The organism is Paenibacillus xylanexedens, from assembly GCF_001908275.1.
Lineage (GTDB): Bacteria > Bacillota > Bacilli > Paenibacillales > Paenibacillaceae > Paenibacillus > Paenibacillus xylanexedens_A.
Genome location: NZ_CP018620.1, coordinates 4,383,034 through 4,844,406, shown reverse-complemented (window position 1 = coordinate 4,844,406; position 461,373 = coordinate 4,383,034). Strand labels below are relative to the sequence as shown.

335 protein-coding genes, 9 pseudogenes and 3 riboswitches (2 of these 347 cut by a window edge) are annotated in these 461,373 nt (G+C 45.6%); of the genes and pseudogenes, 168 read left to right on the top strand and 176 right to left on the bottom strand.

All coding sequences use genetic code 11. The annotated features are described in order from the left end of the window. The 4 genes in view from BS614_RS21130 to BS614_RS21115 are tightly spaced (at most 22 nt apart) and all read left to right on the top strand, a layout consistent with a single transcriptional unit that may run on beyond the window. On the top strand, positions 1 to 600 hold the 3' portion of the coding sequence (locus BS614_RS21130) for a phosphonate ABC transporter ATP-binding protein (protein ID WP_036613671.1). It extends 126 nt beyond the left edge of the window; only the last 600 of its 726 coding nucleotides appear in the window; its start codon lies off the left edge, out of view; the stop codon is at positions 598 to 600. A 22-nt stretch (positions 601 to 622) separates the two neighbouring features. Further along, positions 623 to 1,942 carry a hypothetical protein gene (locus BS614_RS21125; protein ID WP_143781232.1) on the top strand — a complete coding sequence of 440 codons (1,320 nt, stop codon included), beginning with the start codon at positions 623 to 625 and terminating at the stop codon, positions 1,940 to 1,942. Then, a complete protein-coding gene (locus BS614_RS21120) occupies positions 1,935 to 2,633 on the top strand; it encodes a response regulator transcription factor (protein ID WP_017688086.1) in 699 nt (232 codons plus the stop codon). The genes BS614_RS21125 and BS614_RS21120 overlap by 8 nt, the downstream gene beginning before the upstream one ends. Beyond that, positions 2,630 to 4,129 (top strand): sensor histidine kinase, encoded by a 1,500-nt coding sequence (locus tag BS614_RS21115; RefSeq protein ID WP_074095459.1) that lies wholly within the window; start codon positions 2,630 to 2,632, stop codon positions 4,127 to 4,129. The genes BS614_RS21120 and BS614_RS21115 overlap by 4 nt, the downstream gene beginning before the upstream one ends. 123 nt (positions 4,130 to 4,252) lie before the next feature. Here BS614_RS21115 and BS614_RS21110 read toward each other — a convergent pair whose 3' ends face one another. Next, positions 4,253 to 5,479, bottom strand: a complete 1,227-nt coding sequence (locus BS614_RS21110) for a glucose-1-phosphate adenylyltransferase (RefSeq protein ID WP_074095458.1) — start codon at positions 5,477 to 5,479, stop codon at positions 4,253 to 4,255. A 280-nt stretch (positions 5,480 to 5,759) separates the two neighbouring features. Here BS614_RS21110 and glgB point away from each other — a divergent pair, with 280 nt between their 5' ends. Both glgB and glgA read left to right on the top strand, forming a co-directional pair. After that, positions 5,760 to 7,679, top strand: a complete 1,920-nt coding sequence (gene glgB, locus BS614_RS21105; protein WP_244898350.1) for a 1,4-alpha-glucan branching protein GlgB — start codon at positions 5,760 to 5,762, stop codon at positions 7,677 to 7,679. Then, positions 7,676 to 9,118 (top strand): glycogen synthase GlgA, encoded by a 1,443-nt coding sequence (glgA, locus tag BS614_RS21100; RefSeq protein WP_074095456.1) that lies wholly within the window; start codon positions 7,676 to 7,678, stop codon positions 9,116 to 9,118. Before glgB ends, glgA begins: the two co-directional genes overlap by 4 nt. A 142-nt stretch (positions 9,119 to 9,260) precedes the next feature. On the opposite strand, the gene BS614_RS21095 is transcribed toward glgA, so the two are convergent. Both BS614_RS21095 and BS614_RS21090 read right to left on the bottom strand, forming a co-directional pair. Further along, on the bottom strand, positions 9,261 to 11,027 hold the full coding sequence (locus tag BS614_RS21095; RefSeq protein WP_074095455.1) for an alpha-glycosidase: 1,767 nt from the start codon (positions 11,025 to 11,027) through the stop codon (positions 9,261 to 9,263). A gap of 267 nt (positions 11,028 to 11,294) precedes the next feature. After that, entirely contained in the window at positions 11,295 to 12,470 is a 1,176-nt protein-coding gene (locus BS614_RS21090) for a M20 family metallopeptidase (RefSeq protein ID WP_074095454.1), read from the bottom strand. 183 nt (positions 12,471 to 12,653) lie between these two features. Between BS614_RS21090 and BS614_RS21085 the strand changes: the two genes are divergently transcribed. From BS614_RS21085 to BS614_RS21075, 3 genes are all read left to right on the top strand, one after another. Then, positions 12,654 to 14,117 carry an ABC transporter substrate-binding protein/permease gene (locus BS614_RS21085; protein ID WP_074095453.1) on the top strand — a complete coding sequence of 488 codons (1,464 nt, stop codon included), beginning with the start codon at positions 12,654 to 12,656 and terminating at the stop codon, positions 14,115 to 14,117. After that, entirely contained in the window at positions 14,104 to 14,826 is a 723-nt protein-coding gene (locus BS614_RS21080) for an amino acid ABC transporter ATP-binding protein (RefSeq protein WP_210436945.1), read from the top strand. Before BS614_RS21085 ends, BS614_RS21080 begins: the two co-directional genes overlap by 14 nt. A gap of 218 nt (positions 14,827 to 15,044) precedes the next feature. Continuing rightward, positions 15,045 to 15,241, top strand: a riboswitch (cyclic di-AMP (ydaO/yuaA leader). 2 nt (positions 15,242 to 15,243) lie between these two features. Further along, on the top strand, positions 15,244 to 15,918 hold the full coding sequence (locus tag BS614_RS21075; RefSeq protein WP_074095451.1) for a 3D domain-containing protein: 675 nt from the start codon (positions 15,244 to 15,246) through the stop codon (positions 15,916 to 15,918). A gap of 107 nt (positions 15,919 to 16,025) precedes the next feature. On the opposite strand, the gene BS614_RS21070 is transcribed toward BS614_RS21075, so the two are convergent. Continuing rightward, positions 16,026 to 16,817, bottom strand: coding sequence for a polysaccharide deacetylase family protein (locus BS614_RS21070; RefSeq protein WP_074095450.1), 792 nt, complete (start codon positions 16,815 to 16,817; stop codon positions 16,026 to 16,028). Positions 16,818 to 16,971: 154 nt separating this feature from the next. Between BS614_RS21070 and lpdD the strand changes: the two genes are divergently transcribed. The 5 genes from lpdD to BS614_RS21045 all read left to right on the top strand — a co-directional run bounded on the left by lpdD (position 16,972) and on the right by BS614_RS21045 (position 19,876). Next, positions 16,972 to 17,313 (top strand): prenylated flavin chaperone LpdD, encoded by a 342-nt coding sequence (lpdD, locus tag BS614_RS21065; RefSeq protein ID WP_074095449.1) that lies wholly within the window; start codon positions 16,972 to 16,974, stop codon positions 17,311 to 17,313. 112 nt (positions 17,314 to 17,425) lie between these two features. Further along, entirely contained in the window at positions 17,426 to 18,097 is a 672-nt protein-coding gene (locus BS614_RS21060; RefSeq protein ID WP_074095448.1) for a PspA/IM30 family protein, read from the top strand. A 95-nt stretch (positions 18,098 to 18,192) separates the two neighbouring features. Then, positions 18,193 to 18,594 (top strand): DUF350 domain-containing protein, encoded by a 402-nt coding sequence (locus BS614_RS21055; protein ID WP_036613690.1) that lies wholly within the window; start codon positions 18,193 to 18,195, stop codon positions 18,592 to 18,594. A 23-nt stretch (positions 18,595 to 18,617) separates the two neighbouring features. Beyond that, positions 18,618 to 19,124 (top strand): DUF4178 domain-containing protein, encoded by a 507-nt coding sequence (locus tag BS614_RS21050; protein ID WP_074095447.1) that lies wholly within the window; start codon positions 18,618 to 18,620, stop codon positions 19,122 to 19,124. 11 nt (positions 19,125 to 19,135) lie between these two features. Then, positions 19,136 to 19,876, top strand: coding sequence for a DUF4247 domain-containing protein (locus tag BS614_RS21045; protein ID WP_017688102.1), 741 nt, complete (start codon positions 19,136 to 19,138; stop codon positions 19,874 to 19,876). Positions 19,877 to 19,990: 114 nt separating this feature from the next. Here the strand turns inward: BS614_RS21045 and BS614_RS21040 are convergent, their stop codons facing one another. Beyond that, positions 19,991 to 20,287 (bottom strand): HNH endonuclease, encoded by a 297-nt coding sequence (locus BS614_RS21040; RefSeq protein ID WP_074095446.1) that lies wholly within the window; start codon positions 20,285 to 20,287, stop codon positions 19,991 to 19,993. A gap of 194 nt (positions 20,288 to 20,481) precedes the next feature. On the opposite strand from BS614_RS21040, the gene BS614_RS21035 reads away from it, so the two are divergent. Together BS614_RS21035 and mobB are read left to right on the top strand one after the other, a co-directional pair. Then, positions 20,482 to 21,771, top strand: coding sequence for a molybdopterin molybdotransferase MoeA (locus BS614_RS21035; RefSeq protein ID WP_074096942.1), 1,290 nt, complete (start codon positions 20,482 to 20,484; stop codon positions 21,769 to 21,771). Between the two features lie 6 nt (positions 21,772 to 21,777). Further along, positions 21,778 to 22,311: a molybdopterin-guanine dinucleotide biosynthesis protein B gene (gene mobB, locus BS614_RS21030; protein ID WP_084174663.1), complete on the top strand. Its 534-nt coding sequence runs from the start codon at positions 21,778 to 21,780 to the stop codon at positions 22,309 to 22,311. A gap of 243 nt (positions 22,312 to 22,554) precedes the next feature. Here the strand turns inward: mobB and xerS are convergent, their stop codons facing one another. Next, a complete protein-coding gene (xerS, locus tag BS614_RS21025) occupies positions 22,555 to 23,661 on the bottom strand; it encodes a tyrosine recombinase XerS (RefSeq protein ID WP_074095445.1) in 1,107 nt (368 codons plus the stop codon). 178 nt (positions 23,662 to 23,839) lie between these two features. On the opposite strand from xerS, the gene BS614_RS21020 reads away from it, so the two are divergent. The 4 genes from BS614_RS21020 (at position 23,840) to BS614_RS21005 (ending at position 28,182) form a co-directional block, all read left to right on the top strand. Continuing rightward, positions 23,840 to 24,328 (top strand): GNAT family N-acetyltransferase, encoded by a 489-nt coding sequence (locus BS614_RS21020; RefSeq protein ID WP_074095444.1) that lies wholly within the window; start codon positions 23,840 to 23,842, stop codon positions 24,326 to 24,328. A gap of 78 nt (positions 24,329 to 24,406) precedes the next feature. Then, positions 24,407 to 25,180, top strand: coding sequence for an SDR family NAD(P)-dependent oxidoreductase (locus BS614_RS21015; protein WP_074095443.1), 774 nt, complete (start codon positions 24,407 to 24,409; stop codon positions 25,178 to 25,180). 134 nt (positions 25,181 to 25,314) lie between these two features. Then, positions 25,315 to 26,208 (top strand): aldo/keto reductase, encoded by an 894-nt coding sequence (locus BS614_RS21010; protein WP_074095442.1) that lies wholly within the window; start codon positions 25,315 to 25,317, stop codon positions 26,206 to 26,208. Positions 26,209 to 26,835: 627 nt separating this feature from the next. Further along, positions 26,836 to 28,182 (top strand): amino acid permease, encoded by a 1,347-nt coding sequence (locus BS614_RS21005; RefSeq protein WP_074095441.1) that lies wholly within the window; start codon positions 26,836 to 26,838, stop codon positions 28,180 to 28,182. Between the two features lie 56 nt (positions 28,183 to 28,238). On the opposite strand, the gene BS614_RS21000 is transcribed toward BS614_RS21005, so the two are convergent. The 6 genes from BS614_RS21000 to BS614_RS20975 form a co-directional block, all read right to left on the bottom strand. Beyond that, positions 28,239 to 29,000: a YqcI/YcgG family protein gene (locus BS614_RS21000; RefSeq protein ID WP_036613709.1), complete on the bottom strand. Its 762-nt coding sequence runs from the start codon at positions 28,998 to 29,000 to the stop codon at positions 28,239 to 28,241. A gap of 82 nt (positions 29,001 to 29,082) precedes the next feature. Continuing rightward, positions 29,083 to 29,709, bottom strand: a complete 627-nt coding sequence (locus BS614_RS20995; RefSeq protein ID WP_017688112.1) for a LysE family translocator — start codon at positions 29,707 to 29,709, stop codon at positions 29,083 to 29,085. 139 nt (positions 29,710 to 29,848) lie between these two features. Further along, the gene (locus tag BS614_RS20990; protein WP_074095440.1) at positions 29,849 to 30,457 is read right to left on the bottom strand and encodes a DUF1989 domain-containing protein; all 609 of its coding nucleotides are present in this window, start codon (positions 30,455 to 30,457) and stop codon (positions 29,849 to 29,851) included. Positions 30,458 to 30,591: 134 nt separating this feature from the next. Then, on the bottom strand, positions 30,592 to 32,088 hold the full coding sequence (locus BS614_RS20985) for an amidase (protein ID WP_074096940.1): 1,497 nt from the start codon (positions 32,086 to 32,088) through the stop codon (positions 30,592 to 30,594). 321 nt (positions 32,089 to 32,409) lie between these two features. Next, complete coding sequence (locus BS614_RS20980) at positions 32,410 to 33,390, bottom strand: DMT family transporter (RefSeq protein ID WP_074095439.1); 981 nt, start codon at positions 33,388 to 33,390, stop codon at positions 32,410 to 32,412. A 144-nt stretch (positions 33,391 to 33,534) separates the two neighbouring features. Then, a riboswitch (FMN riboswitch) is annotated at positions 33,535 to 33,688 on the bottom strand. Positions 33,689 to 33,772: 84 nt separating this feature from the next. Then, the gene (locus BS614_RS20975; protein WP_074095438.1) at positions 33,773 to 34,273 is read right to left on the bottom strand and encodes a DinB family protein; all 501 of its coding nucleotides are present in this window, start codon (positions 34,271 to 34,273) and stop codon (positions 33,773 to 33,775) included. A 144-nt stretch (positions 34,274 to 34,417) separates the two neighbouring features. Here BS614_RS20975 and BS614_RS20970 point away from each other — a divergent pair, with 144 nt between their 5' ends. From BS614_RS20970 to BS614_RS20950, 5 genes are all read left to right on the top strand, one after another. After that, positions 34,418 to 34,969 (top strand): CGNR zinc finger domain-containing protein, encoded by a 552-nt coding sequence (locus tag BS614_RS20970; protein ID WP_074095437.1) that lies wholly within the window; start codon positions 34,418 to 34,420, stop codon positions 34,967 to 34,969. A gap of 120 nt (positions 34,970 to 35,089) precedes the next feature. Further along, entirely contained in the window at positions 35,090 to 36,460 is a 1,371-nt protein-coding gene (locus BS614_RS20965) for an amidohydrolase family protein (protein ID WP_425320259.1), read from the top strand. 521 nt (positions 36,461 to 36,981) lie between these two features. After that, positions 36,982 to 38,418, top strand: a complete 1,437-nt coding sequence (gene bcaP, locus BS614_RS20960; RefSeq protein WP_074095435.1) for a branched-chain amino acid transporter BcaP — start codon at positions 36,982 to 36,984, stop codon at positions 38,416 to 38,418. Between the two features lie 260 nt (positions 38,419 to 38,678). Further along, entirely contained in the window at positions 38,679 to 39,758 is a 1,080-nt protein-coding gene (locus BS614_RS20955) for a hypothetical protein (RefSeq protein ID WP_074095434.1), read from the top strand. A gap of 94 nt (positions 39,759 to 39,852) precedes the next feature. Continuing rightward, a complete protein-coding gene (locus tag BS614_RS20950; protein WP_074095433.1) occupies positions 39,853 to 40,773 on the top strand; it encodes a tyrosine-type recombinase/integrase in 921 nt (306 codons plus the stop codon). A gap of 273 nt (positions 40,774 to 41,046) precedes the next feature. On the opposite strand, the gene BS614_RS20945 is transcribed toward BS614_RS20950, so the two are convergent. Continuing rightward, positions 41,047 to 41,976 carry an L-lactate dehydrogenase gene (locus BS614_RS20945; RefSeq protein ID WP_036613729.1) on the bottom strand — a complete coding sequence of 310 codons (930 nt, stop codon included), beginning with the start codon at positions 41,974 to 41,976 and terminating at the stop codon, positions 41,047 to 41,049. 337 nt (positions 41,977 to 42,313) lie between these two features. Between BS614_RS20945 and BS614_RS20940 the strand changes: the two genes are divergently transcribed. The 17 genes from BS614_RS20940 (at position 42,314) to BS614_RS20860 (ending at position 58,265) form a co-directional block, all read left to right on the top strand. Then, on the top strand, positions 42,314 to 43,591 hold the full coding sequence (locus BS614_RS20940) for a WD40/YVTN/BNR-like repeat-containing protein (RefSeq protein ID WP_084174661.1): 1,278 nt from the start codon (positions 42,314 to 42,316) through the stop codon (positions 43,589 to 43,591). A 148-nt stretch (positions 43,592 to 43,739) separates the two neighbouring features. Further along, positions 43,740 to 43,949, top strand: coding sequence for a hypothetical protein (locus BS614_RS20935; RefSeq protein WP_074095432.1), 210 nt, complete (start codon positions 43,740 to 43,742; stop codon positions 43,947 to 43,949). Positions 43,950 to 44,150: 201 nt separating this feature from the next. Continuing rightward, positions 44,151 to 44,930, top strand: a complete 780-nt coding sequence (locus BS614_RS20930) for a phosphotransferase family protein (RefSeq protein ID WP_074095431.1) — start codon at positions 44,151 to 44,153, stop codon at positions 44,928 to 44,930. Positions 44,931 to 44,987: 57 nt separating this feature from the next. Next, positions 44,988 to 45,413 carry an NUDIX hydrolase gene (locus tag BS614_RS20925; protein ID WP_074095430.1) on the top strand — a complete coding sequence of 142 codons (426 nt, stop codon included), beginning with the start codon at positions 44,988 to 44,990 and terminating at the stop codon, positions 45,411 to 45,413. A 108-nt stretch (positions 45,414 to 45,521) separates the two neighbouring features. Beyond that, positions 45,522 to 46,268, top strand: coding sequence for a class I SAM-dependent methyltransferase (locus BS614_RS20920; RefSeq protein WP_157116152.1), 747 nt, complete (start codon positions 45,522 to 45,524; stop codon positions 46,266 to 46,268). Between the two features lie 28 nt (positions 46,269 to 46,296). After that, positions 46,297 to 46,839, top strand: coding sequence for a GNAT family N-acetyltransferase (locus BS614_RS20915; protein WP_074095428.1), 543 nt, complete (start codon positions 46,297 to 46,299; stop codon positions 46,837 to 46,839). Positions 46,840 to 46,874: 35 nt separating this feature from the next. Next, entirely contained in the window at positions 46,875 to 47,369 is a 495-nt protein-coding gene (locus BS614_RS20910; protein ID WP_074095427.1) for an AAA family ATPase, read from the top strand. A 41-nt stretch (positions 47,370 to 47,410) separates the two neighbouring features. Further along, complete coding sequence (locus tag BS614_RS20905; protein WP_074095426.1) at positions 47,411 to 48,004, top strand: C39 family peptidase; 594 nt, start codon at positions 47,411 to 47,413, stop codon at positions 48,002 to 48,004. Positions 48,005 to 48,320: 316 nt separating this feature from the next. After that, positions 48,321 to 49,433, top strand: a complete 1,113-nt coding sequence (locus BS614_RS20900) for a collagen-like protein (RefSeq protein WP_074095425.1) — start codon at positions 48,321 to 48,323, stop codon at positions 49,431 to 49,433. Between the two features lie 254 nt (positions 49,434 to 49,687). Further along, positions 49,688 to 50,257: a hypothetical protein gene (locus BS614_RS20895; RefSeq protein WP_074095424.1), complete on the top strand. Its 570-nt coding sequence runs from the start codon at positions 49,688 to 49,690 to the stop codon at positions 50,255 to 50,257. 208 nt (positions 50,258 to 50,465) lie between these two features. Further along, a complete protein-coding gene (locus tag BS614_RS20890; RefSeq protein ID WP_074095423.1) occupies positions 50,466 to 50,858 on the top strand; it encodes a DUF2500 domain-containing protein in 393 nt (130 codons plus the stop codon). A 147-nt stretch (positions 50,859 to 51,005) separates the two neighbouring features. Continuing rightward, positions 51,006 to 51,755 (top strand): glucose 1-dehydrogenase, encoded by a 750-nt coding sequence (locus BS614_RS20885; protein WP_017688133.1) that lies wholly within the window; start codon positions 51,006 to 51,008, stop codon positions 51,753 to 51,755. A gap of 204 nt (positions 51,756 to 51,959) precedes the next feature. Continuing rightward, positions 51,960 to 53,645, top strand: coding sequence for a hypothetical protein (locus tag BS614_RS20880; protein ID WP_157116150.1), 1,686 nt, complete (start codon positions 51,960 to 51,962; stop codon positions 53,643 to 53,645). Between the two features lie 160 nt (positions 53,646 to 53,805). Further along, positions 53,806 to 54,228 carry a cell wall hydrolase gene (locus BS614_RS20875; RefSeq protein ID WP_074095421.1) on the top strand — a complete coding sequence of 141 codons (423 nt, stop codon included), beginning with the start codon at positions 53,806 to 53,808 and terminating at the stop codon, positions 54,226 to 54,228. Between the two features lie 75 nt (positions 54,229 to 54,303). Continuing rightward, on the top strand, positions 54,304 to 54,762 hold the full coding sequence (gerQ, locus tag BS614_RS20870; protein ID WP_036673979.1) for a spore coat protein GerQ: 459 nt from the start codon (positions 54,304 to 54,306) through the stop codon (positions 54,760 to 54,762). A gap of 226 nt (positions 54,763 to 54,988) precedes the next feature. Next, positions 54,989 to 56,572, top strand: coding sequence for a sigma-70 family RNA polymerase sigma factor (locus BS614_RS20865; RefSeq protein ID WP_084174659.1), 1,584 nt, complete (start codon positions 54,989 to 54,991; stop codon positions 56,570 to 56,572). A 433-nt stretch (positions 56,573 to 57,005) separates the two neighbouring features. After that, the gene (locus BS614_RS20860) at positions 57,006 to 58,265 is read left to right on the top strand and encodes a hemolysin family protein (RefSeq protein WP_244898349.1); all 1,260 of its coding nucleotides are present in this window, start codon (positions 57,006 to 57,008) and stop codon (positions 58,263 to 58,265) included. Positions 58,266 to 58,335: 70 nt separating this feature from the next. On the opposite strand, the gene BS614_RS20855 is transcribed toward BS614_RS20860, so the two are convergent. Then, complete coding sequence (locus tag BS614_RS20855) at positions 58,336 to 58,986, bottom strand: hypothetical protein (RefSeq protein ID WP_074095419.1); 651 nt, start codon at positions 58,984 to 58,986, stop codon at positions 58,336 to 58,338. Between the two features lie 232 nt (positions 58,987 to 59,218). Here BS614_RS20855 and BS614_RS20850 point away from each other — a divergent pair, with 232 nt between their 5' ends. Continuing rightward, positions 59,219 to 59,731, top strand: a complete 513-nt coding sequence (locus BS614_RS20850) for a hypothetical protein (RefSeq protein ID WP_074095418.1) — start codon at positions 59,219 to 59,221, stop codon at positions 59,729 to 59,731. Positions 59,732 to 59,733: 2 nt separating this feature from the next. On the opposite strand, the gene BS614_RS20845 is transcribed toward BS614_RS20850, so the two are convergent. The 4 genes from BS614_RS20845 to BS614_RS20830 all read right to left on the bottom strand — a co-directional run bounded on the left by BS614_RS20845 (position 59,734) and on the right by BS614_RS20830 (position 64,057). Then, entirely contained in the window at positions 59,734 to 60,687 is a 954-nt protein-coding gene (locus tag BS614_RS20845; RefSeq protein ID WP_074095417.1) for a hypothetical protein, read from the bottom strand. After that, entirely contained in the window at positions 60,665 to 61,255 is a 591-nt protein-coding gene (locus tag BS614_RS20840; RefSeq protein WP_074095416.1) for an RNA polymerase sigma factor, read from the bottom strand. The genes BS614_RS20845 and BS614_RS20840 overlap by 23 nt, the downstream gene beginning before the upstream one ends. Before the next feature lie 246 nt (positions 61,256 to 61,501). Beyond that, on the bottom strand, positions 61,502 to 62,734 hold the full coding sequence (locus BS614_RS20835) for an aminopeptidase (RefSeq protein WP_074095415.1): 1,233 nt from the start codon (positions 62,732 to 62,734) through the stop codon (positions 61,502 to 61,504). Positions 62,735 to 62,824: 90 nt separating this feature from the next. Beyond that, complete coding sequence (locus tag BS614_RS20830) at positions 62,825 to 64,057, bottom strand: aminopeptidase (protein ID WP_074095414.1); 1,233 nt, start codon at positions 64,055 to 64,057, stop codon at positions 62,825 to 62,827. Between the two features lie 216 nt (positions 64,058 to 64,273). On the opposite strand from BS614_RS20830, the gene BS614_RS20825 reads away from it, so the two are divergent. The 19 genes from BS614_RS20825 to BS614_RS20735 all read left to right on the top strand — a co-directional run bounded on the left by BS614_RS20825 (position 64,274) and on the right by BS614_RS20735 (position 91,347). Beyond that, the gene (locus BS614_RS20825; RefSeq protein WP_074095413.1) at positions 64,274 to 64,540 is read left to right on the top strand and encodes a hypothetical protein; all 267 of its coding nucleotides are present in this window, start codon (positions 64,274 to 64,276) and stop codon (positions 64,538 to 64,540) included. Between the two features lie 180 nt (positions 64,541 to 64,720). Next, the gene (locus BS614_RS20820; RefSeq protein WP_036673769.1) at positions 64,721 to 65,530 is read left to right on the top strand and encodes an MBL fold metallo-hydrolase; all 810 of its coding nucleotides are present in this window, start codon (positions 64,721 to 64,723) and stop codon (positions 65,528 to 65,530) included. 179 nt (positions 65,531 to 65,709) lie between these two features. Continuing rightward, positions 65,710 to 66,720 carry an aldose 1-epimerase gene (locus tag BS614_RS20815; protein ID WP_074095412.1) on the top strand — a complete coding sequence of 337 codons (1,011 nt, stop codon included), beginning with the start codon at positions 65,710 to 65,712 and terminating at the stop codon, positions 66,718 to 66,720. 132 nt (positions 66,721 to 66,852) lie between these two features. Further along, positions 66,853 to 68,241, top strand: a complete 1,389-nt coding sequence (gene fumC, locus BS614_RS20810) for a class II fumarate hydratase (RefSeq protein ID WP_074095411.1) — start codon at positions 66,853 to 66,855, stop codon at positions 68,239 to 68,241. Positions 68,242 to 68,418: 177 nt separating this feature from the next. Then, the gene (locus BS614_RS20805) at positions 68,419 to 71,163 is read left to right on the top strand and encodes a CHASE3 domain-containing protein (protein WP_074095410.1); all 2,745 of its coding nucleotides are present in this window, start codon (positions 68,419 to 68,421) and stop codon (positions 71,161 to 71,163) included. A gap of 426 nt (positions 71,164 to 71,589) precedes the next feature. Next, a complete protein-coding gene (locus BS614_RS20800; protein WP_036613758.1) occupies positions 71,590 to 73,212 on the top strand; it encodes a PucR family transcriptional regulator in 1,623 nt (540 codons plus the stop codon). A gap of 239 nt (positions 73,213 to 73,451) precedes the next feature. Next, the gene (pucL, locus tag BS614_RS20795) at positions 73,452 to 74,957 is read left to right on the top strand and encodes a factor-independent urate hydroxylase (RefSeq protein WP_074095409.1); all 1,506 of its coding nucleotides are present in this window, start codon (positions 73,452 to 73,454) and stop codon (positions 74,955 to 74,957) included. Then, a complete protein-coding gene (gene uraH / locus BS614_RS20790) occupies positions 74,957 to 75,334 on the top strand; it encodes a hydroxyisourate hydrolase (protein ID WP_084174657.1) in 378 nt (125 codons plus the stop codon). The genes pucL and uraH overlap by 1 nt, the downstream gene beginning before the upstream one ends. Before the next feature lie 44 nt (positions 75,335 to 75,378). Beyond that, positions 75,379 to 76,782, top strand: a complete 1,404-nt coding sequence (gene allB / locus BS614_RS20785) for an allantoinase AllB (protein ID WP_074095408.1) — start codon at positions 75,379 to 75,381, stop codon at positions 76,780 to 76,782. After that, positions 76,779 to 78,086 (top strand): Zn-dependent hydrolase, encoded by a 1,308-nt coding sequence (locus tag BS614_RS20780; protein WP_074095407.1) that lies wholly within the window; start codon positions 76,779 to 76,781, stop codon positions 78,084 to 78,086. The genes allB and BS614_RS20780 overlap by 4 nt, the downstream gene beginning before the upstream one ends. 6 nt (positions 78,087 to 78,092) lie before the next feature. After that, the gene (locus BS614_RS20775; RefSeq protein ID WP_074095406.1) at positions 78,093 to 79,334 is read left to right on the top strand and encodes a pyridoxal-phosphate-dependent aminotransferase family protein; all 1,242 of its coding nucleotides are present in this window, start codon (positions 78,093 to 78,095) and stop codon (positions 79,332 to 79,334) included. Next, the gene (gene ggt, locus BS614_RS20770) at positions 79,328 to 80,923 is read left to right on the top strand and encodes a gamma-glutamyltransferase (RefSeq protein ID WP_074095405.1); all 1,596 of its coding nucleotides are present in this window, start codon (positions 79,328 to 79,330) and stop codon (positions 80,921 to 80,923) included. The genes BS614_RS20775 and ggt overlap by 7 nt, the downstream gene beginning before the upstream one ends. 138 nt (positions 80,924 to 81,061) lie before the next feature. After that, the gene (locus BS614_RS20765; RefSeq protein ID WP_047843321.1) at positions 81,062 to 82,384 is read left to right on the top strand and encodes a 5'-deoxyadenosine deaminase; all 1,323 of its coding nucleotides are present in this window, start codon (positions 81,062 to 81,064) and stop codon (positions 82,382 to 82,384) included. 42 nt (positions 82,385 to 82,426) lie between these two features. Continuing rightward, entirely contained in the window at positions 82,427 to 83,710 is a 1,284-nt protein-coding gene (locus BS614_RS20760; RefSeq protein ID WP_074095404.1) for an XdhC family protein, read from the top strand. Beyond that, positions 83,676 to 84,323, top strand: coding sequence for a nucleotidyltransferase family protein (locus BS614_RS20755; protein WP_074095403.1), 648 nt, complete (start codon positions 83,676 to 83,678; stop codon positions 84,321 to 84,323). The genes BS614_RS20760 and BS614_RS20755 overlap by 35 nt, the downstream gene beginning before the upstream one ends. A 290-nt stretch (positions 84,324 to 84,613) precedes the next feature. After that, positions 84,614 to 85,528, top strand: coding sequence for an FAD binding domain-containing protein (locus BS614_RS20750; RefSeq protein ID WP_074095402.1), 915 nt, complete (start codon positions 84,614 to 84,616; stop codon positions 85,526 to 85,528). A 33-nt stretch (positions 85,529 to 85,561) separates the two neighbouring features. Continuing rightward, the gene (gene pucD, locus BS614_RS20745) at positions 85,562 to 87,889 is read left to right on the top strand and encodes a xanthine dehydrogenase subunit D (protein WP_074095401.1); all 2,328 of its coding nucleotides are present in this window, start codon (positions 85,562 to 85,564) and stop codon (positions 87,887 to 87,889) included. Further along, positions 87,886 to 88,404, top strand: coding sequence for a (2Fe-2S)-binding protein (locus tag BS614_RS20740; RefSeq protein ID WP_074095400.1), 519 nt, complete (start codon positions 87,886 to 87,888; stop codon positions 88,402 to 88,404). Before pucD ends, BS614_RS20740 begins: the two co-directional genes overlap by 4 nt. A gap of 363 nt (positions 88,405 to 88,767) precedes the next feature. Then, the gene (locus BS614_RS20735; RefSeq protein ID WP_074095399.1) at positions 88,768 to 91,347 is read left to right on the top strand and encodes a X2-like carbohydrate binding domain-containing protein; all 2,580 of its coding nucleotides are present in this window, start codon (positions 88,768 to 88,770) and stop codon (positions 91,345 to 91,347) included. Between the two features lie 125 nt (positions 91,348 to 91,472). Here the strand turns inward: BS614_RS20735 and BS614_RS31285 are convergent. Then, positions 91,473 to 91,746 (bottom strand): annotated as a pseudogene (locus tag BS614_RS31285) (DUF6198 family protein); the annotation flags it as partial. A gap of 123 nt (positions 91,747 to 91,869) precedes the next feature. On the opposite strand from BS614_RS31285, the gene paiA reads away from it, so the two are divergent. The 14 genes from paiA (at position 91,870) to BS614_RS20665 (ending at position 119,523) form a co-directional block, all read left to right on the top strand. Further along, positions 91,870 to 92,397, top strand: coding sequence for a spermidine/spermine N(1)-acetyltransferase (gene paiA, locus BS614_RS20730; RefSeq protein WP_074095398.1), 528 nt, complete (start codon positions 91,870 to 91,872; stop codon positions 92,395 to 92,397). 1,245 nt (positions 92,398 to 93,642) lie between these two features. After that, positions 93,643 to 94,641, top strand: coding sequence for a cysteine peptidase family C39 domain-containing protein (locus BS614_RS20725; protein WP_074095397.1), 999 nt, complete (start codon positions 93,643 to 93,645; stop codon positions 94,639 to 94,641). A 36-nt stretch (positions 94,642 to 94,677) separates the two neighbouring features. Beyond that, complete coding sequence (locus BS614_RS20720) at positions 94,678 to 94,866, top strand: hypothetical protein (RefSeq protein WP_074095396.1); 189 nt, start codon at positions 94,678 to 94,680, stop codon at positions 94,864 to 94,866. 25 nt (positions 94,867 to 94,891) lie between these two features. After that, positions 94,892 to 96,922, top strand: a complete 2,031-nt coding sequence (locus BS614_RS20715; protein WP_074095395.1) for a carbamoyltransferase N-terminal domain-containing protein — start codon at positions 94,892 to 94,894, stop codon at positions 96,920 to 96,922. 9 nt (positions 96,923 to 96,931) lie between these two features. Beyond that, entirely contained in the window at positions 96,932 to 98,944 is a 2,013-nt protein-coding gene (locus BS614_RS20710; RefSeq protein WP_074095394.1) for a carbamoyltransferase family protein, read from the top strand. After that, a complete protein-coding gene (locus BS614_RS20705; RefSeq protein WP_074095393.1) occupies positions 98,941 to 99,927 on the top strand; it encodes a TauD/TfdA family dioxygenase in 987 nt (328 codons plus the stop codon). Before BS614_RS20710 ends, BS614_RS20705 begins: the two co-directional genes overlap by 4 nt. Positions 99,928 to 99,948: 21 nt before the next feature. Then, positions 99,949 to 108,942, top strand: coding sequence for a non-ribosomal peptide synthetase (locus BS614_RS20700; RefSeq protein WP_074095392.1), 8,994 nt, complete (start codon positions 99,949 to 99,951; stop codon positions 108,940 to 108,942). A 70-nt stretch (positions 108,943 to 109,012) separates the two neighbouring features. Then, a complete protein-coding gene (locus BS614_RS20695) occupies positions 109,013 to 110,782 on the top strand; it encodes an ABC transporter ATP-binding protein (protein ID WP_074095391.1) in 1,770 nt (589 codons plus the stop codon). Then, positions 110,779 to 112,632, top strand: coding sequence for an ABC transporter ATP-binding protein (locus BS614_RS20690; RefSeq protein WP_074095390.1), 1,854 nt, complete (start codon positions 110,779 to 110,781; stop codon positions 112,630 to 112,632). The genes BS614_RS20695 and BS614_RS20690 overlap by 4 nt, the downstream gene beginning before the upstream one ends. 1,252 nt (positions 112,633 to 113,884) lie before the next feature. Beyond that, positions 113,885 to 114,967: a class II fructose-bisphosphatase gene (glpX, locus tag BS614_RS20685; protein ID WP_074095389.1), complete on the top strand. Its 1,083-nt coding sequence runs from the start codon at positions 113,885 to 113,887 to the stop codon at positions 114,965 to 114,967. 279 nt (positions 114,968 to 115,246) lie between these two features. Continuing rightward, positions 115,247 to 116,296 (top strand): LacI family DNA-binding transcriptional regulator, encoded by a 1,050-nt coding sequence (locus BS614_RS20680; RefSeq protein ID WP_074095388.1) that lies wholly within the window; start codon positions 115,247 to 115,249, stop codon positions 116,294 to 116,296. Between the two features lie 55 nt (positions 116,297 to 116,351). Then, the gene (locus tag BS614_RS20675; protein ID WP_074095387.1) at positions 116,352 to 117,524 is read left to right on the top strand and encodes a Gfo/Idh/MocA family protein; all 1,173 of its coding nucleotides are present in this window, start codon (positions 116,352 to 116,354) and stop codon (positions 117,522 to 117,524) included. Between the two features lie 70 nt (positions 117,525 to 117,594). After that, a complete protein-coding gene (locus BS614_RS20670) occupies positions 117,595 to 118,320 on the top strand; it encodes a ThuA domain-containing protein (protein WP_074095386.1) in 726 nt (241 codons plus the stop codon). A gap of 96 nt (positions 118,321 to 118,416) precedes the next feature. Then, on the top strand, positions 118,417 to 119,523 hold the full coding sequence (locus BS614_RS20665; protein WP_074095385.1) for a Gfo/Idh/MocA family protein: 1,107 nt from the start codon (positions 118,417 to 118,419) through the stop codon (positions 119,521 to 119,523). Between the two features lie 168 nt (positions 119,524 to 119,691). On the opposite strand, the gene BS614_RS20660 is transcribed toward BS614_RS20665, so the two are convergent. Together BS614_RS20660 and BS614_RS20655 are read right to left on the bottom strand one after the other, a co-directional pair. Then, positions 119,692 to 120,510 (bottom strand): SPL family radical SAM protein, encoded by an 819-nt coding sequence (locus tag BS614_RS20660; RefSeq protein ID WP_074095384.1) that lies wholly within the window; start codon positions 120,508 to 120,510, stop codon positions 119,692 to 119,694. Then, complete coding sequence (locus BS614_RS20655; RefSeq protein ID WP_244898174.1) at positions 120,507 to 121,091, bottom strand: bifunctional transcriptional activator/DNA repair enzyme AdaA; 585 nt, start codon at positions 121,089 to 121,091, stop codon at positions 120,507 to 120,509. Before BS614_RS20655 ends, BS614_RS20660 begins: the two co-directional genes overlap by 4 nt. Before the next feature lie 190 nt (positions 121,092 to 121,281). On the opposite strand from BS614_RS20655, the gene BS614_RS20650 reads away from it, so the two are divergent. From BS614_RS20650 to BS614_RS20640, 3 genes are read left to right on the top strand one after another with little or no spacing between them, the layout of a single operon-like run. Further along, positions 121,282 to 122,262, top strand: a complete 981-nt coding sequence (locus BS614_RS20650; RefSeq protein WP_074095383.1) for a Gfo/Idh/MocA family protein — start codon at positions 121,282 to 121,284, stop codon at positions 122,260 to 122,262. Positions 122,263 to 122,292: 30 nt separating this feature from the next. Then, a complete protein-coding gene (locus BS614_RS20645; protein ID WP_084174651.1) occupies positions 122,293 to 123,063 on the top strand; it encodes an SAM-dependent methyltransferase in 771 nt (256 codons plus the stop codon). Between the two features lie 12 nt (positions 123,064 to 123,075). Beyond that, positions 123,076 to 123,969 (top strand): NAD-dependent epimerase/dehydratase family protein, encoded by an 894-nt coding sequence (locus BS614_RS20640; RefSeq protein ID WP_074095382.1) that lies wholly within the window; start codon positions 123,076 to 123,078, stop codon positions 123,967 to 123,969. Positions 123,970 to 124,393: 424 nt separating this feature from the next. On the opposite strand, the gene BS614_RS20635 is transcribed toward BS614_RS20640, so the two are convergent. Beyond that, positions 124,394 to 125,410 carry a LacI family DNA-binding transcriptional regulator gene (locus BS614_RS20635; RefSeq protein ID WP_074095381.1) on the bottom strand — a complete coding sequence of 339 codons (1,017 nt, stop codon included), beginning with the start codon at positions 125,408 to 125,410 and terminating at the stop codon, positions 124,394 to 124,396. Positions 125,411 to 125,822: 412 nt separating this feature from the next. Between BS614_RS20635 and BS614_RS20630 the strand changes: the two genes are divergently transcribed. The 13 genes from BS614_RS20630 to BS614_RS20570 all read left to right on the top strand — a co-directional run bounded on the left by BS614_RS20630 (position 125,823) and on the right by BS614_RS20570 (position 142,067). Next, positions 125,823 to 127,613 (top strand): L-fucose isomerase, encoded by a 1,791-nt coding sequence (locus tag BS614_RS20630; RefSeq protein WP_074095380.1) that lies wholly within the window; start codon positions 125,823 to 125,825, stop codon positions 127,611 to 127,613. 124 nt (positions 127,614 to 127,737) lie between these two features. Beyond that, positions 127,738 to 129,228, top strand: a complete 1,491-nt coding sequence (locus BS614_RS20625; RefSeq protein ID WP_074095379.1) for a rhamnulokinase — start codon at positions 127,738 to 127,740, stop codon at positions 129,226 to 129,228. A 69-nt stretch (positions 129,229 to 129,297) separates the two neighbouring features. Then, positions 129,298 to 129,960, top strand: coding sequence for a class II aldolase/adducin family protein (locus tag BS614_RS20620; protein WP_074095378.1), 663 nt, complete (start codon positions 129,298 to 129,300; stop codon positions 129,958 to 129,960). 243 nt (positions 129,961 to 130,203) lie between these two features. Then, the gene (locus BS614_RS20615) at positions 130,204 to 130,932 is read left to right on the top strand and encodes an FCD domain-containing protein (RefSeq protein ID WP_235193939.1); all 729 of its coding nucleotides are present in this window, start codon (positions 130,204 to 130,206) and stop codon (positions 130,930 to 130,932) included. 40 nt (positions 130,933 to 130,972) lie between these two features. Continuing rightward, on the top strand, positions 130,973 to 133,021 hold the full coding sequence (locus BS614_RS20610) for a hydantoinase/oxoprolinase family protein (RefSeq protein WP_084174649.1): 2,049 nt from the start codon (positions 130,973 to 130,975) through the stop codon (positions 133,019 to 133,021). Continuing rightward, positions 133,018 to 134,991 carry a hydantoinase B/oxoprolinase family protein gene (locus BS614_RS20605; protein ID WP_074095377.1) on the top strand — a complete coding sequence of 658 codons (1,974 nt, stop codon included), beginning with the start codon at positions 133,018 to 133,020 and terminating at the stop codon, positions 134,989 to 134,991. Before BS614_RS20610 ends, BS614_RS20605 begins: the two co-directional genes overlap by 4 nt. Positions 134,992 to 135,059: 68 nt before the next feature. Then, on the top strand, positions 135,060 to 136,196 hold the full coding sequence (locus BS614_RS20600; RefSeq protein ID WP_074095376.1) for an ABC transporter substrate-binding protein: 1,137 nt from the start codon (positions 135,060 to 135,062) through the stop codon (positions 136,194 to 136,196). Positions 136,197 to 136,268: 72 nt separating this feature from the next. Beyond that, positions 136,269 to 137,399, top strand: a complete 1,131-nt coding sequence (locus tag BS614_RS20595) for an ABC transporter ATP-binding protein (protein WP_074095375.1) — start codon at positions 136,269 to 136,271, stop codon at positions 137,397 to 137,399. Continuing rightward, positions 137,396 to 138,313, top strand: a complete 918-nt coding sequence (locus BS614_RS20590; protein ID WP_074095374.1) for an ABC transporter permease — start codon at positions 137,396 to 137,398, stop codon at positions 138,311 to 138,313. The genes BS614_RS20595 and BS614_RS20590 overlap by 4 nt, the downstream gene beginning before the upstream one ends. Continuing rightward, a complete protein-coding gene (locus BS614_RS20585; RefSeq protein WP_074095373.1) occupies positions 138,306 to 139,151 on the top strand; it encodes an ABC transporter permease in 846 nt (281 codons plus the stop codon). Before BS614_RS20590 ends, BS614_RS20585 begins: the two co-directional genes overlap by 8 nt. Next, complete coding sequence (locus BS614_RS20580) at positions 139,144 to 140,361, top strand: M24 family metallopeptidase (protein ID WP_074095372.1); 1,218 nt, start codon at positions 139,144 to 139,146, stop codon at positions 140,359 to 140,361. The genes BS614_RS20585 and BS614_RS20580 overlap by 8 nt, the downstream gene beginning before the upstream one ends. Positions 140,362 to 140,443: 82 nt before the next feature. Beyond that, positions 140,444 to 141,631 (top strand): MFS transporter, encoded by a 1,188-nt coding sequence (locus BS614_RS20575; protein WP_074095371.1) that lies wholly within the window; start codon positions 140,444 to 140,446, stop codon positions 141,629 to 141,631. Positions 141,632 to 141,716: 85 nt separating this feature from the next. After that, positions 141,717 to 142,067 carry a hypothetical protein gene (locus tag BS614_RS20570; protein WP_036613800.1) on the top strand — a complete coding sequence of 117 codons (351 nt, stop codon included), beginning with the start codon at positions 141,717 to 141,719 and terminating at the stop codon, positions 142,065 to 142,067. Positions 142,068 to 142,387: 320 nt separating this feature from the next. Here BS614_RS20570 and BS614_RS20565 read toward each other — a convergent pair whose 3' ends face one another. Next, positions 142,388 to 143,014, bottom strand: a complete 627-nt coding sequence (locus tag BS614_RS20565) for an FMN-dependent NADH-azoreductase (protein ID WP_074095370.1) — start codon at positions 143,012 to 143,014, stop codon at positions 142,388 to 142,390. A gap of 236 nt (positions 143,015 to 143,250) precedes the next feature. Between BS614_RS20565 and BS614_RS20560 the strand changes: the two genes are divergently transcribed. The 6 genes from BS614_RS20560 to BS614_RS20535 all read left to right on the top strand — a co-directional run bounded on the left by BS614_RS20560 (position 143,251) and on the right by BS614_RS20535 (position 150,255). After that, entirely contained in the window at positions 143,251 to 144,189 is a 939-nt protein-coding gene (locus BS614_RS20560) for a DNA-binding transcriptional repressor DeoR (RefSeq protein WP_036613997.1), read from the top strand. Positions 144,190 to 144,402: 213 nt separating this feature from the next. Then, positions 144,403 to 145,053, top strand: a complete 651-nt coding sequence (gene deoC / locus BS614_RS20555) for a deoxyribose-phosphate aldolase (protein ID WP_036613998.1) — start codon at positions 144,403 to 144,405, stop codon at positions 145,051 to 145,053. A 239-nt stretch (positions 145,054 to 145,292) separates the two neighbouring features. Beyond that, positions 145,293 to 146,480: a NupC/NupG family nucleoside CNT transporter gene (locus BS614_RS20550; protein WP_074095369.1), complete on the top strand. Its 1,188-nt coding sequence runs from the start codon at positions 145,293 to 145,295 to the stop codon at positions 146,478 to 146,480. Between the two features lie 29 nt (positions 146,481 to 146,509). Further along, on the top strand, positions 146,510 to 147,688 hold the full coding sequence (gene deoB / locus BS614_RS20545; protein ID WP_017688192.1) for a phosphopentomutase: 1,179 nt from the start codon (positions 146,510 to 146,512) through the stop codon (positions 147,686 to 147,688). A 97-nt stretch (positions 147,689 to 147,785) separates the two neighbouring features. After that, complete coding sequence (deoD, locus tag BS614_RS20540; protein ID WP_017688193.1) at positions 147,786 to 148,493, top strand: purine-nucleoside phosphorylase; 708 nt, start codon at positions 147,786 to 147,788, stop codon at positions 148,491 to 148,493. Between the two features lie 460 nt (positions 148,494 to 148,953). Continuing rightward, positions 148,954 to 150,255, top strand: a complete 1,302-nt coding sequence (locus BS614_RS20535; RefSeq protein WP_036613808.1) for a pyrimidine-nucleoside phosphorylase — start codon at positions 148,954 to 148,956, stop codon at positions 150,253 to 150,255. A gap of 119 nt (positions 150,256 to 150,374) precedes the next feature. Here the strand turns inward: BS614_RS20535 and BS614_RS20530 are convergent, their stop codons facing one another. Beyond that, the gene (locus tag BS614_RS20530) at positions 150,375 to 151,358 is read right to left on the bottom strand and encodes a TIGR03943 family putative permease subunit (protein ID WP_084174647.1); all 984 of its coding nucleotides are present in this window, start codon (positions 151,356 to 151,358) and stop codon (positions 150,375 to 150,377) included. An 82-nt stretch (positions 151,359 to 151,440) separates the two neighbouring features. Further along, on the bottom strand, positions 151,441 to 152,475 hold the full coding sequence (locus BS614_RS20525; protein ID WP_074095368.1) for a permease: 1,035 nt from the start codon (positions 152,473 to 152,475) through the stop codon (positions 151,441 to 151,443). A gap of 129 nt (positions 152,476 to 152,604) precedes the next feature. Here BS614_RS20525 and BS614_RS20520 point away from each other — a divergent pair. Beyond that, positions 152,605 to 153,156 (top strand): annotated as a pseudogene (locus BS614_RS20520) (CobW family GTP-binding protein); the annotation flags it as partial. 69 nt (positions 153,157 to 153,225) lie between these two features. Here the strand turns inward: BS614_RS20520 and BS614_RS20515 are convergent. Continuing rightward, positions 153,226 to 154,083: a stalk domain-containing protein gene (locus BS614_RS20515; RefSeq protein ID WP_074095366.1), complete on the bottom strand. Its 858-nt coding sequence runs from the start codon at positions 154,081 to 154,083 to the stop codon at positions 153,226 to 153,228. Positions 154,084 to 154,252: 169 nt separating this feature from the next. On the opposite strand from BS614_RS20515, the gene rpmG reads away from it, so the two are divergent. The 7 genes and pseudogenes from rpmG to BS614_RS20485 all read left to right on the top strand — a co-directional run bounded on the left by rpmG (position 154,253) and on the right by BS614_RS20485 (position 158,505). Next, positions 154,253 to 154,402 carry a 50S ribosomal protein L33 gene (rpmG, locus tag BS614_RS20510; RefSeq protein ID WP_036613813.1) on the top strand — a complete coding sequence of 50 codons (150 nt, stop codon included), beginning with the start codon at positions 154,253 to 154,255 and terminating at the stop codon, positions 154,400 to 154,402. A gap of 49 nt (positions 154,403 to 154,451) precedes the next feature. Next, positions 154,452 to 155,159: a metal ABC transporter ATP-binding protein gene (locus tag BS614_RS20505; protein ID WP_074095365.1), complete on the top strand. Its 708-nt coding sequence runs from the start codon at positions 154,452 to 154,454 to the stop codon at positions 155,157 to 155,159. Then, positions 155,105 to 155,998, top strand: a complete 894-nt coding sequence (locus BS614_RS20500) for a metal ABC transporter permease (RefSeq protein ID WP_074095364.1) — start codon at positions 155,105 to 155,107, stop codon at positions 155,996 to 155,998. Before BS614_RS20505 ends, BS614_RS20500 begins: the two co-directional genes overlap by 55 nt. Next, positions 155,985 to 156,119, top strand: a complete 135-nt coding sequence (locus BS614_RS32475; protein WP_342351873.1) for a hypothetical protein — start codon at positions 155,985 to 155,987, stop codon at positions 156,117 to 156,119. The genes BS614_RS20500 and BS614_RS32475 overlap by 14 nt, the downstream gene beginning before the upstream one ends. Before the next feature lie 37 nt (positions 156,120 to 156,156). Then, a pseudogene (locus BS614_RS20495) lies at positions 156,157 to 157,101 on the top strand (metal ABC transporter substrate-binding protein). A 165-nt stretch (positions 157,102 to 157,266) separates the two neighbouring features. Further along, positions 157,267 to 157,749, top strand: a complete 483-nt coding sequence (locus BS614_RS20490; protein WP_036673725.1) for a hypothetical protein — start codon at positions 157,267 to 157,269, stop codon at positions 157,747 to 157,749. Between the two features lie 54 nt (positions 157,750 to 157,803). Continuing rightward, positions 157,804 to 158,505: a M50 family metallopeptidase gene (locus tag BS614_RS20485; RefSeq protein ID WP_074095363.1), complete on the top strand. Its 702-nt coding sequence runs from the start codon at positions 157,804 to 157,806 to the stop codon at positions 158,503 to 158,505. A gap of 115 nt (positions 158,506 to 158,620) precedes the next feature. Here BS614_RS20485 and BS614_RS20480 read toward each other — a convergent pair whose 3' ends face one another. The 5 genes from BS614_RS20480 to BS614_RS20460 form a co-directional block, all read right to left on the bottom strand. After that, the gene (locus tag BS614_RS20480; protein ID WP_074095362.1) at positions 158,621 to 158,992 is read right to left on the bottom strand and encodes a DUF4363 family protein; all 372 of its coding nucleotides are present in this window, start codon (positions 158,990 to 158,992) and stop codon (positions 158,621 to 158,623) included. A gap of 26 nt (positions 158,993 to 159,018) precedes the next feature. Beyond that, a complete protein-coding gene (locus tag BS614_RS20475; RefSeq protein ID WP_051153893.1) occupies positions 159,019 to 159,747 on the bottom strand; it encodes a DUF421 domain-containing protein in 729 nt (242 codons plus the stop codon). 171 nt (positions 159,748 to 159,918) lie between these two features. Continuing rightward, complete coding sequence (locus BS614_RS20470) at positions 159,919 to 160,782, bottom strand: SDR family oxidoreductase (RefSeq protein ID WP_074095361.1); 864 nt, start codon at positions 160,780 to 160,782, stop codon at positions 159,919 to 159,921. After that, positions 160,779 to 161,846, bottom strand: coding sequence for a mannonate dehydratase (gene uxuA / locus BS614_RS20465; protein ID WP_074095360.1), 1,068 nt, complete (start codon positions 161,844 to 161,846; stop codon positions 160,779 to 160,781). The genes BS614_RS20470 and uxuA overlap by 4 nt, the downstream gene beginning before the upstream one ends. A gap of 40 nt (positions 161,847 to 161,886) precedes the next feature. Next, positions 161,887 to 162,564, bottom strand: coding sequence for a GntR family transcriptional regulator (locus BS614_RS20460; protein WP_074096932.1), 678 nt, complete (start codon positions 162,562 to 162,564; stop codon positions 161,887 to 161,889). Between the two features lie 271 nt (positions 162,565 to 162,835). Here BS614_RS20460 and BS614_RS20455 point away from each other — a divergent pair, with 271 nt between their 5' ends. Then, complete coding sequence (locus tag BS614_RS20455; protein WP_017688208.1) at positions 162,836 to 163,138, top strand: ArsR/SmtB family transcription factor; 303 nt, start codon at positions 162,836 to 162,838, stop codon at positions 163,136 to 163,138. A gap of 90 nt (positions 163,139 to 163,228) precedes the next feature. Beyond that, positions 163,229 to 164,632, top strand: a complete 1,404-nt coding sequence (locus BS614_RS20450) for an aldehyde dehydrogenase (RefSeq protein ID WP_074095359.1) — start codon at positions 163,229 to 163,231, stop codon at positions 164,630 to 164,632. 30 nt (positions 164,633 to 164,662) lie between these two features. Here BS614_RS20450 and BS614_RS20445 read toward each other — a convergent pair whose 3' ends face one another. Continuing rightward, on the bottom strand, positions 164,663 to 165,574 hold the full coding sequence (locus BS614_RS20445; RefSeq protein WP_074095358.1) for an AraC family transcriptional regulator: 912 nt from the start codon (positions 165,572 to 165,574) through the stop codon (positions 164,663 to 164,665). Positions 165,575 to 165,793: 219 nt separating this feature from the next. Here BS614_RS20445 and BS614_RS20440 point away from each other — a divergent pair, with 219 nt between their 5' ends. From BS614_RS20440 to BS614_RS20400, 9 genes are all read left to right on the top strand, one after another. Continuing rightward, entirely contained in the window at positions 165,794 to 167,983 is a 2,190-nt protein-coding gene (locus BS614_RS20440) for a glycoside hydrolase family 52 protein (protein ID WP_074095357.1), read from the top strand. Then, positions 167,980 to 170,127, top strand: a complete 2,148-nt coding sequence (locus BS614_RS20435) for an alpha-glucuronidase family glycosyl hydrolase (protein ID WP_074095356.1) — start codon at positions 167,980 to 167,982, stop codon at positions 170,125 to 170,127. The genes BS614_RS20440 and BS614_RS20435 overlap by 4 nt, the downstream gene beginning before the upstream one ends. Positions 170,128 to 170,233: 106 nt before the next feature. After that, positions 170,234 to 171,301, top strand: coding sequence for an NAD(P)-dependent alcohol dehydrogenase (locus BS614_RS20430; RefSeq protein ID WP_074095355.1), 1,068 nt, complete (start codon positions 170,234 to 170,236; stop codon positions 171,299 to 171,301). Positions 171,302 to 171,467: 166 nt separating this feature from the next. Then, a complete protein-coding gene (locus tag BS614_RS20425; protein WP_074095354.1) occupies positions 171,468 to 171,734 on the top strand; it encodes an HPr family phosphocarrier protein in 267 nt (88 codons plus the stop codon). 144 nt (positions 171,735 to 171,878) lie between these two features. Beyond that, a complete protein-coding gene (locus tag BS614_RS20420) occupies positions 171,879 to 172,130 on the top strand; it encodes a type B 50S ribosomal protein L31 (protein WP_036613829.1) in 252 nt (83 codons plus the stop codon). 407 nt (positions 172,131 to 172,537) lie between these two features. Next, a complete protein-coding gene (locus BS614_RS20415) occupies positions 172,538 to 172,843 on the top strand; it encodes a Dabb family protein (RefSeq protein ID WP_036673713.1) in 306 nt (101 codons plus the stop codon). Positions 172,844 to 172,993: 150 nt separating this feature from the next. After that, a complete protein-coding gene (locus BS614_RS20410) occupies positions 172,994 to 173,755 on the top strand; it encodes an SDR family NAD(P)-dependent oxidoreductase (protein ID WP_074095353.1) in 762 nt (253 codons plus the stop codon). A gap of 257 nt (positions 173,756 to 174,012) precedes the next feature. Beyond that, on the top strand, positions 174,013 to 175,740 hold the full coding sequence (gene poxB, locus BS614_RS20405; protein WP_074095352.1) for a ubiquinone-dependent pyruvate dehydrogenase: 1,728 nt from the start codon (positions 174,013 to 174,015) through the stop codon (positions 175,738 to 175,740). A gap of 323 nt (positions 175,741 to 176,063) precedes the next feature. Then, positions 176,064 to 176,819 (top strand): SDR family NAD(P)-dependent oxidoreductase, encoded by a 756-nt coding sequence (locus BS614_RS20400; protein ID WP_036673709.1) that lies wholly within the window; start codon positions 176,064 to 176,066, stop codon positions 176,817 to 176,819. 95 nt (positions 176,820 to 176,914) lie between these two features. Here the strand turns inward: BS614_RS20400 and BS614_RS20395 are convergent, their stop codons facing one another. Together BS614_RS20395 and BS614_RS20390 are read right to left on the bottom strand one after the other, a co-directional pair. Further along, the gene (locus BS614_RS20395; RefSeq protein ID WP_074095351.1) at positions 176,915 to 177,259 is read right to left on the bottom strand and encodes a ribosomal protein L7/L12; all 345 of its coding nucleotides are present in this window, start codon (positions 177,257 to 177,259) and stop codon (positions 176,915 to 176,917) included. 40 nt (positions 177,260 to 177,299) lie between these two features. Further along, positions 177,300 to 178,499, bottom strand: a complete 1,200-nt coding sequence (locus tag BS614_RS20390) for a cytochrome P450 family protein (RefSeq protein ID WP_074095350.1) — start codon at positions 178,497 to 178,499, stop codon at positions 177,300 to 177,302. A 189-nt stretch (positions 178,500 to 178,688) separates the two neighbouring features. Here BS614_RS20390 and BS614_RS20385 point away from each other — a divergent pair, with 189 nt between their 5' ends. The 15 genes from BS614_RS20385 (at position 178,689) to BS614_RS20315 (ending at position 201,737) form a co-directional block, all read left to right on the top strand. After that, on the top strand, positions 178,689 to 179,666 hold the full coding sequence (locus BS614_RS20385; RefSeq protein WP_074096931.1) for an aldo/keto reductase: 978 nt from the start codon (positions 178,689 to 178,691) through the stop codon (positions 179,664 to 179,666). A gap of 420 nt (positions 179,667 to 180,086) precedes the next feature. Then, positions 180,087 to 181,187, top strand: a complete 1,101-nt coding sequence (locus BS614_RS20380) for an ATP-binding protein (protein ID WP_074095349.1) — start codon at positions 180,087 to 180,089, stop codon at positions 181,185 to 181,187. After that, on the top strand, positions 181,175 to 183,643 hold the full coding sequence (locus BS614_RS20375) for a DUF5682 family protein (RefSeq protein ID WP_074095348.1): 2,469 nt from the start codon (positions 181,175 to 181,177) through the stop codon (positions 183,641 to 183,643). The genes BS614_RS20380 and BS614_RS20375 overlap by 13 nt, the downstream gene beginning before the upstream one ends. Next, positions 183,628 to 184,851: a VWA domain-containing protein gene (locus BS614_RS20370; protein ID WP_244898173.1), complete on the top strand. Its 1,224-nt coding sequence runs from the start codon at positions 183,628 to 183,630 to the stop codon at positions 184,849 to 184,851. The genes BS614_RS20375 and BS614_RS20370 overlap by 16 nt, the downstream gene beginning before the upstream one ends. A gap of 19 nt (positions 184,852 to 184,870) precedes the next feature. Beyond that, entirely contained in the window at positions 184,871 to 188,428 is a 3,558-nt protein-coding gene (locus BS614_RS20365) for a DUF4132 domain-containing protein (protein ID WP_074095347.1), read from the top strand. Between the two features lie 4 nt (positions 188,429 to 188,432). Next, on the top strand, positions 188,433 to 190,265 hold the full coding sequence (locus BS614_RS20360; protein WP_074095346.1) for a hypothetical protein: 1,833 nt from the start codon (positions 188,433 to 188,435) through the stop codon (positions 190,263 to 190,265). Then, positions 190,252 to 190,530: a hypothetical protein gene (locus BS614_RS20355; protein WP_074095345.1), complete on the top strand. Its 279-nt coding sequence runs from the start codon at positions 190,252 to 190,254 to the stop codon at positions 190,528 to 190,530. The genes BS614_RS20360 and BS614_RS20355 overlap by 14 nt, the downstream gene beginning before the upstream one ends. A 222-nt stretch (positions 190,531 to 190,752) precedes the next feature. Beyond that, the gene (locus BS614_RS20350) at positions 190,753 to 191,295 is read left to right on the top strand and encodes a sigma-70 family RNA polymerase sigma factor (protein ID WP_074095344.1); all 543 of its coding nucleotides are present in this window, start codon (positions 190,753 to 190,755) and stop codon (positions 191,293 to 191,295) included. Between the two features lie 13 nt (positions 191,296 to 191,308). After that, on the top strand, positions 191,309 to 192,724 hold the full coding sequence (locus tag BS614_RS31855; protein ID WP_074095343.1) for a DUF4179 domain-containing protein: 1,416 nt from the start codon (positions 191,309 to 191,311) through the stop codon (positions 192,722 to 192,724). A gap of 175 nt (positions 192,725 to 192,899) precedes the next feature. Beyond that, positions 192,900 to 195,407 carry a WG repeat-containing protein gene (locus tag BS614_RS20340; protein ID WP_074095342.1) on the top strand — a complete coding sequence of 836 codons (2,508 nt, stop codon included), beginning with the start codon at positions 192,900 to 192,902 and terminating at the stop codon, positions 195,405 to 195,407. Between the two features lie 425 nt (positions 195,408 to 195,832). Then, positions 195,833 to 197,632, top strand: coding sequence for an ABC transporter ATP-binding protein (locus BS614_RS20335; protein ID WP_074095341.1), 1,800 nt, complete (start codon positions 195,833 to 195,835; stop codon positions 197,630 to 197,632). Then, positions 197,629 to 199,380, top strand: a complete 1,752-nt coding sequence (locus BS614_RS20330; RefSeq protein ID WP_074095340.1) for an ABC transporter ATP-binding protein — start codon at positions 197,629 to 197,631, stop codon at positions 199,378 to 199,380. The genes BS614_RS20335 and BS614_RS20330 overlap by 4 nt, the downstream gene beginning before the upstream one ends. A gap of 82 nt (positions 199,381 to 199,462) precedes the next feature. After that, the gene (locus BS614_RS20325) at positions 199,463 to 200,425 is read left to right on the top strand and encodes an ABC transporter substrate-binding protein (protein ID WP_244898172.1); all 963 of its coding nucleotides are present in this window, start codon (positions 199,463 to 199,465) and stop codon (positions 200,423 to 200,425) included. A gap of 148 nt (positions 200,426 to 200,573) precedes the next feature. Beyond that, positions 200,574 to 201,038, top strand: a complete 465-nt coding sequence (locus BS614_RS20320; protein ID WP_074095339.1) for a hypothetical protein — start codon at positions 200,574 to 200,576, stop codon at positions 201,036 to 201,038. A gap of 300 nt (positions 201,039 to 201,338) precedes the next feature. Next, positions 201,339 to 201,737 (top strand): RDD family protein, encoded by a 399-nt coding sequence (locus BS614_RS20315; RefSeq protein ID WP_081746009.1) that lies wholly within the window; start codon positions 201,339 to 201,341, stop codon positions 201,735 to 201,737. A 278-nt stretch (positions 201,738 to 202,015) separates the two neighbouring features. On the opposite strand, the gene BS614_RS31985 is transcribed toward BS614_RS20315, so the two are convergent. The 5 genes from BS614_RS31985 to BS614_RS20285 form a co-directional block, all read right to left on the bottom strand. Further along, complete coding sequence (locus BS614_RS31985; RefSeq protein WP_210436944.1) at positions 202,016 to 202,720, bottom strand: hypothetical protein; 705 nt, start codon at positions 202,718 to 202,720, stop codon at positions 202,016 to 202,018. 911 nt (positions 202,721 to 203,631) lie between these two features. Then, a complete protein-coding gene (locus BS614_RS20300; RefSeq protein ID WP_157116143.1) occupies positions 203,632 to 204,615 on the bottom strand; it encodes a glycoside hydrolase family 43 protein in 984 nt (327 codons plus the stop codon). Between the two features lie 28 nt (positions 204,616 to 204,643). Further along, positions 204,644 to 205,462 carry a carbohydrate ABC transporter permease gene (locus tag BS614_RS20295; protein WP_370739079.1) on the bottom strand — a complete coding sequence of 273 codons (819 nt, stop codon included), beginning with the start codon at positions 205,460 to 205,462 and terminating at the stop codon, positions 204,644 to 204,646. Between the two features lie 31 nt (positions 205,463 to 205,493). Beyond that, complete coding sequence (locus tag BS614_RS20290) at positions 205,494 to 206,390, bottom strand: carbohydrate ABC transporter permease (RefSeq protein ID WP_074095337.1); 897 nt, start codon at positions 206,388 to 206,390, stop codon at positions 205,494 to 205,496. Between the two features lie 84 nt (positions 206,391 to 206,474). Beyond that, positions 206,475 to 207,812, bottom strand: coding sequence for an ABC transporter substrate-binding protein (locus BS614_RS20285; protein WP_074095336.1), 1,338 nt, complete (start codon positions 207,810 to 207,812; stop codon positions 206,475 to 206,477). A 261-nt stretch (positions 207,813 to 208,073) separates the two neighbouring features. Here BS614_RS20285 and BS614_RS20280 point away from each other — a divergent pair, with 261 nt between their 5' ends. Then, positions 208,074 to 209,138 (top strand): GntR family transcriptional regulator, encoded by a 1,065-nt coding sequence (locus BS614_RS20280; protein WP_047843252.1) that lies wholly within the window; start codon positions 208,074 to 208,076, stop codon positions 209,136 to 209,138. A 188-nt stretch (positions 209,139 to 209,326) separates the two neighbouring features. On the opposite strand, the gene BS614_RS20275 is transcribed toward BS614_RS20280, so the two are convergent. From BS614_RS20275 to BS614_RS20205, 16 genes are all read right to left on the bottom strand, one after another. Continuing rightward, positions 209,327 to 210,163: a class I SAM-dependent methyltransferase gene (locus BS614_RS20275; RefSeq protein ID WP_074095335.1), complete on the bottom strand. Its 837-nt coding sequence runs from the start codon at positions 210,161 to 210,163 to the stop codon at positions 209,327 to 209,329. 573 nt (positions 210,164 to 210,736) lie between these two features. Continuing rightward, entirely contained in the window at positions 210,737 to 210,823 is an 87-nt protein-coding gene (locus tag BS614_RS32470; protein ID WP_342351897.1) for a hypothetical protein, read from the bottom strand. A gap of 649 nt (positions 210,824 to 211,472) precedes the next feature. Beyond that, positions 211,473 to 212,465, bottom strand: a complete 993-nt coding sequence (locus tag BS614_RS20270; RefSeq protein ID WP_074095334.1) for a glycoside hydrolase family 43 protein — start codon at positions 212,463 to 212,465, stop codon at positions 211,473 to 211,475. A 363-nt stretch (positions 212,466 to 212,828) separates the two neighbouring features. Beyond that, a complete protein-coding gene (locus BS614_RS20265) occupies positions 212,829 to 213,182 on the bottom strand; it encodes a hypothetical protein (protein ID WP_074095333.1) in 354 nt (117 codons plus the stop codon). Positions 213,183 to 213,689: 507 nt separating this feature from the next. After that, positions 213,690 to 214,394 carry an SDR family NAD(P)-dependent oxidoreductase gene (locus tag BS614_RS20260; protein WP_244898171.1) on the bottom strand — a complete coding sequence of 235 codons (705 nt, stop codon included), beginning with the start codon at positions 214,392 to 214,394 and terminating at the stop codon, positions 213,690 to 213,692. A gap of 397 nt (positions 214,395 to 214,791) precedes the next feature. Further along, entirely contained in the window at positions 214,792 to 215,751 is a 960-nt protein-coding gene (locus BS614_RS20255) for an NAD-dependent epimerase/dehydratase family protein (RefSeq protein WP_017688252.1), read from the bottom strand. 37 nt (positions 215,752 to 215,788) lie between these two features. Continuing rightward, a complete protein-coding gene (locus BS614_RS20250; RefSeq protein WP_074095332.1) occupies positions 215,789 to 216,979 on the bottom strand; it encodes a glycine C-acetyltransferase in 1,191 nt (396 codons plus the stop codon). A 66-nt stretch (positions 216,980 to 217,045) separates the two neighbouring features. Continuing rightward, a complete protein-coding gene (locus tag BS614_RS20245) occupies positions 217,046 to 217,657 on the bottom strand; it encodes a hypothetical protein (RefSeq protein ID WP_074095331.1) in 612 nt (203 codons plus the stop codon). 594 nt (positions 217,658 to 218,251) lie between these two features. Continuing rightward, positions 218,252 to 218,470, bottom strand: coding sequence for a formylglycine-generating enzyme family protein (locus BS614_RS32620; RefSeq protein ID WP_074095330.1), 219 nt, complete (start codon positions 218,468 to 218,470; stop codon positions 218,252 to 218,254). Between the two features lie 5 nt (positions 218,471 to 218,475). Further along, on the bottom strand, positions 218,476 to 218,688 hold the full coding sequence (locus BS614_RS32615) for a hypothetical protein (protein ID WP_074095329.1): 213 nt from the start codon (positions 218,686 to 218,688) through the stop codon (positions 218,476 to 218,478). 329 nt (positions 218,689 to 219,017) lie between these two features. Then, positions 219,018 to 219,770, bottom strand: a complete 753-nt coding sequence (locus tag BS614_RS20230) for an SDR family NAD(P)-dependent oxidoreductase (RefSeq protein WP_074096925.1) — start codon at positions 219,768 to 219,770, stop codon at positions 219,018 to 219,020. A gap of 446 nt (positions 219,771 to 220,216) precedes the next feature. Continuing rightward, positions 220,217 to 221,632, bottom strand: a complete 1,416-nt coding sequence (locus BS614_RS20225) for an MFS transporter (RefSeq protein WP_074095328.1) — start codon at positions 221,630 to 221,632, stop codon at positions 220,217 to 220,219. 222 nt (positions 221,633 to 221,854) lie between these two features. After that, positions 221,855 to 223,081, bottom strand: coding sequence for a cytochrome P450 family protein (locus tag BS614_RS20220; protein ID WP_074095327.1), 1,227 nt, complete (start codon positions 223,079 to 223,081; stop codon positions 221,855 to 221,857). Positions 223,082 to 223,187: 106 nt separating this feature from the next. Beyond that, entirely contained in the window at positions 223,188 to 226,031 is a 2,844-nt protein-coding gene (locus BS614_RS20215) for an alpha-L-rhamnosidase (protein ID WP_074095326.1), read from the bottom strand. Between the two features lie 50 nt (positions 226,032 to 226,081). Further along, positions 226,082 to 226,480, bottom strand: a complete 399-nt coding sequence (locus tag BS614_RS20210) for a type 2 periplasmic-binding domain-containing protein (RefSeq protein WP_074095325.1) — start codon at positions 226,478 to 226,480, stop codon at positions 226,082 to 226,084. Positions 226,481 to 226,551: 71 nt separating this feature from the next. Beyond that, positions 226,552 to 227,724, bottom strand: a complete 1,173-nt coding sequence (locus BS614_RS20205) for a type 2 periplasmic-binding domain-containing protein (protein WP_074095324.1) — start codon at positions 227,722 to 227,724, stop codon at positions 226,552 to 226,554. A gap of 190 nt (positions 227,725 to 227,914) precedes the next feature. Between BS614_RS20205 and BS614_RS20200 the strand changes: the two genes are divergently transcribed. Both BS614_RS20200 and BS614_RS20195 read left to right on the top strand, forming a co-directional pair. Further along, positions 227,915 to 229,594: a sensor histidine kinase gene (locus BS614_RS20200; RefSeq protein ID WP_074095323.1), complete on the top strand. Its 1,680-nt coding sequence runs from the start codon at positions 227,915 to 227,917 to the stop codon at positions 229,592 to 229,594. 176 nt (positions 229,595 to 229,770) lie between these two features. Continuing rightward, a complete protein-coding gene (locus BS614_RS20195; protein ID WP_074095322.1) occupies positions 229,771 to 230,376 on the top strand; it encodes a TetR/AcrR family transcriptional regulator in 606 nt (201 codons plus the stop codon). On the opposite strand, the gene BS614_RS20190 is transcribed toward BS614_RS20195, so the two are convergent. The 5 genes from BS614_RS20190 to BS614_RS20170 form a co-directional block, all read right to left on the bottom strand. Further along, the gene (locus BS614_RS20190) at positions 230,361 to 231,236 is read right to left on the bottom strand and encodes a DegV family protein (RefSeq protein ID WP_074095321.1); all 876 of its coding nucleotides are present in this window, start codon (positions 231,234 to 231,236) and stop codon (positions 230,361 to 230,363) included. The two genes, BS614_RS20195 and BS614_RS20190, sit on opposite strands and share 16 nt — an antisense overlap. Before the next feature lie 12 nt (positions 231,237 to 231,248). Further along, positions 231,249 to 233,489, bottom strand: a complete 2,241-nt coding sequence (locus BS614_RS20185; RefSeq protein WP_074095320.1) for an MMPL family transporter — start codon at positions 233,487 to 233,489, stop codon at positions 231,249 to 231,251. A gap of 202 nt (positions 233,490 to 233,691) precedes the next feature. Beyond that, entirely contained in the window at positions 233,692 to 234,342 is a 651-nt protein-coding gene (locus tag BS614_RS20180) for a response regulator (protein ID WP_074095319.1), read from the bottom strand. Between the two features lie 16 nt (positions 234,343 to 234,358). Beyond that, complete coding sequence (locus BS614_RS20175) at positions 234,359 to 235,561, bottom strand: sensor histidine kinase (RefSeq protein WP_074095318.1); 1,203 nt, start codon at positions 235,559 to 235,561, stop codon at positions 234,359 to 234,361. A 176-nt stretch (positions 235,562 to 235,737) separates the two neighbouring features. Next, on the bottom strand, positions 235,738 to 238,020 hold the full coding sequence (locus tag BS614_RS20170) for a beta-glucosidase family protein (protein WP_074095317.1): 2,283 nt from the start codon (positions 238,018 to 238,020) through the stop codon (positions 235,738 to 235,740). A gap of 287 nt (positions 238,021 to 238,307) precedes the next feature. On the opposite strand from BS614_RS20170, the gene BS614_RS20165 reads away from it, so the two are divergent. Further along, positions 238,308 to 239,909 carry a response regulator transcription factor gene (locus tag BS614_RS20165; protein WP_074095316.1) on the top strand — a complete coding sequence of 534 codons (1,602 nt, stop codon included), beginning with the start codon at positions 238,308 to 238,310 and terminating at the stop codon, positions 239,907 to 239,909. A 91-nt stretch (positions 239,910 to 240,000) separates the two neighbouring features. On the opposite strand, the gene BS614_RS20160 is transcribed toward BS614_RS20165, so the two are convergent. The 3 genes from BS614_RS20160 to BS614_RS32195 form a co-directional block, all read right to left on the bottom strand. Next, positions 240,001 to 241,509, bottom strand: a complete 1,509-nt coding sequence (locus BS614_RS20160) for a family 43 glycosylhydrolase (RefSeq protein ID WP_074095315.1) — start codon at positions 241,507 to 241,509, stop codon at positions 240,001 to 240,003. Positions 241,510 to 241,869: 360 nt separating this feature from the next. After that, positions 241,870 to 242,202, bottom strand: coding sequence for a chaperone CsaA (csaA, locus tag BS614_RS20155; RefSeq protein WP_074095314.1), 333 nt, complete (start codon positions 242,200 to 242,202; stop codon positions 241,870 to 241,872). Then, positions 242,189 to 242,563 (bottom strand): DMT family transporter, encoded by a 375-nt coding sequence (locus BS614_RS32195; RefSeq protein WP_074095313.1) that lies wholly within the window; start codon positions 242,561 to 242,563, stop codon positions 242,189 to 242,191. Before BS614_RS32195 ends, csaA begins: the two co-directional genes overlap by 14 nt. Before the next feature lie 361 nt (positions 242,564 to 242,924). On the opposite strand from BS614_RS32195, the pseudogene BS614_RS20140 reads away from it, so the two are divergent. Then, positions 242,925 to 243,158: pseudogene (locus tag BS614_RS20140) on the top strand (AraC family ligand binding domain-containing protein); the annotation flags it as partial. 461 nt (positions 243,159 to 243,619) lie between these two features. On the opposite strand, the gene BS614_RS31850 reads toward BS614_RS20140, so the two are convergent. The 7 genes and pseudogenes from BS614_RS31850 to BS614_RS20100 form a co-directional block, all read right to left on the bottom strand. Further along, positions 243,620 to 244,267 carry a hypothetical protein gene (locus tag BS614_RS31850; protein ID WP_074095310.1) on the bottom strand — a complete coding sequence of 216 codons (648 nt, stop codon included), beginning with the start codon at positions 244,265 to 244,267 and terminating at the stop codon, positions 243,620 to 243,622. 713 nt (positions 244,268 to 244,980) lie between these two features. Then, positions 244,981 to 245,168 (bottom strand): annotated as a pseudogene (locus tag BS614_RS20130) (TetR/AcrR family transcriptional regulator); the annotation flags it as partial. Positions 245,169 to 245,396: 228 nt separating this feature from the next. After that, positions 245,397 to 245,933 (bottom strand): GNAT family N-acetyltransferase, encoded by a 537-nt coding sequence (locus BS614_RS20125; protein ID WP_074095309.1) that lies wholly within the window; start codon positions 245,931 to 245,933, stop codon positions 245,397 to 245,399. 1,081 nt (positions 245,934 to 247,014) lie between these two features. After that, a complete protein-coding gene (locus BS614_RS20115; protein WP_244898170.1) occupies positions 247,015 to 249,063 on the bottom strand; it encodes a glycoside hydrolase family 16 protein in 2,049 nt (682 codons plus the stop codon). A gap of 158 nt (positions 249,064 to 249,221) precedes the next feature. After that, entirely contained in the window at positions 249,222 to 250,793 is a 1,572-nt protein-coding gene (locus tag BS614_RS20110; protein ID WP_074095308.1) for a response regulator, read from the bottom strand. Positions 250,794 to 250,796: 3 nt separating this feature from the next. Further along, the gene (locus BS614_RS20105) at positions 250,797 to 252,635 is read right to left on the bottom strand and encodes a sensor histidine kinase (RefSeq protein WP_074095307.1); all 1,839 of its coding nucleotides are present in this window, start codon (positions 252,633 to 252,635) and stop codon (positions 250,797 to 250,799) included. Positions 252,636 to 252,709: 74 nt separating this feature from the next. After that, positions 252,710 to 254,362 (bottom strand): extracellular solute-binding protein, encoded by a 1,653-nt coding sequence (locus tag BS614_RS20100; RefSeq protein WP_074096924.1) that lies wholly within the window; start codon positions 254,360 to 254,362, stop codon positions 252,710 to 252,712. A gap of 212 nt (positions 254,363 to 254,574) precedes the next feature. On the opposite strand from BS614_RS20100, the gene BS614_RS20095 reads away from it, so the two are divergent. Continuing rightward, positions 254,575 to 254,832 (top strand): GlsB/YeaQ/YmgE family stress response membrane protein, encoded by a 258-nt coding sequence (locus BS614_RS20095; RefSeq protein ID WP_074095306.1) that lies wholly within the window; start codon positions 254,575 to 254,577, stop codon positions 254,830 to 254,832. Between the two features lie 155 nt (positions 254,833 to 254,987). Here BS614_RS20095 and BS614_RS20090 read toward each other — a convergent pair whose 3' ends face one another. The 3 genes from BS614_RS20090 to BS614_RS20080 all read right to left on the bottom strand — a co-directional run bounded on the left by BS614_RS20090 (position 254,988) and on the right by BS614_RS20080 (position 257,526). Continuing rightward, positions 254,988 to 255,779: an SDR family oxidoreductase gene (locus BS614_RS20090; protein ID WP_074095305.1), complete on the bottom strand. Its 792-nt coding sequence runs from the start codon at positions 255,777 to 255,779 to the stop codon at positions 254,988 to 254,990. Positions 255,780 to 256,187: 408 nt separating this feature from the next. Beyond that, positions 256,188 to 256,634, bottom strand: coding sequence for a GNAT family N-acetyltransferase (locus BS614_RS20085; protein ID WP_074095304.1), 447 nt, complete (start codon positions 256,632 to 256,634; stop codon positions 256,188 to 256,190). A 472-nt stretch (positions 256,635 to 257,106) separates the two neighbouring features. Next, on the bottom strand, positions 257,107 to 257,526 hold the full coding sequence (locus BS614_RS20080; RefSeq protein ID WP_074095303.1) for an ester cyclase: 420 nt from the start codon (positions 257,524 to 257,526) through the stop codon (positions 257,107 to 257,109). 304 nt (positions 257,527 to 257,830) lie between these two features. Here BS614_RS20080 and BS614_RS31980 point away from each other — a divergent pair, with 304 nt between their 5' ends. Further along, positions 257,831 to 257,941 carry a winged helix-turn-helix transcriptional regulator gene (locus tag BS614_RS31980; protein WP_244898169.1) on the top strand — a complete coding sequence of 37 codons (111 nt, stop codon included), beginning with the start codon at positions 257,831 to 257,833 and terminating at the stop codon, positions 257,939 to 257,941. A gap of 131 nt (positions 257,942 to 258,072) precedes the next feature. Here BS614_RS31980 and BS614_RS20070 read toward each other — a convergent pair whose 3' ends face one another. The 27 genes and pseudogenes from BS614_RS20070 to BS614_RS19950 all read right to left on the bottom strand — a co-directional run bounded on the left by BS614_RS20070 (position 258,073) and on the right by BS614_RS19950 (position 327,348). Continuing rightward, a complete protein-coding gene (locus BS614_RS20070) occupies positions 258,073 to 258,906 on the bottom strand; it encodes an SPL family radical SAM protein (protein WP_074095302.1) in 834 nt (277 codons plus the stop codon). Between the two features lie 143 nt (positions 258,907 to 259,049). Next, positions 259,050 to 259,388 carry a YhjD family protein gene (locus tag BS614_RS20065; RefSeq protein WP_157116139.1) on the bottom strand — a complete coding sequence of 113 codons (339 nt, stop codon included), beginning with the start codon at positions 259,386 to 259,388 and terminating at the stop codon, positions 259,050 to 259,052. A gap of 31 nt (positions 259,389 to 259,419) precedes the next feature. Continuing rightward, positions 259,420 to 259,767 carry a YolD-like family protein gene (locus tag BS614_RS20060; protein WP_074095300.1) on the bottom strand — a complete coding sequence of 116 codons (348 nt, stop codon included), beginning with the start codon at positions 259,765 to 259,767 and terminating at the stop codon, positions 259,420 to 259,422. Beyond that, on the bottom strand, positions 259,764 to 260,981 hold the full coding sequence (locus BS614_RS20055) for a DNA polymerase IV (RefSeq protein ID WP_074096923.1): 1,218 nt from the start codon (positions 260,979 to 260,981) through the stop codon (positions 259,764 to 259,766). The genes BS614_RS20060 and BS614_RS20055 overlap by 4 nt, the downstream gene beginning before the upstream one ends. Before the next feature lie 382 nt (positions 260,982 to 261,363). Continuing rightward, positions 261,364 to 261,891: an antiterminator LoaP gene (gene loaP, locus BS614_RS20050; protein ID WP_074095299.1), complete on the bottom strand. Its 528-nt coding sequence runs from the start codon at positions 261,889 to 261,891 to the stop codon at positions 261,364 to 261,366. Between the two features lie 145 nt (positions 261,892 to 262,036). Next, positions 262,037 to 263,236 (bottom strand): cytochrome P450, encoded by a 1,200-nt coding sequence (locus BS614_RS20045; RefSeq protein WP_074095298.1) that lies wholly within the window; start codon positions 263,234 to 263,236, stop codon positions 262,037 to 262,039. A 53-nt stretch (positions 263,237 to 263,289) separates the two neighbouring features. Further along, positions 263,290 to 263,805 (bottom strand): isoprenylcysteine carboxylmethyltransferase family protein, encoded by a 516-nt coding sequence (locus BS614_RS20040; RefSeq protein ID WP_084174635.1) that lies wholly within the window; start codon positions 263,803 to 263,805, stop codon positions 263,290 to 263,292. Positions 263,806 to 263,908: 103 nt separating this feature from the next. Beyond that, a pseudogene (locus BS614_RS32610) lies at positions 263,909 to 264,100 on the bottom strand (phosphopantetheine-binding protein); the annotation flags it as partial. 486 nt (positions 264,101 to 264,586) lie between these two features. Continuing rightward, a pseudogene (locus tag BS614_RS32605) lies at positions 264,587 to 266,200 on the bottom strand (type I polyketide synthase); the annotation flags it as partial. Positions 266,201 to 266,482: 282 nt separating this feature from the next. Then, positions 266,483 to 271,360: pseudogene (locus BS614_RS31560) on the bottom strand (SDR family NAD(P)-dependent oxidoreductase); the annotation flags it as partial. A gap of 19 nt (positions 271,361 to 271,379) precedes the next feature. Beyond that, positions 271,380 to 282,431 (bottom strand): SDR family NAD(P)-dependent oxidoreductase, encoded by an 11,052-nt coding sequence (locus tag BS614_RS20030; RefSeq protein WP_074095295.1) that lies wholly within the window; start codon positions 282,429 to 282,431, stop codon positions 271,380 to 271,382. 111 nt (positions 282,432 to 282,542) lie between these two features. Next, complete coding sequence (locus BS614_RS32190) at positions 282,543 to 300,221, bottom strand: SDR family NAD(P)-dependent oxidoreductase (protein WP_074095294.1); 17,679 nt, start codon at positions 300,219 to 300,221, stop codon at positions 282,543 to 282,545. 41 nt (positions 300,222 to 300,262) lie between these two features. Next, entirely contained in the window at positions 300,263 to 306,157 is a 5,895-nt protein-coding gene (locus tag BS614_RS20020; protein WP_074095293.1) for a type I polyketide synthase, read from the bottom strand. Positions 306,158 to 306,192: 35 nt separating this feature from the next. Further along, positions 306,193 to 311,460 carry an SDR family NAD(P)-dependent oxidoreductase gene (locus BS614_RS20015; RefSeq protein ID WP_074095292.1) on the bottom strand — a complete coding sequence of 1,756 codons (5,268 nt, stop codon included), beginning with the start codon at positions 311,458 to 311,460 and terminating at the stop codon, positions 306,193 to 306,195. A 48-nt stretch (positions 311,461 to 311,508) separates the two neighbouring features. Beyond that, on the bottom strand, positions 311,509 to 312,750 hold the full coding sequence (locus BS614_RS20010) for an FAD-dependent oxidoreductase (protein ID WP_074095291.1): 1,242 nt from the start codon (positions 312,748 to 312,750) through the stop codon (positions 311,509 to 311,511). A gap of 54 nt (positions 312,751 to 312,804) precedes the next feature. Continuing rightward, positions 312,805 to 316,053, bottom strand: coding sequence for an ACP S-malonyltransferase (fabD, locus tag BS614_RS20005; RefSeq protein ID WP_244898168.1), 3,249 nt, complete (start codon positions 316,051 to 316,053; stop codon positions 312,805 to 312,807). 717 nt (positions 316,054 to 316,770) lie between these two features. Further along, complete coding sequence (locus BS614_RS20000; RefSeq protein WP_047843212.1) at positions 316,771 to 317,100, bottom strand: metal-sensitive transcriptional regulator; 330 nt, start codon at positions 317,098 to 317,100, stop codon at positions 316,771 to 316,773. A 255-nt stretch (positions 317,101 to 317,355) separates the two neighbouring features. Continuing rightward, entirely contained in the window at positions 317,356 to 317,595 is a 240-nt protein-coding gene (locus BS614_RS19995; protein WP_074095290.1) for a glutaredoxin family protein, read from the bottom strand. Between the two features lie 33 nt (positions 317,596 to 317,628). Then, positions 317,629 to 317,832 carry a heavy-metal-associated domain-containing protein gene (locus BS614_RS19990; protein WP_074095289.1) on the bottom strand — a complete coding sequence of 68 codons (204 nt, stop codon included), beginning with the start codon at positions 317,830 to 317,832 and terminating at the stop codon, positions 317,629 to 317,631. 5 nt (positions 317,833 to 317,837) lie between these two features. Then, entirely contained in the window at positions 317,838 to 318,467 is a 630-nt protein-coding gene (locus BS614_RS19985; RefSeq protein WP_210436943.1) for an NAD(P)/FAD-dependent oxidoreductase, read from the bottom strand. 16 nt (positions 318,468 to 318,483) lie between these two features. Further along, positions 318,484 to 319,362, bottom strand: coding sequence for a hypothetical protein (locus BS614_RS19980; protein ID WP_342351872.1), 879 nt, complete (start codon positions 319,360 to 319,362; stop codon positions 318,484 to 318,486). Between the two features lie 28 nt (positions 319,363 to 319,390). Continuing rightward, positions 319,391 to 321,778: a heavy metal translocating P-type ATPase gene (locus BS614_RS19975; RefSeq protein WP_244898347.1), complete on the bottom strand. Its 2,388-nt coding sequence runs from the start codon at positions 321,776 to 321,778 to the stop codon at positions 319,391 to 319,393. 80 nt (positions 321,779 to 321,858) lie between these two features. Further along, a complete protein-coding gene (locus tag BS614_RS19970; RefSeq protein ID WP_074095286.1) occupies positions 321,859 to 322,059 on the bottom strand; it encodes a cation transporter in 201 nt (66 codons plus the stop codon). 318 nt (positions 322,060 to 322,377) lie between these two features. Then, a complete protein-coding gene (locus tag BS614_RS19965; protein ID WP_074095285.1) occupies positions 322,378 to 323,265 on the bottom strand; it encodes an RCC1 domain-containing protein in 888 nt (295 codons plus the stop codon). A gap of 192 nt (positions 323,266 to 323,457) precedes the next feature. Further along, the gene (locus BS614_RS19960) at positions 323,458 to 325,389 is read right to left on the bottom strand and encodes a fructose-1,6-bisphosphatase (RefSeq protein ID WP_074095284.1); all 1,932 of its coding nucleotides are present in this window, start codon (positions 325,387 to 325,389) and stop codon (positions 323,458 to 323,460) included. Between the two features lie 268 nt (positions 325,390 to 325,657). Next, positions 325,658 to 326,374: a class I SAM-dependent methyltransferase gene (locus BS614_RS19955; RefSeq protein ID WP_074095283.1), complete on the bottom strand. Its 717-nt coding sequence runs from the start codon at positions 326,372 to 326,374 to the stop codon at positions 325,658 to 325,660. A gap of 65 nt (positions 326,375 to 326,439) precedes the next feature. Continuing rightward, complete coding sequence (locus BS614_RS19950) at positions 326,440 to 327,348, bottom strand: LysR family transcriptional regulator (protein ID WP_074095282.1); 909 nt, start codon at positions 327,346 to 327,348, stop codon at positions 326,440 to 326,442. A 145-nt stretch (positions 327,349 to 327,493) separates the two neighbouring features. Here BS614_RS19950 and BS614_RS19945 point away from each other — a divergent pair, with 145 nt between their 5' ends. Further along, positions 327,494 to 328,513, top strand: a complete 1,020-nt coding sequence (locus BS614_RS19945) for an alpha/beta fold hydrolase (protein WP_074095281.1) — start codon at positions 327,494 to 327,496, stop codon at positions 328,511 to 328,513. A 321-nt stretch (positions 328,514 to 328,834) separates the two neighbouring features. Here the strand turns inward: BS614_RS19945 and BS614_RS19940 are convergent, their stop codons facing one another. The 5 genes from BS614_RS19940 to BS614_RS19920 all read right to left on the bottom strand — a co-directional run bounded on the left by BS614_RS19940 (position 328,835) and on the right by BS614_RS19920 (position 332,930). Further along, positions 328,835 to 329,875, bottom strand: coding sequence for an NADH:flavin oxidoreductase (locus BS614_RS19940; protein ID WP_210436942.1), 1,041 nt, complete (start codon positions 329,873 to 329,875; stop codon positions 328,835 to 328,837). 205 nt (positions 329,876 to 330,080) lie between these two features. After that, complete coding sequence (locus tag BS614_RS19935) at positions 330,081 to 330,656, bottom strand: TetR/AcrR family transcriptional regulator (RefSeq protein ID WP_074095280.1); 576 nt, start codon at positions 330,654 to 330,656, stop codon at positions 330,081 to 330,083. 182 nt (positions 330,657 to 330,838) lie between these two features. After that, positions 330,839 to 331,402, bottom strand: a complete 564-nt coding sequence (locus tag BS614_RS19930) for a GNAT family N-acetyltransferase (protein ID WP_074095279.1) — start codon at positions 331,400 to 331,402, stop codon at positions 330,839 to 330,841. Between the two features lie 220 nt (positions 331,403 to 331,622). Next, positions 331,623 to 331,868, bottom strand: coding sequence for a hypothetical protein (locus tag BS614_RS19925; protein WP_074095278.1), 246 nt, complete (start codon positions 331,866 to 331,868; stop codon positions 331,623 to 331,625). Positions 331,869 to 331,955: 87 nt separating this feature from the next. Continuing rightward, positions 331,956 to 332,930, bottom strand: coding sequence for a phosphotransferase enzyme family protein (locus BS614_RS19920; protein WP_074095277.1), 975 nt, complete (start codon positions 332,928 to 332,930; stop codon positions 331,956 to 331,958). 317 nt (positions 332,931 to 333,247) lie between these two features. Between BS614_RS19920 and BS614_RS19915 the strand changes: the two genes are divergently transcribed. Then, positions 333,248 to 334,060, top strand: coding sequence for a DUF1648 domain-containing protein (locus BS614_RS19915; protein WP_074095276.1), 813 nt, complete (start codon positions 333,248 to 333,250; stop codon positions 334,058 to 334,060). After that, a complete protein-coding gene (locus BS614_RS32600; protein ID WP_415841540.1) occupies positions 334,041 to 334,154 on the top strand; it encodes a DUF5808 domain-containing protein in 114 nt (37 codons plus the stop codon). Before BS614_RS19915 ends, BS614_RS32600 begins: the two co-directional genes overlap by 20 nt. A 265-nt stretch (positions 334,155 to 334,419) precedes the next feature. On the opposite strand, the gene BS614_RS19910 is transcribed toward BS614_RS32600, so the two are convergent. The 3 genes from BS614_RS19910 to BS614_RS19900 form a co-directional block, all read right to left on the bottom strand. Continuing rightward, complete coding sequence (locus tag BS614_RS19910; protein WP_244898167.1) at positions 334,420 to 335,124, bottom strand: hypothetical protein; 705 nt, start codon at positions 335,122 to 335,124, stop codon at positions 334,420 to 334,422. Between the two features lie 125 nt (positions 335,125 to 335,249). Continuing rightward, entirely contained in the window at positions 335,250 to 336,602 is a 1,353-nt protein-coding gene (locus tag BS614_RS19905; RefSeq protein WP_244898166.1) for a sensor histidine kinase, read from the bottom strand. A gap of 71 nt (positions 336,603 to 336,673) precedes the next feature. After that, on the bottom strand, positions 336,674 to 337,381 hold the full coding sequence (locus BS614_RS19900; RefSeq protein ID WP_074095273.1) for a response regulator transcription factor: 708 nt from the start codon (positions 337,379 to 337,381) through the stop codon (positions 336,674 to 336,676). A 154-nt stretch (positions 337,382 to 337,535) separates the two neighbouring features. On the opposite strand from BS614_RS19900, the gene BS614_RS19895 reads away from it, so the two are divergent. Continuing rightward, positions 337,536 to 337,793, top strand: coding sequence for a GlsB/YeaQ/YmgE family stress response membrane protein (locus tag BS614_RS19895; RefSeq protein WP_024630063.1), 258 nt, complete (start codon positions 337,536 to 337,538; stop codon positions 337,791 to 337,793). 269 nt (positions 337,794 to 338,062) lie between these two features. Here BS614_RS19895 and BS614_RS19890 read toward each other — a convergent pair whose 3' ends face one another. From BS614_RS19890 to BS614_RS19865, 5 genes are all read right to left on the bottom strand, one after another. Then, the gene (locus BS614_RS19890; protein ID WP_074095272.1) at positions 338,063 to 338,416 is read right to left on the bottom strand and encodes a hypothetical protein; all 354 of its coding nucleotides are present in this window, start codon (positions 338,414 to 338,416) and stop codon (positions 338,063 to 338,065) included. 51 nt (positions 338,417 to 338,467) lie between these two features. Further along, complete coding sequence (locus tag BS614_RS19885; RefSeq protein WP_074095271.1) at positions 338,468 to 339,676, bottom strand: hypothetical protein; 1,209 nt, start codon at positions 339,674 to 339,676, stop codon at positions 338,468 to 338,470. Positions 339,677 to 339,731: 55 nt separating this feature from the next. Then, positions 339,732 to 341,441, bottom strand: coding sequence for a hypothetical protein (locus BS614_RS32410; protein ID WP_084174627.1), 1,710 nt, complete (start codon positions 341,439 to 341,441; stop codon positions 339,732 to 339,734). Positions 341,442 to 341,548: 107 nt separating this feature from the next. After that, the gene (locus tag BS614_RS19870; protein ID WP_210436941.1) at positions 341,549 to 344,041 is read right to left on the bottom strand and encodes a beta strand repeat-containing protein; all 2,493 of its coding nucleotides are present in this window, start codon (positions 344,039 to 344,041) and stop codon (positions 341,549 to 341,551) included. Between the two features lie 314 nt (positions 344,042 to 344,355). Next, positions 344,356 to 345,291, bottom strand: a complete 936-nt coding sequence (locus tag BS614_RS19865; RefSeq protein WP_074095270.1) for an NADP-dependent oxidoreductase — start codon at positions 345,289 to 345,291, stop codon at positions 344,356 to 344,358. 287 nt (positions 345,292 to 345,578) lie between these two features. Here BS614_RS19865 and BS614_RS19860 point away from each other — a divergent pair, with 287 nt between their 5' ends. The 3 genes from BS614_RS19860 (at position 345,579) to BS614_RS19850 (ending at position 348,594) form a co-directional block, all read left to right on the top strand. Further along, a complete protein-coding gene (locus tag BS614_RS19860; RefSeq protein ID WP_074095269.1) occupies positions 345,579 to 346,217 on the top strand; it encodes a nitroreductase family protein in 639 nt (212 codons plus the stop codon). 132 nt (positions 346,218 to 346,349) lie between these two features. Next, positions 346,350 to 346,775, top strand: coding sequence for a MarR family winged helix-turn-helix transcriptional regulator (locus BS614_RS19855; protein WP_036671493.1), 426 nt, complete (start codon positions 346,350 to 346,352; stop codon positions 346,773 to 346,775). Between the two features lie 262 nt (positions 346,776 to 347,037). Further along, positions 347,038 to 348,594, top strand: a complete 1,557-nt coding sequence (locus BS614_RS19850; protein WP_074095268.1) for a glycine betaine uptake BCCT transporter — start codon at positions 347,038 to 347,040, stop codon at positions 348,592 to 348,594. Between the two features lie 629 nt (positions 348,595 to 349,223). Here BS614_RS19850 and BS614_RS32725 read toward each other — a convergent pair. Next, positions 349,224 to 349,853: a sugar O-acetyltransferase gene (locus BS614_RS32725; protein ID WP_074095267.1), complete on the bottom strand. Its 630-nt coding sequence runs from the start codon at positions 349,851 to 349,853 to the stop codon at positions 349,224 to 349,226. Between the two features lie 70 nt (positions 349,854 to 349,923). Further along, a complete protein-coding gene (locus BS614_RS19840; RefSeq protein WP_244898165.1) occupies positions 349,924 to 351,300 on the bottom strand; it encodes an MATE family efflux transporter in 1,377 nt (458 codons plus the stop codon). Between the two features lie 123 nt (positions 351,301 to 351,423). Between BS614_RS19840 and BS614_RS19835 the strand changes: the two genes are divergently transcribed. Further along, positions 351,424 to 352,320, top strand: coding sequence for a helix-turn-helix transcriptional regulator (locus BS614_RS19835; RefSeq protein WP_074095265.1), 897 nt, complete (start codon positions 351,424 to 351,426; stop codon positions 352,318 to 352,320). Between the two features lie 179 nt (positions 352,321 to 352,499). Here BS614_RS19835 and BS614_RS19830 read toward each other — a convergent pair whose 3' ends face one another. Genes BS614_RS19830 through BS614_RS19820 form a run of 3 tightly spaced genes read right to left on the bottom strand, consistent with a single transcriptional unit; the run spans position 352,500 to position 354,081 of the window. Then, entirely contained in the window at positions 352,500 to 352,985 is a 486-nt protein-coding gene (locus BS614_RS19830) for a nitroreductase family protein (protein WP_074095264.1), read from the bottom strand. 17 nt (positions 352,986 to 353,002) lie between these two features. Then, positions 353,003 to 353,578, bottom strand: a complete 576-nt coding sequence (locus tag BS614_RS19825; protein WP_074095263.1) for a nitroreductase family protein — start codon at positions 353,576 to 353,578, stop codon at positions 353,003 to 353,005. Between the two features lie 20 nt (positions 353,579 to 353,598). Beyond that, entirely contained in the window at positions 353,599 to 354,081 is a 483-nt protein-coding gene (locus BS614_RS19820) for a MarR family transcriptional regulator (protein ID WP_074095262.1), read from the bottom strand. A 385-nt stretch (positions 354,082 to 354,466) separates the two neighbouring features. On the opposite strand from BS614_RS19820, the gene arr reads away from it, so the two are divergent. Next, a complete protein-coding gene (gene arr / locus BS614_RS19815) occupies positions 354,467 to 354,883 on the top strand; it encodes an NAD(+)--rifampin ADP-ribosyltransferase (protein WP_074095261.1) in 417 nt (138 codons plus the stop codon). A gap of 84 nt (positions 354,884 to 354,967) precedes the next feature. Here the strand turns inward: arr and BS614_RS19810 are convergent, their stop codons facing one another. The 6 genes from BS614_RS19810 to BS614_RS19785 all read right to left on the bottom strand — a co-directional run bounded on the left by BS614_RS19810 (position 354,968) and on the right by BS614_RS19785 (position 362,164). Continuing rightward, positions 354,968 to 355,930 (bottom strand): amidohydrolase family protein, encoded by a 963-nt coding sequence (locus tag BS614_RS19810; RefSeq protein WP_036615371.1) that lies wholly within the window; start codon positions 355,928 to 355,930, stop codon positions 354,968 to 354,970. 16 nt (positions 355,931 to 355,946) lie between these two features. Further along, entirely contained in the window at positions 355,947 to 357,440 is a 1,494-nt protein-coding gene (locus BS614_RS19805; RefSeq protein WP_074095260.1) for an ABC transporter substrate-binding protein, read from the bottom strand. A 56-nt stretch (positions 357,441 to 357,496) separates the two neighbouring features. Continuing rightward, positions 357,497 to 358,378, bottom strand: coding sequence for a carbohydrate ABC transporter permease (locus BS614_RS19800; protein ID WP_074095259.1), 882 nt, complete (start codon positions 358,376 to 358,378; stop codon positions 357,497 to 357,499). A 17-nt stretch (positions 358,379 to 358,395) separates the two neighbouring features. Continuing rightward, positions 358,396 to 359,328: an ABC transporter permease gene (locus tag BS614_RS19795; RefSeq protein WP_074095258.1), complete on the bottom strand. Its 933-nt coding sequence runs from the start codon at positions 359,326 to 359,328 to the stop codon at positions 358,396 to 358,398. A gap of 332 nt (positions 359,329 to 359,660) precedes the next feature. Continuing rightward, a complete protein-coding gene (locus tag BS614_RS19790; RefSeq protein WP_074095257.1) occupies positions 359,661 to 360,881 on the bottom strand; it encodes an amidohydrolase family protein in 1,221 nt (406 codons plus the stop codon). Between the two features lie 23 nt (positions 360,882 to 360,904). Then, positions 360,905 to 362,164, bottom strand: coding sequence for an amidohydrolase family protein (locus tag BS614_RS19785; RefSeq protein ID WP_084174625.1), 1,260 nt, complete (start codon positions 362,162 to 362,164; stop codon positions 360,905 to 360,907). A gap of 202 nt (positions 362,165 to 362,366) precedes the next feature. Between BS614_RS19785 and BS614_RS19780 the strand changes: the two genes are divergently transcribed. Then, positions 362,367 to 364,022 carry a PucR family transcriptional regulator gene (locus BS614_RS19780; protein WP_074095256.1) on the top strand — a complete coding sequence of 552 codons (1,656 nt, stop codon included), beginning with the start codon at positions 362,367 to 362,369 and terminating at the stop codon, positions 364,020 to 364,022. 139 nt (positions 364,023 to 364,161) lie between these two features. Here the strand turns inward: BS614_RS19780 and BS614_RS19775 are convergent, their stop codons facing one another. The 3 genes from BS614_RS19775 to BS614_RS19765 all read right to left on the bottom strand — a co-directional run bounded on the left by BS614_RS19775 (position 364,162) and on the right by BS614_RS19765 (position 370,276). Further along, on the bottom strand, positions 364,162 to 367,965 hold the full coding sequence (locus BS614_RS19775; RefSeq protein ID WP_074095255.1) for a GH32 C-terminal domain-containing protein: 3,804 nt from the start codon (positions 367,963 to 367,965) through the stop codon (positions 364,162 to 364,164). 663 nt (positions 367,966 to 368,628) lie between these two features. Next, the gene (locus tag BS614_RS19770) at positions 368,629 to 369,522 is read right to left on the bottom strand and encodes an alpha/beta fold hydrolase (protein ID WP_074095254.1); all 894 of its coding nucleotides are present in this window, start codon (positions 369,520 to 369,522) and stop codon (positions 368,629 to 368,631) included. A gap of 142 nt (positions 369,523 to 369,664) precedes the next feature. Then, the gene (locus tag BS614_RS19765; protein WP_074095253.1) at positions 369,665 to 370,276 is read right to left on the bottom strand and encodes a DUF2239 family protein; all 612 of its coding nucleotides are present in this window, start codon (positions 370,274 to 370,276) and stop codon (positions 369,665 to 369,667) included. Positions 370,277 to 370,440: 164 nt separating this feature from the next. Between BS614_RS19765 and BS614_RS19760 the strand changes: the two genes are divergently transcribed. After that, positions 370,441 to 370,647: an IS3 family transposase gene (locus BS614_RS19760; RefSeq protein WP_074095252.1), complete on the top strand. Its 207-nt coding sequence runs from the start codon at positions 370,441 to 370,443 to the stop codon at positions 370,645 to 370,647. 238 nt (positions 370,648 to 370,885) lie between these two features. Here BS614_RS19760 and BS614_RS19755 read toward each other — a convergent pair whose 3' ends face one another. The 5 genes from BS614_RS19755 to BS614_RS19740 form a co-directional block, all read right to left on the bottom strand. Next, positions 370,886 to 371,737 (bottom strand): type II CAAX endopeptidase family protein, encoded by an 852-nt coding sequence (locus tag BS614_RS19755; RefSeq protein WP_084174623.1) that lies wholly within the window; start codon positions 371,735 to 371,737, stop codon positions 370,886 to 370,888. Between the two features lie 476 nt (positions 371,738 to 372,213). After that, entirely contained in the window at positions 372,214 to 372,360 is a 147-nt protein-coding gene (locus tag BS614_RS31835) for a hypothetical protein (RefSeq protein WP_165789879.1), read from the bottom strand. 288 nt (positions 372,361 to 372,648) lie between these two features. Then, on the bottom strand, positions 372,649 to 373,218 hold the full coding sequence (locus tag BS614_RS19750) for a dihydrofolate reductase family protein (RefSeq protein ID WP_074095251.1): 570 nt from the start codon (positions 373,216 to 373,218) through the stop codon (positions 372,649 to 372,651). Positions 373,219 to 373,427: 209 nt separating this feature from the next. Then, entirely contained in the window at positions 373,428 to 374,510 is a 1,083-nt protein-coding gene (locus BS614_RS19745; protein WP_074095250.1) for a nucleotidyltransferase domain-containing protein, read from the bottom strand. A 156-nt stretch (positions 374,511 to 374,666) separates the two neighbouring features. Beyond that, positions 374,667 to 374,933: a CD3324 family protein gene (locus BS614_RS19740; protein ID WP_074095249.1), complete on the bottom strand. Its 267-nt coding sequence runs from the start codon at positions 374,931 to 374,933 to the stop codon at positions 374,667 to 374,669. 528 nt (positions 374,934 to 375,461) lie between these two features. Between BS614_RS19740 and BS614_RS31170 the strand changes: the two genes are divergently transcribed. After that, a complete protein-coding gene (locus tag BS614_RS31170) occupies positions 375,462 to 376,316 on the top strand; it encodes a cupredoxin domain-containing protein (RefSeq protein ID WP_167544410.1) in 855 nt (284 codons plus the stop codon). A gap of 240 nt (positions 376,317 to 376,556) precedes the next feature. Here the strand turns inward: BS614_RS31170 and BS614_RS19730 are convergent, their stop codons facing one another. From BS614_RS19730 to BS614_RS19700, 7 genes and pseudogenes are all read right to left on the bottom strand, one after another. Next, entirely contained in the window at positions 376,557 to 377,651 is a 1,095-nt protein-coding gene (locus BS614_RS19730; protein ID WP_074095248.1) for an L-dopachrome tautomerase-related protein, read from the bottom strand. 251 nt (positions 377,652 to 377,902) lie between these two features. Beyond that, positions 377,903 to 379,603: a CotH kinase family protein gene (locus BS614_RS19725; protein ID WP_074095247.1), complete on the bottom strand. Its 1,701-nt coding sequence runs from the start codon at positions 379,601 to 379,603 to the stop codon at positions 377,903 to 377,905. A 267-nt stretch (positions 379,604 to 379,870) separates the two neighbouring features. Continuing rightward, positions 379,871 to 380,533: pseudogene (gene tenA, locus BS614_RS19720) on the bottom strand (thiaminase II). Positions 380,534 to 380,647: 114 nt separating this feature from the next. Beyond that, positions 380,648 to 380,745, bottom strand: a riboswitch (TPP riboswitch). 205 nt (positions 380,746 to 380,950) lie between these two features. Continuing rightward, entirely contained in the window at positions 380,951 to 383,623 is a 2,673-nt protein-coding gene (locus BS614_RS19715) for an endo-1,4-beta-xylanase (protein WP_074095246.1), read from the bottom strand. Between the two features lie 296 nt (positions 383,624 to 383,919). Next, positions 383,920 to 384,771, bottom strand: a complete 852-nt coding sequence (locus tag BS614_RS19710; RefSeq protein WP_074096915.1) for a PRD domain-containing protein — start codon at positions 384,769 to 384,771, stop codon at positions 383,920 to 383,922. A 17-nt stretch (positions 384,772 to 384,788) separates the two neighbouring features. Beyond that, positions 384,789 to 386,231, bottom strand: a complete 1,443-nt coding sequence (locus BS614_RS19705) for a glycoside hydrolase family 1 protein (protein ID WP_074095245.1) — start codon at positions 386,229 to 386,231, stop codon at positions 384,789 to 384,791. A gap of 60 nt (positions 386,232 to 386,291) precedes the next feature. Continuing rightward, on the bottom strand, positions 386,292 to 388,250 hold the full coding sequence (locus tag BS614_RS19700; protein ID WP_074095244.1) for a beta-glucoside-specific PTS transporter subunit IIABC: 1,959 nt from the start codon (positions 388,248 to 388,250) through the stop codon (positions 386,292 to 386,294). 335 nt (positions 388,251 to 388,585) lie between these two features. Here BS614_RS19700 and BS614_RS31950 point away from each other — a divergent pair, with 335 nt between their 5' ends. After that, positions 388,586 to 388,969, top strand: a complete 384-nt coding sequence (locus BS614_RS31950) for a hypothetical protein (RefSeq protein ID WP_047843165.1) — start codon at positions 388,586 to 388,588, stop codon at positions 388,967 to 388,969. Between the two features lie 70 nt (positions 388,970 to 389,039). Here the strand turns inward: BS614_RS31950 and BS614_RS19690 are convergent, their stop codons facing one another. Further along, positions 389,040 to 390,779, bottom strand: a complete 1,740-nt coding sequence (locus BS614_RS19690) for an ABC-F family ATP-binding cassette domain-containing protein (RefSeq protein ID WP_074095243.1) — start codon at positions 390,777 to 390,779, stop codon at positions 389,040 to 389,042. Positions 390,780 to 391,086: 307 nt separating this feature from the next. On the opposite strand from BS614_RS19690, the gene BS614_RS19685 reads away from it, so the two are divergent. Then, positions 391,087 to 391,491, top strand: coding sequence for a VOC family protein (locus BS614_RS19685; protein WP_074095242.1), 405 nt, complete (start codon positions 391,087 to 391,089; stop codon positions 391,489 to 391,491). Between the two features lie 17 nt (positions 391,492 to 391,508). On the opposite strand, the gene BS614_RS19680 is transcribed toward BS614_RS19685, so the two are convergent. Next, entirely contained in the window at positions 391,509 to 392,372 is an 864-nt protein-coding gene (locus tag BS614_RS19680; protein WP_084174620.1) for a LysR family transcriptional regulator, read from the bottom strand. 151 nt (positions 392,373 to 392,523) lie between these two features. Here BS614_RS19680 and BS614_RS19675 point away from each other — a divergent pair, with 151 nt between their 5' ends. The 4 genes from BS614_RS19675 (at position 392,524) to BS614_RS19660 (ending at position 396,196) form a co-directional block, all read left to right on the top strand. After that, complete coding sequence (locus BS614_RS19675; RefSeq protein WP_074095240.1) at positions 392,524 to 393,363, top strand: alpha/beta fold hydrolase; 840 nt, start codon at positions 392,524 to 392,526, stop codon at positions 393,361 to 393,363. A 286-nt stretch (positions 393,364 to 393,649) separates the two neighbouring features. Continuing rightward, the gene (locus BS614_RS19670) at positions 393,650 to 395,404 is read left to right on the top strand and encodes a methyl-accepting chemotaxis protein (protein ID WP_074095239.1); all 1,755 of its coding nucleotides are present in this window, start codon (positions 393,650 to 393,652) and stop codon (positions 395,402 to 395,404) included. 266 nt (positions 395,405 to 395,670) lie between these two features. Continuing rightward, positions 395,671 to 395,922, top strand: a complete 252-nt coding sequence (locus BS614_RS19665) for a (4Fe-4S)-binding protein (protein WP_074095238.1) — start codon at positions 395,671 to 395,673, stop codon at positions 395,920 to 395,922. Next, positions 395,915 to 396,196, top strand: a complete 282-nt coding sequence (locus BS614_RS19660; protein ID WP_074095237.1) for a GNAT family N-acetyltransferase — start codon at positions 395,915 to 395,917, stop codon at positions 396,194 to 396,196. The genes BS614_RS19665 and BS614_RS19660 overlap by 8 nt, the downstream gene beginning before the upstream one ends. Positions 396,197 to 396,292: 96 nt before the next feature. Here BS614_RS19660 and BS614_RS19655 read toward each other — a convergent pair whose 3' ends face one another. The 8 genes from BS614_RS19655 to BS614_RS19620 all read right to left on the bottom strand — a co-directional run bounded on the left by BS614_RS19655 (position 396,293) and on the right by BS614_RS19620 (position 413,313). Beyond that, on the bottom strand, positions 396,293 to 397,960 hold the full coding sequence (locus BS614_RS19655) for a glycoside hydrolase family 13 protein (protein ID WP_074095236.1): 1,668 nt from the start codon (positions 397,958 to 397,960) through the stop codon (positions 396,293 to 396,295). 52 nt (positions 397,961 to 398,012) lie between these two features. Continuing rightward, a complete protein-coding gene (locus BS614_RS19650; RefSeq protein ID WP_074095235.1) occupies positions 398,013 to 399,641 on the bottom strand; it encodes a glycoside hydrolase family 13 protein in 1,629 nt (542 codons plus the stop codon). A gap of 22 nt (positions 399,642 to 399,663) precedes the next feature. Further along, positions 399,664 to 400,557 carry a carbohydrate ABC transporter permease gene (locus BS614_RS19645; RefSeq protein WP_074095234.1) on the bottom strand — a complete coding sequence of 298 codons (894 nt, stop codon included), beginning with the start codon at positions 400,555 to 400,557 and terminating at the stop codon, positions 399,664 to 399,666. Between the two features lie 13 nt (positions 400,558 to 400,570). Beyond that, positions 400,571 to 401,485, bottom strand: coding sequence for an ABC transporter permease (locus BS614_RS19640; RefSeq protein ID WP_074095233.1), 915 nt, complete (start codon positions 401,483 to 401,485; stop codon positions 400,571 to 400,573). 51 nt (positions 401,486 to 401,536) lie between these two features. Then, positions 401,537 to 403,282 carry a type 2 periplasmic-binding domain-containing protein gene (locus tag BS614_RS19635; protein WP_074095232.1) on the bottom strand — a complete coding sequence of 582 codons (1,746 nt, stop codon included), beginning with the start codon at positions 403,280 to 403,282 and terminating at the stop codon, positions 401,537 to 401,539. 253 nt (positions 403,283 to 403,535) lie between these two features. Further along, positions 403,536 to 404,942: a response regulator transcription factor gene (locus BS614_RS19630; RefSeq protein ID WP_074095231.1), complete on the bottom strand. Its 1,407-nt coding sequence runs from the start codon at positions 404,940 to 404,942 to the stop codon at positions 403,536 to 403,538. Further along, positions 404,939 to 406,651: a sensor histidine kinase gene (locus BS614_RS19625; RefSeq protein WP_074095230.1), complete on the bottom strand. Its 1,713-nt coding sequence runs from the start codon at positions 406,649 to 406,651 to the stop codon at positions 404,939 to 404,941. Before BS614_RS19625 ends, BS614_RS19630 begins: the two co-directional genes overlap by 4 nt. A gap of 275 nt (positions 406,652 to 406,926) precedes the next feature. Next, a complete protein-coding gene (locus BS614_RS19620) occupies positions 406,927 to 413,313 on the bottom strand; it encodes a rhamnogalacturonan lyase family protein (protein WP_074095229.1) in 6,387 nt (2,128 codons plus the stop codon). Between the two features lie 208 nt (positions 413,314 to 413,521). Between BS614_RS19620 and BS614_RS19615 the strand changes: the two genes are divergently transcribed. Then, positions 413,522 to 414,394: a helix-turn-helix transcriptional regulator gene (locus BS614_RS19615; protein WP_074095228.1), complete on the top strand. Its 873-nt coding sequence runs from the start codon at positions 413,522 to 413,524 to the stop codon at positions 414,392 to 414,394. A 131-nt stretch (positions 414,395 to 414,525) separates the two neighbouring features. Here BS614_RS19615 and BS614_RS19610 read toward each other — a convergent pair whose 3' ends face one another. Continuing rightward, positions 414,526 to 415,263 (bottom strand): SDR family NAD(P)-dependent oxidoreductase, encoded by a 738-nt coding sequence (locus tag BS614_RS19610; RefSeq protein ID WP_074095227.1) that lies wholly within the window; start codon positions 415,261 to 415,263, stop codon positions 414,526 to 414,528. 176 nt (positions 415,264 to 415,439) lie between these two features. On the opposite strand from BS614_RS19610, the gene BS614_RS19605 reads away from it, so the two are divergent. Then, positions 415,440 to 416,054 carry a TetR/AcrR family transcriptional regulator gene (locus BS614_RS19605; RefSeq protein ID WP_074095226.1) on the top strand — a complete coding sequence of 205 codons (615 nt, stop codon included), beginning with the start codon at positions 415,440 to 415,442 and terminating at the stop codon, positions 416,052 to 416,054. A 186-nt stretch (positions 416,055 to 416,240) separates the two neighbouring features. On the opposite strand, the gene BS614_RS19600 is transcribed toward BS614_RS19605, so the two are convergent. The 3 genes from BS614_RS19600 to BS614_RS19590 all read right to left on the bottom strand — a co-directional run bounded on the left by BS614_RS19600 (position 416,241) and on the right by BS614_RS19590 (position 418,069). Then, positions 416,241 to 416,615, bottom strand: a complete 375-nt coding sequence (locus BS614_RS19600) for a DUF2750 domain-containing protein (RefSeq protein WP_074095225.1) — start codon at positions 416,613 to 416,615, stop codon at positions 416,241 to 416,243. A gap of 378 nt (positions 416,616 to 416,993) precedes the next feature. Continuing rightward, positions 416,994 to 417,725, bottom strand: coding sequence for a hypothetical protein (locus tag BS614_RS19595; protein ID WP_074095224.1), 732 nt, complete (start codon positions 417,723 to 417,725; stop codon positions 416,994 to 416,996). A gap of 41 nt (positions 417,726 to 417,766) precedes the next feature. After that, positions 417,767 to 418,069 carry an immunity 53 family protein gene (locus BS614_RS19590; RefSeq protein ID WP_235431574.1) on the bottom strand — a complete coding sequence of 101 codons (303 nt, stop codon included), beginning with the start codon at positions 418,067 to 418,069 and terminating at the stop codon, positions 417,767 to 417,769. 237 nt (positions 418,070 to 418,306) lie between these two features. Here BS614_RS19590 and BS614_RS19585 point away from each other — a divergent pair, with 237 nt between their 5' ends. Next, positions 418,307 to 418,585: a DUF3221 domain-containing protein gene (locus tag BS614_RS19585; RefSeq protein ID WP_244898164.1), complete on the top strand. Its 279-nt coding sequence runs from the start codon at positions 418,307 to 418,309 to the stop codon at positions 418,583 to 418,585. A 275-nt stretch (positions 418,586 to 418,860) separates the two neighbouring features. Here BS614_RS19585 and BS614_RS19580 read toward each other — a convergent pair whose 3' ends face one another. The 4 genes from BS614_RS19580 to BS614_RS19565 form a co-directional block, all read right to left on the bottom strand. Then, complete coding sequence (locus BS614_RS19580; protein WP_084174619.1) at positions 418,861 to 420,477, bottom strand: glycoside hydrolase family 43 protein; 1,617 nt, start codon at positions 420,475 to 420,477, stop codon at positions 418,861 to 418,863. Positions 420,478 to 420,540: 63 nt separating this feature from the next. Next, the gene (locus BS614_RS19575; RefSeq protein WP_074095223.1) at positions 420,541 to 422,517 is read right to left on the bottom strand and encodes a YjhG/YagF family D-xylonate dehydratase; all 1,977 of its coding nucleotides are present in this window, start codon (positions 422,515 to 422,517) and stop codon (positions 420,541 to 420,543) included. Positions 422,518 to 422,533: 16 nt separating this feature from the next. After that, the gene (gene gucD / locus BS614_RS19570) at positions 422,534 to 424,000 is read right to left on the bottom strand and encodes an alpha-ketoglutaric semialdehyde dehydrogenase GucD (protein WP_074095222.1); all 1,467 of its coding nucleotides are present in this window, start codon (positions 423,998 to 424,000) and stop codon (positions 422,534 to 422,536) included. 21 nt (positions 424,001 to 424,021) lie between these two features. Next, a complete protein-coding gene (locus BS614_RS19565; RefSeq protein ID WP_074095221.1) occupies positions 424,022 to 424,897 on the bottom strand; it encodes a fumarylacetoacetate hydrolase family protein in 876 nt (291 codons plus the stop codon). Between the two features lie 216 nt (positions 424,898 to 425,113). Here BS614_RS19565 and BS614_RS19560 point away from each other — a divergent pair, with 216 nt between their 5' ends. Continuing rightward, the gene (locus BS614_RS19560) at positions 425,114 to 426,025 is read left to right on the top strand and encodes an AraC family transcriptional regulator (RefSeq protein WP_074095220.1); all 912 of its coding nucleotides are present in this window, start codon (positions 425,114 to 425,116) and stop codon (positions 426,023 to 426,025) included. A 335-nt stretch (positions 426,026 to 426,360) separates the two neighbouring features. Here BS614_RS19560 and BS614_RS19555 read toward each other — a convergent pair whose 3' ends face one another. The 4 genes from BS614_RS19555 to BS614_RS19540 all read right to left on the bottom strand — a co-directional run bounded on the left by BS614_RS19555 (position 426,361) and on the right by BS614_RS19540 (position 430,064). Continuing rightward, complete coding sequence (locus BS614_RS19555) at positions 426,361 to 427,314, bottom strand: alpha/beta hydrolase (protein ID WP_074095219.1); 954 nt, start codon at positions 427,312 to 427,314, stop codon at positions 426,361 to 426,363. A gap of 56 nt (positions 427,315 to 427,370) precedes the next feature. Further along, positions 427,371 to 428,423, bottom strand: coding sequence for an LLM class flavin-dependent oxidoreductase (locus BS614_RS19550; RefSeq protein ID WP_074095218.1), 1,053 nt, complete (start codon positions 428,421 to 428,423; stop codon positions 427,371 to 427,373). Positions 428,424 to 428,452: 29 nt separating this feature from the next. Next, on the bottom strand, positions 428,453 to 429,322 hold the full coding sequence (locus tag BS614_RS19545; RefSeq protein WP_074095217.1) for an NAD(P)-dependent oxidoreductase: 870 nt from the start codon (positions 429,320 to 429,322) through the stop codon (positions 428,453 to 428,455). A gap of 157 nt (positions 429,323 to 429,479) precedes the next feature. Further along, positions 429,480 to 430,064 (bottom strand): TetR/AcrR family transcriptional regulator, encoded by a 585-nt coding sequence (locus BS614_RS19540; protein WP_244898163.1) that lies wholly within the window; start codon positions 430,062 to 430,064, stop codon positions 429,480 to 429,482. Positions 430,065 to 430,218: 154 nt separating this feature from the next. Between BS614_RS19540 and BS614_RS19535 the strand changes: the two genes are divergently transcribed. Beyond that, a complete protein-coding gene (locus tag BS614_RS19535; protein ID WP_074095216.1) occupies positions 430,219 to 430,704 on the top strand; it encodes a hypothetical protein in 486 nt (161 codons plus the stop codon). A gap of 204 nt (positions 430,705 to 430,908) precedes the next feature. On the opposite strand, the gene BS614_RS19530 is transcribed toward BS614_RS19535, so the two are convergent. From BS614_RS19530 to BS614_RS19495, 8 genes are all read right to left on the bottom strand, one after another. After that, the gene (locus BS614_RS19530) at positions 430,909 to 432,081 is read right to left on the bottom strand and encodes an MFS transporter (RefSeq protein ID WP_074095215.1); all 1,173 of its coding nucleotides are present in this window, start codon (positions 432,079 to 432,081) and stop codon (positions 430,909 to 430,911) included. Positions 432,082 to 432,105: 24 nt separating this feature from the next. Beyond that, entirely contained in the window at positions 432,106 to 432,924 is an 819-nt protein-coding gene (locus BS614_RS19525) for a MerR family transcriptional regulator (protein WP_074095214.1), read from the bottom strand. A 252-nt stretch (positions 432,925 to 433,176) separates the two neighbouring features. Next, entirely contained in the window at positions 433,177 to 433,596 is a 420-nt protein-coding gene (gene arsC / locus BS614_RS19520; protein ID WP_074095213.1) for an arsenate reductase (thioredoxin), read from the bottom strand. 38 nt (positions 433,597 to 433,634) lie between these two features. Next, positions 433,635 to 434,936 carry an arsenic transporter gene (locus BS614_RS19515; protein WP_167544409.1) on the bottom strand — a complete coding sequence of 434 codons (1,302 nt, stop codon included), beginning with the start codon at positions 434,934 to 434,936 and terminating at the stop codon, positions 433,635 to 433,637. Positions 434,937 to 435,003: 67 nt separating this feature from the next. Then, positions 435,004 to 435,330: an ArsR/SmtB family transcription factor gene (locus BS614_RS19510; protein ID WP_074095212.1), complete on the bottom strand. Its 327-nt coding sequence runs from the start codon at positions 435,328 to 435,330 to the stop codon at positions 435,004 to 435,006. Positions 435,331 to 435,473: 143 nt separating this feature from the next. After that, positions 435,474 to 437,942, bottom strand: a complete 2,469-nt coding sequence (locus BS614_RS19505) for an FAD-dependent oxidoreductase (RefSeq protein WP_074095211.1) — start codon at positions 437,940 to 437,942, stop codon at positions 435,474 to 435,476. Beyond that, entirely contained in the window at positions 437,939 to 438,253 is a 315-nt protein-coding gene (locus BS614_RS19500; protein WP_036615511.1) for an ArsR/SmtB family transcription factor, read from the bottom strand. The genes BS614_RS19505 and BS614_RS19500 overlap by 4 nt, the downstream gene beginning before the upstream one ends. Before the next feature lie 231 nt (positions 438,254 to 438,484). Then, positions 438,485 to 440,299, bottom strand: a complete 1,815-nt coding sequence (locus BS614_RS19495) for a glycoside hydrolase family 43 protein (protein ID WP_074095210.1) — start codon at positions 440,297 to 440,299, stop codon at positions 438,485 to 438,487. 356 nt (positions 440,300 to 440,655) lie between these two features. Here BS614_RS19495 and BS614_RS19490 point away from each other — a divergent pair, with 356 nt between their 5' ends. From BS614_RS19490 to BS614_RS19460, 6 genes are all read left to right on the top strand, one after another. Then, positions 440,656 to 442,014 (top strand): alkaline phosphatase, encoded by a 1,359-nt coding sequence (locus tag BS614_RS19490; protein WP_074095209.1) that lies wholly within the window; start codon positions 440,656 to 440,658, stop codon positions 442,012 to 442,014. Positions 442,015 to 442,176: 162 nt separating this feature from the next. After that, positions 442,177 to 443,004, top strand: a complete 828-nt coding sequence (locus BS614_RS19485) for an AraC family transcriptional regulator (protein WP_074095208.1) — start codon at positions 442,177 to 442,179, stop codon at positions 443,002 to 443,004. Positions 443,005 to 443,112: 108 nt separating this feature from the next. Continuing rightward, the gene (locus BS614_RS19480) at positions 443,113 to 445,137 is read left to right on the top strand and encodes a beta-galactosidase (RefSeq protein ID WP_074095207.1); all 2,025 of its coding nucleotides are present in this window, start codon (positions 443,113 to 443,115) and stop codon (positions 445,135 to 445,137) included. 14 nt (positions 445,138 to 445,151) lie between these two features. Next, on the top strand, positions 445,152 to 446,585 hold the full coding sequence (locus BS614_RS19475; RefSeq protein WP_074095206.1) for an alpha-L-fucosidase: 1,434 nt from the start codon (positions 445,152 to 445,154) through the stop codon (positions 446,583 to 446,585). 379 nt (positions 446,586 to 446,964) lie between these two features. Further along, positions 446,965 to 447,405, top strand: coding sequence for a hypothetical protein (locus BS614_RS19465; protein ID WP_074095204.1), 441 nt, complete (start codon positions 446,965 to 446,967; stop codon positions 447,403 to 447,405). A 105-nt stretch (positions 447,406 to 447,510) separates the two neighbouring features. Further along, positions 447,511 to 447,981: a ferritin family protein gene (locus BS614_RS19460; RefSeq protein WP_074095203.1), complete on the top strand. Its 471-nt coding sequence runs from the start codon at positions 447,511 to 447,513 to the stop codon at positions 447,979 to 447,981. A 125-nt stretch (positions 447,982 to 448,106) separates the two neighbouring features. Here the strand turns inward: BS614_RS19460 and BS614_RS19455 are convergent, their stop codons facing one another. The 7 genes from BS614_RS19455 to BS614_RS19425 form a co-directional block, all read right to left on the bottom strand. Beyond that, complete coding sequence (locus BS614_RS19455) at positions 448,107 to 448,994, bottom strand: cation diffusion facilitator family transporter (RefSeq protein WP_074095202.1); 888 nt, start codon at positions 448,992 to 448,994, stop codon at positions 448,107 to 448,109. 339 nt (positions 448,995 to 449,333) lie between these two features. Continuing rightward, positions 449,334 to 450,521, bottom strand: a complete 1,188-nt coding sequence (locus BS614_RS19450) for a golvesin C-terminal-like domain-containing protein (RefSeq protein WP_074095201.1) — start codon at positions 450,519 to 450,521, stop codon at positions 449,334 to 449,336. An 18-nt stretch (positions 450,522 to 450,539) separates the two neighbouring features. After that, the gene (locus BS614_RS19445; RefSeq protein WP_074095200.1) at positions 450,540 to 454,394 is read right to left on the bottom strand and encodes a golvesin C-terminal-like domain-containing protein; all 3,855 of its coding nucleotides are present in this window, start codon (positions 454,392 to 454,394) and stop codon (positions 450,540 to 450,542) included. Positions 454,395 to 454,621: 227 nt separating this feature from the next. Then, on the bottom strand, positions 454,622 to 455,830 hold the full coding sequence (locus tag BS614_RS19440) for an SGNH/GDSL hydrolase family protein (protein WP_074095199.1): 1,209 nt from the start codon (positions 455,828 to 455,830) through the stop codon (positions 454,622 to 454,624). 17 nt (positions 455,831 to 455,847) lie between these two features. Next, entirely contained in the window at positions 455,848 to 458,079 is a 2,232-nt protein-coding gene (locus BS614_RS19435) for an FAD-dependent oxidoreductase (protein ID WP_074095198.1), read from the bottom strand. Positions 458,080 to 458,175: 96 nt separating this feature from the next. Beyond that, positions 458,176 to 459,786, bottom strand: coding sequence for a response regulator transcription factor (locus tag BS614_RS19430; protein WP_074095197.1), 1,611 nt, complete (start codon positions 459,784 to 459,786; stop codon positions 458,176 to 458,178). After that, a protein-coding gene (locus BS614_RS19425) for a sensor histidine kinase (protein ID WP_074095196.1) crosses the window boundary here: on the bottom strand, positions 459,786 to 461,373 show its 3' portion. It continues 152 nt past the right edge of the window; only the last 1,588 of its 1,740 coding nucleotides appear in the window; its start codon lies off the right edge, out of view; its stop codon occupies positions 459,786 to 459,788. Before BS614_RS19425 ends, BS614_RS19430 begins: the two co-directional genes overlap by 1 nt.

Below are 461,373 nucleotides of genomic sequence, written 5' to 3'. Positions count from 1 at the left end.
AGCATGTTGCTTAAATGTTTGGCCATGATGGAAAAATGGGATTCCGGCCGGTTTACGGTGGATGGCGCCGAGATTTTGAAAGAAGGTTGGTCCGGAAAACGGAAAATCAAACGGGAATGGGCATACTTGGAACAAAATCCAGAATTATTTCCTAGACGTACGGCTCTTAAAAATGTATTAATCGGACGATCGGGTCAGACTCCCGTATGGAGAATGGTAACCGGTATGGTACGTTCCGATGATTATATGGGTGCTATGGATTATCTCGAAGGATTGGGATTACTTGATAAAGCACATCAAATAGCAGAGAAGCTCAGTGGTGGCGAGAAGCAGCGTGTTGCTATTGCAAGAGCACTTGCTCATGGTGCCAAAGTCGTTTTGGCTGATGAACCAGTGATTGGTCTTGACCCTCACACAGCAGATTCGGTGCTGGAAACGCTGCGCAAATTATGTGAAGAAGAACGTGCAACAGTCATTGCAGTACTGCCTATTGAACTTGCTGAGAAACATGCCACACGGATCTGGGGATTGGCAGAAGGCAAGATTGCTTTTGATATTCGTGGTCGAAGACTGACACAGCAAGAAAAAAACCAGATTTAAACTATTGAAAAGAGTGATGAGATTGTTTAATTCACGGTGGGGACGCTTTGTAGCAGCAGGAACTATGGCGATTATGCTTGGTTCTGTTCTAAGCGGATGCACAGTCATAAGTGACCCCAAGGGTTTGATGAGAAAACCAATGATGTCCACCGATAAGGAGAAACTGTACAACGTGGTTCAGGTTAAACTGCCGCCAGAGAGTACATTGATTCGTCCCAAGGATATGAATAATACCAGCATGATTCGGGTGGAAGACCTGAACGGGGATGGAACTCGGGAAGCGATTGTTTTTTATGAGACACCAAATGAGAATGTGCGAATCCATGGCATGATTTTGGAAGAGCAGGGAGGCACATGGGTTAAAAAACTTACATTTGATGTGCCGGGAAATGAGCTGCAATCCTTTAAAGTATTGGATATTACGAATGACGGAAATCCCGATATTATTCTTGGTGTGAGTCTGCAGGAGCAGAAGGCCCTGACTGCATATTCCTACAAGGGCGGGGCACTGGAGCAGGTCTTGGGTGGTGTTCCGTATAATCAATATATCATTGATGATGCGCAGGGGAACACGCTGGATTTGAGCGGAGATGGTAAAAGTGATTTTGTTATCATTTCGCTGAACAACAGCGGTTTTGCAACGATTGCGTTATACCAGTACGAAGATGGCAGCTTCAAGGAAGTTGATCGGGTGCAGACCGATTATACCGTTAAAGAAGTTTATAATGCTCTGGGCGGAGAGATCGCCAAAGGACAGATGGGCATTGTACTGGATGCCGAGCTGGATGATCGGAGTTCCTTCTCGCAAATTATGTATGTTAAAGATAACAAGTTAGTCAATGCTTTCAAATCACCGGATCAAACGTATAGAGATGACAAAATTTTAAGCGGTGATGTTGATAATGATGGTATTATTGAGTTTGGACTTAAAGAGACTCCAAAAGGTTGGGAGCATTACGTATTTGACTCTCGGTTGTGGTTTTACACCTATTATCAGTGGGATGGCAAAGACAGCAAGAAATTTGTCTCGTTCCAATTCCGGGATGATGCTGATTTATTTCATCTAAATCTCAAACCAGAGTGGTACGGTAAGATCACTATTGATACCAAATCGGAAAAGGAAAAATATATTCGATTTAAAATGATTGATACGGACGAAACCGTGGCAGAGATCAAATATTTCACCCTTTCCAAGTGGGAACAGGAGAAGGGTAAAAGCTGGAAGGAAATTACGCGTACCAAAGATCGGGTTATTGCTTCACGAGTAGCACAATCAGAGGCGGGTAAAGATGCACTGAGCAATACTTCTCAGCTGAATAGAAAGGGAGAACTTAATGAGTAAAGTACTTATTCTTGAGGATGAAGAATCCATCCGCAGTTTTATAGTGATTAATTTAAAGAGAAACGGGTTCGAAGTGCTTGAAGCGGGTGACGGTCATGAAGCGCTTCGCATACTGCAGACAGTACCGGATATTGATCTGGCTCTGCTGGATGTCATGGTACCAGGTATTGATGGATTCGAGGTGTGTCGACGGATCCGTGAAACCAATGAACGTCTGGGCATTATCTTTTTGACCGCGAAAGTTCAGGAACAGGATAAAGTGTACGCACTCTCCGTTGGTGCAGATGATCACGTCAGCAAGCCTTTCAGCCCTACCGAGTTGATTGCGCGTATTCAGTCTTTATTACGTCGAGTGAACGTGCATCGGGAAACCGCGGCAAAGGTTACGTTCCAGTCCGGGCCATTTTCACTGGACCTGATCTCGAAGCAATTCAAAAAACAGAATGAAGCGATTGAATTAACTCCAACGGAATTTTCCCTGATTCAGTTTTTCCTGGAAAAAGAAAATACACCGCTCAGTCGCGATGTGTTGTTAGATCACGTATGGGGAAAAGAGTACATGGGTGATCCAAAAATTGTGGATGTAAACATTCGTCGTCTGCGTCAAAAAATTGAGAACAATCCTTCCGAGCCCGAATACCTGCAGACAGTATGGGGTCACGGGTACAAATGGAAGGGCCGGGAACAATGATTAAAAAAGGCATTACACGGCAGATCGTACTACATTATTTCTTTGTAGTTTTTCTCGCTCTGCTGTTGGTCGAATTCGTATTTATGTTGGCAGTACAAAGGTATTATTATGAAAGTATCTACAATACGATTAGTACCCACATTTCTAATTCAAAGGATTTTTTCGAGCCGATTGCCCGTGAAAATACTACAGAGGATGGCAATAATCTATCCAGACTCCTTGTGAACTTGGCATTGTCCAATACTGAATTGGAAATTTTGGATCTGAACGGGCGCGTATTGGCGAGTTCAACTGCTTTCGAATCTGACCGTGCTGTGCTGCAAACCAGTGATATTATGCAGGCTCTGAATGGGGATATGGGACGCTGGATTGGAAGACAACCAGGTACTGGAGAATCCGTCATGGCCGTTTCACACAAGTTTGATCTGGGCGGCGAAAATACTTATGTTATTCGATATCTGACATCACTTGAAGATGTGAATTCAAAGCTGTTGAATATGGGACTACTCGCCGCTGCCGTCGGTGTTGGAGTGCTTGCTATAGTGTTGATCATCAGTATTGGTATGGCGAATTCCATTGTACGTCCAATTAACAACATCACCGCAGTATCTGCCCAAATGGCCAGAGGGCGGCTGGATGTCAGGGTTAAGGGGAATTATAAGCACGAACTGGGCGAATTGGCATCAACACTTAACTTCATGGCACATGAGATTGTGCGGAGTAATCAGATCAAGGATGATTTTATCTCTTCGATCTCACATGAATTAAGAACACCTCTGACCAGTATCAAAGGCTGGAGCGAGACACTGGATTCAGGCGGTTATGATCCGGAAGAAACCCGTATCGGTATGGGTATTATCTCCAAGGAAACCGAACGACTGATTGGACTTGTTGAAGAGATGCTGGATTTCTCCAAATTGCAGCAGAATCAGATGAAGCTGGTCAAAGGAACGGTCAACATTCGTGAAATTGTACAGGAAACGATGTTGAATGTCTGGGCCAAAGCGGAACAAAAACAGGTCCATCTCAAGTTGGAAACGGACGAGACTCGTGCTTATAATGTCCATGGAGACGGTAACAGACTGAAACAAGTCTTCCTGAATGTTGTGGATAATGCGATCAAATTTTCACATGAGAATTCCTGGATCTTCTTGTCCGTCAAAGAGGAGAATGGTCAGATTATTGCAGCTGTTCAGGACACCGGTATCGGAATTAGTGAAGAACACCTAATCAAAGTACGGGACCGCTTCTTCCAGGTAAATCATCAAAATGGAGGAACGGGACTGGGACTTGCGATTACGCAAGAACTGGTAGAACTACATGAGGGAACCATCACAATGCAGAGTGAACTTGGTTCGGGTACATTGGTTACGGTCACGTTACCGGCTGTGGCTGAGGAGATGGGGACAGAGGAGTCTGTCACCCAGTCTGGTGATGCTGAAGTCACAGAAGAGCGAACAGCAAGCGATGCTAAATCGGATCTAGAAAAGTCTTAAGGTTTTAAAAGATAAGAGATTTTTCTACCTGATGATCGAGCATGTACGCTTTATAACATCCATATCAACACAAAAAAAGGCGAGCCATCTGAGGCTCGCCTTTTACATATTATGTTTACTTCATTATGAAGAAAGTTCACCAGCGCGCAGGCGCCCACTTTTCTCATATACTTCTTTCAACATACGAACAGGTTGCGTACGGACTGCCGGTTTGGCAGATACGATCTCGTTAGGTCCAACGACCACAATTTCATCCGCCGTACCTTTAACGATTGCACCATCCTTAATTATTGCACCTTCACCGATGATGGCGCGTTCGATGTGAACCCCACGGCCTATGCGTGCGTTAGGCATAACGACACTGTCTTTAACCTCAGAGCCTTTACCCACTTCAGCACCGCAGAAGATAACGGAACGTTCTGAACGACCTTCAATTGCACAAGAGTCGTGAATCATGGAAGTAACATGTTCGATCTTTGTATGTCTTGCTTTGTAAGCACTTGGTTTGGAGCGCCAGTCGCGAGTAAACATCGGCCAGTTTTCTTTTTGCAGACTCCAGTCTTCCTCGTTGTGTAACAGATCCATATGTGCATCCCATAGGCTCTTAACCGTACCTACGTCTTTCCAATAACCATTAAAGTTATAGACAAAGAGGGGATTATTTTCGTTCAACATTTGAGGAATAACATCTTTACCGAAGTCATGGCTGGATTCAGGGTTAGCGGCATCTTGCAAGAGATGGCGTTTCAGATAATCCCATTTGAACATGTAAATGCCCATTGAAGCCAGATTACTTTTTGGCTCAGCCGGTTTCTCGGCAAACTCGGTTACACGCAAATCAGCATCGGCAGCCATGATCCCAAAGCGATGTGCTTCATCCCAAGGGACTTCCATAACTGAAATCGTTGCTGCGGCATTATTGGCTTGATGAGCCTCCAACATATCACGATAGTTCATATGATAAATATGGTCACCCGACAAAATTAGAACATTTTCGGGGTTTTGTTGATCAATATAGTCAATATTTTTATAAATAGCATCCGCCGTTCCCAAGTATTCGTCATTTCCTGTATGATAAGATGGAAGCAAGGAGATTCCTGCCTCACTTGAGTTGCCATGTCCCCATGGTTCTCCTCCACCGATGTGATCGTGTAAAGATTCCGCTTGGTACTGCGTCAATACTCCTACAGTATCGATCCCTGAGTTTACGCAGTTACTGAGAGGAAAATCGATGATCCGGTAGTGCCCGCCAAACGGTACAGCGGGTTTTGCGATACTCGAGGTTAAAGGGGCTAATCGCTTCCCTTCTCCTCCCGCCAACAGCATAGCGATGCAATCTTTATTAAACATAATCGTTTCCCTCCCAAAATATTGTGCATTGTAGTACATCATTAACGCAAAGTAGAGCAAATGAAACGATTGTTACTGTAAAAATTCTGAAAATGTACAACATTTTCTAATTCACCGCATTTTTCTTTTCAACTTGGCTAGAATGGGGTAATGGTTACTGTTATATCTATTTTCTTGAGAAGAAGGTGATCTCTTGGCCATTCAACCGTTAGCACACCCGGACATATTGCCGGAGCATATTTATTTATTTCATGAAGGTAATCTTCATCACAGTTATCGAATGTTGGGCGCGCAGCCTGAGACTTGCGATGGCCTTCAGGGGTATCGCTTTACCGTGTGGGCACCAAATGCCGTAGAAGTAGGACTGGCTCTGGACCGCAATGAATGGAAAGGCGAAAAGGAACCTTTATATAAGATACCCGAATCAGGATTTTGGAGTCGTTTTTTTCCGGAAATTAGCGAAGGAACTTTATACAAGTTCCGTATATTAACGGAAGATGGAACAGAATTGCTCAAAGCGGACCCATATGCGTTTCAAGCAGAGGTTCGACCTCAGACAGCCTCTGTCACCAGTTCAATCGAAGGGTACAAATGGAATGATGGAGCCTGGAGACGCAAACAACGTGCCATGTATAACAAACCTCTACATATTTACGAAATGCACATGGGAACCTGGAAGCGCAAAGAAGACGGAAGCCTCTATAGTTATCGCGAGATGGCTGATTTGCTTGTTCCTTACTTATTAGAAATGAAATATACACATGTTGAAATGATGCCCCTCAGTGAGCATCCATATGACCTTTCGTGGGGCTATCAAAACACAGGGTTTTATGCGCCAACCAGTCGTTATGGGCATCCAAAAGATCTGATGTATCTAGTGGATACACTACATCAGGCTGGGATTGGCGTATTGCTGGATTGGGTACCTGCACATTTTGCCAAAGACGCTCATGGGTTGCGTATGTTTGATGGTACGCCTTTGTATGAGTATGCAGATCCGATGTTAGCAGAGAAGCCAGGCTGGGGTACACTTAGCTTTGACTACTCGAAACCTGAGATTCGTTCATTTCTGATCTCCAATGCATTATATTGGATGGAGATGTATCATTTTGACGGACTCCGTGTTGATGCGGTTACGAGTATGCTTCGGCTTGATTTTGAGAAGCAGCCAGGACAATATCGTACCAATGATGAAGGTGGTCTTGAGAACAAGGAAGCTGTAGCCTTTTTGCAGCAGCTGAATGAGACAGTATTCAAGTATTTCCCTTATGCATTGATGATGGCTGAAGAATCCAGTGCATGGCCAATGGTGACTTTACCTGTAGATGAAGGGGGTCTGGGTTTCAACTACAAATGGAACATGGGCTGGATGAACGATACGCTTGATTACATGGAATCTGATTTTCATGAGCGTCCTTCCAAACATCATTTGCTGACTTTCCCGGTCGTATACTCCTTTGCTGAAAATTATGTGCTACCTCTGTCACATGACGAGGTTGTTCATGGCAAAAAGTCGCTCCTCGACAAGATGCCAGGAACCTATGAGCAGAAATTTGCCGGCATGCGTGCTTTTCTGGGCTATTTTATGACTTTCCCAGGGAAAAAGCTGTTGTTTATGGGTGGAGACTTTGGCCAGTTCATTGAATGGAAAGATGAGGATCAACTGGATTGGTTCTTGCTGGATTATGACAGTCACCGCAATTTGCATAAGTTTGAGCGCGAGCTGTCTAACCTGTACTTGAGTGAAAAAGCTTTGTGGGAGCTTGATCATTCCCTAGACGGTTATGAATGGATCACTCCGGATGATCAGGACCAGAGTGTCATTTCATACGTACGCAAAGGAAAAAAACCTGCGGATACACTCCTTGTGCTCATTAACTTTCAGCCGGTCAAGCGGGAGCGTTACCGGATTGGTGTCATGCGTCCCGGTATGTATACCGAAGTACTGAACAGTGACCATTCCGTTTACGGCGGTTCAGGCATTACTAATGATATGCAACTGCCTACCGAAAAGATTCCTTTTCATGGGCATCCGCATAGTCTCGAATTGGTATTGCCTCCGCTTAGCATCGTGATTCTAAAAAAGAACACACGTCGGAAAACGGATGAATCACCTGCGAGTATAACTTCCGTCAGTTCAAAAACGAAGAATAACAATGAAAGCAACACGCTCAAACCGAAGAGGAGGACAAAGGCATGAATATTCTATTTGCTGCTGCTGAAGTACATCCATTTATCAAAACAGGAGGCCTTGCTGACGTAATCGGTGCTCTCCCGTTTGCTTTGAAGAAGAGCGGGGCAGATGTGCGGGTGATTATGCCTAAGTACAAGGGGATTCCCGATGAGTATAAAGACGCGTTACAGCCCGTAATTACAACGGATGTGCCTCTTGGCTGGCGCAGACCCTATTGTGGAATAGAAATGCTGGTTCATGATGGGATTCCAGTCTATTTTGTGGATAATGAGTATTATTTTGGGCGTGATGGAGTGTACGGTTATATGGATGATGGCGAGCGTTTCGCCTTCTTCAACCGTGCAGTGCTCGAAGTATTGCCACAGATTGAGTTCAAGCCTGACGTGTTGCACAGTCATGACTGGCATGCAGGAATGATTCCTTTGGTGCTTGAAGCCCATTACAGACATGATTCATTCTACAGTGATATTCGTACGGTATTCACCATACATAACTTGTTGTACCAAGGGGTATTCCCGCATGAGTTATTCAGTGATATCCTTGAGCTGGACGATCGATATTTCACCGTGGATGGAGCCGAATATTACGGTAACGTCAATTTCTTGAAGGCTGGAATTGTCTACGCTGACCATGTAACAACCGTTAGTCCAACTTACGCACAGGAAGTGAAAACATCTTATTACGGATACGGTCTGGACGGACTGCTTAGTTCACTTGGAGATCGATTCAGCGGGATTGTAAATGGCATTGATACCAAGAGCTACAACCCGGCTACAGACACCAAGATCCCGGTGAAATACAGAACAAGTCTGTCCAAGAAAACGGAAAACAAAATTGAGCTGCAAAAGGAACTTGGACTTCCTGTTCGTCCTGATGTACCTCTTATGGTCATGGTCACAAGGCTTGTGGATTCCAAAGGACTTGACTTGGTCTGCCGTATCCTGGATGAATTGTTGTATTATGATGACATTCAATTCGCTGTACTTGGAACAGGGGAGCAGTCCTATGAACATTGGTTCCGTGAAGCCGCGAATCGTTATCCACTTAAAATGTCTGCACAGATCAAGTTCAACGACGGATTATCCCGTCGGTTTTATGCAGGCAGTGATATCTTCCTGATGCCGTCCAGATTCGAACCGTGTGGTATTAGTCAGCTACTGGCTCTGCGGTACGGTAGTGTGCCTCTCGTAAGGGAAACAGGCGGTCTGAACGACACTGTGCAGGCATACAATGAGTTTACTGGAGAAGGGAATGGTTTCTCATTCACAAGCTTTAACGCACATGACATGATGAGTACCATTCGGCGTGCTGAGGAGATCTACAAACAGCCAGAACACTGGAAGAAAATTGTGAAAAATGCAATGGGCGGAGAATACAGCTGGAATGTCTCAGCTGAAGAATATATGGATATTTATCGTCGGATCACACTTGACCCTGTAAATTGATGTAGTCTTGAATGAGTCACAGCATATGATGCTGTGGCTTTTTCTCATCCAAAAAAACACTTCCAAAGTTCAGAATGAAGTATCATCTGAGACGGTGGAAGTGTTTTTCTTTTCTTTTATATGACTGTTTAGAATTTAAACCTCAGTTGTGTTGGATAGTTGCCGGATCAAGCTGTCTGTACAAAATGCGATACCCATAGGGGTCAAGCTTAATGTTCATCATTCCATCGGCTGGAAACACAGGCTCTTCAGTTAATGCATCTTTCCAGTCTTTTGTTTCCATGGGATGAGAAAGTGTTCGATCTTGAGGTGTATTGTTCATCCATACGGTAAAGTGAAGGTTGTCATCCACACGCTCGTACACGATACAGGGATCATTGTGATCCGCCTTGAGGAATCGGAAGCGTCCTTTGCGCAGGGCTTCATTGCTTTTGCGTAAATCAATCATCAGACGATAGAAATCATACAATTCTCTGTCTTGCTTGTCCGGGTCCCATTCCATACATTTTCGACAATCCGGGTCAGCATCACCACTAATCCCAACTTCGTCGCCGTAGAAGATACAAGGTGTACCGATATAGGTGAAAAGAAATACAACCGACAATTTTAAACGGCGTTTGTCTTCTCCTAACCGGGTGAGCAGTCGTGGGGTATCGTGGCTGCACAGCATATTAAAGATCACTTCGTTGGTTTGTTGCGGATAGCGCATAATCAGTGAACCCATCTCGTTGGCAAAGTTATAACCATCCATTGATCCACAGAAGAACTGAAGCACTTTGTCGGCAAAAGGATAATTCATGACGGAATCAAATTGATCCCCCATGAGCCAGGTCAAGGAGTCGCTCCATACTTCACCAACAATATAGGCTTCAGGATTCGCTGCCTTCACAACCTTGCGAAAATCACGCCAGAAATGGTTGTCCACCTCATTTGCTACATCCAGACGCCACCCATCCAGCTTAATTTCCTTAATCCAGTACTCTGCTACATCAAGTAGATATGCCTTAACCTCAGGGTTGGCTGTATTGAACTTGGGCATGTTGCCGTAGAACCCAAATGTATCGTAGGTTGGTATACCATCCTTGATCTGAACCGGATATTCATTGATGTGGAACCAATCGGCATACTTAGAGTTTTTTCCATTCTGGAGAACGTCTTGAAAAGGAGGGAAGTCTTCGCTGCAATGGTTAAACACCGCGTCAAGCATGACACTTATACCCAGGCGATGACATTCTTCTGTCAATTGTTTAAGCAGGGCATTATCACCGAAATGGGGGTCGACTTTTTTATAATCAATCGTGTCGTATTTGTGGTAGGAATTGGCCTGGAATAACGGGGTAAAGTAAATGGCGTTCACGCCAAGTTCAGTTAGGTCATACAGATGATCCAGCACACCTTGCAGATCTCCACCAAAATAATTGTCCAACTCAGGTTTGCCACCCCAGTCATGCGTTTCTTTTGGATTCAGCTTGGGATCTCCATTAGCAAACCGTTCCGTCATGATCTGATAAAAGACGGCTTCTTTGGCCCACTCGGGCACTTTAAACACATCAATTTCATGTATATACGAGAACTCATAATATCCTCCAGTTGGATAGGGGGTCTCATAATGAATTCCATTATCCGCTAGAAACACATCTTCTGAACCAGCAGTTATCCGAAATATATAGGTGAGACGTTTGAACTGTGGCTTGACGGCAGCTTCCCAATAATCAAACATGTTATCCGAAGCAGCCTTCTCCAATTGAATTTCCTTGTATGTTCCATTCCAATCGTACTTATCTCCGGTCAGTGCAGTCACGTATTGCACATCATTACGTTTGGTTCGTACGCGCAGATGTATGGTAGACGAATTATAAGCATAAGCCCATTTGTCACGAGGAACATGATACATGGCTTCAAGCAGCATGACAGCACCTCCTGAATCTAGGATAAGTTATGAAAACCAGTCTTTTTGAACACGCACTTATAGTTATAATTAACCAAGTTAGCCAGCAAACGAATCACATTTACTGTAATAAAATGTATTATTTTCATTGTTTTCAAAGGTTTCTTTCACAGCATTTCCAGCTTTGTGCTGATTATACTTACTGCTAATTTAGAAAAAGGGTGCCCTGAACAGCTTGGAATTCAAGATTGTTCAGGGCACCCCTATATAACATGTTGAAAGTGAATTTTAGCGAATAGCTTGCTCGAACTCCGTGCGGATGGTTTGAAGCAGCTCTGGCTGGCTCAGTACGTCATAGGCTGTTGTAGCAAGTGCCTTTGCTCCCAGAATCATGCCATCCAGCGCGCGCTCCTGTAATGCAAGGTCACGGAAGGCTATGGAGTGCAGGGTATGCACCTCGTCTACAACACGAATGTAGGGATGGATTGCAGGGCATTTCAGGGAAACATTACCGATGTCCATGGAGCCATGATCATTACCACTTACAATCTCTTCTTGCGGGATGCCGAGTTCCATCAGATTCTGACTAAACGCAGCTGAGAATGCTTCATTGGTAACCATCTCATCATAGGACGTTTCATAGTTGGATGTCACGAGCTTGCAACCTGTCTGCAAAGCAGAGCCTTCAGCGATCTGAATCACACGTTCTGTGAGGATATTCAATTCTTTGCGAGTTGCTGCACGTACATAAAATTGCGCAGAAGCATAGTCAGGAATGATATTTGCTGCCTGACCTCCGTTGTTGATCACACCATGAATCCGAACGGTGCTTTTCACTTGTTGCCGGAATGCGTTGATTCCGTTAAACGTTTGAATGACGGCATCAAGAGCATTAATACCTTCGTGCGGACTTGCAGCAGCATGTGAAGATCGGCCATGGAATTCAAATTGCACAGCATCAATAGCCAGTGAGCTGCCGGACTTTTCGTAGGCATAATACGGATGCGCCATGAGAGCGACATCACAGTCATCGAACAAACCTGCTTCCGCCATCGGTACTTTGGCACCACGTGTCTCTTCAGCAGGGGTACCAAACACTTTAATGGTTCCACCTACTTCATCCAGAATGGATTTCAGCCCAACAGCAGCTCCAAGACTCATCATACAGATCAGATGGTGACCACAAGCGTGACCGATCTCCGGCAAGGCGTCATATTCACACAATAAAGCAATGGTAGGGCCGGGTTTGGCGGCTGAATAGGTTCCGATAAAGGCTGTCTCCAGTCCAAGGATTGGAGCCTCTACAGTGAAACCGTGGTAGACCAGTTCTTCTTTTAGACGAGCAGAAGCAAGGAACTCTTCATTTCCCAGTTCGGGATTGGCACCGATATATGATGAAATGGCTTTAAAACGGGAAGCATATTGATCAATAACCGTCAGTATCTGTGATTTGTTAAATGTCATTAGTAAACTCCTTATGCAAAAATGAAAATAATTCATTGATTATATCATGTTTGCTTCAATTTTTCAGAAACAAGTCAAGATTTGTAATGTCAAAATGCATTGCATAATCATGCATTGTACTTTATAATGACTCAGTCATCAACATGAGAAGCATACAAAGTATTGTAAGGGGAGAGAACAAGGTTGAAATTAATAACTCGTTACACCATGATGCTGTTGACCTTTGTTATTCTGCTGACGACTGCCGTTCCTGTGGCATTTGCAAGTGGAACTACAGATAATTCAAGCAGTAAAAAGCTGGTGCTCGGTACAAGTGCCGATTTTGCACCATATGAATTCCATAAAGTGATTAATGGCAAAGATGAAATCGTCGGCTTCGATATTGAGATCGCCAAAGAGATTGCCAAAGATCTTGGCGCTGAGCTTGTGATTGAGGATATGGGCTTCGACGGTCTTCTGCCTTCATTGCAGAGCGGGCGAGTTGATCTGGTGATTTCTGGTATGACGCCGACGGATGAGCGGAAGAAAAGTATCGATTTTTCCGACACCTATTATAAATCAAAACAAGTGATTATGGTTCGCAATGTGGATAAAGACAAATATCCAACCATGGCAGAACTTGAAAATGCGAAGATTGGCGTTCAGAAAGGCTCCATTCAGGAAACGATCGGACAGAGTATTCCAGGAGCGAAGCTTACTGCGCTGGATAAAATCTCGGATATCGTGCTTCAACTGCAAACAAAACGCATTGACGCGGCAATCGTTGAAGATACCGTTGCTGCAGGTTATCTGGACGATATCATTGGGCTTGCTGCTGCTGTTCCGGACGAAGAGCAAGCAGAAGCGGCAATCGGGATTCGTAAAGGTAATACCGAACTACTAGCTGCAGTAAATGGAACACTGGAGCGGCTGAAAAGTGAAGATAAAATCAATCAGATGGTGACGGACGCCAGCCTTTTGATGGCGGATAAAGCGAACAAATCACAAAATATTTTCCAAGTATTCTGGGAGTACAAAAGTTTCTATGCTACAGGTGTAGGATACACACTTCTGTTGTCTGCACTTGGGGTTATCTTCGGGGTAATTATTGGATTGATCATCTGTTTGTTCCGTTTGCATGACGCTGCAATCTTGCGCTGGATCGGTACTGCTTACGTTGAAGTGATCCGTGGCACACCGATGCTGGTACAATTGATGATTATTTACTATGGTTTTTCCCTGAGCTTTGGCATTAACTTCACTGCACTTCAGGCAGGTATCATTACACTTTCAATCAATAGTGGTGCGTATCTGGCGGAGATTTTCCGTGCAGGTATCCAAGGTGTGGATCGTGGTCAGTTGGAGGCAGCGCGTTCCCTCGGAATGGGAAGAGGTGCAGCAATGCGTTACATTATATTGCCACAAGCCTTCAAAGCTGTATTACCAGCGATCGGTAATGAATTCATAACTATCATCAAAGAATCCTCCATTATTTCCGTTATCGGTATGGTGGATATTATGTATCAGGCAAGTGTAGTCAAAAACATTACGTACCAAGGCTTGAGTCCATTTTTGATTGCAGCAGCCATCTACTTTGTAATGACGTTCATTTTGTCCAAGCTGCTGGGACGACTGGAAAGGAAGTTGAGTGCAAGTGATAGACGTTAGACAATTACACAAATCTTATGGAAATAACGATGTGCTTAAGGGCATTAACGTGACGATTGGCAAAGGTGAGGTTGTCGTGGTCATCGGTCCTTCCGGTTCAGGTAAAAGTACTTTCTTGCGTTGTCTGAATCTGCTGGAACAGCCTACCTCAGGAGAGATTGATTTTGAAGGCGTGTCAATCACGGACCCCAAGCATAACATTAACGCAACTCGTGAGAAAATGGGCATGGTGTTCCAGCACTTCAACCTGTTCCCACACAAAACTGTAGAGCAAAACATTACGATTGCTCCGATTAAAGTAAAGAAACTATCCACTCAGGAAGCGGAGAAAATTGCCGCTGATCTGCTTAACACCGTAGGCTTGTACGATAAAAAAGATACATTCCCGAATCAGCTGTCCGGTGGACAGAAGCAGCGGATCGCCATTGCTAGAGCATTGGCCATGCAGCCGCATGTGATGCTGTTTGACGAGCCTACTTCGGCACTGGACCCCGAGATGGTTGGCGAAGTGCTGGATGTCATGAAACGTCTTGCAGAAGGCGGGATGACGATGGTCATCGTAACACATGAGATGGGTTTTGCACGTGAAGTGGGAGACCGGATCCTGTTCATGGATGGCGGGGTTATTGTGGAAGAGGGAACACCTGATGAGGTGTTTGGAGCTCCAAAAAATTCACGTACACGTGATTTTCTTGCGAAAGTACTCTAAACGAAGTGATCAAATAGCGTTACTGACTTCGAGTCGGTAACGCTATTTTTTTGCACGCATTAATCACTTATAGATTTGAAAAGTAACTATTCTGTTACCAGATGTAAAGGAATCGGGTCGTCCAACAATTCTAAAGTATGCAGTATTCTTACATATAATGACACGTTGAAAACCATTTGGTAAGAATTACTACAAGTTCAGGTTACAATATTGTGATATATTGAACTCTGCCGAAACTTCCGGACAGGGAGTGCGGGGGATGTAACGATGCAGATTGTGCAGGGGGAAGATCTACAGCACACTGCTTGGGGTGAATTAGGGGTACATAACGTTTTAAATGTAATGAAGAACCTATAGGGTGGGCTCCTCATCCGAATCCGACAACTAACTTCGCAGGCACAATGAGGGAGGAAGACCATGATTAACAAGAAACGTATAGCCAAAACAGCAGTAGCATTATTGACAACAGCAATGCTCATTCAAGCCGTTCCGGCTCACGCCGATTCAGTTCATGTGGCCAAAGAAGGGGATACCTTCTACACCTTATCAAAACATTATGGAGTAGCACTCAACACGTTGGTTAAAGCAAACAACGACATTTCGGCTTACAACATTTATGGTGGTTTGAAAATTACGATTCCCGGTAAGGCAAACAATGTAGCAGCCGCTGCGGCAACGGAGAGCAAGACCCAAGCGAAGACTGTTACTACAGCGAGCTTGGACGTTAACGCAGATAACAAAGTGGTTCAAGCCTGGGGTAAGACATTCGATTACAGCAAAGCTGTGAACGTAAAAGCAACGGCATACTCTGCAGATCCGTCTGAAAATGGAGGATGGGGTGCAGTCGATTATTTCGGAAATGACCTTGAACTGGGCACAATTGCAGTTGATCCAAGTGTAATTCCACTTGGAACCAAAGTACTGGTAACTGGTCATAGCCATCCAGGATTGCCAAAACAAGCTTTTGTAGCCACAGCACGTGATGTGGGCGGTGCAATCAAAGGTCACCGGATTGATATCTTTATCCCGGGTAGCAAACAGTCCGTAAGCTCATTTGGATTTCAGGATATCGAACTGTATATTCTGAAGTAGAGAGAAAATAACATTTAAAATGAATTCAAACAGGGTGTCTGCCAGTCGCTAATTCGCGATTGAACAGCACCCTTTTAATATTCTCATTATTTGTTATCACGGTCATCCTAATCTTTGGCCTTTGGCAATCCCAGCATTTCGTCCAAGGTGACCAGTTCATATCCCCGATTACGTAGTTCCTCAATGACTTCAGGCAAAGCCTCAATCGTACCGTTCAGATTTGATCCTACACCGCCTCCAGCATGTTGCAGAACGATGGAGCCAGGTTTCACGGCAGACAGGATGTTATCTTTCACCTGTTCCTTTGAAAGGCCTTTCCAGTCCAGGGAGTCTACGTTCCAGTTCACAATGCTATAGTGTTGTCTGGCAGCCCATCGCAGCTGTTCTTCATTAATGTCTCCATAAGGCGGCCGAATCATCTTGGGCGTATATCCCGCCAAACGTCGAATAATATCCCCGGTATGTAAAATTTGTTTGCGAAAGGCATTCATCGACAGCTTACTGAATTCAGGATGATTGTAGCTGTGATTACCAACCATATGCCCTTCCTTAACGATGCGTTTCACCAGATCCGGATGTTTCTCAGCACGACTACCCACGATGAAGAATGTAGCTCTGACATTGTATTTCTTCAATACATCCAGCACTTGTGGAGTAAACCGTGGATCAGGTACATCATCAAAAGTCAGTGCAACCTTCTTTGTTGAAGGACCATTGGTTTTGAACGTATCGGCATATTTTTGACGTAACTGTCCCAATGTCAGTTGTTCTTCTTCAGCAGAATCCGAACCTGATACTGATTCAATTGACGGGTTTGAAACATCCCGCGATGAAACTGGAGCATGATATCCCCCGAGAAAAATAACGATAACCATCAGCATAATGAGGCGTACGCGCATAATAACGGCCTCCTTTTCCAAAATGACGTTCTCCTTGGTATGCCCGGGGGTTCCATAAAATATGCGTAGTGTGAGAAGTTTCATTGCGGATTTAGCTTATGACAGCCATAATTCCTCCATATATAACATATAGAAAAGGATAGGTGGATAGGATATGAGTACATATGATTTGAAATCCATACGTTTACAGGTGATTGAAGCAGGAGAGGATAAGGTTTTTCTCGTTACCGGAGGAAAGGCGCATACTGGCGCCGTAGCCACGTTCTACGTGGATCATGAGCGCGTAAGCGGGACGACGGTACATATTCCTGGGCATAAGGAACAAGAGCTGTGTGAGCGACTTGCCCGAAAGGCTGCCCTGCAGCTGAAAGTAACCGTTACGGTGATCATGGGTATCCATTTTGATTCCATCACGCGGATGCAGATCGACGAAATCGTGCAGACTGCAGAGAGGCTGATGGAGGATCATCTGAACAACGATAAACGATCTTCCTAACATAAAGAGCAATCGCTTGTTTTGATTTTATTTGCTAAAATTGAAACGAGTTGTAGATTGTTACGTATGTATGTTTATATACGATGTAATATCGACTAGGAGGAATAACATAATGTCCATTTTCAAACGATTGCGTGATTTAACAATGTCTAACGTTAACGCCATTATTGACAAGGCGGAAGATCCAATCAAGATGACGGACCAATATATCCGTGACATGCAAGAGGATCTGGAAGATGCGGAGAAAGCAGTAGCTCAACAGATCGCCATTGAGAAGAAGTTCAAGCAGTTATTCGAAGAGCAGGAAGCACTTGTAAAGAAACGTGAAGAGCAGGCGCATACGGCGGCACGTGCTCAGAATCTGGATTTGGCTCGACGTGCTCTGGAAGAGAAAAAGGCTGCTGAAGAGAAGATGGCTGAGTACAAAACCAGCTATGACCAAAACAAGGCTTCTGCAGATAACCTGCGTGGCAAGCTCGACGAGATGCGTAAGCAACTGACTCAAATGAAGAACAAACGCGAAACACTGGTAGCCCGCTACAATGCAGCAAAAGCCCAAACGGAAATCAACAAAGCGTTGAATGGGTTTGGCTCTGATACTGCAAGTGCTGGTATGAAGCGTATGGAAGAGAAAATGATGCAGATGGAAGCACAGGCAGAAGCAAGCAACGAAATGTCTTCCAAAGGCAAGTCTTTGGATGAAGAGTTCGAGAAGTTGGGTAAAGATCAGGCTGTTGAAGACGAACTCGCAGCATTGATGAAACAGTACGATAATAAGAACTAATACCTTGGTTGTCAGCAGGGTTAACCAGCGGAGGAGAAGAGTATTTCTCCTTCGCTTTTAAATGCGGTTCATGTTGATATGTGGGGGCTGTGTAAATGGATTTGAATATTTTAGCGATGCTGGTCTGGACCGGTTCTGGTTCGGTTTTGCTGTTTGTCTTGATGTATGTAGATTCACTGTTCACGAAATATAAGGATTTTGCTGAAGTTAAGGCTGGCAATATGGCAGTAACCACACGTATGGTGATGAAATTATTTGCACAAGGGTATGTACTCGCTACGTCCATTTCTACGGCTGGTCATCTTGGAGAAGCATTGTTGGTCTCCGTTGTATCCTTTATCATTTTGTTGATTCTGGAGAGTGTTGTACACTTTATGATTCGCAAATGGGCCAATCTGGATCTGGATACGGGAATTCAGCAAGGGAAGACAGGATACGGGTTGTTCTCTGGCGCTTTACATATCGTGGGCGCACTGATTATTGCAGCTTGTTTATAAGATAAGGAACAGGAGTAATTCTCATGAGTGTATGGAAACGAATTAAAGGAATACTAACGAAAGCTGAACCACCGCAGGCAGAGAAAACGATGCTTCAGCTTTCACCTGGTGATATCTGTGAGGTTTCTCTGGTCACTTATGAAGTTGTTGGTCGGGTACAAAATCGTGCTCGAAATGCAGTTGTACTCACGCTGCAGGATGGTACCGCATTTCGATATTTGCATATCGAAGAACGCGAACTCACACGTTACGCCCTATACACACCAATTGATGGCAGGCTTGATGCACCTGATGAGGTGCCTACATTGCTGGACCTGGATGGTCGCGCATATCATCTGGAGGAAGAGTATGGAGGCATGGTATCAACGGCAGGTAGAACTCCATATGGTCAGGCTGGAGAACAATTGGTATGGCAGTATCAGTCGGATGATAATATGCTTCTTCGCGTGGAGTGGCAAGACAGAAGATTTACACTGTATGAGGGTGAGTCCATTCTTCCTGCGGATATCAAAGTGATTCGTTCGAGCTAGGAGAGGTTCCAATGAAAAAACGCTTGGCACATGGATTAAAATTAATGCTGGTCCTCAGCCTTGTGATGTCTCTGTTGTCCGCGTGCGGAGCAGCACCTTCTGTTCAGGACACATATCCGCTTGAATCGGTTAACGGCAGTGGTAACTCAACGTCCTATGTGTACCGGGCTTCGGACCGTACCGTGCCGGAAGTGGCTCAGGAATTGTCTGACCAGCGGCAACCGGATCAGATATCGGCAGAGAACACTGAGCGTATGTTCCTCGTGTATCAGGACGAGTATTATCACCTGCAACAAGACCCGAACAAGCCGGAGGATACCTTGGTTGAGGTGGACTCCAAGGAATATGTTCGGCAGAACTACGATTCATCTTTTTTACAAGGTTATCTCACCGCTACATTAATTGGTAATCTGTTCGATTCTTTTGGCGGGCGAGGTTATGGCAACTATCGAGGATATACCAATAAAGATACGTATAAACCGAGTGCAGGATCTTATCGTGCACCAACAAGTAATGACAAGAAGCTTGCTCCACCTATTACTGTTGATCGGAAAGGTACGATTACAAGGCGCGGAAGCGATAAAGATTCAAGCGTGGGATCTGGCGGAGGATTATTCAACCGCAACAAGGATCAGAGCAAGGGAACCATTGATCGCAACAAGAGCAGTGGTGGGTTGTTTGATTCACCTAAGAAATCCTATAAAAAACCAAAAACCAGAGTGGGCGGCGGACGAATTAAGAGGCGAAGATAATGATTTAATTATAAGCTTGGCTGCCCAACATATAGTTCAATCCAAAAAGAACAGGAAAAGGTATGACGGATTTATCTCTATCCGCGCATTTACCTTGGAGCTGTTCTTTTTTCTTTACGACTTGCGAACATGATTGGACTTGCGTACGCGGGGAATCGTTGTAGCAGGTTGTTTGCGAATCCAGCGGATAAATGGAATCATTCGTTCATCCTGTCTCAAGGATTGCAGATCCGTGAGACCAAGGGTTACAATGTCGCGATTGGTGTATAGCGAATGAATCTGTTTGTGACAGGGGATGCACAGGTTGGCCGTTGGTAGAAATGTTCCGCCCATTTCTTTGGGTGTCAGATGATGAACGGTCGTGTTTACAGGTTCTCTTCCGCATAATTCACATCGATTACTTATGATCATCGCCTCCCTTTGTCACTTATATTATGGGCAGACAAGATGCCTTTCATGTTGAACATAGGTCAAGGAATGTTACACCTGTAAGAAATAAGATTTTGTCACAGGATTCAATAAGTGATGTACTTGTTATCTTACAGTATTCGGGCTACACTTTCTTAAAGGATGATAGTCTTTAGGAGGTAAGAATACTTTTGAAAATGAACTCACATTCACATGATATGACAACTGCCAAATTCAATCGAACAGCTGTACAGGTACCGGATGCCCAAGCCAAAATAGCTGCAAGAGTTACTGTAGGCTCCATAGAGAAAGTTCATCTTGAATCTGCTCATGGCCGCACACTTGCAGAGACGATTCAGGCACCCCATCCGTATCCATTCTTCCGGAGATCGGGTATGGATGGATTCGCTATTCTAAGTACAGATACCATAGATGCATCCAGTGATCGTCAAGTTTGGTTTAGAGTAATTGACGAAATTCCATGCGGCTACACCTCGGACCACACCATTGTTTCAGGTACAACGGCTCGCATCATGACCGGTGCACAGGTTCCGGAAGGTGCGGATGCGGTAGTCATGATGGAGATGACCGAGAGCAAGGTAGAGGACGGAGAACAATGGATTGCATTGAAACGGCACATATTATCGGGTGCTAACATCACCCCGATCGGACTGGAAGTCCAAGAAGGACAGCAACTGCTCGAAGCAGGAGCGATCATCAGGGCAGGAGAGCAGTCCGTGTTAGCTACTTTTGGCATAGCAGAAGTCCCCGTTTTTCAACGTCCAAAGGTGGCGATATTCGCAACCGGCACGGAATTGCTTGATGTAGATGAGCCATTACAACCAGGTCGGATTCGGAACAGCAACAGTTACATGCTGCGCTCTCTGGTTGTTGAAGCAGGTGGAGAGCCTGTGATGTACGGTTCTATTGCAGACGATGTGAATACGGCAAGGGCCAAACTGGAAGAAGCCATTCAAGATAATGATATCGTGGTGACCACAGGCGGTGTATCCGTCGGGGATTATGATATTATGGGTGAACTTGTGCTGGAAGAACATGTGGAGATGTTGTTTAACAAAGTGACGATGCGACCAGGCAGTGTGACCACAGCAGCTGTATATAAAGAAAAATTGCTGTTTGCACTTTCGGGTAACCCGGGGGCTTGTTTTGTAGGTTTTGGTCTGTTTGTTCGTCCAACTATTCGTTCCATGCAGGCGGATGCTCATCCTTATATGGAAGAATGGACTGCGATCTTGGAAGAAGAATACACCAAAGTGAACAATTTTACACGATTCGTTCGTGGACGCACAGAGATCCGCAACGGAATGGTGTACGCGATACCGGCTGCCGCCCGTGTAGATGAATCCAGCGTGATGATCACCATTAAGGACAGTGATTGTCTGATTGTTGTTCCTCCTGAGAAAAAAGGCATTCCTGCGGGTGAGCAGGTACGAATTCTCAAACTGCCCTCAGGTCATGTGAGGTAGTGGTAGATGACTACAATGAGTGATACAAAGCCACATATCATACAGATTGTTGGATACAAAAACACGGGCAAGACAACCCTGACAGCCGCGCTGATCGGGTACTTTTCTTCTATGGGACTTAAAGTAGCAGCAATTAAGCATGATGGACATGACCATTTTGAGATGGATCAAGAAGGAACGGATTCGTATCGATTTGGAGAGGCTGGGGCCTCGGCGGTGGTTGTTATGTCGGAGAAACGTACTGCGATTATGGAGCGACAGGCAACCAAGCTGGAGGATATGCTGAGCTATCTGTCGGGTTATGATTGGATTGTTGTTGAAGGATTCAAGGATGCTTCTTATCCCAAATTCGTGATGGTTCGAGAAGAGAAAGATCTGAACTTGGTTGATCAGCTTAAAGGGGTAGTGGGTATGATCTCATGGTTACCTTCAGAGCAGTTTATAGAGCAGAGCACCGTAAGCAGAGATATAACATGGTACTCGGTTCATGAAACTGAGGATATAGCCAAAGCGTTGTTAGCGATGGTTGAGAGCGAGTGAAGGCAGAATCGTGAATTCGAATCGTAGAAACGTCAAGAAGTGGGATATTATGGTCGCTGGATATGATTGAATGTACAGAGAGTAAGATTGATCCCTTTGAAATAACGTAATTATTATTATGTAAACTGAATTATTTCTTGCTTGCGCTCTTCTCCTTGAATGAGGCAAAAAAACAAAAAGCAGCAGACCTTTCTCGGATCGAAATCCTTGATGCGGTTTGCTGCTTTTATTATGTTTGGGATGTTACATCCCGTCATCAGTACGACGTTCGATGGCTTCGGACATCGTTTTGTCGGTAAGGTGAGCATAGATCTCGGTTGTTTCCGTAGAAGCGTGTCCAAGCTGCTCCTTCGTTTTGTAAATATCATTTTGCAAATAATAGTCGGTTGCGAATGAGTGGCGTAATTTGTGCACGGTCAAGTAGGGTTTGCCAAAGCGCTTGGCGTATTTCATGATCATGGCCTGAATCGCTCTTTTGGTCATTCGACTGCCTTCTGAATCTCCGTTACGCAAAGCAATGAACAGACCTTTCTCCCGCTTGGGCGTACGGTAACGTGATTGCCGCAGGTTCATATAAGTTGCGAGTTCGTCCTTGGCTTGCTCCCTGAAATAAACGGGTGTTTTGTACGTCTCATCATTGTTACCTTTGCGATAAACATACAGGAGTTTGTTGTTCAGATCGAGATCATCGACGTTCAGGTTCACAACTTCCGACACCCGTAAGCCGGAATTCAGAATCAGGCTGGCAATACAGGCGTCCCGTTCTTTGTTGATTTCATGGGAGTACAGTGCCTGTTTGTTCTTCTCCATATCAACAGCGTAACCTTCAAGGATATAGCCGATAAATTCCAGCAGTTCCTCTTCCTCCAGAATTTTACCTTTGAGTTTGGCAGCGGTGTCCTTGGGTTTATGGGTACGCTTGATCTCGATTTTGGCCATAATGTTCCGCTTCAGCAAAGGATAAAAGTCTTCATCTTCCGCAATCTGGCTCAGGTAATGGAAAAGGGAGCGAAGGGAAGAGAGTTTGCGAGAGACGGTAATTCTGGAGTTTGTTCCTTCCCGTTTGGTTGTGAGAAATAACCGATAGGCGGTAACTGAATCCATGCGTAGGACTTCCAGTTCATTCAAAGTTACTTCTTTATTAGAACTTGCCTCGGACAGCCCTTCTGCTCGCAACCATCCAAAGAAAGCTTCGTAATCTCTCAGATATTCGAGCAGGGTAGAGGGGGACAGGTCAGGCAGCTTGTAGTCCATGAATTGCTGAACGAACCAAGGCATGGAAGGTAGTTTGTCATCCAGCTTGCGTCGATCAATCTCTTTTTGCACGTTGGTCAAGTTCGACACCTCCATGTGAAAAACATATAAAATGAATATTCAATTTAATAGTATTCTATGCTCTAGTGTACCATAATTTACATGCTCACAGCTTGTTCACCAAAGCAGGCAGTAAGTAGAGTATGCTTCCTTGCCCTTCGGCGCGTAAACCTTTAAAGTAATTAGTATACGTAGAGCAGAGGAGGTGAACCGGATGAATATGAAAATAGAACTGGTTCCCCGGGAACGAAGTCAGGTGATTCGTCATTTAATGCAATTTTATCTATATGATTTTACTAAATATCTGAATATTGACGTGGACAGTAACGGCATTTTTCCGGAATATCCCGGTCTGGAGGCATTCTGGGCAGAAGAGGACAGCAAGTTTCCTTTTTTGATTACAAGTGATGGGGCACCTGCAGGGTTTGCTCTGGTGGAAAAATTGGAGCCTGGAAGTAAGGATAACGACTACTATTTGACTGAGTTTTTTGTGATGCAAAAATATCGGCGCAGTGGGGTGGGCACTCGGGCAGCCTATGAGCTGTTTAAACGTTTTCCAGGAAGATGGAAAGTGACTCAGGTTCGTAACAATGTCATTGCGCAGGCGTTCTGGCGAAAAATTATAGGGGATTATACCGGAGGCCGTTTTCGAGAAAAGTTCCATCCGGAGCTAGGCAATCCAAGCCAGTATTTTGTAACCTGATTCCTATCGGGGTTTACCTACATATAAAGCATTCTGCTTGAATGCTGAAATAAAGAATCTGATGAAGGAGTGAGTGGCATGAACGTACCCACATTCCATCTTGATGGACAGACAGCACTGGTGACAGGTGCGGGGAGAGGAATCGGAAAAGCAATTGCGATTGGACTTGCCCAGTCAGGCTGTGACGTTGTACTTGTATCTCGTACAATGAAAGAAATTGAGGAGACAGCCGCCTATATCTATGAACAGACAGGGCGTAAAGCGCTAGCTCTGACGGCGGATGTGACATCAAAAGAACAAATGGAAGAGACGTTTCAAGAGGCGATCTCGGAGATGGGTAGTCTGGACATTCTGGTGAATAACGCAGGTATGAACATACGGACTCCAGCACTTGAAGTGACGGACGAGCAGTGGGAGACCATCATGCAGACAAACTTAAAATCGGCTTTCTTCGCTTCGCAATTGGCGGGTCAGCATATGAAAGAACGTGGGACTGGGAAGATCATTAACATCTCTTCGGTAGGCGGTCACACGGCTTTGCGGACAGGGGTTGTATATGGCGCGACCAAAGCTGCGTTAATTCATATGACCAAAGTGCTCGCACTGGAATGGGGCAAGTATGGAATCCGTGTCAATTCAGTAGGACCATGGTATTTCCGAACACCTCTGACTGAAAAACTGCTGGATGATCCCCAGTATTTGCAGGAAATTGTAAGCCGTACACCGCTACAGCGAGTGGGAGAACTCGAAGAAGTGGTAGGGCCGGTTGTATTCCTGGCATCAGATGCAGCGGGATACATAACGGGTCAGACGTTATTGGTTGACGGTGGAATGTCCATTTATGGCTTCTAAGTAAATGAAGTTGGTTGTAGTTTAGAAAAGTGGGTGGCATAACCAACTCATGGGTAATAACATAAGGGAAGTTGAAGTTAATCTGTATTTCTATTTATCTGTACCCAATTCACTGAACTTGGAGGAAGATAACCATGGAAACGCGCAAGTACGGTAATACTGGCATGAACGTAAGTACACTTGGATTTGGCGGAGCGGAAATAGGCAAAAATGTATCCAAAACGGATGTAGCAACATTGCTGAATAGTGCCCTGGATGCTGGATTAAACGTGATAGACACGGCTGAATGTTACGGTGACAGCGAGGAATTAATCGGCGAGGTGTTGTCACGTCGGCGTGATGACTACTATTTATTCACCAAATGTGGACATGCTGCCGGGATCGAAGGTCCGGATTGGGATGCCAAAGTACTGGAGCAAACGATTGACCGTAGTCTGAAACGGCTGAAAACCGACTATGTGGATGTTATCCATTTGCATAGCTGCTCCGAAGAAGTACTCCGACAAGGAGCAGTGATCGAAGTGCTACAGCGTGCCAAGGAATCAGGTAAGACCAGGTTTATCGGATACAGTGGGGATACAACAGATGCGCTATATGCGATTCAGACCGGAGTATTTGACAGTCTGGAGACTTCATTAAATATCGCAGATCAGGAAGCAATTGATCTTACGTTGCCTGAGGCAAGAAAAAGAAACATGGGTGTAATCGCGAAAAGACCAATTGCCAATGCGGCCTGGACGTATGAAACACTTTCGGAAGAGGCTTATCCATTTATATACTGGAAGCGCTTAAGCGAACTTAACTATGGTTTTCTGGGTGAAGATGCCCAGGCAGCGGTGGAGACAGCACTGCGTTTTACGCTAAGTACTGAAGGTGTAGACACAGCTATTGTAGGAACAGCCAAGCCCAATCGCTGGCAGCAAAATGCTGATCTTGTGGCTAAGGGGCCACTCCTGCAGGAACTGTATGATGATATTAGAGCACGATGGAAAGAAATCGCCGGAGCAGATTGGACTGGCCGGACTTAATTTGGAAATATTCGCGAAGCCGCCATTATGGCGGCTTTTTTTATGAAAAAAATATAAAATATTTTCAACATATGAAAAATTCACAACAATTATTGGAAAAGAGGCTGTGAAAAATAATAGAGAACAATACCTATACGTCAGCTTAGTCCGAAACGGGTGAAAAAGGATGAAAGAGGAAAATCCCAGGAAGTAGCCCTTCTTTAAAACAACTAAATCTATAAAAAACGATAAAGCTATTGAGATAATACAAAAAATAGGCAGTCTGCGTTCAATTTAAAAGAAATAACGACTTAATTTATAAAATTTCAACATATGAAAAATTCACAATAGAAAAATCAGTTTCTCACCTTAGTTACCATCGCTCATACAGCCACATTGACACACCACCAAGTTTAAAATGGAAACCATTCTAAGCGATTGAAGTCAACCACTTTTTTTGTAGATTTAAATCAAATTGAAAATATAACTTTATGAATAATGCCTAAAAGCATACAGCTTAAATTCATTATCAGAATGATTATAACATATTTATTATTATGTAAACTAACAATAATTCTTTTGGCAATACAGACATAAAACCTCCATGACCTGTAAATCGTAAGGGGATAAGGCAGAAGGAGGAGCTTCATGAAAAGTCAGCAACACCGTAAAAACGACGACGAAAAACTAAGTTGGTTCAGCCTATCCTTGTTTGGCGCGGGTTGCACACTGGGAACGGGATTTTTTCTTGGAACCAGTCTCGCGATTCATTGGGCCGGCATATCCGTACTTATATTGTTGGTGCTGGCGGCGGCAGGTACTTACTTTGTATTTGGTGCGCTGGCACAGATGACTGCAGATGATCCAAAGGAAGGCGCTTTTCGAACGTATGCGGGCGAAGCATTCGGACCTTGGGCTGGTTTTGGTAGTGGATGGATGTACTGGTTCTCTGAAATGCTCATCATGGGCAGCTCATTAACGGCACTTGGGCTGTTCTCTCAATTCTGGTTTCCCAAGTTTCCGCTATGGGCATTTGTTGCGATCTATGCCGCTATAGGTCTGTTCATTGCTGCACTGGGAGCGAAGGGATTAACCAAAACGGAGAATATTCTTGCTGTAATCAAACTTGCTGCAACGGTTGCATTTATAGCTATAGCAGGAGCGGCTTGTCTGGGTTGGTTACCTGTAAAAGTCACACCCGAGCAATTGAAGAATGAATGGTTCCCGCATGGGGGGAAAGGCGTATGGACCGGTTTTATCTATGCATTCTTTGCTTTTGCCGGAATCGAGGTTATGGGCTTGATGGCAGCTAACCTGAAAGAACCAAAAGATGCAGTGAAATCAGGTCGAGTAATGTTATTATCGGTCAGTACACTCTATGTGATTTCAATTGCGTTGATCCTGTTGCTTGTACCTTCAGCTCAGTTAACTCCAGATGAAAGTCCGCTTGTCAAAGCCATGTCAACCATTGGATTCACTGTTGTGGTCCACATTCTCAACGGAATTCTGATTATAGCCGGATTCTCGACGATGGTGGCTTCGTTATATGCCATTACGTCCATGTTGGTGAAACTCGCGGAAGATGGAGATGCACCAAAGCTGTTCACGAAGACCTGGGGAAAAAAGGACATGCCACTTCAAGCATTGTGTTGCACAGCGGCTGGATTAGTCCTATCTACGTTGATGGCATTATGGATGCCCAAGAGTTTGTTTGAATATGTGACGACAGCAGGTAGTCTGGTATTAATGTATACATGGCTACTCATCTGCATCACGTACATTAAAAAAATGAAGCCCGTGAAGTGGAATCGCATCAAAGTGTGGATTGCCATAGTGTTAATTGTGGCTGCTGTGGCTGGGACAGCGATGGAAAAAGCCAGCAGAACGGGTCTGCTGGCAAGTGTGGGACTTTTGGTGTTCCTTGGGATCATCACGTATGTTGTTTATAAGGTACGTGGCTCGAAACCACCACAGTCAGCTCCATCCAAACCATAAGCAACTCTCAGCAACTCTTGTGGAGGTCGTATAACGGATTAATGAGTGTTTTAAGGTTATTTCGTCAACTTGCCTAAGGCTTGCTTCATCCGCATGAATGGACATTTGGAAGGTGTCTGCTCATCATCAGGCAGGAAATACTGTTTCCATTCCAGATTATCCTGCTGACCATACCACATCAGCGAAGGGTGAGCAGGTACAGCATCATACGCAGCGAGACGTTTGCGAATCAAGGTTTTCATTTTACGACCAAGAGGGGTGTTGTCATTAATGGATTCGAATACCCACCGCGGTTGAAAAGCAAACATGAGATAAGGAAAATGACGGCTGGCTCGGAGTTCATGTGCAGGAGTTGCACAGAAACAAAAGTAAGGCTCTCCGCCAAAGCAAAACTCCCATGATGAATCATGAGGATCGGTTGAAATATGTTCCGGCCACGGCTCGGTATCGTGTGAACTTACCCGATTAAGCATTTGCCAGAATAACGTCTGATATTGCTCTACGGTTGTATGATCTTTCAGATCACTTGGCGTCTCACAGATCACGACCATGGAAGCATAATGACCGGTGTCTCTGGAGACAGGACCATATTGTCTAAGCAGATCTGCCATATCTTCGGCAGCATGTTCAGATCGGGGGTCACACGTAAATCCGTACCTCAAATGTCCTGACAGAAACCCCATTCGTCCAGGTACACATGGATACGTATTATCTTCGTCGGCGATCATTTTACCAAATTGCGAATAAGCGTCCTGCTGCCAAGATGGAAGACGCTCAAACAAGGTGTTTATTTCGTCGGCACTATACAGCTCCGCCATTGATTCCCAACTCCATTCCACATGATACCGTTACAGTATTAATGTGGGGGAAGTTGGGTGACTGTCCAGCCTGATTTTGTTGTCAGAAAAAAATGGAACGTACAGCTTCGTACCCAAAATACAAACCAAATCCGATCAGGCAGATTCCCGAAATGATAGAGATCCAGCGCAATACATTCTCACTGCTATGTTTGTGGAATCGACTGGCCATGCCAGCCATAATGACATCCCACACCAGAATACCAATGAATATGCCTGAACTGTAGAGCAGCAAATGAGCCGTGTCCGTATGCTTCACAGTTGTCGCGAGAATAGAGCCGTAGATCCCAAGCCAAAATAAAATATTCAGTGGATTGGACAGGGCCATCAAAAATCCGGATATAAACGATTTCCGAACAGTCGCTTCCGCAGTAGATGTACCTTGAATGCCTTGCTTCAGCTTCGAGAGCGTTTCCACTCCCGTGTAAATCAGAATAAAACTGCCAAATGACCAGAGAAAAGAGCGCATGAACGGCGTGTCCAGAAAATGGGCAACTCCAAAATAAATCAGCAGCATATACACCAAGTCTGCAAACATAGCGCCGAGTCCTAGAATCCAGGCATGCATGAATCCGTGGCGGGCTCCACGGTCGAGTTGGGCGGCGTTAATCGGACCAATTGGAGCGGACAATGATATTCCCAGAATGATATAACTGAACAGTACAGACATAAACACGTTCACTCCTTAACGGGTTCGATGAATTGTACCAGTTGTCACAGAAAATGGGTACAAGTCATCGTATTCCCGCAAGGAGTGAATTAGAACAAACTACTTTTATCTCATACTGCGTCAAGGCCTTGTTATTCTGTTAAAGTTCCACATCCAATTGAATTGGGGTGCAGTTGTATCCGTTACATGAGCTTTCTTCACAAGGACAAGCAGAGAGCCCAATTGTGAGATCCATTAGTGCCTCCATCTCGATATAATCACCTGCACGAGAGTCGGGAGCTACAACATCAATTTTGCCTTCACTGTCTACAACGGACTTCATAAACAGGTTAAATGGATAGTGTTGATCTGGTGGTAGAATCCCGAAGGGTTCCAGTGCCGTGTTCAGGTTGTGATAACAACTCGCGTGATCCTTTTTGTCGTATAACACCTCATACATCTCGGGACGACAAGCGGAGTTAAAGAAATCATGTACCCCAACGGTGTCACGGACAATCTTGAGTAAAGGTTGGTATTGATTGGAATACACAAACTGTCCCGGTTTAATGCGGTAAGTACGCAATACGTCCATTGTCACGCCGGGGTCCAAGCGATGGTTAGCATCCGTAGCATCGTATGCCACAAAATCAATGACTTGTTGTCCCTCCAGATCCGTTATGCGTAGTAAAGAACCCTTGTTTACTTTCAGGGCATATCCCGTTTTGGCTGGGATACGATAAGACTGTTTATGGCGCTGATTCGTATTCATCTGTTACATTCCTCCGCTACTGTTTGCTTTCAGTATGCGGAGCAGATGATGCTTTCATGCACTTTTATGACGATGCACTCTGTACTCAGGCAGGAACATCCAATGGTAAATTTAACACACCACATAATACGTCTTTATGCTGGAAATAGTGGATTACCTCTCATCCCGATCCAGAGGTCTGATTGTTCAAGCTGTCCAGCCAGATGTAATAACCAATCTTCGCGTCCTTTGGTTGCCATCACTTGAACGCCCATTGGCAAACCTTCAGGTGTCATATGCAGAGGTACACTTATCGCAGGCTGGCCTGTCAGATTAGCAAGCTGGGTGAACGGTGTATACGTAAGACTTGGCTCAAACATTTCATAGATGAGTTGCTGCTGCTGGGTCTTGTCCAATTCACTAATTCGCATCAGATTACGGATCTGTTCGTCATGAGGCGTTAATTCACCAATCTTAGGCGCAGGAAAAGCATTAACGGGTGTGACGTAGAAGTCATAACGCTCAAATAAGGTGGACATCTGAGCTGCAGCTACATCCCATTCAGCTAAGCTATGTACAAATTCCGCAGCGGACACCTTTTTGCCTGCTTCAGCCAGAACCCAAGATTCAATCTCCATATCATCGGAGGTCAGAGCCCGGCCCATGGATCGTTCCATGGAAGAGATCATTGCAGCCATCTCACCGCTGTTCATCATGTAATAATTCTCCATCAACCGAACTCCGTTGACGGGACTCAGCTTTTCTTCAACATGATGACCTTGATCTTCCAACCAGCGAACGAGTTTGTATACAGACTCTTTGGCTTCTGCGCTGACAGGTGTTCCCACGGGCGAATCCGTTGTGTATGCAATTTTCAGTTTGCGTTGATGTGGATAGCTCATATCAGCCAAGTAACTGCCTGGAAAGAGTGGAGCATGGAACGCAGCTTCGGGCTGAATGACTTGTAACGTATCAAGCAATGCAGCACTGTCCCGAACCGAGCGAGAGAGGGCAAAATCAATCGATGCGCCTTGCCATTGACGACCAACTCCCGGTCCTACAGGTGTGCGCCCGCGGGTTGGCTTCAATCCAAACAATCCGCTAAAGGAAGCCGGGATACGAATCGAACCTCCTCCGTCACCGGCTCCGGCAAGAGGAACAATACCCGAAGCTACAGCGGCAGCTGCACCCCCACTTGAACCACCTGGGGAGTGATTGATATTCCATGGATTGCGAGTTGGACCATGAAGACGGGGCTCGGTAATATTTTTCAAACCAAATTCAGGCGTATTGGTATGTCCTATGAAGATAAAGCCTGCATCACGGAGTCGAGTGACAAAATTGGAATTGCGTAATGCACGATGCTCGCTGAACAAACGGGAGCCTGAAGTCAGAAATTCACCTTCCAAGGATTGCGAAATATCTTTCAAGAGCAGGGGAACCCCGGCAAAAGGTTGTTCTCCAGGGCGAACCAAACCGGCTTCCTCACGTGCGTGAGATTCATATGTACGAATAACCGCATTAAGTTGCGGATTCACTTCTTCAAGGCGTGCAAACGCCGCTTCCAGCATTTCAACCGGGGATACTTCCCGGGATCGGATCAGTTCAGCCAAACCTACGGCGTCGAAGGAGGTATATGAGAATGAAGACATCATGATCGTTCCTCTCTGAATATAATTCATCTGTTTATTCCATATGTCATCGTACCACCGGATTAGACAAAAGACAAAACATAGAAGAGACGTAGTGTGATGATATGCATATTCGTTATGAGGTTGGAGGGAAAAGAGGGGGATTTGCGTTTGCGAAATAGAGATAAAGCAAAGGGTTAATAGCTCATATTGCTAATTGAGAAAATGAACGAGTAATATCGAGTCATGGAAATAAAAAACCACTGCTCATCTAATTTGATGTGCAATGGTTTTATTTTATATTTGACTATTTGTTTATATGTGAACCTCAGATATATCCACTTACTCTGTACGCAGCTTCGGTGCAGCATCGGCCGCAGTTGATGATCTTTCCTGCTGTCTGGAAATGGCGAAGAGGGCCACCCAGATCAGGATAAAACCAAGCAGCTGCTCCCATGTAATCAGTGTACGGAAAGCAATCCAGTTCACCAACACACCCGCCATCGGGAAGCTAAGTTCTGCGAGAGTTGCAACAGATGCTTTGGTTGACGACAGACCTTTGTAATACAACAGAAGACTGAGCAGACCTGGTAACAATGCCTGACCGAGAATGTTGAGGATGACAGCAGTCTGTTCACCCGTTCCGGACGGAAACGTCCATGCGGCACCTTCGTTCCACGTCATAAAGATCAGGAGCGGGAGAGCAACGACAAAGCGAAGGGAGGTGACCGTTTCATAACGCGCCTGCCCCAGCATCAATCGTCCCATAACAGTTGAACCTCCCCATAAGGCAGCAGCCCCAAGGGACAACAAGCTTCCAGCATGAATCCAGTTGTCCCAGTTACCTAATGGCAATGTAAAGCCAAATGTAAGCAGGTACGTTCCTGCTAATGCTATGAAGAACAATCCACCGAAGCGACGTGGCAACGTTTCTTTTAATAAAAGTTTAGCCAGCACGATAGCGAAGAGTGGTTGCATTTTTTGCAATAAAAGCACCGTATTCGGATCGTTATGTGTAAGCGCCATGGTGAACAATACCGTTGCGAGTGCTGATCCTCCCCATGAGATAAAAATCACGGCAATCCAGTGGCGAGCACGCAGGTTTTTCAGGTCAGACCGGAATTTCCACAGTACGGGAATGGCAATAAGACTGACGATGATGTGTTCCACCAGTACAATCTGCGTTGATGTCATCGTATTTAGCAAAATAATGCGGAAGAGTGGGTCTACACCCCATAAGGCGGCGCCGAGAACTACAAGCCAGAATCCGGTATTACTTCGTTCCTTGCGGTAAACAGGTGATGCTGCTGATGTCTTTTCCATATTCAGGACTCCTTCGTCAGAACACGGAATCTTCAGTTGGCAAAATCGACAAAAGCCCCCGTTTTGGCATATACCAAATAAACGGGGGCTCATCCAAGGACATGCGTCAGGAAAGAGGCCTTCCCGTGAACGGCATGTCATTGTGTTGATCTTCTCTCATCCGGACTGTACCGTCGGCCTTGGATTCACACCAAGTCAGTCGCTAGATGTCCTTCGTTAAGAACAAATAGCGAGTCGCGGGCTGGTTCCGAAGAACATCACCGCCGGTTGGGAATTGCACCCTACCCCGAAGATCCTATTCAATTATATAGTGTGTTGAACAAGCTGTAACATTAATAAGTTCATCTTATTCCTGTAAGCGCTAGCAGTTCAAGCATTTTTTTTAGAAAACGATTTTCCAGCTTCCTTGCTGTCTGCGGAGGAGCACGATCTGACCTGCGTGATACGCATCATGGAGTACCCAGCGAGATAGTTCGTGTGCCCATTTCTCTTCGGAGTCCATATATGCCGCTTCAAGATCTGGTTCTTGTAGTGCAGCTAATTGATCTCGCAACTGCTGGGCTAATCGAGTTGTACCCTGTAGCAGTGTATTCCATCCAACTGCGTCCGTTGGATCTCCGGAATTCCCAAATGTGTATTCATTGGAGTCTACAGAAGGAAGGGTAGGCTCCTTACCTTGCATGCGACACAATAAGCGATGGTTGTAATAATACATATGGTTAACCAACTGCCAGATGCTCAATCCCCCTGCGGGTGGAATCCAGGCTGCTTGTTCTGCTGTAAGACCCTCCAAGGATTTCGACAAAGGTACAATCCAATTACATTGATCCCAGGTATCATCCTTTTGAATAAGTAACACATCTAGTGCTGTTGTTTTTGTCATTGCTTATTCCTCCTTGCGAATTATTGTGATTTGTGATGTAACTAGCTAAAACTGAATAATAAGGTTACACTTAATATAACACATCAAAGACGAGTTGTAACCTTCTTTATTTAATTAGATAGTTACATAAACGGAGGTATATATATGGACCGATTATGGACCGATTTTGTAAACAGCGATTATCACGACTGGCGTGGGGGAGATCGATCGGAGGACAGACTGGGGAAGGCTAGCTGGCAGCAAGACTTTCTGGAACGATGGCAACTTAACGCTTCTGTTCCTGCATCTCCAGAAGATGAGTTGTCGATGAGAAATTTCAGGAATGAATTGATAGCTCTTGGAGCCCGCTTGTCTTCTGGAGCATCATTAACGGATATAGAAAAACAATGGTTGAATGGCGTTATGGAAGCAGGGCATGTGAGAAGGACATTGACTACAATTGATGAGGAACTGAAACTCCAACTGGTAGCTGTAGAAGCACATTGGCATCAGGTTATGGCTGAGGTAGCTGCTGACTTTGCTTTGACTTTGGTGGAGGGAGAAGGCGGCAGGATTCGGATCTGTGATAATTCGGATTGTCGCTGGATGTTCTATGATGATACCCGAAGCAGAACACAGAAGTACTGTGATGATAAGATGTGTGGCAATCTGATGAAGGTTAGAAGATTTCGGGCAAAACGCAAATTCCAAAATTGATAAATACTAACAATAACTATATAATATATATATACTAGCGAAAAAACAGTCAGAAGCAGTACAGATTCGTAAGCAGGATGTGATCGTCTTTCAAACCAAAATAGATGGGAGATGTTTCTTGTGCGGACAAGTTATCTGTTGAAAAATGGCTGTGTGTTGTCCATGGATGCTAAAATTGGACAGTATAAGAGGGCGGACGTTCTGATTCAGGATTCACTGATTATGGCGATCCAGCCCGACCTGGATATACCGGATGCGGAGGTCATTGATGCTTCATCGATGATTATTATGCCTGGGCTGGTGGACACACATCGGCATATGTGGGAATCACTTGTCAAAACAGCGGGAACCAACTGGTCGTTACCAGTTTATTTGCAAAATCTCTATTATGGTGCGATGGGAAGCAAGCTCCGCCCACAAGATAGTTATATTGCCAACCTGCTCGGTTCCTTGGAAGCGCTTAATGCAGGAGTGACGACAGTAATGGATTGGAGCATGCCGTATTCTCCTGACCATACGGATGAACTGATTCGTGGACTTCAGGATGCTGGCATTCGGGCGGTATTTGCTCACGGAGTACCTGGTGAGACGGACTACTGGAATCGGGATAGTCAAATCACGTATTCGAATAATGATGTGAGAAGAGTCAACGAACGTTATTTTTCATCACAGGATCAATTACTTACTTATGGGCTTGCCATTCGTGGTCCGGAGTTCAGTCATTGGGATACAACCGTGAAAGAGATCGAGCTAGCAAAAGAACTGGATGCGATCTGTTCCATGCATGCCGGATTTGGCAGTTGGGGATCTGTGGATCGCTCGATTAGTCAATTGTACGAAGCGGGACTGTTAAGTCCACGGGTGAATATCGTTCATGGTAACACCATGGGCATGGATGAATACAAAATGCTGGCAGATAGCGGTGCTTCCTTGTCGGTCACACCTGAGGTTGAAATGATGATGGGTCATGGATATCCGGCCACCGGCTATTTTCTTGAACACGGGGGAACCCCTACACTTGGTGTAGATGTAGTGACGTCCACAGGCGGAGATATGTTCTCGCAGATGAAGTTTGCACTTCAGGCTGAACGATCCAGAGCTAATGAACAACTTCTGCAGCAGGGTGAGATGCCCGGTGAGTTGAACTTGCAGTCCAGCCAAGTGCTGAGATTTGCAACTTCAGCTGGTGCCCAAGCATTGGGATTGGAGCAGAAGGTGGGTACGTTGACCCCAGGGAAGGAAGCGGATCTGATCATGATTCGTACCACCGATCTGAATATGTTCCCCGTTCATGATCCAATCGGCGCTGTTGTGCAATTTGCCAATCCATCCAACGTGGATACGGTCTTTGTGGCAGGTAGACTCGTGAAACGAGAGGGTAAGCTGTTGAATGTTGATCTGGATGCGATTCGTCATGCGGCGATGCAAAGCAAAGATTATTTGTTATCCCAATACCGGATGTCAGATGCAGAGAGAATTGCTTTCTCATAATTTACTTTTTCATAAAAGCCTGAAATGAAGTCAGTTCGTATTTTTATATACACCTCTACCTATAGTAAGAAATAAAGGGCCGCATAACGCTATGTGGCTCTTTTACATGCCTTCATATCGTGGAATTAGACAGGATAAGGGAGGAAGATACAGCAGAAAAAGACGAAAAGAGCTCTCTTTTTCTAAACTTCAGATAACAAGGGATATAAGATGTTTTTTTGCGGAAAAATAGGCTCATAAAAACTGCGCATAATATAAATTATACGCAGTTTTGTTTTAAATCCATTTTCATATTCAACCACGTGCAACAGATCATGATAAATTCCGCGGAAAAAGAACAAAATAAGTGATCTACAAAAATAAATTTAACCAAGCAACGCGATAACGTGTAGAATTCGATAGGTTTTTATAGGTGATCGATAAGATAGAACAAACGACTTTTTCATAGAACAGATGGGAAGCCATCCAATCGCTACTACATCCATAGCACAATCAAGATTCATGACGAGAGGAACATGACTATGCGTGAGAACAAACAACGATCTTCATTATTTCGTAAAAAATCAATTGCCTCAGCGGGCGATAACAGCAGTGCATTGAATCGGGCGCTCGGTCCGTTGGACTTAACCACACTTGGCGTAGGAGCTATTATTGGTACCGGGATTTTTGTGCTGACTGGTGTAGCTGCCGCAACGTATGCTGGCCCTGGCCTTGTACTGTCATTTTTGCTGGCAGGTATCATATGTGCATTCGCGGCATTATGTTACTCGGAATTTGCCTCAAGCATACCGGCCTCGGGCAGTGCGTACACGTATAGCTATACGGCTTTTGGTGAAGTGATTGCCTGGGTTCTGGGATGGGATCTGATATTGGAATATGGATTCGCGAGTGCGGCGGTAGCTAGCGGATGGTCTGGATACTTTCAAACGTTATTGTCCGGATTCGGACTGGAGTTACCCCATGCGCTTACGAGTGCGTTCAGCCCGGAAAAGGGAACCTATTTTGATATCACGGCTGCGGTCATTACGTTAATTATCACTTTCCTGCTTACCCGAGGGGTGAAGGAAGCTGCTCGTGCGAACGGCATCATGGTAGCGATTAAAATTATCGTGGTGCTGATCTTCATTGGTGTAGGTGTTTTCTATGTAGAGCCAACCAACTGGCAGCCATTTTTGCCTTTTGGTATCTCGGGTGTAACAGCTGGAGCAGCTACGGTATTTTTTGCTTACATCGGATTTGATGCGGTCTCCACAGCGGCAGAAGAAGTTAAGCAGCCACAACGGGATTTGCCGATTGGAATTATTGCGTCACTGGCAATCTGTACCGTTCTCTACATCGTTGTATCGTTGATCCTCACAGGGATTGTGCCTTATAACATGTTGAATGTAAGTGATCCGGTTGCGTTTGCATTTGAATTTGTTCAATTGAAGGGATTATCCTGGATTGTATCTCTTGGAGCGATTGCCGGCATTACGACCGTATTGCTGGTCATGATGTATGGTCAGACACGTTTGCTCTATTCCATGTCTCGTGACGGACTGCTGTCACCTGTCTTCTCCAAAGTTAGTGGCAAGAGTCAGACACCAGCGGTAGGGACATGGGTTGCGGGCATTATCGTGGCTTTGTTCTCCGGGTTCATCTCGTTGGGACATCTGGCGGAGCTAACGAACATCGGAACGTTGTTTGCTTTTGCAGTTGTAAATCTGGGCATTATTGTGTTGCGTAAAAATAACCCTGATCTCAAACGCGGATTCCGCGTTCCACTTGTGCCACTGATTCCGATTCTGAGTGCATTGGGTTGTGTATACTTGATGACACGCCTTGCGGCTCTGACATGGATTACGTTTTTTGCTTGGTTGATCATTGGATTAATTATCTACTTTGCGTATGGACGTCATTACAGTCATCTGAATCCGGCACGCCGGATCTCGAGTGCTTTCAGAGCGAAGGATAAATAGATTAGTTGAGAACATCTTTAACCGAGAATATCTTCATTTTTCCTCATTTCGTATCGCTTAGGCGAAGCGGGAAGGGGATTTTTTTTATATAGAAAGATAAAGGATGATAACAGCAGGGGAAGGTTGGAATTTTCTTCATATATGGGTAAGTAATAAGGGGCGTGACGAACTTAATCAAGGAGTCGGGGTTGCGGCTAAGACAAATATGAAATATATTTGGGGATGTGACATGCCATCAGACATAAGAGAGGGGATGTATCATGAACACACCATTACATACGAATTCAGATCATCAAAATGCAACTTTTGGATTTGCATTAGCTGACTCATCCGTACTTGCAGAGGCACAATTAGTTGTTTCACAATCAGGAGGTGCAGGTGACCTACAGTTAGATATTGATCCGCAGCGCCTTCTGAAGGATGGACGTAAAGTATCTGTCATTGCACAACAGTTGGACTCACCGGTCAATCGTCAGGATGCCAATATCATCTATGGTCAGGAGCTGGCATACGTGCAGTATGCTGTTAACCTGAAACCGGATAGCTCAATCTCCATTGCATCTATTGAAGGCGTTGAACAGTCTGTTAATCTTGGTTGGTCAGTATTTACAGAGGGGGAATACGAACTTCGAATCTCCCTGCATATGAAAACACCTCGTATTGCTGAAGGTACACTCGAACCTGAACAGCTTGCAATGGTTAAGTACGCGCAGGTTATCACCGTATATATATCGCTTTTCCCGGCAGAAGCTGCGTTGTTGAGTTCACCATCTCAAGCTGTGTGGAGCAGAAACCATCATGTATTTGACTCCTACGGCAGAGGAGGATTCATTCTCGCTGACCTGCCTCGACTCGCTGAACGTGTAGAGGAACTGATGGGACCGGGTAACCATAATCTGATCGAACAATTTGCGGAAGGGGAACTGTCGGATACGTTGCTGGAAGAGGGGCTGATGGCGATCGCCTGGGGTGTTACTCCGTGGTGTTATTCACTCTATTCTGCACCAGATGAGCAGTCGGCTGGAATACTTGCCGTGGACAAGCTGGGTGATGAACCTGAACGGCAAGGGATCTACCATATTGATCCGTCCATTCAGCAATTAAGTATCGTACCTGCGAATGAGCTGGCTTACTGGCCTGCCTGCGTTCAGAACGATTGGCCTGTTATTGATGTGGCTGGTGAAGGTGAGACGTTGCACATGGATTTATATACTCAGATCTGTGAATCCGTGAATGGTCTGCACGAGAATCCATTGCCATCGTTTGTACTTACTCGTAGTCAAGGCAAACCCGAAGTGATCATTCCGCTGATTGACGTTGTCATTGTGGATGAAGCCTAGGGGCTCTGTTCAGCTTAAGAAGGTTGTTCTGTCATCGCAGTGCCCGTGTAAATAATCTTAGTCAATTTTAACCGAATTGAGGTGACGTAGACAGATGATGACCGAGGAGATTCAGGAGCAATATGCGGACGAGCTTGAAGCTTTTCACATATGGATGAAGGACGCCGGATATACAGGCCATACGGTAAAATCATACACGGGTGACGTGGTGGAATTCCTGATCTCCATTCAAGGAAAGTCACTGGAGCAGGTCAAAAAGCTGCATGTGTTGTCTTTTCTGTCCCGCGCGCGAGAGCGTGGGGTTAGTGATGCCACAAGAAATCGCAAACATGCGGCGGTGAACTGTTTTTACAAGTCCCTCATTGAACTCGAATTGTTAACGAATAATCCGGCGTTTGGGATCAAGAAATCCAAAACCGAAAAAAACCGTGCGCCCGTTTTCCTTGATGAAAGTGGGCTGACACGTTTTTTGGAGTCGGTAGAAGGCAAGTATCGTACACGTAATCTGGCTGTTTTTCTATTGATGGGATATATGGGATTACGGGTTGGAGAAGTGCATGCGTTGGATTGCAAAGACTATAATGCGGAGCGGCGTACATTGGATGTATTTGGTAAAGGTCGTAAATGGCGCTCGCTCCCTGTACCGGAGACTGTGGCAAAAGTATTATCTCAAGCGATGGCTGAGCGTCTCGATCCTTGGCGGCCAAAAGAGGAAGCGTTATTTGTCTCGCAGAAAGGGAAGAGACTGTCGATTCGCAGCATCCAGCTCATATCCACCGAAACCTTTGAACGCTTCCAGCAGGAATCACCAGCCAATCAACGTCAAAACTACTCCAGTCATAAGCTGCGTCACTCTTTCGCGACCATGATGTTACGGCGTGGTGCCGACTTGCGTACGGTACAGGAACTGCTTGGTCATGCATCGATTCAAACGACAACCGTGTACACACACGTAACCAGTAGGGAGAAAGAAGAGGCTATGGCTCTGCTGGACGTTAAACTTCCGACATATTAGAAGAAAAAAGCCAATATTTGATCCAAAAAGGAGTCTGTCCAAGTGACAGGCTTTTTTTGTTATTGATTGGGATGCAGGAAATTTAAACATAATTAATATTATGTAAACTAATATCTGATATTTAAATAGTTATATAAATAGAAGTCAAACCAAAGAACCATTCGCTTCTTCTCTCTGGAAGAAACAAATGGTCCTTTTGGCTAGCACGGATATCTTAATTCACACCGTTTAACATGCTAAATCGTTCACGATATGAATGATTGCGTGGCTGGATTATTCCAATCCAGCGATCTGTTCTTTTAATTTGTTAGCAGAAGCCTGGAAAGCCACTTTTTCGGTTTCATTCAGCGGAAGAGGCAGAATTTCGCGCACACCGTTGCGATCGACAACACATGGAACACCCAGATAAACATCCGATACACCATTGTAGTCTTCAAGGTACGTGGATACGTTCAGAACGGAGCCTTCGTTGCCGAGAATTGCAGCTACAATGCGGTCCAGAGCAAGGGCGATTGCATAGGAAGTCGCGCCTTTGGCATTAATAATCTCATACGCTGCATTTTTGGTGCGGTCGAAGATATCCTGTTGTGTTTCTTCATCCAATTCCAGATCTGTTCCTGCAACGTTAGCCAGGCTCCATACCGGTACTTCGGAATCTCCATGCTCACCAATAATGTGTGCGTGAATACTACGCGGGTCGATCCCTTTATTCTTACCAATCAGGTAACGGAAACGTGCGCTATCGAGCAATGTACCTGAACCGATGACACGGGAAGCAGGCCATCCGCTTTGTTTCCATGAAGTATAGGACAAAATATCTACAGGATTGGTTGCAATCAGTAAAATACCATGAGAATTCACTTCAGTAATGCGCTCAATAATATCTTTGAAAATGCTTGCATTTTTCTTCAGCAGATCAATCCGAGTTTCGCCCGGCTTCTGGGAAGCACCCGCTGTAATAATAATGATATCTGCATCTTTGCAGTCGGAATAATCGCCAGCCCATACTTTCACGCCTCCCGTAAATGGAAGACCGTGGTTCATATCCAGCATTTCGCCGGTTGCTTTATCATGATTCACATCCACAAATACCAACTCGGACGAACGCTGTCTCAACATTAGCGTGTATCCCGTTGTTGTTCCCACCGCACCCATGCCTACAATCACGACACGACTTGGTTTCAGAGCTGCACTATTTGTCATGTTCAATATCCTCTCCTTTTTGGGTTATACTCCCATCCATATTAAGGGATTAGAGAATATAAAGCGAGTGTTGTCTATAAAATAGTTCACATTTCATGTCTTTTTACCAATTATTCCGTCGAAAAACAGTTTAGGATGAAATTAATGGTAATAAATGTGCGACCTATAGCCCAGAGTATGAACTGGAAAAAGGGAGCGGGCCAACCATGAGTGGGCAATGAGCCTTTTACATAAGGTTTGTGGTAGAATAGGAGCAGTGGATTCTGATGAATCGTAAATAAAACGCCATAGGACAGGCATGCGCGCCTGTATATTGGATGAGAGAGGTGGAACCCACTTGCGTTCGCAATGGATTAAAATCACGCAGACAGCATTGCTGTCTATAGGTATAGCAGCTGTATTGGCTGCATGCACCGACTCAGATCAACCTCCGGTAGCAGAACCTCCGCAGCAGCAGGAGGACGCCGGGAATACAGGGCAGACATTAACTGTCGTTCCCCCTGTGAACAGTACAGAATCTGCAGATATGGCCAAGTACCAAATACAGACCCGTTTGACCGATTTTCAGTTGCTCAATGACAACGGAGGATTGGCGTGGGGTGTGACGCGGAATGCGCTGCGCCTGTACTACACTCAGGATCAGGGAAAGACCTGGACCAATATTTCACCTTCGGAAAATGTACAGTTTCCGGCTAACCCTAAATATGGACAAAGCATTTATTTTGTAGATCGTGCACATGGTTGGATTGTTCGTGAAGGCATGGGTGGAACAGATACCATGGTGCTTCGCACCAACAACGGGGGCGTAACTTGGAGCCTGTCTTCTCTGTCTAAGACGGATAAAGTGACTGCGATCTCATTTGTATCTCCTGAGAAAGGCTGGATTCTCACCACGGTCGATACCGCTATTGGTAAACAGGACAAGAAACTTTACTTTACCGAGGACGGTGGAATTACCTGGAATCGGATGTCATCCAGTGATGAAGATGGCAAACAGGAAGCAGAAGAGATTTCCAAACGTGGATACACCACGGGGATGACTTTCTCGGATCCAAAGCATGGTTTCTTAACAGCGCTTGAGTTCGGTACACCGAAGTTGTATGTAACATCAGACGGCGGAGAGAACTGGGATACTGGGCCATCCTTTTTTGATCGAAACAAATTCAACGGGTGTGGTAATTTCAGTGTTAGTTCACCACAATTTTTTGGACGTGAAGCACAGTCAGCCTGGATGTCAATGTCCTGTTCTAAAGGCGAGAGCACGACATTCAATGGATTCTTCACAACAGATGGCGGAAAGAGCTGGAAGCTGTCCAATTTCACTTTATACAAACAAACGGGTCCGAATCGTAACCTTTCACCGGTATTTCTGAACGCATTGGAAGGTTGGGCGATGCAAAAGGGCATAACCTACCACACTAAGGATGCGGGCAAAACATGGAGCGCTCTTCCTGCAAGCAGTGTACTGGAGAAAATTTTGGAAGACTATCCGGAGATTGTGAAGATGCAGATGGTTACCTCCAAGCTTGGCTGGATACTGGTTGAAAACACAGATGCCAAAAGATCGTTGTTATTGCAAACGGTGGACGGCGGTGTACATTGGAAAGTACTATAAACGTAGAGTGTTATCGATGTGAATAGATAGGAGAAAGGAGAGGAGCCTAAGGGTTCCTTTCTTTTTTTTGCTTAGTTTGTGAAATAAATCACAAATAAATCCACTAGAAGGTGATATATTTAACTCAACAAGAGAAGGAGTGATGAAGATGAGAACCAACGGTCAAACTCAATTCACGCAGGCGGATGAATTAACCAGATATATGCTTCAATTATGCTACACATGTGACGATGCGAATCGTTGTACAACAGAGGAAGCGGTGAAGGCTTGCATGGCAGAACACGCACAGGCAGACCAACCCGAACCAGCTGAAGGTGGAGATGTAACTCGCGGGTTTATGGACTTGATGTACGCTTAGGCTAATCATTCACGGAGAACGCTCCTGCGGGAGGGTTCTTTTTGATTTGAAGTGAATTGTATACGCTTTTAAATTCACTTCGCAAATATTGCAGCATGGGTTATTATAGAAATAATTAAGGTAAATTAATCAAAATGTGGAATTGTTTTATTGACTTTATCTGAAAGAGAAAGGGCATGTAATTGTAGAAAGGATAAAACTATGAATATTCAAGATCTCCCAATTGAAATAAAAGAACATATAGGGGAAGTTCAGAAAATCACTTTTCCTAAGCAAGGTCATACTTCTACTGTGGCTATACTGGATACGTTTGATCAAAAGTACATCATCAAGAAGACAGAAAACGATCTTTATAATGAATGGTTATCCGATGAATATAAGGTGCTCCAATACCTTTACCATACGGGACTCCCTGTTCCAAAGGCATATTCATTTCATATTGAGGACACATCGAGATGGCTTCTGATGGATTATATTGATGGAATAAGTTTAAGAGAATTTCTCTCTAAAATGCCTGACCTCCAATGTAAAGAAAAAGCGATTTTTAACTTTGGGCTTTGTTTAAAGAAAATACATGAATGCTCTTGTCCTGTTGAATTATTGAACAACAACAGTCCTTGGTTAGATACAATGCTTAATAAAGCAGAATATAATCTAACTCACTTTGCTGTAGACGGCTCAGCAGAACTACTTCAACAGTTGAAAGAAGGAAGACCAAAACCAATAGAGAACACTTTCATTCATGGAGATTTTACTATAGATAATGTGCTAGTTAATGATTGCAATATTGTTGGAGTTATTGACTGGGCAGGAGCAGCTTATGGCGATCCAAGATATGATGTAGCGTTAGCCATTAGACCGAAGCATAATGCTTTTGATAATGAAAGAGATAGAGAAATCTTTTATAACGGGTATGGAAAGTTAAGAATAACGGATGAAGAATATAATTATTTTGAAGACGGGATATATAACTTCTTTTAGTGTGCCAATAAATTGTTCTTCAAACGTATATTAATCTCTCTAGAAGGAGTCGAATAAATGAGCCCTCCAAAACATATCTTATCTGCCGCTGCAATCGTGATAAACGACAAAAATGAATTATTGCTTATTAGAGGACCACGAAGAGGATGGGAAATGCCAGGTGGTCAAGTAGAAGAAGGAGAATCCCTAAGTCAAGCTGCGATCAGAGAAACGAAAGAGGAGTCCGGAATCGACATTGAAATCATCAAATTCTGTGGAATATTTCAGAATATCGAAAATTCAATATGTAACACATTATTTCTAGCCAAACCAATAGGAGGAGAATTAACGACAACATCGGAGAGCTTAGAGTCTGGTTTCTTTCCAATCGAAGAAGCCATTTTAAAAGTCGAATGGAAAAACTTCAGAGAAAGAATAGAGTATTGCTTAAAACCTGAGATGCAACCTTTTTGCATTGAATTCAGTGATAAGAATAATATTTAATGTTTCCGGAAAGGAAGTTCAATCAATGAAACGAGTCGATGTAGTTTACATATTTCAACGAAGGTAACAAGTAATGTTCTGAATGTAGTGTATAAAGGAGGCTATCAGATGAATAAGTACAGTGTTTATGAAACAAACAGCTTTTATTGGGATACAAAAGGGAATGACTTTTTGAGTGCAATCGTGCTTCCACATTATGGAGCATTTATCTCAGAAGAAAAACACCAACTTTTTGGTGATGTCTCAGGATTAAAGATGTTAGAGGTGGGCTGTGGAAATGGTCAATCCTTGCAGTATCATGGGGATCGCAAAGCAGGTGAGCTATGGGGTATGGATATATCCCAGAAACAGATAGAAAAGACACAACAACACTTGAGAACATACGGAATTCCTGCAACATTGATATGTTCACCCATGGAAGAGGAATGTGGGATTCCTACTAATTATTTTGACGCTGTGTATTCGATTTATGCCATAGGTTGGACAACCGATCTTGAAGGTACTTTCAGCCGAATCGCTTCTTATTTAAAGAAAGATGGTATTTTTATTTTCAGTTGGTCTCATCCAATTCATAGATGTGTCGTTGAAGAAAATGATAGATTTGTCTTCAATAAGCCATATTCTGATGAATCGTGGTATGCGGTATCTCCTGACTTTTGTCAGGGTCAATTAACCTTGGCTGATCGTCAACTGTCAACCTATGTCAATGCGTTAGCGAAAGCAGGATTTGTCATTGAACAAATGATAGAAGAATCCGATGAGGATATCATGCAATTACATAATAATAGCGATAGTCTCCTTAAAAGAGCGAAGATGGTACCTGTATCCTTTGTGATTAAAGCGAGAAAACGGTGAATAAATGAAATGAATCGGAGAGTGGGCTATGTTTAAATATCAAATGGATACTGCTACCTATATATCACTATTGGCAATGAAAGATGCACCCCAATTATATAATCTGATCGATCGAAACAGGGATCATATAGGAGCGTGGTTGAAGTTCCCCAGTATGACATTAACAGAAGAGGATTCAAGAAATTTCATCAAGGGAACACGTATACGCTATGCTCAAGATGATGGTTATTGGTTAGGAATCTGGTGTGGAGACGAGCTTGCTGGTTCTATTGGATACTTGTACATTGATCAAGAAAACAAGAAGACTGAAATAGGATATTGGCTTGGTCAGGAATATGAGGGTAGGGGACTTATTACAAAATCGATTAAAAATTTAATTGATTACGCATTTGATGAACTTGAATTAAATAAAGTTGAAATTGGCGTAGCAACAGACAATCTCAAAAGCCGCGCAATTCCTGAAAAATTAGGCTTTCAACGTGAAGGTGAATTAAGAGATTACGAATATATTAACGGTACATATTTAAACAGGATTATTTATGGGTTGAAAGCAGATCAATGGAGAACGTAATAGATCAAATTTTATTTTAACTAAAGGAGCTAGTTATGAGAAGATTACCGCTTTTTATAGTGACAGGCGCAAGTGGAACAGGAAAAACAACGATCTCTTCGCTTGTTCGCAAGCAACTTCCCGAATTTGACGTCTTTGATATGGATATCATCGATAACGTGGATTGGCAGGTTGCCAAAGAGAATTGGTTGAGGATTGCGTATAACATATCGCTAAGTGGACGAGGGACTGTTTTATGCGGAACGATGGTTCCGGAAAACATTGCATCGTCGGATTACATAGATCGATTTGATCGGATTCTATATATGAATTTGCATTGTGACGATGTTACTCGCGAGACACGTTTAAGAGCCCGTGGGTGGGACGAGAACCTAGTTGAAGATCACAAAAGTTTTGCCAACTGGTTACTCCAGAATTCGGAAACTGCGTTTGACCCGCCAATGCAAACAATTGATACGACAGAACTTACAGCAGTGGAAGTAGCTGAACAAGTTAAAGAATGGGTTTTAAAGAACTGGTGTGTTGAATGAACATCTAAAAGACATCTTGATGAGACGAAGGAGGTCACGAATTGTTTCTCAATGTATTAACTTGGTTGATTATTCTCTGGGTGATCTCCCTGTATTTCAGTTTTCCTAAGAAAGATCGCATGTACACAGTCAATGTGCCAAGCACATATTACATTCAATCTTCAAATCGTTTGGATACTCAGAAAAACTACGAATGCGCTGCATTTTCCAGTGCGTTTGTCTTGAGACATTTCGGTTTGGAGTCCAACGGAACAAAGCTTTATGAAACCTATCCTCGCAAATTACTGGATGGGACGGTATATCCCAAAGCGGTCGTTGTTTTTTTCAAGAAGCTAGGCTATCAGGCAATGTACTTACGTGGAAATGTGAACACGTTGAAGAAACAGATCAGCCAGGGTGTGCCTGTTATTTTATTTATTAGAGTACATCCCAAACAACGTTATTTGCATTTTGTTCCCGTCGTTGGTTATGATGAAACGCATTTTTACTTGGCTGAATCTTTAGATCACAAGATTAATTGTGATGAAGAATATTACAATCGAAAAATCAGCATAAGTGAACTCAACGTGTTATGGAGGTCGTGGTTACCTTTTTCTCAAAACTCCTATATCGTGGTAAACCCGGTGCAGATTTAAGACGGCTCTCTTTCAAAGGGCATGATATATTAGCTTTAAACGAACTAATCGACATTATTCGGAACGTCTGTGTGGTTAAATCATGAAACTCATGCCCAAATGGCATGAGTTTTTTTGAACAAATATCGCTACGTAAACCAGCTCGCCTCAATTAATGGTTATGAACAATTTAGATCAACCGTATGGGTGGTGTGATATCCATTTTATTGTTTTTTCTGGGAATTAGCGGAGTTTTTAGTTAAAATGGTTGTTCGTCCACGCATCTATTCATCTACATACGTACGTTAAACTATGTCTATAGGGAGGTGTCCACACTGTGAGTCATTCAGAAGTGAAGAAACGTATGAAGAGAAAAAAGGCAACAGTATGTCCATGTAAAGTTAAAAGAAAAGACCGCCGATTGAAAGTGGTTAAAAAGTTCGTTCAAGTAAAATGTCCGCCTCCAGAAGTAAATATATCTACCCCTACTGTTGTTGGTCCAACAGGACCACAAGGTACACAAGGCGTACAGGGTATCCAAGGTAAACAAGGGGTTGAAGGACCACCAGGAGCTCAAGGACCAGCGGGTGGGCCACCTGGACCACAAGGGCCTCAGGGACAGCCTGGTCCTGCTGGAGCGGTAGGTTCTCAAGGTCCGGTAGGACCTGCTGGACCTATGGGAGCGCAGGGGATTCCGGGAGAAGCAGGGGCTGTAGGGCCACAAGGTCCGCAAGGTAATCCCGGACCTGCCGGAGCAATTGGACCTCAAGGTTTTCCAGGAGCTGTTGGGCCGACGGGTGCGACAGGAGCAGCAGGCCCAGCCGGTGCAGCAGGAGCAGTAGGCCCGGCAGGACCAGCCGGTGCAACAGGAGCGGTAGGCGCTGCTGGAGCAGTAGGCCCGGCAGGCCCAGCTGGTGCAACAGGAGCGGTAGGTACTGCTGGAGCAGTAGGCCCGACTGGTGCGACAGGAGTAGCAGGTCCCGCTGGAGCAACGGGAGCTACAGGTGTAACAGGGGCAGCCGGAAGCGTACTTGGTTTCGCTGACTTTTTCGCACTGATGCCACCTGATAATGCTGCAACGGTTGCTCCCGGTACAGATGTAAGCTTTCCTCAGGATGGGCCGACAAGTGGAACAACTATCGCACGCACGGGGCCTAGCTCCTTCAATCTGGCAGCCATTGGTACGTATCAGATTTTGTTCCAGGTGAGCATCAATGAAGCGGGTCAATTAATCTTAACCCTCAATGGGGCAGATTTGGCTCCTACTGTAGTTGGGCGAGCAACGGGAACGTCTCAGATTGTTGGTATGGCTTTGGTGCAGACAACCGTGATTAATTCTATTCTGACCGTGCGGAACCCGGCTGGTAATGCTACAGCATTAACAATCACGCCACTTGCGGGCGGAACAAGACCTGTATCGGCACATCTTGTGATTACACAATTAGCATGAGTCCGTTAACAGCCTAAGTTAATTATCCTTTACTTTATTAAATATGCATCCACAATGGTAACATGGATTTGCTTGAACTGAGATAACAGTGCTTTACCTAAGGCTGTTATCTCAGTTGGAGCGGATAATGGTACAGGAGTAACTACATATCGGATACCCTTTTTGTTTTGTGAGGAATGGTGAAAACGTCACTACTAATTATTTTTTCAGTTGTTAATATGATAAAATATTGGAAAAACCTCAGAGGTGAGTACATGAAGAATGGACACTGGAGAAAAATAACATGGGTTGTTGCGGCATTATTATTAATCATGATCACGGCTTGCAGCAATAGCAAATTCAATCCAAACGAATTTTCAGAACAGGATCTGGCTGTGACAAAGACCGACAGTGAGGATAAGATTATGTATGGAATGAGTCAGGAAGAGGCGGAGAAAATCCTCGGTGAGGGAACATCAACGGGTTTGGGTCAATCCTATCAATACAATAACGGGATCACGATTGGCTATAGGGATGCCAAAGTCGTTAGTATCATCTTGAATAAGGACTCGAAAGGGTACTTTAAGACGGCTCGCGGGGCAGAGGCGGGGATGACACATCAAGAGATTCTCGATCTGTATGGCAAGGAACATGTTTTAGTCGAGTCTGAACGTAATATCGATTATGCCTATCATATTCAGAAGGAAACATTCCTGGATGAGAAGTCGCTGCAAGCGGAAAAAGATGATCTGGCTATCTATCGTGCATCGTTTATGCTGACAAAAGAGGGACAGGTTAATCAGGTTATATTGTCGGATCAACGATTTGCAACAACCTTTAAGTAAAACATAGCTTCCAGGCAGCAGGGTATTAGATAATGAAATAGTACTTATTTTCGTATGAAGCAACCCTTCGGTATTCTGCCGGAGGGTTTTTCCCTTCACATCGTTGGATTTCAATCCGGATAACAAGTTCCTTGTTTACGTGCATATACATTACTGGAGACGGGTCAAGACTCCGGCTGTCCTAAGTTGTATGAACGGAGGGAGAGACATGGGCATTGAATCATCCTGGATGTTTGATTTGTTTGGAACCGTCTTTCCGGTTGTATTTGTTCTGATTATAGGTATAGTCCTTCTGTCGATGGGAAAGGAGGTATGGAGGTGGGGACGCAACAACTCGGAGCCGCTATTGACCGTGCCTTCACGAATCACCAGCAGACGGATGAAGATGAGTCAGTCGCCATCTGAACCGGGTAGTACAGCACGAACGTTATACTACGTCACCTTTGAAGTAGAAAGTGGAGATCGGCTCGAATTCAAAGTCAATGGCGAAGAGTATGGTTTGTGTGCTGAGGGGGATGAAGGACGGCTCTCGTTCAAAGGAACGCGTTATGTAGGCTTCGAGCGATATAATCGCGTATATTCTGAACGCCTACGGGGTTAAACTGAGCAGCTTGCGCCAGAATGGCGTGAGCTTTTTTTGATTATTTGCTGGACAAGCGTTTCTTAATGGGCCTAACGTGTTTTTATATAAGAAGAGGCTTAATGAGATTATGATCAAAGGATCATTACCATAGAGGAGGCAATCAATATGTCATTTACAGATCAGGTCGTTGTTGTAACCGGGGCCGCTCAGGGAATAGGACGAAGTGTGGCCGAGGCTTATGCAGTCGCTGGAGCCAAAGTTGTACTTGCCGACTACAAGGAAGCAGAAGGGGCGGCAGCTGCAGCTTCCATTCGTAATGAAGGCGGAGAAGCCATTTTTGTTCAATGTGATGTTCGGAGCGAGCAGGATATTACAAATCTTTTTCGCACAACCGTGGAAGAATTCAAGCAAATCGATGTTCTGGTGAATAACGCAGGGCTTGCAAAATGGAAGTCCCCCTATGAATTAACGCTGGAAGAATGGGACGATGTGCTCAATACCAATGTGAGAAGTTGCTTTTTGGCGAGTCGGGAAGCAGCCAAACATATGAAAAGCAATGAACATGGAGGTGCCATTATCAACATGGCTTCTACTCGTGCGCTGATGTCTGAGCCGGATACCGAAGCCTATGCTGCCTCCAAAGGGGCAATTGTGGCTCTGACCCATGCGCTGGCGGTCTCACTGGGCAAGGACCAAATTCGGGTCAATTGTATCAGTCCGGGATGGATTGAGACAGGTGACGTGGAGAAACTGAAAAAGGAGGATCATGAACAGCATCCCTCCGGTCGTGTGGGTGTTCCTTCGGATATCTCCCGTGCTTGTTTATATTTGTCTGATCCAAGCAATACCTTTGTCACAGGGACCAACCTCGTTATTGATGGAGGCATGACCCGAAAAATGATATATGAGGACTAGAACCGGGATTAAACCGGGCGAGCCCTAAGCTGTCCCAAATTAAGAGTAATAAGCCCAAGTTAAGCACTTGGGCTTATTTGTTTTTAATAACTCGGTTGCTATAATAAATGTGATTTTACAACAGTAGAGGAATGGAGGGAGTATATGTTCGGGAAACAATCCCGGAAGGTATTTTGGCTGTTACTGCTGATCGGAGGGATGATAATGATAGGGAATGAGTCACCTGCTGAAGCTGACGGCGCAGATATACGGGCGGCCTGGGTATGGCAGGCACAGTCTGTTAGCAACGGAGATGAGCTGTTGGCCAATGCAGCTAAACATAAGATAAACAGGCTGTACGTGAATGTAGACATGACGCTGTCCAAGGAGGTATACCAGACGTTTATAGCCAAAGCAAGCCGTGCGGGTATTGCGGTTGAAGCGCTGGGAGGCGATCCATCCTGGGCACTCAGTGGTCGTGAAGGCCCCATGCTCAGATTAGCGTCGTGGGTAAGTGATTACAATCAAGCTGCGGAGACCAACGAGCAATTTGATGCCATACATCTGGATATCAAGCCCTATGTGTTACCAGCCTGGAAAGAAGATGCCAAGCCACTGGTACAATCCTGGGTAGCCAATATGAATCTGTTATTTGAGCAAGTGAGACAGGATGGCGCAGTTGCAGTGAATATTGATTTGCCATTCTGGCTGGATTCGTACACCGTCACAGGAAATAGAGTTTCTGAAGATGCAGATAACGAACCATTGTCACGTTGGTTCATTGAACGAGTGGAGCATGTCACTTTACTCGCTTACCGTGATAATGCGCAAGGGAACAATGGTATTATACGTTTAATTGAACAGGAAATGAACTGGGCCGATACTAGCAATGTGAGCGTCACAGTTGGGTTGAACACCAAGCCAATGCCTGGCGAGGAGTTCACGACATTTGCGGGTAAAGGTGCAGCACAACTGGAAAGTGTTATTGAAGAAGTTGCCTCCGCATTCAGCGGACATACTTCTTACGCCGGTTCTGCTGTACATGACATCGTATACTGGGGACAACTGGAGCCGTCAGAACTGCCATCACCGGAGATTCCATCTAATCAGCCAGAGATTCGGGGAACATATATCTGGGAGGCCTCTCAGGTGACGAATGACGGGGGAGAGCACATACTAGCGTTTGCTAGAGAGCAGAATATTAACTGGTTGTATGTTCGATTAGATCTGGATCAACCCTATTCCAGTTACCGCAGTTTTGTGAAACGGGCAAAAGCGCAGGGCATTGAGATCCATGCGATGGGTGGACATCCGATCTGGGGCAAAAAGGAGAATCGTCCACGCATTAAGCGCTTGATTGATTATGTAAAAAACTATAATGCTGAATCCGAGCCGGATGAACAATTTGAAGGCATCCATCTGGATATTGAGCCGTACACTTTGCCAGAGTGGGAAAATAGTCGGGACACCCTGTTGACCGAATGGGCTGCCAACATTACATTTTTCCAGGAAGAAACGAAGAAGGACAGTGATCTTGAAACAAGCGCAGACCTTGCTGTATGGCTGGATAGCTTCGCGTTGCCAGGAAAGGATACATCTGTGGCTGAATTTATGATCCGTACACTCGATCATGTGTCGCTGATGGCTTTCCGTAACAATGCCGAAGGCTCCAATGGCATTGCTGCAGTTGTGAGTCAGGAGATGGAGATTGCAGATCGTCTGGGAAAAAGGTTAATGATTTCGGTCGAAATGAAGCAGAACCATGAAGGTCCTCATATTTCTTTTTATGAAAAAGGGGTAGCGGAGATGGAACTTCAGCTTGCCAAGCTTCCGGATCTGCTGGCCGAACATCAGGCTTACCAAGGCAACATTGTTCATGCCTATGATTATTGGATTGAAGCCAAGCCTTAAACAGGCGAGTATTATAAGAAACGAGTTGCTTCGGGACTTCACCTTGGGTGAGGTTCCGGGCTTTTTTTTATGGAAAAAAGATGGAATCGTGTCACCGAATGGGCTCCTGCACAATACGATGTACGGAGATGAACAGCTGAAACAAGGGAGGAAACAGACTATGGCTGTTATTAAAGCCAACTCAGAGGACGTCAAGCTGCTGGCTAGGCTCATGAGGGCAGAGGCTGAAGGTGACGGCGAACAGGGCATGTTGCTTGTGGGCAATGTAGGTGTGAACCGGGTGCTAGTGGATTGTCTGGACTTTAAGGATATTCGCGATATCAATCGTATGGTATTCCAGAATCCAGGAGGCTACGAGTCAACACAGAAGGGGTACTTTTACCAACGGGCAAGACAGTCCGAGATTCGTCTCGCACAACGGGTGATCAATGGAGAGCGCATCTGGCCAGCGAGCAATTCATTGTGGTTTTTCCGACCTGTGGGCGACTGCCCACCAACGTGGTATGACCAGCAAAATACAGGACGTTTCAAAGCGCATTGTTTCTTCAGTCCGACAGGCGATGACTGTCCGGAAGTATATTAAATTTTGGGAGGAATCACCATGATTAATCAGCCTTATCAACCAACAACTCAAACACTCGGTCAGCAAGCAAATTCTGTGATGGGTCAACAAGCCAATTCTCAGGTTCAAGGTACGTCTTACAAAATCGGTAACGGAATGCCTGCCATGTCACCAACGCCAGGGATGGTATCACCAAGCTCCACAAGTGTACCGCCACTCGTATCCAGTGGTAGCCCAATGACACCAACGGGTGCAGTGATTACAACAACAGCTCCACAGTTTGAGCAGTCATACATTGAGAATATTTTACGTTTGAATCTCGGGAAATTCGGTACATTCTACATGACATATGAAGGCAACAAAGAATGGAACGCTCGCATATTCCAAGGTATCATTGAAGCAGCGGGCCGTGACCATATTATCATCAGTGACCCGAAGACAGGAAGACGGATTATGCTGTTGATGGTCAACTTCGACTATGCTACATTTGATGAGCCGTTGTTGTATCAATATCCGGGCGTGGTAGGCAATTACCCGCAAGCTCCAAGCAGATAATCATTTTCACCTCATCATTTTGATTGATAACTGACATGTCCAACACATAATGATTTACTTCGCTGTCCTGAATGTGGAGGTAATCCGCAGACAGGACAGCTTTTTACATAAACATATATACGAAGGTTACTATAGGTTTAGAGTTATACGTAACCTTTTGGCGATAACATGGCACTTATACATGAATAGAACAAGCAGCATGCTTATATGAAGGGAGTCCATAGCATTGAATTCATGGATTGAAGGAGCGATGAAGGGCGAACCTGAAGCTTACGCACAACTGATGTCTCAATATCGCGGGATGGCTCTTGCTGTTGCCTATCACCGACTGGGGGATACATTCTGGGCTGAAGATGTCGTACAGGAGGCGTTTACTGAAGCCTTTGGCAATCTGTCCAAGTTGGAGGACTCGGAGGCTTTTCCCGGGTGGTTCAAGGTGATCGTGGAGAGGCAGTGTTATCGCTGGCTAAGACGCAAGCAACATACCATGATTCCAGTTCAGGAGCTGGAGCATGTATTCCATGAAGAGGATCAGGAGCATAATCCGGAAAAACAAGCGGTGCAAAATGAAATGCATCGTACGCTGCGTGATTCCATTGCAATACTGCCATCATCGATGCGGATTGCTGTTGAACTGTTTTATTTGGAAGGATACTCGCTCAAGGAAATATCGGATTTCCTCGGGGTGAAGGTACCTGCATTAAAGAAAAGACTGTTCGATGCCCGATCCAAACTCAAGCGCTCTATGCCAGTAAGGGATTTGGTCTCTGTATTCAGTGACTTGTATGAAGGGGGAAAAGGATTGTTACACATTATGAATGGGGATCACGCTGCCAATCGTTTAAGAGAAAGTGGAATTCAGGGAGACATCCTGGTATGGAGAGAGTTGTACACGTTCGGCCCGGTAGCCAAAGAGATGGGAGATACGAAGGAGCGGCAGAATCGGGCATCCGTGTTAGAGCAGCAGTTGGGCATTCCACAGGCGGAATACTTGAAGATTGAGGAACTGGAACGCAAGTTGAATTCGTTTCAACAATACAAGGAAATTGTTTTATGGTTCGAATACGATCTCTATGATCAGACGATGTTATCTTATCTATTGCATTATTTCAGAGGACAAGCACTCCAGAATACGAAACTGAATCTGCTCTGTATTGACTCGTATCCAGAGATCGAGCATTTTAGAGGACTGGGACAGCTTACCTCCACACAGATTGAACGTCTGTCCGGCAGTTGGCATGTGATTGAGAAAAACGAGTTACAAGCCGGTGCACAGTTCTGGCAAGCCTATACGTCGACTGATTTCCGGCATCATCTGGATTACTTACAGGCAGATACTTCTGCTCTACCCTTTGCGAAAGCTACCTTTAAGGCACATTTGTCCCGTCTGCCATCTGTATCCAACGGTCTGGGACTCATTGAGCAGACAACACTGGAGACTATTAGAGCAGGTGTGGAACATCCGTATCCATTATTTCGCGAGGTAGGAGACAAGCTGCATATTCTCGGGATGGGTGATCTTGAATACTGGGCACATCTGAAGCGGATGACAGAAGGACCTCATGCCCTTCTTCAGATGAGCGGTGCAACCACTTTCCCTAAATTCATGCAGCATGATGAAAAATTCCGTGACGGAGTACTGTCGCTAACGGAACTCGGAATTCAGGTGTTGAATGGAGAAGTCGATTGGGCACTGCTGAAGCAGGATGAATTCTGGATCGGTGGGCTGCATAACGAAAGCGGGGAACGAGCGAAGTGGCGCTGGAATCCCGCTTCGAAAACCGTAGTGGAGATTGAGTCGACATCGTAATTAACGGATAGAATCTGAGAAAATAACAGTATTGCAAAAAGAGAGTATCCAGTCATGCGGAAGCATGAGCGAGGATGCTCTCTTTGGTTTGGTTCTGGTAGATCATTGTTTGTGAAATGTTAAAAAACAGCGTAATCGAGACTTTTGTTAAAGAAAAAAGGCGTTTGTGCCATTTCGTTGTCATAGGACACGGATTGACTGTGTAGTTTAGAATTATATAATAAAAGAAGCATATCTTTTTTATTCGACATAACAAGGTGGAGGTGGAAGCATTGGGAAGTTGAAATTGCATATGAGCGGCAGAATGGCAAATATCCTACATTTTCGAAGGAGGTGGACCTATTTGCCGAAGAATGACGGCGAATAGGATGAAAATTTGAGTGACCCCTTACCGAGTATTTTAAATTTAGTAATCATTGGTTTACTTGTATTAATGAATGGTTTCTTTGTGTCGGCGGAATTTGCGATGGTGAAAGTTCGTGGAAGCCGGATTGAGGCTTTGGTGGAAACAGGCAACAAAAATGCCATCTATGCTTCCAATATCGTACGTAATCTGGATGCATATCTATCAGCTTGCCAACTAGGTATAACTTTGGCTTCACTGGGACTCGGGTGGCTGGGAGAACCGGCAATTGCACATCTGTTAGAGCCCATGTTTACCGCATTTGGACTGGGACCAGTCTACGTTCATGGAATCTCTATTGCCATTGCATTTGTGATTATTACGATCTTGCACATTGTACTGGGAGAACTTGCTCCCAAAACGATGGCGATTCGAAAGTCTGAGACGATCACGTTGTGGTCTGCGGCTTTGCTAACGTTCTTCTACAAGTTAATGTATCCATTCATATGGGCACTGAACGGTATGGCTAACGGCTTGTTGAGACTGTTCCGAATAGCACCAGCTTCGGAGATTGACTCGGCACATAGCGAAGATGAAATACGTATTCTGATGAAAGAAAGCAATAAGAGCGGTTTAATTGACAACACTGAATTAGCACTTGTTGATAATATATTTGATTTTACGGATACAACCGCCCGTGAAATTATGATTCCGCGGACGGAAATGATCTGTCTGAATGCCAATGAGTCCATGCTGGAGAATCTGGAGATTGCCAGTGAGAGTATGCGAACAAGGTATCCGGTATATAACGGAGACAAGGATCATATTATCGGCTTTATTCACATTAAGGATCTGATGCGATCCCAACTTACGGATACCATCTCCGTAATCCGGCCCATCCTGGCTGTGCCAGATACCACGCTAATCAGTGATCTGCTCAAACGTATGCAGCGTAGCAAGACACAGATTGCGATTCTGATTGATGAATACGGGGGAACCTCCGGGCTTGTCACACTTGAAGATATCATGGAAGAGATCGTAGGCGAGATTCAGGATGAATTCGACCATGAACGTCCTGTCATTGAAAAAGTGGATGAGATGGAATACTCTATTGATGGATTGATGCTGATTGAAGAAGTCAGCGAACGATTCGGACTGGAGATGGATCGTGCCGATTACGATACCATCGGGGGCTGGCTGTACTCCAGAGTAGATGCCATTCCACCTGAGGTTGGTCAATCGGTTGAGTATGGGGGTTATGTATTTGTCATTCAAGAGACAGAGCATAAGCGGATTTCCCGAGTAAATGTGATTAAGCTGGAACTATTGGTTGAAGAAGAAGGCGCGTAGCCGGATCAAAATTGTAACAGATGAAGCTGTATGGTGACGTAATGGTCATCGTACAGCTTTTTTTGCATGCTCATGATTCTTTGGGTGCATGAATGACAATATCGGCGTAACGATTCTCCGTGACCAAGCTATTCTCGATAGAAATTCGCTTATAAGTGACGTAAACATTCTCTCCAGGAGCCAGATCATGCTGGATATTCAGCTTTTTTCGAGTGGATTGGGTTGTTGTCGGTGTCTTAATGGTGATGATGGCGTACATGGGCGTATCGACAAAAGTAACCTCGTGAGAATTGTAGTCCCCCACCTTAGTGGTGGATAACACGGGATTTTGCTTATACTGGGTCAGGTGATCATTCACCATGCCAAGTGTTACGGGTAACACATAAAACAGAAGTACCAGAGGCAGAAGGCAGAAAGCAATCCCGAAAACACGTAAAAATTTGACATGGGAAAGGGTTCGTCCGCTCTGCTTGAGGAAAAGAAAAGCAAGGACGGGGGCCAGTACAAGTCCCCAGATCATAAAGGGCAATACATAGCGTTCAATCCCCATGCTTATCCAGCTTTCCCGAGCTGTAGCCAAGAAATATATTAAGGTCCCTGCGGTAAGCGAGCTCACCAAGATAACAAGCCAACGTTTGAACGAGCCGGAAACTTCGATATGTAGTTCATTCGGATTGGAGCTGTGACGATGCCTTCTGGATTTGGATTGAAATTTACTCAAGTTCTACACCTCATTCGCAAATCTGGTTGGTTAATATGGTTTCGTGTATCCATTACCCAATACATACGGGCTGGAATAATTTAGGTTTCAGCCATGCTGGAGATGCATGCAAAGACAAAAGACGCTGCCGACAGAAACATCGGAGCGTCTAATTTTTTTTGAAACCTGTCACCCGATCCGTCCGTTTATACCCTTACACAAAATCAAATATGAAACCGGAGGATGGATCAATATGCGGAAAATGAAAACGAAGAGTGCGGCATCTATGCTAAAAATAACCCTTGTTGCCTTGTTAATGGTGCCAACAATCCTGGCTATACCTACGTCCGAACCAGCCGTTGCAAGCCCGATGATCAAGATGTCCTCTGGTGCCCTTACAGCTCCGCCACCGCCGGAACCATCCATCCATTCGCTTGCTACCAATTCCGAACGCGGACATATCTATCAAGCGGTCGGTGCAGTCATTCCTGGGGGTGGACTATCGGCTATCGTCAATACCAAGACCATGACATATACAGCAATGAAGACACTTTCCGTAGATTATCGACTTGAGCGCTGGACAGGAACAGCATGGGTAACTTTTAAAACGAGTTCCAACAATGCCACGAATACAAACCTACTGAATGCCGCATCGGATTGGACCGTTATGCCAGGATATTATTATCGCGTTACCAGTATTCATACAGCGTATGATGGAAGTACGACGGAAACAAGCAAACATGTCTCTGGCACCGTGTTATTCTGATCTTATCGACGGGTGCTGCCGGGAAACTTCTGCTCTTGAAAATCGTTGGCAATAGCAGTCATTTCTTCTTCCGAGAGGGTGCCAAACAGACTCATATTGTTGGAACCCATCATCCACTGAAAGGAGTTATAGGGTGGGCCGATATACATCAGTGCTTCCGAGCCATCCGCCAGCTTTACGGTGCTCATATCACGAAGCATGGCCCCTTCAATTTTCTCCCCAGGCATGACATGGACGTAATCAAACTGGATAATCTCATCCTCTATGCTCTTGCCTTCACTCGTATATTGAACTCTCATTTGTGTGGACTCATAATAATCGTCTGGATTCACAGGGTTTTCAGTATCAAGCACGAGTTCGAATTTGACCTTGTTGAATCTCTCGGGAATGGCATTGGATAACAGAAAGTCACCCATGAACCCTTCGCGTGCGATCTCTTCCGTAACAAGTACTGGACGAAACAGATGGCTCGATAACTCATACGAAGGTGTATTAAGAGCCTCTTCTTCTTGTACTTTAAGAATGTCGTCTAAGCTGGTTTCCGGTGGTGGAGGCGTTTTGGCTGTTGACGGATCAGCCCCCAGATGGGTCGTGCGATCCTCGATGATAATGGACTTCATACCATTACCCCAATCTTTGATAGATTGCACAAAAGGGGACACCGCTTGCGTACCGGACGGCAGGCTGAAAATAACGGCTCCGATGGTCACGGACGCAGCTACGACGACTGAAAGTCGCAAGGTACGTATTCTTTTTTTACGTAAACCGATTCTGTTAATTTCCCTGTGTACCTTCTGCCAGGATTGCTGCATGGCTTTGGTATGGGAGGCGGAAGGGGCAGAGACGGCCTGATGGAAAGCTTCATCAAAAGCCAGGTCAAACGCAGCGTCGAAATATTCGTCTTCCAGCTCTGAATCGAATCGCTCCACGTTTTTATCGGACTTGCCTTTGCTCAATGCTTCCACCCCATTCCTTATGTAATTTCTTCTTGATACTGCCACGGGCTCTGAACAAGCGTTGCTTCACAATGTCTTCGGAGGTATCCAGCAGTTCGGCCATCTCTCGGTAAGAGAGACCTTTTTTCCACCGTAACTCCACCAGTACACGATATTCCGGTTTGAGCTGTCCGAGATAATATTCAATAGACTCTTCCATCATCTGCGTTTCTACCATGCTTTCCACGGAAGCTGCGGTCTGATTCATCGTCTCCATATCTATAAAAACACTATCCGTATCCAATTGGTTACGGTTATTTTTATTTTTTCTCAGATAATTAATAGCTGTGTTCCGTGTGACGACCTTGAGCCAGGCTTTCAGTTTGACCTCGTCTTCAAAGATGGGTTTGTTTTTAATGATTTTGATAAAAGCTTCCTGAATAATATCTTCTGCTGCAGCACGCTCCTTGATGATATAAACGATAAGACCATGTACCATATTATAATATTCATAATACACTTCTTCTTGAAGTGCAGAGCCTAAATTATGGAAATCTGAGGCTAGTAATAACTGGAGCCGATTGGCCATGATGTTCTCCTTTCTGGTGAACAGTCCACAAACATTGGTATCATTACATTTTACAACATAATATGGAAACGGTACAATGGGAGGTTGGTCCGGGAAAAACCAGATGAGAGAAGTGTGTATAACATGCGGGAAAGTTGGCTGAAAATTAATAAAAGGCCGTCTCGCCAACCATGAATACATGGTTGCAAGACAGCCTTTCGACTATTCAGAGAACATACATTACGGGAGATAACTCTCCGTGATCATTTAGAACGCCCAGTCTCCCTTAAGGAAGATGGCTTCACGTTCGCCGTTTGCCGTGATACCGTAGATGTCCGTCTCGGGAGAGCCCATCATGAAGTCCACATGGGTGATGCTGGTGTTCATGCCACGAGCTGCAAGCTCTTCAGGAGACATCGTTTTGCCACCTTCGATATTGAATGCATAGGAACTGCCAATCGCAAGATGGCAAGACGCATTCTCATCATACAATGTAGTGTAATACAGGATGCCACTCTCAGAGATCGGTGAATGGAAGGGAACCAAAGCGACTTCGCCGAGGTAATGAGATCCTTCATCCATGGAAATGAGTCTTTCCAGCGTATCCTGACCTTCTTCAGCATGAAAATCAATGATACGTCCGTTCTCAAATGTGAGTGAAAAACGATCAATAATACTGCCGCCATAGCTGAGTGGTTTGGTGCTGGACACTTTGCCATTAACGCCATGTTTGGCTGGAGCGGTGAATACTTCCTCTGTCGGGATATTCGCGACAAAAGGGGTGCCTTGCTCATTCACGCTACCTGCCTGCGCCCAGATATGACCTTCTGGAAGCTCGACAGTAAGATCCGTCCCCGGGGAGAGGAAATGTAATGCTTGATACTTCTTGTTGTTCAGGGCAACGGCTTTGGTCTCCAGTCGTTCAATATGCTGTTCCCAAGCCGCTACAGGGTCCTCCAGATCGGCTCTCACTGCAGCAAAAATGGCTTCCCACAGCTGGCTAACCTGCTCGGCTGCCGGGAGATCCGGGAATACTTTGGCTGCCCAATCGGAGGAAGGACAAGCCACACCCGTCCAGCTCATTTTATCCGCCTGTTGATACTGACGGTACTTGGCCATCGCCTGACCATATGTACGCTGCTGGGTGGAAATCCGCTCCGGGTCAATACCTTTCATCAGGTCTGGGCTGGATGACAATACGGTCAGAAAGGCTGCATTATTGGCTGCCAGTTCTTCAAGCTCCGCTGCATGCCATTTCGGCGGCTCTTGGAAGGATTCCTCAGGGGCCATCTCAAACCGCAATCGATTGACGGTTTCATCTCCGTATTTTACAATCACCTGCTTGGCTCCAGCTTCATATCCCTTACGTACCAGCAAACGTACAAATTCAGCGGTATCAATCATCGCAGAGATGACAAATACTTGTCCTGGTTGCACGTTAGCACCTACTCTTACAGCAAGTTCAGCGTAACGATCCAGTTTTTGTTCAAAACTTAACATATGAGTTCCCTCCATTTGTTGAATTTTTGACCTGTTGACGCAGGAAAAGAGAGGAGTAATCTCCTCTCTCCTAAATCACATCAAACGGGATTAAAATGCCCAGTTTCCTTGCAGGAAGATCGGCTCTTCCGTACCTTCGGAGGTCACGCCGTGAATGTTCATTTCTCCGGATCCAATCATGAAGTCTACATGAGTGAGACTGGAGTTCATGCCACGTTCAATCAGTTCCTCTTTGGACATCGTTTTACCACCTTCCAGACAGAAGGCATAGGCATTACCAATCGCCAAATGGTTGGAGGCATTTTCATCAAACAAAGTATTGTAGAACAAAATATTGGTATCGGAAATTGGGGACTGATGTGGAACGAGGGCTACTTCACCCAGATAGTGTGCGCCATCATCTATCTCAATCAGGTTTTTGAGTGCATCGAGACCTTGATCGGCGGTATAGTCAACAATTCGGCCGTTCTCGAATGTTAGTGAGAATCCGTCAATCAGGTTGCCGCCGTAGCTCAGTGGTTTCGTGCTGCGCACTGTACCGTTAACACCCGTTTTCAGCGGAGCCGTGAATACTTCTTCCGTAGGCATATTGGCAATAAAGACATGTCCTTGCTCATTCACACTTCCACCGGATACCCAGATATGGCCTTCTGGAAGTTCAATGGTCAAGTCTGTGCCTGGAGCTGTATAGTGTAGCTTTTTGTATTTTTTGTTGTTCAGCAGATCAGCGCGGGAATCCAGGTTTTGCAAATGGGTTTTCCATTCGGCAACAGCATCCTGCTCACCGATCCGTACCGTTTTGAAAATGACATCCCACAGGCGGTCCACTTGTTGCGCTTCCGGCAGATCCGGGAACACTTTAGCTGCCCATTCCGGAGAAGGAACGGCCACGATAGACCAGCTGAATTTGTCAGCCATCTGATAAGAACGATATTTTTCGAGCGCTTTGCCGCGCACTTTTTGGCTAGTAATAATGCGTTCCTGAGCTACACCGTTCAGCAGATCCGGATTTTCAGCGATGACGTGCAGAATAGCGGCACCTTCTTCAACGAGTTCAGTCATTTCAGCTGCAAACCATTTTGGTTCAATGGAGAAGGCTTCATCAGGTGCAAGATCGTAATGAAGACGTGTAACGGTTTCATCACTCCAGTTTACTTTGACCAATTTCGCACCTTTACCGTAAGCTGCTTTGACAATCAGTCGTACAAAATGTGCTGCCGAGATTGGAGCGTTAACCACGAGTGTTTGCCCAGGATGGACATTGACACCGACTTGTACAGCCAGTTCAGCATATTGCTGCAGATTCGTTTCAAAAGTATTCATGCTATTTTTTCCTCCAATGTGATAATAATATCGTAGCTTGTTGGCTATTATAGTCCTCATTACAACTATGTAAGGACTCAGAATGGTTCCTTCATTGAATAAGGTATACGTTGCTACGTTATATATTGTACAATTAACCAATAATAATTACCAAACTAGGTTTACCAGAAATGTTGGAGACCGACTGTAGATGAAAGATTAAAGGAGAGAATGATTATGAATATTGAAATTATAAGTGCTGAAATGCGCCGTGAAGGTGAAAAAGGATACGTGGGGAATACCGTTTACCGCACAGAAGGCGAAAAGTCAGTATATGAGATTACCTTCATGAGCAAGAACGGAAAAGATTGGGACTATAGCTTACATTTCACGGAGCAATCCGGTGATGAAGAAGAGTTACTGCGTATGGACGAGCTGCTTGAGAATGATGACGATCTGTACAATCAATTGCTCGATGCTGCTCTGGAGGCATTTCCGGCTTAACTGGCCGAGATGTTCTTGTTCTATTGTGTAGTGTCGATGACTATACTAGACGGTGTATGCCCGAAACAGGGTGTATACCGTCTATTTTATTGGAAATGTTGAATAGATGATCCAGAAAAGGGAAGTCTACGAGATGAATGGAACCAGAGAGACAATCCGCCTAATGGGAGGTAACCGTGAATGGCATCTGACAATCTGATTACAGAAGGGTTGACGGGACTTGAAGAAGTCGCGCCCGATATTCTCAGTCTACGTACACTATTCGTTAATGTCGTGTTCATCGGAGAGCCAGGAAGCAGGAACTGGGTCCTCGTGGACACCGGAATGGCGAGGTTCACAGATCATATTGTTCAGGTTGCAACAGAACGATTTCAAGGTCCGCCGTCTGCGATCATTTTGACACACGGTCACTTCGACCATGTAGGAACGGTTATTGAGCTGGAACAATTCTGGGGTGTGCCAGTGTATGCCCATCCGCTTGAAATTCCGTATTTAACGGGATTAAAAGATTACCCGCCAGCGGACCCTTCTGTAGGTGGAGGTCTAATGTCCAGGTTGTCATTCGCTTATCCTAATGAGGCAATCAATCTGGATGATCGGATATTCAGTTTACCCAAAGATCATTCTGTTCCAGGTCTATCAGGATGGGAGTGGGTGCACACGCCAGGTCATACGCCTGGACATGTGTCGCTGTTTCGAGAAGCAGACCGTTTGTTAATTGCGGGAGACGCAATCATCACAGTGAAGCAGGAGTCGCTGTGGAGTGTGTTGCTTCAGGACAAACAGTTGCATGGCCCACCTTCCTATTTTACAACCGATTGGCAGGCTGCTCATCAATCTGTCCAGCATATAAGGCATCTGGAGCCGAAACTTGCGATTACCGGGCATGGGCATGCCTTGAGCGGAGATATGCTGAGTGAATCCTTGAAGCGGCTTGATCTGGACTTTGAAGAGAGCACTGTGCCGGATCACGGCAAATATGTGGATTAATTGAACCATCATATGAAAGACAGCAGAGACAGCCGTAACGTATTGCAGCTGTCTTTTTCCTGTCTTTTTTGTCTTTCTATCATGAATTTGTTCTCTATCATAGATTGGTATTTTGCGCTCGGGCATGATATAGTCGAGCCGTATAATATAACCTTAGTATGCAGGAGGTACATATAACGATGACACAGCAAAATGCAGCATTTGAAGAACAATTTGGAGGGATACCAGCCATTTGGCTTCGTTTTAATCAGTTTGAAGCGGCAGTTATTCCAAGCGTGGGTGCCAACCTCGTTGCTTTCCGTGATACAGAAAAGGGTTTCCGTTATTTGAGAGAGCCGAATCAGGATCAGATGGATGAGTTTATGGCTGCACCTGCGGTCTATGGAATTCCGATTCTTTCTCCACCGAACCGTTATGAGGATGGACGCTTCCCCTGGAATGGTAAAGTCTATCAGTTGCCTGTGAACGAACCGGCTACAGGTAACCATTTGCATGGATTTTTGCATGATGCCGAGTGGAAGGTTGAGGGATACGGTTCGGATCAGCTGGAGAGTTATGTGTTGCTTAGCCAGGACGTGAAAGAAGGGCATACATTCCATCAGTACCTGCCGTTTACGTTCACAGTGACACTCCGTTATTCTTTGAGTAGCCAAGGACTTCAGCAACAATTGATCGTCCGCAACAACGGGACTGAATATATGCCGAATTTGTTTGCATTCCACACGGCGATTGCTGTACCTTTTGCACCGGACAGTCAAGCCTCGGATTACACGGCCAAAGTTACGATTGGACAACGTCGTGAATTGAATGAGCGTTCCCTGCCAACAGGACAATTTCAACCGCTTACACCTGAGGAAGAACAATTGAAGAAAGACGGGGTTAGTCCGTTCTTTGCTGCCATGGATAATCATTACACGGCGGAACCGCAGAATGGACGTAACTATATGGAACTTACGGATCACCGTACTGGAGACAAACTGGTATACGATGTGGGTACCTCCTACAAGCACTGGATGATCTGGAACAATAACATGGGTGGCGAATTCTTCTGTCCTGAACCACAGATGAACCTGGTTAACGCTCCTAATGTTGAAGGCATTCCAGCGGAAGAAATCGGATTGATCGGTCTGGAACCAGGTGAACTATTCGAACAGAGTAGCCGATTGTATCCAATTGCGTCACAAAAATAATTCACGCTCATTTTGCACTACGCTTACAATTTTGTCGAAAAGGTGAAAACCTGCTCGCAATTCATGTATAATATGACGAGATACACAAGCTTTGTAGAGACCCAAACCATCTTTTTGGAGGAGGACAAGCAAGTGGAATACCGCATTGAGAGAGATACGTTAGGCGAAATGAAAGTACCAGCCGACAGGCTGTGGGGAGCTCAGACGCAGCGCAGCAAGGAGAACTTCCCGATTGGCAGTGAACATATGCCGATGGAAGTTATCCGCGCTCTTGCCATTTTGAAAAAAAGTGCTGCGGCCAGTAACCATAAATTAGGTAAATTATCTGCGGCTAAGTCCGATGCTATTGCTTATGCAGCAGACGAGATTATTGCCGGCCGAATTGATGACCATTTCCCATTGGTAGTATGGCAGACTGGTAGCGGAACACAATCCAATATGAACGTGAACGAAGTGATTGCCAATCTGGGGAACCAACTGCTGGAGCAAAAGGGCAAGGAAGAGCGTCTGCATCCAAATGATGACGTGAATATGTCCCAGAGCTCCAACGATACATTCCCAACGGCTCTGCATGTCGCAGGTGTTCTGGCTGTTGAGGATCAACTCTTGCCGGCCATTGCGGTATTAAAAGCCACTTTTGCAGACAAGTCGGAGGCATTCAAGGATATTATCAAGATTGGACGTACCCACCTCCAGGATGCAACACCAATTACGCTTGGCCAGGAGATCAGTGGTTGGGAAGCCATGCTGGGCAAGAGTGAGCGTATGATCCGTGAAAGTGTACAGTACCTGAAGGAGCTTGCAATCGGCGGTACAGCTGTCGGAACGGGCATTAATGCGCATCCGGACTTTGGGGACTTCACTGCCAAGGAGATTGGCAAACATACGGGGAAAGATTTTGTATCTGCACCTAACAAATTCCACGCACTTACAAGTCATGATGAAGTTGTGTATGCGCACGGTGCGGTTAAAGCGCTCGCAGCTGATTTGATGAAAATTGCCAATGATGTCCGCTGGTTGGCCAGTGGCCCTCGTAGTGGATTGGGCGAGATCCGTATTCCTGAGAATGAGCCAGGCAGCTCCATTATGCCGGGGAAAGTCAACCCAACTCAGAGCGAGGCCATTACTATGGTGGTTACGCAGGTCATGGGTAATGATGCAGCGATTGGTTTCGCGGCAAGTCAGGGTAATTTTGAACTGAATGTATTCAAACCGGTTATCATCTATAACTTCCTGCAATCCGTGCAACTCCTGGCGGACTCCATTATTGCGTTTAATGACAAGTGTGCCGTAGGCATCGAGCCTAACCTGGATCAGATTGAACATAATCTGAACAACTCGCTTATGCTGGTTACAGCGCTCAACCCGCATATTGGTTATGAGAATGCAGCCAAAATCGCGAAGCTTGCACATAAAGAAGGCTTGTCTTTGAAACAGGCGACGTTACAAACGGGCCTGCTTACCGAAGAGCAATTTGATCAATATGTCGATCCAGCCAAAATGATCGCTCCAAAGGCCTAAAATCAGCCAAAATGAGCAATATAGATCAATGAAGAGGACGACCTGCACAAGCAGGTCGTTTTTCTCATGCTTACGGATGAACTTAAAGCTTGTCAGACTATACGTATACATATAAACTACATATGCACCGTTTTAATTTAATTGAATGGGATACGTATATATTTGGAGGTTTCCGCGTTGTCAAAAACGAGAAGATTTACGATACGCTCCAAAATTTTATTGGGCTATCTTGTGGTTGTGCTTTTGTTTGGTGCTGTTCTGCTAGTGCTTACGGCCCAAATTAATGTGTTACAGAAGGAAAATGATTTTATCTCCCATCATGATCTGGAAGTACATAATCTGACCAACGCGATTGAAAAAAATGTCTTGAACATGGAGACAGGACAGCGTGGATTCATGATTACAGGCAATGAAAGTTACTTGGAGCCTTACTCCCAAGGCCTATCCCAGTGGAGTTCCAACTATAATCAGTTGAATGCTCTCATTAGCGATAATCCTTCACAGCAGCAGAGTCTGCAAAGCATCAAAGCTCATATTACACGCTGGATTGAGATCGCTGGGGAGCCGTCGGTGGACTTGAAAAAGCAAGGGGATCAAGCGAAAGTTGTTGCATTCTTTCAATCTGATCCGGGTAAAACTGAAATTGATCTACTGCGCTCTCAACTTACAACCTTCCGTAACACAGAGATCGCTCTGACCGAGGCGAGGGTTACTGAACTTGCCAGACGCAGTTCCACACTACTGACGATTATGTACACGCTGTGGGGTATTATTGCAGCATTATCCATTGCCGCTGCGATTGTGATATCAGGAAATATCGTCAAAACGTTGCGAGATGTTATGCAAACCATCAGTGATATCTCCAAAGGTGGAAACCTGAAGCAGCGGATTCAGGTTCGGACACATGATGAAGTGGGAGACCTGGGCCACGAAACCAACAAATTACTGGATGAAGTACAGGAACAGAATCGGGTCAAGGACCAGATCACAGGCATTGCCACACTCTTACAGAACCCGACCAATCTGGAGGGATTGTCCCGCTTGTTCCTGAACGAGCTTGCCAAGTTGTTTGAAGTTCCCTATAGCGTTTTATATTACTGGAAAGACAATCGACTGCTGCGCGTGGCTGCATATGCTGGGGATGGAGAGAAAGAACGTTCGCTCGGTAAAGTGTCGCTTGCCCCGGGTGAGGGGCTTGTAGGTCAAAGTGCTGTTGAGAAGCGAGTTCTACGCATGAATGATCTGCCCCAGAACTATATCCGAATCTCTTCGGGGCTCGGGTATACATCTGCCACATCACTTACTGTAGTACCGGTCCTCTTCGAAGGCAGAACGATTGCGGTAATCGAGCTTGCTTCAATGAAGCCGTTGCAAGAGAATGATATGAAGCTGATGCAAGAACTGACGGACATTTTTGGTGTTTCACTACACTCGACCGTCACTCGCATGGAATTACAGCAATTATATGATGAGTCACAAGTTCTGAATGAAGAATTACAGGCACAATCGGAGAAACTTCAGGCTCAGACCGAAGAGATGTTGTCTCAGACGGAGGAACTGCAGATGCAGACCGAAGAGCTTCATATGCTGAACGATCGTCTGGAAGTACAGAAGAGTGCTGCAGAGACATCAGCCAATGAACTTTCGGTTGTGGCAGATCAGTTACGAACGAGCTCGGGGTACAAATCCGAATTCTTGGCGAACATGTCCCATGAACTGCGGACACCGCTCAACAGCATGTTGATTTTATCTGAGATATTGGCTGAAAATAAAAATCAACACTTGAATAGTGAAGAGCAGAACTATGCTTCAGTCATTCACAAATCAGGAAAAGACCTGCTGAATCTGATCAATGATATTCTGGATCTATCCAAGGTGGAAGCCGGACAGATGGAAGTGGATTTCGATGATGTCTATCTGGGCAGTGTTCCTGAAGTTATGAACCAGTATTTCCTGAAAACAGCGGAACAGAAAAAAATAGATTTTCGGATTCAGCTCCAAAGTCCTTTACCGGAAACGATCGTGACGGATGAGATGAGATTGCATCAGATTCTCCGAAACCTGCTCTCGAACGCATTCAAGTTCACCAGTGAGGGTGAAGTTGCCTTAACCATCTCCAAAATGAGTCTGGCTCATCCTGAATTGAAAGACCAAGAGACCGACGTGATTGCTTTCTCCGTCAGTGATACAGGGATCGGAATTGCGGATAACAAACTCGTGCAGATCTTCGATGCTTTCAAACAGGCGGATGGAGCTACAGCACGTAAATACGGGGGGACCGGACTTGGCCTGTCTATCTCTCAATCGCTTGCGAATTTGCTGGGGGGTTCAATCTCGGCTACAAGTCGTGAAGGACATGGCAGTGTGTTCACGCTGTTCCTGCCACTGCGAAGAGATGAACCTGAGACTATGAATGCATCGCGGTTGTTCCTGAATGAGGTGGCTACCACTACACCTGAGGTCAATAAGCTTCCTTCAATCACTTCCGGACAATCGGATGTTTTATTGACACCTCTGGAAGAATCTTTGCTCAGTGGTCGTCAAGTGCTTGTTGTTGATGATGATATTCGAAATGTATATGCGCTGGCTAACGCTCTCGAACAATACGGCATGAATGTCATATCAGCCCAGAATGGGTACGAATGTCTGGAATTGCTGGAGCGTGGAGGAGTCAAGCCTGATATCATCATGATGGATATTATGATGCCGGAACTGGATGGTTATGAGACGACTCGCCAGATCCGTGAACGACTTGGCATGACCCAGCTTCCGATTATTGCGCTGACAGCCAAAGCCATGAAAGAGGATCGGGAGAAATGTATTGCAGCAGGAGCTTCGGACTATCTCAGCAAACCGCTGAATATCAAAGATGTATTATCCCGTATGAAATTATGGATGAATCACGAAACCATGGAAATCTGATTGTAGTTGAACTAAAGATTATTTACACGGACACTACGATGACAGAACAACCCTCCAATCGCTGTTATCCCCAGATTTTTTCGATTCCCTTTTTCAAAGGGGAAAATCCGGGGATAAAGGCGAACGCTTCGCTTTTTCAGGTTTTTTCTGCCCTCTCCGTTATCGTGTAAATGGATTACTTCCACATTATGTGGATCATAGTAACTTATAAAACTTATGCCAATTACAGGGAAGTGCGCTGTAATTAGGTCATAGGTTTTATTTTTTTGTCGTGTAAGCTTTATTTAGAAAAATGATGTTATAATACTTAACAAGAAATAAAAGTTGAAAGCATGAATATGGATTTAATTAGAAAAATAATGCGAAATTCAGTTTCATTAACCAGAATGACATAATATTGTGTTATATATATGGGAGGTAGTGTCCATGCAACTTACGGTTAAAGAGGCTTTACAGGTATACCCGTTGTCAGAGGCCAAACTGGTTGCGGGTGGAGAAGGGACTTCACGGATGATGAAATCCGTTAATGTCATGGACGCTCCTGATATCGCGGATTGGATCAAATCCGGAGAAATGTTGTTCACCACCGCTTTTATTATGAAAGACAGTGAGACGGATGCACTGCGTTTGATGCGACGTTTGAATGAACGCGGCTGTGCAGGACTCGGCATCAAACTTGGACGTTTCTGGCAGTCAATTCCCCAAGGTATTGTCGAGGAAGCTGATCGGCTTCGTTTGCCGCTGCTTGAGCTCCCTTTCCAATTCACCTTCTCCGACCAGATGAATGCCTTGTTCAAGGCTGAACATGAACGTAGCAACCGATTGCTGCATGAGGTCGTGCAAAAGCAGAAAAAATTAATGCAGTTTGCACTGCAACAGCAGCCACATCGGAATGTGTTTGCCGAATTAGCCACAGTGTTGAACTATCCGCTTGCAGTCATTGGTTCTCGTGGGCATGTACTGTATGGTAGTGAAGGCATTGCAGGAGATGCGGTAACCCAAGGCTGGCCTTGGAAATCCGTCATGCACCGAGTGAAATGGAATCAGGGAAGTTGTCATCGCGTACCCATCAAGCAAAATGATGAAGAATACGGATCGTTGCTTGTGTTTACGGATTCCGCTTTGTCGCTTCGGGCAGAGGAAGAGTTGTTCCAACAGGCTGCCGATGTACTGGCATTCTATATGGATATGACCTATCGTGAGCATATTAATCCGACCGTACAAGACGAAATGCGTACATTGCTTTCACAGTATCTGGATAACAAAATGACTGTTCAGGAATTGACCACTTTGAGTGAAAACAAAGGTGTACATCTGTTCCAGGGAACCTATCAGTGCGTATTGATTACACTTGAGCCGACTCTGTTTGCCGAGGGAAAGTTGCTTAAACAGATTCATCGTGAGTTGCAATACAATCCGCTGATGCAATTCACGGCCTCACAGCATTTTCAGATTGAAGATGGCATTCTGTCCATCTACACCTGTCCAACAGGGCGAGATTATGGAGAGGAGCTGTCGAGTTTTCTGTTGAGCCGTTTCGGTGATGTTCTGGCAGCCCAAGAAGCGAAAGGGGCACCGGCTCCACGCTTCTGGATCAGCAAAATGAAACATGAACCCAAATCGCTCCGTGAAGCATACCAGGAGTGTCTGGATACACGACAACTGGCTCGTCGATTTGGTATGAAAGACCGTGCGTTGCAATTTGAAATGCTTGAATTTGCCTATGTGTTTCAACACGTACCGGATAACATCATGGAGAACTACTGCAACAAAGTACTTGAACCGTTACTTGCCAGGGACGGTGACCCCAATCAGGTATTGATGAATACATTGGAGTCCTTTATCGAAAATGATGGACTGATCAATGAAGCTGCCAAACAACTGTTTGTGCATCGCAACACGGTCACTTATCGGATGGAGAAAGTCGGCAGCTTGCTGCAAATGGACTTTAAGAAAACGAATGATCTGCTTAAGTTAAAGCTGGTATTCACCTTCCGCAAGTTCGTGCGGGACAAAGCAGCTGCAAGACCGCACAATGTCCAACTCTAGACCGCAAATTGTGCAACATGACAATGCTAGCGGGTTAGACCCCCAAAAACCGCATTCCGTTGATGGAGTGCGGTTTTTTCATGTTTGAGGACAACAAAAGCTGATCTTCCCGTGCACAGCAAACAAATCACAACTCTGATGTTATGTTATATTACAAAATTGCGTAAATATTGTTGTCGCGACATTGAACGGCACTTAGAATGAAGAACAATAATCCATAACAGACCGGAGGTTCTAACATGCGCGACTTAATTAAACTTGTTAACAACTGGTCTATCACACAGTTTGTGCATGCGTTTGGCGGCTTATTTGAGGAATCACCATGGGTGGCTGAGCGTGCCGGGCTTTCACGACCTTTTGATTCATTTGAACAGATGATGAAAGTGATGAAAAACGTGGTTCAGGCATCGGATGAACAGGTGAAGTTGCAGTTGCTTCGAAATCACCCGGATCTTGGAGCACGAATCAGCATGAGCAGCAACTCCGTTCAGGAGCAGGCTGGTGCAGGGCTGGATTCACTTTCACAAGAACAATTCAACGAAATTCAACAATTAAACAAAGTATATACAAGCCAATTTGGCTTTCCATTCATATTGGCTGTTAAAGGCCATACCGCAAGTTCCATCCTCGAATCCATGAGGCAACGTCATCGCCGAGGCAGGGAAGAAGAATTCGAGACTGCATTAAAGGAAGTATTCAAGATAGCGGGCATTCGTTTGGAGCAGTGGCTTGCACAGATCGGTCATGAACATGAGTTCGTGAGCAAGCCAGCCGCAGTGCAGCAGCGGACCATGTATTACGGCAAAGGGGATGTCTGGATGTACCGTTCCTACGCCAAACCTTTGACGGGTATACAGTCCATTCCGGAATCTCCTTTTATGGGACGCAGCAATATTCTGTTTGGATTGAACATCAAGGTGGCTGTGCAGGGGGATGAATTCTTGCCTTCTTTTGCAGAAGGGGATAATTCGCTGGTGGTCGCAACCGATTCGATGAAAAATTTCATTCTCAAACATGCAGCGGATTACACAGGGGCGACGGTGGAAGGATTTCTTGCGCTGGTAAGTCGGCGTTTCCTGGAGACGTATCCGCAGATGAGCAAGGTTCAGATGACAGCGGACCAGATTCCGTTTGAAGATATACCCATTGGATTAGAAGGAAGTTATCGACCGAGTGCGCTCGTATTTCGTTATTCGCAGAATGATCGTGCGACAGCTGCTGTGGAAGCAGAACGAACAGGAGACTCGATTGAACTAAGCAACCATTTCAGTGGTGTAGCCGATCTGAGACTGATCAAGGTCAAAGGCAGTGAATTTGCCGGATTTATGCAGGATGAATATACCACTCTTCCAGAGACATGGGATCGACCGTTATTTATTTTCCTGAACATCAATTGGCGTTATGAAGATCCGAGAGATGGTATAGATGATCAGCGTGGACGGTATGTAGCGGCGGAACAGGTCAGAGATTTGGCTGCTGCGGTATTTCATGAGTGTCGATCCGCTTCCATTCAACATCTGATCTACCAGATTGGACGAAGGTTGTTAAGCCGATTTGAGCAACTGAGTGAGGTTTCATTTGAATCCAACAATCGGACGTGGGAGACAGTGCTGGAGGAAGTGCAAGAGGGAGAAGGCAAAGTATTTACCGAGCCGAGGCCACCATACGGATTCCAGGGTTTCTCGATGACAAGGGATGATCTGGGAACAGACGGCCGTGACTCTGGGAAAGCAGGTGACGTCTAATGTCGATGTCTGAAGGACGAATTACAACACATGTGCTGGATACATCCAAAGGCGTGCCTGCTGCGGGTGTTCGGATCGAACTGTACACCTTGAAGAGGGATGGAGAACAGGAAAGCAAGACAAAAGTGGCTGAATCGGTGACCAATGCGGATGGGCGTTTGGATGCACCGTTGCTGGATGGAGGCAAGTTGGAGCCAGCGATATATGAACTTCAATTCCATGTCGAGAGTTATTACGCACAGCGTTCGTTGGAGGAGCTGGGGCAGGCATTATGGACGATTGTTCCGATTCGTTTTGCCGTATCTGATGCCTCAAGCCATTACCATATTCCATTATTGATTGCTCCAGGAGGTTACAGTACATACCGGGGAAGCTGAATATGCACACATCCGGTTCTGATTCAGGGGGGAGGGTCATCCACATGACAACATTTGATACCATCATCCGGGGGGCCCGGGTGGTGCTGAGAGATCGGGTAGAACAACTGGATATTGGCATTACTGGTGAAAAAATAACAGACATATCCACACGGCTGGCCGCTGGCGAAGCGACTAGAATTATAGAAGCTGAAGGCCTTACAGTGATGCCGGGAGTGGTGGACATTCATGTACACTTCAATGAACCCGGACTCGCCAGTTGGGAGGGGTTCAGGTCTGGATCGGCAGCCCTTGCCGCAGGTGGAATCACGACCTATGTCGATATGCCGCTTAACGGTGTACCACCAACCACAAGGCCGGAAGCATGGGAAATGAAAATGAAAGCAGCAACAGACCAATCGTATGTTGATTATGCCTTCTGGGGGGGCTTGGTTCCCGGCAATCGTGAGGAACTTGCACCACTGTCACAGCTGGGTGCTGCCGGATTCAAGGCATTTATGTCCGAGCCGGGAGGCGAAGGGGAAGATATCTTTGCCAGAGCCGATGATCATACGCTATTGGACGGAATGCATGAACTTGCAACATTAAAACGTGTGCTGGCACTTCATGCAGAGGACGAAGGCATCGTTGCCGAACTCGGCGCGAAAAGCATTGCTGAGGGAAAGACGGAACCGATGGATTATGTCCAGTCCCGTCCTGTGGAAGCCGAAGTCGTCGCGGTTGCGCGAGCGTTGAAATACGGTGAACAGACCGGGTGTGCGCTGCATTTTGTGCATATTAGCACCCGGGAAGCCCTGGATCTAATTGCAGAGGCTAAACGGCGTGGGCAAGACGTCACTTCGGAGACATGCCCTCATTATCTGACGCTGGTCGATCAGGATGTGGTCCGTTTGGGTGCTGTAGCGAAATGTGCTCCACCACTTCGTAGCTCTTCCGAGCAGGAGCAGTTATGGGATGCACTGACTTCGGGATTGATTGATGTTATTGCCTCAGACCATTCGCCATGTCCGCCATCCATGAAAAAATCCGATAATTTCTTCGAAATCTGGGGCGGTATATCCGGAGCGCAAAGCACACTGCTGATCATGCTGGAGGACGGACATCTTCAGCGTAATATAAACCTCCCGTTGCTCGGAAGAGTACTCTCCCTTCAGCCTGCCAGAAGGCTTGGTCTGGAGAGTAAAGGGGAGATTGCAATTGGCAAGGATGCAGATCTGGTCCTGATTGACTGGGAGAGAAGCACGACCCTGAACACGGAGGATCTGCTCTATACGCATAAACAGAGCCCTTATGTGGGACGTACATTTAACTGTCAGATTGCAGACGTATTTTGCCGTGGTCAGCGCGTTTACAACTCGGAATCCGGGTTATCTCACGTGCCTATCGGGCAACACATTGCGGCTTACTCTGCTAGTCCCATCGAAGCGGGAACGGAGGAGACGTCATGAATGAGTCTGGAGTATATCGTTCATCCGGTACAAATAATGCACCTCTTCCTTTGCCGGATGTGGAACAGGTGGAGCTGCAAGCCATGCTTGACTGGCTGTCGACATATGGCGCGGATGCACAGGGTGGCGTCACACGACTGTTGTATGACTCGGCTTGGTGTGAAGCACAAGGTGCCCTTGCAGCCAAAATGCAAGAGAAAGGGCTGTCTCCCGAATTTGACCAGTCCGGTAATCTGTATGGCACACTCAAGAGTGAGGGTAAGGAATCGGCGACGGGTGCTGAAGAATTACCGATTGTGACCGGATCACATATTGATACGGTGGTGTATGGCGGCAAATATGATGGTGCTTACGGTGTGGTGGCGGGAGTCCTGGCATTGGAGTATTTGCAGAAGCATTTCGGAGCACCGAAGCGCACACTTAAAGTGGTATCGTTATGCGAAGAAGAGGGAAGTCGATTCCCTTTTGCGTATTGGGGTTCACGCAGTATAACAGGAATAACGTCTCTGGAAGATGTAGAGCATTTGAAGGATCAAGACGGCGTTACCTTTGCACAAGCGATCCGGGATGCAGGCTTTGGACCCGATAGTGCATATAGACCCGCCGCGAAAAATTACGGTGCCTTTATTGAGCTTCACATTGAGCAAGGTCAGGTTCTGGAACGTCTTGGACATTCGATTGGAGTTGTATCCGACATTGTAGGTCAGAAGCGGTTCAGTATCACGGTGAGCGGGGAAGCAAATCACGCGGGGACGACGCCAATGTCCTGGCGCAAGGACGCACTTGCCGGAGCAGCCGAGATGATTGCTGCGGTAAGGAATATCGCATTGGAAGTAGGAGAACCGCTCGTAGCCACGGTTGGGCGAATCACAGCTGATCCGGGGGTTGGGAATGTGGTTGCAGCACGGGCGGTGTTTTCACTGGATATCCGCCATATCCGGCAGGAGAGTATTGATCGCTGCTGGCAGGATATACTCCAGGCATTTAGTCGTATTGCAGCCGAGCAGCAGCTCGGACTGGACTGGGAAGAACATCTGTCGGTGACGCCCATTCCTATGAATGCAGAGATGATCTCAAACATTCAAGATACCTGTGAGCAGGAGCAGTTGTCCTACTGGTTAATGCCAAGCGGCGCTGGACATGATTCGCAGATTTTTCAGCCGGCTTGTCCGACGGCCATGATCTTTGTGCCGAGCCAGGACGGTATTAGTCATAATCCACTTGAATATACAGCTGAGGCAGACCTGATGCACGGTTTTCGAGTTCTGGTCCGGCTACTCTATAAATACGGTTACGGGAGTTGAATGAAGATGTCCACCTATAAAGAGTTATCTCCGTCCTTGCGGACCATTATGACCCCGGGGCCGGTTGAAGTTGATCCACGTGTTCTCAGAGCATTATCCTTTCCGATCCTGGGTCAGTTTGACCCGGAGTTCACATCCTTAATGAACGAGACGATGGCAATGCTGCGTGAGTTATATATGACAGATAACGAGTGGTGTTATCCAGTCGATGGTACTTCCCGTTCAGGCATTGAAGCTGTGTTGGTCAGTCTGATCCAGCCCGGTGATAAAGTTCTCGTCCCGATCTACGGACGATTCGGACATCTGCTGGTTGAAATCTCGGAACGCTGTGGCGCAGAGGTTGTTTTTTTTGAAACGGAATGGGGAACGGTATTTGATCCGGAAGAAGTGATCAAGGCGATTCATACCCATAAACCAAGTCTGGTTGCGATGGTTCACGGTGAGACTTCGACCGGACAGATGCAGCCCCTTGCCGAGATTGGCAAAGCCTGTCGCGACCTTGATATTTTACTCGTTGTGGATGCTGTGGCTACCATTGGTGGGACTCCGGTAGAGACGGATGCTTGGCATCTGGATGCGGTAATGGGTGGTACGCAGAAATGCCTGTCTGTTCCTTCAGGGATGGCACCTCTCACATACAACAGTCGAGTGGAGCAGAAACTGATGAGCCGCAAAACAGTTGAACGCGGACTGCGAGATGCAACCAGTGCGAGGGCAGAAGGCCGCACGATTGCCAGCAATTATTTTGACCTAAGCCAATTGCAGGATTACTGGAGTTCAGCACGGTTGAACCACCATACGGAGGCCACCTCCATGCTCTACGGTCTTCACGAAGGATTACGCATTCTGCTGCAAGAAGGATTGGAGGCCAGGTTCCAAAGACATCTGGTAAATGAACGTGCGTTGGTCGCTGGAATTCAGGGAATGGGACTACAGTTGTATGGGGATATGTCCAGTAAACTTCCTGTGGTCACCTGTATCACCATTCCGGAGGGGATTGATGGTGAGTCGGTGCGCAGCATGTTGCTGAACGATTTCAGCATTGAGATTGCCAGTTCATTCGGACCGTTGAAAGGACAAATCTGGCGGATCGGTACAATGGGATTCAGCTGCCAACGCAAAAACGTACTTCATGTGCTGGGAGCGCTGGAAGCTGTTCTTCTCCGTCATCGTCACGTGTTACCAGCCGGTGAAGCGGTGCAGGCCGCATTGGATGTGTATGCAGGGAAGGAGGGTGCCTTATGTTAAACCAGATGCCAATCTCCAGAGAGGTTATGGTCACCTCTCCTCATTATCTAGCGAGTGCAGTTGGAAGTTCTATCCTCCAGCAGGGCGGTAATGCTTATGATGCTGCTGTTGCGGTCAGTGCAGCTCTGGGTGTGGTATATCCGCATATGACCGGACTTGGAGGGGACGCCTTCTTCCTGGTTCATGATGGAACGAGCGGTGAGATTACCGCTTATAACGGAAGTGGCCGCTCAGCCGCAGGCATTCATGCCGATACGTTCAAAGCGATGGGCATGAATGCCATCCCTCAACGCGGTGTGCTTAGTGCCATCACGGTTCCGGGAATGGTGGATGCCTGGTGGGAAGTCTGGTCTCGGTACGGTAAGTTACCGTGGGAGCAGTTGCTTGAACCTGCCGCGCAGTATGCGGAAAAAGGATGCCCTGTATCCCGAAATCTCCGCCTGTGGATGGAAAGGGATGAAGATTTCATTATGGGGCATACACCGCTGCGAGCGGTATTTGCGCCTTTGGGTACACTTTTGCAGGAAGGTGAGCTACTGATCCAGCCTGATCTTGCTGCCTCCATTCGTCTGATTCAGACGGAAGGGCGAGATACTTTTTATACAGGAGAACTCGCGGATCGTCTGACTTCAGCTATTCGTGAGGATGGGGGCATGCTTGCCCCAGCAGACTTTGCGGGTCATCGGGGCGAGTGGGTGAAACCGGTCAGTACGGAGTATCGTGGCTATGAAGTTCATCAGATGCCGCCCAACTCGCAGGGATTCTCGATGCTGATGATGTTAAATATGCTGGAGCATACGGATCTGTCCTCTGTAGCACGTACCTCACCGGAATTCTATCATCTGATGGCGGAAGTGGTGAAAAAGGCGTTTCGGGATCGTGACCGTTATCTGACGGACCCGGATTTCAGGGACATTCCGCTGGATCACTTGTTATCCAAGGGTTATGGAGACCAACTGTGGAACGAGATTCAGTCTGCTCCACCTGTCGCACAGCCGTTTTTGTCTAAAACAATAGGTCAGGACACGGCGTATGCAGCCGTTGTTGATAGCGAAGGCAATGCCGTTTCATTCATTCAAAGCCTGTATTTTGACTTCGGTGCAGCCTATGTTCCAGGGGATACGGGGGTTATCATGCAGAACCGGGGGTCGTTTTTCTCCTTAGATCCGAGGGATGCCAACGTTTTGGAACCGAACAAACGCTCATTCCATACCCTCATGCCGGGCCTCGTTACACGAGATGGCAAACCTTATATGCTCGTGGGTACACAGGGGGGAGAAGGGCAGCCGCAGACACAATTATCTGTGCTTACCGGAGTGCTTGATTACGGGCTGAACATTCAGGAAGCAATCAGCCTGCCGCGTTGGGTGTATGGACGTACCTGGGGCGAAGAAGGCGATACGATGCGTGTGGAGAACCGATATCACGATGACGTATGTGCAACCCTTGCCCAATGGGGACATAACGTTGAAGCGAGAGCGCCGTGGGACGGCATTATGGGACAGTCGCAAGGCATTGTCATTCGTGAGGACGGTATGATTAGTGGCGCAGCAGACCCTAGAGGTGATGGTATGGCTATTGGGTGGTAACAGCTACATTGGACATTTATAAGTTCAACTAGATATTTACACGATAACAGCGATCGGAAGATTGGTCTGTCATCGGAGTGCAAGTGTAAATATGTATGAGTTGTAATATATAGACAGACACAGATAGGGGAGATTGGCATGGGAACGATCCTGCTGAAAGGTGCACAGCTTGTGACGATGAATGCAGAAGAGGAAGTGTTCATCGGAGATCTGTTGATCGAGGATAACAAAATCAAGGAGATTGCAGCGCACATCGACATGCAAGCTGACCAAGTCATTGATGCTCGCGGTAAAGTGCTGTTGCCTGGTTTCATTCAGACGCATATTCATCTGTGTCAGACCTTGTTCCGTGGACGTGCGGACGATCTGGAACTGATGGATTGGCTCCGTCAACGAATCTGGCCGCTGGAAGCAGCACATGATGAGGAGTCCGTGTATTACTCTGCGATGCTTGGACTTGGCGAATTGATCTCCAGCGGAACCACAACCATTCTGGATATGGAGACGGTACATCACACGGACTCGGCGTTTCAGGCGATGGCACAGAGTGGCATCCGGGTCATCTCCGGCAAGGTAATGATGGATCATGGAGACGAGGTTCCGGAACCCCTGCGTGAGGATACAGCAACTTCGCTGCAACAGAGTGTGGATCTGCTGGAGAAATGGAACGGGTTTGGCGGAGGTCGCATTCAATATGCTTTCTGTCCACGCTTCGTTGTATCGTGTACCGAAGAATTGCTGGTAGAGGTACGTGATCTGTCGAATAAATATCATGTCAAAGTCCACACCCATGCCTCCGAGAATCGCGGAGAGATCGAATTGGTAGAACACGAACGCGGGATGCGTAACATCGTATACCTTGATCATATCGGTCTGGCTACCCCAAGATTGGTGCTGGCTCACTGTGTATGGCTGAGTGAGGAAGAGAAGGAGATCATCCGCAAGCGCGGTGTCAAAGTCACTCACTGTCCTGGATCAAATATGAAACTTTCCTCCGGGGTAGCGGATATTCCAGATCTGCTGAATCGACAAATTGCTGTTGGGATCGGGGCAGATGGCGCCGCGTGCAACAACAATCTGGATATGTTTCAGGAGATGCGCCTCACAGCGCTGATGCAGAAGATTCCTCATGGCCCAACGGTGATGGATGCCCGGACCGTATTACGCATGGCTACCATGGGCGGTGCAGAGGTGCTGGGCTTGTCGAAGGAAATTGGCAGCCTCGAAGTGGGAAAAAAGGCAGATATGCTACTGCTGGATCTGGATGATTTCCACACGTACCCTTCCTATGAGACAGATGTCTATTCTCGCGTGGTCTATTCGGCAACACGTAGCTGTGTGGACACCGTTATTATCGATGGCAGCATTGTACTCAAAAATCGCAAGATTCAGACGATTGATCGTGGCATTGTGCTGCGTGAGTCGGATAAAAGCATTGCGAGATTGATGAAGCGCATCTGATCGAAGGAAGCTTATGCGATTCCAGAAAGGATGGGGACCGATATGGAAATGCATGATCTGTGTGCAATCGCAGCCCGTGAAACGCGCTGCGTGCTCGCAACAGCGATTAAGGTAGAGGGTCATGCTTACCGTAAGCAGGGAGTCTCTATGCTGTTGACCGAGGATGGCAAAATGGTTGGTAGTATCAGTCCGGGATGTATGGAGAGTGATCTTCAGGCCCGGGTGAGCCATGTACTGGATACGAAGCAGATGGAATTCGCGGAATACGACATGCGTCCCGAGGATGATCTGTCCTGGGGTGAGACTATTGGCTGCGGCGGACTCGTTGTTGTGTTGCTTGAACCTGTGTGTGGTGAACTCCGATATACGTTGCATAAGATGTACGAGTGTTTTCAATCCGGCAGTGCAACAGCGTTAACCCGAACGTTCCAAGATGATTACACGAAGGTTCAATATGGCTGGAAACGGATTGAACCAACGGGTACTCGGCGCCAGCCAATCTTGCGTCCTTCGCTCGTCCCTCCTCATGATCGCGTGGCGAATTATAATCAAGCTTCATTGCAGGTTGATGTACAGCACAGCAGTGGAAATACCAAGCATGAACATACGGCATCAACACAACATTCTCCCGACATACCTCGCCTTACGCTTGTGCCTGAAATGGTAACTGCTACGTCAAACGGATCTCACTCATCCCATCTATCCGGTGATTCACAACATATCTCTGAGTCTGATGCTGAAATACCCACAAACGACGGGATTTCAACGAATCCCTGGGAGCTTCCGCAGCAACTTACTTCGCTGTACACGCCTAAACCTCGCCTGATTATCATCGGAGCCGGGAATGATGTTATTCCTGTTGCCAGACTCGCCGGGTCTGCAGGATTCCGAGTAGTTGTAGCCGATTGGCGAGAGTCCTTATGCACCTCGGAACGATTCCCTGAAGCTGAACTTGTACTTGGTTTCCCACGTGAGATTATGCCTTTGTTAAACGTGCACAACGGAGATTATTTGATTTTAATGAGTCACAATTTCCCCCGCGAACGTGAACTGCTGGAGATGTTAGTGGACTGTGAGTACGCGTATCTTGGCATCATGGGTTCCAAAACACGAACAGCCCGTCTGCTGGATGGCTTACCACCGTTGAAATATGTGCATTCTCCCGTTGGTTTGAGCATCGGAGCGGATGGTCCTGAACAGATCGCCATCAGCATTGCAGCTGAATTGATCGCATGTAAACATAAGGTTTCTTCCTTGAGTTCCGAGCTGGGGCAGAAGGGAAGCGTTGCACATGCGAATGACGGGCATAGTACTGGCAGCAGGTAAGAGTTGTCGCCTTGGTCGGGATAAACTCTCGGTTGTCATGCCAGACGGGAGGTCACTGGCTGCATGGTCACTGGAAGCTGCGCTGAATTCGGATCTGGATCAAGTGGTCTGTGTAGTCAAACCGGAAGATTCATTGGCGTGGCTGCCTGTAAAATGGGTTGATTCAGCCGCATATGCTTATCATGCCACAGCACGACTTCGAATTGTGGCCTGTGCAGACTATGCTTGCGGCATGGCCAGTTCTCTTCATTCTGGCGTATTGTCGGCCATGGAGTACAAACCGGAGGGCATTCTCATGCTTCTGGGGGATCAGCCTTTATTACAAGCACAGGATATCAATCTAGTGACCACAGCACTGGCTACCCACAAGCTGAGTGACTATGTCGCAGCTACCGACGGTGAGGGAGGCAAGCCGCCCGTTGCTTTTCGCTCCCATATGTTCGGACCTCTGTTGTCCTTGCATGGAGATGAGGGGGCACGCAAGATTATGCGCAGCGCTAACTATTCAGGTGTACATGTACCACTGTCTGAGACTAGTTTCTGGGATGCGGATACAGAACCGGAATTGGAACGTATTCTGAATCATGTATACGAGTCGGATCAAACAGACTAAATAACAGGAGAAGATTATTAACTATGTATAATTTAATTACATGATCAGGTCAGCCAGGCAGTCTGGTTGGCCTGTTTGTCTTCTTTTATCATGTGATGAAAGAGAGCCTATGTTAGCTTTCGATAGATCATAATGCATCAAGCACAAATAAAACGCGGGTTTTATACATTTATCCAAAACGATGTAAAGGTAATTGACGTTGCTGCTGAACTCTCATATGATTTGAAGAATTATTTGGATTAGACGGTTGAATTTCCTGCCCATGGAAGAGAGAGAAAGGGGATGCAGCGATGGTAACACCGGCATACGGTTCTGGAGCCATGCCATCGGTATGGCAACCTGAGAATCTGCAAGAACTGCAAGCGTTGAGAAGTAGACTCAAGGGAATATGTTGTTTCACGGCAGGTGGAACATTGCTACGAACCCAGTGGGAGGGCGGCTTGGTTCCAGCGCCTGAACACTTGATTAGCCTGGGTCGTATTCCTGAAATGAACGGTGTATCTATTCGTGGAGATGAGCTGGTCATTGGCGCAATGACCCGATTAAAGGAATGTGCTGCACAAGCGTTGCTGTATCAACTGCCGATCCTGCAAGAAGCGGTGAACGCAATTGCTGCTCCTTCCATTCGAAATGTGGCAACCATTGGCGGGAACATTGTGTCCGGAGTAGGGGATACACTGACTGCTTTGCTTGTATATGATGCGGAGCTGCACTGGTTGACGGACAGCGGCATCGAGATCCGCAGTGTGACTTCCTGGCTTCAGGGTGGACGGGATGGCAGCCGTAATCCAGGGGATGTATTAATCTCGATTCATATCCCGATGAGATCGTCCTCTCTGTTTGATGTGGACAGTGGGCACAAGCCTGCTGCACGAGAAGTTTCCTTTTACCGCAAGTTGGGTCGACGGGAGACGTTCAGTGCATCGCTGGTGACGGTTGCGTTGTATGGAGAGATTAATTCGGATAAATGCTGGACCAAGATTGCGATTGCGGCTGGTGGAGGCTCAGGCATGGCGATGCGACTTCTGGAGTCGGAACAACGGCTTCTTGGTAGCGAAGCTTCTGTCATGCAAGCGGCAACTCTTGCAGCTGCTGTGGCTGAAGAGTTTACGACGTACGGTGATGTATTTGCAACGGAACATTATCGCAAGCAGACCGCAGCCAACATGCTTGGCGCCGGGCTATGGGAGGCACTTCACGAATAGACGAATGGGATCAAGCAAAGGGGGAGAGGGATCATGCTGCTGAATCGGAAACAGAGCGGGAAACGCTGGCACCTGCGGCCAGATGGGGCACCCAAAGTAACAGGCCAGCTTCAATATCTGACGGATATGACGCTACCTGACATGATTCATGGCAGAGTATTGCGAAGCGAATATCCTTATGCTCGCATTCTGTCTATAGATACTTCAGAAGCTGAGGCGTTGGAAGGTGTCTATGCGGTTCTGACCTCCAAAGATGTGCTTGGTCTGAATCGTTTTGGTATTGCGACCCCGGATCAGCCTGTGTTCTGCGAGGATATTGTACGTTATGTTGGGGATGCCATTGCAGCGGTAGCTGCGGATTCCCCGGAACGTGCGGCGCTTGCACTGGATGCGATCCGTGTAGTGTATGAGGAACTCACACCTCTGAATAGTACAGACGCTGCCTTGGCTCCAGATGCACCAGAGCTGCATAAACATGGACCAGGTAATGTGCTGCATAGGACGGAGATCAAACGTGGAGACGCCGAGCAAGCTTTTGCCACTTGTGATCATATCGTGACAGAGACGTATTTTACGCCTCGCCAGATGCATGCGTATATGGAGACAGAAGGTGGCCTGTTTGTCCCGGATGAAGAGGGAAGGCTGAATGTATACGCGGCAACGCAACATGGCTATAAAGACCGGATGCAGCTTGCACGCATTATTGGCTGTCCTGAAGAAGATATCCGGGTGGTATCTTCACCGATTGGTGGTTCGTTTGGCGGAAAAGATGAACTAAACGTACAGCCCTATGGTGCACTACTGGCCTTGAGATGCGGACGTCCTGTGAAAATGCATAATTCTCGTAAAGAATCCGTACGTGCAGGGCTGAAACGGCACCCAATGAAGATTGAAATGCAGACTGGCATGAGTCGAGAAGGCATCATCCAAGCGCATCGTGTCCGTATAACAGCAGATACCGGAGCGTACGCGACACTTGGCGCACCCGTGCTGAACTTCTGTACCGAGCATTGCCTTGGACCCTACGCCATTCCAAATGTGGATGTGGAAGGTGTATCTGTATATACGAATAACGGGCTGTCAGGTGAGTTTCGCGGATTTGGCGGGAATCAGGCGATTTTTGCCATGGAAGGCCAGATGGATCGGCTTGCAGAAATCATGAACATGGACCCTTGGGAGTTCCGCAGACGTAATATGCGTGAAAAGAATGATCCTGGACCACTGAATCAACGCATTCTGGTTACGGATGGACTGTCCCAAGTGTGGGAGGCATTGGATCGCTCCGAACTGTGGCAAAAACATCAGAGTCCCCCGGCAGATCCTGCTCTGCCGCCGTGGATCAAACGCGGAGTCGGAGCAGCCATCGCCATGCATGGTGCAGGGCTGGGTTATGGCATTCCAGATCCTGCGGGAGGCCGCCTGTCCCTGAACAACGAAGGCAAGATTGAGGTGGCGTTCAGCTACGAGGAATTTGGTCAGGGGCTCATTGCAACGCTGGAAATTATGTTATGTGATCTGTTCCAATGCAGTACATCGGATCTCAGTATTATCATCGGCGATACGGATCGTGTGCCCCACAGCGGATCAAGTACAGCTTCACGTTCAACAACGATGGCATGGATGGCTCTTCAACGCTTACAGACTCCATTTCGTTCCCATGTTCTCACTGTTGCCTCTGCCTTGTCAGGCGTTCCGGCAGATGAACTGGTAACAGGACCTGGTGGTGTATGGCGCAAAGGCCAGCTTCCTGCCGAAACTTCAGAAGTAGAATCAGAATCAGGCTTTGTGGTTTCGTATGCCGAACTCGCAACGCAGGGCGAAGCCGATGAATGGATTTTCGATACAAAGTTCGATTATCCAACTACGCCAGACAACGTAGTAGGCGGGCATTATTTGTATACGTATGCGGCGGTTGCAGCAGAGGTGGAAGTAAATACTTTGACCGGAGAAACCAAGCTTCTTGATACGCGCCATGTTGTTGCGGCAGGTCCAGTTATCAACCCGATGGGCTATATTGGACAGATTGAAGGCGGGAGTGTCATGGCGCTTGGATTCACGTTAACGGAGGATGCGGTCATGCAGGACAGCCGTTATGTAACCACGAACCTCGACACGTATCTGATCCCAACCATTCAGGATATTCATACCAATCTGGAGGTTGAGGCTATTGAAGACTTACCCGAAGGTGATGCTTTTGGTCCTAGGGGGATCGGTGAGATAGGCTCCGTTGCGCTTGCGCCGGCCATAACAGCTGCAATTCATCAGGCGACAGGCATATGGGTTAACCGTCTTCCTGTACCGAGGGAACAACTGGTCAGACCTTTAAATGTACCTTTGCAGGAAGGAGTGAGTCCATCATGAGTAAGCCACTTGAGAATCACTGGACAGCCGTTGTGAATGGTGAAGAGAAACATCTGGAGATCGCGCAAACGACCCGACTTGTCGATGTGCTTCGGACTCATTTGCAACTAACGGGTACCAAAGTATCCTGCGAAGTCGGTCGCTGCGGCGCATGTATGGTTCTGATGGATGGAGAGCCCGTGAATTCCTGTCTTGTCATGGCTTATCAATGTGCAGGCAGTGACATTATGACGATTGAAGGTCTGCACGGGGACGAGAAAGGCACTCTGCATCCGATTCAACAGGCTTTTGTGGAGGAAGGTGGCTTTCAGTGCGGCTACTGTACTCCAGGCATGGTGATCTCAACCAAGGCATTACTGGATGCACATCCTGAGCCTTCTCAAGAACAGATTGAAACGGGATTATGCGGAAATCTGTGTCGTTGTACCGGCTACGGTGGCATCATTCGGGCGGTACGCAAGGCAGGGGAACGCTGTGTGGTGAAAGAAACGTCTGCCGAGGAAACCGTAAGTTGAGCCGGGACCTAGGCCGAAGACATAAGCAAGGGCAATTGAAGAAATATACGTGAAAAAGCATCCAAATAGGAATGCTTTTTTTTGTTGTTTATCAGTTTTTCTTTCAAGTACACATCTAATGTGAGATGAAGTTTCATACGCTAAATTGATTAGATTATGAACCGTTTTCGTCAATTATCAAGTCGGATGAGAGAAAGGAAATATAATGTTCAAAGTACTGGTACAAAAGAATTTCAAACATTCTCATTCACCATATATTTACAAATATTGGTATGCATGCTATGTTTAAAATGAAAGCGCCATCATGAATGGGTTCATTGACATTTCATTATCATATTTCACTTGGGAAGGAAGATGGAATTGATGAAAAATTTGCTCAAAAAGGCAACCGCAATGATGCTGGCATTGGTCCTACTGCTTGGATTAATGACAGCGCCCGTTCATGCAGACACACCGTTGTTCACCATCGAAAGCGAAGATGCGCAGCTCACCCCGGATCTTCAAGTGGTTACTTCAATCTATGGGCAGCCCAAGCCCGGATTCTCAGGTGCCGGATTTGTCTGGATGCAGAACTCTGGCACACTAACCTTCACAGTTACTGTCCCGGAAACCGGCATGTACGCAATCTCCACACGATATATGCAGGAGCTTAGTGCAGATGGCAGGTCACAAAATTTAATCGTAAATGGTGTTACGAAAGGGGCGTATATGCTGCCTTACACGACAACATGGTCAGACTTCGATTTTGGCTTTCACAAGTTGAATCAGGGTGCCAACACGATTGAGCTGAAGGCTGGCTGGGGCTTCGCGTATTTTGATACTTTTACAGTGGATCATGCGGATCTGGATCCCCTGAATGTACAACCAGTTCTCACTGATCCTGAAGCTACACCGGAAACTCAAATTTTGATGAATTATTTAACGGAGGTATACGGAAACAACATTATTTCTGGTCAGCAAGAGATCTACGGAGGAGGGAATGACGGAGATACAGAGCTTGAATTCGAATGGATTCATGATCTGACCGGAAAGTATCCGGCAATCCGTGGTTTTGATCTGATGAATTATAATCCGTTGTATGGTTGGGAGGACGGTACAACCGATCGCATGATTGATTGGGTGAATAACCGTGAAGGTATTGCAACAGCTTCCTGGCATATCAATGTACCTCGTAATTTCAATACGTATGAGCTTGGGGACTTTGTGGATTGGAAAGAGGCTACCTACAAGCCAACAGAAACGAATTTTAATACAGCAAATGCGGTAATTCCCGGTACGAAAGAGTATCAATACGTGATGATGACCATCGAGGATCTGGCAGAACAATTATTGATTTTGCAAGACAACAACGTGCCGGTTCTGTTCCGTCCGTATCATGAAGCAGAAGGCAACGGCGGGCTGAACGGGGAAGGTGCATGGTTCTGGTGGGCTTCGGCAGGCGCAGAAGTGTACAAAGAGCTATGGGATCTGCTTTATACCGAACTGACTGAGACGTATGGCTTGCACAATCTGATCTGGACCTACAACAGCTACGTATACAGTACTTCTCCTGCCTGGTATCCGGGCGATGATCAGGTAGATCTCGTCGGATATGATAAATACAATACGATCTACAACCGTTATGACGGCTTGTCCGGCGTACCGAATGAGGATGCAATTACCTCGATTTTCTATAAGCTTGTTGAGTTGACGAACGGTACGAAAATGGTAGCCATGACGGAGAACGACACGATTCCAAGCGTGAAAAATCTGACAGAGGAGAAATCAGGATGGTTGTACTTCTGTCCTTGGTATGGCGAGCATCTGATGAGTTCTGCTTTTAATTACCCGGCAACATTGAAAACGCTTTATCAAAGTGATTATGTCATTACGCTGGATGAGCTGCCAAATCTAAAGGTTAACAATCCCAATCCCAGTGCATCCATCACACCTGGAAACGTTGAATTTGACAAATACACACCCAATCAAAGTGACAAAACCGTAACTGTGAATGCAAACGGCAATACGCTAACTGCTCTCCGGGCAGGCAACAATGCGTTGACCGCAATAACAGACTATACCTTGAACGGAAGCACATTGCTGCTGAAAAAAGCTTATCTGGCAACCCTGCCAGTTGGCGAGCATTCGATTGTTCTGGATTTTAATCAAGGTCAGGACCCTGTGTTAAAAGTCAAAATTGTGGAATCAACACCGAGTACAAATGCTGTGATTTCTCCTGTGAATGCAACATTTGATAAAGCGACGAATCCCGCACAGGATATTTCCGTATCTATCACCTTAAATGGCCGTCAGCTTACAAGCATCACAAAGGGGGATGTTACACTTGTAGCGGGTCAGAATTATACAGCATCCAGCTCTGCTGTTGTTCTGAACAAATCCTATCTCGCAACGCTTCCGCTGGGCCAGAACGTATTGACCTTTCACTTCAATGGAGGAAATGACGCTGTGTTAACGGTGAACGTCATAGATAGCACGGTTACTGTGCCAGCAGGGGATTTGACGATTCAAGCTTTTAACGGCAATACAAGTGCATCCACCAACGGCGTCTCACCCAAGTTCAAATTGGTCAACTCAGGCAATTCGGCTATTCCGTTAAGTGATGTAAAACTCCGGTATTACTATACGATCGACGGGGAGGAAGCTCAGAGTTTCTGGTCCGACTGGGCCAGTATGGGCAGTGCGAATGTAACGAGCCAATTCGTTAAACTGGCGACTCCAGTTGCCGGAGCGGATCACTATCTTGAAGTGGGCTTTACAAGTGCAGCGGGATCACTGAATGCGGGCCAGAGCGCAGAGATTCAAACACGCTTTTCCAAAAACAATTGGACGAATTACACACAGACTAATGATTACTCGTTCAAGGCATCCGGTAGTCAGTTCGCAAACCATGATAAGGTTACCGGGTATGTGAACGGTCAGCTGGTATGGGGAATTGAGCCGTAAAGGTAGATAGCACGTTTAATGGGCTGGATCAGGGATTGAACCTCTGATCCAGCCTTTTTATGGTGTAGAAGGTGTACACCGATTAGACCGAATGTTCTTTTTCACTTTTAGTATGTGACAATGTATCCATTTGGCCCACTGAGCAGAAACGCCAGAATTAAAAATATAAGGTAAATGAATGTTCTCGTTACAAATAAGGGAGTTTGAGTGATTTCATGCAAGATTAATGTTAAGCGGTCAATCGGAATGGGTGCAAAATTGGTCTGTAAAAGCCCTACATGATGTGACAGCCCTACCAGAAGTGCATCAAACGGTGAGGTGCCCAGTTCAGATTGGATGGTAAGGGAAATGCCAAGTGTTAACGATTAGAATACCTGCGACAAAAAGTACATATTTCAAATGCATCCAACCTCTTCTTTAATATTATGTTGCAAATACAACAAAATTGAGCTAAATTCAATGTAACCCTTTTTTAGTGCATTTGCAACAAACGATTAACTTGTTAAAGGAACGTGAATATAGATGACGATTCGTATAGAGATATGTACCATTGAACATGTATGTGAACTACAGGAGATTAGTTATGAGATGTTTAATGAAACGTTTAAAGCGCAAAATTCACCCGAAAATATGAAAGCTTATCTGGAAAAGGCGTTTAATCGGGAGCAATTAGAAACTGAACTGTCCCTTGCGGATTCACAATTTCTTTTTATCTATGTCAACCACAAAGTGGCAGGGTACATGAAGGTAAATATCAATGATGCTCAGTCTGAGAAGATGAGCGTGGAATCCCTTGAGATCGAGCGAGTGTACATCAAAAAAGAGTTCCAAAAACATGGCTTGGGTAAGGTACTGCTTAATAAAGCCATAGAGATGGCAACAGAATATCACAAAACGAATATTTGGTTAGGCGTGTGGGAGAAAAATGAAAATGCCATCGCATTTTATGAAAAGATGGGGTTTGTACAGACAGGAGCTCATGCTTTTTACATGGGAGATGAGAAACTGTCGAGAGACAAGAACATGGTCCCATTGAAGTCGCTATTTTAGCGGCTTTTTTATTTTATCGGTACAAGTTCTTGTCCCAAGCTAAGGACAAGAACATAGTCCGATTGCCGATTAGATACATATCTAAACAATGCACGAATGGACTTAAAACCTTTTTTATCACCATAATACATGAAAATGTTCACATTGTTATGGACAACTGACAAATTTAGAGGGGAGAAATACGCTTGGCTAAGTATTAAAATCGGACTGAAACTAGCTACTGAGAACAAGAACTTGTACCGATTACCGAAATGGACAAGAACATAGTCCGATTGTCGATTAGGTGAGCATCAAAAAAAACGATGTGATTTAAGACTCAACAGGCAACATATTGTAGCACAGTTATCAATTTTTTTTATAAAAAAAACAGCTCGATAGAAATAAAAATGGGCGGGTACGTATTAAAAAAGCGAAATATTGGCACTAGAACTAGCCGCTGTGGACAAGAACTTGTAACGATTACCCGAATTAGACAAGAACATGTTCTCATTGCCGATTAGGCGTTTATCTAATCGTTATTTTGCCTGTTTAGGGAGAGAGTTTGGTCCCTTTACTTTATTAAACTGTCGATTATTCATAATGGCCTGATGTATGTCGATCCAGACGGCAGACATACTATTGTTTACTTCATAATCTTCAAGCTAGGCTTCTCTATGCTGTTCATGAATGTTACAAACATAGTAATACGATAACATATGAATCAGATCATATTCAGGTTTGTAATGAGGCGATACTCTTCAATTTAACCAAACTCCCGTGTAACTTGTAGGAAAGAAAGCCTGCTTGGCACCAACAATCCCCTTCGCCAAAAATATAATTATTTGGCCCACTTCAGGCACCCTTGTCGCTTCACATATTACTTCTGCTGGTAATCACTTACTCTGTCTTTAACCGGCTAATCTCTTGGGGGTGGAAGTCCATGGAACTGGTGCAAGTTAGAACCTTTGCCATGTAGAAACTCCGTTCTCTTCTTAATCTTCTTTCATCACCAGTTTTACCACAAAATCTAAGGAAAGCTGTTCTCAACCCGATCTTATCGCTAAGTCGTAGTTCCTGTTGACTAGTTGGCCGTCTAAATTGCTCAGGAAACTTTATTTTTTCTTAGCGACTCCTCCTTTCAGCCCCATTCAATTCTCTTTGATCATTGGATCAACCTCTAAAGAGATATAATCTATCAGGTTAACGTTATTGGGAAAGTATGCTAGCCTTAACTGAAAATAAAAGATATAGAAAGGAGTTGAATGCATGGAGAAATGTTCGCTTCCTTTAGCGAATTCCCCAATTAAGTATTTACAGCTTCATGCCTATAGGCTCTCTATTATTCTTCATCATGAGGAAAGCTGGCCGTGGTTCTATTCTAACTTTATTCAACTGGTAGGGAGACAAGAGGGGGATTCGGATGCATACCGTATAGACTTTCTTACTCCATCGGAGGATTTCCATACTGCGTTTCCATGGCTAGACTTCTGTCCCTTGATCAAGGATGTGTTCCTCGGGAAATTAGGATGCGATGTCCATGAGTTATTACAAGCCTCTCTGCAGCAAGAGTTTTATATTTACACCTTGATAGATGAGTACTACATTCCCCATCGGCGTTCATACCAGCAACAGCATTTCCATCATGATGTCCTAATCAAGGGCTATGACCTCACAGATAGAACCTATACAATTGTTGGCTATGACGAACATATGATATACCGGGAGACCAAAGTAAGATTTGAGCAGATGGCGCAGGCGATGATGAGCGTAAATGCACCAATAACCCAAATCTATAAAAAGGGTATTCACTATGAACTGGACATGGAAGCGATTCAGAACGCTTTAACTGATTATCTTGACTCCTATAATTCTACTAAACGATTACGTTCCTTTGTTAATCCATTGTCTGATCAGTATGATTTCGGCATTGAAGTTTATCATGGGTTTCTGGATCATTTGGATAGGGTCAGAGAGGACAAGCTCTACTATGACATTCGGTTGACTCACCTGCTAATGGAGCATAAGCAGTGCATGTCAATGCGGTTGGAATACTTGAATGGGCAACATCGGCTGAACCATGCCGATGAACTGCTGAACAAGTCCCGTGAGATGGTTGATCTCGCAATGCGTCTACGCCATGCGTATCTCAAAATCTCGCTTGGTACAAACAAAGAGGCTATCGAGAAAGTTCGCTTGCTCGCCGTCAATCTACAGGAAGTCGATAAAGTTTTAACCGAAAACATACTTAAAAATCTAGTTATATAAAGGCTATTGTAAATTTTGTGAAGGGGGTGAGCACTGGTGATCCGACTTGAAATTTATACACAAGACTACAAGAAAGTTACAACGACTGTTGAGCATTACAATGCAGAAGAAATCAATAGCAAAATCAATGAGCGTCGGACTCAGACGATTGTAATTGGCGACGTCATTATCGATCCACGTAATATTTTAAAGGTTGTGCCTGTCCGTTCGGAAGAAAACGGGTGAAAACGATAAGGAAAGGGACTAAAGCATGCGAATACTTGGGTTAAGCGGTGGATTGGATAAGATCTGGGACGATGAGCCTAGCAATTTTAATTGGAGCAAGGTTCGTGAGAATGCTGCTGCTGTGCTAGTTGAGGATGGCAGGGTGCGCTTTGCTATCGAGGAAGAGCGACTCAACCGCATCCCTGGCACGAATAAGAGGCCTGTGCTTGCGATTCAGAAATGTTTGAACGAAGCCAGCTTGACGCTGGCTGACATCGATGGAGTTGCAGTCTACGGCGAAGAGAAGTTTTATAATCATTTGATTCAGAAAAGTTATCTGCATGATCCTAATCACTATCCCCTTTATGGAACCATGCGACAGCTGATTCAGCAGTATCTTAAGGAGGAATGTGGCTACGAAATACATGAAAGCGCAATCTTCTTCGTAAAACATCAGTATTCACATGCGATGAGCGCTTGGGCCTGTTCCGGTTATAAACGAGCACTTGTGTTGTCGCTTGACAAAGCAGAAGATGGTTTTTCTGGACTTGTAGCCAAGGGGAGCGAGGGAAAGCTTGAACGGCTTCATACTTTTCATGATGTTGATTCAATGGTTGGTCTCTGTCATCAGGTTGGCGAAATCATGAGCCCTCCAATTGGAAGTCTGACGGAGCTTTCGCACATCGCGATGAAGGGACGTGCAGCCCCTTATCGCGCCTTCTTTCAGGCCTGTTATGAGTTGTTGCCTAATGGCACCTACAAATTGCGGTTTGACCCCAATGGACTAATAGAAGGTCTGCGATTAGAGGGTCATTCAGGAGCGATCGAACAACGATGTAATCTGGCTGCTGCACTACAGGAAGTCTTAGAGGCGATCGTGTTTCATATCGTCCGGCATTTCCAAGAAGAGACCGGAATGGATACATTGTGTGTGGGAGGAGAGCTTGCTGGCAATGTATCTCTCAACTCGAAGCTACTGGATTCGGGCCTGTTCACCGCTGTTTTTGTTCAACCAATCAAACATGATGCAGGCGCAGCACTGGGCGCTGCTCTGGCACAGTTTTCCATGGAAAATAGCGAGGAAAAGGCAAGGTCCGAAATGGAGCATGTGTATTGGGGAACTGCAATAGAGACGCAAGACCAGATTAAGGAGCAGGCTGCGCATTGGAGTGAATGGACGGCGGTCAAACAAGAGTTAGGAATGAGCATTGTGGAGCAGGTAGCAGACTTGCTGTCGCAGCGTCATTCGGTTGGATGGATGCAGGAGAGATCTGAATTCGGCACATGTTCTCTTGGCAACCGCAGTATTTTACTGCATCCCTATGAGGCATTCAACACTAGCAATGAGTTGTACAAGAATTGGACTAAGGCAGGCAACACGTACTCCTTGATCGTATCTATTAAGGAGAGTCGGTTAAAAGATTATTTTGATGTTCCCGCTACGGCTACGGCTTCACAATACAGATTTGGCAACTACTTGTTGAAGTGGAAGTCCGGCAATGACTATATGGATACGGCTACCTATGCGCAAGTGCACACCGTATCCGAGAATGGCAACTCACGCTTCTATCAATTGCTGGACTGCTTTGAGTGCAAGAGCGGAATTCCGTTCCTGATACACACCTCCTTGCGCAACCCGGTAGAGCCGATCGTGGAGACACTATCCGAAGGGATAGCAGCATTCCTGTCCTGCAAGCTCGAATATCTGGCAGTTGGAGATACGTTATTAAGCAGATGCGAAGCGAAGCAGCAAGACCAGAGTCTGCTGTCACTGCGCCTTTCGGTTCCATATAATGTGAACATTGTTGAGCAGATCAGCTATCAATCTACTCATCGGATGGAGCACAGCAAGGAATTGATTTGTGCCCACATGGCCGAAAGGAAGGTTGGGCTGTCGACCTCATTACACGCCCTGTTGATGCTTGCAGATGGTCGCCGTTCACTTGGAGAGCTGATGGAAGAGATTAGGATGGCAGACCATGAACACTTACAAATCATCCAATCTGTAAAAGAGTTGTGGGAGAAACGGTTGGTTATATTGGAGCCGTTGCATTCCGTAGGACAAATACAATCATAGGGGGTACCAATGTACATATTAGGTTTGAATGCGGGGCCTGATCTGGTCTATGAGGAGACCTCAGACTCGGGGCTAGCCTATTCACATGATTCAGCCGCTGTGCTACTTCGTGACGGTAAGGTGGTCGCTGGGATCGAAGAGGAACGGTTAAATCGAATGAAGCACTCGTCTAAAGCGCCCGTTCAGGCGATCCGCTACTGTCTGGAGCAAGGAGGCATCGGCATCGAGGAGATCGATTATATTGCCTTTTATCTGTCCTTTGAACGGGCAAGATCCGAACTAAATGAGACGCGTCAGGGTATCCTGCGATATATCCTCATCGCCTTCGGTTATGAATTTCCCAGTGAGCGCATCCTGTTCATTAACCATCAGCTGGCACATGCCATGAGCACCTATGCCATGTCAGGCTTTGAGCAAGCGCTGGTCTTTTCCGTAGATGGAAGCGGAGACGGGATATCCGGCATGATTCTGTCAGCTGAAAACAAACAAATGAAAACGCTCTACGAACTGCCGCGAGCTCATTCTTTAGGTGATTTCTATGAAAGAATCATTCAGTTTCTTGGCTATAAGCGGTTCGATGAGTACAAGGTTATGGGCTTGGCTCCTTACGGTGATCCTTCGGTATACCGCACGTTCTTCAAAAAGTTCTATAGCCTTCTTCCTGGCGGCGATTACCGGATTCATGTCCATCTTCCGCTACTGTTCGATCTGGTTCCTCCGCGCAAGAAGTCGGAGCCATTCAACCAGCAACATAAAGACATTGCGGCGGCACTGCAAGAGTCACTAGAGGAAATCGTCACACATATTGTCACTCATTATCAAAAAGTGACGGGACACAAGCAGCTGTGTCTCGCAGGGGGAGTGGCACATAATTGTACGATGAACGGAAAGCTACTCTATTCGGGATTGTTCAAGAACATCTTCGTCCAACCTGCTGCACATGATGCTGGTGCTGCGCTGGGGGCTGCCCTGTGTGTACACTATAAGCAGCGGCCACAGGACCCCTTTTATCCATTGGAGCATCTGTATTGGGGCCCACACATTGGGAATGACGCTGAAATACTAGAGACACTGAGTCCATGGGAATCGTGGCTAGAATGGGAGTATGTAGGCGATGAACTGATTGAGCGGACTGCTGAACTGCTGGCAGACGGTTCGGTTATTGGATGGGTACAGGGCCGTTCGGAATTCGGTCCACGTGCGCTTGGCAACCGGAGCATCATTGCGGATCCGCGACCGGCGGAAAACAAGGAAATTATTAATGCGATGGTCAAAATGCGCGAAGGCTACAGGCCATTTGCTCCATCAGTATTAGAGGAGAAAGCGGCAGACTATTTTGAGGTCCCCGGGGGGATGGAAAAATCACCCTATATGATCTTTGTGCTCAATGTGAAGGAGGACAAGCGCAAGCTACTTGGCGCAATCACTCATGTGGATGGTACCGCTCGCATCCAGACGGTCTCCAGTCAGACAAATCCGAGATACTGGTCACTTATTCGAGCCTTTGAAGCATTGACTGGCATACCGATCATACTCAATACATCCTTTAACAATAATGTTGAACCAATCGTCGATTCGGCAACAGATGCCATTGTTAGTTATTTGACCACAAAGTTGAATTATTTGGTCATTGGCAATTATTTAATACGGAAAAAAGCAGTCAGTGATGAGGCTATCTTGCACTTATATCCCAAACTACCTTGCTATGCTGTACTTTATAAAAAACGGGGCCGTGGAGGGGAAGGACAGCTAGAAACCAAGGCTCAGGTCTGTAGAAATGATTCTGAGAGTTCAAATATGCCGATCTCTGTGGAACTATTTGAGCTACTGGCGCAAGCGAATGGCAAACGGACGTTCCAAAATATAATCGTAGCTGTTCATGGGCAGGACGAATTACTTTGCCGCTCGTTGGCAGCGGAGATGCATAAACTGTGGTCACATAGATTAGTAGAGCTGTCCCCTGCTGTACATGAAGATATTTTAGGGATTAAAGCCAATGAAAAGGAGCGTATCGTATTATGAGCGAATTGCAATCCATCTACAATGTTGAAGTCAACCGTATTCATCAGGCGCACCGTCAGTTAGTGGTTCAGCCTGCGCTAGTAGGAATGGATTTATCCAATTGGATAGTGGAGCATCGTGAGTGGGTACTTAAAGAACTGCAGCAAGTGGGAGGAATCCTGTTTCGCGGCTTTAATGTGCCGTCAATTAATTATTTTGAGGAAGTGTCCCAGGCGCTAACACCGATGCTGGAGGAGTACAAGGAGCGTTCAACGCCGCGTAGCGAAGTACAGGGGAAAATTTATACCTCTACCGAGTATCCGGCAGAGGAGTTCATCCCTCTTCACAATGAAAATTCTTACACGCAAACTTGGCCGCTTAAAATTTGGTTCCATTGTGCCATTCAGTCTCGTAGCGGTGGAGAGACTCCGATTGCGGACAGCAGAGAAATCTATGCGAGAATCAGTCCGCGTATTCGCGAGCAGTTTGCGGAGAAAAAGCTTATGTATGTCCGCAATGTAGGAGGCGGAGTTGATCTTCCATGGCAGACGGTCTTCCAGACGGATAGCCGTGAGTATGTCAACGCCTATTGCCAGAAAGCTGGTATTGATGTCGAATGGCTGGGCGAAGACCGGTTAAGAACCCGATCCGTCCGCAGTGCAGTTGCCATGCATCCGCTAACACAGGAGATGCTATGGTTTAATCAGGCGCATCTGTTCCATGTTACCAGCTTGCCGGTGGAGATAAGGGAATATATGGTTTCGGCACTGGGAGAAGACAACCTCCCTCGCAATGTCTACTACGGAGATGGCTCCCCTATAGAAGAGTCCATTCTCGATGAGATTCGTGGCGTATACGAGGAGACGATGCTCGTTTTCCCGTGGCAACAGGGGGATATTTTATTGCTGGACAATATGTTGAATGCCCATGGACGTCAGCCATTTGTTGGAGAACGTAAGGTGGTTGTGGCTATGGCAGAGCCTTGGAATCAATACGGCCTATAAAAATCAGGAGGAATAGTAGGTATGGTGAATCGACCAAGCAGTGCAGAAGTTGCAACATATATAGGCGGCCAGTCCGCCGAATCGTCAATTGTCGCAGGCTGGCCAGCAGATTACATGGCCCGAGGCGAATACAGCATGGAACGAATTGTCCGCGTCATTCCACAGTCATTGATGATGGAATTGCAACGCAGGGTGCATTTTTCGGAAAATGAAGTATTTTACTACCTGTTCAGCACCGTGCAAGCACTGTTTGCGCGCGTATTCGACGGAAAGATTTTCAATGCAGGTACTCCGCGCTTCAGGTCGGAGCAAGAGCATACTAAATCGACGGAATGGCTTGAAGTGCGTAGCGCCATCAGTCGTTCCGATTCATTTCTGGAAGTGATGACGGGGGTGAAACAGCAGCTCCTCGAACAGAACAGCACGGATGCGGAAAGTTCACCGTTTATCTCCAAGAAGTCGAGCGTTCCATTGCTGATTGCTATGAATAACGTGCTTAGTTCAGAGCAGATTCAGCCAGAGCTGGGTTGGTTGTTTGTAACAAAGCAGTCAAATGAAGTGGAGCTTCGACTGGAATTCAATCAACGGACGTATGCCAAGGAGACCGCAGAGTATCTCGCTTCGCTCTATCTTCGTGTGCTGGAGCAATCCATCATCAATCCTTATATTGAGATTGGCGACATTAGCCTGCTGACGGAGCAGGAGAAGCAAGGGACAGCGGAGTCCTGGCATGGAAAGGCAGCGGAATATCCGCGGGAGCGAGCGATGCACGAGCTGTTCGAGCAACAGGTGAGGCGGACCCCACAACGAATCGCAATTCGCGCAAGGGAGCGTAGCTGGAGCTATGCTGAGCTGAATGAACGGGCGAACAGCATAGCGGAAAAGCTACTGTCATATGGCGTAGCTGCGGAGGAACGGATCGGGCTACTGGCGGAACATTCGCCGGAGCTGGTGGCAGCAATCTGGGGCGTACTCAAGGCGGGTGCGGCCTATGTACCGATTGATCCGTCGTATCCCCAGGAGCGCATTCGATACATTGTAGAAGATAGTAAAATGGCGTTGTTACTGACGGAGGCACGGCTGGAAGCGCAGGTTCCTGCAGGCGTGGTCTGGCTGGACATCGGCGAAGGAGCGGAAGTTCATCTCGTTAAGGAATCCAAAGCTGGTGCAGCAGTCGTCACTGGAAGCAGAGAAATGAACGAGACGGACGGGCATCAAGCACCTGTGAATGTGGGCATTGATGTACAATCGTCGCAACTCATGTATATGATCTATACCTCCGGATCGACAGGAAGACCGAAGGGGGTCATGGTTGCGCATCAGAGCGCAGTGAACTATGTATGGTGGGCGTGTAAGGTATACGCCGGTGGAGAGCCGATAGACGTGGCATTGTATTCATCGATTGCCTTCGATCTGACGGTGACGTCGCTGTATGTGCCGTTGCTGACCGGGGGTAGCATCGTCATCCATGCAAACGCAGATAGAACGGCGGCTATCGCCGAGATTGCCGCAGCGGACGAGGTGGAACTACTGAAGTTGACGCCAACGCATCTACGTCTGTTGCTACTCAGCGGTCATCGTCCGAAGCGGTTACGGAGCTTAATTGTAGGCGGCGAGGCGCTGGAGACGGAGCTAGCGCGGAGGATTCACGAGCAGTTCGAGGGAAGAGTCACCATCTACAACGAGTACGGGCCGACAGAGACGGTGGTGGGTTGTATGTTACATGCCTATGACCCCTCACGCGACTTGAACGCAACGGTGCCGATCGGCTTTCCGGGAGACAATGTGAGCCTATACGTACTGGATCGCTGGCTACAACCGGTACCCGATGGAGCAGTCGGGGAACTCTATATCGCTGGTGACGGCGTGTCGCGCGGCTACTGGAATCGGGAGGAGCTGACAGCGGAGCGATTCGTAGTCGACCCATTCATAACAGGGCGGCGGATGTACCGAACTGGCGACCTTGCGCGTAGGTTGGTGGACGGGACGCTACTGTACCTGGGCCGGGAAGACGAGCAGGTTAAGGTACGGGGGTACCGGATTGAGACGGGCGAGATCGAAGCGCAGTTACTGGAACAGGGAAGTGTGCGTGAAGTAGCCGTCGTTGCCCGGCAAGACGGCGAAGCGGGCTTGAGCCTGTGGGCGTATGTAACCGCAGACCAACCCGTGGAGACAAGTGAATTATCCCGTTATCTGAAGGAACGGTTGCCAGAATATATGGTGCCGACGGGCATAGTGCAACTGGAGCAGCTACCGCTGACACCGAACGGCAAGACCGACCGGAGGAAGCTGATGGATGCTCCGCTGCGACCGGAGCAGGCAGTTGTCCATGCTAAGCCGCAGGGAGAGACGGAGAAGCGACTGGCATTATTATGGGAGCAAGTACTAGGAGTGGACCAGATCGGACGGACGGATCACTTCTTCGAACATGGTGGTCATTCATTGAAGGCGATCCTGATGCTGTCGAAGGTGCAGAAAGAGTTCGGCGTTACCGTACCGTTGCAGGCTCTGTTTGATATGCCGACGATTGCTGGACTAGCGACATATCTTGATCCGAATCGAACAGATGAGGCCGGAAAGCAGGGAGCGCTCGCAGTCGAGCGGGTTTTTTACAAGTTGTTTACTCCGATTGAGCCAAGTGCTCCGCGTCCGTCCTATCCAGCATCCTTTGTACAAAAAAGAATGTATGCGCTGAGCAGTCTCAAGGGAGCCGAATTAGCATATAACGTACCGTATGCCTATATTATCGATGGACCACTGGATGTTGCGAGGTTACGAGAGGCGGTGCGGACGCTAGCGGGTAGGCATGAGACGTTGCGCACTTCGTTTAGTTGGGTAGATGGCGAGCTAATGCAAAAGGTCCATCAGGAAGCTACACTGGAGCTGTTTTTCTCTGAGACAGCAGAGAAAGAGGTGGAGCGCTACCTGGCTTCCTTTGTGCGCCCGTTTGATCTGTCGATCGCGCCGCTAGTACGCTTGGAGCTACTACGATTTGACGCCGAACTACATATACTATTGTTTGACATGCATCACATTGTGACTGATGGCATATCAGTCAGTATCCTGTTCCGTGATTTGGCAGCTATCTATAATGGCGAGCAGTTACCTCCGCTGAGAATTCAGTACAAGGATGTAGCAATCTGGCAACGAGAGCAGCAGTTGGCGACGCGGGAGCATGAGGCATACTGGATGGATATATACAGCACTCCGATTCCACAGTTGGACTTCCCGGTTGACTATCCTCGTCCGGCTCAGCAGAGCTTTGCCGGGAAGCGTGTAGACTTCGACGTACCGGCTCATGTCGTGCAAATACTGCACAAGCTATGCGCCGATACGGGCGCAACGTTATATATGGTGTTGCTGGCTGCGTATAATGTGCTACTGGCGAAGTATTCTGGACAGGAGGATTTTGTTGTCGGCACGACGAGCGCCGGGCGTAATCATGCGGATACCGAGGAATTAATTGGCGTCTTCATTAATACGCTGGCTCTGCGAAATCAGCCACATCGAGAACTATCGTTTTCGGCTTTTGTCCACGAAGTGAAACGTCATGCGCTGGAGGCGTTCCAGCATCAGGATTTTGCCTTTGACGAGCTTATTGACCGTCTAAACCTCCGCCGAGATATTAGTCGCAACCCACTGTTTGATGTAATGTTTGTACTGCATAACCATGACGGTAACGTCTCGGAGCTACGCCTTGACAAACGGACAGTGATGCGCCAATACAACGACTTGAAGCATGAGCCGGCCAAGGTTGATTTGACGCTGGTCGTGACAACTGGAGGGGACAATAGTCTGCAATGGTCGTTCGAGTATAGCGTTGATTTGTTTCGCCAGGAGACCATAGAGCGACTGTCGGCGAATTTTGCACAGTTGTTAAAAATAGTCGCAACTGAGCCTGATATGTTGATTGGCGACATTAGCCTGCTGACGGAGCAGGAAAAGCAAGGGACAGTGGAGGCCTGGCATGGAAAGCCAGCGGAATATCCGCGGGAGCGAGCGATGCACGAGCTGTTCGAGCAACAGGTGAGGCGGACCCCACAACGAATCGCAATTCGCGCAAGGGAGCGTAGCTGGAGCTATGCTGAGCTGAATGAACGGGCGAACAGCATAGCGGAAAAGCTACTGTCATATGGCGTAGCTGCGGAGGATCGGATCGGGCTACTGGCGGAACATTCGCCGGAGCTGGTGGCGGCAATCTGGGGCGTACTCAAGGCGGGTGCGGCCTATGTACCGATTGATCCGTCGTATCCCCAGGAGCGCATTCGATACATTGTAGAAGATAGTAAAATGGCGTTGTTACTGACGGAGGCACGGCTGGAAGCGCAGGTTCCTGCAGGCGTGGTCTGGCTGGACATCGGCGAAGGAGCGGAAGTTCATCTCGTTAAGGAATCCAAAGCTGGTGCAGCAGTCGTCACTGGAAGCAGAGAAATGAACGAGACGGACGGGCATCAAGCACCTGTGAATGTGGGCATCGATGTACAATCGTCGCAACTCATGTATATGATCTATACCTCCGGATCGACAGGAAGACCGAAGGGGGTCATGGTTGCGCATCAGAGCGCAGTGAACTATGTATGGTGGGCGTGTAAGGTATACGCCGGTGGAGAGCCGATAGACGTGGCATTGTATTCATCGATTGCCTTCGATCTGACGGTGACGTCGCTGTATGTGCCGTTGCTGACCGGGGGTAGCATCGTCATCCATGCAAACGCAGATAGAACGGCGGCTATCGCCGAGATTGCCGCAGCGGACGAGGTGGAACTACTGAAGCTGACGCCAACGCATCTACGTCTGTTGCTACTCAGCGGTCATCGTCCGAAGCGGTTACGGAGCTTAATTGTAGGCGGCGAGGCGCTGGAGACGGAGCTAGCGCGGAGGATTCACGAGCAGTTCGAGGGAAGAGTCGCCATCTACAACGAGTACGGGCCGACAGAGACGGTGGTGGGTTGTATGTTACATGCCTATGACCCCTCACGCGACTTGAACGCAACGGTGCCGATCGGCTTTCCGGGAGACAATGTGAGCCTATACGTACTGGATCGCTGGCTACAACCGGTACCCGATGGAGCAGTCGGGGAACTCTATATCGCTGGTGACGGCGTGTCGCGCGGCTACTGGAATCGGGAGGAGCTGACAGCGGAGCGATTCGTAGTCGACCCATTCATAACAGGGCGGCGGATGTACCGAACTGGCGACCTTGCGCGTAGGTTGGTGGACGGGACGCTACTGTACCTGGGCCGGGAAGACGAGCAGGTTAAGGTACGGGGGTACCGGATTGAGACGGGCGAGATCGAAGCGCAGTTACTGGAACAGGGAAGTGTGCGTGAAGTAGCCGTCGTTGCCCGGCAAGACGGCGAAGCGGGCTTGAGCCTGTGGGCGTATGTAACCGCAGACCAACCCGTGGAGACAAGTGAATTATCCCGTTATCTGAAGGAACGGTTGCCAGAATATATGGTGCCGACGGGCATAGTGCAACTGGAGCAGCTACCGCTGACACCGAACGGCAAGACCGACCGGAGGAAGCTGATGGATGCTCCGCTGCGACCGGAGCAGGCAGTTGTCCATGCTAAGCCGCAGGGAGAGACGGAGAAGCGACTGGCATTATTATGGGAGCAAGTACTAGGAGTGGACCAGATCGGACGGACGGATCACTTCTTCGAACATGGTGGTCATTCATTGAAGGCGATCCTGATGCTGTCGAAGGTGCAGAAGGAGTTCGGCGTTACCGTACCGTTGCAGGCTCTGTTTGATATGCCGACGATTGCCGGACTGGCAGCATATCTGATCGAACACGGAACGACGGAGGTGCTGCAATCCTCCGAGGAGAAACAGAGTGGACTGGACGGCAAATCATTAGTGCCAACCTTTGAACGAATTCAAGTTACCGCAGCTAGGACGTACTATCCAGCCTCAACTGCACAGAAGCGTCTTTACGTTCTCAATCATTTGGCTGACATCACTTATAATGTACCGGATATTACGCTTGTTCGCGGCCCGCTGGATTTAGCCAGACTGCAGGGCGCGGTACAAGCGCTGGTTGACAGGCATGAGACGTTGCGCACCTCGTTTAGCTGGGTGGATGGTGAACTTGTTCAACGGGTACATGAGGGTACTACGATCACAATCCCATACTCCGAGGCTGAGGAGGAGGAGATTGAGGAGCGTATTGAAGCGTTTGTAAGACCTTTCGATCTCAAGACTGCTCCGCTACTACGTATGGAAATCATCAAGCTGGGCGAGGACAGGCATCTCATGCTCACTGATATGCACCATATCATTACAGATGGTGTCTCGATGGAGATTTTCGGTGATGAGCTTGCGGCTCTCTACTCGAGTAAGACACTGCCTCCGATAAGCATTCAATACAAAGATTATGCGCTCTGGCAACTTTCCGCTCAGGGTGAGCAGCGCAAGAAGGCGGCAGAGGCCTATTGGCTCAGCGTATTCGCTGATACGGGTCCACTTGTTGAGTTACCGATTGATTATCCCCGTCCGTCGATTCAGAGTTTCAGGGGCGGTAGGGTCGATTTCAAAGTACCCGAACACATCGCAGAGGCTCTATTTCAGCTTGCTCAGGAGACAGGAACCACGCTCTACATGATCTTGCTGGCTACCTATAATGTGTTGCTCTCCAGGTACAGCGGACAAGAGGATATTGTGGTTGGTACAACGATTGCAGGTCGCAACCATGCAGATACAGCCCATATGATCGGAGCGTTCATTAATACGTTGGCTCTGCGTAATACGCCGCGGGGCGAAAACTCCTTTACGGAGCTGTTGGAGCAAGTAAAACGCAATACACTGGCAGCCTACGAGTATCAGGATTACGCGTTTGAAGAATTGGTTGACCGATTAAATACACGGCGTGATGTCAGCCGCAATCCCCTCTTTGATACGATGTTTGTGCTCCACAATCATGGCAAAGGGGAGCTAGTGAAAAATCTGGGGCATGGCGTAAAGCTCTTTCCTTACGGAGGTTTCCAGCATCGTGTTGCTAAGTTCGACCTGACGCTGGTCGTTACCTTAACTGAGGATCAGCAGCTCTTCTGGAGCCTAGAATACTGCGCCGATTTGTTCCGACATGAGACGATCCAACGCATGGCGAAGCATTTCATGCAGCTACTACGAAGTGCTACTGAGAATCCGGGGCAAAATCTTCAGAGTATGGAGATGCTATCGGAGGCGGAGAGATATGAAATAATACAAGAGTTTAATGCAACTAAACAGCCGCTGCATGAGCGTGATACGGTAGTGAGTCGCTTCGAAGATCAGGCCTGGATGTCTGGGGAACAGGTTGCAGTGCTTGCTTCAAATGAGGAACCTAATACGGGGCAGCTGACTTATGCGGAGCTACTTGCACGGGCTGATAATATGTCCCGCTGGCTACGCGCAAATGGCATTCGTAAAGGTGATATTGTCGGACTGATGGTCGAGCGTTCGACGGATATGCTGGTGGGGTTACTGGGTATATTGAAGTCCGGTGCCGTCTATCTGCCAATTGATCCAACATACCCTAAAAAACGAATCGAGTACATGCTACTCGATAGTGGTTGCAGCTACGTTGTCACGAAGGATAGCTTCAGCATGAGTATTGATCATGCTGCGAACATCCTGCTTCTAGAGCAGTTAGAGAGTTTTACGCCACATGTGGGCGAGTACGATGAACAGGTGTCACTTGGGCCGGATGATGCCTGCTATCTGCTGTACACTTCGGGAACAAGCGGTAAGCCGAAGGGAGTACAGATCGGACACGGCTCACTACTCAATAGGCTGCAATGGATGCAACGGGCGTATTCGATTGGCCTGGGTGATGTGTTGCTGCAGAAGACACCGTTTACCTTCGACGTCTCGCTCTGGGAACTACTGTGGGGCATAATGTATGGCGCACGTGTGATCATGCTGGAGCCTGGACGTGAACGGGAGCCAAAGGCAATCATTGAGGCAGTTGAGCGTCATGAGGTAACGGTTGTTCATTATGTGCCGTCAATGTTAGGAGCTTTTCTAAGCTATGTTGATGTCCACAATGCTGCGACTCGCCTGCGCTCACTTCGATACGTGTTTGCTAGCGGGGAGCCGCTAAAGCCGAGTCATGTTGAAAGCTTCTATTCTCTGCTGAATATTCAAGCGACAAAACTAATCAATTTGTACGGCCCGACCGAGGCCACAATTGATGTAACAGCATATGAATGTCCCGAGCATATAACTTCTGTGTCAGTGCCAATTGGTAAACCGATTGATAACACTACCCTATGGGTGTTGAGTGATGGCAAGCTCCAACCTATTGGCGTGAAGGGAGAACTGTATATTGGGGGAGTAGCCTTGGCGAAGGGCTATGTTGGAAGCAAGGAACTGACGGAAGAGAGGTTCATCCCCCATCCTTACAACCCGCAAGAACGGTTATACCGTACAGGAGATTTGGGACGCTGGCTACCTAATGGGGATATAGAGTATCTGGGACGGATCGATGAACAAGTGAAAGTTCGAGGGTATCGGATTGAGCCCGCCGAGATAGAGACGTGCTTGTGCGAGATTGAATTTGTAAGAGAAGCCGTCGTGCTGGCGAAGGAGGAGCGGCTAATCGGCTTTATCGTAGCTGATATCGAGCCAGATGTAATGATGGTGAGAATGTTGCTCTCCTTCTCGTTGCCCGATTACATGATACCGGATCAGATCCTATTCATCGAGTCGATCCCACTGAACGCTAACGGGAAGACAGATAAAAGCAAGCTCATTCAGCTTAGCCTACCGGTAGAAGACAGAGCGAGCTATGTGGCACCTGAGAGCGAGCTGGAGAAAACGCTCGTCCTCATCTGGCAACAGGTTCTTGGTGTATCACCGATTGGAGTCACAGACAACTTTTTCGATTTAGGTGGAACTTCCATTCAGGCTGTCCTCTTGGAGGTTGAGATGGAGCAACATGACCTAGAGCCAGAGGATTTGATCGTATTTCGCTTTCATTCTATTCGTGAGATGGCACATTATTTGAGCCACAGAGAAATCGCTCACGGATAAACACATGGTGGAGGGCGGCCATGAGTGCCGTCTTCTGCCTTTATCTTGCATTGTAGGGGGGCAAAGTCGCTTGAAAAAAAGTCACAAACCGGGAGTGTCAGCTACACTAACCAGATTACTACGCTCATCTAGATCCTACTGGCCTTGGTATCTGGGTATCGTACTACTGTCTGTTGTCTTATCACTAATGACGCCTGCCTATGCTGAGTTGATGCGGCGGATTGTGAATACGATTATTGATCAGCAGTTGTCCGCGATGACCGTAGCCTGCTTGTTATTGGGTGTGCTGGCGCTGGCGGAAGCTGGAGGCAACTTTTTAAACGGATATGTTAATACCAAACTTCAAAATCGCTCTACCTTGCATTATCAGGCGAGGCTACTGAAAAAGACAATGAAGATCCGCCAGAAGGAGCTTAACAACTATCATAGTGGCGACCTACTCTCCCGCATCCATGATGCTGCGCCGGAGGCACAGGCGGCTATCAATAACAAGACGATGGACCTGTTTCGCAACTGTATGCAGCTTGTCTTTTTGCTGGCTTATCTATCTATCGTTCATGTCGGCTTAGCGATGGGTAGTCTGATCATCACCCTCGTTATTCCACTGTTCGCCAATCCGCTGGCCCGAAAAATGCGCGACACATATACGAAGCGGCAGGAAGCGAGGGCACAGCAGGACACCTTTCTAATGGACAGTATACAAGGAATTGAAGTGATCAAGAGCTTCTCGGTGCAGGACAAAATGACGGCACTACTACGAAAAAAGTGGGACCACTACCTTATTTATCATTTAAAGGCACTGGCACTGGAAGCTGTATTTTACCGGGTGAATATATTTGTATATATACTCGGTTTGATGTACATTCTCGGATACGGTGGCTACTTGATTGTGCAAGGTAGGCTGGATGTTGGAGCACTTGCGGCGTTTCTGGTAGTGTTCGAACGCCTGTCCGGCCCGATCTCCAATCTCTCCTCACTCTGGCCTCAACTACAGGTAGCAATTTCCAGCGCGGCGAGAACCTTTGAAGTGATGGATCTGCCGAGCGAAAAGGAGGCGGAGGCTGAAGGAATGAATCCGAGATCAGACCTGGAGAGTGATATCCGGTTCGACAACGTTTCGTTCCGTTATGCAGAAGGAGCCGAGGCTGCACTAAATGACGCCAGTTTCACGATTGCTCGGGGCCAGGTAACCGCGATTGTTGGGGAGAGCGGATCAGGCAAATCAACACTCACCAGTCTTTTACTGGGTGTACATCTGCCCGATAAAGGACAAATATGGGTAGGTGATCACAATCTAGCTGAGATAGACTTGAGATACTGGCGTGAATCACTTTCCTACGTCTCCCAAGAACCATATCTTTTCACAGGAACGATTGGGGAGAATATCCGGTTGGGTATGCCTGATGCGAGCTATGAGGGAGTCAAGCAAGCGGCAAAGGCGGTCAACCTTCATGATTGGATAAGCAGATTGTCCGGTGGCTACGATACAGTTATTGGCGAGCGTGGAGCCACCTTGTCTGGAGGTGAGCGGCAGCGCATCTCCATCGCACGTGCGCTCATCAAAGATCCCTCGCTTTTAATACTGGATGAGCCGACCTCTGCTCTTGACAGTGAAAATGAACGCATGATTCAGGAATCAATCCAGCAAGCTGCCAAAGGGAAGACGGTAGTTATTGTTGCCCACCGCTTGTCTACAATTAAGGGGGCGGATCGTATTCTCTGCATGCATCAAGGTCAAGTCGTAAGTGAAGGGACTCATGAGGAACTGTTGGAGAGCAGCAACTATTATCGCGAGCTCTACGAGAGAGGCAACCTTGAGCGGAAGGGGAGAGCAGTTTGAGTACAGATAGGCAAACGGAGCCAAAGGCAATCTCGTCATTTTTTGCAATTATGAAATATGCCAAGCCGTATAAAATCGCTTTTATCTTTTCCGTGTTGTTGCTCTCGGCAGATATTGTTTACGATGTAGGCTATGCGTGGGTTCAACAACTGTTCATTGATGCAGCTGGGCGACGAGATCTGGATACGTTGTTGTTTCTGACGGGAGCAAGTTTGGCTGCGGGCATTGGGATTATCTTGTTCTTCATGCTTCAATTTTACCTGCGTAACTCAGTTCAATCGTGGATGCAACGGGATTTCTCGACGGATGTATTCCGGCAGATCGCCTCGCTTCCGTATTCATCCTTAATCCGGTTTCATTCGGGCGATCTGGTCTCCCGCACGACCCGAGATGTCCAGCAGTCCAATGGGATGGTCGCTAACATTGTGTACGAGCTTACTTACAATGTCGCGCTGTTTGCGGTTGCCTTTGCTTATCTAGCTACGATGAACTGGAAGTTGGCGCTATTAGTTGTTTTATCCGCCCCAATAGTCTTTGCGGTTGGTAGATGGTTTGATCGTAAGCTACGGACATATGGGAACCGACTTCAGCAAAAGGACGCCGAGATTCGGGGGTTTCTTCAAGAAATGTTGCAAGGGCTTCATATTGTGCGTATTTTCCAGATGGAGTCGTCCTTGCTGGCCAAGTATGAAGAGAAGCGGCAAGAACAGAATCGTCTGCATGTTTCAAATATGTTACAGCGAACCTCGATGAACCAAACCGTATACCTTACCAACCAACTTGTGATGATCTTATGTGTTTATTTCACAGCCTATACAGCGATTCAGGGAGCGCTGACAGCCGGTCAGGTACTAGCATTTCTCGTACTAATCAGCCGTGTACAAAACCCGTTGCTTAGCGTCATTAACACTTGGGGAAACCTGCAACAGGGACTAGGCGCTGCGGAACGTATTTTTTCTCTGTTCAAACCTTCGGAAGAACGTAAGCAACCTGAGCAGAAGGACAGCCAAGAGACAGGGGAATCGATCAACATACTGCAGCAGGAAACAGTTAGGGCAGTTGAAGTGGAGAAGCAAAGCGGGAAGCCTCTCGTTGTATTGAAGGAAGCCACAGTATCGTTAGAACTAAATGAGGAGGAGAAAAACGTTCTGCTCGACGGAGTGAATCTGACAGTGAATAGAGGAGAGTTCATTGCCATTGTAGGTCCGAGCGGAGCCGGTAAGTCAACACTGCTTAGGTTATGTAGCGGCTTGATTTCTCCTACGACTGGTGGGGCGATGATACTTGATACCCAATTGAATGCTCATCCAGATGTAACCGAGAAGCTTCGAAAGCTGAGTTATGTTCCGCAGACGCCCTATCTTTTTACCGGGACATTGAAAGAAAATATTCAGCTGGGACTGGAAGAGGCGAGTGATGATGATATCATCTGGGCGGCCAAAGCTGCGGGTGCTCATTCCTTTATCAAGAAACTGGATGGAGGTTATGACGCACTGGTAGGGGAGCGGGGAGAAACGCTATCCGGCGGGCAACGACAACGGATTACACTAGCACGTGCACTAATCAGACGTCCAAAGTTACTACTATTAGACGAGGCAACTTCTGCACTCGATACACTCACAGAGGCACAAGTATTGAAATCTATTCTGCAGGCTATGCCTGACATTACGGTGATCGCGGTCACGCATAGAGCATCCGCAGTCCAGTACGCGAGCAGAGTCATCGCTATGAAGCAGGGGCAAATTGTAGAAGACGGCACACATGCGGAGCTACTGCAACTTGACGGAGTCTATAACGCCTTATTTGCCCATACTGAGGAGGAATACACTGGCAAGCAACTTGTAAGATAACAGTATTGATAAAGATCTCGGATCATTCCGAGACAGCCTAACTTAACAAAATGAACCAACAGGAGAGAGGCATAGCAAGCCGATCCTAAATTACAGGAAATTCAGCTAATGGAGCATTGACCTTATTCAATTCTTTCGACAATGAAGTTATGCGTGGATTATCACAGCAATTAAAAAAGTTGATATTTGGGTATGATCCCCTTTTAGTAGACAAGAGAAAAAAGACGTCTGTAAGATGGACTTAATCTTGCCTACTGGAGGGGATTTTCTTATGGCTAATAGGACAGGACAAATAGAGACTGTTATAAAATCAAATTTTTGAATCCGTTTTTGTCGGAGGACAAGAATATTGTTGAATGACATAAAGTTACCAACCAAGTTTATCGAACAAATGGCTTTAAGTAATGATGTTGATGTTCGAAATGTTGTAAGTGTATCAGTTATGGCTCGGTTAGGATACAACAGTTCTGACTAACGACTTGAAATAAAGAAATTGAGGCGAGTTATGAACTTGTGGAGATGAAACAGATTGATTTTATAATGACCAAAACGATACTGTAACGGGATCATCGAGGGAAAAGCTTGGGAGAAAAATGCTATTGAGCAGAATTCTTTCGGGCTTTTTTATGTTTTGCCAGAACCGTTGAATAATAAAATGAAGAAATTGATGAAATTTAATACATAATAAATATTATGTAAACTTATTATTTTCGATGACCTTCATAAGCTGCATCTATGGCTTTAGCAAAAGTTAAAGGCCTGATTAATACATAATTAGCAGTAATATTTTGCTCAATAATCTTGAATGGAATAGGCTGATCTCAAGGATCATTATTACAATTTATTAGTTTATTTCTACGTTTGGACAGTCAGCCGAAAATCGTTTTCGTTCGTATTTTGTTAGATAGCGTTACGTTCTTAATAATCAGTAAATAAGTTGTATATACCTCATGTTAAAAGAACTTTTTGCGAATGAAGCGGATGTGTTAATCCACCATGTTGAATTATTTAGTTTTAGAGCGGAAAATGGAAATTAAAATTAATATTTCAGGTGAGAAATCAGGAGGATTGGACTCTTAAAACCAGCCGAAAAAAGGAGCGAAATCGATCAATATATTAATTGGATAAATAAGGTATATATCGTTAAAAAGGCGCTACTACGCCGATTATAGATCAATTTCATATGGATTTGCGATGGATTTAGTACCGCTTTCACGTTATGCTTTTGGAAATTGGAAAGGAAGTGGGAAAAATGGAACGCGAACTGGCGTTGGAAATTGTCAGAGTAACAGAATTGGCTGCGTTAGCTTCAGCACCCTGGATGGGACGAGGCGACAAGAACAGTGCAGATGAAGCGGCTACTTTGGCCATGCGCGCCATGTTCGATTCCGTGTCTATTCGCGGCACGGTGGTAATCGGTGAAGGAGAAATGGATGAAGCACCCATGTTGTACATCGGCGAGGAAGTGGGCAACGCTGAGGGGCCTGAGGTTGACGTGGCTGTAGACCCGCTCGAAGGTACAGAAATCGTGGCCAAAGGACTAAACAACGCTCTATCGGTTATTGCAGTGGCGGGAAAAGGTAACCTGCTCCACGCACCGGACATGTATATGGAGAAACTGGCGGTAGGGCCTGCGCTTGTAGGCAAGGTCAGCATTGAAGACCCGGTTGAAGTCACACTGGAGAAAGCCGCTGCCACATTGAACAAAAACATCTCAGACCTTACTGTGATGATTCTGGATCGTGTGCGACATGAGAGCACAATTAAGACGCTACGCAAGGTCGGAGTGCGGATCAAGTTCCTCAGTGACGGTGATGTTGCTGGGGCGATGGCACCGGCCTTCCCGGAGGCGGGTATCGATCTCTACGTCGGATCTGGAGGAGCGCCAGAAGGTGTGCTGGCTGCCGCAGCGCTATCTTGCCTTGGGGGTGAGATTCAAGGTCGTCTGATGCCTGCCAACGCAGACGAATTCCAGCGCTGCTTGCAGATGGGAATTGATAATCCTTACAAAGTTTTAACGATGCAGGATATGATCGGCACGGAGGACGTCATTTTTGCAGCAACAGGTGTGACGCCAGGTGAGATCTTGGGAGGGGTACGGTATCTTGCGGATGATCGCGCCGAGACGGATTCGATTGTTATGCGTGCCAAAACCAAAACAATTCGATTCATTCGTTCCCAACACTTCCTGCCTAACAAAGAAGTGCTGCACAAAGTAAGACAGCTCCAATCCACGCCAGAACCCTCGGATCGCATTCCGAGTCATGCGAAAACGATGGAGCAGGCTGAGTTTAGTCAATCCTCCGTTGATCTTGGCGTTACAACGACGTTGTGAGCTGCACTCCCCATAATTGAACAAACAGGATCAACTGAAATCGTTGTATTTAAGTTTGATAAGTAACTTGAACCCCTAAGATTACAGAGCATGAAGTTAATGAAAGTACCATCTCTGGCAAGATAATAATGAGGGCTTGGATTAACCCAAACCCTCATTATTTTTTATGTTAAAAGCATTGACAACGGTTACATGGCATGAGAAAATGTACGCGCGTACATAAATATCGATTTTTAATTACTAAATCATTAATAGGTGAGCTAGAAGGGGGTGAAATTCATGGCATCTCGTAAAGAAGTGGCTGATCTTGCGGGTGTTTCCGAGGCGACGGTCTCCCGGGTGCTTAATGGGGTAGGTCCTATTAAAGAAGAGACACGCCGCAAGGTTCTTGAAGCTTCCGAACAGTTAGGCTATGTGCCCAGCGCTCTTGCTCGCAGTTTTGCCAGAAGTAAAAGCGGGAACCTTGGCGTGGTATTACCTTATGTTCCGAAGGCGCATCTGTTCTCGGCGTATTTTTTCTCGGAAATGCTGAGTGGGATTGGAAGCAAAGCCAGAGACAATAGCATGGACCTGTTGGTTATGTTTCGAACACCCGGTGAAGTGATGAATTATACGGATCTGTTCCGGCGTCAGAAAGTGGACGCCTGCATTATCCTTGGTGCCAGAGATGATCATGAAGAACTGGCGGCCATGCAGCAACTTCATCAGGAAGGACACCCATTCTGTGTCATGAATCAGCATTTTGAGGGCCAATCGTTCACGGAAGTGGATGCGGATCATGTGGAAGGAAGCAGACTTGCCATACGTCATCTTACGGATCAGGGGTATCGCAAAATCGCTTTTCTCAATGGTCCAGACAGCTATTCCAACAGCCAGGAGCGAATGGAAGGCGTTCGTCTTGGCCTGCAAGAAGCAGGTATGGAGCTGGACCCGAGTCTATTGCTTAAAGGGAATTATAGTAGAAGAAGTGGCATTGAGGCGGCAGCGATTGTAGCAGATCGCCTACATGAGATTGATGCTGTATTTGCGGCCAATGACCGGATGGCCATTGGTGTCATGCATGGTTTGCGTGAGCGGGGAATAGGGCCTGCGGATTTTCCGGCATTTGTGGGTTATGACGACTCCGATGCCGCCGAGATGGCTGTTCCGCCGCTGAGCAGCGTCAGGGTTCCATTTTTCGAGATGGGTGAACTTGCAGTATCAAAGCTTATGCATGGGTCTGTGGGTGATACACATAAAGCGAATAACTCTGTTGTAGCGGTAACCGAATCAGCGAGAGCATTGTTGCCTACCGAACTGATCGTCCGTGCTTCTTCTATCCGTCAATAGTTTATTGGTACACATATTGAGAGAATTTTTTATTATTCCAAAGGAGGAAATGACCATGTCAAATCGTCTTCGTGTCGGAATGGTTGGATACAAGTTTATGGGGAAGGCCCACAGTAATGCCTATCGCAGTCTGCCGATGTTTTTCCCGTCTGCTCCGTTGCAGCCTGAGATGTCTGTGATCTGTGGACGTAACGAGCAGGGAGTGCAGGAGGCAGCGAATCAGTTCGGTTGGTCCGAAAGTGTAACGGATTGGCGCGAACTGGTGAAGCGGGATGATATCGATCTGATTGATATTAACGCGCCAAGTGATGCCCATAAGGAAATTGCGTTGGAAGCAGCTCGCCAAGGCAAACATCTGTTTTGTGAGAAACCACTGGCCCTGTCGCTTGCGGATTCGCGTGAGATGCTTCAGGCAGCAGAGGATGCTGGAGTCGCACATATGGTCGGGTTCAACTACCGCTTCTCACCAGCGGTGCAATTAGCGAAGGATCTGGTGGAGAGCGGACGACTGGGTAAAATCTATCATTTCCGTGCATTTTTCCTTCAGGACTGGATTATGGACCCTTCGTTCCCGCTCGTATGGCGTTTGCAAAAAGAAGTGGCTGGCTCCGGTTCCCATGGGGATCTGGGTGCGCATTTAATCGATCTGGCTCGCTTCCTCGTTGGTGAATTCCAGGAAGTCATCGGTATGAGCGAAACCTTCATCAAAGAGCGTCCGCTTGCAGCCGAGATGACCGGTCTGAGTGCAAAGGGCAGTTCGAATGCGGATGCACCGAAAGGAGAAGTGACCGTCGACGACGCTACGTTGTTCCTAGCACGATTCGCAGGAGGGGCGCTGGGCAGCTTCGAGGCTACTCGCTTTGCAGCGGGGCATCGGAGTACGAACTCGTTTGAGATTAACGGCAGTCTCGGCAGTGTACGATTTGATTTTGAACGGATGAATGAACTGGAAGTGTATTTTACAAAGGATGAAGAGGACGTACAGGGATTCCGCCGTGTACTGGCAACCGATCCTGCTCACAAATATTCCGAAGCCTGGTGGCCTGCCGGACATACGATTGGATTCGAGCACACGTTCACCCATGAAATGCTGGAGCTGGTGACAGCGATCTCTGAAGGACGCCAACCATCACCGAGTTTCCACGATGGGGTCGCTTGTCAGGCTGTACTGGAAGCGGTAGAACGTTCGGTAACAGATCGGCGCTGGGTGACGCTTGAAGAGATGTGAGCAAGCAAGACAGTGACATCAGAAATAGGGTTGAACACAACAAAACTAGGCGAAAGCGAGTGAATAAACGATGAGTAAAGCACTGATTGTATGGGGCGGCTGGGATGGACATGAACCGGAGCAGGTAGCAGCGATTTTTGAGCGTATTTTGAAGGAAGAGCAGTTTGAGGTTGAAGTCTCAAATACGTTGGAGTCTTATGCGGATGCCGAGAAGCTACTAGGTCTGGATCTGATCGTACCATTGTGGACAATGGGACAGATTGAGCAAGAACTGGTCAATAACGTATCAGCGGCTGTCCAGAGCGGTGTTGGCTTGGCTGGTCTTCATGGCGGGATGTGTGATGCCTTCCGAAATAACGTGGACTGGCAGTTTATGACGGGTGGACAATGGGTTGCTCATCCAGGTAACGATGGTGTGGAGTATATGGTGAACATGAAGCGTGGCTCTAGCCCGTTATTGGATCATATTGAAGATTTTCAGGTGAAAAGTGAACAGTACTACCTGCACGTAGACCCGGCAGTGGAAGTGCTGGCAACAACTCGTTTCCCAGTGGTAACTGGTCCGCATGCAGCGAATGGGCCTGTAGATATGCCTGTTGTCTGGACGAAACGCTGGGGCGCAGGACGGGTATTCTACAACTCACTGGGACACCATGCAGACATTGTAGACATGAAACCCGTGACTGAAATGATGCGCAGTGGATTCAAATGGACAGCAGCAGGCAAAGAGCTTGCCAAGAGTCGAGTAAGTGCAGCAACCGAAGTGTACACAGGTATGGCGGATAACCAGAACTAATGAGATTGTAGTTTGATTGCAAACGTAACTTCAGTGTTAACCATTCATCCTCAATGGATAAACCATTTCTGATCCACGGCGAAGGGAGCCCCAGGCATGAAAACAATGAAAGTAGGCATTATTGGCTGCGGTAAAATCAGCGGTATTTATATGGAAAACTGTCACCGGTTCGAGGTGCTGGAACTTGTTGCTGTTGCGGATCTTGATCGAAAACGTGCCGAAGAGCAGGCTGCTGCTTATAACGTGCCTAACGTATACAGCGTCGACGAACTCTTGGCTGATCGCGAGATTGAGCTGATCATCAACTTGACCATTCCTTCCGTTCATGCGGATGTATGCTTGCGGGCACTTGAATCTGGCAAACATGTTTATGTAGAAAAACCACTCGCTGTTACCCGTGAAGAAGGGCAGGCCGTACTCGAAACAGCCAAGCGTAAAGGATTACTCGTGGGCTGTGCACCAGAAACGTTCTTCGGTTCAGGCATCCAGACTTCACTTCAATTGGTGGAGGAAGGGGTCATCGGCAAACCGGTGGCGGCGACCGCATTTATGATGAGCCGTGGTCATGAACACTGGCATCCTGATCCGGAGTTTTATTACGCCTCTGGCGGTGGGCCAATGTTTGACATGGGTCCGTACTATCTCACCGCATTGGTTCAACTAATGGGACCGATCAAGTCAATTGCAGGCATGACGGGTAAAGCCATGGAAGAGCGGACGATTACGAGTGAGAAAAAGAGGGGCCAGACGGTTCCCGTCGAAATTCCAACTCACGTTACCGGTCTGTTACAGTTTGAACAGGGAGCCATTGGCACACTGATTACAAGTTTTGACGTATTTGGCGGAAGTGCATTGCCACCGATTGAGATATATGGCACGCACGGTACATTGCAGGTACCTGACCCTAACACCTTTGGTGGTCCGGTTCGTTATCGCTTGCTGGGTGAACATGAATGGACGGAAGTTCCGCTTCTCCCAGGATATCAGGAAAATACACGCGGCATCGGTGTGGCAGATATGGCCTATGCAGCACATAGTGGACGTGCACACCGTGCGAGTGGGGAGCTGGCATACCACGTACTTGAGGCCATGTGGGCATTCCACGATTCATCGGATGAACAGACGTTCTACCAGATGAAAAGTTCATGTCAGCGCCCGGCTGCGTTGCCGGTGGAACTGCCATTGTATACATTGGATAAATAAGATAGCCATTATGACTTATATCATGATAAACAGCCCCTTTTCCTTCGAACAAGGAAAGGGGCTGTTTTTTATTAAATCAAAAAAATCTGGGAATAACAGCGATCGGAAGGTTGTTCTGTCATTGGAGTGTCCAGTGTAAATAATCTTTAGTCCAACTTATATATCCATTTAGGGCTCAAATCCCGCCTGACTGATCCAGATCTCATCCTCGGCAAAATAGTCTTTCATCCGCTGAACTACAGTCTGATACGCATCTGGATGATACCAATGCTCCATCCCCACTTGCTGATAGAGCGACTCCATACCGAGTCGGCGGGTGCGCTTGCCTTCGCTACCATCACCCATGAAATAATCGTCAATGCATACACGCTGAACCAGAGGTCTCAAGATGGCTACAAACTGTTCACTGCTGGGTAATACGGGAGCAATCGCAACCTGCGTGGGTATTCCGGCATCCCGCAACTGTTCCAGTGCACGTAATCGGCCTGCAATTGGGGGAGCGGAAGGACTGAAATGCTTCCGCATATCGTCCAGATCTGTCTCCACCGTCATGCTGACCCGAACCCGGTCACCTAACTGCTGTAACAGATCTATATCCCGGGTAACGAGTGGACTGCGGGTCTGGACTAATACGAAATCTGGAGGATGCTGTACCATCGTTTCAAGTAATGAACGCGTGATACACTCCTTGTATTCGGCGGGTTGATACGGGTCGGTACTGGATGACATGAACAGAGTAACTTTCCCTTTGGTCAGGGCACGCTGCAACTCTTTGGCGAACACCCGGGAGGCCTCTTGTTTTACATCCACCCAGCCCCCCCAATCCTCTTTACGAAATAGGGAGACAGGCATCTGTCTGACATAACAATAAGAACAACCGAAGGCGCAGCCTGTGTAAGGATTCAGTGTATGTGTATATCCATTAAGGAACCCTGTCCCCTTGTTGAGTAACGTTTTGGGTACTTTGTAAGTAAGATTTGTCTTCATAAGTTCTCATGCCTTTCGCGGTAGTGTGCAGGTGTGAGACCTGTGTGTTTGCGAAATACAGTAATGAAATAAGCTGAGTTAGGTATACCGACATGGCGGCCAATATCGGTGACGGTAAGTCCGGTATGTTCAAGCAACTTCCGAGCTTCGGTAATTCGTTTATCCTGAATATATTGAACCGGTGTGCGGCCTGTAATCCGCTTGAACACACGATGCAGATGATATGGACTGCCATGACTTACAGTGGCAAGGACATCCAAGGTTAGAGGTTCGGCGTAATGATGTTCGATGTAATCCGTGATCCCGTATATCCACTCCTGATCAGGAACCCGCTCGCCTGTTGGTTTGCAACGTTTGCAGGGTCTGAACTTTAATGCTAACGCTTCTTCAACATGTTGAAATATCAGCACATTTTCAGCTTTGGGTGCTCTGGACTTACAGGAAGGTCGGCAAAAGATACCCGTTGTTTGCACACCGTAAAAGAACGTTCCATCATAAGAATTATCGTTGTGGATGATGGCGTGCCAGTATTTTTCATCTATAGATTCGGGCAGTATGCGATCTTGATCTCGACTTTCCACGATGATCACCTCATCTCTAATTATACCCATGATTCGAAGGGATTGACGAAGTTCTAACTTAAAAAGCAAGATATCAATATTTGGGGATATGGCCCCTTCCTTCAATCTGAACGAAATATGAGCTACAATATACAGGATGGAAGTGGTTTATATCTCAAATGAAATTTATAGATGAAAGAGGTAGGTAAGCATGGTTCGTTTTGGAGTAGTGGGTACCAACTGGATTACAGAAAGGCTTCTTGAAGCCGCAGCACAGGTTGAAGGATTCAAATTAACCGCCGTGTATTCAAGAACTGAAGATAAGGCTAATGCATTCGCAGATAAATATGATGTTGAACACCGCTTCACCGATCTGGAAGAGTTGGCAGCAAGTGATGTGATTGATGCAGTCTACATCGCAACACCAAATACGGTTCATGCGGAGCAGGCTGAGCTTTTTCTGAGAAACGGTAAACATGTATTGTGCGAGAAACCTCTGGCTGCAAATAGCGCCGAAGTTCGGAGTATGATCGATACAGCACGAGAACACGAGGTTCTGCTCATGGAAGCGATGAAATCTACCCTTGTTCCCCAGTTCAAAATGGTGCAGAAGAGCCTGCATAAAATCGGTCCTGTCCGCAAATACGTAGCAGGATACTCTCAGTATTCTTCGCGTTACGACAAGTACAAAGAGGGGATTGTCCTGAACGCGTTCAAGCCTGAACTCGCTAATGGGGCGTTAATGGATCTCGGTGTGTATTGTCTCTATCCATTGATTACATTGTTCGGTGCACCTAACCGGGTTCAATCCCAAGCGATGATGCTGGAATCTGGTGTGGATGGACAAGGTAGCGTGCTGCTGGACTATGATGGAATGGATGCGGTCGTTACATACTCCAAAATCTCCAACTCTCATCTACCAAGCGAAATCATGGGTGAGCTGGGCAGCATCATCATTGACAAGATTGGTTCACCGGAACATGCAGAGATACGATACAATGACGGTACGGTGGAGAAGCTCACAGTCGAACAAAACCATCCGGCGATGTATTATGAAGTGGAGGAGTTCGTGAATCTGGTTCAGCAAGGCCGTAAGGAATCTGACATGAACACGTATGAACGCTCCTATGTTACGATGCAGGTCATGGATCAGATTCGGAAGCAGATTGGGCTTGTGTTCCCTAACGATTGATTCAAGCGCAGGAAAGGAAGCTGAGACGAGATGAGCAGAGATGAGCTGAGCAACAATGGAGAGCATCAGAAGAACAGCGGAGAAGATCAGGAGTCCAATGATTCTGGCGGTTTGGAACTGAAACAGATTGTTTTCATAGGAAGAACCTTCGAGGAATATATGAAGATGTTCAACTTAACGGTGGACGAGATTAATGGCAAGTCTATTCTGGATTGTCCAGGTGGAGCGTGTTCATTCAGTAGCCAGGCGCGCAAATTGGGTGCCAACCCCATGGCCGTGGATATGGCCTACGAATATGAGATCGACGAGCTTGAAGTAAAGGGATTTCAGGACATTGAGCATACGATGAAACAGATGGAATCGGTGCAAAGCATATATGTGTGGGATCAATTTGGATCAATCCAGGGGTTAAAGGAAGAGCGAACTCGTGCCATCACAGATTGCATCGCAGATATGAGAAAGTTTCCTGACCGTTATGTGGCGTCTGTGCTCCCGGATCTACCCTTTGCCGATAAACAGTTCGATCTGACGTTATCCGCCCATTTCCTGTTTACGTATGCGGATCGATTGGATGTTGATTTTCATGTTGCAACCGTGATGGAACTGCTGCGTGTGACCAAACAAGAGGTTCGCATTTTTCCAACAGTGGATCTGTCTGGCGAACGTTACAAACACATGGATGAGTTGAAATTAATACTCGAAGAGCGTGGGTGCACGGTATCCGAAGAACCAACTTCATATGAGTTTCAACGGAATGCTCACACCATGCTTCAAATTGTTAAACATAATCGAACAAGATAGGAGGTTTTTTGGATGAATAAAGTTCTTATACTTGGGGGTACACGTTTTTTCGGTAAACGTCTGGTGGATCACTTGCTGTGGGAAGGGAAGTCTCAGATCACAGTCGCAACTCGTGGTAAAACGGATGTTGACTTCGGACCCGAAGTAAACCGAATCAAGATGGATCGTGAAGACCCGGAATCTCTGGCAGAGGTTGCACAGACAGACATGTGGGATGTTGTGTACGATAATATCTGTTATTCCCCAGATGCGGCGAAAGCGGCATGTGAAGCTTTTGCAGGACGCACCAAAAGATACGTTCTGACATCCACACTCTCGGTGTACGGTGATCCCAGACCTGGATTTAAGGAAACGGATTTTGACCCGTATACATATCCATTACAGTATGGGAGTGCAGAGGATTTTTCGTATGGAGAAGGCAAACGGCTTGCGGAGGCTGTATTTTTCCAGGAAGCAGATTTCCCGGTTGTGGCGATGCGCATTCCCATTGTACTCGGGATCGATGATTATACGAGAAGACTTCATTTTCATATTGAACATGTGCAAAAAGGAAAACCGATCGGCATGCCAAATCCGGATGCAGAGATTGGATTCATTAATTCCACTGAAGCGGCAAGATTTCTCGCTTGGCTTGGGCATTCGTCCATTACTGGTCCGGTGAATGCAGCTTCCAAGGGCGCGATTACGCTGTCAGCCATGATACATCTGATCGAGACGGTCACGGGCATGCAGTCCCAGATCCTCACGGAAACGGTGAAAGAGGACATGTCACCCTTCGGAATTGAGCAATCATGGACGATGGAGACGACCAAAGCTGAACAAGCGGGATATACGTTTGAACCTCTAATGGAATGGTTCCCGGGACTCGTTCGTGAGGTTGCTTTAGCATTACAGTCTGAGCGGTAGAAATATCGGCTCGGATGGAACTGAATGAAACGACGAGCCTGAATGAAACAGACTAACCACACGGCTCGAACGACGGATTATTTCAGCGAATGAACTTCAAACAGGGTGCAACCAGAGTGTAATCTCCGGTGCACCCTGTTTATGTTGTACATTTTTCGAATTTGAGCGGGATCTAATCCAGATAAGTGGGACTAATCATTTACACGATAACGGAGAGGACAGAAAAAACTTGAAAAAGCGAAGCGTTCGCCTACAAGCTTTCTGCAAGAAAGCTACATCGGAAGCATACGCTATCTCCGGATTTCCTCTTTAAAAGGGAATGAAAAAATCTGGAGATAACAGCGATTGGAAGGTTGTTCTGTTATCGTAGTGTCAGTGTAAATAATTTTTGGTCCACTTATTTAGTCAACTCACGTGCTTAAGTCTATTCTTGCTCACGTGGAGCAGTAGCTGAAGCCCGTATGCGCAGTTCTGACGGTAGAATGACGGTTTGGGCTTCGGAAGGGGCCTTGCCCTCAATTCGGTCAATCAGCATCTGTACGCCCTGAAACCCAAAGTCATATGCTGGCTGTGCAGCTACAGTTAGGAAAGGATCAAAAGCAGAAGCCAGATCCAGATCGTCGAAACACACAACAGAGATGTCTTCTGGTACACGCAGTCCTCGTTTGCGCAAAAGCCGAATGACCCCAATCGCCAGCATGTTGTTGGCGGCAAAAATGGCTGTTGGTTGATCCGGTTGAGAGAGTAGTCGATCCAGTCCCTCTTCATCGCTGAAATCCCGGTACCCGGTTCGAAGCACAAGCTCGGGATCAATATCAGCTCCGGCCTCACGTAAACCCGCTATATAACCTTCCTCCCGCAGTCTGGCGGTAGAAACCTCCGAAGAACCATTGACCAGTGCAATGCGCCGGTGACCCAATTGCACCAGATATCGGATCAGCTCAATCGCGCCTTCCCGGCTATCTCCGGCAATAATATCTGAGGTAATACCAGGTACGGTGCGGTCCAGAAAGACAAACGGAATGTGACGTTCCTGCAGCTGTTTCAGATGAGGCAGAGAACGATCCCCCGCAGGGGCATAGAGTACACCATCCACACGAGTAGACAGAATTGCATCCACGTAATCCTTTTCCTTATTGTAATCCTCGTCACTATTGCCGAATAAAAGACGGTACCCACGAAGATGGGCTGCATCTTCAGCACCACGCGCCAGTGTTGTATAAAAAGGGTTGGTAATATCCGTAATAAGCAGGGAGAGCATCTGGGTTCGTTGAAGCACAAGGCTGCGTGCATTGGAGTTCGGGATGTAACCCAGTTCGTCGATCACCTGTTGCACACGTTCACGTGTCGCGGAACTTATACGGCCTGTATGATTAATGACCTTGGAGACCGTCATGGCGGAGACGTTGGCTTTTTTGGCAATATCGTAAATGGTAATCATTAGAATCTAACCTTTCCGCAACATAGTCTTACCATTCTATAGGATAATGCCAATTGACAGCAAGATAGGCTCATGCTATGTTAGGGTTACCGATAACCCTAAAGGGTTCTGAACGTCTTTACTACATAAACCATTTCGTTGAATTCGCTCATGCACGTTCCATTTTCTTGAATAGAGGAACTACATACATAGCTAATTAATGAAATGGTTTATTGTTATTTTTTTAAATATGTAAACGTATTCAAACTAAAATAAGGCTCTTGGCAATCTGTGTATGCAGCTCTTGTATACCATTCGGGTATCGGTTGTATTTCCGTCATTATTTCATTCCAATCAATGCATATGAATCAGACAGAAGGTTTCTCAATTCAACCCAAATCCTATGAAACGATTTGAAGGAGGACATTCCAGTATGACACACCAGGATTATCGTTATAAACAGGCTTTCCCCAAGATTGGTATTCGTCCCACGATTGATGGAAGACGCAAGGGTGTTCGGGAGTCACTGGAAGAGCAAACGATGCGGATGGCGACATCTGTTGCGGAACTGCTTGCAGCCGAACTGCGTTATCCTGACGGGTCCGCGGTGGAATGTGTTGTGGCCGAGACCTGTATTGGCGGAGTGGCCGAAGCGGCCGCAGCATCAGAACTATTCAGTCGTTCCAACGTTGGCGTAACGATCACCGTGACACCGTGCTGGTGTTATGGTACGGAAACGATGGATATGTCACCATCCATTCCTACTGCTATCTGGGGGTTTAACGGGACTGAACGTCCGGGTGCAGTCTATCTGGCAGCGGTACTTTCTGCTCATGCACAGAAGGGGATTCCTGCCTTTGGAATCTATGGAGAGGATGTTCAGGACGGCGGGGATACAACGATTCCCGATGACGTGCGTGAGAAATTGCTCCGGTTCAGCCGTGCGGGACTTGCAGCCGCGACCTTGAAAGGGCAAGCCTATCTGTCTATTGGATCAGTATCCATGGGGATTGCAGGCTCAATTGTGAACGATTCATTTTTCCAGGAGTATCTGGGCATGCGTAATGAATACGTGGATATGAGTGAACTCACTCGTCGTATCGAAGAAGAAATCTACGACCCCGAGGAGTATAAGCTCGCACTGGCCTGGGTGAAGGAGAATTGTAGCGAAGGTGCGGACAACAACGCTGCCCATCTGCAAACGGATCGCAAACGCAAAGAGTACGAATGGGAAACAGTCGTGAAAATGACCCAAATCGTGCGTGACTTGATGGCTGGCAATCCAAGATTGGCAGAGCTTGGTTTTACAGAGGAATCGATGGGTCATCACGCGATTGTATCCGGCTTCCAGGGACAACGGCAGTGGACGGATCATTCTCCGAACGGAGATTTTCTCGAGTCGATATTGAATTCTTCCTTTGACTGGAATGGCAAACGTGCGCCTTATCTGGTTGCAACGGAAAATGACAGCCTGAACGGTGTATCGATGTTATTCGGTTCGTTGCTCACACATACGGCTCAGATCTTCGCTGATGTGCGTACGTATTGGAGTCCGGATTCGGTACAGCGTGTGACGGGACATCAGTTGGAAGGAAATGCGAAGGACGGCATTCTGCATCTGATCAACTCTGGTTCGGCAGCCTTGGATGGCACTGGACAACAGTCCAGAGATGGTAAGCCTGTACTCAAGCCTTTCTGGGAAATTACAGATGAGGAAGTTCAGGACTGCCTAAAAGCAACATCATGGAGACCGGCATCCGTAGAGTATTTCCGCGGGGGCGGCTATTCAGCGGATTTCCTGACCAAAGGCGGCATGCCTGTAACGATGACACGTCTGAATCTGGTCAAAGGACTGGGTCCAGTGTTGCAAATCGCTCAGGGTTACACGGTTGATCTGCCTGAAGATGTGCATGATACGCTGGATCAGCGGACAGATCCAACCTGGCCATCCACCTGGTTTGCACCTGTTCTAACCGGATCAGGAGCGTTTACTTCCGTATACGAAGTCATGAATCAATGGGGCGCCAACCATGGCTCCATCTCGTATGGACACATCGGTGCTGATCTGATTACGCTCGCTTCCATGCTTCGCATTCCGGTAAACATGCACAATGTCCCAGAATCGGAGATTTTCCGTCCGCGTGCATGGGGATTATTCGGCACAAGTGAGCCGGAGAGCGCAGACTACCGTGCTTGCAGTGTGTTTGGCCCGTTGTATCGTTAAAATAAAGATTCATTCCTGTCAAACGCCATGTTCCTTGTGAAATGAGGTAACATGGCGTTCTCTTGAAAGCTGTGTTCAGAACTCGAATACGGCTTATCGCGTAGAGTTAAGGAGGCTTGAAAGAATGGGCGATCAAGCAACACATGTGCTTACTGCCGATTACGGCGCTGGGAGTGGACGCGTAGTCCAGGGTTCTTTTGATGGAAACAGACTCTTGTTACAAGAAGTGCATCGATTCAACAACGAACCCGTGCAGCTGGGGGACGGATTGTATTGGGATTTCTTGCGACTTTTTCATGAATTAAAGCAAGGCATTGTGAAAGGGACGCAAGGCATCTCTCCATCGGTCCGTTCTATAGCAGTGGATACGTGGGGAGTGGACTATGGACTGGTGGATGGTGCAGGAAGGTTGTGCTCGAACCCACGTCACTACCGGGAAGCGCGTAATGCACAGTGGATGGAAGAAGTTCTGCACCTTGTGAAAGAAGAAGAACTGTATGCCATGTCCGGCGTTCTGCCGCAGCAGATCAATACCGTATTTCAACTGTTAGGCAGTGTACGAGAGCAGGCCGAAGATTTGCGTCTGGATGTGCGCATGTTATTTATGCCGGATTTATTTCACTATTATCTATCCGGTCAGCAGGCTTGTGAGTATACGATTGCGAGTACCAGCGGGCTGTTGCATGCAGGCGAGGCACGTTGGAATGAAAATCTGATCGGGCGTCTCGGTATACCGGAAACATTATTTCCAAAACTCGTTCAACCGGGTACCGTGCTGGGCGATTTAACAAATGAGTTGTGCGCCGAGTTACGGACTGGACCGATGCAGGTAGTCTCTGTGGGCTCACATGATACGGCATCTGCCTTGGCAGCGATTCCTGCGATGGATTCGGATTTTGCTTTTATCAGCTGTGGAACTTGGTCTCTTATGGGTGTGGAGCGTGATACACCTGTATTGGATGACCGAAGTCGTGCATTAGGATTCACCAATGAAGGGACGGTAAGTGGAAAAGTACGCACCCTGAAAAATCATTCAGGCTTGTGGCTGCTACAGGAATGCAAACGGCAATGGGAGCGGGAGAATCAACTTTTTACACATGAAGAACTGATTCAATTGGCTACCTTGGCAACGCCGCATCAAAGTTATGTATCGCCGGGAGATGACGTGTATTTGGCGCCAGGGAATATGGCTGAACGAATACGGCAACAATGCAATCTCACCGGACAGACTGTGCCTGAAACGACTGGAGCGATCGTACGCTGCATTCTGGAAAGTCTTGCACTGGAATTCAGACAGACGCTGGATGAATTGCAGTTGATTACAGGTACAAGACCTCGTGTCATTCATATGGTCGGTGGCGGTGTGCACAATCGACTACTATGCCAGTTTACAGCCAATGCAGCCGGTGTCCCGGTGGTGGCAGGCCCGGCAGAGGCGACTTCAGCCGGGAATTGCATGCTGCAATTCCTTGCGCATGGAGAAGTGAGTAGCTTGGCCGAGGTACGGGAGGTCATGGCTGCTTCCTTTTCCCCCGAGACCTATGAGCCTGAGGATACAGAGCTGTGGCAGGAAGCTTATGAAAGCTACCAAAGTCTGAATCAAATCAAAAGGTAATGAACAGATTCAATGCAATGAGCATTGACGAAAATGCTACAAAGAAAAGTATGAGGAGTGGAGAGCAACATGTCTGAAGAGCAAGTAAGGGAAGAGTTGACGAAGTATGCACGTAGAGCAGTTGCCCAAGGGTTGGTTGTAGGACCCGGTGGGAATTTGAGCGCTCGCTCTGGGGGAACGATGTTGTTGTCTCCGAGCGGTTATGCACTTGAAGATCTGGAGCCTGACGAATGGATCGCCATTGATATCGAGACAGGAGAGACTCGTGCGGGAACAACACGTCCTTCTTCCGAAGTATTGATGCATCTGTACAGTTATCGTGTGAACCCTGATATCCAAGCCATTGTGCATACGCATCCGGCATATACGATCGCACTTAGTCTCGTTTTCGATGAATTGCCACACTTGTTCCCTGATCAGTCCGCTTTGGTGGGCGATATCGGATTTGTTCCATACGTTCTGCCAACGACGAAACAACTTGCCGATGCAGTCTCAGCAAAGGTAGCAGAACATACGGCACTCATTCTCGTCAATCACGGATTGGTCACAACGGGTAAAAACCTCCGCGAAGCCTATTACCGCACCCAAGTGGTGGAAGAAAGCGCGAAGGTATATATGATCGCCAAGGCAGCGGGGGAACCCAAAGTGTTAACTGCTGAAGAATATAAGGAAATTCAATCCCTTGAAAGTGAAGCCTACCGTGTGCAGTTGCTGCAACAACTCAAGTCCTGATACCTTAAGGGCAGATTGCATCCTCCAGATAAACGCTGGAATAAAGGATGTGAAATGCTCTTTTTTAATTTGAATTTTGAAATAGAAAGGCGCAGATTATAGCTGAAGAAATAATTCGCACTATTTTGATGAGAATTGTTGAAATTGTGATGTCTGCAAGGTATACTAACGTTAATCATCAGTGAGTAACAACAATAAGATAGAAGATTAAAAACAATTAAGTATCTAAGAGGGGTGAAATCAGTGGGTCCTGAGCTAAACGAAATGGAGTTGGAATACGAACTGCTGAAGCAGCTTCGAGACGCTAACGCTCCCATCGGGGCCAGTACGTTGGTTCATACTTTGGGCAAAACGTATGGTCTGAGTCAGGCAACCATCGGAAGAAGACTTATGGAGATGGATGTTGAAGGTTTTACAGTTCTGGAAGGTCGCAAGGGAAGAACTTTGACCGAACAGGGTCTGGATCGAATGAAGACGTTGGAAAAAGATTTGCAGCAACAAAGCGTGAACTCACAGTTAATTCAGATGCTGAACCATTCCGGGGAAAAGGCTCTGCTAGATGTTCTCGTTGCCAGAAGGGCACTTGAGCGAGAAATCGCTTCCCTGGCAGCACAGCGTGCCTCGAAAGAATACATAGTACTGTTGCAAGCCTCGATTAACAACCAGCATGAATTGCTTTCCAAGAATATTATACCATACGAGGAGGACCGGGAGTTTCACAGATTGCTGGCTTATGCTGCGCAAAACCAAATTCTTCTGCATGCGGTTGAACTGGTATGGGAGACAAGCCGCGATTTTCTGGAAACAGCGTATATTCGCCGGAGAGTAGGAAGTGAATTAGTTGTGGATCATCAGCAGATTCTGGATGCTATTGTAGCGGGCTCTCCGGAGCAGGCTGAAGCGGCAATGGTGAATCATATTAACCAAATGATCGATGATGTCAAACGTTATTTCGCCATGCAAAACCAATAACATTCCCAGAATGAGACCCGGTGATAAAGGAGTTGAGCTTGTGGACACAATCTACCGTCTAGGCATAGATATCGGAGGTACTTTCACGGATGCGCTGGTGATGGACCATCAGGGCAGGGTGATTGCGGCGCTGAAGACGCCATCGATTGCAGTAGCTCCGGAACAGGCGATTTTTAACGCACTTGATCAGTTGAAGGCGAGTGGCGTGAATATTCATGAGATTGATCTGTTTGTGCATGGAACAACGCTTGGCGTCAACACGTTGATTGAGCGAAATGGCGCAGTTACAGGTCTGCTGGTCACTAAAGGATTCCGTGACATTCTTGAAATCCGACGGTTGCGACTTGAGGATACAACCAATCTGTATGGTGACAAGACCGATGCGCTGGTACCGAGACATCGCGTTAAGGAAGTCGATGAACGGGTCATTGCGAGTGGAGGCATTCTCCAGTCACTGAATGAGGAACAACTGTTGCAAGCGGTGGATGAGCTGGTGGAGGATGGCGTTACCGCTTTGGCGATTAGCTTTTTACATGCTTATGTGAATCCCGCTCATGAGCAGCTTGCGGAAGATCTGATCAGGGAACGTTATCCGCAACTGTTCATCTGCCGAAGCAGCGCCATCTGGCCACAACAGCGTGAGTTCGAACGAACACTCGCAACGGCCATGAACGCTTATGTAGGTGAACGGATGGGGTCTTACTTCCTGCGTCTGCAAGAAGGGATTCAGGCATACGGCCTCAAAGCCAACTTGCTGTCGACCATGTCCAACGGTGGAATTATGACGGCTGCCAGAGCGGCTAATGAGCCGGTACGTACACTTCTGTCCGGGCCTGCTTCCGGTGTAATCGCCGCGACCCATATTGCTGAACGAGCGGGCATTCATCAGGTCATCACATTTGACATGGGTGGGACAAGTGTTGACGTTGCCCTCATTGACAAAGAACCGAGTTATTCTTCTGAGAACAAGGTTGGAGATTTTCCTGTCATCATTCCCGCTGTTGATGTAACGGCTATAGGAGCTGGTGGTGGTTCAATTGCCTGGCTTGATTCCGTAGGCGTACTCAAGGTGGGGCCACGGAGCGCGGGAGCCAACCCCGGTCCGGCATGTTATCAGCGCGGGGGAGAAGATCCGACAACCACAGATGCCTATCTACAGCTCGGTATCCTGCATGCTGACCGTTTCCTTGGCGGACAAATGCGTCTGTATCCCGAACTTGCAGAGCGTACTCTGGGCAATCTGGGAGAAAAGCTTGGACTGAATGCCGAACAGACTGCACAAGCCATTCTTGATGTGGCAACCGCCAATATGTACGCCCAGTTTTCTCCCCTCATGGCTCGCAAGGGTGTTGATCCCCGCGATTTTACATTGCTCGCATATGGTGGAGCCGGCCCGATGCATGCTTTTCTGATGGCACGTGAGGTAGGTATCGGCAGAGTGCTGATCCCGCCATCTCCGGGAACATTGTGTGCCATGGGCTGCACGGTTGCCAATCTTCGCAATGATTTCGTTCATACGTTACACAAAAGTACCCAGACTCTGGAGTCTGGTGAATTAAGCTCTCTTTTTGCTGAATTGGAAAACCAGGGACGTAGCTGGGTCGATGAGGAAGCCCGTGGTGGTGTCAAGCTGGACAATATTTATTGCCTATACAGTGCGGATATGCGATATGAGGGACAGGCCTTTGATCTTGAGGTCACGCTGACATTGGAAGAAATTGAAGATCCCAAGAAGGCAGGGATTAAATTCCATACATCTTACCAAAACGTGTTTGGCATTAGTCAGCCAGAGGCAGAGGTTATGTTTGTAAGTCTCAGAGCGACCATTGTTGGTGTTTTGCCTACCCATAACAAGGTAGATTCGGCAAATTTGCCATTTGATGAGAGTGCAGCGGAAGAAAGGCTCATCACCTTTGACCATGTACAGCAGACAGCCAAGGTACTGAAAAGGGGACAGATTCCATCTGTGGATGCTCCCATCCCCGGGCCCATTATTGTGGAGGAATATGATACAACGATCTTTATCCCACCTGGATATAAGGTACACCGGGATGGCCACGGGAACGTGATTGGGGAGGTGGAAGCATGATCGGCGACAAGGTCTTTCTTGAGATTTTCAACAACCGGATTCAAGCTGCCGTGGAAGAAATGGCAAATGTCGTTCTGCGCACAGGATTCACCGCTTTTGTCAAAGAAACGGGCGATTTTGGAACCTACCTCTTATCTCCATCCGGGGAAACGTTCGGGTCACCGCTGGAGACGGGTTACAATCTGTCTCTGGGCATCCCTGCTGCTGCGACCATTAACAGCATTGAAGACTGGAAAGAAGGGGATCTCGTCATATGTAATGATCCTTATTCCACTAAAGGCATGGTCACACACCTTCCAGACATTCATCTCATCAAGCCTTATTTTCACGAAGGGCGAATCATCGCTTACGGCATGTGCTTTGTTCATTCATCCGATGTGGGCGGCAAGGTACCCGGGAGCGTATCTCCCAGCGCCTACGATATTCATATGGAAGGCATTCGAATCGCACCAGTCAAGCTGTATGAAGCTGGTGTTCTGAACGAGCAGATCCTGCGCATGTTTCTGGACAACAGCCGAATTCCGGAGCAAAATCTCGGTGATCTCAAAGCGCTTATGGCTGCATTGAATCGGGGAGAGCAGCGGCTTGAGGAACTCATTGCACGTTATGGCGTGGAAAAAATTCAGCAGGGCATCGAACAATTGCTGGAATACGCCGAGTTGAAGGCACGTGTTATCGTGCAGGATATCCCGGACGGTTCCTATGACTTCTGGGACTACCTGGAGAAAGGACCAGGGGGATATCCTATCCGGTTACGCTGCAAGATGACGATTGTAGGCAGTGACATTCATCTGGACTTTAGCGGCACCGATCCTCAGGTCAGGGCTTCATTCAACATTCCTACCCACAACCAACAGGGCCATTACATGCTGGTGCCCGCACTCATTCGTTATTTCCGTACGCTTGATCCGACCATTCCTTGGAATTCGGGCATGATTCGTATGGTGCGAAATTACGCGCCGCCTGCTTCCGTACTTAACCCAGAGCCGATGGCAGCAGTTGGGGCACGTGCTGCGACCTTTATCCGGCTGATGGACGTTATCACGGGAGCACTAGGGAAAGCTCAGGGCAGTATGGTTCCCGCGGCAGGAGCTGGACAAGCCTGCATCGTCATGATGGCGATGACAGATGCATCCGATGGCAAGAAAAAGGTGGGCGTAATTCAGCCGATCTGCGGAGGTTCGGGAGCTAGGCCGATGAAAGACGGGATTGACGGGATGGATTTTGCGGTCGGTCATCTTCGGAATATTCCTGCGGAAACGGTGGAATCCGAGATGCCTGTGTTGATTGAACATTATGGTCTTCGTGCTGACTCGGCAGGTGCAGGTACCTTCCGCGGTGGAAGCGGGATTGACCTGTGCGTCAGAATTCTAACACCGGATACCGTGATGACGGCCAGAAATATGGAGCGTATGGAGTTCCAGCCTTGGGGCAGACTCGGTGGCGGCGTAGGTTCACATGGAGAAGCGATTCTTAATGCTGGACGTGCAAGTGAGGATCATCTGGGAAGAATTGATGAGTTGCTGCTTCAACCTGGAGAAACAGTTACGTTTCTTTCACAAGGCGGAGGCGGATATGGAGATCCATATGAGCGTGATTCTCGTCTGGTTCTGGAAGATGTAAGAAGTGGGCTGGTATCCCCGGAGAAAGCCCTTGAGTTATACGGTGTTGTGATTGACGACCTGGAGCTGAACGAGAGCGATACGGAACAAATGCGAGCCAAGCGACCGCGGCAGCAGGAGGAATTCGCCTATGGCAAGGCGCGGGAGCAATTTGAAGACATATGGAGCGATGAGATGCAGGTAACGCTGAATCAGGCCTTGCTGAATGCTCCGCTTGCACTAAGAGACTACCTGAAGCGTCAGACCATGGGCGTTGTAGAGGAGAGGTATAAGGATTCCCTATCTGTAGATCCACGGGAGATATCCGACATTATGGAAGGTTTACGCCAGCAAATAGGGTTGCATTGATCAAGTATATGGAAACTATCTAGTTCTGTTTTATCGGTAAAACCAACTACATGGATGGGGGAATTTGCATGTTCAAATCCAATAAAAAACGCTTTCTTAGCCTCGCCTCTCTAACATTGGCCGGTACATTGGTGCTTTCCGCCTGCGGTGGGGCAGGCAGCTCAAGTAATACTGCCGGAGAGAGCGACTCTTCAGGAGCAAGCGGAGACAAAGTTAAGCTGACGATGTTTATCTGGGCTGGCTCCAATCAGGATGTCGTTCCCAAAGAAGTAGTTGCCGAGTATGTGAAAGAGCATCCCAACGTTGAAGTCACCTTTGAGGAATCCTCCAATTCGGTAATGTACCCCAAGATGGTCGCAGGCAAGCAGGCTGATGCCAACAATCCGGTGGTTAACTTCGGTTACTTCAATGCAGATGCGACGGCAAAAGGATTGAATGATGACATGTGGGAACCACTGGATACCAGTATCGTTACTAATATCAAGGATATTCCGGAGTCCTTCCACAAGCCAGACAATAAAGGTGTGGTCTGGGGCGTTTCAAGCTTCGCCCTGGTGTATAACAAAGACCTGGTGAAAACGCCACCTACCAGCTGGAACGATCTATGGGATAACGAGGAGTTCAAAGGAAAAACTGCGCTCTGGGATTACATGTTCTATTCCTATATCTCCCCACTTATTGCTGCCAAAGGTCAAGAGATTGGCGCATCCTATGAAAATCCCGAGCAAGCCTTCCAGTTCTGGGCAGATCGGAGTGACCAGATTGGCACATTGGTTTCATCCAATGATCAGCTGAAGGCACTTCTGGAGTCAGGTGATGCTCTCATTGCCCCATTCAGTGCACAGGTTGCACAGACATGGATTGATGGCGGTTCTCCACTGGCCGTAGCATATCCGAGCGAAGGGGCCATCTCCTTCCCGTACACACTTCAGGTCGTGAAGGGCTCGACACCTGAGCAGGCACGTGTTGCAAACGAAATTATTAACGAATTGCTGAGCGCAGAGGCGCTGTCACAATATGCAGAAGCAACGGGTACGCCGGTAACCAGTACGACAGCTGCAGTTCCGGACAAGTACAAGGATGATCCTTCCTTCTCCGTCGAAACGCAAAGTAACGGCATTAATCCAGACTGGGATGTGCTTGCACAGAACAGTTCTTCCTGGAAAGAACTATGGGACCGACTCGTGAAAACAAAGCTTCAATAAAACGATTGTTGTCAGGCATACAACGATTCCGGGTTCTGTTCTGAATCCGGAATGGATGGGAGGGAATCAGAGATGAGCAGCGGACAAGAGACCATATCCATTGAAACAAGGCAAGTCACGAAGACCTATGGTGAACGAGCGGCCGTTGATCAAGTAACATTCAAAGTGAAAAAGGGAGAATTCGTTTCCTTGCTTGGTCCGAGTGGCTGTGGCAAAACAACACTGCTGCGCATGCTTGGCGGACTTGAGCAACCGGATCAGGGCACCATTATGCTGGGAGGTCGGGATGTTACTGGCATCCCGGCTTACGGACGCAATAGCAATATGATTTTTCAGCAGCTTGCGCTGTTCCCTCATATGGATGTATTCAACAACATTGCCTACGGGCTAAAGGTGAAGAAGTTACCAAAAGCCGATATCCAACGGCAGGTAGGTGAAATGCTTGAGCTGGTCCAGCTCGGAGACTATGGCAGGCGTGCTGTATCCGAGCTGTCCGGGGGGCAGGCCCAACGCGTCGCCATTGCTCGCGCACTGATTAACAGACCTGAAGTGCTGCTGCTTGACGAACCTCTCTCTGCATTGGATATGCAGCTGCGTCTCGATATGCAGCGTGAACTGAAACGCATCCAGCGTGAATTCGGCGGAACATTTATCTTTGTAACGCATGATCAGAGCGAAGCCATGAATATGTCTGACCGAATTGGCGTCATGCGCGCCGGAAAACTGTTGCAATACGCAACCCCTGATGAAATCTATGAAAGACCGGCCGATAGCTTCGTGGCCAAGTTTATTGGAGATACCAATCTCTTTGAGACGGAAGTGTTAGGACATGAGGTGAATGGAATTCGGGTAGAATGCTTCGGCAAGCCATTGCTGGTGAAAGTCGGTGATGGCAATGCTGTACCGAAAGCGGGAGCACGACATTCCTTATCGATCCGAAATGAGTATATTCGACTTGGAGAAGATGCAATTCATTGCCTGAACAAGCTGGATGGACAGGTGATTGAAGCGGTGTATGGCGGAGCAAATATTCGATACAGTGTGCAGATTGCTGAAGGTTTTCTGGTTCAGGCCAGTGTGCTGCATCAGCGAGGCGCGTCACGTTATAGTCCAGGTGAGCCAATACAAATTGGCTTTGACCCGGAGGATGCACTCCTGTTATCCGAACCCATTGATGACCGTGTACAGGGAGCAAGAATATGAACCGGATCGCGGAACGGATCGTGAATCTGTATTCCTTTGGAAACCGCACATGGGTAACCCGGTTGCTGCTTCTGTTGCCTGCGCTTGCTCTGATGGGCATCGTGTATCTGGGCGGGTTGCTGATCTTTGGCAGATATAGCTTTGATATGTATGAGAATGGAAAGCTTATTCGGGGCTGGGATTTAGGAGCTTATCGTGCGTTTCTGTCCGACCCTTATTATTGGAAGCTGATTGGCACAACGTTTCGCATTGCCTTCAAGGTTACGCTGTGGAGCCTTCTGCTTGCCTATCCACTGGCGTATTGCATAGCGAGTCTAAAGAAACCTGGCATGAAGCAGATGTTGTTGCTGCTCACGTTTCTCCCGCTACTGGTCAGTGCGGTTGTGCGTTCTTACGGATGGCAGCTGTTGCTGTCCAAACAGGGTTTCATGAACTGGCTGTTCATTCGGCTGGGGCTTACCGAGGAAGGATTCAGCATGATATACAACGAGACAGGTGTTGTCGTGGCCCTTGTCCATATTTTTCTGCCATTTATGGTCTTCCCGATCCTGAATGTGTTGTCCCAAAGTGACGCTTCCTTAAAGGCAGCTGCTCAGGATCTGGGGGCGGGCAGCTGGAGAACATTCCTGACCATTACCCTGCCTTTATCGGCAAGAGGTATTGCAAGCGGGGTACAGATTGTGTTCACGCTATGCCTCACCGCGTTCACCACACCTCAACTGATCGGCGGGGGAAGAGTCATGACACTTCCGGTATTTATATACCAGCGAACCTTGGACACCAACTGGCCGATGGCTGCGGTTGCCAGCCTGTTTTTACTTGTGTCTTCCATTGTTGTTTCGTTGCTTGTGAATAAAGGAGCAGAAACGTTGATGTTCCGTCGTTCCCGTAAGGGAGGTCAGGCGTATGGTTAAGTCGAACAGGGGCACCAAGCTGTTACTCTACATCTTTGTGGGTGCCGTAGCGATTTATTTGCTGCTGCCACTGCTGATGATTATGTTGACATCTGTAGGCTCAGGTTCAGCCAGCAAATTTCCCCCGGAAGGTCTCACCTTGAAGTGGTATGCCAATCTGAGTGAGCAGACCCAGTTTCTCGATGCATTCAAGAACAGCCTTATTGCTTCTACAGGGGCGGTTCTGCTGGCTTTGATTACAGGTACGCTTGCTGCGCTAGCAATCGTGCAATACCCTTTCCCGGGCTCGAGTATCTTAAGGGCATTTTTTGTGTCTCCGATGGTTATGCCAAAAATTACGCTGGGTATTGCATACCTGATTTTATTCTCAAAAATGCATATTGCAGGCGGACTGTTTGCACTTATTTTGGGTGAAGCGGTCATTGTACTTCCATTTGTGCTCACTATTGTGGGCAGTGCGTTAGCCAATCTGCACCCGGCTCATCGGGAAGCTGCCGCGGACCTTGGCGCAGGGCCGATGCGCATTTTTTTCACAATTACGTTGCCACAGCTCCGACTATCCCTGCTTCTGTCAGGGTCAATCGCTTTTGTCTTCACTTTCGATCAGGTCGAGGCTGCACTGCTGTTGCTCCGTCAGGACAGCTACACGTTGCCAATACAACTATTCCTGTATATGGAGAAATGGCAGGACCCAACGATAGCCGTGGTGTCTGTTGTATTGATCGCGTTTGCGCTGGCTCTGTTTATGACGATTAAACTAGTACTGCGCTCTGTACCAGGACTTGAAAGTTTGTTTGGTCGCAGGAAAACAAAAGGAGGTCTGGATCAAAATGAATAATTCACTGCATCTATCCCATAGCTCAGGTCTGAACCGGGACCGGGCGGAAGAAGTGATGAAAACTCAAGGGCTAAGCGCCCTGATCGCAACAACTCCGGAGAATATTCACTATGTCATCGGGTCCCAGCTACGCGCAAGCAACTGGACCATGCAGATTTATGCTGTTTTACCTGCCGACAGATCTGCAAAGCCTTGTATCGTCATTCCAACGAATCGGTTAGGCGTTGTAGCTCAGTTCGGTATTACGGGGGTAGATATATTTGCTTACAGTGATTTCTTCGTGGAAGGTTCAATTGAAGGCAAACCCTCCACTGACGACATTGATCTCTTTTATTCTCTCCTGCAAACGACGGTTATTCATCCAGGTCCTGTTGAAGCACTCAAGGCTGCATTAAAACAGCTTGAGATCGAAGATCAGCCGATTGGCATCGATGAGATGCGGATCGCTCCCGATATTCTGGCTAGAATCAAGGAGGAGGTTCCTGACAGACCGGTAATTCCCGCATATAAGTTGTTCCGAGAAATCCGTCTGGTCAAGACACCTTTCGAAATCGAGCAACTTCGTCAGGCTGCCCAATTAAATGAACGGATTGAGCAGGAACTAATTGACCTGATTGCAGCAGGTGTTCATGAGAAGCAACTTGCCGATCATTATCGTCTGGCTGTGATGAGAGCGGGTGGAACTCCGGCAATGACAGCGGTAGGGGCAGGGCCACGTAGTGCGCTACCACTCATCGAAAATTATTTTCATATGATTGAGGTTGGAGATCAGGTCCGTTTCGATCTTTGCCTGCAACTGGAAGGATACTGGGGAGATACGGGCCGTACGGTTGTTGCAGGGGAGCCTACCGCTTGGATGAAAAAACATTTTGCTGCGGTCAAAAGTGGATGGGAGACGGCACTTGAAACGGTGCGCCCTGGCGTCAAGGCGTCGGAAGTATTCCATGCGGCAGTATCTCGCGTACAGCGTGAAGGGATTCCACATTACCGACGTCAGCATGTCGGACATGCCATCGGGTTGGAACTGTACGACGATATAACCCTCTCCCCTGGGGACCAGCGGATACTGGAGCCCGGTATGGTGTTATGTGTTGAGGTACCATATTACGAGCTAGGTGCTGGTGGATTCCAAATCGAAGATACAATTGTTGTAACGCCAGATGGTTATGAGTTTTTAACCCATATGGAGCGGAAATTGTTCACTAAATAACGATAGATGGAAGGCTTCGCTGACCGGCGATCAGACCACAGTCGATCCAAGAAGCTTTCTTACTGGGAAAGTTGGAACATCCATGATTCAGCAGGGAACTAAGACGTTTCGTAACATTAGCCTTGCACTGTTCGCCGGAGGTTTTGTCACTTTTGCTTTGCTCTACAGCCTCCAGCCCCTGATGCCTGAGATTAGCAACGCATTCTCCATTACGCCGGCACACGCCAGTCTTACGTTATCCGTTACAACGATCGCCATGGCACTGACGATGCTGTTCATCGGGTCCTTGTCTGATTCTGTGGGCCGACGCTTTATAATGACAGCTGCACTGGTGATATCTTCTGTTATTGCTTTGCTCAGCGCATTCAGCCCGGGATATACGGAGCTTCTTCTGCTTCGTATTCTCCAGGGTGTGGCACTCGCGGGGTTGCCAGCGATAGCCATGACATATCTGTCAGAAGAAATTGAACCTAGAAGTCTTGGTTATGCTATGGGCCTATATATCAGCGGCAATTCGATAGGAGGTATGGTCGGCCGTTTTATCAGCGGTGTGGTGACAGATTGGTTCAGTTGGCGCGCTGCTGTGGGTTTCATTGGTATTCTTGGACTGAGTGCAGCCGTTATTTTTTGGCTTGTCATCCCGCCATCCCGTCATTTTGTCAAAGCTGCCCCTGGATTCAAAAATCCAATACCTCTTTTGTGGTCACAATGTCGCAATCCAAGGCTGTTATGCCTGTATGGACTCGGTTTTCTCCTGATGGGGGGATTCGTGACCCTTTTCAACTATATCGGTTTTGAATTAACGGGTGAACCTTATCATCTGAGTCAGTCTATCGTTGGAAGTCTTTTTGTGGTATATCTGATGGGCACGGTTAGCAGCACCTGGATGGGCAGGCTGGCAGATCGGTACGGCAGGTCACATGTGCTTGGAATCGCGCTGGGAATTATTCTGGCTGGTGCATTCTGTACCGTTCATCCAGCGCTTTGGGTCAAAATTATCGGACTCGCCCTGTTTGCCTTTGGTTTCTTTGGCGGTCATTCCATCGCAAGCAGCTGGGTTGGACTCGTGGCTAATCAGCACAAATCCCAGGCCAATGCGTTGTATTTATTTTTCTACTATCTTGGTTCAAGCGTAAGTGGAACAGGAGGTGGACTGCTTTACAGTCATCTTGGATGGACAGGCATTGTGGGGATGATCGGTGTGTATGTTTTGATCGGTTTTGTCTTATGTAATTTGCTTGTTCACAGGTTGAAGGGACAGGCTACATAAATCAACTTTTTCCGACAGCTATTGCATATCCTGAAATACCGAGTATAATACTTGGTAAATAGACGAAAAGGGGATGCAATAAACGATGAAAACACATGCTGAATTGAACTCACTTCTTGTTGACGATTATCTGGATCTCCTGAACATTGCGAAACAGCTAGGTGATGACGAATGGAAAGATGCTATTCTGCAAGCATTGAAGGAAGAAGTCGATGCGAATCATCATCTGGATTCCAAAGAGGTAAGACAGGATTTATGGATTCAATTTGAAGGCATTAATGAACAAATGCATGATCTGTTAATGCAATTGAAGCATGCCGACAGTCCTGAGGAGAAAGAGCAGATTATTGAAATGATCTGGGGATTGAAAGTAGACCGTCATGCGATCACACGTAAACTTGAAACCATGAGCCGTGCCAGTGCTGGACATCAATAAGCTCTAGGTTAATTATACATTGAAAACCCGCGTGTTTCCTGGGATTATCCCCTAGGTCGCACGCGGGTTTTATTTTTGCTTTAATTGTTTACTACACTTTAAGTGAGTGTTCAAAAAGGTCGGTTTTCAGTACCGAGAAGATGGGATGAAGCTAGAAATGGAGTAGCGAAGCGTAGGGAAACTACGTGAGCAACTACAATGTTTCCAAAGGAAACATACTTCGTAAGCCTCCCGCTTATTTCGGGTGAATTCCATATTCGATGCTGATGATGCCACTAGGCATAATTCGTAATCAAAAGCGGACTTTTTGAACTACCTTTCTAAAACTGTTTTGCGAAAGTGCGTGCTTGCTCTATAGCTTGTTGCTTAATCTCATCCGCACGATCTTTATATTGATTGTGCCCCTCAACAAAAATGCCATCAAGCTTCGGCACACCGAGGAATGACATGATAATGCTTAAGTAACGATGACCGGATTCCATTTGAGCCGCTGGGCCTTCGGAATAAATGCCACCGCGAGCCTGAATATGCAACGCTTTTTTGTCAGACAACAGTCCAACAGGACCTTGTTCGGTATAACGAAATGTTTTGCCAGCTACGCAGATCGAGTCCACATAAGCCTTCAGAATAGGAGGGAACGAGAAGTTCCACATCGGGGTTACAAAAACATATTTATCTGCTGCGGCAAATTGATCCGACAGTTCATTCAAACGGCTTACTTTGGTCTGCTCTTCGGCAGTCAGATCACTACCCGATTGCAGTTTGCCCCAACCACTGAAGACATCCGCATCGATATGCGGAATATCCGAACGATATAGATCGAGGTGAACGACCTCATCAGAAGGGTGACTTTCACGATACGCATCAATAAACGCTTTGCCTGTAGCCATGCTGAAGGAGGTTTCATGATCATGAGGATGGGCAGTAATATACAATAAGGTAGACATGTAGTTCTTCCTCTCTGTGCGATTAATGGGGTGAAGCGATCTTGGCAATGATGAAGCGACCGCAGTAGTATGCATCGTTTCCCCAGTTTTATACGTCAGAAAGGGATATGAATGGATCGATCATGATACTGAATTGGATGCTATATGGTGACCGGATACTCAATCCATGTATAATATACAGGACGAGCATTTATTTTCCAAAGACAATAGGATGAGTGAGATGAGCGCACATGGGAATGGACCTGGAGAAGCAACGATTAAGCATTGAAGCAGCGAAATTGTATTATCAGTCCGATTATAGCCAGCAGGATATTGCCGCAAGGTTGGGCGTGTCGCGTCCAACCGTATCAAGGTTACTTCAGTACGCCAAAGATCGTGGATATGTCCGGATTGAAATTATGGACCCGCTGGAGGATATCGACATCATTGCCGGAGAACTTAAGTCAAAATATGATCTGGATACGGCACTTGTGTGTTTTACCCCGTTGAAGAGTGATGAGGAAATACAGAAGCATATCAGCAAAAGAGCAGCAGACTACCTTCAAGAGACGGTTCAGGATGCAGATATTATCGGGGTGACTTGGGGAACAACCATGCATGCTGTAGCACGCCAGCTTCGTCCTAAGCAGGTTAAAGGTGTCGAAGTCGTGCAATTGAAAGGGGGCGTAAGCCACTCCCATGTCAATACGTATGCCGCTGAGATTGTTCATTTGTTCGCTGAGGCATTCCATACGGTACCAAGGTATCTGCCGCTGCCTGTTATTTTCGACAACATTGAAGTAAAAAACATGGTTGAAGCGGATCGACATATCGGCAGAATCGTGGAACTTGGCAGACAGGCCAACATTGCTTTGTTTACCGTGGGTACTGTGAAGGAAGATGCATTATTGTTCAGGCTCGGTTACTTCAATGAAGAAGAGCAACAATTGCTGATGAACTCCGGTGCAGGTGACATTTGTTCACGCTTTTTCGACGCGGAAGGTCAGTTGATCAGTGAAGAGATTAACAGCAGAACCGTTGGAATTGATCTAGCCGAGTTGAGAAATAAGGAAAAATCAATCCTTGTCGCCGGAGGACAACGCAAAATTGAAGCCATTCACGCCGCCCTCAAAGGTCATTACGCAAATATTCTGGTCACGGATCAGTATACAGCGCAGGCATTACTTCGATTTTAATTTCAAATGGATATGGATGACAACATCTGCCACGCAAAAAGGGCGGATGTTTTGCTTTTTTAGGAAGAAAATATAACGAAGAAGAAATGTAAGTGTAACTGTGAACAAAAGTTCAAGTTGATTTTTACATATGTTCATGTTAGTGTAAGGGTATAGAAATTAACTAGTTCAGATAAGGGAGAGATTCAATTGACTACACCACAATTAGCGAAAATGATCGACCATACGTTGCTTCGTGCGGACGCAACGCAAAGTGAAATGGCCAAGTTAACCGAAGAAGCGAAGCAATACCAGTTTGCTTCCGTATGTGTTAATCCAGGCTGGGTTGCTTATGCTGCTGAGCAGTTGCAGGGTACTGGCGTAGATATCTGCACCGTTATTGGTTTCCCTCTGGGAGCATCTACATCGGAGACAAAAGCTTTCGAAACGAAAGATGCGATTGCTAAAGGTGCAACTGAAGTCGATACGGTCATCAACATCAGTGCTTTGAAAGATGGCAAAGATGATTACGTTGAACAAGATATTCGTGTTGTCGTTGAAGCGGCTGCGGGTAAAGCTTTGGTGAAAGTTATTATTGAAGCTTGTCTGTTGACGGATGAAGAGAAAGTACGTGCTTGTCAGGCAGCTGTGCGAGCTGGAGCTGATTTTGTAAAAACTTCTACAGGTTTCTCCACAGGTGGAGCAACGCCAGAAGATATCGCTTTGATGCGTCGTACTGTAGGTCCTGATGTTGGCGTTAAAGCTTCCGGTGGCGTACGTAGCCTGGAAGATATGCAAAAAATGATCGAAGCGGGTGCAACTCGTATCGGTGCAAGTTCTGGCGTGAAGATCATGCAGGGTGGTCAGTCTACATCTTCATATTAATTCGTTGGAATCTGACTCGTTAGATAACATCTAGGCTTTGCCTCACGGGATTGAACTTGTTCTTCATGTTAATTATTAATATGGAGAACAAGATTTATTTTTTCAGCCTGAAAATTGATATAAAACGAATTTGTTGTAAGCGCTTTACTCGTTTTCTGAAAGGTTTATTTCATTACACGCATGAAAAACCTTTGAGCTGATTTCACATCCGGCTTAACTACCTTCAAAGGAGAGATCAAATGAAATTTCTAATTGCCATTATCGGCTTACTCGTTGTTTTTGGACTGGCTTATCTCGCAAGCAACGGCAAAAAGCAGATTCGTTACCGGCCGCTGGCTATCATGATTGTTTTGCAAGTTATACTAGCTTATGCTCTGTTGAATACAGGAGTGGGTACTTTTTTAATTGGCGGTTTCGCGACCGTATTTAAAAGTTTACTCGACTATGCGAATGAAGGTATCGCATTTGTATTTGGGGGTTTAACTACCGTAGGTGCAGAGAGCGGGGGGGCGCCGTTCTTCCTCAGCGTATTGATGCCGATTGTTGTCATCTCGGCACTCATTGGGATATTGCAGTATATCCGAATCTTGCCTTTTGTTATAAAATATATTGGTCTGGTATTAAGCAAAATCAACGGAATGGGCAGACTGGAATCATATAACGCGGTTGCTTCGGCTGTATTGGGGCAATCTGAAGTGTTCATTTCTGTGAAAAAACAAATTGGGTTGTTGCCAAAACATCGGCTGTACACCTTGTGTGCTTCGGCGATGTCCACGGTATCGATGTCGATTGTTGGTGCTTATATGACCATGATCGAGCCGAAATATGTGGTTACAGCTCTTGTACTGAACCTGTTTGGCGGTTTTATCATTGCTTCTATTGTGAATCCTTATGAGGTTACAGAGGAAGAAGATATATTGGAAGTACAGGAAGAGGAGAAACAGTCCTTCTTCGAAATGCTCGGCGAATACATCCTGGATGGATTCAAAGTTGCTATCATCGTAGCTGCGATGTTAATCGGTTTTGTTGCCTTGATCGCACTTGTTAACGGAATTTTCAGCGCGGTGCTTGGCATTTCGTTCCAGGAGCTACTTGGTTATGTGTTTGCACCATTTGCCTTCATCATGGGTGTTCCATGGAAAGAAGCGATTCAGGCAGGAAGTATTATGGCAACCAAAATGGTATCCAACGAATTCGTAGCTATGCTTAATTTGAAGGAGACAGCAATGTCTGCCAGAACAACGGGTATCGTATCTGTCTTCCTCGTGTCGTTCGCCAACTTCTCCTCCATCGGTATCATTGCTGGTGCGGTGAAGGGACTCCATGAGAAGCAAGGTAATGTGGTCGCCCGCTTCGGTCTGAAACTGCTTTACGGTGCTTCGCTTGTCAGCGTGCTGTCAGCGATCATTACTGGACTGTTCTTGTAAACCGGATTATTGGAAGGAGTGCTTAGGTTATGTCAACATTCAAAAGAGTACATCTGATCGTTATGGATTCTGTAGGGATCGGCGAAGCGCCGGATGCAGCAGAATTTGATGATTTTGATGTAGATACCTTTGGTCACATTGCACGTGAACGCGGAGGTCTGAAAATGCCTCACATGGCCAGTCTCGGACTGTCCAACATCAAAGAAATTGAGGGTGTCCCTGTAGCGGATGCACCTAAAGCGTATTACACCAAGATGCAGGAAGCATCCAGAGGCAAAGACACAATGACAGGTCACTGGGAGCTGATGGGTCTTTACATTGATACACCTTTCCGTGTGTTCGAGAATGGTTTTCCCGATGAGTTGATTCAGCGCATTGAAGAGAAAACGGGCCGCAAAGTAATTGGTAACAAACCGGCCAGCGGCACGGAAATTCTGGATGAGCTGGGTGCAGAGCATGTTGAAACTGGCGCGCTCATCGTTTATACATCCGCCGATTCGGTTCTGCAAATTGCAGCACATGAGGACGTTGTTCCACTGAAAGAACTGTATGAGATCTGTGAGTTCTGTCGTGAAATTACACTTGAAGATCCATATATGCTCGGCCGCATTATTGCACGTCCATTTGTAGGTGAAGCGGGTAACTGGAAACGTACTGCGAATCGTCATGACTATGCGCTCAAACCTTTTGGTCGTACTGTTATGAATGAACTGCAAGATGGCGGATTTGATGTGATTGCTTTGGGTAAAATCGCAGATATCTATGATGGCGAAGGTGTAACAAAGGCTGTTCGTACCGTCTCTAACATGGATGGCATGGACAAGTTGTCTGAAACAATGGATGAAGAGTTCACTGGACTCAGCTTCCTGAACCTGGTTGATTTTGATGCCCTGTACGGTCACCGTCGTGATCCGCAAGGTTATGCTCAGGCGCTTGAGGACTATGATGCACGGCTGCCAGAGATTTTTGCCAAAATGACCAATGATGATCTGCTGCTGATCACAGCTGACCATGGTAACGATCCAACATACCGCGGTACAGACCATACACGTGAATATGTACCACTGCTTGCCTATTCTCCGCGCTTCAGCGAGGGCAAAAAGCTTGATCTGCGCAGCACATTTGCTGACCTTGGCGCAACCGTAGCAGAGAACTTTGGAGTGAAAATGCCGGAATACGGCACCAGCTTCCTGAAGGATTTGAAATAAGTTTTTCAAAAACTGGATAGGGGAGGTCGGAGTAGCTTAAGCTGCTCCGGTCCTGCCATCATAATAGACTAATTGTATAACTGGAGGAGATTCATTCATGAGTACACATATTGGAGCAAAACCCGGAGATATCGCAGAAACGATCCTTTTGCCAGGTGACCCTTTGCGCGCGAAATATATCGCAGATACGTACCTTGAAGATGTTGTATGTTACAACGAAGTTCGTGGAATGCTCGGTTACACAGGTACATATCAAGGACACCGGATTTCGGTGCAAGGTTCAGGGATGGGTATACCGTCCTTTGCAATCTATGCTAACGAATTGATCAGCGAATATGGCGTGAAAAACCTGATTCGTGTGGGTACTTGTGGCGGTATGCAGGAGCATGTACGTGTACGTGACGTCATTCTTGCACAAGCAGCATGTACAGATTCCAGCATGAACAAACACGTATTTGGTGGATATGACTTCTCACCAATCGCTACGTTCTCCCTGCTGAAAGAAGCATATGACCGTGCAACAGCTAAAGGTATGAAAATTCACGTAGGTAACGTATTCAGCTCCGATTCTTTCTACCGTGATGACCGTTCCGTAACCGAGAAGTTGATGAAACACGGCGTACTCGGCGTAGAGATGGAAACAACAGCATTGTACACTATTGCTGCCAAGTTTGGTGTTAACGCACTGACCATCCTGACGGTAAGTGACCACTTGCTGACAGGCGAAGAAACATCTGCCGAAGAACGTCAAAAAACGTTCAACGACATGATGGTAGTTGCCCTGGACACAGCAATCACACTGTAATTGTTGCATTTTATATTCATAATCATTTGATTTTAATTGAAACTTTTGTTTTAAGCACAGAGTGAAGGACCCGGAATCGATTCTGAAGAAGCGTTAGCGTTCGCCTTTGTCTCCGAGTTTTCCCATTGCAAAATGGATCAAAAAAAACTTGGAGACAACAGCGATCAAAAGAACGATCCGGGGCCGAAACGGTTGCTGCACAAAGTGTTTTGTAGGATGACAACAAGATTATATTCATAATCAATTGATGTGGATCGAAACTTTTGTTTTAAGCACGGAGTGAAGGACCCGGAATCGATTCTGAAGAAGCGTTAGCGTTCGCCTTTGTCTCCGAGTTTTCCCCATTGCAAAATGGATCAAAAAAACTTGGAGACAACAGCGATCGGAGGAACGATCCGGAGCCGGAACGGTCCCAGTACAAAGTGTTCTATACAAATCATTTACCCGAGGAGAGATCATCATGAGAATGGTAGACATTATTGCTAAGAAACGCGACGGAAAAGAACTAACAACAGCTGAGATTGATTTTGTTGTTCAAGGATACACACAAGGAGAAATCCCTGACTATCAAGTCAGCGCATGGGCGATGGCGGTATTCTTCAAAGATATGACAGACAAGGAACGTGCCGATCTGACGATGTCGATGGTAAATTCCGGTGAAACGATTGACCTGTCCGCTATCGAAGGCATCAAAGTAGACAAGCACTCCACGGGAGGAGTGGGCGATACAACAACACTGGTACTGGCTCCGCTTGTTGCTGCGCTGGATGTACCTGTTGCCAAAATGTCCGGACGTGGACTTGGTCACACGGGTGGTACAACAGACAAGCTGGAATCCGTTGCTGGTTTCCACGTAGAGCTTGAAAAAGAAGAATTCATTCGTCTCGTAAACGAACATAAGGTTGCAGTAATTGGACAAAGTGGTAACCTTACGCCTGCAGACAAAAAGCTCTATGCACTGCGTGACGTAACAGCTACCGTTAACTCCATTCCACTGATCGCCAGCTCCATCATGAGCAAGAAAATTGCAGCAGGTGCAGATGCAATCGTGTTGGATGTTAAAACGGGTGCTGGTGCATTCATGAAAACAACGGAAGATGCTAAAGAATTGGCACATGCCATGGTAAGCATCGGTAACAATGTTGGACGTAAAACGATGGCTGTTATCTCCGATATGTCCCAACCACTGGGTCTGGCGATTGGTAACGCACTTGAAGTGAAAGAAGCCATCCTCACCCTGCAAGGTAAAGGTCCAAAAGATCTGGAAGAACTGTGTCTGGCACTTGGACGTCAGATGGTATTCCTTGCTGGCAAGGCAGATTCCTTGGAGCACGCTGAGGAGAAATTGAAAGAAGTGATCCAGAACGGTAAAGCACTGGAGAAATTCAAAGATTTCTTGGCAAACCAAGGCGGAGACGCTTCGGTTGTGGATCATCCAGATCGTTTGCCACAAGCACAATATCTGGTTGAAGTCCCAGCAGACAAAGACGGCTATGTTGCCGGAATCGTCGCTGACGAAATCGGAACTGCAGCAATGCTGCTCGGCGCAGGACGTGCAACAAAAGAGTCCGAGATCGATCTCGCTGTTGGTCTGATGCTGAACAAAAAAGTGGGTGACCCAGTCAAAGCTGGTGAGTCCCTAGTAACGATCCATGCCAATCGTGAAGACGTAGCAGACGTTATCGCGAAGATCAAAGAAAACATTACAATTGCGGATCATGCCGATGCTCCTGTATTGGTTCATGATATCGTAACGGAATAATACAATCAGAGAAGACGAGATGTAATCTCATGTCTGACTGAACATGAAAGCCCCGAAGCGATGTAATCCACCGCTTTGGGGCTTTTGGTCGTTGAGGTGCAAGTTGTTACTGCGAGCAACTACGGGCTCTTTATTTTCTCATACGCCATCACCGAGTCCGCATTGGTATAAATATAAGGCGTGGATGGCTCAGCCACAGGTGTCACCTTTGTTGCCCGAATTTCAATCATATCCTTACCATTCACCTGTGCTGAGCCGATGCTGCCATCAATTTGCACCCAGCTGTCTGTAGGGAAGCTATCCGCTTCGTGGATGTGAATCATCACGCCAAAGGGAGCCGCATCCGCGGGGCAACACATGACGAGAAATCGTCCCAGTGCAAAATGTGATTCATGATCCATGCTTTTGTCCCGATAAACGAACCCGGTTAAGGAGATATCTTTGCCTGCAAATTGTCGCTGGAACATATCAATCGTGCCGAGGGTTTCAGAGAAAATTTCAGGATAGACTCGAATGACCTGTTCTGCATACAACTTCTCCGCCAGTTCAGCGAATTCGCGGCTATACTCGTCTGGGGGAATGAATTGTACTTTGGTATCCGCAGCAGCCTGAACAGCTGTTGGTTGTTGTGTGAAATCTTGTACTTTCAATTGCGTTGCTGGATCAGGTAAAGGCTCTTTTCGACGAATCTCGGGAGGGGCATAGGTGAGAGACATGCCTTTCTGACTGGCCATGGAGCTACCGAGAGCCCGATCAGGTAACAGAAATCCCAGCAACAAGGGTATGGCAATCAGACCATATACCAACGAGCTGCGTAGGAACCCGGAAGGTGGTGGATGCTCACAGTCGCAATGAACCTCGTTTCTACCGAACAGTCCATGCCAAGCCATGATAACGGCAATAAACAATAAGGGAACAGGACAGCATAATAGCAGTTTTTGCATGGTAGGAGCCAAATAATAATGAAGCGAGTCACTTGAATTCAAGTGAATAATGTATACCGCAAGGCCTCCTATCCAGACCGCACGAATCAAGTTATGCCATTGGATGACGTGTGACCTTGGAACAGGAGGTTTGTTCATTGTATAGATAGCGTGGTTCATAACATCACCTCATTTCTATTCATCGTCAGGATGAAAGTTCATGGGATTAACCATTCAGGCCATGAAGTATGTTGCTCAACCTTTATACCAGTAGATTAATCAACCACGAGCCGGCAAAAACGAGCGTAATAATCGCTAGACTTAGACCAATAACAAATCGGGTACGGAAGGTGGAGAGCAGCATCAGGGTGCTTTTGAAATCCAGCATTGGACCAAGCACAAGGAAGGATACCAGCGGCCCCAGTGCAAACGTATGTGAGAACGCAGAAGCCACAAAAGCATCAGAAGTGGAGCAGAGAGACAATACATAAGCAAATCCCATCATGAACACATAGGAGGCAACAGGACCATTACCAAGAGAGATCAGATCGCTGCGGCTAATGAATGTTTGGATGCAGGCTGTAATCAAGGCACCGATCACCAAATATTTGCTCATATCGACAAATTCGTCTCCGGCATGAATGAAGAAGCTGCGCCAGTTTTTTACATGGTTATGATCATGTGCATTTGCGTGTGCGTGAGGTTGCGCCATTTTAAACCCGGGATGTGTTTTGACCTCTGTCACTGCGACTTTTGGCATCCGAAGAGGATTTCGACGAACAAACACATACACAAGCATGCCTATGGAAGCCGCTACAGCAAAGGCCAGTCCCATGCGGGCAATGGTAATCTCAGGATGGGAGGGAAAGGCGAGCAAAGTTGCGGTAAATACGATGGGATTGACTACGGGACCACTCAGGATGAACGTCACAGCGATATAGGCTGGCATGCCTTTGTGCATCAACCTTCTCACTACGGGGATCATGCCACATTCACAAATGGGAAAAATAATACCGAGCAGTCCTGCGACCAGCACACCACCGATCGGATTTTTGGGCGTGAGTTTGCGGACCATTTCTTCGGATACGAACCACTGCATGAGCGAAGATAATAGTACACCCATGAGCAGAAAAGGTGCGGCTTCAAGGAAAATACCTATGAATACGGTTTTCATATTTTGCAAAGCTTCACTGTTCCATGCTTCTTTCAGGTCTGGAGCCATTGTGATCAACACGGGAACAAGAAATGCACAAGGGACCAGGAAGGACAGGAGCTTCAGATTGGCTGCCATTTTCATGAAACAGACCTCCACAACTAGGACTTTGCTAAAATATATGCTTGTACGTGAGGCAACATACATCATTCCTATGTTCTAATCAACATTTTTACGATTAATCAAGATTCTTCATCATATTAGAGTTGACATCGCACGACACATGGGCAGATTGATCCGAGAGAGATATTGAATACGGGACGTTTTGATTTTGAAAAAGCAAGCCAGTCCGCGGGTTGGATCCGCGAATTAATGAAAGAGGAACATACTCCGGAGACTGAAGAATATGGAATTCATTCATTTGTCTATCATCGTAAACGTCCATTCCACCCGGAACGGTTGCTGCGTTGGATTGCGAATTGGCCAGATAACATCGTGCGATCCAAAGGCCTGATGTGGCTGGCGACAAGAAACCATATGGCAATCTCTTTCAGTCATGCAGGTACTTCGAAGCAGCTTGCGCCAGCAGGAATATGGGTAGGTGCGATGAGTGAGGAGGAAAGGCAACTTCATTTTGGCGACAAGCTGCCAAGCATACCGGACTGGGATGATGAGTGGGATGACTGGGTAACCAAATTAGTATTCATCGGCATTGACATGGACCGGGCGGAGATTGAACGTACACTGGATGAGACCCTTCTTACGGAGGAGGAGATGTTGATGAACTGGCGTGAACTGAAAGATCCTTTTCCAGCGTGGAGTTGAAGTGAAAAGAAAAGATCTTCAAGTGCAATAGTGCCCCTGAAGATCAATGATTATATTGCATTAAGGACTTTAGCTAAAGTACAAATCGCCAAGATAAAAATCACCGTTGCCACTTTTTTGCGGACTAAACACAAAGGTAAGGTACACTCCATAGGAACCCGTCCATCCTTGTGGATAATAAATGGCTTTGTAACTGTGTCTTGTTTTGGTTTTATCATTCATTGCAATCACTTTAACATCAGCTGATTTCACATTAATCAACTGATCTGCATATTTAGTCAGCGTTTTTTTATCATTTGCTGCAATGATACCTTTGACTGTAGTCTTAAATTTATCTTTCTGGGATTGCTTACCCAGATCAAAAATGTCGATCTCGGGATTTTCAATAACTTTAGCATCTATGTATTTATCAAATTCACTAGTGCTACCTGTTTTAAGTGCTTTACCATACATTTTGATCAATGTTAAAGATTCTTTCTGCAATTTGACTATCATCTGAGCGTCAGTTCCAGTCATCTTGATTGAGCCAGAAGTGCTTGAGTTACTTGAACTACTTGGTTTACTTGAATCTTCAGAACCTTTGGTACCTGTACTGCTGTTATTACTACTCGAACTGCTTGACTTACCGCTACCTGAATTAGTGATACTTACAACTTTGTTGCTAACATTCAGAGATACGTTGGCTCCGAGTGCTTCTGCTGTGGTACTTACAGGCAAGTATACATCACCGTCATATACCAGTGCATTCAGTTTGTCTCCAGCTTCATTCTTGGGTGTCCAAGACAAACCGTTTACTTTAAAGCTAATGTTGCTGTCGAGTGCTGCTTCAATATCTTGAATTCCGTTTGAAGCTGCTACACCCAGGGCACCGAAAGCCAAACTGCATGCTACCAATGACCCAATAAAAGTTGATTTTTTGATCTTCATCTAGTTCCTCCGTAGGTAAAGTATAATGATACCAAAGAAGTATATCATATGAAATTATATTGTGCATACAAAATTTTACTGTAACAGATATGGAGTTGACAAAAGAAAAGCTATAAACTAATATCATTAAATAGTAATAATTACGATTAAATAAGAGGAGGCAACCACCATGAGAGTCATTGTAACTTTAGCCTGCACCGAGTGCGGGGACCGCAACTATACAACAACCAAGAACAAACGTAACCATCCAGAGAGACTTGAGATGAAGAAGTACTCCCCACGTTTGAAGAAAATGACGATCCATCGAGAAACCAGATAAAATTTTTTGTTGTTTTTAAATCGTAATATTTACGAAAAGAGGGGAAGGCATGATACTATCCTCCATGCGTGATGTTGTATTTGGATATGGCAAAGAGCCGGTCATTGATCAACTGTCGCTGGATATCCATGTGGGAGAGTTCATAGGCATCACAGGTCCCAATGGTTCTGCCAAAACGACCCTGTTAAAGCTGCTGCTAGGGCTATTGAAGCCCTGGAGCGGCACGATACATATGAATCCGCAGTTAAAACGTGGGAACAAGTCCAATATCGGTTATGTGCCCCAGCAGGTGGCATCGTTCAATAGTGGATTTCCCAGTACGGTGAATGAACTGGTCCGGTCCGGATGTTACACCAGGCTGGGATTATTCCGCAGCTTCACAGCAGAGCAGGATGCCATCGCTGAACGCAGTTTGCGGGAAGTTGGTATGTGGGATTATCGGAATACACGCGTCGGTGAGCTGTCTGGCGGACAGAAGCAGCGGATCTGTATTGCCAGAGCTATGGCTGGGCAACCGCAGGTTCTGGTACTGGATGAGCCAACAACTGGAATGGACCGCCACAGCCGTGAAGGATTTTACAATCTGATGCACCACTATGTTGATGCTCATGGGATAACGATTATTATGGTTACTCATGGACTGGAAGAGATGGGAGATCGATTGGACCGAACGATTACTCTGGAGCGGCAAGAAAGTGAGGAATGGCAGTGTTTGAGTACGAATTCATGCAACGTGCCTTCTGGGCAGGTGGACTGATTGGAGTCATTGCTCCAATTCTCGGTGTCTATCTGATGCTCAGGCGGCAGGTCCTAATGGCAGACACGTTATCCCATGTCTCACTCGCAGGGGTGGCGCTCGGTTCGGTCATGAATCTTAACCCGGTGATCTGCGGATTCGCCGTTGCAATTATCGGTACATTACTGGTTGAACAACTACGGCGAAGTTACCGAACCTACAGCGAGGTACCTGTAGCGATCATCATGACTTCGGGGTTGGCCCTTGCTGTGGTATTGATGAGTCTCAAAACTAATCTGTCCAAGACCTTCAGCTCATACTTATTCGGATCTATTGTTGCGGTTAGCGATATGCAGTTGTGGATGATGGCAGGAGTATGTGTCATAGGTTTACTTTTTTTCATCTTACTCCGAAGACCGTTATATAGCCTTACCTTTGATGAAGAGACAGCTTCCATTGGAGGCGTTCAGGTGAGAGGTTTATCGTTTGCATTTGCCATTCTGACAGGAATGACTGTAGCTTCAGCCATGCCGATCGTCGGTGTGTTGCTGGTGTCTGCTCTCATTGTGTTGCCTGCTGCCTTGGCACTAAGAGTGTCTCGCAGTTTTACAGCAGCGATTATTGTCGCGGTAATCACGGGGTTAATCGGTATTTTTAGCGGGCTCACAACATCTTACCATCTAGATACACCACCGGGAGGAACAATTGCACTCATCCTGTTGGTCATCCTATTGACTGGAATATCAGCGCAAAAGCTGATTGCACGATATAACCGCAAGCGTCATCGCAAAGAAACGAAATCACAGCACGTCATTCTGGTCAACCATTCTAGGAGGAATACATCACATGAAATTCAGTAAAAAAGCTACGCTCGGATTGTTGTTTAGTCTTACACTTATCGTCGCAGGCTGCGGACAAAAATCCGCTTCTGATGCAAATACAAGTTCTACGGGTGCTGGTAATACGGTACCCGTAGACTGAAGCAGCAAAATTAAACGTGCAGGTCAGCTTCTACCCGATGTACGAGTTCACCAAAAATGTGGCAGGTGATCTGGCCGATGTGCATACACTCGTTCCAGCAGGAATGGAGCCTCATGATTGGGAGCCCACACCACAAGATATTGCCAGCATTGAAAAAGCGGATGTGCTTGTATACAATGGTGCGGGCATGGAATCATGGATTGATCAGGTTACCGGAAGTCTGAGCAATGCTTCACTCATTCAGGTGGAAGCAAGCAAGGGCATCAACCTGCTTGAAGGTGGAGAGCATGATCACCATCATGAAGATTCAGAGGCAACAGAACATGACCACGATCATGAGCATACGAATGAAGCGACTACAGAAGCACATAATCACGATCATGCGGATGAAGCGACTGCTGAAGAACAACACGATCATGACGCAGAGGCAGAAGCAGAAGCAGGACATGATCACGGTGGACTCGACCCCCACGTATGGCTGTCACCTGCATTGGCTGTAAAGGAAGTGCGCAATATTGAAGCAGGTTTGGCGCAGGCTGCCCCGGAACATGCTGAACAGTTCAAGTAGAATGCAGATGCTTACATTGCTCAACTGGAGTCACTGGATCAGGACTTCAAAGCGGCTGTGACGGATAGCAAACGCAAGGATTTCATCACACAACACGCTGCATTTGGCTACCTTGCCAAGGAATATGGATTACAACAGGTGCCCATCGCAGGATTGTCTCCTGAGCAAGAACCTTCGGCAGCACAGATGGCATCTGTCATTGATTTTGCAAAAGAGCATCAGGTGAAAACGATTTTCTTCGAAACACTGGTTTCATCCAAAGTGTCTGAGACGATCGCAAGTGAAGTGGGGGCCAAGACCGCTGTATTGAATCCGATTGAGGGACTCACCGAGGAAGAAATTGCGGCGGGAATGGACTACATTAGCGTGATGAGAAAGAATCTGGAGGCTCTGAAACTGGCACTAAACGAATAATTGAAAATCAGTTTGATGCCTGTCACCGAAAAAGGTACAATAATACAACATGCTGAGGAATGGATCGCCATTCCTTTGCCTTTTTGCAAAGCAGAGAGCACAGTGATGTGCTCTCTCTTTGTTTAATAAGGTGACCGGATCAAGGAGAACAGGAGGACGCATTGCATGAATTTAAATGAGGAACATGAAGTGCTGTTAAGTGAACAGCCTGCCCATCTGTGGAGACGGCGTAAGCTGGAGCTGATGCACTGGACGGAACGTGATAAACATACAGTATCCGCGAAGAAAACAGAGATTTGGAACGGTGTTGAAGTTGATGCCGAACTCGTGAAGGCATTGTCCATACTTCAGAGTGCGGGCGTGAGGACGGAATTTTCATGTGCAGGGGTGAGTCCGCTTGATGAACCTGTCGATCATTCCCTTTATGCTTATGTTACCCTGATACAAAGTGAGGTAGCAGATCAATTCGTGCACTATGCCCTCCGTCGGATGCGGAATCGACTGCTCGTTACGCTAGAGGCCGAAAAGGGCCGCTATGATCTATCTTCTTTTTTCATTGGACACAATCGGAGCTTCTGCTGGTGGATGGAGCACTGTGCCTTACAGTTCGGAAGCCGAAACGAATCGAGTGAAAAAAGCGTAGTATAAAGGATAGGCTTGTTTACTTGATTGTTTACTTGAAGGTAAAGGAGGTATACACGATTGAATAAGTGGGTCAAAACGATACTGTTCCTGCTAGGCTCCGTCTTTCTTACACGATTCATCCCATTTTCGTCCTTGTTCCGTAACCTGGATACGATGATTCACGAATTCGGTCATGCACTAATGACACTTGTATTGTCCGGTAAAGTGTTACGCATTGAATTGTACGCTGATCATAGTGGTGTAACTTACTCTTCCATGCTGACGCCAGGCAGATCGATCCTGGTTTCTCTGGCGGGATATATCAGTGCATCACTGTTCGCCTGGCTGTTGTTTTACTTATACCGCAAAGGCTTGCATATGTGGGGACTTGGTATTATGACGGCTGTCGCTCTGGTGTCGCTCCTGTTATATGTAAGAGGGGAGTTCGGCATGTTATGGCTTACCGGGTTCATCGTTCTGAATGTGGTCATTATGATTTTTGGCGCCAAGATCGTGAAGTTCTATTATCTGTTACTGGCGTTTCTTACGCTTGAAGAGTCGGTTGTTAGTGCGGTATACGTTGGACTTATGTCCTGGACTCAACCTTCACGGGCAGGGGATGCAGCGAACCTGGCTCAGCAGACATTCCTTCCGGCGCTGTTCTGGGGCACGTTGTTTGCTTTATTTGCACTCTGGTGTGCCAAGGGAGCACTCGGTCTCTTTTTCCGCAAAGAAGGCACTTCGCGATCGTCACGTTCTCGGGGATTACGAAGAGCGTAACGGATATAAAGTTATATTAAAGCAAAGAAGGCACTTCCTTTCTTCATAAAAGGATAGTGCCTTTTGTTTATGGACGTACATCTGATATTAAAGTCTAATATTAAAGATATTGAACCTAATCTCCAAGATTATCCCATAACACATAAAAGTAATAAATCTCTTCCATAATCGCCTTATCATCCTCTGCCGTAACGCCGCCCTTGATCCGAGCAAGGGTGCCCAGAATATCATATATCGTTTCACGCTCCACACTGAACTGAATGCGGTTGACGATTTTATCCCAGGCCTTCATTGCGTAATTAACTTGAGACTTGGCTTCAGTCCATTTTTTACCCTCAACCTGCTTCTCTAACGTTTGTATAGATTCAAGCAAGCGATCATCGGTGCCAAAGGGCTTTTTGAGAAAGGCTCCGCTAGCCATAATTGCAACGAACACAAGAATGAGGAAGATCGGAAGCACATATAGCAACCAGAAACGCGTTTTCATTCAACCGCCTCCTTGATGTAAAGAGTTTAGAAAGGTCCCTCATAATCGCCCATATCGATTTTTTCGGTGATTTTATCTTCGAATAGATCAACATACAATTTGTCATTGGGCAATATGGCGGCAAAAGCAATATCCTGTATCGTGATCTTTTGTTTCTTAAGCTGTTCACTGAGCCATTTGATATCTTTATTTCTTTCCTCCAGATTTTGCTTAATCAGCAGGCCATCAATGATAATCTCGGTCATCAGCTTGCTCTTGGGCGGGTGCATATGCATGTCTTTGGCGGTTACCGGTTGATTCTCAGGTTTCAAAACAACCGAGAGGCTGCCATCCGGTTCCAGAATCGCATAATCCAAAGTCGTAATATCAAATACATCCTTTTGCCGCAGCATCATGGTCAATTCGTCAAATTTGACTCGCATTTTACTCAGGTTCTGTTCGAGAATTTTACCGTTCTGGATGATCAATGTAGGATCAGAGTCCATTAGTTTGGAAATGGTGCGATTCTTCAGCGTAATATACTGAAAGATGATCGTAATGATTGTGAAAATGGTCAATGCCACAAAATGAATCCACGCCTTGGACGAGAGATCGGTTGCAAACGTACCCGCAATGGAACCAATTGTAATGCCGTTAATGTAATCAAAATACGTCAAGTTACCCATCTGCTGCTTACCTAGCACCCTTGTATAGATGATCAGGGTCAGGAAGGCAATAATAGACCTTACTGCAACAACCCATGTTTCTTCCATCATATATGTATCACCATCCTTTACTTCACTTCTCAAATTCTCTATAACAAGCTTTTCCTACGCCGGATGATCTTATGCTTGAACGCAAAAAAACCGAAACCTGGGTATGTATCCCAAGCTTCGGTTTCATTAAATACCTATATTAGTTGAACTGATTCATTTGCACGTTAATCGTTAAACACCAGAATAGGCCATAAATCCGCCATCTACCGGAATGACTGTGCCAGTGACAAAGCCGGATTGTCTTTCATCAGCAAGCCACATCAATGTGCCAAGCAGGTCTTCCGGTTTGCCAAAGCGGCGCATGGGTGTATGAGCAATAATTTTACTGGAACGTTCCGTTGGTGACCCGTCTGGTTGCAGTAATAGATTACGGTTTTGCTCGGTCAGGAAGAACCCGGGTGCAATAGCATTGACACGAATACCGGATTCGGCCAGATGAACGGCGAGCCACTGCGTGAAGTTGTTAATGGCTGCCTTCGCAGCGCTGTACGCTGGAACTTTCGTCATGGGCGACGGGGCGCTCATGGAAGAAATGTTTATGACAGTGGCGGGAATATCACGCTCTATCATATGTTTTGCAAAGATCTGAGTGGGGATGAGGGAACCGACAAAATTCAGATCCATGACCTGACGAAATCCCTCTACACTCACATCGAAAAACGTAGTGACGTTCTGCTGTTCCAGATCTTCCAATCTGAAAATTTCATTTGTGGTGTTGGCACTGGCGTTATTGCCACCGGCGCCATTGATCAGAATATCACATGGTCCGAGCTGTTCCAGCACCGCATCTGCCGCTGCTTGCACACTATCGGCCTGGGTTACGTCACAGGCAATAGCAATCGCTCTGCCACCTGCAGCTTCAATCGCAGCTACAACTTCCTGCCCCTTGGACACAGTACGGTTCAGGATGGCTACACTTGCACCGTGCCGAGCGAGTTCTTCCGCCATGGAGCGACATAGTACTCCGGCACCTCCGGTGATTACAGCCGTTCTGCCTTTGAGACGAGATGAGCGTTCATATTGTTGTTCACTCATGCTTTTGTCCTCCTTTGCAGGGAATCCCAGACGCCCCAGAGATACATTATCCCCAAAGCCCGGTCATAGAGTCCATAGCCAGGTCGGCACTGTTCGCCCCAGAGGTGACGACCATGGTCGGGTCTTGCATAACCTTCATAACCGATATCGTGATAAGCCTCAACAACCCCCGCAATATCGACGCTTCCATCTTGACTGCGATGTGACGTTTCAATAAAGTCGCCGTTTTCGTAGATTTTGACATTACGAATGTGGGCAAATGGAATCCGATCCTTAAACTCGTGTATCATCCCGATAATGTCATTATCAGCATTCGCTCCCAAAGAGCCACTGCATAACGTCACGCTATTGTAAGGGCTATCATAAAGATTCAAATATTTCCGAACATTCTCCTGACTCGTTATAATCTTCGGTAATCCAAAGATTGGCCAAGGCGGATCATCCGGATGGATGGCCATTCGAATCCCCAGCCGTTCGGCTGTAGGAATAATTCCTTGCAGGAAATAACGTGCGTGCTCCCACATATGATCCTCGGTTACATCCTTGTAGGCTTCGAACAGACCAGTCAAATACTGCAATCGTTCCGGCTCCCAACCTGGCATGGTGAGTGCGGAGTTTTCGGTAATGCGTCGAACCAGTTCCAGGGGTTCTATATCCGCGAGTTTACTGTGCTCATAGAAGAGGGCAGTTGAGCCATCTTCCATTTCCTTGTGCATATCCGTGCGAAGCCAGTCGAAGATCGGCATGAAGTTATAACAGATGACCTTCACACCTACCTGAGCCAGTTTCTCCATCGTTTTAATGTAGTTCGCAATGTATTTATCTCTTGATGGCAGACCCAACTTGATATCCTCATGGATGTTCACACTCTCAACGACATCCAGATGTAACCCGGCCTTGTCAGCTGCTGCTTTGACAGCGAGTATCTTGTCCATCGGCCATTCCTCGCCAGCAGGAACATCATGCAGTGCCCACACAATACCTTCAACACCCGGAATCTGCCGGATATGATCCAGCGTTACCGTATCATTGCCTTCGCCGAACCAGCGAAAAACCATTCTCATCACGTTCACCTCATCATGAATAGTAGGAAGAAAAATTCACTCATTGAAAATAGGAAGGATATGTATCCTGCAGGACAGCCAAATCGGTGACAGTTAAATGCAAATGTTCCTGCATCAGTCGCTCTGCTGTGTCGGCATCATGCTGCTGAATGGCCTTGACCATGGATCTGTGCTGTTCTATCAGGTGATCCCACTGATGATCCGAGGACAGGCGTAACATGCGACTTCGATTCAAATGTACATTCATCTGCTGGATAACAGTCCAGGTGTTGCTTTTGTTGCAGCCTGCAAAAAGAGTGCTATGGAATTCCTCATCCAATTGGAACATTCGTTCATCATCCGGTTTGACCCTGCATTCCTGTTGCCGCGCAAGGTTCTGTTCAAGAGCGACCATCTGTTCGTTCGGAAAGTTCTCGCAGGCGAGCCTGATTACGGCTCGTTCGAGCTGTTCACGCATGAACCGTGCTTCCTCAACGAGATCGACCTGAATCAGAGAGACGTATGTGCCACGCTGTGGATACACTTCCAGCAGACCTTCCTGTGCAAGCCTTACAAAACTTTCTCGAACAGGTGTCCGGCTTACCTGGAACTCCAGCGAAATTTCCTTCTCTGAAATAGCTGTTCCCGGAGGCATTTTCAAACTCAAAATGAGTTGTTTCAGCGTGAAGTAAACGACATCTCGCGTTGAGTAAGATTGCTTATTATTCATGGAAGACATATTGCTCGCAACAGGCAACAAACCGGCTCTGGATGATAACTTTGGGGTATATTCCACAACTTCAACTCCTTCAATGACATACTACCATACTTGTATGGTAGTATGGAAGCGCTTTATAAGATTATATTAAATTTAGTTGATGGTTCACTTGCAGTTCAAGTGATTAAAGAGTACAATTCAATCATTAGGTTCGAATGTTTAAACGAACAGACATTGAACAGAGAAAATATACGTAGAAATAATGAAGAAGAAATAATATAGAGGTGAAACCATGGGACAAAAAGCAATTAGCGTTTTTCAAACCTGTATTCCGTTATTTCAGGTGTTAAGTGACAACCATCGTCAATCCATTTTGCTGACACTTACCGAGAAGGGCAGAATGACGGTGAATGAAATTACCGAACAATCCAGCCTATCCCGGCCAGCCATATCTCATCATCTCAAGCTGTTGTTAGAGAAGGGGCTTATATCTGTGGAACAGAAGGGCACACAGCGCTATTATTCGGCTTCATTGAATGCATCGGTGGAACTGCTGAAGGAATTGGTAGCTGCTTTGGAAGAAGAGTGTCTGTAGATTAAGAGTGACAAAACATGCTTTTGCATGTGCCTTATAGGTTCGTAAGTTTAAACGCTTGATCAATAATAAGTAGAGGAGTATGTATATATGACAACGACTATACAGGAAGTAACCAGTCAGGAAGTTGAACAGATTCTGGAGCAGCAACGACAGTTCTTTCGTTCCGGGGCCACAAGATCGGCAGAAGCTCGAATTGCCCGTCTGACCCAACTGAAGCAGGCCATTCAAAAGTACGAATCCAGACTGACAGAAGCTCTCTATCAGGATTTGGGCAAAAGTGAGTTCGAATCCTACACAACCGAGATCGGATTTATGATGGACAGCATCACACACACCATTCGTAAAGTGAATAAATGGGTGAAACCCGTTAAAGTGAAAACGCAAATGGCACTCCTTGGTTCGAAAAGTTATATTATACCCGAACCCTATGGGGCGGTTCTGATTATCGGACCGTTTAATTATCCTTTTCAACTCTTAATCGAACCATTGGTAGGTGCTATTGCAGCAGGTAACACAGCCGTGCTCAAAGCGTCAGAGAATACACCTGCGGTGTCCGCTGTTGTACGTGAGATGATTGCGAGCGTATTTGAACCGGCATACGTACAGGTACTTGACGGTGCTAAAGACACAACAACAGCGCTGATTAACGCGCCATTCGACTATATCTTTTTTACAGGCAGTGTACCGGTTGGCAAGATTGTGATGGAGGCAGCTGCCAAAAATCTCGTTCCCGTTACGTTAGAACTGGGAGGCAAAAGTCCGGTCATCGTTGATGAACAGGCGGATATCAAAGTAGCAGCTGAGCGCATTATATGGGGCAAACTGCTCAATACAGGACAGACCTGTATCGCACCCGATTATTTACTTGTGCATGAGCGCGTGAAGGAACCGTTAATTACAGAGATGAAAGCAGCGATTGTGTCCTTCTTTGGTTCGGATATCCAGCACAACAAGGACTATGGGCGAATCGTGAACAAGGGACATTTTAAACGTCTGACGACTTTGATTGAACGGGATCAGGCCAAAGTAATATATGGGGGAGCTTCGGATGAGGAAGATCGCTTCATTGAACCTACTTTAATTGATGCGGAGTCCTGGGATGCAGCGACGATGGAAGATGAGATTTTTGGACCGATTTTGCCAATCATTAGCTATCGTAACCTGGATGAAGCCATTGTAGAAATCGTAAAGCGGCCGAAACCACTCGCCTTGTATCTGTTTACTTCCGACACCCGGGTTCAGGACAAAGTGCTGCGCGAAGTTTCTTTTGGAGGCGGCTGCATTAACGATACCATCACGCATGTAGCGAATCCACGTCTGCCGTTTGGCGGTGTTGGTCATTCCGGTGTTGGCTCGTATCATGGGCAGTACAGCTTCGAAACCTTCTCTCATCTCAAAAGTGTACTGAAAAAAAGCACCAAGTTGAATCTGCCGATTCTGTATCCACCGTATGATAACAAGCTGAAGCTGATTAAGCGTTTGTTGAAATAAATCAGAAAGACAAACAGCCTGCTACTAGACCTATTCCAGAGCAGGCTGTTCCTGTCGGTAACGGGAGGGTGACATGCCGGACCAGCGCTTGAATTGACGACTGAAATGGGCAATATCCTTATAACCAAGCATGACGGCAATATTTTGAACGGACAGCTTCGGATTGCTCAGAAGAAGCTTCGCTTCATGCAAAACCAACTGGGATAATACAGCACGTGGAGACTGACCAAACACCTGCTTGAACACGCGATTACAGTGAGAAGAACTGATGCCCAGCTCTGCTGCAATATCATCAATGCCATAGTGACCGTTGGACTCGTGTCCCTGTTTGAATTGCTGACTCATCAGGCCTTGCAACCGATTACGAATCTGGTGGGCGAGTTCTATCTTCTCGTGTCCGTCGGTAAACCAGTGAGCTGCCTCTTTCGAGACCGCCTCCCACAGATGGCCAAATAGTTCAAATACCGCAGATTGAAGCTGCATACGCTGTACTATCGTATTTGCTGTTTCATCATCCGCAGATGACATCAATTTGCGCAGAACCGGCTCAATCTGCTGTGTAACCGGACTATCCGCACTGAATCGCACTTGTTTGATGCGCGCCAGCAACGATAAGAACAACTGATCATCAATGTCAAAATGCATGCAAAAATACGTGAATCCCTTGCCGTTATGGCTCTGGCTGGAATGAATGCTTCCCGGAGGAATCAGGAGCAGTTCGCCAGCCTTTTGAATGTATAGGGTACCATTCACCATCATGCGTTGCTCGCCTTCCGTGACATAATTCAATTCATATTGAGGGTGCTCATGTGCCGGATAATCCCAGTCCATACCCACACTTCGTAAATGAATGGCAAACAGATTGACCGTTGTTTGTACATCTGGATAAAAAACTTCATGGACACTTTCTCCCAAAGTAGGAGGCAAATACGTTGAAGACATGGAAGATCCCCCTTCATATGAGGTTGTTCAAAAAATGTGATTTTGATTACGCACGTATATCTAATGGAATGTTTTTGTGTAACCGCTTTAATCTATTATAGTCTATCAGCTTGATTTGGGTAAATATCCGATTGATTTGATCATGGTCGGAGGTGGAACCACGTGTTAGGATGGGGCTAATGAAAACGTATGCAACCATTCTGAGAGGGGTTATGATTCATGAATACGTCCAAATCCATCTTTTATAATGCACATCACGCACCGATTGGTGCTTTTGCGAGTTTTACACTGGGTTACAAAGGAGCCAAAGGCGGGCTGGGTCTTGAACTCGGCAAGCCGGCTGACCAGAATGTATATATTGGATTACAATCTCGCGATGGCGACAATTATCAGGCGCTTCCTTTTTATGAAGCTTCCGAGGATGAGAGCAGCCGCTATGATGTAGAGAAGTTGGAGAATGGGGACACTGCGTCGACAACAGCGACCAAAGTTCCACAACCTCTTATTACGGCTTTTCGCGATGAAGATATTACCCGTGAATTTACCTCAGGTACGGATACGTGGACTGCTGGAGATCTGACGTTCCGTATCTACTCGCCTGTACGTCCAGTACCTGATCCAACGAATGGGGATCGTGAAGAATTAATGGATGCACTCGTACCTGCCGTATTGGTTGAGATGACGATTGACAATACGGAAGGTCAACAATTCCGCAAAGCCTACTTTGGCTATCAGGGCAATGATCCGTACTCTGCGATGCGTCTGATTGGAGGACCGGAAGGTGGCTCCATCACAGGTGTGGGACAAGGTCGACTTACAGCGATTATGTCAGCAGATGATGGACTGTGGCCCGCACGCGGATTTACGCTGGAGAAACTCTTGCAAGAGAAACATCGGGAGAATCTGGCATTTGGACTTGGCTCAACCGCTGCACTACTGATGGAGGTGCCGGCTGGAGAGAAACGTACGTATCAATTCGCAGTATGTTTCTATCGCGGGGGCATTGTGACGACCGGCATGGACACAACGTATTGGTATACGCGCTATTTCTCCGATATTCAGGCAGCAGGAGAGTATGCACTACAACGCTTTAGTGAGTTGACTGCATCCTGTGGAGAGGTTGAACAGCGCCTTGGATCGGCTGCTTTGACCGAAGATCAATCATTCATGCTTGCTCATTCCATTCACAGCTATTATGCGAGTACTCAACTGCTGGATGCCGATGGTGAGCCACTCTGGGTGGTGAACGAAGGGGAGTATCGGATGATGAACACACTTGATCTGACGGCTGATCAGTTGTACTTCGAGCTTGCCTTGAATCCATGGACGGTGCGTAATGAGCTGGAGTGGTTTGTGAAACGATACAGTTATACGGATCAGGTTCGTTTCCCGGGGGAAGAGAAGTTATATCCGGGCGGAATTACCTTTACCCATGATATTGGTGTTGCCAATGTGTTCTCACGCCCTGGACACTCGGCATATGAGCTGGTTGGCATTGAAGACTGTTTCTCACAGATGAGCCACGAGGAGCTGGTGAACTGGCTCTGCTGCGCGACAGTATACATTGAACAGACACAGGATCAAGCTTTTGTGAAAAACATGTTGCCTGTTATCGAGGATTGCTTCGAAAGCATGCTTAATCGTGACCATCCCGACGCAGAGCAGCGTAACGGTCTGATGGGTCTGGATAGCAGTCGTACCCAAGGTGGAGCGGAGATTACAACTTACGACAGCCTGGATGTGTCACTTGGTCAGTCTCGCAATAATATCTATCTGGCGGGTAAATGTTGGGCGGTCTATGTTGCATTGGAGAAGCTGTTCGCAACTGAGAAGTTGGCAGATCTGTCCCATCAAGCAGGGCTTCAAGCAGATCGCTGCGCTGCCAGTATTGCTGCACAATTGACTGATGGCGGCTACATTCCAGCTGTTATTGCAGAAAATAATGATTCTCGAATCATTCCGGCGATTGAAGGTTTGGTGTTCCCGTACTTTACAGGCTGTGAAGCAGCACTGGAAGTCAATGGTCGTTTTGGACCTTATCTGAAAGCACTCCAAACTCATCTGAAGACGGTTCTTGTACCGGGAACATGTCTGTTCGAAGATGGAGGCTGGAAACTGTCCTCAACAAGCAATAACTCGTGGCTGAGCAAAATCTATTTGTCCCAGTTTATCGCTAGAGAGCTGCTGGGTGTGGAATGGAATGAGACAGGCAAGGCAGCAGACGCGGCTCATGTCAACTGGTTGCTGCATCCGGAGGAATCCTACTGGTGCTGGAGTGACCAGATCCTGTCTGGTGTAGCGGTTGGCAGCAAGTACTACCCGCGTGGTGTAACGTCGATCCTATGGCTACTCGAAGGAAAAGGGAATCACCTTGTGCAGATCTATGCCAGCAAGGAGGCGGTACAATGAGCCAATCCGTCGTTCAAACTGCCTTGTCAGGTCCACAGTATGATGCGTGGCTGGGGTATCACTATGAATTGCCAAGAGCGAATGAGTTTAACCAAAAGACGGCTCCTGCGTGGAGCAAGCTGATATTGGTGGAAGAGAACCATGGAGTAATTACAACAGCTCTGACCGAACTTTCACGGGGACTGGAGAGGTTATATGGCGTGAAACCGTCGGTCAGTCATCTGTCTGATGGTCAGGAAAGTGAACGGGACAATCACGCTTCCGCTCCCGCAATACGAATCGGCACTTGGACAGGTAGCGATTCAGTGGCTGGGTCGTTCAGCGAGACAGAGCGTTCAACTGTTCAAGGGGAAGGGTACATCATTCGTGAGAACGAGACCGAAGGTGTACTGGTCATTGGATCAGAGACCCCGCAAGGTGTGCTGTATGGTGCATTCCATCTGCTTCGAGAGCTGACAATGGATCAAGGAAGTGCACATGAAGCGGATGGCGCTGTGAATAAGTGGAGCTTCATTACAGAGCAGCCAACCAATGCGCTACGGATGATTAATCAGTGGGATAACGTGGACGGTAGCATTGAGCGTGGTTACGCAGGAGAATCCATTTTCTATGATAACGGGGAATTCACGCTGGACTTGGGACGCATCCGGGATTACGCACGTTTGCTCGCTTCCACGGGAATCAATGCCATATCGATCAATAACGTTAATGTACACCGCCGTGAGAGTCTGTTTCTGACGGAACGTTATCTTAGTGATGTGGCGAAGGTTGCCGCTGAATTCAGAGCGTATGGCATTCGATTGTTCCTGAGCGCCAACTATGCGAGTCCAATTGAGATTGGTGGATTGCGTACGGCTGATCCGCTGGATGCGCAGGTACGGGAATGGTGGAACATTCAAACGGCCAAGGTGTACGCAGCGATTCCGGATTTTGGCGGTTACCTGATCAAGGCAGACTCCGAGAATCGTCCGGGACCGTTCACGTATAACCGTGATCATGCCGATGGTGCGAACATGCTGGCTGAAGCCCTTCGGCCATTCGGTGGATTGGTCATCTGGCGTTGCTTTGTCTATAACTGCAAGCAGGACTGGCGGGATCGTTCCACTGACCGTGCACGTGCAGCCTATGACCACTTTACGCCGCTGGACGGGCGTTTTGCCGAAAATGTTATTTTGCAGATCAAAAACGGGCCGATGGACTTTCAGGTAAGAGAGGCGGTATCCCCGCTGTTCGGCGCCATGGAAGATACAAATCAGGTGATTGAATTTCAGATTACACAGGAGTATACCGGGCAACAACGTCATCTCTGTTATCTGGTTCCCCAGTGGAAAGAAGTTTTGGACTTTGACACATATGCTAAAGGCGAAGGTTCAGAGATCAAGCGAATCGCGGACGGTTCTCTGTATAAACGACCATACAGTGGCTTCGCCGCAGTATCCAATATTGGTGCAGATGCCTGTTGGACAGGACATCCACTCGCGCAGGCGAATCTATATGGATATGGAAGACTTGCGTGGAATCCAGAGCTTACCGCGGAAGAGATTGCCGATGAGTGGGTGAGACTCACATTTGGACATGAAGACGAAGTTGTGCGGCAAGTTACGGGCATGCTTTTGACTTCACTAGATATCTATGAGAATTATACTGCGCCTCTCGGTGTGGGGTGGATGGTTAATCCTGAACATCATTACGGGCCGAATGTAGATGGATACGAGTATTCCAAATGGGGAACGTATCACTTTGCCGATTGTCATGGCATTGGTGTAGATCGAACCGTGAACAGCGGTACAGGATACACCTCACAGTATCACCCTGAGAATGCTGATCGTTATGAGTCCGTAGACACCTGTCCGGATGAGCTGATCTTATTTTTCCATCACGTGCCGTACACCCATGTTCTGCATTCGGGTAAAACGGTCATTCAGCATATTTATGATACACACTTTGAAGGTGTTGTGCAGGCAGAGGCGTTAGCCGAGACATGGAGAGGGCTGGAGGGCAAAATCGACCCGGTCATTTTCAGCAAAGTTGCTTCATTACAGGACAACCAGGCCGAACATGCCAAGGAATGGCGGGACATGATCAATACGTACTTCTATCGCAAAAGCGGCATTGCGGATGAACAAGGTCGAACAATCTATTGAGTGGAATTGCTGATGCAGATGAACTTGGTAATTAGGAAGAAAGAAGATACCTTGTTTTCTTTGATGTACAATAGACAGCATGGACATACATGAGGAGGAGAACCGTATGGGACAACATCAACTGCCCGAGACCATGAAAGCTGCTATCATGACAGAGCCAGGACACATTATTATTGAGGAACAACCCGTCCCGCAACCGGCAGCGGATGAGGTGTTAATCCAAGTGATGGCAGTCGGGGTGTGTGGCTCGGATGTGCATTATTTTGAACATGGACGCATTGGCAGATTTGTGGTGGAGAAACCGATCATTCTGGGTCATGAGTGTGCGGGGATCATTGCTGCTGTTGGCTCGAACGTATCACGTCTGAAAACAGGGGATCGGGTTGCTATTGAGCCTGGGGTGACTTGTGGACGCTGCACGGCATGCAAGGAAGGTCGCTATAACCTGTGTCCGGATGTACAATTTCTAGCGACCCCTCCGGTGGATGGAGCATTTGTACAATACATGGTGATACGTGAAGATATGGTATTCCCGATCCCGGATCATCTGTCTTACGAGGAAGCAGCTATGAATGAGCCATTCTCTGTGGGTATTCATGCTGCACGCCGTAGCAAGTTGGCTCCGGGTACAACTCTGGCGATCATGGGTATGGGTCCCGTTGGACTCATGGCTGTGGCTGCTGCCAAATCTTTCGGTGTAGAGAAGATCATTGTAACGGATCTGGAGGAAGTTAGGCTGGAAGCAGCTCGCCGCATGGGTGCCACTCATACCATTAATGTGCGGAATGAAGATGCGCTGGCTGTGATTCGCGAGTTAACAAATGGTGTTGGTGTGGATACAGCATGGGAAACAGCGGGGAATCCAAAGGCGCTACAATCTGCTCTGTATTCACTTCGACGTGGAGGCAAACTTGCGATTGTGGGCCTGCCTGCACAGGACGAGATCGCACTCAATGTTCCCTTTATCGCAGACAATGAAGTTGATATCTATGGCATATTCCGTTATGCCAATACGTATCCGGCAGGAATTGAGTTCCTGAGCTCCGGCCAGCATGACGTGATGCCCCTGATTACAGATCGTTATTCACTCGAAGAGACACAGCAAGCGATGGAGCGCGCATTACACAATAAAAGCGGCAGTCTGAAGGTCATGGTATATCCGAATGGTATGTAAGAACAACCTGGAAGAGTCCTGCGGTATAGGACTCTTTTTTTGTTTTTTTTGCAAAAAAAGTATGGGTCAAGCTCCCATAACATGGTATAATTCATGAAGATTTTAATATATAAATGGATACACACCATATTGGTGAATAAGTACTTAGCGAAAGGAACTGAAGGTTGTGAGAGTACATGAATTTATGATACACGCTGATTTTCATCGGGATGATCTGATGTCGGTATCTTCTCAAGCGTCGCGTTTTTCCTCGGATATTATTTTGTCGTATATGGAGTTTGAGCATGAGCATCGTGTAGATGTCAAAAGCCTGCTTGGAATGGCGTTACTACCCATTCGATATGGTAGTGTTGTCAAATTACAGACAAGAGGCAGGGATGAACTGGAGGCTTTGGAGTACATGTTGAATGTACTGGAGAAAGGGACGGCGTGACACCTGATTAGGTGCAAAATCACAGATATCATATTTTTTTTAGCTATTCCTCAAAACCTGCTGGTACTTTGTCCAAAAAAAGAGTATAATAAAATGTAGTTTGATTCTAAAGAAGTACCCATATTAAAGGAGTGTAAATAGATTATGCCAAAAGTTGACATCCATCCAAAGACACAACTCGTAATTTTTTACGATGCAAGTGCTGATTTCAAATTCCTGAGTTCTTCCACGAAGTTCTCTAACGAAACTATGGAATGGGAAGACGGTAACTCTTACCCAGTAATCCGTGTGGACACTAGTTCCGCATCCCACCCGTTCTTCACTGGTAAACAAAGAAACGTGGATATCGGTGGCCGTGTTGATAAATTTAACCGTAAATACAACATCACCAAATAAGTTTGTCCATACATTACAAAAAAACCTCGGGATTTGTCCTGAGGTTTTTTTTGTGTACATATTCAGGGTAAAGGCTAGTGAATTTTACTTGAAATTAATATTTGTAACTATATAAATTGAGATAAACATTTACACAAAACGGAGAGGACAGAAAGAACCTGAAGAAGCGGAGCGTTCGCCTTTATCCCCGGATTTAACCTTTATAGAAAGAATCAAAAACAAAAATCTGGGGGTAACAGCGATCGGAAGGTTGTTCTGTCATCGAAGTGACCAGTGTAAATATTCCTTAGTTCAATTTATATAGAAATATCAATTCATAAAAATTAATTCAACCAATTATTGCGCTTACAACACATTCGGATGTACACTAGGAAACGAGTACGAACATATTGGAGGAGGAAATAGAGATGAGCAGCATCACACATATGGTAACGTTTACACTTTACGCGGGTAAAGATACACCGGAGGCCGAAGCCTTTTTGAAGGAAAGTTCAGATGCACTGGCTGTCATTCCTGGCGTAGAGCAATTTCAGGTTCTGAAACAGGTAAGTGAGAAGAATGAGTTTGACTACAGTTTCTCGATGGTCTTTGCGGATCAGGTTGCGTATGATGCATACAACAATCACCCGGTTCACCGTCAATATGTAGAAGAGCGTTGGGAAAAGGAAGTCAGTCGCTTCCAGGAAATTGATCTTATTCAACATCATAATTAATAGTCTCCACATATAGGAAAAAAGTTGAACTACCATATACAGCATTGAACAATGCTGTATATCTCTCTGATAACGCGTAATTAATGAACAAAAGTAACATATTTCCGAAATCGTTTTCGAACAAATGAATTCAAGGAGGTTTTCGCTGTTATGCAATTGGATCTCTCAGGAAAAACGGCTCTTGTTACAGGTGCAACCGGACAACTGGGGAGAGTCATCGCCCGTACGTTGGCAGCCTGTGGCGCCAATCTGGCTCTACATTACATAAATAATGATACCAAGGCTCGGGAGCTTCAGGGTGAGATTGAAGCACTCGGTCGTCAGGCTGTTATTGTACAGGGGGATATTACAAAGCAGGATACAGCATTTCGGATGCGTGATGAGATTCAGTCTGTCCTCGGCGGAGTGGATATCGTTGTTGCCAATGCGGTCATTCAATATGAATGGACAACGGTATTGGAACAGTCTCCTGAAGATTACTTGAGCCAGTTTGAATCCTGTGTCATGCAGAGTGTGTATCTTGCCAAAGCTTTCATACCGCATATGCAAAACGTCAGAGCCGGTCGCTTCATTGGTATCAATACAGAATGTGCGATGCAAAATTTCACTCATCAATCAGCCTACACCGCTGGTAAGCGTGGAATGGATGGTGTATATCGCGTGCTTGCCAAGGAGGTTGGTGAGTATCAGATTACCGTAAACCAGGTTGCACCTGGATGGACAATTAGCGAACGTGATCGGTCCAGTGAGCCTGGACATGATGAGGCATATACACGTACTGTGCCGCTGAAGCGCAGGGGTGAAGATCAGGAAATCGCCAATGCGGTAGCTTTTCTCGCTTCGGACCTGTCCTCATTTATCACAGGTGCCTATATCCCGGTAAGTGGTGGCAATGTGATGCCTGCTATCTAATGTCTGATTTGGATTAGGGAATTCACATGAAATAACAATAAACCTAGTTTAACCGTAATCCGTTTGTCATTCGACAAGCGGATTTTTTGGCATTTTGCTAACAATGAAATAACGGTTCAAGGGGTAGTTTTTTGTTTCATATATCCAGACATACATATTGAGTTGGTTCGGGTTTCAGAAGATTGGGGTATAAGAATAGGTATATTAACCGAGTGGAAACATAATCAAAATGAGCAATTAAAGGAGACTCACCTATTATGAAAAAAACAGTAGCGGACGTTCTGGTTGAATCCTTATTGAACGCTGGCATCAAACGTATATATGGCATTGTTGGAGACTCCTTGAATGCGGTACTCGACTCCATTCGTCGTTCTGGGAAGATTGAATGGATTCATGTACGTCATGAAGAAGTAGCTGCATTTGCTGCTGGGGCGGACGCTCAGGTCAGTGGAAGTATCGCTGTCTGCGCAGGTAGTAGTGGTCCTGGTAATATGCATCTGATCAATGGTCTGTACGATTGTCACCGCAATCGTGTTCCTGTACTCGCCATCGCTGCACATATCCCAAGTGACGAGATTGGCAGTGAATATTTTCAGGCGACCCATCCGGAGTATCTGTTCCAGGAATGTAGCGATTATTGTGAAGTCATTACAACAGCCAAACAGATGCCGCGTTCTCTGACGATGGCCATTCAGACAGCGGTCGCACGGTCAGGTGTGTCCGTCGTTGTATTGCCGGGGGATGTAGCAGGACTTGAAGCAGCGGATCTGCCTGTGCCTGAGCATGTGTATCACGCAACCAACCCCGTGGTACATCCTTCTGAGCCAGAACTCGTGAAACTGGCGGAATATCTGAATGAAGGCAAAAAAATCACGTTGTTGTGCGGTGCAGGCTGCGCGGGCGCTCGGGAACCCCTCATGCAGCTCTGTGATCGTTTGAAATCCCCGATGGTTATTGCGCTAAGAGGCAAGGAATATTTGGAGTATGACAACCCCTATTCCGTGGGTCTTACGGGTCTAATTGGGTATTCATCCGGTTATCATGCCATGATGGACTGTGATGTATTATTAATGCTCGGAACGGATTTCCCATATCGTCAATTCTATCCCGAAGATGCCAAAGTCCTTCAGGTCGACATTCAATCTTCCCATCTGGGTCGGCGCACGAAGCTGGATTACGGCGTATGTGGGGATGTAAAAGCGACCATTGAAACTTTGCTTCCTTATCTGACAGAGGAACACAGTGACAAACATCTGCGTAAAAGTGTGGATCGTTATGTGAAAGTACGCAAAGATCTGGACGATCTGGCCGTTGGAAAACCGGGTAAAAAGCCCATTCATCCGCAGTACCTGACCAAGGTCATTAGTGATGCCGCAGCTGAAAATGCCATCTTCACGTGTGATGTCGGAACTCCGACAGTATGGGCGGCCCGTTATATCGAGATGTCTCGTAATCGCAGGCTGCTCGGTTCATTCAGTCATGGTACGATGGCAAACGCTTTGCCACAGGCCATTGGCGCTCAGGTCGCTGATCCGGGCAGACAAGTCATCTCGTTGTCGGGTGATGGCGGTATTACGATGCTGATGGGTGATCTGTTGACATTGAAACAGCATAATCTGCCGATCAAAGTTGTGGTGTTTAATAATGGAGCACTCGGTTTTGTTGAGTTGGAGATGAAAGCTGCCGGATTCCTGGAATCGGGAACAGAGCTTGTCAATCCCAACTTTGCGATGGTTGCTCAAGCCATGGGCATGGAAGGTATTCGGGTTGAGGATCCGGATGAACTCGAAGGAGCTGTGCAGCGTGCCCTTCAGCATGATGGTCCTGTGCTGATTGACGTGGTGGTGAATCGTCAGGAATTGTCCTTACCTCCGAAGATTGATATCAAACAGGCGGAAGGATTTACCCTGTGGATGATGAAAGCCGTGCTCAACGGACGCGGGGACGAAATAATTGAATTGGCAAAAACAAATTTGCTGCGTTAAAGTGTTTTGATAAGCGGATATGCACCGTTTGAAGTTGTAGAGATACTGACTTAAAAAGTATTGTATATGTAATAGAGGAGCATGCAACAAGACGTAATAGTTGTGTGCTCCTTCAATTAAAATGCTGAAAATGTGACAGGTGATATAGTATGAATACATATTATATGATTTGTTTTTATGTCGAAAGTCTATTAGAATAGGTAAAGTCAGGAAGGTTTTATGCCATTTTTGACCTACATATTGCATCATCGCATGTAAGTACGTTTCATATCGTATTCATCGATCCAATCACAAGATGACACACACACATGGAGGAGATCAACATGAGTCACGCAGGAAAAGTAGCCATCATTACTGGAGCAGGAAGTGGATTGGGCCAAGCAGCAGCATTGAAGCTGGCTGAGAAGGGTGCATCCATTGTCGTTGTGGATCTTGTCGAAGAGACAGGTCTTGAGACGGTTAAGCAGATTGAGAAGCTGGGAAGTAAAGCTATTTTTGTACAAGCAGATGTAAGTAAAGCACCTGAAGTTGAGAATTATGTGAAAAAAACAGTCGAAGAGTTCGGACGAATCGACATGTTCTTTAATAATGCAGGTATTGCAGGTCCTGGTATTAAGCTGATTGAACATACGATTGAACAGTTTGACCAGATTATTGATATTAACTTGAGAAGTGTATTCTACGGGTTGAAGTATGTGATTACAGAAATGCTCAAAACAGGTGGGGGTTCCATTCTGAACACGGCCTCCACAGCCGGTATTGTTGGTGTACCTGCAGTTGCACCATACGCAGCAACCAAACATGGCGTGGTGGGCTTGACGCGTACAGCTGCAATTGAATATGGCAAGGACAACATTCGTGTAAATGCGATTGCCCCAGGTACAATTGAGACACCTATGGTTGTTCAGTTCGGTAAAGACAACCCTGAAGTGTTCAAAGCAACCGTTGATAGCATTCCGTCCGGACGTCTGGGCAGACCGGAAGAGATCGCAAACCTCGTTTCCTTCCTGCTTGGAGATGAAGCGCCGTATATTAATGGTGCAGTATATCCGATCGATGGTGCAGTTACAGCCCAATAATAGTTCAGTTTATCGGTAATAGAATAACCGTTAAAATGTTTGAAGAGAGGCCACTGTATGCATACAGTGCCTCTCTTTTTGGTTTGTTTTAAACTTCACGAATCCAGAGAATCAACATAGTCTTTGGCTTCCTTCAACGAAAGACCTCGGGCTTCACGCAGTCGTTTGATCGCCATAATTTTTTTCCCTTGTTGTATAAGTGTAAGCAGTTCCTGATCCAGATCCGTTTGGGCTGGTTGGCTTGTATGCGAAGGGGATGCTGCTTCCTTAGGCGACAAGGTGTAATTGAAGTCGGAGCGTGTGCCTGAGATTGAACCGTTCTCCAGACGCTCCACATCTCTTTTCAATTCATTCAATTGGCGTTGCAGGCTGGTGACTCTGACCAGTAACACAAAGATCAGAAGCAGCAAAACGATCCATACCAAGGTGTTCATTTCCATGATGTCATGTGCCTCACTTTCATTTATTCATATTTAGCCATTATTTTAGTTGAACCGGGATTTCCTTGACACCACGAATATTCATACCAGGTCTCCATTCCAGTTCATTCACATCTGCCTGAAGCTGTATATTAGGAAAACGATTCAGAAGTGTACTGATTGCAATCTCACCTTCCAGACGAGCAAGCGGTGCTCCCAAGCAGAGATGAATGCCTTTGCCAAAAGCCAGATGCGAACTCTTCTCGCGTGTGATATCGAAAATATCAGCATCCTTAAACTGCTGTTCGTCCCGGTTGGCGGAATCAAGCGCAACAATGACAAGATCACCTTGAGCGATACGTTCTCCACGGAATTCAATATCTTCCAGAGCCCAGCGGGATGTGCTGAACTCCACCGGTCCGTTATAGCGAAGCATCTCTTCAATGGCATTGTGAATAAGCTCGGGCTGGTTGATGAGCAGTTCGCGTTGCTCCGGATGCTCCAGCAGGGCGAGAATCCCATTTCCAATCAGATTCACGGTTGTTTCATGACCGGCAATAATTAATAAGGAGACAACGCCAAGCAGTTCTCGTTCAGTTAACTGCTGCCCGGATTCTTCCGCAATGACGAGCTGGCTGATCAGATCAGTGCCGGGATCTTGGCGGACTTTCGCAAACCAGGCCGTCAGGTAATCCGTAAACTCCCTGGCATGCTGCTCAAACAGCTCGGCGCTCTTGGCTATGGAAGCATCAATTATCGTATTGGACCAGATGCGGAATTTGTCACGATCCTCAAGAGGGACTCCCAGAATTTCACTAATGACAATGATGGGCAGTGGGAAGGCAAAGTCATCGATCAGATTCATTTTTTCCTGTGACGGGAGGTTGTCCAGCAGTTCATCAGCAATGTCCTGAATATGGCTCCGCATGTCTGCGACCAGTTTGGGTGTGAATGCTTTCTGTACAAGTCCCCGAAGACGTTTATGATCCGGCGGATCGGAGAACAACATATTATTGGAGAAGATGCTTTGATTATCAGCGCCGTAACGTCGGACCATATCTTTGCTGAAGCGAGGATCTTTCAGGATCTGGACTGCATCCTCGTATCGCGTAATAATCCAGCCGAATTCCCCGTGAGGAAACATGAGTCTGAAAACAGGCTCCTCTTTTCTTAACATTTCATATACCGGGTAAGGGTTATGCGTGAATTCTTTCGTGAAAAACGCTGGCTTTGAGGACTCGTTGGATTCATTCGGATTCAAATGCAAAATCTCCTCTCATATTCCTGCATAATACCTGCACCCTCTATATATTCAATACACAAGCTTTTGAAACCTTGTTTTTTCTTCATATGGATGATAGAGCAGGAAAATAGAGGAAGATGGAAGAAGACATGGTAGAGAGAATCGGTTATTATGCTTGGTAAAAATGAAAATGAGGTGAACGCTGACATGTCTTACGCACAACTTCCTTTGCATCATCACCAGATTCCGGCAAGTCGAATGGTTCTTGGCTGTATGCGGTTTGGGGGTGAATGGGATGGGTTCCCCATTACTTCAGATCTTGTCGTAGAAGGTCATCGAGCGGTAGAAGCAGCTATTGAAATCGGCATTAATCACTTTGACCTGGCGGATATTTACACACGTGGTAAGGCAGAGCATGTCTTGGGACGAGTTTTATCCGAAACTCCCGGTTTGCGTGAACAGATCATTATACAGTCGAAGTGTGGTATACGTCTTGTGGGTGATGATGAAGGGCCACAGCGTTATGACACCTCAGGTGCACATATCCTGGCGAGTGTGGACGGTATCCTGGAACGGCTCGGAATCGGATATCTGGATATTTTGCTGTTACATCGTCCTGACCCACTTGCCCATCCGCAAGAGATTGGAGAAGCACTGGCTGAGCTGCATCATTCCGGTAAAGTGCGCCATTTTGGTGTGTCCAACATGGGTTCTGAACAGATTCGTCTTCTTCAGCTTCATAGTAAAGTACCTCTGATTGTGAACCAGCTGGAGATGAGTCTGGACAAAATCGGATTCGTAGAGGCTGGTGTGACGGTAAATCGTCCTCAAGCCAGAGACAACGTGTTTCCCTATGGCACGATGGAATATTGTCAGGCAGAGCATATTCAACTGCAAGCTTGGGGTCCCCTTGCTCAGGGGCGATTTACTGGCAGGGTAGTTGAGGGACAACGTCCTGAAATTGAGCATACGGCTCAATTAGTTGATCGAATGGCTAAGGAGCGTGGAGTTACACCGGAATCCATTGTATTGGCTTGGTTAATGAAGCATCCAGCAGGGATACAACCTGTCATTGGTTCAATTCGACCAGAGCGGATTCTGGCCTGCCGTGATGCAACGAATATTGTGCTAACCCGATATGATTGGTACGAGCTGTATTCGGCTTCGTGTGGGCGTAGAATGTAAGTAGGAACTTATGAGAGATTGGTTGTTTCGATCAAAATTCATAGATATTGGGTGAAATTTGAACATATAAGAAGACACAGGCTGCTGATGGCCTGTGTCTTCTTTGTAATAATCGGCATCATTTGGTTGAAAGACATGATCGAAAGTGTAATGATTCCTAAGGTCATATGGCCTACAATGCTTTTAAATGGGTAATAAGCATGCTGATTCTGATCCGAAACCAGTGTGTTGGCACGGCTGTAAGGATATTTCACCTTCATATTTGCGCTAGAGGCTATGTCCATGGACTTAGAAGAAGTGCTGATAAGAAGGACGTTTCAACCATTTTTATCGTTTTACCGGGTAGTTGCTGGAGTGCTGTGATAAAATGATAGGAATAAGAACATACGATCTGTTTACGTGAGAGGAGACACCTTGACGATGGAGATGCTTAAACCACCCGCCGAGACATTATACGAGGTTGAATTACGTGCGCTGCGAGAGGAAGATCAGGGGAAACGTCCCCCGAACTGGCTGTTATCTCCCGCCTATGTGCGAGATTTTATTATTGGCAGGGATAAGCCTGCGCTTTTAAATGGAGAAGAGATCACGATTACCCGCAAATTCTATGGCAATGACGTGTTAATTGAACGTGCAGTGGTTACTCTGGCAGGCAATCGAGGATTAATGCTCGTGGGAGAACCCGGGACAGCCAAGACCATGCTTAGCGAACTGCTGACCGCAGCGATCTCCGGTACCAGTCTAAACACGATTCAAGGTACAGCAGGCACAACAGAGGATATGATCAAGTATTCCTGGAATTACGCCATGCTGCTTGATAAAGGCCCTTCGGAAGCGGCACTTGTGCCATCACCGTTATATAACGGCATGAAGAAAGGTATTCTTACCCGTTTTGAAGAGATTACACGTTGTCCGGCTGAAGCGCAGGATAGTCTGATCAGTATTCTCAGTGACAAGGTTATGAGCATTCCTGAACTGGACGGTGGTGTACTGTTTGCCCAACCAGGATTTAACGTCATTGCTACAGCCAATATTCGGGATAAAGGTGTTAACGAAATGAGTGGTGCATTGAAACGTCGCTTCAATTTTGAAACAATCAAGCCCATTCATAACGTGAAGATGGAAGCCAAAATTATTGAATCCCAGGCACGAAGCCTGTTATTACATAGTGGAATTGATATTGACATTAACCCTGATGTGGTTGAATTGCTGGCTACAACATTTATGGAACTGCGCACCGGCATGACACGGGAAGGATACAAGCTCGATACCCCTCAAGCATCCATGAGTACGGCGGAAGCAGTGTCTGTCTATGTCCAGAGTGCGATGACTTCCTATTATTACGAAGATAAAGCTATTGCACTGGATCGGTTGGTGCAGAACATGCTGGGCACCATTGCGAAGGAAAACGACAAGGATCTATCCATTCTCAAAACCTACTTCTCCAAGGTCGTAAAAGAGCGTTCCAGAGAAGAGGGAATGTGGAAGGACTATTATGAGGAGAGAAAATGGATCGGTTAACAGCAGTTCTGGACCCTGATGTTGAGCAGTTACAATCCTTGTTCGAGTCCCAGGTATATAACCTGAGTAATCATACGGTTTATTATCCAATACGACACCATAGCCCTGCATGTTCATATCACTTGTTACGATTAATCGGGGACTACAAACCGGATATTATTCTGATCGAAGGACCGGAGAGCGGTAATCCATTAATTTCGGTGCTGAGTGATGAGGCAACGATACCTCCTGTCAGTCTGTACTATACCTATGAGAGTGAATTGGAGAGAGAAGCTTGCTATTATCCGATGCTTCGTTATTCGCCTGAATATGTAGCTTTGAAAGAAGCAAAACGGCTGGATATTCCGGCGAAGTTTATTGACCTGGACTATCAACACTTCTCCACTCGTGCATCCAAATCCGGCCAGACAGAACAAAAGGAAATCTCCATTCAGGACGAAACCTTGCTTGCGGGGTCTGATTTCATTAACCGATTATGCCAAAAAACAAACTGCCGCAGTTTTGATGAATTGTGGGAAAAGGTGTTTGAGATTGGCGGACTGGAAAAATCCACTCAGGCATTCGTGCAGGATGTATTCACGTATTGTACCTTATCCCGAATGTGTTATTCCACGGAACGATTACAGTCTTCAGGTGATCTGGCAAGAGAAGCACATATGAGACAATGTATTCAACAAGCGGTGCAGGAGCATGACCGTGTGCTTGTCATTACAGGTGGATTTCATACGTATGGACTGTTGATGTCAGAGAAACATGAATCCAAATTGGAACAGCCAGAAATGGATAAACGGCATACAGACCAACGTTTGGATGGACAAGGTAAAACAGGAATGTCTCAGCAAAGTGCGGTTAATCCAGATACGGTTCACCAACAAATGTACCCGATGGTCTATACCTTTGCTGAAGCGGATCGGCTCAATGGATATGCGAGCGGCATGCCTTATGTAAATTATTACGATCAGATCTGGAACCAGCTGCTTCGCAAAAAGAGTACACCGTATAATCTAACGGCTCTGGACTTGTTATCTCGGCTGATGCGCCAATTAAGGGATGGACACGAGCATGTATCAACGAGTGATGCGATTGAGGCGTACAGCATGATTCAAGGTCTTGCCGGGCTTCGTGGTAAAAGGGAAGGCGGCGTCTATGAGTTAATGGATGCAGCACTCTCTTCCTTTGTGAAAGGGGAGCTTACCTTGGCGACCGATAAACCTCTGCAAGAGCTGCAGCAGTTATTGACAGGAGACGTCATTGGAAGCGTGGCTCCCAATTCATTCAGTATTCCCATCGTGGAAGACTTCAAGGCGCGTTGTACAGAGTACAAACTGCAGATTCGCACAACAGGTCAACACAAAAAAGTGCTGGATCTGTATGCGAAACCGGAGCATCGTCAGATAAGCCAATTGATTCAATGCATCACCTATCTGGTTCCGGAATTTGCGAAACGGCAATCGGGGCCGGACTGGATCGCAGAGCGTGATATGAATCTTGTTCGCGAAACCTGGGTTTATATGTACTCATCCCGCATTGAAGCCAGATTGATAGAGAACTCTCTCTATGGTGGAACACTTGCCGGGGCGGCTACACGCAAAATGGAAGAACAGATGCAAGAAATACCGGATCATCATAGCGGTGAACTTGCCCGACTCATGCTTCAAGCGTTACTCATGGGGCTTCAGGACACAGCGATGAAACTCTATGAACAGGTCCGCTCGGCGCTGAGAACCGACGGGAATTTCCTATCCTTATGTAACAGCCTGCATGTCTTGAACCGAATTCATCAACACCGCAGGTTGCTGGGACTATCTGACGAGCAACAACTCCCTGAGCTGGTATCCGAGGCTTACAGGAATGCCGTAGACAAGTTGTTACAGCTCTCCAGAGCTAATCCGGATGAACATGAAGCCATTATTCAGGGATTGAAGCTGCTAGCTATGCTCGCGGAGTCATCAGAGGGGTATTTTCAGGATGAGACATTCCGAATTCACCTGAATGAGCTTCTGTCTGATCACCAGCTTCCGGCTCAGCTGGAGGGTGTGTGTGTGGCTATTTCCTCAGGGCTCGGTGACAGGCCTAGGGATGAGATTGTTGATCGTGCTCGCGGGTATATCCATGGTACACCGGATCAGACCCGTCAAACGGCACTTTTTTTACAGGGAGTATTCACTGTAGCACGTGACGCTTTTTTATATGAAGATCAGCTCTTGTCTGAGTTGAATTATCTGATTGAACAGCTGTCATACGACGACTTCATCAGTATGGTACCGGAATTGCGGTTGGCATTCACCTACTTTACACCAATGGAAACGGGCTTGATTGCGGAGCGGGTGGCGAGTCTGCATCAGGTTGAGCCAGAGGAGATGTTGAGGCCTGCGGTTGATGAGCAGATGCTGATTCAGTCCAAGACGTGGGATGAAGCGCTTCGAAAGGAGTTTGCCGCATGGAAGCTAATATGAATGAAGCGAATCGGACAACGGAAGGAACCGGAGAAATCAATGAAAGTTCCAATCCGGATGGAAGCAACCGAGGGGATCAACATTCTGCTGAAGCCTTAAATCGATGGCGTCTGATTCTCGGTGAATCGGCGGAAGAAGGGTTGTGTAATACAGACCAATACACTTCGGCTGAATTTCAATATACGGAAATCGATGAGATTCTGGGTTATCTGTATAACCGTGAATACGGTGAAGAACAAGGTTACCGAAAAGAGGGAGGACGCGGTGCGTCTAATCTGACTGTACCAAAATGGCTGCACAAAGTAAGGGATCTATTCCCCAAACCAACGGTAGAAATATTGGAAAAACAGGCGCTTGATCGTTATGGGCTGACAGAATTGTTAACGGACAAAAAGCTGCTTGAATCCCTTGAACCCAACATGAATCTGCTCAAGAACATTATGCAGTTCAAAGGACGGATGAAAGGTGAGGTGTTAAAGAGCGCCAAGGATATCGTGCGAACCGTGGTTGAAGAGCTACGCAGCAAGCTGGAATCTCAGACTCGAGCGAGTATCATGGGCAAGCGCAGTCGCTATACCTCGAGTTCAGTTCGATCCTTGCGCAATCTGAATTTCAAGCGAACCATCACCAAGAATTTGAAGAATTACGATAAAAACAAGCGCAGGTTTGTGATTGATCGTCTGTATTTCGACGGGAATATACAGCCCCATAACAAGTGGAACATCATCATTGGTGTGGACGAGAGTGGCAGTATGCTGGATTCAGTCATCTACAGTTCGGTGATGGCCAGCATCTTCTATCGCTTGAATGCGTTGCGCACGAAATTATTCATATTTGATACGCAGGTTGTTGATCTGAGCGACAGACTGGAAGACCCCGTAGACGTGCTCATGAATGTACAGCTCGGTGGGGGGACACATATTACCAAAGCGTTGCGATATGGCGAGACGTTAATCGATAATCCAGGCAAAACCATCTTTATTCTGGTCAGTGATCTGGAGGAAGGGTACCCGATCGCGCAAATGTACAAAGCCTGTAAAGATATCATCGATGCAGGATGCAAATTACTGATTCTCACCGCGCTCGATTTTAACGGGGATTCAGTCTATAACAAACATGCAGCACAGACATTAACCAATATGGGGGCACATGTAGCAGCAATTACGCCTAACGAACTCGCGGATTGGATTGGCGAGATCATCACTTAAATTCAAGGAGGAATGTGTAATGCTTACCGCAGACCGCGCAGTTGAAACTTTGGTGGAGAAATTCGCAGTAACCTGTTCAAACGAGTACTCATTAAAAACAGATCGAAGCTCCGAAATTATTGATTATGTCTTGGGAACGACAGACAAGTTCCCGGATATGATGGGAAATTCGAGTCATTATGTGTATCAAACGATTGATCTGCTCATGAAGCTTGCTAAAAAAGACGATGGAGATATCTTTTACCGGGCCGGGGCTATTGTGATATATCTGGAATCCAATTATTCCAAAAGAAGTTCATGGAGAACGGATGCTTTTACTGTCTGTATGGGAAATGATTCAGAAGCCTACGGATTGAGCGGGAAGAGCAAAAGCGCTGATCGCATGGGTGGGTTGTTGGCCCGGTTGGAGAAGATCAAACAGTTTGCGGGCGAGAACGAAATTTCGGCTGAATTAAAGAGCAAATTAAAGCGTGCCCAGTGGCTTTTTGATTCCAAAAAGGCTGACACCCAGGGGGATTATCGAGATGTAATCAATGCGTTAATGCTGCTACAACTATATTCAAGACTCAGTGACACGGCTTCTCATCTTGCAGAGGTTCAATCTTCTGCTCAATCGTTACCCGTGTTGTTTCAACATGTGATGGCTAATGATCCAGATAAGTTGCGGGACGAGCTACATACGTTGATTGAACCTGTAGTGGTAAGTAATATTCAAGGAAAACATAACGGATCATCCCAAGAATTGAAGGATGAATTCCTCAAAGAAAAGCGCAGTCGGCTCATAGCTGAGCTGTATCCCAATACGTCTTTCTCTTCAAAAGAGCAATGTTCAAACACCGTATTCCATCAAACTATGGTACTTGTGAGTGGTGCCTTGTTGTTCCTGATTAACATTAGTGGAGGTAAACAACGGTTCCTTGATACAAATAGTGAGATTGGGCATGTTTTGCTTCACTCAATACATCAATTACATGAGATTTATCCACTTGAAGTTCGCCGTTACTTGCTGAGTATGGACCCTAGGGCAAAGAGTCCAAATGATCTGCTTGCCGGACTTGTGTCTCTGGATGAGCCTTATCAGTTGGTTGAAATGTTGCGGGACGAGCTTAGTTCGTACACGGTATCCTGGAACATGTTACAATCCGCGATCGCGAATCGTCCTGAACAAGCGATTCGAGCATACGAGATTATGAAACCGCCATTCCTCAAACTCTGCATTCAGAAATTCATGGAGGATCAAGGATTGACATTGCCTAATGCGGAGGGGTCACTGGAGCAAGCGGTATTTAACGCTCTTCGGCATCCTTTGGACGGGGGACGTCAAGGACTTGCGATTGCAAGATACTTAAGTGGGGAAAACACCCTGGAGGAATATTGGGAGGACCCGAATAGTCGCGGGTTGTTTAATCAACTGAATCGGGATAAGAAGCGTGTTCACAACCTCATTAGTATTAGTTTTTTGCCCTTGGATTCGGAGGCGATGCGCAGGTTCGCAATCCTGACCACTCATCCCGATTGGACACTGGATATTATCTCGGACATGTACAATTCATACGCGTTTAGTGGAGAGCAGCTGCTTCAACGTTATGGGCAAGATCCTGAGGTGCAACGTGAGAAATTGCTAACCAGCCTGATCTCACTTAATGGCATGACCGACTACAGATACAAATCCATGCCGCATGACGAATACCGCCGAATCATTCAGCAGAATCTGGACTATGCACTGACACAGTACAAGCAACTGCCAACAGATACGCGCATTTTAATTCTGGAGATTACCTTTGAACAGCGTGATGAGTTATCGAAGAAAATATTGGCCGAAGCGATTCGTGCCGGATTGCAGGATTCTTCCAAAAAGGCCAATGGCGTAGCGTTAGCGGAATTCAACCGAATTCCTGATCAGGACTTGTATACGCTCGTATACCTCTCGGAGAAAAAAGTGGCGATCAAAGAGATGGCTCTGACCGCAATCCGCAGTCTGGAAAACAGCAAGGAACTGTACGGTGAGCTTTTGAAGAAAGAGAAGTCCGACGATTGGAAGAGCTTGATCCAAATTCTGCTGGATACCGCAGATCTAAGTCCAGAGTATGCCCATGCTGCACTCGCTGATCAGGCGGATGCCAAAAAGTTGTCGAGACTGAGCTGGTTGTCCTTGAAAGATCTCCCTTCACTGATACGTATTGAAGACAATCAGCCTTTAGATGACCGGATTAAACAGTATGCTTTGGTCCAATCATTGGATCATACATCCGGTCCTAATGAACGGTTGAATGAATTACGGGATTACGTAAGTGAGGCATCGCTCGCTCGTTTTGCAAGTGAACTGCTTCAGGTCTGGATTCAGGAAGGTGCTCCTGCAAAAGAGAAATGGGTGATGTATATATCAGCACTCTTTGGCGATATTCAGATTGTAAATATTTTAGCTCCGCAAATTAAGGAATGGACAGAAAACAGCCGCGGCGCGATTGCAGCAGATGCTGTGAAAGTGCTCGCTTATCTGAAAGATCCATCTGCTCTTATGGCGATTGACAAGATCAAACGTGGCGTGAAGAACCGTCAGGTGAAAGGTGCAGCAGAAGAAGCGTTGCAACTTGCAGCCGATAATTTGGGACTTACCTCGGAACAACTCGAAGATCGGCTGGTCACCACACTTGGTTTTGATGAAAAAGGAACTATGCAGCTGAGTTACGGAGAGCGTTCCTTCCTGGTTAAGGTCAATGGAGACTTACAAGTCGTTGTCTTAAATGAAGAAACGGGCAAATCCGTGAAGAGTCTGCCTGCTCCTGCACAGAAAGATGATCCTGAATTGGCAGCGCAGTCCAAGTCACGTTTCACACAGCTGAAAAAAGATCTCAAATCCATGGTTAACATTCAGGCGCAGCGTCTGGAAGAGTCATTGTCCAAGCAACGTCTGTGGTCTGCCGATGAGTGGAAAGCATTGTTTGTACAAAATGTAATCATGCAGAAATTTGCTGTTGGTCTGATCTGGGGAACGTATGAGGATGGCGCTCTGATTAGCACCTTCCGTTATATGGAGGACGGCACCTTCAATTCTGTGGATGAAGATGAGGTCGATCTGCCTTCGGATGCGCAAGTGGGACTTATACACCCGTTGGAACTGGATCAGGCAACGCTTGAAGGTTGGACAACGCAGTTGGAGGATTACGAGATCAAGCAGCCATTCGAGCAATTGAATCGTGAGATTCACCAGCCAGAAGATGAGGATAAAACGAAGAATGAATACGATCATCTGCCCGAGTCTGATTTTTCACCAACGGCTTTCCCCAAAGCACTGGAGAAATACGGTTGGATCAAAGGACCGGCACAGGACGGCGGCTGGTATCATGAATTTTATAAAGAGTACGGAGATCTTGTTGCAGAATTGCAATTCAGCGGTACGAGCATCACGTATTACGAGGGATTGGATGACATTACCCTGGAATCCCTTCATTTCTTCAAACCGAATAACAAGCAATATTATTATTATGGTGACAACAAACCCATTGCTCTAGGCAACGTTCCAGGTCGCGTGTTCAGTGAAACGATCTACGACATTCTGAGAGCAACGGGGCGTTGATGACGTGAATGGATTCAAGGAAAAATTCCGGATTTTTTCGAAGCTGTGTACGGAGGATTATTTGATTCGGTATGCCAACAAGGGGTTGTACAAAAGGTCTTTGAAAGAGTTGGACAATGGTGTAAGTGTAACGTACACATGGAATGCATCATCTGTGAGTTGTCAGCTCAGTGACGGGACACAATGTACGCTTGAAAATACGCTGGATCATTGGGAATGCTCATGCCCGGCCGATCATATCTGCAAACATGTGCTGATTGCAATTCTGTATGATCAACGGGAATATACGGCAGAGGATTCAATGAATGCAGATGAGAAGCATGCGCTGGATAAGTACTCAGGGATATCGGATAATGATCCGTTGGACGTATCTAAAGACGTATCAGTGAAAGAATCAGTATCAAACTTAGTATCAAATGTGGACGATCTAAGCGAAATTCCGCATATGGTATCACGTGAGATCGAGTCTCGCTTCCGCTGGATGACGGAGTCTGACCTTACCGTGTTAATTAAATCGTATAGTTCTTCCATGATTGAGGAAGTTGTTTTCCGACTGAGATACCCAGAGGAAATTAAGATCATTGAAGACTCACTTCTTACGGTTCATCTGACCACCCAGAATATCGAGGTGTCTTTTACCGAGGAAGCGAGCCTTGCAAAAGCACTATGTAAGGTACCGCAGACAGCTGGGAAAATGGCCAAGCTTGAAGCTTTGCTACGATATCGGGTACTAAGAGGCCTGCATGACACGGATGAATTAAGTGGGCGGGTGTACGAAGCCAAGTTCTCTCTTCAGACAGTACAGGAATGTCGGGTTATGCTGGCAGGATTGTTGAAGACGGGACTGGCCCGCCTTCCTCAGTCCTATATGGCACAACTGGAGACTTTGGCAATCGCTGCTCATAGTGGCAACCTGCCTGACATAGAACGCAGTTTGCGAGGGATTCAAGGAGAACTACAGTTGTTTTTCAACAGACATATACGTTTTTCCATGCAATCCATGTTGGATCGGGTGAGCAAGCTATATCTTGCACTCCAGGTTCTTGAAGAAGAAAAGGTGTCTGTCATTCAGCAGAGTCAGCTCATTGGCAGTTTTCGAAGTAAATACTTTACGGTTCCTTCACTTCACCTGTATGGACTGGGAGCTGATGCGTGGGAGACACGATCCGGTTTCCGTGGAATCACCTATTATTTCTATTGTTTCGATGATGAGGAAATTTACACCTATAGCGATGTACGTGCTGTATATTATGATGATCAGCAGTTCTCATATACAGAGCATTATGGTGCATTCACACCATGGCTGCCTAATCTGACCTTTCGCCAGTTCGTCGGTGAAGAAGTTCAATTCCATTCCGTTAAAGTGAATGAAGAACGCCGGATATCCTCCGGCGAAGGTGCTAAGCTTGCGATTTTGCCACGAACGGGTGTGGAAATTTTGAATCTGGGCAAAACCATGCAAGACGTAACGTCTGTACTTCAAGAGGAATCGCGAACATTCGACTTGTTTGCTGCTCCCAAAGAACGATTGGCTGTGATCAAAGTTGCTCGAATTGTGGACCATAACTTTGTCAAACAAACGCAGGATCTTGTCCTGACGGTTGAGAGTGCCGAAGGAGAACGTTTGGCACTTACTCTCCCGTATTCAACTGATTGGCAAACGATGATCCAAAGACTGGAGTCAGGATATGGTGCTCAATCACTTGAACACTTCTATGCCTTTGTGCGTGTGGAACCAAAACGGATTAGCCCAATCAGCTTCCTGAAGGGTCAAACGGTGCTCAGTCTGAAACTGGATATCGGTAATGGGAGGATGGGCAGACTTGGAAGAATATAATCAGTTTATGCAGAGAATTAACGGCTGGTCGGAAGAGTTGCTCCTACGTGGGTTATCTCAGTTTACGATTCGGGATATTGAGGTACTTGAGCAGCTCGCAGCGGAATCCTCGCGGTTGCAGATGACTTTCTTGCATGAGTTGTTGAATCAACTCATCAAGGAAGGGCGTAGCGTGGCTCTTGGACAAGGTAATGAAGAGTTGCTGTTATTTCAGTATTGTCGTCTCACCCAATATGTGCAATTGAGTGTGCAAGAAGAGGCGTAATATTGGTTAGTATTCCAAGCGAAGGCACATGAAGCGATATGATGTAATAAATAAGATGTATTATAGAATATAAGAAGATTTGCAGAAGGCTACAAGGCCACTGCAAATCTTTTTTTATCGTGAAGTAAGTAAAAGTCATCTGCCAAACGAATATAGGTGGAAAGCACGGATTAACACGAGCACTCGTGATCATATGAGCATGGAAGGGAGGGATATATAATCGTGGAAGAAGAACAAATACGGAAGGCAGTAGCGAATCGTGATCCTGAGGCCATGGAATGGGTGATGAACCACTACGCAGGTTTGTTATGGAAGATTGCTCATTCCATCCTACATCATGCATCGACAGAAGAGATTGAAGAATGCGTAGCAGATACATTTTTTGCTTTTTGGCAGAATCCGGATGCATTCCAATCTGGGCGAAGTAGCCTGAAAAATTACCTTGCAACAATCACAAAACATAAAGCGATTGATCGCTACCGGAAACTCAATCGAAGAACTGAGCTTACATATGAAGAGGAGATTCATTCGGTGCAAACGGATGATTTGTTGGTTCAGATGGTCAGTAAAGAGACATATACGGAACTTAATCAAATGATTGAATCTTTTCCAGAACCGGAACGGGAGATTATGAAACGTCGGTTTTACGAAGGACAGAGACCCCATGAGATATCGGAAGCATTGTCCCTACACGTTAGGCAAGTCCATAACAAGCTTTATCGCTCCAGGCAACGATTGAGGACATGGTGGATGAACAGGAAATAAAGGAGGCGATCCAATGCGAAAATCCGAAAAAGAATTCACTGAGCAGAAACTCTTTAATATTAAAAAGTTGTTCTATGATAAATTGGCGATGAATGAACCACCAACCGTTACGAGATCAGATACATCATTTTATCCACCTGTATTATATCCATCCGATCCATCCGCACAGACAAAGAAGTCCATGAATAAAAGAAAAAAGTATCGCAAAGCCATCTATATTCCTGTAACCGCTGCGTTATCGTTATGTCTTGTTACAGGTGCAGCTGCATCGGTGGGCATCATTGACCTGCCTTCTATTCTTCATTTTCTAGGTGCAGATCGGATTGGCATTCTTCAGCCTGTTCACCAGGTGAGTGAAGATCAAGGTATTCGCATGGAGGTTATAGGTGCTGTCAGGGACGGAGATACAACGGAAATCTATGTTTCATTATCGGATCTGACTGGGCATCGCATTGACGATACATTGGATGTATATGATTACAGGGTAACCGGAGGTAATGCAAACAACGCTCAGATTATTCATTATGATGATGCGAATCAAACGGCTATTGTCCGATTCCTCATTCAAGGAAAAGTCAGCAAAAATCGGATTACCGTTCAGATCAATACGCTGATGTCGGGTGCATCTCGACAAGATGGTTACAACGTACAAGTGGACTGGGAGCAGTTGTTACAAGAAAAGCAAAACAATAACTATGATATCGTGGATCAAGATCGTATAAGTGGCTTGGGAGGTAAAACCGATTTTCAATTGGAAAATGATCCAATTCCGGTACTGCATCAAGATGTAACGAATATCCCTGTTGAGGGTATTGATTGGGTGCATATTTCCAATATAGGTTTTGTGGAGGGAAAGTTACACATTCAGATCAATCCAGATAATGAGATAGGCGAGTATAATCATGGATATTTCTACTTCACGGATGAGCAAGGTCAAAAGCTCGATATACCTGAATATTCCGTTAGCTATGGACACTATATGAAAGGTCAGGTTAGGTTTGGTGGGGACTACATTGAGTATGTGTATGATCTGTCTGCTGTTGACGAATTAGATAAGCTGAGACTTCAAGGCAGCTTTACGAGCATAAGTGAAGTTGTGCAGGGAAATTGGAAAACGACCTTTAACTTGAGTCAAAATGGTTTGAGTAAAACAGGCAACGTTCAGCTTGATGCAAATGGAGCCTCACAGGCAAATGTAACCCTTTCCGTAGTTGGCGTAACACTTACAGGGGAGGCACTGAGCAAGATTCGGATGGAGGACTTGAGTATTGAAGTACACCTGAAGGATGGTACAAAGTTGTCTGGCGCATCCGCTTTCCTCCAGCTGGATCAGGATCTCATTAAGTGGATATCCCCTAAGACCATTCCGGTGAATGATGTGAGCTACCTGCTAATCAATGGAGAGAAAGTAACTTTGCAAGATAGATAAATATAAAAAGTGAATCAAAGAATCGGGGGATAAGTGCAATCAGAAGGTTGTTCTGTCATCGGAGTGGTAAGTGTGAATATTCTACAGTTCAACTTATATAAAATGAATTACATGTCATATCCCGATTTATGACGCATACCATTAGGCGAATGCGGTCATAAGGGAGGAAACTGAGATGTCCATGAGCGAACCGCTGTTAACGCAAATTGTGAATCAACATATTCCGGCTGGCGCAACGGTCGTCACTATTGATAAACCTGTTCAACATCCAGCGATCTATGCGGCCGATCTTACCGGTGACGGTATGCCGGAGATTGCTGCAGTCTATCAGTTGAATGGTGAGCTGTATTTGCTCATTCTGAAATTTGTTCAAGGACATTGGATCAAGATGGCACTAATCAAGGGATTGGGGTATGGGGTGACTTTAATGACTGCAGCCCCTGTAACTTCAACGGCAAGGAACAATCTCATTATTGGTTGGAGGATTGGTTCTATTTGGTCTAAGCTTGCCGTATATGAGTGGACGGAATCAGGGCTAAAAGATCTGGCGCCTGACGATCTATACTATAGCTATGCAGAGATTATAGATATGCCTGGTCAGCATGGCCGAGATGGGAAAGTGGAGATTGCACTCTGGATCCATGACACAGGGGAAGCCTACCGGGTGGAGATTATCCGATGGCAGAATGGGAAATGGGTTCCTGCACCGGACGTATATGCAACCTACTATCCCAAAGTGGTGCAATATTACGAGCAATTAACTCAGCAATATCCCGATTATATCTTTTACTGGTATTACCTTGCGGATGCTCAGTACCATGCAGGCCAGTATCCGGCAGCACTCGCTTCCGTTCAGAAGGCACTCAGTTTCCCGGAAGCGTATCCTTCCAGAGAAGTACTACAAGAGCTGGAAAAGAAAATAAAGCAGGCGATGGCCCCTATAAGTCATACCCGGGTAACGACATGGTTATATCCAATCTCCGTTCGAACCACGAGTGGGACGCGTTGGGGGTATATGGATGCACAAGGCCACATTCGGCTTGAGCCGGTACTGGATGACGCGCAAGAGTTTCAGCCCAATGGATTGGCTGTGGTTGTGAAGGATGGTCGAGCCGGCGTTATTAATCTTCAGGGGCAGTATGTCGTGCAACCTGTATACGATTCCATCAATTCCTTTTCCGAAGAACGGGCGATAACCATTGATTCTCAAGGATTTAAGATGATTAATGAACAAGGTACGGTTCTGACCAAACGGGCGTACCCGTATATCTCGAATATGAACGACGGTCGAGCATTATTTTACGATTCTAATCCTGGTCAGGCAGATGGATCGGTGAGTCGGTATGGTTATCTGGATGCGTCGGGCAATGAGGTGATACCTGCACAGTTCGCTTCGGCGAATGATTTTCAAGATGGCAAAGCGGTTGTGCAGATTAAGGACAATGAATATGCACTCATTAATCGCAATGGACATCGGCTCGCAACGTACCCATATGCCTATGTGGGACCACTAGGGGATGGTCTGCTGGCTTTTCAAAAAGAAGCCTCGGGCAAGTATGGGTACATCGACGAACGGGGTAATATTCGCATTCAGCCCAAATTTTCATCGGCATTTCCTTTTAGCGGCGGGCAAGCGATTGTTAATACAGCAGAGGACTACAAATCGATCTACGGTGTTATTAATACGGAGGGATCGTTTATCATTCAACCCGCGTATAATGACATCCGCGAACTAGGCGAGCATCGTTATGCGCTGGGGCAAGCAATTAATCCGGAGCAGCCGTATATTGGCTCTGTATACGCGATTGCAGATACCAATGGCAGAAGACTTACGGAGTTCCTATATCGCGAAGTGAGCAATTACAAAAACGGCCTTGCTTCCGCATCGGATGGCAGACAGACTTATCTACTGGATCTGAGTGGAAGACCCGCCGCTGGGTATCCCCATGTTGAAGGTTCGGGAACGCTGGAGGTTGTGGCACCAGATCTGATTAAGGCGTATGTAGACCAGCGCTTATCGTATGTGAATCGGGCCGGACAGATCATCTGGCGTCAAAATACAATCGTTCCGCTACATCCGCCGTACCGTGTTCGCGAAGAGAAGTACAAACCGAACAGCGACTATCTCGTATATTATCCGCAGGTGGAGGGATTAACGAACCAAGCGGAGCAGCTTGCGCTGAATGCCAAGTTGAAGCAACTCTCCCAGGTTAAACCGATCCCGGCCGATCAACAGCTGGATTACACGTATACAGGTGATTTTGATATTACGTTTTATCAGCAGCAATTGCTGCAACTGCAACTCACAGGTTATAACTACCCGGCTGGTGCAGCGCATGGTATGCCTACGATGATCTATGCGATCATTAATCTGACGAATGGTCAGTTGTATGAGCTGAAGGATCTATTTAAACTGAATAGTGACTACGTAAAAGTGTTGAGCCAGATTGTGGGGGATCAGATCAAAAATGATCCTCAATACTCGTATGTGTTTCCGGACACCTATACGGGGATTAGTGCGGATCAGCCGTTTTTTGTCACAGCGGATGCTCTGCATCTCTACTTCAACCCATATGATATCGCACCCTATGCAGCAGGGTTTCCAACGTTTACGATTCCTTTTGTTCAGATCAAGGATATCATTAATACAGAAGGTTCGTTCTGGAGAGCTTTTCATAGTTGAGTGTCCATTCACAGGTTAAGCGATGAAGCCATACATCCAATATGGCTTCATTTTGGATTCGATAGGCGACAGTTTAATGATGTAAGTAACTCCTTCACATATTTATCCATATGAAATGGAAAATATTACGGGAGTTACAGATCAAAGAAGTCATATTTGTCTATACAAGAAAAAATGAAAACTTTCTCCAACAACACTTCTTTTGCTTGGCGTGAATGTAAATACTTCACCAGTCATTCTCAAGTTACGCGACGAGGTCATATGTCCGATAGGGCTTATAAGATGCTGTGAGACAACCATAATCCGTGAAGAGGTATTATTGCTCCGCGAAGAGGTAGTGATCATTCAGGGCTCTATGAGATATTAATGTGCGTATATAACACTGCGCTATATTGAGAATGATTATTAATATCAGGAGGAGTGAGATGAACAACACATCGGAAGTGTCCGGACTAATGCAAGTAACGAAGGAGCGCAAAGGTCTGCTGATTACAGCAAGTATCTTCTCGACCCTATCGAGTCTGTTGCAGATTGTTCCTTTTGTCGGAGTGTATAAGATCGTCGAGGAACTGCTAACGCATGCGGGGCAACACTCTGCTATGGACAAAGATCTGTTGATCTATTGGGGGATTGTCGCATTCGTAGCCCTGATTGCAGGGCTCATTGCGCTCTATATCGGGGGGATGTGCTCACACATTGCTGCGTTCAACATTTTGTACCAGCTCAGAGTGAGACTTGCGGAGCATGTTGCCAAAGTACCCATGGGGTATCACACTCGTACGGCAACTGGTGAGCTGAAGAAGATCATCGAAGTCAGTGTGGAGAAAATTGAGAAATTTATCGCCCATCAGTTACCGGATCTGGTAAGTGCGATCGTTATTCCACTGATGCTCTTGGGATATCTGTTCTGGCTCGATTATCGCATGGCGCTGACGCTTTTGGTTCCGATTGGAATCGGGTTCTGGCTCCAAAGTCGCCTTTTCCGCAGCGAAAAAGGCCGTCAGGCTTATCGTGATTTTCAACTTGCCATCGAAGAGATGAATGCGACGGGTGTTGAATACGTGAGAGGTATGCCGGCAGTGAAAGTATTTGGGATTACAGCCGATTCGTTTCTGACGTTTAAACAGGCGGTGACGCGTTATCGGGATATTTCGTTGAAAATAACAGATTTATGTAAAACATCTTACGGGCTGTTTTTTGTAATCATGATCTCGTTATTTACCTTCATTGTTCCGGTGGGTATTCTGCTGTCGAGTGGAAATGCGGGGAATCAGTCGTTTGCGATCACGTTTATTCTGTTTCTGATCATTACCCCGAGTCTATCTGCACCGTTATTGAAGTTAATGTATCTGGGTAGTGGGATGCGAGAGATTGTGGAAGGACAGAAACGGATTGAATCGGTGTTTGCCGAGCCGATTGTACAAGAACCTGAATTGCCTAAAGTTCCGGATACATATGAGGTTGCCTTTCGTCAGGTATCGTTTGCTTATGAGCGTAAGGAGAGCGAAGCATATAAACCCGTACTTGAACAGATTGATTTTGTAGCCAAGGCAGGAGAGATGACCGCACTTGTCGGACCTTCTGGTGGAGGAAAATCAACCATTGCGAATCTATTGCTTCGTTTCTGGGATGTACAGGAAGGTGAGATTACGATTGGTGGGATTCCGATTCAGGAGATGGGTACGGAGAAACTGATGGATACCGTGTCCTTTGTATTTCAGGATGTACATCTGTTCTACGATACGATTGAAGAAAATATTCGGATGGGCAACACATCAGCTTCATTACAGGACGTTATAGCGGCGGCTCAAACTGCTTGCTGTCATGAGTTTATTGAGAAGCTGGATTCTGGATATGACACCAAGATCGGAGAAGGCGGCACGTACCTGTCCGGCGGTGAAGCACAGCGAATTGCGATTGCACGGGCACTGCTTAAAAATGCTCCCATTCTGGTCCTGGATGAAGCGACTGCCTACGCAGATGCAGAGAATGAACACAAGATCCATCAAGGTCTGGCCCAACTGGTTCAAGGCAAAACAGTCCTGATTATTGCTCATCGTCTAACAACGATTCGTGCAGCCGAGCAAATACTCGTGATCCGCAAGGGAACGATTGCCGAGCGTGGGACACATGATCAATTGCGTGCATTAGGCGGAGTATATGAGCACATGTGGCAGGCCCATATCAGTGCGGCTTCCTGGAAGCTTGGAGGTGCAGGACGATGAGGAATTATTTATACAATATATCTGGCGGTAACCCTCGTAGTCTGCTTCCTTCGGTAATTGCAGCGATTCTGGACGGGATTGCAAAGATTGTTCCTGCGGCGCTGCTTGTGGACATATTCAATACGATCTATAAGTCTTTCGCTGATCCGGACAAAGGATTGGATATCAACCGAATGTGGATTGTATGCTGCATCCTGTTTGCCTGGCTTCTGGTGGAGTATGCGGCTTATGCTTCGCTCTATGACAAGACCTATCGGGCAGCATACAGCCTCGCGGCCTCAGGAAGGTTGAAGCTGGCAGAACATATTCGTCATCTGTCGTTAGGATTTTTCGGGAAACGTGATCCTGGGGATCTGACGAATCTGATCTTGAGTGATTATGGTCAGGTCGAGCATACGATCTCTCACAATCTGTCACAGCTGATCAGCGCGATTGTGCTTCCCGTACTCGCTTTTGGCGGACTTCTGTTGGTGGATTGGAGAATGGCCGTAGCCATGTTTATTGCCGTTCCCTTAGGTGTAGCGCTGTTATGGCTTACGGATTCGATTCAGGCACGGCTGAGTGAGAACCATGTTCGGGCTAAAAATGAAGCCGCCAGCCGGCTGCAGGAGTACCTGAGCGGTATTCGTGAGATTAAGGCCCACAATATGGGGGGGAAACGTTTTGAACGGCTGCGTCGTTCTTTTGACGAATTGAAATCCGCTTCCATTCGGTTGGAAGGCATCATGGGACCGATGATCATGGGCGCGATGTTGCTCGCACGATCAGGGATGACATGGATGATTCTCGTGGGCAGTTATTTGCTTGCAGGCGGTGAGTTGTCCCTACCGGTATTTCTGTTATTTTTGCTGGTAGGTACAAAGGTATTTGAACCGTTAACGGTTGTACTGATGAGTTATGGGGAGATGCGGTATTCTGCGTATAGTGCAAGACGCATTATGGATGTGCAGCAGGAGGCCCCGATGGCAGGAAAGGGAGATGTACAGCCCAATCAGGCGATTTCATTCGACCGGGTGACCTTTGGATATGATGATCAGCAACCGGTGTTGAAAGACTTGTCGTTTACGATTGAGCCGCATACCATTACTGCGCTGGTTGGCCCATCCGGTAGTGGTAAGAGTACAGTCACACGTCTCATTGCCCGCTTCTGGGATGTACAGCAAGGAACCATTCGCATTGGTGGCAGACCCGTTGATCAGATGGACCCGGAGAAGCTGTTAAAGGATATCTCTGTGGTCTTCCAGGACGTGTATCTGTTCCAGGATACAATCGGCAACAACATTCGTGTAGGAAAGAAAGACACTTCGCAATTCGAGATTGAGGAGGCAGCACGCAGAGCTTGTTGTCATGAGTTTATCTCCAGTCTGCCTCAAGGGTACGATACGCTCGTTGGCGAGGGTGGATCGACGTTATCAGGTGGGGAGAAGCAACGGATCTCCATTGCACGTGCTTTATTAAAAAATGCATCGATCGTCTTGCTCGACGAAGCCACCGCTTCACTTGATCCGGAGAACGAAGCCGCGGTGCAGCAAGCGATTAATGAGCTAGTCGCGGACAAGACGGTTATTTTGATTGCACACCGATTAAAGACCATTCAGAATGCGGATCAGATCCTTGTATTGGACCATGGTCAGCTCGTAGAGCAAGGAACTCATGCGCATTTGTTAGATCACTCAGGCATCTACGCTCGGTTGTGGCAATTACAACAGGATGCGGAAGGCTGGCAGGTAAAAGTGAACGGATCATGAGTGTTCGATGAGATAGATAAAGTAACTGAAGCGAGTAAGCCTAATGTGGCTATTGAACTGACATAAAAGGAGAACGACAACGATGTTTAAACGAATTCCTGTATGGATTGCACTATGCTGTATGCTCACCTTGGCGGCCTGTGGAACGACCCAGACCACCAGTGAAGTGGCCAGCCCCTCAGAGGGGACAGCACAAGCAACGACCAAAGTGATTACCAATCCGAATGGTGAAGAGATTACGATCCCTTTGAATCCAGAGCGCATTGTTGATCTTTCTGGCTCTACAGAAGAGCTGCTGATCATTGGGAAAACACCTGTGGCCACAATGAGCGCGGATTACGGCAATCCGGAGCAACTCACGCCAACCATTGAGGATAAGCTGAGTGCAGATACCGTTAATCTGGGCTGGTATGGTTTCCCGTTCAGCATTGAAGCTATAGCGGGTGCCAATCCGGATCTGATTATTCTAGGAAAGGATTTTAACACGGATCAATATGAAACTTTATCTAAAATTGCACCTACAATTGCATTGCCTTATTCCTACTATGATTGGAGAGAACGCCTGACATTCTTGGCAGATACGTTTGGAGAAGAAAGCAAGAAAGATGAATATTTGGCCAAGTATGATGCGAAATCTGCAGAGTGGAAACAAAAGTTGGAGGTGGCTGTACATGGTGAATCCTTTGCCGTAATTGAGACATATCCAAACAACCTGGTCATCTATTCCAATAAAGGGGCAGCTGAGATGTTATACGGTGAATGGGGCCTGAAGCGCACAGAGGGTATCCCTGATCCAGAGGGCTGGGGCGGCAAACAGATTGCGCTGGAGGCTCTGGCTACCGTTAATCCGGATCGTCTGCTATTAATGGAGAATAGTGAGAACAAGATGGTCGATAGCAAGGTGTGGAATAACATGAACGCAGTGAAGAATGAGAAGATCTATAAAATCTCTAATGTTGATAATTACAATTATTCGTACACAGCGATGGGGAGAATGGAGCTTATGGACCGTTTGGGTACGATGATCCTGGAAGGACAGAAGTAGTCGTTGGATTAAAGCAATTGAAACGATAGATTAAATTTAACATTTAACAGGACCTAATAACGCCTATGTTAATTGTGGGATTGTGTAATTTGTTCGAAATCATGTAACTTGAGCGGTTCTGGCTGCGTTTAGACATTGGGGTGATCTGATGTTGGTGAACGCGGTTCAACGGTACATGGTATTCGGACTTATATTTATAGGGATAAGCTTGACGGCATATCTCGTTCTTGAATGGGTTGAAGGGTACCAAATTACAACGACAGAGTATTACGGCTTACGTAATGCAGGGGGAGTAATATATATTCTTTCGCTCATCCTGGGCTTCGGTCACTATTTAGTCGCTTTTTATGTTGTTATTCTTAGCCCGATCTCATGGTTGCTGCGAAAATATGTACGTTTTCCTATGATGAGAATTTTCATCTATATGGTTGGGTTTGGATGGGGCGGGCTGTGGGTTTTTGATCTCATGTACAGTCCATATTTCGTGAATGGATACCATCTGAACCGAATGTCATCGATATGGATATTTGCCATCGCCGGTTTAGTCTATGCTATTGTGGAGAATAAGATTTGGCGAAGAGGGCAGATGCAGAACGAACAGAAGGCTACCTAACAAATGTTGAGTAGCTTTTTTGGTTTACATAATTATTATGGTGTTTTCATTGGGGATGCAGTTAGAAAGGATTATGTACGATTAAGTAGTGAACATTAACAGCGGTTAAGATAAATTCGATAGTTTGTTATGAAATTCACAAAGTGTGCAATTAAAATGAAATAGGAGTTTTATCGTAAAAAGGTAAAATTTTCTGTTATACTATTTGAGTTGTGTACATAAAGTTAGATATTTTAATGAAGGGAGTTCATGAAGTAAATTAGCCGTTTAGTTTGAAATTGTAGTTTGGAGGAAAGCATTTTGTATAAAGCAGGTTTTTGGATTAGATTAGGAGCAGGCGTGTTGGATAGTCTTATTATTTCAATTCCGTTAGTGATTATTGCAGGTGTGCTTACGGGTAACTTTGATACGGATGAGCCGATTGCCAAACTACTTAGTGCGTTATACTCAATTTTATTACCAGTTTACTGGTATGGTCGAACCATCGGAAAACGTATATGTGGAATTCGAATACGCCAATACGATACACACGAACCGCCAAAAATTGGTACGATGCTGATGCGAGTTGTTGTGGCTGGACTTGTGTACGTATTAACTTTGGGTATCGGAGTTATTGTGAGTGCTTTTATGGTCGGTTTGCGTGAGGATCGACGTGCGATTCATGACTTTGTAGCAGGAACAGAAGTAGTTTGGGATTAATTTGGAAGTAAAAGAAAAATTGGCTGTACAGGGGTAAAAATCACTGTGCAGCTTTTTAATCATTAGTACTGTTTCACAAAACTCGTATTTTGTACATATGTATACCCTTGCTCGTGTGATCCAGGCCGTCCCCATGTCCTCCAAACCTACGTCCTGATGGATGTTACAAGCTCCTCATAATTTGGTCCTTGTAAAATTATGCTATGTTTACGTGTTTGAAGCAGTATCTAATTTCGCCCTAAAACCGAGATCGCTAAAATCTTGTTCATCAAATCACCTCACAGGTAATTGAAACAAGCTACTGCCCCAGCGATAGCACCACCACCAAGAAGTGCATATGCACCAATACATGCAGCACATATCGGAGCAGTCACTGGTGTCGGTACTGCACACGAACCCCCACACGCGACCGCAATAATATAAGCCGCCGTACCACCAATTCCAAGTACTGCTCCAAGACAACCTGCCACTGCGCCTACACTATTTGGTTGCACTCCAGAGTTAACTGGCTCTTCTGCAAGCATTTCTTCATCTGTGATATAAGGTCTGTCAGTGTCCACGGATTTAACAACTGATCCATTCAAATACGTCTCAACTCGGAAGTTTCCTGCCTCATTCTTGGTCACCAGCATTTCATTTGTCTGCAATACGGTATTATCCTCATCGAAGAATACTGTTACGTTACTAGGAAGGCTGTAATCCCCATGCAAAGGAACTGTAACAACCGTAACTCCACCGCCAACCGTGTACACACTCGATTTTTCCAAATCAAAGGCAGAGACAGGGGCGATATTTTCAATTTCACCTGCTTCTACTCCATGTAGCGTTGCATCGATCAATTCCTTGGCTTCATTACCTATAACTACAGCAAAAACTTGGCTGTTATCCGCTTGTGCTGTAACACTCAAATTTGGAGATAAACTTAAACAGAAAATAGACAAAATCATTAATACTGGCAAAAAGACCTTTTTCGCCTTTAACATAATAAAAAAACTCCTATTTTTTAATATTTCGTCATAACATTTCCTCTTCAAGATTGATACCATCTGTATGTAATTGCTTAGATACCAGTTCGATAGCATCTGCATGTTCAATGAGGGCTTTTTCTTTCTCGTTGTCCGACGTACCTGGGAGTGTATTATAGAACTGAATGCTGCTAGGCCTGGATTTGGATTTCTTTTCCTGCCCCGAGTTGGTCTCCTGACACGTTACCCATTAAGCTGAAGCTTAGGCCAAACGTACCCGCAATTAACCAAGTCTTCTTATATCTCAATAACATTCACGCTCCTTATAACCAGTTTTGAGGATTTCCCTCACATATATAGACGCCAAAAAAGGAAAATAGTTTCCTTTTTATTCATTATTTTGTTAAATAGTCCAAAAAAAGTTATAATAAGCGCATCGTTTTCCGAATCTTTAGATTGCAACTTCTTCCATAACTCGCCTCAATTTCTTTAGACAATACATTTGTTTGTTCCCCTAGATATTTCAAGTCGTTAGTCAGAACTGTTGTATCGTCGCCTAACCGAGCCATAACTGATACGCTTACAACATTTCGAACATCAACATCATTACTTAAAGCCATTTGTTCGATAAAACCCAAAATTATCACAAGTATTTTTTCCTCACTTTTAGTTAATTCATGGTTAATTTAAGTGTGAACAACATTTCTATAATTTAACGTTATCTCTTTCCTCTTTAAGCAAGGTTAGTCCGACTCAACTCTTCGACTTATTTGTTAAACTATCCTGCCCTTATGATACGGTTCGGCGTATTATCTGTAGAGCCAAATCGAAGGCACCCAGTAGGGTGCCTTCGATGTTCTTACTGTCTCTCTTTGGCAAGTTGGATAAACGAACTCAAATCCATCAACCAACCTTGTTGGGACACTCGTTCATTGTAAAGAACGTGCAAGTGCTGCAACAGAACCGCGGAAATCGGGTCTGCCGTCAGCCGTCCACAAAAGCTCCGTCACAAATGTATGGCGATTCGGATCGTACAGCGGATCTCCTATAATGTTCTTGTACGTTCTTGCGTGAAACACAAATAGCGTCTCTTCGTCGTCCTCTGACACCGTGAAGGAATTATGACCGGGACCATACATTGAGATACTCTCATCTGTAGAGAAAACCGCTGCTTGAGACTTGCGCCATGAGGTGGCATCGAGCAAATCAGCATCCGCATCTGCTTCAAGTAGGCCCATGCAATAATTGAAATCGGTGGCGCTAGCCGAGTAAGAGAGGAATACCCGATTACCCTTGCGAAGAAATGCCGCGCCTTCGTTCACTTTATAACCAATGATTTCCCAGTCATATTCCGGCATCGAAATCATCGTTTGCGACCCAGTCAGCGTCCACGGATTGCTCATTTTAGATATATACAGATTAGAGTTACCTCCGATGTTCGGATCCTTTTGTGCCCATACGTAATAACGGCTGCCATTATGCTCAAAGGTAGTGGCATCGAGGGCGAAGCTTTCCCATTCGGTACGAATCTGCCCTCTTTCCATCCAACTGCCTTCGAGCGGATTGTCATTTTCATTCTCTAGCACGTACATCCGATGGTCGAACAAGCCTTCATTCGTTTCCGTCGTGTATGCGGCAGCGAAATACACGTACCATTTGTTATCAATAAAATGCAGTTCGGGTGCCCAAATATTGGCACTAAGGATACCATTCTCGCGCTTTCTCCAGATCACTACAGGAGTTGATGTAACAAGCTTCTCAAGGTTCTGGGCTCTACGGATTTCAATCCGATCATACTCCGGAACGGATGCTACGAAGTAATAATAACCATCCGAATGTCTGTAAATAAAAGGATCAGCTCTCTGTTCAATTAATGGTTGAATGTCGTGTGACGCTCGTTGTTGGATTTCCATCTTATCACCTGTTTCATCATAATATAGATTACCCTTTAACAGCGCCTGCAGTCATACCGTCTATGAAATATTTCTGAAAAGCAATGAATAATATGAAAATTGGAATGATGGAGAAGAAGGAGCCCACGATCAATAAGTCATAGTTATTGCCATAAGGAGTTAACAACGTTTTCAAACCGATTGGAAGTGTATATTTACTCTGATCTCCCAGCACCATGAATGGCCACAATAGATTATTCCAGCTATTCATACCATTCAATATGGCCATTGCTGCAAACGATGGCTTCATAATCGGCATAATTAGTCTGAAATAAATCGCATACTCGTTTGCGCCATCAACCCGCCCAGATTGAATAATCTCTTTGGGTATGCTTCGTAAATATTGCCTGAAGAAAAATATTGTCGCGGCATTGGCTATACCGGGCAGAATGATTGCCGAATAGCTATTCACCATTCCCAAATCATTAATTAGGCTGTACAAAGGAACCAGCAGTATTTCGAAAGGCACCATCATAATGAGCAAAACACATATAAAGAGGAAGTTCTTACCTTTAAAATGATATGCTGCAAAACCATATGCAACAAATGCGCTTACAAAAAGTGTTAAAACCACTTGAACGATTGTTAAAATCATACTGTTCCAAAACCAAACAAAATAATCATGTTCTCCAGTAAACAGAAAGATGAAATTATCAAAACTCATGATTTCAAAATCCAAACTTAGGTTAAGTCCATATCTAACTAATGATTCACCTGGTTTAAAGGAAGATAGGGCCACTGCGTAGAATGGGATCATAATTATAACGAATAGTATAATGAATAAACAAATAATTACTATTCTAGAGATGAAATCACTCCTCGTCTGACTTCTGCCCACTTTAATCCTCCTCCTTTTTGAACATTCCACTAAATTTCAACTGCGTTAAATTGATAACCATAGCAATGACTAACAGAACGATACCAACTGCAGCTGCGTAACCCAGCTTATTCTGCTCAATCCCTTGTCTATACAGATATCCAACAATGGTTAAGCCAATATTTTGGGGTGATTTGTTACCGTTGAACATCATCAGGCTCTCGGTAAACATTGCTAAACCTGCATAAACACTAATTGTGGTAACATATACCGTGGTCGGCTTCAATAATGGCATTGTGATCGTTCTAAACTTCTGCCAAGCAGATGCACCGTCAATTGAAGCAGCCTCATAATATTCATTGTCAATGCTTTTCAAACCCGATAGATAGTAAAGCATATTAACGCCTGTCCATCTCCAACATGCGAGGATTAACAGTGCTGCCATACTCCAATTTCCGTCTTTCAAAAATTTGATAGGCTCTACACCAAATAGACCTAGGAAACTGTTCATTAATGAACCTTCCATCTCACCGAATGTAAGGCGGAAAATGGTACCCGCAACTGCGACAGATGTCAATGCAGGGAGAAAGAAAGAAGATTTAAAAAACTCTCTTCCCATCATTAACTTACTGTTGATCATAACGGCGAATAACATGGGAAAAGGAATCAACAGCACTAAGGTTCCTAACATGTACACAATGCTATTTTTAATAGATGTCAAAAACACTTTATCAGTGAGTAATTTCGAATAATTTGCTCCTCCAATCCATTTAGGATCCTGTCCCAGCATCCTATCTTGAAAGCTCATTACGAATGAATTTACAAGCGGAAAAAACCAGAATACCAAAAATATGAGTATAAATGGCAATACAAAAACATAAGGTGCAACTTTTTGAGAGTATACAAATTTCTTTATCATATTCTCAATCTCCCTTGACTATGGTTAAACCTGCCGACCACTGTACCTGCCGACAGGTTTAATCAAATCATTTACTTATTATATTTATTTCAATTCTTGTTCAATTGCTGCTTGTGCTTCATCCAACGCTTCCTTCACGTCTTGGCCATCTTCAAAGATAGCATTCAAAGTAACCGTATTGAATATATTGCCGATGGTTGGTGAAGCTTTAACGGACTTAATCGCTCTAATTTCGTCTTTGATTTCATTCAAAGTATCAAATGCATTTGTTTTAAAGTATTGGACGTATTCATTTTCAGGGTTTTTCGTAACTGCATCATCTTTCCATACTTCCATGTTGATTGGGTCAAATCCAAGTGTATTCCAGATTTCTGTAGTAGCTTCTTTGGAAAGCTTAGCAAAGGCTACAAATTCTTTTGCCAACTGAACGTCTTTACCATTCTTAGTAACAACTGTGCCAGTACCGCCTAAGCCAACGGAACGAGGATTACCTTCTTCGAATACAGGCAATGGAGCTATTGCATACTTACCTTTAAGGTCTTTCATTTCGTTTACAAAGCGGGACATGTACCACTCAGGCATCAATGCACTTGCGTAGTTGCCTTTGTTATATTCACCTTTTGCTTCTTCTGTGTCGGGTTGTCCGCCAGGGATCGTATGAATAACATTGTTCTTCTGCAGATCGACTAACATTTCATACGCTTTAATCATTTCAGGCGAGTTCACTTTTGGATTACCATTTTCATCTGTAAAATCGGCATTTTGCTGAGCTAGTAGCAGCGATGCTTGCCACGAAGCTGATGTATCAGCAGTACCTAAGTACTTGCCAGTCTTTTCGTAAACCTTGATACCTGCTTGTTTGTAATCTTCCCACGTTTTGATTGTCTTGTAGTCAACACCTGCTTGTTCGAGAATTTCAGTGTTGTAGAAAGCAAGCGTAGCACCTACGTGATAATCAAAGCCATAAACCTGATCAGCTTTGGAGTAAATCTCGACACGTGAAGGAACAACAACGTCTTTGTATGGTGCAAATACATCATTCAAAGATTCCAGGGGAACGTTGTCACCTTCCAAGAATTTAGGGAATTGACCAAGCTCAATATCCGCGATATCAGGAGCACCTTTTCCGCTTGTAACTGCCAATAAGAGCTTGTTGTGCATATCATCGTAAGGCATAACCGTTACATTCAACTTAATCTGTTTGTCTGGGTTCTGTTGGTTCCATAACCCCAGCATTTTATCCAAATGCTTGCCGTGCAAATCTGCGAATGTCCAAAATGATAATACTGTTGCATTCTCACCGGCATTAGCGCCTAATTGTTGTGTTTCCGTTTTTGAACCAGAAGGACTACCACATGCAGTAAAAACAAGTGACATAATCAGGAGAGTAACGATGGAGATTAAAGCACTGCGTTTTTTCATTTGTTCGTCATCCTCTCTTTTTTGTTATGCATTTGAAAAGTCGGCTGACTAGTTAGTTCTGTTAATTTAAGCGGTTACAATCCATCTTGGCACCACCATCCTTAACATAATTCTAACCTTTCAAAGAAAAGACCCCTTCGCAACAATTTCTCAGATTCCATATTGTAAGCGCTTTACATGCCGTATTATAATATATATGAAATAAGCTTTATATAACCAATTGATTATAAAATCATAAAGTTTATGGGGAGATGCTACTCTTTGAAAAAGCTGGCGCTCTACAAACAAATTCGAGAAAACATTATACAGAAAATTAAATCAGGGCAGCTTCGGCCAACGGACCGCATTCCTTCTGAACAAGAACTAATGGACGAATTCAGAGTAAGTAAAATAACCGTCAGGAACGCCCTAACCCTACTAGCTGACGAAGGATTAATTATACGCGTACAAGGCAAAGGCTCATTCGTCTCTTCTAGTCTTGTTGTTTCTAGCATCAATTTCTCGCCATCCCCACGCAGCGCGTGCTCCATGCCGCTCATCGGCTTCATCATTCCGACGATGAGAACCCGTGTCATTCAGAAGCTCGTTGACTACACGGAACACTTCCTACAAGAAGCCTGCCTCAGCATGGTACTAAGCATCACGCGCGAGTCCTCCTCTATCGAATCAAACGTCATTCGTACACTAACGGAGCTCGGTGTGAAGGGGTTGATCGTTTTTCCAACAGAAGATGAGAAGTATAACGAATCATTACTGCGTCTGTCGCTCGATAAATTCCCGTGTGTGTTCATCGACCGCTATCTGCGCAACATTGAGACGTACACCATTACATCCGACAATTACGGCGGTGCGTATAAAGCTGTATCCCATTTGTTATCCAAGAGTCATCAGCAGATTGCGCTCATCTCACCTGAAAATGCCAATACAGCCGTCGAGGATCGCACGCTCGGCTTTGAGCAGGCGTACACAGATCAAGGCATCTCGATTGACAAGAGCTTGTGGTGTCACATCCCTCTCGACATTCTACGCAGCGAGCAAGCATTGGACTATGTAAGCAACTTCTTGCAGAACCACAGTGGAATTTCGGCAGCCTTTTCCTTGACTGAAGAAACAGCACGCCTTACATCCGCTGCGATCAGTCTTCTGAACGTTCACTCAAATATCGACTTGCTATCTTTTGATAATCCACATCTTTCAGGCGTAGCTTATGTGCAGCAGGATGAACAGGAAATGGCACGAACAGCCGTAAAGCTGTTACGTGAACAAATGGATGATATCTATTCTCCCAAGAACGCCGTTATTCCCGTGCAACTCATCTTCCCTTGACACGACAAACGTTGCAGCCTACACAATGATCTTGTCTTCAGCTTGGGACAAGACTTGGTTCCTAAAAACAAAAAAAAGGCACCTCTGTGGAGAGATACCTTTACCTATATTATCCGCAAGACATGTTTCTGGCTGAGCAATGGATAAACATTGAATAATGCTGCAGATTTCAAACACCATAAATAAATTTAGTTGTCATTGTATACAGCCTCCCTTTTTCGCAGTACCACTACGATATCTGTCTGAGGTACAAATAAATTATAATTCGTTACATGCACTTGTCTCGTTTCGGTTACTGATTCTATCTTTAATTCAGGAGGAAGACAGCGCTCTATGTGAGTAATTAATGTTTCTTTGGTAAATCTCCAAATTACACCATCAATCGAAGAGTTCGCCATATAACCACCGTCCGTTACAGAACCTGAAAGAGACTTGAGAACAACCGGGTCCGCAATAATGATAGATCCACCGTCACGTAACAGTCTGCAGCTCTCTATGAAGGCTTTTTTGTGATAGCGAATGTGATGAAAGCTTCTTGCAAACAAAATCATATCGCAGCTATGATCAGGTAAAGAAGTCGGTTTATCAATGAAAGCATGGATATAAGAATTAAACCTTCCCCACTTCTTTCCAAGTTTTAGAGCATTTATATTCGGATCCATGTTAAGAAAACGAACATCCTTCTGCTTGCGAAGATACTTGTTCAATAAACCTGTACCACAGCCCACCTGAAGAACATCGCCTTTTAAAGGGGGTAAAAATTTGTAAACATTACGAGGAATAGGAAAATTTTGAACGTACATGGCCAATTCGTAGAAAATCGGATAACGCTCTTGCAATCGAACCAATTTACTGGTGTAGAAAGGATTCCGTTTTTTGTGACGTTTAAAGTCCCATTTGTTCAAATAGTAGACAGGGGTTAACAGCAAGAACAGAATAATAAAGACACTTTGGACGCTATAAATTCCAAGTTTACTAAAACGATCATTGGAATTATGAGACATCATTTGTTTAGAAGTATTCAAAATGATCACTCCCCTCTCACAACGCTATAAATGGTGTAGAACCTCTTTAACATAATAAACAAATCCAATATATGGTTGAATGCGCCGCTATCCGTAAGCAATGCTTCCTTCCAAATGACTTAAGAAGCGAAGGGGAATCTGATCATGCACAATTCAATCGTATTTAGAGAAGAGTATTTTTTGACTCCTTCACCTCCGTCCATTTGAAGCTGACAAAAGAAGAGCCGTTTACGATGATGCATCACATGTGTTTCAACCACTGGATTTGAAAGAACAGGTTACGTTATATATTATGAACTGTCTGTATAAGCCGTTTTTGGAGAAATCATTTTTTCGTGGAGGCCTCAATTGGGCATTGTTTGTCGAGCGGCGTAACGAATTTCGCAACGTATTCGAACAAATGTTACATCAACAGGAGGCTGGCTACGCCTTATTTAGCTGCTGCTCAATATCAATCATAGTCGTCTTGGTTTGGAATGGTACAATGTTCTTGTCCCTCATCTGAGCATCGAAAAAGCCGCCCACAGGCGACCTTTTGAGCAAGAATACGATTTTCAATTTGAAGTATGATCATCAGGACGATGGATCATATAGGTATGCATCATGTTCTTCGATCCAATCAATTTGCCTGAATCCATAGCCAGCCACCGTTTGCTGCACATCCAGCACCTCTAATTCCGGTGCCTACCAAGGCGTTTTTTTCGTTTCCATCGGTCGTCCCCTCTTTCTGCAAAAACTGGAACCAAGATGCGAGCACCCTTACATTACTTGTGCGATACAAACTTTTTAAGATACGATATGTATCTTTGTGAAAATTATAAGACACAATACGTATCCAAGTAAACAACTATTTCATCCCTTTCTATGGGTTAAGTATTTCCCTGTAGCGCTACTGACCCAAGTTAAAGCCCACTCTCCTCTATATAGCTTTTTTATTTTGATACTCATCTAATCGTTAATCGGGCTATTTTCTTGTCCCTCGACAGGAAAAGAAGTTCCCTACTAAAACTCGTCGACACGCGCTTCACGCACTCAACTGGATAAAGCCATTAGGATATATGTGTGTCAACAAAATTCTAATTAGACTAAAAACCTTCTCTCCGAAGGAAAGAAGGCTTTATGTTTAATTAAGATAAATTTATTAATTCAATCAGTATACTGCTGAAGTATTCTTTGTTCAGCAGAGATTTTCTCCAAGTTTGAGTGAAACAACTGATCCTCCTCCTATCAAAAAAGCAGCCCCGTCAGGAGCTGCCTCATGTATTATGCCTTATATTGTAATCTTATCTGTTTCCGCTAACCAGCTAACTTACTCCGCACCCGGATAAGGATTGATCTTCTGGATCGTTCCATCTTCGTTGTAGTTCAGCTCCGAATATTTAACGCAGCGCTTGTGGTTGACGCCTTCCGACAGGGAGCTGTCGTGATAGAACAGATACCACTTGTCTTCAACTTGCACAATGGAGTGATGGGTTGTCCAGCCGATAACCGGAGAGAGAATCTCGCCCTTGAACGTGAATGGTCCCATCGGGTTCTTGCCGATCGCATATACGAGCTTATGCGTGGTTCCTGTAGAGTAGGACAGGTAGTAATAGCCGTTATATTTATGCACCCATGGGCCTTCAAAATATCTCCGTTCCTCATCCCCAGCCAGAATCGGATTCCCGTCTTCATCGACAATCGATATCTCGGCAGGCTTGCCTTGGAAGGACAGCATGTCGTCGCTAAGCAGTGCAACTTGCGGTCCAAGCGCCGGCTGGTCAGGAGCAGGTCCTTCTGCATCTGGCACGAAGCTGCCAGTCTGCCATTTCTCCAACTGGCCACCCCAGAGTCCGCCGAAATAGATGTATGACTGATTGTCGTCATCCACCAGTACGGCCGGATCGATACTGAAGCTGCCTTCCATATAATTCGGTTGCGGCATGAATGGGCCTGCCGGAGACTCTGATGTTGCCACACCCAGACGGAAGATGTCGTCATGATCCCGTGCCGGGAAAAACAGGTAATAGGTACTGTTCTTATAAGCGGCATCTGGTGCCCAGAGCTGCTTGGAGGCCCACGGAATATCTCTCAGATGCAACGCTTCGCCGTGATCAACCACCGGGGAATCGAAGTTGTTCATCGAGAGGACATGATAGTCTTCCATTTTATACTGGTCGCCGTTATCATTGCTCGGCTCGTCATGATCGAGGTCATGGGAAGGATAGATGTAGATTTTGCCCTCGTAGACATGGGCGGACGGGTCAGCAGTGAAGATGTGGGTTACGAGCGGTTGGTGGGGCTTAGGTAGTTGTTGATTCATAAGGCATCTCCTTTGGTATTGGAATAATAAAATACTTCATGTACGGGATTACGGTAATTCATTGATTGCATCCTCAGAATTAAAAGCAAGCGTTTACAACCTCTAATGTTATTGTATAAGCCCCGCTTATTTTTTCCTAGTACACATAATAAAGATCTTCCCCCGAAAAAATGTACAATTCCCGCCCATCTCATAATTCTTGTATTCTACAATGAAGTGATCTTTTTTGCGTTGTCTTGTCGCACATATTATTTCTTCTCCTCTGGATCGCAACCATTATATGTCTTCACAAGTTTTTGAGCTCGTAAGCTTTTTTCTCGAAGTTCCACCGTCTCACGTTCGTAATACACTTTTCCTTTATTATCACTGCACTCTTTCGGAAATATTTTCACTTATTTCTTCAGGATTTTCAACACCAATGATCAACTTTGATATTTTGAACTTACCAACTTTAAAGCTATTCAAATCTAAATGAAGAGTTTCAAGCTCATTTTCAAAAAAGTGGAGTTGATAACCACCATTTGATCTAAATAACCCATTTCTCTTTTCTCCTAATAAAGCACCATATAGTTTAAAAGCCTGGGGTATTGGTCTACCTGTTGTTATTCCCTCGATTGAAGAGTATGGAATTTGCAACCCTTTATCTAATTTTAAAAAGGGTGAGTTTCCAAAGTCGATATTTACGTAGGTTTCCATTAGTTGAATTTTACGTTCCATATTTTGATTCCCCCATTTTCTTTTCAAATAATCCATTTATTTCATAACCCATAATTACATATAATACCACAGACACCTCTTTTATTCATGAGAGTCTAAGCGCTGCCCTCCGCGCCTTCGCGGGTTACGTCCTCCTTTTTATATTCCAATTCCAGTCACCTATTAAAGAACCTACGCGTGTAGCATGTAGTGCTTAAACAGGAACTTATCTTTAACCTAAACACTAAGAAAATACTATATTTTCACTGGACAATTAGTTTATTTTCCTACACATTTGTTAAATGAAATTGCATGAAACTTAGTTAGGTGTTTATCTAATCGGTAATCGGTACAAGTTCTTGTCCTCGACTCGGTACAAGAACTTGTACCGAAAAACAAAAAAGCCGCTAAATTAGCGACTTCTTCATCTCTTTCAAGCGTCTCTTAGCACAAAATATATGCCTAGTTCTCAAGCTCATCTACTTGGTTACAACTGTATGTTATGACCTGCTGAAATCATCACCAATGTTAAAACAGAATGGTTTCGGGGGTAACACCCTTAGGATACTCTTCTTCCCATACGTTTTTATCTACATAGGCCTGGTACCACATCTCTGCAATTACATCCGGATCATTAATTGCGCCGGTACCTGACTCCTTGATCAATAAACCTAATGAGCGGTGGTCCACAAAAATCCCTTGAGCAGACAATGAAGTATGAAGATTAGCAACATAATTGCGTAACCCTGAAAGAGCAATACCGATATTCCCCATCATGGACACAGGGTACATGGCGGATAATCCTGAGGTAAAGAGCAAGGCTCCCTCTTTCCTGGCGAGCATATCAGGGAGAACAGCATTGACGACATGGATGGCACTAACCACATTCGCCTCAAATGCGTCCCTGGCGTTCTCCGCCGTTAACTCCAATACAGAAGAGGGAGGATAATTGCCTGCTGTTGGACTGAATTCCAACACATCAATCTGGCCATACTTTTCTTTCATGTTGGTCATAGCCTGTTCAATCTGTTCCTTGTTAAAAATATCTGCTACGAAATAAGATGCCTCGATACTATCCGCTTTCAGTTCATCCACCATATCTTGCAGCTTTGCAGCATTTCTTCCAACTAATGCCACTTGGAAGCCGCGCTTGCCAAAGCTCTTCGCAATAGATAATCCTAATTCCGATCTTAGGTGGAACCCTCCGATATCACGAATGCCAAGAAGCCACAATTCGTGTTCCTAAGCATGAGCGTGAGATACCAAGAGCAATCTACGAAACCGACATCGACGAGTTCGTAAGCACATATTCGCGTCCCGATGGTTGGCGAATATTGATTGGTCTTTACCGGAAAAACGTTATTTCTAATAAAAAAATCGTTATTCACGCGAATTCTTAAATTCATCTGCTTTTTTCTTGCCACATGATCTTCATCATGATGCTATTTAGATAGCTACCTAATCCGAAATGACACAATGTTCTTGTCCTTAAAACAAAAAAAGCCGCTGTAATAGCGACTTTAATGAAACAATGTTCTTGTCCCTCGACAATTTCGTTCTGTTTTTTTTTATAAGTTCCCCTTTCTTGCTTTTTTAGCGATGTCACTCTTCGAACGAATTCATAATAACTTTAAGCCTTGCGAAGCATTTGTCTCTCGCTTAGCTGTGAAAGCATATCCTTCGTCATGGCCTTCAGGTCGTAGCGAGCATGAAATCCCCATTCTGTTTTCGCTGCCGTCGCATCAATGGAATGCGGCCAGCTATCGGCAATCGCCTGTCTCTTCGGATCAACGTCATAATCGAGGATAAAGCCGGGAAGCTCATCCCGAATCGCTGCAGCGATCGCCTCCGGATCCACGCTCATTGCGGTGACATTAAATGAATTTCGGTGCATCAACCGGGAAGAATCCGCTTCCATCAAATCGATGATAGCGTTCAGGGCATCCGGCATATACATCATGTCCATGTTTGAGTCCTTGGCGATATAAGATGTATACCGGCCAGCCGTCACGGCTGCGTAATAAATTTCCACAGCGTAATCCGTCGTTCCTCCGCCGGGAGGCGTCATATAAGATATCAACCCCGGGAATCGCAGCCCCCTAGTATCCAGGCCGTATTTGTGAAAATAATAATCACAAAGCAGTTCGCCGGACACTTTGTTCACGCCGTACATCGTATTGGGCCTCTGGATCGTATCCTGAGGGGTATTGTCTTTCGGAGTCAAAGGACCAAAAGATCCAATGGAGCTTGGAGTGAAAAATTGGCAACCGAGCTCCCTGGATATTTCAAGTGCATTCATCAATCCGCCCATATTCAAATTCCAGGCAAGCAGCGGTTTCTCCTCTGCGGTAGCCGACAGCAGCGCAGCCAAATGGATGACGGTATCAACTTCGTACCGCTTGGCGATTTCGAACATGGCCTTATCATTCGTCACGTCGAGCAGCTCGAATGGCCCGGATCGGGTAATTTCGTGGGCTGATGACCTGAGATCCGTAGCAACGACGTGATCAGCACCATAAATTTCACGTAATTTAACAACTAACTCAGAACCGATTTGGCCCAGTGCTCCGGTCACCAAAATCTTGTTCATAAGACATTCCTCCCGAAATGTACTTCCGCGAATGCAGCTAAATCAGCTTCATTTCCTTGCCAACTTTCTCATAAACGGAGATCACCTGGTCGAGCATCTCCTTGGTATGGGCAGCTGTCGGCATGTTGCGTATTCTTCCGGTTCCTTTCGGAACCGTCGGAAACAGGATTGCCTTGGCGTAAACGCCTTCTTCATAAAGCCGTTTGCTGAACTGTTGGGTGGTTACTTCATCGCCAATGATACAAGGTGTGATCGGCGTTTCGCTTTGGCCTACATCATATCCAAGCCGGCTCAAGCCATTTTTCAAATCATTGCCGTTCTCCCACAGCTTCTCGATCAGCTCTTTGTCATTCATCAAAATGTCGACAGAAGCGCTGCAAGAAGCGATTGCAGCCGGAGGTAGCGATGTCGAGAACAGAAACGGACGGCTTCTCAGCTTCAACCATTCGATCAGTTGTTTTTTACCCGCCACATAACCGCCGACAACGCCAATCGCCTTGGAAAGAGTACCAATTTGAAAGTCAATCCGGTCGGACAATCCAAAATGCTTCACGGTTCCCGCACCTGCTCCGAGAACGCCCGAACCGTGGGCATCATCCACATAAGTAATCAGATCGAATTCTTCTGCTATTTTCACGATTTCAGGCAGCTTTGCTATATCACCATCCATGGAGAAAACCCCGTCGGTGATGACCATAATTTTATGGTACTGACCGGATTCCGTGGCATCTTTCGCCTGCTGTCTTAAATCATTCATATCCGAATGCTTAAAGCGAATCACCTTGGCTCTCGACAGGCGGCAGCCATCAATAATCGAAGCGTGGTTCAGCTCATCTGATAAAATCGCATCATGCTGGTCCATTACCGCAGATATAGCAGCCATATTGCAGTTAAATCCCGATTGATAAACGATAACGGCTTCCGTTTTTTTGAAACGGGCCAGTTTTTCTTCAAGCTCAATATGAAGATCCATCGTACCATTAATTGTTCTCACAGCCCCTGCGCCTGCCCCGTATGTCTGCGACGCCTTAACTGAAGCATCAATCAGGCGGTAATCTGTTGCCAGTCCCAAATAGTTATTGGAAGACAAATTGATTAGGGACTTTCCGTCGATACGAATAACAGGACCATTTGCACCCTGCAGCGTATCGATGAAGTTATATAGACCTTTAGTTTTTAGATCTTCGATGTTCGATTTTAAAAATTGGTCCAATGCTTGACTTGACATTCCATTCCCTCCTCAACATACGCATGTCCTCGTACAGGAGACACAGTATTCTTCAAAAAAACCCTGTTATAAAAGGAAATAAACTAATTTAAATGTATCATCATTTTTATTTTTTGTACACATGTGGCGGACAAAAAATAAAAAAATCCGCAAAAAAATATAGCGATTGCTTCCCCCATTCTCGGAAGAAATCGCTACTAAATCTTTGCTTATATCTTTTGCTGCTCGGTAGTTTGCGATACCATGCCGATTAGATACACGACTAATCGGTAATTTACCATAGTAAGCTTTCTTTTCAACAACATCATGGGTGTTTCTTCTGATCTGTATCGCGACTGATTGAGGTGTATAGGACGTCATAGTATAAATATTACGTTTGGCACTTTCATGTTGATATGGGCAGACGTATTTAAAAGCCGGCACTTCTTCATTTTCTAAATAGTGATACTCAATGAAACTTGATGAGGTATTCTCAACAAAGCTGTATTTCAAAGCTACGTTTGGAAAAGATCGATATCTCATTGTATTTACTTCGTTCCAAGAAGGCGTGCTAATTTCCGTACTTCTCCTCCCTGCTATCTCCAGCCAGGCATTAAAAAAATTTTCGCTGAATTGAATAACTAATTTTTCAATAATCCAAAAAAGAATTTTTGCATCAATACAATATTGGATCTTCATTTGAAAACTAACTCTTAGCCGAATATCATTCAGGGGTCATTAGTTTACTTGTGACGTGGTGGATATATCAGCTTTAAGAAGATGTTACCGCAGAACAGATGGATGAGTATTACTATCAAATGGATAACGAGAAAATAAATCACGTCCCATAAAGATGGCGATCAAAACAAAAAAGCCGCTACAATATCGACTTTAATAGGAATATGTTCCTGTAGATTCCTGCATCGGAACAATATCCTAGCATAAGTTGTCGTAAAAGATTAAAACAAAAATTAACGTGAATAATCTAATGTCCTGATGGTACTATCTCCCACCTCAAATTTACTTTTCATAAGTCTCATGTGTGCAGGATTGCCTAACCGGCTAGCGACTTGCATTGGCAATATTTACTCATTAAACTGTTTTCTCATCTTTGTTAAAGTGGATAAGCATTATGAAGACAAAAATATTGAATTACCCTGCCCCCGTTAGCGCAGCGAAGGCAGCCGATCTTAGTCGTCGGCTGCCTTCGAGTCATCAGTAAGCTATAGTTTCCGGATAGTTGAACACCTACCGTCAGCTCAACGACTTGAGCATACTCGATGTGTCGTTTTCTCAAGGATTTGTATGTGCTATTCTAAAACCAAGATCATCTATTTTGAAATTGGGCATGCTTTTCCTTCTACTCGTAGAACCACAATTACTCTCCACTTCAGCCCGACTGCCTCCCCTGAAAACTCTATAGTTCCCATATCGTTCAGCATCATAGAGATCCCAGCACCATTCCCAGACGTTACCGATCAAGTCATAAAGTCCCCATGGATTAGGAAGCAACTGTGCTACTTTATGAACAGATCCATTGGAATTTCCTTGATACCATGCAATTTGATCAATTCTTGCATACCGATATCCCGTTGATCCTGTTTAGCACGATTACAGAAAGCAATAGCATCCATCCACGAAACTTCCGTAATTGGCAGCTTACTCACAATCGGCTCTATTTCTTCTTCATGCATGACAAAATGATATAACTGCTGTGTTACTGGGAACATGTTCTTGTCCCTCGCAATTCTATAAAATTCATCGCTCTTGAGGGTCAATTTATCCACGAATATGTCTTTGCTGGTTGGGGTGCTAGTGCCGAACTCACCATTCGATTTACAGTGAACCTGGCTTTTTGGAGTATTTCTATAAATGGAAAATGTCATTATAGATGAGTTTTTTACTCCATATAACCGTTATGCCTTTCCTTACAAACTAGATTAATCCCATTCAATATAATCTGATGGCCATTTTCTCAAAAAAATGCATCCCTTCTTCTTTTAAACGCTTCATTGTATATCTCTCTCATCATTTCTAATTTAGTGTCCATTTAGAATTCTTAAAGGGTAAGGCCACCATCAGCCACGATAATGGAACCAGTCATATAGCTTGATCCGTCCGAAGCCAGGAATGCAACGACTTCAGCGAGTTCCTCTGGTTCAGCATACCGTCCAATTCTCATATTAGGAAACTCTTCTGGCATATAACCGCTGTCTTGCAGCATTTGTGGAACAGCAGCTGTCAAAGCGGAAGCTACCCCTCCAGGGCAGATCGCGTTAACTCGAATTCCTTTTCGGACGTATTCAAGTGCAGCTGCCTTGGTTAAACCGGCAACGCCGTGTTTGCTGGCTGTATAAGCAGCCAAGCTGTGTTCAGCGCGAATGGCTGTTGTAGATGCAGTATTAATGACATGACCGTATCCTTGTTCGTCCATCACTCGAAGTGCATGTTTCATTCCGAGGAATATACCTTTCAGATTGACATCGATGATTCGATTGAAGTCTTCCAGGCTCATGCTATGGAAACTTTGGAATTGTTGGATGATTCCTGCGTTATTAAAAGCTACATCAATTTTTCCGTAAGTATCAACAGCTTGCTGGATATAATTCTGGACATCATCTTCTTTGGAAACATCGGCTTGTACAAAAATGGCTTCGCCATCTTGCTCCTTTACTAGCTCCAGTGTCTCTTGTCCTGTTGCAGTATTATAATCGACCAGAACCAGCTTGGCTCCTCTGGCTGCCATCAGAATGGCGCTTGCTCTTCCTATTCCACTGCCTGCTCCTGTGATTGTAATGACTTTCCCTGCCAGGGAATCCGATTGCTTGTTTGCAGCAACCGCAGGTTTGGTTTTCGGAGTTTCTCCTGACACAATTGAAATACCAGCCAAATCATTCTTTAAAGCTATCAATGTAACTTCAGGAATATCCACTTGAGGAACCGCTACCAACTGATTTAGTGTGAAATTGGAAGCCATCTTAAATGTAGGAGCGTTAATAAACTCGGGTAAATGTTTAGTTAGAATTGCTACCGCCTCTTCATTATTCAGCAAATCACCGATTTTAATATTTTCATTGTAGGCCATTATTCTTCATCCTCCGATACATGATGTGTGTAAAATTTTTAGTTGATAGTATTGCTATCAATGTGATTATTAAGATATCATTTACTGTCGGAATTTGCAATTCTCATTGAAATGAATCCATTCCAGTGCTTCTTCTACAATTTTCATTTATAGCATATTGAAGCGTTCTCAATTTAAATTTTAGCGGTTCTTCTTTCTTCAAGATCTTTGAGGATTTTAGGGAATTCTTTATCCAGTTTGTAGAAGAACAGACAGATTACAATCACTGCCATTACAACAATAGGTACATAAATGTTCAATGCAATAATAGCTTGTTTAGCTGCATTCCCCTGCTCGCTCGCCTGTTCCACGTAACCGCCTAAGGCAAGCAACCATCCAATCATGGCTGCTCCTAAAGCAGTACCCACCTTGTTGCCAAAGGCATTAACACTATTCGTTAATCCAACCATTCTTTTATGGAATTTCCATTCTCCATATTCAATCGTATCCGTGATGAGTGCTCCTCCAACTGCCATGAGAGGAATTGTACCAAGGGTTTGGAATATCGAACACACAAGTCCTAGCATAATACTCTCGGGTGCAATCAATCTGGCCGTTGCTCCAATCAAACCAATGATGACCCCACCAAGAGCTGTGTTGCGTTTGCCAAACTTTTTAATAAAGGGTCCGGATAAGCTAAAACCGATGACGACCGGAATTAGACCTATGCCTCCCATAATGGCAATCAGATTCACATCTCCCCAGATGTACTTGGCGTAATAGGTTCCTGCAGCAACACCTAAAGCGAACAAAATATTAGAAAAGGTCCCAACAGTGAACATCAGAAGCCAGTATTTATTGGAAATTAACATTCTCAACCCTTGTCCTAGTGGAATTTTCTCCTGAAAAGCGCCAAGTTCATCCAATTGTACATTGTTATATTTCTCTCTGTTGGAGAAAAAGGCGATGAGTATTCCTGCTGCAGCCACGAATGCAAAGATCCCGGCTAATATAGTCCATTCCCTTCTGCCACCACCCATAGCGTTGACAATAGGAAGAAAAGCAATCGCCACAACCATTCCTGCTAAATAACCGCTACTTGATCTGATAATACCCATTAAAGATCTTTCATAGGTGTTGCGTGTAGTCAGGGCCATCAAACTTGAGTATGGTATGAATGTAGGTGTATAGACCATAATGTAAAATACCAGATTGGTTATAATGGCATATACAATTTTACCTGTGACGCTGATATCCGGAACTGAAAATAACAATAACAACGATACAAACATCGGAATGCTCATCCAGAGTAACCAAGGACGTGCTTGCCCATACTTGGATTTAGTCCGGTCTACGAGCACGCCCATGCCCACATCAGCAACTGCATCAAGTAGTTTGGTAACCAATAGTACGGTTCCGACAATAGCTGCCGATACTCCTACAACATCCGTGTAATAATACGTTATTAGTCCCAGCAATCCGCTTGAAATGTTGAGTCCAAACTGCCCCATGGAATCTCCGATCAGTCTTTTAGTCGGGATTTCACGTTCAGGTTGGTGAGGTGTGTCTGTGCCAACGGTGACGTGTTGGTCATTTACTGCAACTCCCATAACTTTTTCCCTCCGATATACTCTTGATGGATACGTACTGAATTCGCTTTCATATCTTTATTGTAAGATCCATACAGGAATACGGATATAACGCGTTGTTAAGATGAAATAACGTAATCCAAATACAATATCGGAGTTGAGTACCTTATAAAAAAAGAAGCCACAATTATCGTGGCTTCTCTTCATTCAATATGAATAAGTACGTTTCTCATTTAATGTAAATCAGAACGAAACCGGGAAGTCTTTTAATCCGCGAATAATCATGCCTGGGCGCCATTCCAATGATTCCTCTGTTGTGTTCAGACGAATATCAGGCATTTTACGCAGTAACGCATTAATAGCAATTTCCCCTTCTAGTCTCGCTAAGGGTGCTCCAAGACAGAAATGTATGCCCTTTCCAAAGGCAATATGATTATTCACCTTACGTGTAATATCAAACGTATCCGGTTCGGGGAACTGCTGTTGATCACGATTTGCAGATGAAAACGAAACAAAGAGCATCTCCCCTTGTCGAATATGTTTTCCGCCATACTCTACATCTTCAGTAGCCCAGCGTATGTTGCTCACTTCAGCCGGTCCGTTATACCGAAGGATCTCTTCCAGGGCTGGATGAATCAATTCAGGATCATTCAAGAGCAATTGCTTCTGCTCCGGGTTATCAAGCAACGCCAGCATACCGTTCCCGATCAGATTCACGGTTGTTTCATGGCCTGCAATGATTAGAACGAAGACAAGGGCATATAGTTCCTGCTCCGAAAGAACATCTCCCTCCTCCTCCACGCTGATGAGGTCGCTAATCAGGTCTTCCTGAAGATGTTGGCGTCTTTCTGTGATCAACACATGCAGATAGTCTACGAATGCCTTCATGACCTCATCGCTCTTCTCGTTCATTTGTGGATTGTTGAATCCCTCCATAATGGTATTGGACCACTCCTGGAATTTGTCCTGATCCTCTAGAGGAACCCCCAACATTTCACATATAACCATGATCGGAAGGGGAAAAGCATAATCTTCGATCAGATCCAGTTCCCTTTTTCCACTCGCCAGTACCTTGTCAAGCAATTCATCGCTTATTTCTACAATTCTACCGCGCAGGCGCTCAATCATACGGGGTGTAAAAGCTTTCTGTATCAATCTCCGTAGACGGCGGTGATCCTCCGGGTTCACACTAAGCAAATTACGAGAAATTATCTCTTGATGTGGCGGAGCTGACCCCTCAACATTCCCCATGAACGGAGGGTTCGTCACAAAGCGTTTATCCTGCAAAATCTCAACGGCGTCTTCGTAGCGAGTAATCATCCATGCAAAGTGACCACTGGGCAGCAGAAAACGGTGCACTGGATCTTCGTTTCGCAGCTCCTCGTAGACCGGAAAGGGAGTATTTATAAACGATTTATCAAGAAAATCAACTCCCGACTTCGAATGTCCCTTGTTACCATTGGTAAACATTACAACGCCTCCCGAATACATGATAGTTTGGATATCAATACAATATCAATTCTATCATTTCCGAATGCGACTTTCAAATTTTGGAATATGACGTACCCTGCTACACTCATTGGTCAAGCTGAACCATCGCCAACTTGCGATCGAGTTCATCCAACTGTTCTTCAGGTGCGCTGAAGGATGGATAACTGGCCAATTCACGTACACTCGCTTCTCCCATTGGCCCAATGGTTTCTGGATTCAACGTAGCAAAGACTGGTGAGAATTCGCTTAAAGCTTCGCGGCCTCCCTCATTACGTAGCAAGTCATTGAGTGGAGTGTGTGTGCTAAGAATTTTTTTGTATGCTTTGGATGGAGCATAGTTTACTTCATACGTACCACTACTCACTTCAATTACGGTATTCTCTTCTTCCTGTGTAACAGGTAATCCGGAATCGGTAAGGATAACACCGTTCAGGGTCACATTCTCCATTTGAGCATGTGGCAGTTTTATCGTAGCTGTTGCATTGAACGGTATGGAGAAGCTGAAGAACAAATGACCTTGCTCGTCGAATCGCCATTCACTCTTGTACCGCCCCGCTGCTGTATCTACATGAGCTTTTACCCATTGGATTCTAAAATCAGGCAGAGGTGCCAATAATGCGTAACGGAATCCTGGCTTGTCCTCGACAGGGTTGATTCCTACCATATTCCGATACATCCATTCCACAACTGCTCCATAAGCATAATGATTAAGGGAGTTCATGCCATCTTCGCTGATTTTCCCGTCCGGAAGAATAGAGTTCCAGCGCTCCCAGATCGTTGTCGCCCCCATATTGACCGCATACAGCCAGCTTGGATAATCATCATTAAGCAGCAGTGTGTATGCAATGTCGTTGCTTCCATGCTCTGACAGAACCCGGTTCAGATAGGGTGTTCCGACAAAGCCTGTTCGCAGATGGTTCTGGTCCTTGCGCAGACGCATGCGGATGTCTTCCTCAATCCGCGGAGTGTGTTTTTCAGGCACCAGATTCTTAAACAAGGCTACCGCATATGCCGTCTGCGTATCTACAGCGAGACGTCCATTGCTAGTAAAGAATTCATCCTTAATCGCTGCTCTAACCTCTAGCGCCAGTTGCGCATAGGTCTCCGCGATGTCTCCATGTCCCAGAACTTTGGCTGCCTTCGCTACAATATCTGCTGAATAAGCGTAATACGCTGAAGCCACAAAATGATTATCTGTTCCGCCCATTGGAGAGTCAGGATTATCCCCATCGAGTGCGAGCCAGTCACCAAAATGGAAACCTACTGTCCATAATCGTTTGCCGCCTGATTCGTCATCTGTGCGCTTAATGAAGTCCACCCATGCCTTCATGCTGTCGAACTGTTGCTCAAGAATTCCCTTATCTCCAGAGTGCACATAACTGTTCCATGGAATAATTGTGGCTGCATCGCCCCAGGCGCTAGATCCACCGCCTTGCACTCTTCCAACTGGAATAACCATAGGGACCATACCGTCACGATCTTCTTGCTCCATCCATAGATCATAGCCGTATTTATTGAAGAATGCGTAAGTATCCATGTTGAAATTAGCCGTACCTGAGAAGACCTGTGCATCACCTGTCCAGCCCATTCGTTCATCCCGTTGCGGACAATCTGTAGGTGTATCCAGGAAATTTCCTTTTTGACCCCATAGTGCATTCTCATATAGACGGTTGATTCCTGAATGGCTTGTCTCCAAATATCCGATGCGGTCCATATCCGAGTAAACAACACATCCTGTGAAATCGTCCAAGTCCAACTTACCAATCCAACCCTCTACTTTGATATATCTGAAGCCGTAGAACGTAAAGTAGGGTCGAATGATGGCCTCATTGCCATCTGATGTATACGTATATTCCGCCTTGGCCGATCTAAGATTCTCCCGATAGAAATTACCATCCTGAAGTACTTCGCCATATTGTAAATAAATGACTGATCCACGCGGTGCCTGAGTGCGAAATTGCAGCCAGCCTACCATGTTTTGTCCCATATCAATGACGGTCTCCCCAGCTGAAGTGATGAGGACCTCGATCGGTTTTATTGTTTCCTTGATCACAACGGGGAGACTCTTTCTAGCCATCAGACGCTCATAGCCGAGATAGGTTTCCTTTACAGGATATTCCTCAGAAACATCCAGAGTAGCATCATAGATTTCTCCATCATAGATGTTACTATCCAACACCTGGGAGCGGGTAGCGCGCCAGGACGTATCTGTTTTAAATACGACTTCGGTACCATCTGTATAGGTAATAATGATTTCGGAGAGTAGTGCAAAATGGTCTCCATACAGTTCCCCTGTTGTATCCCCTTCAAAGCCAAAGCGACCTTTGTACCAACCGTTTCCGAGGCCTACATCAACCGTGTTTGTACCTAGCTGCAGCATATCTGTAATATCGTAGGTCTGATACTGCAACCACTTGTGATAGGCATTATAATGGGGAGCCAAATATTCATCTCCAACCTTGGAGCCATTAAGCATCATCTCGTAAACACCCAGACCACATACGTATGCACGGGCTTTTACCACTGAACCCGCAATTTCGAAACTTCTTTTCAAGACAGGATGGACTGAACTGTCCAGTTCGGGGGTGATCCACTGAGCTGTCCACGCCTCTTCCTGCTTTGCGGTTTCAAACCAAGCTGTCTCACTGATGGCATCTTCACCACGTTCGTTCCATACCCGTACTCTCCAGTAATATCGGGTCCTTGGAGCTAATGTCAGAGACGGTATATATGCGAGTGAATCAATGTCCTCTTTTTTACCACTGTCAAAAACGATGTTAATGAAGGCTTCATCCAGCGCTATTTCTATTTGTGCAGCAATCTGTTTAGTTGCCGTAGTCTCCGTAACAACATAAGACAAGCTTGGATATTCTATTGCGAATCCTAACGGATTGGATACATGATTTGTTTTTAAATTTGTGATTTTCATGACTTTACCCTCCATTATCGTTGAATACGTTCTCACAACTTTGTTCTGCATTATTGAGATTGGATTGACCTGTACCACTCGTTCACTTCGTCCGTCATTTGTTTTCCGCCAGATTTGAGCCATTTCTTAACAAAATCATCAAAAGCCTCTATAGGCTGCTCGCCATAAATAATAGAATTAAAGGTATCCAACTCCATCTTTTGCAGATAGGTGTTCCTTGATCGCATTATTTTCGTCGCCGGTCCTTGAAACAGGTTTCGTTGGTCTATTTTTTCCTGAGTCGCCTCAACAACGTCTGCCTGTGTAACCGGCAACTCATCCGGGTTGTTCGGGTCTACCCCCATACTGAAAAAGGCGGCTCGATCATAAGCATTCAGTTGTTTACCTTTACCTAGTTTTAGAATGGCGTCTTTAAATCGTGAAGGATAGCTTGCATATTGGCTAAACAATGTATATTTGGAGGTATTTACTTTTCCTCCTTGAATTGTACTGCTCTCACTGTTAATAGATCCATCCTGTTTCAGAACATAGTCATACCCGTTTTGATAGGCGCTAAGAAAGACGGATCATCGGTTACAGTTGCTTCATATAAATAGTTCTGGTATTTAAAAAATGCCTGTAACGCTTCTTCAGAAATGTCTTTGCTAATAAGGAGAGCAGCACTGTAAGAATTGTCCGCCAGTCTCCCTGCTGTTCCATCAGGACCCGTTGGTATCGGATTAGGAATAAATTCTGCTTGAGAATCTCTAGCTATGAGCTGCTTCACCGGATAGTCAGCAAACCATCGTGGTCCTGCAACAATTCCGACCTTGCCGGCAATTACGTTTTCGTTAACTTGACTGAAATCTTGTAATGCAACGTTGTTTCCCATATATCCTTTGCTTTGCCATGATCTCAGTCTCAACAGTGCTTTTTTGATCTCCGGTTGAATGCTGCCGTACATCAACTGTCCCTTTCCATCTTCACCCCATATTTCAGGAAGGGCTCCATAAGCCCCGAATACCCATGAGATATCTCCTGTTGGGGAAGCCAGATACTGATCCTTGATGGCAAAATCAATGCCGTAGGTATCTTTTAACCCATTCCCATCCGGATCATCATAAGTAAAGGCTTTCATGATTTGTTCGAGTTCATCCAGATTACGCGGGGCTTCAAGTCCCAGTTTATCCAGCCAATCTTTACGGATCCATAGTACAGCTTGTGAAGCTTGTTCAGTAATAATGGGGATCGCCATTCTTTTACCATTTTCAATGAACGGTTGCCAGGCTTCAGGAACTTCTGCCATAGCCGCTTTCCAGGTGGGAGAGGCGTATTGATCAAAGGCTTCTCCCGCATCCAATACCTTTCCTGAAGTCAGGAACTGATTCGTCGTATCCATGACTTTAGATGAAAATACATCAGGAAGTGGATCATCGGAAGACAACATTAATCTAAGCTTCATATCGTAATCCTCCACCGGAGCACTCCATTGTGTGCGAATATCCACCCCCAATGTCTTCTTGGCCCAACGTATATGTACGTTATCGGACGCCGTTTCGCTGTTTTTGTATACGGTGGTTGGTTCATCCATCTTCACGGTGGTTAGGACGACTTCATGTTTAACAGGTTCCTGTTGGGGAGTTGTTTCATCACATGCCGTCAATAGAGCCAAACAAAGGACGGACAGAAGCAGGGATTTTTTCCTCCAGCTCATATTCAAAATTCTCCTTCATCTATTTCATCTTAATCATATCGTGACAACTATGGGATCGAAATAACGCTATTTCAACATTCCATAATTCAATCTTAACTTACGCTTCTATTACTCTTTGATTCACTTGTGTTTCTCCTTTAGTCGCCCTACAATGAGATATATTTACATCATTGGCAGGGGGAATAACGGTGTGAAGCAGAAGTACAGAACATTCCTGAACATGGTGGCAATTACTTTGATTATGCTTGCAGCAGTATTAATCATGTACACCTTCTCTGTCCAGTCCAGCTTGGATACGGTCAAAAAAGATATTGAGGCCAACAACCTTAATCGGGTTCAATTTGTAGTAAATACACTCGACCAGAACATAGATCGGTTAAATATGCTTGCCATTACACTGGAAACGGATAATACGATTGCTCTCCTTCGATCCATCGACGTCATGAGTACATTTGAACAGGTTCAGCTCATTCAGAATGTTGAGGCCAGAGTGAAACTTCAAAGTCTTTCGGAAGGATGGAGTAACAAAATATCCATCTACTCCGTCCTACTCAATCAATGGATTGTATCTTCGGAAAATCAGATGCAGTCTCCTGAGAATGATTCACCACAGTCAGGGTGGAAAATAGATCTGGTTACAGGGGCATTTTATAAATACAAGACGAATTCCGAGCTAATTATGCGAATGGAGTTCCCTCGGAGCAATCTGGAGGAACTTGTAGAAAACTCACATCAGGGAGAGAATGAGGCCGTATTCTATCATCCGAATCAGGGATCCATTACTCGCAAAAACGCGAACCCCTTGACCTCCCTTATTTTAGACCAAGTCATCACTAATCTTAAGCCTGCTTCCGGTACCGAGACAGTCTCTGTTAATAGTTCTGACTATATCGTCAACTATGTGTATTCACAACAACTTGAATGGTATCTTATTGACTTTATGCCTCTGGATAAGGTGTTGCAACCCATTAAAACCAGCCAAATCTGGTTCTACTCCGCCTGCGTTATGCTGTTTATGGCAGGGTTGACGATTATCGTTGTCCTCTTTCGTAAAGTTCAGATTCCTATACTGGTTCTTCTGAAAGGGGTTCGACTTCTCAAGCACGCGGATTTCTCTTATCGTATTAAGAGGCAGAGCAGCAATGAATTTGATTATTTGTATGGACAGTTCAATGACATGGCTGAACAGATCGAAGACTTGATCGAGAAAGTATATAAGGAACAAATCATAGCACGAGAAGCTGTGCTCAAGCAGTTGCAGGCTCAAATCAATCCGCATTTCCTTTATAATTGCCTGTTTTTCATCAATAACATGACGCGACTTGGCAACGAGGAAGCCGTTACGGCCATGACCCAGAATCTTGCGGAGTATTTCAGATATACGACCCGTCTGAATGAACCAATGACCCGTTTGGAAAAAGAACTGGGTATCGTCCGGAATTATCTTGAAATTCAATGTCTGCGTATGGAACGACTCTCCTATCATATTGAACTGCCCGATGATCTCAGTTCTATTCCAATTCCAAAGCTGCTTGTCCAGCCTTTGGTGGAAAACAGTATTATCCACGGAATTGAAATGAAGCGTGATTCAGGTTATATACAGGTTAAGGTAGAACGGACCGAACGAGGTATTCTTCTTACTGTTGAAGATGATGGAAAAGGGATGACACTTGACGAGATCAACTCCCTCATGGTTAGACTTGCCGAACCTCCTATAGATACCATAGGTTGTGCCCTGTGGAACATCACTGAACGTCTGCGTATTCATGACCCTGTTCATTCAGGTATCCAATTTGATCAAAGTCCACTCGGCGGTATGCGGGTGAGAATTCACTGGTCCCTTCCCACAAATGATCGAGAACTTGAATAATAAAGTCTATACAAAATGCCTCATACATCACTTGAATTTTGATGTATGAGGCATTATTGATTTTTAATTGACAGAAAAGTGTCATGTTTGTTAGCATAGTCTGAGTTAAATCGAACAAGGAGGTTTTTCCAATAGAACCCCGGCAAAGGCTTGAAAACGAGCGCAGCGATCTAAAATTGAAGCGTCGCACAAGTATTATTGAAGCAGCTCAAATCGTTTTTTTCAATAAAGGTTTCGAACAAGCAACGATGCAGGAGATCGCCGCTGAGGCGAGCTTGGGCGTCGCTACCATATTCCGTTATTTCCCAAAAAAAGACCAGTTAATTGTTGCGGTCGCTTCCGAAATTGTTCAAACCGAGATCGAAGTGTTCGAGGGCATTATACACGATCAAGGAACCTGTTATGACAAGCTGGAAAGAATCTTTGATACACTTATTTTCTTCCAACAGGCGGAACATCAACGGAACTCGAAATTAATTGAGGCATTCGAATGTTACGTCTCCATGTCGAAGCTTTCTCTGGACGATATAGAAATCTATCAGGCCAATTATAATAAACTGATTACCCTGTTTACCGAGCTTGCGGAACTTGGTGAACAGGACGGGTCCTTGCAGACGGATGGCAATACTCGTGAAACCATTATTACCATGATTAATGTGTTTGGAAACTTTTCCAAAAAGATGGCGATGTTGAACGGTATTGATGCATTCCAGACCCAAGTCAATGAAGTGCAGCAGTTTAAAATCCTGAAAAAACTGTTCCTTGATCATTTGAGAGCCTGAATAAGGGGCTCCGACTTCAGGATAAAACTGATTGCCAGACTATGAGGACCACTGTGAGAGCATATGGAGCAGCCGCCTTCGATGATGTGTACATTGCGAACAGAGGTCTCTTCTAGAATCATGTTGCGTATCCACTCCGCAGTTTCCTCTTCCAGTGTCTGGGCAATGATAATCTGGTCGTGATCAATACGATGAATATGGCTCAAGATATCTTGTAAAAGTTTTTTTACAATTCTCTCCTTGCTTCCCCTATACTTCACTCCGGAAAGCACCTTTCCGTGGCTCACATATAAAACGGGACGAATTCGGAGTATACTTCCGATCATGTTTTGAATGCTGCTGACTCTCCCACCTTTATGAAGATAATCGAGATTGTCAACGAGTATATTTAACTGGATTTCATGCCTTACTTTCTCAAGCCTTTCGGCGATCGCGAGGGCACTTTTTCCATCCGAAGCCATTTGCGCAGCCAAGAGTACACTCATGGCTGTTCCTGCGGTTACATTCAACGAATCAACAACCGTTATCCGCCCTGCAGGGAACTCTCTCGCCGCCGCCAAGGCGTTCTGATACGTCGATGATAGATGAGAGGACATACTGATAAACAGTATATCCTCTCCACTTTCAATAACCGGACGGAACGCTTGAATGAAATCTGCAGGCGGAGGTGCAGCTGTCTTTGGCAATTGGTCGTATATCTCAACCAAGTTGTACATGTCTTTTGCATTGATTTCTAATCTGTCAACGTAGGACTTTTCCTGAAAAACAATATATAAAGGTACAATTTCAATATTATATTGGTCAATCCAATCCTGTGGGACATCCGAGATACTATCTGCAAAAATGCGTACTTTCGACATCTACTCCTCCCCCTAACCTGATTTCTCTTTACTCATCAAAGTTGAACTTTCCGATTCTTCATCTTTTTTTGATGAAATAGAGGTATCGATAGAATGAGTATCCTTCATCACGGATTCTCCCTCCACATCAATATTAGGAAGAATTCGATCCAGCCACTTCGGCAAATACCAAGCGCTTCGCCCTAATAGGGTCATCACCGCCGGGACAAGTGTCATCCGAACGATGAATGCATCTACCAAAATCCCAAAGGCAAGTGCTAGTCCCATGGATTTGATCATGGCATCTCCGGCAAAGATAAAGCTCGCAAAGACGGCGATCATAATCAAACCTGCGGCACTTACAACAGGACCACTGTGAGTAATACCACTTCGTATTGATTTCACTGCATCTCCAGTATGATTATAATCCTCTCTCATCCGGCTTACCAAAAATACTTCGTAATCCATGGCAAGTCCGAAGAGAATACCTGTAACCAGAATTGGCAGGAAGCTCAGCACCGGCCCAGGTTCGGGAATACCAAAGAAATTTGCCAGATATCCATCTTGAATGACCAAAACGATAACCCCCAGTGTTGACCCAAGGGTGAACAGGAATCCAAGTACGGCTTTGATTGGAACCAGAATGGATCGGAAAACCAGCATGAGCAACACGAAGGCGAGACCTACAATCAATATTGCAAATTTCGGCAATGCTTCGTCAAGTTTCTCCGAGATATCTATATTGACTGCCGTGCCGCCGGTAACCATAATTTCGACATTATTATCTTTCATCACCTGTTCCGCTTCCGCACGAATAGTTTGGACCAATTCGGTCGTTTTGATATCATGAGGGCCTGTCTTCGGTAACACCGTAATGATTGCGGCCATCCCGGAAGGACTCGGAATTAAAGGATTTACACTTGCCACATCAGGCAGATTTTTGATATATGAGGTTGCTTTGGCAATATCCGCTTGTGGATCTTCCGTTTTTGCTGTTCTAGCAACTACAACCAGTTGACCATTAAATCCTTCTCCAAAGCCTTCCGCAAGCAGGTCATACCCTCGACGTTCTGTTGTATCCGTGGATTTTAAACCGCTATCTGGTAGGCCGAGTTGCATATGCAGGAACGGGATAGTACAAACCGTCAATAAAACGATACACAGGATGGCAGTGAGCCAAGGTTTGCGTGTCACAATCTTGCCCCAACGATTCTCTGTTCCCTCTGCTTTTTTGGGACCAGACCATTTCCGCAGCCATTTGTTCTCACGTGCCGGACTAATTCGATCTCCTGCAACTGCCAATACGGCAGGAACAAAAATGACAGCAATGAATACTGCTACGAATACACTTACAGCTGCCGCCAATCCCATCATGGTTATGAATGGAATCTGTACGACCGACAGACCAACCAGGGCGATAATAACGGTTATTCCTGCAAAGACGACGGAGCTACCTGCTGTTGCATTGGCTTGAGCAATGGCTGTATTTCGCTCAAATCCTGCTGCCAGTTGTTGACGATACCTGGACATGATGAACAGAGCATAATCGATCCCTACAGCCAAGGCCAGCATAACAGCCAGTGTAATGGAGAATGAAGCCATAGAAACTACATTTGAGCCAATGACGATAATCATCATGCCTATACCGAGTCCTACAACTGCGGTTAGGATCGGTAATCCTGCTGCGAGAAACGATGTGAATGTGAAAGCCAGGATCATGAACGCTATCAGAACCCCGATGACTTCAGAAGTACCTCCTATCTCAAGCTCCGAAAAAGCGACACTCCCTGCAAGTTCCGTTTGAATTCCACGATCCTGCAGTCTCTCTACGACACCAAGAACATGTTCTTTGGAAGTCTCTGTTACTTCATTGGCTGGCTGGCTGTATGTAACATCAGCATAACCAATTTTCTTGTCTGCGCTTAGCGTGCCGGCGTCATACGGACTGACGATAGATGTTACCGATGAATCCGATTGAACCTCTTTTAATGCTTCTGCAATCCATTTTTTGTTCGATTCCGATTCCAGTGTTGCCTTTTCAGACTTGAATACTAACCTGATCTGCCCACCATCACCGGAGGATGGGAACTCTTCATTCAATATTATTCCAGCCTGTTCCGATTTGGTTCCCGGAATGGTCATTTCTCCTGTAAAGGACGTTCCCAACCCAAGACCCAAGGCGGCCACAAGCAGTAGAAGCATCAAACCTCCTGCGATCACCATTTTCCTTTTTCTTACCGACCACTCACCGAGTCGAAATAATAATTTTGCCATATTTTTTGACGTCTCCCTTCGTTGCTGCATATCTGGGCTATCTTGATGTCGGACAACCTCGTGAATTCATCATATCTGAAATTAAACAAGAAAAAACGTACATAAGGGCATGCCCTTGATGTACGTTTGGGAAGCACCAATGGGCGGTTTTAGCACTCGCTGACCATTGATATGGAAAATAATATATTAATATAAAATGTATTTACAAATGCAAGATGCCCCTTTCCACGGATACAGCGACAGCTTCCGAACGTGAATCTACGCCCAGTTTGTTATAGATATTGGTCAACTGTGCCTTAACGGTTCGTTCTGCCATTCCCATATCAAAAGCAATCTCTTTGGTGCGAAGCCCACGAGCCACTGCCTGAAGGATGATTAATTCCTTCTCAGTCAACGATAGTGAGTTTTTCGGTTTCACTTCTGCTGCGGGCTTGTCCCGATACGCAAATACTCTGGCGGTTATTTCAGGCTGCAGCAATGTCTCCCCACGCAGAGCGGACTCCAGAGTGCGGAACAGATTCTCTCTGCTTGTATCCTTCAGCAGATATCCTTTGGCTCCCAATCCCAGCCCATTGATCATAAGTTCGTCCTCATTATATGTGGTCAAAATAATTACGGGAATCTGTATGTTTTTTTCGTTCATGATCTTCAATGTATCTAGTCCACTCAATCCACCCGGCATATTCAGATCCATGAGAATGACGTCTGGCTTCAGTGCGTCCATCTGTTCCAAGGCTGCGTTTCCTTCCTCGGCTTCTCCGACAACATCGTAGTTGTCATCAGTTCCAAGAATCAATTTCATCCCTTCACGTACCACCCAATGATCATCTACAATCAGAACTTTATGCTTCATTATTTTTCCTCCCATACTATACAGGTACAGATAGCTCTATTGTAGTACCTTCATTATTGCTCTCAATATGAATTTGCCCACCTATCAGCCGAGCCCGTTCATGAATACCGATCAGGCCGTAATGTCCTGTCTCTTTACCAATTTTTCCAATGTTAAAACCTCTTCCATTATCCTTAATTACCATGTGAAATTGTTGATGATTATCCCAAATGTTTACGGATACACTACTGGCCTGCGCATGACGTGCCACGTTAGTCAGTGTTTCACTCAACATATGCAATACATGCTCCATTTTAGCTCCGGACAGAACAGACTTTATGTTAAATTCCAAATTGACATCAACTCCTGTCGCTAGTCTAAAGCGTTGCAGTTGATCATGAATCGCCTCGTTAAAGTTGACGGCAGGTGTAGCTCTGGTTCTTAGATCGTCAATCGCTTTTCTCGCATCGCCCAGTGTCTGTCTGGCCTGTCCCATGGATGACAAAACAATCTCATGAGCTCGGTCGATGTTCCCTCGGCTCAGATATGCGTCTATCGCTTCCAATTGCATGATTAGTCCGGCTTGCCCCTGAGCCAACGTATCATGCAGATCCCTTGCCATTCGTTGACGCTCGTTGGCCAGCGTCAGCTCTTCCACCTTCTGGTGGGTCAGTTCCAGATCACGCAGAAATGTCTGCGTACGAACCCTGGCATTAACCTGCCGATAGTAAAGGAGCGCATACGCCATAACAACGACAATCATAAGCATAAGTAACGGGATGAACAATGCAAGATCCTGTACATTCTTGATCCACAAGGTGATCAGGCAAAAGAAAAGATACAGCACAAAAGCTACAAAAACCACCTTTTTGGTTTCAAAAAAAATAGCTACGCTTTGCCCTATTAATACAGGAATCAAGCCAATAAGTATGACAGGAAGCCCATCGGGCATGATGATCGAGCTCCCAAAAATAAGGCTTCCCTGGATCATTAGATACAGTGCTCTGGAACGGTTGATAATATCGTTCACACGCCAGTATAGATACATGTGAATGACCATAATCATTATAAAAAACAAGGTGGGCACCAGGAGGGGAATAGACATAGTTTGTAACGCGACAGTGACGATGGTCACCAGTACGGTCCATATGATAATGGGAAGACGGGAGGAAGTAATCTTGTCATAATCCTCATCCATACTTGATTGAAGGAAGCCGGGGTGGTTGGACATATTTTTCATGGAATCACCTCTCATCCAGTCATTATATTACGAATTGTCTATGGGTTATATGTACTTTAGTGCATGCCCTTTCGTACATCATTAGCTTGCTATGTAATAATAGTATAAGAAAATCGCCCATAAGTCATTCTTATGGACGATTCCACTTTGTCTACTCTTTTTAGTTCATCTACTCTTTACTGGCGCACGGCTGCATTCAAGCCTGCAAGAAGCTGTGAGAGCAACTCTTCTGTAAGTGCTCCCCCCGTAAAAGGAATAAGAGCTCGCAGTGGCATATAACGCATGGATGCTTGAATCATCTCTGAAGAGACTGCATCTGAGTGGGCATTTTCAGCACTTTGTGGAGCAAATCCCTGCAATTGTCCCAGTACAGCCATGGTTTTCGGATTAGAGAGCAATTCTCCCAGGGCTGTGTTACGGTCGTAGACTGGAATGATTTCAGGTGAAGTCGATTCTACATGAACGGTCTTTTGCAGGATGATTTGACGAGATGAAGAACCGATCAGGAGATCATACTCACCACTCTCAACATGCCAATCCTTCAAGTCAATATTGTAATACGCAAAGCTTCGTTTATCTAAATTAAAGGTAACAGTCTTCTCTTCCTCCGGCTCAAGAGAAACCTTGGCGAAACCTTTCAGTTCTTTTTCAGGGCGGCTAACGGTTGTCTGCCGATCATGAACATATAGTTGTACCACTTCTTGACCATACCGTTGCCCTATGTTTTTCACGTTAACCGTAACAGTGATTATATCTGTATCCTTGCATTCCGTTTGGCTTGCGTTCAGCTGTGAATACTCAAATTGAGTATAGCTCAAACCATAACCGAAGGGGAATAAAGGTTCAATATCTTTGCCGTCATAATAGCGATAACCCACATAAATGCCTTCTCTATATTCGACCCGATCCCCATCACCAGGGAAGAACAGCGAAGATGGATTATGCTTTAAGGATTGCGGGAAAGTCTCTGCCAGCTTCCCACTGGGATTAACTTCTCCGAATAACAGATCAGCGATTGCTCCTCCTGCAGCCTGTCCACCCAGGTACGCTTCAAGTACAGCTTTTGCATTGTTAAGCCAAGGCATAACAATAGGTGAGCCATTGCTGAGCACAACCACCACGTTAGGCTGGACAGCAGCAACGGCTGTTATAAGTTCCTGCTGGTTCACCGGAATATCCAGATGTGATCGATCGTATCCCTCGGACTCGTAGCGGTCAGGCAGACCGATGAACAACACGGCGACATCAGCTGCTCTTGCAGATTCAACCGCTTCAGCTACCAAATTCGGAGCACTCTCATCGGAGTCGAGGTTGTAACCTGACTTGTATGTGAGCGTTGCGTTAGAGCCTGCAAGCAAGGCCATCTGTTCAAAGGCGCTATCCAGCTTGGTTGGTTTGATATGGGAACTGCCCCCGCCTTGATATCTTACTTTGTCGGCTAACTCTCCGATGACAGCAATGTGGCCTTCTTTTTTAAGCGGGAGAATTTGATGTTCATTTTTTAATAGAACCATCGTTTCACATGCTGCTTTTCTGGCAATCTGATGATGTTGTTCCTGGTCGTAAGTGGTATCGGGACGGTTGTTATCAACCGTTTTGAAAATGATACCTAAAAGCCTCTCTACGGCACGGTCCAATTGCTCTTCAGTCAGTTCCCCTCGGTTTACCGCTTCTACAATCTGTTTTGGTCCTTCTCCGTTGGATGATGGCATCTCAAGCCCCAGACCTGCTGCAATACTTGGTGCAATTTCATTCACCGCAGACCAATCCGTGACTACAAAACCTTCATGACCCCATTCTTCCTTCAGGATAGTAGTGAGTAAGTACTCATGCTGAGAAGCATATGTACCATTAACCTTATTATATGAGGACATAACCGTCCATGGCTGTGATTGTTTGACTGCTTTCTCGAATCCGGTCAAATAGATTTCTCTTAATGTCCGTTCATCTAAAATGGCATCTGTCGTCATACGACGATGCTCTTGGTTGTTTACCGCAAAGTGCTTCAGAGACGTTCCAACTCCCTGACTCTGAACACCTGTTATATGAGCAGCGGCAAGTTCTCCAGTCAGATAAGGATCTTCTGAGAAATATTCGAAGTTGCGCCCGCAAAGCGGGGAACGTTTGATGTTAGCCCCTGGGCCGAGCAGAATGGCTACATCTTCTGCCTGTGCTTCTTTTCCGATCGTCGCTCCTACAAGTTGAACAAGGTCACGATTCCATGAACTGGCCAGGCCAACCGCTGAAGGAAAACAGGTTGAAGGCACACTCTCGTTCAAACCCAGGTGATCTGCCTCGCCTGCTTGCTTACGCAGTCCATGAGGACCATCTGTCATCATGATCGAAGGAATTCCTAACCTTTCTACAGCTTGTGTAGTCCAGAAAGCACTCCCTGAGCATAGCTCGGCTTTTTCAGTCAAGGTTAATTGTTTTACCAGTTGTTTGATGTCACGACTCATCTTCTCGACACTCCTTCATCTCCCGGCAGGTCTCCTCATGAACAGCAGATCCTTGTAATGTTCCCACCGCGCTTGTAAGCTTTCATATTTATACTACGGGAAAGGCAAAATGATTGAAATATCTCTTTCTTAAGGTTACATAACGCAATCTGAATGATAAGGATATCTTAAGATGAGTATCGTTATCTTAAGATTGGAGGTGATTAGAGTGGTCATCCATTGAAATGAGTCCACCTCCACTCTACAATAAGTGATACAGTCAACTTTGCTACGAGGGGGAACTAGCTATGTATGATTTATTAATAGTGGATGACGAGAAATCAGTTGTTGAAAGCCTGGCACTGACCATCCCTTGGGAAGAATACAGTATCCAGGAAGTACACAGAGCATACTCTGCCGCTGAGGCTTTGGACATTGCATCCAGACACGCGATTGATATTATGATTACGGATATTCGTATGCCTGAGATGGATGGTCTCGAGTTGATTTTGGAGATTAGACGGTTTTCTAATAAAATACGTTGTATTATTTTATCGGGTCACGATGAGTTTGAATATGCCCAGAAAGCAATTCAGTATCAGGCAACGAATTATCTTCTCAAGCCAATTGATACCGGTGAATTGATTCACTCCGTTACGGCTGCGATACAAGATATCGAGCACGAATGGGAGAATATCAGTTCTTTTCAACAAATACAGCATGCCCTTCATGCCAATTTGCCTTTGCTTCGGAACCAGCTTCTCAATGATCTTCTTCAGAACAAAGCCATGAGCGATCACATTCTTGCAGAGCGGCTAGGTATGCTGAAGCTTCCGTTTAGTTCGGCCGATCCGTTCAAGATGATGGTCATCCGAATGGAGGAAGAATTCTCCGGTTATGATCTCCGATCTTTATCGCTGTTAGAGTACGCCGTCAGCAATATAACGGAAGAGATATTTCAAAATCCTTTTAAATTATGGCACTGCATTACGGATCAGGGGTATCTCGTGTTCCTGATAAAAAATAATGACCGTAACGTACTCGATTCGGTAGATTCCTATGCGATCAGACTGCAAAATAATGTACAAAAGTTCCTGAAGGGTGCAGTATCGATATGTTTGAGTAAAGAGCATACCTTTCCTGAATCTCTATCAGACCTGTACATGGCTTCCGTGTCTGCCATCAACCGCAATGTTGGCGAAAACAAAAGTTATTTCATCACTTTAGACAAAAAAGACACCGAATCTCATGAACAACAAAATTTGATTAATCTGCACGAGCCACCTTTGTTGCCTAATCTGCTGGAATCGGGGAACTGGGACGAGGCGGTCAGCAAAATTGCCAGAATATTATTTTTAAATGATCCCAAGAGAGAGCTTTCTCATGATCAATTATTTATGGTCCTGCTCTATCTGTCTTCTACGTTTTCCATATCATTTAAGTCACAGGAAGCAACGGTTGAGGAGCTTCTTGGCGAAGAGTTTGATTTTCTAATCAGAAAGAAAAGCCAATTATCCAGCCAACGAATATATATATGGGCAGAGAAAATGATTGATCTGCGTAGGAAAAAGACCTCTCATCAATTGAAGAATGCCCATGAGCAAATTACTTCAAATGTCAGGACGTATATTCAGGAGTATCTTGCTGAGGGAATCTCACTGCAGATGATCGCAGAACATGTTGGCCTTCATCCAGTGTATCTTTCCAAGGTATATAAAACAGTTACCGGAGAAACCATAGGAGATTATTTGTATCATTTACGTATGAAGCGCTCTTCATATCTCCTGTTAAACACCGACTTGAAAATTGCAGATGTCAGCAAGGAGCTCGGATTTTTGGCTCCTCCGCACTTCATTAAAATCTTTAAAAAGCACTATGGTTGTACTCCACAGGAATTCCGCACCAGATAAACGTATTGACAGAGTACCCATCAGTATTGACGGTATCCTTAAATTACATAGAGAAGAGCCAGCTTATTGGCTGGCTCTAACAAGTTTCACATTACCCCTCTGACTTTTCAAACGAAAAACTTAGAAACTCAATGCTCTTATTCCCAGAATATGTGAAATACAAAGCATGCGTCCCCTTTAAGTCTATAAGCGTACTATCTAATGTCCAAGTATCCGATGCATCGACTTTGATTGCAGCACGTTTTTTTCCCGGCTCATCCGAGATAATCAGTGTTCCACTTCCCTGGCCTCTTGTCTTTACAGTGAGTCTTGTTGTACCTTGAAAATTAAAATATTTATAACCAATAAGCGTTCTATTGCTAATATTAGTAATGAAGCGTTCATCAGCCCGATGTGTAATGTGTGGTTTTATCTTTTTACTGCTTCCATTAGTCAAGTGAGGCATTCGTCCATCTGTCAAGTTACAGGCAATAACAGCTGGATACTCCCCTGATGCTTCCAATGGTCCTCCGTTCAGGCCACACGAAGTCATTTCAACTTGTGGAATGGAACCATCGTTCAGAATGTTGATTCGTTCTGCGCATACCTGTCTGGAATTAGAACTCATATGTGTATGTCTGTGATAAAAAATATACCAGTTACCATCGATACATTCGATGCTTCCATGGTTATTTCCCGTGATTGCAAGTCGATCTCTAGGATTTCTGCCATTCATCCCAATGTCTCCATTGGAAATAATGACTCCACCATATTGAAAGTCCTTGTCGGGATAAATACTTGTAGCATAGCAGAGTTCATGATTTACAAAAGAAGAATAGATAAAGTAATATGTTGATCCAATCCTTCGTATAGAACTTGCTTCAAAAAAAGCATGTCCTTCAAAATCCGTATTTTTGGCTTCCATCTCACAAGGTATAATTCGTTTGGGCTCACTTTTAACAGTTAGCATATCTGCCTCAAGTTCTACCACATTTGCCCCCATGATGCCCTGCGCCTCTGATTTAATTTCATCCATGGTTCTATGGAGCATTCCTTGCATAACTTTATTATAGATGCCTTTTACCAGTTTGCTATTCGTCGGCCCTACTGGAAGCGCCCACCCGTAGTAAAGATAGATTTTTCCTTCGTCATTGATGACCGCCGGGTCAAATGGAATAAAGCGAAGCATGAGACTGCCATCCGGGTATTTAACATCTCCATAGTATTCATATTTTCCAGCAGGAGTATCGCAGACGGCGACAGAAATCGGCCCATTGAATCCTCCTTTACCCGAGTGCGCTGCCAAACAGTAGTACAAATAGTATCTTCCATCGTTTCCTTGCACCACATCTGGTGCGTATAAGTACTTTCGTTCTCCTCCACCCTGTACAACCTCTGTTGAATGCGGGTCCTGCGAGGCACTATAAATCGTTCCTTCGTATGTCCAATCCGTCAGGTCTTTCACATCGGCAGAATACACTACATAATCCAGTTCACAAAACGTAGTTCCTCCTTCTCTGTCATGGGAACCATACACATAGACCCTGTCATTAAAAACGTGGGGCTCTACATCCGGGATATATTCATTTAACGGTAAAAAAGGATTAATAACCCTCTCCATATGCTATCTCCTCCACAGGATCTCTATTTACAACGGAGCTTCTGATCCTTTTATTTAAACGTTGCTAAGAGCCTCTAACAATACTTTGCGAAAATTTTTCATATGTCGTCGATATCAGGCATCTTTTGTATGTATCTATTCTAAAGGAATGATCGTTATCCTTAAATAACTATAAAGAAAGACAAAATAACTATATCTAAACTTACTCTTGGATACCTTTAAGAATTGGCATGGCTGCGAACTAATTAATAAGTTAACGAAATTAGAATAAAACAGCGTCAGCCAGGAGTATATTTTATCTTCCATGGCTGACGCTCTGAAGAAATATATATTTAAACTGACCAAACAGCAAACTATTTATTATCCGATTGATGTTCCATTAGGGACCTCAATATCTGGGGTTAATAGCACGACATCCCCCTTCTCAGGAATTCCACCTAGCACCAGTACCTCGGAGTTAAATCCGGCTATACGACGCGGAGGAAAGTTCACTACCCCGACGACTTGTTTCCCTACGATATCTTCGGCCACATATCTTTTAGTAATTTGTGCACTAGATTTTTTGATTCCGATCTCTGGTCCGAAATCTATCTCAAGTTTAATTGCAGGTACTTTTGCCTCTGTAAAAAATGCAGCGTGTGTAATTGTTCCAACACGAATATCCAGTTTCAATAAATCATCAATAGTTGCCATGTAAACATTCTCCTCTTTTACTTTTAGATTTGACTGCCCAGTTCATTACTAACCAATTACTTTTGATCATTAGCAACGTTATAGCTCCATGATTTTGCCCGAAAATCCCCCCCATACCTAGTATAGTCATCATTCCACCTATGAACTGAAAGCCAGAAATGGATTCTCCCAAGAATGCATAGGCAAGAATTATAGCAAGAATAGGCTCTCCGATGATACCTACAGAGACCGTAGTCGCACCCAAAGATTTCAACAGCAGATTAATAAGATATTGTCCAAAAATAGTAGGAATCAACACAAGTAAAAAGAAGTAGATCCAATCTGAAGAGTTATATTCCACTAAAGAGGTATGGTTTAACAAATTTTAAACCAGCATCACGCAGCCCCCAAGGAAAAAAACAATAACACTGTAGATGTTTGCATCTATTTTATGACTCACCTTTTGTCCTGCCAGCATATATGCCGAAACCAGAAGCGTTCCTAATAAAGACAATCCATCTCCTATTAATGCTTCCCTTGATACTCCAATCTTCCTTTCTCATCTCCATGAAACGCAGGCTTTTCCAATGAACAAAAGGAAGCATAAGGATCACCGATATAAACAATCTGTACATCCCGGCGACAGAATTGGATATAATAATATCATCATTAATATTTGTTTTGTGTAATAATATCACTGTATTATATATAAAAATCGTCAATATCAGAAAGAACGACGTTGAATAGTAAAACAGCTTCACGAGACCATCATCTTCCCGGATACTTCATTTCCATACATTATGTACATAGCTACTTCTTCAACAAGGGTTCCTGAGGGACGAGGATTTAATGATTTACATTGGCACGAAGAACTGCAGATTACTCTGGTTACCCATGGAAAACTGGTTATCAGAGTGAACGGAATGGACTATGAATTAGAAACAGGCCAAGCGATTTTAATCAACAAAGGTACTCTAGTGTTCATACTAGAGTTTACAATTACTTTTCAGCAATGGAACCAAGTTCTTGTCCTGCGACAGATATGCATTCTTTATACCAACGTAGGTGTTATGAAAACCAGGATGTAACAGGAAATCACAGGCTATTTAGAGGACTTGTCAGTGAGTGTATGGTGTATCCGTTTTTACAACCGAATCGGCCACAACGAAAACTAAGAAAAATGACGCCAGTTTGCAGCCTAGGGTCTTTTTATAATGTCTACAAAATGGGGTTTTGACCATCAGCAGAGGAACAGCCTCTTTATTTGTTCCTTCACTTTATTATGCTCGCACATAACAAAAATCCCCTCCAGTTTGCAGTGTTAAGATCATTCTAAAATGATCTCTTTTTTTCACTGTCTACCTTGAGGGGGTATTAAAAATGATTGGTACTGCCGTGATTCTAAAGAGCGTAGAAAACAACAAAATACTACCAATAATTAAAAGAAGGCTGAGAACCTTGAAATAGTTACATGACCTGCGCTGTTAGCTATTACTGATAAATTAGCAATGGTAATAGGAAACCCAGATATATTCCTAAATTGAAGTGTACCTCCAACAGCCAAGGACTGAACTTGAACTAAAACCAATTGACCACTTGTTGCCGTGGTTACAGCAGGAGCCAGAAATGCTGTAGAATTATTTAGTGATAGCCCAATTGTTGCTCCTGTTAATGTAGCAGCTGCAAGATTTAGTACAACACTTATGTTGTACAAACCTGCATTTTGTATTGTGAAAACACTTGTTGCTGCATTATAAGTAAGTGCAGTAAATTGGTTTGGAGTAATATTTAAAATATTTGATCCAGAAGCAATTGTCTGAGGTTGAATATTACCATTAAAGTATGAGTCTACAAACGTAGGAGTTGCACCTGTTGCGCCGGTTACCCCAGTAGGTCCTGTCGCACCAGTCACACCGGTGGTTCCTGTCTGCCCAGTAGTGCCGGTGCTCCCGGTAGTGCCAGTCACACCAGTGATACCTGTATCTCCAGTCGCGCCCGTGCTCCCCGTGGCGCCAGTAATCCCTATTGTTGGTCTTACACCACTAACGGGATTATTCTCGATCGGTCCAGTTGATAAAATGGCCATTTATTTCCCCCCTTTCTTTACGTTTTCAGGAACAGGAGAGAAATCTGCATTCCTTATATCCTAATCCTTTTTTAATTCCTATAGACCGACAATTTCAACGGCTTGGTCACCCTCTTATCTGTGCCACACATTTGTTTCCATTCATGGTGTACCGTTACAACAAAAAGCCGATTAGCACCATTGTCAACTCAAGTTTTACAGCGTTTCTCATCTGATCATGGCAGTTAGTGATTATTCGTATTGATTCTTTGTTCAAACCAATAGAGTACCCAGTACAGGTCTTTATTTCATTATGTAGATACTCGTTCAACCCTGACCATCCAAGAAAGATAGTTTCTATACTAAACACACCCTTTCATTTTTCAAAAGGCATGCAAGTTATCGGAAAGACCTAAACTAACTAACCCGCAAAACGTGGTTGGACGCTATGGTTGTTCCAAACCGGAATTGCATTCAATTTGCAAGGCTTATCTCTATTCAAAAGGTATGTCACTTGTTTAACGATCAGACAAAACGAATCCTTGAAGAGCTTATGTCTATTCTCATCTACATATAATTATATATTTGAATCCTTGCGATACTGAGAGGTATCTACTATGATCTATTCGGATTCAATCCCTCATTTATCAACAATTATGACTACCAAAACGGAAATGGGATGAGTTAAAGCATCTTTTCTATAAGAATCAATAGATGATCGACCAACAATTATTGTACTGTAATGTAATGTCCCTGTTCCTGTCCTGATCGAGATTGATTGAATCCAGATGTTAATCAGACTTTTTCTAAACATGGTCTCCATTTGGTTTCGAAATACCATGTTTCCCTTGCTCTTCAGCATAATCGAGTAGAAAGAAGCATGCTGCTCCGAATATTCAAAAGTGTAAAGTAGTGCGGTTTTAATTGAATTTTGACAAAAAAACTGCACCTCCAATTGCTAGATGGTACCTAACAAATGGGGTGCAGTTCAGTTGTTATTGGGCTATAGTTACCCGTTAGTTTAATCCATGCTAGTTGAGCTATTCTAACCTAAATACAATCTTTCTTCCAGTCTCCTTGTCACTGGATAGCTTACTATATTCTATATCGTAAAGCTATATGGACGCAGTACTACTCATATTCTAAAGAACTAACTGTATGGGTTAAGAATCGCGAGTATCTGATGATCCTCCCATTTTCCATTAATATGAACATTCTGTCGAGCGATGCCTTCTTTTTGAAAGCCGACCTTCTCAAGCACTCGAATTGAAGCGATGTTATGCGTCATTGCCCCTGCTTCAATTCTATGTAATTTCAATTTATTGAAGCCATGGTCAACGACTAACCGAACAGCATCAGTCGTGTAGCCTCTACCGTTATTTTTTCGATCTAAATCATATCCGATATATGCACTTTGAAGAGGGCCCCGCATCACTTGGAAAAGGCTTACCGTCCCCACTAAAATATTATCGGTGTTTGTAAAGATTCCAAAATTATATGCTTGGTCATTTTTTCTATCTTCGGCCTGCTTTTGGATACGCTTAAGCTGTCCTTCCATCGTATAAAATTCGTCGGTGCGTGTCGGTGAGTAGCTGTCAAAAAAATCACGGTTTTCTTTCTGCAACTGGAGTAGTCCCGCAGCATCATCGACGGAAATATCCCTAATATGTATGTTGACGCTTCTCAAAGTAGGCCACTCCTCTTATAAATATTTGTGTAAATTATTGAGCATTGAGCTCCGCTGTTAATCGAGCATAAAGGTGATGTAAATGATAGCATATGTACTATTCAAACTCAATCGAATCTAAAACTATCCTGCCCGTTAGGTTAATGAATTGACGGGCAAAATAACGATTAAATATACACCTAATCGGAAACGGGACCATGTTCTTGTCTATTTCGGCAATCGGTACAAGTTCTTGTCCCTCGACATCTAAAGAGTTCTTAATAGTTTGAACAATGTTTGTGTCCTTGGACAATTATTACAATTTTATTTATTATCCTCAAATTTATGTGGCTCTTTAACAAAACTTTTTAAAATAAATCCACACGTTATACAAATTACATGAGTAACATCAGATCCTAATGTTAGCATCTTTTTCATAGGATATACCCTAGCTTCGCCGTGCGACTTGCCCTCCCCCAAATTTTGTTCCTCCACATTCAGGACAACATTCTTCGTTTTTCATCTCGAACCTCCTTCAATGAAATTAATCTTTTCATTGCATATAGTCCATATGTAACTTTCCATTATCAACGTAAAGCCCATTTTTTTGTAAATGCAAGGTCATCCCCTTCCTTCTTCAAAATAGAAAATTAACTTATAGCAGCTTGCTAAGCGGTAATAAGGCATGATGCAGATGTCCTGCCATATTAATTATTCAGTTCAACAGATTGCGGTTGCATTCAACTAGAATCTGTTCCCTACTAAATATTGATAAACCTTAGCTCTAAAGGGTTCTCTTGTTTGGTGACTTTGTGTCATTGTGCATCTACATTATATCTATAAATTGTCACTTAGCACAAAAGTATAGGTCGTCACCTGACTCATTGTATTCAGGTAACCAGTACTTACCTATGTTCTTGTCTTTCGACAAGAGTTGCAGCCGATGAACTAAATTATCAAGTCTAAATTTAAACGACCGATTCCCAGGTAGAAATATTGGGAATCGGCCGTAAGCCAATTATAGAGTATGAGATTTCAGGTTCTCCGGTTTGCCCAGGATCTGTTCTATCTGATCTTCATTCGCTCTATCCGAAATCGCAAATTACTGTTCTTTATACACGCGTACATAATCCACTTGCATAGTCGCCGGGATATCGGAGGCGTTCGGGGTACGGCCGCCGTCAAAGTTTCCGCCGACTGCCAAGTTCATAATGAGGTAGAACGGCTCATCGAAAGGTGCATTCGGATTATTCGGTGCAGCTGCGGAATACCACTGCTGGTTAGTGACTTTATAGTAAAACTTGCCGTCTACATACCATTTAATGTTGTCCTCTTCCCAGACTACCGAGTATACATGATAATCATTGGCAAAAGTTTGCCCCTCCGGGAAGTGATAATCGCCGCCCGAATACTGGTTCCCGGGCCATTGTCCACCAAAGTGTATGGTACCGCTTACTGATCCAGGCAGACGGCCTCTCGCTTCCATAACATCAATTTCTCCTGATGCAGCCCAAGTGCCGTATACCGAATCTTGTGGAAGCATCCACAGTGCTGGCCATACACCATCACCTGTAGGAAGCTTGGCACGAAAATCTACTCTGCCGTATTTCAAGGACAGTTTATCCTTGGTGTTAATCTTTCCTGAAGAATACTGTGCATACCGATTCGGATCCTGCGGGAAAGATTTGCTGTCGTTCATGGCTTTGATATTCAGCTTTCCGTCCTGTACATATACATTTTGAGTGCTGTTTGTGTAGTGCTGCAGCTCTGCATTTCCCCATCCCCAGGTAGCAGGATCGTTGTTGAGATAATATCCTGTTTCATAGTTCCATTTACTTATATCCAGCGTAGTTCCGTTAAACTCATCCTGCCAGATGAGGTTCATGCCCGCGATTGCCGGATCGGTTGGTGTTCCGATTGAGATATCCTCTTGATCGGATACATCCGGACGCGGAGCATTTGGATTGCCGATGAAAGTATAGTTCACGAAGTTGTTGCCAATATTTCCACCCGCCTGTCCGTTCAGCGGATATCCAATACGGATCTGCATATTTTCCTGGATTGGCTGGAACCAAAGACCATAGATATAATCGGACCAGTAACCCCACTGATTGGCATCGGACATATTGTTATACCCATTACCGGAGTATGCAAATTTGCTCTGGCTGGAGTTACTCAAATCCACCCATTGCCCATTGATGTTAATCTGGTATACGAAGTTGCCCAGTTCCTTGGCGATTGGCGCGCCCCCATCAATTTTGGGAAGCGGAACCCCAATGGAACCATTCGCATCTGCTGTGAAGGTTGTTCCTTCGTATGGCGTAATGACATATGAATTTCTTGTAGGTTCATTAAACGTAATGGTATAAACAAGATTAGCCGAAGAAGTCTTTGATTCTAATTTGACATTGATCGACTCCGTTACGTTAAACCAGTACCCACCGCCACCATCAGTGAATTGGCCAAAATTGTGATCGTAGATCCAGCCGCTGGCAGCGTTATTGTCAATATCAATCCAGTTGCTGCTGTTTACAGGTTTGACATACACCTTCAAATCATCCGCAACAGCTTCATAAGTGACCGCAGGATTATTGTTGAACGTTGGATATGTAAAGCCTGCACCGCCTGTGAAACTTGCCGTGATTTGTGGACCTTGTGTCGGATTCATCGCGGTAATGGTTGTTTTGTTGATGTTTTGGAATACAAGTTGATACTCCAGCTTAACACCATTCGCTTTGGAGTACAGCTGAATCTCGGTTGTTGCGGAGAGGGTGAACCAATAACCATTGAAGCCGCCATCGCTCCAGTGCCCCCAGTTTTGGTTATAGATATAACCGCCTGCCTGGTCGATATCAACCCAGTTGTTGCCCACTTTTACATTAACGCCCACATCACTGTAAACATCATTCCATGTCGCGGAGCCTCCATTGAACTTAGGCATAACAAATCCGTAGCTGGCCTTGCCAACCCCAGATTTTGAAATAACAGGCCCGTCTGCTGGTGAGAAGTACTCCATTGAGGTTACGGTAGTTCCCGCTGCCTGAACCTTTGAAGCTGGCAGTAAGCCAATACTAGCCAGCATCACAACCACAAGGAACATACCGAGTACCTTTTTCATAAACCGTTTCGCCGTAAAGTAAGATGGTTTCATAATTGCCCTCCTTGAATAGGATAATAGTTTCTCCCAATCTATGCGTATAAAGGTAATCGCTTACATCGGGGAACATCTTTATTCTATCGAATAGGATAATCTGCTGAAAAGGTACAATTATTTTTGTTATATCCCAATTTTTTTGGTTTTGATTCAATTTATATATTTGTACTGTGATATTGCACTTCACGTTCTACCTTTTGGCGCATCATTTGTCGATACTCTGTAGGTTGAATTTCCATCACAAGGCGGAACGCGCGTGTAAAGCTTTTGTAGCTTTCATATCCAACCATAGCAGCCACCTCCACAATTTTATGATCGGTTTCGGCGAGAAGCCGCCGCGCTTTATCCAGACGCACATCTCGTAGGTATTCAGCAAAACCTTTACCAATATTCTTCTTAAACAGATTTGAAAAATAAGCATAATTAAGCGATACATGATTGGATACCATCGCGAGGTCCAGCGGTTTGTGGTAACTTTCGTGTATAAAACGAATGGCTTCATTTAGATCCTGCGAATGGCGATAGCTGCACTTATAGTCATAATATAACTGATTCAGCCGAAGCAGCTGCTGTTGCAGTGCTTGTATATACTCACGCATCCCTTGATAATCAAAGAGGTTACGCAAGGATTCAAGATCCAGCGCTTCTTCCCCCATATAAGGGTGGATAACTCGTTTGTATTCCTCCATCATCTGAACGGTGGCAGCGCAGAGCTGTTGGGTATAGCGAATAGGATAACGTTGCAGCACCTTTTTGTGAAATATTGCAGAAATACCCTGAGTGAATGTTCCGCTGTTATCTGTTCCAACCGACTGGAACAGTTCATATAAGTCTTCATAGGGAAGTTGCCATTGCTGTTCCATATGCTCAATATGTGCTGGGAAGATACTGTACTGATCAGGAAACAGGTAACTGTGGCGATAGAGCTCAAGCACTTGGGTATAGCTGTCGGGTAGTTCTTTTAACCCCTGAATCGGGTTAGTCATGGCTGTTATGGCATCGATCTTTCCTTCCTTGAGCGCTGCAGGCAAAACACTTGGATCTATGGACGCATCCACCGCAAGGATCAGGTATGGGCGATGTTGCAGGCAAATACAACCTTGTCTGCCAAACACACGATAAGCAATGGCTTCCATGCTATGGGCGCTGCTGGCCCCGGGCTGGTTAATGCAAACTTCTTCCCGCAGCAGGGTTAGGCGATAATTACGCCATAACGCAACATTTTGTTCCTCAATCTGAAGAATCCATGCGTCATCACTTAACGCACCTTGCATAAACATTCTTAATTCTTTACGATCGGTCTCTTGGGCGAGACGGGATACACGCTGCATATTATGCGTAAGTGCCTGCCGTGTCTGGATTTCTTGCCATACATGCTCCAGGGAATGTTGCAGATCCTCTCGCTTCAAAGGTTTTAGCAAGTAGCCCTTTGCCCCAAGCCCGATAGCTTTTTGGGCATATGTAAAGTCACTATAACCGCTGATAATGAGGTATTCCACATCCATGTATTCCTCTTTGGTTTGAGCCATGAGTGCCAACCCATCCATATCCGGCATCCTAATATCGGTAATAACGATGTGAATGCAATGCTGCCGCAATAGGCACAGCGCCTCAATCCCGCTCGCGGCACAGTATATGTTGTTCAGCTCCAGAGGAAATTGATGCAGCATGGCCTGCAGGCCGTCACGAATGTGTTTTTGATCGTCCACAATCAGGATATTAATCATGCTCTACCACCCTCCAAGATTTACATTTTCCCAAGGCAAGCGTATCGTTACGCAGGTATATGCACCTTGCACACTATCAATCCAAAGACCGCAATTCTTGCCATAATGAAGCTGCAACCGCTTATTCACGTTTTCCAAACCAAGTCCGCTCCTGCTAGTCACCATCGGCGTATCCGATTCGCTCCGCAGTACTGCCTGAATACGGTGTAACATCTCAGGCTCTAACCCCTCTCCGTCATCTCTTATGTTAATGAAAAGCAGACTGTCATTCTCCACAGAGAAAGTAATCTCTATAGATACCCTGCCGCCTGAAGGTGCCCCGTGATGAACGGCATTTTCAACGATGGGCTGCATACACATCTTGGGAATGGCGTAGCGAAGTATCTCCTGAGGAAGATCGGCCGTCATAACGATACTGCTTCCTTCCATAAAGTTAATAAATTCAATATAACTTTGGATATTGGCAAGCTCCTCACGAAAAGCAACGGTATCGCTACGCCACTGCATGCTGTAACGTAGCTGGGAGCCCAACGACACCAATGAATTGGCTATAGCAGGCTGCCTCTGTACCTCTGCCACCATACGGATCGATTCCAGGGCGTTATATAAAAAATGAGAATTAATCTGCGAATGCAGGGAGTGCAACTGTGCGTTTTTGGCAATTAACTGCTTATCCACGACCTGTGTCATTAGACGTTTGACCTCATGTAACATTTTATTGTAATTCACCGCCACCTCATCGATTTCATCCCCTCTTTCGTTCTCATCAAGGCCTGTATCAATCATTGCATCCAGCTCGCCTTTCCGTACCTGACGCATGGATACCAGTACGCTGTCCAACCGCCGGAAAATACGCCGCGTCGTTTGGGATACGAGTAGCATAATCAGCAGCAATACACATAATGTAATCGTTACCACAAATGCATACCAACTGCGCGGCCCCTTCATCAATGCCTGATGGGAAGCGATCTCGACCACATAAGTGTTCAACGGAGCGATGTATCGGTACAATGCATAGAAGCTCTGATCTCCCACCTTAACCTGAAGCGGGCTTTCCTGCGGCAATATATCCAGCTGGCGATGAATACTGCCAAGGATCTCCTCCATCCCCTGCCCGTACTTCTCAGAAAACTCATGCTGGGGATTGTAAACATACTGGGGAGGATCGCTTGCGTTCATCAACACCGAAAAGAAGTCCCCCTTGCTCTCCTGGAGCAGGTCGCTGAAAAACATGCTGTGCGGGACTCGCACCTCCATAATACTAGGGCGTTTTTGTTCCTGCCCTTGAAGGCGAACCAGACGATAGTAGGATAATGTGTGTTCACCATCTTTAAAAGAAAATAAACGGTAAGCCGCACCACCTTCGTCCCGAAGCTTTACCCAATAATCCTGCGGCCAAAATTTCTTATAATGATAGATTTCAGGCCAGATTTCATACAAGTTTGGGTTATCAACGTAAAAGTTAAGCTCACTGATCATCGCATTGCTTTGAATGATATTAAGCATTTGCTCAAACTGGTTTTGCTTAAACTTCACCAGACGTAGTCCATCCACAAGCATATTGGAATGAATAAAATCTACAAATGACTTTTGAGTAAGGGCTGTATTGGAAGCGTTCTCAATCATATCCATTCTTCTGCGCAATTGTTCATTCAGCCATGAAACGTGGCTGTTGCCCGTTGCCATAGCATCCTTATATAGCTGGGTTTCTTGCATGCGGATATACACAAAGGATATCAAAATAACAGGTATGGCAATCATCAGGCTAAATGCCAGAAACAGCTTTTGGGATATACGGGCATTGCGATAAAGCTTCCTCAATCTCGTCAGTAGGTATTTCATTCTGATGTATTCACCACCTTTGTTATACCATATATTACTAGTTAGCTGATAATTAACAATGTAATAGGGAATGGTTATCTGGCTATCTTGGATTTTCGCAGTTCCAGTTCAGCCTGGCGATATTCCATCACCTGGTTGAAGCCGTAGTTCACACGACGTATCAGAAAATTTTCAAAAATTTTGTCAAAGGCAGCTTCATCCTTCGCTGTAATCAGTTCTGGCAGCACTTCTTCCCAATTCTGAGAAATACGTGACCAGGCTAACGCTATATCGGAATCCCCTATAGGATCTAGTCCCTTATAGATGCCGCTGTCCAGATCGGCCTGTTGGTTGGCGAACTCCTCCATTTGCTTAATGGATGGGGCATTCTCTGGTCTCCACTGGTTAACGAAAGCGGGGTTTCGCAGCATCCAGTAGGTATCCATAATGCCATATTCCTTTTCCAGCCGCTCCCTATCCGTGTCATGCAACTGAACCATTGCCGCCGTCAACTGCGGTTTGCCGTTCTTCATCGCCCAGGTTTCACCTTCTTTGCCCAAAAATAAATCCCTTTGGCCTTCTTCGCAGGCCAGATAGGTCAAAAATCGGATGGCCCGTTCAGGGTTTTCCGTGGATCTGCTAATCATCGTAACCATCCAGCCATCCATGCTGCCGGGAAACAGTTTGGCGGATTCTTCCCTGCTGCTCCGGGGTCCATCTACAGCAGTATAGTATGAACTCTGATTCGTAAGGCCTTCCAATTTCGAATTAAGGTCCGATATGTCTGTCCATTCCCGAATCATCATAAAATATTGGGCATGGTTGGTTTTTTCTTGCACCTGTGCACTGGAGTCGACCAGAAAATCAACATTAATCAGGCCCTGCTCGTAAGCGATACGAAATGTTTTCAGCCACTCAATATAATCTGGATCTGTCATTCGGTCGTATACTTTACCGTTCTGTTCATGGGGGATCGCAAGCAGATTTTGCAAATATTCGGTCATCCCATAGGATGCATTTCCCTGTGCCCAAAACGGACTGATCAGTTGGCCTTTATAAACAGAATATTGATTCTTCAGCAATTGCAATGCATTTAGAAAACCTTTCGGTGTGGTAAGGTCCGGTTTGCCCATCGACTCATACAGATCTTTACGTACGAGAAAGGTTTGGTTCGCTCCTGTCAAGCCGGTTGAACGCATCTGTTCGGGACTGTACGCATCATTGGGGATGACATAGGTATGGCCGTCTTCCTGCCGATACCATTGTAGAGCACCATCACCTGCTACCTTGTAAAAGTAAGGATCATACTGGTTGGCTAGCTCATCCAGGGCATAGACGAGATTACTCTCCCGAAGTTTGTTAACCGCACTCTCCCAGGAGCCGATGGTTATCAAATCCGGCAGACTACCGGTTGTCAACATCCGTGATAACATCTCGCTTGGTTCACCAGTTGATACTTCAAATTCGATATTGACCCCTGTTTTTTGGGTGACATATTTGGAAGTCAGGCTCTCACCCCAAGTGTGCCCGTACCATTCGGCTCCAACGAACCACGTTAGATTCACGGGGGTGGTATCCAGCTTCCATGACGGTTCTTCCAGATTCAGATTAAGGCTCTGTATCTGCTCCGTGAAGTCAGCCTTTGTCGGAGCACCCCTATCTTCCGATTGCTCTGACTCAGAACAAGCAGTCAAGCCTGACATCAGACACATCATCAACAAGGCTGTAATAAAAGGACTTCGAAACATAAACACCTGAGCGCCTCCTTTCTATACTGTCCATTTCCCTCCCCATCTGCACTAGCATTCAGACTAGTGGTGGTACAACCGATTTTACTACCCTTGGATTAAAATGGAAATGGTTTAGTAATCGATTCTCAGTGGTCGATTTGCAGAGGATCCGCAACATTCCCCCTAACGAAACATAACTTGTAATAAATCAATGGAAGGGAGACCAATTCGTGTATTTAATCTGGATACTTATTGTCGGTGGGCTAATTGGCTGGTTAAGTGGAAATCTGATTGGACGGGACGTGCCAGGAGGCGTACTCGGAAATATCATTGCTGGCTTTGTTGGATCATGGTTAGGGTATGAACTGTTGGGACCGAGGGGGCCGGTTGTGGGTGGATTTCATATCATACCCGCGATCGTCGGGTCGATCATTGCTCTCTTGATTTTCTATGCTCTGGCGCGCGGTGGAGCGTTCCGAAGACGTTAACAGGCGAAGACGACAAGTTTTTCCCAATTGATTGGGTAGTGACGTAAAGCTTCTTTCGCCACCGTTGCATAATCTTCTTCACAAAGCATTGTATCCCGTAGTCGAATAAAGCCGCCGATCTTGTTGATCGGCGGCTTCCTTTGGTTTTATGGAAATTAGAAACCACCTCTAGAATGAATGATTTGTCCGGTAATCCATTGGGAATCATCGCTCGCCAGAAAAGCAATCAGACGGGATACATCTTCAGGAAGACCGATCCTGCCCATCGGAAATCCCGGTAGCAATGCTTTTTTCACTTCTTCTGACATCCAACCCGTATCGGTAGGACCGGGATCAACCGCATTCACAGTAATGTGAAGAGGAGCCAGTTCAGCAGATAGACATTCGGTAAAGGTGGAGACAGCGCCTTTTGTTGCGGCATAAGCGAGATTGCCAGGCATCGGCCCCTTACCTTGACCAGACGTGAGGTTAATGATCCGGCCGCCGCAAAGGACCTGACTGCCCGCCAGTTCAACCTCCAGCATACGTGCAAATTCGGCCGATAGCATGAACGTACCTCGAATGTTCATGGCGCAGTGCGCATCGATCAGTGATGCACTCAATTGACGGAAATCAGCTGCTACGCTGTAGGTAGCGTTGTTGACGAGAATGGTCGGCAGCCCGAGAGCCGATCGGCATGCATCAAGCAGCCGCGCTGGGGAAGTGGGATCGGTAAGATCGACCTCCATATGCGCTGCCTTAATGCCATAGGAGCGAAGTTCTTCGGCGAAGAGATCCGGCCAGTTCTTGTCGGCATCTCCCGGATTCTCTGTTTTATCGTAATCGTACAGATGGGTATAGAACACATTAGCGCCTTCTTGTGCCAACGTGCGGCAGACAGCGGTTCCAATACCTCCGGGGCGGCTTGTGCCTGTCACAATAGCGGTTTTTCCGTATAGTTTGGTCATTTTATTACCTCCGTTTAATAAGGGAGGGAGAAAACCATTTTTCATTGGAGATGGAATTATCCTAGGTATAACAAAAAGCGGATACATCAAGTATCCGCGCCCGGGTTTGATTCAAACGGTTCCTCGCGTCCCTTGAATGATTGCAGATCGGCATCACAAACGAGGCATGTGGTTATAACCACAACACCAAGTCGAGCGATCCAGTTTAGATAACCATTACAAGGAAGTCCACATTGTCCGGCGAGTCCCCTTTCCTACATCTCCACTTCAAATATTACGAGTCAGACCCAATTACTGTCAAGATAAATACATGAGATTACAGTTCCAGTGAATATGGTTGGGTGGTCAAGCATCCAGCTAACCTGCAGACTGTTCACTTTTTTTTGAATGTGACTTTAAATTCGATTTTTACAACTTCAATTCATATCGTATATCAGGTAAATTCTCTTCATTTTCTTGTCCTCTACCAGTAATTTCAAATCCATTATTCTCATAAAATCTTTGGGCATTTTTATTAACTTCGAATGTATATAGAGTTAAGTTTCCATTTGCTTGTGCTTTTGCTTTATTAAGCAAGGTTCGCCCTATTCCATTCCCTTGATAATCAATATGAATATAAAGTTGGCTTATCTCAGTTTCACTATAGGCAATCATTCCAACTACTTTTTCATCAATTAACGCTAAATCAATTTGATACTGTTTAGATAGTATATGATTTAAAAAATATAGATGGTTTTCGAAGCTATGGGTTTCAGCCTGACCAATTGCCCGTTCCTTACTATCTCTCCACATTTTCACTGTATGTTCAGCATACTTGGGATTATAGTTAGATACTTTAATTTCAAGTTTGTTCATTAATATACCGCCTTCAATAGAAAGATTTTCAAACGATGCAGTATTTACTCTATTAAGCGTCAACTATCTTCACCCTATTATTTCCCTTACATATTTAGAGCACTCTTGGACCAAGCTATGTAACTTATTCAAGTCTACACATCAATAATATTCATTTTATAATTATACCTGACTTGCAAAATATACTCGCATCTTTAAATCTTCAGCTGAATGCAAATGCACCATTTGGCATGTAAATCAACTGATTTTATACGTTTGAATTTTGTATGTCTCATATCCAAACTCCATGTTGTAGCTTAGAATGTGATGAATCTTCACCGTGCCGGGGATATTCTTGTAGGGACGGTAGATTATATATTCCTAATTGTAAATCACTAAGAAGAGGGATTGCAAAATGCAGTCCCTCTTCGACTTTAATCTATTTATCCAACTCTTAATTTTTTGGAACGATGCCCAGATCGAGGAGATGTAATTATGCTTTTGGAATTGCCCCTATTTGTTGAAGCAAGCCGAGCATATCGGGTTGACCATACTCTTCAATAATTTGGCCATTGGAGATCCGATAAAAATTCATTGCATTTACTTCGATTTTTTTGCTCGTTGGTGGAAACCCGAGAAACTCTCCGTCTTGTGTGCCCTTCATGACAAAATGAGCTGCTATTAGATCCTCTTCTGCTACCAGCTCCTTAACAGTCCATTGTATATCGGAAAAACCAGATCTCATCATATGAATTATGGAGAGATAACCACTTGGACCATTCATTGGTTCTTTTTGCATAGGTACATAAAAAACAGCATCTGGAGAAATCAATTCTTCAGCAAGTTCCTTGCTTGCCGTATTAATGAAGTTCGTGAAACGATACATCAATTGTTTGTTTTCTGTAATCGTCATATTTAAACCCCTTTCTATTTTCGTGAGCATATGCCTTCACTTAAATTTTATCTCTACTTTAGATAATTGGTAAGTAGGCACCTTTTTGTTATATAGGAACCTAATAGTAACTATTGGAGGCGATAATGTAGTGATTTCAAAAAAGAGTTGCCGTTTTGTCCCGTCGCAATAATATTTGGATTTATAGGTAAAAAGTGAAAGTTATTGGTTATGAGGGATCTTTTGAGGGAACTCAACGATTCGGAGAACTTCGTAAAAGTATCCCGAGATCAGTCAAAAGGTTCACAATGAAAATTTACGTTCAATGGAAGTGGATGGAATTGTCATTCGTACTGTTTTTGCAGAAGTCCCTCCGAGAGTCGAATACAACTTAAGTGATTTAGGAAATTCACTGAAGCCAATTATATTCTCTTAAGTCAATGGAGGACTCATGCGGCCTCCATTGAGTCGTAAGGGAAAGTTGATCTTCCAACACTATTTTGCAATATTTCTATTGCAGGAAGAAAAAACGGACAAGATCCTCATAAAATGAATGGCTAGTTAAAATTAAAATGGATATGCGCTGTTTTTAGATACATGAATTATTTCAGATGGAAACCTTGCCTTAAAATATTTTTCCACTTTAAGATGAATGCTTTTCTCATACCATCTGTCCCAGCCGTTCACATCAAATAATTGTGGCATCCCTAACCGCTCAGATCTCATCCCCATTTGACCATCACCAATCAGTAGCGTATCAATCCAAATTCGATCAGTTATGCCTTGTAACATGTTAGCGAAATTAGGTGAAAAAGGTAGCACAGGGGAGATAGATACTTGTGTGTGTATCCCTGCATCATTTATCTTTTTTAAGGCTTTAACTCTTAAATCTATTCCAGGAGCATAGGGCGAAAAAATTCGTTTCACGTCTTCGCGATCTGTCTCGATTGTCATTGAAACCAGAATTCGACATTTTTCCTTTAATTTCAGCAGTATATCAAGGTCTCTGGCAACCAGCAGGCTTCTAGTTTGAATTTGAAGTGAATCCGGTGGGTTTTTATCCATTGCTTCCAATAGGCTTCTTGTAATGTTTGCCTTCTGCTCTACAGGTTGATAAGGATCTGTAGCTGATGACATGAATATACTTATGGGTTTATTTTTACGTCTTAGAAGAGAGACTTCCCTTAGATAGTTTTCTGCTGCATTATTCTTGACATCCACCCACGATCCCCAAGGAATATCCTTAAACTTTTGAATAGGCATTTCTCTGACGTAACAGTATTCGCAAGCAAATGCACAACCCGTATAGGGATTTAGTGAATGAGTAAAACCAATATCTAGATAACCTTTTACTTCACTTAATATTTTCTTAGACACAATGTCTTTGATTTCAATTGGCATGACGCTACCATCTCCTCAATTACTTTTATGCCGACTTCTCCTCTTGCGTTTTATCTTAAAATTTCTCATGCTACTTGAAAAGTAGGCACCTTTTTATTAGATAGGTTTGCCGCATCCATGAGTTAGACTCTTATTTTCTATGTTCATGTGGACAATTCTGTGATATCAACGTTCATATGTTCGGTAAGCATTAAGGTTACATCCACTTTCACTTTGCTCCATAATAATGTCATTTTATGAATGTAACCTCTCACCGAATAATCTACCGTTAAACTCAGCTCAGATCTCACTTCATCTATGATTTTAATATGATGTTCCTTTAGCCATTGTTTCGATTTGTACATTTCTAAAGCAATTTTCTTTTGGGTACCGTCCAAGTAGTCAACATACACAGATTTCATTTTGAAGTTTGAAGCGTATATTTTATGCTTATCTACCTCCAGAGCACCTAAAAGATAAGGGAGCTCTACCACTCTCTTCACGAGTGAAATTTCCTCGAAAGTCTGTCGCACTTTACACGCCTCCTTCTTCCAATTTTACAGCGACCAATTGATCAAAATCGACCCATTCAAATCCATTCTCCAATTCAATTTTGATTTTCTTTCCGAAGGTACTGACTGAAGTGACGATCCCGTGTATATACCGATTGCCCCACTCATGAAACACTTCAAAGGTGGCTTGCAACGTATAATTGAGCGACATGTCTATATGTTGAGCAATAATCTCCCACTCATCTTCATGGATCAGCGGTTTCGCTTGATAATGAATTTGAGTACGATGCTGTATAATTCGTTCTTTATGTTGTGGAAGCATCATGCGGCTCGATTCCCATAATCCATTGGCCTCCAGTTTTTTGCTCATTTATAATGCCCCCCGATTTTAGATGCCCTATCTATCGCTTGACCGGCAGCCGTAATGGAGCTCGCTCGTAGAATGGCAATGTCGCCAAATCGATCCTTAATGTCGTCCATCACCTGATCAATGGCTCGTTTCTGCTCTTGATCATCAAAAAAAGATAGTTGATATGTATCCGCGTTGGATAATTGAGACAGGGATACGCCTACACGGCGCACAGGTTGCCCATCCCAGTATTGATGAAATATGCGTTTGGCTATCTTGCATACATCAACGGTTATGTTTGTAGGATCAGACAGTTTAACCTGCCTGTGAAAACCAGTGGGGTGGTCAAAATCCGCTCCAGACACACTTACGGATATGACACTACCCATCAGTCCCTTTTTACGGGCTCTTCTGCATACTTCAGTGCAGATATCGAGAACAACCATTTCGATCTCCCAAGCCTCTGTGAAATCTCTAGGCAGGGTCATTCCGTTTCCGATATCTTTTTGTGTACTGTGCGTGTTGACGGTTACTGGCGAATTGTCGATTCCATTTGCGACTCGCCAGATGACTTCTCCATTAACCCCCCACTTATTTCTTAGTTTAGAAAGAGGTGTATTTGCTAAGTCTCTAATGGTTCGGATGCCCATCTTCCACAGATGTTTTTCCATTCTGGAGCCTATCCCCCACATATCGCGGATGGGCTTATCTCCAATGTGGAGGTGTAACTCCTCTTTTTTTAAGTGGAAAATGCCCCCCTCTGCTTTTTTAGCGATCATATCGCAGCATAATTTACTGATGATTTTGTTTTCACCAATGCCAGCTCTCGCGTAAACGCCTGTTTCATTATAGATTTTGTCTTGAATTTGCTTGGCCAAATCGACTGGATCATTACCGAATAGATGCATAGACCCTGTAAAATCAGCGAATAATTCGTCTATACTGTACGGTTCGACCAGATCGGTGAACTCCTCAATAATGGACATGATTTGAGTGGATACTTCGATGTATTCTTGCATGTGTGGTCTCACAATGATCAGTTCAGGGCACTTCTGAAGAGACTGCCAAAGTGGTTCCGCGGTAGATACACCCTTCGCTTTGGCTAGTGGACAAGCGGCAAGAATAATTCCAGAACGTCTTGCGGGGTCTCCAGCGACAGCTAATGGTCTATTTTTGTATTGAGGCATTTTTACCTTTTCAACTGAAGCATAAAAGCTCTGCATATCAATGAGCATAATGGTTCGTTGCTTAGTCAACACTGAAATCACTCCTGTACATTTAAGAACGTATGTTTGTATATTATAAACCGAACGTATGTTCTTTATGCAAGAGGTAAATATTTATATTAGGCTACTACTTCTCTACGATATACATTTATCAAATCGACAATAAAACCATGTTCTTGCCCATTCCGGCAATCTGTACATGTTCTTGTCCCCCTGACATTTCACATACCATATTCTTGTCAATAAATCAAAAAAACCGTTGATCATGTATCAGATCAACGGTTTCAAAAATATACTTTATTATGCCTCAACTGTTTAGCATTCCATTGAGGGACACCGATTTCCTTACTCCTCTTCCCTGCAATCTCCTACCAATGCTCATCCAGTTAACTCAAGCAAGTAAGACATTGATGCCAACATCGATCAATTTGACCTCGTTCAGCAACTGCACCTCAATTTTGGCCCTTGACTTGCGTTTATCAATTTTCCGTATCATCGCTTCTTTGCCGAGGAGTGGTCCGGACGTTACTTTGATTTGGTTCCCGCCGAGAATGATATCCGAGTATCCCATTGTTCCGTTGACACCGCATAGCTGGATGAGCCAGTCCATCTGTTCTTTGGGAATCGGAGTGAAAAAATTGGCAGCCTGATCATGCTTGTGAATGCCGCCATTGACCATATACAAAATATATGGCGTTTTTTTGATGTTGTAATATAAATCTTGAATCTGTCCGGTTTGGATAAAAATATAGCCTGGAAACAATACTTTGGTGCAATGACGAGTCTTTCCCTGCTTTCGTTCCGGAATCATTCGTTTGGGTACTAGACAACTCAAGTGCTGTAGCGCATAAAATCGATCCATAAAAAGTTTAATTTCTTCTTCTTTCCCACTCTGTACAAAAAAGCTGTACCAGTTCATAGATCCTCCCATGATCTTTTTTATGGACAAATCAAAACCCATTCATTATGTACTATTATAATAAATTACATTTAAGTAAATAAAAAGTGCCTAGGGTCACGGTTCACCCCAGGCACTTTTTACGTCTTTTCACCTAACAGATTGATCAGTCTTGAAGCTGAATGGATAAATTTTTCAGCCCGTATACATTGCTGGGGTTGACGTCGACTTCATATTCGGGATGCACTTGAAGCCCCGGATAGGTAGTCAGCATCGCTGTCAGCGCCGCTTTGGCTTCCATTCTGGCTAGGTGGGAGCCCATGCAAAAATGGATGCCTTTACCCAGAGCCAAATGGGGGTTATTCTTTCTGCCAAGAATGAACTTATCGCCCTCTTCAAATATGTTCTCATCCCGGTTCGCCGAACCGATCCAATTAACAACATAGTCGCCGGGCTCCAGTACTTTGCCACCAATCTCTGTGCGTTTGAGCACTTTGCGAATCGCGCGCTGCAAAGGTGAGCGGTAACGCAACATCTCCTCGACAGCGGATGGGATCATTTGCGGATGCTGCGCCAGTTCCTTAACCAGCTTATAATCATTGAATGTATAGATGGAGTTGGTGATGAGACTGGTGGTGGTTTCATTTCCTGCGATAAGCAGCATGACACAGCTTGCAATCAGCGACTCGGGAGACAGCTTTTCCCCATCTTCCTCCGCCTGTGTCAGGTCAGATATGATATCATCTGCTGGATTACGGCGTTTCAGTTCAATGATGTCCTGAAAATAGGCCACAAGCTGTGTACTCGCCTGTGCCTGGAGCTGATAAATGCGCATATATTCTTCGGGCGTATTCTCCTGGGGAGCCAGCGTCAGTGTGTTTGCCCAGTCCCGGAATTGCTCGCGGTCGCTTGTAGGAACTCCGAGCAACTCGGAAATAACAATCATCGGCAGCGGGGAGGCAAAATCCTGCACCATATCTATTTCGATGCGTCCTTCGATCGATTCCATCAGCTCCTGGACAATCGTATCAATTCTGGACGCCCAGGAGGACATCGCTTTTGGTGTGAATGCTCTGGCTAACAGCGCGCGGCCGATGGTATGCTTGGGTTGATCCTGAAAAATGATCGTATCCTGAATAATCGGTGGAGCGAGCACCTTGTTGGAGAAGTATTCCTTATCCTCAGCAACCCGTTTGACATCCTCGTATTTGAATACACTCCAGACATCCTCGGCTTTGTTATAATGAACCGGATCTTCCTGCCGCATTTTTTTGTACCATGCAAATGGCTCATATTTCTCCGCGTTGGTCTTAAAACCTGTAACCAAGTTCAAATCGGGAAAACTGCTTCTTTCCTTGATATTCATGCCAATCGCTCTCCTTTATATCCATATGTGCAGAGGGGATGCAGCCCGTTTGCCTAGTACTGAGTGAACGTTTGTTTCATCACTTTTTCCTCCAGATTAATCCGGTTGAACAGTGTAATGAGATGAAGGATAAACAAAGGCACAAATACAGGCCAGGCTTGAGAAATCAGCGCAAAACCGATAAGCTCGGGAATAATGTTCAGGTAATAATTGGGATGGCGCACCAGCCGGAATAGCGAGCTTTGCACCAGTTTGTGGTCTCTGGCAATGTATAGCTTGTATGTCCAAAAAGGGCTGAGTTTGCGAATAACATAGATAAGACAGCAAAGGGCAAACACATACACGACAAGACCAATTACGGTCAACACATTAAACTGCACATCGTAAATAAAGGCGTATACAATGCAGCTCAGATAAATCAGGTTTTGCAGCACAAATAACACTTTGCTGTTCAGGTTGCCGTACTCGGTGCCGCCTCCTGCAACGATCTTTTTCTCGTTACGCATGGCAATAACAACCGATGGTATACGAATGAGTGAGATGATAATTAACAAAAATCCAATCCACATGGTGATCCGCTCCTTCTTCTCGCTTTTTATATTGGTAAGTATGGATTACATGCATTTCCTCGCCGAGACTTTCTCGCTGGAACTTTATTCAACTTGGTACTAATCAGGGTGTGTCCGGTACCAGTTTCCTCTGGTGTTCTGGATGGATTGGGTTCAGGGAAACGCTGATGACGTCCTGCAAGGTATGGCATTTATTCAGATCCTCCATACCAATTTCAGAGGAAATCCGGGCCTGGAGATGATGAAGAAGCTGAAGCGCCAGCACAGAGTCCATTCCGTAATCTTCCAGCAAACGATGCTCGTCCATGTCGTCTGGTGGGATCCCCAGCAGAGCTGCAATAATGCTTCTGACATCACTTTCAACCGAAGGATTCGGGGCTGTTGATCCGATAACTTCAGCTTTGGCAACGGGTACGGTTTCCATCTCTTCGTTACTTGCTTCAAATGAATCCTCCGTCACAGTACTCTTCATTCCAACCCAGTATTTCTCGGGTGTGAACGGATAGGTTGGAAGGGATATCCGCTCTGGACGATCCTCTGTATATAACAGCTCCCACTGGATCTCTACACCCTGCACCCACAGTTCAAGCAATTTATTGTATTTGCGACGTATAATCCATTTTTGCAGCGCTTCGCCGAGTTCTTCATCCTCTCTGAACAGTGCTGCTGTCCGTTTGTGAGCAGCAATGGAGCCGAGATGGAGCTTGTGACCTTTCGCAGATTCCGATGAACGCTGCGCATGCACGGATTCATCCGAATCGGTCCACAGGTGCGTGTCCTGAACGTAACCGTCCAGCAAGGATTTTAGCTCTGTAATTGATGCGGCTATGAAGCCTGCACGGTATTCCATCGCTTGTCTTCCTGTCTGAAGTGTACAGGCAATGCGGCGAAGCTGTTGAGAAGTACCCTCCTCCTCCTCATTGCGAAGCAGGACAGCCGACAACTGGATCATTTGTTCCCTGAGCCGCTCCTTGCTTTTGGCCGATAGCACGATTGCAACAGGAGCCAACTCGGATTCAGAACTGGTCACCTCATCATGCTGTCGTGGTGGTATATATTCCTCCAGAATAACGTGGGCATTGGAACCCCCAAAACCAAAAGAGCTCACTCCTGCCCTACGGGGCATTTCGTTGCCATTGCTGTCTTTGATTCTCTCCCATTCCTGCTTCTGTCTGACAACATAGAACGGGCTGTGCTCAAGCTGGACATACGGACTGAGCTGCTCTGCATGCAGGTTGGGGACAAGCTTGCGGTGTTTCATCTGCAACAATACCTTAATTATTCCAGCAATGCCGGAAGCAAGCTCCAGATGACCGATATTTGTTTTGACAGAGCCGACGCCACAGTATGGGGTTGACTGTCCTGAAGTGGAAGTCTGCCCTGTGGGTGATAAGCCTGCCCTCGTTTCCTGAAATACTGTCTTGAGCGCATTGATCTCAATTGGATCACCAAGTGGTGTGCCTGTGCCATGTGCTTCAATATAATTTATAGTGGAAGGATCAATTCCCGCCCGAGCATACACGGATTTCAGCAGCGCTGTTTGTGCCTTAGGGTTGGGAGCAGTAAGTGAGCCTGCCTTTCCGCCGTGATTTTCACCGCTACCACGGATCAAGCCGTAAATGTGGTCATAGTCGCGCTGAGCATCACTCAATTTCTTCAGAAAAATCATTCCAACCCCTTCTCCACGGCCGTAACCGTTTGCCTCGCTTGAAAAGGTTTTGCTACGCCCGTCCGCGCTAAGCATGCCCGCTTTGGTCAGACTGATATGAGCATCCACGGACAGGATCGTATTTACACCACCGGCTACAGCCGTCTCGCAATCCCCATTTCGAATGGCTTGAACGGCCCGATGAATGGCAACCAGGGAGCTGGAGCAGGACGTTTCGACAGGCTGGCTAGGACCGTGTATGTTCAGTGTGTAGCTCATCCGATTAGGGCCGACCGAAGGAACGGTGGCTGTGACGGAGTATGCCTCGACTGCTTCATTCGACTGGGCCAGCATGACATTATATCCGCTGCTGCCTGTGCCAATGAACAGTCCCATGGCGGACCCTGACAGGTCTGAGGGTGCATAACCTGCATCTTCAATCACTTTCCACACATGCATCATCAGCAAGCGCTGTTGCGGGTCCATGTGCAGGGCTTCCTTGGGAGAAATGCCAAAAAACAATGGATCGAACTCACTGATTCCGCTTATAAATCCCGCATGTTTTACGTTGGTTTTGCCTTTCTCTCTAAGCGGATCACCCATATAATCCTGCCAGCGCCAGCGTTCCTCTGGAATCTCCGAAATGCAGTCTTTGCCATCAAGCAGATTATGCCAAAATTGCTCCACGTTATCGGCCATCGGAAACTTGGCGCTAATACCCACAATGGCTATTGGCTCGGGAGAAGACAGCTGGTCTGAACCCGAATTAAGCTGGCTGGCTGTACCTGTATGGGAACCGGCAGATGTGTGTTTCTCCTCTTCTAAAGCCGTTGACCGCAATGAAGTTTGCAGCGGTTCTCCCCTTTCGGATGCTCCTGGCACAGAATGAGACATATCATTCAGCGATTCGGGTTGAGGTGCCGTTCTGCCGCCAGAAGGCTGTTTCCACTTAGTGGGATGACCTTGCAGCAGATGAGCTGCCAACTCGCGAATAGTGCCATGCTCAAAAAAGATGGCGGGTGTCAAACCCAATCCATGGTCGCGATTCAACCGATCCGCGAGCTCTGTGAACAGAATGGAATCAAAACCGTATTCTGCCCATTCCGTATCACTGTCCAAATCGTAGATACTGACTTTTAACAGGGAAGACACCGTTTGGGATAATAAGGATAGAACCTGTTCTTTCCCCTGATTTCCCTGAGACGAAGGCGTCATTGCAGATCCCGTAACAGGGTTGGATTTTTCATTCATATGCTGAACGATGCCCGCGCCTTCAACTTCGGAAGAGGATGTTTCCGCACGGTTCAATTGCGATCCCTTTTCCCTCGTTGTTTCTCCAAGTGATTGATCTTCAGCCTGAATCCAGTAACGATTTCTGGCAAAAGGATACGTGGGTACACGAACAATAGTTGGCTTCTTCTGAAGATCATCATACAAAGCTGTCCAGTCCACTGTCTGTCCCTGCTCCCACAATGTAGCCCATTGATGAAGCCTCTCGAGTGAAGAATGATCTTTCATTGAAGGCATTTCATAAGGTGTTTCACTGTAATGTTGTTGTAATGATGACTGGCCTTTCAGGAACTGATCGATCTGTTCCACCAGTTCACTGTGGCTGCTGCCCGTCCAAGCAACCCTGTATTTCATGTCCGTTCTTCCAAGCTGAAACGTGTAGGCGATATCTATTAGGCGCTCAGACAGACCCCTGTTCTCCAAATAAAAACGAACTTGGCGAGCGTATTCGATCAATCTTTCCTGTGTTCTGGCCGAGATCGGAAGAACCACTTCACCATTCCCTGAAGATTCCGCTTCATCGGAATACGCATCTAATGGAGAACGATCTGTCCATGAGACGGCAGTTGGAATATATTCCTCTACGATCAGATGTGCATTGCTTCCGCTTGCGCCAAAAGAACTCAACCCGGCACGAACAGGCCACTCCGCATAGCGCCCATTCTGTTTTCCATGACGGCGCTCCCAACGCTCGCTTGTCCGCTGCACGTGGAAGCAGGTATTCTCAAACGGAATCAGCGGGTTCAGCTCCTCAGCATGCAGCGAAGGAAACAGCTCCCTGTGCTTTATTTGCAGGATAAGCTTGCTTAGCCCGGCGACGCCTGCCGCTGCCTCTAGATGTCCAATGTTGGACTTTAGGGAACCGACAGCACAGTTTTGGCCCGGATTGCGGCTGTTTCGAAAGGCTCGCTCCAGCCCCTGAATTTCAATAGGGTCACCCAGTGACGTTCCGGTTCCGTGGGCTTCGATATATCCGATGGTTCCTGGCTCAACGTCTGCTGCCGCGAGTGCATCTGTAATGACTTCCGATTGGGCCACTGGATCTGGCACCGTCGTTCCGGATGTTTTGCCAGCATGATTCAGAGCCGAACCCTTAATGACGCCATAGACCGGATAACCTTGCTTGCGGGCTTCAGCCACCGTTGTGAGCAGGACAGCGCCTACCCCTTCACTTGGCACATAGCCGTCCCCATCCTTGCCAAAGCTGCGACATTTTCCGTCCGATGACAAAAACTTGGCCTGTTTCAGAAATACATACTTATGGGGATGGGTGACCAGATTCACACCCCCTGCTATGGCATAATGGCTCTGTCCATGTCGAATGCTCTCGCAGGCCAAATGTATTGCTGTCAGGGAGGATGAACACATACTGTCTACAGCGATGGATGGACCATGGAAATTCAGGTGGTAAGAAACCAGATTGGCGATGGCTGAAGCATTGCTACCCATGGCTGTAGGAATGCCTTGCTGCGTCATGGCTGCGCCAAGCAGTTCATAATGGTTCCAGAACACGCCAGCAAATACACCGACATTCCGCTTGGCTGCTGATGCATCATGATGCTTGTCACGTTCAATAGCAAAGCCTGCATCCTCACAGGCTGTCCAGGCCGCTTGCAAAAACAAACGTGCCTGTGGGTCCATCCTTTCGGCTTGAAGCGGCGAGATTTGGAAGAAGGCCGGGTCAAAGTCATCGATCATGTCCAGAAATCCGCCAGCCGGGTAATATTCAGAAGCGGAATACGTAAGATGCAGCCCCGCCCAGCGTTCATCCGGCATGGGCGTGATACAATCTCGTCCCTCCTTCAATATCCGGGCCAATTCGTCCATGTTGTTTGCCGAGGGATACCTTCCCGCCATGCCAATGACAGCAATATCTTCCGGATCAGATGGCGGCGGCAAATGAATGGCCATGTCGTCTCCCATAACGGACTGAATGCGGGATTTATTCCCGTATACAAGTACAACCTGCGAAACATCCTGTGCAATAATCCGGTCAATAAGCGCTATGCCCTCAGCCAGTGGTAGCGGCATTGAACCTGAGGACGTATACATGCTGCTCCGAATATGATCATTCACTTGCATGCCGCCATCTGCCCATAACGGCCAGTTAATCGTAACCTGGCGTGGAATTGCTCCTTCTGTTCCACCTCTCTCCTGATGATTCACCAAAAGTCTGTCCATACAGCTGTTGGCCACAGCGTAATCAGCCTGCCCTTTGTTGCCTACAATGGCTGACAGGGAGGAAAACGCAACCGTGAACTCCGGCCTTAGATCATTTAAGGCCTGCTCCAGATTCCAGAGTCCATCTATTTTGGGCTTTAACACCTGCTCCAGGTCGGACAAAGGCTTTTGCAGCATCAACTGATCTTTGGCAGTTCCAGCACAGTGAAATACCCCCGTGATTTCGCCATACTGATCCCGAATCTGCAGGATAGCCTGCTTCATCTCGGCTAGAACGGTTGTATCGGCCTGAATATACATGGCTTCTGCACCGTTGATGCGCAGCGGATTCAGTTTGCGCTGAATGTTCTCACTCAGCGGAGAACGTCCGATAAGAACCAGCTTGCATCTGCATTTACGGGAAAGATGCATGGCCAGCGCATACCCCAGACCGCCCATGCCGCCGGTAATAAGATAGATTCCGTCAGGCTTATAGGTTTTTTCCAATGCGGGCCCCGGAACAGGTATCTCCACCAGCTTGCGAACATGCCGCTGAAGGGAGTCTCCTTTGTACCATATGCAGAAAGCGGACCCTGATGAGATGTTTTCGGCTTCGAGCCGAAGCTGACGAATCAAGGTCTCATTCATGGAGCTTTCATGCAGATCCATTCTGATTAATTGAGCCCCAAAGGCTGGAAGCTCCATCGCGGCTGTTTTTACCAGACCTTCAAATCCGTGAATGTATCCTCCCGTGTCACGGGAATCCGACAGCACTTGAAGAACGATTCGTCTGCCCGCATTTGGGTGAATTGCTTTTGCCTGGATCATTCCGTATAACGCGGTTACCTTCTGGCGGTACAGATCAGCGTCCATGGACAAATGATCAGGCAATTGATGAACCTCGTATACGTCAGACTGAAGCTCCATCTTGGCAGCAAAAGCCGGATAGTTGCCATAGAGAACAACGATCCGGTACGGGGTGAGATCGGACTGAGGCATTTTTCCATCTGCTATCGTGTGTCGGGCAGATTCAGCCTCATAGATATCCTGTGTTTCAATCCATTTAGGTTCATAACACACAGGTTCTCCATTTCCCTCGATTTCTCTGGCTGTTGCTGGTATTTCCGAATGCGTTGCAGGTTGTTCATCAGTCGAATGACTGCTTTGGGACGGAGCCGTATTCAAGTTCACACGTTCCGACACCGCTGCTGCCTCATTCCAGGCGTCGGAACAATGGGTGTGCAGGTATTCGGTCAACGCCTGCACGGAAGAGTGCTCAAACAGCAGCGTTGGATAAAGTTCCATGTTCACCCGGTTTTCCAGCCGTTTCACCAGCTCAAGCAGGTGCATGGAATCTAGTCCCTGCTCATAGAAGCCTGTCCGCTCATCCACTGCCTCAGGTAAAATGTGCAGCATGCGTGCGATTTCAGCTTTCACATAACTCGAAATCATGGTTCGGATCTGGTCTTGGGAGCCCGCAGACATTGCAGTTGTCTTTGCCCATTCGGAACTTTCAGCTATTGCCGGTTCAGAAGTTGGTTTGTCGTTGCGTCCAGTTGTCATCGTGTTTGTCAGCCCGGTAATGGATGCGGCATGGCGAACTCTTTTTGCCTTCAAATGTACAAACTCCGCAAGCAATCTGCCCTCTCGATCTGTAACAGCAATGCTGCGGGAGATGATATCCCCACCGGAAAGATCACTTGGTGTTTGTTCAGTAAACGTACGAATCTCAGCTGGAAAACGGTCGTATATAACAAATCGTTCAATCATGAACGGAATGTATGGCGGAACTTCTTCATCCAGACCGCCGACCTTTCCCAGGCGGAAGGACGACCCGGCAAAGGTCGCCCCGTCCAACAGGGCCACATGAGCGTGGAACTTGTCCAGATACTGCTCGGCCAGGCTGCTAAGCCGGATATCCATCCACTCCATTTGGTCTTGTCTGTAGACATCTCCGTTGTTTTTCATAAAAGAAAAATGCTGTATATCCGCCTGTCGGGCGAGTTGATAGATCTGATCCATATCCCACGTCTGAAGCCCGTCTGTGTCTTTGGAAGGTAACAGGTGTGTAGGCTTTAAAGCTTGTACAGGTTGTACAGCTCCCTTCCCGTTGAGCAAATACAGCTTGCATTCCATATTCAGCACATCAGATGAAGGCGGCTCACCGTCTTTAGGTACTTTGCGGCTATGGATGGTGACCTGACCCTCATCCATCTTCATGGACAACGTCAGCATGATATCCACATCAAAATCGGTCGAAGTGACAATCGGCTGTATAAACACGATATCCCGAAGTTCAATGGAGGTTGTACGCAGATGGCTGCCGCTCAGTCGGTACACCATATCCAGCAGCACCACACCTGGAAGGGTGCAGACGCCGTGAACACGATGATCTCTCACGAAATAGTCGCTGTGGCGCAATCGCTGTAAAAATGATTCGGTTGCAGGCAATGTCATGATCCGCGTCACTCCCTTCTCATAGCTTGATGAAATCAAAAAAGCTCGATTGCTCCGAATGCTCCGGTAGCTGTTGCATCGACGACGCAGCTGAAACATTGGACGATGCCTCCACCGATTCCGTTGCCTTGACGGGTGGCCAGCAATACTTGCGTTGAAAAGGTGAATCAGGGAAACGAAGCGGCAGGCTCACCATGCGTTCGGAAGGAATACCTTCATTGCTTACAATAACGTGTGCGTTGTTGCCTCCAAGTCCGAATGCACTAATGCCTGCTCGCAGTATGTCGCTTGGACCACTTCCCCACGGCTGGTGCTGCTGTACGATATAAAAAGGAGATTCCCCGAACTGGAATCGCGGATTGGGCTGGTCGCAGTGAATCGTCGGCGGAAGCTCGCGGTGAGCAAGCGAGAGCAACACCTTGATCAGGCTGGCAATGCCCGATGCGCTCAGCAGATGCCCGATATTACTTTTGACACTGCCTACGCCGCAAAACTGGCGTTGATTTGTATATTTTGCAAAAACACCTGTCAAAGCCTTAAGCTCGATGGGATCACCAATTAGTGTCCCTGTTCCATGTGTCTCAATATAGCTGATGGTGGAAGGATGAATGCCTGCATTTAAAATCGCTTTTTCCAGCAATTCCTGCTGGGCTTCCGGGTTAGGTGTGGTAATGCCCATCGTTTGACCATCGTTATTGATGGAGGTGCCATCGATGACCCCATAGATCGTGTCCTGATCGGCGATGGCTTGCGATAACGGTTTAAGCAATACAACGCCGCAACCTTCACCCAGTCCGATGCCGTTTGCGTCCGCACTGAACGTTTTGCAACGAGAATCCGGAGATAATACGCTGGCAGCTCCAAGCATCTCGTAGGGTGCATCATCAAGCAGAATGTCCACACCGCCCGCAAAAGCGAGATCGCATTCCCCATCCAGCAGACTTCGTACAGCAAGATGAACTGCGGTAAGTGAACTGGAACAAGCGGTATCCACCACCATGTTGGGACCTTTCAGATTATAAAAATGGGACAGATGTGCAGCGATAAAGTTTTGGCCGATGCCAACGATTGTATCTTTGGTGTTGCCTCCCAGCTTGGATGAAAAGTTGCTCGCTCTGGAGCCAACAAATACGCCGGTCTGCGAATTCCATAAACGTTCCCGGCTGTATCCTGCGTCTGCGGCGGCCTCCACGCTCACTTCCAGCAGTTGGCGCTGGAGCGGATCGAGCTGTTCTGCCAGCGTATCTGTAATTCGGAAAAATGCCGGATCAAACTGTTCAATGTCCCGAATGAACGCCCCAATGCGCTTGCTGGAAGCGGAAGTCCTATTGGTGCTGCTGCCTGTCAACCTCAAGCGTTCCGCCGGGATCTCGGTCATGCTATCTTTGCCCTTTTGCAGATTGGACCAGAATTGCGCCGGATTCTCGGCATCAGGAAAATGACAGGCGACGCCAACAATTGCGATTTTATCCCGCTTCTTGGATTGTTCCAGCTTCGCTGGTTTTTCTTGTGCTTCATCCGCAGCATCATTCGGTTGGATCAGTCCGATGTGACCATCCATACCTGGTTCAGCATGTTGCACAGGAGGAGTGGAAGTCATTGAACGAACATCGGAAGGTTTTCCAGTCGAATTTTCCGCCAACTTAGAGTTGGGTTCCATCAACAGGTCAGTCAAAGATTCGGGATAGATCCGAACCAGATGTTTTGCTAATTGGCGCAGTGTTGGGTGTTCAAGCAGCAGCGAAGGGTCTGTTGCAACATGCTGCAGCTCTCGGTCCATCACCGTCAGAATCTGGACAAGCAGGATCGAATCCATTCCGTAATGCTGAAAAGGGGTATCTTCATCCAGCCGGGATTCATCCAATCTTAGTTCTTTTGCCATCAAAGCCTTAAGCCACGCCAGTGTCCTGTACTCCAGCTCCTCCGTGAAGCTTGCGGTCATCCGCTCCACCGGGCGTGGAATTAACGGAATGGATACCTGCTGTGATTCACCTAACGATGCCTCTGCCTGATGCTCCGTTTGTTGCCCTCCCTTGTGTACAGTCTGCGATGCAACTACAGCCGGCAGAATTACTGGTCCCCTGTTTTCCCGAATAATCCGATCCAGCCATAACATTCCTTCCGCATCGGTGATGCTGAGAAGACCGCTCTGGCGATATACTTCGCTAGTGACCGCACCAAAACCGGATTCCTGCCAGCTTGGCCACTGGATACTGATGACCGGGAATGGAGAGATGGCACTTCCCCGGGATGCGGCTTCGGCAAAATAGTCCATATACGCGTTAGCCATCACATAATCGCTCTGCCCTGCTCCCAGTGAAGGCATCGCTGAGGACACGGAGGAAAACAGCACAAAAAAGCGCAGTGGCTCATGCCTGAACGCATGAAACAACGTATGCACCCCGCCTGTTTTTGGATCAAGCACCCGCTGCATGGCATCTGCCTCCTTGCGAATAAAAGCCGGATTGGCAGTATCCACGTTGCCAGCACAATGAATAACCCCTCCAATAGGACCCATTGAGCGCTTAACTCTGGCCAGTTCTGCCTGAATGGCGTTCTCGTTTGTAAGTGGGATATCTGTAACAAGCACCTCGGCCCCCAGTTGTTCGAGTTCCAACAGGGATCTGATTTTGGCGCCCGTCGCAGTGTCATGGCTTGCATATGCGTCCCATTCCTCCCGCTGTGGTATGGCTTCCCGTCCAGTCAGCAACAGCCGCTTCACGTTGTGATGCTTCACGAAATGGCGGGCACATGCCATTCCAAGGCCGCGGGTACCCCCGGTAATCCACAACACCTGATTTGCTTCCAGGAAAGGTCGTTCCGGATCGATCCAAGATTCCATAACATCTTTGTTCATACCCGTCCCATAAGGCAACTCACGCATATAGGAACGCCAGCGTTTGCCATCACGGTAGCATATCTCCGGTTCCCGATCTGTTTGCCGGAACTCTGTTGTAATGCAATCAATCTTAGCCTCTTCCGAGGCCGACGGATCGACATCCAGATGTCTGGATTGGATGCTTCGGTATTCGGATTGCAGCATGCGGAACAGACCCGCACGAGAGGCGTGGGCCAGATTCACTTTCGAATTACGGAACGACTCCAAGCCACAAGTCACCAATAACAGCAACATCCCCTCATGACCATGGATTTCAATGACGTCCTGCACAAGCTGCAACCATCCCGGCCCGATCTGTTCTTCGTAAGCATCATCAACAGTGGTTTGCCTCATGCATGCTGTCAGATCAATCAAACCTGTCAGTCCATGCTCCAACCGTTCCTCATCTTGGAGCCAATGGCGTCCCGGATCATCCAATTGTTCTTCATTCAAAACCACCGTATGTTTAAAATATTTTGTCAATCTCGCAGCAAGGGCCGCTGAATCCCGATTGGCAAGGATCAGAATCATTCCAACAGTATCGCTTTCCTCGGAGATGGGTGCAATGTCCGCAAACTGCCAGTCTTTGTGATAAGCAGTCATTTGGCGCTCCGGTGCTGCTTTCTGAATTCCAGCAGATACGGGAGAGTTGAGACCATCCACATGTTCACGGATAACCGCTTCCTCAGGCAATTCAAACCAGCAGCGCTCGCGCTCAAACGGATAGCCAGGCAGACTAATTCGACGAGGCTGTCCTGTGGAGTATAGAACACTCCAATCCGCTTTGATGCCTTTCACCCACAGATCCAGCACTTTGCCGTAAAGGCCTTCATTTAACCAACGGCTCACGACTTCGCCAAAATGCTCATCCATGGCAATTGCTGCCTGCACAGCCTGATAGGATTTGACATTTCCGAGGTACATTCCGTCTATTCCGTCTACCGGCTCGTTCGTGTTCTCATTTCCCAGGAAAAGTTGAAGACGTTCCTTCAACTCCTGAACGGATCGCACTACGAATCCGAGGCGCTCTTCCATCTCCTGTCTTCCGGTTTGAAGCGTAAATGCCAAGCGCTCCAGCAAACGTTCCGGTTCTTCCTCTGCTCCTCCGGTGAGATGCTTCTCATCCACAGCAGTGAGCAAACGTCTGGCTCGTTCCCTGAGAGCGGATCGGGTTCGCGCCGAGAGCACAATGATGACAGCTCCTCCTCTTATTGCTTCGTTGAACGTTACCCCCTCATATGGATGGTAATCTGCCTCTTCAATGATCAGGTGGGCATTGGAACCACCCGCACCAAATGAAGACAAGCCCGCCCTGCGGGGAATCTGGACACGTTTGCCGTTTTCCATCCGCTGCAACGGCTTCCATGCTTCAGCATCCCGCTGTACACGAAACGGGGTCTGCGCAAAGTTGATATGCGGATTGGCCGGGTCTGAATGCAGAGAGGGCACCAGTTGCCCATGTTTCAGCTGAAGCAAAATTTTGGTCAGTCCGGCAATACCCGCCGCACTTTCGGCGTGGCCGATATTGGATTTTACCGACCCGAGAGCGCAAAACTGCTGCTGGTCCGTGGACTCTGCAAACGCTTTGCTCAGACCGGCAACCTCAATCGGATCACCAAGCGATGTACCTGTCCCGTGAGCCTCCACATAGGTAATGGTATCGGCGGAGATGTCCGCCTCAGCAATGGCTCTCCCTATGACACATGACTGTGCTGCCGGATTGGGTACGGTATATCCATTCGTTTTTCCACCGTGATTCAGTGCGCTGCCTTTAATAACCCCGTAGATATGATCTCCGTCTTCCATTGCCTTGTTGAGCGGCTTGAGAATGACTGCTCCGACACCCTCACCAGGAACATAGCCGTCCCCTTGTGCACCAAAGCTTTTGCATCGGCCTTCACTTGAAAGGAAGCCACCTTGGTTCAGTAAAATATACTTATTTGGATGAATCGATACGTTGACACCACCCGCCACCGCCACTTCGCATTCCTTCAATACAAGACTCTGACAGGCCAGATGAATCGCGGTCAAGGAAGAGGAACACATCGTTTCAACAGCCATGCTTGGCCCATTGAAATTGCAATAATACGATATTCGGTTGGCGATGGATGCCGGATTGCCACTTAAAGCAATGGAGGAATCTCCTTTGGCCTGAGCCTGGGCGGCGTACAGCTGGTATTCCTCGTACATGACTCCAACGTACACACCAACCCTGTTTCCCCAAGTATCTCCGGTTGCAGAAGCGAGCCCCTCCGGTGTATACCCTGCATCTTCAATCGCTTCATACGCCGTTTCCAGGAACAGCCGCTCCTGCGGGTCCATCATCTGTGCTTCTCTGGGCGAGATATGGAAAAACAAGGGATCAAAACGATCCACGCCCTGGAGGAAGCCTCCCCACTTGCTGCCAGGCTTCGGTGAATTAGGGTCCGCATGGTGCATATGTAGCCTGTAATCCCAGCGATCCAACGGAATTTCAGTGACACTGTCCCTGCCTTGCATCAAGTTCTCCCAAAATTGTTCCAGATCGTCCGCCTGGGGATAACGTCCGGACAGGCCAATAATGGCGATATCCTTGGCAAGTGAGCGCACTTGAGCATCTGCTGGCGCCGAGGGGCGCTGAGCTGGACGCTGGAATGCACGAAATGAAGGGTGTTGCAGGCCGGATCGGGCAGTCTTAGACTTCTCCGAACGTTCCTTACGTTCTTCATGTGGCTGCGCAGGAACCGAAATCAGGCGATTGACGATATTGCGGTGGGTCTTGATCAGATATCCACTCAAATCTTTGAGGGTCTGATATTCAAAAAGCAGTGTTTTGGACAATGGCCCGAAAGTACCCTCGAGCTGATCCGTCAATTGGGTAATGCTAATCGAGTCTATACCATACTCTTCCAGTCGGGCGTAGCTTACAATCTGATCTGCAGGCACTTTGAGTACCGATGACAAGGCCTTTTTCAGAAAAGTATCCAATGCTTCCGCCAGTATATTATCTGCTGCTGTGGTCTGCGCTTGCTTCGTCAAACGATCCGTTGGCAGGCTGGTTTGACTTGTACGCGGTAATGATTCACTCTCGGGAGCTAACGGCGCTGACGGGAAAGCGTTTGGATATCGCTGGCTCAGAAATGCCGAAGCCGATTGCAGCGTTGGATATTCCACAAATAAAACATGACTCAGATCCAGCCCACATTGCTCGTTCAACCTTTGGGCCAAGAGCGTTAATTGAGGCTGGTCCAGCCCGCATTCAAGCCAATCCGCTTCGCGGCTAATCTCATCTGGTCCCACACCAAGCAGTTCCGCAGCCAATTTTTGCAGCACAGACATGGCATCTGCTTCTGATACGAATGGGGTATCCCGCGTTGTACGGTTCATATTCCAACGTGCCTCCAGGCTGGAAATCAGCTTCGGAATGTCCCCTTGTACTCCAACGATTTCACATTCTGTGGACTGAAAAGCTCTGTACAGCAGCGTAATACCTGCTTCAAGATCCAGTGGACGCATTCCCGTACTTTCCCATAATCCCTTCTCTTCAGCAGGGCTTAAATGCATGCCGCCATCTTTCCATAACGGCCAGTGGATGGCCAGGGTCCTTCCTTGCCGTTTACCGGCATGCATTAACTGATGACGATACTGTGCATAGCTGCCCATATATCCGTTGGCCGCAGCGTAATCGCATTGGCCCGGATTTCCATATACACCCGACATGGAAGAGAACAGGATAAAAAAGTCCAGCTTCATCGCCCGGGTTGCTTCATCCAAATGAAAGGTGCCAGCAACTTTCGGAGCCAGCACCTTCTCCATTTCGGCTTTTGTTTTGTTCAAAATGTACTGATCTTCCGTTAAACCTGCGCTATGGATGATTCCATCCAGACGGCCGAAGCTATGCTGAATATAAGCAACAAGCTCCGATGTATCTTTTTCCCGGGATATATCCCCTTGGCGATAGATGATCGTGGTACCATTTGTTTTCAGGGGTTCCCACGCTTGCTCCTGATTCGCTGATATGTCCGATCTGCCTGTCAAAATCAGCGTTGCGTTGACAACCTTAGAGGCAATCTCACGGGCAAAAATATGGCCAAGGCCACCAGCCCCTCCTGTAATAAGGTACACCCCGCCATTCTTCCAAGGCATGGCATCCGTCTCAGCAGGCAGATGAAGGGCTTTCCAGTGAAGCACTTGTCGTTGTGGGCCGTCGTAGCCGATATATACATCCTCAGACTCCCGGTTGGCCTTTATGAGTTCGGCAGCACGCTTGGCGTTACGCGGTTCTCGAGGCCGGCTCTTCGATTCTGAATATCCCTCTCCCTCTTCCCTATCTTCAATGAACTGAACATGAATTCGGGGATTTTCCAGTGCCGCCGTTCGCAGCAATCCTGTTAATCCGCTATACAGCTGAAAATGATCTTCACGGCTGTACAGCAGCTGAATAAGCACATTCTCAGCGTTGGATGGACTGCTCACCAGTTGTTGAAGTACGTGGAGTACTTGGGTAGAAGCAGATGCAAAACGTTTGGAGCTTGCACCAACGTTGTGAATGTCAGCAACCTTTTCGGTTCCAAGCGCTACGATCTCGGTTGGTATTTGCTCTCGCTTCGGTCTTTCCTTTATTTCCTCCGCCAGTTCGGCCCAAGGTTCAGCCAGCATTACGATATGCCTGTCATAAGGGTGGTTCCAATTCTTAAGGACAGCGGCGGTTTCTTCCCAACGAGGTACCAACATGGCCGTTTCCCGCCCATGCAGCTCATCCCCCGAGACATCCCCCGGGACTGTACCGTTCTTCAATGCTCTGCAACTAAGTCCCTGAATAAGAACACATGGAACCCCGGTACTGGAGAACAAATCAATATTCAGCTTAGGCATGGTATCCGCAGCGGATGAAACGGAATCAGAACTGTAACGCACATGAGCCCACATTTCTTCAGTGCAGGGGCCCAGAACCTGAATTTCATCCATGGCGTAGGGAATGGGCAGCATAGCATTTGCGTTTTCCAGCTCTTTTCCTTCTCTTCCCTCCTTGTCCTCCATCCACAGCCCGATCGCGGATTGTAATGCCCCGTCCAGGATGGCCGGATGCAGTACATAGGATTGCATTTCATGTTTTAGTATAGAAGGCAGGCGAAGCTGTCCTAACACCTCGTCTTCTCCCACGTTTAACTCAACCAACAACCGATGGGCGAGTCCATAGTTGAGACCACCTTGTTCGTAAATTTTGTAGCATTGATCCGCAGTTAATCGTTTGGTGTTGCAACGTGCTTTTATCTCGTCCGGATCAATCGCCATTGCTGCTACAAGCTCGGGTTCCAGTGAAACGATGCTGGCATAACCGCTGCTGTGCACCCTATTTTCGCTCGATCCATCCGCAGACATCTCACTGTACAATTCATATTGAATAGGCTGCTCCTCTAATGAAGCTTGTAATCGAATATGCAGAGACACCGGAGTCTCCCTGACAACAAGAGGACGCATCCAAACATGGTTTTTCAAGAAAACTGCAACATTCTCTCCTTGCTGCTCGCCTAGAGCATCGCTGACTGCAGCGTGCGCCATTTCAAGGTAGGCCGCACCGGGTAGAATCCGCTCTTGTCCGATCCGATGATCATTCAGGTAAAATTCCTGGCCGGTCAGAACCGTCACGTATTTTTGCTCCGACAAGTTGGACTTATTCTCATGAAGCAGTGGATGAATAAAAGGAATATGACCGGAGTATCCGTTATGGGAAGACTTTCCCTTCATCTGGAACTCCACAGAAGGTTCACCAGGTATCCAATGCCGTTCTTTGGCAAATGGATACGTAGGCAGACTGATCTTGCAGTGCCTGAATCCGTTATGGAGCAAGTTCCAGTCCACATTCAGGCCTTTCACCCAAAACTCCAGCAATTTTCCGAACTTGCGTTTGGTAATCCAGTTCATTAGGGTATGGCTCATGTCTGCATCGGTTGAGAGTATGGATAGCGGCTGTTGTGCATCACCTGCATATCCCACATACATGTCGTCCATATCCTGATCTCCCGAACAGTAGCTTTCCAGTTTCGAGCTCAGTTCCTGTAGCGAACCCGTCACGATGCCAAGGCGCATGTTCATCATCTCACGTCCGGTTTGCAGCGTATAAGCGATGCTCGCCAATTGTTCCTCTTGATATCGATTGGATCGCAGAGCCGTTAACATGCGTTCACACAATTCACGAAGCTGCTCTTCATTCCGGGCTGACAAAACGATAAGAGCCTGCTGTTTAGCTGGTTTATCCTGCTCAGCCAGCAACATATCTGACTGTTCGGGACAATACTCCTGCACAATGATATGGGCATTGGAACCTCCGGCACCAAATGAGGAGATTCCCGCAATCCGCGGGACTTCCCGTGTAGAGTCTCCCGAATCAATCGTTATTCTGTCCCAGTCACTTAATTGCTTCTGCACTGTAAAAGGTGTCTTGTCGAACTGAATGTGTGGATTAGGCGGGTCCGCATGAATGGAAGGAACCAGCTGCCGATGCTGCATCTGCAAAAGGACCTTGGTCAGGCCTGCAATGCCTGCTGCACTTTCGCAATGACCAATATTCGATTTGGCTGAGCCAATGGCACATTTGTTGTCCGCTGCATTACCTTTCCTAAATGCCTGGGTTAACCCTGTAATTTCGATGGGATCTCCCAGCGAGGTGCCTGTCCCGTGAGCTTCGATATAGCTGATGTCCGCAATGTCGATTCCTGCCTCCGCGACAGCTGTTTCAATAACCTCCGCCTGTCTGGCGGGATTGGGAACCGTATAACCGTTCGTTTTGCCGCCGTGGTTAACAGCAGTTCCTTTAATGACGCCATAGATATGATCACCGTCAGCTATCGCACGGCCTAAAGGTTTGAGCATCACTGCCCCTACACCTTCTCCGGGGACGTAACCGTCACCGCCTTCACCAAAGCTTTCGCAGCGACCTTTCGAAGAGAGGAATTGCCCCTGTGTTAACATCACATATTTATTGGGGTGAACAGATACATTGACACCTCCGGCGATTGCGGTTTGGCATTCTTTTTTACTCAGACTCTGACAGGCCAGATGAATAGCCGTGAGTGACGAGGAACACATGGTATCTATCACCATGCTGGGCCCATGAAAATTACAAAAGTACGAGACACGATTGGCAATGGAAGCCGGGTTACCGTTTAATGCAAAGGGCTCTTTACCCGCAATCCTGGCTTCAGCGCCATACAACTGATACTCCTGATACATAACTCCTGCGAACACACCGACATTCCCGATCTGATCCGGGGGTGCATCTGGACCTGCGGCCTGTTCGCGGGTATATCCCGCATCCTGAAGTGTCTCGTAAACACATTCCAGAAACAGTCGCTCCTGTGGATCAATTCGTTCAGCTTCCTTCGGAGAAATCTGAAAAAAGAGTGGATCAAAACGATCCACTCCATCCAAAAATCCGCCCCATTTTCCAGAATGTTTTCCTTTGCTGCCATTCATCTCGGTATGAATCCGGTAATCCCAGCGATCTTCCGGTATTTCGGTGATGCAGTCCTTCCCGTGTTTCAAATTCTCCCAGAACTGCGCCAGATTACTAGACTTCGGATATCGTCCAGACATGCCAATGATGGCGATGTCCAGAGATTTGCTGTGCACATGTTCTTCGCTGATCGATTCTCCGCCTGCGCTAGTCGCTGCTGGAATTTTTCTCCGTGAGCCAGCAGACGGCTGCCGCTTATTGAACGAATTTGGGCTTTCAGATTTCCGTATTGTGCTGGACTCAAGCTCTGAGTTACGGAGTTGTACGTCTGAATTGCTTTTCGCCTGCACCCCTGTGAGCTGCTCTAGTCGTTCCCGGTGATGGCTCATGAAATACCCGGCAAGCTCCGCTATATTTTGGTATTCATAGAACAATGTCTTGGACAGCGGACCAAATTGCTGTTCCAATTGATCCGTCAATTTCATCACCATCACGGAATCAATGCCATAGTTCTCCAGAGGCGCATGTGCATCGATCTGTCGTTCCGGCAGCATAAGGCTGGAGGACAGTATTTTTTTGACATAACGAATGGCTTTTTCGCTGGTGTCGTCCTCTTTCTCTTCATGGAGCGTCTCTCTCAAGCTCGACTCCTGTTCTCCAGATTCGGACAACAGCCTTTGCAGCTGCTCCGCTGCCTGTTGATCGCTGAGCTTTCCTTGCTGAATCTTTCGATACAATGTGGACAGTTGGTCTTCCAAAGCGATCACCTCCTTAAAAGAAAAACGTCAATCGATAGAATTGTTGAAAAAATCAAGCGCATTTCGCGTAAGTCTTAAAAACCGGCTTAGAAGCAAGCAAAGCAAGTACAACTACTTGAGATGCATTAATTGATCAAGGGTACATTCACCGCTGCGAATTTTCTCTACAAGGTGGAGGTAATTCTCGTCATCGGAACGGCTGTATGCTTCATCCGTATTCATAATCGGTGCAGTCCCGGAAATACCCATGAAGCTTCGCATTTGATCAGCCTCCCCTTGAATGACGACTACAGGTGACCTTCTCTCTTGCAGTGTCTGCTGGAGAGATCGCATCGCATTTGCACGCTCCAGTGGAACCGTTCCTGATATTTGTTCCATGTTCTGTCTCGCATGATCATTCATATGCATACCGCCCTCTTCCCACAAGGGCCAATTAATGGCGAGTGTAAACCCGTGACGTTCTCCCTGCTGAACACGTTCATTGCGGTATTCGGAATATTCGTCCATAAACGCATTCGCTGCCGCATAATCGGCTTGACCCACATTGCCATGTACCCCGGCTAGCGAGGAAAACAATACAAAAAAGTCCAGCTTAAAATACTGGCTTGCTTCATCCAAATGAACCGTTCCAGCGACTTTTGGAGCCAGCACCTCTTCGATGTCATCAAGCTCCTTTCGGATCATATAGCTGTCGCGAATTAGGCCTGCATTATGAATGATTCCATGCAATTCGCCGTGGTTTTGGCTGATTTCCAGCATCAGTTCATCTACAGCTTCCCTCTTCGAGACATCCGAACGCCGATAGATGACCTCTGCCCCCATCTGTTCCAGCAACGCCACTCGCTGGTGATCTGATTCATCCGGTTCAGAGCGCCCTGTAAGGATGAGTACGGGATGTTCTGCCTGCTTGGCGATATGCTCCGCTATGATAGATCCGATTGCTCCCAGACCACCTGTAATCAGATACACGCCTCGATCTTTCCAAGGCAGCTCGACCAAGGAGGAATGTGAAGTACCGACCTCTTTCCACAATGATGTATATCTTTTATCGTTCTGATAGCGAATATGTGTGTCGCCAGCGCTTTGACTGCTTTCCGTTAGGATCTGCACCACTCGTTCGGTACTCTGAAGATCATCTGCTTCAATGATTTGAATGATGATTTTCGGATTTTCCAATTCAGCCGTTTTCAGCAAGGCAGATAATCCTCCGAATAATTTGTATTGTGCCCGCTTGGCAACCAGCAGTTGAATGAGTACAGCACCTTCCGGTCTAGCTTTAAGCAACTGTTGCACATAACGATAGGCCTTCTTAACAGCAAACAAGTATTGCTCATCCATCAAGTCGGAATGACCAACCCGATCCGATGGGTCTGGACCAAGGGATACATACTGTACATTCGGAAGTTTGGCAGCCAAGACGTGTTCCTGCTCTATCCAAGGGCCAGATAACATGACGATATGACGACTGTATACCACCTCAGGTACAACTACTGCTTCCTGCTCCTTCCACTCTTTTGCAAACAACAGTGTTTGTGATTCGGTTGGAGATAATGTTTTCCCCATGTGAATCTCTCCCTTCAATGGTTTGCTGGTGAAGCCCTCGAATTGCACACATACATTTCCATCTTCATCACACAAGTCGATGTCCAGCTTTTGCAGCGAATAAGATGGTTTATGTCCCTTACTGTAACGAATATAAGCCCACATGTAGGCTGTACAAGGACGGTGGAAAACGACCCGCTCCAGTGCAAAAGGAAGCAGCGGACTTGGACTTGTTTGCAGTCTGTGATCATCAGGCATCGAACTTGCAAGCAGCAATCCAATGGCAGACTGCAAAGCCGCATCTGCCATGGACGGATGGAGGACGAAGTCACGAGTAGAGTCCCTCACCCGGGCAGGCAGAGCGAGCTTGGCCAGCACCGCGTTTTCTCCCGTGTAGACCGTTTCGATCCCTCGCATGGCTGTGCCATAGTGTAGTCCCATCTGTTCAAAAGCCTGATAGCATTCATCCGCTGTCCACGGCTTTATGCATCTGTTGCGTATGTCTGCCAAATTCAGCCTTAAGTCTTGAGATTCAGTTTTCAGCAAAGCCAAACCCTGACTGTGCAGCAACTCGCCTGACGCATCTTGGGTGTATACTTCATAGTGGATATCTCCCTGCTCTTCCGTATACAAGCGCACATGAACGTCGGTGGCCTGAGCGGCAATTACCACGGGTCTGCCCCAGATGATATTTTCCAGCACAATCACCTCAGGCACGGAATCAGCATGTTCTACAGAGCGTTTCACAGCCTCGCGAGCCATTTCCAAATATGCCACTCCCGGAAGTACCCGGTAGGTTCCGACCTGATGATCTGACAGGAAAAATTCATCACCGCTAAACCGTGAGGTGAAGCGCTGCTCCGATAACAGGGATGTATTATGGTGAAGCATCGGATGAAGCACAATGGGATTGCGGGAATCTGCCTCGGTGGTATTAGCAACATGCAGCATTCCCTTAGCGTCAGGCAGCCAATATTTTTCCCGCTCAAACGGATAGGTGGGCAGACTCATTTTGTCTGGCGTTATTGCACCATACATTTGCTTCCAGTCCAGCTTCGCGCCATTCACCCATAATTCGAGCAATCGATCCACGTTAACTTGTATCATGGCCTGCCTGACATCCTCAGAAGCAGGTTTGTTCGCTTCTTGCTCGGTGTCTAAAGGAGTATACGAGGTTCGATTAACCCGTCCTCTGTATATCCCGGGAATGGCTTGTTTTAACTTTCCGGTTTGAATGGTAACCAGTCTAGCGATCAGTTCACGTATCGTGCTTGCTGTAAAAGCCAAACGTTCTTCCATTGCCTCTCTGCCGGTTTGAAGTGTATAGGCCAGCTTGTCTAACACCTGATCATCCAATGTTCGGCGGCTAATATATAGTAGAAGTTTCTCCGCCAAAGCAACCAGCCTTTCTTCATTTCGGGCAGACAAAACGATCATTACCGGTTGCTCCGACTTACGTTCTGTCATGCCAGAAGAGCTTTCTGTCACCGGAAAAGAAGGGTGAGCAGGAGCAGGAATGTATTCTTCAACGATAACATGAGCATTAGCGCCCCCAGCGCCAAATGAGGATACACCAGCAATGCGCGGTATTTCCCGCATCAGTCCGTCCACCTCAACCATCGGTCTTGACCAATCACTCGCCTTCTGCTGTACGATAAACGGCGTGTTTTTGAAGTCAATTTCCCTGTTCAGTTCTCCGGCATGCAGGCTGGGTGCAATCTGACCATGTTTCAACTGAAGAATGATCTTGGTAAGTCCGCCAATTCCGGCAGCCGATTCCATATGTCCAACGTTGCTTTTCAGTGACCCAATGGAACAGTATCCTTTATCCTGCGTATCCTGGCGGAACGCTCGGGCAAGTCCGGCCATTTCAATCGGATCCCCCAGGCTTGTCCCGGTTCCATGTGCCTCGATATAGCTGATCCAGCGGGCATCAATGCCTACCTTATTCATCGTCTCCCGAATCAGGTCTCCCTGGGCTGCAGGATTGGGAACCATATACCCATTCGTCTTGCCGCCGTGGTTAATGTGGGTTCCGCGGATGACCGCATGGATCTGATCGCTATCTTCAACCGCTTTGGACAGTTGTTTCAGGATAACCACTCCGACGCCTTCCCCGGGTACAAAACCGTCTGCTTCCTGAGCGAAGCTTTTGCATTTACCGTCCGCTGCCAGCATCTGCTGGGCACATAAGGCAACATAGCTTGAAGGATGCAGATACAGGTTCACCCCGCCTGCAATCGCTGCCTCACATTCGCCGCGGCGAATGCTTTCACATGCTTCATGGATAGCCGTGAGTGAAGAGGAGCACATCGTATCCACCGGCATGCTGGGACCATGGAGGTTTAGCAAATAGGAAACCCGGTTTGCAACCGAACTGAACGAGGTCTGCGGGAACCATTCACTGCCTTCATTCCATAGCGGCGGGCCGTAGAGGTTGAAGCCACTTTTGGTAATACCCGCAAATACCCCCACTTTGCCATTGTACTGTCGATCCATCTGTTCCCTTGTATAGCCGGAGTCTTCAAGTGCTTCCCATACGGTTTGCAAAAAGAGCCTTTCCTGCGGGTCCATGTTTATGACCTCTCTGGGAGAGAGCTGGAAGAACAACGGATCAAAATCAGCGTATCCTTCAATGAAGCCGCCCCATTTGCTGTAGCTCTTGCCTTTGCGCGCGGCTTCCTTGCGATCCGGTTCATAGAATCCTTCAAGTGACCAGCGTTCTTCCGGAATCTCCGTGATGCAGTCCTTGCCTGCAATCAGGTTGTCCCAGAATTGTTCCAGATTATCTGCCTGCGGATATTTGCCGCTGATGCCAATAATGGCAATCGGTTCATTGGCAGCTAAGTTGAGAGATGCCGTGATGGGTACAGGCTTTACCGGATCGAAAACAGGCTCCTCCATCGTCCTTTCCACTGCCGAAACAGTTGACTGAATAAGGGATTCGTGCGTTTGTTCCGGCTCTTTTTCAGGCAGATTCGGTAAAACCGCCACCAATAGCTCCTGTCTGTGCTGTTTCATAAAATAATGAATTAATGATGCAAGTGTTTTGTGCTCAAAAAACAGCGTGGTGTTCACGCCGTCAAAATGCTTGCGCAACTGGTTCGTCAGTTGAACAATCAGGATGGAATCGATGCCGTAAGCCTCCATCAGTTCGGACTCATCGATATGTTCAGGTGACATCCGAATAACCTCACCGACCAGACGTTTGAAAAATGTCAGGCTGGCCTGCCACATCTGATCGGAATCCAGTTCTGACTCTGACAGTTGTTCTGTCTGCACTTTGTCCATGTTCATGACCGATGAGTTTTCAGAAGAAATAGGCTCATGATTGGATCTGGCCTCCGCAGGAGGTATGGCCATGGATATATATCCGTCGCTGAAGGCGGTGATGATCTGCTGCCCCAGACTCTCACCTGGTTCGGCTGGCAGCATTGCCTGTCCAAACCCAGTCTCTTGTAGCGTCTTCTGCCACTGTTGCTTGCCAAGAACAGGGGAGCCCCCGATACGGATATCATCATCTTCATACAGCCACCAGCCTTCCAGCAAACCAAATGTCAGGTGGCTAAACAGTGAACTGTGAGTCAATTCGTTCAGCAGAAGCAGGCCGTTTTGTTTTAATAGATAGTGTACGTGACCCATGGTGCGTCTGATGTTCCGGGTAGCATGAAGAACGTTGGCTGCGATGACCAGATCATAACTGCCCAGATCATAGGATTGTTCGGCAGGAGGTTTTTCGATATCCAGCATGGTGCAGTTCAGATAAGGGTGATTCTCCCCATAAGTCTTTTCTCCATGCAGCAGGAATGCTCTCGAGATGTCGGTGTATGCATACTCCGCAATAGAGGCGGCAAAGGGTTTTATCCGCTCAAGCACCTTTTCCGTCGTTCCTCCTGTCCCGGCACCGATTTCAAGAATACGCAAGCTGGCCTGCGGATTGGATTCAAGTCGCTCGGCAAGGTACGCTGCGACGGTATCGGCCAGTATTTCATTGAAATAGTCTGCTGCTGAATTATGCTTGTAAATATTCTGCACCATATCCATCGCTCCGTCGGGGAACATGATATGGGTGGCAGCCAGCTCTCCTCTGACAATCTCCGGCAGGCTGCGTATCATCTGGTCGACTAACTTAACCTGTGGCGCAAAATCCGGGTCCAGCAGCCAGTGCTTCATACGCTGCTCCCATGCCGACCACATCGAGTCAGAAGCAAGAGACTGTTGCGACAAGGTATACTGCTCTATACGCTTTCTGCTTTCCTTCATCCAGCGATCATAGATGGCAACAGGACGGTTTGCCGAATGAGCTGAGATTATCTGCTGCAACTGAATTGACAGCAGTCCGGCCAGCATGGACTCGAATTCATCGTTAAAGGCGGCCCACTTTTGTTGAATCGGCTTCAGGTTGAGTTCTTGCCCAGAAATTCGATTCATGAGCTGATGGCGTCCTACTTGCTTCGCTTCAGGCGCAACCATAAACATACGATCAGACGCTGTGCCTTCCACTGCCCCTGGTTTGTCCGTCTGAATGAACGCCAGTTGATGCTTGCCTCCTGCCATCAGCAGTTCCAGCGCCCGCATGGCATCCTCAGGGTGTATGGAGCCAATTCCCGACTGATTCAGTGTTTGCTTGAAAGTGGCAGGCACCTGACTGGCGATGCCGGTCTCAGCCCAGTAACCCCAATTCATTACTTTTACAGGGAATTTCCAGGATTGTGCTGCAGCGCTCATGCCATCGATAAAGGCACATCCGGCGGCATATCCGGCTTGTCCAGCTGGTGTGGTGAACGAACTCATGGAGGAGAAAAACAGCATGAAATCCAGAGGCTCCTGTCCAAAAATGTTCATCATGTTCACACTGGCATCCAGCTTGGATAACAATACATTGCGGAAATAATCTGGAGTCATCTGAGACAGACTTTGATCCATCAGGCCTACTGCAGCATGGACAACCCCGTGAATGGCTGGCGCCAATGATCTGATCTGGCGGTATGCCTCCTGCAAGCTGTGTTTGTCGGATGCATCCGCAAAAATATACAGCGGTTCGGTTCCCAAGTCGCCAAGGCGTCTGCATAGCTCTCCGATCCGTGCATCGACCGCTCTTCGGCCAATCCAGATAAGCCGCGCCTGATAGCGCCGAATCATATATTCACTCCATGCTTCCCCAATGCCGCCCGCACCGCCAATAACGACGTAGACGCCATTTTTTCTGAATGCTTCATGCGTGTCACCTGTAGAGCAGACGTTCACCAGTACACTTTCATACCCTTTTCCATTCCGCCAGGCGCGAGTATTCCCATCCCATATCCCTGGAAAATGGCGTTCGGGATGCGCTCCGATGTCATGGACATCATCCACATCCAGATGGCAGACCCTCCAATCCGGCATTTCTTTGGCGAGGGAACCTGCCAGTCCGCTAATTCCGGCGTGCGCAGGATAGATCGTTTCTCCAGCCAATACGTTGCAGGCCTTCTCCGTTATGATGGTCAGATCGAGTCTGCGTGCGTCGTAGCCCAGATTTATCAAGACTTTAATGAGGAGAAATGTCTGAAACAATCCCTGGTTCTGCTCATTTATCACTTCCATAGCATGCTCCGGTCCGTGAACGATGCTAGAGGGCGGCACAATCCAGACTAGACGGCTGATTACGCCATGGCGCTTTAACTCGATTTCTAGTTTTGTTTCTGGTGCATCCCCTTCAACCGCAACAGATTGCAGGTCGGGATGCCATTGCTGAATAACGTCCTGCTGCCTCGACGTCCCGCCTACGATAATCCCGGAACCGCCGAAAGACATGGACTTAGGTTGGGTTACATCGGGACTGGCTGATACTTCTCTCCAACTTGGCGCATAAGTCATCGCTCCCGAGAGTGGAATTGGTGTCAGAGTCTGCTTCTCCGAGGTGGCGTAAGCTATTGTTTCATCCGGTAGTGGCTTTGCAAATGTATTGGACTCTTCCTGAATAACGCCGGATGGTTCCCCAGGGTGCGGTCTGTGCAAAATCGTCAGCCCTATGAATTGCAGGACTATTTTTCCCTGGTCGTCACATAGATCGATCTGCACTTTGCTAGCCTTTCCGGAAGAATCCTGTTCCGGCAAAAGACGCACCCATGCCCAGACGGAATCCGGGCAGTCTCGATAGATTACAGCCTGATCCAAGGAAAATGGGGTAACTCCCCCTTCCTTGAATTGCGGCAATCCGATGCATGCCTGTATAGCTGAATCCACCAGAGCCGGATGCAGACCGTACTCCTCAGCCGTGGATGCAAGAGATGGCGGCAGTTTCAATTGTGCGATGACTTGCCCCTCTCCAATATGAAGACGCTGAATCCCCTGATGACCCGGTCCATAATATAGGCCGGACTGCTCAAAGGAACGGTAACATTCAGCAGCCGTCATCGTTTGTTTTCCGCATTGCAACAGCAAGGATTCCAGATCGATCGTTGGATAGGATGATGCTTGACGAGTGGACGTCGAAATCGTTCCAATATGATGTACATTCCGTTTGGATGGTTCGGATCTCACGGATCTCGGATCGTTTTTCCCGCTGGTTATTTCATAACGGATCTCCCCCGTATCCAGCAGAGTTAAACTCAATTCCGCCTGGAGTCTGCCCGGTGTGACTGAATGCAGTTCCATCCCCAACGGCACAGTCCAGTAGATGTCGCGAAAAACTATAACCCTGTCCTGCTGGGATGTTTCTGTGGGAATAACCTGTTCCACAGCTGCCCTGGCCATTTCGAGACAGGCGGCCCCTGGCATGATTTTACGATTGTGAATGACATGATCATTTAGAAAAAATTCCTTTCCGCTCCACTCTGAACTGAAACGAATCCCTTGCAGATCCGATGTATTTCGCTGGAGTAGCGGGTGAAGATAAGATGTTGGTACAGGTTGTCCCGATTTTCGCTCCTTCTGTTCAGGCACCCAATAACGTTCTGTGGCAAACGGATAAGTGGGCAGGCTGATTCGCTGGGGCGTCCTTCCCGTGTAACCTTCAGACCACGGAACATCCAGACCCTTCACCCAAAGATCCAGCAGCTGTCCATACTTGCGTTTGCGGACCCAGCTTTTTACCGTTTCCTGCATATCTGCATCCTCTGCCAGTGCAGCGATGGAGGCTCTGTGGGACTTTATTTTGCCTCGATAGATGTTTTCGGCTTTCTCCGGATCATGAATATAAGCGTCCAGCCGGTCTTCTATTTCAGCAATGGAAGTTGCCACCAAAGCCAGTCGCTCTTCCATCGCCGCACGCCCTGTCTGAAGTGTGTACGCGAGCTGAGGCAGATGACAATCCTCATAGCGTCCCGATTGCAACGCCGCCAGCAATTGCCGAGCCTGCTCCTGGAGTGTTTGTTCGGTTTTGGCTGACAGTACGACGCATACCGAAGTAGCTTTGTTCATTGAGTCCCCATGAGCTGGATGAAGGGTCCTATCCGAATTGGCTACCGATTCAGCTGGAATATACTCTTCAAGCAACACATGTGCGTTTACGCCTCCGAATCCGAAGGAACTCACTCCTGCACGTCTTGGCAGCGTTCTTCCGGCAGAGTCATGGAGCGCTTCCCATGCTTTATTTTCATCAACGATGTAAAAAGGACTTCCTTCCAATTGAATGTAAGGGTTAGGTCTCTCATAATGAACTGTCTTCACAAGCGTTTTGTATTTCATTTGCAGCAGTACCTTAATGACCCCGGCAATGCCCGCGGCAAGCTCCAGATGCCCAATGTTGGTTTTGATGGAGCCCAGTCCGCAAGATGCTGAGGTTGTCAGATTGAGTTCTGCAGTTGCAGGAGTCTCCTGAAACGCGATCTTCAAGCCATTAATTTCAATGGGATCACCAAGTGGTGTGCCTGTTCCGTGAGCCTCAATGTATCCTATGGTAGAAGGGTGCACACCAGCCTTTGAATATACAGATTTAATCAAGTCGGCCTGTGCTCGCGGATTCGGTGCGGTGAGCGATGCGGCCCGTCCACCATGATTTTCATCCGTAGCACGAATCAGGCCATATATGTGGTCACCTGCTTGCTCAGCGGCCCGTAACCCTTTCAAAAATATCATGCCAACGCCTTCTCCGCGTACATATCCGTTAACCTCATCGGAGAACGTTTTACAACGTCCATCTGGACTCAGCATACCCGCTTTATTAAAACTGATATGATAATCCGGGTCCAGAATGGTATTAACTCCACCCACTATAGCAGTATCACAGTCTCCATTTCGTATCGCCTGAACAGCCCTGTGAAGTGCCACCAGTGAACTGGAGCATGCCGTCTCCACGGGTTCACTTGGACCGTGTACATTCAGGAAAAAGCTCATTCGGTTAGGACCTACGGAAGCCACATGGCCTGTGGAAGTATATCCTTCAATTACGGTGTCCGCCTGTGTTAACAGACGATGATACCCGCTGCTCGCAGTGCCAACAAAGATACCCATTTTTGAACCGGACAAGCTCGGTGGTGCATAGCCCGCATCTTCAATTGCTTTCCAGGCATACATCATCAAAAGCCGCTGCTGCGGGTCCATCAACTCCGCTTCACGTGGGGAAATGCCAAAGAAACCAGGATCAAATTCGGCGACACCCTCCATAAATCCGCCCCATTTGATATTGGTTTTGTTGTGAGCCTGATCGGGGTCTCCGTAATAGGCTCTCCAGTCCCACCGATCCGGTGGAATTTCCGAGATGCAATCCCGTCCCTGAAGCAGGTTATTCCATAAGGCATCAATGTCCTTCGCCATCGGAAAACGGCCGCTCATGCCAATAATGGCGATGGGTTCCGGCGCCTTATGATTTTGATGATCGGATTCAGGCAGGCTGGATTCTCGATGGCGTTCGGAGGATGTTATTGAACCTCCCATTTGTCCTTTCTGCTCAGAGGAATCTTCCGTTTCCTTTGGAAATGTATATGGGTTACGGATCGAAAACGAACCAGCCTGTTCCACCTGTCCGAGCAGATTAGAGGAAACACCTTCTGTTTCCTTCTCCTGTGATGAGTCATCAGTATGCAGTCCCTCGGTGTCCATGTGCTTCTCAGGCAAAAGTGTATCCCACTGTTTCGGATAGGCTCCGACAAGATGTCCTGTTAAAGACCTTAAGGTGGAGTGCTCAAAGAAAACAGTAGGTGTAAGTTTAAGCGCATAGTGCTCATTAAGAATACCGGCGAAATCGGTAAACGAAATGGAATCGAATCCATATTCGCCAAATTCCACATCTGGAAAGATGTCGGTCCGGTTTACCTGCAACAACTCAGACATATGATCCGTTAAAACGTCTTGGACTCTGGAAACGAGCAGCCGTTTTCGCTCATCCTCTGTTGACCATGTTCGTTTTTGCGACTCGGGGACGTCGCTTGGGACGGCAACAGACGTCATGGATTGTGAAGGAGCTGTTGACACGTTCGATATCGATGGCTGATCCACCGAACCTGCGGAATCAGACATTACACCTGACAGAAATACGTCCGGTTCACCGTAAAAAGCCAGCACTTGGGATGAACCGCTGTTCATGGCCATATGCAGCAGTTTGATTCCGATAGAGGTGTCCATCGGGTACATTCCCCATTGGCGGCGAATTTTCTGTTCCGCTGCTGCCCCTGGGTGCATGCTTCCTTCTCTCCAGAGCGGCCAGTTGATTGCGAGCGTTGTCCCGTTACGCTGTCCGTTCCGAACCAGCCCATTTCGGTATGTGGTGTAGGCATCCATAAAAGCATTCGCACAGGCGTAATCCGCTTGACCCGGATTGCCTGTCACAGCAGCGAGCGAAGAGAACAGGACAAAAAAATCGAGCGCCATGTGGGCGGTCGATTCATCGATCCATATCGTGCCGTCCACTTTGGGAGCCAAGACGGATCGCAGTTCTTCTAGATCTTTGTGCCGTAAGCCACGATCTTTCACGACACCTGCCGCATGAATAATGCCGTTCAGCTCACCGTAATCAGACTGAATTTCCTGTACCAGTCTCTGAACTGCTTCACGGGAAGTGATGTCCCCTTTCCTGTATAGCACGTGATTTCCGTTCAATTGAAGCTGTTGAAGCTGGGCCTGCTGCTCGGCGTTTGGAGTCGAGCGGCCGTTTAACAGAATCGTGGCGTTCCTGATCTGACTGACAAGCGTCCGTGTTAAGGCTAATCCGATTCCGCCGATGCCTCCGGTTATCAGATATACCCCACCGTCTTTCCAGGACGATGAATTGCCAGCGGAGTGAGCAGACAGCGCATGCCAGACTCTTGTCTGCCTGATGCCGGAAGCCGGATAGCGGGCAATTACATTTTCTGAATGACGGCTCTCTGAAGCCACTTTATCAATCAGTTCACCTGTTTGTATGGAGAAGTGCAGCTGAATGAGCTGGCATGTTAACTGTCGATGCTCTCTTGAAGCCGTCAACAACATCCCGGCAAGACCGTTGAGCAGTCCGCCCTGCCCCTCTTCCTCGAAAGGAATAACAAGCTGAATAAGTGTACTTCCGGTTTCGGTGTTCACCATTTGCTTAATTTCTTCGAGCAGGTGTGCAGCTGATTCAGTAAAAAAGCTTGCAAGCGGGTGCGGCAATGCATTGTCTAGCTCAAATCGCTCTTCGGATGCAAAGGTATCCGATGCCAGTCGTACGCAGCGGGCGTGAGGAAACGATTGACGCAATGAAGATAGCTGCCCTGTAAAATGATCCGAAATTAAGATCAGATGATTGTTGTACTTAGCGGCTGATTGGTCGGAAGAGATCTCAAGCGGCTTCCATTCCGGCGCCATTAGAATCGGCCTCACGTTTTCTTCCTCCGGTGTATCGAAATCCTTCTCCAGAACACGCGGCGTAAATCCGGTCATGCGTATACGTACCACTCCGTGCATGTCGCACAGATCTACATCCAGCTTGTGAATTTTACTGTCCCGGTTGTTTCCTGAACTGTACGCGGCAACCACCCACATCTCCGCTGTGCAGGGGCCCAGAATATCCAACTGCTCCAGCGCAAACGGCAGCGCAGGTCTGCCTGAGGCAGCTTGGTCCGTCACAATGCCGAGCAGATATCCGATGGAGACCTGAAGCGCCGAGTCCATCAAGCTGGGATGAAGAATATATTCTTCACCCGAAGAGGTCAGGGATTGCGGGAGTGACAAGTGTGCTATGACACGATCCTGACCAACATGTACGGACTGTATCCCGCGTAAGCCCGGCCCAAGGACAATGCCCGTTTGAGCGGAGGCAGCGTAGAATGCTTCGGCATGAACCGGGCTGGGTTTGCAAGCTGCAAGTTCGGTTTGAATATCCCGCTCCACTTGGACCGGAAGCTTGGCAAGTATGACTTGGCCCTGACTGTATAGCTGTTTATGTTGATCGTTTTCCTTTCCCTGCTCCTGAACAATTTCAAAGTGCATCGTTTCGTCTCCCTCTGTCTGCTCGACAGGACGAAAACGGATGGCAAAGGACGCTGATGTTTCATTCAGAATTAACGGGGCAGACCAGATCACGTTTCTCAAGCGAATCATCCTCGAATCCGAGAACTCACCCCATGCCGTATCTGCTGCAAAGCATACCCATTCCAAATGAGCTACACCCGGAAGCACCTTCATCCCCTTCACCAAGTGATCCTTGAAAAAGAATTCCTGACCGCTGAAAGTGGACGAATATTGCAATTGCTTTACGCTGGAAGTGTTTCTGTGAACCAGTAGATGCAGCACTGTTCCAAAAGCATATTCGGCACTCGACGGATGTTTAACCCGCTGAGTATCTTCACGTGCCGGCACCCAATAGTCGTCCCCTGCAAAGGGGTAAGTCGGGAGCGGGATACGCTGTGCAGAGATTGGAAACAGCTTGTCGAAAGAAAGATCGTAGCCCTGTACATACATTTCGCAGAGGGCTGACAAATGCTCCAGATAAACAGAGGAATCCTCCGTTTCCCGGCATTGCCTTATACATTCGGCGGCGTATCGCTTCAACGAGGCGTTGCCGCGTTGTTCGTTTCGATTAACGAATCCGCTGGTTACTGAATTGCTCTCCCCTTTTGCAAGCCACTCACTCAACTGATCAGCTAGCTGTTCCCCGTTGCGGGCAATACAGATCATCCGATGGGCCAAATGAGGTCTGCCTGTAAGTAAGGTATAACTCATGTGCAGACTTTCCACCGCAGAGTTTTCTTTTGCATAGGACACAAGCTGCTCAGCTTGCTGACGTAGTTGGTCCGCAGTACGCGCTGACAGTGCAATCAGATATCCAGGCCGCAGGTCGGAGCTGGCAGCCGGACGCGGGGGGGCCTCTTCAATGACCATATGGGCATTGGTTCCGCTGAATCCAAATGAACTGATCGCAGCCCTTCTCCGCTGGCCTTTTTCGGTGTGCCATGGCTTGGTCTCCGTATTGACATAAAAAGGGCTGTCGCCGAACGTAATGTTGGGATTGGCCTTTTCCATATGCAGCGAAGCTGGAATGCGCTTGTGACGCAAGGAAAGCAAAACCTTGATCAATCCGGCAATGCCCGCAGCGGTCGCCAGATGCCCGATATTGGTTTTGATGGAGCCCAGCGCACAGTATTGCTTCTGATCCGTATATGACGAAAATGCGTTAGTGAGCGCCTGGAACTCGATCGGGTCCCCGAGCCGAGTTCCGGTTCCATGTGCCTCTACCAGCTGAATGCTGGACGGATCGATACCGAAGCGATCATAGACCTGTTTCTCCAAAGCGGTCTGTGATTTGGCACTTGGTGCGGTAATTCCGTTGGTCGTACCATCCTGATTGATTCCTGTTCCGCGAATTACGCCATGTATGTGATCTCCATCACGTACAGCATCACTGAGCCGTTTCAGCAGAACCGCTCCAGCTCCTTCTCCTGGCACAAAACCGTCTGCCCGTTCATCAAACGTATGACATCGCCCGGTGGTTGAGAGCATGCCGGCACGGTTGGCATCCATATAGAACTGGGGAGTCGATTGAATAAACACCCCACCCGCAAGCGCCATTTCCGTTTCCCTCGCCCACAGCGACTGACACGCCAGATGAATTGCCACCAACGAGCTGGAGCAGGCGGTATCTACCGCAATGGCAGGACCTTTCAAATCGAGATAATAGGCGATCCTGGCCGGAATGATTGATCCAGCTTTCCCCCAGAACGACTGAGCTGGAGGCTGTTCACCCATCAGCTGTCCATAATCCATTTCCGTACAGCCAACGTATACGCCGCATTTACGGCCCTGCATCGAGTCGCCGGCATAACCGGCATCCTCGAATGTTCTCCAGGCTTCCTCCAGAAAAATCCGTTGCTGAGGGTCCATGTAGGCCGCTTCTTGCCCGGAAATGTTAAAAAAGAGCGGATCAAACGCATGAATATTATCCAAAAAGCTGCCCTGGTCGCAAAAGGAAACATCCGCTTCATAATGCTTGGCAAGATTCCAGCGCTGCTCACGTTGGATCAGGTCATCTCCCTTTTCGAGATGCGACCACAATTCCGCTACGTCGCGTGAACCCGCAAATCGGCCGCTCATGCCAATGATCGCCACCGGCTCATACGTTGTCATCTCTTCGCTTTTGTTTCCCAATCCGTCACTTTCAATCCGGACTTGAGTGGTGACACAGGTAGAATTAGCTGGAAGAGCAGCAGCGGCAGGCTGATAGTACATATATTCCGGTACGTTAATGACAATTTTGCCGATATTTTTTCGTTGATCCATGCAGCGGTAGGCTTCCTGCAATCTGTCCATCGGGAATGTCTGACCGATCAGGGGACGGATGACCCCTTCTTCTACCCAATGCATCATCTCTTGCCTGTATTCCGCGAGCATTTCAGGCTGTTCCATACCCAGCTTGCGCAGATCCAGACTGTAGAAGCTCTGGTTGTGATTGAGTCCCGACAGGTTGACTGCATGGGCGCTTTTGAGAGCTGTCATCGCGATCTCGATGTATCTTCCGTTCCGCGCAAGACAGTTTAATCCTTTTTGCAGCGCCTCGCCTGGCAGGGTATTTAGAATGACGTGTACCCCTTCTCCGTTCGTGAGCCGTTGTACTTCCTGTTCAAAGTCCGTAGTGGCATAGTTGATTACATAGCTGGCGCCCATTTCCTGCAAATAATCCAGCTTGTGCTGCATGCTGGCCGTAGCGAAAATTTCTGCACCAAAATGGCGGGCAAGCTGAATGGCTACAAGTCCGACACCTCCGGTTGCCGTTTGGATCAGAACCCGTTCGCCGGGTTGAATATTGGCTTTGCGGAAGGCGGCAATGACAGTCATGGCTACGACGGGCAGCGAGCAAGCTTCCTCATGAGTAAGCCGATCAGGTTTGGCAAACACTTGCTCTGCTTTACACGTAATGGCGGTGGCATGTGCTCCTAGAGAGGCATCTGCATAGAACACTACCTCATCGCCGGTTTTTACCGTTGTAACGGAGGAACCTGTTTCGACTACAATACCGGCTGCCTCAAAGCCTGGTGTAAAAGGATACGGCGGCATGGTCGGATACAGGCCCCGAATACAGAGCAAATCCCCAAAATTCAGGGAAAACGCTCTGACCGAAATGCGCACTTCGTCAGGCCGCAATTCCTGCACAAGGGTCTGATGAAGCTGAAGATCGTTGATCTCCGAGGGACTGCCAATATGTGTCCGATAAAAATAAGAACCGGAGGTCTTGTCATTGATTCGGGTGTTAGGTGCTTTCGCGTTGCTGCTGTCCACAAAGGGAGCCGGTGTATAATTGACAGATTCGGAAGGCAGCGAGGTGCCCGGGAAAATGGTTGTTGCTGTATCTGATGCCATTGCAGCTGCCGGTTCTGGCTCCCAAGACTGACTCTGCAAGAGCAGCGATTCGATCGTTTTTCCGTATTCCTGCAAAATGTGTTCTGCCAGACGATCCACATTGTTATAGTCGAACAGCACGGTCGTTTGCAAGGTCAGTTTGCACTTCTGATTAAGCACGTTGACCAGATGGACGGCAATAATGGAATCGACGCCATAGTCCGAGAAGCTGCGATTGTTCTGGATTCTGGACTGCTCCATCTTGAGGTCCTCCGCGATGCTTTCACGGATCGCCTTTCTCACAAACTGTTCAGTCATCTCCGTGGTGATGATCCCATGATCCGGAGCGGATTGCTCCTGTTCATAGAACGATACGTTCTGGTGTACGATATCGGCAGGACGACTGGGTTGAAAGACGTTTTTAACAACAGGTGCAGAACAGTTAGCACGAATGACGATACCGTCACTTTTGGCGGCAATGATGTGCTGTCCATAGCGGTCTGCCTGTGCTGACGGGTAATGAACGGAATGATAGCCTTCCCGCTGAAGCATCTTTTTCCAGTTTGCGGCCGACAAGGCCGGACACCCCGGGATGCGGACATTTTCATCCGTGTACTGCCACCAACCCTCCAGCAGTCCAAAGGTCAGGTGATTTATTACGGTTTTGCGCGTAATCTCGTTTAACAGCAATTGTCCATCCTTTTTGAGCGATGCCTTGATCATGCGAAGTGTGTCTCGGATATCCGGAGTGGTATGCAGTACGTTGCTCGCAATAATGAGATCATACCTACCCGGTTCAATGCCTTGCTCGGCAAAAGGGATTTTCAAATCGGCAATTCTGTATGTCAAATAGGGCACCGAGGGGCCATACTGTTGCTCAGCATGCATGAGAAAGGCACGGGATATATCGGAATAACAGTATTCCTGTATTTTGTGTGCGACGGGTTTTAACTTTTCAAAAACAACTTCGCTTGTGCCTCCCGTACCGGCGCCGATTTCCAGAATGTTTACTTTCCTGTGTCCTGTGATCTCGGACGTCAATTCATTGATTACGCTCAGCGCCTGTTCCGCAAGAGTTCCGTTGAAATAATCGGCAATGGCATGATGTTTATAAATACCTTCAACCATATGCATCGACGAGTCGGGAAACATCACCTCGGTAGCGGCCCTATGTCCGCTGAGAATGTCCGGAAGAGCACGAATCATCGAATCGGCCAATCTTGCATAAGCGCGCACATCGGGATGTGAGATCCAGTCAGGAAGTCTGCTCTCCCATTCCTCCCAGGATAACCGGGTCCAGGCCGCAATCTCTTCTGATTGGAGGCTTTCAACCGGACCAGGCAACTCCTGGGCATATTCGGCAAGCATCAGGCGACTTTCGATCAGCCATTTCTGATAGAATGGACGGACCGTTTTTTCAATCACAAAATGTTCGTCCATACATCCCGCATGGTGCAGCTGCCCCCATAATAACCGAATAAGAAGCCGTTCGATGCTGCTCATCTGCTCCTGAACCGAATCCATATGTTCTGTAATGATCATCTACTACACTCCCTTTGCATATCGGTCAATGTGCACTTGGTCTAACGATATACCGTTAACATTTGATTTTCATTTAGTACAAGCATTTCGGGTTTGCGGGTGATCTTGAGTATGACGGCCTGTTGCAGGGAACCTGACATCAGCCATTCCAGAATGGGATGGGCTTCCTCAGCTTCGATAGAACCAATGCCTTTCTGATGCATGCTTTGCCTTACCTGCTCAGATACGACCGAACCAACACTGCCCCAATATCCCCAGTTGACCACTTTGATCCGTCCAGGCCATTTCCTGTTCATCTGTAAGGCCAGGGCATCGGCATAACAGCAGGCAGCTACATAGTTGCCCTGACCTGGCAATTTCATAAAGGAGTTCAGCGAAGAGAAAAACAAGACAAAATCGGGTTGCTTCCGAAGTTGACTCATTAATGCATTCACTTGTTCACTAATTTGAACTTTGGCAGACAGCACGTTATTGAAAATCTCCTCATCCATACGCGCCAGGCTTCTGTCAGACAACACTAGTGCAGAGTGGATTATTCCATTAACCTGTCCAAACCGCCTTATGACAGACTCATAAGCCTGTTCCAGACGACCGGGGAGCGAAGCGTCTGCCTGGATATAAAGAGGCTCTGGCCCTAACTGGCCCAACTGTTCGATTTTATGCCGAATCTCGGGACTCAGGGGACTTCTTCCTAGCCAGATCACTTGGGCGTTGTAGGTCGCAATCATATAACGTGTCCAGACTTCGCCAATTCCTCCGGCTCCGCCAATAACCAAATAGACCCCTCCCTGCCGATAAGCGGCTAGTGGAACGGAATCGTATTCTACAGGCACTAATTCCTGGCGATACCATTCCTGATCCCTCCACACATATGCATTTCCGTGGGGGTCCGGGGTCATATCTGCAATAGCATCCATTGGGAGAATTTCGCCGCCATTCAGATCGATGACGCGAATGGCCCAATGGGCATATTCCTTAGCAAGTGAACCCGTCAACCCATGAATGGCTGCCTGGTCCGGGTCGATGGTATCATCGAAAGCGAGCGCTTGCGCATTCGTTGTAACGACCGTGAGGTGAAGACTTCTGGAGCCGTATCCCAGGTGCAGAAGGCTTTTGACAAACCTGAAAAAACGAGTAAGTTCGGGTACGAAGCTTTCCTTCTCTTCCCTGTTTGTTTCTGTCATGCGATTCTCGGACATACCGGGGTGACAATGCCAGATCATATGATCGCAATCTCCCTCGGCCGCAAGCATATCCACCATCTGTGCCACAGATGGCTGTCTCGGAAAGACAATCCGCCGAAAAGCATCCCCTCTCGGGAACCGAATGTTCATGGCGGCATTTTCGCAAAGAATTAGAAGTTTTTCCGCCGAAAACACCTCAGTACTGGGAACGCCTTCATTTGCTGATTGTTGCTCTAATGGAGCCCACACCGTTGTAAGAACGGCCAGTTTAGCATTATTTTCAGCTGTTGCCGCTGCCTCCGGCATGGTCAGATCTTGTGTCCAGGGCTCCAGTGAATGCAGATTATTTAAATGATCCCCGAACTGATTAGTCAAGCCAGCTTCCTCTCCGGTCCAATCCTGCTGGGATTGGGGCGTGGCAGCCCACTTCCGTAACGCCAAACCTTCAAAATTTGCGCAAAGCAATCCATCATCACTATAGAGTGTGAGATCATAACGAGGCATGGAATGCCCAGGACCACTGCTCGCGGTATAACGGACTTCTACCCACATCACAGAAGAACATGGTCTGTAAATCTCCGCTTGTTGCAGTGCATATGGCAGCCAGGGCTCAGACGAAAGATCTTCTTCCTGGCTCAAATCCATAGCAAGTGCCAGACAGGCCTGAAATGCCGAATCTAGCATGGATGGGTGGAGTTCGTATTCCTCCAGATTTTTTGTACCCGACAATGGCATGGCTAGTCGTGCCATAACGCTGTGCTGACCCGTATACAAATGTGAGATGCAGCGGTGAGTGCTTCCATAAACCAGACCTATTCGAGAAAAAATTTGATAACCTCTCTCAGGTGGAACGATGTTGTTGCCATGACACTTATGCCAGTCAGCAGGTTGGAATACAGGCGTGTCCCTTGTGGAGCGAATCAGGGAAACGAATCCTTGACTGCATAATATGGATGGAGCCTCAGCCTTCGCATTGCTTGTAATTTCAAATCGGTACCCCTGTTGGTGTCGCTCGGCCTGCAATTCAAGATGTACAGACAACGGCTGATCCTCTACAGATGCGGGATGTAACCATACCAGATCATGTAGACGAATATGATCGTTTCCGTTGTACTCTCTGTTATGTTCTTCGGGCGGCAGGGAATGACGTAGAGCTGCTGCAGCCATCTCCAGATGAGCCGCTCCGGGTAATATGCTCACCCCTCTTACTTGATGATCACGCAGAAATGATTCGTTTCCGGTAAAACGTGAGCTAAACCGCTGACTGCCCAAATAACTGGTGTTTTTGTGCAGCAGCGGATGCAGCCATTCTGTCTGGCTTGGCGCTACGACGTTTGTGGTTTCAAAGCCTTCATTCCCTGATGAGGAGGAGGATAAAGAAGGTATCATGTAATGCTCTTCCGCAAAAGGGTATCCCGGCAGACTAATTCGCTGTGGTTTAACCGTTCCATACCACTGCTGCCAATCCAGCTTCATTCCCCGAACCCATTGCTCCAGAAGCCGAACCGTTTTTCCTTTGCGTATCCAGCTTGCTGCCAGTTCCTGCATATCGTCATCGTCTACAAGTCGATTGTCATTCCGTTCAATATCGATCTCTCCGGTGAATATCTGTTCATGTGCTGTTTCCCCGGTGAGATACGCCTGCAATTTGCCTAGCATCTCCTTGATGGTATACGCCGTGAAAGCGCATCTGCATTCCATCTCTTCTCTTCCGGTTTGCAGCGTGTAGGCGATCCTAGCGAGATGTAAATCCGTATAAGCGTTGTCCTGAACGGCTTGCGAAAGTTGTCTCACCTTTATCCTGAGGCGATCTTCGGTTTTTGCCGATAGGACGATCATTACCGGTACATTGGAATCTCCTGCTATCACCGATTTCTGGTTCACCTTGTTATCCATCCTGTATTCTTCAAGGATGACATGGGCATTGGCGCCGCCTGCTCCGAATGAGGAGATGCCCGCAATCCGTGGATATTCGCGCATGCCTTCAGGTGTATCCAGTACGGGACGAATCCATGGAGTCATGTGCTGCTGAACGTGAAATGGGGTTTGACTGAACCGAATATTCGGGTTGCTGCTCTCTGCATTCAGTGAAGGCACCAGGCAGCCGTGACGCATTTGCAGCAATATTTTGCTGACCCCGGCGATGCCAGCCGCACTCTCGGCATGGCCGATGTTCGACTTCACCGAGCCGATTGCACAAAATTGTCTATCCGCTGTATGTTTCTCAAATGCCCTGCGCAAGCCTTCGATTTCAATCGGGTCACCCAGTGCTGTACCGGTGCCATGTGCCTCAATATAACTTATGGTCCGGGCATCTACGCCAGATCGCGAGATAGCTTCGCTGATCACCTTTGCCTGCTGGCCGGGATTGGGCGCGGTGTATCCTTTTGTTCTACCCGCTGCATTAATCATGCTTCCTTTAACGATGCCGTAAATAAAATCCCCGTCGGCCTCCGCCAGATGAAGCGGTTTGAGCAGTAATGCACCAACACCCTCCCCGTCCACAAAACCGTTGGCTCCCTCTCCAAAAGGACTGCACTCGTTGTCTGGAGTCAGCATGGTTTTTTCGGATAACCTGACATAATGAACCGGGTCAACGATCAGATTCACACCCCCTGCGATGGCTAGGTCACAGGTGCCGTTGCGCAGACTTTCCATTGCCAGGTGAATGGCCGTCAAGGAGGAAGAGCATGCCGTATCCACGGCCAGACTTGGCCCCGTGAAATTAAACGTGTAGGATACCCGATTGGCTATGGACCAAAAGGAAGCTCCGGTAGGATAGTTGCCATTCATTACACCTGCGTACACACCGACTGTACCCGAATCGGCAAGAGCCTGAGGGGTATAACCCGCATCTTCGATGGCAACATAGACAGTTTGCAGGAACTGCCGCTCCTGAGGGTCCATTTGTTCAGCCTCTTTAGGAGAAATATGGAAGAACAACGGGTCAAAGTGATAGATACCACGAATAAATCCTCCCCACCTGCTGTAAGACGTTCCTTTTTGTCCTTTCTCCGAATGATAGTGGGTTCTCCAATCCCAACGTTGTGAAGGTATTTCAGTAATGCAATTTTTGCCCTGCATCAAATTATTCCAAAATTCTGCCATATCATCAGCCTGAGCGTAACGCCCGGCAAGCCCGATGATGGCTACTTCACCTGTTGCCTCAGATGGTCGTTTCTGCTTGTAACTTTCAGTTAGATGAGTGGCAGCTTCTGCCGAAATTCCACCAATATTCAGTTTAGGCTCTGTTATCGATTCCTCTTGCATTTCCGTTAACCCAAGCATCGAGATCAGCTCAAACTTGCGCTTTTCCACAAAATGATTGACCAGTGCGTCAAGGGTTGTATATTCAAAAAAGAGCACGCTGCTCACATGCTCCCCCATTTCCTTATTTAGCTGCTCAGTCAACTGAATGATGAGAATGGAATCCAGCCCATACATTTCTAGAGCTTCTGCGGGATCGATCTGCTCTGGTTCTACATCCAGAATGGCACCGATCATCTTTTGTAAATACATCCTGCATGCTTGTTTTAATTCCCTGTCATCTACAGCAGGGGCTTTCAGGCTTAACGCGTTTAAGGCTGGTTCTAGTTCTTGAACTGTAATAGTCTCTTGTGGCTTTGGAGGCTCTTCCTTTCCAGCCGCGGGCAGCATCTGATTCGCTGATGAAAAGGTGTGTTTCTGCCGGACTATTCCGTCACTCGCTGCGCTTATAATTTGCTGGCCCAGTCCTTCGGCGTTGGATGCGGGAAATTCTATGTCAAAGTAACCCTCCAGTTCGAGTGCCGCTTTCCACTGATTCGGATGCAGCAGCGGAGTGCCGGGAATACGCACCTGTTCGTCTTCGAACAGCCACCATCCGGCCAGTAAGCCAAACGTAATATGGTTAAACAGGGAATCCTCAATAATTTCGTTGATTAGCAGTTTACCTTTCAAGGTCAACAACGCTTTGGCATTGCGCAAAGTATGGCGGATCTGACGTGTGGCGTGCAGCACATTGGTAGCCACGACCAGGTCATATCGTCCCGCTTCAATTCCCTGAGAATGCAACGGCTCTTCAATATTGAGCAGGCTGTACGTAAGGTAGGGATAATACGGCCCATATTGTTTCCTTGCATGTTGCAGAAAAGATTTGGAGACGTCCGTGTAACAGTATTCCTGAATAAGTTCACGGTAGGGCTCGAACTTTTGAAACAGCATGGAGCTTGTTCCTCCAGTTCCAGCGCCGATTTCAAGAATGCGGATCTTGCGGTTGCCATGCTCGGAGAACGCCCGGATCAGCTGGGCGGCCTCATCTGCAAGCAGTGCATTGAAATAATCTGCAATTGAATTTTGCTTGTATATTCCCTCCACTCTTGACATGGAGCCACCCGGAAACATGATCTCTGTTGCGGACTGTTTGCCTGTAACAATGTCGGGCAGCGCCCGGATCATCACGTCAGCGAGTTCCACCCTTGCTCTCATTTCTGGCTGCGTGATCCAGCGCTCCTCGTGCTCTTCCCAATCAGACCAAATGTTGCTTCGTTCGAATTCAACGAGTTCCGGGTTACGCTGAAGAATGCGAAGCGTGTGGTCCATCCATCGTTGGTATGCAGGAAGCACACCAGGATAAGAAGTGCAGTGCGAAGCTCCTGCCATCGTTCCAACATCTACAAGCTGTTCCATCTGAACAATCAACACATGCATCAGCTTCTGGTTTAATGAATTCCACATTTTGTGCTGTAAGGATAACCGCTCGTTATCTTGCATGATTTCGCCCTCCTGTTGGATTACACGTTTCATGCCTAATATACTGTCATGAATTCTTGCTCGCTGATCGCGTATGGCTTTGCCTCACCAATGATTTTGACCAATCCCAGTTGAGGAAGTGAACTGGCCAGAAGCAGTTCCAGCGCAGCCATCGCTTCGGGAGGCTCAATCGAGCCAATGCCCTGTTTGGTCATCCGCTCACGATAAGCTGGAGAAGCCACCGTTCCGGTGCTTCCCCAATACCCCCAATTCATGGTTTTAACAGGGTAATGAAGATAACGATGAAGCCACTGGGCGAATGAGTCCTTGAATGTACACCCTGCCGTATAATTGCTTTGTCCGGCAGGTGTGGCAAACGCATTGATGGAGGAGAAGAACAGCATAAAATCAAGCGATTCCTTCTCAAATACCTCGATCATTCCCGCGCATACGTTGACTTTTGCATATAATCCTTCATTGAATTGTGGCAAGTCCATTTTCATTACACTGCTGTCCCTGAGTGCAATGGCAGCATGAATTACACCATGAATGGTTCCATGGCGTTGTTTGATTAACCTGTAAGCCTCATGCAAAGCCTCAGGACTGCCTGCATCTGCTGATATATATTCTGGAGCCGGGCCTGTCAGAGCAAGCCTCTCCTGCTCTTTTATAATCTCGGGGTTGAGCGGTGTTCGTCCGATCCAAATGATCTGAGCGTTGTAACGACTAATCATATACTCGCTCCATACTTTACCCAATCCGCCAGCACCGCCTATAACGACATATACGCCGCCGCGACGATAAGCCGATTGCTGGATGGAAGGCAGCTTAACAGGCAGCAATTCGCAGCGATGCCACTGTTTGGCCCGATAGACAGTCAGATTGCTCCAAGTGTTCTCAGGCACAGTGGGCATATCACTCAGCGCTGGCAGACTTCGATCTGCAAAATCCAGATCAACTACCCGGAACGTCCAGTTTTTGTATTCTTTGGCCAAAGAACCGAGAAAGCCATGTATGCTTGCATGGAGCGGATGCACTTCATCCTGCGCATGAATGGCTATGGCACTAAAAGTAACTACGGTCCATTGGAGAGGGCTTCTGTCATACCCTAGCTGCAATAGACTTTTGACCAAACTGAATACAATAATCACGCCTTCTTCCTGGCTCTGAGTGATCGCGCTGGCAGCCTTCCCTTCTGCGTCGCCCAACCCCGAGACCCACACCAGATGGTCAAACTGTCCGCAGTTTTCCAGTTCTTGGGCCATTTGCTCCACAGTTTCGCCAGGCCTCAGCAATATCAGCGAAGCTCCCGGATATTGTTGTCTAACCTCATCAAGGTATCCGCTCATCTCTACTGTCTCTGCAACAATGAGGGCCGTTCTGAGGCTCTCCAAAGAAATCCTGCTGTCTTTCTCCGATGGAAGCACACTCCACACAGGAGCCAGCAACTCTGTACCAGGTGGAAAATCTTCGTGCAAATCCCTGGTGATCGTTACCCGCTCCGCATCCTGCATCACGTGCTGCTGCCTCTTCTCTCCCGGTATGCTGCGGCACATATAATTCCGAATCCGGACACAGACGGTTCCTCCGGCATCTATTAGATCCATGTCCAGCTTCGCCACGTTCCCTCCGATTGGACAACCATCACTGAAACGCACATGCACCCACATCTCGGGTGTACACGGTAATAAACAATCCATTTCTTCCATATAAAAAGGAAGCTTCGTTCCCTTCTCTTGATCCTGAGGGGCGGCGTTATCGTCAAGCAATAACATCGCTGTCTGCAAGGCCCCATCCATCATGCTAGGATGTAACGCATAATCGCCCAATGTATGCTCTATATGGGAAGGGATGTTCAGATGTGCCAGAGCCTGACCCGAACTGATGTACATTCGCTTAATCGGCTGATGACCTGGTCCATACTCCAGCCCTTGTTCTCGCAAGCGGTCATAGATGGTCTCATGATCCAACAAACTCTCCTCTCGCATTGTCGCAATCAGAGACGAAATATTAAGACGATCAACAGGGGCCAACGAATTCAGGGCGACGAGGCCTGTGCCGCAGCTCAGACGATCTGGGGCTTCGCTGCCTACTTCACTGATTTCATATCGCAGGATTCCCCGTTCCGCGTCTTCGTAATGTAGTTGAACAGATACCTCAATCGGATGTTCATCTACGAAAATCGGACTTGTCCAGGCTGCATTCTTAATCTGGAACGCTGCAAAGGAGGAAGAGGGCGATTCGTTTACACTGTGCAAAGCCATGCGGGCCATCTCCAGATAAGCCACACCTGGAAGTACCCGTTGCCCCCGAACTCGATGATCGTTGAGAAAAAATTCATGCCCTGTAAAGTCCGAACGGAATCTTGTGTCCTGATTAGCCGAAAGATTGCGGTGAAGCATTGGATGAAGCCGATCATATTCTTTTTTGCTTTTCTTTTCTTGGAAGGAATCCTTCGCTTTTCTACCCAAGTTGGCAGACCAACGGAATGTTTTTCTTTGAAATGCATAACGTGGCAATCGTATTTTCTGATAAGGCCCCTCTTCCGCAAGTTGACGCATATCGAGCTCCATGCCGGACAGCCATAATCGTAGTACATTTTCGTGAAATGGTAATTCCAAGCTCACTTCCTCTGCTTCTTGTCCGGCCTGCTTCATCCAGTCTGTGGCTTTTTCTGAATGAGGCAGAGGTAGGTTGCGATCCTTTTCATTTTCACTACCGGGTTGAAGGAAGTCATGTAGAAATTGGAGTGCGTTGTGCATCCCACCTGTCCGCTGTTGATGCTGACGAATGAGTGTGTACGCGCGTTCTGGCAGCATGAGTCCGGAATTCTGGTTTAACTGCGCTGTGATCCGTGAAAGTTCATGATGTTCCCCTGTCTCGTTTAACAACATCTCCATAATGTCTCTCCGGGTAATAACCTGATCGGCCAGAAGATCAAGCAGTTCCTGTACAGCCGGAATGTCTGACTCTTCAGATACCTGAAGCTGCCACTTTCGTTTCACCCTGCGCAGTGCATCCATGACTGCAATGCATAGCACAGCCGACGTGGAACGGAAAGATTCGCTTGTACTGCTGCTTTCAGACGTTGGTTGCAACTGCCATGGCATGGTTGTTCCCGTGCTCTCCTGCCATTCGTCATTCCATTCATTTATGTAGTTCCTGAACGTATACTGATGGGTGTATAACCGATGCGCACGATCCATCAATTCGTCTCGGAACCCGTCGTAAGCCTGTTCCTCCACGATCCGTACAGATTGAATCAAATCATGTACATAGGAATCATCAAAAGCAAAGGGCATGATTGGGGATGAGCTTCCCTCTTGCATGACAGGCCATATGGGGCTGCACAGTCCCACGTCTTCGGCACGCTTCTGTTTGAACAGAACGGAGATCATATCTTCAACAGAAATGTGACCTCCAATGACCCATGCAATCAGCATGCCAATCCCCGTTCCCTGAATCCACCGAGGGGCAAATCCCAGTTGAATCAAGGAAGCAGCATGAACATATCCGGCTATAAAACAATACAGCTCTCGCCGATCTTCATGCCACGTATCCTGATAGTATCCTGCCATCAAGTCTTCCCATTCTTCCCTCATGCCGTTTGCTTTTAATGCTGCCTCGATTTGCCTTTCTGCCTTACGCAGTAATAACTGAGACGTATGTCCAGAGCATTTCAATTGGGCGTATCCCTCCCACGTGGGACTCTGAATGTTCAGATACCTTGCGGATGCTCCAATTGGCGGGCTACCGTAACAGTCGGAATTCAGCAATGTCCTGAGCTCTTCCCGGGTATGAGCCCATCCGCCAAACCGATATTTGAAATGCTCTCTGCCTTTAAGCAGCGACAGGCTGATAGCCCGTAGTGTATCTTCCGCATTAGAATGCCTGTCGAACCACTGCTGCCAATCTGCGACATGCTGCTGCAAGCTCGCTTCCGATTTGGCAGACAGCAGAAATAATCGGGAGGGCTCTCTGGAATCCTGCTGAACAGATAGTTTGGAGGGAACAGAGGGTTTAGCAGCAGGTTCGTGGTGTTCGACCACAATGTGGGCGTTTACACCTCCGAAACCGAATGAACTGATCCCTGCGCGCAAAGGTTGTCCCTGCTCCCGACTGTGCCAAGTCTCTTGTTCTCGTGCAACCTCCAGCGGGGTACGCGAAAAAGGAATCATCGGATTCAGCGTCTTCACATGAAGAGAGGCCGGGATTTTCCGATGTTTCATCATCATCATCACTTTAATAAGACCAGCTATGCCCGCCGCACTCTCCAGATGACCGATGTTCGTTTTAACCGATCCGATCTTACAGAATGACCGATCCGGAGAATAGTGCCGAAATGCCTGGGTTAACGCCTCGACCTCAATCGGGTCTCCCAGCGAGGTACCAGTCCCGTGTGCTTCGACATAGGTAATGGTGCGAGGATCGATATCCGCAGCCTTCCACGCAGCCAAAATGACATCACGTTGTGCCTCCATGCGAGGTGCCGTAATGGACAAACTTTTCCCCGTGTGGTTGACAGCAGAGCCTTTAATGATGCCATAAACCGTATTTCCTTGCTCAATGGCTTCCTCCAATCGTTGTAGAAGTAATACAGCAACCCCATCTCCCGGAACGTATCCGTCCGCGCTCTGGTCAAATGTTTTGCACTGCCCTGTTGGGCTTAACATTCTGGATTGGGAAAAGGAAACATATTTGAGCGGGTCGAGATTCAAATTCACGGCAGAAGCCAAGGCATAATCACATTCTTCCAGAATCAGGGCACGTCTCGCCTCGTGAATAGCCACAAGTGAGGAAGCGCAGGCCGCATTAATCGGCAGGCTCATGCCACTCAAATTAAACGCATAAGATATCCGGTTCGCAAGCAAGCTCTCATAATTGCCAAGACAGGCATAACTGTCCGCCTGTGAGGCTTCCATTTGCTGCAAATAACCCGCTGTCATCACGCCAGTATAAACAGCTGTCACCTTCTGCTGAAGCTCTGACAGAGAAATGCCCGAATCCTCGATGCAATGCCACGTATCTTCGAGGAGCAAACGCTGCTGTGGGTCCATGCTCGCAGCCTCGCGCGGGGAAATGTTAAAAAAGCTGTGGTCAAAATCATATGCTCCTTCGACCAACCCGCACCATTTGCTTGAGGTTTTGCCTGTGTCATTCGAGTTTGACGAATAAAACTTCTCCAAGTCCCAGCGTTCCGGGGGAATCTCGGAGATGGAATTGCGGCCTTGAATCAGGTTTTCCCAAAATGAATCATATCCGCCGGCTCCCGGGAAACGGCAGGCCATACCCACAACGGCAATTTCCGTCCTTTTGCTTCCCATCTGAATGTCTCCTCTCCTTTGGTATCGGCATACTGACCTTTCATCTCATCAAGGCTTCATAATTCCTGCAAAGCGCAGCATGTGTGAGAATGACGGTGGTTTGTCACTGTATCCCGACGTAGTCAGCATTTGTTCCTTCAGCAGATTGGGACACTTGCCAATTCGACGAAAAGCAGCATTGCGAAGTGTCACAAAGGCTCGGTTCTTCACAAACCAGCAATAGGTATGAGCTGTGCTGTTGCGCTGGATGAGACGCACATATTTCCTTCTTTTTTTCTCATACAGGCGAAGCTGACGTTCTGAGCAGTCATCGGTAATGAGCGCTTCTTCCAACGTATTCGACAGTTCGACAGCACCCTGAATCGCCAGATTCATACCCTGTCCCAGTGCCGGACTTAGAGCATGACATGCATCTCCTAGCAGAACGGCGCCGTTAATTGCCCATTTTTCGGTATGCAGATAATAGGCCGGAATGGATTGAACCTGTTTGAAATCCACGATCTGCGTTATTTCTTGCTGCAAGTGCGGACAGAGAGACAGCAGCATGCCGCGCAACGATTCGATACCGTCCTCCCGGATGCGCTGCCATATATCCTTTCGCAAAGCTAGGTAGATCCTTAGCCTTTGGCCGGGCAAAGGAAAGACTCCGCAGCTTACACCTTCGCCAAAGAAAAAGCTGGCCTCTTCCCTGGTATGTGTGACATCGTGAAAAGTAAAAGCGAACATTTTTGCCATCTTTTCCTCATAAGGATAAAGGTGATATTTAAGCCCCAGCTGATCACGAATTTTGGACTTGATGCCGTCTGACCCGACAAGGATTTTGCTGCCGATGCGTACCGTTTTGCCCTCCGAACCTGCTTCGATTCCGCTCACATAATGATCGGTGAACAACAGTTTGCCTGCGTTCATGCCGGGGTAGAAGCGTACGTTGGGCATTTCCTCAATGGCATTAAACAGGCTTTGATGAATGTGGTGATGGTCCCCGTTCAATGCATAACGCACAGGTATGTCCATTTCTTCATAGCTACCCGTAAAACAGTTGACACCCCCAAGCGTGCCGTAGTTTACCCGTGCTACATGAGCGCAGTGTTTGGTTACTTCAGGAAGAACGCCAAGCTTGTCCAGCAGATCAATCGTTACCGGCTGAAGAAAATCACCTTTGGGAATGTTAGGAAATTGTTTTGAGCGTTCAATCAACACCACCTGTCGACCTTTTCTGCCCATGGCCAGTGCCAGCGCCACGCCTGCAATGCCCGCCCCCACAATAAGCACTTCACTTTCAATATCCATTCGATTCCTCCTTATTGGCTTGTCTCACTGCGCATCTAATTGTGCTGGGCCGTTTTATACCAGTTGAAGCAGGCTTTCGTTAAGCAGCTGGGCTGTTTCTTCCATTAACTTCTCTCCGATCAGATGCACATGGCGCTGTGTCCAGGATTCGAGCGTTGTTCCTTGTACCCACTGATTAAAAGCACCGAGTGCCGGACCACAATATACCTGAAAGTCCACCCTGTGCTGATGATTCTCATCCCCCTGAAGCGCCAGTTTGGCGGAGTGCTCCAGATACCATTTGAAAATAACGGCCATTCTGGCCTTGGGACTACGTTCGGCAAGTGCTCTCTCCTGGGTCGTAAGAACGGATTCCATCTCCGCGTAAATGCTGTCAAAGCTCCTTTTGAAATACTGCTCCTGAAGCCTTGTTTTTGTTTTCTCATCGATCTCGTCAATGCTGTCGTACTGGCGATACAGCTCATGCAGTTTGTTAGCACGCGCAGGAAAATAAACGCCTTTCTTCAGCACCTGTACTTTTCCTCCCAGTTCAAACATGCCTGCTGCGGGCGCATATCCGGTATCCTGAACGTTGATTTGCTGAAGCAGTTCCTTTACGAGTTGGCTAGTATTGGCTTCGACCGTACATTGATTAATCGAGCCGGTCAGAATAAAATCTGCCCCCATGACAAATACTGCTGCAGCCGCCTGGGGTGTACCAATACCCCCAGCTGCACCGACCCGGATTGTTTTGGCGTAGCCATGCTTTTTCATCATCTGATTGCGCAGGGACAGCATGGCAGGCAGCAGGGTCATGGATACTGCACCATCGGTATATCCGGCACAATCGGCTTCTGCACAAATGTCATCCGCCATCGGCAATTGCCGCGCCCATTGGGCCTGTTCAGCGGAAATACGTCCTTCCACCAGCAATTGGTCCAACATATGTTGCGGAGCTGGACTCATAAACAGCTCTGCCACCTCTGGACGAGAGCATTTGGCGAGAAGAAGATGAGATGAAGCCACAGTACCATCGGATCTGCGATAGATTCCTTTGACCCGATAGTGGACAAGTGCCGGAGTCATGCCCAGAAATCCTTTTGCTTCCATCCTGTTCAGGCCTAATCTAAGCATTAACTTGATCATCTCTTCCTCGCGCTGAGGGTGGAGAGGATCATGAAGCACATTTAATCCCCAGCAATGTTGAACAGGCAATTCTTGGCGGATGGACATCACCGCCTCTTCCACTTCTTCAACGCGCAGTCCACCTGTTCCGAGAAAGCCGACCATACCCGCTTTTGCAAGTGTTGTGATCATTGCCACAGATGAAATGCCGCCAAACATTCCTCCCGCAACGTACGCCAGCCTGGCACCATAATCCTGCCTGAATTCTGCGCTGCCCATCCGTTCAGATTGGAAACGCTGCGAGCTGCTGAACGGATGGGCAGCGGTCTCAGACACTCCCATTGATACATCCTTAGGTACGTCCTTTATCACTGCGGTTGAAGCCGGAGGCGGTTCAACAGATAATTTCTCCACAAAAAGTGGCTGAGCCTGAGCCTGGATAGCCTTTACGAGTTTGCTTAGAGCGGTCCCGGGTCCAATCTGTACAATGTCGTTAACCCCTTTTCCCATCAGATATCGAATGGTGTCGGTCCATTGCACGGAGGACGTCAACTGCTCCACCATGTTGTGTTGCAGATGATCGATTGTATAGGGTCTTGCCCCAACATTGGAAATAACGGATAGCGTCGGGGCAGCAAACTGAGTTTGCTTGAGATATGCAGCAAATTGCTGCTTGGCTGCTTCCATATATCTGGAGTGAAATGCGCCGCTCACATTCAAGATGACGTAATTGGATGCACCTTCCTGCTCAAACACAGACTTCGCCTGGACTAGCAAGTCCTGCGGACCCGAAATAACGATCTGACTGGGACTGTTCATATTAGCGATATCCAAGTGGTCAAGGCCATGCTGCGAAAGAATCTTACCCACAACATCCGAATTCAGCCCGATCACAGCTGCCATCCCACCGCCCTCTGCCCTTCCCATTAATTCACCGCGGAACTGGACGATACGTAGTCCGGTTGCAAAATCAAACACGCCTGCAGCCAGCAACGCATTAAATTCACCCAAACTGTGTCCCGCTACATAGTCCGGCTTCCCCTGTTGCTCAAGTTCCCTGTAGTACATCAGGGCATTGACGGTGTACAGGGCCGGCTGGGTGTATTCCGTACGTTTGAGTCGGTCTCCGGGGTCTTCAAGACACAGCTCGCGTATGGAATATCCCAATATTTCATCTGCGGTGCGGACCAGGTCCGGATAAAGATTCCAAACGTCGTGCCCCATGCCCTTGAACTGCGAGCCTTGCCCTGGAAATACATAAGCCCTCATGTTCTGCTCTCCCCTCTGAATGTTCATGGACGGCTGTTGATATTGCCTGGCCACGCTCTCCAATTGTTCCTTATCCCTGTAAAAGGGAGATAACAAAACGACTGCCGCTGATGAAGCTTGTTTGTCTGCAAGCCGCTTCACAAAACCTGCAAGCGTACCGCCCGGACTGATATCGATATAGTGATGCGGTCCGGCAGATTCAAGCTTTTGTATTGCTTCGCGAAAGAGAATTGGTTTTCGCGCAACCTGCCAGAAGTGATTTTGTGCAATTTGGGCAGCCTCCCCTCCAGTCATACAGGAGATTAACGGTATATGAGGGGCGGCAAATGTAAATGCCTGCAAATCCGCCGTGTATGCTGCTTCTGCCCTATCAATCCATTGAGAATGATAGGCAAATGAAACCGGGAGCATCTGACTTAGCACAGCATGCGATGTGAGCCACTCCTGTGCTTTTGTCAGTGCATGCACCGGTCCGGAAATAACAAAATGCCCGTCATAATTGACGGACACCAAGGTACAATATTCAAATTCCGGAAGTTCCGGATATAGAGATGCATCTCCCAATATCGCTAACATCGCGCCAGAAGGGCAATGTTGCTCGAATCGTATTGCCTGCTTCATAACACAGCGCAAGCCATCTTTTGCACTGAATACGCCCGCAATGGCAGCGGCGGCAAATTCCCCGAGACTGCTGCCAAGGACGTAATCAGGGATCACGCCACGAGTCAATAACGATTGGGCAAGTGCATATTCCACCATATAGATGGCGGGATGCGACAGAATGGTACGTTCGAAGCGGTCCTCATCGGTTGACGATTCGCCGTACATATACTGGACGATTGACTCGCCCCCGCATTCCAACACCGTTTGATCCAGAGCAAGCATCGTTTCCCTGAACAATGCATCCTGCTCAAACAGATCCTTCCCCATCTGCGGATATTGCGATCCTTGTCCAGAAAACATAAAAACAACGGAATCGCTCAGTCTGAGCACCTCCTTACAAGCACATCAATAGACATATCAAATAAACTCCGCTATCCCCGTTGATCAGGGACAGAAGGTTGTAATTTAACGCATAACTATCATTATATGTGCATTTTCCTATCTTCAACGTGCCGAAACAACGATTGAATTAGTTGAAAAGCTTGTTGAATATACTATAATCAATTTTGTAATTTTTGTAAATGATGGATTTTGTAAATGTAGTCATTGCATATCGTAAAATGATGAATAACATCGTATTTTAAATATAAAAATAGAAAAATGGTATGGATTTATATTATTTATTTTCCATAAATCAGAATATCGGAATGATTCAATAAATAAATAACGATCAAATAAATGACAATTGATGTTACTTTTATGCTTTGTCTAACTGAAGAAAGCTATATTAAAGCTTCCGCTGTTTTTGCATATGTTAACGAACTTTTTAAACTTTTTCATCGGATCTATAATTGTCAGATTAACAGTTGCTTTTATCTGACCACATCGCATTTTATTTAGTAAAATAAAAAAGCCGCTATAATAGCGACTTCAACGGGAACATGTTCTTGTTTTCGATATTTTTTTTCATCACTAACCGTAATAAAATTAACCTTGATGGTCCATTTACCTGAATAAAACAAGAGGTATCTCCTCTATCCTAGCTTACTTAATTAACTTATTTACAGTGATCATCAGTTCATCCAAAACTTTGTGATCGCCTTCTGAAATGCGTTCAATGACACAGCTTTTCATATGATGTTCCAAAAGCTGCTTTCCTACGCCATTCAACGCGGATTGAATGGAGGCAATTTGGTGCAACACGTCATCACAATACGTATCCTTCTCAATCATTCCTTTTACTCCACGCACTTGCCCTTCAATCCGATTCAACCGGCTAATTAATTTTCGCTTTGTACTCTCCGAATGATGGCTTTTCCGCTCGTTTGAAGATGTATGGTCACATGAGGCGGCCTCAAGTATCGTATCATCCATGTAGATCAACTCCTTTATTAACACATTACCATCCCCCCCTACCCTATGTAAAGGGAGCAAGAAGTATCATGGTACGTGCTAAGAGAACGGCTTGTCAGGCGCCATTGCTCCACATGCCCACAAGCGATGCAAGTATCTTTATCTATGCAGTATATTAGACATATTATCCCTCCTGCCTCCTGCAACGATATATCAGTCAAAGGTATTTTATTATTAAGAATAACCCCAGTCGGAAGTTGACCGGGGTCATAACAGTTACTTAACTAACTCACTGATTTCAGTGAGATTTTCGGCAAAGCCTACAAAAACCTTATCTCCAATGACAATGGTTGGAACAACCTGTTTTCCAGTCAACTTCCAGACTTCCTCAGCGTACTTGGCATCTTCTTCACAATTGTAATCCGTATAGGGAAGCTCATGCTCTTTAAAGTAACGTTTAGCATAATTGCAATCGCTGCAGGTTGGGATTGAATAAATCTGAATGGATTCCGTCATGCCCAATTACTCTCCCTTGTATTTCAATATATATTACGCTCCGATGTTATATCCTTTTTTACGGATCGCTTCTTCAATTTCAGCGATTTGAACTTTAGATTCGTCAAATCGAAGTTCTACTGTTCCTTGTTCAAAATTAACGTGGCCTTCAGCGCCAAGAGCGCTAATTGCACCTTCAATTTTAGATACACAAGAACGGCAAGACATACCTTGAATTTTTACAGTTGCTTCTTTCACTGTTTTCACCCCCTTTCAAGCGTCATAAACTTCAAGTTTTCCAGTGTCATTCGATTAACGAATTTGCTGAACTTTTCTTTGCCTTTTGCATGCATCTTATAATAATCAATAATTGCGGTAACGAATGGAATAAGCTGATCCTCCGTTAATCCGGAATGTAGCAGCTTGGCGAAGGAGGGTTTAAGCCCCTTCGACTCGCTACCAACATAAACATCGAACTTATCGCGCATCTTTACGATCCCAATATCCTTAATCAACGGTTCACTTGTGCCTAAGGCGCATCCAGCATATCCAATCTTGAGTGGTGCAGGCGTATCGATACCGGAAATGGCCTGATTTAAATTTTTGGCTGTTTCCATGCCTGCTTCTTCTGCACCTCTACAAAAGTTGCAAGCGATCAGACCTTTGGTTACAAATCCTGCAGGATTTACTTCAAGTCCGTGATTCTCAAGTTCATTTTTGATCTGATCTCGTTGTTCAATCGATACTTCTACGTAGAGTTGCTTAAAGGGTGTCATTTCCACTTTTGAATCTGGACCAATAATCGCGCCGATTTTAACTAGTTGCTCCGGAGTGAATAAGCTTCCACCAAGTTGGATTGCTGGACTAATCGCTATTTTAATTTTATTTTCCATGCGCATACCTCTTTACTCACATTACATCTACTACGAAAGGTACTGTAAAGACTTCCCCATCATGTTGGAATTGGCCCCAGATTTTATAGATTCCGCTATGCGGGAAGGAGGTCATAAACTCCGCTTTTGGACCTGTTGCCTTTTCCTCTGTTGGATGAACATGCAGATATTGCTCTGCATCCTCAGAAAGGATAACAACATGACCTACAGCACCGAGGTATTGTTCAAGATTATTAATCCCTTCGTTCGTTGACGCATCCATGATATTAAAGGTCAGATTTACGTCGTTGTTGGCCTTTTTGGTACTCAATGAAAGTTCGATTTTTTTACCATCCACTTCTTTTACAAGGTTGGAATCCGCTTGAACAGGCTTTTGGGCTTTTTCTTGTCCCCCAACGTTCACCCATTCACTGAGTGTAGTACTCGCTCCACCTTTTGGAACAAAGTCGGCAAGGATTTTGTATTCGCCACCGGCTGGAAATGAAGTTTCAATCGCAAACTTTCCATCGCCTTTATAATCAGGATGAATGTGATTAAAGTAAGAAAGATCTTTACTCACCACGATAAGGTGCATTCGTTTTTCGTGGCCCATTTCAAATTCATTAACCGGATTTCCATCGGCGTCCGTGATTTGGATTGTCAGATGCGAATTTTCATTGGCCTTCACATCTGATGCAAAGGAGAACGAGGCTTTAGGGCTACTTGCTGTTGAATCAGCGTGAGGCCCTGCATGATCATGACTCGCACCTTCAGTTTCAGAATTCATCTCAGTATGATTCATACCACCATGTCCATCTGTATGTGCACTTTCTTTAGAGGTTCCGCAAGCAGACAACACACCGAAAGCTAAAACACCGGTTAACATTAGCATGATTTTTTTACTCCTCATCATCATTATGTTCGCTCCTATTCTAGTACATTGACTAGTGACGTACTTTTACGCGTTGCAATCGCAGGGCGTTTAGAACGACGGATACCGAACTCAAGGCCATCGCTGCGCCTGCAACCCATGGTGCTAACAGACCGATAGCTGCAATAGGGATGCCTAAAGTGTTGTAACCAAGTGCCCAGAACAAGTTTTGCTTAATGTTGCGCATGGTCTTACGACTCATGTAGATAGCATCAGGAATACTGGATAGATCGCCGCGCATGAGTGTTACATCAGCTGCTTCCATCGCTACATCTGTCCCCGTACCAATCGCCATACCAATATCTGCAGTTGCCAAAGCCGGTGCATCGTTGATACCATCGCCAACCATCGCCACTTTTTTACCTTGAGATTGCAGTTTTTTCACTTCTTCCGCTTTTCCTTCCGGCAAGACCTCTGCACGAACGTGGTCAATACCTACTTGAGCAGCGATGGCTTTTGCTGTCCGTTCATTGTCACCTGTAATCATAATGACCTGAATGCCCATTTCTTTCAGACGGCTCACTGCAGCTTTCGAAGTTTCTTTAATCGTGTCCGCTACAGCGACCATACCTGCATATTGACCATCAATGGCAACCAGCATCGCGGTTTTGCCCGCTTCTTCCAGACGTGACATCGAATGATAAGCTGCTTTTGCATCGATATTATACTTTTCCATCAGTCGACGTGTACCCACGAGTAGCTGTTTACCTTCAACCATTGCCTGGATTCCGAAACCCGGAAATGCTTCAAAGGATTGTGTTCCTGGTAGTTCGATATTTCGTTCCTGGATGCCCACAACGATGGCTTCTGCAAGTGGATGCTCAGAATTTTTCTCTGCAGCTCCAACAAGTTTCAGGAATTCATTTTCATTGCCAAGAGCGACGACGTCAGTCAATTCAGGTTTACCTTTTGTAACAGTACCGGTTTTATCCAGAAGGATCGCATCAATTTTATGTGTCTGTTCCAGATGTTCCCCGCCTTTGAACAACACCCCTAGTTCAGCCGAACGACCAGACCCCGCCATAATGGATGTTGGGGTTGCAAGTCCAAGTGCACAAGGACATGCGATAACAAGAATCGCAATTGCTTTTTCTAACGAACCTGCAAAATCGCCTGGTGTAACCCAGAAGTACCAAACCACAAAAGCAACTATTGCAATCCCTACAACGATCGGGACGAATATGCCCGAGATCACATCGGCTACCCGCTGAATTGGTGCTTTTGATCCCTGAGCTTCTTCAACAACTTTAATAATTTGTGCAAGAGCGGTTTCTTTACCTACTTTGGTTGCTTTGATCCGAAGAATACCATTTTTATTAATCGTAGCTCCAATCACAGCATCTCCGACTTTTTTCTCTACTGGAAGGCTTTCACCCGTAAGCATGGATTCATCTACAGATGAAATTCCTTCCAGCACCTCTCCGTCTACAGGTACTTTATCTCCTGGACGAATAAGGACAACATCTCCTACAATGACTTCATCCACTGGAATGGTAAGTTCTTTGCCATCCCGAACCACTAATGCCGTCTTCGCCTGCAGACTCATCAGTGATTTAATAGCCTCTGATGTTCGGCCTTTAGCAAGTGATTCAAACAATTTACCCATAAGAACCAATGTAATAAGGACCGCACTCGTTTCATAATAGAGGGATGGACCATGATGCATCCCGTCAGCCATACTTGACCATTGAATGGTCAAATACAAACTATAGAAGTAGGCTGCAGAGGTACCAAGTGATACCAACACATCCATGTTGGCACTCCCGTTTCGGAGAGCCTTATACGCACCCACATAGAACTGTCTACCAATATAAAATTGTACTGGTGTAGCCAGAATTAGTTGGAACCACGGATTCATAAACAATTCCGGTACATAGATCCATGAAGTGAACGAGAAGTGACCTACCATAGTCCACAACAACGGCAAGGAAAGAATGGCCGAAATCAGTAATTTCCGTTTTTGATTACTCAGTTCTTTAGCACGATGGTCACTTGCACCACCACTGGAACCGTCTGCCTTCACGATCGCCGTATAACCAAGTTTTTTCACCTTGTTTTTCATGTCTTCGATGGAAACTTCACCAGGGGAAAATTCAACTCGGGCAGTTTCCATGGCGAAGTTTACTGAAGCGTTAGTCACGCCGGGCAGCTTGTTCAGGCCTTTTTCAATTTTGTTCGCACATGCTGCACAGGTCATGCCTTCAAGATTGAATTGCGCAACTTCTGAAACGGAACCATATCCAAGTTTTTTGATTTTTTCCTCAAGTTCTTTCATTTCCACTTTCGTGGGATCATACGTTACACTTGCCTTTTCCAAAGCAAAGTTAACATTCGCTGATGTGACCCCGTCCATTTTGCCGAGGCCTTTTTCGATTTTGTTTGCACAAGCTGCACAGGTCATACCTGTAATTTGTATACTCGACTGTTTTGTCTGAGCCTCTGCTGTTGCCACAATTACTCACTCCCCTCATCGTCCATTGCTTACGCTACTTCGTAGCCTTGCTCTTCAATAACTTCTTTAATTTGCTCCAAGGAGACTTGATTTTTATCATACGTCGCTTCAACCGAATCATCACTGAGGTTCACCGTGCCACTCACTCCGATTTCTTTCAGAGCACCTTCGATGGAGTTTACACAATGTTGGCAGCTCATACCTTGTAGATTCAAAACAATGTTTTTCATCTTATTTCGTCCCTTCTTGTGGGTGATTTTTTGGTTTAGTTTGACCTAAACGATGGGCTAAACTCTCGAGGCCAGTTTTTCAGGTCTCATCAAGCTCTTGTACAATACAATACCCCCCTACCCTATATGGACTATCTTTCTCGTTAGATCAATGAATTTATGGATAGAAGAACCGATTATTTATACGCTGATTGGTAATCGGACCATGTTCTTGTCCTTGACTTGGGAATAAAGCTTGTACCGATAAAACAAAAAAGCCGCTATAATAGCGACTTCAACGGGAACATGTTCTTGTTCCTCGATATAAAATTCCCTTATTTATTGTTGGATGTTACTCCATCCGCTTACATCACATTGTCCATAATCATTATCACCCACAGCAACCATCGTACCATCCGATTTCAGTCCAATCGTATGGGCACACCCCGCCGAAACAGCTCGAATTTCGTACCAGCCACTTACATCGCATTGGTGATGTTTATTCGAACCCACAGCAACCATCGTACCGTCGGACTTAAGACCAACAGTATGATAACTCCCTGCTGCAACTGCTACAATATCGCGCCAACCGCTTACATCGCATTCACCATCATTATTTCTACCCACAGCCACTACCGTGCCATCCGATCTAAGCCCAACAGTATGAAGATACCCCGCCGAAACAGCCAATATGTCGCTCCAGTCGTTTATGCTACATTGGTTATACTTATTGTTACCAACTGCTGTTACCGATCCGTCTATTTTTAGACCGACTGTATGCCAGTCACCCGTCGTGACCGATACAATATCATGCCAGTTGCTCACGTTGCATTCACCTTCATTATTTCGCCCCACCGCAACCACGGTGCCATCTGATTTAACCCCAACCGTACGGCACCAACCTGCCGAAACGGTTACTATATCACGCCATTCGCTTACATTGCATTGGTCATGCTTATTCCAACCTATAGCTGTAACAGTCCCATCAGATTTAAGACCAACGGTATGTGCATTACCGGTGTTCGTAGCCATATGAACATTACCAACCGCAACTGCGACAATATGGCACCAATCGCTTACCTTACATTGACCGTGTTTATTATCACCCACAGCTATTACTGTTCCGTCAGATCTAAGAGCAACGGTATGACGGCGACCCGCCGCTATGGTACAGTTACGGAACCGTTTCGTCTCAAAAACAGCTTCATTCCGTGAGTTGTAGTCCATATCTTTCTCCCCTCCACCAATTGAAAATCCGCCGTTAGTTCAATTGTAAGTCATAAAGTTTGTTGTTAAATCGCACTGTTACAAAAGAAAGGCTCGCACAGGCAGGGTATTCTTACTTCCCTGCCCAATACGAGCGTCTACGTCCAATTGCACTCAAACGGTTGCTCCGAATGTGTACTTTTAGCAATCGTTTCATTTCATGTGGCGATAGTCTAATAGATCCTTCAAATTTGAGATTTTCTGCAGTAGCTTTTCCCCGACATTGGTTTCCCTCACCAGTTTCCGTGCCAGTTCTTTGTCCACCAATCTTTTTAGAGATAATACGTCCGTTCCGTTACATAACACATCTTCTTTTGAGTTAAATTTCTGATGGGCGACGAGCTGCATGCCAAAGGAATTGTACAACAAGGTATATCCGGCAATGCCCGTTGTGGATTGATAGGCTTTGGAGAAACCGCCGTCAATCACGATCATTTTTCCGTTTGCTTTAACAGGGCTCTCTCCACGACTTTCTTTGACTGGCGTGTGACCGTTAATGACATGTCCATGATCGGGATTCAAATCAAACTCCTGTAAGATTTTTCGACAGGTCTCTTCATTTTCACGTAAATGGTAGTAAGGATTTTTTCTCTCCTTATGTGCTTCTTTATCTTGGATAAAGTACCGTTCAAAAGTGGTCATTTCTCTCTTTCCAAAGAGCGAGGAGCACTCCCCTGTCCAGATGTACCATACCATATCCGTCGCCAGATCTTCTGTCTCTTCCGGATGCGCAAAGGCGTAACGTAAATAATCTTCAAAAACATCAAGCAATTGACGGCCCGCATATGTCTTGTCTTCAATCTGCATTTCTTCCATATTTCCTTCTTCATCCAAAGGAATGCAGCCGTGGATTAACAAATTCCCGTTGTATTTTAAATAAAGGCTGCCCTTTTTCATGAGAAAATTCATATGTCTGGCCATCTTTTCGGAATGCTGAACGGAGAACAGCAGCTTTTCCATCACCTGGCGTTCTTCCTCCAGCAATTGTTCAGGCTTCTGCGGATTTACGGTTGCAAAACAGGTGTTTTCCAGCAGGTACGTTTTACCGCAGATGTTGATTTCATTGTTGTCGTAATCAATCTGCTCCAGCAAAAGTCTTTCAGACATATTAAAGTATGGGCGTCTCTTGATAATCGGGATTTCAAGTTTAAACTGAATCATGGCAATGGCTTGGTGAATTTTGGTGATCTGCAGAATTTCCTGCTCTGATACATTATGGCCAGCCTGTAGCTTAGGTCTGAAGGGCGGATTGTCTTCATAATATTTCTCCGCCAGGTTTAGCAGTGGGCGCAGATTGATTCCGTATACATCTTCAATGATGTCCAGATTGTCGTATCTGGCGCAGATCCGAATAATATTTGCAAGGCAGGCCAGAGAACCCGCGTAGGCTCCGATCCAGAGGACATCATGGTTACCCCACTGAATGTCTACAGAATGGTAGTTGATTAGTGTATCCATAATTTTATCAGGGTACGGCCCCCGGTCATAGATATCTCCAACCACATGAAGATGGTCAACCACCAGGCGCTGTGTCGTATAAGCAAGGCCGATAATGAGATTGTCCGCCTGGCCCAAGGATATAATTTGCCGATATATTTCCTCGTAATAAGGATCCTTATTGTTGGTCGAATCCGTCTTGTATAGAAGCTCTTCTACAATATATACATATTGCTCCGGCAGCGCTTTACGCAATTTTGAGCGTGTATACTTGGAAGAGGCATAAGAAATAAGCTTAAGCATGTGTTCAATTGTTAGTCTATACCACTGGTTCAAAGCCTGTTTATTGCTCAGTTCCCCTATAACCAGCTGTATTTTTTCTTCCGGGTAATAAACCAACGCCGCAAAATCATTGATTTCTTGATCCGTCCAAACCTCCCGGAATAATTCTTTGATTTTCTCTTTGACGGTACCCGAACCGTTTCTTAGTACATGTTGAAAAGCCTGGAACTCCCCATGCAAATCACTGACAAAATGCTCGGTTCCTTTCGGGAGATTGGAGATCGCTTCAAGGTTGATGATCTCTGTTATGATTTTTTCTTCCGTATCATATTTCTCGGCCAATAAATCTAGAAACTGCTCATCCAAAACAGATGTCCCCCTTCAAGGAAGTATGGTGTTGTATAGCCGGGTCCAAAAGCTTTAGACCTATATCAAATTACACTCTATACTTTGCATTGATTATATGATAATTATCAGCAACGCCTTCCCCCATCATACTCCAGTTCATCATATATGAACAAATTTCATTGAATGGATTTTGAACGAAACAATGTTTGTAAAAATAAAAAAGCCGCTAAAATAGCGACTTTCAATGGGATCATGTCTTTGTCCCTCGACATTTTTTAACTAACTGCTATTTTACACAATGAAAAATAAACGATCTATTCTCAGAATTTGCTTCTTTAAACTCCCAATCACCGTATGTTTCAATTTTTGAGAAACCTATTTGTTTCAGCGACTCATCGAATTCTTCTTGATTTCGAAACCTCAGCTGCATTTTTTCATGAACTAACACTTCATCTGTTTTTGTATTTTTTACCATTTCGTAGAAAGTGTAAATATCTCCCTCAAACCCTTCATATTCTGTATAGATTTCTAAAGGATCTCCGTTTAGTCTATCTTTAGCTAAGTCAGGAGTTTTGTCCTTCTCCCATTCTTCCCATACTTTTACCAAAGGGTTTCTTGTATCAAAAATAAAGTGACCCCCATTTTTTAGGGATCGGAATACGTCCGAGATTACCCGCTTCCAACTATCATCTGTAAGAAATACCTGTGCAACATTGGCTGTCATGATTACCGCATCATAGGTATTGGTTTGTAAATCCGCACTATCACCTATAATCCAATTCACATTTCCAGAATTATCTTTACTTCTCGCCATTTCAATCGCTTCTTCATTGGGATCTATAGCGGTAATTTTATAACCGCACTGAACAAGATGAGTGGTCCATCTTCCTGTTCCACAGCCCAGGTCAGCTATAGATTCTACTTGTAATCTCTTTAACAATGCAAGGAAAAATTCATCATCTTTTCCCCAATGGTTAATCTGGTCGTATACTAATGGAATCATATATAATGTCTCCCCACTTTCAACAGCGTTTACTGTGCTCAACAGTTTGATGCCTCATACATAAACTATACAGTTTTAGTCTCATTCAGTGAACCAATAACTTCCCTGGTTGCTTCTATGAAAGATAACATGATTGGTGAAAGCCACTTGTCTTTATGCCACAACATCTGTGTATATACCTGCAAGTCCGAAATTTGCGATGGGAGGACAACAAGTTCTCCACGTTCAACTTCAGATTTCGCGACGATCTCAGGAAGAAAGGCAATACCGATTCCTGAAATTGCACATTGTTTAATGGCTTCAGCACTTTGAAACTCTAAATATGTAATGCTATCAATGCCCTCTTTTTCAAATGACCGATCAAACATCGTTCGATAGGGACAACCCTTCTCATTTGTCAGGAACACTTCTTCATGGAAATCTTCCAATTGCAGCACCGTTCGTTTGGCGAGTGGGTGATCTGGAGCTGCTAACAATCGGAAATGTTCTTCCAGCAAAGGTTCCACGGAAAGTCCACTCGAGCGAATAGGTTCATCCAACATATAAACAATATCCGTGGTTCCCTCAAAGAGCGTTTGCTTGAGCTCTTGATTCGGCACTGAGCGGAAAATTAGGCGAACTCCCGGATGCTGCGAACGAAACCGTTGGAAGATAGGTGGAAGCCGGTAGGAGCAAATAACCTCATTTGCACTTATCGTTAAGGTACCACTTAGTTTTTCATTATCATGGACAGCACTACGAGCTTCGTCCATTTTTTCAAGAACACCTTGGGCGTGTGTTAAAAAGCGTTTACCCGCAGTTGTGAGCGCGAGTTGCTTGCCCAACCGATCAAAGAGGCGAACACCTAGCTCATCTTCCAATGCTTTAATTTGCATCGTGACGTTGGAAGGAACGTAGCTCAGCACTTCTGCTGCCCGCGTGAAATTCAATGTTTTTGCAACCGTACAAAACGTATTCAGTTGACGCAATTCCATCCAATGATCCCTCCTTCATCTTTCAATTTTATTGAATACTATCTTGAATTCTATTCACTTTTATTGAGAGTATCACAGCTCTATACTGAGTACAAGAAATCACAGTGAACCTGTGGTTTTTCATTTTGAAGGGAGCAATTATACGATGGATTATGAAATTTTTAATTTGGGTGATGTACTCTTACAATCAGGAGTGACGTTACCAAACGCTTATCTCGCTTATCAAACTTACGGAAAATTAAATGAACAGAAAGACAATGTTATTGTCTATCCAACGGCTTTTGGAGATCAGCATGTTCAGAATGAATGGCTCATTGGCAGCGGGATGGCACTTGATCCAGAGAAATATTTTATTATCGTTTCCAATTTGCTGGGCAATGGACTCTCTTCCTCTCCCAGTAACACGCCTCCTCCATTCGATCGCGCTAACTTTCCACAGGTAACCATCTATGACAACGTACGTTTCCAGCACCAACTGCTGACCGAAAAATTCGGTATTGAAAAGATTGCTCTCGTTGTCGGGTGGTCGATGGGTGGTATTCAGGCATTTCAATGGGGGGCAAGTTACCCGGAGATGGTCGAACGAATCGCACCTTTCGGAGGCATCGCCAAACCTTGGCCTCACACATTTGTGGTCCTGGAAGGCGTGAAAGCTTCATTGCTATCTGCTGTCGGCTTCGACTCAAGTAAATTAAACCAACTAAGTTCGACAGACATGCGTGCCGTTGGTCGGGTGTATGCGGGATGGGGATTATCACATGCGTTTTATAGAGAAGAGCTATACCGTGAGATGGGATTTGACACATTGGAGGATTTTGTAGCTGGTGTCTGGGAAAATAGCTTTATGAATATGGATCCACATAATGTTCTAGCCATGTTATGGACAGGACAACATGCAGATATCAGTGAAAACCCCGCCTATAACGGAGACTTTGATAAAGCACTTCAGAGCATAAAAGCTTATGCCTGTATCATGCCGGGAAGCACGGATCTCTTCTGCACTGCGGCCGATAATGAATACGAAGCTAAGCGTATACCTAATGCTGTCTTGAAACCAATCCACTCGATCTGGGGCCATTTTGCCGGTCGTGGAATCAACAGTGCCGATAATCAATTTATTGATGACAATCTAAAACACTTGTTGTCACTTAGCACTAATGAATAGATCGTCACTTGCTTTAACGAATTCAGTGAACAGAAGCGTTGATCTTTAGGAGGGAGAGCTCCCCCAAGCAGTGGTGTTGTTGAGTGATGATGTAGAAATTAAGGAACCAGCAATAATGAAGTTGAGGACCTTATTCCGATGTTTCTTTTGCATCCTCTGCCAGTCTCATTTCTATGTCTTTCATCTTTAGTTCCACCTTATAACTCACTCTGGTTGCCATTACAAACACACCTCCAAGATGATCTCCCTATCTTACGACAAGGTTTCATTCTCTTGAAGGTGTGTTTGATTAATACATATTCCTAATGATTATAACTACAATTAAGTAAGTACAGTCATCGCCTCTCTTGTGAATGGAACCAGATCATCAGTACGTCCTTCTTGAATTTTCTTAGCCCATTCAGGGTCGACTAGAAGAGCACGGCCTACAGCAACCAGATCAAACTCATCATTCTGAAGTCGTTGTACTAATCCCTCTATACCGACGTTACTTGCGCCTTTACCTTCTGTAAACAGACTTGTAAAGTCACCATCAAGACCAATCGATCCAACAGTGATTGTCGGTTTACCAGTCAGTTTTTTGGTCCAACCAGCAAAATTCAGATCAGACCCTTCGAATTCCGGCTCCCAGAAACGGCGTGTGGAACAGTGGAAGATATCGACTCCAGCGTGAACCAACGGTGCGAGAAGCTGCTCCAGTAATTCCGGTGTTTCAGCCAATTTAGCCTGATAATCATCTGTCTTCCACTGAGATAAACGCAGTACAATCGTGAATTCCGGTCCCACTACTTCACGGCAAGCCTCTATCACTTCAACTGCAAAACGTGTGCGAGCCATCATATCTCCACCGTAACGATCCGTACGAGAGTTGGTTTTCTCATACAGGAATTGGTCGATCAGATAGCCGTGTGCTCCATGGATTTCAACACCATCGAACCCAACGCGTTTCGCTTCTGAGGCTGCTTGTGCGAATTCCTGAACGATTGTAGCGATCTCAGCTTCCGAATAATCATTAACATGACCTTTGGCTCCCATATGCCAGATCTGTGGAATAATTCGACCACCAGCTTCATGTACTTCAGATACAACATGTGCCCAACCATTCATTGCAGCTTCGCCATAAAAGTGCGGCACATTGGCTTGATTGGATGCATCCGGATGATTAATTATTGTCCCTTCTGTCACTATAAGCCCCACTGCGTTCTCTGCTCTGCGGCGGTAATAGCCCGCAACATTCGAACCCGGGATACCGTCCGGAGAAAATTGACGCGTCATCGGCGCCATCACGATCCGATTGGATAACTTCAAGTGACCTAACTCTATAGGTTGGAACAATGCTTCTACGGATTGAGAATAATTCATAATAACCTCCACATATTTCGTTTTATATAAATTGACCTAGGAGATGTTAAACAGCAACCAGCCTGGTTAACAGCTAGACGTTATTTCCAAATGAATCAATACACGATTTTTAACGAAAAGCCCCACCTCCTTCAAGGTTTCGTGGTGTATTAATCCGCCTTTAATTATTTTTGACTTCGTAGTCAAGAATTTCACAAAAAAAAGATCAAGACATGATCATGCCAAATGAAGTACGCAGAACCGTCTCGATCTGTTCACGGGATGAACCTGATTTCTCCATAACTCTCACACCAAGAATGGTGTTATTTAGATAAGATGCAAGCTCTATACTCGTATACCGGTTGGAAATTAACTGTTGATACTGGCCACTACTTATGATCTTCTCTAATACCAGTTGAATCTCTTCTGCCATGAGCTCAGCTTCGCGTGTGACCTGCTCGTCATCTGTTCCGAATTCGAGTGATGCATTCACAATTAGACATCCTTGGCAGCTAGTTTCATCGTCTAAAAGGGAATATCGTAAGGTATCCAGTTTATCAACGGGAGACGAATCCAGGGCTTCAATCTCTTTCAGTTTCGCTATAACCTGTTCACGGTAAAGTGCCAGCGCCTTCAGGAACAACGATCGTTTGTCTTTAAAAACACAGTACAAACTTTGCTTTTTGACTCCTGTAGTACGCGTAAGGTCCTCATAAGAAGTTGCTTTGAAGCCTTGATTCCAGAACACTTCCATAGACTGGTGTAATACACGATCGACATCAAATTCTCTTGGTCTGCTCATGGGATTAATGTATCAGTTATTGACCATGTAGTCAAGAACTGATCATTTTACATCAGCACCGATCCTCCCAAAAGTGTGAAGACGGGTTCTTCATATGTCCGTTTTTAATAGTCCTTACATTAAACTAAACACAAAAGAGAATGTTTATCCCCATTCATTTCCACTACCCCATTGAATGCGGTCTAACTCTTCCGGTAAGCAGCCTTGTGAAAAGCATTGATATAACGAAACAGTGCTTCACCATCATCAGGCACATGCGTACTTGTATCCAGTGGCAGCATCATTGCCTGATACGGCTCTGGCACCATTCTATATTGATGGACATAGGAGGTTAGGATGAACCCGTTGCGTTGCCAGAACTGAATGCGTTCCTGATGAGACTCCGTTGTCCCGAACTCCGCCTCGATAATCATACCTTTGATCCGGTGTTCCCTTAACGCCCAGGCTCTGAGCTGCTCTAGCATCCAGGTCCCTATGCCCCACCCACGCAACTTCTGTTCAACCGCGAGGTAATCGATGATCAGAATGCGGTCCGCAGCCTTCCCCTCCAGTCCAGTAACAGCCATCGCAACCACTTCACCATGATGCACGCCCATGTGTAAATTACCAATTTTCCGGTCCAGCATACTGCGCAGAATCGCTTTTGTCTTAGCACCGCTTTGAAAAGCCTCATGATAGATTCGCTCCATCCGTGCCCACAATGCTTCATCCCACTCCTCTATAGTCGTAAACTCTAATTCCAGCATCTCATTCGCCTCCAGCTTTAATTCAGATTTATCGTGATCACCCTTCTCTTGCCTGACGATAGGCACTCTACTGCCTAGTTCTTTTATACTTCCTTTGACGAATTCTGCGATTCTGAAGACTGTAGCATGTCTTTAATCTTAAAAGTTTATGTTTTTATCGTTCGCATACCTGGCGTATATTCACAAAATTCATCTATCCTGCCCGTCAGCGTAATAAGCATTAACTTTTAATATCTTCTTTAGTCTTTTGTCTATATCGAATTATGGAAAGAGGTAAATTAACTACTCCAAGAATAAAAGAAGAGCCAATGGATATCCATTGAGATATTGAAGGATAATTCGGTTTTCCGTCTCCTACAGGTCCTATTTTGGGTTGGTGGCTATCCCACAAAACATATAAGAGACCAACAGCAGGTAACAATATGCAAATTACACTTGCAACTATATGTAACACATACTTGTTCAATCCTACCCCTCCATTTATTGTATTCATGTCTTGAACTCTGATTATATTATAACGTTATCTCAAACGGGAAATTTCACTAACTACTCCTTAGTTCAACAAAAATTTCTCTCCTTTAAGATATTTCTTAAAATAGTTTTGAATAACTGATGGAAAATTTGTCGCTAAGGATTGTTGTTCATTTGGATTTAGAGAATGGAATGCGAAAGTCCTAATGATTGACCAAATAAAAAATGCCTCTAATAACTCGACATAATTCTCTTCCAGTCGATTTACTTTGCTATACGATGAAATAAATACTTTCCTATTATCTGATGAAAGATGCAAAAATGTTTCAGCCATATCAAATAAATAAAAGCCATAGCCACAATTCGAAAAATCTATAGGTCGAGGAGTATCCTCATAAAATACATAGTTACTCTCATGAAGGTCAGAATGAATAACTCCCCAGTTACTTGGCAAACGTTTATAATTTTGTATCACATTTGCTATTTTATGTGCTGACTCTTCCACATGAACAAACACTTCGCTTGAGATAAGCTCTAAATTTACTAACCGTTTTAATTGATTAAGTGATGAATATAAATGATCAGAATTGTATATTGGTCTATTAAAGCCTTCAGGTGCATTCCACTGCATAGAATGTTTATGTAGAGCCGCTATTAAGAGAGCTAAATTTTCAGTTTCATTACTTGTTGGCTCTCTTTGAAGTACGCTTCCATGAATCCAATGATGAATAGTCACCATGATTGTATTTTCGCTAAGATCAGTTGAGATTTCTGTTACCAGATCACCTTGAAGATTTTTAACAGGTACAGGTACGACGAGATTTGTATCTTTAACCAAAGCTTCAAGCCAAATAAGCTCTGATGCGATATTCCCTTTTGATTGAATGGAAATCGTTGAGATATGGATTTTGATAAGAAACTTTTGATGATCTTCGTTGGTCTGAACTTGAAATGTAACATTATCACTCTTTCCGAGATACACAAGTTTTTCCCAATAGATTGGGTATTGATGTAAAGCTTCTTTCGCCACCTTCGCATAATCTTCTTCAGAAAGCATAGTATCCACTCCAGTTAATGTGATTTTTACTTCACAATTTTACCAAGTGAACTTTATTTTATGGTGATAATAGTTGATTATAACTAAACTTTACTGCGTTGTCAGATGAGTTCGCTGCGTAGCAAAAAGATCTGGATAAATGTTAATTTCACCCATGTAGTCAATAAAAACAATTATAATTAATTTATATTCAAGTCGATTACCTACCCTAAGTTAAAAGGATATCATACGCCAAAAGACATAGTGATGCATCGCATATGCTCTAAAGGTTACAGAGTTTTCGAATACACACTTATGTATAAAAGGAGGCGAATGATATGACGATAATGCCTGTTATAGTAATGATCCTTGTATGTGTACCTACCATTGTACTCATGATAAGCATGCCTTATTTAACAAGAGAGACGATTAGTTTTGGGGTCACCGTCAGCGCTGTACAATTTCACAGCGAACCTCTTCGCCAGATGCGGAAGTCATATGCTAGGATTAGTGCTACCTTGCATACCATCCTATTCATTGTTTGTATCATCTGCCTAATATACGGTGATGAACATTCCAAGCAACAAAGTTGGATCATTGTCACTTATTCACTCGCCATGGTCGTAATCTCCCTAGTCATAAACATTAGCTATCATTTCAAAATGAAAAGTTTACTGCCTATGCTGCCTATTGCTCTGGAACTATCGATCATGGCAGTGGACACTGGTTTTCGGAAAAGAAACATTAGCTTGTCTAGTAAGTGGTTCCTCATCCATGTTTTCATTATTGTTGTTGGTACTGTAACTGTGCTACTCAACTACGAACTAATTCCTGACCAGATTCCGATCCATTACAACAGCAGTTGGAACGTAGACGGCTATGCAGCTAAATCTTATAGTTCTGTGTTTATGCCTACGATAATGCAAGTGTTCTTAATACTTGTGTTCATATTTGAGAATCGGAGTATTCGCAGAGTGAAGCAGCAGGTTCAACCCACTGATCCGAACCGTTCCATCAGACAAGACGTAACTTTCCGCCGTACTTGGTCAGGTTTTATGATTACAGCAAGCTTCTTAATAGTTATCCTGTTGTCCGTCGTGCAACTAAATATGATATCTCTGCTTAACATCAATTTCGCTATTCCCCGTTGAGAAAAGATTCGGAGTCGGCTGGGGATTAAATTTCGGTCACCCAGTATGCTGGCTGATTTTTCTCGGAATTATCGTACTGTTAGTTGTGGTGTAACCAGGCTTGGAGGTTAGTACTCGCCGGAGTATTCTAGCTAGGGCAGACTTGTGGCGTGATTCGACTTTGATGTTATGCCGGTTGATCATCAATTAGGTATACACCTAATCGGTAATCGGACCAAGTTCTTGTCCTTGGCTCGGGAACAAACTTGTACCGTTAAAATAAAAAAAGCCGCTAAATTAGCGACTTTCAATGGGATCATGTTCCGGTCCCTCGACACAAACAATAATATCTCTATTGTTTCTTATGTTCATCACTGGAATTAGTCCAAAAGGCTGTAGATCTGAATGCTCTCCACCTTGGCATCCTTGATATGAAACGACATTACATCCACATAATTGGATGGCTCGTAACGGAAGTCATCCTCCTCATTAGGGGCTCCATCACCAAGCAGTTTCCCCTCAGGGTAGGCGTTTTTGAGTGTATCCAGGCTGTCTCCTGCTTTAATGTTTCGGACTGTCGCGTACTTAGGATCTGTGATTTCGATATGAAAGATGGAGTCTTGTTTCCCCTCCGGTATACTGATTGTTTTAATCTCCAGACCAGGATACGTATAGACCTTTTCTGTAAAACCGATTAACGTATCCATGTTTGTTCCATCGTCGGCACTGTACGTATGAGATTTCAGGTTATCCGGTTTGCCCAGCATCTGTTCCATCTGATCTTCATTCGCTGTATCCGAAATCGCAATGGTGTGCTCATTATAGACAAAAGCAAGCTCCTTCAGGACCACATTGCCTTCCTTCTCCATCGAACCTTCCTTAATAGCTTCAGCACCCTTTTCTTCCGAATTTTCTGAAGCAGGCGCAGTAGAATTGGTTGCTCCTTCGCCTTTGCTTTGTTCATTCGCTGTGTTCTGTCCGGTTGCTGGAGATGTAGCATCACTGGACTGACAGCCTGTTAATGCCACCGTTAGTAAAGCACTTAGTACGATAAAACCTGCAGCTTTCTTTGTTAACTTCATCATGATCCCTCCATAAATGTGTGATTTGTTCTTATGAAGTGATTATAAATAAAACATTTGTTAGTCTCATAACAGAAATGTACCAATCTTGTAACGTTACCTATTTAGGCTTGGGTTTAGATGCAGGTCTACGCACGAGGCAAAACAATCGTAACGGTCGTACCTTCCCCGATTTGACTTTCCATGTCGATATATCCATTAAACCGCTCTACAATCTCCTTGCAAATGGAAAGTCCAAGACCTGAACCGTTCGCTGTGCTTGCATTTTTCGCCCGGTAAAAACGTTCCTGTACTCTCTCCAGCTCATCGCCCGCGATACCAATTCCTTGATCACGTATCCGTATAACTACCTCGCTTGGCGTATGTTCCAACTTCAATTGGATTAGCGATGGACTGCCTGAATATTTGATGGCATTGTCCACAAGGTTGGCGATCGCATGGGACATCAGCATTGGATTTACGTTGGCGTAAACTCTTGTCGTACCCTCATCATCCGGTTCTTCCTCCGTCTGACTAACTCTGATCTCGATCGCTTTATCCTTAGCCTTGGCTCCCATATTCATTGCGACTTCCTGAATCAGTTTGTTCATTTCCGTCTTTTCGACTTCCAGTTCGTTAGAACCAGCCTTGTCGAATCGGGATAGCAACAACAGTTCATTAATCAAGCGTGTCAGCCGATCCGATTCCTGCAGCAGATGAGCATAGATTTTTTGCAGCTCCTTGTTCTCAGTCTCCCCTTCAACCAAGTATTGAGAGAAACCACGAATGGCTGCCAAGGGTGTTTTTAACTCGTGAGATACGTTGGAGACGAATTGCCTCTGGTACTGAATGTAATCATGAAGCTGCCGCCCCATGGAATCCAGCCCATCTGCCAGCATGCCCAGCTCATCCTTCCGGTTTAGATGAACTCTCCGAAACTCCTGCCTAGAGAAACTTTGCGCGGCGCTAAGCAACAGTTTAATCGGCTTGGTTGTGTTGCGGGCAATCCACAGGCTGGATAACGTAATCAGCGCAATAAATCCGCCTGCACCGACAAACAGGATATAACGGATTTGATCCATAATCGCATAAAAGTAGGAAATGTCCTCCACGAACTCATACACATAAGCGTTTTCGTAGAATTGATCCTGAATGGGCGTAGCAAAATAAAGCAGATGATTTTCCGTGACGGTGTAGGCATAACTGCCGCTCAGTGCTTTCTCAATATTCTTTTCAAAAATAAGCGGTTTGCCATCATTAATGATGATGCCATCCACAGCCAGGCCCAGCAACTGCTTGGAGCTGTCATAGATACGTACTTCCTTGCCTGAAGCTTTCAGCTTCTCTAGAGCAAGTCTGACAATTTCCTTGGTCTGGGGCTCTCCTGAGGATGACCTATGCTGTGATAACACCTCACGGAAGGACAACTCGGACAGATCCGCTTTCTCCATCATCTGTTTCTCAATGGTAATGAAGCTGTAGTAATCGATGGCTTTATTCACCGCAAAAATGATGATGCCAAAGGACAGCACGGAGAAAAATAAATAATTCAGCAGTAACCGGGTTGCATACTTCAGGCCTCGCCACCTCCAAGTTGATAGCCAAATCCATAGATCGTTCTGACATATTTCGGTTCGTCCGCGTTATCCTCCAGCTTCTTCCTTAACCGCATGATGGTCATATCTACACTTCGACTGTCTCCCATAAAGTCATATCCCCATCCGATCTGCAGCAGCTCATCCCGGGTAAAGACTTTGTCTGGCCTTTTGAGTAACGTTTCCAGAATTTTAAACTCTTTGGCCGTTAAAGACACGGGTACACCGTTTTTCAGCACCCTGCGGCTTTCCAGATCAAATGTCAGTTCTTCATGAATGATGCGTGTAGATTTCACTTCTGTTCCTTCACTTGATTCCTCTTTGCTCTCGTTTCTTCTCAGAATGACCTTGATCCGAGCGAGCAATTCACGATTGTCAAAGGGTTTGGTCATGTAATCTTCCGCCCCTAGCTCTAGTCCCAACACCTTGTCGATCACCTCATTTTTGGCAGAGAGCATGATCACAGGAACGGCACGTTTCCCGGTGATTTCCTTGCACAGGTCATATCCGGAGCAGTCAGGCAACATCAAATCAAGCACCACCAGGTCCGGCCTAAAAGTATCCAGCAGCTGCAGGGCTATTTTACCGTTCTCAGCCGTTTGAACGACGTAGTTTTCTCTTCTCAGTACAAGCTCAATTAAATCTCTGATTGCGATTTCATCGTCAATGACAAGTATTTTCTTCAATGTGCACCCCTTCTAGCCTTGCTCCCCAGCTTGAATCATCATTTACCCTCATCTTATCACAGACACTTTAGATTCCTCCACCAACTGGAAGGTGAGGTATATTCCACTCAGCCCAACATAACTTGTAATAAACTCGAAGAAAGGAGAACAATCCATGGATCTGCTCTGGGTACTCATTGTTGGTGGACTTATTGGCTGGTTAAGCGGCAACTTGATTGGGCGGGACGTACCGGGCGGTGTACTTGGGAACATTATTGCGGGTTTTATCGGCTCCTGGTTAGGAACGGAATTGCTGGGACCAAGGGGGCCGGTGATTGGCGGATTTCATATTATTCCCGCCATCGTTGGCTCGATTATTGCCCTGCTCATCTTCTTCGCTCTGGCACGCGGCGGAGCCTTCCGAAGACGTTAACCAAGAGAGGCGGAAACCGATACCGTCGTTTATTAGTAAAGGATAAACATAGAAGGACCGAAAGCATTCATCAATGGAAGATGAACACTTACGGTCCTTTTTTTATTTTTGTACTGATTTCATCCATTGTCGTGTTTTTCGGAAGATTGGTTTTTGGCTGTTATCATCCCCTGAGCCAAAAGACACATCCACCATCCTCTTCATTTCTTTTCTAAAGTGCTTTGACGAGGTTGTTTTATCTAATTCAAGCCCGCCGTTTATCTTGCTTCTTATGCTTCGTCAAGTTGTTCAGAAGCTACTAAGCGATGCGCCGAGACAAGCTGTCCGGTAGCATCCTTACCCCAAACTGAAATTTGAACTTGTTGCTCTGCTAAACCGCTCGTTGTAAAGACAAATTCAAAAGAATTAAAGTCTGCGTAATAATTTTTGGTTAGGACTTGATTAGGATTTATAGAAATCAACTCAAGTACATATAGTGTTCTTGTTCCATTCAAATAATAACCCTGAATCAAGATATTTGAGCCATCGACTAAGTTGCGATTATCTATTTTGATCGTCAACTGTTGTGTCGGCCTTACACTATTAACAGGATTATTTTCTATCGGTCCGGTGGATAAAATCATTCTCTCTTACCCCTTTCCAACATTTAATGTATTTCATTATAACCTGAGGTTTTACCAGCTCTCAGCAACTCTAAATATCACATCAACTATATTTGAGCCTGCCCCACCAATATTTGATACAGCTAATGTTACGACCTGATTTTCAGGAAGCGTGAAGTCCAATAGTTCTGATGAAGCTAATATTCTGGCAACACCTGTTCCGCCTCCTGTAACACCTTGAAACACTACTTCTCCTCCGGTGATCGTGGTAGACGAATTGTTTACCAACAGAGCCGTTTCACTATCGGGAATGATCGTTGTAGCTGTTGGATAATTAATAAATGCTCCATCAAGAGTTCCACCCACAAGTACTTGATAACTAAGATCTACGGATGAGATAATGTTTATTTCTTCCAGATCCACCTGAACAGAGTTCGTTCTAGCTGATCCCGAAGGGAAGATTGCTTTTCTTGTAAATGATAGGACGGGTGTTAGTGTTGATGTGAGATTGGTAACCCTCCTCCTTTCCGAAGTGACTCTAAAGGTGGGATTATATTTTCCGATAATACTATATTGTCTTCCTCCTACAAAAAGGGTATAAGCTTCTGCAGTTCCGTTATTATCGATTTGTGCTCTTAATGGGAGGTTAGGGTCAATAAAACTCGTTTGACCTGTTGGAGAGAATCGATGGACGGTAATTACCTCTTGCGCTAAAGTCGACGGATTAGGGATGACCACTCTAAATTCGATTACTCCATATCCATACCAAGTAAATACGATTTGAAATATATTCCCTTTAGATAAACTAAGCGTCGCTCCACTCGGACCTGTTCCATCTAATCGGTCTACATTCCATAAACTTTGAGGAAATGTTGTATCGGAGCCTCCTCGCCGTATGACCACGAATACATTTGTGCTATTTACTCCAAAGAAAGCCCCGTTCTGATCGTCAAAAAATCCCCATCTTCCAATCTGATTGCCTATCGGCAGTATAGGTATTCGAATGCCAATTCCGGCTTCTCCTGCGAATCCTGGCTCATACCTGCCTCTTAATACACTTTCTAGAATGGCCGAATCTGTTCCGTTAATGGTATTGCTTAGATTATATTCGGTTGCATCATTAGTAACCGCCCCATCCCCGGTGGTCGTAACGGAATCTCTTAAGATGGATAGACCATATGCAGATGTTAACTCCACGATTGGGTTTTTTTCCGATACAATTAGCTCATTGAATTGCGAACTTACATTCGGACCAATATTCGAGATAATAATATCCGACAAAATAGTTCCTCCTTCGCAGAAAGGGAAAAGTGAATCCCTCCTCTTCTACTACTTTTTACCATTCTTCAGTAAGACTGAAGGTGGCCGTAACAGGATTAGTACCCCCGCTTAAATTCGCTACGGCTAAAGTCACAATTTCAGTGTCAGGTAATTGGAACTCCAATAATGAAGAAGAAGAAGCTGCTGATATTCTGGCACTTCCCTCAACTCCAGCTACTAAGCCTTGTAATAGGACTTGACCATCCGATATTGTCGTTAGTGTGTTGTTAATTAGAAGAGCAGTCTCCGAAGTTGGGATATTAGTCGTTGCAGTTGGAAAGCTTACGAAGCCTCCATTAATCGTTCCGCCTAATATGATCTGATAGTAAATATCATCTGTAGTTATAAGATCAATACTTTCTAATTTGACACTCACTGAATTTGCCCTACCTGAACCTGGCGGGAAGGATGCCTTTCTTTGGAAAGACAAAATCGGTGTAAGTGTTCCTGTTGCAGTTACAGTTCTCCTTTCGGAAGTAACCCTGAAAACGGGAGTATATTTACCCAATATACTGTATTGTCTTCCTCCAACGAATAAATTGAGTTCTGATTCTGTGCCATTATTAAAGATCTCCGCACGTAGAGGAAGATTAGGATCGGCTAGACTGGTTTGCCCATTGGGGGAAAAGCGATGAACGGTAATTACTTCTTGTGCTAAAGTCGTAGGATCAGGGATGACGACTCTAAATTCGATTACTCCATACCCATACCAAGTAAATACGATTTGAAATATATTCCCTTTAGATAAACTAAGCGTCGCTCCACTCGGACCTGTTCCATCTAATTTATCCACATTCCAAGATGTTTGAGGAATAATGGTGTCTACACTTGCTCTTCTGATCGCTACAAATATTCCATTCACTACGCTCTGTCCAAAGAATAAGCCGTTCTGATCGTCAAAAGCTCCCCATCTGACCACTTGGGTCCCTGTCGGTGGAGCTGGTAAACGAGTACCAATTCCTATTTCTCCGGCTAAACCTGGTTCATACCTTCCTCTCTCCGAGCTTTGAAGGATAGCAATATCAGATCCGGATATAGTTGTAGTTAATTGAAATTCCGTATTATTACTTCCAACTGTAGCATCGCCCAATGTTAAAACAATGTCTCTTAGGATGGATAAGCCATATACAGAAGTCAACTCAATAATTGGCGTTTTTTCGTTGGTTCTTAATTCGTTAAATTGAGAGCTAACATTTGGTCCCACTCCCACGATGGTCGCATTAGGCTCAATCGTACCTGGGGCTCCCGTCGCTCCTGTGACTCCTGTAGCCCCTGTGGGTCCTGTAACTCCTGTAACTCCTGTAGCCCCAGTGGGTCCTATGGCTCCTGTAGATCCCGTAGCTCCCGTTGTTCCTGGGGGTCCTGTTACTTCATTTGCGCCTAGCAATTCTGAAGATACAATACGATGGGGAATTACAAGTTGCCCCTCTACATTTTTTCCCCATACCGAGATTCCCATCTGATCTTCTGCTAAACCGCTCGTTGTAAAGACAAATTCAAAAGCATTAAAGTTCCCATCATAATTCTTCGTTATTACTTCATTTGGATTCACATTAATGAGTTCGTTTACGTATAAGTTTCGAGCTCCGTCTAGATAATATCCTTGAATCAAAACATCGGCACTATTGATTAAATCTCGATTATCCATTTTAATTGTCAGTTGCTGCGTTGGCCTTACACCACTGACCGGATTATTCTCAATCGGTCCGGTTGATAAAATAGCCATAAAATTTTATTCTCCTTTTTTCCAAATGATTAGAGGCAGAAATATTCATCCACCTCCACCCCTTTGGTTTTAAACTAACAAAATTTAGGCTCTCATCTTCCACTCCGTTACTGAACCTGAATAATCGAAACAGAACCATCTGTAAGTGTAGCTGTTGCCGATCCATTATAAAGAAAATCGATAGTAAGTGCAGTTGAAGTAGCATCAGCTAAAAACGTACCCGATACACTTACATTCGCATCTAAAGTTCCTGTAACTGCTCTCCCTGAAAACCGACTTTGAAATACGAGGTTAGTTCTTGGTGTGACCGTAACGTTCCCAACTACAGAACTCGTTGCTCTAAACGTATACGAAACCAAATAAATGTGGCCTGTTGCCAGTACAAAGGTTGTACTTGTAGGATGCAATATGTTAGTGCCATTAATAAATACGGTCGTATACGAAATAGCTGTCCCATTTACAACAGACGCTACGCTTACATTAAATAGTCCATTTTGTATTGTGGCATTTGCCCCGGTTGCACCTGTGCTCCCTGTGGCTCCAGTTACGCCGGTTGCTCCTGTTGTGCCTGTGATGCCCGTGGCCCCCGTTACGCCCGTTGCACCTGTTTCTCCGGTTGCACCTGTGATGCCTGTTGCCCCAGTTAAGCCCGTTGCACCTGTTAAGCCCGTTGCACCTGTTAAGCCCGTTGCACCTGTTAAGCCCGTTGCACCTGTTAAGCCCGTTGCACCTGTTAAGCCCGTTGCACCTGTTACGCCCGTTGCACCTGTTACGCCCGTTGCACCTGTTACGCCCGTTGCACCTGTTACGCCCGTTGCACCTGTTACACCCGTTGCACCTGTTACGCCCGTTGCACCTGTTACGCCCGTTGCACCTGTTACGCCCGTTGCACCTGTTACGCCCGTTGCACCTGTTACGCCTGTTGCACCTGTTGCACCTGTTACGCCTGTTGCACCTGTTACGCCTGTTGCACCTGTGATGCCCGTGGCCCCCGTTACACCCGTTGCACCTGTCTCTCCGGTTGCACCTGTGATACCTGTTGCACCTGTGATGCCTGTTGCACCTGTTACGCCCGTAGCCCCTGTCTCGCCGGTTGCTCCTGTTGTGCCTGTGATGCCCGTGGCCCCCGTTGCACCTGTTACGCCCGTTGCACCTGTTACGCCTGTTGCACCTGTTACGCCTGTTGCACCTGTTACGCCTGTTGCACCTGTGATGCCCGTGGCCCCTGTCTCTCCGGTTGCGCCTGAGATGCCTGTGGCTCCTGTGATGCCCGTAGTTCCAGTTACGCCCGTTGCACCTGTTTCACCGGTTGCACCTGTGTTCCCTGTGGCACCAGTTATGCCCGTGGCGCCTGTCTCTCCGGTTGCACCTGTGTTCCCTGTGGCACCAGTTATGCCCGTGGCGCCTGTCTCTCCGGTTGCACCTGTGTTCCCTGTGGCACCAGTTATGCCCGTGGCGCCTGTCTCTCCGGTTGTACCTGTGATGCCTGTAGCCCCAGTTAAGCCCGTGGCACCTGTCTCTCCGGTTGTACCTGTGATGCCCGTAGCTCCGGTTACGCCCGTGGCGCCTGTCTCTCCGGTTGTACCTGTGATGCCCGTAGCTCCGGTTACGCCCGTGGCTCCGGTTTCACCGGTTGCACCTGTGATGCCCGTAGCTCCGGTTACGCCCGTGGCTCCGGTTTCACCGGTTGCACCTGTGATGCCCGTAGCTCCGGTTACGCCCGTGGCTCCGGTTTCACCGGTTGCACCTGTGATGCCCGTAGCTCCGGTTACGCCCGTGGCTCCGGTTTCACCGGTTGCACCTGTGATGCCCGTAGCTCCGGTTACGCCCGTGGCTCCGGTTTCACCGGTTGCACTTGTGATGCCCGTAGCTCCCGTTACGCCGGTTGCACCTGTCTCTCCGGTTGTACCTGTTATGCCCGTGGCCCCAGTTACGCCCGTTGTGCCTGTTTCACCCGTGGCTCCTCCAGCGGGGCCAGTAATCCCTGTGGCTCCGGTTACGCCCGTGGCTCCGGTTTCACCGGTTGTGCCTGTGGTACCCGTAGCTCCAGTTACGCCCGTTGCACCGGTTGTACCTGTGGTACCCGTAGCTCCAGTTACGCCCGTGGCTCCTGTCTCACCAGTTGTGCCTGTGATTCCCGTTGCACCTGTTACGCCCGTTGCACCTGTTTCACCGGTTGAGCCTGTGGTACCCGTGGCTCCAGTTACGCCCGTTGCGCCGGTTGAGCCTGTGATTCCCGTGGCTCCATTGTCTTCTAACAATTCTGAAGATACAATACGGTGAGGCGTTACGAGCTGTCCCGTGGAGTTTTTTCCCCAAACTGAAATTTCTACTTGTTGTTCTGCTAAACCGCTTGTTGTAAAGACAAATTCAAATACGTCTAGGTTTGCAAAATAATCTTTTTTTATGGCTTGATTTGGATTTACGCTAATTAATTCGAGTATATATTCCGTTCTAGTCCCGTTTAGGTAATAACCCTGAATTAAAACAATTGCATTCGTAACCGTATTTCTATTATCAATATTAATGGTCAACTGTTGTGTTGGTCTCAAGCCACTAACGGGATTATTCTCGATCGGTCCAGTTGATAAAATGGCCAATTATTCCCCCCCCTTTCTTTACGTTTTCAGGAACAGGTGAGAAATCTGCATTCCTTATATCCTAATCCTTTTCTAACTCCTATAGACCGACAATTTCAGCGGCTTGGTCATCCTCCTTCTCTATGCCACATATTTGTATCCATTCATGGTGTACTTTTATTTTTTCATTAAAGTGAACTACCTGACTCTGGAAAGCACTTGTACCTTTTCTTTACAACAAAAAAAGCCGCTAAGATAGCGACTTAATGGGAATATGTTTTTGTCCTCGACATATGCCAATTTTAATATTTAGCGGTTTTTCCCAGTTTTCTTTTTTAAAATGTAATGACAATCTTACCTACAGCGTGGTGAGTTTCACTCAAAGCATGTGCATCATAAATCCCCTGTCTACTAAACGGGAATGTTGCCCCTACAATCGACTTTATCTTTTTCTCTTCCATCAGATCTGCCATTCTCTGCAATTGATCACCATCTGGCTGCAGCCAAATCCCCTTTGCTAATACATTGTGAGACTTAGCAGTATCATGATTGGGTTCACCAACAATGGTAATTAGTCTTCCGGTATTTGGCTTAAGCACCTTATAGCTATTCTCAGCTACTTCTCCACCCATCGTGTCAAACACTAAATCTATATCTTTTAGAATCTCCTCAAAGTTTTCCTTTTTGTAATCAATGACCTGATCAGCACCTAACGAATAAAGAAGTTCATGATTTTTTTTACTTGCTGTTGTAATAACATGAGCGCCGGCAAGCTTTGCTAATTGAATGGCGTACATACCTACACCACCAGCTCCAGCGTGAATAAGTACAGTTTCACCTTCTTTTAGATCGCCATGAGTAAACAGTACCTGCCATGCTGTTAAACCAGCCAAAGGTACAGCCGCAGCCTCCTCATATGAGATTGAATCAGGTAGTTTTGCCAGAAGGTGCTCATCAACTGCTGTATATTCAGCATACGAACCGAAACGTGTTGTATCAGGACGACTGAATACTCGATCCCCAACTTTCCATTTGGTAACGTTTGAACCAATTTCAGTTATGACCCCGGCTACATCCCACCCTAAGATAATAGGGAATTCCCAATCATACATTTCTTTTAAGTAACCCTCTCTTAATTTCCAATCGATTGGATTAATGGATGTAGCCTCTAATTTTACAACCACTTGATTGGCTTCTGCCCTCGGTTTATTCACTTCCTGCTCAACTAACTCTTCTTTACTTCCATATTGATTAATCACAACTGCTTTCATTTCTGTATCACTCCTCTAAGCTAATAGCCTTTTACGTGCTATTCCTGATTATTTATTTGTTTCTAGTCACTGAGCGTTCATGCATATTATCCTTACTCATTTTTAAACAACCAGGATAAAATTATGCAAAAGTTAAGTTAGAATCGTCGGAAATGTTGCTTTTATTGTTATAATTTTACATAAAAAAACTATTGAAATGGACTTAGTTATCATTTATATTTGACTTATCAACAATTGACTAGTCAAACATTGATGGATCAACAAAATATAAAGGGAGAGTAACTATTATGAAACCATACCAACAAACAAACGATTTTAACGAAATTATTTATGGACGCCGCTCCATTAAGACATACGATTCATCCGTAAAAATCAGCAGGGAAGAAATGACTCAAATCATCAATGAAGCTAGCACTGCCCCTTCCTCCATCAACATGCAGCCTTGGCGCTTCCTTGTGGTGGATACTCCAGAGGGAAAAGAAAAACTCGTCCCACGGTCCCGCTTTAACAAAGAAAAAGTCGCTCAAGCTTCTGCTGTCATTGCCGTGTTTGCGGACAAAAATAACTTCGATTACGCAGAAAACATCTATGGAAAAGCTGTTGAGCATGGCTTAATGCCACAAGATGTTAAGGACTTTCAGTTGAAGGCATTCAAACCGATCTATAACAACATGTCCGATGCTGAAATGAACGATGTCATTATGCTTGACGCCGGTCTCGTTTCCATGCAATTGATGCTGGTTGCCCGTGCACATGGGTATGACACCAATCCAGTCGGCGGTTATGAAAAAGATCAAATTGCCGAAGTGTTTGGTTTGGATAAAGAACGCTATGTACCAGTCATGCTACTGACAATTGGAAAAGCTGCAAGCGAGGGATACACCTCCTACCGTATGCCAGCCGAAGAGACTACGTTTTGGGCATGATTCAAAGCGATAGTGCGAGTAGTCTCCACATTGTGATATAGTTGCCTTTAGTTGCTGAATGTCTTGGAAGGAATATGCCCTTGTTACATGAAGCTTTTCAAGACATTCTGCACCATTCAAGGAGGGGCAAACATGAATTGTTCGCTGGAACAAGAAACCTTATTAATATTACTTAAAAATATAAGCAATCAGTTGAAACCTAAATTTGAACGTTGTACGGGGATCAGTTCCTCACGATACGTTCTGCTGTATCATCTCTATCTTCATGAAGAAGTTACACAAAGCCATTTGCAGAAGGCCATTCATATTGACAGTGCTGCTGTTACACGCCATTTGAAGCAACTGGAAGCAGACGGTTTGGTGTCACGAAGAAGAAACCCCGACGATCATCGGGAAACCTTCGTCCGGTTAACAGAACAAGGGCTAACGCATATCGCCAATTTCAAACAGGATCGAAACCAGTTTCTTCATCAGATGATACTGGATTTCAGTGAAGAAGAAGTTGCAATGATGACCGACATGCTTACACGCATGCAATTTAATCTGAAGGATCTGTAAATTTACGATGACAGTCAGCCTTCTTCAGATTTCTTTTCATAAATGAATAAAACTAGTTAGATGAGATGATACAATATCTTCAGATTAACAAGAGATTATAGATCATATATTATTCAGGCAAGATCAAAACAAACCGCTGAGTGTTTCATTACATGGCGGTTTGTTTTAATTTATCAACAGCTAGCTTTTCGAAATATTACAAGTTGGACTATCACATACTAAGGAAACAGTTGGCTGAAGCTTACATAACGGAGGTCTCATCATGGTATTTACAATCACAATTATCATCGTTGCACTGTTTGCAATATGGGGAGCCGTCGCTCCTGATCAGCTGGCGGATGTGGCTAATGTTGCCTACAACTTCTCTATTCAGAATTTTGGCTGGTTTTATTTGCTAGCGACACTGTTCTTCCTGATCTTTGCTTTCTATCTGGCGTTCAGCCGATTTGGCGGTATTAGGCTTGGGGATGACGATGATGAGCCGGAGTATTCTACGGTTTCCTGGCTGTCCATGCTGTTTAGCGCGGGTATGGGCATTGGGCTGGTGTTCTGGGGAGTTGCTGAACCGCTGTCCCACTATTTATCTGCACCTGAGGGGGCGGTACCCGAAACAACGCAAGCAGCCATACTTTCAATGCGTTATTCCTTTTTCCACTGGGGGCTGCATCCTTGGGCTATCTATACCGTTATTGGCTTAGCGCTTGCTTACTTCCAGTTCCGGAAAGGATACAAAGGGCTGATCAGTTCCACCTTTATTCCTCTGATCGGTGAGCGTCTTGCTGCAGGATGGCTTGGTAAGGTCATTGATATTCTGGCGGTCATTTCCACCATCTTTGGTGTTGCGACCTCGCTTGGATTGGGTGCACTTCAGATCGGCGGAGGTCTGAATCACTTATTCGGTATTCCTAACTCGACTCTGTCTCAGGTTGTCATTATCATAGTTGTAACCGTACTGTTCTTAATCTCGGCAACCTCCGGTCTGGATAAAGGTATTAAGATTCTGAGCAACGTCAACCTCGTTATAGCTGTGCTATTGATGTTGTTTGTATTGGTGACTGGACCGACTTCTTTTATATTTGACACATTCACAACAACCTTGGGCAGTTACATGCAGAATATTATTAACATGAGTTTGAGACTGACGCCGTTCTCAAGAGAAACCTGGATTGGAGCATGGACGTTATTTTACTGGGCATGGTGGATCTCATGGGCTCCTTTTGTCGGCACTTTTATCGCAAGGGTATCCAGAGGAAGAACCATAAAGGAATTTGTAATTTACGTCATGGTTATTCCAAGTCTTTTCGGATTTATCTGGTTCTCCGTCTTTGGTGGAACAGGACTTCACATGGAATTGTTCAATACCGCTCATCTGGCGGAGGCTGTCATGGAAGATACGACAACCGCTTTATTCCTTATGCTGGAGCAGCTGCCTTTGGGCACGATCGTGGCATTCATCGCCACAATCCTGATCATGATCTTCTTTATTACGTCGGCTGATTCAGCTACCTTTGTACTGGGCATGCTCACTTCAGATGGCAAGTTGGACCCAAGTACAAGAGTGAAATTAACCTGGGGAATCATGCAGTCCTCCATCGCGGTAGTACTGCTAATCAGCGGGGGGTTAACTGGCCTCCAGACGGCATCCATTGTAACCGCATTGCCGTTCGCTATTGTCCTTATCGGTATGTGTTTCTCCCTGCTCAAGGCTCTAAAGGCTGAGGACAAAGAGCGCCGTCAGAAGGAAAAACGGCAGCGCCAAAAGCTGAAACGACTGCTGGAGGAACAAGAAATTTCGCTGAATAAAATTTCCGGCAGGTAATGTATACTTGATTTCTATTATTCCTGGATTCTGGTAAAGAAATTACTGGTACTACATTCATGTCAATAAGTTTTAAATTTCACTATTTAGAGATGCATCAAATTCGGTACAAGTGCTTGTCCTTAGCTTGGGACAAGCACCTGTACCGATAAAATAAAAAAGCCACTAAAATAGCGACTTTAATTATAATATGTTCTTGTGCTTAGATATTTCCACGCCTAGTTACTGTCGAAAAGCGTTACTGAGGTTCGTTAGCGCTTGGAGCAAGGCGGAATTCCTTTTGAGACAGTCCCATTAACTTGGAAATCTGCCTTTAAACGTCTACATATCCTCACCCCCGACCATAACCAGAAAGAAAACAAACGAGCCATTTAGGCGGTTGCTTTCTTTATATTAAGAGTTACAGTTTCCTGTTATTCTCTGAATCAAATCCTATCAATATGCTGATCATTATGATAGCCATCTTCATTATAGTAATGGTCAAACTTTTTTTTCATGTTACTTGCGATCAAGTGGGTTCGGCGGTAATGAACAATGGCTCTAATGACGAAAAAGAGAAGCAACAATACAATAACAGCATAGATGATAGTCATCAACGAACTCCTTTCTAAAATGTAGATGTCATTCTTTTACCATTCAACCTGATCAAAACGCATATCTTTATAGTAAAGCTCTCGATCCTGTTCGGTAATCTCACGAAGAACTCTGCATGGATTTCCGACAGCGATTACGTTTGCAGGGATATTTTTGGTTACGACACTCCCTGCACCAATGACACTTCCTTTGCCAATCGTGACTCCTGGTAGAATAATCGCTCCGCTCCCGATCCAAGCTCCATCTTCAATGACCACGGGTAATGCAAACATCCCACCTTCTTTGCGCTTCTCCGGGTGTAGAGGATGATTGGTTACAGCAATCGTTACATTTGGCCCAAACATAACATCGTCGCCAATCGTAACTTTATAGTCATCAACCACGGTTAGATTGAAATTGATATATACATTATTTCCTACGGTCGTATTTGATCCGTATGACATGCGGAGTGGAGGTTCCATCCATACATTTTCACCTATGCTACCAAAAAGTTGTTTCATTAAGGCTTTGCGCTTCTCCACCTCATCTGGATGCAAATTGTTGATTTCATAGCAAAGTGCCTTACCTCGCTGGCGTGCTTTGGCTAATTCCGAAGCCTCTCTCGGGTAATTCACATCATCATCTGTAAATAATTGTTTGCTTGCCATACGTTCTTGAATATTCATCCTATCTTCTCCTTTATAGAAAGCTAATATATATTAGAGTGATTTACATAATCCCTTGTGAAGATCAGGTTTATGTAAAGTTTCTAGTTAAGTTATTGAGCCACTTAAACTGACGATAACGGGTGAAAGCAATAGGCAGTTTAATCAACTCATCTAGGCTGATGACGAAATATAAGAAAATGGGAGATACTTGCCATACAAAAGCACATAGGTAACTAAGTGGTAGAATAATAAGCCACATCACAACAGTGTCACACCATAATCCAAATTTGGAATCTCCACCTGCCGGGAATATACCTGCTATAGTTGTGGAGTTAAACGATTTCGCTATACAATAGTATGCATTAATGTATAACATGCCATTTAGATAACTTTGAGCAACGGGGTTCAAATTGACCATGGAGTAAACCAAAGGTTTAATTAACAGAATCGTGCAGCCTGCAATGACTCCGAAAATTAAAGCATAATAGCACATATGATTACCTGCATACCTTGCTTTCGCCATTTCACCCTGTCCGAGATACTTTCCAACAAGCACAGATCCCCCGGTAGCTATACCTCCACACAGAACAACCGCTAAGTTTTTAACTACAGATGCAATTGAGTTCGCCGCTACCATATCGGAGTTCACATGTCCTATAATGGCAGCCGTAGCGGTAAGTGCTCCTCCCCAGACGATATAATTCCCCTGTACGGGCAGCGTATATTTCAAGAAATCCTTTAATAGATTACGCTGAATGCGGTCACGTACTGGTAAACGAAAACGAATGGTTCCCTTCGTTAAGGAATGCATCATACAACATGCGAGTTCAATCATACGAGCCAACACTGTGGCAAGAGCTACTGCCGGAATCGCCAATTCAGGACTAGATGGGTATAATACAAAAATGCAAATGGCATTAAACAAAATGTTCAAGATCAAACATAAGGAGCTAATCCACGCACCGAGTTTTGCATTTTCCATACTTCGAATTACACTAAGATACATTTGCGATAGTCCCATCACAAGATAAGAAAAGGAATTAAACTGTAAAAACCTTGAGCCATATTGAATTAATTCAGGATCATTGGTAAATAAGTTTATCAGTGCCTCTGGAATCAGGAAGGAAGACAGAAAAAACAGAATCGATATACATAAGGAGAACACGCAGGCAATACTAAGAATGCGCTGTATGGTTGGTGTGTCTTTTTTCCCCCAATACTGGGCCGTGAGGATACTCGCTCCTGCTGACAGCCCCATATAAAATAGTGTTAATGTAAACGTGATTTGTCCGGCGAGTGACACGGCTGCCATTGCAGACTGACTGATCATACCCAGCATGATCACATCAACAGATATCACCGTTGCTGATATCAGATTTTGTAATGCAATGGGGATCACAAGCGATATTAACTCTCGATTAAAGTCGCGTTTGCCGAAACCTTGAAGTTGCATGCGTTTTCTCACCTATATCTGTCCTCTCGATGGTTTTCGATAATATAAGAATAGTGCGAAATCATTGTTGTTTCCATCAATATTGGCTATACTTTTATTAATATCGTATACATTTATGCAAAGAGGGGATTCTCAATGACAGATTTAGAGGTGTTCTCTGATTTATCGGAAAGGTTGAATTATAATCTCCCTGATCTACCACTTTATGTCCGCAAGGGAAGTCTTCATCAATTTAATAATCATGCTGCAGTTGCTCATTGGCATGTGGATCTGGAGTTTATCTATGTATTAAAAGGATCAATGGATTTCTCTGTTAATGGTCGTATTACTCGGTTGCACCAAGGAGATGGACTGTTTGTAAATAGCCAGCGCTTGCATTTTGGTTATGCTACTGCGGATCACGACGATTGTTCGTTCCTAGTGGTCGTTATTCATCCCTCTATCCTTGGTGAGAAAACTTCATATCTTCAGACGTACTGGGAAGAGAAATTCAGTTCTAAAATGGCTGATTTTGTTGTGCTCGTGGAGCAGATGGCCTGGCAACAAGACATAGTACAGTCCATTCAGGAACTCTATCGGGAAATGCATAGGGAACATACGCCTCCCAATCCACTTCGTTTGGTATCCCAAGCGTTCTCATTGTGTGCTGCAATTGGCGATCAGTTGACGCCTGTTTCCGGTCAACCCGGCATATTAACGCATGTTCAGGAAATGACTCAATTCATTCACCAGAACTATGATCAGAAGATAACGCTTGAGGAGATCGCATCGGCCGGAGCTGTTTGCAGAAGCCGTTGTTGCCAACTGTTTAACAAATATGTGGGTCAATCGCCAAGTAACTATGTCACTCAATATCGACTTCAGAAAAGCTGTGAAATGTTAAAAGAAACACGGAGATCCATAAGTGAAATTGCACTTGCCTGTGGTTTTCAAAGCTCTAGTTATTTTTCGTCCATTTTCCGTAAACAGATGGGTGTAGTTCCACAGCATTATCGGAAACAAGTTACGAACAACGACTCGGACTCCAAGTAACGTCTTTTATCCAACAAAAAAAGCCGCTAAAATAGCGACTTTAATGGGTATATTTTCTTGTCACTCGACATTTCATTAGTAGATAAACATTGGTGTAACTCCATCCTCTGTATTAAAGCAAGTGCAATCTGAATCGGGATTTATTCACATTTTGGAGTCTCATCCCATCGTCTCCACCCCTACATCAGTTCAAAATGAAGTTGAGTCTCAGGAAACTCCGTATTTCCTTTCCACTGATTTGCACCGTATCCCAATTCCAGAACCGCAGCAATGCGCTCGTTACTCAGTACACCAAACATTTCAGTACGGCTCGGGTCGTACATCCAGTCATGCAAGGTACAACGCACACCCAGACTTTGCTCATGAGCCAGCAAGCGGAAATTCTGAATTAGGCAGCAGACAGCTGCAAAGTCCTCTTCCCGCTTATATTGATCCGCCTCTTCCTTCACCAAGACCAGAAGATACGCAGGGGCCTGGTTCTGTAATCCTTGCATGATGTCCCCATACTGGTTATCGGCAAAGATAAATCGCCACGGTTCTCGGAGGCCATCATTTGGCGCCCAAACAGCATGATTGAGCAATTCAAGGATTAGGTCCTGCGATACCGGTTGATCCAAAAACTCACTCGGACCGTCCATGTCTCCTTCCAGATCTGACAATTTCATGTTCATATCCTCCTCTTCTATGTAGACTGTCCTCGCAATACGGTCCACTTCTGCTCGGCTGGTGTCCTTTTCCGACTTCTTGGCGCTTTGTCGTAATATCCTATATGAAGAATACCAACAAATCTTTCATCCTCACGTAAGCCAATTCCATTGAAGAACCCTTCATGCTGAATCATGGACTCTGTATCCCATAACATTCCTAACCCTCGTTCCCAGCCCAACAGTTGGAAGCTCTGCATCACCCCGCAGGCAGCCGCATAATTGCGGTCATTGGTCAGACGATCCGGTCCTACAGTCGACATAACAATGACGTGCGCAGGAATATCGGTAAATCTCTTTTTAAAAACATCCAGAAGTTTCCCTGGAATCAGCTTGCCGAGCTTGCTTTGTGACATCTGTTCCAGCATGCAGTCCACCAACCGTTTGCGTGCTTCTGGAGTTCCGGCATATACTACACGCCATGAGCCAGACTCAACAAATGGTTGAAGCCGTATAGCCTTACGCAGTAATTCTACAACCAACTCCTGGTCCACCGGCGTAGAGTTACATTTACGAATACTCCTGCGCTCCCTGATCAATTCCGCCAGACTCATATGCTTCACTCTCCTTTGTTCTATCTGGATTCAATATTTATACTGCTGTCTTGAAGAAATTGATGGATTACTTTTAGCTCCGTTTCCGAATATTTGTCGAGAGTACGATAGAAGCGCTCAGCCTCATGTATATGCAGACGTTCATGCAGTTCAAAGATTTTTTTGCCTTGCGGTGACAACCGGAAATAGCTCTCTTTTTTGTTGTCGTTCATTTTTGTACGTTTGACGAATCCTTCCTCCAGCAGTTTGTTTCCAATTTTGGTGATACTTGCTTTGGACAAATTCATCGCCTCGGCAATACCCGTGTTGTTAATAGGCTCATGCTTGCCTATGCAATCTATCATATGAACCGCGGTCAAATGCTGAGGGATTTTCTCGATACTTTCTCGCTGCGCAATACTTAGGAAATGCTCGATTTCTGTATCCTTGTGATTCTCATACACATGTAAAAAACGGATAAATTGGTCATAAAGTAACTGTTTTGTTCGATCTATTGAGATCATTCTTTGATCCTCCTTATTTACTTGTAAACAAAAATATTATTTTAATAAATAGGGTTATTCTAAATAAATTATTATATTTAGTTTACTGGTTAACAATATATCATGAATGATAATGCTTATCAACTATATACTCTGGCATTACAACATTACTCTATAATCCAGGACAGAGACCTGCCCTGAACGGATTATCTTTTAACCTGCTCGTTAGTTAAACAAAAGCAGCCGATCACGCTGATCGGCTGCTTTCTTAAACTTGGGTTATTGGACTCAGTATCATTCTCTCTACTTAAATTATACCGTTATTTTTTATTTTTTTATAGACTGTTTTTTTTAGAATTCCTACACTATACTGCTAAATACAAAACTAAAAAAGAGGTGGATCAGTATGGATGACAAAAAAGTGATCATAGATCAAGGCCCTTTTTTTCATGGTACAAAAGCAGAACTGCAAATTGGTGATTTATTAGAACCACAATTTTTATCAAATTACCAAGAGAAAAATTCTAACCATATATACTTTACTGCAACATTAAATGCTGCCAAATGGGGTGCTGAATTGGCAAGATCTAATGCAAAAGAAAGAATCTACATTGTAGAACCATTAGGAGATTTTGAAAGTGATCCAAACGTAACTGATAAAAAATTTCCTGGAAACCCAACACTTTCATATCGATCTAAATCGCCACTTAAAATAATAGCTGAATTAGCTTCATGGGAAAGACACTCTGAAGAAGAGATTAATCACATGATTACATCTTTGAGAAAACTAAGTGAAGAAGGAAAAAATATAATATATGATTGATTCCTCTCGTTAGCTGAATAAAAGCAGCCGATCACTTGGATCAGCTGCTTTCTTTATATGATTGAGTTATCGGTTCCTAACACTTTAAATTAACTTTTTCTCTATATCAAAAAGCTTAGAAATGCGGGGAAATAGACGAAAGGCATTGCCATAAGCGATCGCTTTCGCGTTTTCTTCGCTGATCTGCTGTGCTTCATGGAATACCGACTCCCGTTGTATCCGAAGGACGCTGTCCGCTGGCCAAGGTATGTCCGCTCCGAACAGAATCCGATCAGGTGCAATCAACTTTTGGATCGTGCCGAGATTCAACGTGGAATCATAATAAAGGTGGTCCAGTTTGGCTATTTCAGCTTGAAATTGTTCCGGTGTTGTTTCAACCTGAATCGAATCTTGCCCGATGGCGGCAAGCGCAATTCTCCATTTAATATACGGCACCATGCCCCCTGTATGGGGAAGAATGAACGTAATGGATGGATATTGGTCGAAAATGCGATGAACAGCCATCGTAGTGACAGCACGCGTCGTATCAAAGGTGCCCTCAAGCAGTGCAGGACTGAGCCCAGCGATTTTTTGCGGTATAAGGATGGGATGCAGAAACACAACAGCACTGCGTCGATCCAATTCGGTTAACAATTCGGTGTAATCCGGATGGCTTAAATATTTCCCCTGATAACTTGTCAGCATTGCAACACCATCCATCCCGAGAACATCAAGTGCATACAATGTTTCTTCCATGGCTGCTGCGGGATCCGGGAGTGGAAGCGTTGCAAACGCACCATACCGCTCAGGATGAAGTTGAGCATACGATGCGAGCTCTTCATTCATTTTACGTGCCAATGCGTTGGCGGAAGATTGGTCGATGAACGTCAGGTCTGACGGAGCTGAAAGGAATGAAAACGAGATGTCACATACATCCATTTTTTGCATCCCGATCTCGGGCGTCCACTTTGGCATAAAACTTGGAATCTCCATTCCCAGCTCCCGCTGCTTTCGTTGCATTTCTTTAGAGATGATATGGTGGTGAACATCAATGACAGGATTAAACATGCGTGATCAGCTCCTTCTATTTATTTTCAAGCCATTGGTTTAACTGGTTTTGCTTTTCCGTCAATATTTTCTCTACGCCTGCATTCTTTAGTTTGTCGAGATAAGCACCCAGTTCTGACGGGTCAAAAGTTCCTGTCTGAAAGCCTGCATCATACTGGTTTTGGACGTTGGCTACCGAGGTAATTTGTGTTTTGACCGGATTGATGTCGAAGCTGAAGCCCATCGCCCTTGATTTTACGGCACTCTCGTTTTCGCCCCTCAAGTGCTCCCACATGTCAGGATCATTCCCTTCCCATATATAGGACAGAAAATTGTTCCCCACGGCATATTGGTTTGAATCGTATCCTGTTGCAGTAACACCTTCCGGCTTGCCGATCAGGTCATTATCCCGCTTAACATAATGCTTGCCCTCAATTCCGTTGGTAAACAGATTAATGACTGCTTCGTCCGAGTAAAACAGTTCCAATACTTGAATCGCCTTATCCGGCTGCTCACTGTTCCTTGCCAAAGACATCATGTTGGAAGCTACGCTATTACGCGTCATATACGAGTCCTCAAGGGGGACGCATACAAGTTCAGTCCCAGCCGCAAGTGATTCCGAGTAACACTCATTGATATTCCGGATATACGAGAAGGCTTTGCCTGCCTTGATCAGATTGGAGCCCGTTTCCTGTGACGTTGCGACGTCTTTGCTAAAATAACCTTTTTGATACCAATCACGCATCAGGTCAGTCATTGTGGAGAACCGCGATGTCGCAAAAAGGTTCTGCACGGTGAAGTCCTCCCCGCCAAAATCCAGTACGCCAGGTGCTGTTCCCAATGGATCAAAATTCAGCATGGCTTGTCCGGGTGTTTCCTGCGAGGTATAGCTGACAATCGGCGTGACACCTGGCTCATTGTCCTTGATACGCTGCAATACAGCAGAGATATCATTCCAGGTTTTTATGGCGCTAAGGTCAATATCATGCTTATCGGCAAGCTCTTTGTCCATCACAAAACTGGGAGAAAGTGCCCAAGCTTTAATGCTGGGAACGCTATATGTTTCACCATTCATCTTCCCGGCTTCTGCGGCTTCCTCCGGAACAGCCTCCAGTATCTTTTTACCAAATTCATTCAACGATTCGTCCATGGGCAGTAACTGTCCCCTGCCGATTTGGGATTCAAGGCCTAACCAAACGCTGGTATACACCAGATCCAGTTTCTCGCTGCCCGCCAGCATCAAGTTCATTTGATTGGCATAGTTCGATCCATTAACAGGCAAGAGCTTCACGGTGGCGCCTACCTTTTCCGCTGTAATATCACTGATGGCTTCCTGAATTTCCTTAACATCCGTTACATCCCCAAAAGCCGGATACGTCATGACCACTTCATACATGTCTGTTGCTGAAGCTTTCCCAGGTTCTGCTCCCTCCTTACTGTCTGGATTTCCGCATGCCGTCAACAATAGAGGGGCCGCACAAATTAAGGACATTACCCTCAAGAAACCCGCAGGCAATCTTTTTCTGAACATCTTCATTCACTCCCCATGTTTGCTTTTGGATGAGACATCTTGGATACGAAGCATGACTAACCTTTTACGGCACCAATGGTCAATCCCTTGACGAAGAACTTCTGGAAAAACGGATACGCTGCGATCAGTGGCAACACGCCGATTACGGCAATAGCCATTCTCACACTGCCGAGAGGTACGGATGAGACAACAGCCGTCTGGCCAGACAAACTGTTTTGCTGCAAGTACTGGACATCAGACAACATTCGATTAAGCAGGTTTTGAATGCTGTAGAGGCTTCCATCATTGATGAAGATCAGACCGTTAAACCAATCGTTCCAATATGAGATCATGAGCATCAGACCAATGGTTGCCAGGCTTGGGAGAGCAAGCGGGAGAACGATTTTGCAATAAATAACCCATTCGTTGGCTCCATCCACATAGGCCGATTCCACGACTTCGCCGGGAATGGATGTGGAAAAGAAACTGCGCATCAACAAAATGTAGAACCCATTGGTCAGTAAATTCGGGATGATTAGCGACCAGATGGTATCTTTCAAATGGAAGAGGTCCGTATAAACCAGGTACATTGGCACCAGCCCCCCATTGAAAAGCAGGGTGAAAAATACGAAGAATGACAGGAACGAACGAAATGGAAGCACATTTCTGGATAGCGGATAAGCGACCAGGGTTGTGATCAACAATCCAAATATCGTGCCCACGACCGTGATGAACGTCGTAATTCCATACGACCGCAGAATCAACGAATATTGATTAAACAGATACACATAAGCATCGAAGCTGAATTGAGCCGGTAACAAACGATAACCATCCCTGATAATGGCTTGTTCCTCGGTTAGGGAAGCGGATAACAGAAGTACAAACGGAAACACTGCAGCGATTCCCATCATGATGAGCACGAGGTGAACAGCCATTTGATATATCCTATTTGAATACATGTTGTCCTCCCCCTTAGCTAAAACAGCGCCAAATCCCGGTTTTTGCGACGAACGATCGCATTTGTCGTCAATACTAACAGAAAACCGACAATGGACTGATAAAGTCCGGCAGCGGATGACATTCCGAAATCCCCAAAAGTCATCAATCCACGATAAACGTATGTGTCAATGACATCCGTAGTCGTTTGCAGTGCACCCGAATTCAGCGGAACCTGATAGAACAATCCGAAATCGGAATTGAAGATACGTCCCACTGCAAGAAGCACCATAATGACCATCGTGGGTTTAAGCAGAGGAAGGGTAATGCTCCAGACTTGCCTCCACTTGGATGCTCCGTCCAGCGTAGCGGATTCATAATATTCTTGGCTGATGCCTACAATTGAGGCCAGATAAACAATGCATGTATAACCGACGTTTTTCCACAGATATACGACACTTAATATAAAGGGCCATTTACCGGAATCCGCATACCACGACACGGGGTCAATCCCCAGCAAAGGAAGCACGTAATGATTGACGAATCCGTTTTCCTCGTTGAGCAATGCCAGAACCAAGTAAGCGACAATGACCATCGAGATCAGATAGGGCAGCAAAATGATGCTTTGGTACAGTCGGGAGGCAAATCGCTTTTTTACCTCGTTCAACAATACGGCCACAGCTATGGAGAGCACTGTTCCAAGCACGATAAATGCGCCGTTGTAGAGTAACGTGTTACGGGTAATCACCCAAGCATCCTGTGTTTGGAACAGATAGGCGAAATTATCGAAGCCTACCCAGTCACTTCCCCAGATTCCTTTTGCAAAATTGATATCTTTGAACGCAATCACAATGCCGAACATGGGCAAGTAATTGTTGATGAACAGATAGATGATGCCTGGCAAAATCATGACCAATAACAGCCCATGCTTTCTGATATTTTGGATGCGGTTTTCATGGAAACCTCGACGCATGTCTCTCTCCCCCTGTTCTTAACAATGATGTTTGGTTTGTGTAACTCCTCCAACATCCCTCCTATTCTATGAATGTCAGTTTATATGACTTAAAATTGTTCTTATATGAATAATACGATGTAAGGAAGCCTCAGTCATTGGTGTGATTCACTAAAAAAAATGATTTCATTTGGATTATTACACCAAAAGAAAAGCATATCTAAACTTATGTGTAATGTTTTATGACATAAACTGCATTAAGCAACGTTCTATACGTCATGTGATCAGCCTTTTCATGCCAAAAAGCAACGCACCTGAAAAAGGATGCGCTGCATCATGTATATTAAAGATTGTTACGAATGGATGGCTGCCATCTGTCTGCTGTTCGGAAACATTCGACCACCAACAAGCACACCACCCGAAAATACAGCTTCGCGTGAAGGTGCTGCAGCCAACGCATGCATCGCATTTATGGCATTTACCAACGAGAAAGTGCCTCGTTCACCCACTTTTGGAGTTAATGGCGCATTGGATATAAGCTTGTACGTTTCTAACAGCCAGAAGTCTTCCACCCAACCGGATGCTTCAGCGAGACGTGACCCACGAGAGAGCATATCGCCATTTCCGAATGGGCTCCACGAATCCAAAATGTTATCGGAACCGATATGCACGGATACTCCCGTTTCCATCAACAGTTTGATGGGGGGCATGGGCCTGTCAATGGGCACACTCGTCATGATGGCTACGCCGGTCGCACACAACCTTTCTGCGAGTGAGCGCACCTCTGTTTCCCCAACCTGGCCCAAACAATAGGCATGGCTTACCGCGGTACGGCCGGACATACCGGCTTGTTCTGTCAGTTCGGCGAAGCGGCTGATCGTGTATATTCCGAGATGACTCGGGTCATGCAGATGCAAGTCGATGCCCGCAGAGAATTCTGTCGCAAGTTCAAACATGGCTTCCAGACTGGCATCGACCCGGCGGTCCAGTCCGGCCGGATCCACACCACCAACATAGTTGGCTCCAGCACGAAGCGCTTGCCGCATGACGGAAACGGAGTCGGATCGAAGCAGGCCTTGCTGGGGAAACGCCACAATTTCCATATCGATGCGTCCCTGGTACATCTCACGCACTTCCAAGACTTCCTCAAGATGAGAGAGGCCAATTTGCGGATCCACGTCAACGTGTGTCCGGATTGTCGTTGTACCTTGGGCAAGCATTAAATCCAACATTCGTTTCGCACGTTCTCCCGCCCCGGTCGGTAGTTCTCCCAACATGTTTTTCTCAAATTCCAACTGGCCGGGCAGTGTGACAAACGGCTGCAAAGACTTCCACGGCTCACCAATAAAATGCTTGTCCAGATGGGTATGCATATCTGCCATTGGCGGTACATAGTGGAGTCCATCCGCATCAATGACGGTTGTCGCCCTACCGGCAATATTTACAGATGTGAGATCCGCATCCGTTCCGGCAGTCTCAATGCTGACAATAAGTCCAGTTGCTTGATCAATCGTTAGATCAAACATGTTTTCCGACCATTTGACATTTTTTACGAGTGTTAACCCTTTCTCCATAACTCCATCCCCTTACTTCATAATTAGATTGTTTCGATATCTTCCGACAACCACGGTAATTCCAAAGGTTTTGAGTCAGTACAAGCTACCTGTAAACCCGATTTCCAAACCGTGCGGGCCTCCGGTTTATTAAGCAGAACTTCCCTTTCCGACCGCTCTCGGAACAATACCATATCAGCCGGAGCGCCGACCCTAACGCCATAATTATCAATGCCTAACGCCTGTGCCGCGTTATGCGTCAGCATATTGGTCAAGATGAGCGCATCCCGTTTGCCGCCCATATACGAAGTAATCGCCAATAGCCAGGCAGCCTCAATTGGGTCTGCTTTGCCAAACGGCGTGAATGGGTTGCGCACATTATTGACGCCAATTGCCACATTCACTCCACAGTCCTGCAGTAGTTTCACGGGAGTCAGACCTCTATGATGTCCTTCGGAGCCTTCCCTTCCATTCAAAAAGAGGTCCGTCATCGGCAGCGTAATGACGCTGATTCCGGCAAGACACAGAAGCTCTCCGATAACCAAAGCTTCGTGTTCAGGGAGGGAACCGAGCGAGGTTACATGTCCGGCGGCTAAATGCCCCTGCATTCCTGCAGCAATTGTCCTTTTTGCAATTTCCACAACGGCACGGTCGTTGGAATCGACCGAGAAATCCGCGTGAAAATCCAGCGGTTTTCCGTACTTCCCTGCCAGACCAAATGCAAAATCCAAGTGCTCCCCCAGGTCTGCATCCTGATAAGTGATTCCTCCAATCACATCGGCTCCTATACGAATGGCTTCTTCCATCAGCTCAGCAGTCCCCGGACTCTTAAACACCCCTTCTTGTGGAAAGGCAACTACCTGTAAATCCAGTTGATGTTTTAAGGATTGTTTGAGACGAAGAGCAGATTCGGCAGCTCTGAGTCCAAGAACCGGATCAACCTCTGCATGGCAACGCATATGGGTTACACCATTCCTGACGGCTTCTCGAATGACAACCAGCGAGCGACGATACATGTCCTCCCTCGTGAACGAACTTTTCAGTTTGGATGTTATCCGAATTGCGTCCTGGAGAGACTCCGCCTCCCGATCCATGGAATCCAGCAAATATGCTTTTTCCAAATGAATATGCGGCTCGACGAATCCGGGCAGCAATAAGCCTCCTTTGCCCTGCACTACACGAGACGCTTCGGTTTTCCTTTCCCCGCATGGCGTGACAAATGCAATCTTGCCAGAGGATATCCCGACATCCATTCGCCTTTCAGCCCCGGAAATCACCGTATCTGTGATAAGTAGATCAATCATTACATCCTCCGTTCATGTACGCTTTTATTACACACAAGAAACACTTTAAGCATAATTCACTCCTTATGAGAAATCATTGGATGAAAAAGATAAAAATAATTAGCAATCTTGGATGATCAAACCAAATATATTTACTCCACATGATCGTAGTGTTATATTACTTAACAATAAAATAACTTGTTCCAGAAAGGGATGGGTCGATGTGCTGCTGACAGATTTGCTGAAAAACGGCATTTACGATGATGCCAGAGTGATTACGGGGCATAAGGGTCTAATACGTGAGGTTCAAACGGTCAACATTATGGACTGTCCGGATATTATTCGCTTTCTAAGGCCAAACGAGCTCTTGCTGACCAACGGCTTTTTCATGAAGCAGCAGCCAGAGATGTTTATTCATCTAATCAGAGACATGCAGCGGCTTCATTGCTCGGGGTTGGCCATCAAAACCAAGCGCTTTGAACTACCGATCCCTGATGAAATACTTTGGGAAGCGGATCAGAACGAATTTCCCATCATCGAAATTTCCGATGTCCGTCTATCCCTAGGCGAAATTTTGCAGCGATCGACCAGTGTAATTCTGAACAACAAGAGCGACGAACTGCAATATGCACTCAGCATCCACAAAAAATTCTCCGAGATGATCATGCGCGGCAAAGGAATTTCCAGCATTATCGATTCCTTGTCCAAACTGTTCTCATCCCCAGTCGTTCTGTTAAACTACAAATGGCAAACTATCTCTGCTTCCAGCCAGGGTACAAATGTTGCTGAACTCACTGCAGCCGCTGTAAATACACTTCAAGACTTGTCCGATATTTCTAGTCCCACTTCGCTGTGCCTCATCAACACATCAGTCCGAGAGCGTTGCTGCATGCTGGTATATCCAGTAAAAACTTACCGCCACGAAGGCTATTTGTTATCCTTTCATTCACCGGATCAATGGACTGGCCTTTTTGGTCTGACGCTTGAGCAGGCCTCCAACGTCATTGGAATGGAGCTGACCAAATCACAGGCTGTCAAAGAGCGCTCCCGCAGGCACAAAAACGAATTTTTTTCCGATCTGATTGAGGGATATATCACTTCTGAGCAGGAGGCGCTGAACCGCGGCAAGAGATGTGGGCTTATCAAGGGGCGTTCAAGCGTCGTGCTGACCATGCGTAATGACGAGGTGCATCACATGCATCAAAGATTTCCTAATTACGAAGGTTCGGTGCCTCCGAAAGGAGATAATGTCACGGAGCAAGAGGAGCAATACGAGCACATCAAACGTGTTTTTGGTGGGTTAGATCATTCCTTCGTCATGTTTACCAAACATGATACCTACTGTCTTCTGTTATCTATCCCTGAGTCGGGGTGGGATGAGGCGAAAATCACCGAGCAGCTGTCAGGAATGCTTAAAGAGCTGCATCATGAGACTGGACTGAGCCTGTCTATCGGCATTGGCAAACCTGCAACAAATGTACTCGGCGTTCGTCATTCTTATACAGAAGCGGTTAATGCATTGCAATTCGGCTACTGGCTAAAACGAAAGCAATTTGTCCAATCTTACCAAGCCAAGGACATCGGATATTTATTCCACATGCTTCCCCACAACGAACTGAAACAATTTTACGACGCGACCTTAAACGGACTGCTGCACATTGCAGACGAACATGAAAAAAAAGAGTTGCTGCGCACCTTGAACGCTTTTTATGATACACAATGCCAGCTTGTCGAAACATCCAAGCAACTTTTCGTTCATCGAAATACGGTGGTGTATCGACTGGAAAAGTGTGAAAAACTCCTGGGTGTGAAACTCAAAGATCCAACTGAAAGCTTACGAATCCGCATAGCGATAGCCATCGAACCTCTGCTACTTTAATAAAACTTGTCCTTGGCTTGAGACCAGCTTAAAACAAAAAAAGCCGCTATAATAGCGACTTGAATAGAACAATGTTCCCGTACCACGACACTTCTTTAATGGGATATCTATGAGATACGCCATCATGGAATAATTTTAATTATTTTGTTAATATCCATTTTTGTCGATCAAGTGATGGATTCAGTTCATTTAGAAAGAGTTCGGTCCCATCTTCCGATACTTCTAATGCTTTTTGATGATGAGCTGAAGTAATATGAACTGATCCGTCTTTGTTCTGGTGAAGGACCCAACGCTGGTTATTGTACCCTAAGTAATGATATAGCTGAAGTTTGTTTTGCCCTATATCCAGATCAAGCGTCTGCCCGGCCGTAGTACGAATCGAATACGAACCTGCTTTGTCGCCTGTCGGAACAAATACCCACTTTTGGACGGAAGCTGCACTTGCATCTTGCAAGGTAACCGGCTCCCCGTTGACAAGGTTCACGGTATAAATGGATTTCTGTGTTGCGGCATTTACAAGGCTGGACTTGGTGAGGTTTGCAGGTTCGCCATTGCTCACATTAACGTTCTGGTAAGATGCGGAGCCGCCAAATACATGGAGTCCAAAGTGGCCTTCTGCAAAAGTACCATCCATGATATCTATGACTTTTTGACTGTCCACATGAACGACAATATGCGGACCATTCGCTTCTATTTTCACCTTATACGTTTGACCTGGCTGAATGAAAGTGGGTACTTTTGCAAGAACCTGCCGTTCTTCAAATCCTCCATTGATTTTGTAGAACAGACGGATTGCCTTCATGTTAGGGTCTAGATTCAGATAATAACCACTGCGACCATCTTCGCTAGCCCTGAACAAAATAGAACCTGCCCCTCCTGTTTCACCAAGCATCATGTCTGCTTCATACGTAAAATTCCCAGCCTTCTCTTTGGCAATATAATTCGCATCGCTAAAATATTTACCACGGATCCCATGTTCACTAACTAACCATGAAGCAGCAGACAGATCTTTAGTCCATCCACTCAGATTTGTCTGGAACTCGCCACCTGAGACTTTAACGAGCACACTAGTGGAAGTTTTACCATTCGGAGTAGATACGGTGACTGTGGACTCCCCTTCTTTTTTTGCCTTAATAACTGCGTGTGAGTTGTCTACCAAGTCTATGGCTATTACGTCGTTATTACTGGAATTCCACTTAAGCGGTTGAACGCCTAAACCTGGTCCATACTCGACCATCGCCTGCAGTGTATCCGACTCGCCTACCCCCAGTTCCCGAACGCTCGTATCCATCTTTATTTGAGCTTTTGAAGGAATGTCCTCATTCCAGACAGATTGAAGTTGATGCACTTTCAAGGAAACAACGTTCACATTCCCACCTTTCACGTAAAAACTCATCGCTCTACTAGCAGGATCCGGAAATATTACATCTGAAAAGACGACTTTGCCGTTGTTACCAAAGGCTTCAACAGAAGATTCATCCACAAGAATACGCATCTTGATCCGATTATTCTCCATTTGCGCAGGCGCTTCATGTTTCTTACTGAAAAGGTTAGAAAAATCCGTTTCACCGGATGCAGTTCGGTCCACAAACATATGACTATCACTTGCCTTATAACCCACGACCGTCTTCTGATCTGCACCCTCACGAATGTTAAAGCCAAACTCGGTCACTGTGCTGGCTTCAGGGATTTCAATTTCAACTTCAATTTCGTAAGCACCTGAAATAATACCTTTTAACAGATTCCCTGAAGAAGGACTAACCGACTTGTTGGAAGCAGAATACAAAGGTTTACGCAGTGATTCCAATTCTTTGATTGGACTTTGCACCATCCGAATTCCATCTTTGGTTGTTACCAATGATACTTCTCTCGGAATGGTTAGTTCACCTTTCCAATTGGACGTTGGGAAAGCGAACGGATAGTCCCAATTCGTCATCCACGCCATCATCACTGTGCGATGATCAGGCATATTAGCGAAAGACATCGAAGCGTAAAATTCTTTACCAAAATCTGTTCTTAACACCTTACCTGCCGGATTATCGTTCACGAATTTACCATCAGCTGTTAAATGACCGATAAAATACTCGGCATCTGATCCTCCTGTTTTGGGATTCGCTCCTGTACTGATCATCATAACCCACTTCTTCTGTGACGTTCCGTCTACCGGAAGCTGGAACAAATCAGGGCATTCCCATACGCCTCCGCGGACGTAATCCCCATATCCCCAATTATCTGTCAATGTCCAGTCAAGTAAATTCGTTGACGTGTAGAAACGAATATGATCTCCTCCGGACACAACCATAACCCAGCGGTTATTCTCATCATCACGGATTACTTTCGGATCGCGGAAATCCCAATTCCCAGCTTCATTTCCGCTCTTACCTGGGTTCTCGATCACAATCGGGCGTTCCTTCGAATACTCCCAAGTACGACCTTGGTCTTTACTGTAAGCCAGACCTATACGCTGGTTCCCATTTGGGCTATCCGGATTAAAGGAAGTATAGTATGCAATAAGACCCTTGCCTCCTGAATCTCCGAATAAACCAGATGCATTTGTCATATCCGCAACAGCCGACCCAGACCAGACATGTCCGTGATCATTCCAGGGAAGTGCAATCGGAAGCCGTTTCCAGTTCAGCATATCTTTACTTACCGCATGCGCCCATGTTCCTCCATCCTGATGGAAGAGATGATATTCTCCTTCGAAGTAGACAAGTCCATTCGGATCACTCGCTGAACCGCGTATTGGAGTGTAGTGATATTGTGGACGATATATCTCATTGTAATATTGGCTCAGTTCCGTCACATAAGTATCCTGGAAGTAAGCCGTCCCCTTTTTGACGACGATTCCGGTACTTCCACTCCTGTAGCTTGAATCTTTCACGTCAATCGCGGCCGTAGTGTATCCGTCCAGGAAGACCTGAATTCGATCTCCCTTTGCCTTGATTTCCACATGATGTTTGGCTCCCATCTGACTCGGATAAGTACGTTGCGAACTTGCAATTACGGTTCCTTTTATATTCGTCAAACTTACACGGACCTGATCTGCTTCCTTCGTAAGAGTAGCTTCATATCCTTCGGTTCCATCGGTTGAAGATCGAAATGCGAGAGCTGCAATAGAATCGGAATGAAGGGTGATATTCCCTTCATAGACCATATCAGCCGCCTCTTTAGTATAGATTTGCTGTACTTTGATCTCCTGTTCTACCATCCCTCTTTTGCCGTTGATATCAGGCTGCCATTTTCCCTTGGTAGCAAGCAATGTACCCAAATTACCTTTCAGATCGCTCACTACGATGTTCGAAAATAAGGCGGATCCATCCCATACATGAAGTCCAAGCTTTCCGCTTTGATACGAAATGTCTTGAACATCAATTAATGGTTTATATTGATTGCCCCAGTATACTTTTAGCGAGGAACCCACTGCCTTCACTTTGAGATGATAGATTTGCCCCATTTCAACAGAAACTTTACGCTCCTCCTTTAATCTCCCATCTCCATTTCTTGCATCTCTTAACCGAATCAGACCTGCGTCCGGAACGATTTGCAGCATGTACGAGCTAAAGCCATCTTCATTAGAACGAAACAACAATGTGGCGTCTGCCTTCGTATCCCTGATCATGACATCAGCTTCATAGATAAAATCGTCTGACACCGTCTCTGAGATGGCCATTACATTTTCTTTAGGCTGTGATGTCAGCAAGATTCCTTCTGAAGTATCCTCTAATCCACCTTTTCCTTTCACTTGCCAGCCTATCAGATTGGTGTTTGATTTGGATGCGCTTTCAAAAATATCGAGCTCCTTCTTTGCCTGTTTATTTGTTTCCTGATCAGCGAGCACAGCACTAGCCGCAATTGATTTAGATGTAAAAATACCGTTTGAAGTCAGAGCTAATCCCGTTGCCATCAGAAGACATATTGCATATTTAGATTTATCTTTCATTCCATACCCTCTTTTCTAATAGAATCGTAAAAGGTGTCTAAAAAATACATTCCTTCTTAACAAAATAATCCACTCATTTTCATTTGTCAAAGTTTTTTTGGATAAATGAACATTGTTTTATATATTAATATCTATTTAAGTTTACATTTGCACAATTTATGGCTGATTAATTGAAAATAACAACTTTTATTTAAGTTAATCTAATCATTACTTTATTTTTTAAAAACAAAATGATTACAAATGTAAATTAAAGATGGCTGTTGAAAAGCGCTTATTCGGCAGTCAGTGCATCTCCTTGATTTTGAATTCAAATGTTGCAATTAGTTGGGCACGTACAATCAAAAGGTTGCATCTAAACTTCTCTTTACTTGTTCGAAAAAATATCGTTAGTATTAAACCCCATAAAAGCACAATTTTTTATGTATTAATCCTGTGTTACATTCTCGATTTCGTGCTCATCGAATCAATTATTGGATTTGCACTATTTTAGACAGCTTGCAAAATTTGTTTCGATATTCCATGGCACTATTCATTATGATAAGGTTCCTCGCGATAGCTGAAGCGGCAAGTTTTGTTACAGTTCAATGTGTCATCGTAGGAAAATTTATTTTCTTATGCGGGAAAGCTGAAGAACCATTTTAAAAGAATTGAGGGCGCTTACCATCAGCGCCCTCGCCGGGCTGTCCGTACGATTCCATCTACAACAGTTTCAAACAATGGTGCCGGCAGATCATGTCCCATGCCTTCAAGTAACATGAATTCTGCACCAGAGATGGATTGAGCCGTATCTTGTCCGCATGCTGGCACAAACATAGGGTCTTCCACCCCGTGGATTACTAAGGATGGAACCTTCACTTTTGCCAGTTGTGGACGACGGTCTCCAGAAACTGCAATAGCTGCAATTTGCCGCCCAATACTCCCCGGATCATAAGCTCGCTGTACCTCTTCTCGAATCATTAAACGATATTCGTTCTCTTCAAATGGATAACCCGTACCCGCAATAAGTGTGGCAAAAGCTACACTATGAGCTAAGTACAATGCTTCATCCTTCATCGGGTTCGGTGCTGGCCGAGTCATTAACGCCATTACATCAGGCGATGTTGGCGGAAGTTCGGGATTTCCTGTTGTTGACATGATGGAAGTAAGCGAGAGAACACGCTCCGGATATCGGCTGGCAACAAGCTGGGCAATCATGCCGCCCATCGAACGTCCAACGACATGTGCATTTTTTATCCCCAGGGCATCTAGCAATCCAATTGTATCATCAGACATATCATCAAGTGTGTATGGAATAACCGGGAGTTGTCCCGACATGAGTGTTTTAGAAAGTGCTTCAAAATCCAATGTGTCGTGATGGCTAAAGTGTGTGGATAGACCCGTGTCCCGATTGTCAAAACGAATTACTCTATATCCCCGAGCCGCCAGCATTTCACAAAATCGAACGGTCCAACGGATCATCTGGGTACCAAGCCCCGCGATCAACAGAATGGTTTCATCCGTTTCGCTGCCATAACTGTCATAGGCGAGTTCTATGCCGTTAACTCTTAACATATTCATTGTTATGTTCTCCTTAAACTTAATTTTATGGTAACTCTGTTTATGGGCAATAGTCGAGAATCTTCAATGGCGGCAGTTCGCTGTCCAGTCCCTTCCAAGTAAGATGTATGATTCGAAGTTGTGCGCATCGTTCAAGTGGTTATTAACTCTCTTCCTGTATGAATGCACCCTTGGCTAAAGTCTTAATATAGTCTCTGATATCGGGTGTCCAATCATCAATTAATCCGTAAAAGTGATCTTTATTCCCGGCATACAGTGCTCTCAAAGCCTCCTCATATTGAGGGAAATCGCCCGCCATTGCAGTCATAAAATGATAACTTGCTTCTAGTGCTGCGCGAACTTTACTTTCATTTTCCCCCGAGCGGCGAGCTTCATCTATCAATCTTTGCAGCGTTACGGAGGCTCCTCCGGGTTGAGCTTTAAGCCAGTCCCAATGTCGAGGAAGCAAAGTAACTTCACCGGACACCACTCCCAGCTTAGGACGGCCAACCCTGCGAGAGGTTTGTTCATTTTCTTTCGTATCCGATATATGTCCAGCCTGGCTGTTTAACCGCTCAAGCACCTCAGCTGTGTTTCCACGAAAATCAATATCTAGTGGTTTACCCGTCAAATCGTCAAAAATAAGCAATTGTACGAACTTACTGTCCTCCAAGGTATCTTTTACGATTCCGACAACGTAATGTAAAGTGCCTTTGGCAAAACAATCTTTCTCTAAAAAAGCAGTACAGCTTATACGATAACGCGATTGTTTCATGGGCACTGGGCCATTCCAACAACAATAAACTCGTGATGGATACGCTACAAAAGGTGTACGCCAAGCATCCAGGTGTATCGCCTATGATCCAGAGTGACAGGGGTTTTTAGTACACGTCTCATGAGTGTAACCACCTCCAGTTGAAGTACGGATTTACGAAGAGTATGTCTCGTGTAAGTCACTGTCTGGATAACCAGCCGATTGAACGATTTTGGGGAACGTATAAGTCAGAAAGCTATTATCTGACGAAGTATGACACCTATGAAGATCTTCACAGCGCGGTTCAGCGGTACATGCGCTACTATAACAACTACCGTTACACAGAGCGTTTGGGCGGTATGTCTCCGAACGAATACCGAAGAGCAGCATAATAAGATCCCTTAGCACGTCATCAGAGCCAAGGCATCTCAATGAAACCATTTTTTTGTTTTTTTAACTGTCAACTTGTCAGGGAGCAGTTCATAATCGACTGCCTTCTTGGTTTTATTGGACTAACGTTTCCCGTTAGCTCGGTTTTGATATTTTAAAGAAACGTAAATAATTCAATTTTTAAGGTTCGCCCTTTCTCTTCTATCACCAGTGGAAGGATTTTTCTGTACCCAGAGAGTATCATATACGCTGCTTATAGTCAGATTTTCTAGAAAAGATCCAGGTGGCAATCAGCATCACAAAAGCTACTAATATACCCGATTCACCCGTCCATAGGAAGACATTTTCTCCTTTTGTTGCCTCGTCAAATGCATCTTGAATGATGGCATTCCAGGAAGCGTGAAGCAGAATTGCGGGCCAAATGCTGCCTGTGCTCAAACGCAGGTGACTAATTATGAAGTTAAAAGAACTGATGGTAATCAGGAACAGTACAATGGACAAGGCGAGTGACGGTCCCGAATAATAGTTCCCTAGCAGAATGGCCGGAATATGCCACGCTCCCCAGATCAAACCGCTTGTTAAAATGGGTTTAGGCACTCTCGCTTTGATGAGTCTGGTGAGCATGTATCCCCTCCATCCCAACTCTTCTCCCGCGCTGCTGATTATGCCGATGGCTGTGCCTACGAACATTTGGTAGATAATAGATAAAACAAGGCTGAAAGCGAAGACATCGCCTGGCTTCACATAGTCCACCAACTCCGTAAGCCAGGCGAATCCGTAAGCACATAAACCAATGATAACCGGTAATAGCAACACAAATGGGATGGCCTTTAAGGTTCGTTTTCCTCCAATCCGCAGTGAAATATCCGAAAAACCTTCATACAGTACTATACGGGCAAATATGGAGGATAAACCAGGTGTCCACATGAGGAGCAGACCAAACACGGGTGATACGTTTAACGCCAGAACATAGCTGATAATTGTTAATGGAATCAGCATAGCGAAAAAAACGAATAATCCTTTCCTTGATGATTGAATCATACTTCCGTCCTCAGAGTTCTTTTTTCTGTCTTTTATCATATATGTACTCATTTCATTCCACTCCTTTAAGTATATGTATTCCGATTAGGAGTTTAACACTGTGGTAGAATTCGCGAAACAAACCTGAGCCTAGCACTCAATCGAGACTTTAGTCTAGTTAGAATAAGACTGGAGACGTATATGGTCACTGATAACAAGAACTGAACTAAACGTACACGTATCTATGCGGCAAATGGTATTGGACGAAAACGTATGTTAAGCTGCCCCCTTTGCCTCACTCCAAAAACGCTAGTAAATAGCTTGGTTGAGGCATTCCGTAATTAGCTTAATGAGATTCATAGGAAGGTGTTTGGAATACAAAAAAACCGCTGTTTAAGGGACTAATCAAATCGGCAATCGGTACAAGTTCTTGTCCCTAGCCAGAGACCCGAACTAGTACCGATAAAACAAAAAAAGCCGCTAAAATAGCGACTTTAATAGGAATATGTTCGTGTCCCGCGGCAGGTTAATTAATTAACGTCTTGCCTTCATTTAATAACTTCAACCTTTTTATCCCCTGCTGACTTCGCTACCTCTAACGTTGTTTTACCTTCAATAGCGACGATCACGCCAGTAGCCAGCATAGAAACGATTAAAGCTGCGCTGATGGCTGTCGAAATTTTCTTCTTGACCATAACCATACCTCCGATATCTATTATGTTGTAATAAGCGGCTCAAGAATATGACGAGCCGAGTGTGGCTAGATATTACAATATTTCACTTTTTTGTTGGGTAATCTGCCTGGTGATTGTATTATAACGTACTGACAATCATTGTAAAAGGATTTTTTCCTTGCGTTCAAATAAAATAAAGTATTAACTGCATCGTCATACACCACTTTAATGAAAACAGCAGCTGATTTCCTGATCATCTGCTGTTTGTCACATTCTCCAATTGTTGGAGCGTGAAGTGACATGGTCATCTTAGCGTCTGTAAACGAGACCTATGGCTCCGGAATCAAAGGTTTTGTTTTCGATTAACTTAAGATTGATCTGCTCCTTGAGATCTTGAAATAACGGCAATCCCTTACCAATCAGGACGGGAGAAACCGTAATTTTATACTCATCAATTAAATCAAGCTGCATAAGGTGGTGTGCGAACCTAGGACTGCCGAGGATGACCATATCCTTGCCTGGCTGCTGTTTGAGGTTATTGATCTCTTTCTCGATATCTTCCTTCACGAGTCTGGAATTATTCCATTCTACTTTCTCCAGCGTCGTGGAAAAAACGATTTTGGTTGTCTTTTCGATCCACTCGGCATGATTCCGTTCATGTTGGGAAGATGATGGGTTCGAAGGTATAGATGGCCAGTAACTGTGCATCATCTGATAAGTCCCCCGCCCCCAAATGACAGTGTCGGCAGTACTCAGAACTTCTTTTGCGTAATTCTCCAAATCAGCATCGTAGGAAACCCAGCCAATGTCCATTTCACCATTCGGCCCTTCTACAAAACCGTCAAGCGATGCGTGCAGAAATAGAACGAGTTTTCTCATTTTCAGTTCTCCTTTGTTCATGAGGGATATCTACATTATACATTTACAACAATACCTTATCGATAATGGGAGCATGATCTTGTCCAATTCGGCAATCGGTACAAGTTCTTGTTGTCCGTAGAAAGCCTGATTGCTTGTGAAGTAAGCTGACAATGCTTATAATCTTGGATCTGGTTTTTAAACCACTTATTACTAACTGGGATGTAGGGTCATTGATTCATATAATGGGCATATAGTTGCTCAAAGGTTGTAAAACGTTCGACTTCTCTGCCGACCTTATCATACTCGTCTAAATATTCATCCATCACTTCAAGAAACTTCTCTTTCATAACTGGTAAATTACTAGCATCAAAGTACTGCATAAGATCAAATCTCTTGGTTCCTTTCTCTACAGCCATTTCATTAAGATACCCATGTGCTCCAAAGGCCGAAAGAAATACGTAGGAAGCATCGTTCGCTGTAACACTGTTCAAAATTTTATTGCGGTAATTACACCACAATTCTTCGTATGTTCCCCTTAGATTATCAAAGGTCGGAGCCGGTTTAACAATGAAGTTATCACACATCGTGTTATGTAACCTCGTAACGCTATTCAACATATTAAAAGATGTTATTCGAATATCTTCAATGGTATGAGCTTCGATGATTGACATGTATAAGGATTCGAGATCATCCGGAACATAACGAAACAAGCGTATCTCTTCCAAATATCGCTTGATTCCTCGTTTGATACACGTGTTATTCATACTCACCAAGGCATTGACTAGATTGTACAGAACGCCAGCAGATGCATATCGCACTGAACCGATATCTTCACCAAGTATCGTATCGCTGTATGCTTGCTTAGCCAGATCGATCCATTTATTTGCTCGATTAAGACACACTTCTCCTATCGGGTTTGCAAGCGTATCAAGAGCTTTTTGCCGGAAGACGTTCAATTTCTCCAAATCCTCAGGCGTTGCATAGTAGAGTATTTTGAGGTCGGTTAGGCTCGATACGTTGGGACTCTCCAAAGTGGATTGCTCTTGTATTCTTGAATCCCATGGCGTGCAATAGATGTCATATCCAACGTCGTCCAGTATGAAGCAATCGGATATTTCCCATCCCTTTTCTGTATTATTAATGATAATTAAATCAAGATCGCTCTTCTCGTGAAAGTCCCCGGTGCTAAATGAACCAGTAAGCCCAATAATGGCGATATCGTCTTGAAAATCTCTTTTTACGCGTTCGATCACCATGTTAATGAGCAGTTCATTTTTGTCCAGCAGCTTCTTCTTTATGATTTCGTTCATTCGTTACACCTCTTTGTATGATCCGGCTGTCCTTCATCACAACAACCTTAACTTGAGTCTATCGATTTAGAGGTGCGGTTACTATGTATAAGATGATTTAAGTTATCTTTGCACAAAATCCGCTAAACCGTCGATACGACGAGTTAGCGGATTTCATTAGTTCTTTGTATAGACTATTTTCTTTATGCTTTCGCAGGACAAGAAATACCGATCCGCCAACTCGTCTATCCTGACTCCATTACGGAATAAGGATTTAATCTCAGCGTTTCGAGCAGAGACCCTGCTCTTGCTCTCTGTTTTCTCGCCCCATTTTAGGTGCGCCTCTTTGGGTTTTGGGATATAAACCAATTCCCCTTGAACGTATTCCTGAATGATACGTAACAATTCTTCCGGAAAAATAGACTCGGCTTTTGAATATTTCATGGGCCTCACTCCTTATTTAATAGATCAATAAGGTGCAAAGCCAGTTAGTGGAATATTACGATTCGTCGTTGGCAATGTGATTATTCCCGGGCTCTATGCAAAGCATTGCCATATCCTTCACTGGCTTTGCATAGAGCCGTGCATGTAAGAATCCTACCCCGATTGTTTTCAATAGCCTCACCTCCAGAAAATAGATAGTTGCTATTTGCTTATTATATCAGGGCTTGTTGTTCAAATGTTTAATCATGTCTTTAGGGGCTGACACGATTGTACGCTTATATTGAAGTTCCAAGAAAGGTACTTGAACCGAGGTCCAGTTACAAGAACCGCCGGATGAATTGCCCAACTGTTTGCCGGGGACCGTTTGTGCATGGTGCGTCAAAGGACAGATTCGACTTACGCATGGTGACATAAATTTATGAACAATTACTGAATATTTCGATTTTAATCTGTTTTAAATTTATCAAATACACTACAATGTGTAGTGAATATTTATTTAAAAATTTATATATCAGGAGGCTTATAATAATGTTACTAACATTATTAAGCATATTAATGATTGTCTTTTTATCCGGATACATCGTTCTGAATACCAATAAACGACAAAAGAGAGTCACAGGTATGACTGGAATGATGATTGCCATGAGTATTGGAATGATGTCTAGTCTTGCACTAGGTTTTCAACTGGGAATTGTGTTTGATCACGATTTGTCCGTCCCTTCAATTATCGCTATTTTATTCGGTTTAGGTATCGGTTATCTTGCAGGAAAACCAGTGAGTGTACTGGCATCGTTGGATGGCATGTTAGCTGGAATCATGGGTGGAATGATGGGGGCCATGCTCGGATCTATGCTTGGTTTTACGTATATCATGGCGTTGTTTGTTGATATCGTGTTTATCCTTATATTTTGTGTTATTCTTCAAATAACTAATTCAGATTCAGTAGAAACTAACATAACGAAAAGCAGTGGGATCAGCGTACCCTTTATTGCAGGGATAATAACGGTTGCCTTTGGAACGGTGTCGGTGGGTTTACTGTTATTTAATCAGTATCAAGATAGTCGAACTTCTATAATTTCTTCTCAAAGTAAGGAACAGAGTTCTGTTCAAGAAAATGAAGGCTATCAAGTTATTTCAGTGGATGTAAAATCCACTGGCTTTAGCCAAGAAAACATTGTCGTTAAATCTGGTGTTCCGACAAAATTAAATTTCATAAAACAATCAGGCTATACGTGTATAAAAAGCGTTGAGTCTACGGATTTAGGTATAGATGTGTATCTTGAAAAGGGAGACAATTTCATTACCTTAGATGATTTGAAACCTGGAACCTATCACTTCAATTGTGGCATGTATATGTATTATGGAACCATTACTGTTGTATAACGAAGATATACTATAATTGCTCACCGCATAGAAAAACTCTCCCTTTGGAGAGTTTTTTGGTTTCCTCAATCAAGTCTCTCTTCTAGCCGCCCCAACTGTAATTAATGTAGTGATGGCGAACATGAGCCTTCCTAAATGTAATTGTTGCATTCCTCTCACCTCAAGTTCTGGATCATGTATTAAAAAAATAAAATACATTTTCTACGCAAATAGAATCTGCTTTGTAAAGAGGGATGTATATCAAAAGGTAGGAGCAGGTAATTCATCAATTTTTATACGTAGTAAACTATAGGGTTTTTGTCGCAGGTCTTTACCGTAATGAAATCTTGCCTGCCTATGTAATTGGTTGACAATTACATATAAGTATTGATCCGGACCAATCGAAAAAGTATCTGGCCATAAAATTCTCGGATCATGGGCGATGGTTTCCATGATTCCATTCGGCAATATTTTTCGAATACTATCATTTTCATAATCTCCAGCATATACGTTTCCTTTTACATCCGTTATCATTCCATCAGAAGCTCCCTTTTCTCCCCAATACTGCACAAGATAACTTAAATTGAGATCCGGTATCGTTCTGTCTCGCAAGGCTTCTGTTGAGATTGAGTATAGATAACGACTGGATAGTGGACAAAAAAATAACATTTTTCCATCTGGGGAGATCGCTATACCATCAGAGGCCAATTGAAAGGGAGATGTCGAACCATCGGTGTTTCGATTCATCAAAATTTTACCTTCCACTTTCGGCACAAAATAAGGATCAGGTGAAGTTGAATTTGCTCCATTTAACCGTCTATACGCATTTCCATTTTCTAAATTTACAACGATAATAGCGCCTGGACCTTTGGAAGAAGAGTCTGTTATATATGCATAACCTGTTTTACCCACTCGGAAATCAAACCGGACATCATTCAGATATGTTGTCGGCAAGACCACATCTTCTGCAAAAGTATATACTTTCCTTATTGTATTTGTTTTTAAATCTACAGCGACTAATTTTGCCCCTCCTTTCATAGGCTCAGAAAAGTTTGGTGCAGCCGTATCCAATACCCATAGGGTCCCCCTTCCATCTGCAATTACACTTTGGACACTGATGAATGACATTTTGATATTTAACGGGTTGATCAAATTCGTTTCTAAATTCGGAAAAGGCTGCACCTGACCCTCAACAATTTCCGCTACCGTAAACCTTACGTCATCTCCCCATTTCGGAAAGCAAATAAAGATACGCCCGGTTTCTGATACACTAACGCCTGTAGGCATAGCCCCATAAAATGAATAAACGTGTTCCAACTTACCGAAATACTTTTCCATAGGTAACATAGGTTTTATGACATCCTCCTTAACATATTTGAATAGATATTACCTATAATATGTTCCAGACTTTTTCTAATACCTGGCCCTTAATCGTCTTTTTCTACGTGTTTTTGAAAATGTCCAAGGAACAAAAAACCAATGCGAACGACAAAATGTCGGTACGCATTGGTTTTATTAAATGTCAGGCTATCCATCTACTTCAATGTCAGATCTTTTGCTGATCGCTGAACTCATCTTGATTATCTGTTTGCTTTGCGTAATTCTTCTTATTTCCCTTCCTGAGATTGATCACCCTTTGCAGCTCCACGACCGCCACCTCCCATTCCCATGCCTCCTGGAATTTTATTTTCACCCAGTTTGGAGAGATCAACCGAAGAAGCATCAATCAGCGAATCCGAGTTCTCTTTCTGTTTCTCGGTCGTGGAAGGAATATCTCCGTCCAATTGCCCCTGTATACTTTCTGCACGCAGCGTGCCAAGTTTGGTCAATTCTGCAACAGCTTCCTCGTACTTGTCATAGGTGACAAATGCTGTAGGGTCTTGTTTCACATATTCCGCGATCATGTTGTTCAGACTCTGCACTTTTTCTTCAAATTTTCCGTCTGCAAAGTATCCATCTACGATCTCCTGCAAATATTCGTGATACTTGGCCTTATACTCAGGCACCTCAAGCAGCTTGCCCAAAATTGGACGCTCCTCCAGGGTGACCCCTGATACCGGCGTATCAATCGCCAGATTCACGATGTCGGATGCAGAACCACCTTGAAATCCGCCAAATCCGCCAAAGGCCATGTTGTAGTCCCAAGGCAACATACTAATCTGTCCATCGTTCTCATACAAATAATAGTTATGTCCCATTCCGGACGTGTAGCTATCCATATTGACAACCACCGTGTGGGCTGCAAAATACCTCAGAACTTCGTCCACATCCACATATTTCTCCAGTTCGGTACCTGTGCTCAAGTTTTTGAGCGATTCAATGACACGCTGATGATCTTCCTCTGTTGTTTTGGTCTCAGCATTGTCGAAGATCGCGGAGTAACTGGATGATTCATCATCCGTGTACACCAATGAAACACCATTCCCGCTTCCGTCCATACCACCCGGACCACGGTTCCCCTTCATACCTGCTTCCGGTAGTGTATTCGCACCATCTTCCCCTGTCCCGCTGTTCATATCCGGCGGACTTGCACCATCCGGTGGCGCCATACCTTCATTAGGAGGCTGCATATCTCCATATCCTTGTGCAAAAGGATTGCCTTCTGGCCCTCCCATACCTCCTGGCCCCATGTTGTCATCATTGTTCGGCTTGTAAAGTTCACCCACGTCATTCTTGGCTCGAGCGAGATATCCACTGTCAATGTCCTCAACAGCCAGGTACAAGCCCCAAGTCTCTCCATTTACACTAATATCGGAGAATGCGAATAAAGGTGCATCTACGCCGATATAACTCATAATGTCATAACTCAAATATTCCTTCATATAGCTATTGTCGCTAATCATGTTGTTCACAACGAGCTTGTCCAATCCCATCCACGTTTGATCCTTGACGTATTCATCAAACTTGATTTTGAAACTATATCGATCCGTTGTATCATCGCCAGCGACCTGCCGCAGGCTGGAGTTACCCTTTGGACGAATCCCGACGTTTTCAATCGTCGTTCCGTTAATTGTAATATTAGCTGAGATGTACTGTTCCTCTGTTGCAGTGTCCAGCATTTTTTTCCATGCTTCTTCATCCACATCAATTGAAATGGACATAACCTCAGTCTTGTTGATTTGATCGGCATATCCTACTGTCTGCGCAGTATTCTCCGTTTTACTCTGATTATCCGTAGTCGTTTGTTCCTTTTCAGTCGAATTGCTTTCCGACTCCCCATTCCCTTCATTAGTCGAGCTGCATGCCGTCAGCATCGCAGTACATAGCACCGCTACACCGATAAATTTAGGCCATTTGTATATACTCATTGCCATCACCTCATTATTATTATTGTTGTTGTATCTTTTCGCATGTAATTATCATAAATTGCAATTCTTAAATGAATCTGAATGAGACACAAAAATAACAAACGAAAAGCTCGGATTACTCCCATCAAGCATTCTGCCTATAGAAGCGATAGATATGCCGGCAATAAAAATAAACATGGCAGGCTGTTTTGCACAACGGATATAGAAAAAGAGAGCAACATCCTGTTTATGGACGCTACTCTCTAATTGGATTAACTACCAGTGAACTTAAGGCTCCAGCCTCCATGACATCTCCCAAAAATCAAGCTCAAAGCGGCTGCACATCACGAAAATATCTTCCATCCGTTGGTATGTTTCCTCGCTACAGCCTTCTAATAGCTTATCCGTTAACGTCACAAGGGATTGATTGCTGCTGTTGTATTCAGAGGAAGCATATCCTGTGATCCACTCTCCATAAAAGGGATGCTCAGCTGCACCCGGCTTTTGAGCAAGGACTTGACCGATCTCCGCATAGCTCCATGAGCAGGCCAGAATGGATACAAGTACTTCTGCTATGCCACCCGCATGGGAAACAGAGAGCATATAATTAGTATAGGCTGCATTTTTCAGTGCAGGTTTTACCTAAAAAACATGATCCTCTGTTATTCCTAATCGCTCCATATAAGAACGATGAATTTTCATTTCACCATTCAGGATGTTATCTACGTTTTTACTAAAAAACTGCATCAATTTGGGGTCGTGCGACTTGACGATACCTAGTGCAAATACGCGGGCATAATCGAACAGGTAAAAGTAGTCTTGCAGCAAATAATAACGAAATTGTTCGACCGGTAAGGAACCATCTCCGATTCCTTTAACAAAGGGATGCTCGAGACATTCCTTCCACACGGGCTGCGCTGCCTGATATAATCTCTCTGAAATAGTCAACATGTGTTCCTCCAGTTCATCAATGTACGTATTTAAAAACAAAAAAACGAAACATCCATAGGATGTTTCGCAGACAAATACACAAAAACAAGGGGGTTCGCATAAGCTACCCAAGTGCAGTGTTTCATCGTTGCATCCCTACGTTGGCATGATCCAAATCAGGTAAGGTCGGTTTAACACCCTCTCAGCCGGTTAAGGCTCCCTCGCAAACGGTTGTATGTAGTTGATTACTTTCTTATCCGCATAAAGAAAAAATAACATCTATTTAGTATATCAAGGGCTGTTAAATATAGTCAAGGCAGATTGTATCGCCCTCATCAGCTTGAGTGATGTATGTAAACGACAAAAAACCATCACAACAATGGTTGAGTTTTAGCCACTGTTATGATGGTTTCTATTCTTACAATTACTGCCGATGGTTTACTGCCCGAGTTTGTTCTTTCCGACAAAAGTGAGTATTCCGTACTGGGAAGTGTTTCTCCAGCTTTCATTGGTCGCATCATTCCACTTGGCTACGCTCTGCTTACCTCCGCCCTGGTTGTCGTTAATTTGAAGCTCGAAACCGAGAACATTTCCAGCCTTTGGCGTCAGTGAATTCAACTGGATTCTGGCTTCTACGAGGTATCCTTTATTCGTTTTCTTCACAGCACTTACAAGGCGTCCGGGTGAGGCTCCCCCTGCAAAGGTTCCCACATTGTCTGCACTGATTCTGAACTGGGCATCATCATATTGAAAATATGGTGTGCGCTGGTGATTCTCGTCCAGGAAAATCTCAACCGAATCCTGATCCCATGGGTTGATGCTGTCTGTAATGATGTTTGGATCAGTGACGTCGATCAGCAGGTATAGATACTCACCTGACCACATTGCGCGAGCCACTGCCTCTGCACCTTCGGTCTCATTCAACCGTTTTACTTCAAATGGTACAGCCTTATTCCATAGGGCGTCTTTCTTCCCATCAATCTGAACAATCCCTTGCACAGCTTGTGCATATTTGGGCATAGGGGCGAGTTGAATTACGCCGTATTTGCTTGTATCTTGCTCCTGAGATTGTGTTCGATCATTCCAGTACAGTGGATTATAAGGTTGTGTCCCACTTGAACCGCCATCAGTCACACGGATGTCCAAGCCAACTTCATATTCTGAATCGGCTTGGATACCACCCCATGGAATGGACAATTCAACCTGATATCCGGCTTTTGTCTCGCGTACACGATATGAACGTCGCTCCGCACCCTCAGCTTTGCCCGACCGCTTAATGATAATGTATCGGTCATCTGCTTCATATGAGGTGGTCTTGCCATTATTGAGATCAACAAAGAGTTCTACTCCGTCATTCACATCTGCCTTCGCATCCTGAACATCCACAAGGATATACAGGTTACTATAATCCCATAAGGTGCGGAAATTGGCTGATCCCGAAGAGTCACCCTTCAGTGGAGTAGACACCGCTTTGTTCCAGAGAGGATCTTGTGACTGTTTTTTGATATCCGGTTTACCCGAAAGTGAGACGGCTCTCTGTGTCAACACAGGCAAGCTGGATTCATCCACGAGTCCCCAGTATGCTTTTTTGGCCTTCAGGGCTGAATCAAACAGCATGGCCTGGTTGTTGTAAGACTTCTCATCTTGGAGTCCCCATAAGGTAACTGAAGAAATGTGATCTTTGTGTTTTTTGTACAAATCCAACAGTTCCTTATATCGATACGCCTGCTTTACCGCAACTTCATCGGACATCTCTTCACCAAATGGAATTCCGCTATCCACATCCAGTTCCGTGATCTGAATATCCAATCCAAGTTCGGCGAACATGTTGATCGTTTTTTCAATTTCCTTGATGGGCGGGGATTCGAGGTTATAGTGGGATTGCAAACCCACACCATCGATGAGCCCCTTCTCTTTCAGTCGTTTGACCAACTGATACATATGCTCTCTTTTCTCAGGGATTTCCGTGAAGTATTCGTTGTAATATAATTTGGCATTCGGATCGGCTGCACGAGCGAATTCATAGGTTTTCTCAATGTAATCCGGACCGATTAGTTCATAAAAGGGACTTTTACGTAAACCGTTGGCATCACCATTGCTATCCGCAATCGCCTCGTTTACCACATCCCAGGCATAGATCTTACCTTTGTATCGGGTCATGACGGTTTCAACGTAATCCTGAATCCGGGCAAGCAGTAATTCTCGACTCGCAGGGTTACCCTGAGGATCCTTGAACATCCACTCTGCTGCATCAATATGCCACAACAAGGCATGTGCGCGTACGCCCATACCATGTTCCTCGGCGAACTGAACATATTGATCGGCTGCCTCGAACTCATAAACACCTTCGGAAGGAGACATGTACTTCGGTTTCATCTCATAGGTTGCGGTCAAGCTGTTAAAGTGCTTTGTGAGCAGTTGTCCATATGCGCCTTCCAACTGCCAGCGATACACCGCTGCACCAATGGGGAAATCATCTTGATACAGGTCCTCCAGAGACCGAATACCTTCTTCAATCTCCAGTTGCTCGGCCAGAGTAAATGATACATCATCCACATAGAACGATAACGTATCCACGCTATCTTCAGAGATGTAGGGTGTTTCGATGAACAGATTCAATTCCGTAGGATTATCGCTATATTGAAATTTTCCGGTGATCTTGTGCCATGTATTCCATTCTGCTTTGGAAATCTTCACGCTACCGATCGGGTTCCAGCTTTCGGCAGTTGTTTTTTTATATGTGGTGAGCTGTAGTGTTTGATCCGTGGTGGGCTCCTGGGTAAGTCTTACATATGCTGTAATTTCATACTCTTGGTTACGCTCAAGCAGATCCTTCATGGATAACATCGGTCCATGATAGGAACGCTCACGGTTGGCAACCAGCATGCTGGACTGACTTTCGTTTGCTTCCTGCTGTGTCACTGTCAGCCTTTCGCTACCGACACGTGGAGTCCATCCCTGAAGTGTACCGTCTTCAAAGTTTGTGCTCAAATGACCTCCCTCCACTTCCGTAACTGCCTTGGCTGCATGTGAGACATTCGAAAATGGAAGCATGGCGAGTACCAGCACAAGAACCAAGGCTGTTATATTCCATTGACCTAACCGTCTCATACAATTCCTCCTCTTGATTTGGTCTAAGTATTTCTGAACGGATTAACATCCAGATAAATAGATTATAGCTCTTTGGATAGCGCTTACATATAACAAATTTCCAATAATTATAATAAAAAGTTATCATTTGGTAATCTCATGTGAGTTTAGGAAGCTGGAGTTCGTTCGCATGAAATATCAAAAAGCCGCTACATATTTGCAAAAATAAAAGACCGTTTCCCGATAAAATACGAGAAAACGGTCATCGTTAGAAAGTATCTTTTTTCCTGTCTGCTAACAGGCATATAAACTTTTTTTTATAATCGTCCCTCGTGACCCTGTTCCTCCTGCACAATTCGAGCAATGTGAATCATCAAATATAATAATTCCTCGTTCGATATGGAGATATCCAGCATATTTTGTACGTAGGTTTTGATCATCTCCGCACACTTATATTCAAGCGGGTGCTCCTTCACCATGTGTTGAAATATAAAATCTTTCGCCGAATTGCCCAGACGCCCTTCTTGTAAACGCTGGATGAAGAATTGCAGATGTGTGACAAGTCTCACATAATGGATAGAATTTTTGTTCAATTGCATATCAAAGGTGTATTGAATCAGGTTAAAAATATCCTTTAACATCTTAACGGATTGCATCGTGCGCTCCATATTCTGTTCATGCGTTTGGGCATTCACAAAATGAAAAGCGATATTCCCTGCTTCTTCTTCCGGCAGTTCAATACCCAATTCTAGATTCAGCATCTGAACAGCTTCAACCCCCAGTTCGAACTCGACAGGATGAAACCTCTGGATCTCCCATAACATGCGATTCTGTAATGCTACACCTTTTTTCCATCGTTCAATGGCAAATGACAAGTGATCCATAAGCGTGAAGAAGATTTGATCGTCAAGAGACAGCTTTTCTTTTGCATTGTTAATCAGTTTGTTTATGACATTCACATGTTTTTCTGGCATGTTTTCGATGGTTCGTACGTAAGCCTGGGCAGACGGATTATTTTGCAGAATGAATCGTTTCTGGATGTGCTCCTCATCGAGTCGCTCGCCGACTTTGCCTTTGAATGCCAATCCTTTTCCCATGACAATCATCTCTTGCCCCTGTTCATCTTTGATCAGAAGCAAGCTGTTATTTAATATTTTGATTACTCTCATGCATTCATCACGATCCTTTATTCTTTCGTGACCGCCTGATCCGAATTTCCGATACATCTGCCATTCTGTTTAATGACCTCTTGATACCACGAGAAGCTTTTCTTCTTCAAACGCTTCAAGTCTTTCAAATCCTGTTCACCGCGGTTTACATAGATCATTCCATAACGTTTCCCATACCCCTGATGTGTGCTTACCACGTCAATAACGGACCAAGGGCAATAACCAATCACATCCACTCCATCCGTTAGAGCCAGTCTGATCTGTTCCAGATGTTTCTCGATAAAATCAATCCGGTACGTATCGTTAATGGTGTTATCTGCCTCAAGTACATCCGGGGCTCCAATGCCATTTTCCGTAATTAGAATAGGGAGACCATATCGTTCACATACCTTACGCAATGTTAGCCTTAGGCCAACCGGGTCAATGACCCAGCCATATTTCGTTTTTTCCGTATAAGGATTCTCCGCCGCCCGGTATACTCCCTGCTCGCCAAGCATAATTTGCTGATCACCCGCACGAGCTGTAACATCGGACGCATCGCCCATACTGGCGGCAATGGTTGCCGTCGAGTAGTAGTTGATTGCTACCAGATCGGGGCGGCCAGACTGGATATCTTCCATGTCACCCTGCTCAATAATCGGCTCGATGCCGCGTTCCTGTAAATAACTCCAGAATAATGGATTATACCGTCCCCACACCGATAAGTCGAGAAAACCCCATCCACGAATCGTCTCCCAGTTATGTGCAGCGACTGCATCGGCTGGTCTGGAGGTTGCCTGGTACATGGAAGTCATGTTTAAAGCAGGACCGATCTTACCTTGCGGGAGCATATCATGAAATAGTCGCATCGTTCTGCCTTGAGCTACAAACATGTGATGATTTTGCTGATACAGTTCCTTACTGGAAGGCAGGCGTCCGCCTTTTGGTGTACCAATAGCACCTGGATGGAGAATCATCGTATTTTGCTCATTAATGGTCAACCAATATTTCACTTTATGCCCGTAATGCTCAAACAAGATACGCCCATACTCGACGAAGGCATCGATCGTCCCCCGGTTGTTCCATCCTCCGGTTTTCTCAAGCTCGTAGGGTAAGTCGAAATGGTACATGGTCACAATGGGCTTAATACCATGGAGCAGCAATTCGTCAATTAATTGGTGATAAAAATCGAGTCCCTTCTCATTAACAGCCCCTGTGCCTGAAGGCAAGATTCGAGTCCATGCAATTGAAAAACGATATGCTTTGAGGCCCAGCTCTGCAAAAAGCTTCACATCTTCTCTGAATCGGTGATAGTGATCGCTAGCAACTGTGAAATCGGCAGTTCCAGCCGGATGATCACACATATCGATGACGGACAGGCCTTTGCCATCTTCGTTCCAGGCTCCCTCCACTTGATAGGCCGAGGTAGAGCCTCCCCACAGAAATTCATTGGGGAATGGTTTGATCTGTTGATATAACATCTCAAGCACTCCTTCATTTTAAATGTTGATCATGATATATGACGGACCATATTACGGTTGTTACGAAAGGTGGATAATGGTCGCTCCAACCTCCACAGGACTCTGCTTCTCCAGCTTAATGTCCGGGAAACGATCCGAATTGGCGATAATGATCGGGGTAATGACTTCATATCCTTCCGCCTTGATGGCGTCGATATCAAAGCGGATCAACAAGTCACCCCGTTGTACGCGATCCCCTACTTTAATGGAAGAGTTGAAATGTCGCCCCTTCAGGTTGACGGTATCCACTCCAATATGAATGAGCACCTCTTCTCCATCATAACCATTTAATTTGACCGCATGTTTGGAGTCCATGAAAGCCGTAACTTCACCTGCGATTGGTGCATACAGTTCTCCTTTGGCAGGAATAATGGCAGCACCCTTACCCAGTAATCCCAAAGAGAAGACATCGTCTGGTACACGGTCTAGATGGACTAATTCCCCTTGCATCGGGCTGGCGATCGTAAGTGGGCGTAATTCATTTTGGCTCGGTACATTTGCATTTGTTATTGTAGAAGACTGTGTGTTTGGGTTGTTGTCTTGAACAGGCTGCCCGGAAAGCGTCTTGTCATCGTTAACGTTGGAATTGTCTTCTTCTTCATCGTCCACTGGATCTTCAAAACCAATGATCCATGTCAGAGCAAAGGTAACGATAAAAGCGATCAGACAAGTCACAATGGCATGAACGATGTTCATCGGATTGCTGCCAATGAATGCAGGTAACGCGGCAAGCCCTGGAGACACGAAGGCATAACGTACTAATCCTGTCAGACCAGCGTATATCCCTGCTACACCACCACCAATCATTGCGGCAATTAAGGGTTTCTTCAGTTTCAGCGTTACACCGTACAAGGATGGTTCCGTGATGCCCAGCACAGCGGTGAAACCGGATGAAGCAGCGAGCTGTTTCAGTTTTTTGTTTTTTGTTTTCAATGCTACAGCAAGGGTGGCCCCACCTTGAGCAATATTGGACGCGAGCATTCCTGGACCATTGATCATTTCATATCCATTTTTGGTCAGTTGGCTGGTTGCAATCGGTGTCATGGCCCATGCGGTACCTGTTACGATCAGGAATGGTTGTAAAGTTCCCATTAACAAAGGAATCAGCCAACTGGCTCTGGCATTAATCGCTTCTGCACCCATCGCAACCAGATCATTCAGGTACGTTCCGAAAGGCCCAATCGCCACCAATGCAAGTGGTGCTGTAATCAATAGTACAATCATTGGTTTCGTGAAAAATTTGATCATCGAGGGCGATACCCGATCCGCGAAACGTTCAATATAGGACATGAGCCAAACGACGATAATAATTGGCAGCACGGAGCCCGCGTAATCGGTTAGTCGAACTGGCACACCGATGAAAAACACGTCTTTTCCTTCCGCCATCAGGGCGCTCCATCCCGGATGTAATAACACGCCCGCAACTGTCATCGCCAGAATGGGGCTAGTTTCAAATTTAATGGAAGCTCCATAAGCCAGCAGAATTGGCATGAAATAAAAAGCCGCGTCCGCAATGGTATTAAGGATATAGTAGTTTTGGCTTTCCGTCGTTACGAGGCCTGTCAGCACAAGTACGGCTAATATTGCTTTGATCATACCGGCGCCAATGATTGCCGGAATTACCGGAGTAAATGTTGTTGAGATCACGCTGATGAATCTGGAGATCCAGCTCTGTTTTTGCTTTGGTCCGTTATTTTTGCCAGAAACCGATTTGGAGTCCGTACTTCGGGTTGCCGAACCTATCTGTTGAGTAATAACACGGTAGACCTGCTGCACCTCATTGCCCACAACGACCTGATATTGCCCGCCATTATTCACAACGGTAATGACACCTGGAAGTGCTTTAAGTTTTTCTGTCTCCGCTTTGGAGATGTCGTGCAGTTCGAACCGAAGTCGGGTTGCGCAGTGCGTAAGCCGAGCGATATTATCCTTCTTCCCAACCAATTCCGTTATCTCTTGTCCCAACTTGCGATAATCCATACGAATGCCTCATTTCTGAATTTGGATATAAAAAAGACCAAAACGATATGCCTTCCCCTACTCACATAAGGAAAATGCAAAATCATTTTGGTCATGCCTGCTTTACCAGTAACAGCCAAACACTGCTAATATTCAATTCGTTATCGATGTAAACGTTTACTGGATCATAATATCACACAATAAATTAGTTAGCAATCACTTTATTCGACATTTTTCTGCAATTTAATTTGCTTGATTCGACTTGATTATTAGCGGCCTTCTATAGGCTTCCACCCATTCCCCTTCTCACTTGCCTACATACAATACATTAGACTAATGAACAGGAGTGATATGATATGACATTTTTACCTCCTTTTGGACCTGGTGGAGGGTTCGGCGGACCTGGGGGTCCCGGAGGACCAGGAGGACCCGGCGGATTTCCTGGTCCGCCATCGTTCCCCGGGGGTGGAGGCGGCGGACCACAAGGCGTGCAGGCACCTACAGGGCCGCCACCATCATTCATTCCACAGCAACCCGCTTCGTTATATGCGGTAGATCCAAGAGCCATATCCGGCTGTCTGTTTCGCTACACATATATTTGGCCGGATCGTGGTCCCGGCTTCTGGATGTACCCAGTATTTGTAGGTAGAAATTCGGTGGCTGGCTTCCGTTGGAATGGCTTCTTCTGGCTATACACCGGCATTGATCTGCAGCGAATCAGCTCGTTTAGCTGTTTCTAGAAGTAAATCCCCCTGTATGCGGATTAATCCACATACAGGGGGATTTAGATTTATGGAATATTCACCTTGTCTAAAGCAACTTAATCAGCTTTTCCAGCTCATCAACCAAACTCTTTGCAAGTTCAAAATTAGTATCTTTTAAAGCCAATTCAATTTTCATTTCAACAGACTTTTTCTTTTGTTCATTTTCTAGATAGTTTTCATCAAAATGACTCGTATAAATCATCTGTCTAAATTCTTCTATACTCATTTTACTAATCGTTTTGTCCTCGATAATTAAAACATAATCCATACCATTTACAACCGAATAGAAATCATGAGAAATCATGATAATCGCACCTTTGTAGTCCTCAATGGCTTTCTCCAATGCGATTTGTGTATAGATGTCTAAATGGCTTGTCGGTTCATCCAGGAGCAATACGTTGGCCTGACTGGCAGAAACTTTAGCCAATTGAAGCATGTTTTTTTCTCCGCCAGATAACGATTCAATCTTTTGATCAAGGATTTCTCCTTCAAAGCCATAGTTTGGAAGATACGATCTAATTTCATCATACGTTTGAAAGCCGGAATCAATGAATTCATTAAGGATGGTATTCGAATCTTTTAGCATTTCGCCTTGAACCTGAGATAAATAGGCCACTTTAACATCAGCATTTATTTCAATGGAATCCTGATTATTTTTTAAGATTTCTCGGAGTAAAGTCGTTTTCCCGGTACCGTTAGGACCGATCAGGGCTACTTTATCTGTTGATTTGATCTCAAAGTTCACATTTTCCAAAAGCAACTCGTCAAAGGAAACGCTATAATTATTGACGTTAACCACAACGGTGTCTTCCATTTCCTTATCGATCCCAAAACGGATATTCGGCTGTTTGATATCGACAAATGGCTCTTTTATTCGACGTGCTTCCAATCTCTCTTGAAACTTGACTCTGGCTTTTAACGCTCTGCCTCTGGAGGCTTCCGAATTATACGTGGCGATCTCTCTAAGATTGTCGATGATGTGATCATATCTCTCAATTTCTTCAGCTTCAGCAACCGCGATTTCTTGCAGTTCGATCTTAGACTGAAGCAGTGAGAAGTTGTAATCGATATATCGCCCGTCAAACTCTTGGAGCTCTGTGTTTTCTAGGTGTATGATTTTGTTGAAACAATGGTTCAACAGATATCGGTTGTGCGTAACGACCAGCAACATTCCCTTGTGTGTGTTAATCAATTTTTTAAGCGCGTTCAGGTTTTCAAAGTCTAAAAATACATCAGGTTCGTCCATTATCATGAAGTCTGGACGATTCAGCATTTCCTTCATCACTTGAATAAGTTTGAATTCCCCACCGCTTATTGTGGATATACTAAGATCTTTGAGCTTCATGAGGTTGGCAAGGTTTAACTGTTTATTGATGTTTTTTTCGAAATTGTCCCCATCCATCGCTTCGAAGGCATCCAAAGCCAATTGAAGCTTTTCCATCAGGGAATCCATATCCGATGTGGTGGCCATCTCCGCATAAATCGCTGTAATTTCATCTTGTATCTTGATGAATTCTTCTGCGATATATTCAAAAACGGTCATATCTTTTGTTTTGTCTACTTGCAAAAACTGACTCACATACCCGATTCTGCAATCGGGGTCTATCTCTAACTTGCCCTCGAACAAATATCGTTCCGGATCCATCAGGATATCGATCAATGTACTTTTCCCACTGCCGCTTGTTCCGATAAAAGCACAATGTTGTGCTTCTTCAAACGTAAATGAAATGTTTTTATATAGTTCCTTTTGTGGAAATGAGAAGGATAGGTTTTCAACTTTTATCATAGTGTTACCTTTCTTTATAACTAAATTGGTGGCTAATATTAAATATATTGTCGAACACAGACTTTTAGAGTAACACTGTTTACCACCAAGTACAATTGATTTTTAGCCCTTACCCTCACTTTGAAACTCTAATACGTTCTATAGAATGATGGCTAGTGGACGGTGGTTACTTCATAAAACACTACTGACATACCGTTGTCAGTAGTGTTTTTGTATAGTTGGAGTAAGCAATTGTAAAGGAGTAAAAGTAAATGCGAAGTGTTTTTGGTCCAAAATGTATTACTTATTATAGGAAGGATGATATCTCGTGAATTTTGCTTCTGTGCGAATCATTACTGATGACGTGGATCGTCTCGTCGAGTTCTATGAGAAAATTACGGGTGTTTCAGCAAAACGCCATGCACCTGTCTTTGCCGAACTCGTTATGCCATCGTGCACTATAGCGATCGGCCACTCCCAGACGGTGCAACTGTTTGGCACTGGTTCCGCTGTGGCGGCCAACAATCGTACTGTCATTATTGAGTTCCACGTCCACGATGTCGATGCTGAATACGAGCGCTTGAAGCCGTTTGTCGATGAGTGGGTAAAGGAACCTACCACAATGCCGTGGGGGAATCGTGCTGTGCTGTTTCGCGATCCTGACGGTAATCTGGTTAATCTCTTCACGCCGGTGACCGAGGAAGCAATCCAACGGTTCAGTGGTAGGCTATAAAGGACAGTTGAAATGAGCTACCATAGGGAGGCATGCTTTCTAACGATCTCAATAAATGCTTCTACTTGGGGAGAGATCCACTTGTTTTTGGGATACAGCAACTGCGTAGCTAGATTTTGTTTGTACTGCTGACCTGAAAGTTTTTCTTCCTTCAGCTCCTTCTCTACCGTAATTCGAGGTAACAAAGATATACCCATACCGCTCAATATTGACTGTTTCACAGCTTCAATACTCCAGAATTCAATATTGGAAGTAATCCCAATCTGATACTCCTCAATGCATTGTTCAAACAATGTGCGATAACCGCAACCTCTTTCGGTAAAAAGTAAATTGCTTCGCACAATGTCCCGTTGTAGCTCAAATGAATTGGGATACAACAGCATCATGGGTTCCTCAGCCAATTTCTCACTGTACAGATTGGGATCATGCACCTCTGTCCCCAACATGAAGGAAATATCACTTTTACCTTGCATCAAATTCTCTTTATAATGTACGGAATCTAATTGGTGCCATTCGATATTGACATGGGGATGCAATTTTTTGAACTCTTCAATAATAGGAGGAAAACGATAGATCAATAACGTTTCCCCAATACTGATCACGATATTACCCGTTAATTCCCCTTGTGCAGCAGTCACTTCTTTAATCAACTGATACAGATCAAGCATTTTTTGGGCATGTGGCAACAATGTTTTCCCAGTCTCCGTTAAAATAACCCGCTTACCAATTCGATCAAATAAAGGATAGTTAATCTCCTCTTCCAATGCCTTGATATGCAATGTAATTGTAGATTGTGCGTATCCAAGATGCTCAGCAGCTTTGGTAAATCCCTCGTGTTCCACAATTGTAATAAATGTGACCAAATGACGTATTTCCATCATTGGCTCCCTTCTTTTTAACATCATTAAAACTGATCGTTTACATATAAACTATCAATTTCACTAATGGAAAGCAATCGTTTATATTCAATGTAGCTCATTAAGAGCCCATTTCATTTTTAATCTCAATCGTTTATGGAAGGGAGTAATCACTATGCAAACAGCAGCAACGTCATCCATCTTGATTAATGGATATCGAATCGCTTATGAACAATATGGAGAAGGCTCTCCCATATGGCTCCTTCACGGAACACCCTCTTATAGTTATGAATGGAGAAAAGTAATACCCTCCCTGGTTCAAAAAGGGTACAAAGTCTACGTTCATGACCTTCTTGGATATGGAGCATCCGAAAGACCACTCGAAGCAGATACTTCTGTGGCAGCACAATATACGCTTTTTAGTCAACTTTTAGACGAACTCGGAATGGATCGTTTACATGTCGCAGCCCACGATCTAGGTGGAATTGTTGGCCTCCAACTGGCTCAGGAACAACCTGAGCGTGTACAATCGCTTACGTTACTCAACATGCCCAGCTATGATTCGTGGCCCTCACCAACCTGGAAGAAAATTATCGAAGAACAGCTTGAACAGGTTGAACGAATGTCTCGTACTGATTTTGATAACATGCTAAAGAAACAATTACCCATGGCAGTGTATAATAAAGAGCTTATGACTGGCGATACACTGGATGCATATCTGGAACCCCATGCAGGTTCACTGGGGAAAGCCTCTTTTTTCTCCCATCAGGTAGCTCACTATAATGCAAAATATACTGAATCCTATGGAACAGATTTACCCAAGCTGAAGGTTCCCATTCAAATTTTATGGGGCGAGGAAGATGAATGGCAGCCCCTCGCTTATGCAAAGAGGCTTGTCCAGGATATTCCCCATGCCTGCCTACATGTCATTCCCAAAGCTGGTCATTTCGTAATGGAAGATGAGCCGGGGCAATGTTCAGATTATATCGACCGTTTCTGCAATGAACATCCATGAGTAGGTTTGTATATTGAACAGAATATCTTAGAGAAAATTAAGCGTTCCACTGGCATAAAGCTGGTGGAGCTTTTTTGGTTAATGACAACGTTTCTTGATGCAAGACGTAACTTCTACATTCGGTTTGGTGCACTTGCACCACAAATGATCATATTCTCCTGCGTATACGTATATGTATATACAAATTTAGTGTTAGTCTTCATTTCCCTCTTCAATTTTACGATAAATAGTATGGGGTTATACAAATAACCATATTTTCTTTATTACATCCAAGGGGGAACCGAACGTGAGACAGACTCGCAAAAAAAAGATGGATTTAAGGTTTAAACTGTATTTGATTATTCTGGTTCCGCTACTGGCCATGGGCGGTCTAATCATATGGAGCACCATCGACTCCAGTGAAAATGCATCATTAATGACCATGCAGCATAACAATCAGAAGCTGGCTGTGAATACCGCCTCTCAACTAGGTCAGGAGTCGGAATTAATTAAGACATTATCTTCTACTGCTTCAGAGGAGAGCAACGAATATAAAAGTCTTAGGGACGAACTCGTTAAAGTTAGGCTTCAATCGGGAGCCTTGTATGTTTATATGTATAACAAAACTTCGGACGGGTGGATCTACACCGTAGATGGAGCGAATTGGGACGATACGGAATATAGCCCTTACGGAACTGCAATGGAATTTAATCCCCAGATTCAGGAACGTTTATTACGCGGTGAAGTCGTCACAACAGGCATTGTAGACGATCCAACCTGGGGCCAGCTATTGTCCTCCTTTACACCAATCAAGGATTCGCAAGGTACTGTCATTGGCTATCTGGGCATTGATATTTCTGCTGAAGCAGTGAATCAAGTCTCCGCGACATCTGTGAATAATGCTTATCAGACGATTATCCCGATTTTTATGGTTGTACTGATTCTTTCTTTGGTCATGATGTTATTCGTAGTTAGAGGCATTCTCAGACAAGTACGCGATATTAAGTCAAGCCTCGAACAGGTTGCTGATGGGAATCTTACAGTCGTATCCACACATATGTCCAATGATCAACTCGGTGACATCAGTGATTTGATTAACATCATGGTTGCCCAATTGACGAACATTCTGATGGGAATACAGCAAGGATCAAATACGTTACAGCAGTCATCAAAAGATATTTCGGAAACCGCTCAGACAAACCAGCGTCAGAGCGAAGAACTTTCCAGAGCAATTGAGGAGATTGCCATAGGTTCAATGAAACAGGCTGAAGAGACAGAACATTCCGTCCAGCATTCAGAGAGTCTCGGCAAAATAATGGATGAAGTAGGTTCATATGTGAAACAGTTTACTTATACTTCAGAGCAGCTATCTTCTGTTCAAGTACAAGTTACACGTGAACATGAGGTTCTGCTTGAGAAGGGTCGAGAGAATGCCAAGCGTGTTGAGCATCAACAGGATATTTCCAGGTCTCTGACGACTCAATCCGAACTCGCCTCCTCTATTAGCGGTCAAATTCACAACATTTTAAAACAAACTCAAATTCTATCCCTGAATGCTTCAATTGAAGCGGCCCGAGCTGGAGAAGCGGGTAAAGGCTTTGCAGTCGTTGCAGGTGAAATGGGACAGCTCGCTCAACAATCCGAACGTTCGATCCAGGAGATTGATGAGATCCTGGGTTCATTTGTTCAAGAGATACATCGGATGGGCAATCATTTTGATGCGAATATGGTAGCTGTTAAGGAACAGGAGAAACAAATCGCTGATTGTCTCCAGGCATTTGGACAGGTTAGCCGCTTATCGACCGAAGTGCATGAGTTGGCTCAGAGTTTAGACAGCCGGACGATGGATATGCACTCTATTCGTCAGGAGTTGGAACAGAATCTCAGTTATATTGCTTCCGCAACCGAGGAAACTTCAGCCATGGCCGAAGAAGTCACGGCTAGTGCTGTGGAGCAGCAGCGATCGGCAAGCGAACTGTCGAACATCTCCGGGGAACTCGCCGGTCTTGCAGGCAACCTCAAATCATATTCCGATCAATTTCAGATCGAAGTCACTAAATAAGTTCCCAATCTCACTAAGGGTGTTGTTAGATGACAACTTAGAATCGCCAGAATATAACTTTCTTGGAGCGTTAATTTTTCGGAGGACTCAGGGTTATGATCAGCACATAGAATGACCGTGTTCTTGTCCTATATCACGTTGACTTATTAACGATTCCTCATTTATAATTCGGACATTAAGAGCCTGGCAGACATGACTTACCATGGATGATTGGGATATCGATCTGTAAACAATCTCAAACTCAACAGTGAAAGATGTGAGGAATTATGAGTAAAGAGAAGTTATACTACGGTAAAGATATCGAGGTTATGTTTAATTCGGATGTCTGCATTCATTCCGGTATTTGCGTAAAGGGCCTCCCTGCTGTTTTTGATTTGAGCAAGCGTCCTTGGGTTGATCCTGATGGTGACACTTCGGAGGCCATTGCCCGGCATATTGACACATGTCCAAGCGGAGCATTGACGTATAAGCTTCTGAACGATGAATACTTAACAAAGAAAGAGGATGAACATGCATAACGTAGAACATGAACCTGCCAATAAAAGATTCCTTATTCAAGATAACGGTGACATTGCTGCGGTGATGACCTATGTAATCTCGAGTCCAGAGCTATACATCATTGATCACACTTTGGTGGAAAATGCTTACCGAGGACAAGGGCTTGGCGATGAACTTATCAAAGCGATGGTGGAACACGCGCGGGAAAACGGTATTAAAATTTTACCTTTATGCCCGTTTGCCAAGGGACGTTTCGAACGTATCTCTGAATACGCGGATGTTCTCCATCAATAAAGCGAATATTCGCAGCTGATTTTATATGGTTACACAACAATAAAAGGCGTCTATATCATTCAGACCATGATATAGACGCCTTTTTACGTATCCTACTTATACTTTATCGCTTAAACCAACCATGGTTTCGAACGGTCGCAACACCAGTGGCAGCAAGCCATTCTCATAGTTGGTAAGCCAGATCTCTGAAAAGTTGAGGCCAAGCTCATCTTCCTCAAGCTCCACGATGTGTTCAGTAAGGTTGATTACTACCAGCACCTGTTCGTCTGCCAGTGTACGTGTATATGCATATATACTCGGATGATCCGGCATAAGAAGCTCATAAATACCATAAGTCAACGTATCGTGCTCTTTTCGCAGCTGAATCATTTTTTTATAAAAGTGAAGGATGGAACCTGGTTCCTGGAGTTGTTTCTCTACATTAATATGGATGTAATTATCATTCACCTTCAGCCATGGCGTACCGCTGGTAAACCCGGCCTCTTTGGCCGAAGACCATTGCATCGGCGTTCTGGAGTTATCGCGACTCGAAGCCCAGATGATGTTCATGATCTCCTCATGCGACATCCCCTCTTCGCGTTTGATCTGATATAAATTCCGATCGGCTATGTCGTTATAATCCTCTATCGAAGGGTAAGCCACGTTTGTCATGCCTATCTCTTGCCCCTGATATATGAATGGAGTGCCTTGCATGAAAAAGTACATGGCTCCAAGTGCTGTGGCACTTTCATACCAATACTCCGTATCATTTCCCCAAGATGAAACTTTGCGAGGCTGATCGTGATTTTCAATAAATAAAGCATTCCAGCCGACGCCTTCCAGTGATTTTTGCCACTTCGTCAAGACGTTTTTCAATTTGGGAACATCCAGTTGCCTGTCTGTGCTATTTTTCCAAAGATCCAGGTGTTCGAATTGAAAGACCATATTAAATTTCCCTCTGACTTCACAGATCCAATCCAGCAGATCTTCTTGGTCCTCGACCTTAACTCCATTTGCTTCCCCAACAGTCACGACGTCATATCTGGATAATGTATTCTCTTTCATTTCTTGCAGATAACTCTGGATTCCCTTGACATTCATATGCTTTTCAAATGAAGAGACGTACTTGACGCCTTCTCGGATTGGCATATCCAAGAGACCCTCTTCTTTGTGAATATGGCTGATTGCATCCACACGGAAACCATCAATCCCTTTATCTAGCCACCAGTTCATCATTTCATATATGGATTTCCGAACTTCCTGATTTGCCCAATTCAAGTCTGGTTGTTTCTTGGAGAACAGATGGAGATAGTATTGTCCGGAGACTTCATCATATTCCCAAGCAGAACCGCCAAAGATGCTCTCCCAGTTATTTGGTTCCTCTCCATTCTTCCCATCTCTCCAGATGTACCAATCTCGTTTGGGGTTATCCAGTGAAGCTCTGGATTCAATAAACCACGGGTGTTCGTCACTTGTATGATTGATCACCAAGTCCATAATGAGTTTCATGCCGCGAAGATGAACTTCATTCAGTAATTGATCAAAGTCCGCCATCGTGCCGAATTCATCCATAATGGAACAGTAATCGCTGATGTCATAACCATTATCGTCGTTAGGGGACTTATACATTGGACAGATCCATATCAGATCAATACCGAGATCTTGAATATAATCCAGTTTAGATATGATCCCCTGGATGTCACCAACTCCATCTCCGTTGGAATCCATAAAACTTCTCGGATAGATTTGATAAGCTACTGCTTCTTTCCACCATACTCTTTTCATTGAATATAATCCTTCTTTCTTGAGAACTGAACATTATATAACGTATTATGCTTTAATTATGGATAAGGTACATTCTTGCTTCATATGGACGTAATTTGTTCTTCAATAGTTCGCCTGTATAATTGGATATCAGTAGCTGATTCGTCTCTGTCAATTGCTCCTGAAGCGAAAGTTCTGTCGTATATCCCTGGAAATTGCATACCACAAGAATTGTCGTACCATTCAGCGTTCGGGTATATGCAAACACGTCGGGGTTCTCTGGAAAGATCAGCTCATAATCACCATATACGATGACTTCGTGATCTTTTCGTAATTGGATTAACTTCCGGTAATAATGAAATATGGATTCGGGATTATTCAAACTTTCCTCGGCATGGATATGCTTATAATTTGGATTCACCTTAATCCAAGGTTCCCCTTGTGTAAAACCCGAGTTATCGGAAGTATCCCATTGCATAGGTGTGCGTGCATTATCGCGGCCCTTGGCGTAGATCGACTCCATCACGCTTTGTTCAGGATAACCTTTATCCATTCTTTCCTTATAAAAGTTAAGCAACTCAATATCCCGATAATCCTCGATCGAATATTGAATATTCGTCATACCCAGCTCTTCGCCCTGATATATGTAAGGCGTACCTTGCATGCCATGAAGAAGGGTAGCCAACATTTTAGCCGATTCAACTCTGAATTCTCCATCATTTCCCCAACGTGAAACGATACGAGGCAAGTCATGGTTGTTCCAGAACAGACTGTTCCAGGCATCACCTTTGAGCTCAGTTTGCCACTTGGACAGCACTGTTTTTAATGCCATCACATCCAAAGGTTTAAGATCCCACTTTCCTTTGCCTTCCTGTTCATCCAAGCTGATGTGTTCAAATTGGAAGACCATTGAAAACTCACTTCCGTCTGGATTACTGTACAGTTTGGCGATTTCCGGAGTGGCGCCCCATGTTTCTCCAACGGTTAGCAGGTCTTCTGCTTTTTGAAACGTCTCCTTGCTCAGTTCCCTGATATATTGATGCAGATTAGGTCCGTTTCCCGTAATCTTCAAATCCGGTTCTTTACCGATTAAGTCGATTACGTCAAGGCGAAAACCACCCACACCCTTGTCGATCCACCAATTAATCATGTTATATATCTCCTGCCGGACTTTGGGGTTTTCCCAGTTGAGATCGGGCTGTTTTACGGAAAATAGATGCAAATAATATTGCCCGATCTCAGGCACCCATTCCCAGGCTGAACCACCGAAGGTGGACCCCAAGTCGTTTGGGGGCGTTCCATCAACGCCATCTCTCCAGATGTAGTAGTCATGGTACGGATTATCTTTACCTTTTTTGGCTTCTAGAAACCAGGGGTGTTCATCCGATGTATGGTTCAACACCAAATCCATGATGATCCGAATGTCTCGTTTCTTGGCTTCAAGAATTAATGTTTCCATATCTTCCAAAGACCCAAACATCGGATCGATGTCCTGATAATCTGAAATATCATATCCGTAATCATCTTGAGGAGACTTGCAAACGGGTGATAACCAGATCGCACCAATGCCGAGTTCCTGCAAATAATCCAATCGGGACACAATGCCCTCCAAGTCTCCGATTCCATCACCGTTACGATCTTGAAAGCTGCGTGGATATATCTGATATACAACGGTTTCTTTCCACCATTTTTTATTTTCCATGTTCCATTCAACCTTTCTAAGGCTATTCTTTGACCGATCCTACGACAATGCCAGTCACAAAGTATTTTTGCAGCAGCGGGTAAATCAGCAATAGCGGGATAACAGCAACTACGATTTTGGCTGCGTTCAGGTTTTTATTCGAAATTTCAGTCAGGTTACTGAGTTCGCTGGAATTTGTGCCCGCTTGAAGCAAATCAGCAATATTCACGTTAAGGGACTGAATATAGGTCATTAGCGGATAATTACTCACTTTGGTCATATAGATCAACCCGCCGAAAAAGTCATTCCACGTACCCACGATACTGAATAAGGCGACTGTCGCCAGTGCAGGAATGGATACGGGAACATACACTTTGAACAAGACCTGGAGCGGATTGGCCCCATCGATGAATGCTGCTTCTTCAAGCGCTTTAGGTACAGCGGAGAAGAAATTCATCACGAGAATGACACTGAATATGGGGACAGCGCCTGGCAGAACGAGTGCCCATATCGTATTCAGCATATCCAGGTTTTTGATCAGCAGGTAACTCGGAATCATGCCTCCGCTGAACAACATGGCAAAAATCATGATATTCATATAAATGTTTCTGCCTTTGAAGTCCCTTTTCGATTTGGATAGCGGATAAGCCATCAAAATAATCAAAATCATGTTAAGCACAAGGGTAAGTGCGACACGTAGAACAGATATGCCAAAGGAACGCCAGAACTGTGCATCTTCGATAATTTTGGTATACGCTGCTGTTGTGAAATTAACTGGAACGAGACCTACTGCGTTGGCGGATACCGCCTCGCTGCTGCTGAATGAAATGGCAACGATATTCCATAACGGAAGAAGGCAGACCAATGCCAGCATGAGAACGATGGCATAGATGACAAACCGGCCAATTCGATCTTTTAAGTTTGCAGAATAGGACACAGGTTTGGCCTCCTTAGAATATTTTTCGATCCGTATATTTTTTGGCCAACTGGTTGGCAGACATGAGCAAAACAATACCGATTACGGACTTGAACAAACCAACAGCTGTACCGAAGCTATACTGTCGCCCAACGAGACCGATCCGATAGACATAAGTATCCAGAATGTCGCCAGACTCATAAACAACCGGGTTATACAGATTATAGACTTGATCGAAACCGGCGCTCAAAATGTTGGTCAAGCTCATTACGCCCATGAGCAGAATGATAGGGAGCATGCCCGGCAGCGTAATATGCCAGACTTTTCTCCACCAACTGGCTCCATCCATTCCTGCGGCTTCATACAGACCGGGATCAATCGATGTAATCGCAGCCAGATAGACGATGGAACTGTAACCAAACTCTTTCCATACGTCTGTTCCTATAATCAGTGGCTGGAACCAGGTGTTGCTGCCAAGGAAATTAATATTTTCGAGGCCAAAGAAAGCCAACATTTGATTCACAATGCCATCCAAACTGAACATGTTGACAACAACGGATGCCAGTACAACCCAGGATAGAAAGTGTGGCAGATAAACAATCGTCTGCACAGATTTTTTAACGTATTTAATACGAATTTCATTTAATAAAACGGAAAAAATGATGGCCATCATCGTTCCGAGCAGAATCTTGCCAATCGCAATCACCAACGTATTGCTGACGACCTGCGCGATATCCGGAAGCTTGAACATATACATAAAATGCTTCAGGCCTACAAATTCGGAGCCGAACATGCCCTTAGCCGGTATATAATCCTGGAACGCCGTAATGATGCCGACCATTGGAACATAGCTGAATACAAGCAAAAACAAAATGCCCGGAAGCATCATCATATGGTACATGGCACCTGGGCCGAGCCGCCCTCTCGCTTTCCATTTCCCCTGTTTCATGGATGAACCCCTTTTCTGAAGAAAGGCTGCGTATCGCAGCCCTGCTACTGTTCATGGATGTTTATTTTTCGATGCGATCTCGTCTTCAATTTCCTGAATGACTTGATCACCACCCTGTTTCTTCCAGTTGCTCACAAATGTATCGAAATAATCGAGCGGTTCTGAGCCCGTTACGATTTTGATAAACGACTCCTGCTCCAACTTTGTCAGATTGGCCCACGTCTGTTTCATGCTTGGTGTAGTGCCAGAGAAAGCAGGTGTCATCCATACAAATTTGTTTTCTTGTGTCAGTTTGTCGATCAGTCCAACACCGTTGATCCGCGAATGATATTTTGACCAAGCAGTCACATCATCCGTATCCATGTCGCTCAAATAGGTTTTGATGCTTCCGATATTGTTCTTCGATTCGGTTGTGCGAACCTCATCCAGGCTGATCTCTCCTTTAATCCCGCGAACAACGTCAGAGTAATCATCCAGTAGCGATGTAGCCGAATTGACTTCGATATTAAACGGTCTCGTTGAACCGTCTACCCCGGTCTCCTGATATTTGGCAGCTTCCGGCATGGTTGTTGCGGCATCTTTATCATTAGCCAGTTTATCGTAGAACAGGTTAAGAATCTTAACGGCCAGTTCAGGGTGTTCATATCCCTTTCTCACCACGATAAACTGATTGGATGGGTTGGCATGCGCCACGTTGACCTTGCCGTTTGCATCCTCTAGCGTATAAGCCGAGAATTTCGCATTTTTATCCATCTGTTTCGCACTGATCAGTCCCCAGTCAGGGATATGCCACGGTCCAAAGGCGATGCCGCTTTGGCCATTGGCGTAGAGTGCGGTAATATCGTCAAACGTGCGGGTTCCAAATTGCGGGTCAATGATGCCATTCTTGAACCAATCCGCCATGGTGCCCAGCATTTTTTTCGTTTCTTCTGTCGTAGAACCATACACGATTTTGCCGTCTTCACCATTCATCCAATATTGCGGGAAGGCTCCCTCGGTTGAGGCTACTCCCAGCATCGTATAAGCAGAGCCATTGTAATCTGTTGTGTTCATCGTGTTCACAAATGGAATACCTACCGGGTTCCCGGATTGGCCAGGATCTCTTTTCAGGAATTCCAGCGCTGTTTGCTCCACTTCATTCAGCGAAATGGCGCCGTCTCCGTCTGCATCGAGTTGAATCCCCAGCAGATCCAGCCAATCTTGACGGACCCAAACCATTGTTGGTGCGGAATCCAGGGAAGTCGCCGGAAGGCCCATCAAACGTCCATCAATCGTTGCATTGTCTAATGCACGTCCATCATAGGAATCGTACATCTGCTTGATATTATCCGTGGCATATTGATCGTAAATGGATGTCAGATCCTCAATCAGATCGTTATCCACCAGCTCTTTCAGTTCATCTTTGGAATCAACACGCATCATATCAGGTAATTCCCCGGATGCGATAGCGAGCGAAACTTGACGGCTATAATCTTCACCATTGGCTTCAAATTGATCTGTAATCTGAGCGTTAAACGTGTCTTTGACCAGCCGAGTATATGCGTTGTTCTCATAGGTATCACCAGCCGGCAGTTTTGGGTTGGCTGTGGTTACCCGTCCCATGGTTACGGTGATTTCGTCTTTATAGGCACTGAACGGATCTCCAGGCGTTACCTCATATTTGCCTGCTTCCTCTGCAGTAGGAGGATTGGAAGAGTCTCCACATGCCGCTAGGGCTGCAACCATCAAGGCGGACATGGACAGCACGGCCAGACGCTTTGTCACCCGTTTGCTTTTTATAGACCATTTTGTTCTCATCTAGTTCGATTCCCCTTTATTCTGATGTTCAATATATTTGTTTACGCTTTCATTATAAAATGAAGTGAAGGCCCATCGAGATAGGGATTACACGTCCGTTTGGATAGAGAAATGGTTACAGTTTTCAGTCCGTATGATGAAGTATGGTTAACTTGTGATCATTTACCCTACCTACTGACCAACATTTGTCTATCTACCCCTCTTCTCGATCAAAAAACAAAAGCCGGCAGCTCCTAAAACAGGAGACTGTCGGCTATTTATTCCCTCTACCTAGCTGCCGATATTCGCTTGGCAGAAGACCTGTCAGTTCGCGGAAAATCCGACTGAAATATTTTTCATCCGAATAACCCACTCGCTCCGCAATCCAGAAAATCGTATTATTCGTATTGAGCAAGTACTCTTTGGATTTCTCTACCCGGATGAAGCGGGAGTACTCATTAAAGGTTTTCCCCATCAAATCTTTGAAACATTGACTGAAATAACTTCGGCTGATGTTGAGTTGTTGGGAGAGACCTAAAGCTGTATAGGCCTGTTCCAAATCCTGCTGCACGATCATCACTGCTTTTTTCACGGCATCGATGATTTCCTGTGAGTACGAAGTCTGTTCATCAGCCTTGCGAATGCTTGCAGCAGTCTGTTTGATCCATTCTTCAACCTCGTACCAAGACTCGAAAGAATGGATCATCGCGATTCTTCCAAGCGTAGTTTGGGCAAAAAGGTGGTTCCATTCCATCACGATTGAGTACAGCAATCCCATCAACTGACCTTTATGTAATCGTAAGGATATAAACTGGTCAATGAGTTGATTGTAGTAACTGTCATGGTGGGTCCATGGGGTTTGGAACCAAATTTGTTTAATCCGGTCAAGGTCCTCATCCTGTGGTTCATTTGAACATGTGTCTTCTTCATTCATGGAAACGGCAATGACTTGGTTATTGGGGTTGTAAACATAGAATAAAGACGTCTCTGTATAATTCATAATCCAGTTTTTGATTTGCGACCATGTTAGCTCTTGTACATCAGATAAAACCAACAACGTACACTGGGGAACTTGATGCAGGGATTCTCTCAATTGATGAAATAGTTGATCCTCTTCGGACGGGGGTGCAGCCCACATGCAGCTATGACGCTCAACCTCCCATCTTATCTCATCTTCATGCGCAGTTAGCTCCATTGGCCATTTATGCTCTGATTTCCGATCTTGTGAAACAAGAGCATACACATTTCGATAATGGAAATTGATTTCATTCTGTGCAGGCATCTTTCTTATCGTGCTTGTCAACCCGTTAATTCTTGTATGAATCCGTTGCAGAACATGTTCGAATTGCTCTTTCTCCAGCTGCACTTTGGCTATATAATCGATGGCTCCGAGTCTTAGCGCTTCCTGGATATAATCGAAATCCTGATGCAGTGTTAACACAACGATATGAAGTTCAGGATAGAGCTGCCTTGCAGCTCGCATCAGTTCGATCCCTGACATGACGGGCATCGCAAGATCCGTTAGCATCAGATCGACCGGTTGGGTTTTCAGAAAATCCAGTGCTTTCAACCCGTTGCTTGCTTCTCCTACAACCTCCATGTCGAACTCGTCCCATGGCATCGCAGAGCTAATACCTTTGCGTACCAGCTTATCATCATCTACAATCAATACCTTAATCATGCCGAGATATCTTCTCCTTTAATAGGCAATACGAGCAGTATGCTTGTCCCTGTTCCCAATTCACTCTCGATCACCAGTTGTGCTTGGTCCCCGTACTGTGCTTTCAACATGCGGTGAACGTAATTAAGTCCGATGCCCATCCCTACTTTTTGTTGTTCAGCTTCACGATTGTTCAGCAGATTATGAATGGTTTCCTCAGTCATACCTGCACCATTATCTTGTATCATAATGTTCAACGTTGAAGTGCATGTCACTTCAATCTGAATAAAACCTTCGTCACTCAATCCATGATATAACGAATTTTCAACCAGCGGTTGCAGAATAAAGCGGGGCACAGGAATTTGAAGCACTTGTTCATCTGCAGTAATGCGGACGTCAAATTCAAAGTCATAGCGAATTTGCTGCAAAATTAGATACTGTCTTAGGGCATCGATCTCCTCTTCCATGGTGGATACTTGCCCTAATTTGCCTAGATTGTAATAGAGCAGCTTATTCAATGACTGCACCAGCTTGTCGATCTCTCCTTGTCCGTTCATGACGGCCAGCCAGTGCACCGTATCGAGCGTATTCATTAGAAAGTGCGGGTTGATCTGATAGAGCAGTTTTTCCACTTCCAGGTCTGCACGAATCTTCTCTTTCTGCTGAACTTCCTTGAAGAGGTCACCAATCTGATGCTGCATATTCGAAAATTCACCCAACAGAAAATCAAATTCGGGAATCTGAGTGCGAGCTCGGCTCCCTTTTGTTTGTGGATTCTTGGACATTCCATTGATCTCCGAATGAAACAGACCGAGTGGTTTGTAGACCATCTTCCACAGAAGCCAAGCGAGAAACACGGTAAAGCCGAGGAAAAATAAAGCGACCAGCAAAATTTGAAGCAACCACTGGTTTTTCTCCTGTTGATATTGAGACTGCGAAATGACCGATACGACACTCCATTTCTGTGAGGAATCCTCCTTGAACCAGTGATACCCGCGGGATATCCCGTCTTTGGCAGGATCTACTGTTAAGCTGGAGAAATTCTCCCCTACCTTCATGGCTTCCGGTATTTCACTGTACACAATGTTTCCCTCACCATCCAGGATGAGATGAGACAATGCGCCGTTGTATTGATTGTAGCCCAAGTTATCCTGTGTGAGGCGAAAGCCTGATTCTACGTAAATGAACACGTCGTTCCTCTCGGAAAGTTGTACTTTTCGCATAGCAGACAGAACGAGTTGATCATCGAATCGGTTCATACTCATATGGGGGCCATAGTACTTAATGCCATAGGTTTGGAAGAGCACAGGCAGAGACTCAGGAGAGAAACGATCCTTGATTGGAAAGTTGCCGAACTGAGTAGTACCTTCTTTTTGAAAGTAATACAGGGTTAATCCGATATTAGGATTGGTGAAGGTGACAACACTTAACTCGTTCTTTATTTCGTCCCTGGCCTCAATCAGTTCGAAGATATCGGAGGACGGATTCAAGAATTCATCCATTCTTTTGCCTAAAGTACCCCTGTAAGATAATTGTTGCGTCACATGATTCAGATTGGTGATGGAATTCTCCAATGAGGATGTCACCTGTTGTAAATTGCTGCGGATACCATCATCGATCTTATTTGCGAAAATGGAGTCGATCGTATAATAAGAAATTGCAAATATACTGATAAAGGGGATAAACGCACTGAGAAAGAACAGTAAAAATATTCTTTTTTTAAGTGTCATGGGAACCTATTCTCCTTCTGAAAATGAAACAGCAAGCCTCCTGCGTATGGAAGCTTGCTCTGAATATACATTCAAGCGGACAGGCTGTCTGTATCCTGTCCAAGTCCAATTTCCTTTCATCATTATAGATTGATATTCAAATAAGTCAAACGCTTTCATACTGTGCGCATATAAAAAGTGCTACTCCTCAAAATAATGAGGAATAGCACTTTTATATGCGTACCTTACTTCAGTTGTAATCACTTCTTGTTAATGGAATGCTCACACATTTCAGTCTACTCTCGTACCGTCACATTTAATTTGTGTGATCTGGTTTCCCCTGAAGAATTACGAAGTACAGCTTCATACTCGTAGATTCCAGGTGCCCTTCCAGAGATTGAGGTAACCGCAGACTGTACACCAGGCGAATGTGATTGCAGCGATTGTGTGTCAATCAATACACCATTTTCGTAAAGTTCGTATTCGGTTGCGTTTGTTCCCCACCACAGATTCATGGTGACATTATAGTTGCCGTCACCGTCCCAGTTGTCGTTCGACAGAACGGCTTGCCCCGGGGAAGCATCCGTGACGATGACTGTCAGTGGAACACTCATGGTTGAACCCAGTGCATTGATCAATTCTCCAGTATAGATATAGGTGCCATTTTTCTTTCCAGTAATATCAACTTGAACAGATTGGGCGGACGGGGATTGATCGACCAGAGAAATTTCCTTAATCAATTCACCATTCTCATATAGCTTGAACTGATTACCGTTATTCCCCCACCACAGATTCATCGTGATTGTATAGTCTCCGTCTTTGAGCCCCGTGTCGTAACCGTTATTATCAGATAACACCGGAGTGCCAGGGGCACCGTTTGCTAGTGGCGTTGTCTGATGGAGCCATTCCTCCCACTTAATCAGAACACTTGCCTGCTCATCCGTAAATACGGTTCCTCTAGCTGCTTGAACGTCATTACCGTAGGATGCAAGCAATTGACGCGCTTTTGCTCCTTCACGATCGTTTGCTGCCTGTTTGGCCTGCTGTAACGTGTTTGTGAGCTGATCAGCAAGAACACCAGCATTAGGATCGATCGATTCATCAGCAAAGGTCTTGGTCAGATTGATCAGGCTGTCGAATGTGGCAATAACGCCAAAACTATATTCTACCGTCTGTTCCCAGCCAGCCAAATCAGAGACCGTTGCCGTAACTTGGTTCAGACCGGGTTCCAGTGTATACGCAGGAGTGTCGAGAAGCACACCCTCCGGTTCTCCCACACCGGATACCGAATCGGAGGCTGTATAGCCAATTTCCACATGCTGATCAATGGTGTATTCGGTCTGACCATGAATTTCAATGGTTGGAGGTACGAGATCAATGGATATGGACAAAGATTGTTCGCTCTCTTTGTTCCCGTCAACATCGACGCTCCAGTAGGTGATGGTATGTGTACCTTCTTCAGTCAGGGTCAACTGTGTGCCACTCACCGTTTCGCCACCATTGATTTGATAATAGGTCCCTTCGATCTCGGAATCTTCATCGCTTGCTGTGAAGGTTACTTGTGCCGGTGAAGTATACCAGCCGTTCTGTAATTCCCCTTCCACAGTTGCCGTAGTATGCGGGGCCTTCTGCTCCGGAGTTTCTCCTTCCAACGTAACAAAATCAGATAGCGGAATATTCAATTCCTTTACAAGTCGTGCCACCAGTTCAGACACCTTGATTGCACCGTTCATTTGCAAATGTGTGTTGTCCTCGGTTGTACCTACCCACATGAATATCGATTTGGTTCCTTCTGTACCAAGCTCCTGGAAATGCTCCCAACTGGCTTGGTTCAGATCGATGATAAGTGTTTCCGTTTCCTGCGCCGTTTCTTTCATCGCCTGTACGTATTCCGGGAAGCTTTTGTTCAGCACTTCTCCGGTAAAATCACGACGATTCACTGGTGTGACCAGAACCGGAATTGCCCCTCTTTGAAGAGCACCGTTAATGTATTCTTTTAGATATACCTTAAATTGCTGTGGTGTAAGATAACGCTCTGGACGTGAAGGTGTGGAATCATTATGCGACCACTGCATGAACAGATAATCGCCTTCTTGAATGTCGAGTAAAATATCGTTGAGATATCCGCCGACCAGGAAGGTTTTGCTGCTCAAACCTCCAACTGCCCGGTTATCAATACTGACTTCATTTGGATCAAAAAATCCACCCAATGTTTCTCCCCAGCCTGCTTGCGGACGATAGTTTTCCGCGTAATTAGCCACAGTGGAATCGCTGGCCAAATAAATAACAGGTTTATCACTTGCACTGTGATCTGGCAGACGCTCCAGCTTCAACGCATTGATCTTCGGTGCATTTCCGGTGAAGTTGAAGTTAAAGACTCCATCAATCAGGGCAATGTCGTACGTAATTTCTTTGAATTCGCCCTTGGCAATGGTTGTGAGCGGCAGCTTTGTCATCTGCTCTACAACAACATTTGCGCTGGTCGATTCCTCCGCATCCCCGATGGTCATCGTTACCCGGTAATTGGCTGGCTCCATCTCCACCAGGAATGAGGTGCCGTTTACCCGTGTGAAATCCTTTTTGAGTGCATCCCCGGTCTCCCGGTTTTCATCTTTGGTTAGCGCAGTATCAGCAAATCCGTACCCGTTGCCTTCGATGTACGCTCTTTTGGCATCTACTTTGATGTATCCGTCGGCTGCATCGCCAGAACCAAAGTCAAATTTGTATTCACTTATCTCTTCGCTCGGTGCACTTGTTAATGAATCCTTCGCAACAGTTAACATGTTAAACGCATGGTCAACTTGAGCCTGAGTGGCTCCCGTATTGAATATAGCTTCCGCTGCTGCCAAAGCCCGGTTCAACACGGCTTTCGATGCATCTGTGTATTCCGACAGATCAATTGTTTTGATCTCATCGTACAGAGCGATCAATGCAGTCTGATCGCCACCCTCCGAAGAGAGCTGAGTGCCTTCAATTCGCACGTTGTCGATCTGGGTAGTCCAGTTCAACGTGCCTCCACCGCCTTTTCTTGTTCCCAGGAAGCGCATGGATCTGACGTTGTCCGCATATGCACCGGAACTCAGCGAGATATCTGCAATCGTTTGGGTAACTGTCGGATCCGCTATGTTCGTTAATGTCAGATCAAGTGTTTTCTCGGCAAAATTAACGGTAGCATCCACATTGACCCACTGGTTCTTGGAAATATCTGTAGCCGTTCCCCCTTCAGGTATGGCCGTATCCCCTGTGCCGTAGTCCGGATTATATGCACCGACAAAATAATGAATTTTGGTGCTTCCGGTTTTCGTAAACAGCGTGAAAAGGGCATTTTCGTTAGAATCCTGGACCGTGAGATGACCTTCTGATGGGTATGCGCTCACATTACCGGATTGCCAGTCAAAGTTCACGTTCACCTGATCGCCGTTTACGGCATCAAACAGACGGAATACCTTGGCCCGATTGCCCGATCCGGAACCAGCGACGGACAGTACCTTATTTCCGGACTGTTCAACAACGGTTCCTGTCATGGTTCCTGCAATACCCGTGGCATTGACCATCGCATACTGGTAGCCCGAAGCGTCGCCTTCAAAATCCTCCTCATAGAGCTGGGTTTCCGGCTCTGGTTCTGGCTCGGTAATATCCGGGTCGATGACCAGTGATGAAATGCTCAGCTCCATGTCTTTGACTGCACCAGCAACGAGTCCGGCAATTTTCTGTGCACCATAGCTGCTGAAATGGGTATTATCGTTGATTCCATTCGGGTATTTTGGATATTCACCCGGATTAGCATATAGGAATACTTTTTCCGTAGCTGTATTACCAATTTTGTCGTAGTACGCAATACTTAACTTGCTCAGATCAATCAGCGGCACGTCAAGCTCTTCTGCCACTTCTTTGGCAGCCTGCACGTATGCCGGGAAGCTGACGTTGAACTCCTGAGTCACCGTATTGAAGTCTCTGCGTCCAACCGGAGTGAGCAATACTGGTGTAGCGCCGCGCTGTTTGGTACCGTTTACATAACGAGTTAAGTAGACCTTATAATCCTCCGGTGATGCATACCGGTCCGGTATCCCTGCACTAGCGTCGTTATGACCAAAGGAAATGAAGAAGAAGTCCCCCGGCTTGATTCGCTGCAGGATCGTATCCAGACGACCGTCTACCATGAATGATTTGCTGCTTCGGCCGCCGATCGCATCGTTCACGATCACTGCCCCATTGGAGAAATAGCGTCCGAACTGTTGTCCCCATCCTTCTTGAGGAGCCTGCATTTCACTGTAAGATTGCATGGTTGAATCACCGGCCATATAGATCGTTGTTGCCGCACCGGCTACTTTCTCCGGATATTTCTCGATGATGACGTCTTGGATGTCTATGGCTGTACCCGTGAAGAGAAGATCGAGCTGTCCATCCACCACAGCAATATCATAGGAATACTCCAATGGTGTCCCTGCTGTCACATTGGTTACGGCGAGCTTCTGGACGAATTCAGATTTGACTCCAACGTTCGAGTCATTTGCATCATTGCCCAATCGCAGCGTCACCTTATAGTTTGCATTGGGCAGGTCAACAGCAAATGTCGTACCTGTTGCAACCGAAACCTGGTTTGCCCCTACCGTAACATCACTTGTATCCTTGAAGCCGTATCCCGGATCTTGTGCGTAGAGCGTATCCTGTATGTTCGTACTTCCTGACGCAGTCTCTGTACCGAAATTAAAACGGTAGACCGGCTCCAGCATTTCAGCTTCGCGAGTCAGCGCCAAGTTGGCTTTAGGGAATGCTGTAGCTTCCGCTCCAAGATAAAAGCCGGTATGAGGCGGCTGGTTGTAGGCTACATTTTGCCAGGCTACGCCAAGTCGATACACAGGATCCTGCATCAGCGTAGGGATGCGATAGTCTGAAGGAATGGTCGTTGTGTAAAGGCGATACTCCGAACTATCTTCGCTCCGCAGCAGAAGCTCCTCACGCCAGTCGCCCAGAATGTCCGCCTGGAGTGCCGGATTGCCTTTGGTATGGTTGTTCGTTAACGTACCGGTTGCCCGGAAGATTTCATTCAGCTTTTTGTTTTGGTAATCCCACTTATAGATGAGCGGAATTCCTTTGGCTGTGCTATTATCCCACTCATGGTCCAAGAGCTCACGCTGAAGATCTCCATCCCACCAGATGGCGAAATTGGCGGTTTTGGGCCCTTCCTCCACAGTGTAGATAGCCTCTCCGGCTGCTGAATAGGTATTGGTTACAGGTACACTTTGACCGTTGGTAACGGTCGTTGCCCATGATTCGTAACCCGGATAGTTCGGATCAATGTCCGCCGACATCCCGCGACCGGTATCAAAACCTGTTTTCTCACCCCAGAGGATTTCACCTGTTGCCGCATCGCGCATCTCCAGTCCGTATGCCGCATCCGAATGCTCATGCACGCTTACGACCTGATAACCCTCCCGGTTCGGATCGAGCTGGCCGGCGTGCATGGCGTCACCGTGGCCGAGCCCGGTGCTGTACAGCAAGCTGCCGTCATCATCAATGGCCAAGGCGCCAAACATAATTTCGTCCTTGCCGTCCTTGTCGACATCCAGCACACTTAGATTATGGTTGCCCTGTGATTGATATTGTGATCCTGCTTCGTTTGTATCGAACGTCCAGCGTTTGACGAGTTCCCCGCCAACATAATCATAAGCAACAAGCACTGTGCGGGTATAATAACCCCGGCTCATCACGACACTTGGCTTCGTACCGTCCAGATAAGCAATCGCGCCAAGGAACCGATCTACACGGTTGCCATAGCCGTCACCCCAATCGTTGACGTTGCCTCTTGGCGGATCATAATTCACAGTGGATACAGCCGCGCCAGTCTCACCGTTAAACAGCGTGAGATATTCCGGCCCTGACAGTATGTATCCGCCGTCGTTGCGATAATCTTTCGTGCCGTCACCAATGACCGTGCCTTGGCCGTCCTTCGTGCCGTCCGCCGTCTTGACGACAACCTCGGCCTTTCCGTTGCCATCGAGGTCATATACCATTAACTGCGTATAATGCGCTCCGGCGCGGATATTGACTCCCAGGTCAATCCTCCACAGCTTTGTGCCGTCCAGTTTGATGGCATCGATATAGACATTGCCGGTATAACCTGCCTGCGAATTGTCCTTGGAATTGCTTGGACTCCACAGGAAAACAATTTCATATTCGCCATCCCCGTCCAAGTCAGCTACGGAAGCATCACCTGCATAATAGGAGTATGTTCCGCCGTCCTTAGTTCGGCCATCGGCCGGTTTATCGAGCGGAATAGGCAGATAATCGTTATGCCAGACCGATACAACCTCCGGTTGCATTTGCTCTTTGCCTGCAATAACGGTGGAGATCTGATATTGCGAGCTGTCGAAACCAGTGGTGTCCACATAGTTCGTCACATCGCTTATGGGTGATGCGTTCACTTTGATTCCATTTTTATATATATTGAAAGCGATATCATCTGGATCGTTGTTTAAATACCTCCAGCTTAAAAAAACGCCGTTGTCTACAAGAACCGCGACCAAACCCCGGTTCAGGTATTCTGCTTGGCGACCCGGCAGGCCGTTTGATGATGACTCTGCACGCATCGGTGCCGGAGGAACAGCCAGTGAAATAACCATAAGGAGTGCTAAAAAAGATACAAACATCGATTTCTGGATGGAAACAGTTCTTCGGATCATTCGATTAACTCCTCCTTATCTAAAAATTCATTTTTAGAATCATCAGTTCGATCCTGCCCTGCTTGTTGTCATATGAACACAATTTACAGCCACCTCCTTTTTATGTTACCGCTTACATTTATCTTACAGGTCTAAAAAAAGACAGACAATCTAAAAAATGTGACGTATTATATAAAATAATTGACTTTTTTAGGAAGGAGATGAAACGATGGTTCATACGGTTTCTTATGCTTTTCGTAATGACGATACATCAATCATGACACTTGACTCTATTGGATGGCAGATCGTTTCTAGCGAGGAATATCGTTGTCCAAGTGATGATAGACCGGATCCGGGGCACGTCGTTTTTCAATACACACTTAATGGTCAGGGTTATCTGGATATTGAAAATCAAACGATTCCTTTACCAAAGGGACATGCCCTACTTGTTAAAATCTCTGGAGAACATTGCTATTACTATAAACAAGAGAACAACGAACCATGGGAATTTATATGGATCAACATTCGCGGGGATGAAGCTAACCGAATTTGGGATATGATCCATGATAATGAGGGACATGTCATTCGACGAAACGCGGACTCTCCCTTGATTCAAGAGTTATGGCAAATTATCCATTTGATTCATCAAGAGAAAGTTACGGACAAGTATCGCTTGTCCATGCAAGTCTATCGGTGGTTGCTTATCCTGGTACAGACGAGTCGGGATGCGGAGAAGGATATCGGTGCCTTATCCATAACAACGATTGAGAAATGTAAAAAGTTCATTCGAGAGAATTATGCCTCCCCTTTGACACTGGATCTGCTGGCCAGTCATTGTGATATCAATAAACACTACTTGTGCAGGTTATTTCAGAAATCCGAGAAAACATCACCGTTAGCCTATCTCAAAGACAGACGCATTGAGGTTGCAGTACGATTACTACGTACAACGGAACTTCCGATTTCCCAAATTGGTCAACAATGCGGCTTTGAGAGTCCCAGCTATTTCGGCAAAGTTTTCCGGCAATATATGTCCATGTCTCCCAAAGAATATCGCATGAATAAGTTAGAGTTTCCTTACGAGGCCATCTATTATGAATAGCTAAACTCGCTGTTTGCTAGTTGTCCTTGGCTCGGGAACTGCTCTTGTACCAATAAAAACAAAAAAAGCCGCTAGAATAGCGACTTTTAATGGAACTATGTTCTTTCTTGTGGACTTCGACACTGCTGCACTTATTGAGCGGTGTATCCTCCGTCTATGATCAGGCTATTTCCTGTCATATATGAAGAATCGTCGCTAGCTAGGAATAGAACGGCTTTCGCCATCTCTTCTGCTTGACCCAGACGCTTCATTGGTGTTGCCGCAGAAAGTGCTTGCTTGCTCTCTTCCGGGATAATCGGTGTATCGATGAAGCCTGGGCAAAGGGAGTTCACCCGAATATTCTGCTCAGCATACTCCAGCGCGAGGGAACGAGTCAGATTCACAACGCCGCCTTTAGCTGCATTGTAGGCTGCTGAACCAGGCGAACCAACCCATCCGTACATGGACGCTGTGTTGACGATTGTGCCTCCGCCAATTTTCAGCATTTCGCGGATCGATTCACGCGCAACCAAGAATACGCCGTCCAGATCAACATTGACCGTATTGCGCCATTCGGCATAATCAAGCTCATGCGTGGGATGAACACGTCCGATTCCCGCATTGTTGAATACGATATCCACTTGACCAAATGTTTCTACGGTTTGTTTGAAAATCTCAGAAACCTCTTCTTCACTTGTTATGTTTGCTTTAATAAAGAGAGCCTCTGCTTTAAGCGCTTTCAGTTCCTGCTCAAACGCCTTGCCTTTTTCTTCATTCAGATCCACCAATACCACTTTAGCTCCTTCGGAAACGAATAAGCGAGCTGTCGCTGCACCAATCCCGGATGCTCCTCCTGTGATGACTGCAACTTTATCTTGAAGTTTGCCCATGAATAAATCCCCCAGTATAATATTTTGAATAGCGCCTATATAAATAGTGCTATATGATGTTTACAAAACTAATTCTATGCTTAAAATTGTAACAATCCAATCATTAAGATGTGACCAAGTGTCTACCTCGTAGACACTTTATAAAACTATGTCTATATTTATAGGAGTTTTTTTGAATGAATAATGAACTTATTGTGACATCTCAACATCGTAATCGAACCAAGGAGCACCTAAAAACCGCTCTGATTCAGCTCATTAAGAAAAAAGGATTCCATGGTGTTTCTGTCAAAGACATCGTTGATCAGGCGGGTTATAATCGCAGCACATTTTATTTACACTACCAGGATAAATATATTCTCGCCGAAGAGTTGTTGAGTATGACACTCGAAGGATTGAGGGGCGCAGTAGGCAAACCCTATTGGCACGGTCAAAAGGTTTCAACAAACAAGCTGGATGCCGAATCTTTTCAAATCGTGGATTATATCTACGAACACCGTGACTTCTTCGAACTGATTCAATACGATGATACGTTACCTGGTTTACATACAGGCTTTCCACAAACCATACTCAAAATCTATCAAGAGCAATTTGTCTTTGAGACGATCAACAACTCCCCAGTTAATATGGATTATTTCAAGTACTATACCGCTTACGGTTTTTTTGGACTATTAAACAATTGGATATTAAGCGGATATCGTGAATCACGTGAGGCATTTATCAAAAACGTAATTGAACTCACCAAAACGCATATTCACTCTTTTCATTATGTCGGTGACAAGTATGAGGCGTGATCACGAGTAAGTTGATTAAAATTAGATGCATACATAAAAAGTCGCTATATTAGCGACTTCTAATGGGACGATATGTTACCTTATATGCATCACAGCAATCGCCAATTTCACAAATCACAATTATTTATTGTTTAATCGGAGATGACACAATGGTCTTGTCCGTAGCTTAAATTTGTCCAAATGAGATTAATATCTTTCGAGTTCTGCCTTCAAATCCTCAATTAGTATCTCGACATTCAGTACAGCAGAATCAACTTTATTAAAGAATATTGATGGTTTGTAACCCTCTGTCTTTAAGTTTGGCAGAAATTCGTCTATGAATTCGTACAAATCGATACGTTCACTTGAATAAATTTTCCAATCATCGGTTGCACAGTACTCCGCGAATTCTTTTTTAGGCCAAAATGGAAGTGATTTGTTGCCTTTCTCATCTTCAGTAACTGACCACCCATTCTCATAAAGACCCCACACTTCCTCTGTATCTACTACTTTTTTGATGAAGTATTCATAACGAATACTTGCAGGGCGATTGATAACAGATTCCAATTCTTTTTGATTCATATTTCCTCCTAATCATGTTTTATCATTTTTCATTTAATATCGTATCTGTATTACATCTCATAGTTTTTGAATATTTTAAACACTGTTTTCGTAACCTCTTCTTACCTTGTAACCACGTTTATCCTGCATTGGTATCCCCTGTGGACTCTTACATTTTTGTGTTTCTTGCTCATATTACATTTAGATCACGTTTGATTTCACCTCTCAATGAAGTTGAAACCGTATCATCATTTGCTATCTCTGTACATCTAACTTGTTTTCCTGACCCTCCCATTTTCTTTGCCGCAGACGACGTTCCCTTTTTGATTTCTTTTACTGCAGATTTTGTTATAGTCTTCTTAATAGAGGATTCGACTATTTTTTCTAACGGCCAAATAATTAATGTTTCAGGGTTGCAGAGTGCCTTTCAGTACCTGTTTTATTAATTAAAGCAACTTCAAAATCAGATACCCATGTAAGTTCACCTAGATGTTTAGCATAGGCGAATTCATCTGGTTGTTCTGATATGACCTTCTCTAAAAGTACTTGCGTACCATCACGTTGTAAAATACATAGGAATATATCCATGCTATCTACATTATGATGACATATGACTCTAGCATTGTACTTCTTATTAGGGCTCTTCACGTCTTTTTTCCAAGTCCATTCATTTACATAATCTAACTCCTCGATTTGCAAAGCTATCTCCCTAAATGGATCAATATCCCAATTATTACGTAGAGCAAGTTTCTCTATGCCTTCCATTAGCAGGCGAAGCGTAGCCTTTTTTTTCTCCAACTCATTTTTTCCACTAAAGTCATTCAAACTAAATTGGATCGGTACCGAACACACACCAGAATCGTTAACAATACGTTCATCCGAAATGTTTTCTACACATTCTATTAGTACTTTCCAACAATCTTTCGTTTTGTATTTCTCAAATAGACGTTCATACATCGCTGTAATACAGCGAGTTTCCAAACTAAAAGAGCGTCTTTTCCATTTCCAATTCAACGCATAATCTAATTTCGTTGCTTCGTTGTACTCACATTTTTGTTTTTTCATTATAGATTCAATATTCTCATCATCTACAATATAAGGTAAATCCAAATTGAATCCTTTTAGATACATCTGGTTCTCTCCTTAGATTACTCCCGCTGGTTAGTGCATTATTAACTTCTATCCAAACTTGAAGCCCAATTTTTGAAGCAATTAAGCATCTCTTCTAAATTTTTTGCTCCCCCTGCACTGTGAAACACTCCATCTCTCACGATACAGTAGAACCAATCTTCTTCATTTCTCTCTTCTTCAATCGAATCAAATGGCACATCTTCTAAATAGGTATCCGTCAAATCGATTTCGACAGACCAACCAGGGTTATCTACCGTATCAATTCGCACACCGTATAAATGCTCCCAATCACCGTCACAGTTTTCATAATACCAGCTTTGAATCCATTTTAGGATATCCATCATCGTGACCTCTTTTTTTGTTTTTTCTACTCTAGGGACTTATTATTTAAAGGAATTCTCATGCCATGTTGCATACTTTTTTCGTATGAATTACCTTTTAGTAATAATTTGCTTTTTTTATGTAGGGTATACTTAAAAGCAAGGGGAAAACTTTATTTCAAATTAAGGAGGTCATTATGAAAAAAATAATATTGTTTATCTTCATTAGTATGATTATATTTGCGGGCTGTTCTAACAAGGATGAGAAAGAGAATTATCCAGTTTTCGAGGGCACTGTATGAAAATGACAAGTATAAATTTCTTGTACTACAAAGTATAAGTAAGGAAGATCTGGAGAATGGAAATCTTGAGGATTTTATAAAACTAGCACAAGATCAGGAAGCTTCGTATTATTTGGTCAATAGAGAAACATATGAAACAATTGAAGTAGGGCAAAGAGTAAGAATCACTGCTGGCTTTGACCAACTAGAACCCTTGCCACCCATTAGAACCGTTGTGAGTATTGAAAAAATAGGCTGAGAATTCTTCGATTGCCCAAAAGATAAAAAGACCTTAACGTTTCAAAGCAAACGTAAGGTCTTTTATCATTTTGTTTTCAAGAGTTCAGAGTTAAATCTCGCACGGTTAAATCCGACCGGCCTCTCATTTCCATTTTTGTCCCTAACAATATCAACTGATGATATGGAATAATGTTCCTTTTTAAAATTAAAACCCGCTGATAACTTTTAATTTCACATGGATAAATATGTGACCTGGACCTCTTTGGATTGTCCCCTGCTCCTTGCAAAAGACCGTCACATGTTTTCCAATACACCAGCTGCATGCTTTGTTTCTTTATACATAAAGTAATCAAAATCGGCATGTTTTCGGGTTCCACCAAGATCCTGTACACAAAGACCGATATAGGTTCCCGTAAACCGGATATACTCTGGAGATTCATCGGACAGATGTGTGATATCAACCCACTCGCCTGCTGTATTCCAGGATGAATCACTATTTAACGCATAATAAAAGCGAGCGCGATCTTGATCCACCACAGCCTTTAAATGGAGCGTGCTCACCAACTCTAGCGGAATATCCTCCAGCAGTTCGTCGTATACCCCGTATTTGGACTGAATGATCCCCAGGCAGAGCCCTTTCTCCTCATGATAAGTTACACGTAAGTAGAGATAGTCCTGGGTATCGTAGTACAAAATCAATCCTGCCATTTGCTGTGGATGGTCCGGCGCAAATTCCAGACACGTCTCTGCTTCACACTCCAAGGCCTGAAGTCTCCGTGCGATCATGCTTTGCCTGTGCGTTGAACTCATCGACTCCATGCCGTGCAAGCGTAAGTAACCGGGACGTTCCGTCAAGCTGAGCCAAGTCAAATCGGGTGGAATGCGAAGTGTATTCCAATCATGCCGAAGCTCAAAGTGATCGAAATGATCCATTTCAGCAATCGGCTCAAACGGATGGGACTGGATCATCGGTGCAGGCACCTGAACCTCCGGATATCGGTCACCGCTCGCAAGTCTCAGCCAGCCGTCCTCACTCCACGTACATGGCTGAAGTGCGGTCTCACGTCCAAGAATGCAATATTTGTGATGAACGGGTCGTCCCACCAGATGAGCCATGTACCATTCGCCGGTATGCGTTTCGACCAGACTACCGTGGCCTGCCTTTTGCAGAGCCAAATCCGGTCTGCCGTATGAAGTGAGGATCGGATTGGCAGGATCGACCTCATAAGGACCTTGTAACGTACGGGAACGTGCTGCGGTAACCGCATGCTCATAACCGGTTCCACCTTCAGCCGTAATGAGATAATAATAGTCGTTGTGTTTATACAGGTGGGGTGCTTCGGTCAGGCCTAATTCTGTTCCCTTAAATATGTTAACGGCCGGTCCGATCAGCTTATGTTCCTGGACGGAATATTCCTGAAGAACGATGCCTGCAAACCGGTTTTTTCCCTTACGGTGATCCCATATCATATTGACCAGCCATTTACGTCCGTCTTCATCATGAAACAGGGAAGGATCAAAACCGCTGCTGTTCAGATACACCGAATCGGACCAAGGGCCCTCGATATCCGTTGCTGTCACAAGGTAATTATGGGTATCTTTAAAAGCGCCTACCCGGCTTTTGACATCGGTGTAGATCAGGTAAAACACACCGTTGTTGTAACTAAGACAGGGTGCCCATACGCCTCCGGAATTAATGTTGCCCTCCATGTTCAACTGCGTTACACGAGTCAGCGGAGAAGCGATGGGCCGCCAATGAACCAGATCCCGGGAATGGTGAATTCGTACACCAGGGAACCATTCAAAGGTGGAAGTGGCGATATAATAATCCTCCCCTGCTCGGCATATGGACGGATCGGGATGGAAACCGGGCAGGATGGGATTGGTGATCATTTTCTTGATCTTATTCATGGAAGAAAACCTCCGGTATGAAAGTAATGATCTGTACAACAGCAGATTCACGAAAGGTAGATATCAGTACCAGCCTAGCGCTTTTTTGCCGGCTTCCAGGGCGGTTACGATCCGCTCTACATCATATACATTCCCTCTCCAAGTCCCACCGCTGACCGATTGCAATGCAGCCCAGAGCTTTGTATCATCCGGCAAAGCCTCATCAGGCCTCATATCTGGATGAAAGGGCCTTTGTGCCAGGATGAGAGCACCTTCCTCCGGTGAAAACTCCAATTCGCCTTCTCCGACAAAGTTAATGCTACCCTCCAGCGTGTTACGATCAACCGCGATGTCAATCAGGTCTCCGTTCCGCAGCTTGCCAATCGGCCCGCCTGCCAGCGCTTCGGGGCCAACATGACCAATACACGCTCCGGTGGAAACACCGGAGAACCGGGCATCCGTAATCAGTGAAACGTATTTGCCAAAAGGTAAATGTTTAAGCGCAGATGTAAGCTGGTACGTCTCCTCCATTCCGGTTCCCGATGGACCTCGCCCGAGAAGTACAACAACGTCGCCCGCCAGAATACCTCCGGTCTTAATCGCATGGATCGCCTCACGTTCGGTGGTGAACACCTTTGCTCTGCCGCGATGACGGTATACGCCATGCTCATCCAGCACATCAGGATCAATAGAGGTGGATTTGATAACAGAACCTTCTGGAGCGATATTCCCGGTTGGAAATGTTACGGTCGATGAGATTCCAAGCTGCTGAGCGTGTTCTACACTCATGATGACACTGTCCGGATCGATGCCGTCCTGCTCTTTCAACTGCTTCCGCATGAGATGACGGCGTTCCGACGATTCCCACCAGTCCAGTACCTGCCCCAATGACGTACCTGTAACCGTTGGTACAGACTCATCCAACAGACCCAGCTGTCTGAGGTGAAGCATGACCTCTGGTACACCTCCAGCCTGAAAGACACGTATGGTCGGATAAAAGATCGGTCCGTTTGGCAGGGCACTAACCAGCCTCGGAACATTTTTGTTGACCTGTATCCAGTCCTGTACCGTGGGTACGGTTAAACCGGCGGCATGGGCAATCGCCGGTATGTGAAGAAGCAGATTGGTCGATCCGCCAAACGCAGCATGAACGGTCATCGCATTGCGAATGGATGCATCCGTGACAATGTCTGCCATCCTCATCCCCTGAGACTCCATATGGATGAGTGCACGTGACGATTGGCGCGCCATTTCAAACCAGATGGGCTGCCCGGAAGGTGCAAGCGCGGCATGTGGCACTGTCATACCCATTGCCTCGGCTACAACCTGGGCTGTAGCCGCGGTACCTAGAAACTGACAGCCTCCTCCCGGTGTAGCACAAGCTCGGCATCCTAAATCGGACGCCATTTCCAGAGAAAGCTCCCCGTTGACGTACCGTGCACCGATGGTCTGAATTTTACCGGCGTCCTCTCCATCGGTAGGCGGAAGTGTGACGCCACCGGGAACGATTACGCCAGGTAATTGCGGCATGCCTGCAAGCGCGAGCATCATCGCTGGAAGACCTTTGTCACAAGTGGCGACACCAAGCACGCCTTTACGCGTTGGCAGCGAGCGAATCAGTCTGCGAAATACCATAGCGGCATCGTTCCGGTACGGAAGCGAGTCAAACATGCCGGTCGTCCCCTGTGATCTGCCGTCACACGGATCGCTGACATATCCGGCAAACGGGATTCCTCCCCGGCTTGACAGTTCTTCTGCGGCAGCCTTCATCAGCAGGCCGACCTCCCAGTGGCCGGTATGGTAACCGAGTGCTGCCGGGCTGCCGTCTTCATTGCGTATGCCACCTTGTGTACTCAAGATCAGAAATTGTTTTCCGTTCAATTCCCCGGGCTTCCAGCCCATTCCAACATTCTGGGACATGCCAAACAAGTCGCCGCTTGGAGCATTCCGCAGCAAATCATCCGTTAAAGGTAGACGTCCGACAGCCCCTGGAGCATGTGCTATGATATCGAAGCAGTTGGACGCGGTCTCTCCCATAATCGACGTAATCTGTTCGTACATGATAGCCTCCCACAGTTTATGACTTCACAAAGACCGTTTTGATGGCCGTGAAAAACTCGATAGCCGCTTGCCCCTGTTCTCTGGAGTGTGAACTTGACATCTTCATTCCGCCAAACGGAGCCTGCAGCTCTACGCCGGCTGTTTCTGCATTAATTCTGACCAGTCCTGCATCCATGTCCCGGATGAAAGACAACATGGCTCCGACGTTCTGCGTATAGATGGAAGCACTCAAGCCATAATCGCTATCATTAGCCGCTTCGATCGCTTCCTTCAGGGAATCTACCGCAATCAAGGCCAGAACCGGGCCAAAGATTTCTTCCCGGGCGATGGACATATGGGATTCGACCCCTTCAAATACGGTCGGCTGCACATAGAATCCCTCTTCTAGTCCCGGACCGTCCCCTCTTTTTCCGCCAGTGAGCAGAACGGCACCTTCATCTTGGCCTTTTTGAATATAACTCAGCACGGTATTGAGCTGTCCTTCGCTTGCACATGGACCCATCCAGCTTCCAGAAGACATGCCGTCACCCAGCCGAATTTCCTGGATTTGCGAGAGCAGCTTTTCTTTGAAGGCATCGTATACTTTTCGTTCAATAATGACCTTGCTGGTGGCCGTACATTTTTGCCCGGTCGATTTCAACCCACCGCTGATCGTGGCTTCCACAGCCAAATCCAGGTCAGCGTCAGCCGCGATAATAATCGGGTTTTTCCCACCCATTTCAAGTTGATACTTAGCCCCACGTGCCAGTGCTGCGCCGCCGACCCGTTTGCCGACTTCATTGGAGCCTGTGAACGTTATTCCGCCCACATCCGGATGCTCAGCAAGTGCAGATCCGATCACTGAACCTCTGCCGCATACCAGATTAAGAACGCCTGCCGGAATGCCCGCCTCTTCAAAACATTCCATTACTTTAGCCGCAGTGACCGCAGTTTCCTGAGCAGGCTTCAACACAACCGTATTACCGTAGATCAAGGCCGGAGCCGTTTTCCAAATCGGAATGGCTACCGGGAAATTCCAAGGAGCAATAACCCCTACAACGCCAAGGGGTACGCGGGTCGTAAACATCAGTGCTTCGCTGTCCGTTGATGGAATGACATCACCGGTTTTTCGCATGCCTTCTCCGGCGTAATACCTTAAGATCGCGACACCGCGCAGTGTCTCTCCTTTGGCTTCTGGGAGTGTTTTGCCCATTTCCCTGGTCATCGCCTCTGCAACTTCATCGGCCCGGCGTTCCAGCACATTGGCTGCCTGAAATAGATAATTGCCGCGTTCCGCACCCGATAACCTCCGCCAATCTTTTGCTGCTTCCTTCGCCGCTGCGACAGCCCGGTTCAGATCCTCTACGCCGGAGGTGGGTACGTAGCCAACTACCTCCTTCCGATTCGCCGGGTTGATGCTCGGTTCGGTTTCACCGGATGTCGCCTTCACCCATTCTCCGTTAATGTAATTGCTGTATGTCTGCTCTACCTGAAATGTGGTCATTGCATTCATCCTCCTTGTACATTAGTTTGAAATGACTGGATTAATAAGTGTCCCGATATCGCTAATGGATATTTCAATGCGGTCCCCTGGTGCAAGTGTAAAATCATTAGGGGGCACAATGCTTGTGCCTGTTAATAACACCGTACCGTCAAAGAGATCGTTATCTCTGGCCAGAAAAGAGACCAGCTCATCGAGTTTTCGGTTTAACTCACTTGTGCTTGCCTCGCTTTTGACAACTATTTCACCTTCGCGATATATTTCGCAGATGATGCTGAACGCATATGGATTCTGCACCGTTTCCGCTAGACGAATGGCTGGCCCTATCGAGCAGGAATTGCGCCACATTTTTGCTTGCGGTAGATATAGCGGATTCTCCCCTTCAATATCGCGGCAACTCATGTCATTGCCAACGATGTATCCCACAATGCTGCCATCCCCGGCAAGCACCAACCCCAGCTCCGGCTCAGGGATCTGCCAATTGGAATCGCTGCGAAGTGTGACAGCCTCATTGGGCCCGACGGTGCGGGCCGCTGTAGATTTAAAAAAGATCTCCGGTCTTTCGGCATCGTAAACTTTATCGTAAAAGGTCTTTGCATCTAGCTTGCCTTCCGTTGCTTCATAATTTCGCGCTTCCCGGCTGCGCTGATAAGTCACACCCGCCGCCCATACTTCCGGAGCTTCCAATGGAGTGATTAGATGTAAGGAAGTCCAATCGTCAGTTAACTTGTTTGATGGTTTAAAAGCGCTTTCAACAAGTTGAATTGGAGAAATCCCCTGCTTTCTTGCTTGATGGATCAAAGTCATAAAATCTGCTTGTGGCAAACGATACGCTTGTTCATCATCCGTAACGGCTGCCAGCCACTTCTGTTGTCCGTCCAGAAATCGAATAATTCTCATTCAAGCTTGCCTCCATTTTTCCCCATCGGGTTGATAATACTACCATAGCACCCGCTATGGTTCATGACGATGTTCTAATCACTCCGACGATTTACCCTTTTCACGCATTTTTTTCTGTTAAGATGAGGTTAGATCCATTAAACTAAAGATAATTTACGAGGACAATGCGATGACAGGATGTTGGTATATAGAATAGTACAAGGGGGTTGGTTTGCTGTGACCAAGCTTTCGGATGCTGTGTATTTAGGTCGTCTACCCGATGTTCGCATGTCTTTTCAATTATTGGGGCTGCATGCAAGAAAAGTAGATTCAAGCTGGACTTATCCGTCTCATGAACATTCAATGTATGAAGTGCACTGGATGATGGACGGGCAGATGAACATGGTTGTCAACGGGCAGTCTTATCGTCAGTCGGTTGGTGACCTTCTGTTCATCCGGCCTGGTATGACCCACTCTTGCACCGGAGCCGGACCGGAGGGGTTCACTTATTTTTCCGTGCATTTCAGCATACACGATACATCCTTTTGCAGAGAACTTAACCGTTGCAAAGACATCTATTATCCGGCAAATTCGAATTTGGCTCTGGGGCTCTCCCCTTCCCTGTCTACCTTGTATAGTTTGGCTACAGAGCATTTGTCTAGCTCGCTATCTTCCTCCAAACAAATGAAGGTACACGCCGCCGTGTTTGAACTGCTCGGTTCCCTGGTCGGTCAGTTATCTCAGCAAGCATCCGTTACGTTGTCGAGAAAAGAAACCATTGCCCATCAGATTGCTGAGCACATTGAGGATTCGGTAAGGTATATCCATCTTCACGGGGAAATTCAGGAGAGCGATCGAACCTGGATTCAGGACATTGCCAAGTCGCTGAGCATTAGCCCGTCACAGGTTAATCGTATTTTTCGGCAGGTATACGGCATCGCTCCACGCAAGTTTCTATCCGAAACCCTTCTGAACGAAGCGCAGCGGCTGTTAAAGCAAACCGACCTGAACATAGATCATATTGCGATGATGCTGGGGTATAAGACCAATGCGCATTTTAGCCGCCAATTCAAGCGGTGGACAGGCATCGCGCCAAGTGAATATCGCAGCCATTCGCAGCAGGCTGGAGAAGCTCAAACGGATGATTGAAGAATCCTTTGGATACTCTTTCTAAGAACAGCGCACACTGTCGGCCAAAATAGAAAGTGCAATCTTCTTTTCTGACATGGGAGGCGGTAAGCCCCGTCCTCTCACACCACCTTACATAACGATCTTTACACGGACAAAAAAATGGATGGTGATCGTTCTTCAATTTGATCGTGTTGCATTCCTGACTCAATTTTTAACATTTCGACCTTTTTGAATTATTTATCTATACGTATATCTCCAAAACAAAAGAAGTCACTAATTTAGTGACTTCTTCGGACATAAAGTTTCTTAATTATAAATTTTCTTTAAGTTTAAAGGTTCTGATGCATCAATCCTTATTTAAGCGTTCTATTGGAATGAAGTGCACGGGCCATTGCATCCATATAACCCTTAACAGCGCGCTGACTCACTTCTGTTTCTGGAGCAAGAATTTCGAAAAGGTGGAAACAACCTGGATAGAGTTGAAATTCTACATCCACACCTGCTTGTGCCAGTCGTGCCACGTACTCCATCGTCTCATCTCGGAATAGATCGAGCTGACCTACACAAGTATAGGCTGGCGGCAATCCGGCCAAGTTCTCTGCTCTCGAAGGTACTGCATAAGAAGAACTTCCATTGACATCGTTCTCCTCACCAAGGTACATATTCCAAGCAGCCACGTTGTCCGTTCGGTTCCAGATTGAACCCTCTTCTGTAATCTCATGACTAGATGGCGTGATGTTACGATTATCTAACATCGGGTACAATGGCATTTGGAAGATAATAGACGGACCTCCTTTATCACGTGCCATCAGCGCGAGTGCTGCTGTCAGCCCTCCACCACCGCTAGCACCAGCAATTGCAACCCGATTCACATCGATGCCAAGCATTGCGGACTCCTCCGTCATCCATACCAATCCAGCATAACAATCTTCAATCGCCGCAGGATATGGATGCTCAGGAGCGAGCCTATAATCCACTGATACGACAATACATTCTGCTGTCTGAACAAAACGTTCGCACAATTTGTCGTCCATATCTGGATGTCCTAACACGTACCCACCCCCATGAATCCATAACATGGCTGGTAGTAAATCATTCGTTCGATCGGCAGGTTCATATATTTTGACCAGCATCTCACCTCCGTCCCTCGGAATTTTCCGGCTGGTTGTGTTTACATGCTCTGATTTCCTCAAAGAGACAGCCGATACTAAGTTTCTGCTCCACTCTAAATTTTTCTCCAACTCAAACCCTGGAAATTGTGAATAAACCTCTCTTAATTCTGGTAATATACGTTTCTCAATACTCATGATAATTCCTCCAAATATAATAATGAATTCGATCGTGTACGTTTTTCAGTTAATTCTTATCTCATTTCAGCTTCCCACTTGGAAATTTCCTCTCGTACTCGCGGTGCAACCTCTGTACCGAGCAATTCTATAGCCCGCATTACCAACTCATGTGGCATCGTGCTTAAGGGAACATACATCATGAAACGTGTAATTCCTACATGCTTGCGCAGATGAATGATTTTTTGAGCAACAGTTTCCGGATCCCCTACATACAACGCACCATCAGAACTGCGGGCAGCATCATAGCTGGAACGATCATAATATGCCCACCCCCGCTCTTTGCCGAGTTTATTCATGCCGTACTGAGTGGACGGGAAAAAGAGTTCTGCGACCTTTTCCGTATCTTCTGCGACAAATCCGATTGAATGTGAACCTACCCGAAGCTGTGATACATCATGACCAGCATGAGTTGCCGCCTTTTTATACAGTTCTACAAGTGGCGCAAATTTCGTTGGATTTCCACCGATAATTGCCAGAACTAGTGGCAGACCTAGAATTCCAGCACGTATGGCAGACTCCTGAGTACCTCCGCTACCGATCCATACAGGTATAGAATTCTGAACAGGACGCGGGTATACCCCCAGATTATGTATCGCTGGTCGATGGCCTCCACTCCAAGTTACTTTCTCGGATTCCCGTAATTTAAGAAGCAGTTCAATGTTTTCATTAAATAAATCCTCGTAGTCATGCAGGTTATAACCAAACAGTGGAAAGGACTCAATGAAGGAACCCCGACCCGCTATAATCTCGGCACGTCCATTGGAGAGACCGTCAAGCGTGGCAAAATCCTGAAACACACGGACAGGATCTGCTGAAGATAAGACCGTCACAGCACTTGTCAAACGAATTCGTTTTGTGAGGGGCGCCGCAGCGGACAACACCATTGCTGGTGAAGATGCTGCATAATCATCACGATGATGCTCACCTATGCCAAACACATCAAGTCCTACCTGATCTGCAAGGACGATTTCTTCCACGACTTCTCGCAATCGCTGAGCGTGACTCATGACAACTCCGGTCTTCGTATCAGGCTTTGTTTCTACGAATGAAGTAACACCTATTTCCATAATTAATCTCTCCTTATATTTTTCTTTCCTTAAGAGGAATGCTCAAGACAACGGATTAAAGCCGTCCAATCCAACTCACCATAACCATGGGTAATTCCTTCAGAGAGGTGTTGATGAATAAGCTGACCTAAAGGGAGTGGAGCTTGAACTGACTTGGCTGCCTCGATAGCCAATGCAACATCCTTTAACCCGAGCTTCATTTTAAAACCAGCTGGTTCAAAGCGCTGTTCGGTCATGATCGCGCCATAGTTCTGATATACCGGAGATTGAAAAAGAGCATTCACAACATCCATATACTGGGACGGCTTAATGCCGTGCTTTTCAACCATGAGCTGCGCTTCCGACAAAGCTTCCAGCATTGAAGCAATTAGAAAGTTAACGCCTATTTTGACAATGTTACCTTCTTCGCCACGATCGCCGATCTCAAATATCTCTTGACCTAGTGCTGTTAACATAGGAAGTACTCGTTGTCTTGCATGTTCAGGACCAGCTAAAATAATGCGCAATGTAGCTGCTTTAGCGGCATCCGGGCGCCCCATTACGGTGGCAGACACAAAGTGCTGGTGTCTCTCCGCATGCAAAGCGGATAATTTCCGAGCCAGATCTACGCTGATCGTACTGGCAGATACGTGAATTCCATTTTCAGATAATCCGTTCAGAACGCCAGTTGGTCCCTTAACAATCTCTCTCAAAGCAGCATCATCAGATAACATGGTAATTACAAGATTGCTTTCTTTCGCTGCCTCTAGTGGTGTTTGGACATACCTTGCTCCCTGTTTTATTAATGGTTCAGCTTTTTCAGGGGTCCGATTAAAGATGACTACGTCATAACCCGCTTTCAACAGGTTTTGTGCCATTGGAAGGCCCATATTTCCAACTCCAATAAACGATACCTTCATTGGTTGCATCTCCTTATTGTTGATGGATTGTTTCGATAACGGAATGAATGTTCCGGAATGATCAAAAAAAATGGTCTTACAGATACTCTTCAAATGGCAACTTCAAAATATGAAGAATATAATAACGGAACAATCATTCCAATATTGTTAAAAAAAATTATACCCCTGCAATTACAAAATTAATCATCTCTTTTGCACGTTCTGGATTTTGACCTGTTTTGGCCATAATATTTATGCTTTGATGTAAATTCAGCAATAAATAAGACAATGTTTTGATATCTGTTGTTTTATCTATCTCTCCCGATTGTTGGCCCTTCTCCAAAAGCTCGCAAAATGCTTGTTCCAAATCCGAAAAACTAGTCTGTATCAAGACATTTATCTGTTCATCTGGTGACTCCAATGTTGTTGCTGTATTTGTTACAAAACATCCGCCCGGTAGGCTGGTATCGTATGCTGAAGCAATATGATACTCAAAAAATTGAAGAATTCCTTCTCTAACGTTGGAAGCTTGTTCAAGAATGGTCTGTTTATTGGAACTCCCTTTTTTATAATGCTCCAGGGCATCTCTGTACAAGGTTTGCTTGTCGGAAAACGTATCATAAAGGCTGGATCGGCTAATGCCCATCACTTCTAGTAAATCCGGTATGCTAGCAGCCTCGTATCCTTTTTTCCAAAACAACAACATTGCTTCGTGTAACGCTTGATTTCTGTCAAATTCTTTAGTTCTGGCGATAAGTAACACCTCCCGTTTCAGAAATATAACATATCTGAACTGATCAGTCCAGAAAAAGAATATTGCAGATTGTTGATTGTTGTTGAAAATTTATCCATTAAAGAAATATATATGCTATATTTGATAGGTAACTTAAAACATATTAAGGAAAAGAGGATGTTCTATGAAAAAAGTCTTTTTATCTTGCCTTGCCATGTTTATGTTTTTGATTTCATTTTCACCCGCGACTTCCGCTGCAAGTGGAGATCGGCTGATTTATGACATTATGTATAATGTCGCAGGTGGAGGGTTAGTGTCAAACAATAACAGGTTCTCGTTTCAATTTGACAATTATGGTGATGCGCAGATCTGGGACGTCAAATCACGTAAAATGATATGGCACAGCAACACGAAAGACACAAGAATACATAAACTCCAGATTAATTATTTCAGCGGGAAGTTGGTCATATCAGATCCGCAAAACACACCGTATTGGACATCGGATAACCTGGCGTGGGCTAAGGCATGGTACGGAGCAGACAATGTGCCAGCCAATCTTAGAGGCAATGTGCTCATCATGCAAACTGACGGCAATCTAGTGCTGTACAACAATGAAAATCCGGCCTTGGGCTGGTATCCTGTCTGGGCTTCGAATACAGGTGGACAGTAAACAACATAACAGTAATTTGTAAATCGATTGTTGCTCTAATCTATCATAATTATGTAATGTTATTCTTAGTATAAATTTGTTATACACCAAAAAGATCTCTTGAGCAGTGAATGCTGAAGAGATCTTTTTTTATTTTACATATAACCGTCAATTACAACTCAAAAAAGCCAAGAACTGAGAAGCAAGAATTACCCATCTCTGAAATTACACTGGATCTGGAGTTCCAGTCCTGCTTCTCGATTTCTTAAATAGCAGTAAGGCAAGAAGTAAAGCAATTCCTACAGCTCCAAACCCCAACCAATTTAAATACAGGACAGATGTACGACTGATCACAATCCCACCTAATCCAGATCCCAATGCAAAACCAAATTGGATAAATGACGTATTTACGCTAAGGGCAATGTCGGGATTACGAGGTGCCAGTGTAACCAGATATAGTTGCTGGGCCGGAGATATGCTCCACGTTGCTAACATAAAAATCATTAAAACCAAGATTAACATCATAAGATTAACTCCAGCTAGAGCGAACAAAAGAAGAGTTATGCCTTGTAACAGAAGGCCTAGACAGATTGTAAACTTTGATCCCTTTGCATCTGCCAATTGTCCGCCCACTTTTGATCCGACAAAGCTGCAAATTCCCGCGAGAAACAGAACACCGCTTATCTCGGTCATAGAAAGAGTGGATGTAGCTTGCAAGAAAGGCGTAATATACGTGAACAGCGTCGAATAACCGCCGATATACAATAATGTAATAAGCAAGGCAGTCAGAATGAGTGGATTTTTCAAAATGGAGAGCTGCATTCTGAGGGTGATCTTTTCTTCCTCTTTGATTGCCGGAACCTTTTTGTAGATAATAAGTAATGGAAGAACACTTAACAATCCAATGAATACAAATAGAACTCTCCATCCAAACATTTCACTAAAAAATGTGCCCAATGGGACACCGAGCACTAGCGAACTGCTTAGCCCCATCAAAATGATGCCGATGGCATTGCCCCTTTTTTCTTTTTCAACCAGTCGTGTCGATACGGCCATCGCTACTACGGTAGCCACTCCTCCGCTAGCCCCTTGAATAATTCGCAGCCATAGTAAAGTTTCGTAAGAAAGGTTTACAAGCATAAGTCCGTTGCTGGCTATAAACACACTGAGGGTGGACACCAGTAACTTCTTGCGATCCATATTTATTGTAATTGCAATGAGAATCGGAGCGATAATGGCCGCTGCCAGAGCGAATACAGTCACCAGTAAACCCACTTCGGAAGTAGATACGCTCAAGTCTGAGGCGATCATTTCAATGACTCCTGTAATAATGTATTCAAGGGTTCCAATCAGAAAAACAGCCAATGCCAAGATATATATAATCCATTTATTTTTCACTTTAATCCACTCCGTCTTCTCTAGTTATCTATTTAGTATTGGAATTTGTATTTCTATAAACTGTGCATCTTGTTCTTGAGATAAGGGTAAATATAATTCCCTACCAACTCCGTTCTCCTTGATCTGATAGTTATTATTCTCAATCCATGTAGCTAGATGAACACAGGCTTTACAGGCAAAGGCTGCATTGGAACGATAAGCTATGGTGGCCATCATGGGCTCAGCAGGAAGAGTCCGCAGTTGAAATGAGTCGGGAGGTGATCGCAGCTCACAAGTTAAGAAGTAACCTATTTCAAACTCGAACTCTTCCTCTTGTCCTGCGATTTCTTTCCACAAAACAACCTGAGGTCCGTCGATCAGTTGGCGCATTTCTTTTGTTAATGATTGATCAAACTGATGAAATAAACTCGGGATATCCTCTTCCCTCCCGCACCCTGTCTGAAAAAGAAACTGCCGAGCACCTTCCTCTTTGATTCGGATTTCTTGCCCAGTTTCGACGTGCCCCTCTTCCTCTATAAGCTGCATGCGTTCCTCAATCCGGACGAGTTTGGCTTGTTCCGTATCGATAATCTGCTGAATTTCGCTTCTTTTTAGCTTAAACATGCCTTGAATATTCTCCAATGTAATATGCTCCTGTAACAGCTGTGTGATTTGTGGCAACGTGAACCCCAATTCTTTATAAATGAAGATTCGGTTAAGCTCGAGAAGCTGATCTGCGGAATAGTAACGGTAACCCGTATCGTGATCTACCTTTCTCGGCTTAAGTATGCCAATCTGGTCATAATAACGCAGTGTTTTTAATGAGACTCTACTTAGCCTGGAAAACGCACTGATTTTGAACAACATATCATCTCCAATCTTTTAACATAATGCGAGTATATAGTTTCCCGTACAGGGGAAAGTCAAGGGTGTATATGCTTCTCATTTGCCTAGCTAAAATCAACTACCTTCCTTGTCATCACTCTATGTTGCTGTTATGGGTAAGTCAAAGAACCGTTTTTGAATGAAACGTTCATTTTTTTTGAACAAAAAAATGCCACTCATCGTGGCATTCTCTCGGTACGCATTCAGTTATCCTGCTCAGGCAGGTCAGTACTATTTTCCAGTTTCAGCAAATGTTTTAATGCGTTCCCCGATCTGGTCACGAACCCTTTGGAATACGGCCCATTTCTCTTCATCTGACCCTTGCGCTCTGGCAGGATCATCAAATCCCCAGTGTTCTCGCTTCACATGTGGAGGCGTCATTGGACATTTATCTGCGGCATCCCCACACAACGTGACTACGAAATTAGCGTTGTTCAACAACTCTGAATCAATGATGTCCGAAGTTTGAGTCGAAATATCCAGTTCAACTTCGTTCATGGCTTCAACCGCTTTTGGATTCAGACCGTGGGCCTCAATTCCTGCGCTATAGATATTCCAGTCCTCACTCAGATATTTTTTGGCCCAGCCTTCGGCTATTTGACTCCGGCAAGAGTTACCTGTGCACAGGAAGTACAGTGTTTTTTTACTCATGTTCATCGTCTCCTCGTTATTTGAATTATAGATTGCTTTTATAGAATGCTTAACCACAGATACAGACCCACTAGCGTAATAAACAGAGTCGGAATCGTGATTATGATACCTGTCTTGAAGTAAGCGCCCCATGAGATTTTGACACCTTCGGTGCTAAGAACATGAAGCCAAAGCAGGGTCGCGAGTGAACCAATCGGGGTAATCTTGGGTCCTAAGTCCGAGCCAATAATATTGGCATAGATAAGCGCCTCCCGAACAGTCCCTGTAGCTGTGGTTGCATCAATGGCAAGCGCATCAATTAACACGGTAGGCATATTGTTCATCAGGAATGAAATGATTGCCGCAACAAAGCCCATACCCATTGTTGCAGCGAACAATCCCTGATCAGCCACAGCCTGAATGACAACGGCCAATAAATCGGTCAAACCTACGTTACGTAGACCATAAATCACGACATACATACCGATGGAGAAAAATACGATGGCCCACGGCGCTTCTTTGACAACCAATGTAGTCGGTACAGCTGAACTGCGGGAAGCCATGATCAGGAAGAATATCGCGACAATACCTGCCACAAGAGATACGGGAATTCCGATAAATTCACTGGTAAAGTATCCAATGAGAAGAACCGCTAACACCACCCACGACAACCGAAACATCTTCATATCCTTAATGGCAGTTACCGGAGGTTTCAATTCACTCGCATCAAATCGTTTGGGAATACTCTTGCGAAAAAAGAGATATAGTACACCGATACTCGCCGCCAGTGAGAACAGATTTGGAACAAACATCCTTCCCGCGTACTCCATAAACGTAATACCAAAGAAATCGGCAGACACAATATTGACCAGGTTACTTACAACCAGCGGCAAGGAAGTTGTATCCGCAATAAATCCGCTGGCGATAATAAATGGAAATACTTTTTTCTCATCAAAATTCAATGCACGTACCATAGCTAGAACAATTGGCGTCAGAATCAGTGCACCTCCATCATTGGCAAAGAAAGCAGAAACCACCGCTCCCAGGATGGAGACGTAAACAAACATCCGTACACCATTGCCATGAGCGGCTTTGGCCATATGTAAGGCAGCCCACTCGAAAAATCCGATACGATCCAGAATTAATGAGATCAGAATGATTGCGACAAAAGCAAGCGTGGCGTTCCACACGATTTGTGTCACATCCCATACATCTTCCAAATTGACCACACCGACAAGTAAAGCAAGGATTGCTCCGCCGCAAGCAGACCAACCAATGGACAGGTTTTTAGGCTGCCAAATAACGAGTACAAGTGTAATCAAAAAGATGATACAGGCTAACAGCGTAGAAAACAAAACCATACAACCCCTTCCAATTCGACTTAATTTATATTTGAATATAATGATATGCTTATATATTGAACAAAAATTAATTACATACTGAAGTAAAGGTTTCTTTATTTAACGATTTAAGAATAGTTGCTGTATCTGGCATCAACTCCAGTACAGATGTAATATAGGGTGCATTCTCTACATTTAAAGAGTAGTATACCCACTGACCACGTTTATTTTCTTTAACCAAACCTTGATCCTTCAGCTTGCGCAAATGTTGACTAATTCCAGGTTGTGACATGTCTAAAATCTCTACAAATTCACATACGCACCATTCACGTTCTTTGAGGAGTGTAAGAATAGTAAGGCGTGTTTTATCACCCAGCAATTTAAGCTTATCCGCTACCTCTTGCATAGAATCCATAGCACTTCCTCCTTCAATAATATATAAGTGTATGCTTATGTTATAATATCAAAAAAATGAAGTCAATGTTTACTTGATGATTAAGTCCAAAAAAGCGTTGGTTCAAATTCGAATCAACGTTTTTTGGAGTTTGTGATAAATTTTTAAATAAACAGATTATGATTGGCTTGTGATGCTTGTCCAAGATAGTAACCTACACCACCAATTTTGACTTGATCTATTAATTCTTCACGCTGAATTCCCATTAAATCCATAGACATTTGGCAGGCAACGATCTCTACTCCTTGTGTAATTGCGCTCTCAATCAATTCCTCCAACGACGGCACATGATGTTTTTTCATCAAACCACGGATCATCTTCGGGCCTGCTCCAAGCATATTCATTTTGGACATGCCAAGCTTCTGGCTCCCGCGAGGCAGCATCATATCAAACATACGGCCGATCATAGTTTTGGATAACTTCTGCGGTTGCTGCTTACGAATAATACTCAATCCCCAAAAAGTGAAAAATAGGGTTACTTTCCGTCCACTGGCTGCTGCCCCATTAGCAATAATGAGTGAAGCGATCGCTTTGTCCAGATCACCACTGAAAACAACCATCGTGCTGGCAGGATCGCTGATTGTGGCATCGGATACGGGTTGTGCTGTATTTTTAGTAATGACAGACTCAATCGTACCGCCTTTCAGTCTTTCCAACTGCAAGATTGTGGAACCCGACATTGTCGCCCATGCTTTAACATCTTCATAGAATCCTGGATCGGAAGCTTTCACGCGAAGGGTTTCTCCGTATGAGAGTTGATCCATTTTCTGCTTAACCTGAATTAGGGGGCCAGGACAACTTAATCCGCAAACGTTCAACTCATGATCAATACGTTGCGGTTGTATCGACTCAGAGGGAATAGACTTTTTTTCCTTAACGTCCACCGCAGAATCATGATGATCTTGTTTTGCAGTAGTAAATGGAGCAGGATTAAACTGGACTTGACGGTATGTTTTATAACCACCACTCAAGTTTTTTACGCTAAAACCATGCTGACGCAAAATTTGCGAAGCAGTGTAACCACGTAAGCCGACTTGACAGTATAGCCAGATTTCTTTGGATGGGTCTAATTCATCTAACCGCTCACGAAGCTCATCAACTGGAATAGAGAGTGAACCCGGAATATGACCATTTTGATGCTCAATTTCACTGCGAACATCCAGAAGTATCGACTGCTCCGGCTGACGATCAGCCAGTTGATTATAGGTGAAGGTCTGAACACGTCCAGTGATCATATTCTCTGCTGCAAATCCAGCCATATTTACGGGATCTTTGGCAGAAGAATATGGTGGCGCGTAACCCAGTTCAAGCTCTGTCAAATCGTGGACATGTCCTCCAAAATGAATGGCTACAGCAATGTCATCAATTCGTTTATCCACTCCATCATAACCGACTGCTTGTGCGCCTAAAATTTTACCTTCCGGAGTAAACAGCAGTTTAAGAGTAATTGCGCTCGAACCAGGATAATACGATGCATGAGAAGCAGGGTGTACGATAACGGTTTGATATTCCACGCCGAGACGTTGTAGTGTTTTCTCATTACTGCCTGTTGTGGCTGCGGTCATTCCAAAGACTTTGATAATGGACGTACCTTGTGTTCCTTTATAGGTAGAAGGAAGCCCTGCGATACGGTCAGCAACAATACGACCTTGTTTGTTGGCAGGTCCGGCAAGTGGAATCGTTGCCTTCGTACCATGAATGGTTTCCGTAACTTCGATGGCATCCCCAACAGCATAGATATGTGGCACACTGCTTTCTAAAGCTTCATTTACGATAATATGTCCACGTGCACCCAGCGAAACGCCGCTATCTTTCAAAAAATAGGTGTCTGGCGTTACGCCTATCGCAAGAATAACCATGTCAGCAGTCAGCGTATGACCATCTGCAAGTTCAACTCCTATGCCCTGCTCTAGGGAATGGAATCCCTGAACACGCTTGGAAAACAGCAGGTTTACACCATGATTCTCCATTTCCTGTGCCAATGCGGCTGCTAACTCGGGATCATATGGTGTGAGTACTTGTGCGTTCCCCTCAATAAGCGTTACATCCAGACCAGCTTCCTTTAGATTCTCAGCCATTTCTACGCCGATAAATCCACCGCCTATGACGATCGAAGACTTGTTGTTAGAAGAACTTACCTGTTCTTTGATCCGATCGATGTCTGGAATACTTCGTACGGTATAAATTAGTGGATTGTCCTTACCCGGCAGATCGGGAATCATCGGTTTTGCACCTGGTGACAATATCAACTCGTCATAGCTTTCTTCATATGCACCGCGCTCCTGGGATTGTATCTTAACCACTCGCTTCTGCGAATCAATAGCTACGACCTCACTTCTTGTACGCACATCGATACGAAAGCGATCTGCCATCCCTTTTGGCGTCTGCACCAGCAGACGCTCTCGATCATCGATTGAGCCACCTATATAATAAGGCAAACCACAATTGGCAAATGAGATATAGGGCCCTTTCTCAAAGATAATAATCTCGGCATGTTCATCCAGACGGCGAAGACGTGCAGCTGCAGAAGCACCTCCAGCTACACCGCCAACAATAAGTACTTTTTTGCTCATGATTCACAATCATCCTTTTCAAATAAAGTTTTAATAATCTGTTCAACCCGTTGATCGGCAAGCACATAGTTCACTTCAAGTCCATTTCGCTCCGTAGCAACAATACCTGCACTACGAAGCTTTTGGAGGTGTTGTGAGACTGTTGATTGGGGAAGATCCAGACATTCCTGCATATAAGAGACATTACATTTTTTTTTCATCATCAGTCCCCGAACAATGCATAAACGAATGGGGTGAGACAAAGCTTTGAGCAGATTAGCTGGTTCATCGAACTGTTTAATGTTATTGCTGTCAAAAGCGGGAGTGTTCAAAAGTATTCCTCCTAAATCGTTATATCGTAATAATACGATTTATTGATTCGCCTGTCAAATGTATTCCGGAGTGAATACGTTCAATAAGTTTCATACCCTCTCAGCCCTACGGTTTTGGCTTGTTCCAGGTGGATGATAAAAATGCCTGCCAAAACCGCTAAAAGCGACATTTGACAGGCAATCAAGATGTATCAGTCTTCATAAAATAGTGATTTAATTGAACATCTTATGTTAGAGTATGACTGGCTGAATCAGTCCGTCCTTACCAAAAAGAAGCGGGTCCATACATATTTCGCGGTGATATCCCTTACCGGAGGAAAATCTGGATAGTGGCGTGACAAAACGGTGATAGGCAATCTGGTATTGACCCGTTTCGGAATCATTAAATATACAGTGATGACCTGTACCCAGCATGCCCTTCTCGACATTTTTGCTCAGAATCGGGTATCGATAGGTAACAGGACCGTACAATTGCTCTGACGTACCGTAATTCACATGATAGTCTTCGCTGCCTGTATCGTCACAGGACCACGTAAAATGGTATAGTCCCCCCTGCTTTAACACAGTTACCGCCTCACGAAAATCATGCAAGCCCACCAGATTGCTCATTGTGTCCTCCACGACACTTATCATGTCTTCACCGAGCTCCACAATGGCAGCATGTCCATTGCCAAATAACAGATACGGTTTTCCATTATCATCGACATAGATAGAGGGATCAATCGCTTGTCCCATGGTAATGCCCAGACGTTTCAACTGCTCCATTGTGATTAAAGGCTGCGACTCGGCCAGGAATGGACCAATCGGTGTATCTGCTACAGCAACGCCAATGGCACTCTCTCCGTTCCGCATTTTGCCACAGAAATAAAAATAGAACTTTCCGTTTCGGCTGGCAATTGCCGGCGCCCAGGCATTACCGGTTGCCCAGGCAACATCCTCTGTTCCCAGATCAAGGATCACGCCTTCGTCTCTCCAATGCTTCAGGTCTGAAGAAGAAAACACCTTGAACTGTGTCCCCGACCACCCCTCGAAGCCATCTGTTGTTGGATACATATAGTAACGATCCCCAAACTGTGCGACATCAGGATCGGCATATTGTCCAGGAAGCACCTGATGACCATCCCCGAAAGCCGCGAGAAGCCGGCAGCACTCCTCAGCTGTGATAGGCAGGACACTTCCATGCCGCTTTTGAGTCGTTCCCATATCAAAATCATCATCAGGGACGATTCGGAATTCTCCGCTTCCCAGATCTGTAGTTAACAGAGGAAGATACCCCTTGCCTTCAGCAAATCGATCAACAATCAGGCACCATTCCTCCCGGTCATTGAATTTAAAGATTTGAGGTCCCTCCACTCCTGCCACAGCCTCCAGTACCGGGGCTTGCAGCGTAACAAACGCTTCTTTGTCGAGAGAGTCTCCGTTTTCTACCCGTATGTTTTTGGTTGTTTCATCCTTGGAGTATCGATAATAAGATCCATCCGCAGGAAGAATCGTTGTATCAATAATATGATTATCCCGCTCAATGTATTTTTCCGATGCCGAGAACGTATGAAAGTCTTTTGTACGAGCGCTGTATATTTTTTGTTTTCGTTCTTGCTCCTGAGGTTCCTGCGTCGCAGAAGCCCAGAATACAAGAAACTCATCTGTTATTTCATCATACACAGCTTCAGGTGCCCAGACACATCCAGCCCCTTCAACACCTAGTGTGACGTTCCATGGGGATGACCAGTTCACGAGATTGCTGGATTCCCATACAATTACGTCACGGCTCCCGGCATTAACGGCATGAGTCCACCCTTTGCTGCTTGCGATGCGGAGATCCGTAGCAATCAGATAAAATTTATTATCCTTGACTGAACGAACCAGAAACGGGTCCCGTACCCCCTTTTCTCCAAGGTCGGAAAACAGCACAGGCGAGCCGCCATTAAGATCCTTCCAGTGAAGGCCATCCTCGCTATAGGAGAAATAAACCTGCTCTCCGTCTGGTTGTTCGCCAATAAAATGTACAAAGAGATACCCATCATAATTTGGAGTTGTTTTGGTCAATGTAAAGAGCCTCCTGAAAATGAAATTGTTCTTATACTAACAGTAATATAAAAATGAAAGCGTTCTACTTATGTTGTATCATACTTCAAAAACAGCGGAATGAGTATATTTTTGTAATCTCGCATGTTGGCGATCATGTGAATTTTTCGCCGGAAACATGTTGCCCTGATTGGAATGTTTGACTTGCTCCTCATGCAAAGAATTATCACATCGTCTTTATTTTGTTTATTTTACCTCAGGTATACAAAGTTCTTGGTTTTCATTTACATATAAATGCTAATCTTCTTAATGATGAACAAATGAATATAGATTCATGCATTCATTTTGTTTTTGAGATATTACGAGGAGGAATCATTGTGAAATTATCCAAAAGAGTATTACCAGCGGTAGCGCTGACTCTGGCTGTATCGGCTTCTACTCTCTTGTCTGCAGGACAAGCAAGTGCCGTTCAAGCTGTAAGTGTGGAGAAAAAACAAATCAAGAACATCATCTTCCTCATTGGGGATGGCATGGGGACCTCTTATACTTCCGCCTACCGTTATATGAAAGATGATCCTTCGACGAAGGGCATGGACAAAACCGTATTCGACCCTTATCTTGTTGGGGCACAAATGACTTATCCGGATGATGATAAACAAAATGTAACGGATTCCGCTTCCGCAGCAACGGCCATGTCGGCGGGCGTGAAAACCTACAATGCGGCCATTGCGGTTGACCCTGAGCAGAAGGAAGTCAAAACGGTACTTGAGCAGGCCAAAGAAAACGGCAAGTCCACCGGACTCGTGGCTACATCGGAGATCACTCATGCCACACCAGCTGCATTTGGTGCCCATGATATCAGTCGAAAAAATATGGATGCAATTGCGGACGATTATTATGATGAGTTGATTAATGGCAAGCATAAGGTGGATGTACTTCTGGGTGGAGGGAAATCCAATTTTGTACGCGAGGGTCGTGACCTGACGAAGGAGTTCCAGAAGGCCGGATTCAGCTATGTGACGGATCGTTCCTCTCTCCTTGCCGATAAGAATCAACAAGTTCTTGGACTGTTTGCGGACGGAGGTCTGGACAAGTTGATTGATCGTAGTGCTGCAACTCCATCATTGGCTGAGATGACCAATACAGCGATTGATCGTCTCAGTTCGAACGACAAAGGATTCTTTCTAATGGTCGAAGGCAGCCAGATCGACTGGGCAGGACATGATAATGATATCGTTGGCGCGATGAGTGAAATGGAAGATTTCGCAGGAGCATTTCAGGCAGCTATTGATTTTGCCAAAAAAGACGGTGAAACACTTGTCGTAGCTACTGCCGACCACTCCACGGGCGGACTTACGCTCGGAAAAGACGGAGAGTATAACTTTTTCGTAGACCCGATCAAAGCTGCACTGCGTACGCCTGACTTCATGGCAGCACAAATTGCAAAAGGTGCTTCGGTTGAAGAAACACTGAAAAGTTATCTGAAACTGGAGTTGAAGCCGGAAGAGATTCAATCGGTGAAAGAAGCAGCTAAAAGTGCGGACGTAACAAAGATTGATAATGCCATTGAAGCAATTATTGATAACCGTTCATATACGGGCTGGACAACAGGTGGACACACAGGTGAAGATGTTCCGGTCTATGCCTACGGCCCGGCAAGTCATCGCTTCGCCGGTTTGATCGATAACACAGATAATGCCAAGATCATATTTGATATTCTCAGCAAGCATCAGTAATTCGATAATAATTCAATATTTTAGGATCAACCCTTCTCTTCTTTCATTCTTAGAGAAGGGTTTTTTCATTTCTGAGGTTGTCACTCTACATCAAATGAAACAAAACAACATGATCCGTTATAATTAGAAAAAAGATATAAAAATGAAAGCGGTTGATAAACCATGAAACATTACATGAAGCAGATGCTTGTCACTAATCTGGACCGTACACTGCCGATCTATTTGGAACAAACCGGTTATAACGAATGGCAAGAAGAATTTGATAGACCTGATGGCTATCATTGTTATCACTGGCTGCAAACGACAGGCGGTGAAGGGCAATTTGAATGTGCGGGAAATACGATGACACTTGGGCCAAACCAGGGAATTTTATTGCCACCTCATGTTCCGCACCGTTATTACACTTCGTCACATCCCTGGTCTACCTGGTACATAACATTTAGTGGTAATTTAGCCCCTATGATCATCTCCTCCCTGGGATTGGCCACATCGAAAGTCATTCATTGGGAAGGCGATTCCAGGCTGTCGAGAATTCATAACACGACCAGCCGTTTGGCAAGGCAGCAGTCTGAATTCAGCGGAATGGATAGTTCCACGTTTGTTTATCGTTTTCTAATGGATCTGAAGCGTTACGGACAAGTGGACAACCAACGCTCTTATTCCCAACAATCCACCCGACTCGCACCCTATATTCGATTCATGGAGGAGCATTTTCAGGATGCCTCAATCGGCTTGGCTGATCTGTCGGAATATGCAGGCTTAAGCTCGCAGCGGCTAAATTACTTATTTCGCATGACGACTGGAATGAGCCCTTATCAATATCTGATCCAACTGCGAATCCAGAAAGCGAAGGAACACTTAATGAACAACAAACATATGACCATCAAAACCGTTGCTTCTCTCGTGGGATTTCTGGATGTGAGCCATTTTGTCTCAACCTTCCGAAAATTTGAGAATATTACGCCTCAACGTTTTCGTGAACTTCATTAATCAGTTTCATTTTATTATATGAATATCGTTTTTTATTATATATATTATCCGATCATCAGCGATTAAAATAATTGATATATTTAATATTTTTATATGGCGGTGATCAGGATGTTATATGCAGGCGCTAACTACCACCCCCACGACTGGCCGCGCGAACGCTGGCAACACGATATCAACTTGATGCGTAAAGCTTCGTTTACAATCGTTCGACTCGGCCATTTATGCTGGGACAGCTTCGAGCCATCGGAAGGAAACTACACTTTTGCATGGTTTGACGAAGTCATGACCTTGTTTGAGGAAGCCGGTATTCAGGTCATTCTGGATATTGCGACCCGCCCGGCTCCGACTTGGCTGCACAGAAAGTATCCTGAAATCTCTTTAAGTGCTCCGAGCGGCATCCGTATGGAAGCGCAAACAAGATATATGGAGGATATCGGTCATCCAACCCTCCAAGAATACGCTTATGATTTCGCCAGAAAACTCGTCCTTCGTTACCGGCATCATCCGGCCCTTTATGCTTTCGGATTATGCAACGAGTTAGGCTCCGGTGCTCCATCCTATTCCAATGTGGCCCGGGACCGATTCGAGGTCTGGCTTCGTAATAAGTATGAAACGGTCGAGCAGCTTAATGAAGCCTGGAGTGCACAGCGCTGGTCTAGAAAACTGAACAGCTTCAGTGATGTGGTCCTCCCGATTTCGGGACAGGTCAAAGGTGCACCAGAACGCCTTCTGGACATGGCACGTTTTTACTCCGATGAGACGTTGAATTATATGCAAGGATTGAGTGACATCGTGCGGGAATTAGCACCAGAAGTCAGAGAAACAACGAACCACTGGTCGGAAAATCCGGGCTACGGTTTCGATTATCTGAAGCAGTACCGGGAAATGATCGACTTGCCGGGCATTGGCTTTTATCCCGGGACCAATCCCGAAGATAAGCAAGCGTTAACTGCTGCCTGTTTTTTCATGGACCATCGCATCGGTGAGCTGGATCAGCCCATCTGGTGTCTGGAGTTCCAGACTGGGGACTTTGGCGGCTATGCATCTCCACCGGGAGCAATGCGAATGTACGCTTATCTGTCTCTGATTCACAGAGCACAGGCCGTCTGCGCCTGGACCTGGCGTACAATGCTGGGTGGCGAAGAGCAATATGTGTTTGGTCTTGTGGATCATGATGGCATACCAGGCTGGAAATATGATGAATTTGCACGTATTGCAGAGGAATTCAAACGGCTGCAGGATCTGGATATGCCAAGAAAAACAAACCCTGACATCGCGATTGCTTACTCTTTCGAGACGCTGAAGGTTATGGCTGGCAACCCAAGCTATTACAAGACAGACTATACCGGGCAGGTTTTGCAAGCATACAGCGCTCTGGAACAATCCAATCTGGATTGCAACATCATCAATCTGCGCAGCCTCCATCGGAACTACAAGCTGATTATCGTACCCGGACACGCGATCATGGATGAAGAATCGGCAGCAACGCTACGCGATTTTGTTGAACAAGGCGGTACCGTTATCATGACGGCTTATTCTGCCAAAGTCACTGCGAACAATCGGGTGTTTGATACTACCCTTCCAGGAGGCTTGAGTGATGTATTTGGCATCCGCTGTGGTGCATTTGTTCGAACGCGCAGCCATACCCCTTGGGAGAATGCCGGAGGTTTGGAAAAAACCGAGCTTGGCTTGGAGCGTGAGAAGCCAGTCATCGTCATGGATTCGCAAAACATTCAGCCGGATATCGATTATTATGAGATCCTTGAGCCGCATACCGCGAGCGTCATCGCCAGTTTCTCGAATACACGTGAGGCTTCCCCGGCGGTCACCTGCAATAAGTACGGACAAGGTCAAGCGATCTATGTAGCCTTGCCTGCCAATACAACGTTTTTGAGTGCGCTTCTGCATCGTTTGTATCCGACGCTTGGTATAGCAGATGGTCCTTTTACACCATCCGGTGTCGTGGCTCGTCATCTGGACAACAAGAATACCCTCTATGTCAACACAACAGGCAAGTCGCAGACCGTGCCCCTTCAGGAAGCGGCAGTTGGTATGCTGTCAGGCCAGACCATGGCCTCTGAGTTGAAGCTTGAGCCCTATGATGCTGAAATCATTCAATTCATTTCAAATTAAAGGAGATGTTACTCATGAGCCACTCCATTCAGACTCTTGCCAATATCACCCCGTCCGACCGTCAATTGGCCTGGCAGGAGCTCGAATTTTATTCGTTTATTCATTTTGGGATAAATACATTTACAGATAAGGAATGGGGATTCGGTGACGAATCACCAGCCCTCTTCAACCCTACCGATTTTGATGCCACGCAATGGGTAGAGGTGTGCAAATCTGCAGGGATAAAGGGTCTCATCCTTACCTGTAAACATCACGATGGTTTCTGTCTCTGGCCAAGCGCATATACGGAACATACGGTTAAGAGCAGCACGTGGCGCGAAGGCAACGGCGATATGGTAAAGGAAGTCGCTGAGGCTTGCAGGCTGGGAGGTCTGGCATTTGGCGTATATCTATCCCCGTGGGATCGGCATGACCATCGATATGGAACCTCCGAATACAACGAATATTTCAAGTTGCAGTTGCGTGAACTGTTGACCTCCTATGGTGACATCTTCTGTGTATGGTTTGATGGTGCCTGTGGTGAAGGACCGAACGGTTTGAAACAAGTGTATGATTGGGATGGCTACTATGAAGTCATTCGCGAACTGCAGCCAGGTGCCGTTATATCCGTATGTGGTCCCGATGTGCGCTGGTGTGGAAATGAAGCAGGACATACACGAGATTCTGAGTGGAGTGTTGTTCCAGAGGAACTTAAGGATTGCGAGAAGATTCAGGAGGCTTCGCAGCATGTGGATGATGGACAGTTTGCCAAGCTTGCTAACTCTCGCGACGAGAATCTGGGCAGCCGTGATGCTGTAGCTGGAAAGCAGGTTGTCTGGTACCCCGCCGAAGTTAATACTTCGATTCGGCCAGGCTGGTTCTACCACGCTGCTGAGGATGACCAAGTCAGAAGTCTCGAGAAACTTCTGGATATTTATTATAAGTCTGTTGGTGGTAATGCTACATTTCTGTTAAATCTGCCTCCGGACCAACACGGCAGAATTCATGAGAATGATGCCAAACGGATGCAAGAGCTTGGCGATCGGCTTCGCGCTACATTCCGTCATAACTTGGCCTTCGGAGGACATGCCACTGCTTCAGAATCGCTTGATGAGAAACATGATGCCACTCGCTTGCTGGACGGGGACAAAATGACGTATTGGTGCCCCAATGAAGGAACCGAACACGCTTCCATTGAGCTTGATTTATTGGGAGAGCATACGTTTGATACGATCCTGCTTCAGGAGCATATCCGGTCTGGACAGCGTATTGAGAAACTACACATCGAATATCTCGATGGCGAGATCTGGCGTGATCTATACGACTGTACAATCGTTGGATACAAACGGATTTGCCGCTTTCTCCCTGTCCGAGCAAGAAAGCTCCGCTTGATCATCGAAGAATCCAGATGGTGTCCGACAATATCTGCTGTTGAAGTCTATTTAAGTCCTCAGCATTTGAATAAATAATAAAAAGGTCACTTATCCTTGGATAGGCGACCTTTTAAACGTTTGGACTCACATCTGCCTATTCCGAGTTTGCTAATATGCATTATATCCCATGGAGTTGGTTATCTTATACACCACCACTTGCATTGAAGGGAGAGAAATCCGATAAATGCAATTAACGATTGGTTAAGGCAGATTGCCCACAACTATATTCTCATTGTCATTGCTGCGGTGCTCTTTTTTGCAGTCAAAGCAGTCATTGGATTCTATACGTACAAGCATTATGATAAAAAATTGGATGCACTTACAGATAAGGTGGATCGCCTTCTGGAAGAGAAGACAACGGAGTGATGCAGCTTATTGTGAGCTATGCAAGTAACAAGCTTTGGAGGAAAAATGCATGTTAGGAAACATTCTGCTGGGTATGGTCATTCCCATTATTTTGGGTGTATGGATTCTGCGTCGGAACTTTACAATCTTTATTCTATATTATCCACTTGGTGTGGCTATTGCAGCATGCATCAACAATATCGGGTTTAATTACTTCTGGAATATTCTCCCGAATACTCGTAACCAATCCTTTGCTGCTCTTCCAATGGATCTTGGAGTCTATCCGATCGCCGGCTGCTTGATGATGTATGCCATTATAGTCAAAGGTGCCAAGCCATGGTTGGCGATCCTTGTTGCATCATTGTCGCTGACATTACTCGAATGGCTTGCCAAAATGATGGGGCATGTCATTTATTTTAATGGATGGAACATTATTTGGACCTTTTTGTCATACCTCCTGCCATTTGTTCTTGCTTATGGTTACAGTAAAATATTGAGGTATACCAAGTGAAGTTTTACTGAAGCTTTCGACAAATAAGGCAGACAGATGATATGGGTTAACGCTGATGGGCATACGTGCATATCTTAACTCATATTTGTCTTGGAGGGATTCGTAATGTATGTGGCATATCCTTATGGTTACAGGTACACTTTTACTCCGGTATGGGCAACATCATCAGCCGAAGCGCTTGAATTAATCAAAACGGCTGTTCAAGGAGAAAGAAATGATGAGATATTCTATGATTCACTGATTCAGATGTCACCTGATGCCAATCAGGCTGCCATCATCACGAGCATCCGCAATGATGAACGAGGACATAATCAAATGTTCCGCCAAATGTACAAGGATCTTACAGGTCAGGAGATTTCGGGCGTAAGCAGTGAGCCGGTTGAGACGGTCACCTCTTATCTTGCCGGACTGCAAAAGGCGTTTCAAGGTGAATTGGTTGCCGTGGAAAAGTATAGAAAAATATGGTTTGGTCTCCCTTATGGCATATATAAAGACACGGTGTGGGGAATCATCTTGGACGAACAGAAACATGCTGATAAATATAACAATCTGGTTACGTATAATTTGCCGAGATAGTCATGTATGGGATAAATAATGTGTGCATTCTTTTAAAGATGACAATTGAAATCAGCAAAAACCAGTGAATGAGTACACTTCACTGGTTTTTTGCTTTGCTGAGTTTCTCTTTTATAATCCTGGGCTTAAATGCAGTCTTTCAACATATCAGGTTCCACGTGAACGTGAACGGTGTAAACGTCATGCTCCTCCATCAACTCGTTCTCCACGTCTGTACAGATATCGTGTGCTTGTTGAAGATCCAGCTCAGCATCAACTGTTATGACAACGTCTACTACAACGTTATTGCCATAGTTCCGCGCTCTCACGTCTTTAACCGTCTCTACGCTGTCAATTCCGGCAATCGTTTTTTTGTACTCCTGAATAAGTTCAACATCAAAACCATCGGTCAGATGGTGCGTGGCTTCCTTGAAAATGTCCCAAGCGGTCTTGCAGATTAGGAAACCTACAATGACCGCCGTTACAGGGTCCAGCCATGGGAGGCCGAACTGGGAACCCACGATCCCAATGACCGTACCGGTACTCACCCAGGCATCGGAAATGTTATCTCGAGCTGCAGCCATGACTGCCTGACTTTTAATACGAGTAGCAAGTCTCTTGTTATAGCGATAGACCAGATACATGATAACTGCGCAGAAAATGCCTGTGTAAGCGGCGATGATATCCGGAGATTCATGTGTGCCCTGAAACACAGAACCAATGGCTTCAAACAGTACTTGCAAACCTACCGCCATCATAATGAAAGAAGCAACAAGTGACGCAACGGTCTCTGCTCTCCAGTGACCATATCTATGATCTTTATCCGCTGGGCGCTGTGCAAGCTTCAAACCAATCAGTACGGCAATGGATGCCACAATATCGGTAGCATTATTTAATCCATCCGCCTTAAGCGCTTCTGATCCGGCCATATTGCCAATGATCAGTTTTAAAACGGTCAAACATATGTAGGCGATAATGCTGATGATAGCTCCGCGCTCCCCCAGCTTTAGATTATCGTATTTAAGTTGATCCACAATGATATCCCCCTGCTATCTTCATTTCTAGCACGTTTATGATGGTATCATCGAACATTTGTGTGGGTCTAGAGAAACGTTTTAAGTGTTATGAAACATAATCTGAATGTGGCAAGAGTTTTACGAGAACCCAAAAAAGTTGGATTTGGCAAACTTAAGTGATTAATGGGTGGTAAGAGGAAGGTGGCCGACTGCCTTCCCTTGTAACCACACTTTCTTGCACTTAGACATAAAGAGCCGAATGGATCGTTTTGATCCACTCGGCTCTTAGCGTTATTTTACAATAATTTGTATAACATCACTTACCGTTGTTCCACTTCCATTCATAATTCACTTCCCTTATTCAGAAAGTGTCGGTTCACCTGGCTCCTCATTAGCAAGCAGCTCCGAATCATCGGAATGACGTTCGAACATAACTGCGTCAACTCTCGTATAGATCATATCCGCAGGAAGCGTTGGCGGGTCTACCGTTGTAGGCGTAACTCTGGTTAATCGAACATACTCGCTGCCGTCACCCGTAAAATCGAACGTTCCCAGATTAACCCAACCCGATGAGCCGGCCGTTGCATCGATATAGGTGACCTCAGTACCCGTCTTATGCTTCACTTCCACTTTGACATGATTATCGTTTCCCGTCGTATGGACGAGCTTGTAGATCGAGACTGTATATTTCCCCTCTGGAAACTGGCCTTTCCACGTTGCTGATGAGCCTTGAACTGTTGAATAGCGGGATTTAACCCCAATTTTGTATCCGGCTAAATTGCTTTGGCTCCACGACCCTTCTGTCGTGTATAACCCCGTTGTATTTGTACTGTCCACGATAACCGTTAGGTCCCTGATCGTGATGTTCAAAGGTGGTGTGGTTAAGGTCACACCGTCAATCGTAACCGTAGCCCATACCTCAATGTGATCCGTGTTCCCATCAAGATTAAGAAGGGTCAACACCCCACTGCTATTCACTTCGGCCAGATCCGTACGATTAACGAAATACTGCACATCGGCCTGTGTAAGATCACCGACCAAACCGTTATCCAAATAACCGGTTACGCTCAGTTGTGCGGTTTGAGTCATCTGCAGTTCGTTCCGATCGGACATGATCACAGCAGACTCCAATTGCGGTATCCTGTTTGGGTCCACCCACATAATTGCATCGGCAACGACTCTGGACTTGTTGGCCTTATTGGTTAATTCCACGTACCCGCTATCGCCTGCAGCAAAAGGATAATCCCCTAGGTGCACCCAAGTACCATTCGCTGTTGTCTCATCAACTGTGACCGTCTCGGAGCCGCCGCTATGATAAACGGTAAATGAGGCATTTGTTGCCCAATTTTCACTCGCAGCCGTGATTTGCGGAATCTTGTAATACACACTGTAAGTGACACTTTCCGGCAGCTCAGGTCGCCATCTCATTTTGCTTGTCGCTGTGCCGGTCGTAGATTTGGCATACACGTAGTTATCATAATAATAATCGTTAGCCGTCGTATCCCTTATCCAGACGCCTTCTGTCTCCGCCTCCGTATTATCCACTATGATGGTTGAACTATCCTACCCCTCGGGTTGGACTGGAGTTTCCGATACCTGATCCGGCAGATAGAGTGTCCGTTTACGGGTCTGTTTCCCCTCCGATTCCACGTAATACGTGAAGGTTTGGGATAAATCATTCACCCGTATCGACCATTCCATCGGGTATATCGTATCTGGGATGGTCGTGTACGTGGCCCCGCCATCCAAGGAATAATGGATTGTCGCTGGTTTTGTCGTTTTGGCCTGCACATAAGCATCATAAACCGTTTCGTCGGGCTTAACCATCAGCATGCCTTTAACCGCATCAATTGGACTGTGGGTATCAAAGAAATAGCTTGCACCCGATGTATCAGCCGTTCTAACCTGATGCAGCGGCACATTAATGTTAAGTCCTTCTACAATGATCGCGGTGATGCCCTTGCCTGAAACCGTGGCTTGAATGATTCCACCACTCATTACCGTTTGCTCTGGTGTACCATTGTCGCGGATAATCGTTACGGCGTAATCTTGTGCCGGGTTGAATCCAATGATCTGTTCATTCAATTCGATCGGAGTCTGGACTTCTTCTGACGATGCGTTGCTTAACCCGATGTAGAATTTATCGCCGCTCTCACCCGTTATCCAATTCAATTGAGGATGGTTGGTCTTAATAATCCCCTTGGGCATCCAAAGCCAGACGTCCGAATTACCATAAAATTGACCTGGTTTATTCCCATAAAGGTGATATTTGAACCATAAAAAATTCGTTTCAAATACGGAAGGAAACGTAATGCTCCCGTTTGATTTTAATGATTGTTCGCTAATCAAATAATCCATCGTTTGCCCAAGCTGCCCCGGAATATGGTGATAATAGATGGATGTAGCCCCGCTTGGGCCTTCCAGAGGAAAGTCCGGCTCTAGTTGGCTAACGGCGAAGCCTTTATAGTAATAACCTGGATAACTGGAATATCGTCCAATAATCGCATTATGAGCAATATCCTGCAGCAGTTCATCCCCTGTATAGAGCGACAATCTCAGCATGAACGGAGCTTCCTGAGCATTCATCCGATAATAGCCGGTGGTACTTCCTGCTTCAAACGTCAATCCGCTCGGTGAAACAAGCCAACGCTCCGCTTGAACACCTCCGGCAATATCTTCGGGAAGCTTGAGCCTAGGATATTGAAATTTACCACTTTCCGGCCAATGGAATGACTCCGCGTAATTATATATCTCCGGCTGAGGGATCGTAACGTTACCTTCAGGAACTGGACGAGCAACAAACATGGTTGCATACCGTTTGGCTTCCTTATAAGCGGCATTCAAGTATTTGGGATCCTGAGTTTCCTCATAAAGCTCCAAGATCTCCATCCACAGCTTGCTATAATAATAAATGAACTCATTTTTACTCACATCGACGGATGCTGGCGTATCGATATGTTGCGTGATATAACTGTCGGCTGCATCCTTCGCAGCTTGCAAATACTGCGCATCTCCCGTCATCCGATACATCATCAGGGGTTGAATAACAGGACCGCGGTCTTTCTGATCCGGGTCACGTACGAGGTATTCTTCCTGTGCCAGCGCCCCAATACCAGCTGTAGTGCCCATCATCTGATTAACAGCGGCTACACTTGAAACATCAAACGGCAGAGTAGCCATTTTCCATAACGAAGGCACACCGTATACTTTCTTCTGCGTTGGCGACCAACCGATACCATTTCGTGATACGCCATACTGGACGGACGGCAGTGCTCTCGTATCGTATAGCTGGTCATCCCCAGTTAAATAATAAGCCCCCAAAAGAACCGCATTCGAGCTTGTTCGAACGCTATCCTCGTTTTCGATATCAATAAAACCCTTGGCACGGCTCCACCATCCGCTGGGTGACGGAACATAATTAACAGAGTCGTCTCCTTGCGGCTCAATCTTAAGCAAATCGATCATATTAAACATCGCGTCAGTAAGCGACTCTGATACATTTTCGCGGTATGCTGAATAATCGTACTCATTGCGAAGAATATCCGCGTAGGACTCATACAGATTGCTTTTTTGAGCGATTAGCCCCATATGAAATTGATAGGTACTTTCCGCGGTCATTTGCGAATAAGTCCCTAATTGAGGCGCATACAGGATTGGCTGCACACTGCCTTCGTTGTTGACCAGGCTCATGCCAAGCCGTTGTTTCGTCACACCTCCCGTCGGTTCAAATTCAACCGGAAGCTCTGCCGAAGGTACAAATACGCCATACGTCAATGGATTTCCTGAACCATCATTTTTCTCAACCAGGCTCATCGGAGCGCTCAGCTCTCTTAAACTTGTTGATTCCGCCGTACCTACCATTTTGGCATGGGACCTGAATCCATTTAACACTTCATTGATGCCCGAGACTGCCTCTGTTGTGAAGGACTGATATCCAATCACATAATTGCCGTCGCGGCGAGGCGTAAAGGCGAAGGAAACATCAGGTTTATCCCCTGCCATGGACCAGTTCACTTCAAAATCGTAATCACTGCCATGCGTAGAATCGGTTAATACCGCCGTCTGGCTGTCTGGAAAATGGACCCCGTCGAATGTAATCCAGCGTTTGTTCATCGTATCGTAGTAATTGGTTCGGCTGCCCGCGTTCCCGTCTAATAAAACCCATTGTTCCTCAAGTCTTTCCGATTCATTATTGATTGGAACCCAGTTCCCTGTCTCCGTGTTTTTGTAGAACATGTCACGCACGATGGATTTACCTTCATCCCATGCCGCTTCATAGAAGGTCGCCTTATAGTTATCATTTTCAATGCTACCTTTCTCTGTGTAACTGAGATTCGTTAATGTGCGGCTCCGCAGCGGGGGCAACGGTGGTGCCTGTTGACGGATATTCCCCTCGAACTTGACTGCATCAGCCCGCGTAATAATTGTACCCGTAGAAGGCTGTGTTCGAGTCAGCCTGACAAATTCGCTATCATCACCACTAAACTCATACTCCCCCAGATCCACCCATCCAACCGATGGACCTGACGTAGGTCTAAGATCCATAAACTTAACATCCGTAATCCCGTTATGAACAATCTCAATTTTCACATTACTATCTGCTTTATCCGCCCAATCCAGCTTATAGAACGATATTCTCGCCGTCCCTGCTTCCAAGCGTGGATTCCAGGTGATGCTTCTACCTACAGCGTCTGTAAATTTGGAACTGGAATTATTGTATCCCTTCACTCCCGCGCTTGTGCTCCAATAAGGAGCGGAGAACCCGTTACTGACGTTGCCTGAATCAACAGTGACGACATGATCAATTGTGAGGCTCCCATCATCAATGATGATTGTCTTATGTGGCTCTTTCTGCGTTATATTGCCTTCGAACTTGACCGCATCCGCGCGCGTAAGGATCGTCTTTGTGGTGCCGGTAGACCGGGTCAATTGAACGAATTCTTCACCAACTCCAGAAAAATAGTACTCTCCCAAATCAACCCACCCTGCTGGAGCGCCAGATGAGGGTCTAAGATCCATAAAGACTACATCCGTTGTTCCATTATGAACAATTTCGATTTTTACATTGCTATCAGCCTTATCCGCCCAATCCAGCTTATAGAACGATATTTTCGCGGTTCCTGCTTCCAAGCGTGGATTCCATGTTATCGTTCTGCCTGCTGTACTCGTATATTTGGTGCTGGAAAGATCATACCCCTTCACCCCTGTGCTTGTAGTCCAATTTGGAGCCGCATATCCATTGTTCTCGTTACCCGCATCAGGTGTCACAACATCATTGATCTTGATACTCCCGTCATCGATGATAATCGTCTGATAAGGTAAGGTCTCCGCATAAGCGGCCCTTATTCCGATCAGGCTGAAAGGAACTACGACCGTCAACATGAAAACGATGAAGAAAAACAGCTTCCTTTTGACCATACAATTCACAGCCTCTCCTTATAATGATAACGCTTCCATGAATGTGTTGCCTTCTGCCTAATCCCGTTCTGTCGTTTTCATCTTAGCATGTTACGTCACGGTGAAATTTCTTTCATTTTAAGAATTTCTTATACGATTTTAAGTAGAGTAAAAAAAAACCTACATCCTAATTGATTGCTCAGTTGCAGCCAAATAGAATATAGGTGTCTTCCAAGTGAACCCATCAATTATAATGGCGGCTGCACCAATAACAACTTTCCAAGCTGAATGACCGTTTGATCATACCAAGCTGGATGTTGCCGAACATGTTCCATACTTCGTTCATTGCCACTTGCCTCAAACACGGCCGCTTTGTCAGTTTTCTCGTGATCGATCTCGAAGCGAACTGTATGTTTCCCATTTGGTAGCTCTGGCAAGAAAACATATTGATTTCGATTATGATCGTTATAGGGTGTGAATCGATCAACAAGGAAGGGTTCCCCTCCATCCACCGACACCTTCAATCTGCACGAATCCGGCCCCCCGATATCAAATAAGCCGATGTGTGTTCCCTCAAACTGCACTGTGACCGTCTCTCCGGGATCAACTGCTCGCCACAGACCGGGGAACAACCAATCGTACTCGCGCACTAAAGGAAAATCATCAGGGGTCATGTAAGACCATCCTGGTGAAAAATGAGTAAGATGATCCAGTGGCAGCATGGTTGCATACTCCCAAGGATTGGCTGGTACCAAAGTGTCTTGTGGCAAATGATGTTCTACTTTTCCCACGTGATCTCGAAGTTTGCTCATTTTCTCAAACGACCGAATGATGGTGTCTGTGTAAATCTGGTGTCCTTCGGGAATTGTTGGATGGATCGAATCATGTGTAAAAATAACGGCACCGGGAATGGACACATCTGCACTTGAGGTGAAAATGAGCTTTCCATCCAAAACCAATTGACTGACCGCTACGCCCAGATGAATCGAAGGAATGCCGTAATAGTCGGCGACTTCCTCTTGCATACGAGCGCCCTTCTGGTATTGGCCGGATTGAAATGAGGTCAAATCCCGCTCCTTAACCGTATATACAAACAGAATATCGGTAAACCGGCTGCGCTTGCGAATCTGGCGGACAATGCCTTCGATCCGCGCTTTGGATTCGGGAACTCCCCCATCGTTTCCAACAAATTCAACAAATACGAGATCAGGCTGATGACGCAGTACATCGGTCTCCAAACGGGCGCAGCCGAGGTCCGATCCTGTCCCATCAATGCCTGCATTCACACAGCGGATATCCGCATGGGGATATTGCCCTCGCAGCCAATCCGCCGTCATGACCCTGTATCCTTTCGAACGTGTATTACTGCCGCCAAAATAAACGATGGTCACGGTTTCTCCATTTTCCAACTTCTGAATGACATTAGGCAGCCCTCTTCGAGGAAAAAATTCCTTCATCACGACTTCACCCGACCTCACTTAGCGTTTTTAAGAGCAAAAAATTTAACAGCAAACACTTCATAATAGGGCGAACCATATGTCGCACAGAAATCAAATCGGATTTGGGTTACACCTTGTGCATGCACCTGAAGTTTATTCAACGAAAGATAATTCCCACGGACTTTAATTTCACTCTTGGTTCCGTCTTCTAAGGTTAAGATCACATCATAATCTTGAATCAACGGCTCGATCGGATCGTCGAAATGCTCCAAATTCAGCTGCGAATTGAAAACAAGATGGATTTCATCCAGATTCTTGGGGCTTGCAAAAGCAAATTCCAACCATTCCTGTCCTTCCGTACTTTCAGAAATCCAGCCGTTCGGCAGACCATAAGGTCTGGAGAAACCGTTGACGACATTCGCGGGATTATACATATTCTGGGATGGTGATAGGTCTTTAAAGCAAATGCTCTTATTAAGTTTCTTCAGCCTGGATGGCTCTTCCGGCTTATAAAGGAAGCTAACCGCTCCAGTCATTTTCTCCTCATTGCTGTGTACAGTAAGGCACGCCGTACCTTCCAATACGATGTAGATTTTGTCGTCAGCTGGCTTCTTGCAGCTGAGGTCCAGTGTAATCCAGTCATCGTGACCTGCTGAAATCACCAAGCTGTAGCCCTTCAGCTCGCTGGTGGGAATATAGTTTTCCTTTCGATCCCCGCCAAACAGCTTCACATGCAACGTTTCCGAATGCTCGGATCTATTTTTAATTTTGATCTGCACACTCTCAACCACTGATGTCTGAATCGGCAAGACCAAACATAACGCTTTCTCCAAGGAGACCTCTTCGGTTGGATGAAGTTGTTCATAGCTTCGCTGAGACGAGGCACGAATCGTTAATCCGTCTGCGAAATAAGGGTCCAACGGCTCTTGAAGGCCTACAATTGTTTGCCCGTCTCGAAGCAACTGCGCCTGAAGCTCACCCATATGCGCTTTGACGATGTCAGCGGGATCTGTCTCATATTTTACGCATAACGCAGCAGCCGTTCCTACCGCCTGCCCCATACAACCACAAGTTGCCATGACCCTTGTAGACCCAAAAGCCACATGGGTAGCACTTATATTACGGCCAGCGAACATGAGATTAGGAATATTGCGTGAAAATAAGCTGCGGAAAGGGATATTATACAATCCCGGCACAAAATTCCACGCTGTAGCAGGCCCCTCATCGTAGATGCCTTTATTTGCATGCAGATCCATATACCAACCTCCGACGGATACCGCATCTTCGAAATGAGTCTTTTCTGTAAGATCGTTCTGAGACAGCATGTGTTCCCCTATAAAACGTCTCGACTCCCTCTTTCCCGGAATCGGGCATACATAATCCAGGATGAGATTGTCTACATCATCAAATTCACCGCTATTTTTGATGTAATCCCATATCCCGTACACCAATTTCCGCAGTTCCAATGCGATGTCTTCATTATTCTTGATAATATCCATATGTCCGCCGTATTCCAGCCACCACAATCCGCCAAGCCCGTTGATTTTCCTTGGAAAAGACCGATAGTTTAATCCTTTTCTGATACTATCAAAAAACTCCAGCTTCGTAATATCATACGCAAAGCCTGGCCTTTTGTAAGGAACGGAATAGTTTACGTCACGGGCTTGAAACAGAATCGTATCACCCATCGTGTAATGATCCGCCACTTCTGGAGCGAGCTCCTCCTGGTATTCATGCTTCGCCTCTCTTCCCCATCGGAAGTGAGCACCAGCTTGGTATCCAACAATTCCATCCCCAGAGCAATCAATGTAGGTTGGGCTTTCAAAACGAAATTTTCTCTCTGAAGCCAATTGAAGGCCCTCCACCCATTTGATTCTGCCGTTCTCCATGCCTGTTTCATGCACGCATGTGTTCAGGAATAGAGAAATGTTGGGCTCATCATAAACCATGTCGAGCAAAACCGTATCCGAAAGCGAAAGCATAAGCTTTTTGTTGTATAACGGATTGTAATGAAAGATCTTCAGTTTGAGTTCTTCCACCAACCCGCCTTCGCGAGCATAATAGGATGGACTATTTCCGAGATATGCCGACCCGTTGATATGAACTCTGACCTCGCTGCTCGCATTTCCCCCAAGTACCGGCCGATCATTAATAAGTGAAACCTGCAGACCTTGGCGTGCAGCTGCAATGGCAGCGCATATCCCGGCAATGCCTCCACCTACGACGGTTACATCTGCTTTCATAAGCTCCATTTTGATAACCTCCATGATTAGATGCTCCTATCATGGTAATGGTTTTGATCCCTTTTTTTTTACAGGATTTCGCGAAAAAATCATACATTTTTTGCATCCTTATTTGGTTTCCTACCGTGTCATTTTTATGCGATATTGCTTAGGTGTATCACCCGTATATTCTTTAAAAAGTTTGCAAAAATACCCTTCATTGACGATACCTACTTCCTCGCACAATTCCAATAAAGAATAATCCCGGACATTTAACAACTCGAGGGCGAGATGGATTTTTTTACGGTTGATGTAGCTGATCACGCCTTCGTTCATTGTTTTTTTGAATAAGCTACTAAAATACGATGGTGCTAAATTCACTTCCTCGGCAATTGCCTCCAACGTTAAACGTTGTTTCAGGTTTGTCTCTATATAATGCATTGCACTCATAATTTCTGCACGATGTAATAGTTGGCCCGCATGCACGTATTCGAATGTGAAGTCGCCAATATAGGCGAGTTGCTCCTGAAAAGCCATAAATTCCATGGGGAAGTCTGGAACTTCCGTGGCCATCTTATTCCCCGATTTAAATTTCACGGTAATGTCTCTGTACAAATCTCTAATCATTGGCGCCATGATAGACTTGTGAATTTTATGGTCCGTAACAAATTGCGACAGATCGGCAAGTGCATTGTCCAGCTCTTCCTTGGAAATCTTCCTCTTCAGGCGTATAAGAAAATCAGCAAGCTTCTGCTGAAAATCTGCTTTTTTGTCATTATGGTATTGGAACCGATGCATCGGTGTTTTTACGACTTTTTCGGTATGATAATAGAAATCCTCACTCACATTTTTAGCTTCCGTGTACGCCTGTTTGATCGATTCCCAGCCTCGGTGCGGACCACCAAAAGCGACAGATACCCTTTTATTCAAATATTGATGCAAATGAGAGATGATCTGCCCTCCCAAAGATAAACAAGCATATTCCGTTTCCATATCACTGCGGTTATTTTCCCAGGATAAAAAGCCAATAAAACGATTATCGGACAGATCCGCAGCTACGCCACTGCTACCATTCATCACTGTTTCTTCGATGATATTTGTTATCGCATACTTCAAGATGTTTTGATCTGCGGCCGCGTATTCGTTTCGGAAACTTTCGTACGTATTCATCTCAACGATGAAGCAGCAATAGTTGGCTTGAAAGAAATGAAACTGCATGCGATTGGCAAAATCTGATGCCCGATGAGAAGGAATTTCACCTCGGATCAATTCGTTAAAAAATTGCTTGCGGACTCTGTATTTATTTTCAAGCACGGATACGTTTAACGAGTGAAATTCCGCCTCTTTTTTCTCAAACTCATTTAAAATTCCGGCTGCCTTATCCAACGCTCGATTCAAATCGGCTTCCCTCAGCGGAACCTTTACAATGTACTCCAATACGTTGGCTTGAATCGCCCGCTGAGCGTATTCGAAGGATGAATAGGCGGTCAGAAGTATGTATTGGGTATGGGGGAGCTCCGCCTTGAGCTGCTCAATCATGGAGATTCCGTCCATTCGCGGCATTACAATATCAGATATAACGATATCCGGTTTAAGTTTTATGATCTCCTCGATCCCATTCATCCCATTATTCGCTTTGCCCACTAGAACAAATCGTCTATCCCTATGAGAGAGTTCATTAAAAAACAATTCCAATCGTTGAATGATCAGGTCTTCATCGTCAACAATGAAGCAGGTATAGTCTCTCCCCATTATGCATCTCCTTTTGGCAATTTTGCCGGGAATACAGCGCGTATACGGGTTATTTCCTTAGGTATGCTAATGATATCCAGCCCAAATTTATCTCCGTAGTGGAGTCTTATTCGTCCATGAATATTGTTCAGCCCGATTCTTTTTCTTTTTACTTCCTCTTCAGTCGGTTCTGAGATTAAAATATGTTTTATTTTATCAGCTGGAATTCCCTCTCCTTGATCAATAACTTCGATGATGACGATGCCATCCTCCCTGTACGCATGAATCGTAATAGGGCCCTCAATTCCCCCTCCGTTATAACCATGGAAGATACTGTTCTCCACAAGGGGCTGTAACAGCATTCGGAAAACTGGAAAATCCATCAACCCTGCTTCGATGTTTTCAATCAAGTGGAAGTTTCGATTATACCTGATGTTCTGGATCTCGATATAGTCCGCTACATTGCGTAATTCCTGGCGTAGGGAAACCTTCTCTGAAGCGTCGTCTATCCCGTACTCCAATAATGAAATAAGCGACCCGATCACCACATCTACTTTCTCTATTTGTCCGAGACGTATTACATTGCTGATTGAACCAAGTGTGTTATACAGAAAATGAGGGTTAATTTGAGACTGTAACACCTGAATTTCCAGCTTCCGCTCAAGTTCATTATGAAGTTCAGCTCGGCGAATCAGTTCAACAATTTGCTGAAGCATACGATCGAATGCTCGTGAAAGATCGCCAAACTCATCGTTTCGATTAATCGTTACTGTTGTTGTGAGGATACCTTGTTCCACCTGCTTCATTTTTGTTTTGAGCGTATAAAGTGGTTTTCTTATATATTTGGCAACCAAAAAAGAAATGAACAAACTTAAAAGAAGACCTGCAGCGAGAAGCTCGAGGTAATAGGTTTCCAATCTCGACAACGCTGCTTTCAAGCGTGATTCATCGTTGATCGAGATGATGGTCCAGTTGAACTTCTCCGTTGGTTTTTTCAAAAGGGAAACCGGAATACCATCGTTGGTATACAGTTGAAGATTTGTTTCTGTTGTATCCAGAATTTCTTCCGCTGACGTCTCTCCGATCGAAAAAGAATGATCTTGGATATTCAGAGGTCCTTTATTTTCAGAAAATCCGGCAATGATCTTACCTGACGCAGTGATCAGAGCCAGATTCATTTGTTCCTGTTTATTAATCTTGAATAAGGTTTCTTCAATGGCATTTAGATCCAAATCAACCGCGATGGCCATAGGAAACGGAGCACCGTTCAGATATCGAACCATCGTAACGGTCCAGCCGGAATACTTCGATTTGTAAGGCTCACTAACAAAGGTAGTCCTTCTATTCTTGTCAGCGGCATCAAATAAAGGTGCTCTTTCAGATAAAGGTTCATCGAATATTCGAGTAGGTGTACTTCCACCTAGAATGGATAAGTCGCTTTTGATCAAATAAATATTACTGACATAAATACTGTTGAGTTCATACAGCTCCCTTAATTGCTTTTTAATCACTTCGGTATTGTTAATGTTGGCTTTCACTGATGTTTCAACTGAGAAGAGAATCGTCTGGAAGGAGGAAAAATTAACGGTAAAATACTGGTCAACCTTG

Bases quoted from the DNA above. Each gene is read 5' to 3' on its own strand.
- BS614_RS21120 (WP_017688086.1), top strand. From the start codon at position 1,935: ATGAGTAAAGTACTTATTCTTGAGGATGAAGAATCCATCCGCAGTTTT.
- BS614_RS21115 (WP_074095459.1), top strand. From the start codon at position 2,630: ATGATTAAAAAAGGCATTACACGGCAGATCGTACTACATTATTTCTTT.
- BS614_RS21110 (WP_074095458.1), bottom strand. From the start codon at position 5,479: ATGTTTAATAAAGATTGCATCGCTATGCTGTTGGCGGGAGGAGAAGGG.
- glgB (WP_244898350.1), top strand. From the start codon at position 5,760: ATGTTGGGCGCGCAGCCTGAGACTTGCGATGGCCTTCAGGGGTATCGC.
- glgA (WP_074095456.1), top strand. From the start codon at position 7,676: ATGAATATTCTATTTGCTGCTGCTGAAGTACATCCATTTATCAAAACA.
- BS614_RS21095 (WP_074095455.1), bottom strand. From the start codon at position 11,027: ATGCTGCTTGAAGCCATGTATCATGTTCCTCGTGACAAATGGGCTTAT.
- BS614_RS21090 (WP_074095454.1), bottom strand. From the start codon at position 12,470: ATGACATTTAACAAATCACAGATACTGACGGTTATTGATCAATATGCT.
- BS614_RS21075 (WP_074095451.1), top strand. From the start codon at position 15,244: ATGATTAACAAGAAACGTATAGCCAAAACAGCAGTAGCATTATTGACA.
- BS614_RS21070 (WP_074095450.1), bottom strand. From the start codon at position 16,817: ATGCGCGTACGCCTCATTATGCTGATGGTTATCGTTATTTTTCTCGGG.
- lpdD (WP_074095449.1), top strand. From the start codon at position 16,972: ATGAGTACATATGATTTGAAATCCATACGTTTACAGGTGATTGAAGCA.
- BS614_RS21060 (WP_074095448.1), top strand. From the start codon at position 17,426: ATGTCCATTTTCAAACGATTGCGTGATTTAACAATGTCTAACGTTAAC.
- BS614_RS21055 (WP_036613690.1), top strand. From the start codon at position 18,193: ATGGATTTGAATATTTTAGCGATGCTGGTCTGGACCGGTTCTGGTTCG.
- BS614_RS21050 (WP_074095447.1), top strand. From the start codon at position 18,618: ATGAGTGTATGGAAACGAATTAAAGGAATACTAACGAAAGCTGAACCA.
- BS614_RS21045 (WP_017688102.1), top strand. From the start codon at position 19,136: ATGAAAAAACGCTTGGCACATGGATTAAAATTAATGCTGGTCCTCAGC.
- BS614_RS21040 (WP_074095446.1), bottom strand. From the start codon at position 20,287: ATGATCATAAGTAATCGATGTGAATTATGCGGAAGAGAACCTGTAAAC.
- BS614_RS21035 (WP_074096942.1), top strand. From the start codon at position 20,482: ATGAACTCACATTCACATGATATGACAACTGCCAAATTCAATCGAACA.
- mobB (WP_084174663.1), top strand. From the start codon at position 21,778: ATGACTACAATGAGTGATACAAAGCCACATATCATACAGATTGTTGGA.
- xerS (WP_074095445.1), bottom strand. From the start codon at position 23,661: ATGGAGGTGTCGAACTTGACCAACGTGCAAAAAGAGATTGATCGACGC.
- BS614_RS21020 (WP_074095444.1), top strand. From the start codon at position 23,840: ATGAATATGAAAATAGAACTGGTTCCCCGGGAACGAAGTCAGGTGATT.
- BS614_RS21015 (WP_074095443.1), top strand. From the start codon at position 24,407: ATGAACGTACCCACATTCCATCTTGATGGACAGACAGCACTGGTGACA.
- BS614_RS21010 (WP_074095442.1), top strand. From the start codon at position 25,315: ATGGAAACGCGCAAGTACGGTAATACTGGCATGAACGTAAGTACACTT.
- BS614_RS21005 (WP_074095441.1), top strand. From the start codon at position 26,836: ATGAAAAGTCAGCAACACCGTAAAAACGACGACGAAAAACTAAGTTGG.
- BS614_RS21000 (WP_036613709.1), bottom strand. From the start codon at position 29,000: ATGGCGGAGCTGTATAGTGCCGACGAAATAAACACCTTGTTTGAGCGT.
- BS614_RS20995 (WP_017688112.1), bottom strand. From the start codon at position 29,709: ATGTCTGTACTGTTCAGTTATATCATTCTGGGAATATCATTGTCCGCT.
- BS614_RS20990 (WP_074095440.1), bottom strand. From the start codon at position 30,457: ATGAATACGAATCAGCGCCATAAACAGTCTTATCGTATCCCAGCCAAA.
- BS614_RS20985 (WP_074096940.1), bottom strand. From the start codon at position 32,088: ATGTCTTCATTCTCATATACCTCCTTCGACGCCGTAGGTTTGGCTGAA.
- BS614_RS20980 (WP_074095439.1), bottom strand. From the start codon at position 33,390: ATGGAAAAGACATCAGCAGCATCACCTGTTTACCGCAAGGAACGAAGT.
- BS614_RS20975 (WP_074095438.1), bottom strand. From the start codon at position 34,273: ATGACAAAAACAACAGCACTAGATGTGTTACTTATTCAAAAGGATGAT.
- BS614_RS20970 (WP_074095437.1), top strand. From the start codon at position 34,418: ATGGACCGATTATGGACCGATTTTGTAAACAGCGATTATCACGACTGG.
- bcaP (WP_074095435.1), top strand. From the start codon at position 36,982: ATGCGTGAGAACAAACAACGATCTTCATTATTTCGTAAAAAATCAATT.
- BS614_RS20955 (WP_074095434.1), top strand. From the start codon at position 38,679: ATGAACACACCATTACATACGAATTCAGATCATCAAAATGCAACTTTT.
- BS614_RS20950 (WP_074095433.1), top strand. From the start codon at position 39,853: ATGATGACCGAGGAGATTCAGGAGCAATATGCGGACGAGCTTGAAGCT.
- BS614_RS20945 (WP_036613729.1), bottom strand. From the start codon at position 41,976: ATGACAAATAGTGCAGCTCTGAAACCAAGTCGTGTCGTGATTGTAGGC.
- BS614_RS20935 (WP_074095432.1), top strand. From the start codon at position 43,740: ATGAGAACCAACGGTCAAACTCAATTCACGCAGGCGGATGAATTAACC.
- BS614_RS20930 (WP_074095431.1), top strand. From the start codon at position 44,151: ATGAATATTCAAGATCTCCCAATTGAAATAAAAGAACATATAGGGGAA.
- BS614_RS20925 (WP_074095430.1), top strand. From the start codon at position 44,988: ATGAGCCCTCCAAAACATATCTTATCTGCCGCTGCAATCGTGATAAAC.
- BS614_RS20920 (WP_157116152.1), top strand. From the start codon at position 45,522: ATGAATAAGTACAGTGTTTATGAAACAAACAGCTTTTATTGGGATACA.
- BS614_RS20915 (WP_074095428.1), top strand. From the start codon at position 46,297: ATGTTTAAATATCAAATGGATACTGCTACCTATATATCACTATTGGCA.
- BS614_RS20910 (WP_074095427.1), top strand. From the start codon at position 46,875: ATGAGAAGATTACCGCTTTTTATAGTGACAGGCGCAAGTGGAACAGGA.
- BS614_RS20895 (WP_074095424.1), top strand. From the start codon at position 49,688: ATGAAGAATGGACACTGGAGAAAAATAACATGGGTTGTTGCGGCATTA.
- BS614_RS20890 (WP_074095423.1), top strand. From the start codon at position 50,466: ATGGGCATTGAATCATCCTGGATGTTTGATTTGTTTGGAACCGTCTTT.
- BS614_RS20885 (WP_017688133.1), top strand. From the start codon at position 51,006: ATGTCATTTACAGATCAGGTCGTTGTTGTAACCGGGGCCGCTCAGGGA.
- BS614_RS20880 (WP_157116150.1), top strand. From the start codon at position 51,960: ATGATAGGGAATGAGTCACCTGCTGAAGCTGACGGCGCAGATATACGG.
- BS614_RS20875 (WP_074095421.1), top strand. From the start codon at position 53,806: ATGGCTGTTATTAAAGCCAACTCAGAGGACGTCAAGCTGCTGGCTAGG.
- BS614_RS20860 (WP_244898349.1), top strand. From the start codon at position 57,006: ATGAATGGTTTCTTTGTGTCGGCGGAATTTGCGATGGTGAAAGTTCGT.
- BS614_RS20850 (WP_074095418.1), top strand. From the start codon at position 59,219: ATGCGGAAAATGAAAACGAAGAGTGCGGCATCTATGCTAAAAATAACC.
- BS614_RS20840 (WP_074095416.1), bottom strand. From the start codon at position 61,255: ATGGCCAATCGGCTCCAGTTATTACTAGCCTCAGATTTCCATAATTTA.
- BS614_RS20835 (WP_074095415.1), bottom strand. From the start codon at position 62,734: ATGTTAAGTTTTGAACAAAAACTGGATCGTTACGCTGAACTTGCTGTA.
- BS614_RS20830 (WP_074095414.1), bottom strand. From the start codon at position 64,057: ATGAATACTTTTGAAACGAATCTGCAGCAATATGCTGAACTGGCTGTA.
- BS614_RS20825 (WP_074095413.1), top strand. From the start codon at position 64,274: ATGAATATTGAAATTATAAGTGCTGAAATGCGCCGTGAAGGTGAAAAA.
- BS614_RS20820 (WP_036673769.1), top strand. From the start codon at position 64,721: ATGGCATCTGACAATCTGATTACAGAAGGGTTGACGGGACTTGAAGAA.
- BS614_RS20815 (WP_074095412.1), top strand. From the start codon at position 65,710: ATGACACAGCAAAATGCAGCATTTGAAGAACAATTTGGAGGGATACCA.
- BS614_RS20800 (WP_036613758.1), top strand. From the start codon at position 71,590: ATGCAACTTACGGTTAAAGAGGCTTTACAGGTATACCCGTTGTCAGAG.
- pucL (WP_074095409.1), top strand. From the start codon at position 73,452: ATGCGCGACTTAATTAAACTTGTTAACAACTGGTCTATCACACAGTTT.
- uraH (WP_084174657.1), top strand. From the start codon at position 74,957: ATGTCGATGTCTGAAGGACGAATTACAACACATGTGCTGGATACATCC.
- allB (WP_074095408.1), top strand. From the start codon at position 75,379: ATGACAACATTTGATACCATCATCCGGGGGGCCCGGGTGGTGCTGAGA.
- BS614_RS20780 (WP_074095407.1), top strand. From the start codon at position 76,779: ATGAATGAGTCTGGAGTATATCGTTCATCCGGTACAAATAATGCACCT.
- BS614_RS20775 (WP_074095406.1), top strand. From the start codon at position 78,093: ATGTCCACCTATAAAGAGTTATCTCCGTCCTTGCGGACCATTATGACC.
- ggt (WP_074095405.1), top strand. From the start codon at position 79,328: ATGTTAAACCAGATGCCAATCTCCAGAGAGGTTATGGTCACCTCTCCT.
- BS614_RS20765 (WP_047843321.1), top strand. From the start codon at position 81,062: ATGGGAACGATCCTGCTGAAAGGTGCACAGCTTGTGACGATGAATGCA.
- BS614_RS20760 (WP_074095404.1), top strand. From the start codon at position 82,427: ATGGAAATGCATGATCTGTGTGCAATCGCAGCCCGTGAAACGCGCTGC.
- BS614_RS20755 (WP_074095403.1), top strand. From the start codon at position 83,676: ATGCGAATGACGGGCATAGTACTGGCAGCAGGTAAGAGTTGTCGCCTT.
- BS614_RS20750 (WP_074095402.1), top strand. From the start codon at position 84,614: ATGGTAACACCGGCATACGGTTCTGGAGCCATGCCATCGGTATGGCAA.
- pucD (WP_074095401.1), top strand. From the start codon at position 85,562: ATGCTGCTGAATCGGAAACAGAGCGGGAAACGCTGGCACCTGCGGCCA.
- BS614_RS20740 (WP_074095400.1), top strand. From the start codon at position 87,886: ATGAGTAAGCCACTTGAGAATCACTGGACAGCCGTTGTGAATGGTGAA.
- BS614_RS20735 (WP_074095399.1), top strand. From the start codon at position 88,768: ATGAAAAATTTGCTCAAAAAGGCAACCGCAATGATGCTGGCATTGGTC.
- paiA (WP_074095398.1), top strand. From the start codon at position 91,870: ATGACGATTCGTATAGAGATATGTACCATTGAACATGTATGTGAACTA.
- BS614_RS20725 (WP_074095397.1), top strand. From the start codon at position 93,643: ATGGAGAAATGTTCGCTTCCTTTAGCGAATTCCCCAATTAAGTATTTA.
- BS614_RS20715 (WP_074095395.1), top strand. From the start codon at position 94,892: ATGCGAATACTTGGGTTAAGCGGTGGATTGGATAAGATCTGGGACGAT.
- BS614_RS20710 (WP_074095394.1), top strand. From the start codon at position 96,932: ATGTACATATTAGGTTTGAATGCGGGGCCTGATCTGGTCTATGAGGAG.
- BS614_RS20705 (WP_074095393.1), top strand. From the start codon at position 98,941: ATGAGCGAATTGCAATCCATCTACAATGTTGAAGTCAACCGTATTCAT.
- BS614_RS20700 (WP_074095392.1), top strand. From the start codon at position 99,949: ATGGTGAATCGACCAAGCAGTGCAGAAGTTGCAACATATATAGGCGGC.
- glpX (WP_074095389.1), top strand. From the start codon at position 113,885: ATGGAACGCGAACTGGCGTTGGAAATTGTCAGAGTAACAGAATTGGCT.
- BS614_RS20680 (WP_074095388.1), top strand. From the start codon at position 115,247: ATGGCATCTCGTAAAGAAGTGGCTGATCTTGCGGGTGTTTCCGAGGCG.
- BS614_RS20675 (WP_074095387.1), top strand. From the start codon at position 116,352: ATGTCAAATCGTCTTCGTGTCGGAATGGTTGGATACAAGTTTATGGGG.
- BS614_RS20670 (WP_074095386.1), top strand. From the start codon at position 117,595: ATGAGTAAAGCACTGATTGTATGGGGCGGCTGGGATGGACATGAACCG.
- BS614_RS20665 (WP_074095385.1), top strand. From the start codon at position 118,417: ATGAAAACAATGAAAGTAGGCATTATTGGCTGCGGTAAAATCAGCGGT.
- BS614_RS20660 (WP_074095384.1), bottom strand. From the start codon at position 120,510: ATGAAGACAAATCTTACTTACAAAGTACCCAAAACGTTACTCAACAAG.
- BS614_RS20650 (WP_074095383.1), top strand. From the start codon at position 121,282: ATGGTTCGTTTTGGAGTAGTGGGTACCAACTGGATTACAGAAAGGCTT.
- BS614_RS20645 (WP_084174651.1), top strand. From the start codon at position 122,293: ATGAGCAGAGATGAGCTGAGCAACAATGGAGAGCATCAGAAGAACAGC.
- BS614_RS20640 (WP_074095382.1), top strand. From the start codon at position 123,076: ATGAATAAAGTTCTTATACTTGGGGGTACACGTTTTTTCGGTAAACGT.
- BS614_RS20635 (WP_074095381.1), bottom strand. From the start codon at position 125,410: ATGATTACCATTTACGATATTGCCAAAAAAGCCAACGTCTCCGCCATG.
- BS614_RS20630 (WP_074095380.1), top strand. From the start codon at position 125,823: ATGACACACCAGGATTATCGTTATAAACAGGCTTTCCCCAAGATTGGT.
- BS614_RS20625 (WP_074095379.1), top strand. From the start codon at position 127,738: ATGGGCGATCAAGCAACACATGTGCTTACTGCCGATTACGGCGCTGGG.
- BS614_RS20620 (WP_074095378.1), top strand. From the start codon at position 129,298: ATGTCTGAAGAGCAAGTAAGGGAAGAGTTGACGAAGTATGCACGTAGA.
- BS614_RS20605 (WP_074095377.1), top strand. From the start codon at position 133,018: ATGATCGGCGACAAGGTCTTTCTTGAGATTTTCAACAACCGGATTCAA.
- BS614_RS20600 (WP_074095376.1), top strand. From the start codon at position 135,060: ATGTTCAAATCCAATAAAAAACGCTTTCTTAGCCTCGCCTCTCTAACA.
- BS614_RS20595 (WP_074095375.1), top strand. From the start codon at position 136,269: ATGAGCAGCGGACAAGAGACCATATCCATTGAAACAAGGCAAGTCACG.
- BS614_RS20590 (WP_074095374.1), top strand. From the start codon at position 137,396: ATGAACCGGATCGCGGAACGGATCGTGAATCTGTATTCCTTTGGAAAC.
- BS614_RS20585 (WP_074095373.1), top strand. From the start codon at position 138,306: ATGGTTAAGTCGAACAGGGGCACCAAGCTGTTACTCTACATCTTTGTG.
- BS614_RS20580 (WP_074095372.1), top strand. From the start codon at position 139,144: ATGAATAATTCACTGCATCTATCCCATAGCTCAGGTCTGAACCGGGAC.
- BS614_RS20575 (WP_074095371.1), top strand. From the start codon at position 140,444: ATGATTCAGCAGGGAACTAAGACGTTTCGTAACATTAGCCTTGCACTG.
- BS614_RS20570 (WP_036613800.1), top strand. From the start codon at position 141,717: ATGAAAACACATGCTGAATTGAACTCACTTCTTGTTGACGATTATCTG.
- BS614_RS20565 (WP_074095370.1), bottom strand. From the start codon at position 143,014: ATGTCTACCTTATTGTATATTACTGCCCATCCTCATGATCATGAAACC.
- BS614_RS20560 (WP_036613997.1), top strand. From the start codon at position 143,251: ATGGACCTGGAGAAGCAACGATTAAGCATTGAAGCAGCGAAATTGTAT.
- deoC (WP_036613998.1), top strand. From the start codon at position 144,403: ATGATCGACCATACGTTGCTTCGTGCGGACGCAACGCAAAGTGAAATG.
- BS614_RS20550 (WP_074095369.1), top strand. From the start codon at position 145,293: ATGAAATTTCTAATTGCCATTATCGGCTTACTCGTTGTTTTTGGACTG.
- deoB (WP_017688192.1), top strand. From the start codon at position 146,510: ATGTCAACATTCAAAAGAGTACATCTGATCGTTATGGATTCTGTAGGG.
- deoD (WP_017688193.1), top strand. From the start codon at position 147,786: ATGAGTACACATATTGGAGCAAAACCCGGAGATATCGCAGAAACGATC.
- BS614_RS20535 (WP_036613808.1), top strand. From the start codon at position 148,954: ATGAGAATGGTAGACATTATTGCTAAGAAACGCGACGGAAAAGAACTA.
- BS614_RS20530 (WP_084174647.1), bottom strand. From the start codon at position 151,358: ATGAACCACGCTATCTATACAATGAACAAACCTCCTGTTCCAAGGTCA.
- BS614_RS20525 (WP_074095368.1), bottom strand. From the start codon at position 152,475: ATGAAAATGGCAGCCAATCTGAAGCTCCTGTCCTTCCTGGTCCCTTGT.
- BS614_RS20515 (WP_074095366.1), bottom strand. From the start codon at position 154,083: ATGAAGATCAAAAAATCAACTTTTATTGGGTCATTGGTAGCATGCAGT.
- rpmG (WP_036613813.1), top strand. From the start codon at position 154,253: ATGAGAGTCATTGTAACTTTAGCCTGCACCGAGTGCGGGGACCGCAAC.
- BS614_RS20505 (WP_074095365.1), top strand. From the start codon at position 154,452: ATGATACTATCCTCCATGCGTGATGTTGTATTTGGATATGGCAAAGAG.
- BS614_RS20500 (WP_074095364.1), top strand. From the start codon at position 155,105: ATGGCAGTGTTTGAGTACGAATTCATGCAACGTGCCTTCTGGGCAGGT.
- BS614_RS32475 (WP_342351873.1), top strand. From the start codon at position 155,985: ATGAAATTCAGTAAAAAAGCTACGCTCGGATTGTTGTTTAGTCTTACA.
- BS614_RS20490 (WP_036673725.1), top strand. From the start codon at position 157,267: ATGAATTTAAATGAGGAACATGAAGTGCTGTTAAGTGAACAGCCTGCC.
- BS614_RS20480 (WP_074095362.1), bottom strand. From the start codon at position 158,992: ATGAAAACGCGTTTCTGGTTGCTATATGTGCTTCCGATCTTCCTCATT.
- BS614_RS20475 (WP_051153893.1), bottom strand. From the start codon at position 159,747: ATGATGGAAGAAACATGGGTTGTTGCAGTAAGGTCTATTATTGCCTTC.
- BS614_RS20470 (WP_074095361.1), bottom strand. From the start codon at position 160,782: ATGAGTGAACAACAATATGAACGCTCATCTCGTCTCAAAGGCAGAACG.
- uxuA (WP_074095360.1), bottom strand. From the start codon at position 161,846: ATGAGAATGGTTTTTCGCTGGTTCGGCGAAGGCAATGATACGGTAACG.
- BS614_RS20460 (WP_074096932.1), bottom strand. From the start codon at position 162,564: ATGTCTTCCATGAATAATAAGCAATCTTACTCAACGCGAGATGTCGTT.
- BS614_RS20455 (WP_017688208.1), top strand. From the start codon at position 162,836: ATGGGACAAAAAGCAATTAGCGTTTTTCAAACCTGTATTCCGTTATTT.
- BS614_RS20450 (WP_074095359.1), top strand. From the start codon at position 163,229: ATGACAACGACTATACAGGAAGTAACCAGTCAGGAAGTTGAACAGATT.
- BS614_RS20445 (WP_074095358.1), bottom strand. From the start codon at position 165,574: ATGTCTTCAACGTATTTGCCTCCTACTTTGGGAGAAAGTGTCCATGAA.
- BS614_RS20440 (WP_074095357.1), top strand. From the start codon at position 165,794: ATGAATACGTCCAAATCCATCTTTTATAATGCACATCACGCACCGATT.
- BS614_RS20435 (WP_074095356.1), top strand. From the start codon at position 167,980: ATGAGCCAATCCGTCGTTCAAACTGCCTTGTCAGGTCCACAGTATGAT.
- BS614_RS20430 (WP_074095355.1), top strand. From the start codon at position 170,234: ATGGGACAACATCAACTGCCCGAGACCATGAAAGCTGCTATCATGACA.
- BS614_RS20420 (WP_036613829.1), top strand. From the start codon at position 171,879: ATGCCAAAAGTTGACATCCATCCAAAGACACAACTCGTAATTTTTTAC.
- BS614_RS20415 (WP_036673713.1), top strand. From the start codon at position 172,538: ATGAGCAGCATCACACATATGGTAACGTTTACACTTTACGCGGGTAAA.
- BS614_RS20410 (WP_074095353.1), top strand. From the start codon at position 172,994: ATGCAATTGGATCTCTCAGGAAAAACGGCTCTTGTTACAGGTGCAACC.
- poxB (WP_074095352.1), top strand. From the start codon at position 174,013: ATGAAAAAAACAGTAGCGGACGTTCTGGTTGAATCCTTATTGAACGCT.
- BS614_RS20400 (WP_036673709.1), top strand. From the start codon at position 176,064: ATGAGTCACGCAGGAAAAGTAGCCATCATTACTGGAGCAGGAAGTGGA.
- BS614_RS20395 (WP_074095351.1), bottom strand. From the start codon at position 177,259: ATGGAAATGAACACCTTGGTATGGATCGTTTTGCTGCTTCTGATCTTT.
- BS614_RS20385 (WP_074096931.1), top strand. From the start codon at position 178,689: ATGTCTTACGCACAACTTCCTTTGCATCATCACCAGATTCCGGCAAGT.
- BS614_RS20380 (WP_074095349.1), top strand. From the start codon at position 180,087: ATGGAGATGCTTAAACCACCCGCCGAGACATTATACGAGGTTGAATTA.
- BS614_RS20375 (WP_074095348.1), top strand. From the start codon at position 181,175: ATGGATCGGTTAACAGCAGTTCTGGACCCTGATGTTGAGCAGTTACAA.
- BS614_RS20370 (WP_244898173.1), top strand. From the start codon at position 183,628: ATGGAAGCTAATATGAATGAAGCGAATCGGACAACGGAAGGAACCGGA.
- BS614_RS20365 (WP_074095347.1), top strand. From the start codon at position 184,871: ATGCTTACCGCAGACCGCGCAGTTGAAACTTTGGTGGAGAAATTCGCA.
- BS614_RS31855 (WP_074095343.1), top strand. From the start codon at position 191,309: ATGCGAAAATCCGAAAAAGAATTCACTGAGCAGAAACTCTTTAATATT.
- BS614_RS20340 (WP_074095342.1), top strand. From the start codon at position 192,900: ATGTCCATGAGCGAACCGCTGTTAACGCAAATTGTGAATCAACATATT.
- BS614_RS20335 (WP_074095341.1), top strand. From the start codon at position 195,833: ATGAACAACACATCGGAAGTGTCCGGACTAATGCAAGTAACGAAGGAG.
- BS614_RS20330 (WP_074095340.1), top strand. From the start codon at position 197,629: ATGAGGAATTATTTATACAATATATCTGGCGGTAACCCTCGTAGTCTG.
- BS614_RS20325 (WP_244898172.1), top strand. From the start codon at position 199,463: ATGTTTAAACGAATTCCTGTATGGATTGCACTATGCTGTATGCTCACC.
- BS614_RS20320 (WP_074095339.1), top strand. From the start codon at position 200,574: ATGTTGGTGAACGCGGTTCAACGGTACATGGTATTCGGACTTATATTT.
- BS614_RS31985 (WP_210436944.1), bottom strand. From the start codon at position 202,720: ATGTTAAAGGCGAAAAAGGTCTTTTTGCCAGTATTAATGATTTTGTCT.
- BS614_RS20300 (WP_157116143.1), bottom strand. From the start codon at position 204,615: ATGGAAATCCAACAACGAGCGTCACACGACATTCAACCATTAATTGAA.
- BS614_RS20290 (WP_074095337.1), bottom strand. From the start codon at position 206,390: ATGATAAAGAAATTTGTATACTCTCAAAAAGTTGCACCTTATGTTTTT.
- BS614_RS20285 (WP_074095336.1), bottom strand. From the start codon at position 207,812: ATGAAAAAACGCAGTGCTTTAATCTCCATCGTTACTCTCCTGATTATG.
- BS614_RS20270 (WP_074095334.1), bottom strand. From the start codon at position 212,465: ATGAATCAACAACTACCTAAGCCCCACCAACCGCTCGTAACCCACATC.
- BS614_RS20265 (WP_074095333.1), bottom strand. From the start codon at position 213,182: ATGGAACGTAAAATTCAACTAATGGAAACCTACGTAAATATCGACTTT.
- BS614_RS20255 (WP_017688252.1), bottom strand. From the start codon at position 215,751: ATGAACAAGATTTTGGTGACCGGAGCACTGGGCCAAATCGGTTCTGAG.
- BS614_RS20250 (WP_074095332.1), bottom strand. From the start codon at position 216,979: ATGTCAAGTCAAGCATTGGACCAATTTTTAAAATCGAACATCGAAGAT.
- BS614_RS20245 (WP_074095331.1), bottom strand. From the start codon at position 217,657: ATGAAGATCCAATATTGTATTGATGCAAAAATTCTTTTTTGGATTATT.
- BS614_RS32615 (WP_074095329.1), bottom strand. From the start codon at position 218,688: ATGTTCCCAGTAACACAGCAGTTATATCATTTTGTCATGCATGAAGAA.
- BS614_RS20225 (WP_074095328.1), bottom strand. From the start codon at position 221,632: ATGGGAGTTGCAGTAAATGACCAACACGTCACCGTTGGCACAGACACA.
- BS614_RS20220 (WP_074095327.1), bottom strand. From the start codon at position 223,081: ATGTTTACCAATGGTAACAAGGGACATTCGAAGTCGGGAGTTGATTTT.
- BS614_RS20215 (WP_074095326.1), bottom strand. From the start codon at position 226,031: ATGAAAATCACAAATTTAAAAACAAATCATGTATCCAATCCGTTAGGA.
- BS614_RS20205 (WP_074095324.1), bottom strand. From the start codon at position 227,724: ATGAGCTGGAGGAAAAAATCCCTGCTTCTGTCCGTCCTTTGTTTGGCT.
- BS614_RS20190 (WP_074095321.1), bottom strand. From the start codon at position 231,236: ATGTCGAAAGTACGCATTTTTGCAGATAGTATCTCGGATGTCCCACAG.
- BS614_RS20185 (WP_074095320.1), bottom strand. From the start codon at position 233,489: ATGGCAAAATTATTATTTCGACTCGGTGAGTGGTCGGTAAGAAAAAGG.
- BS614_RS20180 (WP_074095319.1), bottom strand. From the start codon at position 234,342: ATGAAGCATAAAGTTCTGATTGTAGATGATCATTGGGTGGTACGTGAA.
- BS614_RS20175 (WP_074095318.1), bottom strand. From the start codon at position 235,561: ATGAAAAATATGTCCAACCACCCCGGCTTCCTTCAATCAAGTATGGAT.
- BS614_RS20170 (WP_074095317.1), bottom strand. From the start codon at position 238,020: ATGAGTCGTGACATCAAACAACTGGTAAAACAATTAACCTTGACTGAA.
- BS614_RS20165 (WP_074095316.1), top strand. From the start codon at position 238,308: ATGTATGATTTATTAATAGTGGATGACGAGAAATCAGTTGTTGAAAGC.
- BS614_RS20160 (WP_074095315.1), bottom strand. From the start codon at position 241,509: ATGGAGAGGGTTATTAATCCTTTTTTACCGTTAAATGAATATATCCCG.
- csaA (WP_074095314.1), bottom strand. From the start codon at position 242,202: ATGGCAACTATTGATGATTTATTGAAACTGGATATTCGTGTTGGAACA.
- BS614_RS31850 (WP_074095310.1), bottom strand. From the start codon at position 244,267: ATGGCCATTTTATCAACTGGACCGATCGAGAATAATCCCGTTAGTGGT.
- BS614_RS20115 (WP_244898170.1), bottom strand. From the start codon at position 249,063: ATGAAACCATCTTACTTTACGGCGAAACGGTTTATGAAAAAGGTACTC.
- BS614_RS20110 (WP_074095308.1), bottom strand. From the start codon at position 250,793: ATGATTAATATCCTGATTGTGGACGATCAAAAACACATTCGTGACGGC.
- BS614_RS20105 (WP_074095307.1), bottom strand. From the start codon at position 252,635: ATGAAATACCTACTGACGAGATTGAGGAAGCTTTATCGCAATGCCCGT.
- BS614_RS20100 (WP_074096924.1), bottom strand. From the start codon at position 254,362: ATGTTTCGAAGTCCTTTTATTACAGCCTTGTTGATGATGTGTCTGATG.
- BS614_RS20090 (WP_074095305.1), bottom strand. From the start codon at position 255,779: ATGACCAAACTATACGGAAAAACCGCTATTGTGACAGGCACAAGCCGC.
- BS614_RS20085 (WP_074095304.1), bottom strand. From the start codon at position 256,634: ATGAACAAACTTGAAATTAAAGTATCTAACTATAATCCCAAGTATGCT.
- BS614_RS20080 (WP_074095303.1), bottom strand. From the start codon at position 257,526: ATGACGATTACAGAAAACAAACAATTGATGTATCGTTTCACGAACTTC.
- BS614_RS31980 (WP_244898169.1), top strand. From the start codon at position 257,831: ATGGAAGTGGATGGAATTGTCATTCGTACTGTTTTTGCAGAAGTCCCT.
- BS614_RS20070 (WP_074095302.1), bottom strand. From the start codon at position 258,906: ATGCCAATTGAAATCAAAGACATTGTGTCTAAGAAAATATTAAGTGAA.
- BS614_RS20060 (WP_074095300.1), bottom strand. From the start codon at position 259,767: ATGAGCAAAAAACTGGAGGCCAATGGATTATGGGAATCGAGCCGCATG.
- BS614_RS20055 (WP_074096923.1), bottom strand. From the start codon at position 260,981: ATGCTCATTGATATGCAGAGCTTTTATGCTTCAGTTGAAAAGGTAAAA.
- loaP (WP_074095299.1), bottom strand. From the start codon at position 261,891: ATGAACTGGTACAGCTTTTTTGTACAGAGTGGGAAAGAAGAAGAAATT.
- BS614_RS20045 (WP_074095298.1), bottom strand. From the start codon at position 263,236: ATGAATATCAAGGAAAGAAGCAGTTTTCCCGATTTGAACTTGGTTACA.
- BS614_RS20040 (WP_084174635.1), bottom strand. From the start codon at position 263,805: ATGTGGATTGGATTTTTGTTAATTATCATCTCACTCATTCGTATACCA.
- BS614_RS32190 (WP_074095294.1), bottom strand. From the start codon at position 300,221: ATGATCATTACAGAACATATGGATTCGGTTCAGGAGCAGATGAGCAGC.
- BS614_RS20020 (WP_074095293.1), bottom strand. From the start codon at position 306,157: ATGCAAGATAACGAGCGGTTATCCTTACAGCACAAAATGTGGAATTCA.
- BS614_RS20015 (WP_074095292.1), bottom strand. From the start codon at position 311,460: ATGGGAAGCAAAAGGACGGAAATTGCCGTTGTGGGTATGGCCTGCCGT.
- BS614_RS20010 (WP_074095291.1), bottom strand. From the start codon at position 312,750: ATGGATATTGAAAGTGAAGTGCTTATTGTGGGGGCGGGCATTGCAGGC.
- fabD (WP_244898168.1), bottom strand. From the start codon at position 316,053: ATGGGGAAGGATCTGTTTGAGCAGGATGCATTGTTCAGGGAAACGATG.
- BS614_RS20000 (WP_047843212.1), bottom strand. From the start codon at position 317,100: ATGGATGATACGATACTTGAGGCCGCCTCATGTGACCATACATCTTCA.
- BS614_RS19995 (WP_074095290.1), bottom strand. From the start codon at position 317,595: ATGACGGAATCCATTCAGATTTATTCAATCCCAACCTGCAGCGATTGC.
- BS614_RS19985 (WP_210436943.1), bottom strand. From the start codon at position 318,467: ATGGAAAATAAAATTAAAATAGCGATTAGTCCAGCAATCCAACTTGGT.
- BS614_RS19980 (WP_342351872.1), bottom strand. From the start codon at position 319,362: ATGATGATGAGGAGTAAAAAAATCATGCTAATGTTAACCGGTGTTTTA.
- BS614_RS19975 (WP_244898347.1), bottom strand. From the start codon at position 321,778: ATGACCTGTGCAGCTTGTGCAAACAAAATCGAAAAAGGCCTCGGCAAA.
- BS614_RS19970 (WP_074095286.1), bottom strand. From the start codon at position 322,059: ATGAAAAACATTGTTTTGAATCTACAAGGTATGAGCTGCCAACATTGT.
- BS614_RS19965 (WP_074095285.1), bottom strand. From the start codon at position 323,265: ATGGACTACAACTCACGGAATGAAGCTGTTTTTGAGACGAAACGGTTC.
- BS614_RS19955 (WP_074095283.1), bottom strand. From the start codon at position 326,374: ATGATTCCATTAGTATACGACCAGATTAACCATTGGGGAAAAGATGAT.
- BS614_RS19950 (WP_074095282.1), bottom strand. From the start codon at position 327,348: ATGGAATTGCGTCAACTGAATACGTTTTGTACGGTTGCAAAAACATTG.
- BS614_RS19945 (WP_074095281.1), top strand. From the start codon at position 327,494: ATGGATTATGAAATTTTTAATTTGGGTGATGTACTCTTACAATCAGGA.
- BS614_RS19940 (WP_210436942.1), bottom strand. From the start codon at position 329,875: ATGAATTATTCTCAATCCGTAGAAGCATTGTTCCAACCTATAGAGTTA.
- BS614_RS19935 (WP_074095280.1), bottom strand. From the start codon at position 330,656: ATGAGCAGACCAAGAGAATTTGATGTCGATCGTGTATTACACCAGTCT.
- BS614_RS19930 (WP_074095279.1), bottom strand. From the start codon at position 331,402: ATGCTGGAATTAGAGTTTACGACTATAGAGGAGTGGGATGAAGCATTG.
- BS614_RS19920 (WP_074095277.1), bottom strand. From the start codon at position 332,930: ATGCTTTCTGAAGAAGATTATGCGAAGGTGGCGAAAGAAGCTTTACAT.
- BS614_RS19915 (WP_074095276.1), top strand. From the start codon at position 333,248: ATGACGATAATGCCTGTTATAGTAATGATCCTTGTATGTGTACCTACC.
- BS614_RS19910 (WP_244898167.1), bottom strand. From the start codon at position 335,124: ATGATGAAGTTAACAAAGAAAGCTGCAGGTTTTATCGTACTAAGTGCT.
- BS614_RS19895 (WP_024630063.1), top strand. From the start codon at position 337,536: ATGGATCTGCTCTGGGTACTCATTGTTGGTGGACTTATTGGCTGGTTA.
- BS614_RS19890 (WP_074095272.1), bottom strand. From the start codon at position 338,416: ATGATTTTATCCACCGGACCGATAGAAAATAATCCTGTTAATAGTGTA.
- BS614_RS32410 (WP_084174627.1), bottom strand. From the start codon at position 341,441: ATGGCTATTTTATCAACCGGACCGATTGAGAATAATCCGGTCAGTGGT.
- BS614_RS19865 (WP_074095270.1), bottom strand. From the start codon at position 345,291: ATGAAAGCAGTTGTGATTAATCAATATGGAAGTAAAGAAGAGTTAGTT.
- BS614_RS19860 (WP_074095269.1), top strand. From the start codon at position 345,579: ATGAAACCATACCAACAAACAAACGATTTTAACGAAATTATTTATGGA.
- BS614_RS19855 (WP_036671493.1), top strand. From the start codon at position 346,350: ATGAATTGTTCGCTGGAACAAGAAACCTTATTAATATTACTTAAAAAT.
- BS614_RS19850 (WP_074095268.1), top strand. From the start codon at position 347,038: ATGGTATTTACAATCACAATTATCATCGTTGCACTGTTTGCAATATGG.
- BS614_RS32725 (WP_074095267.1), bottom strand. From the start codon at position 349,853: ATGAATATTCAAGAACGTATGGCAAGCAAACAATTATTTACAGATGAT.
- BS614_RS19835 (WP_074095265.1), top strand. From the start codon at position 351,424: ATGACAGATTTAGAGGTGTTCTCTGATTTATCGGAAAGGTTGAATTAT.
- BS614_RS19830 (WP_074095264.1), bottom strand. From the start codon at position 352,985: ATGAAATTGTCAGATCTGGAAGGAGACATGGACGGTCCGAGTGAGTTT.
- BS614_RS19825 (WP_074095263.1), bottom strand. From the start codon at position 353,578: ATGAGTCTGGCGGAATTGATCAGGGAGCGCAGGAGTATTCGTAAATGT.
- BS614_RS19820 (WP_074095262.1), bottom strand. From the start codon at position 354,081: ATGATCTCAATAGATCGAACAAAACAGTTACTTTATGACCAATTTATC.
- arr (WP_074095261.1), top strand. From the start codon at position 354,467: ATGGATGACAAAAAAGTGATCATAGATCAAGGCCCTTTTTTTCATGGT.
- BS614_RS19810 (WP_036615371.1), bottom strand. From the start codon at position 355,930: ATGTTTAATCCTGTCATTGATGTTCACCACCATATCATCTCTAAAGAA.
- BS614_RS19805 (WP_074095260.1), bottom strand. From the start codon at position 357,440: ATGTTCAGAAAAAGATTGCCTGCGGGTTTCTTGAGGGTAATGTCCTTA.
- BS614_RS19800 (WP_074095259.1), bottom strand. From the start codon at position 358,378: ATGTATTCAAATAGGATATATCAAATGGCTGTTCACCTCGTGCTCATC.
- BS614_RS19795 (WP_074095258.1), bottom strand. From the start codon at position 359,328: ATGCGTCGAGGTTTCCATGAAAACCGCATCCAAAATATCAGAAAGCAT.
- BS614_RS19790 (WP_074095257.1), bottom strand. From the start codon at position 360,881: ATGGAGAAAGGGTTAACACTCGTAAAAAATGTCAAATGGTCGGAAAAC.
- BS614_RS19785 (WP_084174625.1), bottom strand. From the start codon at position 362,164: ATGATTGATCTACTTATCACAGATACGGTGATTTCCGGGGCTGAAAGG.
- BS614_RS19775 (WP_074095255.1), bottom strand. From the start codon at position 367,965: ATGAAAGATAAATCTAAATATGCAATATGTCTTCTGATGGCAACGGGA.
- BS614_RS19770 (WP_074095254.1), bottom strand. From the start codon at position 369,522: ATGAATATGTTAAGAGTTAACGGCATAGAACTCGCCTATGACAGTTAT.
- BS614_RS19765 (WP_074095253.1), bottom strand. From the start codon at position 370,276: ATGAAACAATCGCGTTATCGTATAAGCTGTACTGCTTTTTTAGAGAAA.
- BS614_RS19760 (WP_074095252.1), top strand. From the start codon at position 370,441: ATGTCTCGTGTAAGTCACTGTCTGGATAACCAGCCGATTGAACGATTT.
- BS614_RS19755 (WP_084174623.1), bottom strand. From the start codon at position 371,737: ATGAGTACATATATGATAAAAGACAGAAAAAAGAACTCTGAGGACGGA.
- BS614_RS31835 (WP_165789879.1), bottom strand. From the start codon at position 372,360: ATGGTCAAGAAGAAAATTTCGACAGCCATCAGCGCAGCTTTAATCGTT.
- BS614_RS19750 (WP_074095251.1), bottom strand. From the start codon at position 373,218: ATGAGAAAACTCGTTCTATTTCTGCACGCATCGCTTGACGGTTTTGTA.
- BS614_RS19745 (WP_074095250.1), bottom strand. From the start codon at position 374,510: ATGAACGAAATCATAAAGAAGAAGCTGCTGGACAAAAATGAACTGCTC.
- BS614_RS19740 (WP_074095249.1), bottom strand. From the start codon at position 374,933: ATGAAATATTCAAAAGCCGAGTCTATTTTTCCGGAAGAATTGTTACGT.
- BS614_RS31170 (WP_167544410.1), top strand. From the start codon at position 375,462: ATGTTACTAACATTATTAAGCATATTAATGATTGTCTTTTTATCCGGA.
- BS614_RS19725 (WP_074095247.1), bottom strand. From the start codon at position 379,603: ATGAGTATATACAAATGGCCTAAATTTATCGGTGTAGCGGTGCTATGT.
- BS614_RS19715 (WP_074095246.1), bottom strand. From the start codon at position 383,623: ATGAGACGGTTAGGTCAATGGAATATAACAGCCTTGGTTCTTGTGCTG.
- BS614_RS19710 (WP_074096915.1), bottom strand. From the start codon at position 384,771: ATGAGAGTAATCAAAATATTAAATAACAGCTTGCTTCTGATCAAAGAT.
- BS614_RS19705 (WP_074095245.1), bottom strand. From the start codon at position 386,231: ATGTTATATCAACAGATCAAACCATTCCCCAATGAATTTCTGTGGGGA.
- BS614_RS19700 (WP_074095244.1), bottom strand. From the start codon at position 388,250: ATGGATTATCGCAAGTTGGGACAAGAGATAACGGAATTGGTTGGGAAG.
- BS614_RS31950 (WP_047843165.1), top strand. From the start codon at position 388,586: ATGACATTTTTACCTCCTTTTGGACCTGGTGGAGGGTTCGGCGGACCT.
- BS614_RS19690 (WP_074095243.1), bottom strand. From the start codon at position 390,779: ATGATAAAAGTTGAAAACCTATCCTTCTCATTTCCACAAAAGGAACTA.
- BS614_RS19680 (WP_084174620.1), bottom strand. From the start codon at position 392,372: ATGATGGAAATACGTCATTTGGTCACATTTATTACAATTGTGGAACAC.
- BS614_RS19675 (WP_074095240.1), top strand. From the start codon at position 392,524: ATGCAAACAGCAGCAACGTCATCCATCTTGATTAATGGATATCGAATC.
- BS614_RS19665 (WP_074095238.1), top strand. From the start codon at position 395,671: ATGAGTAAAGAGAAGTTATACTACGGTAAAGATATCGAGGTTATGTTT.
- BS614_RS19660 (WP_074095237.1), top strand. From the start codon at position 395,915: ATGCATAACGTAGAACATGAACCTGCCAATAAAAGATTCCTTATTCAA.
- BS614_RS19655 (WP_074095236.1), bottom strand. From the start codon at position 397,960: ATGAAAAGAGTATGGTGGAAAGAAGCAGTAGCTTATCAAATCTATCCG.
- BS614_RS19650 (WP_074095235.1), bottom strand. From the start codon at position 399,641: ATGGAAAATAAAAAATGGTGGAAAGAAACCGTTGTATATCAGATATAT.
- BS614_RS19640 (WP_074095233.1), bottom strand. From the start codon at position 401,485: ATGAAACAGGGGAAATGGAAAGCGAGAGGGCGGCTCGGCCCAGGTGCC.
- BS614_RS19635 (WP_074095232.1), bottom strand. From the start codon at position 403,282: ATGAGAACAAAATGGTCTATAAAAAGCAAACGGGTGACAAAGCGTCTG.
- BS614_RS19630 (WP_074095231.1), bottom strand. From the start codon at position 404,942: ATGATTAAGGTATTGATTGTAGATGATGATAAGCTGGTACGCAAAGGT.
- BS614_RS19625 (WP_074095230.1), bottom strand. From the start codon at position 406,651: ATGACACTTAAAAAAAGAATATTTTTACTGTTCTTTCTCAGTGCGTTT.
- BS614_RS19620 (WP_074095229.1), bottom strand. From the start codon at position 413,313: ATGATCCGAAGAACTGTTTCCATCCAGAAATCGATGTTTGTATCTTTT.
- BS614_RS19615 (WP_074095228.1), top strand. From the start codon at position 413,522: ATGGTTCATACGGTTTCTTATGCTTTTCGTAATGACGATACATCAATC.
- BS614_RS19610 (WP_074095227.1), bottom strand. From the start codon at position 415,263: ATGGGCAAACTTCAAGATAAAGTTGCAGTCATCACAGGAGGAGCATCC.
- BS614_RS19605 (WP_074095226.1), top strand. From the start codon at position 415,440: ATGAATAATGAACTTATTGTGACATCTCAACATCGTAATCGAACCAAG.
- BS614_RS19600 (WP_074095225.1), bottom strand. From the start codon at position 416,615: ATGAATCAAAAAGAATTGGAATCTGTTATCAATCGCCCTGCAAGTATT.
- BS614_RS19595 (WP_074095224.1), bottom strand. From the start codon at position 417,725: ATGTATCTAAAAGGATTCAATTTGGATTTACCTTATATTGTAGATGAT.
- BS614_RS19590 (WP_235431574.1), bottom strand. From the start codon at position 418,069: ATGATGGATATCCTAAAATGGATTCAAAGCTGGTATTATGAAAACTGT.
- BS614_RS19585 (WP_244898164.1), top strand. From the start codon at position 418,307: ATGAGAAAGAGAATTATCCAGTTTTCGAGGGCACTGTATGAAAATGAC.
- BS614_RS19580 (WP_084174619.1), bottom strand. From the start codon at position 420,477: ATGAATAAGATCAAGAAAATGATCACCAATCCCATCCTGCCCGGTTTC.
- BS614_RS19575 (WP_074095223.1), bottom strand. From the start codon at position 422,517: ATGTACGAACAGATTACGTCGATTATGGGAGAGACCGCGTCCAACTGC.
- gucD (WP_074095222.1), bottom strand. From the start codon at position 424,000: ATGACCACATTTCAGGTAGAGCAGACATACAGCAATTACATTAACGGA.
- BS614_RS19565 (WP_074095221.1), bottom strand. From the start codon at position 424,897: ATGAGAATTATTCGATTTCTGGACGGACAACAGAAGTGGCTGGCAGCC.
- BS614_RS19555 (WP_074095219.1), bottom strand. From the start codon at position 427,314: ATGAGTATTGAGAAACGTATATTACCAGAATTAAGAGAGGTTTATTCA.
- BS614_RS19550 (WP_074095218.1), bottom strand. From the start codon at position 428,423: ATGGAAATAGGTGTTACTTCATTCGTAGAAACAAAGCCTGATACGAAG.
- BS614_RS19545 (WP_074095217.1), bottom strand. From the start codon at position 429,322: ATGAAGGTATCGTTTATTGGAGTTGGAAATATGGGCCTTCCAATGGCA.
- BS614_RS19535 (WP_074095216.1), top strand. From the start codon at position 430,219: ATGAAAAAAGTCTTTTTATCTTGCCTTGCCATGTTTATGTTTTTGATT.
- arsC (WP_074095213.1), bottom strand. From the start codon at position 433,596: ATGAGTAAAAAAACACTGTACTTCCTGTGCACAGGTAACTCTTGCCGG.
- BS614_RS19515 (WP_167544409.1), bottom strand. From the start codon at position 434,936: ATGGTTTTGTTTTCTACGCTGTTAGCCTGTATCATCTTTTTGATTACA.
- BS614_RS19510 (WP_074095212.1), bottom strand. From the start codon at position 435,330: ATGGATTCTATGCAAGAGGTAGCGGATAAGCTTAAATTGCTGGGTGAT.
- BS614_RS19505 (WP_074095211.1), bottom strand. From the start codon at position 437,942: ATGAGCAAAAAAGTACTTATTGTTGGCGGTGTAGCTGGAGGTGCTTCT.
- BS614_RS19485 (WP_074095208.1), top strand. From the start codon at position 442,177: ATGAAACATTACATGAAGCAGATGCTTGTCACTAATCTGGACCGTACA.
- BS614_RS19480 (WP_074095207.1), top strand. From the start codon at position 443,113: ATGTTATATGCAGGCGCTAACTACCACCCCCACGACTGGCCGCGCGAA.
- BS614_RS19475 (WP_074095206.1), top strand. From the start codon at position 445,152: ATGAGCCACTCCATTCAGACTCTTGCCAATATCACCCCGTCCGACCGT.
- BS614_RS19465 (WP_074095204.1), top strand. From the start codon at position 446,965: ATGTTAGGAAACATTCTGCTGGGTATGGTCATTCCCATTATTTTGGGT.
- BS614_RS19460 (WP_074095203.1), top strand. From the start codon at position 447,511: ATGTATGTGGCATATCCTTATGGTTACAGGTACACTTTTACTCCGGTA.
- BS614_RS19445 (WP_074095200.1), bottom strand. From the start codon at position 454,394: ATGGTCAAAAGGAAGCTGTTTTTCTTCATCGTTTTCATGTTGACGGTC.
- BS614_RS19440 (WP_074095199.1), bottom strand. From the start codon at position 455,830: ATGAAGGAATTTTTTCCTCGAAGAGGGCTGCCTAATGTCATTCAGAAG.
- BS614_RS19435 (WP_074095198.1), bottom strand. From the start codon at position 458,079: ATGGAGGTTATCAAAATGGAGCTTATGAAAGCAGATGTAACCGTCGTA.
- BS614_RS19430 (WP_074095197.1), bottom strand. From the start codon at position 459,786: ATGGGGAGAGACTATACCTGCTTCATTGTTGACGATGAAGACCTGATC.